The 453,977-nt window shown below is 59.6% G+C and carries 446 protein-coding genes, 10 tRNA genes, 2 other RNA genes, 2 pseudogenes and 3 riboswitches (2 of these 463 cut by a window edge); of the genes and pseudogenes, 199 read left to right on the top strand and 261 right to left on the bottom strand.

Annotation, left to right across the window (positions count from 1 at the left end; translation table 11 throughout):
* The 4 genes from ACR3XE_RS08335 to ACR3XE_RS08320 all read left to right on the top strand — a co-directional run.
* Positions 1-1,752 carry the 3' portion of a valine--tRNA ligase gene (locus ACR3XE_RS08335; protein WP_486185642.1) on the top strand. 1,041 nt of this gene lie to the left of the window's left edge, so only the last 1,752 of its 2,793 coding nucleotides appear in the window; its start codon lies beyond the left edge, outside the window; it ends in the stop codon at positions 1,750-1,752.
* Entirely contained in the window at positions 1,749-3,227 is a 1,479-nt protein-coding gene (locus ACR3XE_RS08330; protein ID WP_473698103.1) for an MATE family efflux transporter, read from the top strand. Before ACR3XE_RS08335 ends, ACR3XE_RS08330 begins: the two co-directional genes overlap by 4 nt.
* A gap of 107 nt (positions 3,228-3,334) precedes the next feature.
* Positions 3,335-4,507, top strand: coding sequence for a sensor histidine kinase (locus tag ACR3XE_RS08325; protein ID WP_473698104.1), 1,173 nt, complete (start codon positions 3,335-3,337; stop codon positions 4,505-4,507).
* Between the two features lie 2 nt (positions 4,508-4,509).
* Entirely contained in the window at positions 4,510-5,244 is a 735-nt protein-coding gene (locus ACR3XE_RS08320) for a LytR/AlgR family response regulator transcription factor (protein WP_473700332.1), read from the top strand.
* Positions 5,245-5,300: 56 nt separating this feature from the next.
* Here ACR3XE_RS08320 and ACR3XE_RS08315 read toward each other — a convergent pair whose 3' ends face one another.
* Complete coding sequence (locus ACR3XE_RS08315) at positions 5,301-5,648, bottom strand: UrcA family protein (RefSeq protein ID WP_473698105.1); 348 nt, start codon at positions 5,646-5,648, stop codon at positions 5,301-5,303.
* Between the two features lie 279 nt (positions 5,649-5,927).
* Here ACR3XE_RS08315 and ACR3XE_RS08310 point away from each other — a divergent pair, with 279 nt between their 5' ends.
* Positions 5,928-6,449 (top strand): hypothetical protein, encoded by a 522-nt coding sequence (locus ACR3XE_RS08310; protein ID WP_473698106.1) that lies wholly within the window; start codon positions 5,928-5,930, stop codon positions 6,447-6,449.
* A gap of 7 nt (positions 6,450-6,456) precedes the next feature.
* Here the strand turns inward: ACR3XE_RS08310 and ACR3XE_RS08305 are convergent, their stop codons facing one another.
* Positions 6,457-6,825 (bottom strand): hypothetical protein, encoded by a 369-nt coding sequence (locus ACR3XE_RS08305; RefSeq protein ID WP_473698107.1) that lies wholly within the window; start codon positions 6,823-6,825, stop codon positions 6,457-6,459.
* 166 nt (positions 6,826-6,991) lie between these two features.
* On the opposite strand from ACR3XE_RS08305, the gene ACR3XE_RS08300 reads away from it, so the two are divergent.
* Positions 6,992-8,509 carry a BCCT family transporter gene (locus ACR3XE_RS08300; RefSeq protein ID WP_473698108.1) on the top strand — a complete coding sequence of 506 codons (1,518 nt, stop codon included), beginning with the start codon at positions 6,992-6,994 and terminating at the stop codon, positions 8,507-8,509.
* 7 nt (positions 8,510-8,516) lie between these two features.
* Here ACR3XE_RS08300 and ACR3XE_RS08295 read toward each other — a convergent pair whose 3' ends face one another.
* Positions 8,517-10,592, bottom strand: a complete 2,076-nt coding sequence (locus tag ACR3XE_RS08295) for a M13 family metallopeptidase (RefSeq protein ID WP_473698109.1) — start codon at positions 10,590-10,592, stop codon at positions 8,517-8,519.
* Positions 10,593-10,860: 268 nt separating this feature from the next.
* Here ACR3XE_RS08295 and uvrA point away from each other — a divergent pair, with 268 nt between their 5' ends.
* From uvrA to ACR3XE_RS08250, 9 genes are all read left to right on the top strand, one after another.
* On the top strand, positions 10,861-13,773 hold the full coding sequence (uvrA, locus tag ACR3XE_RS08290) for an excinuclease ABC subunit UvrA (RefSeq protein WP_473698110.1): 2,913 nt from the start codon (positions 10,861-10,863) through the stop codon (positions 13,771-13,773).
* A gap of 149 nt (positions 13,774-13,922) precedes the next feature.
* Positions 13,923-14,132, top strand: a complete 210-nt coding sequence (locus ACR3XE_RS08285; RefSeq protein WP_473698111.1) for a cold-shock protein — start codon at positions 13,923-13,925, stop codon at positions 14,130-14,132.
* A gap of 261 nt (positions 14,133-14,393) precedes the next feature.
* The gene (locus ACR3XE_RS08280; protein WP_473698112.1) at positions 14,394-15,434 is read left to right on the top strand and encodes a substrate-binding domain-containing protein; all 1,041 of its coding nucleotides are present in this window, start codon (positions 14,394-14,396) and stop codon (positions 15,432-15,434) included.
* A 133-nt stretch (positions 15,435-15,567) separates the two neighbouring features.
* Complete coding sequence (gene pstC, locus ACR3XE_RS08275) at positions 15,568-16,944, top strand: phosphate ABC transporter permease subunit PstC (protein WP_473698113.1); 1,377 nt, start codon at positions 15,568-15,570, stop codon at positions 16,942-16,944.
* On the top strand, positions 16,937-18,193 hold the full coding sequence (gene pstA / locus ACR3XE_RS08270) for a phosphate ABC transporter permease PstA (RefSeq protein WP_473698114.1): 1,257 nt from the start codon (positions 16,937-16,939) through the stop codon (positions 18,191-18,193). Before pstC ends, pstA begins: the two co-directional genes overlap by 8 nt.
* 2 nt (positions 18,194-18,195) lie before the next feature.
* Positions 18,196-18,981 (top strand): phosphate ABC transporter ATP-binding protein PstB, encoded by a 786-nt coding sequence (gene pstB, locus ACR3XE_RS08265; RefSeq protein ID WP_473698115.1) that lies wholly within the window; start codon positions 18,196-18,198, stop codon positions 18,979-18,981.
* Positions 18,982-19,010: 29 nt separating this feature from the next.
* Entirely contained in the window at positions 19,011-19,724 is a 714-nt protein-coding gene (phoU, locus tag ACR3XE_RS08260) for a phosphate signaling complex protein PhoU (RefSeq protein WP_473698116.1), read from the top strand.
* The gene (gene phoB, locus ACR3XE_RS08255; protein ID WP_473698117.1) at positions 19,724-20,422 is read left to right on the top strand and encodes a phosphate regulon transcriptional regulator PhoB; all 699 of its coding nucleotides are present in this window, start codon (positions 19,724-19,726) and stop codon (positions 20,420-20,422) included. The genes phoU and phoB overlap by 1 nt, the downstream gene beginning before the upstream one ends.
* A gap of 106 nt (positions 20,423-20,528) precedes the next feature.
* Positions 20,529-20,786, top strand: a complete 258-nt coding sequence (locus tag ACR3XE_RS08250; protein WP_473700333.1) for a YdeI/OmpD-associated family protein — start codon at positions 20,529-20,531, stop codon at positions 20,784-20,786.
* A gap of 45 nt (positions 20,787-20,831) precedes the next feature.
* Here the strand turns inward: ACR3XE_RS08250 and ACR3XE_RS08245 are convergent, their stop codons facing one another.
* Positions 20,832-22,169 carry an OprO/OprP family phosphate-selective porin gene (locus ACR3XE_RS08245; RefSeq protein WP_486185641.1) on the bottom strand — a complete coding sequence of 446 codons (1,338 nt, stop codon included), beginning with the start codon at positions 22,167-22,169 and terminating at the stop codon, positions 20,832-20,834.
* A 171-nt stretch (positions 22,170-22,340) separates the two neighbouring features.
* Between ACR3XE_RS08245 and ACR3XE_RS08240 the strand changes: the two genes are divergently transcribed.
* Positions 22,341-23,246: an SDR family NAD(P)-dependent oxidoreductase gene (locus ACR3XE_RS08240; protein ID WP_473698120.1), complete on the top strand. Its 906-nt coding sequence runs from the start codon at positions 22,341-22,343 to the stop codon at positions 23,244-23,246.
* A gap of 114 nt (positions 23,247-23,360) precedes the next feature.
* Positions 23,361-24,434, top strand: a complete 1,074-nt coding sequence (locus ACR3XE_RS08235; protein WP_486185640.1) for a hypothetical protein — start codon at positions 23,361-23,363, stop codon at positions 24,432-24,434.
* Here ACR3XE_RS08235 and ACR3XE_RS08230 read toward each other — a convergent pair.
* From ACR3XE_RS08230 to ACR3XE_RS08200, 7 genes are all read right to left on the bottom strand, one after another.
* Positions 24,412-24,759: a DUF2794 domain-containing protein gene (locus ACR3XE_RS08230; protein ID WP_473698121.1), complete on the bottom strand. Its 348-nt coding sequence runs from the start codon at positions 24,757-24,759 to the stop codon at positions 24,412-24,414. The genes ACR3XE_RS08235 and ACR3XE_RS08230 overlap by 23 nt on opposite strands.
* Entirely contained in the window at positions 24,759-25,463 is a 705-nt protein-coding gene (epsC, locus tag ACR3XE_RS08225) for a serine O-acetyltransferase EpsC (RefSeq protein WP_473698122.1), read from the bottom strand. The genes ACR3XE_RS08230 and epsC overlap by 1 nt, the downstream gene beginning before the upstream one ends.
* An 83-nt stretch (positions 25,464-25,546) precedes the next feature.
* On the bottom strand, positions 25,547-26,224 hold the full coding sequence (locus ACR3XE_RS08220; RefSeq protein ID WP_473698123.1) for a hypothetical protein: 678 nt from the start codon (positions 26,222-26,224) through the stop codon (positions 25,547-25,549).
* The gene (locus ACR3XE_RS08215; RefSeq protein ID WP_473698124.1) at positions 26,205-27,605 is read right to left on the bottom strand and encodes a pyruvate dehydrogenase complex E1 component subunit beta; all 1,401 of its coding nucleotides are present in this window, start codon (positions 27,603-27,605) and stop codon (positions 26,205-26,207) included. Before ACR3XE_RS08215 ends, ACR3XE_RS08220 begins: the two co-directional genes overlap by 20 nt.
* The gene (gene pdhA / locus ACR3XE_RS08210; RefSeq protein WP_473698125.1) at positions 27,605-28,675 is read right to left on the bottom strand and encodes a pyruvate dehydrogenase (acetyl-transferring) E1 component subunit alpha; all 1,071 of its coding nucleotides are present in this window, start codon (positions 28,673-28,675) and stop codon (positions 27,605-27,607) included. The genes ACR3XE_RS08215 and pdhA overlap by 1 nt, the downstream gene beginning before the upstream one ends.
* 119 nt (positions 28,676-28,794) lie before the next feature.
* Positions 28,795-29,121 carry an FtsB family cell division protein gene (locus ACR3XE_RS08205; RefSeq protein WP_473698126.1) on the bottom strand — a complete coding sequence of 109 codons (327 nt, stop codon included), beginning with the start codon at positions 29,119-29,121 and terminating at the stop codon, positions 28,795-28,797.
* 408 nt (positions 29,122-29,529) lie between these two features.
* Positions 29,530-31,188, bottom strand: coding sequence for an MFS transporter (locus ACR3XE_RS08200; protein WP_486185639.1), 1,659 nt, complete (start codon positions 31,186-31,188; stop codon positions 29,530-29,532).
* Between the two features lie 120 nt (positions 31,189-31,308).
* Here ACR3XE_RS08200 and ACR3XE_RS08195 point away from each other — a divergent pair, with 120 nt between their 5' ends.
* Positions 31,309-32,007 carry a DUF4197 domain-containing protein gene (locus ACR3XE_RS08195; RefSeq protein ID WP_473698128.1) on the top strand — a complete coding sequence of 233 codons (699 nt, stop codon included), beginning with the start codon at positions 31,309-31,311 and terminating at the stop codon, positions 32,005-32,007.
* A 192-nt stretch (positions 32,008-32,199) separates the two neighbouring features.
* Here ACR3XE_RS08195 and eno read toward each other — a convergent pair whose 3' ends face one another.
* Positions 32,200-33,474 (bottom strand): phosphopyruvate hydratase, encoded by a 1,275-nt coding sequence (gene eno, locus ACR3XE_RS08190; RefSeq protein WP_473698129.1) that lies wholly within the window; start codon positions 33,472-33,474, stop codon positions 32,200-32,202.
* Between the two features lie 223 nt (positions 33,475-33,697).
* Between eno and ACR3XE_RS08185 the strand changes: the two genes are divergently transcribed.
* The 5 genes from ACR3XE_RS08185 to ACR3XE_RS08165 all read left to right on the top strand — a co-directional run bounded on the left by ACR3XE_RS08185 (position 33,698) and on the right by ACR3XE_RS08165 (position 35,703).
* Positions 33,698-34,234 carry a hypothetical protein gene (locus ACR3XE_RS08185; protein ID WP_473698130.1) on the top strand — a complete coding sequence of 179 codons (537 nt, stop codon included), beginning with the start codon at positions 33,698-33,700 and terminating at the stop codon, positions 34,232-34,234.
* 6 nt (positions 34,235-34,240) lie between these two features.
* Entirely contained in the window at positions 34,241-34,702 is a 462-nt protein-coding gene (locus ACR3XE_RS08180) for a phage holin family protein (protein ID WP_473698131.1), read from the top strand.
* Positions 34,699-35,082: a hypothetical protein gene (locus tag ACR3XE_RS08175; protein WP_473698132.1), complete on the top strand. Its 384-nt coding sequence runs from the start codon at positions 34,699-34,701 to the stop codon at positions 35,080-35,082. The genes ACR3XE_RS08180 and ACR3XE_RS08175 overlap by 4 nt, the downstream gene beginning before the upstream one ends.
* A complete protein-coding gene (locus tag ACR3XE_RS08170) occupies positions 35,063-35,401 on the top strand; it encodes a hypothetical protein (protein WP_473698133.1) in 339 nt (112 codons plus the stop codon). Before ACR3XE_RS08175 ends, ACR3XE_RS08170 begins: the two co-directional genes overlap by 20 nt.
* Positions 35,402-35,478: 77 nt before the next feature.
* Entirely contained in the window at positions 35,479-35,703 is a 225-nt protein-coding gene (locus tag ACR3XE_RS08165; RefSeq protein ID WP_473698134.1) for a DUF4170 domain-containing protein, read from the top strand.
* 38 nt (positions 35,704-35,741) lie between these two features.
* Here ACR3XE_RS08165 and ACR3XE_RS08160 read toward each other — a convergent pair whose 3' ends face one another.
* The 3 genes from ACR3XE_RS08160 to ACR3XE_RS08150 all read right to left on the bottom strand — a co-directional run bounded on the left by ACR3XE_RS08160 (position 35,742) and on the right by ACR3XE_RS08150 (position 39,599).
* Positions 35,742-36,020 carry an ETC complex I subunit gene (locus ACR3XE_RS08160; RefSeq protein WP_486185638.1) on the bottom strand — a complete coding sequence of 93 codons (279 nt, stop codon included), beginning with the start codon at positions 36,018-36,020 and terminating at the stop codon, positions 35,742-35,744.
* Between the two features lie 78 nt (positions 36,021-36,098).
* Entirely contained in the window at positions 36,099-38,564 is a 2,466-nt protein-coding gene (gene hrpB / locus ACR3XE_RS08155; protein ID WP_473698135.1) for an ATP-dependent helicase HrpB, read from the bottom strand.
* Between the two features lie 21 nt (positions 38,565-38,585).
* Positions 38,586-39,599, bottom strand: a complete 1,014-nt coding sequence (locus tag ACR3XE_RS08150; protein ID WP_473698136.1) for a polyprenyl synthetase family protein — start codon at positions 39,597-39,599, stop codon at positions 38,586-38,588.
* 107 nt (positions 39,600-39,706) lie between these two features.
* On the opposite strand from ACR3XE_RS08150, the gene ACR3XE_RS08145 reads away from it, so the two are divergent.
* Positions 39,707-39,988, top strand: a complete 282-nt coding sequence (locus ACR3XE_RS08145) for a chorismate mutase (protein WP_486185637.1) — start codon at positions 39,707-39,709, stop codon at positions 39,986-39,988.
* A gap of 32 nt (positions 39,989-40,020) precedes the next feature.
* Here ACR3XE_RS08145 and ACR3XE_RS08140 read toward each other — a convergent pair whose 3' ends face one another.
* The 3 genes from ACR3XE_RS08140 to ACR3XE_RS08130 form a co-directional block, all read right to left on the bottom strand.
* Positions 40,021-41,412 (bottom strand): sensor histidine kinase, encoded by a 1,392-nt coding sequence (locus ACR3XE_RS08140; protein WP_473698137.1) that lies wholly within the window; start codon positions 41,410-41,412, stop codon positions 40,021-40,023.
* Between the two features lie 11 nt (positions 41,413-41,423).
* The gene (locus ACR3XE_RS08135) at positions 41,424-42,089 is read right to left on the bottom strand and encodes a response regulator transcription factor (protein ID WP_473698138.1); all 666 of its coding nucleotides are present in this window, start codon (positions 42,087-42,089) and stop codon (positions 41,424-41,426) included.
* Positions 42,090-42,192: 103 nt separating this feature from the next.
* Positions 42,193-42,510 (bottom strand): PepSY domain-containing protein, encoded by a 318-nt coding sequence (locus ACR3XE_RS08130; protein WP_473698139.1) that lies wholly within the window; start codon positions 42,508-42,510, stop codon positions 42,193-42,195.
* Between the two features lie 150 nt (positions 42,511-42,660).
* Between ACR3XE_RS08130 and ACR3XE_RS08125 the strand changes: the two genes are divergently transcribed.
* Positions 42,661-43,389 carry a prolyl hydroxylase family protein gene (locus tag ACR3XE_RS08125; protein ID WP_473698140.1) on the top strand — a complete coding sequence of 243 codons (729 nt, stop codon included), beginning with the start codon at positions 42,661-42,663 and terminating at the stop codon, positions 43,387-43,389.
* Between the two features lie 75 nt (positions 43,390-43,464).
* On the opposite strand, the gene ACR3XE_RS08120 is transcribed toward ACR3XE_RS08125, so the two are convergent.
* From ACR3XE_RS08120 to ACR3XE_RS08085, 8 genes are all read right to left on the bottom strand, one after another.
* A tRNA-Val gene (locus ACR3XE_RS08120) sits at positions 43,465-43,539 on the bottom strand.
* A gap of 161 nt (positions 43,540-43,700) precedes the next feature.
* Positions 43,701-43,973, bottom strand: a complete 273-nt coding sequence (locus ACR3XE_RS08115) for an HU family DNA-binding protein (RefSeq protein ID WP_473698141.1) — start codon at positions 43,971-43,973, stop codon at positions 43,701-43,703.
* A gap of 158 nt (positions 43,974-44,131) precedes the next feature.
* Positions 44,132-46,528 (bottom strand): endopeptidase La, encoded by a 2,397-nt coding sequence (lon, locus tag ACR3XE_RS08110; protein WP_473698142.1) that lies wholly within the window; start codon positions 46,526-46,528, stop codon positions 44,132-44,134.
* A gap of 124 nt (positions 46,529-46,652) precedes the next feature.
* Positions 46,653-46,988 carry a YbaB/EbfC family nucleoid-associated protein gene (locus tag ACR3XE_RS08105; RefSeq protein ID WP_473698143.1) on the bottom strand — a complete coding sequence of 112 codons (336 nt, stop codon included), beginning with the start codon at positions 46,986-46,988 and terminating at the stop codon, positions 46,653-46,655.
* Positions 46,985-48,697: a DNA polymerase III subunit gamma/tau gene (locus tag ACR3XE_RS08100; RefSeq protein ID WP_473698144.1), complete on the bottom strand. Its 1,713-nt coding sequence runs from the start codon at positions 48,695-48,697 to the stop codon at positions 46,985-46,987. The genes ACR3XE_RS08105 and ACR3XE_RS08100 overlap by 4 nt, the downstream gene beginning before the upstream one ends.
* 44 nt (positions 48,698-48,741) lie before the next feature.
* Positions 48,742-48,839, bottom strand: an RNA gene (gene ffs / locus ACR3XE_RS08095) — signal recognition particle sRNA small type.
* Between the two features lie 39 nt (positions 48,840-48,878).
* On the bottom strand, positions 48,879-49,217 hold the full coding sequence (locus ACR3XE_RS08090) for a 2Fe-2S iron-sulfur cluster-binding protein (protein WP_473698145.1): 339 nt from the start codon (positions 49,215-49,217) through the stop codon (positions 48,879-48,881).
* Positions 49,214-50,305, bottom strand: a complete 1,092-nt coding sequence (locus ACR3XE_RS08085; RefSeq protein ID WP_473698146.1) for a cysteine desulfurase family protein — start codon at positions 50,303-50,305, stop codon at positions 49,214-49,216. The genes ACR3XE_RS08090 and ACR3XE_RS08085 overlap by 4 nt, the downstream gene beginning before the upstream one ends.
* Before the next feature lie 140 nt (positions 50,306-50,445).
* Here ACR3XE_RS08085 and ACR3XE_RS08080 point away from each other — a divergent pair, with 140 nt between their 5' ends.
* Complete coding sequence (locus ACR3XE_RS08080; protein ID WP_486185636.1) at positions 50,446-51,102, top strand: alpha/beta hydrolase; 657 nt, start codon at positions 50,446-50,448, stop codon at positions 51,100-51,102.
* Between the two features lie 131 nt (positions 51,103-51,233).
* On the opposite strand, the gene ACR3XE_RS08075 is transcribed toward ACR3XE_RS08080, so the two are convergent.
* Positions 51,234-51,398: a hypothetical protein gene (locus ACR3XE_RS08075; RefSeq protein WP_473698148.1), complete on the bottom strand. Its 165-nt coding sequence runs from the start codon at positions 51,396-51,398 to the stop codon at positions 51,234-51,236.
* Between the two features lie 112 nt (positions 51,399-51,510).
* On the opposite strand from ACR3XE_RS08075, the gene rpiB reads away from it, so the two are divergent.
* From rpiB to ACR3XE_RS08050, 5 genes are read left to right on the top strand one after another with little or no spacing between them, the layout of a single operon-like run.
* On the top strand, positions 51,511-51,963 hold the full coding sequence (gene rpiB / locus ACR3XE_RS08070) for a ribose 5-phosphate isomerase B (RefSeq protein WP_473698149.1): 453 nt from the start codon (positions 51,511-51,513) through the stop codon (positions 51,961-51,963).
* Positions 51,960-53,273 carry a serine hydroxymethyltransferase gene (gene glyA / locus ACR3XE_RS08065; RefSeq protein WP_473698150.1) on the top strand — a complete coding sequence of 438 codons (1,314 nt, stop codon included), beginning with the start codon at positions 51,960-51,962 and terminating at the stop codon, positions 53,271-53,273. The genes rpiB and glyA overlap by 4 nt, the downstream gene beginning before the upstream one ends.
* A 2-nt stretch (positions 53,274-53,275) precedes the next feature.
* Complete coding sequence (locus ACR3XE_RS08060; protein ID WP_473698151.1) at positions 53,276-53,488, top strand: hypothetical protein; 213 nt, start codon at positions 53,276-53,278, stop codon at positions 53,486-53,488.
* Between the two features lie 3 nt (positions 53,489-53,491).
* Complete coding sequence (gene nrdR / locus ACR3XE_RS08055) at positions 53,492-53,956, top strand: transcriptional regulator NrdR (RefSeq protein ID WP_473698152.1); 465 nt, start codon at positions 53,492-53,494, stop codon at positions 53,954-53,956.
* Positions 53,953-54,681, top strand: a complete 729-nt coding sequence (locus tag ACR3XE_RS08050; protein ID WP_473698153.1) for an RNA methyltransferase — start codon at positions 53,953-53,955, stop codon at positions 54,679-54,681. The genes nrdR and ACR3XE_RS08050 overlap by 4 nt, the downstream gene beginning before the upstream one ends.
* 25 nt (positions 54,682-54,706) lie before the next feature.
* On the opposite strand, the gene ACR3XE_RS08045 is transcribed toward ACR3XE_RS08050, so the two are convergent.
* On the bottom strand, positions 54,707-55,027 hold the full coding sequence (locus ACR3XE_RS08045) for a chorismate mutase (protein ID WP_473698154.1): 321 nt from the start codon (positions 55,025-55,027) through the stop codon (positions 54,707-54,709).
* A gap of 213 nt (positions 55,028-55,240) precedes the next feature.
* Between ACR3XE_RS08045 and rpsD the strand changes: the two genes are divergently transcribed.
* The 5 genes from rpsD to aguB all read left to right on the top strand — a co-directional run bounded on the left by rpsD (position 55,241) and on the right by aguB (position 59,914).
* Positions 55,241-55,855 carry a 30S ribosomal protein S4 gene (gene rpsD, locus ACR3XE_RS08040; RefSeq protein ID WP_473698155.1) on the top strand — a complete coding sequence of 205 codons (615 nt, stop codon included), beginning with the start codon at positions 55,241-55,243 and terminating at the stop codon, positions 55,853-55,855.
* Positions 55,856-56,027: 172 nt separating this feature from the next.
* A complete protein-coding gene (locus ACR3XE_RS08035; RefSeq protein ID WP_473698156.1) occupies positions 56,028-57,701 on the top strand; it encodes a M28 family metallopeptidase in 1,674 nt (557 codons plus the stop codon).
* Positions 57,702-57,724: 23 nt separating this feature from the next.
* Positions 57,725-58,705, top strand: a complete 981-nt coding sequence (locus ACR3XE_RS08030) for an agmatine deiminase family protein (protein WP_486185635.1) — start codon at positions 57,725-57,727, stop codon at positions 58,703-58,705.
* Positions 58,678-59,055: a DUF3147 family protein gene (locus tag ACR3XE_RS08025; protein ID WP_486185634.1), complete on the top strand. Its 378-nt coding sequence runs from the start codon at positions 58,678-58,680 to the stop codon at positions 59,053-59,055. Before ACR3XE_RS08030 ends, ACR3XE_RS08025 begins: the two co-directional genes overlap by 28 nt.
* Positions 59,056-59,062: 7 nt before the next feature.
* A complete protein-coding gene (gene aguB / locus ACR3XE_RS08020) occupies positions 59,063-59,914 on the top strand; it encodes an N-carbamoylputrescine amidase (protein ID WP_473698157.1) in 852 nt (283 codons plus the stop codon).
* Between the two features lie 3 nt (positions 59,915-59,917).
* Here the strand turns inward: aguB and ACR3XE_RS08015 are convergent, their stop codons facing one another.
* The 3 genes from ACR3XE_RS08015 to ACR3XE_RS08005 form a co-directional block, all read right to left on the bottom strand.
* Positions 59,918-60,817, bottom strand: a complete 900-nt coding sequence (locus ACR3XE_RS08015) for an HpcH/HpaI aldolase/citrate lyase family protein (protein ID WP_473698158.1) — start codon at positions 60,815-60,817, stop codon at positions 59,918-59,920.
* Positions 60,814-61,269: a MaoC family dehydratase gene (locus ACR3XE_RS08010; protein ID WP_473698159.1), complete on the bottom strand. Its 456-nt coding sequence runs from the start codon at positions 61,267-61,269 to the stop codon at positions 60,814-60,816. Before ACR3XE_RS08010 ends, ACR3XE_RS08015 begins: the two co-directional genes overlap by 4 nt.
* A 185-nt stretch (positions 61,270-61,454) precedes the next feature.
* On the bottom strand, positions 61,455-61,691 hold the full coding sequence (locus ACR3XE_RS08005; RefSeq protein ID WP_473698160.1) for a response regulator transcription factor: 237 nt from the start codon (positions 61,689-61,691) through the stop codon (positions 61,455-61,457).
* 500 nt (positions 61,692-62,191) lie between these two features.
* Here ACR3XE_RS08005 and ACR3XE_RS08000 point away from each other — a divergent pair, with 500 nt between their 5' ends.
* Both ACR3XE_RS08000 and ACR3XE_RS07995 read left to right on the top strand, forming a co-directional pair.
* The gene (locus tag ACR3XE_RS08000; RefSeq protein WP_473698161.1) at positions 62,192-62,842 is read left to right on the top strand and encodes a helix-turn-helix domain-containing protein; all 651 of its coding nucleotides are present in this window, start codon (positions 62,192-62,194) and stop codon (positions 62,840-62,842) included.
* A gap of 32 nt (positions 62,843-62,874) precedes the next feature.
* Complete coding sequence (locus ACR3XE_RS07995) at positions 62,875-64,344, top strand: transporter (protein ID WP_473698162.1); 1,470 nt, start codon at positions 62,875-62,877, stop codon at positions 64,342-64,344.
* 50 nt (positions 64,345-64,394) lie between these two features.
* On the opposite strand, the gene ACR3XE_RS07990 is transcribed toward ACR3XE_RS07995, so the two are convergent.
* From ACR3XE_RS07990 to ACR3XE_RS07965, 6 genes are all read right to left on the bottom strand, one after another.
* On the bottom strand, positions 64,395-64,982 hold the full coding sequence (locus ACR3XE_RS07990) for a hypothetical protein (RefSeq protein WP_486185633.1): 588 nt from the start codon (positions 64,980-64,982) through the stop codon (positions 64,395-64,397).
* Positions 64,983-64,990: 8 nt separating this feature from the next.
* The gene (locus ACR3XE_RS07985) at positions 64,991-65,773 is read right to left on the bottom strand and encodes a C39 family peptidase (protein ID WP_473698164.1); all 783 of its coding nucleotides are present in this window, start codon (positions 65,771-65,773) and stop codon (positions 64,991-64,993) included.
* A 1-nt stretch (position 65,774) separates the two neighbouring features.
* Entirely contained in the window at positions 65,775-66,182 is a 408-nt protein-coding gene (locus tag ACR3XE_RS07980) for a hypothetical protein (RefSeq protein WP_473698165.1), read from the bottom strand.
* A gap of 68 nt (positions 66,183-66,250) precedes the next feature.
* Positions 66,251-66,766, bottom strand: coding sequence for a hypothetical protein (locus ACR3XE_RS07975; RefSeq protein WP_473698166.1), 516 nt, complete (start codon positions 66,764-66,766; stop codon positions 66,251-66,253).
* Between the two features lie 300 nt (positions 66,767-67,066).
* Positions 67,067-67,151, bottom strand: a tRNA-Leu gene (locus tag ACR3XE_RS07970).
* A gap of 46 nt (positions 67,152-67,197) precedes the next feature.
* A complete protein-coding gene (locus ACR3XE_RS07965; protein ID WP_473698167.1) occupies positions 67,198-68,649 on the bottom strand; it encodes a coniferyl aldehyde dehydrogenase in 1,452 nt (483 codons plus the stop codon).
* Positions 68,650-68,817: 168 nt separating this feature from the next.
* Here ACR3XE_RS07965 and ACR3XE_RS07960 point away from each other — a divergent pair, with 168 nt between their 5' ends.
* The 3 genes from ACR3XE_RS07960 to ACR3XE_RS07950 all read left to right on the top strand — a co-directional run bounded on the left by ACR3XE_RS07960 (position 68,818) and on the right by ACR3XE_RS07950 (position 71,214).
* A complete protein-coding gene (locus ACR3XE_RS07960) occupies positions 68,818-70,005 on the top strand; it encodes an acetyl-CoA C-acyltransferase (protein ID WP_473698168.1) in 1,188 nt (395 codons plus the stop codon).
* Positions 70,006-70,224: 219 nt separating this feature from the next.
* Positions 70,225-70,689 carry an RcnB family protein gene (locus ACR3XE_RS07955; RefSeq protein WP_473698169.1) on the top strand — a complete coding sequence of 155 codons (465 nt, stop codon included), beginning with the start codon at positions 70,225-70,227 and terminating at the stop codon, positions 70,687-70,689.
* Positions 70,690-70,821: 132 nt separating this feature from the next.
* Positions 70,822-71,214 carry a hypothetical protein gene (locus ACR3XE_RS07950; RefSeq protein WP_473698170.1) on the top strand — a complete coding sequence of 131 codons (393 nt, stop codon included), beginning with the start codon at positions 70,822-70,824 and terminating at the stop codon, positions 71,212-71,214.
* 33 nt (positions 71,215-71,247) lie between these two features.
* Here ACR3XE_RS07950 and ACR3XE_RS07945 read toward each other — a convergent pair whose 3' ends face one another.
* Complete coding sequence (locus ACR3XE_RS07945) at positions 71,248-71,703, bottom strand: SH3 domain-containing protein (RefSeq protein WP_473698171.1); 456 nt, start codon at positions 71,701-71,703, stop codon at positions 71,248-71,250.
* 125 nt (positions 71,704-71,828) lie between these two features.
* Here ACR3XE_RS07945 and ACR3XE_RS07940 point away from each other — a divergent pair, with 125 nt between their 5' ends.
* A complete protein-coding gene (locus ACR3XE_RS07940; RefSeq protein WP_473698172.1) occupies positions 71,829-72,827 on the top strand; it encodes a 2-hydroxyacid dehydrogenase in 999 nt (332 codons plus the stop codon).
* 86 nt (positions 72,828-72,913) lie between these two features.
* Here ACR3XE_RS07940 and ACR3XE_RS07935 read toward each other — a convergent pair whose 3' ends face one another.
* From ACR3XE_RS07935 to ACR3XE_RS07925, 3 genes are all read right to left on the bottom strand, one after another.
* Positions 72,914-74,317, bottom strand: coding sequence for an NAD(P)H-dependent flavin oxidoreductase (locus tag ACR3XE_RS07935; protein WP_473698173.1), 1,404 nt, complete (start codon positions 74,315-74,317; stop codon positions 72,914-72,916).
* Between the two features lie 99 nt (positions 74,318-74,416).
* On the bottom strand, positions 74,417-75,562 hold the full coding sequence (locus ACR3XE_RS07930) for a glycosyltransferase family 4 protein (RefSeq protein WP_473698174.1): 1,146 nt from the start codon (positions 75,560-75,562) through the stop codon (positions 74,417-74,419).
* Positions 75,559-76,449 (bottom strand): alpha/beta fold hydrolase, encoded by an 891-nt coding sequence (locus ACR3XE_RS07925; protein WP_473698175.1) that lies wholly within the window; start codon positions 76,447-76,449, stop codon positions 75,559-75,561. Before ACR3XE_RS07925 ends, ACR3XE_RS07930 begins: the two co-directional genes overlap by 4 nt.
* 251 nt (positions 76,450-76,700) lie before the next feature.
* Here ACR3XE_RS07925 and astD point away from each other — a divergent pair, with 251 nt between their 5' ends.
* The 6 genes from astD to ACR3XE_RS07895 all read left to right on the top strand — a co-directional run bounded on the left by astD (position 76,701) and on the right by ACR3XE_RS07895 (position 82,149).
* Positions 76,701-78,128 carry a succinylglutamate-semialdehyde dehydrogenase gene (gene astD / locus ACR3XE_RS07920; RefSeq protein WP_473698176.1) on the top strand — a complete coding sequence of 476 codons (1,428 nt, stop codon included), beginning with the start codon at positions 76,701-76,703 and terminating at the stop codon, positions 78,126-78,128.
* Positions 78,129-78,229: 101 nt separating this feature from the next.
* Positions 78,230-79,036, top strand: coding sequence for a uroporphyrinogen-III C-methyltransferase (cobA, locus tag ACR3XE_RS07915; RefSeq protein WP_473700335.1), 807 nt, complete (start codon positions 78,230-78,232; stop codon positions 79,034-79,036).
* Positions 79,024-79,320, top strand: a complete 297-nt coding sequence (locus ACR3XE_RS07910) for a DUF2849 domain-containing protein (RefSeq protein WP_473698177.1) — start codon at positions 79,024-79,026, stop codon at positions 79,318-79,320. Before cobA ends, ACR3XE_RS07910 begins: the two co-directional genes overlap by 13 nt.
* Before the next feature lies 1 nt (position 79,321).
* Entirely contained in the window at positions 79,322-80,956 is a 1,635-nt protein-coding gene (locus ACR3XE_RS07905; protein ID WP_473698178.1) for a nitrite/sulfite reductase, read from the top strand.
* Positions 80,949-81,371 carry a DUF934 domain-containing protein gene (locus tag ACR3XE_RS07900; RefSeq protein ID WP_473698179.1) on the top strand — a complete coding sequence of 141 codons (423 nt, stop codon included), beginning with the start codon at positions 80,949-80,951 and terminating at the stop codon, positions 81,369-81,371. The genes ACR3XE_RS07905 and ACR3XE_RS07900 overlap by 8 nt, the downstream gene beginning before the upstream one ends.
* Entirely contained in the window at positions 81,364-82,149 is a 786-nt protein-coding gene (locus ACR3XE_RS07895; RefSeq protein ID WP_486185632.1) for a phosphoadenylyl-sulfate reductase, read from the top strand. Before ACR3XE_RS07900 ends, ACR3XE_RS07895 begins: the two co-directional genes overlap by 8 nt.
* Here ACR3XE_RS07895 and ACR3XE_RS07890 read toward each other — a convergent pair.
* Positions 82,146-83,153 (bottom strand): NAD(P)H-dependent flavin oxidoreductase, encoded by a 1,008-nt coding sequence (locus ACR3XE_RS07890; protein WP_473698181.1) that lies wholly within the window; start codon positions 83,151-83,153, stop codon positions 82,146-82,148. The two genes, ACR3XE_RS07895 and ACR3XE_RS07890, sit on opposite strands and share 4 nt — an antisense overlap.
* Positions 83,154-83,162: 9 nt before the next feature.
* Complete coding sequence (locus ACR3XE_RS07885; RefSeq protein WP_473698182.1) at positions 83,163-84,674, bottom strand: replicative DNA helicase; 1,512 nt, start codon at positions 84,672-84,674, stop codon at positions 83,163-83,165.
* Between the two features lie 127 nt (positions 84,675-84,801).
* On the opposite strand from ACR3XE_RS07885, the gene ACR3XE_RS07880 reads away from it, so the two are divergent.
* From ACR3XE_RS07880 to dcd, 4 genes are read left to right on the top strand one after another with little or no spacing between them, the layout of a single operon-like run.
* Positions 84,802-85,299 (top strand): UPF0262 family protein, encoded by a 498-nt coding sequence (locus tag ACR3XE_RS07880; protein ID WP_473698183.1) that lies wholly within the window; start codon positions 84,802-84,804, stop codon positions 85,297-85,299.
* A 5-nt stretch (positions 85,300-85,304) separates the two neighbouring features.
* Entirely contained in the window at positions 85,305-86,063 is a 759-nt protein-coding gene (locus tag ACR3XE_RS07875) for a GH25 family lysozyme (protein WP_486185631.1), read from the top strand.
* Positions 86,060-86,527, top strand: a complete 468-nt coding sequence (locus ACR3XE_RS07870; RefSeq protein WP_473698185.1) for a cytidine deaminase — start codon at positions 86,060-86,062, stop codon at positions 86,525-86,527. The genes ACR3XE_RS07875 and ACR3XE_RS07870 overlap by 4 nt, the downstream gene beginning before the upstream one ends.
* Before the next feature lie 40 nt (positions 86,528-86,567).
* A complete protein-coding gene (dcd, locus tag ACR3XE_RS07865) occupies positions 86,568-87,122 on the top strand; it encodes a dCTP deaminase (protein WP_486185630.1) in 555 nt (184 codons plus the stop codon).
* Between the two features lie 160 nt (positions 87,123-87,282).
* Here dcd and ACR3XE_RS07860 read toward each other — a convergent pair whose 3' ends face one another.
* Entirely contained in the window at positions 87,283-88,554 is a 1,272-nt protein-coding gene (locus ACR3XE_RS07860) for a serine hydrolase domain-containing protein (protein WP_473698187.1), read from the bottom strand.
* An 835-nt stretch (positions 88,555-89,389) separates the two neighbouring features.
* Here ACR3XE_RS07860 and ACR3XE_RS07855 point away from each other — a divergent pair.
* Both ACR3XE_RS07855 and ACR3XE_RS07850 read left to right on the top strand, forming a co-directional pair.
* Positions 89,390-90,562: a saccharopine dehydrogenase family protein gene (locus ACR3XE_RS07855; protein WP_486185629.1), complete on the top strand. Its 1,173-nt coding sequence runs from the start codon at positions 89,390-89,392 to the stop codon at positions 90,560-90,562.
* An 8-nt stretch (positions 90,563-90,570) separates the two neighbouring features.
* The gene (locus ACR3XE_RS07850) at positions 90,571-91,371 is read left to right on the top strand and encodes an acyl-CoA thioesterase (protein ID WP_473698188.1); all 801 of its coding nucleotides are present in this window, start codon (positions 90,571-90,573) and stop codon (positions 91,369-91,371) included.
* On the opposite strand, the gene ACR3XE_RS07845 is transcribed toward ACR3XE_RS07850, so the two are convergent.
* The 4 genes from ACR3XE_RS07845 to ACR3XE_RS07830 form a co-directional block, all read right to left on the bottom strand.
* Positions 91,362-92,729 (bottom strand): sensor histidine kinase, encoded by a 1,368-nt coding sequence (locus ACR3XE_RS07845; protein ID WP_486185628.1) that lies wholly within the window; start codon positions 92,727-92,729, stop codon positions 91,362-91,364. The genes ACR3XE_RS07850 and ACR3XE_RS07845 overlap by 10 nt on opposite strands.
* On the bottom strand, positions 92,726-93,460 hold the full coding sequence (locus ACR3XE_RS07840) for a response regulator (protein WP_473698191.1): 735 nt from the start codon (positions 93,458-93,460) through the stop codon (positions 92,726-92,728). Before ACR3XE_RS07840 ends, ACR3XE_RS07845 begins: the two co-directional genes overlap by 4 nt.
* Before the next feature lie 153 nt (positions 93,461-93,613).
* On the bottom strand, positions 93,614-94,186 hold the full coding sequence (locus ACR3XE_RS07835) for an EF-hand domain-containing protein (protein WP_473698192.1): 573 nt from the start codon (positions 94,184-94,186) through the stop codon (positions 93,614-93,616).
* Positions 94,187-94,415: 229 nt separating this feature from the next.
* Entirely contained in the window at positions 94,416-95,078 is a 663-nt protein-coding gene (locus ACR3XE_RS07830) for an alpha/beta hydrolase (RefSeq protein WP_473698193.1), read from the bottom strand.
* 69 nt (positions 95,079-95,147) lie between these two features.
* Here ACR3XE_RS07830 and ACR3XE_RS07825 point away from each other — a divergent pair, with 69 nt between their 5' ends.
* Entirely contained in the window at positions 95,148-95,573 is a 426-nt protein-coding gene (locus ACR3XE_RS07825) for a hypothetical protein (protein WP_473698194.1), read from the top strand.
* A 396-nt stretch (positions 95,574-95,969) separates the two neighbouring features.
* Here ACR3XE_RS07825 and ACR3XE_RS07820 read toward each other — a convergent pair whose 3' ends face one another.
* Together ACR3XE_RS07820 and manD are read right to left on the bottom strand one after the other, a co-directional pair.
* Positions 95,970-96,845 carry a sugar kinase gene (locus ACR3XE_RS07820; RefSeq protein WP_473698195.1) on the bottom strand — a complete coding sequence of 292 codons (876 nt, stop codon included), beginning with the start codon at positions 96,843-96,845 and terminating at the stop codon, positions 95,970-95,972.
* A gap of 27 nt (positions 96,846-96,872) precedes the next feature.
* Positions 96,873-98,081: a D-mannonate dehydratase ManD gene (manD, locus tag ACR3XE_RS07815; RefSeq protein WP_473698196.1), complete on the bottom strand. Its 1,209-nt coding sequence runs from the start codon at positions 98,079-98,081 to the stop codon at positions 96,873-96,875.
* A gap of 112 nt (positions 98,082-98,193) precedes the next feature.
* On the opposite strand from manD, the gene ACR3XE_RS07810 reads away from it, so the two are divergent.
* The 4 genes from ACR3XE_RS07810 to ACR3XE_RS07795 are packed head-to-tail and all read left to right on the top strand — an operon-like array spanning position 98,194 to position 102,740.
* Entirely contained in the window at positions 98,194-98,991 is a 798-nt protein-coding gene (locus tag ACR3XE_RS07810) for a FadR/GntR family transcriptional regulator (protein WP_473698197.1), read from the top strand.
* Positions 98,992-98,999: 8 nt separating this feature from the next.
* Positions 99,000-99,962: an alpha/beta hydrolase gene (locus ACR3XE_RS07805; protein ID WP_473698198.1), complete on the top strand. Its 963-nt coding sequence runs from the start codon at positions 99,000-99,002 to the stop codon at positions 99,960-99,962.
* A gap of 1 nt (position 99,963) precedes the next feature.
* Positions 99,964-101,364: a glucuronate isomerase gene (gene uxaC / locus ACR3XE_RS07800; protein WP_473698199.1), complete on the top strand. Its 1,401-nt coding sequence runs from the start codon at positions 99,964-99,966 to the stop codon at positions 101,362-101,364.
* The gene (locus ACR3XE_RS07795; protein ID WP_473698200.1) at positions 101,361-102,740 is read left to right on the top strand and encodes a mannitol dehydrogenase family protein; all 1,380 of its coding nucleotides are present in this window, start codon (positions 101,361-101,363) and stop codon (positions 102,738-102,740) included. Before uxaC ends, ACR3XE_RS07795 begins: the two co-directional genes overlap by 4 nt.
* A 3-nt stretch (positions 102,741-102,743) precedes the next feature.
* Here the strand turns inward: ACR3XE_RS07795 and ACR3XE_RS07790 are convergent, their stop codons facing one another.
* Positions 102,744-104,855, bottom strand: coding sequence for a glycoside hydrolase family 31 protein (locus ACR3XE_RS07790; RefSeq protein ID WP_473698201.1), 2,112 nt, complete (start codon positions 104,853-104,855; stop codon positions 102,744-102,746).
* The gene (locus tag ACR3XE_RS07785) at positions 104,852-106,099 is read right to left on the bottom strand and encodes an MFS transporter (protein ID WP_486185627.1); all 1,248 of its coding nucleotides are present in this window, start codon (positions 106,097-106,099) and stop codon (positions 104,852-104,854) included. Before ACR3XE_RS07785 ends, ACR3XE_RS07790 begins: the two co-directional genes overlap by 4 nt.
* Before the next feature lie 522 nt (positions 106,100-106,621).
* Here ACR3XE_RS07785 and ACR3XE_RS07780 point away from each other — a divergent pair.
* Both ACR3XE_RS07780 and ACR3XE_RS07775 read left to right on the top strand, forming a co-directional pair.
* Complete coding sequence (locus ACR3XE_RS07780; protein WP_473698202.1) at positions 106,622-108,151, top strand: glycerol-3-phosphate dehydrogenase; 1,530 nt, start codon at positions 106,622-106,624, stop codon at positions 108,149-108,151.
* A complete protein-coding gene (locus ACR3XE_RS07775) occupies positions 108,148-109,647 on the top strand; it encodes an FGGY family carbohydrate kinase (protein WP_473700336.1) in 1,500 nt (499 codons plus the stop codon). The genes ACR3XE_RS07780 and ACR3XE_RS07775 overlap by 4 nt, the downstream gene beginning before the upstream one ends.
* A gap of 119 nt (positions 109,648-109,766) precedes the next feature.
* On the opposite strand, the gene ACR3XE_RS07770 is transcribed toward ACR3XE_RS07775, so the two are convergent.
* Complete coding sequence (locus ACR3XE_RS07770; protein WP_486185626.1) at positions 109,767-112,076, bottom strand: TonB-dependent receptor; 2,310 nt, start codon at positions 112,074-112,076, stop codon at positions 109,767-109,769.
* Positions 112,077-112,210: 134 nt separating this feature from the next.
* Here ACR3XE_RS07770 and ACR3XE_RS07765 point away from each other — a divergent pair, with 134 nt between their 5' ends.
* Positions 112,211-112,360, top strand: coding sequence for a hypothetical protein (locus ACR3XE_RS07765; protein WP_486185625.1), 150 nt, complete (start codon positions 112,211-112,213; stop codon positions 112,358-112,360).
* 10 nt (positions 112,361-112,370) lie between these two features.
* Here ACR3XE_RS07765 and ACR3XE_RS07760 read toward each other — a convergent pair.
* Positions 112,371-112,444: transfer RNA gene (locus tag ACR3XE_RS07760), tRNA-Gly, on the bottom strand.
* Positions 112,445-112,534: 90 nt separating this feature from the next.
* On the opposite strand from ACR3XE_RS07760, the gene dinB reads away from it, so the two are divergent.
* Entirely contained in the window at positions 112,535-113,665 is a 1,131-nt protein-coding gene (gene dinB / locus ACR3XE_RS07755) for a DNA polymerase IV (RefSeq protein WP_473698206.1), read from the top strand.
* 7 nt (positions 113,666-113,672) lie between these two features.
* Here the strand turns inward: dinB and ACR3XE_RS07750 are convergent, their stop codons facing one another.
* From ACR3XE_RS07750 to ACR3XE_RS07735, 4 genes are all read right to left on the bottom strand, one after another.
* The gene (locus tag ACR3XE_RS07750) at positions 113,673-115,271 is read right to left on the bottom strand and encodes a peptide chain release factor 3 (RefSeq protein ID WP_473698207.1); all 1,599 of its coding nucleotides are present in this window, start codon (positions 115,269-115,271) and stop codon (positions 113,673-113,675) included.
* A gap of 83 nt (positions 115,272-115,354) precedes the next feature.
* Positions 115,355-115,963 carry an HD domain-containing protein gene (locus ACR3XE_RS07745; RefSeq protein ID WP_473698208.1) on the bottom strand — a complete coding sequence of 203 codons (609 nt, stop codon included), beginning with the start codon at positions 115,961-115,963 and terminating at the stop codon, positions 115,355-115,357.
* A gap of 17 nt (positions 115,964-115,980) precedes the next feature.
* Positions 115,981-116,703: a COG3904 family protein gene (locus tag ACR3XE_RS07740; protein ID WP_473698209.1), complete on the bottom strand. Its 723-nt coding sequence runs from the start codon at positions 116,701-116,703 to the stop codon at positions 115,981-115,983.
* Positions 116,687-117,250 carry a hypothetical protein gene (locus ACR3XE_RS07735; RefSeq protein ID WP_473698210.1) on the bottom strand — a complete coding sequence of 188 codons (564 nt, stop codon included), beginning with the start codon at positions 117,248-117,250 and terminating at the stop codon, positions 116,687-116,689. Before ACR3XE_RS07735 ends, ACR3XE_RS07740 begins: the two co-directional genes overlap by 17 nt.
* A gap of 157 nt (positions 117,251-117,407) precedes the next feature.
* Here ACR3XE_RS07735 and ACR3XE_RS07730 point away from each other — a divergent pair, with 157 nt between their 5' ends.
* Positions 117,408-117,842: an RrF2 family transcriptional regulator gene (locus ACR3XE_RS07730; RefSeq protein WP_473698211.1), complete on the top strand. Its 435-nt coding sequence runs from the start codon at positions 117,408-117,410 to the stop codon at positions 117,840-117,842.
* A gap of 48 nt (positions 117,843-117,890) precedes the next feature.
* On the opposite strand, the gene ACR3XE_RS07725 is transcribed toward ACR3XE_RS07730, so the two are convergent.
* Together ACR3XE_RS07725 and ACR3XE_RS07720 are read right to left on the bottom strand one after the other, a co-directional pair.
* Positions 117,891-117,966: transfer RNA gene (locus tag ACR3XE_RS07725), tRNA-Ala, on the bottom strand.
* A 121-nt stretch (positions 117,967-118,087) separates the two neighbouring features.
* Positions 118,088-118,411 carry an FYDLN acid domain-containing protein gene (locus ACR3XE_RS07720; protein ID WP_473698212.1) on the bottom strand — a complete coding sequence of 108 codons (324 nt, stop codon included), beginning with the start codon at positions 118,409-118,411 and terminating at the stop codon, positions 118,088-118,090.
* 124 nt (positions 118,412-118,535) lie between these two features.
* Between ACR3XE_RS07720 and aroA the strand changes: the two genes are divergently transcribed.
* From aroA to ACR3XE_RS07695, 5 genes are all read left to right on the top strand, one after another.
* Positions 118,536-119,873 (top strand): 3-phosphoshikimate 1-carboxyvinyltransferase, encoded by a 1,338-nt coding sequence (gene aroA, locus ACR3XE_RS07715; protein ID WP_473698213.1) that lies wholly within the window; start codon positions 118,536-118,538, stop codon positions 119,871-119,873.
* Positions 119,870-120,124, top strand: coding sequence for a CBU_0592 family membrane protein (locus ACR3XE_RS07710; protein ID WP_473698214.1), 255 nt, complete (start codon positions 119,870-119,872; stop codon positions 120,122-120,124). The genes aroA and ACR3XE_RS07710 overlap by 4 nt, the downstream gene beginning before the upstream one ends.
* Positions 120,121-120,753, top strand: coding sequence for a (d)CMP kinase (locus tag ACR3XE_RS07705; protein ID WP_473698215.1), 633 nt, complete (start codon positions 120,121-120,123; stop codon positions 120,751-120,753). The genes ACR3XE_RS07710 and ACR3XE_RS07705 overlap by 4 nt, the downstream gene beginning before the upstream one ends.
* A 173-nt stretch (positions 120,754-120,926) precedes the next feature.
* Complete coding sequence (rpsA, locus tag ACR3XE_RS07700; protein ID WP_486185624.1) at positions 120,927-122,636, top strand: 30S ribosomal protein S1; 1,710 nt, start codon at positions 120,927-120,929, stop codon at positions 122,634-122,636.
* 198 nt (positions 122,637-122,834) lie between these two features.
* Entirely contained in the window at positions 122,835-123,113 is a 279-nt protein-coding gene (locus tag ACR3XE_RS07695) for an integration host factor subunit beta (RefSeq protein WP_473698216.1), read from the top strand.
* Between the two features lie 79 nt (positions 123,114-123,192).
* On the opposite strand, the gene ACR3XE_RS07690 is transcribed toward ACR3XE_RS07695, so the two are convergent.
* Together ACR3XE_RS07690 and ACR3XE_RS07685 are read right to left on the bottom strand one after the other, a co-directional pair.
* On the bottom strand, positions 123,193-123,963 hold the full coding sequence (locus tag ACR3XE_RS07690; RefSeq protein ID WP_473698217.1) for an ABC transporter permease: 771 nt from the start codon (positions 123,961-123,963) through the stop codon (positions 123,193-123,195).
* The gene (locus tag ACR3XE_RS07685; RefSeq protein WP_486185623.1) at positions 123,960-124,919 is read right to left on the bottom strand and encodes an ABC transporter ATP-binding protein; all 960 of its coding nucleotides are present in this window, start codon (positions 124,917-124,919) and stop codon (positions 123,960-123,962) included. The genes ACR3XE_RS07690 and ACR3XE_RS07685 overlap by 4 nt, the downstream gene beginning before the upstream one ends.
* Positions 124,920-125,009: 90 nt before the next feature.
* Here ACR3XE_RS07685 and ACR3XE_RS07680 point away from each other — a divergent pair.
* The 6 genes from ACR3XE_RS07680 to ACR3XE_RS07655 all read left to right on the top strand — a co-directional run bounded on the left by ACR3XE_RS07680 (position 125,010) and on the right by ACR3XE_RS07655 (position 129,403).
* Positions 125,010-125,096, top strand: a tRNA-Leu gene (locus ACR3XE_RS07680).
* 185 nt (positions 125,097-125,281) lie between these two features.
* Positions 125,282-126,766: an ABC transporter substrate-binding protein gene (locus ACR3XE_RS07675; RefSeq protein WP_473698219.1), complete on the top strand. Its 1,485-nt coding sequence runs from the start codon at positions 125,282-125,284 to the stop codon at positions 126,764-126,766.
* A 43-nt stretch (positions 126,767-126,809) separates the two neighbouring features.
* Positions 126,810-127,232, top strand: coding sequence for a DUF4112 domain-containing protein (locus tag ACR3XE_RS07670; RefSeq protein WP_473700337.1), 423 nt, complete (start codon positions 126,810-126,812; stop codon positions 127,230-127,232).
* Between the two features lie 74 nt (positions 127,233-127,306).
* Positions 127,307-128,092: a molybdate ABC transporter substrate-binding protein gene (gene modA, locus ACR3XE_RS07665; protein ID WP_473698220.1), complete on the top strand. Its 786-nt coding sequence runs from the start codon at positions 127,307-127,309 to the stop codon at positions 128,090-128,092.
* Positions 128,089-128,790, top strand: coding sequence for a molybdate ABC transporter permease subunit (gene modB, locus ACR3XE_RS07660; protein ID WP_473698221.1), 702 nt, complete (start codon positions 128,089-128,091; stop codon positions 128,788-128,790). The genes modA and modB overlap by 4 nt, the downstream gene beginning before the upstream one ends.
* Positions 128,780-129,403 (top strand): ATP-binding cassette domain-containing protein, encoded by a 624-nt coding sequence (locus ACR3XE_RS07655; RefSeq protein ID WP_473698222.1) that lies wholly within the window; start codon positions 128,780-128,782, stop codon positions 129,401-129,403. The genes modB and ACR3XE_RS07655 overlap by 11 nt, the downstream gene beginning before the upstream one ends.
* A gap of 10 nt (positions 129,404-129,413) precedes the next feature.
* Here ACR3XE_RS07655 and ACR3XE_RS07650 read toward each other — a convergent pair whose 3' ends face one another.
* Positions 129,414-130,877 carry a protein adenylyltransferase SelO gene (locus ACR3XE_RS07650; protein ID WP_473698223.1) on the bottom strand — a complete coding sequence of 488 codons (1,464 nt, stop codon included), beginning with the start codon at positions 130,875-130,877 and terminating at the stop codon, positions 129,414-129,416.
* 88 nt (positions 130,878-130,965) lie between these two features.
* Positions 130,966-131,157: riboswitch (cobalamin riboswitch) on the top strand.
* 77 nt (positions 131,158-131,234) lie between these two features.
* Between ACR3XE_RS07650 and ACR3XE_RS07645 the strand changes: the two genes are divergently transcribed.
* From ACR3XE_RS07645 to ACR3XE_RS07625, 5 genes are all read left to right on the top strand, one after another.
* Entirely contained in the window at positions 131,235-133,229 is a 1,995-nt protein-coding gene (locus ACR3XE_RS07645; protein WP_473698224.1) for a TonB-dependent receptor plug domain-containing protein, read from the top strand.
* Positions 133,229-134,062, top strand: coding sequence for an ABC transporter substrate-binding protein (locus ACR3XE_RS07640; protein WP_473698225.1), 834 nt, complete (start codon positions 133,229-133,231; stop codon positions 134,060-134,062). The genes ACR3XE_RS07645 and ACR3XE_RS07640 overlap by 1 nt, the downstream gene beginning before the upstream one ends.
* Positions 134,059-135,048 (top strand): FecCD family ABC transporter permease, encoded by a 990-nt coding sequence (locus ACR3XE_RS07635; RefSeq protein WP_473698226.1) that lies wholly within the window; start codon positions 134,059-134,061, stop codon positions 135,046-135,048. Before ACR3XE_RS07640 ends, ACR3XE_RS07635 begins: the two co-directional genes overlap by 4 nt.
* Positions 135,041-135,802 carry an ABC transporter ATP-binding protein gene (locus ACR3XE_RS07630; RefSeq protein WP_486185622.1) on the top strand — a complete coding sequence of 254 codons (762 nt, stop codon included), beginning with the start codon at positions 135,041-135,043 and terminating at the stop codon, positions 135,800-135,802. Before ACR3XE_RS07635 ends, ACR3XE_RS07630 begins: the two co-directional genes overlap by 8 nt.
* A gap of 461 nt (positions 135,803-136,263) precedes the next feature.
* Positions 136,264-138,120, top strand: a complete 1,857-nt coding sequence (locus tag ACR3XE_RS07625; RefSeq protein ID WP_473698228.1) for a polysaccharide biosynthesis protein — start codon at positions 136,264-136,266, stop codon at positions 138,118-138,120.
* 47 nt (positions 138,121-138,167) lie between these two features.
* On the opposite strand, the gene ACR3XE_RS07620 is transcribed toward ACR3XE_RS07625, so the two are convergent.
* The 18 genes from ACR3XE_RS07620 to ACR3XE_RS07535 form a co-directional block, all read right to left on the bottom strand.
* Positions 138,168-139,379 carry a DegT/DnrJ/EryC1/StrS family aminotransferase gene (locus tag ACR3XE_RS07620; protein ID WP_486185621.1) on the bottom strand — a complete coding sequence of 404 codons (1,212 nt, stop codon included), beginning with the start codon at positions 139,377-139,379 and terminating at the stop codon, positions 138,168-138,170.
* A gap of 1 nt (position 139,380) precedes the next feature.
* Complete coding sequence (locus ACR3XE_RS07615; protein WP_473698230.1) at positions 139,381-140,025, bottom strand: acetyltransferase; 645 nt, start codon at positions 140,023-140,025, stop codon at positions 139,381-139,383.
* A complete protein-coding gene (locus tag ACR3XE_RS07610; RefSeq protein ID WP_473698231.1) occupies positions 140,022-140,615 on the bottom strand; it encodes a sugar transferase in 594 nt (197 codons plus the stop codon). The genes ACR3XE_RS07615 and ACR3XE_RS07610 overlap by 4 nt, the downstream gene beginning before the upstream one ends.
* The gene (locus ACR3XE_RS07605; RefSeq protein ID WP_473698232.1) at positions 140,612-141,781 is read right to left on the bottom strand and encodes a glycosyltransferase family 4 protein; all 1,170 of its coding nucleotides are present in this window, start codon (positions 141,779-141,781) and stop codon (positions 140,612-140,614) included. Before ACR3XE_RS07605 ends, ACR3XE_RS07610 begins: the two co-directional genes overlap by 4 nt.
* Positions 141,781-143,307, bottom strand: a complete 1,527-nt coding sequence (gene murJ, locus ACR3XE_RS07600) for a murein biosynthesis integral membrane protein MurJ (RefSeq protein ID WP_473698233.1) — start codon at positions 143,305-143,307, stop codon at positions 141,781-141,783. Before murJ ends, ACR3XE_RS07605 begins: the two co-directional genes overlap by 1 nt.
* A complete protein-coding gene (locus ACR3XE_RS07595; protein ID WP_486185620.1) occupies positions 143,304-144,677 on the bottom strand; it encodes a hypothetical protein in 1,374 nt (457 codons plus the stop codon). The genes murJ and ACR3XE_RS07595 overlap by 4 nt, the downstream gene beginning before the upstream one ends.
* Positions 144,674-145,216: an acyltransferase gene (locus tag ACR3XE_RS07590; protein ID WP_473698236.1), complete on the bottom strand. Its 543-nt coding sequence runs from the start codon at positions 145,214-145,216 to the stop codon at positions 144,674-144,676. The genes ACR3XE_RS07595 and ACR3XE_RS07590 overlap by 4 nt, the downstream gene beginning before the upstream one ends.
* Complete coding sequence (locus ACR3XE_RS07585; RefSeq protein ID WP_473698237.1) at positions 145,198-146,427, bottom strand: glycosyltransferase; 1,230 nt, start codon at positions 146,425-146,427, stop codon at positions 145,198-145,200. Before ACR3XE_RS07585 ends, ACR3XE_RS07590 begins: the two co-directional genes overlap by 19 nt.
* Before the next feature lie 15 nt (positions 146,428-146,442).
* Complete coding sequence (gene wecB / locus ACR3XE_RS07580; RefSeq protein WP_473698238.1) at positions 146,443-147,573, bottom strand: non-hydrolyzing UDP-N-acetylglucosamine 2-epimerase; 1,131 nt, start codon at positions 147,571-147,573, stop codon at positions 146,443-146,445.
* 1 nt (position 147,574) lies between these two features.
* On the bottom strand, positions 147,575-148,471 hold the full coding sequence (locus ACR3XE_RS07575; protein ID WP_486186018.1) for a dTDP-4-dehydrorhamnose reductase family protein: 897 nt from the start codon (positions 148,469-148,471) through the stop codon (positions 147,575-147,577).
* Positions 148,472-148,503: 32 nt separating this feature from the next.
* On the bottom strand, positions 148,504-149,538 hold the full coding sequence (locus tag ACR3XE_RS07570; RefSeq protein WP_473698240.1) for an SDR family NAD(P)-dependent oxidoreductase: 1,035 nt from the start codon (positions 149,536-149,538) through the stop codon (positions 148,504-148,506).
* Between the two features lie 119 nt (positions 149,539-149,657).
* Positions 149,658-150,956 (bottom strand): Vi polysaccharide biosynthesis UDP-N-acetylglucosamine C-6 dehydrogenase TviB, encoded by a 1,299-nt coding sequence (tviB, locus tag ACR3XE_RS07565; protein ID WP_486185619.1) that lies wholly within the window; start codon positions 150,954-150,956, stop codon positions 149,658-149,660.
* Positions 150,953-151,969 carry an NAD-dependent epimerase/dehydratase family protein gene (locus ACR3XE_RS07560; protein WP_473698242.1) on the bottom strand — a complete coding sequence of 339 codons (1,017 nt, stop codon included), beginning with the start codon at positions 151,967-151,969 and terminating at the stop codon, positions 150,953-150,955. Before ACR3XE_RS07560 ends, tviB begins: the two co-directional genes overlap by 4 nt.
* Positions 151,970-152,020: 51 nt before the next feature.
* Positions 152,021-153,262 carry a hypothetical protein gene (locus ACR3XE_RS07555; protein WP_473698243.1) on the bottom strand — a complete coding sequence of 414 codons (1,242 nt, stop codon included), beginning with the start codon at positions 153,260-153,262 and terminating at the stop codon, positions 152,021-152,023.
* Positions 153,263-153,290: 28 nt separating this feature from the next.
* Positions 153,291-155,474 (bottom strand): GumC family protein, encoded by a 2,184-nt coding sequence (locus ACR3XE_RS07550; protein WP_473698244.1) that lies wholly within the window; start codon positions 155,472-155,474, stop codon positions 153,291-153,293.
* 19 nt (positions 155,475-155,493) lie between these two features.
* Positions 155,494-156,093, bottom strand: coding sequence for a polysaccharide biosynthesis/export family protein (locus ACR3XE_RS07545; RefSeq protein ID WP_486185618.1), 600 nt, complete (start codon positions 156,091-156,093; stop codon positions 155,494-155,496).
* A 187-nt stretch (positions 156,094-156,280) separates the two neighbouring features.
* On the bottom strand, positions 156,281-157,729 hold the full coding sequence (locus ACR3XE_RS07540; RefSeq protein WP_486185617.1) for an O-antigen ligase family protein: 1,449 nt from the start codon (positions 157,727-157,729) through the stop codon (positions 156,281-156,283).
* Between the two features lie 173 nt (positions 157,730-157,902).
* Positions 157,903-158,694 carry a metallophosphoesterase gene (locus tag ACR3XE_RS07535; protein ID WP_473698248.1) on the bottom strand — a complete coding sequence of 264 codons (792 nt, stop codon included), beginning with the start codon at positions 158,692-158,694 and terminating at the stop codon, positions 157,903-157,905.
* Positions 158,695-158,948: 254 nt separating this feature from the next.
* Here ACR3XE_RS07535 and wecB (ACR3XE_RS07530) point away from each other — a divergent pair, with 254 nt between their 5' ends.
* The 3 genes from wecB (ACR3XE_RS07530) (at position 158,949) to pyrC (ending at position 162,600) form a co-directional block, all read left to right on the top strand.
* Positions 158,949-160,064, top strand: a complete 1,116-nt coding sequence (wecB, locus tag ACR3XE_RS07530) for a non-hydrolyzing UDP-N-acetylglucosamine 2-epimerase (protein ID WP_473700338.1) — start codon at positions 158,949-158,951, stop codon at positions 160,062-160,064.
* Positions 160,054-161,349, top strand: a complete 1,296-nt coding sequence (wecC, locus tag ACR3XE_RS07525; protein ID WP_486185616.1) for a UDP-N-acetyl-D-mannosamine dehydrogenase — start codon at positions 160,054-160,056, stop codon at positions 161,347-161,349. The genes wecB (ACR3XE_RS07530) and wecC overlap by 11 nt, the downstream gene beginning before the upstream one ends.
* 228 nt (positions 161,350-161,577) lie before the next feature.
* On the top strand, positions 161,578-162,600 hold the full coding sequence (gene pyrC / locus ACR3XE_RS07520; RefSeq protein ID WP_486185615.1) for a dihydroorotase: 1,023 nt from the start codon (positions 161,578-161,580) through the stop codon (positions 162,598-162,600).
* 1 nt (position 162,601) lies between these two features.
* Here the strand turns inward: pyrC and rarD are convergent, their stop codons facing one another.
* Entirely contained in the window at positions 162,602-163,519 is a 918-nt protein-coding gene (rarD, locus tag ACR3XE_RS07515) for an EamA family transporter RarD (protein ID WP_473698250.1), read from the bottom strand.
* A 223-nt stretch (positions 163,520-163,742) separates the two neighbouring features.
* Between rarD and ACR3XE_RS07510 the strand changes: the two genes are divergently transcribed.
* The 6 genes from ACR3XE_RS07510 (at position 163,743) to ACR3XE_RS07485 (ending at position 168,059) form a co-directional block, all read left to right on the top strand.
* Positions 163,743-164,156: a glycine zipper 2TM domain-containing protein gene (locus ACR3XE_RS07510; RefSeq protein ID WP_473698251.1), complete on the top strand. Its 414-nt coding sequence runs from the start codon at positions 163,743-163,745 to the stop codon at positions 164,154-164,156.
* Between the two features lie 162 nt (positions 164,157-164,318).
* The gene (locus ACR3XE_RS07505; protein ID WP_473698252.1) at positions 164,319-164,864 is read left to right on the top strand and encodes a GNAT family N-acetyltransferase; all 546 of its coding nucleotides are present in this window, start codon (positions 164,319-164,321) and stop codon (positions 164,862-164,864) included.
* Positions 164,865-164,868: 4 nt separating this feature from the next.
* Complete coding sequence (locus tag ACR3XE_RS07500; protein WP_473698253.1) at positions 164,869-165,315, top strand: DUF1330 domain-containing protein; 447 nt, start codon at positions 164,869-164,871, stop codon at positions 165,313-165,315.
* 86 nt (positions 165,316-165,401) lie between these two features.
* On the top strand, positions 165,402-166,151 hold the full coding sequence (locus ACR3XE_RS07495; RefSeq protein ID WP_473698254.1) for a hypothetical protein: 750 nt from the start codon (positions 165,402-165,404) through the stop codon (positions 166,149-166,151).
* 154 nt (positions 166,152-166,305) lie between these two features.
* On the top strand, positions 166,306-167,586 hold the full coding sequence (locus ACR3XE_RS07490) for an SDR family oxidoreductase (protein ID WP_473698255.1): 1,281 nt from the start codon (positions 166,306-166,308) through the stop codon (positions 167,584-167,586).
* A complete protein-coding gene (locus tag ACR3XE_RS07485; RefSeq protein WP_473698256.1) occupies positions 167,586-168,059 on the top strand; it encodes a DUF2269 family protein in 474 nt (157 codons plus the stop codon). The genes ACR3XE_RS07490 and ACR3XE_RS07485 overlap by 1 nt, the downstream gene beginning before the upstream one ends.
* Positions 168,060-168,162: 103 nt before the next feature.
* Here the strand turns inward: ACR3XE_RS07485 and ACR3XE_RS07480 are convergent, their stop codons facing one another.
* Positions 168,163-168,345 (bottom strand): CsbD family protein, encoded by a 183-nt coding sequence (locus tag ACR3XE_RS07480; protein ID WP_473698257.1) that lies wholly within the window; start codon positions 168,343-168,345, stop codon positions 168,163-168,165.
* Between the two features lie 480 nt (positions 168,346-168,825).
* On the opposite strand from ACR3XE_RS07480, the gene ACR3XE_RS07475 reads away from it, so the two are divergent.
* A complete protein-coding gene (locus ACR3XE_RS07475; protein ID WP_473698258.1) occupies positions 168,826-170,355 on the top strand; it encodes a sensor domain-containing diguanylate cyclase in 1,530 nt (509 codons plus the stop codon).
* 34 nt (positions 170,356-170,389) lie between these two features.
* Here ACR3XE_RS07475 and thiS read toward each other — a convergent pair.
* A pseudogene (gene thiS / locus ACR3XE_RS07470) lies at positions 170,390-171,355 on the bottom strand (sulfur carrier protein ThiS).
* A 60-nt stretch (positions 171,356-171,415) separates the two neighbouring features.
* Between thiS and ACR3XE_RS07465 the strand changes: the two are divergent.
* From ACR3XE_RS07465 to ACR3XE_RS07450, 4 genes are all read left to right on the top strand, one after another.
* The gene (locus ACR3XE_RS07465; protein ID WP_473698259.1) at positions 171,416-171,889 is read left to right on the top strand and encodes a type II 3-dehydroquinate dehydratase; all 474 of its coding nucleotides are present in this window, start codon (positions 171,416-171,418) and stop codon (positions 171,887-171,889) included.
* A gap of 69 nt (positions 171,890-171,958) precedes the next feature.
* Positions 171,959-172,432, top strand: coding sequence for an acetyl-CoA carboxylase biotin carboxyl carrier protein (gene accB, locus ACR3XE_RS07460; RefSeq protein ID WP_473698260.1), 474 nt, complete (start codon positions 171,959-171,961; stop codon positions 172,430-172,432).
* Between the two features lie 8 nt (positions 172,433-172,440).
* Positions 172,441-173,802 carry an acetyl-CoA carboxylase biotin carboxylase subunit gene (accC, locus tag ACR3XE_RS07455; protein WP_473698261.1) on the top strand — a complete coding sequence of 454 codons (1,362 nt, stop codon included), beginning with the start codon at positions 172,441-172,443 and terminating at the stop codon, positions 173,800-173,802.
* A 61-nt stretch (positions 173,803-173,863) separates the two neighbouring features.
* On the top strand, positions 173,864-175,243 hold the full coding sequence (locus ACR3XE_RS07450; RefSeq protein ID WP_473698262.1) for a L,D-transpeptidase family protein: 1,380 nt from the start codon (positions 173,864-173,866) through the stop codon (positions 175,241-175,243).
* 122 nt (positions 175,244-175,365) lie between these two features.
* Here the strand turns inward: ACR3XE_RS07450 and ACR3XE_RS07445 are convergent, their stop codons facing one another.
* The 3 genes from ACR3XE_RS07445 to ACR3XE_RS07435 all read right to left on the bottom strand — a co-directional run bounded on the left by ACR3XE_RS07445 (position 175,366) and on the right by ACR3XE_RS07435 (position 179,228).
* A complete protein-coding gene (locus ACR3XE_RS07445; RefSeq protein WP_473698263.1) occupies positions 175,366-176,172 on the bottom strand; it encodes a murein L,D-transpeptidase catalytic domain family protein in 807 nt (268 codons plus the stop codon).
* A 61-nt stretch (positions 176,173-176,233) separates the two neighbouring features.
* Positions 176,234-176,917 carry a Fe2+-dependent dioxygenase gene (locus tag ACR3XE_RS07440; RefSeq protein ID WP_473698264.1) on the bottom strand — a complete coding sequence of 228 codons (684 nt, stop codon included), beginning with the start codon at positions 176,915-176,917 and terminating at the stop codon, positions 176,234-176,236.
* A 46-nt stretch (positions 176,918-176,963) separates the two neighbouring features.
* A complete protein-coding gene (locus tag ACR3XE_RS07435) occupies positions 176,964-179,228 on the bottom strand; it encodes a TonB-dependent receptor (protein ID WP_473698265.1) in 2,265 nt (754 codons plus the stop codon).
* A 196-nt stretch (positions 179,229-179,424) separates the two neighbouring features.
* Here ACR3XE_RS07435 and ACR3XE_RS07430 point away from each other — a divergent pair, with 196 nt between their 5' ends.
* Positions 179,425-179,769 (top strand): arsenate reductase family protein, encoded by a 345-nt coding sequence (locus tag ACR3XE_RS07430; RefSeq protein WP_473698266.1) that lies wholly within the window; start codon positions 179,425-179,427, stop codon positions 179,767-179,769.
* 78 nt (positions 179,770-179,847) lie between these two features.
* Positions 179,848-180,225: a hypothetical protein gene (locus ACR3XE_RS07425; RefSeq protein ID WP_473698267.1), complete on the top strand. Its 378-nt coding sequence runs from the start codon at positions 179,848-179,850 to the stop codon at positions 180,223-180,225.
* Here the strand turns inward: ACR3XE_RS07425 and recF are convergent.
* Entirely contained in the window at positions 180,222-181,337 is a 1,116-nt protein-coding gene (recF, locus tag ACR3XE_RS07420) for a DNA replication/repair protein RecF (RefSeq protein ID WP_473698268.1), read from the bottom strand. The genes ACR3XE_RS07425 and recF overlap by 4 nt on opposite strands.
* Before the next feature lie 242 nt (positions 181,338-181,579).
* On the opposite strand from recF, the gene ACR3XE_RS07415 reads away from it, so the two are divergent.
* Together ACR3XE_RS07415 and ACR3XE_RS07410 are read left to right on the top strand one after the other, a co-directional pair.
* A complete protein-coding gene (locus ACR3XE_RS07415; RefSeq protein WP_473698269.1) occupies positions 181,580-181,708 on the top strand; it encodes a hypothetical protein in 129 nt (42 codons plus the stop codon).
* 69 nt (positions 181,709-181,777) lie between these two features.
* On the top strand, positions 181,778-181,957 hold the full coding sequence (locus tag ACR3XE_RS07410; protein ID WP_473698270.1) for a PspC domain-containing protein: 180 nt from the start codon (positions 181,778-181,780) through the stop codon (positions 181,955-181,957).
* A 119-nt stretch (positions 181,958-182,076) separates the two neighbouring features.
* On the opposite strand, the gene rpoC is transcribed toward ACR3XE_RS07410, so the two are convergent.
* From rpoC to rpoB, 3 genes are read right to left on the bottom strand one after another with little or no spacing between them, the layout of a single operon-like run.
* Positions 182,077-186,363, bottom strand: a complete 4,287-nt coding sequence (rpoC, locus tag ACR3XE_RS07405; protein ID WP_486185614.1) for a DNA-directed RNA polymerase subunit beta' — start codon at positions 186,361-186,363, stop codon at positions 182,077-182,079.
* A 28-nt stretch (positions 186,364-186,391) separates the two neighbouring features.
* On the bottom strand, positions 186,392-186,553 hold the full coding sequence (locus ACR3XE_RS07400; RefSeq protein WP_473698272.1) for a hypothetical protein: 162 nt from the start codon (positions 186,551-186,553) through the stop codon (positions 186,392-186,394).
* A gap of 17 nt (positions 186,554-186,570) precedes the next feature.
* Complete coding sequence (gene rpoB / locus ACR3XE_RS07395; RefSeq protein ID WP_486185613.1) at positions 186,571-190,749, bottom strand: DNA-directed RNA polymerase subunit beta; 4,179 nt, start codon at positions 190,747-190,749, stop codon at positions 186,571-186,573.
* 672 nt (positions 190,750-191,421) lie between these two features.
* Between rpoB and ACR3XE_RS07390 the strand changes: the two genes are divergently transcribed.
* Positions 191,422-192,012, top strand: coding sequence for a hypothetical protein (locus tag ACR3XE_RS07390; RefSeq protein WP_486185612.1), 591 nt, complete (start codon positions 191,422-191,424; stop codon positions 192,010-192,012).
* 40 nt (positions 192,013-192,052) lie between these two features.
* Here ACR3XE_RS07390 and ACR3XE_RS07385 read toward each other — a convergent pair whose 3' ends face one another.
* Entirely contained in the window at positions 192,053-193,837 is a 1,785-nt protein-coding gene (locus ACR3XE_RS07385; RefSeq protein WP_473698275.1) for a sensor domain-containing diguanylate cyclase, read from the bottom strand.
* A 90-nt stretch (positions 193,838-193,927) separates the two neighbouring features.
* Positions 193,928-194,542, bottom strand: coding sequence for a TetR/AcrR family transcriptional regulator (locus tag ACR3XE_RS07380; protein WP_473698276.1), 615 nt, complete (start codon positions 194,540-194,542; stop codon positions 193,928-193,930).
* An 82-nt stretch (positions 194,543-194,624) separates the two neighbouring features.
* Here ACR3XE_RS07380 and ACR3XE_RS07375 point away from each other — a divergent pair, with 82 nt between their 5' ends.
* Positions 194,625-196,067: an 8'-apo-carotenoid 13,14-cleaving dioxygenase gene (locus tag ACR3XE_RS07375; protein WP_473698277.1), complete on the top strand. Its 1,443-nt coding sequence runs from the start codon at positions 194,625-194,627 to the stop codon at positions 196,065-196,067.
* A gap of 91 nt (positions 196,068-196,158) precedes the next feature.
* Here the strand turns inward: ACR3XE_RS07375 and rplL are convergent, their stop codons facing one another.
* From rplL to ACR3XE_RS07355, 4 genes are all read right to left on the bottom strand, one after another.
* Positions 196,159-196,530: a 50S ribosomal protein L7/L12 gene (gene rplL / locus ACR3XE_RS07370; RefSeq protein ID WP_473698278.1), complete on the bottom strand. Its 372-nt coding sequence runs from the start codon at positions 196,528-196,530 to the stop codon at positions 196,159-196,161.
* A gap of 58 nt (positions 196,531-196,588) precedes the next feature.
* A complete protein-coding gene (gene rplJ, locus ACR3XE_RS07365; protein ID WP_473698279.1) occupies positions 196,589-197,104 on the bottom strand; it encodes a 50S ribosomal protein L10 in 516 nt (171 codons plus the stop codon).
* A 755-nt stretch (positions 197,105-197,859) separates the two neighbouring features.
* The gene (locus ACR3XE_RS07360; RefSeq protein ID WP_473698280.1) at positions 197,860-199,305 is read right to left on the bottom strand and encodes a pyridoxal phosphate-dependent decarboxylase family protein; all 1,446 of its coding nucleotides are present in this window, start codon (positions 199,303-199,305) and stop codon (positions 197,860-197,862) included.
* A gap of 70 nt (positions 199,306-199,375) precedes the next feature.
* Positions 199,376-199,669: a 4a-hydroxytetrahydrobiopterin dehydratase gene (locus ACR3XE_RS07355; protein WP_473698281.1), complete on the bottom strand. Its 294-nt coding sequence runs from the start codon at positions 199,667-199,669 to the stop codon at positions 199,376-199,378.
* Positions 199,670-199,728: 59 nt separating this feature from the next.
* On the opposite strand from ACR3XE_RS07355, the gene ACR3XE_RS07350 reads away from it, so the two are divergent.
* From ACR3XE_RS07350 to ACR3XE_RS07340, 3 genes are all read left to right on the top strand, one after another.
* Positions 199,729-200,160, top strand: a complete 432-nt coding sequence (locus tag ACR3XE_RS07350) for a metallopeptidase family protein (RefSeq protein WP_473698282.1) — start codon at positions 199,729-199,731, stop codon at positions 200,158-200,160.
* Entirely contained in the window at positions 200,157-200,741 is a 585-nt protein-coding gene (ccmA, locus tag ACR3XE_RS07345) for a heme ABC exporter ATP-binding protein CcmA (protein WP_473698283.1), read from the top strand. Before ACR3XE_RS07350 ends, ccmA begins: the two co-directional genes overlap by 4 nt.
* A 115-nt stretch (positions 200,742-200,856) precedes the next feature.
* A complete protein-coding gene (locus ACR3XE_RS07340; protein ID WP_473698284.1) occupies positions 200,857-201,504 on the top strand; it encodes a heme exporter protein CcmB in 648 nt (215 codons plus the stop codon).
* A gap of 196 nt (positions 201,505-201,700) precedes the next feature.
* Here the strand turns inward: ACR3XE_RS07340 and rplA are convergent, their stop codons facing one another.
* From rplA to ACR3XE_RS07310, 6 genes are all read right to left on the bottom strand, one after another.
* Positions 201,701-202,396 carry a 50S ribosomal protein L1 gene (rplA, locus tag ACR3XE_RS07335; protein ID WP_473698285.1) on the bottom strand — a complete coding sequence of 232 codons (696 nt, stop codon included), beginning with the start codon at positions 202,394-202,396 and terminating at the stop codon, positions 201,701-201,703.
* Between the two features lie 4 nt (positions 202,397-202,400).
* Entirely contained in the window at positions 202,401-202,832 is a 432-nt protein-coding gene (gene rplK, locus ACR3XE_RS07330) for a 50S ribosomal protein L11 (protein WP_473698286.1), read from the bottom strand.
* A gap of 196 nt (positions 202,833-203,028) precedes the next feature.
* On the bottom strand, positions 203,029-203,565 hold the full coding sequence (gene nusG, locus ACR3XE_RS07325; RefSeq protein WP_473698287.1) for a transcription termination/antitermination protein NusG: 537 nt from the start codon (positions 203,563-203,565) through the stop codon (positions 203,029-203,031).
* A 29-nt stretch (positions 203,566-203,594) separates the two neighbouring features.
* The gene (gene secE, locus ACR3XE_RS07320; RefSeq protein WP_473698288.1) at positions 203,595-203,792 is read right to left on the bottom strand and encodes a preprotein translocase subunit SecE; all 198 of its coding nucleotides are present in this window, start codon (positions 203,790-203,792) and stop codon (positions 203,595-203,597) included.
* Between the two features lie 186 nt (positions 203,793-203,978).
* On the bottom strand, positions 203,979-205,340 hold the full coding sequence (locus tag ACR3XE_RS07315) for an MFS transporter (protein WP_486185611.1): 1,362 nt from the start codon (positions 205,338-205,340) through the stop codon (positions 203,979-203,981).
* A gap of 81 nt (positions 205,341-205,421) precedes the next feature.
* Positions 205,422-205,497: transfer RNA gene (locus ACR3XE_RS07310), tRNA-Trp, on the bottom strand.
* Between the two features lie 178 nt (positions 205,498-205,675).
* Between ACR3XE_RS07310 and ACR3XE_RS07305 the strand changes: the two genes are divergently transcribed.
* The 3 genes from ACR3XE_RS07305 to ACR3XE_RS07295 all read left to right on the top strand — a co-directional run bounded on the left by ACR3XE_RS07305 (position 205,676) and on the right by ACR3XE_RS07295 (position 207,790).
* On the top strand, positions 205,676-206,611 hold the full coding sequence (locus ACR3XE_RS07305) for a DMT family transporter (protein ID WP_473698290.1): 936 nt from the start codon (positions 205,676-205,678) through the stop codon (positions 206,609-206,611).
* Entirely contained in the window at positions 206,608-207,231 is a 624-nt protein-coding gene (locus tag ACR3XE_RS07300) for a glutathione S-transferase family protein (protein WP_473698291.1), read from the top strand. Before ACR3XE_RS07305 ends, ACR3XE_RS07300 begins: the two co-directional genes overlap by 4 nt.
* A 157-nt stretch (positions 207,232-207,388) precedes the next feature.
* Positions 207,389-207,790: a bestrophin family protein gene (locus ACR3XE_RS07295; RefSeq protein WP_473698292.1), complete on the top strand. Its 402-nt coding sequence runs from the start codon at positions 207,389-207,391 to the stop codon at positions 207,788-207,790.
* A gap of 63 nt (positions 207,791-207,853) precedes the next feature.
* Here ACR3XE_RS07295 and ACR3XE_RS07290 read toward each other — a convergent pair whose 3' ends face one another.
* The 30 genes from ACR3XE_RS07290 to ACR3XE_RS07145 all read right to left on the bottom strand — a co-directional run bounded on the left by ACR3XE_RS07290 (position 207,854) and on the right by ACR3XE_RS07145 (position 241,091).
* A complete protein-coding gene (locus tag ACR3XE_RS07290; RefSeq protein ID WP_473700339.1) occupies positions 207,854-209,410 on the bottom strand; it encodes a fatty acid--CoA ligase in 1,557 nt (518 codons plus the stop codon).
* 87 nt (positions 209,411-209,497) lie between these two features.
* Entirely contained in the window at positions 209,498-210,133 is a 636-nt protein-coding gene (locus tag ACR3XE_RS07285) for a DUF938 domain-containing protein (protein WP_473698293.1), read from the bottom strand.
* A complete protein-coding gene (locus ACR3XE_RS07280) occupies positions 210,130-210,582 on the bottom strand; it encodes an ABA4-like family protein (RefSeq protein WP_473698294.1) in 453 nt (150 codons plus the stop codon). Before ACR3XE_RS07280 ends, ACR3XE_RS07285 begins: the two co-directional genes overlap by 4 nt.
* A 1-nt stretch (position 210,583) precedes the next feature.
* Complete coding sequence (gene gcvPB / locus ACR3XE_RS07275; protein WP_473698295.1) at positions 210,584-212,140, bottom strand: aminomethyl-transferring glycine dehydrogenase subunit GcvPB; 1,557 nt, start codon at positions 212,138-212,140, stop codon at positions 210,584-210,586.
* Positions 212,137-213,495 carry an aminomethyl-transferring glycine dehydrogenase subunit GcvPA gene (gene gcvPA / locus ACR3XE_RS07270; RefSeq protein ID WP_473698296.1) on the bottom strand — a complete coding sequence of 453 codons (1,359 nt, stop codon included), beginning with the start codon at positions 213,493-213,495 and terminating at the stop codon, positions 212,137-212,139. The genes gcvPB and gcvPA overlap by 4 nt, the downstream gene beginning before the upstream one ends.
* A 3-nt stretch (positions 213,496-213,498) precedes the next feature.
* A complete protein-coding gene (locus tag ACR3XE_RS07265; RefSeq protein WP_473698297.1) occupies positions 213,499-214,317 on the bottom strand; it encodes a hypothetical protein in 819 nt (272 codons plus the stop codon).
* Positions 214,318-214,384: 67 nt separating this feature from the next.
* Positions 214,385-214,756, bottom strand: coding sequence for a glycine cleavage system protein GcvH (gcvH, locus tag ACR3XE_RS07260; RefSeq protein WP_486185610.1), 372 nt, complete (start codon positions 214,754-214,756; stop codon positions 214,385-214,387).
* A 3-nt stretch (positions 214,757-214,759) separates the two neighbouring features.
* Positions 214,760-215,914 (bottom strand): glycine cleavage system aminomethyltransferase GcvT, encoded by a 1,155-nt coding sequence (gcvT, locus tag ACR3XE_RS07255; RefSeq protein WP_473698298.1) that lies wholly within the window; start codon positions 215,912-215,914, stop codon positions 214,760-214,762.
* A gap of 54 nt (positions 215,915-215,968) precedes the next feature.
* Positions 215,969-216,072, bottom strand: a riboswitch (glycine riboswitch).
* A riboswitch (glycine riboswitch) is annotated at positions 216,073-216,174 on the bottom strand. It lies immediately after the preceding riboswitch.
* A 59-nt stretch (positions 216,175-216,233) separates the two neighbouring features.
* Positions 216,234-216,881, bottom strand: a complete 648-nt coding sequence (locus ACR3XE_RS07250; protein WP_473698299.1) for an NAD(P)H-binding protein — start codon at positions 216,879-216,881, stop codon at positions 216,234-216,236.
* Positions 216,874-218,049 (bottom strand): deoxyguanosinetriphosphate triphosphohydrolase, encoded by a 1,176-nt coding sequence (locus ACR3XE_RS07245; protein ID WP_486185609.1) that lies wholly within the window; start codon positions 218,047-218,049, stop codon positions 216,874-216,876. The genes ACR3XE_RS07250 and ACR3XE_RS07245 overlap by 8 nt, the downstream gene beginning before the upstream one ends.
* Positions 218,046-219,740 (bottom strand): tetratricopeptide repeat protein, encoded by a 1,695-nt coding sequence (locus ACR3XE_RS07240; RefSeq protein ID WP_486185608.1) that lies wholly within the window; start codon positions 219,738-219,740, stop codon positions 218,046-218,048. The genes ACR3XE_RS07245 and ACR3XE_RS07240 overlap by 4 nt, the downstream gene beginning before the upstream one ends.
* A 62-nt stretch (positions 219,741-219,802) precedes the next feature.
* On the bottom strand, positions 219,803-221,296 hold the full coding sequence (ftsZ, locus tag ACR3XE_RS07235) for a cell division protein FtsZ (RefSeq protein WP_473698302.1): 1,494 nt from the start codon (positions 221,294-221,296) through the stop codon (positions 219,803-219,805).
* A 163-nt stretch (positions 221,297-221,459) separates the two neighbouring features.
* Complete coding sequence (gene ftsA, locus ACR3XE_RS07230; RefSeq protein WP_473698303.1) at positions 221,460-222,716, bottom strand: cell division protein FtsA; 1,257 nt, start codon at positions 222,714-222,716, stop codon at positions 221,460-221,462.
* 3 nt (positions 222,717-222,719) lie between these two features.
* On the bottom strand, positions 222,720-223,649 hold the full coding sequence (locus tag ACR3XE_RS07225; protein ID WP_486185607.1) for a cell division protein FtsQ/DivIB: 930 nt from the start codon (positions 223,647-223,649) through the stop codon (positions 222,720-222,722).
* A complete protein-coding gene (locus tag ACR3XE_RS07220) occupies positions 223,646-224,569 on the bottom strand; it encodes a D-alanine--D-alanine ligase (RefSeq protein ID WP_473698306.1) in 924 nt (307 codons plus the stop codon). Before ACR3XE_RS07220 ends, ACR3XE_RS07225 begins: the two co-directional genes overlap by 4 nt.
* Complete coding sequence (gene murB / locus ACR3XE_RS07215) at positions 224,566-225,465, bottom strand: UDP-N-acetylmuramate dehydrogenase (RefSeq protein WP_486185606.1); 900 nt, start codon at positions 225,463-225,465, stop codon at positions 224,566-224,568. Before murB ends, ACR3XE_RS07220 begins: the two co-directional genes overlap by 4 nt.
* Positions 225,462-226,895, bottom strand: a complete 1,434-nt coding sequence (gene murC, locus ACR3XE_RS07210) for a UDP-N-acetylmuramate--L-alanine ligase (RefSeq protein WP_473698307.1) — start codon at positions 226,893-226,895, stop codon at positions 225,462-225,464. The genes murB and murC overlap by 4 nt, the downstream gene beginning before the upstream one ends.
* Positions 226,895-228,079, bottom strand: a complete 1,185-nt coding sequence (gene murG / locus ACR3XE_RS07205) for an undecaprenyldiphospho-muramoylpentapeptide beta-N-acetylglucosaminyltransferase (protein WP_486185605.1) — start codon at positions 228,077-228,079, stop codon at positions 226,895-226,897. The genes murC and murG overlap by 1 nt, the downstream gene beginning before the upstream one ends.
* Positions 228,076-229,320 carry an FtsW/RodA/SpoVE family cell cycle protein gene (locus ACR3XE_RS07200; protein ID WP_473698309.1) on the bottom strand — a complete coding sequence of 415 codons (1,245 nt, stop codon included), beginning with the start codon at positions 229,318-229,320 and terminating at the stop codon, positions 228,076-228,078. Before ACR3XE_RS07200 ends, murG begins: the two co-directional genes overlap by 4 nt.
* Positions 229,317-230,633, bottom strand: coding sequence for a UDP-N-acetylmuramoyl-L-alanine--D-glutamate ligase (gene murD / locus ACR3XE_RS07195; RefSeq protein ID WP_486185604.1), 1,317 nt, complete (start codon positions 230,631-230,633; stop codon positions 229,317-229,319). The genes ACR3XE_RS07200 and murD overlap by 4 nt, the downstream gene beginning before the upstream one ends.
* Positions 230,630-231,700, bottom strand: a complete 1,071-nt coding sequence (mraY, locus tag ACR3XE_RS07190) for a phospho-N-acetylmuramoyl-pentapeptide-transferase (protein WP_486185603.1) — start codon at positions 231,698-231,700, stop codon at positions 230,630-230,632. Before mraY ends, murD begins: the two co-directional genes overlap by 4 nt.
* Positions 231,700-233,076, bottom strand: coding sequence for a UDP-N-acetylmuramoyl-tripeptide--D-alanyl-D-alanine ligase (locus ACR3XE_RS07185; protein ID WP_473698311.1), 1,377 nt, complete (start codon positions 233,074-233,076; stop codon positions 231,700-231,702). The genes mraY and ACR3XE_RS07185 overlap by 1 nt, the downstream gene beginning before the upstream one ends.
* Entirely contained in the window at positions 233,073-234,512 is a 1,440-nt protein-coding gene (locus ACR3XE_RS07180) for a UDP-N-acetylmuramoyl-L-alanyl-D-glutamate--2,6-diaminopimelate ligase (RefSeq protein ID WP_473698312.1), read from the bottom strand. The genes ACR3XE_RS07185 and ACR3XE_RS07180 overlap by 4 nt, the downstream gene beginning before the upstream one ends.
* Entirely contained in the window at positions 234,512-236,206 is a 1,695-nt protein-coding gene (locus tag ACR3XE_RS07175; RefSeq protein ID WP_473698313.1) for a peptidoglycan D,D-transpeptidase FtsI family protein, read from the bottom strand. Before ACR3XE_RS07175 ends, ACR3XE_RS07180 begins: the two co-directional genes overlap by 1 nt.
* Entirely contained in the window at positions 236,206-236,778 is a 573-nt protein-coding gene (locus tag ACR3XE_RS07170; RefSeq protein WP_486185602.1) for a hypothetical protein, read from the bottom strand. Before ACR3XE_RS07170 ends, ACR3XE_RS07175 begins: the two co-directional genes overlap by 1 nt.
* Complete coding sequence (gene rsmH, locus ACR3XE_RS07165; protein WP_486185601.1) at positions 236,772-237,770, bottom strand: 16S rRNA (cytosine(1402)-N(4))-methyltransferase RsmH; 999 nt, start codon at positions 237,768-237,770, stop codon at positions 236,772-236,774. Before rsmH ends, ACR3XE_RS07170 begins: the two co-directional genes overlap by 7 nt.
* Entirely contained in the window at positions 237,767-238,264 is a 498-nt protein-coding gene (locus ACR3XE_RS07160) for a division/cell wall cluster transcriptional repressor MraZ (RefSeq protein WP_473698316.1), read from the bottom strand. The genes rsmH and ACR3XE_RS07160 overlap by 4 nt, the downstream gene beginning before the upstream one ends.
* 285 nt (positions 238,265-238,549) lie before the next feature.
* Positions 238,550-239,755 (bottom strand): Gldg family protein, encoded by a 1,206-nt coding sequence (locus ACR3XE_RS07155; protein ID WP_473698317.1) that lies wholly within the window; start codon positions 239,753-239,755, stop codon positions 238,550-238,552.
* Positions 239,752-240,114, bottom strand: coding sequence for a hypothetical protein (locus tag ACR3XE_RS07150; protein WP_473698318.1), 363 nt, complete (start codon positions 240,112-240,114; stop codon positions 239,752-239,754). The genes ACR3XE_RS07155 and ACR3XE_RS07150 overlap by 4 nt, the downstream gene beginning before the upstream one ends.
* Positions 240,111-241,091, bottom strand: coding sequence for a cysteine synthase A (locus ACR3XE_RS07145; protein WP_473698319.1), 981 nt, complete (start codon positions 241,089-241,091; stop codon positions 240,111-240,113). The genes ACR3XE_RS07150 and ACR3XE_RS07145 overlap by 4 nt, the downstream gene beginning before the upstream one ends.
* 200 nt (positions 241,092-241,291) lie before the next feature.
* Between ACR3XE_RS07145 and ACR3XE_RS07140 the strand changes: the two genes are divergently transcribed.
* Positions 241,292-243,379: a TonB-dependent receptor gene (locus ACR3XE_RS07140; RefSeq protein WP_473698320.1), complete on the top strand. Its 2,088-nt coding sequence runs from the start codon at positions 241,292-241,294 to the stop codon at positions 243,377-243,379.
* Between the two features lie 10 nt (positions 243,380-243,389).
* On the opposite strand, the gene fabG is transcribed toward ACR3XE_RS07140, so the two are convergent.
* Genes fabG through ACR3XE_RS07125 form a run of 3 tightly spaced genes read right to left on the bottom strand, consistent with a single transcriptional unit; the run spans position 243,390 to position 245,961 of the window.
* Positions 243,390-244,130 (bottom strand): 3-oxoacyl-[acyl-carrier-protein] reductase, encoded by a 741-nt coding sequence (gene fabG / locus ACR3XE_RS07135; RefSeq protein ID WP_473698321.1) that lies wholly within the window; start codon positions 244,128-244,130, stop codon positions 243,390-243,392.
* A 22-nt stretch (positions 244,131-244,152) separates the two neighbouring features.
* Positions 244,153-245,091: an ACP S-malonyltransferase gene (gene fabD, locus ACR3XE_RS07130; RefSeq protein ID WP_473698322.1), complete on the bottom strand. Its 939-nt coding sequence runs from the start codon at positions 245,089-245,091 to the stop codon at positions 244,153-244,155.
* A gap of 42 nt (positions 245,092-245,133) precedes the next feature.
* Positions 245,134-245,961, bottom strand: a complete 828-nt coding sequence (locus ACR3XE_RS07125; protein ID WP_473698323.1) for an LD-carboxypeptidase — start codon at positions 245,959-245,961, stop codon at positions 245,134-245,136.
* A 54-nt stretch (positions 245,962-246,015) separates the two neighbouring features.
* Here ACR3XE_RS07125 and ACR3XE_RS07120 point away from each other — a divergent pair, with 54 nt between their 5' ends.
* From ACR3XE_RS07120 to ACR3XE_RS07090, 7 genes are all read left to right on the top strand, one after another.
* Positions 246,016-247,407 carry a Mur ligase family protein gene (locus tag ACR3XE_RS07120; RefSeq protein WP_473698324.1) on the top strand — a complete coding sequence of 464 codons (1,392 nt, stop codon included), beginning with the start codon at positions 246,016-246,018 and terminating at the stop codon, positions 247,405-247,407.
* Positions 247,408-247,561: 154 nt separating this feature from the next.
* The gene (rpsF, locus tag ACR3XE_RS07115; protein ID WP_473698325.1) at positions 247,562-247,927 is read left to right on the top strand and encodes a 30S ribosomal protein S6; all 366 of its coding nucleotides are present in this window, start codon (positions 247,562-247,564) and stop codon (positions 247,925-247,927) included.
* 10 nt (positions 247,928-247,937) lie between these two features.
* Positions 247,938-248,162, top strand: a complete 225-nt coding sequence (gene rpsR, locus ACR3XE_RS07110) for a 30S ribosomal protein S18 (protein WP_473698326.1) — start codon at positions 247,938-247,940, stop codon at positions 248,160-248,162.
* A 14-nt stretch (positions 248,163-248,176) separates the two neighbouring features.
* Positions 248,177-248,860, top strand: a complete 684-nt coding sequence (gene rplI / locus ACR3XE_RS07105; RefSeq protein ID WP_473698327.1) for a 50S ribosomal protein L9 — start codon at positions 248,177-248,179, stop codon at positions 248,858-248,860.
* Positions 248,861-249,010: 150 nt separating this feature from the next.
* Positions 249,011-250,978 carry an alpha/beta hydrolase family protein gene (locus ACR3XE_RS07100; protein ID WP_473698328.1) on the top strand — a complete coding sequence of 656 codons (1,968 nt, stop codon included), beginning with the start codon at positions 249,011-249,013 and terminating at the stop codon, positions 250,976-250,978.
* A gap of 317 nt (positions 250,979-251,295) precedes the next feature.
* Positions 251,296-252,009 carry a hypothetical protein gene (locus ACR3XE_RS07095; protein WP_473698329.1) on the top strand — a complete coding sequence of 238 codons (714 nt, stop codon included), beginning with the start codon at positions 251,296-251,298 and terminating at the stop codon, positions 252,007-252,009.
* 11 nt (positions 252,010-252,020) lie between these two features.
* On the top strand, positions 252,021-252,677 hold the full coding sequence (locus tag ACR3XE_RS07090; RefSeq protein WP_473698330.1) for a Fe2+-dependent dioxygenase: 657 nt from the start codon (positions 252,021-252,023) through the stop codon (positions 252,675-252,677).
* A 17-nt stretch (positions 252,678-252,694) separates the two neighbouring features.
* On the opposite strand, the gene folE is transcribed toward ACR3XE_RS07090, so the two are convergent.
* On the bottom strand, positions 252,695-253,297 hold the full coding sequence (folE, locus tag ACR3XE_RS07085) for a GTP cyclohydrolase I FolE (protein ID WP_473698331.1): 603 nt from the start codon (positions 253,295-253,297) through the stop codon (positions 252,695-252,697).
* A gap of 431 nt (positions 253,298-253,728) precedes the next feature.
* Here folE and ACR3XE_RS07080 point away from each other — a divergent pair, with 431 nt between their 5' ends.
* Positions 253,729-256,713, top strand: a complete 2,985-nt coding sequence (locus ACR3XE_RS07080) for a TonB-dependent receptor (RefSeq protein ID WP_473698332.1) — start codon at positions 253,729-253,731, stop codon at positions 256,711-256,713.
* Between the two features lie 129 nt (positions 256,714-256,842).
* On the opposite strand, the gene ACR3XE_RS07075 is transcribed toward ACR3XE_RS07080, so the two are convergent.
* Both ACR3XE_RS07075 and ACR3XE_RS07070 read right to left on the bottom strand, forming a co-directional pair.
* Positions 256,843-259,380: a TonB-dependent receptor gene (locus ACR3XE_RS07075; protein WP_473698333.1), complete on the bottom strand. Its 2,538-nt coding sequence runs from the start codon at positions 259,378-259,380 to the stop codon at positions 256,843-256,845.
* Positions 259,381-259,815: 435 nt separating this feature from the next.
* Positions 259,816-260,628 carry a flagellin N-terminal helical domain-containing protein gene (locus ACR3XE_RS07070; RefSeq protein ID WP_473698334.1) on the bottom strand — a complete coding sequence of 271 codons (813 nt, stop codon included), beginning with the start codon at positions 260,626-260,628 and terminating at the stop codon, positions 259,816-259,818.
* A gap of 252 nt (positions 260,629-260,880) precedes the next feature.
* Between ACR3XE_RS07070 and fliE the strand changes: the two genes are divergently transcribed.
* The 17 genes from fliE (at position 260,881) to ACR3XE_RS06985 (ending at position 274,863) form a co-directional block, all read left to right on the top strand.
* Positions 260,881-261,228 (top strand): flagellar hook-basal body complex protein FliE, encoded by a 348-nt coding sequence (fliE, locus tag ACR3XE_RS07065; protein ID WP_473698335.1) that lies wholly within the window; start codon positions 260,881-260,883, stop codon positions 261,226-261,228.
* A gap of 3 nt (positions 261,229-261,231) precedes the next feature.
* Complete coding sequence (gene fliF, locus ACR3XE_RS07060) at positions 261,232-262,896, top strand: flagellar basal-body MS-ring/collar protein FliF (RefSeq protein WP_473698336.1); 1,665 nt, start codon at positions 261,232-261,234, stop codon at positions 262,894-262,896.
* Positions 262,886-263,935: a flagellar motor switch protein FliG gene (locus ACR3XE_RS07055; RefSeq protein ID WP_473698337.1), complete on the top strand. Its 1,050-nt coding sequence runs from the start codon at positions 262,886-262,888 to the stop codon at positions 263,933-263,935. Before fliF ends, ACR3XE_RS07055 begins: the two co-directional genes overlap by 11 nt.
* A complete protein-coding gene (locus ACR3XE_RS07050) occupies positions 263,928-264,512 on the top strand; it encodes a FliH/SctL family protein (protein ID WP_473698338.1) in 585 nt (194 codons plus the stop codon). The genes ACR3XE_RS07055 and ACR3XE_RS07050 overlap by 8 nt, the downstream gene beginning before the upstream one ends.
* A 278-nt stretch (positions 264,513-264,790) precedes the next feature.
* Positions 264,791-266,119: a FliI/YscN family ATPase gene (locus tag ACR3XE_RS07045; RefSeq protein WP_486186009.1), complete on the top strand. Its 1,329-nt coding sequence runs from the start codon at positions 264,791-264,793 to the stop codon at positions 266,117-266,119.
* Entirely contained in the window at positions 266,116-266,562 is a 447-nt protein-coding gene (locus ACR3XE_RS07040) for a hypothetical protein (RefSeq protein WP_473698339.1), read from the top strand. Before ACR3XE_RS07045 ends, ACR3XE_RS07040 begins: the two co-directional genes overlap by 4 nt.
* Positions 266,562-267,905: a flagellar hook-length control protein FliK gene (locus ACR3XE_RS07035; RefSeq protein ID WP_473698340.1), complete on the top strand. Its 1,344-nt coding sequence runs from the start codon at positions 266,562-266,564 to the stop codon at positions 267,903-267,905. The genes ACR3XE_RS07040 and ACR3XE_RS07035 overlap by 1 nt, the downstream gene beginning before the upstream one ends.
* A 17-nt stretch (positions 267,906-267,922) precedes the next feature.
* Positions 267,923-268,528, top strand: a complete 606-nt coding sequence (locus ACR3XE_RS07030; protein WP_473698341.1) for a flagellar basal body-associated FliL family protein — start codon at positions 267,923-267,925, stop codon at positions 268,526-268,528.
* A complete protein-coding gene (locus ACR3XE_RS07025; protein ID WP_473698342.1) occupies positions 268,525-269,412 on the top strand; it encodes a FliM/FliN family flagellar motor switch protein in 888 nt (295 codons plus the stop codon). The genes ACR3XE_RS07030 and ACR3XE_RS07025 overlap by 4 nt, the downstream gene beginning before the upstream one ends.
* Positions 269,409-269,750, top strand: a complete 342-nt coding sequence (gene fliN / locus ACR3XE_RS07020) for a flagellar motor switch protein FliN (RefSeq protein ID WP_473698343.1) — start codon at positions 269,409-269,411, stop codon at positions 269,748-269,750. The genes ACR3XE_RS07025 and fliN overlap by 4 nt, the downstream gene beginning before the upstream one ends.
* Positions 269,747-270,022, top strand: coding sequence for a flagellar biosynthetic protein FliO (locus tag ACR3XE_RS07015; RefSeq protein ID WP_473698344.1), 276 nt, complete (start codon positions 269,747-269,749; stop codon positions 270,020-270,022). The genes fliN and ACR3XE_RS07015 overlap by 4 nt, the downstream gene beginning before the upstream one ends.
* The gene (fliP, locus tag ACR3XE_RS07010; RefSeq protein ID WP_473698345.1) at positions 270,012-270,806 is read left to right on the top strand and encodes a flagellar type III secretion system pore protein FliP; all 795 of its coding nucleotides are present in this window, start codon (positions 270,012-270,014) and stop codon (positions 270,804-270,806) included. The genes ACR3XE_RS07015 and fliP overlap by 11 nt, the downstream gene beginning before the upstream one ends.
* A 1-nt stretch (position 270,807) precedes the next feature.
* Positions 270,808-271,077, top strand: coding sequence for a flagellar biosynthetic protein FliQ (locus ACR3XE_RS07005; protein ID WP_473698346.1), 270 nt, complete (start codon positions 270,808-270,810; stop codon positions 271,075-271,077).
* 7 nt (positions 271,078-271,084) lie between these two features.
* On the top strand, positions 271,085-271,861 hold the full coding sequence (gene fliR, locus ACR3XE_RS07000) for a flagellar biosynthetic protein FliR (RefSeq protein WP_473698347.1): 777 nt from the start codon (positions 271,085-271,087) through the stop codon (positions 271,859-271,861).
* 3 nt (positions 271,862-271,864) lie between these two features.
* Positions 271,865-273,007, top strand: a complete 1,143-nt coding sequence (flhB, locus tag ACR3XE_RS06995; protein WP_473698348.1) for a flagellar type III secretion system protein FlhB — start codon at positions 271,865-271,867, stop codon at positions 273,005-273,007.
* A 77-nt stretch (positions 273,008-273,084) separates the two neighbouring features.
* The gene (gene fliD, locus ACR3XE_RS06990; protein ID WP_473698349.1) at positions 273,085-274,458 is read left to right on the top strand and encodes a flagellar filament capping protein FliD; all 1,374 of its coding nucleotides are present in this window, start codon (positions 273,085-273,087) and stop codon (positions 274,456-274,458) included.
* Between the two features lie 18 nt (positions 274,459-274,476).
* Positions 274,477-274,863: a flagellar export chaperone FliS gene (locus tag ACR3XE_RS06985; RefSeq protein WP_473698350.1), complete on the top strand. Its 387-nt coding sequence runs from the start codon at positions 274,477-274,479 to the stop codon at positions 274,861-274,863.
* Between the two features lie 23 nt (positions 274,864-274,886).
* On the opposite strand, the gene ACR3XE_RS06980 is transcribed toward ACR3XE_RS06985, so the two are convergent.
* The 14 genes from ACR3XE_RS06980 to flgB all read right to left on the bottom strand — a co-directional run bounded on the left by ACR3XE_RS06980 (position 274,887) and on the right by flgB (position 285,689).
* On the bottom strand, positions 274,887-275,951 hold the full coding sequence (locus tag ACR3XE_RS06980; protein WP_473698351.1) for a sigma-54 interaction domain-containing protein: 1,065 nt from the start codon (positions 275,949-275,951) through the stop codon (positions 274,887-274,889).
* 189 nt (positions 275,952-276,140) lie between these two features.
* Positions 276,141-276,992, bottom strand: coding sequence for a flagellar motor protein MotB (locus ACR3XE_RS06975; RefSeq protein WP_473698352.1), 852 nt, complete (start codon positions 276,990-276,992; stop codon positions 276,141-276,143).
* On the bottom strand, positions 276,992-277,855 hold the full coding sequence (gene motA / locus ACR3XE_RS06970; protein WP_473698353.1) for a flagellar motor stator protein MotA: 864 nt from the start codon (positions 277,853-277,855) through the stop codon (positions 276,992-276,994). The genes ACR3XE_RS06975 and motA overlap by 1 nt, the downstream gene beginning before the upstream one ends.
* Positions 277,856-277,943: 88 nt before the next feature.
* Positions 277,944-278,723 carry a flagellin N-terminal helical domain-containing protein gene (locus tag ACR3XE_RS06965; RefSeq protein ID WP_486186008.1) on the bottom strand — a complete coding sequence of 260 codons (780 nt, stop codon included), beginning with the start codon at positions 278,721-278,723 and terminating at the stop codon, positions 277,944-277,946.
* Positions 278,724-278,786: 63 nt separating this feature from the next.
* Positions 278,787-280,121: a flagellar hook-associated protein FlgK gene (flgK, locus tag ACR3XE_RS06960; RefSeq protein WP_473698355.1), complete on the bottom strand. Its 1,335-nt coding sequence runs from the start codon at positions 280,119-280,121 to the stop codon at positions 278,787-278,789.
* Complete coding sequence (locus tag ACR3XE_RS06955) at positions 280,118-280,450, bottom strand: rod-binding protein (protein ID WP_473698356.1); 333 nt, start codon at positions 280,448-280,450, stop codon at positions 280,118-280,120. Before ACR3XE_RS06955 ends, flgK begins: the two co-directional genes overlap by 4 nt.
* A complete protein-coding gene (locus ACR3XE_RS06950; protein ID WP_473698357.1) occupies positions 280,447-281,550 on the bottom strand; it encodes a flagellar basal body P-ring protein FlgI in 1,104 nt (367 codons plus the stop codon). Before ACR3XE_RS06950 ends, ACR3XE_RS06955 begins: the two co-directional genes overlap by 4 nt.
* A 14-nt stretch (positions 281,551-281,564) precedes the next feature.
* A complete protein-coding gene (locus ACR3XE_RS06945) occupies positions 281,565-282,212 on the bottom strand; it encodes a flagellar basal body L-ring protein FlgH (protein WP_486186007.1) in 648 nt (215 codons plus the stop codon).
* A 13-nt stretch (positions 282,213-282,225) separates the two neighbouring features.
* The gene (gene flgG, locus ACR3XE_RS06940) at positions 282,226-283,014 is read right to left on the bottom strand and encodes a flagellar basal-body rod protein FlgG (RefSeq protein ID WP_473698359.1); all 789 of its coding nucleotides are present in this window, start codon (positions 283,012-283,014) and stop codon (positions 282,226-282,228) included.
* 10 nt (positions 283,015-283,024) lie between these two features.
* Positions 283,025-283,768 carry a flagellar basal-body rod protein FlgF gene (flgF, locus tag ACR3XE_RS06935; RefSeq protein ID WP_473698360.1) on the bottom strand — a complete coding sequence of 248 codons (744 nt, stop codon included), beginning with the start codon at positions 283,766-283,768 and terminating at the stop codon, positions 283,025-283,027.
* A 28-nt stretch (positions 283,769-283,796) separates the two neighbouring features.
* Positions 283,797-284,624, bottom strand: coding sequence for a flagellar hook-basal body complex protein (locus ACR3XE_RS06930; protein ID WP_473698361.1), 828 nt, complete (start codon positions 284,622-284,624; stop codon positions 283,797-283,799).
* 11 nt (positions 284,625-284,635) lie between these two features.
* Entirely contained in the window at positions 284,636-284,941 is a 306-nt protein-coding gene (locus ACR3XE_RS06925; RefSeq protein WP_473698362.1) for a flagellar hook assembly protein FlgD, read from the bottom strand.
* Between the two features lie 2 nt (positions 284,942-284,943).
* Positions 284,944-285,336 (bottom strand): flagellar basal body rod protein FlgC, encoded by a 393-nt coding sequence (gene flgC, locus ACR3XE_RS06920; protein ID WP_473698363.1) that lies wholly within the window; start codon positions 285,334-285,336, stop codon positions 284,944-284,946.
* Between the two features lie 14 nt (positions 285,337-285,350).
* Positions 285,351-285,689 (bottom strand): flagellar basal body rod protein FlgB, encoded by a 339-nt coding sequence (gene flgB, locus ACR3XE_RS06915; RefSeq protein WP_473698364.1) that lies wholly within the window; start codon positions 285,687-285,689, stop codon positions 285,351-285,353.
* A 268-nt stretch (positions 285,690-285,957) separates the two neighbouring features.
* Between flgB and ACR3XE_RS06910 the strand changes: the two genes are divergently transcribed.
* The 6 genes from ACR3XE_RS06910 to ACR3XE_RS06885 all read left to right on the top strand — a co-directional run bounded on the left by ACR3XE_RS06910 (position 285,958) and on the right by ACR3XE_RS06885 (position 291,070).
* A complete protein-coding gene (locus tag ACR3XE_RS06910; protein WP_473698365.1) occupies positions 285,958-286,458 on the top strand; it encodes a flagella basal body P-ring formation protein FlgA in 501 nt (166 codons plus the stop codon).
* Between the two features lie 240 nt (positions 286,459-286,698).
* Complete coding sequence (gene flgM / locus ACR3XE_RS06905) at positions 286,699-286,989, top strand: flagellar biosynthesis anti-sigma factor FlgM (protein ID WP_473698366.1); 291 nt, start codon at positions 286,699-286,701, stop codon at positions 286,987-286,989.
* Positions 286,986-287,297, top strand: coding sequence for a hypothetical protein (locus tag ACR3XE_RS06900; RefSeq protein WP_473698367.1), 312 nt, complete (start codon positions 286,986-286,988; stop codon positions 287,295-287,297). Before flgM ends, ACR3XE_RS06900 begins: the two co-directional genes overlap by 4 nt.
* An 80-nt stretch (positions 287,298-287,377) precedes the next feature.
* Positions 287,378-288,196, top strand: coding sequence for a transglycosylase SLT domain-containing protein (locus ACR3XE_RS06895; protein WP_473698368.1), 819 nt, complete (start codon positions 287,378-287,380; stop codon positions 288,194-288,196).
* Positions 288,193-290,325 carry a flagellar biosynthesis protein FlhA gene (flhA, locus tag ACR3XE_RS06890; protein ID WP_486186006.1) on the top strand — a complete coding sequence of 711 codons (2,133 nt, stop codon included), beginning with the start codon at positions 288,193-288,195 and terminating at the stop codon, positions 290,323-290,325. The genes ACR3XE_RS06895 and flhA overlap by 4 nt, the downstream gene beginning before the upstream one ends.
* A gap of 1 nt (position 290,326) precedes the next feature.
* Complete coding sequence (locus tag ACR3XE_RS06885; protein ID WP_473698369.1) at positions 290,327-291,070, top strand: sigma-70 family RNA polymerase sigma factor; 744 nt, start codon at positions 290,327-290,329, stop codon at positions 291,068-291,070.
* A 24-nt stretch (positions 291,071-291,094) separates the two neighbouring features.
* Here the strand turns inward: ACR3XE_RS06885 and ACR3XE_RS06880 are convergent, their stop codons facing one another.
* The 15 genes from ACR3XE_RS06880 to ACR3XE_RS06810 all read right to left on the bottom strand — a co-directional run bounded on the left by ACR3XE_RS06880 (position 291,095) and on the right by ACR3XE_RS06810 (position 301,875).
* Positions 291,095-291,592, bottom strand: a complete 498-nt coding sequence (locus ACR3XE_RS06880; protein WP_473698370.1) for a hypothetical protein — start codon at positions 291,590-291,592, stop codon at positions 291,095-291,097.
* A 25-nt stretch (positions 291,593-291,617) separates the two neighbouring features.
* A complete protein-coding gene (locus ACR3XE_RS06875; protein WP_473698371.1) occupies positions 291,618-292,043 on the bottom strand; it encodes a hypothetical protein in 426 nt (141 codons plus the stop codon).
* A gap of 16 nt (positions 292,044-292,059) precedes the next feature.
* On the bottom strand, positions 292,060-292,440 hold the full coding sequence (locus ACR3XE_RS06870; RefSeq protein WP_486186005.1) for a hypothetical protein: 381 nt from the start codon (positions 292,438-292,440) through the stop codon (positions 292,060-292,062).
* A 54-nt stretch (positions 292,441-292,494) separates the two neighbouring features.
* Positions 292,495-292,974, bottom strand: a complete 480-nt coding sequence (locus ACR3XE_RS06865) for a helix-turn-helix transcriptional regulator (RefSeq protein WP_486186004.1) — start codon at positions 292,972-292,974, stop codon at positions 292,495-292,497.
* Between the two features lie 167 nt (positions 292,975-293,141).
* On the bottom strand, positions 293,142-294,179 hold the full coding sequence (locus ACR3XE_RS06860; protein ID WP_473698373.1) for a GGDEF domain-containing protein: 1,038 nt from the start codon (positions 294,177-294,179) through the stop codon (positions 293,142-293,144).
* Positions 294,180-294,509: 330 nt separating this feature from the next.
* A tRNA-Phe gene (locus tag ACR3XE_RS06855) sits at positions 294,510-294,585 on the bottom strand.
* Between the two features lie 109 nt (positions 294,586-294,694).
* Positions 294,695-294,889 carry a DNA gyrase inhibitor YacG gene (locus ACR3XE_RS06850; protein ID WP_473698374.1) on the bottom strand — a complete coding sequence of 65 codons (195 nt, stop codon included), beginning with the start codon at positions 294,887-294,889 and terminating at the stop codon, positions 294,695-294,697.
* Entirely contained in the window at positions 294,879-295,871 is a 993-nt protein-coding gene (locus tag ACR3XE_RS06845) for a ribonuclease (protein ID WP_486186003.1), read from the bottom strand. The genes ACR3XE_RS06850 and ACR3XE_RS06845 overlap by 11 nt, the downstream gene beginning before the upstream one ends.
* Complete coding sequence (locus ACR3XE_RS06840; RefSeq protein WP_473698376.1) at positions 295,864-296,439, bottom strand: Maf family protein; 576 nt, start codon at positions 296,437-296,439, stop codon at positions 295,864-295,866. The genes ACR3XE_RS06845 and ACR3XE_RS06840 overlap by 8 nt, the downstream gene beginning before the upstream one ends.
* A gap of 31 nt (positions 296,440-296,470) precedes the next feature.
* Positions 296,471-296,716, bottom strand: coding sequence for a translation initiation factor IF-1 (gene infA, locus ACR3XE_RS06835; RefSeq protein ID WP_473698377.1), 246 nt, complete (start codon positions 296,714-296,716; stop codon positions 296,471-296,473).
* Positions 296,717-296,810: 94 nt separating this feature from the next.
* Positions 296,811-297,677: a cupin-like domain-containing protein gene (locus tag ACR3XE_RS06830; protein WP_473698378.1), complete on the bottom strand. Its 867-nt coding sequence runs from the start codon at positions 297,675-297,677 to the stop codon at positions 296,811-296,813.
* Entirely contained in the window at positions 297,674-298,873 is a 1,200-nt protein-coding gene (locus tag ACR3XE_RS06825; RefSeq protein ID WP_486186002.1) for a GNAT family N-acetyltransferase, read from the bottom strand. Before ACR3XE_RS06825 ends, ACR3XE_RS06830 begins: the two co-directional genes overlap by 4 nt.
* A 120-nt stretch (positions 298,874-298,993) precedes the next feature.
* A complete protein-coding gene (locus ACR3XE_RS06820) occupies positions 298,994-300,430 on the bottom strand; it encodes an SPOR domain-containing protein (protein ID WP_473698380.1) in 1,437 nt (478 codons plus the stop codon).
* Complete coding sequence (locus tag ACR3XE_RS06815) at positions 300,427-301,137, bottom strand: hypothetical protein (protein WP_473698381.1); 711 nt, start codon at positions 301,135-301,137, stop codon at positions 300,427-300,429. Before ACR3XE_RS06815 ends, ACR3XE_RS06820 begins: the two co-directional genes overlap by 4 nt.
* A 15-nt stretch (positions 301,138-301,152) precedes the next feature.
* Positions 301,153-301,875: an AAA family ATPase gene (locus ACR3XE_RS06810; RefSeq protein WP_473698382.1), complete on the bottom strand. Its 723-nt coding sequence runs from the start codon at positions 301,873-301,875 to the stop codon at positions 301,153-301,155.
* 238 nt (positions 301,876-302,113) lie between these two features.
* Between ACR3XE_RS06810 and ACR3XE_RS06805 the strand changes: the two genes are divergently transcribed.
* The gene (locus ACR3XE_RS06805; RefSeq protein WP_473698383.1) at positions 302,114-303,340 is read left to right on the top strand and encodes an SPOR domain-containing protein; all 1,227 of its coding nucleotides are present in this window, start codon (positions 302,114-302,116) and stop codon (positions 303,338-303,340) included.
* A 48-nt stretch (positions 303,341-303,388) separates the two neighbouring features.
* Here ACR3XE_RS06805 and serB read toward each other — a convergent pair whose 3' ends face one another.
* Entirely contained in the window at positions 303,389-304,270 is an 882-nt protein-coding gene (serB, locus tag ACR3XE_RS06800) for a phosphoserine phosphatase SerB (RefSeq protein WP_473698384.1), read from the bottom strand.
* Between serB and miaA the strand changes: the two genes are divergently transcribed.
* The 9 genes and pseudogenes from miaA (at position 304,269) to leuA (ending at position 314,401) form a co-directional block, all read left to right on the top strand.
* Complete coding sequence (miaA, locus tag ACR3XE_RS06795; protein ID WP_473698385.1) at positions 304,269-305,228, top strand: tRNA (adenosine(37)-N6)-dimethylallyltransferase MiaA; 960 nt, start codon at positions 304,269-304,271, stop codon at positions 305,226-305,228. The two genes, serB and miaA, sit on opposite strands and share 2 nt — an antisense overlap.
* An 83-nt stretch (positions 305,229-305,311) precedes the next feature.
* On the top strand, positions 305,312-307,066 hold the full coding sequence (locus tag ACR3XE_RS06790) for an acetolactate synthase 3 large subunit (protein ID WP_473698386.1): 1,755 nt from the start codon (positions 305,312-305,314) through the stop codon (positions 307,064-307,066).
* Between the two features lie 151 nt (positions 307,067-307,217).
* Entirely contained in the window at positions 307,218-307,733 is a 516-nt protein-coding gene (gene ilvN, locus ACR3XE_RS06785; protein WP_473698387.1) for an acetolactate synthase small subunit, read from the top strand.
* A gap of 54 nt (positions 307,734-307,787) precedes the next feature.
* A complete protein-coding gene (ilvC, locus tag ACR3XE_RS06780; RefSeq protein ID WP_473698388.1) occupies positions 307,788-308,822 on the top strand; it encodes a ketol-acid reductoisomerase in 1,035 nt (344 codons plus the stop codon).
* A gap of 99 nt (positions 308,823-308,921) precedes the next feature.
* Positions 308,922-310,054: pseudogene (locus tag ACR3XE_RS06775) on the top strand (8-amino-7-oxononanoate synthase).
* The gene (gene bioD / locus ACR3XE_RS06770) at positions 310,051-310,662 is read left to right on the top strand and encodes a dethiobiotin synthase (RefSeq protein WP_473698389.1); all 612 of its coding nucleotides are present in this window, start codon (positions 310,051-310,053) and stop codon (positions 310,660-310,662) included. Before ACR3XE_RS06775 ends, bioD begins: the two are co-directional and overlap by 4 nt.
* 117 nt (positions 310,663-310,779) lie before the next feature.
* The gene (locus ACR3XE_RS06765; RefSeq protein WP_473698390.1) at positions 310,780-312,024 is read left to right on the top strand and encodes an adenosylmethionine--8-amino-7-oxononanoate transaminase; all 1,245 of its coding nucleotides are present in this window, start codon (positions 310,780-310,782) and stop codon (positions 312,022-312,024) included.
* Positions 312,025-312,194: 170 nt separating this feature from the next.
* Positions 312,195-312,521, top strand: coding sequence for a hypothetical protein (locus tag ACR3XE_RS06760; RefSeq protein ID WP_486186001.1), 327 nt, complete (start codon positions 312,195-312,197; stop codon positions 312,519-312,521).
* 215 nt (positions 312,522-312,736) lie between these two features.
* A complete protein-coding gene (gene leuA, locus ACR3XE_RS06755) occupies positions 312,737-314,401 on the top strand; it encodes a 2-isopropylmalate synthase (RefSeq protein WP_486186000.1) in 1,665 nt (554 codons plus the stop codon).
* A gap of 63 nt (positions 314,402-314,464) precedes the next feature.
* Here leuA and ACR3XE_RS06750 read toward each other — a convergent pair whose 3' ends face one another.
* Positions 314,465-314,806: a MarR family winged helix-turn-helix transcriptional regulator gene (locus tag ACR3XE_RS06750; RefSeq protein ID WP_473700342.1), complete on the bottom strand. Its 342-nt coding sequence runs from the start codon at positions 314,804-314,806 to the stop codon at positions 314,465-314,467.
* A gap of 145 nt (positions 314,807-314,951) precedes the next feature.
* On the opposite strand from ACR3XE_RS06750, the gene ACR3XE_RS06745 reads away from it, so the two are divergent.
* Together ACR3XE_RS06745 and ACR3XE_RS06740 are read left to right on the top strand one after the other, a co-directional pair.
* On the top strand, positions 314,952-316,697 hold the full coding sequence (locus ACR3XE_RS06745; protein ID WP_486185999.1) for a chloride channel protein: 1,746 nt from the start codon (positions 314,952-314,954) through the stop codon (positions 316,695-316,697).
* A gap of 102 nt (positions 316,698-316,799) precedes the next feature.
* On the top strand, positions 316,800-317,771 hold the full coding sequence (locus tag ACR3XE_RS06740; RefSeq protein ID WP_473698393.1) for an NAD(P)H-dependent flavin oxidoreductase: 972 nt from the start codon (positions 316,800-316,802) through the stop codon (positions 317,769-317,771).
* A 57-nt stretch (positions 317,772-317,828) separates the two neighbouring features.
* On the opposite strand, the gene ACR3XE_RS06735 is transcribed toward ACR3XE_RS06740, so the two are convergent.
* From ACR3XE_RS06735 to ACR3XE_RS06685, 11 genes are all read right to left on the bottom strand, one after another.
* Entirely contained in the window at positions 317,829-319,772 is a 1,944-nt protein-coding gene (locus ACR3XE_RS06735) for a potassium transporter Kup (RefSeq protein ID WP_473698394.1), read from the bottom strand.
* Positions 319,773-319,821: 49 nt separating this feature from the next.
* Complete coding sequence (locus tag ACR3XE_RS06730) at positions 319,822-320,475, bottom strand: tetratricopeptide repeat protein (protein WP_473698395.1); 654 nt, start codon at positions 320,473-320,475, stop codon at positions 319,822-319,824.
* Positions 320,472-320,903: a cytochrome c-type biogenesis protein gene (locus ACR3XE_RS06725; protein WP_486185998.1), complete on the bottom strand. Its 432-nt coding sequence runs from the start codon at positions 320,901-320,903 to the stop codon at positions 320,472-320,474. Before ACR3XE_RS06725 ends, ACR3XE_RS06730 begins: the two co-directional genes overlap by 4 nt.
* 128 nt (positions 320,904-321,031) lie before the next feature.
* Positions 321,032-321,562, bottom strand: coding sequence for a DsbE family thiol:disulfide interchange protein (locus tag ACR3XE_RS06720; RefSeq protein ID WP_473698397.1), 531 nt, complete (start codon positions 321,560-321,562; stop codon positions 321,032-321,034).
* On the bottom strand, positions 321,559-323,526 hold the full coding sequence (locus ACR3XE_RS06715; RefSeq protein ID WP_473698398.1) for a heme lyase CcmF/NrfE family subunit: 1,968 nt from the start codon (positions 323,524-323,526) through the stop codon (positions 321,559-321,561). Before ACR3XE_RS06715 ends, ACR3XE_RS06720 begins: the two co-directional genes overlap by 4 nt.
* Positions 323,523-323,969: a cytochrome c maturation protein CcmE gene (ccmE, locus tag ACR3XE_RS06710; protein WP_473698399.1), complete on the bottom strand. Its 447-nt coding sequence runs from the start codon at positions 323,967-323,969 to the stop codon at positions 323,523-323,525. The genes ACR3XE_RS06715 and ccmE overlap by 4 nt, the downstream gene beginning before the upstream one ends.
* Positions 323,966-324,103, bottom strand: coding sequence for a hypothetical protein (locus tag ACR3XE_RS06705; protein ID WP_473698400.1), 138 nt, complete (start codon positions 324,101-324,103; stop codon positions 323,966-323,968). The genes ccmE and ACR3XE_RS06705 overlap by 4 nt, the downstream gene beginning before the upstream one ends.
* Positions 324,100-324,843 (bottom strand): heme ABC transporter permease CcmC, encoded by a 744-nt coding sequence (ccmC, locus tag ACR3XE_RS06700; protein WP_473698401.1) that lies wholly within the window; start codon positions 324,841-324,843, stop codon positions 324,100-324,102. The genes ACR3XE_RS06705 and ccmC overlap by 4 nt, the downstream gene beginning before the upstream one ends.
* A gap of 66 nt (positions 324,844-324,909) precedes the next feature.
* Positions 324,910-325,263, bottom strand: a complete 354-nt coding sequence (locus ACR3XE_RS06695; RefSeq protein WP_473700343.1) for a YbaN family protein — start codon at positions 325,261-325,263, stop codon at positions 324,910-324,912.
* Between the two features lie 54 nt (positions 325,264-325,317).
* Positions 325,318-326,367, bottom strand: coding sequence for a Glu/Leu/Phe/Val family dehydrogenase (locus tag ACR3XE_RS06690; RefSeq protein ID WP_473698402.1), 1,050 nt, complete (start codon positions 326,365-326,367; stop codon positions 325,318-325,320).
* 111 nt (positions 326,368-326,478) lie between these two features.
* Positions 326,479-326,555, bottom strand: a tRNA-His gene (locus ACR3XE_RS06685).
* Between the two features lie 112 nt (positions 326,556-326,667).
* On the opposite strand from ACR3XE_RS06685, the gene ACR3XE_RS06680 reads away from it, so the two are divergent.
* Complete coding sequence (locus ACR3XE_RS06680; protein ID WP_473698403.1) at positions 326,668-327,348, top strand: prolyl hydroxylase family protein; 681 nt, start codon at positions 326,668-326,670, stop codon at positions 327,346-327,348.
* On the opposite strand, the gene ACR3XE_RS06675 is transcribed toward ACR3XE_RS06680, so the two are convergent.
* The gene (locus ACR3XE_RS06675; RefSeq protein WP_473698404.1) at positions 327,345-328,082 is read right to left on the bottom strand and encodes an SIMPL domain-containing protein; all 738 of its coding nucleotides are present in this window, start codon (positions 328,080-328,082) and stop codon (positions 327,345-327,347) included. The two genes, ACR3XE_RS06680 and ACR3XE_RS06675, sit on opposite strands and share 4 nt — an antisense overlap.
* Before the next feature lie 137 nt (positions 328,083-328,219).
* Between ACR3XE_RS06675 and ACR3XE_RS06670 the strand changes: the two genes are divergently transcribed.
* Positions 328,220-330,001: an ABC-F family ATP-binding cassette domain-containing protein gene (locus ACR3XE_RS06670; protein ID WP_486185997.1), complete on the top strand. Its 1,782-nt coding sequence runs from the start codon at positions 328,220-328,222 to the stop codon at positions 329,999-330,001.
* 223 nt (positions 330,002-330,224) lie between these two features.
* Here the strand turns inward: ACR3XE_RS06670 and ACR3XE_RS06665 are convergent, their stop codons facing one another.
* Both ACR3XE_RS06665 and ACR3XE_RS06660 read right to left on the bottom strand, forming a co-directional pair.
* Positions 330,225-330,761 carry a hypothetical protein gene (locus ACR3XE_RS06665; protein WP_473698406.1) on the bottom strand — a complete coding sequence of 179 codons (537 nt, stop codon included), beginning with the start codon at positions 330,759-330,761 and terminating at the stop codon, positions 330,225-330,227.
* Positions 330,762-331,162: 401 nt separating this feature from the next.
* Positions 331,163-331,648, bottom strand: coding sequence for a DUF6456 domain-containing protein (locus ACR3XE_RS06660; RefSeq protein ID WP_473698407.1), 486 nt, complete (start codon positions 331,646-331,648; stop codon positions 331,163-331,165).
* 102 nt (positions 331,649-331,750) lie between these two features.
* Here ACR3XE_RS06660 and ACR3XE_RS06655 point away from each other — a divergent pair, with 102 nt between their 5' ends.
* Positions 331,751-332,311, top strand: coding sequence for a helix-turn-helix domain-containing protein (locus tag ACR3XE_RS06655; protein WP_473698408.1), 561 nt, complete (start codon positions 331,751-331,753; stop codon positions 332,309-332,311).
* Between the two features lie 158 nt (positions 332,312-332,469).
* On the top strand, positions 332,470-333,648 hold the full coding sequence (locus ACR3XE_RS06650) for a glycosyltransferase (RefSeq protein WP_486185996.1): 1,179 nt from the start codon (positions 332,470-332,472) through the stop codon (positions 333,646-333,648).
* Between the two features lie 2 nt (positions 333,649-333,650).
* Here the strand turns inward: ACR3XE_RS06650 and secF are convergent, their stop codons facing one another.
* The 3 genes from secF to yajC are packed head-to-tail and all read right to left on the bottom strand — an operon-like array spanning position 333,651 to position 336,637.
* A complete protein-coding gene (gene secF, locus ACR3XE_RS06645) occupies positions 333,651-334,628 on the bottom strand; it encodes a protein translocase subunit SecF (protein WP_473698409.1) in 978 nt (325 codons plus the stop codon).
* A 13-nt stretch (positions 334,629-334,641) separates the two neighbouring features.
* On the bottom strand, positions 334,642-336,255 hold the full coding sequence (secD, locus tag ACR3XE_RS06640) for a protein translocase subunit SecD (protein ID WP_473698410.1): 1,614 nt from the start codon (positions 336,253-336,255) through the stop codon (positions 334,642-334,644).
* A 52-nt stretch (positions 336,256-336,307) separates the two neighbouring features.
* Positions 336,308-336,637, bottom strand: a complete 330-nt coding sequence (gene yajC / locus ACR3XE_RS06635; RefSeq protein WP_473698411.1) for a preprotein translocase subunit YajC — start codon at positions 336,635-336,637, stop codon at positions 336,308-336,310.
* Between the two features lie 176 nt (positions 336,638-336,813).
* Here yajC and ACR3XE_RS06630 point away from each other — a divergent pair, with 176 nt between their 5' ends.
* The 5 genes from ACR3XE_RS06630 to ACR3XE_RS06610 all read left to right on the top strand — a co-directional run bounded on the left by ACR3XE_RS06630 (position 336,814) and on the right by ACR3XE_RS06610 (position 340,110).
* A complete protein-coding gene (locus ACR3XE_RS06630) occupies positions 336,814-337,134 on the top strand; it encodes a putative quinol monooxygenase (RefSeq protein WP_473698412.1) in 321 nt (106 codons plus the stop codon).
* 66 nt (positions 337,135-337,200) lie between these two features.
* Positions 337,201-337,277: transfer RNA gene (locus tag ACR3XE_RS06625), tRNA-Pro, on the top strand.
* A 747-nt stretch (positions 337,278-338,024) separates the two neighbouring features.
* Positions 338,025-338,579, top strand: coding sequence for a glycoside hydrolase family 108 protein (locus tag ACR3XE_RS06620; protein ID WP_473698413.1), 555 nt, complete (start codon positions 338,025-338,027; stop codon positions 338,577-338,579).
* Between the two features lie 69 nt (positions 338,580-338,648).
* Positions 338,649-339,062 carry a holin family protein gene (locus ACR3XE_RS06615; RefSeq protein WP_473698414.1) on the top strand — a complete coding sequence of 138 codons (414 nt, stop codon included), beginning with the start codon at positions 338,649-338,651 and terminating at the stop codon, positions 339,060-339,062.
* Between the two features lie 91 nt (positions 339,063-339,153).
* Entirely contained in the window at positions 339,154-340,110 is a 957-nt protein-coding gene (locus ACR3XE_RS06610) for a mechanosensitive ion channel family protein (protein WP_473698415.1), read from the top strand.
* Here ACR3XE_RS06610 and alaS read toward each other — a convergent pair.
* The 11 genes from alaS to dapA form a co-directional block, all read right to left on the bottom strand.
* Positions 340,107-342,755 (bottom strand): alanine--tRNA ligase, encoded by a 2,649-nt coding sequence (alaS, locus tag ACR3XE_RS06605; protein WP_473698416.1) that lies wholly within the window; start codon positions 342,753-342,755, stop codon positions 340,107-340,109. The genes ACR3XE_RS06610 and alaS overlap by 4 nt on opposite strands.
* 72 nt (positions 342,756-342,827) lie before the next feature.
* On the bottom strand, positions 342,828-343,427 hold the full coding sequence (locus ACR3XE_RS06600) for a hypothetical protein (RefSeq protein WP_473698417.1): 600 nt from the start codon (positions 343,425-343,427) through the stop codon (positions 342,828-342,830).
* Positions 343,417-344,043 (bottom strand): glutathione S-transferase family protein, encoded by a 627-nt coding sequence (locus ACR3XE_RS06595; protein ID WP_473698418.1) that lies wholly within the window; start codon positions 344,041-344,043, stop codon positions 343,417-343,419. Before ACR3XE_RS06595 ends, ACR3XE_RS06600 begins: the two co-directional genes overlap by 11 nt.
* Positions 344,044-344,060: 17 nt before the next feature.
* On the bottom strand, positions 344,061-344,870 hold the full coding sequence (gene speB, locus ACR3XE_RS06590) for an agmatinase (protein WP_473698419.1): 810 nt from the start codon (positions 344,868-344,870) through the stop codon (positions 344,061-344,063).
* Positions 344,871-345,088: 218 nt separating this feature from the next.
* A complete protein-coding gene (gene recA / locus ACR3XE_RS06585) occupies positions 345,089-346,174 on the bottom strand; it encodes a recombinase RecA (RefSeq protein WP_473698420.1) in 1,086 nt (361 codons plus the stop codon).
* Positions 346,175-346,305: 131 nt separating this feature from the next.
* The gene (locus ACR3XE_RS06580; protein WP_473698421.1) at positions 346,306-346,665 is read right to left on the bottom strand and encodes a response regulator; all 360 of its coding nucleotides are present in this window, start codon (positions 346,663-346,665) and stop codon (positions 346,306-346,308) included.
* Positions 346,658-349,063 carry a hybrid sensor histidine kinase/response regulator gene (locus tag ACR3XE_RS06575; RefSeq protein ID WP_473700344.1) on the bottom strand — a complete coding sequence of 802 codons (2,406 nt, stop codon included), beginning with the start codon at positions 349,061-349,063 and terminating at the stop codon, positions 346,658-346,660. Before ACR3XE_RS06575 ends, ACR3XE_RS06580 begins: the two co-directional genes overlap by 8 nt.
* Positions 349,064-349,129: 66 nt before the next feature.
* The gene (locus ACR3XE_RS06570) at positions 349,130-351,208 is read right to left on the bottom strand and encodes a M13 family metallopeptidase (protein ID WP_486185995.1); all 2,079 of its coding nucleotides are present in this window, start codon (positions 351,206-351,208) and stop codon (positions 349,130-349,132) included.
* Between the two features lie 90 nt (positions 351,209-351,298).
* Positions 351,299-351,919 carry a DUF2062 domain-containing protein gene (locus tag ACR3XE_RS06565; RefSeq protein WP_473698422.1) on the bottom strand — a complete coding sequence of 207 codons (621 nt, stop codon included), beginning with the start codon at positions 351,917-351,919 and terminating at the stop codon, positions 351,299-351,301.
* Complete coding sequence (gene smpB, locus ACR3XE_RS06560) at positions 351,916-352,401, bottom strand: SsrA-binding protein SmpB (RefSeq protein ID WP_473698423.1); 486 nt, start codon at positions 352,399-352,401, stop codon at positions 351,916-351,918. Before smpB ends, ACR3XE_RS06565 begins: the two co-directional genes overlap by 4 nt.
* Positions 352,402-352,409: 8 nt before the next feature.
* The gene (gene dapA, locus ACR3XE_RS06555; RefSeq protein ID WP_473698424.1) at positions 352,410-353,285 is read right to left on the bottom strand and encodes a 4-hydroxy-tetrahydrodipicolinate synthase; all 876 of its coding nucleotides are present in this window, start codon (positions 353,283-353,285) and stop codon (positions 352,410-352,412) included.
* Between the two features lie 109 nt (positions 353,286-353,394).
* On the opposite strand from dapA, the gene ACR3XE_RS06550 reads away from it, so the two are divergent.
* Together ACR3XE_RS06550 and greB are read left to right on the top strand one after the other, a co-directional pair.
* Positions 353,395-355,416, top strand: a complete 2,022-nt coding sequence (locus ACR3XE_RS06550) for a lytic transglycosylase domain-containing protein (protein WP_473698425.1) — start codon at positions 353,395-353,397, stop codon at positions 355,414-355,416.
* Between the two features lie 5 nt (positions 355,417-355,421).
* A complete protein-coding gene (gene greB, locus ACR3XE_RS06545; RefSeq protein WP_473698426.1) occupies positions 355,422-355,919 on the top strand; it encodes a transcription elongation factor GreB in 498 nt (165 codons plus the stop codon).
* A 70-nt stretch (positions 355,920-355,989) separates the two neighbouring features.
* Here greB and ACR3XE_RS06540 read toward each other — a convergent pair whose 3' ends face one another.
* The 9 genes from ACR3XE_RS06540 to ACR3XE_RS06500 form a co-directional block, all read right to left on the bottom strand.
* Positions 355,990-356,142 (bottom strand): hypothetical protein, encoded by a 153-nt coding sequence (locus ACR3XE_RS06540; RefSeq protein WP_473698427.1) that lies wholly within the window; start codon positions 356,140-356,142, stop codon positions 355,990-355,992.
* Positions 356,143-356,259: 117 nt separating this feature from the next.
* Positions 356,260-356,644: RNase P RNA component class A (rnpB, locus tag ACR3XE_RS06535), an RNA gene on the bottom strand.
* Between the two features lie 77 nt (positions 356,645-356,721).
* Positions 356,722-357,417, bottom strand: coding sequence for an N-acetylmuramoyl-L-alanine amidase (locus tag ACR3XE_RS06530; protein ID WP_473698428.1), 696 nt, complete (start codon positions 357,415-357,417; stop codon positions 356,722-356,724).
* Between the two features lie 91 nt (positions 357,418-357,508).
* The gene (locus ACR3XE_RS06525; RefSeq protein ID WP_473698429.1) at positions 357,509-358,372 is read right to left on the bottom strand and encodes a CheR family methyltransferase; all 864 of its coding nucleotides are present in this window, start codon (positions 358,370-358,372) and stop codon (positions 357,509-357,511) included.
* A complete protein-coding gene (gene cheB, locus ACR3XE_RS06520; protein WP_486185994.1) occupies positions 358,369-359,490 on the bottom strand; it encodes a chemotaxis-specific protein-glutamate methyltransferase CheB in 1,122 nt (373 codons plus the stop codon). The genes ACR3XE_RS06525 and cheB overlap by 4 nt, the downstream gene beginning before the upstream one ends.
* A gap of 8 nt (positions 359,491-359,498) precedes the next feature.
* Positions 359,499-359,873, bottom strand: coding sequence for a response regulator (locus tag ACR3XE_RS06515; protein ID WP_486185993.1), 375 nt, complete (start codon positions 359,871-359,873; stop codon positions 359,499-359,501).
* 78 nt (positions 359,874-359,951) lie between these two features.
* Positions 359,952-360,389, bottom strand: a complete 438-nt coding sequence (locus ACR3XE_RS06510) for a chemotaxis protein CheW (RefSeq protein ID WP_473698431.1) — start codon at positions 360,387-360,389, stop codon at positions 359,952-359,954.
* On the bottom strand, positions 360,386-362,782 hold the full coding sequence (locus ACR3XE_RS06505; RefSeq protein WP_473698432.1) for a chemotaxis protein CheA: 2,397 nt from the start codon (positions 362,780-362,782) through the stop codon (positions 360,386-360,388). Before ACR3XE_RS06505 ends, ACR3XE_RS06510 begins: the two co-directional genes overlap by 4 nt.
* Before the next feature lie 89 nt (positions 362,783-362,871).
* On the bottom strand, positions 362,872-363,510 hold the full coding sequence (locus ACR3XE_RS06500; RefSeq protein WP_473698433.1) for a histidine phosphotransferase family protein: 639 nt from the start codon (positions 363,508-363,510) through the stop codon (positions 362,872-362,874).
* Between the two features lie 140 nt (positions 363,511-363,650).
* Between ACR3XE_RS06500 and ACR3XE_RS06495 the strand changes: the two genes are divergently transcribed.
* The 4 genes from ACR3XE_RS06495 (at position 363,651) to mtgA (ending at position 366,837) form a co-directional block, all read left to right on the top strand.
* Positions 363,651-364,607: an RluA family pseudouridine synthase gene (locus ACR3XE_RS06495; protein ID WP_473698434.1), complete on the top strand. Its 957-nt coding sequence runs from the start codon at positions 363,651-363,653 to the stop codon at positions 364,605-364,607.
* Positions 364,608-364,687: 80 nt separating this feature from the next.
* The gene (rpoH, locus tag ACR3XE_RS06490; RefSeq protein ID WP_473698435.1) at positions 364,688-365,590 is read left to right on the top strand and encodes an RNA polymerase sigma factor RpoH; all 903 of its coding nucleotides are present in this window, start codon (positions 364,688-364,690) and stop codon (positions 365,588-365,590) included.
* A gap of 55 nt (positions 365,591-365,645) precedes the next feature.
* Positions 365,646-366,032, top strand: a complete 387-nt coding sequence (locus ACR3XE_RS06485; RefSeq protein WP_473700345.1) for a cupredoxin domain-containing protein — start codon at positions 365,646-365,648, stop codon at positions 366,030-366,032.
* 64 nt (positions 366,033-366,096) lie between these two features.
* Positions 366,097-366,837: a monofunctional biosynthetic peptidoglycan transglycosylase gene (gene mtgA, locus ACR3XE_RS06480; protein ID WP_473698436.1), complete on the top strand. Its 741-nt coding sequence runs from the start codon at positions 366,097-366,099 to the stop codon at positions 366,835-366,837.
* 3 nt (positions 366,838-366,840) lie between these two features.
* Here the strand turns inward: mtgA and ACR3XE_RS06475 are convergent, their stop codons facing one another.
* The 6 genes from ACR3XE_RS06475 to ACR3XE_RS06450 form a co-directional block, all read right to left on the bottom strand.
* The gene (locus ACR3XE_RS06475) at positions 366,841-367,389 is read right to left on the bottom strand and encodes a J domain-containing protein (protein ID WP_473698437.1); all 549 of its coding nucleotides are present in this window, start codon (positions 367,387-367,389) and stop codon (positions 366,841-366,843) included.
* A gap of 55 nt (positions 367,390-367,444) precedes the next feature.
* Complete coding sequence (locus tag ACR3XE_RS06470) at positions 367,445-368,230, bottom strand: polyphosphate kinase 2 family protein (protein ID WP_473700346.1); 786 nt, start codon at positions 368,228-368,230, stop codon at positions 367,445-367,447.
* A 59-nt stretch (positions 368,231-368,289) separates the two neighbouring features.
* On the bottom strand, positions 368,290-369,180 hold the full coding sequence (locus tag ACR3XE_RS06465) for an alpha/beta fold hydrolase (protein WP_473698438.1): 891 nt from the start codon (positions 369,178-369,180) through the stop codon (positions 368,290-368,292).
* 1 nt (position 369,181) lies between these two features.
* Positions 369,182-370,963 carry an aspartate--tRNA ligase gene (gene aspS, locus ACR3XE_RS06460; protein ID WP_486185992.1) on the bottom strand — a complete coding sequence of 594 codons (1,782 nt, stop codon included), beginning with the start codon at positions 370,961-370,963 and terminating at the stop codon, positions 369,182-369,184.
* A 122-nt stretch (positions 370,964-371,085) separates the two neighbouring features.
* Positions 371,086-372,600, bottom strand: a complete 1,515-nt coding sequence (locus tag ACR3XE_RS06455; RefSeq protein WP_473698439.1) for an FAD-binding protein — start codon at positions 372,598-372,600, stop codon at positions 371,086-371,088.
* The gene (locus ACR3XE_RS06450) at positions 372,600-372,932 is read right to left on the bottom strand and encodes a hypothetical protein (protein WP_473698440.1); all 333 of its coding nucleotides are present in this window, start codon (positions 372,930-372,932) and stop codon (positions 372,600-372,602) included. The genes ACR3XE_RS06455 and ACR3XE_RS06450 overlap by 1 nt, the downstream gene beginning before the upstream one ends.
* Positions 372,933-373,036: 104 nt before the next feature.
* Here ACR3XE_RS06450 and rnd point away from each other — a divergent pair, with 104 nt between their 5' ends.
* Positions 373,037-374,227 (top strand): ribonuclease D, encoded by a 1,191-nt coding sequence (gene rnd / locus ACR3XE_RS06445; RefSeq protein WP_473698441.1) that lies wholly within the window; start codon positions 373,037-373,039, stop codon positions 374,225-374,227.
* Here rnd and ACR3XE_RS06440 read toward each other — a convergent pair.
* The 4 genes from ACR3XE_RS06440 to ACR3XE_RS06425 are packed head-to-tail and all read right to left on the bottom strand — an operon-like array spanning position 374,224 to position 379,790.
* On the bottom strand, positions 374,224-375,729 hold the full coding sequence (locus tag ACR3XE_RS06440; protein WP_486185991.1) for a Ppx/GppA family phosphatase: 1,506 nt from the start codon (positions 375,727-375,729) through the stop codon (positions 374,224-374,226). The two genes, rnd and ACR3XE_RS06440, sit on opposite strands and share 4 nt — an antisense overlap.
* Positions 375,713-377,860, bottom strand: coding sequence for an RNA degradosome polyphosphate kinase (locus tag ACR3XE_RS06435; RefSeq protein WP_473700347.1), 2,148 nt, complete (start codon positions 377,858-377,860; stop codon positions 375,713-375,715). Before ACR3XE_RS06435 ends, ACR3XE_RS06440 begins: the two co-directional genes overlap by 17 nt.
* 17 nt (positions 377,861-377,877) lie before the next feature.
* Positions 377,878-378,537, bottom strand: coding sequence for an HdaA/DnaA family protein (locus tag ACR3XE_RS06430; RefSeq protein WP_473698443.1), 660 nt, complete (start codon positions 378,535-378,537; stop codon positions 377,878-377,880).
* Positions 378,537-379,790, bottom strand: a complete 1,254-nt coding sequence (locus ACR3XE_RS06425; protein ID WP_473698444.1) for a heavy-metal-associated domain-containing protein — start codon at positions 379,788-379,790, stop codon at positions 378,537-378,539. Before ACR3XE_RS06425 ends, ACR3XE_RS06430 begins: the two co-directional genes overlap by 1 nt.
* Positions 379,791-379,871: 81 nt before the next feature.
* Here ACR3XE_RS06425 and purM point away from each other — a divergent pair, with 81 nt between their 5' ends.
* Both purM and purN read left to right on the top strand, forming a co-directional pair.
* A complete protein-coding gene (gene purM / locus ACR3XE_RS06420) occupies positions 379,872-380,978 on the top strand; it encodes a phosphoribosylformylglycinamidine cyclo-ligase (protein ID WP_473700348.1) in 1,107 nt (368 codons plus the stop codon).
* 141 nt (positions 380,979-381,119) lie between these two features.
* Positions 381,120-382,070, top strand: coding sequence for a phosphoribosylglycinamide formyltransferase (gene purN, locus ACR3XE_RS06415; RefSeq protein ID WP_473698445.1), 951 nt, complete (start codon positions 381,120-381,122; stop codon positions 382,068-382,070).
* Positions 382,071-382,130: 60 nt separating this feature from the next.
* On the opposite strand, the gene ndk is transcribed toward purN, so the two are convergent.
* The 4 genes from ndk to ACR3XE_RS06395 all read right to left on the bottom strand — a co-directional run bounded on the left by ndk (position 382,131) and on the right by ACR3XE_RS06395 (position 385,119).
* Positions 382,131-382,553, bottom strand: a complete 423-nt coding sequence (gene ndk / locus ACR3XE_RS06410; protein ID WP_473698446.1) for a nucleoside-diphosphate kinase — start codon at positions 382,551-382,553, stop codon at positions 382,131-382,133.
* Positions 382,554-382,662: 109 nt separating this feature from the next.
* Entirely contained in the window at positions 382,663-383,178 is a 516-nt protein-coding gene (locus ACR3XE_RS06405) for a hypothetical protein (protein WP_473698447.1), read from the bottom strand.
* A gap of 13 nt (positions 383,179-383,191) precedes the next feature.
* Positions 383,192-383,644: a DNA polymerase III subunit chi gene (locus tag ACR3XE_RS06400; RefSeq protein ID WP_473700349.1), complete on the bottom strand. Its 453-nt coding sequence runs from the start codon at positions 383,642-383,644 to the stop codon at positions 383,192-383,194.
* 5 nt (positions 383,645-383,649) lie between these two features.
* Positions 383,650-385,119, bottom strand: coding sequence for a leucyl aminopeptidase (locus ACR3XE_RS06395; RefSeq protein ID WP_473698448.1), 1,470 nt, complete (start codon positions 385,117-385,119; stop codon positions 383,650-383,652).
* 194 nt (positions 385,120-385,313) lie between these two features.
* Here ACR3XE_RS06395 and ACR3XE_RS06390 point away from each other — a divergent pair, with 194 nt between their 5' ends.
* From ACR3XE_RS06390 to rsmA, 4 genes are all read left to right on the top strand, one after another.
* Entirely contained in the window at positions 385,314-387,533 is a 2,220-nt protein-coding gene (locus tag ACR3XE_RS06390) for an LPS-assembly protein LptD (RefSeq protein ID WP_486185990.1), read from the top strand.
* Between the two features lie 136 nt (positions 387,534-387,669).
* Positions 387,670-389,010, top strand: a complete 1,341-nt coding sequence (locus tag ACR3XE_RS06385; protein ID WP_473698449.1) for a peptidylprolyl isomerase — start codon at positions 387,670-387,672, stop codon at positions 389,008-389,010.
* Positions 389,010-390,038, top strand: a complete 1,029-nt coding sequence (gene pdxA, locus ACR3XE_RS06380) for a 4-hydroxythreonine-4-phosphate dehydrogenase PdxA (protein WP_473698450.1) — start codon at positions 389,010-389,012, stop codon at positions 390,036-390,038. Before ACR3XE_RS06385 ends, pdxA begins: the two co-directional genes overlap by 1 nt.
* Positions 390,039-390,044: 6 nt before the next feature.
* Complete coding sequence (rsmA, locus tag ACR3XE_RS06375) at positions 390,045-390,884, top strand: 16S rRNA (adenine(1518)-N(6)/adenine(1519)-N(6))-dimethyltransferase RsmA (protein WP_473698451.1); 840 nt, start codon at positions 390,045-390,047, stop codon at positions 390,882-390,884.
* Between the two features lie 10 nt (positions 390,885-390,894).
* On the opposite strand, the gene ACR3XE_RS06370 is transcribed toward rsmA, so the two are convergent.
* From ACR3XE_RS06370 to guaB, 3 genes are all read right to left on the bottom strand, one after another.
* Positions 390,895-391,422 carry a hypothetical protein gene (locus ACR3XE_RS06370; protein WP_473698452.1) on the bottom strand — a complete coding sequence of 176 codons (528 nt, stop codon included), beginning with the start codon at positions 391,420-391,422 and terminating at the stop codon, positions 390,895-390,897.
* Positions 391,423-391,457: 35 nt separating this feature from the next.
* Positions 391,458-392,645, bottom strand: a complete 1,188-nt coding sequence (locus ACR3XE_RS06365) for an RsmB/NOP family class I SAM-dependent RNA methyltransferase (RefSeq protein ID WP_473698453.1) — start codon at positions 392,643-392,645, stop codon at positions 391,458-391,460.
* Positions 392,646-392,822: 177 nt separating this feature from the next.
* Positions 392,823-394,280 (bottom strand): IMP dehydrogenase, encoded by a 1,458-nt coding sequence (gene guaB, locus ACR3XE_RS06360; RefSeq protein ID WP_473698454.1) that lies wholly within the window; start codon positions 394,278-394,280, stop codon positions 392,823-392,825.
* A gap of 537 nt (positions 394,281-394,817) precedes the next feature.
* Here guaB and ACR3XE_RS06355 point away from each other — a divergent pair.
* Positions 394,818-396,119, top strand: a complete 1,302-nt coding sequence (locus tag ACR3XE_RS06355) for an APC family permease (protein ID WP_473698455.1) — start codon at positions 394,818-394,820, stop codon at positions 396,117-396,119.
* A gap of 79 nt (positions 396,120-396,198) precedes the next feature.
* Here the strand turns inward: ACR3XE_RS06355 and ACR3XE_RS06350 are convergent.
* The 9 genes from ACR3XE_RS06350 to ACR3XE_RS06310 form a co-directional block, all read right to left on the bottom strand.
* Positions 396,199-396,275: transfer RNA gene (locus ACR3XE_RS06350), tRNA-Met, on the bottom strand.
* A gap of 82 nt (positions 396,276-396,357) precedes the next feature.
* Positions 396,358-396,951 carry a 2'-5' RNA ligase family protein gene (locus ACR3XE_RS06345; protein WP_473698456.1) on the bottom strand — a complete coding sequence of 198 codons (594 nt, stop codon included), beginning with the start codon at positions 396,949-396,951 and terminating at the stop codon, positions 396,358-396,360.
* The gene (locus ACR3XE_RS06340; RefSeq protein ID WP_473698457.1) at positions 396,903-397,463 is read right to left on the bottom strand and encodes a peroxiredoxin; all 561 of its coding nucleotides are present in this window, start codon (positions 397,461-397,463) and stop codon (positions 396,903-396,905) included. Before ACR3XE_RS06340 ends, ACR3XE_RS06345 begins: the two co-directional genes overlap by 49 nt.
* A 148-nt stretch (positions 397,464-397,611) precedes the next feature.
* Entirely contained in the window at positions 397,612-398,364 is a 753-nt protein-coding gene (locus ACR3XE_RS06335) for an alpha/beta fold hydrolase (protein WP_473698458.1), read from the bottom strand.
* On the bottom strand, positions 398,361-399,296 hold the full coding sequence (gene mltG / locus ACR3XE_RS06330; protein ID WP_473698459.1) for an endolytic transglycosylase MltG: 936 nt from the start codon (positions 399,294-399,296) through the stop codon (positions 398,361-398,363). Before mltG ends, ACR3XE_RS06335 begins: the two co-directional genes overlap by 4 nt.
* Positions 399,297-399,405: 109 nt before the next feature.
* The gene (fabF, locus tag ACR3XE_RS06325; RefSeq protein WP_473700350.1) at positions 399,406-400,665 is read right to left on the bottom strand and encodes a beta-ketoacyl-ACP synthase II; all 1,260 of its coding nucleotides are present in this window, start codon (positions 400,663-400,665) and stop codon (positions 399,406-399,408) included.
* Between the two features lie 171 nt (positions 400,666-400,836).
* Complete coding sequence (locus tag ACR3XE_RS06320; RefSeq protein WP_473698460.1) at positions 400,837-401,073, bottom strand: acyl carrier protein; 237 nt, start codon at positions 401,071-401,073, stop codon at positions 400,837-400,839.
* Positions 401,074-401,234: 161 nt separating this feature from the next.
* Positions 401,235-402,962: a tetratricopeptide repeat protein gene (locus ACR3XE_RS06315; protein WP_473698461.1), complete on the bottom strand. Its 1,728-nt coding sequence runs from the start codon at positions 402,960-402,962 to the stop codon at positions 401,235-401,237.
* Between the two features lie 521 nt (positions 402,963-403,483).
* Positions 403,484-404,083, bottom strand: coding sequence for a DUF3617 domain-containing protein (locus ACR3XE_RS06310; RefSeq protein WP_473698462.1), 600 nt, complete (start codon positions 404,081-404,083; stop codon positions 403,484-403,486).
* 58 nt (positions 404,084-404,141) lie between these two features.
* On the opposite strand from ACR3XE_RS06310, the gene uvrB reads away from it, so the two are divergent.
* The 5 genes from uvrB (at position 404,142) to ACR3XE_RS06285 (ending at position 408,723) form a co-directional block, all read left to right on the top strand.
* Positions 404,142-406,328, top strand: coding sequence for an excinuclease ABC subunit UvrB (gene uvrB / locus ACR3XE_RS06305; RefSeq protein WP_486185989.1), 2,187 nt, complete (start codon positions 404,142-404,144; stop codon positions 406,326-406,328).
* 109 nt (positions 406,329-406,437) lie between these two features.
* Positions 406,438-406,692, top strand: coding sequence for a type II toxin-antitoxin system HicA family toxin (locus ACR3XE_RS06300; protein ID WP_486185988.1), 255 nt, complete (start codon positions 406,438-406,440; stop codon positions 406,690-406,692).
* A complete protein-coding gene (locus tag ACR3XE_RS06295) occupies positions 406,692-406,913 on the top strand; it encodes a type II toxin-antitoxin system HicB family antitoxin (protein WP_473700351.1) in 222 nt (73 codons plus the stop codon). Before ACR3XE_RS06300 ends, ACR3XE_RS06295 begins: the two co-directional genes overlap by 1 nt.
* Positions 406,835-407,113, top strand: coding sequence for an addiction module antidote protein (locus ACR3XE_RS06290; RefSeq protein ID WP_486185987.1), 279 nt, complete (start codon positions 406,835-406,837; stop codon positions 407,111-407,113). Before ACR3XE_RS06295 ends, ACR3XE_RS06290 begins: the two co-directional genes overlap by 79 nt.
* Positions 407,114-407,214: 101 nt before the next feature.
* Positions 407,215-408,723, top strand: coding sequence for a S10 family peptidase (locus tag ACR3XE_RS06285; protein ID WP_473698465.1), 1,509 nt, complete (start codon positions 407,215-407,217; stop codon positions 408,721-408,723).
* 53 nt (positions 408,724-408,776) lie between these two features.
* Here the strand turns inward: ACR3XE_RS06285 and ACR3XE_RS06280 are convergent, their stop codons facing one another.
* The gene (locus ACR3XE_RS06280; protein ID WP_473698466.1) at positions 408,777-409,214 is read right to left on the bottom strand and encodes a hypothetical protein; all 438 of its coding nucleotides are present in this window, start codon (positions 409,212-409,214) and stop codon (positions 408,777-408,779) included.
* 185 nt (positions 409,215-409,399) lie between these two features.
* Between ACR3XE_RS06280 and ACR3XE_RS06275 the strand changes: the two genes are divergently transcribed.
* The gene (locus tag ACR3XE_RS06275) at positions 409,400-410,101 is read left to right on the top strand and encodes an NRDE family protein (RefSeq protein WP_473698467.1); all 702 of its coding nucleotides are present in this window, start codon (positions 409,400-409,402) and stop codon (positions 410,099-410,101) included.
* A gap of 8 nt (positions 410,102-410,109) precedes the next feature.
* Here the strand turns inward: ACR3XE_RS06275 and infC are convergent, their stop codons facing one another.
* Together infC and ACR3XE_RS06265 are read right to left on the bottom strand one after the other, a co-directional pair.
* Positions 410,110-410,622 (bottom strand): translation initiation factor IF-3, encoded by a 513-nt coding sequence (gene infC, locus ACR3XE_RS06270; protein ID WP_473698468.1) that lies wholly within the window; start codon positions 410,620-410,622, stop codon positions 410,110-410,112.
* 195 nt (positions 410,623-410,817) lie between these two features.
* Positions 410,818-411,957, bottom strand: a complete 1,140-nt coding sequence (locus ACR3XE_RS06265) for a penicillin-binding protein activator (RefSeq protein ID WP_473700352.1) — start codon at positions 411,955-411,957, stop codon at positions 410,818-410,820.
* A gap of 61 nt (positions 411,958-412,018) precedes the next feature.
* On the opposite strand from ACR3XE_RS06265, the gene rsmI reads away from it, so the two are divergent.
* Genes rsmI through gshB form a run of 3 tightly spaced genes read left to right on the top strand, consistent with a single transcriptional unit; the run spans position 412,019 to position 414,200 of the window.
* Positions 412,019-412,879: a 16S rRNA (cytidine(1402)-2'-O)-methyltransferase gene (gene rsmI, locus ACR3XE_RS06260; protein WP_486185986.1), complete on the top strand. Its 861-nt coding sequence runs from the start codon at positions 412,019-412,021 to the stop codon at positions 412,877-412,879.
* Complete coding sequence (locus ACR3XE_RS06255) at positions 412,876-413,226, top strand: YraN family protein (protein WP_473698470.1); 351 nt, start codon at positions 412,876-412,878, stop codon at positions 413,224-413,226. The genes rsmI and ACR3XE_RS06255 overlap by 4 nt, the downstream gene beginning before the upstream one ends.
* Before the next feature lie 23 nt (positions 413,227-413,249).
* Positions 413,250-414,200: a glutathione synthase gene (gene gshB, locus ACR3XE_RS06250; protein WP_473698471.1), complete on the top strand. Its 951-nt coding sequence runs from the start codon at positions 413,250-413,252 to the stop codon at positions 414,198-414,200.
* Positions 414,201-414,268: 68 nt separating this feature from the next.
* Here the strand turns inward: gshB and ACR3XE_RS06245 are convergent, their stop codons facing one another.
* From ACR3XE_RS06245 to rph, 5 genes are all read right to left on the bottom strand, one after another.
* Positions 414,269-414,730 (bottom strand): YybH family protein, encoded by a 462-nt coding sequence (locus ACR3XE_RS06245; protein ID WP_473698472.1) that lies wholly within the window; start codon positions 414,728-414,730, stop codon positions 414,269-414,271.
* 16 nt (positions 414,731-414,746) lie between these two features.
* Entirely contained in the window at positions 414,747-415,640 is an 894-nt protein-coding gene (locus ACR3XE_RS06240) for a tyrosine recombinase XerC (protein WP_473698473.1), read from the bottom strand.
* 36 nt (positions 415,641-415,676) lie between these two features.
* A complete protein-coding gene (gene hemW, locus ACR3XE_RS06235; RefSeq protein ID WP_473698474.1) occupies positions 415,677-416,822 on the bottom strand; it encodes a radical SAM family heme chaperone HemW in 1,146 nt (381 codons plus the stop codon).
* A 120-nt stretch (positions 416,823-416,942) separates the two neighbouring features.
* Positions 416,943-417,566: an RdgB/HAM1 family non-canonical purine NTP pyrophosphatase gene (gene rdgB / locus ACR3XE_RS06230; protein WP_473698475.1), complete on the bottom strand. Its 624-nt coding sequence runs from the start codon at positions 417,564-417,566 to the stop codon at positions 416,943-416,945.
* Between the two features lies 1 nt (position 417,567).
* Positions 417,568-418,284 carry a ribonuclease PH gene (rph, locus tag ACR3XE_RS06225; protein ID WP_473698476.1) on the bottom strand — a complete coding sequence of 239 codons (717 nt, stop codon included), beginning with the start codon at positions 418,282-418,284 and terminating at the stop codon, positions 417,568-417,570.
* Between the two features lie 105 nt (positions 418,285-418,389).
* Here rph and hrcA point away from each other — a divergent pair, with 105 nt between their 5' ends.
* Both hrcA and grpE read left to right on the top strand, forming a co-directional pair.
* The gene (gene hrcA, locus ACR3XE_RS06220; RefSeq protein ID WP_473698477.1) at positions 418,390-419,433 is read left to right on the top strand and encodes a heat-inducible transcriptional repressor HrcA; all 1,044 of its coding nucleotides are present in this window, start codon (positions 418,390-418,392) and stop codon (positions 419,431-419,433) included.
* A gap of 4 nt (positions 419,434-419,437) precedes the next feature.
* On the top strand, positions 419,438-419,995 hold the full coding sequence (grpE, locus tag ACR3XE_RS06215) for a nucleotide exchange factor GrpE (protein ID WP_473698478.1): 558 nt from the start codon (positions 419,438-419,440) through the stop codon (positions 419,993-419,995).
* Positions 419,996-420,130: 135 nt separating this feature from the next.
* On the opposite strand, the gene def is transcribed toward grpE, so the two are convergent.
* Together def and recR are read right to left on the bottom strand one after the other, a co-directional pair.
* Complete coding sequence (gene def / locus ACR3XE_RS06210) at positions 420,131-420,664, bottom strand: peptide deformylase (protein WP_473698479.1); 534 nt, start codon at positions 420,662-420,664, stop codon at positions 420,131-420,133.
* 184 nt (positions 420,665-420,848) lie between these two features.
* Positions 420,849-421,445, bottom strand: coding sequence for a recombination mediator RecR (recR, locus tag ACR3XE_RS06205; RefSeq protein ID WP_473698480.1), 597 nt, complete (start codon positions 421,443-421,445; stop codon positions 420,849-420,851).
* A gap of 35 nt (positions 421,446-421,480) precedes the next feature.
* Here recR and fmt point away from each other — a divergent pair, with 35 nt between their 5' ends.
* Entirely contained in the window at positions 421,481-422,401 is a 921-nt protein-coding gene (fmt, locus tag ACR3XE_RS06200) for a methionyl-tRNA formyltransferase (protein ID WP_473698481.1), read from the top strand.
* Complete coding sequence (gene truA, locus ACR3XE_RS06195) at positions 422,398-423,138, top strand: tRNA pseudouridine(38-40) synthase TruA (RefSeq protein WP_473698482.1); 741 nt, start codon at positions 422,398-422,400, stop codon at positions 423,136-423,138. Before fmt ends, truA begins: the two co-directional genes overlap by 4 nt.
* Before the next feature lie 54 nt (positions 423,139-423,192).
* On the opposite strand, the gene ACR3XE_RS06190 is transcribed toward truA, so the two are convergent.
* Positions 423,193-423,723 carry a CarD family transcriptional regulator gene (locus ACR3XE_RS06190; RefSeq protein ID WP_473698483.1) on the bottom strand — a complete coding sequence of 177 codons (531 nt, stop codon included), beginning with the start codon at positions 423,721-423,723 and terminating at the stop codon, positions 423,193-423,195.
* Between the two features lie 325 nt (positions 423,724-424,048).
* Here ACR3XE_RS06190 and ACR3XE_RS06185 point away from each other — a divergent pair, with 325 nt between their 5' ends.
* Entirely contained in the window at positions 424,049-424,867 is an 819-nt protein-coding gene (locus ACR3XE_RS06185) for an SDR family NAD(P)-dependent oxidoreductase (RefSeq protein ID WP_473698484.1), read from the top strand.
* 71 nt (positions 424,868-424,938) lie between these two features.
* Here ACR3XE_RS06185 and ACR3XE_RS06180 read toward each other — a convergent pair whose 3' ends face one another.
* The 5 genes from ACR3XE_RS06180 to hisG all read right to left on the bottom strand — a co-directional run bounded on the left by ACR3XE_RS06180 (position 424,939) and on the right by hisG (position 430,580).
* Positions 424,939-427,056 (bottom strand): sodium-translocating pyrophosphatase, encoded by a 2,118-nt coding sequence (locus tag ACR3XE_RS06180; protein WP_473698485.1) that lies wholly within the window; start codon positions 427,054-427,056, stop codon positions 424,939-424,941.
* A gap of 166 nt (positions 427,057-427,222) precedes the next feature.
* Positions 427,223-428,164, bottom strand: coding sequence for a thiamine-phosphate kinase (gene thiL, locus ACR3XE_RS06175; RefSeq protein WP_473698486.1), 942 nt, complete (start codon positions 428,162-428,164; stop codon positions 427,223-427,225).
* Positions 428,161-428,613, bottom strand: coding sequence for a transcription antitermination factor NusB (gene nusB, locus ACR3XE_RS06170; protein ID WP_473698487.1), 453 nt, complete (start codon positions 428,611-428,613; stop codon positions 428,161-428,163). The genes thiL and nusB overlap by 4 nt, the downstream gene beginning before the upstream one ends.
* Before the next feature lie 10 nt (positions 428,614-428,623).
* Positions 428,624-429,916, bottom strand: a complete 1,293-nt coding sequence (gene hisD / locus ACR3XE_RS06165) for a histidinol dehydrogenase (protein WP_473698488.1) — start codon at positions 429,914-429,916, stop codon at positions 428,624-428,626.
* Positions 429,903-430,580 (bottom strand): ATP phosphoribosyltransferase, encoded by a 678-nt coding sequence (gene hisG / locus ACR3XE_RS06160; RefSeq protein WP_486185985.1) that lies wholly within the window; start codon positions 430,578-430,580, stop codon positions 429,903-429,905. The genes hisD and hisG overlap by 14 nt, the downstream gene beginning before the upstream one ends.
* Before the next feature lie 41 nt (positions 430,581-430,621).
* Here hisG and ACR3XE_RS06155 point away from each other — a divergent pair, with 41 nt between their 5' ends.
* Entirely contained in the window at positions 430,622-431,704 is a 1,083-nt protein-coding gene (locus ACR3XE_RS06155) for a DUF2332 domain-containing protein (RefSeq protein ID WP_473698490.1), read from the top strand.
* Between the two features lie 12 nt (positions 431,705-431,716).
* Here ACR3XE_RS06155 and ACR3XE_RS06150 read toward each other — a convergent pair whose 3' ends face one another.
* Both ACR3XE_RS06150 and ACR3XE_RS06145 read right to left on the bottom strand, forming a co-directional pair.
* Positions 431,717-432,193, bottom strand: a complete 477-nt coding sequence (locus tag ACR3XE_RS06150; RefSeq protein ID WP_486185984.1) for a DUF1465 family protein — start codon at positions 432,191-432,193, stop codon at positions 431,717-431,719.
* A 94-nt stretch (positions 432,194-432,287) separates the two neighbouring features.
* Complete coding sequence (locus tag ACR3XE_RS06145) at positions 432,288-432,485, bottom strand: YdcH family protein (protein ID WP_473698493.1); 198 nt, start codon at positions 432,483-432,485, stop codon at positions 432,288-432,290.
* A gap of 138 nt (positions 432,486-432,623) precedes the next feature.
* Here ACR3XE_RS06145 and ACR3XE_RS06140 point away from each other — a divergent pair, with 138 nt between their 5' ends.
* The gene (locus ACR3XE_RS06140) at positions 432,624-432,782 is read left to right on the top strand and encodes a DUF465 domain-containing protein (RefSeq protein WP_473698494.1); all 159 of its coding nucleotides are present in this window, start codon (positions 432,624-432,626) and stop codon (positions 432,780-432,782) included.
* Between the two features lie 28 nt (positions 432,783-432,810).
* Here ACR3XE_RS06140 and ACR3XE_RS06135 read toward each other — a convergent pair whose 3' ends face one another.
* The 4 genes from ACR3XE_RS06135 to ACR3XE_RS06120 form a co-directional block, all read right to left on the bottom strand.
* A complete protein-coding gene (locus tag ACR3XE_RS06135; RefSeq protein ID WP_473698495.1) occupies positions 432,811-433,203 on the bottom strand; it encodes a PilZ domain-containing protein in 393 nt (130 codons plus the stop codon).
* Between the two features lie 77 nt (positions 433,204-433,280).
* Entirely contained in the window at positions 433,281-433,742 is a 462-nt protein-coding gene (gene dksA, locus ACR3XE_RS06130) for an RNA polymerase-binding protein DksA (protein WP_473698496.1), read from the bottom strand.
* A gap of 705 nt (positions 433,743-434,447) precedes the next feature.
* Positions 434,448-434,975: a hypothetical protein gene (locus tag ACR3XE_RS06125; RefSeq protein ID WP_473698497.1), complete on the bottom strand. Its 528-nt coding sequence runs from the start codon at positions 434,973-434,975 to the stop codon at positions 434,448-434,450.
* Between the two features lie 201 nt (positions 434,976-435,176).
* The gene (locus tag ACR3XE_RS06120) at positions 435,177-435,815 is read right to left on the bottom strand and encodes a hypothetical protein (RefSeq protein WP_473698498.1); all 639 of its coding nucleotides are present in this window, start codon (positions 435,813-435,815) and stop codon (positions 435,177-435,179) included.
* On the opposite strand from ACR3XE_RS06120, the gene serS reads away from it, so the two are divergent.
* The 4 genes from serS (at position 435,810) to ACR3XE_RS06100 (ending at position 440,130) form a co-directional block, all read left to right on the top strand.
* Positions 435,810-437,090 (top strand): serine--tRNA ligase, encoded by a 1,281-nt coding sequence (gene serS / locus ACR3XE_RS06115; RefSeq protein WP_473698499.1) that lies wholly within the window; start codon positions 435,810-435,812, stop codon positions 437,088-437,090. The two genes, ACR3XE_RS06120 and serS, sit on opposite strands and share 6 nt — an antisense overlap.
* Positions 437,090-437,857: a 5'/3'-nucleotidase SurE gene (gene surE, locus ACR3XE_RS06110; protein ID WP_473698500.1), complete on the top strand. Its 768-nt coding sequence runs from the start codon at positions 437,090-437,092 to the stop codon at positions 437,855-437,857. Before serS ends, surE begins: the two co-directional genes overlap by 1 nt.
* 111 nt (positions 437,858-437,968) lie before the next feature.
* Positions 437,969-439,060, top strand: coding sequence for a peptidoglycan DD-metalloendopeptidase family protein (locus tag ACR3XE_RS06105; RefSeq protein WP_473698501.1), 1,092 nt, complete (start codon positions 437,969-437,971; stop codon positions 439,058-439,060).
* 8 nt (positions 439,061-439,068) lie between these two features.
* Positions 439,069-440,130 carry a potassium channel family protein gene (locus ACR3XE_RS06100; RefSeq protein WP_473698502.1) on the top strand — a complete coding sequence of 354 codons (1,062 nt, stop codon included), beginning with the start codon at positions 439,069-439,071 and terminating at the stop codon, positions 440,128-440,130.
* Here the strand turns inward: ACR3XE_RS06100 and ACR3XE_RS06095 are convergent.
* The gene (locus tag ACR3XE_RS06095) at positions 440,122-440,520 is read right to left on the bottom strand and encodes a DUF1761 domain-containing protein (protein WP_473698503.1); all 399 of its coding nucleotides are present in this window, start codon (positions 440,518-440,520) and stop codon (positions 440,122-440,124) included. The genes ACR3XE_RS06100 and ACR3XE_RS06095 overlap by 9 nt on opposite strands.
* A gap of 80 nt (positions 440,521-440,600) precedes the next feature.
* Between ACR3XE_RS06095 and ACR3XE_RS06090 the strand changes: the two genes are divergently transcribed.
* On the top strand, positions 440,601-441,338 hold the full coding sequence (locus ACR3XE_RS06090) for an esterase/lipase family protein (protein WP_473698504.1): 738 nt from the start codon (positions 440,601-440,603) through the stop codon (positions 441,336-441,338).
* 11 nt (positions 441,339-441,349) lie between these two features.
* On the opposite strand, the gene ACR3XE_RS06085 is transcribed toward ACR3XE_RS06090, so the two are convergent.
* On the bottom strand, positions 441,350-442,252 hold the full coding sequence (locus ACR3XE_RS06085; RefSeq protein ID WP_486186017.1) for a LysR substrate-binding domain-containing protein: 903 nt from the start codon (positions 442,250-442,252) through the stop codon (positions 441,350-441,352).
* Positions 442,253-442,363: 111 nt separating this feature from the next.
* Between ACR3XE_RS06085 and ACR3XE_RS06080 the strand changes: the two genes are divergently transcribed.
* From ACR3XE_RS06080 to ACR3XE_RS06070, 3 genes are all read left to right on the top strand, one after another.
* Entirely contained in the window at positions 442,364-443,455 is a 1,092-nt protein-coding gene (locus ACR3XE_RS06080) for a YeiH family protein (RefSeq protein WP_473698506.1), read from the top strand.
* A 91-nt stretch (positions 443,456-443,546) separates the two neighbouring features.
* A complete protein-coding gene (gene rimO / locus ACR3XE_RS06075) occupies positions 443,547-444,917 on the top strand; it encodes a 30S ribosomal protein S12 methylthiotransferase RimO (RefSeq protein WP_473698507.1) in 1,371 nt (456 codons plus the stop codon).
* Positions 444,918-444,986: 69 nt separating this feature from the next.
* Positions 444,987-446,468, top strand: coding sequence for a DUF4403 family protein (locus ACR3XE_RS06070; RefSeq protein WP_473698508.1), 1,482 nt, complete (start codon positions 444,987-444,989; stop codon positions 446,466-446,468).
* A 21-nt stretch (positions 446,469-446,489) separates the two neighbouring features.
* Here the strand turns inward: ACR3XE_RS06070 and ACR3XE_RS06065 are convergent, their stop codons facing one another.
* From ACR3XE_RS06065 to ACR3XE_RS06050, 4 genes are all read right to left on the bottom strand, one after another.
* Positions 446,490-447,662 carry an FAD-binding domain gene (locus tag ACR3XE_RS06065; RefSeq protein ID WP_473698509.1) on the bottom strand — a complete coding sequence of 391 codons (1,173 nt, stop codon included), beginning with the start codon at positions 447,660-447,662 and terminating at the stop codon, positions 446,490-446,492.
* A gap of 94 nt (positions 447,663-447,756) precedes the next feature.
* A complete protein-coding gene (locus ACR3XE_RS06060; RefSeq protein WP_473698510.1) occupies positions 447,757-448,554 on the bottom strand; it encodes a COG4705 family protein in 798 nt (265 codons plus the stop codon).
* A gap of 82 nt (positions 448,555-448,636) precedes the next feature.
* Entirely contained in the window at positions 448,637-449,650 is a 1,014-nt protein-coding gene (locus ACR3XE_RS06055) for an anion permease (RefSeq protein WP_486185983.1), read from the bottom strand.
* Between the two features lie 14 nt (positions 449,651-449,664).
* Complete coding sequence (locus tag ACR3XE_RS06050) at positions 449,665-450,789, bottom strand: DUF47 family protein (RefSeq protein ID WP_473698511.1); 1,125 nt, start codon at positions 450,787-450,789, stop codon at positions 449,665-449,667.
* 209 nt (positions 450,790-450,998) lie between these two features.
* Here ACR3XE_RS06050 and ACR3XE_RS06045 point away from each other — a divergent pair, with 209 nt between their 5' ends.
* A complete protein-coding gene (locus ACR3XE_RS06045; RefSeq protein ID WP_473698512.1) occupies positions 450,999-452,534 on the top strand; it encodes a flavin-containing monooxygenase in 1,536 nt (511 codons plus the stop codon).
* Between the two features lie 47 nt (positions 452,535-452,581).
* Positions 452,582-453,977, top strand: the 5' portion of a protein-coding gene (locus ACR3XE_RS06040) for a leucyl aminopeptidase family protein (RefSeq protein WP_473698513.1). Its footprint extends 11 nt past the window's final position; the window shows 1,396 of its 1,407 coding nt (coding positions 1-1,396); the start codon lies at positions 452,582-452,584; its stop codon lies off the right edge, out of view.

Here is a 453,977-nt window from a genome sequence, read left to right as displayed (position 1 = left end):
ACAGACGGCAACCTCATCCCGCATGTCGACAAGGAGGGTGTGGAACATGACGCCGAGCCGCGCACGATCCAGACGCCCTATGGCGACCGGTCGAACGTCGTCATCGAACCATGGCTCACCGACCAATGGTATGTCGACGCCGAAACGCTGGCGCAGCCCGCCATTGCGGCGGTCAAAAAGGGCGACATCGATATCGTCCCCAAATCATGGGAAAAAACCTATTTTAACTGGATGGACAATATCCAGCCTTGGTGCGTCTCACGGCAATTATGGTGGGGGCATCGGATTCCGGCTTGGTTTGGACCTGAAATGGAATGCTTTGTCGCAGCGAACGAAGAAGAAGCTCGCCAAAAAGCGACCAAATATTTTGAAGCCCAAGGCCGAAATTTCAGTCAGATCATATTTTTCGATACAGAAACGCTCGGCTCACGGCATTTCGATCACGAATTGCCTCCGATCGATCCTGACGCGATTATGCTTCGCCGCGACCCCGACGTCCTCGACACATGGTTCAGCTCCGCGCTCTGGCCTTTTGCCACGCTCGGCTGGCCCGAAAATAGCGAACTCGTCCAGCGCCATTACCCCAACGACGTGCTCATCTCGGGCTTTGACATCCTCTTCTTCTGGGATGCGCGCATGGCGATGCAAGGGCTTCACTTCATGAAAGAAGCGCCGTGGAAGACCCTGTATCTCCACGGTTTGGTCCGCGCACCCGATGGCCAGAAAATGTCCAAGTCCAAGGGCAATGTGGTCGATCCGCTCGGCCTGATCGACCAATATGGCGCCGACGCGCTGCGCTTTTTCATGGCCGCGATGGAAAGTCAGGGCCGCGACATCAAAATGGATGACGCACGGCTTGCAGGCTATCGCAACTTTGCCACCAAGCTGTGGAATGCCGCACGTTTCTGCGAAGCCAACGGCATTGCCGCCAGCACAACCCTCACCGCGCCGACAGCCACGCTGGCCGTCAACCGGTGGATTATCGGTGAAGTTGCCGACACGGTGGGCAAAATCGACAAAGCCTTCGCCGAATTTCGCTTCGACGAAGCCGCCAACGCCATTTATCACTTCGCATGGGACCGTTTCTGCGACTGGTATCTTGAACTGATCAAAGGCGCGATGGACGATGAGACCAAGGCCGTCGCCGGATGGGTGCTCGACCAGATTCTCGTTTTGCTCCACCCTTTCATGCCTTTCGTCACCGAAGAGCTATGGAGTGCGACAGGCGACCGTGCGAATTATCCACTGATCACCGCCAAATGGCCCGAGCCACAGACAACCCGCGACGCCGCCGCCAGCGCCGATATCGACTGGTTGATCAAACTGGTCGGCGAATTGCGCGGCGCCAAATCCGAACTCGGCTTGCCCCCCGGCGCCCGCTTGCCAGCGCATTTCCCGGCCAGCCTGAAATCGCGCGCCATCACCCTCGCCGCACCGCTAGAGCGTGTCGCCCGCCTATCCCCGATCAGCTTCGAACCCGCCCCATCGGGTGCGTCGGCGCAACTGGTCGTCGAAGGCGAGACGATCACCGTACCGCTCGACGGCGTCATCGACCTGGATGCCGAACGTGATAGGCTGACCAAGGCCCTGACCGCCGCGACAAAGGAACGCGATAGTCTCGCCGGACGCCTGAACAATCCTAGCTTCGTTGAACGTGCCAAGCCCGAGGCGGTCGAAAAGGCACGCGCCGACCACGCCGCCAAGGACGCCGAAGTGGAGCGACTGACCGCCGCCTTGGCGCGCCTGGGATGAGCGGGGATGGCCGCCCCGCCGGTCCGCCTATCGCCAGCGCGGCAGACCCGGCCTCTGGTCCCGTCCCACCGCGTCAGGTTGCGCGCGGCGGACCGGACCTAACCAGCGGCCCGGTCACAAAAACGCTGATCATCTTTGCGCTGCCGACGCTGGCATCGAACATATTGCAAACGCTCAACGGGTCAGTGAACGCCATATGGGTAGGTCGTTTTCTGGGAGAAAGCGCGCTCGCCGCGACCGCCAATGCCAACATCATCATGTTCCTGATGTTCGCGACATTCTTTGGCTTTGGCATGGCAGCAACGGTGCTCATCGGACAGTCGATCGGGCGCGGTGACATTGATGCGGCGCGCCGCGCCAGCGGCGGAGCGATTGGTCTGGCGGCGTTATTCTCGGTGGCCATCTCCATTGTCGGCTGGTTCACCGCCGCGACCATCCTGCGCTGGCTGGCTACGCCACCCGACGCATTTGCCTTGGCGCAATCCTATTTGCGTATCACCTTTCTGGCGATTCCGGCCTCTATGCTCGCCGTCATGTTGATGATGGCGTCGCGCGGCGCGGGCGATGCGGTCACGCCATTGCGATTCATGATGGTTTCGGTCGCCATCGACATTGTCCTCAACCCCGTGCTCATCCTCGGGCTTAGCCCCTTCCCGCGCCTCGGCATAGCGGGCAGCGCGCTGGCGACCGCCATTGCCGGGACGATCAGCCTCATCGGTATGATTTGCTGGTTTTACATCAAAGATCACCCGCTGCGACTGCGCGGGGCCGAATTATCCTATCTCATCCCGCGCTGGGCAGAATTGCGCTTTACCATCTCCAAAGGTGTCCCGATGGGCGCACAGATGCTGGTTATTTCCAGCGCCGGGCTGGTGATGGTCAGCCTCGTCAATCGCGAAGGACTCATGACGACAGCCGCCTATGGCGCGACCCTGCAACTGTGGAGCTATGTCCAGATGCCCGCGCTCGCCATCGGCGCGGCGGTCAGCGCGATGGCGGCGCAGAATATCGGCGCGCGTCAGTGGGACCGGCTCGCCCCGATCACCAACGCCGGTTTGGCGGTGAACACCGTCTTGACGGGCTTGCTGATTGCATTGCTGCTGCTGTTTGATCGCGCTATTCTCGCCCTTTTCCTCGGTGCTGAAAGCCCCGCGATCGATATTGCGCGTCACATCCAATATCTGGCGACCTGGACCTTTCTGCCCTTTGGCGCCACCATCGTTATCATCGGCACCTTGCGCGCCAATGGCTCGGTGATCCCGCCGCTCATCATATTGGCGCTGGCGATGTTCCCGATCCGGCTGGGTATCTATTATCTTGGCTATCCGACGTTGGGCGGCGACGCCATTTGGTGGAGCTTCCCGCTGTCCTCGCTCGCTTCGCTGGCCATGGCCTGGGCGGTCTATAAGCATGGCGGCTGGCGGCGGTCTACCGATGCGCTGCAAGCCGCCGACCGATTGGCAGAGGCGACGTAATAAGCCATCCGCAACGGCAAGGCGATTCGACCAACCCCCGCTGCCGTTCGACTGGCGACCCAACCGATGCTGGCCTTTGTTGACCATTTGGCGGTAAAACTGCGGCAATGACCTTATCACCACGCCAAGCCGCGCTTCGTGACAAGCGCGCCAAAATGCTTGCCGCCGCCCCCGATTGGCGGGCGTCGGATGCGCGCGTCAATCCACGCGTCGCCATTGGCTCGATTCTCGCCATGTGGCTGCTCTATTTCCTCATCACCACCGGACTCGCTATGCTCACCGGTGCGCCCGATCAGTGGGATTATATCGGCCGTCGCGCCACCGTGGTGGTCGCGGGCATACTGTGCACTTTCATCCTCTATCAGCTGTTGCAGCGTGTCCAGCCGCAGGGCTTTGGTGCGCGTCTCGCTGCCGCGCTTGGAACCGCCGTGCCGCTTGTCATTGTGTATGCGACGGTCAATCTTCTCGTTTTCTTTTACTGGTTGCCATCCAGCGACACAGAAAAGATCATTGCCGAAATTCAGCAGAAGTTTCCGATCGCATGGGAAACGGTGTTGATCCTCGACAGCTCGATCCGCTGGTATTTTTTCTTTGCTGTCTGGGCCGCACTTTATGTTGCGCTTGGTTATGCCAATGAAATGCGTGCGGTCGAACGGCGCGCCAACAGCTATCGGCTCGAAGCCAAAAATGCCCAGCTTCGCGCGCTCCACTATCAGGTCAATCCGCACTTTCTGTTCAACACTCTGAATTCGTTGTCGACATTGGTGATGCGTGGGTCGCGTGACGACGCGGAAAAGATGATCATGAACCTGTCGGCCTTCCTCCGTTCCAGCCTCGCGGTCGATCCCGAACAATTGGTCAGCCTCGATGAGGAAATTGCACTTCAGCGACTTTATCTGGATATTGAACAGGCGCGATTCCCCGACCGCTTGCGTGTTGAAATGAATATGCCGGATGAGCTTAAGGACGCCTGTTTGCCGGTACTGATCCTGCAACCGATTATCGAGAATGCGATCAAATATGGTGTTGGCCCCAGCAAGGGAACGATTGCCATTCGCTTGTCCGCAGGCGCGGAATATGGACTGCTGATCCTGCGCGTGGAAAATGACATCGACGAAAACGCGCCGGTTCCACCGGCAGGAACCGGACTTGGCCTCGGCAATGTGCGCGAGCGGCTGCTGACCCGCTATGGCCCAACGGCGGGCTGCGAATGGGGTAAAAGCGACCGTGGCGGCTTTATGGTATCGCTCTGGTTGCCCTTGACGCGAGCGGGGTGCTGATGATGAGCCAGGTGCTTCGTACACTCATCGTTGACGATGAACCTCTGGCCATCGAACGGCTACAAATCATGGCGGGACAACAGGACGGCATCTCGCTGGTCGGAACGGCTGGTGATGGCGCATCTGCGCTGCGGCTGGTCGAGGCGCTGGCGCCCGATTTGTTACTCTGTGATATCGCCATGCCCGATCTCAACGGATTAGAAGTGGCGGCGGCCATCGAACGGCTCGACAATCCACCGGCCGTTGTCTTTGTCACAGCCTTTGATCGCTATGCCGTCGCCGCTTTTGACGTTGCCGCCGTCGACTATCTGCTCAAACCCGTCGCAACCGACCGGTTGGCGCGCGCCATTGCCCGGGTGCGCGAATGGCACGCCAGCGAACGCAATCCTGTTAGCAAAGGACACTGGATCAGTGAGTTTTGGGTGCAGAACCGCGGGGATATGCTGCGTGTCGATGCGAACCATGTCGATTTGATCGAGGCTGAACGCGACTATATGCGCCTGCATCTGGGTCAGCGCAGTTGGCTCATCCATCAAACAATCAAGGAATTGGAAGCGCGAATGGATCCCGCGCGCTTCATGCGTATTCACCGATCAAAAATGGTTCGCCGCGATGGCATTATCGGCCTGAAACATCATGGCGACGGGGCATGGAGCGTCGATTTGGGCGAAGGCGGCGTCCACCGCATTGGCCGCACTTATCTCCACGATGTAAAGGCGATCATGCAAGGGACATGATCGCCTTTAAGGACCGCGAGGCATGAACGTAGTGACTCGCTGCCATTTGTGACGAGTCAACGGGCGGTTTCGAGTCTTACATCCTGGGCTGCAAATTGGCTGCCATGCCTGTCGAATAACCTAGCTAACTGTTCATTCGCATCATGCCTTGCTGCCTCCATACATTTCTGCGTCTTTACCCGCTCGCTTAGCTCTCTTCCTGTCCGGTAAAGACAGACATTACGAATCGCCATTCGTATACGCGACTTTAGCGCCGCTTGCCCTTTCGGGCTGGAAAGATTCAGATCGTCGTGATTGACCACAATCTGATTTCGGCTTTCAATGGGGCTTTCTGCATGAGCAGCCGTTCCAATTCCGGCTAGCGCAATCGGCGCTGCCATCAATAATAGTTTGGAAAGTTTCATCGTCGCATCCTCTCTCGACCAGGGGGGGAGATATGCGGGACATGAAAACTCGGACCGGGGAAGATCGCCTTTTCCATATCCCGCATCTTGGTTATGCGACATCTTGTTACGCAATTCAGTTCAGTTTCGACAGAAAAATATATGCACTCGACTAGCAGACGAAATGTCCTGAGGCGTCGACGAATGGTCAGACACCATTTTTCGGCCATGGGTACTGCGCCTAGGAATTTGCACCATGCTGCGATAAACTATCGATACGATGATCGGAAAGACTTTGCCTTGATGACACCGGACGACTGGGCTCGAAAGACATTGCTCTGGCTGATTTTCCTCGCGATCGGCTCTGTCGTCGGCGTCTGGTTAGGCAATATGATAGTCTCTGACTTCCGACCTCTGACGGGCGCGAACATCACGCCCTATGCCGAATTGTCCGGCAATCCGGATGCCCTGTCCGCCGACAGTCACCCCTTCACCCCCTGCGAGAACTGCGCGGATAGTTATGGCAGCGCCCGCTATGCGAACGAACAGCGCGCCCGTGACTATGATGACGGCTATCGCGCTTTGGGCCGCGTTGCGGTCGATTATCCACAGTCCGAAAACCACGCCGACGATTATCGCTATGGCGGAGGCTTTTCTGAAATGTCGCCCCTCGAAGACGCAGCGCTACTAGCTGACCGTCACACGTCCACCGATACGACAACGCCCAAAAGGGGCGAGACAAAACGGGTGGTCGTGCAGCCGCTGGAAGCGCAGCCAGACGCAGCCCCGCTAGACCGGAACACCACCCCGCTCATCTATTGAACCGTTATCAACGCGGCTTTTGTGGCGATGGTGCGCAACGGCTTGTATCGCCTGCCTTGCATGCTGCCACATCAGCTTCCCAAGCCATGCGTTCGGCGGCAGACATCTCAGAAATCCGCTTCTTTTCGGCTTCATAGGCCGCCGTTTCGTCGGTGAAGAGCTGCTGATCCTGCGCCTCCTCGCGCTCAGCCTGATCGACACTCAAGCGGTAAGCGGCGGTTTCTGCTTCGGCACGCGCGGCCTGTTCGGCGTTCAACTGCGCGGTGTTGGCGCGCTCTTCGGTGGTGGTACCATCGGGCAGCGGTTCAAACGCGGCCGCCTGACCGGCCATCAACAGCGGGGCAAAGGCCGCGGAACACATAGAAAATCTTGTCATCACTAAACTCCATGGCTTCATTCTGTCGCGCTCCATCGTCTGAGCACATAGGGCATAAACGCATCGGGCATAAAGCCGTTCCCGCACGGTCCCGTCGCCTTCATTTGACCTCAAGACCCCCAACCGTCATCTTGGCCGCATCCTTTCCAACAACTGGCGAGCGCCATTGTCTCATAAAATCAATTATCCCGTCTTTCTCATCCCGCTTGTCGTCCTGCTGACCACCGTTGTCCTAAGTTTATGGTTCGGCGCCAGCTTCACGGCAGCCGAGCAACAGGTCAATGACTGGATTCTTGTTCATTTCGGCTGGTTATTCACTGGCGCTGGCATCAGCTTCCTGATCTTGCTTCTGATTGTGGCGCTGTCACCCCTTGGCAAGTCGATCATCGGCGGCGCTGATGCAACGCCCATCCTCGGGCGCTGGCGCTGGTTCGCCGTGACGCTGTGCACCACCATCGCTACCGGCATATTGTTCTGGGGCGTTGCCGAACCGCTCTTTCATTTGAACGAACCGCCCACGATGCTGGGGCTGACACCGGGCAGCAACGCGGCGGCGGCCTTCGCCATGTCGACAATGTTCCTGCATTGGACGCTAACACCCTATGCCATCTACACCGTAGCCGCGCTCGCCTTCGCGCTCGTCTATTACAATCGCCGCGAACCGTTCAGCCTGTCGTCGCTTTTCACACCCTTAATAGGGCGGCGCGCGCATGGCCTGTTCGGGACCGGCGTCGATATTATTTGCCTGTTCGCGCTTGTCGCCGGAATGGCCGCCGCTCTCGGCGCGGGGATCATTGCGTTGGCGGGCGGTATCGAGGGGCTGGGAGGGTTTCAGGGCGGTGCGTCCTTGCACTGGCTGATCGCGACGGCGATTGTCGCGACCTTCATCCTCTCGGCAGCAAGCGGGCTTCAACGTGGCATTGCGCGCTTGTCGGTCATCAACCTGTGGCTGTTCATCGGCCTGATCCTGTTTGTCCTGATCGCTGGACCAACGATTCAGGCACTGGGCCTCGGCGAGCGGAGTCTGTCGAGCTATGCCGCGACTTTTCTGCCGCGTAACCTAGCCATTGGCATTGATGCCGACTGGAGCCGCACCTGGACCATCACCTATTGGTCAAACTGGTTCGCTTGGGCGCCAGTGACCGCCCTGTTCCTCGGTCGGCTCGCCGTTGGGTACAGCGTGCGCGATTTCATTCTTTACAATCTGCTGCTGCCATCGCTGTTCGGAGCCATCTGGATGATCGCCATCGCCGGCACCACCATCATCATCGATCAGAACGGAGGCGGCCTCTATGCGATGTTGGTTCGCGACGGACCCGACCCCTTGCTCTATCAACTCTTCAGCGAATTGCGCGGCGGCCCCATCGCGCTGATCTTTCTGATCGTCGCAATTTTCCTGTCCTATGTCACCGCCGCCGACAGCAATGTTTCGGCCATGAGCGCGCTGTCGACGCATGGCATTTCGCCCGAGGCGCCAGAGGCCCCATTGATGATCAAGATTGTCTGGGGAATAACAGTCGGGCTTGTCGCGACGGTTTTGGTATCGGCATCGGGGCTAGAGGGTATTCGCATGATGTCGGTGCTCGGCGGTTTTCCGGCGCTGTTCGTTATTCTTTGTGCCGCACTGTCGCTGGCCGTGATGATGGTGCGGGGACAGCAAACCGCCGCCCCCGCCACCATCTGACATCACATTACCAAATGCGCGTGCGCTTGTCGGGCGCGACATAATATTTGGAATCCGCGCCGATATTGAACGCCTTGTACCAAGCGTCCAGATTGCGCACTGGCCCGATGACACGCCATTTTGCGGGGCTGTGCGGGTCGCTTGCCATTTGCTGACGGGTGCTATCCTCACGCTGCTTGTCACGCCATGATTGGGCAAAGGAGAGGAAGAAGCGCTGATCGCCCGTCAACCCGTCGATTACCGGCGCATCCTTGCCACCAAGCGCGCGATGATAGGCGTCATAAGCAATCTGTAGCCCAGCGAGATCGGCGATATTCTCACCCATCGTCAGATCGGGATTGATGAACATGCCCGGCACCGCCTCATAGGTCGCATATTGCGCCCCAAAGCCCTTGGCCTCGGCGTCAAACCGCTTGGCATCGGCGGGCGTCCACCAGTCATGCACCGCTCCATCGGCATCAATCTTGCGACCCTGATCGTCGAAACCATGGCTGATTTCATGCCCGATGATCGCACCGATCGACCCATAGTTGACCGCTTCATCCGCGCTTTCGCTGAAATAAGGAGCCTGCAAAATGCCCGCCGGAAACACAATCTTGTTCTCCAGCCCGCCATTATAGGCGTTCACCGTTTGCGGGTTCATCGCCCATTTCTTGCGGTCAACCGGTTTGTTCAAATCGGCCATCGCATAGGCATATTCGAATTTCCCGCTGCGCTGGACATTGCCGTACAGATCAGTCGGGCTGATTGTCAGCGCCGAATAATCGCGCCATTTGTCGGGATAGCCTACCATGACATCCATGCGCGACAATTTGGTCAGCGCCGCTTCTTTGGTCGCGGGTGCCATCCAGTTGTTGCTGCGAATCCGGTCGCCCATGGCCAGTTTCAAATTGGCCACCAACTCTTCCATTTTCGCTTTTGCGCTCGCCGGGAAATAGGTTTTGGCATAAGTCTGCCCAACCAACTCGCCCAGGCTGCCGTCAACGAGCCGCAGGCCGCGCTTCCAGCGCGGACGCAATTCCTTGACCCCGCTCAAAACCTTGGACAGCTCGAACCGGCTGTCGACAAAATCCTTGGACAAATAGGGTGCGGCATTGTCGGCGACATGAAATTCCTGCCACAGTTTCAACGTCGCGATCGGCGTCTTGGCATAAAGCGCCGCAATGTCACGGATCGCCGTATTCTCGTTGACGATAATCCGGTCCTGTGGCCCAATCCCGGCCCCAGCAAACCAGGCTGTCCAGTCGAGGCCGGGCGCATAGGCGCTTAGCTCGGCCGATGACATGGGATTGTTGATCTTGCTGATGTCGCGGCGGTCGGCGATTTTCCAGCTCGCCTTGGCGATATCGGTCTCGAACGCCATGATCGCATCGGCGGCGGCCTCGGGATCTTTGGTGCCGACCGCGGTCAGCGTCCGCACGATATAAGCGCGATAGGCGTCACGCTGGGGCTTGAATTGGTCGTCCAAATAATATTCGCGCTCGGGTAGGCCCAAACCATCCTGGCCCATCCACAGCGAATTCATGGTGGGATCATCGGGGTCAGAATAAGGTCCAGCGCTGACGATAGAAAGGCCAAAACCGCCCTGCGTCGTTCCCATAAACCGCGCCATGTCGCTCTTGGTCTGGATCGCCTCGACCTTGGCAATATCGGCCAGCAGCGGCTTGGCACCCAACGCGTCCACGCGCGCTTCGTCCATAAAGCTTTGATACAGGCCGCCCACTTGACCATCGGCCGGGGCGCCCAGCACCAGCGCGCGCAACTGCCGCTGGGTCAGATTATAGACGTCATAGCCGACCCCTGCGGACCCTTGATCGTCGGGAATTTCGGTGTGGGCGAACCATGCACCATTGGCATAGGCATCAAAATCATCGCCCGGTTTCACGCTGGTATCGCGCGCTGTCAGATCGACGCCCCAGTCGCCAAAGGTCAGCGGGGCGACGGATGTGTCGTCACTTGCCGCTGCGTCACCGTCTGCCATAATCTGCGTCTGCGCGATCATCTGTTGCGCTTGCGGTGTTCCCGTCATCGCGCCCATTGCCAGCGCCAAGGCGGCTGACGACGTAAGCCAATTCATCTGCATAAAAATTCTCCTGGTCCCCGTGGCCACCGTCTCAAACGCGCGACCTCTGCTGAATTGTCTTTCACTCCCGCCGCTTACCGTCAAGCAGACAATGGTCGTTGGTCGATGCGACAGATGCTTTGGTAGAATTTACCCTCGACGATATCCTCACCCGGCTTGGCCGATGCCACCACCGACAACCTTGCATCGCTCCGCCCCCTGCCCCATTTGATGGCGACCCCCGTGCGCCCCTTGCGCGTTAAGAACAAATCTGGAACAAAGCCCTCCCATGAGTCTCACCCACATCTCTGTCCGCGGCGCGCGCGAACATAATCTCAAAGGCGTCGATGTCGACTTGCCGCGCGACAAGTTGATCGTCATCACCGGACTCAGCGGCAGCGGCAAATCCAGCCTCGCCTTTGACACCATTTATGCCGAGGGGCAGCGGCGCTATGTCGAGAGCCTGTCGGCCTATGCCCGCCAGTTCCTCGAAATGATGCAAAAGCCCGATGTCGAGCATATCGACGGCCTGTCTCCGGCGATCAGCATCGAACAGAAAACGACCAGCCGCAACCCGCGCTCGACGGTCGCGACGGTCACCGAAATCTATGACTATATGCGCCTGTTGTGGGCGCGCGTCGGCATCCCCTATTCGCCTGCAACCGGCGAGCCGATTACCGCGCAGACGGTCAGCATGATGGTCGACCGCGTGATGGAATTGCCAGAGGGCACCCGCGCCTATCTGCTCGCCCCCGTCGTGCGCGGGCGCAAGGGCGAGTATCGCAAGGAGCTGGCGCAATGGCAGAAAGAGGGCTTCACCCGCGTCCGCATCGACGGCAAATTTTACGAAATTGGCGAAGCCCCCGCGCTCGATAAAAAATACAAGCATGACATAGAAGTAGTGGTCGACCGCATCGCGGTGCGCGAAGGTCTGGAAACCCGCCTCGCCGACAGTTTGGAAACCGCGTTGAAGCTCGCCGAGGGGCTGGCCTATCTCGACCTTGCCGATGGTGTCGTGCCGAGCCGCGAAGACGAAGAGAGCGGCGGCGCGATGAAGGGCGCGGGGTTGCCCGCCAACCGCATCGTGTTCAGCGAGAAATTCGCCTGCCCCGTGTCGGGCTTCACGATCGCCGAAATCGAACCGCGCCTGTTCAGCTTCAACGCCCCGCAAGGCGCCTGCCCCGCTTGCGACGGCTTGGGCGAGCGGTTGGAGTTCGATCCCGACCTTGTCGTCCCCAACCATGCGCTGACCCTGAAAAAGGGCGCGATTGTGCCGTGGGCCAAATCGAACCCGCCTTCGCCCTATTATATGCAGGTGCTCGACAGCCTCGGCAAAGCCTATGACTTCGACCTGACGACGCCGTGGCAGGATTTGCCCGGCGGGGTGCAGCAGATCATCCTGTTCGGCAGCGGCGGGATGCCCGTCGAGCTGACGTTCAAGGACGGTCGCCGCAGCTATTCGACGCACAAGCCCTTCGACGGCGTCATCGGCAACCTCAACCGCCGCATGTTGCAGACCGAAAGCGCGTGGATGCGCGAGGAGCTGGGCAAGTATCAGACCGCGCAGCCGTGCGAGACGTGCCACGGCGCGCGCCTTCGTCCCGAACCGCTCGCGGTCAAGATCGCGGGCGAGGACATCAGCCTGTCGGCGCAGCGCAGCGTCGCCGACGCGCTCGCCTGGTTCGGCAGCCTCGAAGCCAAGCTGACCGACCAGCAACAGCAGATCGCCCGCGCCATCCTCAAGGAAATCAACGAGCGTCTCGGCTTTCTCAACAATGTCGGGCTCGACTATCTCAACCTCAACCGCACCAGCGGCACGCTCAGCGGCGGCGAGAGCCAGCGCATCCGCCTCGCCTCGCAAATCGGCAGCGGCCTGTCGGGCGTCCTCTATGTCCTCGACGAACCCAGCATCGGGCTGCACCAGCGCGACAATGACCGCCTGCTCGCGACGCTCAAGCGCCTGCGCGACCTTGGCAACACCGTCATCGTCGTCGAGCATGACGAGGATGCGATCCGCCACGCCGACTATCTGGTCGACATGGGGCCGGGCGCGGGGCTGCATGGCGGAGAAATTGTCGCCGAGGGTACGCTGAAACAGGTGCTCAAAAGCAAGACCAGCCTCACCGCCGCCTATCTCAACGGCACGCGCCAGATCGACATTCCCGCGCACCGCCGCGCCGGCAACGGCTTTGATCTGGTGCTAAAAGGCGCGCGCGCCAATAATCTGCAGGATGTCACCGCGACCATCCCGCTCGGCACCTTCACCTGCATCACCGGCCTGTCGGGCAGCGGAAAATCCAGCCTCATCATCGACACGCTATACGCCAGCGCGGCGCGCATCCTCAACGGCGCGCGCATGGTCGCGGGGCCGCACGACAGCCTCAAAGGCCTGGAGCATTGCGACAAGGTCATCGACATCGACCAGTCACCCATCGGCCGCACCCCGCGCAGCAACCCCGCAACCTATACCGGCGCCTTCACCGTCATCCGCGACTGGTTCGCCGGCCTCCCCGAAAGTCAGGCGCGCGGCTATAAACCCGGACGGTTCAGCTTTAACGTCAAGGGCGGGCGCTGCGAAACCTGCACCGGCGACGGGCTGATCAAGATCGAGATGCACTTTCTGCCCGACGTCTATGTCACCTGCGAAACCTGTCACGGCAAACGCTATAACCGCGAGACGCTGGAGGTGAAGTTCAAGGGCCACAGCATCGCCGATGTGCTCGACATGACGGTCGAAAAGGCGGCCGATTTCTTCAAGGCCGTCCCGTCGATCCGCGACAAGATGGCAATGCTGTGCCGTGTCGGCCTTGGCTATATCAAGGTCGGGCAACAGGCGACGACCTTGTCGGGCGGCGAGGCGCAGCGCGTCAAGCTGGCCAAGGAGCTCAGCCGCCGGTCAACGGGGCAGACGCTGTACATCCTCGACGAACCGACCACCGGCCTGCATTTCGAGGATGTGCGCAAATTGCTAGAGGTGCTGCAGGCGCTCGTCGAACAGGGCAACAGCGTCATCGTCATCGAACATAATCTCGATGTCATCAAAACCGCCGACTGGATTATCGATCTGGGGCCAGAGGGCGGGGTCAAGGGCGGCGAAATTGTCGCGGCGGGCACCCCCGAAGCCGTAGCCGCCAACCCGCGCAGCTTTACTGGCCACTATCTCAAACCCATGCTCGCCGCACAAAAATCCGTGGCATCCTGATCGCGGCAGAGGGAAAACCAGTCGATTTTGGAGTAAATCGCACCAAATCCGCACATTTGGCAAAACAATCCTCGCTTTTTTGCGAGAATCTGACATGAGGCTTCGCAGCGCCCCGCATGTTGTGATGGGCGCACACGGAGTTTCACGTTATGCCCACCGGCACTGTTAAATGGTTCAACCCCACCAAGGGCTTCGGCTTTATCGCCCCCGAAACGGGCGGCGCGGACGTTTTCGTCCACATTTCGGCTGTTGAGCGCTCGGGAATGAGCAGCCTCAACGAAGGCCAGAATGTCAGCTATGAGGAAGAACTTGACGAGCGCAAGGGCAAGTCCAGCGCCGTCAACCTCAAGGCACTTTAAGCCAAACCGGACCCGGCCCCGCGCGCAACCGTGCGGGGCCTCTCCCCCCATCCGACACGCCCGCCAGTCCCTCTGATTGCAATTCAGAGCTTGCACATCGGCGTGCTGGCCTTGCGCCAAACCACCCAAATAAGCTATTTACCACATGACACTTCCATGACTCCCCATGTCACAAACCCGTCACACTAATCCCGCAGAGGGCCGGTAACGAGTCGGCGGTCGCTTGCCGTCTCGGTGGTTTCACTTTTGACGGGAAAATTGATGTTCAAGAAAATTGCTCTCCTTGCCGTTTCCACACTGGCGCTGTCGGCGTGTCAGGATCAGGCCGCTTCGGGCGGCGCAGCGCGCGATTATATCAGCGCGGTTGGCTCCTCGACCGTCTATCCCTTCGCGACCGCGGCGGGCGAGAAATTTGCAGAGGCGACGGGCAACAAGACTCCCAAGATTGATTCGACCGGTACCGGCGGCGGCTTTGAACGTTTCTGCGCGGGCGTCGGTGGCGACACCCCCGACATTTCCAACGCATCGCGCCGCATGAAGAAATCCGAATTTGACAAATGCGCGTCCAATGGCGTGACCGACATTGTCGAGATCCAGATCGGCATCGATGGCATCGCCTTTGGTGAATCGCAGCGCGGACCGGGGCTGAAACTGACCGAGGAAGATATTTACAAGGCGCTCGCCGCCAACCCCTATGGCAAACCCAACACCGCCAAAACGTGGAAAGACGTCAATCCGGCGCTGCCCGATGTCGCCATTTCGGTGTTCGGCCCGCCGTCGACCAGCGGCACTTATGATGCGTTCAAGGAACTGATCCTTGGCAAGGGTTGCGACGCCGACCCCGCGATGAAGGCGCTGAAAGCCAGCGATTCCGACAAGCATCAACAGGTTTGCGAAGGGCTGCGCGGATCGCCCTATTACGTCGAGCAGGGAGAGAATGACAATCTGATCATCTCGAAACTCGACAAGAACCCGCAAAGCCTGGGCATTTTCGGTTATTCCTATCTGGAATCGAATCTGGACAAGATCAAAGCGGTGCCGATTCAGGGCGTCTCCCCCACCTATGACGCGATTGCCGACGGCAGCTATCCCGGCTCGCGCCCCTTGTTCATCTATATCAAGAAAGCGCATGTCGGCGTCGTTCCGGGGATCACCGAATATGTCGCCGAATTCCTGAAAGGTGCGGCCAAGGGTGGCTATCTGACCGACAAGGGCCTGATCGTATCGCCCAAGGAAGTCAGCGAGCTTGCCGCAACCAACGCGAATAATATGATGACTCTCGACGGCGCGCAGTTGAAATAAGCGCGGCGGGTGACTCCTACCCCGTTCGTGTTGAGCTTGTCGAAGTGACGTGCTTCTTCTTTTATGAAGGAAGTGCAACCCTTCGACAGGCTCAGGGCGAACGGACTAAAGGGTTTGAATCGGTGAGGACCAAGTGACTTTCAACGCGACCGTCTTGTTATTGTTGATGGCCGGGCTGGCGCTGATCGGTTGGCTCGTCGGGCGGGCGCGCTCGGCGATGCTGGCCAATCGCACGGGCCGCAAACTCCATTCATTGCCCAATTATCACGGCTGGTATGTCGCACTGTGGCTGTTCGCGCCCGCCGCGATATTTCTGGCGGTGTGGACCAGCGTGTCACCTGCGCTCATCACCAATCAGGTGCTGGCCAGCGAGGCGGCGTCGTCGCTTCCCGCCTTCGGTTTTGAACGCGGCGCCATCCTTGCCGATGCGCGCAGTGTCGCGCTGGGCGAGCAACCGGCGGTGAGCAATCCGGTGGCGGCAAAGCTGGTGCCCGCTTATGCCAAGCAAACAAAGCGCTATGCGTGGATCGGCATCGCCGCGATGCTGGCGCTGACGCTGGCGGGCGGGCTTTATGCCTTCACCCGCATCCGTCCCGATTTCCGCGCCCGAACGCAGGTTGAACGCATCGTCATGGCGGTGCTGTTCCTCGCTTCGCTGGTCGCCATTTTGACGACCTTTGGCATTGTGTTGTCGCTGCTCTTTGAATCGATCCAGTTCTTCCGGCTGGTGTCCCCCGTCGAGCTGCTCACCGGCACCTATTGGAACCCGCAAAGCGGCGCGCCGGTGGCGGGGACATTCGGCGGCATCCCGTTGTTCTGGGGCACCGTGTTGATCGGCGCGATTATCGCGATGATCGTCGCCATTCCCATCGGCATGATGAGCGCGGTCTATCTCACCCAATATGCCGCGCCGCGCGTGCGCCGCTGGGTCAAACCGATGCTGGAAATTTTGGCGGGCGTCCCGACCGTGGTGTACGGCTATTTCGCCGCGCTGACCATCGCACCGGCGCTGCGCAATTTCGCGGTGATGCTGGGTATTCCCGGTGCCAGCACCGAAAGCGCGCTGGCGGCGGGCATCGTCATGGGGGTGATGATCATCCCCTTCGTCTCCTCGATGGCAGACGACAGCATCAACGCGGTGCCGCAATCTATGCGCGACGGATCGCTGGCGCTGGGGGCAACACCCAACGAAACCATCCGCCAGGTTCTCATCCCCGCCGCTCTCCCCGGTGTGATGGGCGGCATATTGCTCGCGGTCAGCCGTGCGATCGGGGAAACGATGATCGTGGTGATGGCGGCGGGCCTGTCGGCGAACCTTACCGCCAACCCCTTTGCCAGCGTCACCACCGTGACCGCGCAAATCGTCAAACTGCTCACCGGCGATCAGGAATTTGACAGCGCCAAAACGCTCGCCGCCTTTGCGCTGGGTCTGGTGCTGTTCATCGTCACGCTGCTTTTGAACATCGTCGCGCTGCGCATCGTCAAACGGTATCGCGAAGCTTATGAATAAGGCCACCTCCCCCACCAACTGGACCAGCCCCGCGATGAAGGCGCGCATCGCCGCGCGCTATGGCGCCGAACGCCGGTTCAAGCTGATCGGGCTGCTCGCGGTGCTGGCGTCGGGGGCCTTCCTGGCCTTCCTGTTGGTCGTGATGGTCGGCAACGGACTGCGCGGTTTTACCTATACCAACGTCGAAGTCCCCATCGATTTTGCCGCCAATCCGCTGACCGTCGATGCCTCGCGTCTGGGTGATGCCGACGCCGATCAGGTCATCGCCAACGCCGGTCTGTCCGACATCGTCGCCTTCTCGGCCGACGAGGCTTTGGGCGACGGCGGCGCGGCGCTGATCTCGGAAAACGGCTGGAAAGAGGTCCGCACGCGGATCAAAAATGACCCGGAATTGCTGGGGTCCAAGACCACATATACGGTGCCCGTCGCCAGCAACGTCGATATCATCGCCAAGACCGGCGGAGAGGGGCCATTGGCGAAGCGGGTGGCGGAATTGGAGCGCGCGGGCAAGCTGTCGACCGGCATCCACTGGCCGTTCTTCCGCAACGCCGACGCCACCGATCCGGCGGTTGCGGGCATATGGGGCGCGCTCAAAGGCTCGCTGCTGACAATTTTCATCGCCTTTATCGTGGCGTTTCCGACCGGCGTCCTCGCCGCGCTGTACCTAGAAGAATATGCCCCGCGCAACCGCTGGACCGACATGATAGAGGTCTCGATCAACAACCTCGCCGCGGTACCTTCGATCATATTCGGCCTCCTAGCCCTCGCCGTATTCATCAACTGGTTCGGCCTATGCCAAGCCAGCGCGCTCGTCGGCGGGTTGACGCTCGCGCTAATGACGATGCCGGTAATCGTCATCGCCAGCCGCAACGCCATCAAATCGGTCCCGCCATCGATCCGCGATGCGGCGCTGGGCGTCGGGGCAAGCCCGGTGCAGGTCGTCTTTCATCATGTCCTGCCGCTGGCGCTGCCCGGCATTTTGACCGGCACGATTATCGGCATGGCGCGCGCATTGGGTGAAACCGCGCCACTGCTGCTCATTGGCATGCGCGCCTTTATCGGCGATGTTCCTGGCGGGATTTGCGCGCCGTCGACGGTGCTGCCGATGCAGATATTCCTCTGGTCCGATGAAGTCGACCGCGGCTTTGTCGAAAAAACCTCCGCTGCGATCATCGTCTTGCTGATCGTGCTCCTGTCGATGAATGCCTTTGCCATTTATCTGCGCAACAAATTTGAAAAACGCTGGTGATCATGACCGAACCGTCCGACCTCTTGCCCACCGACCCCAAGATGACCGCGCGCGGCGTCAACGTCTTTTACGGCGACAAACAAGCGATTATCGACGTATCGATTGACGTCGGCGTCGATCTTGTCACCGCCTTTATCGGCCCGTCGGGGTGCGGAAAATCGACCTTCTTGCGCTCGATGAACCGCATGAACGACACCATAGCCGGGGCGCGGGTCGAGGGTAAAATCGAACTCGACGGCGAAGATATCTACAGTCCGTCGATGGACGTGGTCCAACTGCGCGCCCGGGTCGGCATGGTGTTCCAGAAACCGAATCCCTTCCCCAAATCCATCTATGACAATGTTGGTTATGGTGCGCGTATTCACGGACTGGCCACGAGCAAAGCTGACCTTGATGTCATCGTAGAGCGGGCGCTTCATCGCGCGGGTTTGTGGGACGAGGTCAAAGACCGGCTGAACGAAAGCGGCACCGCCTTGTCGGGCGGCCAGCAACAGCGATTGTGTATTGCTCGCGCTATTGCGGTCGATCCCGAAGTCATCTTGATGGACGAACCCTGCTCGGCGCTCGACCCGATAGCGACGGCGAAGATCGAGGAACTCATCCACGAATTGCGCGGCAACTATGCCATCGTCATCGTCACCCATAATATGCAGCAAGCGGCCCGCGTGTCGCAGCGCACGGCTTTTTTCCACCTCGGCAATCTTGTCGAATATGGAAAGACCACAGACATTTTCACCAATCCACGTCAGGAACGGACGAAGGATTATATCACCGGCCGCTACGGCTGACGCCGCCAAGCGCGAAAGGATTTAGGATCATGGCACTCGTCAACGATCATACCGTCAAGGCTTTTGACGAAGACATTAATCGGCTGCGCGGGCTGATCAGCGAAATGGGCGGGCGCGCCGAACAAGCCCTGATCCAGGCGATGAGCGCGCTCAGCAAAGGCGACCTCGACCTCGCCGCCACGGTGGTTCGCGACGACAAGAAAATCGACGCACTGGAAACCGAGGTCGAACAACTGGCGGTCCAGACCATCGCGCTGCGCGCACCGATGGCCGACGATCTGCGCGAGATGATTGCGGCGTTGAAAATCGTCTCGGTCGTCGAACGGATCGGCGACTATGCCAAGAATATCGCCAAGCGCGTGTCGTTGATGGACCAGTCGCGCAAGATCGAGGCCATCCCGTTGCTGATGTCGATGTCGACCATCGTCGCAGAGCTTATTCATGACGCCCTAGACAGCTTTGCGGCGCGCGACGCCGACCTCGCTGTGCGTGTGACCGTTCGCGACAAGTCGGTCGATGATTTCTACAACAGCATCTTCCGCACGCTCGTCACTTTCATGATGGAAAATCCAAAGCATATCACCGAATCGGCGCACCTGCTTTTCGTCGCGAAAAATCTGGAACGCATGGGCGACCATGCGACCAACATTGCAGAGATGGTCTATTATGTCGTGACCGGCGAGCATATGGACGAGCGCGAACGCGGCGGTGCCCCCGAAGATGGTGATGCGGAGCGCAAGTAATGCCCCAGCCCGACCTCTTGCTGATCGAAGATGACGAGGCGATTGCCGAGCTCATCGTCTGGCATTTCGCCCGCGAAGGCTTTTCCGTGCGACAGACCCCCGACGGAGAACAGGCCTTGATCCTCGTCGAGGAACGGATGCCCGACATCGTGTTGCTCGACTGGATGATAGAAAGCCTGCCCGGCATCGAGGTTTGCCGGCGCCTGCGCCGCAATCCCAAATCGGCGAATGTTCCGATCATCATGCTGACCGCCCGCGGCGAAGAGGAAGACCGTATCCGCGGGCTCGAAACCGGCGCCGATGACTATGTCACCAAACCGTTCAGCCCGCGCGAGTTGGTGGCGCGCGCCTCGGCGGTGCTGCGCCGTTTGCGCCCAGCCCTCGCAGGCGAAACCCTGAGCTATGCGGATATCGAACTCGATTCAGTCGCGCACAAAGTGATCCGCAATGGACAGATCATCAGCATGGGGCCGACCGAGTTTCGCCTGCTGCGCCATTTCATGGAGCATCCCGGTCGCGTTTTTTCACGCGGCCAATTGCTCGACAGCGTATGGGGCCAGGATAGCGATATCGAGTTGCGAACGGTCGACGTCCATATTCGCCGGTTGCGTAAGGCTATCAATCTGCCGGGCACCAGTGACATCATTCGCACCGTGCGCTCGGCGGGCTATGCTCTGGATGCCAGCAAAGTCATCTGAGTTTGTTCTGCCTTCATCAGGATTTGCAATGCGGACGCAACATTTATAAAATCCTGTTGTGACCAAAGACTTTTCCCACGGAACCGTTCACGAAGCGCAAGCCGACATGCAGGCGGCCGTGCAGGCAGACCCTGAAATATTGGCGCTTTGGCAAAGCCTGACACCGCTCGGTCGCAACGAATTTATCTGTTGGGTCGATGACGCCAAGCAGTCTAAAACACGGCAGCGTCGCATCGCGCGAACTTGCGAGGAACTGTTGGAAGGAAAAAGACGCCCCTGTTGTTGGCCAGGGTGCATACACCGCACCGACAAAGCGCCAAGCCGGTGGCAACAAGCCGTTCTACTCGACAAGAAAGCCAAATAGGGGGCAAATGAACACCCCCTTTTACACATATCTTTGCCCCGCTCCTTAGAAAGCAATTTGGGCGCGGGCTCCAAGAGAGTTGACGCCATAGTTGCGATCGCCACCTACCGCGATCACCGCGTCATGATAGTCGAGCCGGGCGTAATTGATCATGAAACGGACATAGTCGATCGGGGTCCAGATCAGCGACGCCATATAGCCATTTTGCGTGCCGCCGACGATGCCAGCATCAGTCAGGTCAAGATAATCATAGCGCAAATTCAACTGGATCGCGCCAATCCCACCATCTCCGACCGGCTTTTTGACTTTGACCCCTTTGAAAACCCCGCCCTTATAGCTGCGCGTGTCGTCGGTCAGGAAAATCCCGGCCTCGGCCGCGCCACCAAAAAAGGTCGGGTCGGGCGCGCCGAGGCGGTCCACATTCTGCCAATGGGCCTCGGCCATGCCATGCACGCGCCCGCGAATAATCGCGGCTTCTAGCCCATAGCCCGTTTCCTGCTCTGCCGCGATGTTGGGCGTGGCGATGAACCGCGTGTCGGTGGAATGGACGAGCGGGCGCTGACGATAGCGGACGCTGGTATTGGCATCACCAAAGTCGCGCCAATGCGTTGATGCGCCGAAATGCAGCTGCGTGCGCCCCAGTTTCGGAGCGAAGACTACACGGCCATCGACGCCAACGGCGTTGTTTTCATCATCACTCAAATCGGTGAAGTTGGCGGTGAAAACACCACCCTGAACCAGCACATCGCCTGCCGCATATTCACCCGACACGCCCACGCGCCGTTCAAAGCCGAACGAATCGGTAAAGGCGGCGCGTTCCATGAAACTGCTGTCGTTGCTGCTCGTCAGCTCCTCCAAACTCTGGAAGCTATTATGCTGGCCAACAGTCAGCTTTATCGGGCCATCCTGATAGGTCAAAATTGTGTCGGTCAGTTCGACACCACCGCTGGCGAAATCGCCTTCAAGCTTATAGCCAAATCCGCCTGGAATCGCCCCCGAAACACCCAGCCGAACGCGACGCAATTCGTTCGAAAAACCTAGTCCGGCGTCGTTAATACCGTCCGGAGCGCTGACCCGCGCAGCGTCGATGAGCAACCGTCCGCGCGGCTTAAAGCTCCACCCATCAGAGGATTTAACCTCCGGCGCGCCTTTCCAGCTAATCTCTGTTTTGGACTGTGGAGCAGCGGTTGGCGCGGCAGCCGCTGGCGCGGGTGCAGTCGCGGCATCAAGTCGTGATTCCAGCGTTTCGACCTGCGCCCGCAGCGCGGCGATTTCAGCGCGCATGGCGGCAACGTCGCTGGCGGTCCACTCTTCAGCCGAGGCGACAGTTGGCAGTGTCAGCATCGATGTGGCCAGCAAAGCGATGGAGAATTTATAGCGCATGAGGGGAAGTTCCGGATTCGAGTAGAATGATCTAGCGTCACTCCTATGGCCTTTAAATGACAATCGCGCGACGGTATGATGACATTATTGTTTCACCGTCATCCTTTGTGCGGCCCCTTGCCTCGGCTTCGCCAGCGAGTATGGACGGCACATAGATTTAGGGAGAAAATTATGACCATCAATTTTAACGGACGCGTTGCCATTGTCACCGGTGCCGGTGGCGGGCTCGGTCGCGCCTATGCCCTCGAACTGGCACGGCGCGGCGCGAAAGTGGTGGTCAACGATCTCGGTGGATCACGCGATGGCACGGGCCATTCGGATGCCGCACTGCAAGTCGTCGAAGAAATCAAGGCGGCGGGCGGAACCGCCATGTCGAATGGCGGCAGCGTCACCGAATATGACCATATGGTCGAAATGGTCGCCAAGACCAAAGAGGCTTGGGGCCAGATCGACATATTGATCAACAACGCCGGTATCCTGCGCGACAAAAGCTTTGCCAAGATGGAGCCGAAGGATTTCGACATGGTCGTCGACGTCCACCTGATCGGCAGCGCCAATGTCACCAAGGCTTGCTGGGAAACCATGCGAGAACAGGCCTATGGCCGCATCCTGATGACCGCCTCGTCAACCGGATTGTTCGGCAATTTTGGTCAGACCAACTATGGCGCCGCCAAGCTTGGCCTCGCCGGTTTCACCAAGTCGCTTTATCTGGAAGGCGCAAAATATAATATCCGCGTCAACACGCTGGCCCCTGTCGCCGCAACGCGGATGACCGAGGATATTTTCCCGCCCGAACTCTTCGCCCAGTTCAATCCCGAAAACGTCGTTCCTGCCGCGCTGTTCCTGGTGTCCGAAGATTCCCCGTCCAACGCCATCGTTGGTGCGGGTGCGGGCGTCTATCAGACGAGCTATGTCACACTGACCCCCGGCGTTGCGTTGCCCCCCGAAGACCGCACGGTCGAAGGGGTCGCCGCGGCATGGGAGAAAATCTGCGACCGCACCGGCGAAACCGTCCCGCAATCGGGGTCAGAACAGTCCATGTCTATCCTGAAAGCGTTGCAGGCACAGCTAGGCTGATTGTGCCAACACAGCGGCGGGGGTGGCATCGCTGCCTCGCTGTATTGACACAGTAATACGCGTGTGGCATGGTCGACGCGGGGCAAGGGGATCGAACCATAGAGGACGACCCTAATGTATAGCGATAGCGACCTGCAAACTGCGGTCGATGCGAATATATTGACGCCAGAGGCCGTAACAGCCTTTCGCGCCCATATTGCGTCGGCGCGTTACGCCCCCGGTGCCGACGAAGAGCATTTTCGCCTGATTACCGGCTTCAACGATATATTTGTCAGTATTGCTGCGGTGATATTGCTCGTCGCGGTGGGATGGATCGGCGAATCCATCCATCCGGCCCTCGCTGGTGTCGCGGTTGCAGGTACCGCTTGGGGTTTAGCGGAATATTTCACCCGCCAGCGCCGCATGGCACTCCCCAGTATCGTGCTTGTCCTCGCCTTTGCGGGCGGCGTTATGGGCACGATGGTTGGGTTCCTGGTCAAACATGGCGAAGCCATTTTCGGCCATCATCCAGCCGAATCGACAATGGCCATCCTGGCAAGCGGCATAGCCTTGATAACCGCTGGCGCGACCTGGCTTCACTGGAAACGCTTCATGGTGCCGATAACGGTCGCGGCGGGCAGCGCAGCGCTCGCTGGCACCGCAATTGCCCTCATCCTCGCAATAGTTGGTGGAACCGAGCCGCCGGTCAATCTCATCCTGTCGCTCGTGCTCGTCGCCGGTATTGGCGTCTTCTCGATAGCCATGTGGTGGGACCGCAGCGACAAGGTTCGCCAGACCCGCCGCAGCGACGTGGCTTTCTGGCTCCACCTCTTGGCCGCGCCGATGATGGCGCATCCGATCTTCGCGCTGTTGGGCGTGACAGAGGGTGACAATATCACCGTCATGGCCGCGGCGATGGTCGTCGTCATCTATATCGGCTTTGGCCTGATCGCACTGGCGATCGACCGGCGCGCCTTGCTTGTCTCGGCACTGGCTTATGTGCTCTTTGCCCTGACCCAGCTGTTCCGCGAATTTGGTGCGGTGGAACTCAATGTCGCGCTGACCGCCTTTTTCATCGGATCGTCATTGTTGCTGCTCTCGGCCTTCTGGCAGAACGCGCGCCATGCAGTGGTGGGTTTACTACCGGACAGCCTGGCCGGACAGCTTCCCGCAACGACGGCACTGGTCAGTCCGCAACCAGCTTCATAAGTTTGCGTTCTACGGGGGCGAGTATATTCGTCAGCTCGTCCCCACGCTTCAAAATCGCCCCGCCTTCGGATACCAGCGCCCACATGCCCTGGCGGTTCCGCAAGGCGGGGCGTTTTTCTATGCGATATTCGGGGCGTTCGGCGGCGCGGCGAAAGGCCGAAAAGCTGGCAACCTCGCGCTCAAAATCCATCGCATAGTCGCGCCAGTTACCGGCGGCGACCATTCGGCCATACAGATCCATGATGCGTGTCAGTTCCTGCCGGTCAAAGCCAATTTGCGTGGTCACCGACCGGCTATTGACTGGCCAAGGCGTCACTATTCCCATCAGGCGCGGTTCTGGCTGCCTTTCCGGCTGGATTTACCGTCGTCGTCTTTATCCTCGATCAGCTCGTTAATCTGCTTTTGCAACAATTCGAGTTGGCACTGGAGCAGTTCGACCTTCTGCGTCGCCGGATCAAATGTATCGCAGCACGGCGTGCCATAAGGCACAAATTCCCGCGCATATTCGCTGGCATCAACCAGCGTAGAACGCGCAGGAATGCCGATCATCACAGCGCCTTCGGGGACATCTTTGGTCACCACCGCATTGGCCCCCACGCGGGCGCGCGGACCAACGATCACCGGTCCCAAAATCTGGGCGCCCGACCCGACGATCACATCATCGGACAATGTCGGGTGACGTTTGCCGCCAATGCCATTGGCCGGATCGGTGCCGCCCAGCGTTACGCACTGATAAATAGTCACATTATCACCGATTTCAGCCGTTTCGCCAATCACGGTAAAACCATGATCGATGAACAAATGCCGCCCGATTTGCGCGCCCGGATGAATGTCGATCGCCGTCAGCCAGCGCGACAGATGATTAAAAAATCGAGCGAGGAAATACAGGTCGGCTTCGAACAGCCAATGCGCAATACGGTGCAGACCGACCGCCAGCAAACCTGGATAAAGCAAGATTTCCCAGCGTGAACGCGGCGCAGGGTCACGCGCCTTGATGGAATCGAGATAAGCGACCAGCCCTCGGAACATCGCATTGTCTCCTGCGATCAAAACTAAGGTGAAAGATAGAGTGTGAGGCGCATGATTTCCACCCCCGAACGAAAATCGCCCCGTCAGCGTCCAAAAATGCCAAGCCTCAGCAACAACAGGGCTTCGCGCCGCCAATGGCGCTCCCCACCCTTCAAAGCGATGGCTTGCGCCCAGCGATCCAGCATGAACAGCACCTTTTGATCGTGAAAATCGGCGCGACCTGTCTTTGGCAGGCGCCCCGCGCGAGCCAACAGCGTGTGCGCGGCTTGCGCCTCCGCCTGCACCGACGCGCCCCAGACAAGCCCCCAGCGGGCACCCGCTGCACCGCGCCCTTCAAGGGGGCTGTTGCCGTAACAAAGGGCGAATGTCCGGTCGCCAAAGTCGCTGGCGGCGGCAATGCGCGCCGCGTCATCTTCGGCAAAAATCAGCATTTCGACGGGACCGGTAAGCGAAGCCAGGTCGCTGCCCTGCGGCCAACTGCTCTGCAAATCGGCCAATAATGGCTCACCCTGTGGTAATTTGGTCGGGTCATTCGCCAAATACCCCAGCATGTCGCGCCACCAGACGAGCTTGATTTGTGCCACTAGCGGCTCGCGGGCGTTGACCAAAAGCTGCGCCAGTCGCTCGACCAGCGCCCAGAGTGACGTCATGGCGGCACGCTCTTCGCGCCCGACCATCACCATCACGCGCGGGTCGCGCATGTCGGGATAAGCGCCACCGACAACTGTCGTCGGGGCGGTATCAGCCGCGATTGCAGGCAAATTTTACCGCCGCGATGACACGCGCCGTATCGACCAGCGCTGCCTTTTCCAGATTGGCGGCATAGGGCAGCGGCACATCCTCGTTGCACACGCGCATGACGGGCGCATCCAGATCGTCAAAGCCCTGTTCCATCGCCACCATCGCCAGTTCGCTTGCGATGGAGCAGGTCGGCCAGCCTTCTTCGACAATCACCAGCCGGTTCGTCTTTTTAAGGCTTTCCAGCACAGTTGCCGTGTCGAGCGGACGGATGGTACGCAAATCGATAACTTCGGCCTCAATCCCCTCGCCCGCCAACGTATCGGCCGCCTCCAGCGCCAGTCCGACGCCGATCGAATAGCTGACGACCGTAACGTCTGCACCCTCGCGCATCGTTCGCGCTTTACCAATCGGCAGCACGAAATCCTCGATGTCGGGAATATCAAAGCTTCGACCGTAAAGCAGTTCATTTTCAAGGAAAACAACCGGATCTTCGCTGCGGATCGCTGCCTTCATCAGCCCCTTGGCATCGGCGGCGTCATAGGGACAAATGACGATCAGTCCCGGCACACTGGCATACCAGGGTGCATAATTCTGGCTATGCTGCGCGCCTACGCGAGAGGCCGCACCATTGGGACCGCGAAAGACGATGGGACAGCGCATCTGGCCACCCGACATATAATTGGTTTTCGCCGCACTATTGATAATATGATCAATGGCTTGCATCGCAAAGTTAAACGTCATGAATTCGATGACCGGACGCAGCCCGCCCATCGCCGCCCCGGCACCAAGCCCCGCAAAGCCATATTCGGTAATCGGCGTATCGATGACGCGGCGCTCGCCAAATTCAGCGAGCAAGCCCTGCGTAACCTTATAGGCGCCCTGATATTCGGCGACCTCTTCGCCCATGACAAAGACGCGGTCATCGCGTCGCATTTCCTCGGCCATCGCATCGCGCAGCGCTTCGCGCACGGTCATGCGGGCCATCGCTGTCCCTTCGGGGATCGCCGGATCAGAGGCACGCTCGGTCGGTTCTGGTTTCGCGGCCTTCTCTTCCGTTTGCCCTGAGCTTGTCGAAGGGCCGTCCTTCTTTGTTTCCGAGGACGTGGAGGACGGTGCTTCGACAGGCTCAGCACGAGCGGAACTTGATGAGGCATCCTCGTCCTCGCCAGCGATCAGTGCGATGACGGTGCCGACCTTCACATTGTCGGTGCCCTCGGCAATCAGGATTTTGCCAACGGTCCCTTCGTCGACCGCTTCGAATTCCATCGTCGCCTTGTCGGTTTCAATCTCGGCCAATATGTCGCCCGATTTGACCTCATCGCCTTCTTTGACGAGCCATTTGGCCAATGTCCCCTCTTCCATCGTCGGGGACAGTGCCGGCATTTTCAGTTCGATGGCCATCAATATTGCTCCACCAGCACGTTGGTATAAAGTTCTTCCAGTTCAGGTTCGGGCGCATTTTCGGCAAAGTCCGCGGACTCGTTCACCACTTGGCGAATTTCCTTGTCGATGGCCTTGATGGCATCCTCGGTCATGCCGGCGTCGAGCATCAGCTTTTTCAGCCCCTCAATCGCATCAGACTTGTCGCGCACCGCCTGCACTTCCTCGCGGCTGCGATATTTGGCGGGATCGGACATGCTGTGGCCGCGATAGCGATAGGTTTTGAGTTCCATCAGCACCGGCCCCTTGCCGGCGCGCACCCATTCAATCGCCGCTTCTGCGGCACCGCGCACGGCTAGTACGTCCATACCGTCAACCTGCATCCCCGGGATGCGGAAACTTTCACCGCGCCGATACAGTTGATCTTCGGCTGACGACCGGTTGACAGAAGTGCCCATCGCATATTGGTTATTCTCGATCACAAAGATGATCGGCAGTTTCCACAGCTCGGCCATGTTGAAGCTTTCATAAACCTGCCCTTGGTTCGCCGCTCCGTCGCCGAAATAGGCCATGCAAATGCCGCCATCGTCGCGGTATTTATGGCCAAAGGCGAGCCCGGTGCCCAGCGCGACCTGCGCCCCGACGATGCCGTGGCCGCCGTAAAATTTATGCTCGACGCTGAACATGTGCATCGACCCGCCCTTGCCGCGCGAAATGCCCGCAGCACGGCCGGTGAGTTCCGACATGATCAGTTTGGGGTCGATACCATAAGCCAGCATATGGCCATGATCACGATAGCCGGTGATGACGCTGTCCTTGTCGCCATCAAGCGCGCTCTGCAGCCCGACGGCCACGGCTTCCTGACCGATATACAGGTGGCAAAAACCGCCAATCAGCCCCAGACCGTAAAGCTGCCCCGCCTTTTCTTCAAAGCGCCGGATGAGCAACATTTCGCGATAGAATTTTTCCAGCTCCTCGGGTGTCGCCTTATAGGGCGTCGGGTCACGCGGCTTGGCGCGGTTGCTGGTGGGCGCAGGCGTCGCTGCGGATTTTGAGGGCGCGGCTTTTTTGCGCGCAGGTGCTTTGGCCAAGGCCTTTATCCTTTACGTGTTGCCGTTAGGGCATAGGCTCCTATAGGGCGGCAACGCTCCGCTTGGCAACGGCCCGAGCCACTCAAATTCACCAATTTTACGTATGCGACGGCGATGCGTCAGGGTGCGGGGTCGGGCTTCATCGGGATGATTACATCATCGGGATGCGTGACTCCCAATTCCTTGCGGATCATCTCGTCGGCTAGGTCGGGGTCGACCCGCCGCTGGTCGAGCAGGTTCACGCGGTTCTTAAGCTCGCTCTGCCGCTTGGTTAGCTGCGCCAACACGGCCTGACGCTTTTCCACCGACTGGTTGTAATCGCCCCAAGCATAAAGACCGGTCGGCCCGAAAATAGCATAGCCAATCATCGCCAGCACCGCCAACGCAGCAATGGCCGGACCAATAGCCCGATTAAGTGATTTATGAATTTTGTGGCGCTGCGTCATCAAAGCCCTTGAATCACAGCAAATTCGTGCCGTCAAGCCGGGAAGTGCGCGTTTTCCACTAGGCCCATAGTTTCAACGACCATTGCCATCTCCACCGACACTCCCTGATCAAGCAACCAACGCAGCAAGACCATCAACGTAAAACGGCTCCTCATTAGGTCTTTGGTGACGCAAATCATGGTATGTGCGCCACAATGGAACAGATTCGGGATGCCATCTATTATGAGCAACTGGCTCGGGTCGCGCGGCAAAAGGCCGACGCGAGCGCGGATCCGTTCCTCGCGCGCCGTCTCCGCGAAGCGGCGATCAAGCACGAACGCATGGCAAGAAGTCTGCGCAGAAAAGGTACGGAATCGCCAAAATAATTGACCGTGCGCTCCAATGTCGCCTTGTCTTTGGACAGGAGACTCAATTGGTGCGGGTGGCGTCGGTCAGTGGCTCCAGAAAATCGACATGCGGATCATGGAGCAGCTTGCTTGGCCCGCGCTCCAGAAAGCGCCTAACCTTGGGCGCTATATCGCCGTCGCTCAATGTGCTTAAGAGCTTCGAATTTTCTGCATCCGCCTGAGTTCGCCTTTGATTGTGGCGCACATAATCCAGCCAAGTGGGAACATGATAGCGCTCAACCCATATCTCCGGATCGCCCATATCGCGTTGCAGCGCCCAGCCCTTGGCTCCGTCACGCAACCGGATCCGCCGCCGCTCTGCGATGGCGTGCAGAAACGCATCTTCATTCTCTGCACGGATATGATATTCGATCATGATAACGACCGGGCCGCTTCGTGCTTCCACGGGGAGAGCGGTCTGCGGCTCGCGCCAACGACCCAGCGGGTCAAGATTGGCGCTCTCTAGATTGGGCAGCGGACGGATCAGCCCCGCCATGGCACCGACGATTGTTACCGCCGCCGTCGCCATCAGCGAAGCCTCGATGGCGAAGACTTGAGCTACCCATCCAAACAGCCAACTGCCAATCGCCATGCCTCCGAACGCCATCATCTGATAGATCGCCAAGGCTCGTGCGACGACCCAACGCGGGGTGGCCAGTTGCACGGTGACATTGAATGTCGACAGGGTCACCAACCACCCTGCCCCGGCCACCACCAACGCCAGCCCGCTCAAGATAAGCCAGTTGCTCAGCGCAATCACAATCGCTGCTGCGCCGAGCGCCAAAGCGCCGAAACGAATGAGCAATTCACTACTGAATCTCGCGCGCAGCCGCTGCGATCCCAGCGCACCCATCACCGCCCCAATCCCGAATGCCCCCAACAACACGCCATATCCCAGCGCGCCGCCGCCGACGATGTGGCGGGCAACAAGGGGCATCAGAGCGGGCACACCCGCCGCCCCCATGCCGAACAGCGCCGCCCGGCCCATCACCGTGCGCAACGACGGCGACATGATGACATAACGCACGCCGGCGCGCATCGCGGAGCCAATGGATTCGCGCGGCAAGCTGTTCTCGGGCCGCACCGGCCGCCATTTCAGCAAGACCCCGATCAGCCCCAGATAGGAAAAGGCGTTGACCAGAAACGCCGCCGCCGCGCCCGCAATCGCCACGATAGCACCGCCAATGGCCGGGCCAACGCTGCGCGCCACATTGAACCCCATGCTGTTATAGGCAACCGCCGCAGGCAAGACCGGACGCGGCACCATCTCGCCGACCGAAGCCTGCCATGCTGGTGCGTTGAGCGCGGTTCCGCAGCCGATCGCAAAGGTAAAGACCAAAAGCAGCCAAGGCGTCAGCCAGCCATTCCACGCCACCACCGCCAGCGCCATAGAGATGATCAGCATGAAGCTTTGCGCAAAGATCATCACCAGACGCCGGTCAAGATTATCGGCAATCGCGCCCGACCAGAGCGACAGGAGCATGATCGGCAGCGTCGTTGACGATTGGACAAGCGCTACAAGAACCGGCGACGTGGAAAGCGATGTCATTGTCCATGACGCGCCGACCGACTGGATCAGTCCACCGAAATTCGAAAACAGGCTGGCAATCCAGACCGCGCGGAAAATGGGAATGACCAGCGGCGAAGGAGGATTCGGATCGTGCGACGCATTGGTGGCCATGACCCTGTCTTAACAGGCGATGCGGAACTGAGAAGCCCTGCCTTGCACGGTTTGGCCCCTGCCTTGTGCCCACGGGGCAAACGTGGGATGCTACCCCGGTTGACAGGAAGGAATTGAAAGATGGGCATTTCTGGAGATTTGCAAGGTCGCCGACTGTTCCTTGGCGGAATTATCACAACAGCCCTGTATCTACCTTTCGCAGGCATCGCTCATGCCAAGGGTTTGGGACTGGGCAGCATATTGGGGAAGGCATCCGACAGCGCGCTGGACAAGCTGGCGCAGCCCGGGGCCTTTTACAATGATCCGGACATTCGCATCGATTTGCCCATTGTGGGCGGCGCGAGTCGCAAGCTTGGCGCGCTATCTTCGGTGCTCAACGCTGGCAAGAAGACCGGCCTGCTTGACGGATTGACCCGCAAGATGAACGATGCCGCCGGGGTTGCGGCAGGGGAAGCCAAACCGATTTTTCGATCGGCCATCGATGGCCTGACGATCAAGGACGTTCCCTCCATCGTCTCGAAAAAAGACGGCGCCACCCAATATTTGCGCACGAGTTCGGGCGATGCGTTGCACGGCAAGCTTCGCCCACTGGTCGACAGCGCGCTTGGGGACCATGGCGTCTATGATGAGATGGACAAGCTCAACAGCAAGCAAACTGTCCTTGGCCTTGCCGGCATCAATCGCGACGGTCTTGGCAAATGGGTCACCGACAAGGGGCTGGACGGAATCTTCAAATATATCGGTACCGAAGAAGGCAATTTGCGCGACAATCCGCTCGGCAAAGCGGGCGGTTTGCTCAAGAATGTGCTGGGGAATTAGGAACAAACTAACTTCAGGTTGATGTTCATCGTCATTGCGAGCGAAGCGCGGCAATCCAGAGCAACCTTGAACCGCACTGGATTGCCGCGTCTCTTCGCTCCTCGCAATGACGATAGAAGAACAGGTTTGTAACTCTAAGGGTAGGCCTGAAACAGTCCGTTTTGATTTCGCCCGCAATCGGCTCAATCGGTCTCAGCCGAAAATGGCCATGCCCGGAAAATGCGCCATGTCGCCCAATTCTTCTTCGATGCGGATCAGTTGGTTATATTTGGCCAACCGGTCCGACCGAGCGAGGCTGCCGGTTTTGATCTGACCGCAGTTGGTGGCAACGGCAAGGTCGGCGATGGTCGCATCCTCGGTCTCGCCCGAACGATGCGACATCACCGCCGTATAGCGCGCCCGGCGCGCCATATCGACGGCATCAAGGGTTTCCGACAAGGTGCCGATCTGGTTGACCTTAACCAGCAACGAATTGGCGAGGCCGTCCTTGATCCCCTGTTCCAGCCGCACCGGATTGGTCACGAACAAATCATCACCGACAAGCTGACATTTGTCGCCGATCAGGTCGGTCAGCGCCTTCCAGCCCGCAAAATCATCTTCGCTCATCCCGTCCTCGATCGACAGGATCGGATAGTCGGCGACCAGTTTGGCCAGATAGTCGGCCATTTCGGTGGGGGAAAGCGACAGCTTCTCGCCCGAAATCTCGTATTTGCCGTTCTTGAAAAATTCGGTCGCGGCGCAATCAAGGGCGAGCACGACGTCGCTGCCCAGCTTGAACCCGGCCTGTTCCACCGAGGCGGCAATAAAATCGAGCGCGTCGCGGGTCGAGGCGAGGTTGGGGGCAAAACCGCCCTCATCGCCGACCGCCGTTGCCAGCCCCTTGGCCGCGAGTCCCTTTTTCAACGTATGGAAAATCTCGCTGCCCCAGCGCACAGCCTCTGCAATGCTGCCCGCCCCAACGGGCATGACCATGAATTCCTGAATGTCGATCGGGTTGTCGGCATGTTCGCCGCCATTGATGATGTTCATCATCGGCACGGGCAAGGTGCGCGCCGACACGCCGCCGACATAGCGATAAAGCGGCAGTCCGCGCGCATCGGCGGCGGCTTTGGCGGCGGCAAGGCTCACCCCCAAAATGGCGTTGGCGCCCAACCGCGCTTTGTTCGGTGTGCCGTCCAGATCGATCATCATATGGTCGAGTTCCAGTTGATCCTCGACCTCGATCCCGACCAGTGCATCGGCGAGTTCACCGTTGACCGCCTCGACCGCTTTCAAAACACCCTTGCCAAGATAGCGGCTCTTGTCGCCGTCACGCAGTTCAACCGCTTCATGCGCGCCCGTCGATGCGCCCGAAGGCACAGCGGCGCGGCCCAGACTGCCATCCTCCAGCAACACTTCGACTTCGACCGTCGGGTTGCCCCGGCTGTCCAATATTTCGCGGCCATGAATGTCGATTATCGCGGTCATGTGAAATGTCCTGCTGGTTAGCGTGAAAGACCGGCCTGTCTGCCGGTCCATGGATTAAGCGCCCGCCTCCTATCGGCGCGGCAGGGCCAAGGCAATAATGCATAGGAATTTAGCGCGCCTATGGAACCTTTGCCCCTGCGTTGCTATATTATAGGTAAGGACAAGAATATCGCTGTTGCCAATTCGCGCAACGGTGGTGCCACGGAAAAAAGGACCAAAAAACATGGCCAAGCCTGCGACATCCTCCACGACCAAAACGCCTGCCCGCGCCAAGACCGCTACACCGCGCAAAACCGTCGCCAAACCGGCGGCGAAAAAAGCGGCGGCAAAGTCGGACAAACCGATCCGTGATCAACTGGCCGCAACACGCGACACCATCAAATCAGAGGCCAGCAAAAAGGCCAGCTCGATCCGCAAAGAAGCGTCAACCTTTGCCTCACAGGCATCGACCAAAGCACGCGAAGCCGCCGAAAAGGGCAAGGGTAAAGCCGCTGATTCGGTCAGCAGTCTGGCCAAGATGCTCGAAGACAGCGCCGGAACCGTTGATGATAAATTCGGCAAGCAATATGGCGACTATGCCCGCTCCGCCGCGACCACGGTTGCCGGACTCGCCACCACGCTCGAACAAAAAGATCTTGAAGAGCTGGCCGAATCAACGCGCGATTTTGTGAAGAAAAGCCCCGCCGTCGCGGTTGGCGCAGCGGCCGTGATCGGTTTTGTGCTGGCACGAATGCTGAAAGGCGGCAGCGATAACGGCTGACCTGTCTTGAAGCACACAGATAGCAACGCCCCTGCATCCGATACGGTCGGTCCGCTGGACCGGCTGAGTCATGGCTATGCGCCCAAAACGCCAGCCACACCGCCGCCGCCCGACCCGCTCAACGATGTGGTCGGCGACGTTGTGCAGAATGTCACAGCGGCGGCGCGCGCAGAGCTTCGCCTACTCGAAGCGCGCGCAACGATGGCCGGACATGGCGTTCAACGCGCCGGAATCTGGGGATTCATAGCCGCAAGCGCGCTGCTTGTAGCGCTCCTCGCGCTGGCCTTTGGTGCGATCCTGATTCTGGCGACCTATGTCGGCCCCTTGCTGGCAACCTTGATTGTTTTTGCGGCCTTGTTGCTCCTCGCCACCTTTGCCGGCTTTCGTGCGCGGCAAAGCGCAGCCAATGTGACGGCGGCGTTCCGGTCGGATGCTTTTGCCGATTCCATCGAAGAGGATGGCGAATGAACCCGATGCGTGTCCGGCTCGACAATGCACTGCGCAATGCGATGTTACAGCGCGCGCAACTGCGTGGCAGCGTCAACAAAGCCAAAGGCGAGCTGGCGCCAAAGTCGCTGATTAATCGCGGCAAATATCGTGTGGGTAAAAAGGTCGACGCCGCCGTCGATTCGGCACAAACCGGACTGAAGGAATATCGGGTTCCGATCGCACTCGCCGCAGTGGCCGGATTGGCCTATGCTTTTCGCGATCCCTTGCGGCGCGCGATACCCCATGTGGCAGAAAAATTGGGTGGTCTGGCAGATCAGGCCATCGATATAGCAAAGGCAGCCGTCGGCGCTGAAATTGATCAGGATATTGCGGAGGAAGATGATGAAAACACTGAATGAAGCAACGCGCGAAGCGCAGGCCAAAGCCGAAGAGCTCGCCGAAAGCGCCCGCCAAACCGCCGAAGCAGCACGGGTGCGGATCCAGGGAAGCTATGGTCGCGCGCGCGAAGTCGGCGGCGAACTGGCATCCAAAGGCCGCGAACAGGCCGAAAGCCTCGCACGGGTATCCGCCGATGCGCTGGAAAAAGGCAAAAAGCAGGCCACGCGCGCCAACAGCAAGCTGAAGGAAGCCGCCAAGGAGCAACCGATGGCGCTGGTTGCCGGAGCCGTGGCTCTGGGCGCTTTGCTGGGGTCGCTGCTGCCCAAACGTGGCGATTGAGCCGCTTGCCGTAGCGACATCACCCTGTTAGTGGCGCGGCGCAACAGGCGCATCCCGCCCCCAACAGGATTATAGATATGAGCAAATTGCATCTGGTTTTTGGTGGACGCGTAACCGACCCACAGGGTCTGGATTTTGTCGACCTGGCCAATCTGGATGTTGTCGGCCTGTTCCCAGACTATAAATCAGCCGAAAAGGCGTGGCGCAGCGCGGCACAGCGCACCGTTGACGACGCCGAAATGAAATATGTTGTCGTCCATCTGCACCGGATGCTGCAACCCGAAGGTGGCGACGACGCCTGAACGGCACCCGCATGACGCCGACGCGTCATGCGCCATTTTTAACGAAAATTATCGGCGTAGGCTTGAATCTTGAGTCGACGCTCGGGGGTCGCAATAACCTCTGCTTCAATGCCGTTGCGGGCAGCATAGGCCAGCGCTTCGTCATGGCTGGCAAAGCTCAAACGAATCTGGCGGCGTGTGTCGCCGCTTCCTGCCCAGCCCATCAAGGGATCGGGCTTTTTCGCTTCAATCGGCGCAAATTCCAGCATCCAGCCAGCGGTCCGCGCACGACCCGATTGCATGGCGTTTTTGGGTTGTTGAAAGATACGAGCGGTCATTCAGCTATCCTGTTGCATGGCGTTCTGTCGCCGCCATAGCCCGTCTGCCGATGGCGGGGAAGTAGATTTGCGCCGTCATCATCCTTCTCCCCGTCGCGCCTGCGCCGCCTTGGTCAGCAAGGTGGGGCGGGCTTGTGCGGGGTCATCGGGCCAGCTGTGTTTGGGATAACGCCCCCGCATTTCGCGCGCGACATCGGCCCAGCTTCCAGTCCAAAAGGATTCGATATCACGCGTAGTCTGTAACGGACGATGCGCCGGAGAAGTGAGCGCGAGGACCAACGGCACCGGTGGGTCGCCGACCGTCGGATGTCGTGACAATCCGAACATTTCCTGCACGCGCACGGCAACTTGCGGCCCGCCGTCATGGGCATAATCGATGCGATGCTCGGTCCCTGCTGGCGTAACAAAATGGTCAGGCGCCACGGTGGTCAGGCGCTGGCGGTTGGGCCAATCCAGCTGCCCCAACAAAGCCTCGGCCAATCGCCCGTCGTCAATATCGCGCAGTCCACGGCATTGGTCGAGCAATGGCGCGAGCCAGAGGTCGAGACTTTCCATCAGAGCCGCACCAGTCAACGCATCCATCCCTGAAAAAGACGCGCGCTGGCGCAGCGATTGCGAACGCCCGCCCCACCCGATCAACCCCAGCCCTTTATCGCGCACCGCCGCAATCCGCAGCGCCACATCTTCGGTCGCCGTGTCGCCCTGCCGCGCCATCGTGCCACTCGCCAGCGCGATAGCGCCCAACCGTCGTTCGCGGCGATGGTCGACGCGGTCAGCAATGGCGTCATAGCGGCTCGCGGTTTGGGTGATGATCTGATCGGCGAACAAGGCCTCGACCTCGGTCAAATCAATCGCCGCCGCAGCCAGAATACGGACGCCCGATGCCTGTCCTTGTGCATCGGCAATGGCCAGCCATTCGCTTCCCGCCAGGCTGTCGGTGGGATCAAGCCGATAGGCTCGCCCGCCAGCACCCAGATAGTCACCGCGCTGACCGGCGCGGCGGCGCGCGACCCGGTCGGGCCACGCCGTCGCCACCCAGCCACCGATCGACTGCTCACTAACTCCACCACCTACACGGCCATCAATCTCCGACGCCAATCTGGCCAGCCGCCGCGCCAGTCGCCACGCGCCTTCGGATCGTTCGCCACGGCTGGATTTCCAGCGTTGCAGCCGCTGCTCGATATCGACCACACGCCCGCCAAGCCCCGGTTCGGTCAAAAGCACCGCCAGCTGCGCGGCCTGTTCGCCCTGCCCCGCCCGCGCTGCATGGATCAGCATATGGGCAAGCGGCACAGGCAGCGGCACCGCCACCAACGCACGCCCCTCATCGGTAATGCGGCCATCGTTGGTTAAAGCGCCAATGGCACGCAGGCGCGTCTTCGCCTCGGCAACGGCGGCGGGCGATGGCGGGTCGAGCCAACCGAGCTGGCGCGGATCAACAATGCCCCAGCTGGCACAATCGAGCACCATCGGCATCAGGTCATTCTCGTGAATCTCGGGCGGATCGAACGGCGGCATACCCATCGTCGCAGCCTCTTCCCACAAACGATACACCACCCCTGCCGTCTGCCGCGCCGCCCGTCCCGCGCGCTGCGTCGCCGATGCCTGACTGGCGCGTTCGGTGACAAGCCGCGAGATGCCTGCCGCCTTGTCAAAGCGCGGGCGGCGCGCGAGCCCTGCGTCGATGACGATGCGCACACCGTCGATGGTCAGACTGGTCTCGGCGATGCTGGTCGCCAAAATGACTTTGCGCTGACCATCTGTATCGCGGACCAGCGCCGCCCGCTGAAGGGCCGGATCGATCTGCCCGTGGAGACGGTGAACGACGACCGGCAAGCGGCTTTGCTCCAACAGCGTTGCCGCCCGTTCAATATCACCAGCACCGGGCAGGAATACCAATATGTCACCATCCGCTTCATCGCCGAGAGCCTGTCGCACCGCCGACACGATGGCGTTGGGTAGCGGCTCCTCTGCGCGGCGTCCAAGATATCGGGCGGTTAGCGGAAAAATCTTGCCTTCACTGGCCACCACCGGCGCGTTGCCAAGCAAGGCCCCAAAGCGCGCGCCGTCGAGCGTCGCCGACATGGCCAAGAGCCGAATATCCTCGCGCAACCCTTGCTGGGCATCAATCGCGAGCGCGAGTGCGAAGTCGCTGTCGAGACTGCGCTCATGCACCTCGTCAAACAGCACAGCCGACACGCCGGTGAGTTCAGGGTCGTTCAAAATACGGGTGCGAAACAAGCCCGGCGTCATCACCAGCAGGCGCGTCGCCGCCGACCGCTTGCTGTCGAGGCGGGTCGCATAGCCCACGCGCTCGCCCACTTTTTCATCAAGTTCTGACGCAATTCGCTCCGCCGCTGCGCGCGCCGCCAACCGGCGTGGTGACAACAGCCATATCGCGCCGTCACACCAGGGTTGCTCCAGTAAGGCGGGGGCTACACGCGTCGTTTTGCCTGCCCCCGGCGGCGCGACTACCACCGCATTGGGCTTGATAATCAGCGCCGCCATAATGTCGGGCAAAACCGCATCGATCGGCAAGGCCATCCGGGAGGATGTCATAGGAATTTAATAAGCGCGGGCGACCGCGAAACCCACAGCCTCGGTCAACGCCGAACGCGCCTGACTGGGCGGGAAACCGCCGATGGCATCAACCGCACGCTGGCCATAATGGCGTGCCCGCGCCAGCGTGTCGGTAATCGCATTATGATCGTGAAGCAGCTGCGTTGCATAGGCCAGATCTTCGTCCGAATCGCGGTGTCCCGTCATCGCCAATTTCCAGAACTCGCGCTCCTCGGCGCTACCGCGCGCATAGGCGAGGATGACCGGAAGCGTCAGCTTGCCGTCGCGGAAATCATCACCGACGCCTTTGCCCATCGTCGCTTCATCGGAAACATAGTCAATCGCGTCGTCAACCAGTTGGAATGCGATGCCAAGGTTGCGGCCATAGGCGTCCAACGAGGCTTCAATCGCTTCGTCGCGCTCCGCGACCACGGCGGCAATCTTGCTCGCTGCGGCAAATAATTCGGCGGTCTTGGCACCGATGATTGCCAGATATTGGTCCTCGCTCGTTTCGACGCGGCGCTGCGCCGAAAGCTGGTTGACTTCGCCCTCTGCGATCACCGCCGACGCGCGTGACAATATTTTGAGGACTTTCAAAGATCCGTCTTCGACCATCAATTCAAAGGCGCGGCTGAACAGAAAATCACCGACCAGCACCGACGCGCTGTTACCCCAGATAAGGTTTGCGGTTTTTTTGCCGCGGCGCAGGTCTGACCCGTCGACGACATCGTCGTGCAGCAATGTGGCGGTGTGAATAAACTCGACCGCAGCAGCGAGCTTGCAATGGCGATGCCCCGGATAATCGAGCATCTGCGCGCAAGCGAGCGTCAGCATCGGGCGCAGCCGCTTGCCGCCACCGGCGATCAAATGACCAGCCAGTTCGGGAATAAGCGGGATGTCCGACTGCATCCGGTCGAGAATCACCGCATTGACCTCGTTCATGTCCGAGGCGACCAGCGCCATCATCGGATCGAGCGAAGGCGGCTGGCCAGAGTGGAGGCGATGAATTTCAGCGGTCATAATGGGCGCAGCCATGACGATGCGGGGCGCATTTTGCAACGAATTTCAGCTTGCCAGCGGGGTAGTGGCAATGCCAAGCGAGACCCTATCAAAGAGGATCAACGCCGATGGATGACCAATTAAGCCGCTATCGCCAGAGCATAGACAATATCGATGCAGCCTTGGTGTTCATGCTGGCCGAGCGTTTCAAAGTCACCAAAGCGGTGGGCGAACTCAAGGCGCAGATAGACCTCCCCCCCGCCGACCCCGACCGCGAAGCCCGCCAGATTGAGCGGTTACGCACCCTCGCCGCCGAAGCCGACTTGGATCCGGCTTTCAGCGAGAAATTCCTGCGCTTCATCATCGAAGAGGTGATTCGCCACCACGAACAGGCCAAGCGGGACCAGTGAGCATAGCCCAGCGCTGAGGTTTGAAACCGGATTCAGACCGCAGGCAGGCGAAGGCGAACCAGCAAACCGCCCAAATCTTCGCTTTCTTCCAGCGCAATCCTGCCACCATAAATCTCTGCCACATCGCGCACGATTGCCAGCCCCAACCCCGTCCCCGGCTTGCCGCTATCCAGTCGCACCCCGCGGTCGAAAATTCGTTCGCGGTCAGCAAGAGCAATGCCCGGGCCATCATCTTCGACCAGAATTTCGGCGGTGCCGTCGTCATTCTGGATGGTCACAAAGACGCTGCCGCCGCCATATTTGGCTGCATTTTCCAGCAGATTCCCGACTAGCTCGTCCAGATCCTGTCGCTCGACCTGCGCGATCACCGCATGATCGCCAGCCGCATCGAGGCGCAGGTGGGGATAAAGCCTGCCCACCGCGCGCGATACGCTGGCCACGCTATCCCAGATATTGGCACGCGCCAGCGCCGCGCCGCGACGCCCCACCGCCCGCGCGCGAGCCAGATGATGCTCGATCTGACGTTGCATGGTCGATGCTTCGCGGCGGATCGTATCCGCCAGCTCTGCGTCAGAATTGGTTGCGCTGTTGATCAGCACGGTCAGCGGGGTTTTGAGCGCATGGGCAAGATTGCCCGCATGTAATCGGGCTTCCTCCGCCTGTTTTTCATTATGCGCCAACAGCGCGTTCAACTCATCCACCATCGGACGCACCTCAACCGGCAGCGGCGCATCGACGCGACGTTTTTTACCGCCACGCATCGCAGCGATTGCCTGACGTATGTGGCGCAGTGGCCAAAGCCCGTAAATCGTCTGCAAGGCGGCAAGGATGATAAGACCCAGCCCCAGCAGCGCCAGACTGGGGATTAATGTAGAGCGAACCGCACCGATTTGCTCATCCAGTGCGTCGCGTGATTGGGCAATTTGAAAACGCCAATTGACCTTGCTGCCCGGCAGCACAACATCGCGCTCCAATACGCGCAACTGCTCGTCGGGAAATTGATTGCTGTCATAAGTGTGCAGCGCCGAATCGACATGATCATTCGGTGTCGCCAGGCGGCGTTCCCACAAGGAACGCGATGGATAGGGTTCCTGTTTGCCGCCGCTAATCTGCCAGTACAGGCCGCTATAGGGCTCCAGAAAGCGCTGATCACCTAACGGCTGCAACAGACGCACTTCGCCATCGGGGCCGACTTCCGACGACCGGATCATCGCCAGCAGGACATAGTCGAGCCCGGTATCAAAGTTGCGAGTGATGGCCGTGGTCAGAACCCTATCAAGGGCAAAGCCGCCGCCAATCAGCAGAAGCGAAATCCATAGCGCCGCGATACCGATCATGCGGCGAACGAGAGACCCCGTCGACCGATTGGTCAGCGGCGGCGCTTTCAGACCGTCATCAGATGTCGCGACCGGGTCGTCGATCATCGGCTATCGACTCAGCCCTGCGGATCGTCGAGTTGATAGCCAAGCCCGCGAATGGTGGTGATGATTTCGGCACCCAATTTCTTGCGGATACGCGTAACAAAGACTTCGATCGTGTTGGAATCACGATCAAAATCCTGATCGTAAATATGCTCGATCAACTCGGTGCGCGATACGACCTTGCCTTTATGATGAAGCAGGTAGGACAAGAGCTTATATTCTTGCGCGGTCAGCTTGACCGGCTCACCTGCCAGCGTAACCCGGCCCGAACGCGTATCGAGGCGGACCTGGCCCGCCGTCAATTCGCTCGACGCATTGCCCGATGCACGCCGGATCAGGGCACGCAATCGCGCGATCAGTTCCTCGGTCTGGAACGGTTTGGCCAGATAATCGTCAGCGCCTGCGTCCAATCCCGCAACCTTATCGGACCAGCTATCGCGCGCGGTGAGAACGAGGACCGGAAAATTGCGCTTCTCCTTGCGCCAGCGGTCGAGCACGGTCAGCCCATCGACTTCGGGCAAACCCAGATCGAGGATCGCCGCGTCATAACTTTCGGTAGATCCCAGAAAATGGCCGTCTTCCCCATCGGTGGCAAGATCAACGGCATAGCCCGCCCCTTCCAACGTCGATTTCAACTGCGGACCCAAGGTGGGTTCATCCTCGACAATCAGAATTCGCATAATGCGCCTTTCAACCTCTTGGGCGGACTGGGCCGACCCATGTTAGCAATGACTGTATCAGCCCGAACGAACATCGCAAAGCGTCGTTGCACAGACCGGAATGTTAGGGATTGCGACCGACTATACGACCGGTACGCGCATCGACATAGACAATGACCACTTGATTTCCATCGAGAAATTTAAGGCCATAGCGCATCGTCGATGCGTCGAACTGCGGGCCGCCCAAATAGGTCATGTCCTTATAGGGTGCCTTAGACCGGACATTGGCGATCAACCGCTTGAGCGGGATGACCTGCCCCTCGGCGGCGGCTTGACGCAGATGATCCTGATCCTTGTCTCCGCGCGCGCCAACCGGGGCTTCCAACGCCAGCAGAGGCGCAAGAAGCATCATAATAAAAACCTGTGTCCGAAAACTCTTCATGCCCACCCGTCTATTGTGCTCGCATTGAATAGGCGATGAATGGTCGGGTCAACCACTAATTGGCTTGAACAAGGGGCTGTGGATCGGTGACCGACCTTGATTTGCCATCATGCATCCAATTTTAACGGGGGCTAGGCTATGGGATTATCCATGACCGACGCTATTTCATCTCCGCAGAAGGATGCGTGTTTTGATCGCTACGCCGATCCAAAGAAACTCGCCCATCTGGGATTTATGGTCCGTCAGCATCTGGCCTCAATCCCGCAAGTCGAGCGAGTCGATGTCCCTGATATCGATCTCTATGTGGTGCCCGGGTTTATGACCCGGCGCGATTGCCGCGCCATCATCGACGTCATTAACAGCCGCGCCGTCCCCTCAACGCTTTATCGAGGGGCCGAGCGTGAGGGGTTTCGCACCAGTTTCACGCATCATTTCGACCGCGACGATCCGCTAGTGAGCGATGTCGAACTCTATATTTCGGATCTGCTGGGGATCGACAATGATTATTCCGAGATCATGCAGGGACAGCGTTATCAGGTCGGCCAACAATTCAAACCGCACCATGATTTTTTTCATGTCGGCGAAGGATATTGGCGCCAGGAAGCCGAACGCGGCGGTCAGCGAACTTGGACCGCAATGGTTTCACTCAATGCTCCCAAAGAAGGCGGCGAAACCGAATTCCCGCATCTTGGTATCGCTTTGCGCCAACAGCCGGGCACGCTCATCATCTGGAACAATATGGACGCCAACGGCCGACCGAACATGAAAACCCTCCATGCCGGAACCCCAGTCCGGCGCGGGATCAAACATGTCATCACCAAATGGTATCGTCAGGAACCTTGGCGCATCCTGAATCCGGTTGATCCCATACAGACATAGGCCGTCGGCTGTCTTGTGGGGGTCAGGATAGGGCTATCGTCTGCGATGTATCAAGAATGCCCGTCAGTCGGGCCATGGTGGGCGCGGCAAGGATTGAACTTGCGACCCCACCCGTGTGAAGGGTGTGCTCTACCACTGAGCTACGCGCCCGTTCGGCAGATGCCCAAAGCACCCGAACCGAAAGCCGCCCGTCCATAGCCGCTGCGACAATGAATGCAACGGGCTTTTGTCGGGAATTTAAGAACCGCCAATGAAATCGGGCCGCAACTTTCGTCGCGACCCGATAGAATTTCTAGCGATACCGCAACTGATTAGTTGCAAGCATCTTTCAAAGCCTTGCCAGCCTTGAACTTCGGCTGGTTCGATGCCTTGATCGTCATCGTTTCGCCGGTGCGCGGGTTGCGACCCGTCGATGCCTTGCGCTTGCTGACAGAGAATGTGCCAAAGCCAACGAGGCGGACTTCACCGTTCTTTTTGAGTTCGCCGGTGATCGCGTCAAATACGGCCTCAACAGCCTTGCTCGCGTCGCCTTTGGTCAGGCCGCTGCTGTCAGCGACACTAGCGATCAGGTCTTGTTTGTTCATGCCTAAGGAACCCCTGTCTGTGGTTGATTGAATGATTCATGGTCAAGCCATGTGTCGGCACTAACCCTCTTTCACCCTGTCTTGTCAAAGCAAAATGTGGGTTTTTACTGTCTGCGGTCGCAAAAATACGATGAATTTAGGCAAAAAGACAATCTGGATTAGTGCCGGATAGCCGGATCGGGCTCGATCCCGCCGGCGAGCGGAGGCGAAGCAGCCAGCTCATCGGCCTCGGTCCACTCGATCGGCACGACCGGCGACACCAGCGCGCGTGCAATAACCTCATCGACATGCGCGACCGGGATAATCTCCAAGCCTTCGGTAATATTCGCTGGTATTTCAACCAGATCCTTCTCATTCTCTTCGGGAATCAGAACGGTCTTTATCCCGCCGCGCAGTGCCGCAAGCAGCTTTTCCTTCAATCCACCGATGGCAAGAACGCGACCACGCAGCGTCACTTCGCCCGTCATCGCCACATCGCTGCGAACGGCAATGCCGGTAAGCGTCGATATCATCGCCGTCACCATGCCGACGCCCGCCGATGGCCCGTCCTTGGGCACAGCGCCTTCGGGCAAATGGATATGAATGTCTTTTCGGGCAAAAAGACTCGGGCGAATCCCGTAACTGGGGGCCCGCGCCTTCACAAATGAGAGCGCAGCCTGCACCGATTCGGTCATCACCTCGCCCAATTTGCCGGTGGTGCGAATCTGGCCTTTGCCAGTGGCCGTCACGGCCTCGATGGTCAGCAACTCGCCACCCACTTCGGTCCAGGCAAGACCGGTGACCGCACCAATTTCATCTTCGGCGTCGCCCATGCCGTGACGATATTTACGCACGCCGGAAAATTCGCCCAGATTGTCTGGCGTGATGACAATGGCCTTGTCCTTGCCTTCCAATATCCGGCGCAGCACCTTGCGCGCCAGCCGGGCAATCTCGCGCTCTAGCGTGCGGACGCCGGCTTCGCGGGTGTAATAGCGGATCAGGTCGCGCAGCCCGTCTTCGGTCAGCTCAAACTCGCCGTCCTTCAGCCCATGCGCCTCGACCTGTTTGGCAATGAGATGGCGTTTGGCAATCTCGACCTTCTCATCCTCTGTATAGCCTTCGAGACGGATGATCTCCATCCGGTCGAGCAAGGCTTGCGGCAGGTTGAGCGAGTTGGCGGTGGTGACAAACATTACGTCCGACAGGTCCATGTCGATTTCCAGATAATGGTCCTGGAATTTGCCATTCTGTTCGGGGTCGAGCACTTCGAGCAGCGCCGAAGCCGGATCGCCACGAAAATCCTGGCCCAGCTTGTCGATCTCGTCGAGCAGGAACAACGGGTTCATCGCCCCCGCTTTTTTCAGATTGGTGACGATCTTGCCCGGCAGCGAACCAATATAGGTGCGGCGGTGGCCGCGAATTTCGGCTTCGTCGCGCACCCCGCCCAGTGACTGGCGGACAAATTGGCGGCCGGTGGCGCGCGCAATGCTGCGCCCCAGTGACGTCTTGCCCACGCCCGGCGGTCCGACGAGGCACAAAATCGGCCCCTTCAGCTTGTTGGTGCGTGCCTGCACCGCCAGATGTTCGACGATCCGGTCCTTGACCTTGTCGAGCGCATAATGGTCATCGTCGAGGACCTCCTGCGCCTTGGCGATGTCCTTCTTGAGCTTTGATTTTTTACCCCAGGGCAATCCGATCAGCGTATCGAGATAGTTGCGCACAACCGTCGCCTCGGCCGACATCGGGGCCATAGCGCGCAGTTTTTTCAACTCCGCTTGCCCCTTGGCCTTGGCCTCTTTCGACAGTTTCATCGTGTCGATCTTGGACTGCAGTTCGGTCAGATCATCGCCGCCTTCGCCATGATCGTTCCCCAGTTCGCGCTGAATCGCCTTCAACTGTTCGTTGAGATAATATTCGCGCTGGCTCTTTTCCATTTGGCGCTTCACGCGGCCGCGGATCTTCTTTTCAACCTGCAGGACACCAAGTTCACCCTCCATGAAGGCAAACACCATCTCCAGCCGTTTGGCGGGCTGATCCTCGACCAACAGTGCCTGCTTGTCGGCCACCTTGATGTTGAGATTGCCCGCGACCGAGTCGGCGAGCCGCGAGGCTTCATCGATTTGCGACAATTGCACGGCGGTTTCCGCCGGCATTTTTTTGTTGAGCTTGGCATATTGCTCGAACTGGTCGACGACTGAACGCATCAAGGCCGCGGTGTCGACACTGTCGTCGGCGGTGTCGCCAAGCGACTCCACGGTCGCCATAACCGCGTCGGATTCGGTCTTCAGCGATTTCAATTTCGCCCGTTCCTTGCCCTCGACAAGGACGCGGACCGTCCCGTCAGGCAGCTTCAAAAGCTGGAGCACCGTAGCGATGACGCCAATGTCATACAGGTCATCGCGCGACGGATCATCTTCGCCCGGATCAAGCTGGGCGACGAGGAAAATTTCCTTGTCGGCTTCCATCGCGACTTCGAGCGCGGCAACCGAACGGTCGCGCCCGACGAACAGCGGCACAATCATGTGCGGGAACACAACAATGTCACGCAAAGGCAACAGGGGGAAAGTATCGGTCATTATTGCTCCAGGGTCCGCGTCCGACGAAGGCACGGCATCCACATTATAAGGTCATTATGGCTAATATGGCGTAACCGGCTGCACATTCAACGCCGTCAGGGGCATGGCGGGCGTAAAACATGCCTTAGAATGGCAGTTTGAAGCCGGGCGGGAGCGGCAGACCGCTTGTCATTTTGCCCATTTCATCGTTGCTAACCTGATCGGCCTTAGCTCGCGCATCATTGAACGCAGCAGCGAGCAAATCCTCGAGCATTTGCTTTTCCGGCACCTGCATCAGGCTGTCGTCGATCGAAATCGCCTTGATCCGCCCTTTGGCAGAGGCCTGTATGCGGACCAATCCGCCGCCCGACACACCCTCAACCTCGATCGTGTCGAGCTTGGCCTGCGCCTCCTGCATCTGGGATTGCACCGTAGCGGCCGCTTCCTGCGCCGCCTGCATCATTTCTTCGATAGACTTCATGACGCCGACCTATGCCGTGACTCGTCATTGCCGACAAGCCTTGCGTCGGGAAATGCGGCGAATGCTGCTTTGACGACGGGCAAATCAAGGATCCGGCGTTCCTTGTCGGCTGCGCCCGCAGCACGTTGCTCGCCCATGCTCGGCGTTGCGTCACCCTCACCGGCTTCGACCTGCCAGCGGCTGCCGGTTGCAGCAAAGAGCGCATCGGCAAGTTCGCGGGAAAATCCGCCCGACAGTTCGGGTTTGGCATCGAAAACAATCGCGCCCGGTGTCAGACTGATCGGGCGCAAATGGTCGAACACCATTCCCGCAAGCCGATGATTTCCTTGGCTTTCGAGCAGATGATGCAGTTGAACCAGCGACAGGTCGGTCGGCGCTGACGCCTCGCCGGTCGTCTCTTGCGAATCCTGCGCTGTAGGCGCCGGTCCAGCCGCCGCCGAAGGTGCCGCAGCAGGGGCCGCAACATTGGCGCCGCCCGATTTGAGCAATTTGGCCAGTTCGCCCGGATCGGGCATTGAGGCGGCGTAAATAATCCGCAGCAACAGCATTTCCATATGCTCAAGCGGATTATTGGCGCGCAGCACCTCTTCATGGCCCTTGATCAACAACTGCCACAGCCGATTGAGCGGTGCGAAGCCCATCTTGGTCGCCCAGTCGGCGATTCGTTCGCGGTCTGCCTCCGGCAAAGCGGGGTCATCGTGGCGCGATACTTTGGCAAGCGTCACCGCATGGGTTAGCTCCATCAGCCCGCGCACCAACGCCACCGGCTCGATCCCCAGCGCATATTGCGCGCGCGCCAGATCAATCGCGCCTGCCGAATCGCCTTCCAATATCGTCGCCATCAATTGCGCGATGGTCGAGCGGTCGGACAGGCCCAGCATCGTGCGGACATGGTCGGCGCTAATCTTGCTACCGCCATCAAGATCGGCATGGGCAATCGCCTGATCCAAGATCGATAGTCCGTCGCGCACCGACCCTTCGGCGGCACTCGCGATCAACCAGATCGCCGGAGCCTCGGCCTCGACGCCCTCTTTCTGCAAAATCTGGCTGAAATGGGCGAACAACATGTCGGGCGTAATCCGCCGCAGATCGAAGCGCTGGCACCGTGACAAAACCGTCACCGGAACCTTGTTCACCTCGGTCGTTGCGAACAGAAATTTGACGTGCGGCGGCGGTTCTTCGAGCGTTTTCAACAGCGCATTGAAGGCGTTACGCGACAACATATGCACTTCGTCGATGATATAGATTTTGAAACGCGCCGACACGGCGGCATAACGCACCGCTTCGATAATCTCGCGCACATCGTCGACGCCGGTGTTCGACGCGGCATCCATTTCGATGACGTCGATATGGCGCCCTTCGGTGATCGCGCGGCACGGCTCGCACACGCCGCACGGATCAATCGTCGGTCCGCCCTGCCCGTCCGGCCCGATGCAGTTCATCGCCTTGGCAATCAATCGCGCAGTCGAGGTTTTCCCGACTCCTCGCACACCGGTCATCAGGAACGCATGGGCCAGCCGGTCGCGGGCAATGGCGTTGCCCAGCGTGCGCACCATCGCATCCTGACCGATGAGTTCGGCAAAGGTTTGCGGGCGATATTTGCGCGCCAGCACGCGATATGGCCCGCTGTTCGCGGGCGTCGCAGGAGGCGTGGGCTCATCAAGGCCCAGCGCGTTCATCGGCATATCATCATCGGCGGAATCGCTCATGCGACCGTCTTAGGCAAACGTGCTGTTCTTGTCGAAGGGGGAAATGGGTTGGGAGCCGGAACGACCCGCCGCAAATTCGTTGCGGCTGCTTCCTTCCGGATCTGACCGGGTTGGCGAAGACGGCGTCCGCCCGACTCCCGCGGCGCATATGGCGATGACGCGGACGAAATGCAAGTCGCGCTCAGCGCGGCCCCTGCATGTTGCGGCTTTCACCCGGAATATGCACGGTCAGCCCGTCGAGCGCGTCGGTGAGCAAGATTTGGCACGCCAGTCGACTCGTGCGTCGAACTCCGGCCGCCAGATCGAGCATATCCTCTTCCATCTCACTCGCGACAGGCAGGCGCTCAAAATCAGCCTTCTCGACGATAACATGGCAGGTCGAACAGGCCATCTGGCCCTCGCAGGTTCCTTCGAGCGGCATGTCATGTGCTTGCGCCAGATCGAGCAGGCTGGTGCCAACCTCTCCTTCTGCCATGGTGAGTCCCTCACCGTCGGCATGAATGAAGGTGACGCGCATCAATTCACACCCTGCAACCGCGCCGCGGCCTTGATAGCGTCCAGCCCGTCGCGCAGATCCTGTTCGCTGGTATAGCGCCCCCAGCCAAGCCGGATCGAGGCGCGGGCATCGCCCTCGCTGACCCCCATGGCGCGCAGCACATGGCTGACTTTCCCCGATCCGCTGCCGCACGCACTGCCCAGCGAAAAGGCGACATCGCGCGCATCGGACATCAGCCGGAGCGCATTGACGCCATCGCGCCGGATATTGAGGTTGCCATGGTAACGCTGCGTCAGCGACCCGTTGACGCGCCATTCGGGCAGCGTCTCCATGGCGATCGACCATAAATGTTCGGCATGTGCCGTATCGTCGTCAAAGCATTCGGCCGCAAGCGCCGCTGCTGCACCAAAACCGGCGCACAGCGCGGGCGACACGGTGCCCGCCCGCATCCCCTGTTCCTGCGCGCCTCCAACCATCAGCGACGGCAGATCAATCCCGTCGCGCACCCACAAGGCGCCAATGCCTTTCGGTCCGTGAATTTTGTGCGCGGACAGGGCCACGAGATCAGCCTCCTCCGGAATCGCAACACGCCCATAGCCCTGCACCGCATCGCACAGCAGCAAACTGCCCTTGGCATGGGCCGCCTCGGCAATATCGGCGACCGGCTGAATGGTCCCGACTTCATTGTTGACCAGCATGGCCGCGACCACCCCGTTTTGCGGGATCAGGTCGGGATCAATCGGCAAGGCCACGCCATCGCTATCGACCGGAAGCACCGTCGCGCCAAGCCGTTCGAGGCATTGCAAGGACGCCGCATGTTCCACCGACAAGCCGGCGGCCCCGCCCTGATGCGTCTTTGGCCCGCATAGCAGAGCCCAGTTCAACGCCTCGGTCGCGCCCGATGTAAAATAGAGCCGCCCACCCTTTGGCAACAACGCGGCCACCTGATCGCGCGCCACCTCTACCGCAGCGGCGGCGGCGCGTCCGGCCTTGTGCGTGCTCGACGGGTTGGCAAAGCCGTCCTTCTCATCCGGCCCGCCAAGCCAGCGCAGCATCGCTTCGCGGGCCTCTGGCGCCAGCGGCGTGGTTGCTTGATAATCAAGGTAAATCATTCGAACCCTCGAGCGTTATTGCGAGTGATTCGCAAAAGTTGCATCTTGCATCACTTTTTCTATATAGGCCGCGCCTCGGCTTCGCCACCCCACCTGCACGGTGATTCGGCAAGCAACCCATAACAATAAGAGGTGCTCCCATGCCCGACGTGATTTTTCCCGGCCCCGAAGGTCGTATCGAAGGCCGATTCAGCCCGCCGCCGCGCGCCCGTGCGCCGGTTGCACTGATCCTTCACCCGCATCCACAAGGCGGCGGCACGATGAACGACCGCATCACCCAAGCGATGTACAAAAGTTTTGTCGCCCGCGGCTTTGCGGTGTTGCGCTTTAACTTTCGCGGTGTTGGTCGCAGCCAGGGCACGTTCGACAACGGCATCGGCGAACTCAGCGATGCCGCATCGGCGCTCGATTGGGTCCAGTCGATCCACCCCGAAGCGCAGACCACCTGGATCGCCGGTTTCAGCTTTGGCGCGTGGATCGGTATGCAATTGCTGATGCGCCGGCCCGAAATCCGTGGCTTCCTATCGGTGGCTCCGCCCGCCAACATGTATGATTTCAGCTTTCTGGCTCCCTGCCCCTCGTCGGGCATCCTTGTCGCCGGCGGTCAGGACGAGATTGTCCCTCCGAGCGCCGTCCAGAAACTGGTCGACAAGCTGCGCACGCAAAAGGGCATCACCATCCACCATGATGAAATCCCGCGCGCCAATCACTTCTTCGAACATGAACTCGACCAGTTGATGAAAAGCCTCGACAATTATCTGGATATGCGGCTCGCCCCCGATTTGCCGATACGCTGATATCTATGGCTCTCGTCATTGCATGCGAAGCGAAGCAATCCAGAGCGGCCTTGCACAGCTCTGGATTGCCGCGTCGCCTTCGGCTCCTCGCAATGACGGCTGGCTAGAACATCGACGGCTAGCTAGAACATCTATGTCGTCGGCATCAGCCAAATCACCATATTGGCGAACATCACCAAAGCCGCGACCAGCATCAGCAGCGCGCGGCGGCGATCCCCGTTGCGAAACACAAAGATAGCACCGGCGGTCAACAGGACGCCGGTTAGCATCAGTATGGACAGGATCGTGTCGGTCATGCCGCCCTCCTATCGACCACATTCGCTTTTTGCCACCTCGCTTATGGTCAACGGCGGCAGCTTGGCCTAAAGCGCCCTCATCGATTCCCCGCGACCGACAGGAGCCGCCCCCATGCGTATCGCTATCGCTTCGGACCATGCCGCTTTCGAACTAAAGGCGATGTTGGCCGACTGGCTGCGCGACGCCGGACATGAAGTTCAGGATCTGGGCACCAACAGCGCCGACAGCGTCGATTATCCCGACTATGGCTATCGCCTAGCCGACGCCATCGCCAAGGGCGACGCCGAGCGCGGCGTCGCTTTGTGCGGATCGGGCATCGGCATTTCAATCGCGGTCAACCGCAACCCCGCGTGCCGCTGCGCGCGCGTCGACGAGCCTTTGTCGGCCCAACTGGCGCGCGAACATAATGACGCCAATGTCATCGCCATGGGCGCGCGTCTTGTCGGCATCGATATGGCCAAGGCCTGCCTCACCGCCTTTCTGACCACCGACTTTGCCGGCGACCGCCATGCGCGCCGTGTCGACAAGCTTTCCCACCCGGCGCAATTGGAGACCAGCCGATGACCACAGACACGCTCAACAAGCCCGTTGCCATCCGATCGGCCGGATATTTCACCCATGGAGTCGCCACCTCCGACCCCGCCGTCGCCGCCGCGATGACCCATGAAATGCAGCGCGAGCAATTTCAGATCGAACTGATCGCCAGCGAGAATATCGTCAGCCAAGCGGTGCTGGACGCGCAAGGGTCGGTCTTCACCAACAAATATGCCGAGGGCTATCCGGGCCGCCGTTACTATCAGGGTTGCGCGCCGTCCGACGAGGTCGAAAGCTTGGCCATTGATCGTGCCAAGCAATTGTTTGATTGCGGTTATGTCAATGTACAGCCGCATTCGGGCGCGCAAGCCAATGGCGCCGTCATGCTGGCGCTGACCAAGCCCGGCGCGACGATTTTGGGCATGAGCCTCGACGCCGGCGGTCACCTGACCCACGGCGCGCCGCCCGCCATGTCGGGCAAATGGTTCAACGCCGTGCAATATGGGGTCCGCCCCGACGATCATCTGATTGATTTCGATCAGGTCGAAGCCTTGGCCAAGGAACATCGCCCCTCGCTGATCATCGCGGGCGGCTCCGCCTATCCGCGCACCATCGACTTCGCGCGCTTTCGCGCCATTGCCGACGATGTCGGGGCGCTGCTGATGGTCGATATGGCGCATTTCGCCGGACTGGTTGCGGGCGACGCTCATCCCTCGCCGCTGACCCACGCCCATGTCGTGACCACCACCACGCACAAGACATTGCGCGGCCCACGCGGCGGCATGATCCTCACCAATGACGAGGCCATTGCCAAGCGCATCAATTCGGCAGTGTTCCCGGGGCTTCAGGGTGGCCCGCTAATGCACGTCATCGCCGCCAAGGCCGTGGCATTCGGCGAGGCATTGCGCCCCGAGTTCAAACATTATGCCAAGGCCACCGTCGCCAATGCACAAGCTCTGGCGGCGCGGCTCAAGGCACGCGGCGCCGACATCGTCGCTGGCGGCACCGACACGCATCTCGCTCTGGTTGATCTCCGTCCGCTTGGCGTCACCGGACGCGACGCCGACGAAGCGCTCGAACGGTCAGCAATTACCTGCAACAAAAACGGCATCCCCTTTGATCCGCTGCCCCCCGTCAAGACCAGCGGCATCCGCGTCGGCTCGCCCGCCGGCACCACGCGCGGTTTTGGCGTCGCTGAATTTGAGGAAATTGGTGATATGGTTGCCGACGTCCTCGAAGCGTTGCGCGACAAAGGCGAAGCGGGCGATGCCGCCGTCGAAGCCGATGTCCGCACCCGAGTCCGCACCCTGTGCGAACGCTTCCCCATCTATGGAGGCTGATCATGGCCGAACATGACAACGACAATTTGCTCGAAGCTTCAATCGACGAGATCAAGGAGATGGGCAAGCAAGGGATGAGCCACCCCTCGACCCGGCCTGTCCTGACCGGCGGCGTGATTGGCGCGGCCGCAGGCGCGATACTTCCCGTCATTAGCTGGCCACTCGGCCTTCTCGCCGGAGCGGGCATTGCGCTTTATAGTCGGGTGCGTCGCTGACCGATGCGGTGTCCCTATTGCGGCCATGAAGACAGTCAGGTGAAAGACAGCCGTCCTACCGAAGATGGGGCGGCGATCCGGCGGCGGCGGCAGTGCGAGGATTGCGGTGCGCGTTTCACCACCTTTGAACGCATCCAGTTGCGCGAAGTCGGCGTGTCAAAGGCCGATGGCCGGCGCGAGCCATTCGATCGCGAAAAACTGATGCGCAGCGTCCAGATCGCGTGCCGCAAGCGCCCGATTGACGCAGTGCGGATTGAACGGCTGGTGTCCGGAATCCAGCGTCAGCTGGAAACCTCCGGCGACAATGAGGTCAAGGCGGCACAAATCGGGGCGATGGTGATGGAGGCGCTCAAGGGCTTTGACAGCGTCGCCTATATCCGCTTCGCCAGCGTCTATCGCGAATTCACCGAAGCCAAGGATTTCGAAGATTTCGCCTCAAGCGTCAACGCGGCAGCGCCCAAGATTTGACCGACCCCGCCTCCAAACCCATCATTGTCCTTGTCCGCCCGCAGCTTGGTGAGAATATCGGCAAGACGGCGCGCGCAATGCTCAATTTCGGACTTACCGAATTGCGGCTGGTGGCACCGCGCGATGGCTGGCCCAACCCTGATGCCGGACCAACGGCGTCGGGCGCCGATATTGTCCTGTCCGGCGCCACAGTGTTTGACAGCCTGGCCGACGCGGTTGCTGATTGCGCGCATATCTATGCCACGACCGTCCGCAAACGCGGCGTTACCAAGCCCGTCCTGACACCTGAAATCGCGGCACAAGAGGTGCGCACCCGATCCGGTCGATCCGCTTTCGTTTTTGGTCCCGAACGATCGGGACTCGACAGCGACGATGTTGCCCTGGCGCAGACCATCATCACCGTGCCGATCAATCCGGAATTTGCGTCGCTGAATCTGGCACAGGCGGTCATCCTGCTCGCTTATGAATGGTCGCGCGGGGAAAGCCTCGCCAGTCCGCCGTTGGTTGAACCCGATCCGCCCGCCCCGCATGGCGAGTTGGAAGAGTTTATCGACCATCTGACACGCGATCTCGACGCTTCCGGCTATTTCTTTCCGCCCGACCGCAAAAAAGCGACTTTACGCACGCTGCGGACGGCGCTCACCAAAACAGGGTGGTCGAGTAATGAAGTTCGGATGCTGCATGGTGTAATTTCGGCGCTTGGCCGCAATCAGGCGCGCGACTGACAGGCAGGTCTGTGCCCGCGCGGGCTTACGCTTGGCTTTTGATCCGCTCCGCATCCCACTTGCCAAATTCATGGGCGATCGATTGTTCGACCAGCACATCCCACACGGCGCGCAATCGGTCGGGGTCCAATCCCACCGCAGCGGCCTCACGCGCCACATTATCAAGCACCTGCGCCTTGCGGGGCTCGTCGCGCACACTCGCACGGTCGGGCTTGATCCGTGCGGCTGCGTCCATATAGCCAAAGCGGCGGACGAGCAGGGCGACGAGTTGGCGGTCGGTCTCGTCGACCCCGGCGCGGACATCGCGCATGGTTCCGCAAAGCTCTGGGTCCTTGGTCTTGCTCATGCGGTCAGCCTTTAGCGGCTTTTTATCTTCTGTCGAGGCATCGCTGCAATGCTTGACTTCTGAGCTGCTCCCGCCTAATCGCGCGCCTTCGCAATGGACCCCGCACCCCGGTGAAGCGGCGGTCGCGCATGGCAAAGCCCCACCAGGCCTGCCCATGCGGTGCGACCCGGGAACCGCCGAAATCCTTCGGCACACAGCATATTGGAGACGATTATGTCTAAGCGCCATAGCGCCAAGTACAAACTCGACCGCCGGATGGGCGAGAACATCTGGGGCCGCCCCAAATCCCCGGTCAACCGCCGCGAATATGGCCCCGGTCAGCACGGCCAGCGCCGCAAAAGCAAAGTGTCCGATTTCGGTATCCAGCTGCGCGCAAAGCAAAAGCTGAAGGGCTATTACGGCGACATCACCGAAAAGCAGTTCAAGCGCAATTATTTCGAAGCATCGCGGATGAAGGGCGATACCGGCCAGAATCTGATCGGCCTGCTCGAACAGCGTCTCGACGCCGTCGTCTATCGCGCCAAATTCACCCCGACCATCTTTTCGGCGCGTCAGCTGGTCAGCCACGGCCATGTCTATGTGAACGGTGTGAAGTGCAACATTGCCAGCCGCAAGGTCAATCCGGGTGACGAAGTCACGCTGGGCAAAAAGGCACAGGATATGGCGCTGGTCGCCGAAGCCCAGAGCCTGCCCGAGCGCGACATTCCCGATTATGTCGCAGCCACCGACACCGCAAAGATCACCTTCGTTCGCGTCCCGACGCTCGACGAAGTTCCCTATCCGGTGAAGATGGAACCCAATCTGGTCGTCGAATTTTATTCGCGCTAATCGGCTACTTCACAACAAGTTGCAAAAGGGCGGTCCGCAAACGGGCCGCCCTTTTTCGTGTTCGCGCGAAACTGCCAGCTTAGGTCCAATCGTAAAGCGACATACTTGCGCCGTTCGCGTGGGGATGTCACAACGCCCCCACTGAACTCCCTAAGGAACAAGAGGAAGATAGATGAGGAATAAAATAGCCGTGCCCTTGGCATGTCTGGCGATGCTCGCTGCCGCCGGATGCAAACCCGCCGCTTCGTCGCAGTCTGCGTTGCCCGATGTGCAGATGCCCGATCTGTCGCTCGGCACCTTGCAGGATGTGACCAAGGAATTATCATCCGATTCCTATGAAGGGCGCGCGCCCGGCACGGTTGGGGAGGAAAAGACCCTCGCCTATCTGATCAAGAAATTCACGGACGCCGGGCTCCAGCCGGGCAACAACGGCAAGTGGACACAGGATGTTCCGCTGGTGGAAATCACCGCGACCAACCCGACGCCGCTGACCTTTACCGGCGGCAAGACTCCGGTGACGCTGCAATTTGGTAGCGATTATGTTGCGGGCAGCTATCGCGTCCAGCCCGAAACCCGCGTCAAGGACAGCGACGTTGTCTTTGTCGGCTATGGCATCAACGCCCCCGAAAAGGGCTGGAACGATTATGCCGACGTCGATGTGAAGGGCAAAACCGTCGTCATCTTGGTCAATGACCCCGATTGGGAAACCAAAGATACCAAGGGCGAATTCAACGGTCGCGCAATGACCTATTATGGGCGCTGGACCTATAAATATGAGGAAGCGGCCCGTCAGGGTGCGGCCGCTGCCCTGATCGTCCACGACACCGAGCCGGCAGCTTATGGTTGGAACGTCGTTGAATCTAGCTGGACCGGCACCCAATATCTTGCTGAAAGCGCCGATGGCGGGGCCGACCAGACCGTTGCCAATGGCTGGATTCAATTGCCCAAGGCCAAGGAACTCTTTGCCAGCGCCGGTCAGGATTTCGACGCCCTGCGTGCTGCGGCCAAGAAAAAAGGCTTTAAGCCGGTTGCGCTTACCGGCGTCAAAGCCTCTTTTGGCTTTGACAACCAGATCGCCAAGAAATTGTCGCACAATGTGGTTGGCCTCTTGCCGGGGGCGAAGCGGCCTCACGAATATGTGCTGTACACAGCGCACTGGGACCATCTGGGCCATTGCGCGCCTGTCAACGGCGACGGTATCTGCAACGGAGCCGTCGACAATGCCACCGGCGTTGGCGGTCTGGTCACGCTGGCCGAGGCGCAAGTCAAAGCGGGCGCCCCTGATCGCAGCATGGTCTTCATGGCTGTAACGGCTGAGGAATCGGGCCTGTTGGGGTCAGACTATTATGCCAAAAACCCGATCTTCCCGTTGAAGCAGACGGTTGGCGGCGTAAATATGGACGCGCTCAACAGCATCGGCCCGTCGAAAGATGTTGTGGTCACCGGACGCGGAAAGTCGGAATTGGATGCCTATCTGGACAAGGCGGTTGCCGCCGAAGGCCGCGTAATCGGCGTCGATCCGTCGCCTGAAAAGGGTCATTATTACCGCTCCGATCACTTCAGCTTTGCCAAACAAGGTGTCCCGATGATCGATTTCGGCAGCGGCCAGGATCTGATCGACGGCGGCAAGGAAGCCGGCAAGAAAGCGGCCGATGACTATGTCGAAAACCGTTATCACGCCCCGTCCGATGAATATGATGCGATCAAGAATTGGGACGGCATGATCGCTGACTTGAAACTTTATTATGTCGTTGGCCGGATGCTGGCGATGACCGACGCTTGGCCCAATTGGGTCGAGGGCGACGAGTTCCGCGCCACGCGGGACAAGAGCCTCAAAGCAAACTGATCTAGGGAGTCAGGACTAAACCGATGACACCGCTCATGCCCGCCGAATGGGCGCCGCATGACGCGGTGTGGATCGGATTTCCCCATCTGGCCGACGAATGGGACGGCCAGATTGACGCGGCCCGCCGCGACGTTGCCGCCTTTGCCAATGCCGTCCACGACGGCGGCAAAGGCGAGCAGGTCCGCCTACTGGTCCGCGACGAAACCAATGCCGAACTGGCCGCACAACTTGTCGCGCCCGGTGTCGAGCTGCTGATCCGCCCCTTTGGCGACATCTGGCTGCGCGACACCGGGCCGATTATCGTCGGAACGGGGAACCACCGCGCGGCGCGCAACTTTGCCTTTAATTGGTGGGGCGAGAAATTCGTCATGCCGGGCGATCAGGAAGTGGGCCACCTCTTGGCCAGCGAAACCGGCCTGCCGCTGCAAAACTATGACTGGGTGTTCGAAGGCGGTGCGATCGACGTCGATGGTAACGGACTGGCCGTTACCACAGAGGAATGCCTGCTCAACCCCAACCGCAACCCGTCGCTGACCCGTGCAGACTTGGAAGCGCGCTTGGCCGAGACCCTCGGCATCAACCGATTACTGTGGCTCGGCAAAGGCTTGGTCGGTGACCATACCGATGGCCATGTCGATAATCTGGCCCGCTTTGTCGGCGAAGGACGGCTGGCGCTGCCTGTCGCGGCAAGCGACGATGATCCCAACGCCGCCATTTATGCCGATGCCCGCCAGCTCGCGCAGGCGTTTGGAGTCGAGATTGTTGACCTCCCCTCCCCCGGTCGCGTCGAAATCGGCGGCGACCTCGCTGCGGCGAGCTATATGAACTTTTACATCGGCAACAGCACGGTCGTCGTGCCGCTCTATGGTGCGCCGAACGACCAGCCCGCGTGCGATGCCCTCGCCGCCTGCTTCCCCGACCGTCGCATTGTCGGCGTTCCCGCGCGCGGCATCCTTGCTGGTGGCGGCAGCTTCCATTGCTCCAGCCAGCAATTGCCGTGCTGACCGCCGCCTTTGTTCTCCGCGCGCTCATCAGCGGGGCTTTGGTGGCGATCATTGCCTTTGTGGCACGAAAGAGCCCCGGAATCGGCGGACTGATCGCTTCGGTCCCGCTCGTCTCCACCCTCGCGATGATCTGGCTTTGGAGCGACAGCCGCGACGAGCAACTGGTGGCCGATTATGCGCTGTCTACCTTTGTTTATTTCCTGCCCTCGGTCCCGATGTTCCTCATCATCCCGTTGATGCTGCGCAACGGACAGCCCTTTTGGCTGGCGCTTGGCACAGGCATCGCAACTACAGTGCTGCTCTATCTGCTGACGATACGGATTGCGTCGGCTTGGGGCCTGACCTTATAGGGTGGGGATGACCCGCACCATCACCGTCGCCGCACTTCAGCTTGCCCTGCCCGGCCCCGTCGAACCCAATATCGGGGCTGTGACGACACAGGTCCGGCAGGCCGCAGCACAGGGCGCGCAAATCATCCTGCCGCCCGAATTGTTCGAAAGCCCCTATTTCTGTCAGGTCGAGGATGAGGCGCTGTTCGCCAACGCCCGACCGACCGCCGATCACCCCAGCGTCCTCGCCATGCAGGCGCTGGCGGCAGAGTTGAAGGTCGCCATTCCCACCAGCTTTTTCGAACGCGACGGACAGCATTATTACAACACGCTGGCGATGATCGGTCCTGACGGCGCGATCATGGGCACGTATCGCAAGAGCCACATCCCTGACGGCCCCGGCTATGAGGAAAAATATTATTTCCGCCCCGGCAATACGGGGTTCAAGGTCTGGGACGTCTTTGGCACCCGCATCGGTGTCGGAGTGTGCTGGGATCAATGGTATCCCGAAACGGCGCGCACGATGGCGCTGATGGGGGCAGAGCTGCTCTTCTATCCCACCGCCATCGGGTCAGAGCCCTATGACGCCGACCTCGACACCAGCCGCATGTGGCGCCGCGCCATGCAGGGCCACGCCGTGTCCAACTGTATGCCCGTCATCGCCGCCAATCGCATCGGCACCGAAGGCGACGCAAATTTTTACGGCCACAGCTTTATCACCGACGAATGGGGTGATCTGACGCAGGAATTTGGCGCGGGCGAAAGCGGTGTGCTGATCGAGACCATCGACCTAGACCGCGCCACCAAACATCGCGCCGGCATGGGTTTCTTCCGCGACCGCCGCCCGCAACTTTACAGGCGACTCGTCGAAGATATCTAAAAGTCAGGCCGCGCCAAAGGCCTTGGCCTGCGCCAAAATACGCTCCGCCGCCTTTTGATGCGGAATGTCGATCATCTTGCCGTCCAGTCCAACCGTTCCTGCGCCCGGATTGTCGGCAAAAGCCGCAATGACGCGTTGCGCATGGGCAATATCGTCCGGCGACGGCTGAAAGGATTCGTTGATCCCCGCCACTTGGGCAGGATGGATCGCCAGCCGTCCGGTGAAGCCCTCGGCCCGCGCGGCGCGGCAAGAGGCGCGCAAGCCTTCATTATCGCGGAAATCCACATAGAGCGTGTCGATCGCGGGTACACCGCTCGCGTGCGCCGCAAGCAGGCACAGCGACCGCGCCATTTTATAGGTGAAGGCCCATTCGCCGCTCGCATCAAGGTTGCTGCTCGCCCCCACGGCGGCTGACAAATCTTCCGCCCCCCAGGTCATCCCGGCCAGCCGGTCGAGCCCGGCCGTCGCAAATTCACCCAGATGAAAGGGCGCAACCGCTGTTTCGGTCGCAACGGGAATGATTTTGATCGACCCTGCCTCGACACCTGCGGCGGTTTCGAGCGCATCCAGATAATGCGACAATTGCCAAACATCATCGGGCGTGTCGGTCTTGGGCTGCACAATTCCGTCGGGAGCCGCCGACACGACCGCAGCCAGATCATCGAGCGTCAACCCGCTATCGAGCGGATTGACCCGCACCCACAGCTGCGTCGTCCGCTTGCCGCGCGGTCGGTCCCGAATAAAGCTCGCGACCAAAGCGCGGGCCGCCGCCTTGTTCGCCGGGGCCACCGAATCTTCGAGGTCCAATATCACGGCGTCGGCACCGCAGCCGTCCACCTTGCCGAGTTTCTTTTCACTGTCGCCGGGGATGAACAGCATCGAGCGCAGGGGAAGGATGCTCATGCCGCTGGATTCTTGCGCTGAAGACCCGACCGTTTGCATGAGGCCACCAGATCACCGTGCTGATTATAGGCTTCATGTAAAAAAGTGACGATACCCGTCTCGGGCCGCGATTTGGATTCGCGTAGCGCAATGACTTCCGTGACCACATTCACCGTGTCGCCATGGAACAAGGGCTTGGGGAAACGCACTTCGTCCCAACCCAGGTTGGCGACGGCGGTGCCCAATGTCGTGTCGCCGACCGAAATGCCGACCATCAGACCCAGTGTGAACACCGAATTGACGATCCGCTGACCATATTCGGTGCCCTTCATATACTCTTCGTCGAGGTGAAGCTGCGCCGGATTGTGCGTCATGGCCGTGAACATCACATTGTCGGTTTCGGTAACCGTGCGGCGGATCGCATGGTCAAAGCGCTGCCCGACCGTCAATTCATCAAACCAAAGTCCCGCCATTACCTCACCCTTGTTCGCCCTGATTGAAATTCAGACGCAACATTAGGGCGCTTTGCCAGCGCACGCTACCTGCAAAACGCAAGCCTAGCAGCCAAATATGGCCGCTAGGTCAGAAAGAGCCGGGACGACATGGTGCCCAATCATGCGGGTTGTGCCCTGCCTGCCCTGATGTGGATGATGAAACTCTATTCGCGGACCTGGATTAATCCTTCCATGACCGCACAGGCGACCATATGGGTCCGATTTTTAGCGCGAAGTTTCAAGCGCATATTCTCTATATGCCGTTCGACTGTGCGCGGCGCGATGCCAACGAGCTGCGCCACTTTTTTGCTCGAAAGCCCTTGAGCAACAAGCTCGATGATTTCGAGTTCGCGACCCGTAAGCTCTGGATCGCTGGTAAAATCTCTAGAATGCAGCGTCACTTGGGATCCCTAACATAATCTCGGTCCAGCATGAAGCTGTCCCCCTGTGGCGCCCCCCACTTGTCTCCTTCGTTTAGCAAAGAACCCCCATGCCCTTTGCAACCAGTTCAATTCGCCTTCAAATCCTGTTGGTGTCTTACCGCTTGCCCGTGATCGAATATAGGACGGATGCGACCAAGTCGGTCTTTGACTATAGAATTTGCAAACGTGCGCAACGTCAACAATGCAATATGGTTAAAAACCCCCAGTATTTACCGCCATTAAAAACCCTTGCGACTCTACTTGAGCGAATCACAGGATAGACGTGAAATATTCTAATGATCTATACCATAAACACCACAAAGAGGGCAACTTTTCTGGGGTTGCGTGATTGGCAACATGCCGAAACGCAGTGACACAGGGTCGCGCTGAGGGTCTTTAAGGAGCCAGCGCAAATGCAACAGGTATCAAAATCTCCCGCACCGATTTCGCGGGACACCTCGGGATTAAACACCACATCGGTGAGATTTCGGGCAGGACAAACGATCTTTGACGAAGGCCAAAGGGCGACCCGCTGGTATGAGGTCGTGCGCGGAACCGTGCGCACCTGTCGTTTCAATATCGAGGGCCAGCGGCATCTGACCGGGTTCTTCTTTGGCGGCGATGTTTTCGGGGCCGATTATGGCACCTATGGAGTCGGCGCTGAAGCCGTGACCGACGTTCTGCTCAATAGCTATCGTGTGGGCCAATTTGCCTGCGAACGACAACCGGAACAGCAGATGGACCATGCGGTCGATATTCTGTTTCGCGCCATGACGAGCGCCCAGCAATATCAATCCATCCTCGGCCACCGCGCCGCCAATGAGCGACTGGCGGCCTTCCTGCTCATGATCCAGATGCGTGCTGGCAATCGACGCCGCTTGCAATTGCCCATGTCGCGCGTCGACATCGCCGACTTTCTGGGCCTCACCATCCACACGGTCAGCCGGACCTTTTCCGACCTTATCCGCCGTGGCCTGATCGATGTGGACGGGCGCCACCTTGTCACCATCTGCGACCACGCCGGACTGTGCGAACTAGCCGGTGAGTATCAAGAGATCTCCTTCGATGATCACAACATCGATTTGGCAAGGACAGATGAGCTTTGCCCGGACCGGCCTTCGGCTGTCTGAATTTCAACCGGAGAAACGCGATGGTTATGAACATGAAACAAGCACTGGCCTGCATGACCGCTATGCCGGTTGGCCTGTTATCGGCAGCGCAAGCCGAGGCTGCAGGCGAAGCGTCCGTCACGCGGGACCGCACTGACGCGATGGTCAACAGCAACCCTCTCTGGCCGCAAAAGCAGACACCACCCTATCGACAGATCAGAGTGGCACATCTTACTCCTGAGCAAGCCAGCACGGGCCAACCAGGCAGTGATCAAGCTGCGATCAAGGCACCCGCCCCGGTCATGGCAGCCGACCCGAACGATGTCTTGTCTGCGCTCCAGAATATTCAGTCCGAACTATCGCAGCAAAAGCAGCTGATCGCTGAACAACGCGACCTCATCGAGGCGCAAAATGCGAGAATCCAAGAGCTGGAACAGCGCAACAGCCTGGTCCGCACCACTATCCCGCAAACACAGTCGCCCTTCTCACTCAGTCAGATACGCGGTGCCGGATATAGCGGCCAACCGGCGACCAACGGCGCCAATGTATCGGGTGACCCGGCGCTCCCCGATGGGCCGGTCGGCGAAGCCCCACCCGAGTCACAAAGCCTGACCCGCAAGGTCGAAGCCGTCCCGGAAGGACAGGGCGTCCTGACGCCCAAGGGTCAGTTCGTCCTCGATCCCTCGATCGAATATACGCTATCCAGCACCAACCGTCTGGTGTTTCGCGGCATCGAACTTATTCCCGGGATTCAGATTGGCGCGCTGGAGGCGAGCGACGCCGATCGCGAAACGCTGATCGCAACCTATGCCATGCGCTATGGCTTGACTGACCGGCTCGAGATTGAGGGCCGCATCCCCCTGCTCTATCGCCGCGACAGGATTACCGTCGTTCAGCAGCGCGAGGATCAACTCGTCCGCGAAATCGGCCTCAAGGAAACCGCAATTGGCGATGCGGAATTCTCCCTACGCTATCAACTCAACCGCCCGACCGGACAAAAGCCGATCTGGGTCGCAGGTTTGCGTCTGAAATCGCATACGGGCAAGAGTCCCTATGAGATTCCATTTGATGAATTTGGCGTGGCGACGGGCCTCGCCACCGGTTCAGGATTCTGGGGCGTACAGCCTAGCTTTAGCTTCCTCATGCCGTCCGACCCCGTCGTCATTTACGGCGGTGCCGGCTATTTGTGGAATATCAAACGCAACATCAATCGCGTGGTTGGCGATGTGCTTGTCGGCGAGGTTGATCCGGGCGATGCCGTCAGCGCAAATGTCGGTTTCGGTTTCGCACTCAATCCGCGCTTCTCCTTCTCGCTCGGCTATCGGCACAATTATATTTTCTCGACCAGTACAGAGCTGGGCGGCACCGTGCAGAACAGCAACGACATCCAGGTGGGTTCGCTGAACCTTGGCATGTCCTATCGTGTGAGCGAAAGGCAGTCGGTGAGTTTGGGATTTGTCTTTGGGGTCACAGAGGATGCCCCCGATGTCGGGATGACCCTCAGAATTCCAATTCGGTTCTAGGGCACGGGGAATCGTTCAGCCAACAGGCCGACGCTTCGATCAAGCCGGCATCAATATCCCAGGGAACCGATCGCTGTCTGCGCGGCAACATCACCCAGCGCGCTCGCCAAGCGGTCATGCATCAAATCATTGTTGAAGGCTTCATAACCGCCAAGACCTATCGTCGCATTGACTTCCTGCACGCTGTTGAATCCGTTGGCTGTATTCACCAGCACATTGCGCACTCCATTGTCTGTGTCATGCAAAAGCGCCGTCCGTCCGCCATTGAGCAAATAGACCGGCGACTCCCCGACCTTCATGCGGATAAAGCCATTGGCCAGCACCCCGTTTTCCAGCGATGCAGCATCTGTCGGATTCAATCCGGCCGCTGCCGTGCGTTCGACGATCGCTCCTTGATCGGTCCAGCTTAACACGGTGTGCAGCAACAATTGGCCATCCACATAGGTGAGAATATCGGCCCCAAAATCAATGTCGAGCCCTGCCCAGACAAACCCGCCACGCAACTTGTCCAGATCTTCATCCGGGACAAGTGCGGGCAGGTCGACCGTTGGCCGAACAGGGGGGGGTGTTCGGGCGGTCAGGGGAGACGGCAATGCAAGCATGGCAGCCGCTGTGACAAATAGGAGGATGTTTTTCATCGGTTGGCTCATCTGACTGTTCCCACTCGAACATCGACCAGAAATTCGGGCGTGAGTTGATAAAGGGGAGGCAGATGGGTGGTCAGATCGCCGATATTTGCGTCGGCCAGTTGGTCGGTAGGCGCCGTCGCCCACGGGCTCCAATCACCCCTGACATTGTAAAGCGGGCGTTTGCGGATCGGCCCGTCGACAATTGCTAGCGCGACACCATTCCAGTATTTTGCGAACTCTTCCGTCGGATATTTGGTCAGCCCCAGAATGGAATCACCGACCAGTATCTGGTCCTTCGTCTGACCTTTGACGACCACGAAATGCTTGAAACCTTTAAGGTCGAGCAGGACGATAACCGGACGTTTGACTTGAAAAAGCTGTCCCGGTTCGAGCCTGAATCCTTCGGCCCGGTACCCGATCGACTCTAGATATTTACGCATATCGAGCATCGAGAACCCGACTTTGCGGATGGTTTCCTTCTCGCCAAGATCCCACATGGCCTTAAAGGGCGCGCCTTCTGCAGTCGGACGGTCATAATGATAGGTCAGCAATGTCGCGACCGCAGCCGAGCCGCAGCTAAAATCATAACGCTGACGGACGACCGACCGGAAGGGTATGTCCCACCAGGTCATCACATTGACATGATAGTCGCCGCCTATGGCCTCGCGTCCAAGCCGCACTTCGGCGTTGGCGGCGGACCCCGTCAATACGGACAGTCCGGCAAGCGCCAATATACTGCCCTTCAAAGCCTGACCGAAGGACGGAAAATCGCGCCAAAGGTGAGAGGGCAGCTGCATCATCTTAGTCGCTGACAATGATCGTTACGCTCATGCCCGCCTGAAGCGAGGATTGTGCGCCGGTGTTAAACACAAAATTGCCGAGACCGCTGTAATTTGAAAAGGCATTGTCGGACAGATTGATATCGCCGGCCGTATAATCACCGCCAATGGTGTTGCCGGTATTTTGGGCGTTCAGCGCCTGGCTGTTGATCGCAATCTGGTTGCCGCTGTTCATGTCCTCAAGGTCGGTGAGCGGCAGAATCGGCAAGGCGGGCACCGCTTGAGGCAACGCCAGTTGGTCATTATCCTGCGGTTCAGCCTCGACCACCAAGGTCAGATGCGGAGAGGTGGGTGCCACTTCGGCGGTCTGCGCGCTGGCATTTGCGGCGACCAGAGCCAGTGGAGCCAGAAAGATTATCGTTGTTTTCATTGTCCCTACTCCGGAAAAAAGGATCGAGGGTCGGCTTTCCCTTGAAAGCCGACCCATCCTGCCAGTGGTCAGTCGCCACCACCGCCGCCGCCGTCACCAGCTGCTGCGCCGCCGCCGTCACCAAAGTTGATGGTGCCTTGTGCTGCAATATTGGTTGCAGCCTGGGCGTTGGAGTTAATCCCCGTGTTCCATGCTTGGTTCAAGATACCGGCATAGGCAGCAAAGGCGCTTCCACGCACTTCGTTGTTGCCGCTATTATAGCCAACCGGAGCAGGCGTTCCGTCTTCACCGTCAAGGTCAACCAACTCATCCATATTCTGGTTGGTGTTGACTGCGTTCAGGATTTGAAACGCCGTGATGGTGTTGTTTTTGCTGTTAACATCACCGACGGTCAGCGTGTCATTGTCCTGCGAGTTATTCTGTGCCTGAAGATAGACATCCAGCAAGTCATTGACCACGATCGTGTCGCTGTTGTTACCAGCGGCACCGGTGGTGGTGTTGTCATTGTCTTGTGCTTGCTGAGCCATGGCCGGAGCGCCAAGAGCCAGACCACAAAGAGCGGCTGATGCCGCCAATAGTTTCATGCTTCTCATCGTCATTCTCCTTAGGGTCGAAGGCGTCTTAGGATTCCCAGGCCCAAAGTGTGAAAAGGGGGGTAAGATGCCCTGTACTTCACCGCCAGAAGCGGCCCGACTGTGGTAGGACAGGTCGCACTACGAGGTATTGCGATATGACAAGCCGCTATAGATTCTTTGTATTTTTATGATTCCCACGGCGAAAATATTGATCGCCAAGAATAAAATCGCGCGCGAAGCGGGCGACCGCAGGGAATTTCCCTGGCCCTATCAGAGGCTATAATTTGCAGGAATACCGATGAACGGTGGTGGTGCCCCTGGCCGGACTCGAACCAGCACATCTTTCGATACCGCATTTTGAGTGCGGCGCGTCTACCAATTTCACCACAGGGGCCCATGGACGGAGGCTCCCCTAATGCGGGACCCCCGTCTTTGCCAAGCTATTTCTTGAGTTCGCGGGCCAGAGTTTTTGCGGTCGACTTGCCATAGGGCGGTTTGAACCCCGCCATCCCTGCGACATCCAGCTTGGGTTGGCGATAGACGGCGCGCGCGTGGCTGAAGGTTCGAAACCCGTCGACGCCATGATAATTGCCCATGCCCGACGGCCCGACCCCGCCAAAGGGCAAGTCCTCCATCGCATTATGGAACAAGACGTCATTGACGGTCACACCGCCCGAAACGGTGCGCGACAGCACGCGATCCTCTTCGCTTTTGTCCTGCCCGAAATAATAAAGGCCGAGCGGACGGTCATGGTCGTTCACATAGTCGATGGCTTCGTCGATCGTGCGATAGGTTTTGACCGGCAGGATGGGTCCAAAGATTTCTTCCTGCATGACCTTCATATCATCGGTCGGATTGCGCACGATGTGGAGCGGCATCTTGTGCCCGTTCGAGCTGGCGAAATCCTCTTGCCCCGGATTGACCTCGATCACCTCGGCGCCCTTTTCGCGCGCGTCGGTCAGATAGGATTGCAGCCGGTCATAATTGCGCGTGTTGACCACCGATGTGTAATCATCATTGCCCAAGAGCGTCGGGTAGAGCGACGCCGCGCTTTTCGACACGCTGTCGATGACATTTTGTTCCTGATCGTCGGCAACCAAAAGATAATCGGGGGCCAGACAGATTTGCCCCGCATTCATCATCTTGCCCAGCGCAATGCGTTGACCGGCGCGGGTTGTGTCGGCTGAGCGGCCAATGAAGGTCGGCGACTTGCCGCCCAGTTCCAGCGTTACCGGAACCAGATTGTCGGCGGCGGCGCGCATGATGTGGCGCCCGACGCTCGTCGCGCCGGTAAAGATCATATGGTCAAAGGCGAGCTTGGAAAAGGCGATCCCGACATCGGCGTCGCCGGTGAACACCGCCATTTCATTCTCGTCAAAATATTCGGGAACCAGACGCGCGAGCAGGGCCGACACATTTTCGGTAAACTCGCTCGGTTTTATCATCGCACGATTGCCCGCCGCGAGCACGCCCGCCATCGGCACCATCACCATCCCGACCGGGAAATTCCATGGTGCGACAATGCCGACGACACCCTTGGGCTGAAATTGCACTTCGGCCTTGGCCCCCAGCAATCCCAGCGGAAAGGTCGGTTTGCGCTTTTCCCCCTTGGCCCAACTCGCCATATGTTTTTTGGCATGTTTCAGCGCACTCACCGACGGCATAATGTCGGTCATCAGCGTCTGTTCGCGGCTCCGATGACCGAAATCCTCGCTCACGGCCTTGGCAAAATCCTCGGCATGATCGACCAGCATCGCGATCGCACGGTCGATCCGGTCGGTGCGGACCGACAGACTTTCGGGTTGGGCCACCGTGAAGGCGGCACGCTGGTTGCGCAATATACGCTCCATACGGTCGGTTTCGCTTGCGATATCCTGTGCCGCGGTGGCCATATTCATCTCTCCATTGTGCTTTTGACCATCTCACCATGACAAAGGTCGCGTTGCAAGATGAAACGCGCCTCTCCGCCGCACGGCTGCATAGCTAGTTCCTCTTTCGCAGGTGCAGCATTTTGGGTAGAAGCAGATCAGTCCATTCCATTTTGATCGGAGTCTCCCACCATGTCCGCCAGCGATCCCGTCGTATTTCTTTCCTATGCCCGCACCCCGATGGGCAGCATGCAGGGCGCCCTTTCCGGCGCCAGCGCCACCGACTTGGGTGCCACCGCCGTCAAGGCCGCCGTCGAGCGTGCTGGCGTTGCGGGCGATGATGTCGAGCGCATCTATATGGGCTGTGTCCTTCCCGCCGGTCTGGGCCAGGCTCCGGCGCGTCAGGCGGCAATCAAGGCGGGTCTGCCCAAATCGGTGCAAGCCACCACGGTGAACAAGGTTTGCGGTTCGGGGATGCAGACCGTCATCATGGGCGCCGAAGCTCTGACGGCTGGCAGCATCGACATGGTCGTTGCCGGCGGCATGGAATCGATGACCAACGCGCCTTATCTGCTGAAAAAGCATCGCGGCGGCGCGCGCATCGGCCATGACACCGCCTATGACCATATGTTCCTCGACGGACTGGAAGACGCCTATGATGCCGGTCGCGCAATGGGCACCTTTGCCCAGGACACCGCCGACAGCTATCAACTGAGCCGCCAGTCGATGGACGATTATGCGATTGAATCGCTAAGCCGCGCCAAGGCGGCGATTACAGATGGTGCCTTTGCCGCTGAAATCGCACCCGTGACCATCGCCGGACGCAAGGGCGACACTGTCGTCGACACCGACGAAGCCCCCGGCAAAGGGATGCCCGACAAGATCCCGACCCTTCGCGCCGCCTTTGCCAAGGACGGCACGATCACCGCCGCCACCAGTTCGTCGATCAGCGACGGCGCGGCAGCAGTTGTGCTGACCCGCCAGTCGGTCGCCGACGCCAAGGGTGTGAAGGCTATTGCACGGCTGGTGGCCCACGCCGCTCATGCCCAAGAGCCCAAGGATTTCACCATCGCCCCCGTCGGCGCGATCAACAAATGCCTCGCCAAGGCCGGCTGGACCATCGGCGATGTCGAGCTGTTCGAAGTCAATGAAGCCTTTGCCTGCGTCGCCATGTTTGCGATGCACGATCTGGGCATCCCCCATGACAAGATCAACGTCCACGGCGGCGCAACCGCTCTCGGTCATCCGATCGGCGCCAGCGGCACACGCATCGTCACGACCCTGATCGCGGCGCTGCAACGCCATGGCAAAAAGCGCGGTATCGCCAGCCTGTGCATCGGCGGCGGCGAAGCCACGGCGGTGGCGGTAGAGCTTATCTAACCCACCCACGTTCCCCTGCGCAGGCAGGGGAACAGCTAAATCATATCATTTTCTGTCGCCGAAATTTGATCCGTTCGCCCTGCCGCCGCCCTGCGACAATCTGCGACACTCCTGTCTCGAAAATAAACGCGGCATTTTGCCACCGTTCAAATCGACTCGCCTAATCCTTCTCTTGTCATCGGGTTCCTCTCCCCCTGACGGATTGAAAGGATATGAAAGATGAAAAGCAAATTTCTCTCTGTCGGCCTGATCGCCGCCCTGATGGTCCCGTCCATGGCGTCGGCGCGAACCTCTCAGGCTGAGCTGCGCAGCGACCGCCACGACATCCGGCATGAACAGCGCGATGTGCGTCAGGCACAGCGTTATGGCACGGCCCGCGATGTGCACCGCGAAAAGCGCGACGTGCGTCAAGCGAAGCGTGAGTATCGTTCCGACCGCCGCGACTATCGCGCCGACCGGCACTATGCCGCACCGCGAGCCACGTTCCGCTATCATCGGTTCAATGCGGGCACGCGGTTGAACTCAACCTATTATGCCCCGCGCTATCGCGTCGCCTATAACAGCCACTGGGGTGTTCCCCGCGCCGGACGCAACCTCACCTATGTCCGCCACTATAATGACCTGTTGCTGGTCAACGTGCGTAGTGGCGTGGTGGTGCGGGCCTACCGGAACTTCTATTGGTAAGCTTTGACCTTCAACGCATCGGGCTGGGCGGGAAACCGCCCGGCCCTTTGCCATTGCCCCAGCCCAGAATATGATTGCCGAAACGCCAGCATCGGCTTAGCCTCCCATATCTCAACACAGGGGAGAAACATCATGAAGAAGCTTATTCTGCTGGCTACGGTCGCGGCGCTTTCGGCCTGCACACAAAAAGCCGACGACGCGAACGATGCCACCGCCGCTCCGGTCGAAGAGACTATGGCCGCACCCGCCAACGCGACATCCGCGCCCGGAACCTATGATGTCAAACTGCCCGACGGCACGATGGGCAAGACCCTCATCAACGCCGACGGCACCTATGTCGATACCGACGCCAATGGCAAGGAAATCAAGGGCACGTTCGTGAACAAGGACGGCAAGGACTGCTTCGATCCAGAAGGCGATGAGCCCGAGATGTGCTGGGCAACGAGCGCCCCGGGCGCCGACGGCAGCTTTACCGCAACATCACCAGACGGCACTGTGGTTACGGTAACGCCAAGCAAGGGCTGAACCTGATTGGGCGACGGGGGCCGCAGCGCGGTCTCAGTCGCCCCAGATATGATCGACCTGCACCCATCCGTGCCGTCCCTGCACGTCGAACTGGCACCAACCATTGGCGCAATCTGTGATGCGGCCGACAACACCCGGCTCTGCACGATATAAAATAGCGGCCGACAGGTTGGGCGATTCGCGCAGGGGGCGCAACTCTCCTGTGATGATCGCAGTGCGCGTCCGGCTGAGCAGACGGGCCGCCATCCAGCCTTGCGTCCCGTCGGGATCCTCTATCTTGCGCCAATTTTCAAAGCGTTTGATCACCTTCACCGGCAGGTCGCGGCGTCGATATTCCCACATGACGGGCACGTCCATCGACGGCCCCTTGCGCATCCGCGCCTCGTCGACGCTGATCGACGCCCAATAAGGCACCTCCACCGATTGCGCGACCGTCGGGCCGCTCGACGCCAGAAGGGCCGAAAATACTAGGAAATGCCGAATTTTCATGGGCCAGTCCTGCCAAAATTCGTCGCGACATTCAACCGGTTGCTCCATGCTATCGGACGTTTGTCCCCAAGATTATCGGCACGGCGCCCCTTGACCCCTTCCCGCTCCCGCGCTCTATCAGCGCCATGCCCGAATCTTCCCGTCCCAAACGCCCGCGCGTCATCGTCACCCGCCAGCTTCGACCCGCTGTCGAAGCGCGCATGGCCGAATTGTTCGACGTCGCGTTGTCGGCGCATGACCATGCGTTCAGCATGGCTGAGCTCAAGGCCGCTGTGGCCGATTGCGATGTGTTGGTGCCGACCGTCACCGATGAAATCACCGCCGATATATTGGATGCGAGCGAGGGCCGGTTGAAACTCATCGCCAATTTTGGCGCCGGCATCGACCATATCGATCTGGCCGCCGCGCGCGCCAAGGGCATCATGGTGGCGAACACGCCGGGCGTGTTTACCGAGGACACCGCCGACATGACGATGGCCCTGATCCTCAGCGTCCCGCGCCGGTTGGCAGAGGGCGAAAAACTGATGCGGTCGGGCAATTGGCAAGGCTGGGCGCCCAGCACGATGCTGGGCCACCGCGTCGGCGGCAAGCTACTCGGTATCATCGGCATGGGTCGCATCGGCCTCGCCGTGGCGCGGCGCGCCCGCGCCTTTGGCCTGTCGATCCACTATCACAACCGCAAACGCCTGCCCGAAGCGATCGAGGAAGAGTTGGGCGCGAGTTATCATGCGAGTGTCGATACATTGCTGCGGATCAGCGACATTGTCACAATCCATTGCCCGCACACCAGCGAGACGCACGAGTTGGTCAGCGCCGCACGCATCGCCAAGATGAAACCGACCGCCTATCTCATCAACACGGCGCGCGGCGACATTGTCGATGAAAAGGCGCTGATCGCTGCGCTCAAGACGGGTCATATCGCGGGCGCGGGGCTCGACGTTTACACGCACGAACCGGCGGTCGATCCGGCGCTGCTGGCGCTCGACAATGTCGTGCTGCTTCCGCACCTTGGCTCGGCCACCATCGAGGGTCGCGAAGCCTCTGGCGAAAAAGTCATCGCCAACATCCGGGCCTGGAGTGACGGGCACCGCCCGCCCGATCAGGTGCTGGAGGGATGGGTTTAAGTCGATAAAGGCCATGCGGTCTGACGTCAGTTCAAGGCCACTCTGGATTGCTTCGTCGCTGCGCTCCTCGCAATGACGAAGCGCCCTCAATCCCCCGTCAAAATCCGGTCGACAAGCTGCTTCACCGTCGGGGTGAAATTGTTCGAATAAAAGGGATCGGTCTTGAAGTTGAAGGCGGCATGGCCAGCAAACATCAGATTTTGTTCGACATCTCCGCCATGCGCAATGTCCTGCAGCGTTTTCTGGATACAGAAACTGCGCGGATCGGCGAGGTAGCCGGTGGTGTAATCATCATGGTCTTTCCACGACGAAAAACCGCAATGCGACAGGCATCCCATGCAATCGGTCTGATCCTTGCGGATCATCGCCTTGTCGGCTTCGGTGACGAAAACAACCGTATTATCGGGAGTTTTCAGCGCTTCGCTATAGCCTTCGGTCGCCCAATCACGGGCGCGGGCGCGGTCGTGCGGGGTGACCCAGAAATTCTTGCCCTTCACCCCGACATCCAGTTGGACGATATGGTCGCCGGCCTCTTGCTTGGAATAAGGGATTTGGCGTTCGGACCGCGATTCCAGATCGCGCAGGAACGGCGTGCGAACCGCGCTCGAATAAAACCCCGTCGGTGAAAAGCGGTGCAGCAGCACGTCGCCATCGTCGAGCGTGCGCAGCCGGTCTTTCCACCCTTGAGGGATAGGGCTTTCCTCGGTCAACAGCGGGCGTGTGCCATATTGAAAGACGATTTGGCCCAGTTCGGGGTTGTCGATCCAATCCTCCCAATCGCGCAGGAACCAGACGCCGCCCGCCATCACGATGGGCAGGCTGTCCGCAATCCCTTCGGCGCGCATCACATCGCGCAACGCCTTGACGCGCGGATAGGGATCTTGCGGAACCAGCGGGTCTTCGGCGTTGGACAGGCCGTTATGCCCGCCCGCCAGCCACGGATCTTCATAAACGACCGCGCCCAACAGGTCGGGAACCTTGTGATAGGCGCGTTTCCACAGGGCGCGAAACGCTCGGGCAGACGAGATGATCGGCAGATAATGGACATTGTGCTTCGCGGCGATTTCGCTGAGCTTATAGGGCATCCCGGCGCCGCAGGTGACGCCGGTGATCATCCCCTTGGTCTTTTCGAGCACGCCCTCCAGAATGCGCTGCGCGCCGCCCATTTCCCACAAGACGTTGATGTTGATTGCGCCCTTGCCGCCCGAAATATCATGGGCGCGACGCACCTGATCGACCGCGCCGGCGATGCCAAAATCAATCAGCTCTTCGTGCCGTTCGCGCCGCGTCAGGGCTTTATACACTTGCGGGATAATCTTGCCCTCGGGGTCATAGCTGTCGGCGTTGACCGCCGACACAGTCCCGATTCCGCCCGCCGCTGCCCAGGCACCGCTCGATGCATGGTTGGTCGCCGAAACGCCTTTGCCGCCTTCGACCAGTGGCCATACTTCGCGACCGCCATAGACGATGGACTTCAATCCTTTGAACACGTGATACCTCTTCTCTGTCAGTCCTGTCGTTTCCCACGGGGACCGACGCTAGGCCTTTTCCGTAAACGGAAGGGCATGGTGAAAGTCAATGGCTGAGCCCTAATTACCGGCAAAGAGCCGACGCCCGCCCAAGGCCGCAGCATATAATTTTCCATAAGCCGCGACCATCTTTGTCTCGTCATATTTTGCCACGGCGACGGCCAAGTTTGCGCGCCCTATGGCCTTTCGCAAGGGCGCATCTCCGGTCAAAATCCCCAGTGCGGATCGAAAATCCGCGTCATCCTTGGCAATATAGCGCCGATTGTCGTCTGATACCATGGCTGCGACATCACCGACCTGCGGGCTGACAACGGGCAATCCCGCCGCCATGGCTTCAATCACGGCGATGGGCGCCTGTTCGCTTTGCGATGACAGCGCCAGCAGGTCGAAATGGCCGATCCAACGCGCCGGGTCGGCCATAAATCCCGGCATCACGAGCCTATCGGTCATGCCGCAATCCGCAGCTTCCGACCGGATCGCCTCAGCCTCTGGCCCTGCCCCGACGATGACCAGCCGCACATGCGGCGGCAGTGGTGCGACGGCACGCACCAACCGCGGCAAATCCTTGACCTTACGCAGCCCGGCGACTGTGCCGATAATCACCTCACCGTCCCGTCGCTCCAGCCCTGCAATCGGTACGCTGGTGCCGTCTCCATAGCGCGTGACGTCAATGCCATTCGCAATCAACCGGATTTGCGCGCCCGCCTTCCACTCGCGCGCCGCAATTCCGGCGAGCAATTTGGACGGCACGACCAGCGCCTCGGCGGTCGGCAATGCAAGACGGCGAAAGCCGTTGCGTTTCCAGTTGCGCCGTGCCGTTTCATCCTCGTTAAACCCGTCTTCGTGATGAATCAGCGGCGGCAAGTCTTTGAAAGGTGCAAAGACACGGTGCGCCATCACCCCGTCCATCGCGCCCCAATTATAGCTTAAGACAAGGTCGAATTGCTGCATATAACGCGCCAGATCGCGATAGCGGCGAAGCCCCGGTTTGCCATGGAGCGGCGGCGCATCGGTCGGAAAATCCACGGCTATTGAAGAATCTATGGCATCGCGTGCGCCCAGTGCATCGGGAACAGCCGACAAAATGACATGCTGCGCCCGCGCGCCCATCAGGTTCATCAGCCGCGTCGCCCGCGCCTCTTTGCCGCCCAGCGAAAAGCTGGAATGAAGGTGCAGCAAGCGGACAGGCGCAGCCTCCGCGCTCACGAAGTCGGCAGTTCCGCCATCCAGCCGTCAATCGCGGCCAGCGCCTCGGGTTCGTCCATCGTTGGCGCATGGCCAACGCGCGGCACTTCGACCAAGCGCGCTTTGGGCATCATGTCCGCCATTTTTTGCGCGGCATCGGCGGCCAATATGTCCGATAACGCGCCGCGCAGGATCAACAGCGGAATATCGCCAAGCGCGCGATAGGCGGGCCACATATCGACCGCCTCATCGCTCCCCGGAATTTTCAGTGGCGCGGCGATCTGTTTGTCATAATCGGCAACGATCCGTCCCTCTGGAGTCAATCGGTGGGTCCGCCGCACCAAACGCAGCCAGTCGTGGATCTTGTAATCGGGATAGATGGCCGCATTCAATTCGCCAAAGGATCGCGCGGCGTGCATCCATGTCGGCTGGCTCCCGCCGCCGCCAAAATTGTCACGAATCCGGTCGAGACCTGCCGCTTGCAGCTCTGGTCCCACATCATTGAGCACAGCGCCGACCAAACGGTCGGGCAGGCTCGCCGCCATCAGCATCGACACCAGACCGCCCAGCGAAGTGCCGACCGTCGCGAAACGTCCGATCTTTTGCTCGTCGAGCAAAGCCACCACATCCTGAACATAAGTCAGCGGGGCATAGGTCATCGGGTCACGGGCAAAGGCGCTTTCGCCGCGTCCGCGAAACTCCAGAACATAAACGCGGCGCTGCTCCGCCAGATGCGGGGCCAGCAATTCAAAATCCCGGGCGTTCCGGGTCAATCCCGGCAGGCATAATATAGGCGGCTGGTCTGCCGCGTCATCGGGACCGGGATAAAGCCGCGCGTGCAGGCGCACTTCGTCGCTCGACCACCAGATATGGTCTTGCCATTCTTGCCGAGCTTGAACCTGTCCCACGTCGTTTTCAGCCTCCCCGTGCCAGACCCCATGTCTGGCGCAGTCCAACCTATCGCGAACCAAGGCGAATTGTGCAAGCGAACCAACCAGTTTGAGGTGGGTCAAGCCGGTTGCGGCCTCGAAACTTCACAGGTAGAGCCGGAAATCATGGCTTGGCCTTTCAACTTGTTAGTTCTTGGCCGTTAAAATGAGCACGCAAGGCCGCCAAATAGGTGGCGGGGGGACCATGTGGGGAATCGGGCCATCGTGAAATGACCGCTGAAATCATCTCCTTTGAGCCAGCAACCGGCGAGGAATTGTGGCGCCGCGAAGCGAGCAATGTCGACCAGGAAGTCGAATTGGCCCGCCGCGCCTGGCCCGATTGGGCGGCAAAACCCGTTACATTCCGTACAGAAACGCTCCGGCGCTTTGTCGACAAGGTCAAGGCCGAGAGTGACAAGCTGGCCGATATGATTGCGCGCGAAACAGGCAAGCCATTGTGGGAAGCGCGGACCGAGGTGGAATCGGTCGCCGCCAAGGTCAATATTTCGGTTCAGGCCTATGCCGAACGCGCCTCACATCGCCGGATCGAAGGGGCAATGGGACAGCGCAACGCGGTTCGGCACAAGCCGCACGGCCTGCTGGCGGTGCTTGGCCCCTATAATTTCCCGGCCCATTTGCCCAACGGACACATCGTTCCTGCCCTGATCGCCGGCAATGCCGTCGTGTTCAAACCATCCGAAAAAACGCCTGCTACCGGCGCCATGCTGGTCGATTTGTTTCACAGCGCAGGCATCCCCGAACAGGTGCTGCGTCTGGTCATCGGCGGTCCCGACACCGGTAAAGCTCTCGCGGGTCATCCCGGCATTGATGGTTTGCTGTTTACCGGATCATCTCGCACCGGTCTGGCGCTCCACCGACAGTTCGCCAACCGTCCCGACAAATTATTGGCGCTGGAAATGGGCGGCAATAATCCGATCGTGGTTTGGGACACGCCCGACATCCACAGCGCGGCCATATTGGTGGTTCAATCGGCCTTTATGAGTGCGGGCCAACGCTGCACGGCGGCCCGCCGGTTGATCGTCCGCGACACGCTCGCCGACCGCCTGATGACCGAGGTGCGTACACTTGCGAACCGGCTAATCGTTGATGCGCCCCATGCCACGCCGACCCCCTATATGGGGCCGGTTATCGACAATGAAGCTGCCGATGGCCTGACCGATTCATTCCTGATTCTGATGTCCCATGGCGGCAAAGTCATCCGGCATATGACGCGCCCCGTCCGCGATCGCCCGTTTCTGACGCCCGGCATCATCGACGTTACCGATATGAAAGAACGGCCCGATATCGAACTATTCGGCCCGCTGCTGCAGGTTATCCGTGTCGACAGCTTCGAAGCCGCGATTGCCGAAGCCAACAACACGAATTTTGGACTGTCGGCATCACTGGTTGGCGGATCGCCCCAGCTTTACGACCAGTTCTGGGCCAATGTTCGCGCCGGAGTCATCAATTGGAACCGGCCGACCAACGGTGCCTCGTCGGCGGCCCCTTTCGGCGGCGTCGGCCTGTCGGGCAATCACCGGCCAAGCGCCTTTTATGCCGCCGATTATTGCGCCTATCCGGTCGCCTCTTCGGAAAGTGAATCGATGCGCGTCTCTATCGGCGTTGGTCTGCGCGACGCCGAAAAAGACAGCGACTAGGCGACCCATTCGCCCGCACCGATATAGGGTGCAAGTTTGCCTTGCACCGCCTCAACAAAGCCTGCTTTGCCATTTTGCACCGGTTTCACCATCTTCGCCGGATGGAAAAAAGACTCTCCCCCTGCCTGACCACGGGCAAGCTATGGCTCGTAGGCGCCGGCCCCGGTGATCCCGACCTTCTGACGTTGCGCGCCGCACGTTTGATCGAAAACGCCGATCTGGTCGTCCACGACGGCCTGGTTGGCAAAGGCGTGCTGGCGCTCATCCCGTCGGGCGTCGAACGGATTTCGGTCGCCAAGCAACGCAGCCGCCACACCTTGCCGCAGGACGAGATTAACGCGCTGCTGGTCCGCGAAACCCTCGCCGGCAAGCAAGTGGTGCGGCTGAAAGGCGGCGATCCGTTTATTTTCGGACGCGGCGGCGAAGAGCTGGATGCGGCACGCAAGGCAGGCCTCGCCGTTGAAGTCGTTCCCGGCATTACCGCAGCCGCCGGTTGCGCGGCGCAGGCGGGCCTTCCCCTCACCCATCGCGAAGACGCCAGCGCGGTCAGCTTTGTTGCGGGCCAGTGCAAGGATCTGACCGATCAGGACTGGTCGGGCCTCGCTGGTCATGGCCGCACCCTCGTCATCTATATGGGCGTCGCAACTGCCGCCGCGATTGCCGACAAGCTGATCGCCGACGGCGTATCACCCGGAATTCCGGTCGCGGTCATCGAACGCGGCACCAGCGCCGATGCGCGCGTGCTGCGCAGCCTGCTGGCCGACCTTGGCGATCTGGTGGCGCGCGAAGCGGTGAAAAGCCCCGCCCTGATTATCGTCGGCAAAGTCGCGGCGCGCGCCGATGCCACTGACTGTCTGAACGCGCCCGCCGTGGTGGCCGCCGCAAAGGAATATATATGCGAATTCTGACCGGAAATGACCTCAAGACTGGGGCTGTCATCTGGTGGACCGGCCATGACTGGTCGATCCATGTCGAGGACGCCGCCGATGTCGGCGACCATGGCGAAGCGATCCTGTCCGAAGAGGAAGGCGCGCGCCGCGTCAACTCGCCCTATCTGATCGAGGGTGAGGACACCCCCGAAGGACCGCGCCCCGCGCATATCAAGGACCGGGTGCGCGCACTCGGCCCCACCGTTCGTCCCGACCTGACATTGAAACCGGCCGATCCCGCTGCCGGCGACTGGGTAATCTGACATGTATCAATATGACAAATATGACCAGGAAATGGTCGACACGCGCGTCGAAGAATTCGCCGATCAGGTGAAACGCCGCATCGCTGGCGAGATGACCGAGGATCAGTTCAAGCCGCTGCGGCTCAAGAACGGCCTCTACCTGCAACTCCACGCCTATATGCTGCGCGTCGCCATCCCCTATGGCACTCTGAGCAGCAAACAGGTGCGGATGCTGGCGCAGATCGCGCGCGAATATGATCGCGGCTATGGTCATTTCACGACGCGCCAGAATATCCAGTATCACTGGATCAAGCTCGAACAGGCTCCCGAAATCCTCGCCAAGCTGGCGACGGTCGAAATGCACTGCATCCAGACCAGCGGTGAAAGCATCCGTAACATCTCTGCCGATCAGTTTGCCGGAGCCGCCGCCGACGAAATCTGCGACCCGCGCCCTTGGGCCGAACTGTTGCGTCAGGTGACAACTTTCCATCCTGAATTCAGCTATTTGCCGCGCAAGTTTAAATTCGCACTGACCGCATCCGACAATGACCGTGCCGCGATCCGCCTGCACGACATCGGATTGAAGCTGGTCAAGAATGACGCCGGCGAGCTGGGGTTCGAGGTGTATATCGGCGGCGGCATGGGCCGCACGCCCTTCGTCGCCCCGCTCATCCGCCCCTTCCTCCCCGCCAAGCATCTGTTCAGCTATTGCGAGGCGGCATTGCGCGTGTGGAACCGTTGGGGCCGCCGCGACAATATCCACAAGCAGCGCATCAAGATCCTCGTCCACGATCTGGGCCATGAGGAATTCACGCGGCAGGTCGAGGAAGAATGGCAAGAAATCCTGCCCAATGCCTCGGACGTGCCGATGGCCGAGTTCGACCGTATCGCCGCCTATTTCACGCCGCCGCCGTTTGAAACCGGGCTTTCGGATGACCTTGACCTCAGCGACCCCGGCTTTGCGATCTGGGTCAATCAGCAGGTCGATGCCCACAAAGCCCCCGGTTACGCCATTGCAACGGTCAGCCTCAGCCCGATCGGCGGGATTCCCGGCGATGTGACCGACGAACAGATGGACCTGCTCGCCGACCTGGCAGAGCAATATAGCTTTGACGAATTGCGCGTCACACATGGCCAGAATGTCGTGTTGCCGCATGTGAGGAAATCGGATCTTTATGAAATCTGGCAAAAGCTGGAAGCGGCAGGCTTGGCCGAAACCAATCTTGATCTGATCAGCGACATTATCGCCTGCCCCGGCCTCGATTATTGCAGCCTCGCCAATGCCCGCTCGATCCCTGTCGCCCAGAAAATCGCGACCCGTTTTGCCGATCAGGGTCGGCAAGAGGAGCTGGGCGAACTGAAACTCAAAATTTCGGGCTGCATCAACGCGTGCGGGCACCATCATGCCGGACATATCGGCATCTTGGGCGTCGACCGCAAAGGCACCGAAAATTACCAGCTGTTGCTGGGTGGATCGGGTGCCGAAGACGCAACGCTCGCCAAGATTACCGGCCCCGGCTTTGACGAAGACGGCATCGTCGATGCGGTCGAAAAGGTCACCGACCTTTACCTCAAGACCCGCGAAGACGGCGAACGCTTTATCGACACCTATCGCCGGATCGGCATGGATGCCTTCAAGGAGACGCTATATGGTTGAACTGCGCTTTCGCGACGATGACGCCCATGAACAACCGGCAGTCACCCTCGATGCTTTCCTTGATCAGACCAACGCCACCGCAGTGCGGCTGGAAGGCGGCGATGACGCGCGCGTCCTCATTCCCTTTCTCGACCGGCTCCAGCTGATCGAAGTCGCTTTTCCGCGCTTTCGCGACGGGCGCGGCTATTCGGCGGGGCGCATCCTGCGTGAAGCGGGATATAAGGGCGAATTGCGCGCGCAGGGCGATGTGCTGGTCGACCAACTGTCGCTGATGCGCCGCTGCGGCTTCGACAGTTTTGCGCCCGAAAAATCACTCGACCCGGTGGCCGCCGAGGCGGCGCTGACCCGCTGGAACCATGCCTATCAGGGCGCCGCCGACGATTATGTGCCGATCTGGAAATTGCGGCATGGCTGAAGCAATGACACAGGAGCGCGCCCGAGACCGGATTGATGTAACCCCACGGTTCACGCAGACCGATGTCATCCGGCTCAACAATCTGTTTCGCGGGCAGGATGCCGCCGAGGTGGTGGCCAGCGTCATCGGCGCCGGCCTGCTCGGCGAAACCGCCATCGTCTCCAGCTTCGGGGCCGAGAGCGCGGTGTTGTTGCACCTGATGTCACAGGCCGCGCCCGATATGCCGGTGCTGTTCCTCGAAACCGGCAAGCATTTTCCGGAAACGCTCGCCTATCGCGATGCTCTCACGGAAAAGCTGGGGCTCAACCTCGTCAATCTGACCCCCGACCCCACAGAATTGGCCGCGAAAGATGCGACCGAATTGCGCTGGTCCTATGATCCCGATGGCTGCTGCGAGATTCGCAAGGTCAAACCGCTGGAAAAGGCGATGGTGAATTTCGACAGCTCGGTCACGGGTCGCAAAGGCTTTCAATCCGCGACGCGCCAAGGTCTGCCGCGTTTTGAACTCGACGGCGATACAGGGCGGTTGAAATTCAACCCCCTCGCCAACTGGACGCGCGAACAGCTTGACGCCTACTTCGCCGAACATGACCTGCCCCGCCACCCGTTGGAGGCCGAAGGCTATCCGTCGATCGGCTGCGCGCCCTGCACCTCGAAAGTCCAGCCCGGCGAAGACCCGCGATCGGGCCGCTGGCGCGGTTGGGACAAAACCGAATGCGGCATCCACGAAGAGGTGACGCCCATCGACGACGATCCGGCCAACTATCCAGCCTTCTAGGTCGGCGCAAAGCGGCTGGCGCTAGCCGCCAGTTCGGCCTTCAATCGCTCGACAATGTCAGGTGCCGACGGGACATCGCGGATCAGCCCGACCGCCTCACCCACGGTGATATGGGCGCGCGTGAAATCCTGTGCCGCAACACCGGCCTCATAATCGGCAATGGCGGGGGCCGGGTCACTCATCAGACCCGCAATATCGTCGTCCCACTGACGCGACAGCCGGTTGCGTAGCGCCCGAAAATCATAGTCTGACGGCCAATTCTTGCGCCGCAAAATATCAAAGACCGCATTGCGGGCCGTACTGTCCCCATCGCTTTGCGCTGCAATCTGCTTGGCTGTTCCAGCGGCAAGGCTTTCCGCGCTCGCCCAGAACCGCGATCCCATGACCACGCCATCCGCGCCAAGCGCCAACGCCGCCGCAATGCCGCGACCATCGGCAATCCCGCCCGCCGCCAAGAGCAACACATCGGGCGAGTGCTGCGCCAGCCAGTCGGCCGCCTCCGGCACCAGCGCCATGGTGCCGCGCGCACGCGACACTTTGCGGCCATGACCGCCCGCTTCGCCGCCTTGCACGACGATGACATCAGGCTCGGCTTCGATGGCCTCGGCCAGATCGGCTATCTCTTGCAACTGCAGGATCAACCGCGCCCCGCCCGCCTTGATCTTGCGGGCATGGGGCCGTGCATCGCCAAAGGATAAAAAGATGGTCGCGGGCGCATATTGATCCAGCAACGCATCCAGCGCCCGACTATCCTTGTCGAGACACCAGGTGATGAAACCACAGCCCAGTCTGGCCCGCGCCGCATCATCAGCACATTGGTCCTGGGCTATTTGATATTGCGCCAGCACCCAGTCCGGATTGCCATAGCCGCCGCCGACAAGCCCGCCGATTCCGGCAGAGGCGCAGGCCGCTGCCAGAGCGCCGCCACCGGCAATCGCCATGGGGGCAAGCAGGACCGGCAGGGTCAGGCCGTATTGGCGGCTCAGTCGGGTCGGCTGCACCATCAGTGCGCCCTATTCATAATCCGCATAGGCCTGACTCTCGTCGGCCAGATCGGTGAATTTCGTCGTCTTGGCCTCGAAATGCAGACGCACCTTGCCGGTCGAACCATGGCGCTGTTTGGCGACAATCAGTTCGGCGAGACCATAGACCCTCTCCATTTCCTGCGCCCATTCCTCATGCGCGGCGTGGATTTTGACATCGTCGCCTTCGATCGGCCTTTTGGGCTCGCGCGACCCGACATAATAATCCTCACGGAACACGAACAGCACCATATCGGCGTCCTGCTCGATCGATCCCGATTCGCGCAGGTCAGACAGCATCGGGCGCTTGTCCTCGCGCTGTTCGACCGCACGGCTAAGCTGCGACAGCGCCATCACGGGAACATTCAGCTCCTTCGCCAGTGTCTTAAGTCCGCGCGATATCTCACTGATTTCCTGCACGCGATTGTCGCTCGACCTGCCACTGCCTTGCAGCAATTGCAGATAGTCGACGATCACCATCCCGATGCCGTGCCGCCGTTGCAAGCGCCGCGCGCGGGTACGCAAGCCTGCAATGGTCAGGCCCGGCGTATCGTCGATGAACAACGGCAGCGACTGCAAGGCCTGTGCGGCGCGCGACAGCGCCTGAAAATCATCCTTGCTGATCTTGCCCATGCGCAGGGCTTCGCCCGAAATCCCCGATTGTTCGGCCAGCACGCGCGTCGCGAGCTGATCGGCGGACATTTCCAGGCTGAAGAAAACGGTTTTGGCTCCCATATTCTTCTCGGGCGGAATGCCGTCTTCTTCATCGCGGCGATAGCGTTCGGCGGCGTTGAAGGCGATATTGGTGGCGAGCGAGGTCTTGCCCATGCCGGGACGACCCGCAAGGATCAGCAAATCCGAATTGTGCAGTCCGCCCAGCTTGGCGTTGACGCTGGCAAGGCCGGTGGTGATCCCCGACAAATGGCCGCCCGAATTGAGTGCGCGTTCGGCGACATCGATGGCGGCCTTGGTCGCGGTGCCAAAGCTTTTGACCGACCCCAGTTCGGCCTCGCCCCCCGCGACGCGATAGAGCGATGTTTCGGCTTCCTCGATCTGCGCCTGCGGGTCGACGCTTTCGCTGGTGTCGAGCGCGCTTTCGACCAAAGTGCGCCCGACGCCCACCAGTTCGCGGAGGAGCGCGAGGTCGAAAATCTGCCGCGCAAAATCGCGCGCACCGATCAACCCCGCGCCGCTGCCGGTCAGTTGCGCCAGATAGCCCGGTCCGCCGACCGCCTTCATCGCCTCGTCATTCTCGAAATAGGGCTTCAGCGTCACCGGCGTCGCGATGCTGTTGCGCTCGATCAGCGCCATCGCCTGCTGATAGATGCGGCCATGCAGCGGCTCGTGGAAATGCTCGGGATTCAGGTGGACCGGCAAATCCTCAACGACTCGATTGTCGATCAGGATTGCGCCCAAAAAGGCGGCTTCGGCCTCGATATTACGTGGCAATTGGCGTTCATCGCCAGACGGGTTGGGGGCGGCAAGGCGGACAGGTTCAGGCATGGCGGCACCATGCGTCGGGCGGCGGGGCCGCGCAACAGATGATGCGGCGGCGCGCAACTTTGCTGTGGGCTGCCTGTGTATAAGTCGCGCTTGCCCTTCGCGCGCGGACCGGTAGAAGCGCAACAGCATGGCGGACGCAGACCCCTCGACACAACGCATCATCTCGGTTGACCTCGACGAAAGCTCGATCGTCTGGCGCAACGCCGATGTCGAGCAGGAACGGCGCGTCGCCATTTTCGACCTGATCGAAGACAATAAATTCGTGCCACAGCGCGGCCATGATGATGGCTATGCGGGGCCGTACCGGCTGAAATTGCGGGTCGAGGAAGGGCGGTTGATTTTCGAAATCGCGCGCGAGGATCATTCGCCGCTCGAAGCCATCATCCTCGGGCTGGGGCGTTTCCGTCGCCCGATCCGCGATTATTTTGCGATCTGCGACAGTTATTATCAGGCCATCCGCAGCTCGACCGCGCAACAGATTGAAACCGTCGATATGGCGCGGCGCGGGCTACATAATGAAGCCGCCGAAATGTTGATGGACCGGCTCGACGGCAAGATTGCGGTCGATTTTGACACAGCGCGCCGCCTGTTCACCCTGATCTGCGTCCTCCACATCAAGGGATGAAAAGGGTGGCCGCAGCCAAATCCAAAAAAGGCGCCCCGCGCCCCGCCCCCAGCCGCGATTGGCGTGCGCTCGGCCGCAAATGGGTCCGTCGCGCTGGCGCCTTTGCCGTCCTGTTTCTGCTCGTGGCGGGGCTGGCGATGTGGTGGGCCGCGCGCTGGACACCCCCGCGTGACCAATATCCCCTGCAAGGCGTGACGATCAACGCCGCCAACGGCAAAGTGCATTGGGGCTCGGTGAAGGCGGCGGGGGCCGATTTCGCCTATCTCATGGCGACCAACGGCGACAAGCGCTCCGACCCGATGTTCGCGCGTAACGAGGATGCGGCGCGCGCCATGGGCATCCGCACCGGCGCCATCCACCGCTATAACCTGTGCCAGTTTGCATCGGATCAGGCCGCCAACTTCATCCGCCACGTCCCGCGTCGCAAGGATGCCCTGCCCCCCGCGGTATGGCTCGATCTGGATGATAGCTGCTCCGAACGCCCGACGCGCGCGCTTGTCCTGTCAGAACTTGCAACCTTTCTGGCGCAGATAGAGGCGCATCTGGGCAAATCCAGCATCATCGCGCCCAGCGCCGCCTTTGAAAGCCGCTATCATGTCGCCAGCGGCATCGCGCGCACCACCTGGCTGCGCCGCGACTTTTTTGCCCCCAGCTATGGCGAACATCCCTGGGCAATGTGGCAAGCCAATGATTATATCCGGCTGAGCGGTGTCGACGGCACCGTCGGCTGGAATGTCGTCCAGTCGGAGGGAGAGGTGCCATGAGCGAAGAGATGAGCAAGCTGGACCGTGAAAAGCTGCTCGGCGCCGCCCGCACAGCCGCCGCCAACGCCTATGCCCCCTATTCGGGCTATCATGTCGGCGCGGCCCTGCTGCTCAGCGATGGCGCGGTCGTAACCGGCGCCAATGTCGAGAACGCCAGCTATGGCCTGACGCTGTGCGCCGAAACCGTCGCGGTCGCCATACTCGCCAATGAGGGGCGGCTGGGCGATCTGGTCGCGGTGATGATCGTCGGCGGGCGGCCCGAAGGCGATACGCTGGTGGGGACGGAGCCGGTCCACCCCTGCGGACGATGCCGTCAGATATTGAACGAGGCCGCCGAACGGTCAAAACGCGACATTCAGGTCCATTGCGCCTCGGGCGACGGCGGACACATCATCAGCTATCGTCTCAGCGCGCTGTTGCCGCACAGCTTTGGTCCCAAGGATCTGGGACTGATCGGCGACTGACGGGCTTGCACATTTATCCGCAGCCTTTCAAACACGCCCCATGTCTATTTTATCCGATCGCTGGATTCGCGAAGCCGCCCAAACACAGGGCATGATTGAACCTTTTGTCGAGGCGCAGCGCCGCGACGGCTGTATCAGCTATGGCCTGTCATCCTATGGCTATGACGCGCGCGTCGCCGACGAGTTCAAGATTTTCACCAATGTCGATTCGTCCATCGTCGATCCCAAGGATTTCGACCCCAAGAATTTCGTCGACCGCAAAACCGATTGCTGCATCATCCCGCCCAACAGCTTTGCCTTGGCGCGCACCGTCGAATATTTCCGCGTGCCACGCGACGTGCTGGTCATCTGTCTTGGCAAATCCACCTATGCCCGCTGCGGCATCATCGTCAACGTCACCCCGCTGGAGCCGGGCTGGGAAGGCCATGTGACGCTGGAATTTTCCAACACCACCCCCCTGCCCGCCAAAATTTACGCCAATGAAGGCGCGTGCCAGTTCCTGTTCCTGAAAGGGAATGAGCCGTGCGAGACCAGCTACGCCGACCGCGCGGGCAAATATATGGGCCAGCGCGGAGTCACCCTGCCGAAGCTTTAGAGTCTGTCTGACTTAGGTCGAATCACGCCCTCCCCTTCAGGGGAGGGCAGCGAAACTTGCCAGCTTGCTGGCTAGTTGCAGCGGGTGGGGCCATCGGCCCTGCGCGAGGTCGATGACGTGATAGCCGCTTTGGGTGGGAAGCGGACGTTGGGATAACCCTCTATTTCGGCTCTGCTAGTGACGCAGGCAGTACAGTCATCTGGAAGGCATTACCGGCTTTCCAGAATTCACCCGCAGGATCCCAGCCCAAGAGCACAACAACGACATCATGTTCCGGGAACACCATGATCCGCTGTCCCCCAAGACCATATCCTCCAAAACCGAGTGAGTGCCCGCTTCCGTCCTCTGGTACCCACCATTGATAGCCGTAACCATAAGGGGAAGAGTTGTCTCCGGTTGCGCTGGACGGAACAATAGAGGCCACGGAACGGCGGACCCAATTTTTTGAAATGACGCGCTTGCCGTCCCATAGCCCGTCCCGCAGGAACAGATACCCGATCCGCGCCATATCATGGGCTGAAAGGTAAAGCCCGCCTTCCGTATCCGCTTCGCCATCGGGCGAGATTTTCCAGTAAATCTCATCGATACCGATGGGGCTAAACAGTTTTTCTCGCGCCCACTCATCGACGCGCTTGCCGGTCGCCTCGTGCAGAATTTTACCGAGGAGTACACTCGCGCCGTCATTATATTTGAAGACTGTGCCAGGCTCCGCATACATCGGCTGGTCAAGAATGTACTGAATCCATGTATCGGAGTTTTCAAGTGCGTAAGTACTGTCGGTTTCAGACCCGAAACCACCCTCATCATCCCACGCGATGCCGGTCCGCATGGTCAGGAGATCGCTGATCGTTATTCGCCCCTTGCGCGGGTCCGATTTATCGACTTCATATGCGTCAAAGAAGGGCAGTATCGGCGCGTCGGTTCCTTCGATATGTCCCTCGTCAATCGCGATACCCAAGGCAGCGGAATTGATGCTTTTCGTGACGGACTGCACCGTATGCAAATCCGTTCCCCGATAATAAGGATGCAAATCGGCATCGTCATAATTATACATGGGATTGCTGAAGTTCGGCGTTAACCGGTCATCCTTGGCAAGGTTCGCGGCCAGCGCTGCATAGTCCCGCTCGATGTGTTTTTCGGCGACAATGCGACCGTGCCGAATGAGCAGAAAATGGTCAACGCGGCCGTATTTTTCAGCGACCAGATCCTCGATGAACCGATTGACGGGCTCGGGATCAAAACCTTCCGCCTCGAGCGTCGAATAGTCCCATTCTTCTTGCGGCCACGATATATCAGGCGCGGGTTCGATTGAGCTGACAGAATTGGTGCTGTCACTTAGGGGATTGCTGCACCCCACTGTCAAAGCCGCCAAGGCACCGACAGTCAACAAACGTAAGATGGGGGATGGGTTTCTTGAAAGGTGTGTCGTCATTGTAATCCCCTATTTCCGCACCAAAGAATGTAGCCAGTGGCCGCACATTCATAGCTTATGTTTCGTTCATGATATCGTCCGATTTCGCGCCCATACACTTACGTTAAATACGACCAACGCAAATGTCTGCAACCGGGTCGTTTCCGGTCACTGCATCCAGATCGGCAGCGAATGTCCGCAATGGGGTGGAAAACTATCGCGTCATCCCCCCCCCACTTTTCGTCATGCTGAACTTGTTTCAGCATCCATGGTCTGACGATGATGCCTTGGGCCATGGACCCTGAAACAAGTTCAGGGTGACGGGCAAGAGGAGTGGGGGCATGTCCGTAAATGGATCGCTAGCAGTCATCATTCTATATCCGTTCGTGTCGAGCGAAGTCGAGACACCCAACGACCTTGCACCCCGCCGAAGGGCATCTCGACTTCGCTCGATGCGAACGGGATAGGAAGGGCGCAACTGGTTCGTGTCCCGCTACTGCTCCCCCCTCGAACTTGCTCCACCGCAACGGAAAGACAAATCAACACGCCAAAATATTTGCTGTCCTACATTATCCCGTCGTGACAGCCTCTGCCCCATGTCGATTATACAAACATCATCCGCTGTCCGAAGCCGCCCCGCATGGGCGCTGTGGTGGCCGCGCGGAGGAAGGCAACTAAGGGGGGACGTAGTGTGACCTTTGTGACCTTTCGAACAAAATGTCGCGCATCATCGCGCTTTGACGCGCCCAAACCGGCGTCGAATCAACTCATCCCTTCCCCGCTTCCCATCGCCCCTATGAATCACCCCCCATCTGCGCTAGCTTCCACTTGACGTTTACGGAAAGGGAAAGACATCATGCCCACCAATCGCGAATTTGACATCATTGTTTACGGCGCCACCGGTTTCACCGGTCGGCTCGTCGCCGAATATCTTGTCCAGCAATATGGGGCCAAAAAGGGCGCACCCAAATGGGCGATGGCGGGGCGCAGTGCCGACAAGCTGGCCGAAGTCCGCGACCTGATTGGCGCACCAAAGGATACGCCGCTGGTCGTCGCCGATGCCAGCAATCCCGCCAGTCTCGACGCCATGGCAGAGCGGGCGCAGGTGATCCTGACCACCGTCGGTCCCTATCAGCTTTATGGCAGCGATCTGGTTGCCGCCTGTGTCAAGGCGGGCACCGCCTATGCCGATTTGTGCGGCGAACCCGGCTGGATGCGCGAAATGATCGACACGCATCAAGCCGCGGCAGAGGCGTCGGGCGCGCGCATCACCTTTAGCTGCGGTTTTGATTCGATCCCGTTCGATCTGGGTGTGTTGTTCCTGCAGGATGCCGCCAAAATGGCCAAAGGCGTCCCCGCTCCGCGCGTCAAAGGCCGCGTCCGCAAAATGCAGGGCGGCGCGTCAGGCGGCACCATTGCCAGCCTGACCGAAACCATGAAAGCCATCGCCAAAAAGCCGTCGCTGGCGCTTTTGCTCCGCAGCAGCTTTGCCCTGACCCCCGGTTTCGACGGGCCGTCACAGCCGACCGGACTGGTCCCCGAATATGATAAAGCGACCGGCACCTGGACCGCGCCCTTTGTCATGGCACCGATCAACACCAAAAATGTCCACCGCACCAACTTTCTGCTCGGTCATCAATGGGGCGAAAATCTGGTCTATGACGAAATGATGATGACGACGATCGGCGACGCCGGAAAGGCGATGGCCGAGGCGATTGCCAAAGCCAATCCGTTCGGCGAAGCCAATCTGAAACCCGGCGAAGGGCCGAGTGCGGACGAGCGCAAGAACGGCTTTTATGACATTCTCTTCATTGGTGAATATCCCGACGGCACATCGATCCGCGCGTCGGTTCAGGGCGACCGCGACCCCGGCTATGGCTCAACGTCAAAGATGCTCGCCGAAACCGGAATCGCGCTGCTGGAAAACAAGGGCAAGGGCGGGATATGGACCCCCGGCGCGTTGCTCGGCAACGCACTCGTCAAGCGTCTGACCGACAATGCCGGCCTGACCTTCCAGATCGAGGAATAGCTCCGCATATGACCGACCAACCCAGCGCCCTCGACGCGCTGCTCTCTACCCTGCGTACCGAAGACGGTGTGGCGAAAGCCCATATCGACAGCGGTTGGATGCAGGGCCGCACCGCCTATGGCGGGGTCAGTTCGGCCATCGCCTTGGCCGGAACCCTGGCCCTGCACCCGACCGAAACGCCTTTGCGCTACGCGCAGATCAGTTTCGTCGGGCCGGTCGGCGGCGACTGCACCGTCGACACGCGCGTCCTGCGCCAATCGAAATCGAGCCTGTTTGTCGAGGCGGGCGTGTCGAGCGACATGGGCTTTGGCACCGCCGCAACCTTTGCCTTTTCGGGCGACCGGACCAGCCATGTCGACCACAACCGGCTGCAAATGCCCGACGCCCCCGCTCCCGAAAGCCTGAGCCCCGTTCCCGAACATAAGGCGCGCCCGCCCTTTACCCATCATTTCGATATGCGCCCGACCAACGGGCCACGCTTCGGCTGGAAAAGCGATGTCGGCGAATATCTGACCTGGGTGCGCTTCGTCGAGGAACCTGCGTGCCATCCCGCCATCGCGCTCCTCGCCATGGGCGATGCCCTGCCCCCTGCGGCCATGGCGCTGTTCAGCGAATTCGGGCCGATCAGCTCGATGAACTGGACCGTCAATATGCTCACCGGCCAGCCGCAGACCGACGACGGCTGGTGGCTGTTGTCGGCCAAAACCGGCTATGCGCGTGGCGGATTTTCGGTGCAGGACATGATGATCTGGAACCGTGCCGGAGACCCGGTGCTCAGCGGCAGTCAGGGTATCGCAATCTACTGCTGAGCAGTGGTGGGAAGCGTAAGGACTGCTTCGAGTCCGGTCGCATCGGCGCGATTGGACAGGGTCAGTCGTCCGCCCTCCCCTTCGGCCAGGTCGCGCGCAATCGCCAGCCCCAGTCCGGCACCGCCGGTTGCCCGGTTGCGCGACGATTTACCGCGCGCAAAGGGCTCGATCAGGTCGGCAAGGCGGGCCGGATCGACCCCCGGCCCATCATCGCGGACGATCAGCCGCACGCCATCATCGCCCTTCTCGACCGACAAGATCGCATTGCCGCCATAGGCCAGCGCATTATCGATCAGGTTACGCAGCGCGCGGCGCACCAGCACCGGACGTCCGCTCAGCATCGGCATCACGCTCAGATCGTCCGGCCCGCGCACCAGCTTGCCCATCGCCCGATAATCCTCGCCCACCGCAAACAGCAATTGCCCCGGATTATAGGCTTGGGCGGCCTCGGTTCCGGCCCCCGACCGCGCCAGCGCCAATATGTCGGTCAGCATCGCGGTCATTTCCTCGATCGACCCGATCATCTTTTCGCGCAGCGCATCATCGTCGACTTGCTCAACCCGCACGCGCAGACTGGCCAAGGGAGTCCGCAGGTCGTGGCCGACCGCCCCCAACATCCGGTCCTTGTCCGACAACATGGTCATGATCCGCGAACGATAGGTGTTAAATGCAGCGATGAGTTCGCGCACATCCGACGGCCCACGCTCGGCAACCGGTTCCGCATAACGATCGGTCGGATCAGCCCGCGCCGCTCTGGTCAGCGCCCGCAAAGGCCGCGACGCCCGCCAGGCAATCATCAACAGCGGCACCAGCAACAGCACATAGAGGAACAAGGTCTGCCAGATCAGAAAGCCATGAAACCGGCTATTCGCACCCGGCGTGCGCCCGCGCACAGCATAATAGCGCCCGTCGATCTTCGCCTGAACGACGACCGTCTGCCAATTATTTTGCTTGCCCGCTCGGCTTCGCCGCTCTCGTGCAGGCAAGATCACCGCCTTGATCTCGGTCGCCTGAACATCCGCCTCAATCAGCAAAGTCGCAACATAATCGGCAAGATCGGGGGCGGACCTTGCCGAAGGCGGAAATGTCATCGGTTGCGTGGACATGGTGACCCGCGCCCTGCGGCTGTGTCGCTCGCCCCGAGGCTTAAAAGTCGATGCGACGGGCAGCCCGCGCCCTTGCCGCTCGATAGCATCGATGATGCGGGCGGCCGCCATGCCGCCGCCATGGGCGAGCTGTTGCTGCTGCTGTCCCCGCGCCAACAGGCCCAGGTTGATGGCTTGGGCAATAAATAATGTCACTGCAACGGCCAGCACCAATTGACCGATCAGGCTGCGCGGACACAAGCGGACGGTCATGCCGACGCCCCCAGCCGCTTGACCTCACACGCCAGCGTATAGCCCCCGCCCCAGACGGTCTTGACCAGTTGCGGGTGCGCGGGGTCTTCTTCGATCTTCTTGCGCAACCGGCTGATCAAATTGTCGATCGCGCGGTCAAAAATATCGGCCTCGCGCCCTCGCACCATATCGAGCAACCGGTCGCGGCTCATAATCTGGCGCGGGTGGCGGACCAGCGCGTGAAGCAGATGATATTCACCCGACGACAGCGCCACTTCCTGCCCGTCGCCATCGACCAAAACCCGCTCCACTTCGCGCAGCAACCATGGCCCAAAGGCAAAACTCGCCCCGCCCGCATCAACAGTCCGGCCATTATGCTGCGTCCGGCGCAGGACCGTGCGGATGCGCGCGACCAGTTCGCGGGGGTTAAAGGGTTTGACGACATAATCATCGGCACCGATTTCCAGTCCGATAATCCGCTCGGTATCCTCGACCCGCGCGGTCAACAGGATCACCGGCGTCTCGCTCGTCGCGCGGATATGGCGGGTAAAGGACAGGCCATCCTCACCGGGCATCATGATGTCGCTGACCACCAGATCGATCGATTGGGCAAGCAGAATCGAGCGCGCTTCGGCCGCGGTAGCAGCCTCGGAGACGGCAAAGCCTTGCGCGGTCAGATATTCGCCCAGCGGCTCGCGGATCGATGGTTCGTCATCGACCAGCAAGATGCGGGGGGCGTCACTGTCACTCATCGTCAATCGCCTGAAAGAGGAAAAGTCGAGCGCCCCGACAATCCGTCTGGATCATCGGGGCGCGTCCTTGCTGGCAGCGACAGACGGCAAAGGCAATGCCAAGGGAGGGGGAGAAGACTTGCCCTTGTTTCACCCGTCACCATGCCAGCTGGATTATTGGCCTGCCGGAGCGTGCCGTGCGCCGCGTTTGGCGCGCATCGCTTCATGGGCGGCCTTGCGTTCTTCGGCGGTCACCTGACCATCCTTGTTGGCATCGGCGGCATCAAAGCGCGTCAGGGCAGCAGCCTGAAATTCGGCCTGGCTGATCGCTTTGTCACCATTGGTGTCGGCCTTTTTCATCATGCCCATCATCCCGTGATGGCCACGATGGCCGCGCATGGCATGTCCGCCGCGCTTGCCGGCTCGTTCACCGCGCCTTGCATCGCGTTGGGCACTATGTGCGTCCCACTCGGCGCGGCTGATGGCACCATTGCTGTCGGCATCCATCGCCGCAAAGCGTTTACCCTGACGTTCGGCCTTGCGCTCGGCGCGGTCGGTGGCATTAATCTTGCCATCCTTGTTCACATCCATCTTGGTGAACATCTGCGTGGCGGCGGTCTGCGCCTCGCTGCGCGTGATCACGCCATCGCCATTGGCATCGCCCATCTTGCCGCCGCCTGGGGCCGCAAGGACAGGTACCGTCAAAATAGCTGCGGCCAGTGCGAAAAGTGAAATCTGCTTCTTCATCCCAAAAACTCCTTGGTCGTGGGACCGGCCAACTGCCAATCCCGATGACAAAGGAATAGGCGCCACTTGTCCGCTGCCTGTACCAATCCAACGAAAAATTGTCGCAATTTGTCGCAAAAGCGGCGTCGCATTCATAAGCCCGCAAGCATGGGGTGGCGCCACGACCAGCCAACACAGAAAATAGTGTCAAAACTATCGTTCCGTTGCGTGTCGTCGCCGACATCTCTCTTTAAAGTCTGAATGCTCCCGCCACAAAATCGCGGCCCAGCCTCATGCCGACGGGGTCGATGCTGTGAGCCACTCCATAAGATATGTGCGTCGTGGCATCGACGCCGATACGCTTGAGCTCGCTCTCCGTCATATGGAGCGCCGCGATGGGAACCACTGGATCGGCTGTTCCGTGTACCAACAGCACCGGTGGTTTGGGAAAGTCATGGCGCGCCAGTTCGGCTGTGCCCGTCAGCATCCCGGAGTAGCCGACCACAGCGGCCACAGCTCGCGGTCGGCGCAATCCGATATGAAGCGCCATCATCGTTCCTTGGCTAAAGCCGACCAGCGCCAGGTCCGCCTCGGTCAAGCCATATTGTGTCAATTTGCGGTCGATGAACGCGTCGAGGGCTGGTGCTGCCGAGGCTGCGCCCGCAGCCAGCGCTGATGGCGCAAATCCCGACAATCCCCACCACTGATACCCCGCCCCCATTATCCCGCAGCGCTGCGGCGCGTGCGGAGCGAGGAATAGCGCATCGGGCAGTGCTTCCTGCCAATGGGGTGCCAAAGCGATCATGTCGGTGCCGCTCGAGCCGAAACCGTGAAGTAACATCACAATATTCTTGGGCGGCGATCCGGAGCGAGGCTTCAGGCTGGTACCATTGACGATTTTGGACAACGGCATCTCCCTCTCTCATCTGTTACAGGTCACTTGCCCGTGGCGGCCATCCGTTCCTGCCGCTATGCTACACAGATGTCATTCACAAAGATCGATCATTGGATAGGTACGACGCTCTTCGTCCCACCGATCATCAAATTTTGTCAGCTTACGCGTCAAAGCCAGTTCGCCGTCTCGCGTCTGTTTTGGTTCATCGCGGCTATGGACGGCTTTTACCGCGCTGAATCTCTGTTCGGCTCGCTCCTATGGGGCGGCCTCAGCATTGTTATGATGGTGTCAGCCGTTCAGTGGGCTGATAGCCCTACAGCCAGCTTCATGGTCTTCCGGCTTTTGGCAATAGTCCTACTCATCCTGGATGTGGTGAAAAGCTTTGTTACCAGCGAGTGGGCGGGGATCGAGTTTTGGATTTTGGTGCTGTTGGCCGAATATGCGGCGATTATTCGCACGATTCCTCCTACTGAGAGCCGCAAGTCAACCGTAAGGATGACTAAGGCAGATTAAATTCCCGTCCACATGTGGCCCGTCAACCGCCGGCTAATCCCTTATTGTCCTCTCGCAGCATAATTTAATCAACACGTGCCGGTCGAGCATTGTTTGAGTAACCTTGGGCGCGACGCACCAATTTAGCCAAACACGGCCAAGTGCCAGATCGCCTTAATCGTCTCGGCGTGATCCCTGAAAGCAGCTCCTGCAGTCACGTGACTTTCTCTAGCCGTACGATGGGCGTAATGGATATTAGTGGCAGGATCTCAGCTATTATGCGCATTCGGATTATTTCCAGACGTCAAACTCCGACCTCGTCTGTGAACGATTCAAAGAGCAACAAGGCCGCTGGCGTATATCTAGATCGCACGCATATGGAAGCAGCTAAAAATCTAGAATAACAGGAAATTTTGTTCAATCTCGGTATGGAGCATTCGCATCGCGCGGCGGTATTGCGCCGGAGCGCATGATCACCCAGCCCGCAAGTTGCTGCCCCCTGTCCACAGCCTCAGTTATCGACTCTCCGCGTAAACGTGCGTCGAGATAGCCTGCGTTAAACGCATCGCCTGCTCCGCTCGTATCCACCGGGCTCAGCAGGACCGGCGGAGCGACAATAGCGCCATCAGGCAAGCGACACCCCGCGTCACCCAGCTTTACGATAGTTTCCGCAACGCCCGATCCGGACCAATGGGTGGCGATGGAATCGGAATTGGCGAATCTCGAAAGCGCGACCTCGTCTTCGCAAGTGGGAAAGCCAATGTCTGCACAACCGAGAGCGCGGTCGCGCCATGCGGCGGCGCTTTGTGGGTTACGCCAAAGTCTCGGCCGATAGTTGCCATCAAAAGCAACTCGGCCACCATGTGCACGGACGCTCTGGCAAAGATTCAGCAACCGGTCTCGCCCCACGTCGGGCAGGATGGCCATAGAAATCAGAGAATGACAGACAAGATCTGCTTTGCAGACATCCTCAAGAATTTGGTCCGTACAGGGCAAATCGAACAAGGTCCGCGCCGCGCTCTGGTGGCGCCAATAATGGAAACTACGTTCACCCGTCTCATCGGTCCGGATGGCGTAAAGTCCCGGCAAAAATTCCGGATGCGACTGGATCAGGCTGGTATCGATCCCTTCGTCCGACCAGAATGCGCGCAAGTCTGCGCTATAGGGATCAGTGCCCAACGCAGTTAGATAGGCAACATCATGGCCGCAGCGCGCAAGGTGGATCGCTGTGTTAAGTGTATCGCCGCCATATCCCAGTTGCGTCTGCCCGCAAGGGCCAGCCAGTTCCAGCATGCCCTCCCCTATAAGAACAATCCGCATTCACCAGTTCCACATCGTTCCATCTTCAAGCCGCGCGACCGGCAGACAGGCAGGTTTATAAGGATATTTAGCTGCCTCCGTCTCGTCTATATCGACACCATGGCCAACCGTTTCGCCGACCAGCAAGCAACCCTTGTCGAATGAATAATCATGAGGGAATACGGCGTCTGTTTCTGGCGTGTGTCGCATATATTCCTGGATACCAAAATTGGGCACCCATGTGTCAAAATGTAGTGCCGCGCCCATAGAAACCGGCGACAAATCTGTCGCACCATGACTGCCGGTACGAATTTGATAGAGCGATGCCAGATCGGCAATTCGGCGCAAATGCGTGATTCCCCCGGCGCGAACCACCGTTGTACGGATATAGTCGATCAACTGGCTCTGAATCAGATCCTTGCAGTCCCAGATTGTGTTGAAGATTTCACCAACGGCCAACGGGGTTGTCGTATGCTGGCGTATGAGTTTGAACGCCTCCTGATTTTCCGCGGCGGTCGCATCCTCAAGCCAGAATAGGCGGTAAGGCTCAAGGGCTTTGCCGAAACCGGCCGCCTCCATTGGAGTCAGACGATGATGGGCATCATGCAACAGATGCGGACCAAACCCATAAGTCTCACGCAGTTTTTCAAACAGCTTCGGAACATAATTCAGATATTTCTGGGTGTCCCAGACGGTCGCGCTGGGCAAAACCGCATCGGCAGGCTCATAGAATAATTTACCTCGGCCGACGCCATAAGCGTCTTTGATTCCGGGGACACCAGTTTGCGCCCGAATAGCCTTATAGCCCATATCGATATATCGGCCGACTTCGTCCACCGTTTCAGCAATATCAGTGCCATTGGCATGACCATAAACGGTTACAGCATCGCGACTTTTTCCTCCCAGCAATTCATATAATGGCATATTCGCCATTTTGGCCTTGATGTCCCATAGCGCGGTATCGACCGCAGAGATTGCTGTCATGGTGATCGGCCCACGCCGCCAATAGGCACCGCGATAAAGATATTGCCAGATATCCTCTATCCGGCGGGGGTCCATACCGATCAGGCATGGAATCACATGGTCCTCCAGATAGGATACAACGGCAAGCTCACGCCCGTTTAGCGTTGCGTCACCAATACCATAGACGCCCTGATCCGTATGGATTTTGAGCGTAACAAAATTGCGCCCGGGGCTGGTTATGATAAGTTTAGCGGATTCAATCTTCATAAGGGGTAATTCCAGTTTTTCAGCGCGTCTGCTATCTCACTTCCTTGACCAAAGTGATTTGGCCTGTCAAGTTGGACGATATTGGTAAGACCATTTTTAGGGATCATTTGTTATGACTTCAACCGGCGGCAATGCGCATGGCAATTTGCACGGAGCACCCGATCATAAAGGTCAGGACAGACTCTACCAAGAACTGGCGCGCAAGCTTATCGAAGAGCTGGCGAGCGGCAAATATGGGCTAGGCGACCGATTGCCCGCAGAACGCGAGTTGGCGATTGAATTTAGCGTCAGTCGCCCAACCGTGCGCGAAGCGATCATTGCACTGGAAGTCCAGGGACTGCTCGAGGTTCGGGTTGGATCGGGCGCTTATGTGAGGCGCTTGCCCGGCAAGGATGATATTCCCGGATTCAATGTTACCGCCTTTGAACTGACCGAGGCACGCTTGTTGTTCGAAGGCGAAGCTGCGGCACTGGCGGCAACGCAGATTAGCGATGAAGAAATTCTGGCGCTTGAGGCGATTGTTGGCGAAATTGTCGACGAAAATCACAAAGACAGCGGCACCGAACAAGCCGATCGCGCTTTTCATCTTTTCATTGCAAAGGTCACGCGCAACACCGCGATATCCAATGTCATTGAAAATCTATGGCAATTACGCGCCACTTCCCCCGAAAGCGCACTCCTCCATGAAAAAGCTCGCACCGCGAATATCAAACCGGTCGTGGACGAACATTCCGCCATTCTGGACGCCTTGCGCGCACGCGATCCGAATGCAGCTCGCGCGGCCATGCGCTTGCATTTGAGTGCAGTTCTGGAAAGCCTGCTATTTGCGACCGAAGAAAAGGCTATCGCGATTGCCCGCGAGGCCGCTCAAACCAAACGAACCCGCTATACGCAAGCGACTGGCTTGTGAGCGCGACCATGATGGATCGCCGCTCTCTTCTTTTGACAGCAGGGTTGGCCGCCAGCCTTCCCCAGTCGGTGCTTGCCCAGGCAACCAGTGTCAGCGATCCGCAGCATATTGCGCTTTGGCCCGATGGCGCGCCGGAACAGTCCCTTGCGCCAATCAAGGCACAAATCCTCGAACGTTCAAAAAACCTGGACGTTCGTGACAGATCCCGCAGGGGTATCGCACACCCCGACATGGCTGTGTTTCGTCCCGACAATCCCAATGGTGCCTCCATGCTGATCATGCCGGGCGGCGGCTATCGCTACATTGTGATGGATAAAGAAGGCTATGAGCTTGGCCAATGGTTGGCAGAACGGGGCGTAACGGCGTTCGTCCTCTTCTATCGTCTGCCACCAGAGGGTTGGCCATCAGGACTGGACGCGCCGCTGGCAGATGCCCAACGCGCCATGCGGATAATCCGTTCGCGAGCCCATGAATTCAGCATTGATCCTAATCGCGTCGCTGCGCTCGGATATTCGGCGGGAGGGCATTTGTGCGCTGATCTGGCAGCCCAATATGCGCGCAAAACTTATACCCCGGTCGATTCTGCCGATACACTGTCAGCCAAGCCTTTTATCGCCGCGCCCATCTATCCGCTGATCCTGATCGACAAGCTGGCAGAGGCGAGCGGGGACATAGAGCATGCCTTTGGCAAGGGCGTGACGTTGGAACAAACACGAATTCACGCGCCCTACCGACATGTAACAGCAGATTCGCCGCCGCATTTTATGGCATTGGCTGAGGATGACCCAGCCGTTGCGCCGGCCAATGCGCTCGCTCTCCGCGCGGCGTTAAAAGAGAATGGAATCCCCGTTGAAACACATTTGTTTGAAAAGGGAGGCCATGGCTTCGGCCTGCGTCTGACCAAGGGCCTTCCGGTTTCCGTATGGCCGGATCTTCTGGTTGGCTTCGGCCACAATCACGGCTGGATGTAGCATGCCGCGCCCCTTGCTGCTTCACCCCGACCGTTTGTTCCCGGTCGATCCCGACACACGCCGGCTCGCGCGGCAATTATATGCCAACGTCGCCGAATTGCCGATCATCAGTCCACATGGCCACACAGACCCAAAATGGTTTGCGACCAACGCCCATTTTACCAATGCCAGCGAAATGCTACTGACGCCGGACCATTATGTGTTCCGGATGCTGTATAGTCAGGGCATTGCGCTCGAGAATTTGGGAATCGGCGGATCGGGGGCGGACCCGAGAAGGGCCTGGGCCTTGTTCACCGATAATTATCATCTATTCCGCGGGACGCCCTCGCGCATCTGGCTCGACTGGGTATTCGCCGAAGTCTTTGGTATCGACGTACAGCTGGAATCCGCCACCGCAGACCTTTATTTTGACCGGATTACCGAGGCGCTAGCAACCGATGCATTTCGTCCGCGGGCGCTGTTCGACCGTTTTAACATCGAAGTTCTGGCGACGACCGAATCCCCGCTCGATTCGCTGCGGCATCACCAGTCCATTCGTGACAGCGGCTGGCAGGGGCGCATCATAACTGCCTATCGGCCCGACCCGGTCATCGACCCCGAGTATGAAGGGTTTAGCGATAATCTTCGCGCCCTTTCGGATCTGACAGGCGAAGATGCGTTTTCCTATAGCGGCTATCTTTCAGCACACAGAAACCGCCGCGCCTTTTTTGCAAAAATGGGTGCTACATCGACCGATCATGGCCATCCGACAGCCAATACCGCCGATCTGACCTATGCAGAGGCCGAGCAATTGTTCGGGCGGGTAACAGGCGGCAAGGCACAGGCAGCCGACGCTGAAATGTTCCGCGCTCATATGCTGACCGAAATGGCTGCGATGAGCATTGATGACGGTCTGGTGATGCAGATTCATCCGGGCTCTTACCGCAATCACAACCCCTCCCTCTTTGCCAAGTTCGGGCGCGACAAGGGTGCAGATATTCCCATGCGTACCGAATATGTCCAAGCACTGCGGCCATTGCTTGCGCGTTACGGCAATCATCCCGGCCTCAGCATCATCATCTTCACGCTCGACGAGACCGCATATTCTCGCGAACTCGCACCGCTTGCCGGCCATTATCCAGCACTCAGGCTCGGGCCTGCGTGGTGGTTCCATGACAGTCCGGAAGGTATGCGCAGATTTCGGTCACAAACCGTAGAAACCGCCGGATTCTATAACAGCGTGGGCTTTAACGATGACACCCGCGCCTTTCTGTCAATTCCCGCCCGCCATGACCTGGCCCGACGGATCGATTGCGGATTTCTGGCCGCGCTGGTGACCGAACATCGAATGGAAGACTGGGAAGCCGCAGAAGTCGCGGTTGATCTGGCATATGCATTGGCGAAGCAAGCTTATAAATTATGAGACTATCGTCAGCCTCAATCCTCACTCTGCCCGATACAGTCATGCGCCCGCACTATGACCGCAGCGTCCAAGCATGCGGCATTTTGCACATCGGGATCGGCGCTTTTCATCGCGCGCATCAGGCATATTATACCGACAGCGCAATGAACGGCGGCGATCGCGACTGGGGTATCACCGGCGTATCGATGCGTTCGGCCGGGGTCGCGCACCAGATGAACCCGCAGGACGGCTTCTATACGATCACCGAACGATCACGTTCAGGAAACACCACTCGCCTAATCGGTGCTGTGCAGAAGATATTGGTAGCGCGCGAATCCGCCGCAAAAATCATTGACGCTATTGCGCTTCCAACAACGCATATCATCAGTTTTACCATCACGGAAAAAGGATATTGCCGCGCCGCAGATGGCAGCCTTGACGTTGACGCGGCCGATGAAAATTCTGTCTATCCTCTGCTCATCGCCGGGTTGGTCCAACGCCAAAGGGCTGGACATTCTGGTGTTACTTTGATCAGTTGCGACAACCTAGCAGGCAATGGCGAACAGCTTGCCTTCTTGCTCGGTCAATATATCGACCGCCATGCACCGACATTGGCAAGCTGGTTCGTCGCCGAGTGCAGATGCCCATCGACAATGGTCGACCGCATCGTTCCTGCAACCACCAACAAGGAACGCGACCAGATTGCGGCGTCCATTGACGTGTGCGATAAAGCGGCTGTCGTGACCGAGCCCTTTTCCCAGTGGGTTATCCAGGATCAATTTGCAGGGCCCCGTCCGCGCTGGGAAATGGCGGGCGCGCAATTCACCGCCAATGTCCATGCCTATGAAACGGCCAAGTTACGCTTGTTGAATGGTGCACATTCCGCGCTTGCCTATCTAGGCCTCGAACGCGGACACAGCTATGTCCATCAGGCTATCGCCGACCCAACGCTATCGCCGATTATCGACAGGTTGCTGCGGGTCGAGGCCGCCGCCAGCTTTGAACCCGCATCGGGTCAGAATCTGGCGGATTATGCCACCGCGCTAGTCGAGCGCTTCCACAATCCCGCGCTGGAACATAGCTTGGCCCAGATCGCGATGGATGGCAGTCAAAAGATTCCCCAACGCTGGCTTGAAACGCTGGCCTGGCATCAGAAACATGACCAGAAATGCCCTGCCATCACCACGGCTTTGGCAGCATGGATTCGCTATATCCGCGGTGATCAATTCACGGTCGACGACCCGATGGCCGATTCGTTGCGCGCAACATGGTCGACGGCAGGATCCGCTGGAATAGCGTCCGCACTCTTTGGCACGAATGGGCTTTTTGAGCGCGCGTGGACGGCCACACCAGCCAATCTGACGCTCTTGAACAGGGCCGTCGCGGCGGGCCCCTAGTCCTCACCAATTAGCAAGCGCTTCTTGCAGGCCAGAAAGTGCAGGTGACATAACCAAGCCATCGGTGCGCACAAGAATGGCCGGAGGAGCATCGAGGGCCGCTGGAACAGTTACCACGGTTCCGCTGACATTATCCCCCGACCGCAAATCCATCCACTGCCCCGCAGGCGGCAGCGAGACGGTAGCACAAGTGACTCCTGCTGCAGTGACAGGTGCCACCAATATATGATCACCAAGCAAGAAAGCGTCGCTATCTGACCAAAGATCTGGCGCATCGGGATACTGATACCAAATAGGACGCAGAACAGGAGCATAGTTCTCCCTGTAATCGTCTAGCAATTCGGCGAGCACCGGCACTATGGCCTCACGCAATTGCATCAGCTTTCGGACCGTCGGCAATATCTCGGGATACATCCAAGGCTCGTTGACTGTGCCGTCGTCATTCCAGCTGTGAATACTAAAGCGGGGCAAGGTAACGCCCGCCTGTATCCATCGGAGAAAAAGCTCAGGATCGGGAGCCGGACCGGCAAAGCCGCCAACATCATGGCCGATATTGGACACGCCCGACAAGGCAAGGCCAAGCGCGGTCTGAATATTCCATTTCAGGCTGGCCCAATTGGTTCGGTTGTCGCCTGTCCATGTCTGGGCATAACGGTGCAACCCCGCCCCGCCAGACCGGGTAACGACATAGGGCGTCTCGTCAGGTTTATGTGCGATCTGCGCATGGCGCGACGCGCGCGCCATCAAGAGCGGTTGTAATGGCCTAGACGCAATCGCTGTACCGCCTTGGCCAAAGCCGTATATTGTGGCCTTACTATCCCATATCTCATATTCATTATTGTCATTCCATGTCGCAGTAATCCCGACATCAAGAAGCTGCGTGATGACTTGGTCGTGCCACCAATCAGCGGTCGCCGGATTGGTGAAGTCCAAATATGAGCCCAGATCATCCCAAAACTGGCATAACAAGGGTCCGCCATCGGCGTTACGGATGAACAGATTGGACGCGGCGGCCTCTGCGAACAGCGGGTGACTAACCAGCAAGGCAGGCTTGATATTGGCAATCAGCCGGACTCCATGGTCGGCATATCGCGCGGCAAACTCGGCTGGATCGGGAAATTTTTCCCGGTTCCAGTGAAAGACGTACCGCTTGTCGCCGATCGACGTGTATCCCGACGACAGATGAAAAGATTTACACGGAATGTGGTGCTCCGCAATTGCCTCTAGAAACCGGTCCATCTGAACCTGCGCCTGCGGATGGTCAGTATAATGCATGGTGGAACCGGAGTAGGACAATGCCCATTCCGGCGTGCTGGCCGGCTTGCCGGTCAACCAAGTGAAACGCTGGGTAACGGCAGCCGGCGATGGTCCAGAGATCATCCACAGATCAATGTCCCCGGCCTCTGCGGCAAAATGCCGATAGGGTCCGTGATAATTATCGAGCTCTTCACCAAGGTCAAAGCTGGCTTCGGCGACGCTATCGTAAAAACTGCCATGACACGTGCCGTCTGACTGCGCCGTCAGCAGATAGTTGATCGATTTATATAAAGGATCGGTCCGCTCTGCGTCATAGCCCATCGGATCGAGCGCCAGCATCCGAAAGCGGCGTCCGGCCCGATTCAAAGAGCCGGTCTTCTCACCCAACCCGTAAAACCTCTCTCCAGATTGCCGGGCAACATAGTGATGCGCGCGGGCATCCCACCAACCGAAATTCCAGCTTTGGGTCGGGCGGTCCTGCTGCATCGTGCGCCATTCTTGATCCACACGCTGCTCCCAGTGGCAAAACAAGCCATGCAACCGGATCGACACGCGCATTTGCGTTGTGGCGATCAGCAATACTCCGTCAAGTAGTGTTGAAGTGAAGGACGGGCAGGAAAAGCCTTCGAGCGATAAGCGGTCACGGCCGGGTTCGTCAATATCTTCGGCCCCCGGTGCGATGGCCCAGCTTGGCGGGCTGGTCACGCATCCATCGGCGAGCAAGAGCAGCCGCATGATATCATTTTCGGCTACCACTAGGTGCGCAACAGCACCTGTGTCGGATTCAAGGACGATATGGCCTCGCCGCTCGTCAGCGACGCGAAAAAGCGGCGGATTATCGAGAGTCGCTGTCCTCATGACGTACGCACCAGATAACGAAGGTTCAGCATCAAAATCACACCTGCAACAATATCGAACACACCCAGCGCAGCGAACAGAGGCGCATAACCTATACCATCTGCAAGTTGCCCCACCGCGAGCGAGAAGATCAGACCGCCGGTCCATCCGGCCATGCCCACCAGCCCGTTTGCGGTTCCGACCTCTCCGCTGCTGAATACATCCGCCGTCAGCGTATTCACCAGCACGCTAAGAATCTGATGCGCAAAGCCGCCAACGCAGAACAGCGCAATCGCCATAAACGGGCTAGCGGCCAAGCCGATACATGCCGGTGCAATCATCAGCAGCGACGCGAGCGCGAACCCCTGAATACGGGACGCCACGACGCTGGAGTTGAAATGCTTCATGAAAAAGGGAGAGATATAGCCTCCGACGATGCCACCAAGATCCGCTGCAAGAAACGGAAGCCATGCAAACATCGCAATGGTCTTCAGGTCCATCCCGCGCTCAGTAGCCAGATAAAGAGGTATCCAGAAACTAAAGGTCTGCCACGCCGGTTCGATCAGGAAACGTGGGCCGGCAAGCACCCAGAAACGGCGCGTGCGGACAAGTGCCGACATGCTGGCCGACGCTGCAGGCTGCGCATTCACATCGGCGGCGATCATGCTCCGTTCTTCTAGAGTAATCGCGGGATGTTCATTGGGATGGCGGTAAAATGCATACCAAAGACCGGCCCATGCAACACCGATCATTCCCGTCGCGGCAAAGGCAATGCGCCAGTTGAATGCAAGACTTAATCCGATAACAATCGGCGGAGCCAGCAACGCGCCAAGGGACGTGCCGACATTGAAATACCCAACGGCAACAGAACGTTCACGAGCCGGGAACCATTCTGAAATCGCCTTGATCCCCGCCGGAATAGCCGCAGCCTCGCTCAGCCCAAGCAGTCCTCTAAAAAATGCCAGCGATGGCCAGCCAGCGGCAAATGCATGCAGCATATTGGCGACGGACCAAGCTATGGCGAACAAGGCAAAACCGACTCGCAGCCCGATATGATCGATAATCCAGCCACAGACGGGCTGCATCACCGTATAGGTGAGCTGAAAAGCGCCAACCACATAGCTATATTGCTCGGTAGTGAAGCCAAGTTCGGCTTTCAACTCAGGGGCAAGAACAGCCAGCGAGTTGCGGGCAAGATAGTTCATGATCGTGCCGAGACAAATGAGGCCGACGATATACCAGCGCAGATTGCGAATTTTTGTCATGACGCGCACTTTATTTGGCGCGCGGCTTGCAGATGAAGCGACTTGGCAGCCCGGAAGAGACTCGCGCTTTTCGTGGCTTCCCTCTCGGGACGCGCTCGGCTATTCACCGGCAGCCTTAGCGCGATTCCCATATTCATTCTCCTGCACTCGTGGCACTTAAGTGAATGACTGGTATGACCAGTTCATAGTGTGTACACAAGAGATAATTGAATTTCCAGCGCAAGACGGTAGCGAACTACATCTAATTTTAGCGAAATTTAACGATCCACCATCAGCCTCCTCAAAATCGCCATCGCGTCAGGCTATGTTTGATCATATATTTTGGCCTGTCCAATTATTGACATATGGCTTGGCCAATATAATGTGACCTTTCACAGGTGGTGCATGGCGAGCACCGGTTCCCAATCCAACGAACGGCACACCTAAAAGGATCGCATATGACGATGACCAGAACCTGTGGAGTAGAAAGAGACACGCGGCATCCCGTGCTTCAAGCTCCTTGTCGAACGGGGCCAGCCAAACATGGTTGATCATGAGAAAATGATGTTCGACGTCGCGGTCATTGGCGGTGGCGTAAACGGGTGCGGAATCGCGCGCGATCTTGCTGGTCGCGGCGTTAATACAGTCTTGCTGGAGCGCGACGATCTGGCGAGTGGAACATCCTCCGCCTCAACCAAACTCATCCATGGCGGGCTGCGTTATCTAGAGCATTATGAGTTTTCACTGGTACGTGAGGCACTTAGCGAGCGCGAGAGATTATGGGCTATTGCACCGCATATCATCCGCCCGCTTCGTTTTGTCCTCCCCCACCGCAAAGGGTTGCGCCCGCGCTGGCTGCTTCGTCTCGGCCTGTTCTTATATGATCATATCGGCGGGAGAAAGGCGCTCCCCTCGACAACGGCAATCGATTTAACGACCGATCCGGTCGGCACCCCGCTGCATGACCAGTTCAAGCATGGCTATGCTTATTCCGACGCATGGGTCGACGATGCGCGGCTGGTTGTTCTCAATGCCCGCGACGCGGCAAATTGCGGTGCCACCATCATGACACGCACCGAAGTGACACAACTCGATCGAACTGGAGACCATTGGACGATTGCCACCAACAGCGGACGTCATGGAAAGCATATGTTTCAGGCGCGCGCGGTGGTCAATGCCGCCGGGCCGGCCGTTTTGGATGTTCTGGGTCGAGCCCAACAGCATTCGTCACACAAGATGCGTTTGGTCCGCGGGTCGCATATCGTGGTCAAAAGTCTTTTTGACACAGCGAGCGCCTATTTTTTTCAGCTACCTGACGGGCGCATTTTCTTTGCAATACCCTATGAACGCGATTTCACGCTAATCGGCACCACCGATAGCGATCAAACCGATCCACAGCTTAAGGCGCAAGCAAGCGCAGAGGAAATTGCCTATTTATGCGATGGAGCAAACCAATATTTCAAACGGCAAATAACACCCGACGATGTGCACTGGTCCTATTCGGGGATTCGCCCTCTGATCGACGACGGATCTGGAAGACCCGAAGCCGCGACGCGCGGTTATGGTTTTGAAATCGATGGTGAAGTTGGCCATCCCGTCCTTCTGTCTGTGTTCGGCGGAAAAATAACAACGTACCGACATTTGGCGAAAGAAGCCGTTGCCAAATTGCGCCCATGGCTGCCCGCAGTACGCAGCGATGATTGGACGGCGACCACACCCTTACCCGGAGGAGATTTCCCCAAGGATTGCGCATCGGTGCTGATGCAGTCCTATTCACAAACCTATCCGTTCCTGTTGCCGGAATGGGTTGACCGGCTGGTCAAGGCTTATGGAACTCTCGCTAGGAACTGGCTTGGCAACGCTGCGACACTCGAGGATCTAGGACTGCACTTCGGCCATGGCTTGACCCAGACCGAAGTCGATTACTTAGTCACGCGCGAATGGGCCGTGACAGTGGAAGACATTGTGTGGAGACGGTCCAAGCTTGGCCTCAGAATGACGTCAGACCAGTTGGAGGCGCTAGGCCACTACTTGAAGGACAGCGAGCAGGCACAGAAAGGAGCCGGCAAATGAGCGGGGAACATCTGCTGGTTCTGGACGAAGGAACCACCTGTACCCGCGCCATGCTCTATGATCGCTCCGGTCTTTGCCTCGACACGGCACGTGCCGATCTTGAACAACACTTTCCCCGACCCGGGTGGGTCGAACATGATGCCGACGAGATATGGCGCGCCTCGCTTGCCTGTGCCCGGCAAATTATCGACCGGTCGAGTGGATGCGACGCGATCGCAGCGATCGGAATCACCAATCAGCGCGAAACCATCGTCGCATGGGACAAGCGTAGCGGCATGCCCATCTGTCCCGCAATCGTTTGGCAGGACAGACGCACAGCCGACTATTGCATCGAGTTACGTGAGGCAGGGATGGAGGAGCATCTACAAGAGCGAACTGGGCTTTTGATTGATCCCTATTTTTCCGCGACAAAGATGCGCTGGATCCTCAACAATGTCCCACGGGCCAAGGAAATCGGAGATGCCCTGGCCTTTGGCACCATTGAAAGCTGGCTGGTTTGGAAGCTGACCGGTGGCCGACACATAACCGATGCGAGCAACGCCAGCCGGACGCAATTAATGAATCTGGAAACCGGTCAATGGGATTCCGGCTTGTGCAGTCTGATGGGAATAACGGAAAGAAGCCTGCCTCAGATCGTCGATTGTGCAGGCGCATTTGGCGAAACAATACCCGAGCTCTTTGGCCAACCCATATCGATTTGCGGCCTTGTCGGGGACCAACAAGCTGCCTTGATCGGACAGGGATGCACAGCGCCTGGCGATACCAAGGCCACTTTCGGCACTGGCGCTTTCATTCTGAGCTGTGCCGGCACGACGCGCCCGCTGTCCACCCACAGGCTGATCGCGACTATCGCCTGCCAACTGGACGGCCAGCGCTATTACGCCCTTGAAGGTTCGATATTCGCCGCCGGCAGTCTGGTGAAATGGTTGAGGGACGGACTTGGCATCATTGACAATGCCGCAGATACCGACACGATTGCTGGCACGGTCAAAGATAATGGTGGGGTGCATATCCTTCCAGCTTTGGTGGGGCTGGGCGCGCCTTATTGGCGACCACAGGCGACCGCAAAAATTGCCGGCTTGACCTTCAACTCCAATCACACCCATGTTGTGCGTGCTGCGCTGGAATCGCTCTCCCATCAATGTTTTGATTTGATGCAGGCTTTTGCTGCGGACCGCGCGCCATGGCGAAAGCTCAGAGTCGACGGCGGCATGAGCGCGAACAATTGGCTGTCGCAGGATCTCGCCAATATCCTGCACATTCCCGTTGAACGGCCCTCCGATGTTGAAACCACCGCAAGAGGCGCCGCGATGTTAGCGGCCATCGGCGCGGGCCTACTCACCAATCTGGACGAAGCCTCGGTCATGCTGCCGCACTATGAACGCATGCAACCTATAATGGCAGAGGGCGAGCGGTCTGACCGTCTCGGCGGTTGGGCGCAACTGTTACAGCAGGAGGGCATCGACCTCCACACGGGAACGGGCTCGCCTCACTGACCGGAAGAGGTTAGCCGAGCCGCGCAATAACCGCCGCAACTTGTTTAACTGACAAAAGAATGGCCAGATACTCCGTTGAGCGTCTGGCCATTCTTGGTGAAGGAACTCAATCTGCTCGATTAATATTCAAAACGTGCCTTGATCCCGAAGTAGCGTTCGGAATTCCGGCTCAGCACTTGGCGCAAGGCATGGCCATTCGAGAAACTGTCGCCGATGCTCGATGCATAATGTTTGTCGAACAGATTGTTGACAAACAGCGTGAACTGAGCGCGCGGCCCTTCCCCCGCAGTTGTCAGCCGGACCGAAGCATTCATAATGCCATAGGCGGGCTGAACCGTCAGCGGGTTGCGATAAAGGTCAAAGTTCACTTTGCTTTGATGCTGGTAATTCAGGTTGAACCCGCCTGTCATATCGCCGATCGGAAAATCAGCGGATGCACCCAGCGTATATTTGAACTTCGGCGAATTCGACAATTGTTCCCCGGCAAGGTCGCGAACCTTTGTGGTCGTGGGGACACCATCGACGACCAAAAACTGGCAACCCAACATGCCGACTTGAAGCCCAGCATAGCAATTCCCCAGCGGGAAGGATCTGATTTCAGCGTCGGTATAGGCGGCCGAAGCATCGAAACGCAGCCAGCTCAACGGCTTGACCGAGAGCTCACCCTCGAAACCACGAGTCCGCAATTTACCTACATTATTCAGCTGGTTGCGTAACGATGGCGGGTTTGTCGTGCTGTCGATAATCGTCGATTGCGCCTGGAAATTATCATAGTCGGTCCAGAAAGCCGTCGCGTTCAACTGCACATGATTATCAAGAAAGCGACTCTTGATCCCCAATTCATAGGCCCATGAATGTTCCGGCTTAACTGGGTTGGCGGCCAGACGCGGTGAAAAGCCGGTTACAATGTCATAGGCCTGCCCCTTATATCCGGTTGCAACGGTCGCAAAAACCATCACCTGCCTGGACAGATCTTGTTGCAAGGCGGCTTTCCACGTCACGACAGTGTCACGGGCGCTTTGATTGCACAGCGCATCATTGGGTGCGCAAACCGTGGCACCGGGCAGAAGATTGTCGTAGTTGACGTCAATCCGTTCATTGTTGAGGCGTACGCCACCACTTATCCGGGTGCTGTCGGTCAAACTATAATCAACCTGTGCGAAGGCGGCCAGACTGCGCGTACCCGTGTCGGACAGCCAATTCGAAAGCAGGCTAGGCGCCGGATGACGGTCAAAGGCGCGCGTTGTGCTCGAATCCGAATAATAGGCTCCAACAACATATTTCAACGGCCCCGGTCCTGACACGAGCCGCAGCTCCTGCGTGAACTGTTTGGAGTGATAAGGCCCGCCCTGGACAATACCGCCATGCAATGTGTTGCCAGTCAATGGCGCAAGGATATCGTTATCGGTGTTGTCGAAGTCATTAAGGAAGTCGTAGCGCCAGTCCTGATAGCTTGTGATCGAGATTAAGCTACCCAGGCTAAGGTCCAGCACAGCACGGGCGCTAAAGCTGAATTGTTCGCTGCTCGTCGGCGCATCTTCGCTAAGTTGGGCTTGATAATTTCCCGGCCCCGGCTTGATGCCTTTCAGGGTCGATGCGATCGTCGGCATGCTGGCAATCCCGAACACCTTCACACCCGGATCCAATGACAACAGGGTGCTGCCGGTACCCTTTTGGTCGCGCACAGAATAATCGCCGGTCAGCGTAAGGCTAAACCTGCTTGTCGGCTCGAAACGGACCTTGCCGCGAATGCCATAGCTTTTCTCGCCATTCAGCAACGTTCCCGTTGTCAGGTTGCGGACATTGCCTTCCCGATTGACATAATAGCCGTTCAACCGAAATCCGAGGCTGTCGCTCACCGGTCCGGAGATGGCGGCGTCTACACGCATTTCACCATCGGTCGTGCCTGTAACTTCACCCGATGCGGTAAAGTTCGCCGACGGCGCCTGGGTTACGATATTGACAACACCGGCAGAAGCATTTTTGCCAAATAACGTCCCCTGTGGCCCACGCAACACTTCGATACGTTGGACATCGCTCAGATTGTTGAAGGCTTGTGCCTGCTGCACAACCGCCACATCGTCTACGATGACCGCGACGCTCGGCTCCACACCAACTGAAAAGGCAAAGGTTCCGATGCCGCGCAAAACAATGGCGCTGGCTGGTGCTGTTGTGCTTTCGGACAATGTCAGCGACGGCGCCACACGCGTCAAATCTGTAAAATCAACAATGCGTTGATTCTTGACCTCTTCGGCCGATACAGCTGTCACCGATACCGGAACAGACTGCAAATTCTCTTCGCGCTTCTGGGCTGTAACGATAATTTCTTCTAGGCCGCCCTTATCGCCAGCCTTTGCCTCTTGCCCCAAAGCAGGCGTGGTTACCATTCCGATGCCAACCGAGGCCAGTAGTGCGAACTTATATTTCATAACACTCCCCTAAACGTCGCCTTTTCAGCGATTTATTGAGATTCAACATTTTGGTCAGGCCAATATGTGGCAATTTGGACTTATATGTCAACCAGTATTGGTAAGTTATCTTCGCGCTCAAAGGGAAGAAGGCCATGGACAAGCCGGAAACAATCAGCCTCAACCCGTTTTTCAATCGCTTCCTAGGTGCCGATGCGCCCCCGAAACGGGGCAAAACCCACGAATCGATGAATGGCAGAATACCGCCATTTTTTCAGATTATTAAATGTTCTGGGACGGCCTGAAACAGGCCCTTGGAGCGGGTAGCGGGAATCGAACCCGCCTAGCTAGCTTGGAAGGCTAGAGCATTACCACTATGCTATACCCGCATGTCCAAGGTTGGCGGCGATTGCCTGTTTTTCGGCGGCGCGTCAAGCAGGTGGATTGAGAACATGTTGGCAACATGCTAGACAATCGTGGTGAAAGAGGCCGAAGACAGCGACGCAGCAGCGAGGGAACCCGCTGGCCGCAAAATCATCCATGTCGATATGGACGCTTTTTTCGCGTCGGTTGAGCAGCGCGACAATCCGGAACTCCGCGACAAACCCGTGGCGGTGGGCGGATCATCACGGCGCGGTGTGGTCGCAGCGGCCAGCTATGAGGCGCGCAAATTCGGGGTGCGATCTGCGATGCCCAGCGTCACCGCCAAGCGCCAATGCCCCTCGCTGATCTTTGTTCCACCGCGTTTTGACGCCTATCGCGAGGTGTCGCAGCAAATCCGTGCCATATTTCGCGACTATGCCGACGAGGTCGAGCCATTGTCGCTCGACGAAGCCTATCTGGATGTCAGCGCTGACAAAGCGGGACTGGGCAGCGCCACAGCCACCGCGCGGCTGATCCGCCAGCGCATATTCGACGAAACCCGCCTCACCGCCTCCGCCGGCGTCTCCTATAACAAGTTCATCGCCAAGCTGGCGTCGGACCAGAACAAGCCCGATGGCATGACCGTCATCCCGCCCGGCAAAGGCGTGGCCTTTGTAGCCACACTGTCGATCCGTCGCTTTCACGGCATCGGACCGGTGACGGCAGCCAAGATGGAGGGGTTGGGGATTTACTCAGGCGCCGATCTGGCCGCGCAGAAGCGCGGCTGGCTGGTCGAGCATTTCGGCAACAGCGCCGACTGGCTGTATAATCTGGCGCGCGGCATCGACCATCGCCGCGTCAAATCGAACCGCCCCCTCAAATCGCTGGGCGGCGAGCGGACCTTTTTCAACGACCTGATGACTGATAGCGAAATCCGTGAAGCGCTCGCGCATGTCTGCACCGTGGTGTGGGACCGGGCGGTTAGGAAAGGCGCGCGAGGCCGGACGGTGACGCTCAAACTGCGCTATGCCGATTTCAAGACGATCACGCGGGCTAAATCGCTGCCTTTACCCGTATCCGACGGAGCGTCCTTGCTGGCGGCAGGCGAAGCCATACTGGCACCGCTCTTGCCGACCGAGCTGGGAATCAGGTTGCTGGGTGTGACGCTAAGCAAGTTTGAGGGCGAAGAGTATCAGGCCAACGCAGCTGAAACCGAGGTCCCGCAAGACCTGCTGAGTCTCCTCTAACGCAAATTCATTCCGCCAACGCGCTTAACCGCCGCTCCTTGGTCGCAGTAAAGCGAATGTCGGCATTGCGCTGGGTCACATAACCCAGTTCCCACGCGTCTTTCGCCATGAACACCGGCGCTCCATCGCGGTCTGTTGCACTGGCGCCGCGATGCTCTGACTGAAAGGCTTTGAGCTTCGCCGCATCGTCGCAAGCAATCCAGCGCGCGGTATCCCATGGTGAGACTTCCAGCTTGGCCTCGACCTTATATTCGGCCTCCAGCCGGCTGATCAGCACGTCGAGTTGCAGCTGCCCGACAACGCCGACAATCATGTTTGACCCGATTTCGGGATAGAAGACCTGGATGATCCCTTCCTCGGCCATATCGTCGAGCGCTTTACGCAGCTTTTTAGTTTGCGTCGGGTCGACCAGGGCGACGCGGCGCAGCACTTCGGGTGCGAAATTGGGCAAGCCGGTGATCGTCACATCGCTGCGTTCGGACAAAGTATCGCCGACGCGCAGCGTGCCATGGTTGGGAATGCCGATAATGTCGCCGGGAAAGGCTTCCTCGGCCATTTCCCGGTCCTGCGCGAGGAACAGCATCGGGCGGCTGATGGCGATGGCTTTGCCGGTTCCGCCCTGCATCAAGCGCATCCCGCGTGTAAATTTTCCCGAGCACAGCCGCATGAACGCGATACGGTCGCGGTGCGCGGGGTTCATATTCGCCTGCACTTTGAAAACAAAGCCGGTGACGGCTTCATCATCGGGCTGAACCGGCGCGGGTTCGGCGGGTTGAGGCTGTGGACCGGGCGCATGCGCACCCAGCGCCGCCAGTAGATCGGTCACGCCAAATTCCTTGAGCGCCGAGCCGAAATAGACCGGCGTCAAATCGCCGTGGCGATAGGCCGCCGCATCGAAATCGGCATAGCAGGCCGACGCCAGCTCGGTCTCTTCCTTCAGGCGCGCAAGTCCGTCGGCGCTCAGCACCTCCGCCAGCTTGGGATCGTCGAGTCCAGCCACAGCGGTCCGGTTGCCTTCATACATCCGCGACGCATCGCCGCCCGGCCGCATGATGGCGGGGTCGACCAGGTCGTAAATCCCTTCAAACTGCCCGCCCATGCCCGCAGGCCAGTTCATCGGACACACATCGAGCGCCAGCCGGTCGGCAACCTCGTCGAGCAATTCAAACGGTGGCAGGCCTTCGCGGTCGACCTTGTTGATGAAGGTGATGATCGGCACCGAGCGCAAGCGGCAGACTTCGAACAATTTCAGCGTCTGCGGCTCGATACCCTTGGCGGCATCGATCACCATCACCGCGCTGTCGACAGCGGTCAGGGTGCGATAGGTATCTTCGGAAAAATCTTCGTGTCCCGGAGTGTCGAGCAGGTTGAAGATCAACCCGTCATGTTCGAACGTCATCACCGACGATGTGACCGAAATTCCGCGCTGTTGCTCGATCTTCATCCAGTCTGATCGCGCGCGTCGCGCCTGCCCGCGTGCCTTGACTGCGCCCGCGATATGGATCGCACCGCCCGCAACGAGCAGCTTTTCGGTCAGCGTCGTCTTACCCGCATCGGGGTGCGAAATAATGGCAAAGGTGCGGCGGTCGGGTTGGGATGCAGACATGGCGGCGGCGCCTAGCAGGTGCGCGCTTATGTGGGAAGAGGCCAAGCCGAGCCCCTCCCTTCAGGGAGGGGCTGGCGTGTCGCTTACTCGCCGTCGGCGAGCGCAGGCTCCAAGGCTTTTTTGTAAATGCTCTGCTTGGGCTTTGAACATAGCCGCATCACCATCGGCTCGAAAAACTCCAGCGGCTCGCTGTCATAATCGGCATCAAAGGCAGGACCGTCATATTTTTCACAGAATTCGGCGCAGGCGTTGAAATGGGGGTGATCGCGAAACTGGTCGCGCATGTTGCGATCCAGCCCGAGGTGGTGGAAAAAATAATAGCCTTGAAAAATGCCATGATGCTGGACGATCCACAGATTCTCTTCTGACAAAAAGGGCTTGAGGATCGCCGCGGCAACATCGGGGTGATTGAACGCACCCAGCGTATCGCCAATGTCATGGAGCAGCGCCATCACGATATATTCCTCGTCACGCCCATCGCGGTGGGCGCGTGTCGCGGTTTGCAGGCAATGCTCCAGCCGGTCGACCGGAAAGCCGCCATAATCGCCACTCAAAAGTTTCAGATGTTCCAGAATGCGCGCGCCATTTTGCGGGGCAAATTGCTGTTGCTCCTTGGCGATGATCGCCCAGTCTTCCTGTGTACTTTCATCCATGCTGCGGAATGTCGCATGCGCGTGGGTCATCTCGTTCATCGCTCTCTCCTGACCGGTCACTCGTCAATATTGGCGACATTGTATTTGTGGACCTCGGCCTGCGTCAAGCAACGCCGCGTCGATCGGTCGTCCCCCTGCCCCGCCACGGCCTTTTGCTGATACATAACCTCGGTCAGCAATTTGCGCGATACGCCCATGCGGATCAAAAAATCATTGTCCTCGCTGGCCAGCAGCGCGCTATCCTGTTCGATGTCACCAATCAGTTCAGTGGTTGCTTCTGTACCTAGGGCGACGCTCATGTCGATGGTACTGCGGTCACCAGTGCGGGTGAACATATGCACCATGAACACGCCGCCGGGTTCAACCGCGCGCAACTGGCCGCCCATGAAAACAAAATTGCAGGCGCTAAAGCACACCCATCCTTTCGGAACGCGGGTAACCAGTCCGGGGTGCGACCGAATGATGCGCCCGGTGGCGTTTCCCGCCCGCGCGAGGCCCCCAGGTGAGGACAACCATATCTCCCCTATATCGGGGTTGTTGGCGAGCATCTTTCCCATGCGATCCGGCAAACCGGCATCGATTTTTCCTTCGGCCAACAAGACAAGACGATTGCCGATTTTCTTGGGCGTCAGAACCATGGTACTATTTGTCGACCAGCCCGGATTGATCGGGCAAGTCGGATTTGCAGGATCAGGTTTCGTCGCACCTGCCAGCACCAACCCCATGGTCAGCACCGCTATGCCATTGCGCCATGGCCGAAGATCAGGCCGCCAGAACATAACGCGATTCACCTGGACCTTTGCACATGCGCTTGGACACTGTCGTCTCTTCACCGCCAACGATAATAACGTCGTTGACGTTCATACAGCGTCGCCCTCCGCCTTCGTCGTTGCGCGCGATTACGGTCGAAGTTCCGCTGACTCCCTCGCGGGTTTCGCTCGTCCAATTGGCCGTCGATCCAACCTCTTCGCCGCGCGTCGCCGCTTCGGTGGCATTGGCGGCTTGCAATTGTTCGGCAGGGTCGAGCCGACATGCGATGGCGTCGGTCAGCGTTCCGGCAACATCGGCAGTAGGGATATAACTGCCAAAACCGGTCTTGCCCGCAACATCGCCCAGCACATTGCCCAATACGCCGCCTAAAATATTGCGACCGGCGCGGCTGCCTTTTTTGCCTTTGGGACAGCCACCCGCGTCATCGCTGCTTTGCTTGCTGGTCGATGGCGGCTTCAGCTTACCCAGCAGCCCACCAAACTGGGCCTGCGCCGGCGTAACCGCCATCAAGCTTAGCGCCAGCCATGCCGGCCCCCACAATAATCCTCGCATCATTTGCTCCAAATCCCATCCGCGGAAGCCGTCTCTGCGGCCATTATCCGAGCTTGTTATAGCGTAAAAATCGCGCTTGCATGTGATTTCAATCAACCCGGGGCAACATTGTCATCCTGACCGGTTGAATTATATTATTTTCTCGCGCAAACGGCCTTCCATGCTGTCGCAAAAGACTCGCTATACCATTCGTGCGCTTCAGCACCTTGCCGATCATTTCGGTGGGCGAGCCGTGCAGTTGGCCGAAATAGCGGCGGCGCAGCGGATTCCACCCAAGTTCCTCACCGTTATTTTGTCGGAAATGGGCCGCGAAGGGCTGGTTTTGTCACAGCGCGGGCGCGACGGCGGCTATCGACTCGCTTTGCCCCCCGTCGATATCAGCTATGGCGATCTGGTGCGGCTGACCCGCGGGTCGCTGGCGCTTGTACCCTGCGCCAGCCGCAACGCACATGAGCATTGCAAGAATTGCGTGCCCGAAACCGAATGCCGGATGCGTAGTCTGATGCTGAAAGTCCGCGACGATACCGCGGCCATTCTCGACCAGATCAGCTTGGCCGATCAGGCCGCCCCGTCGATACTGATGGACGCGGCCTGAACACCGCACCGGTCAAATTTTCGGATAAAATTGTCGGATGTGAAGAAGTGGTGGAGCCTAGCGGGATCGAACCGCTGACCTCCTGCATGCCATGCAGGCGCTCTCCCAGCTGAGCTAAGGCCCCACATCTTCGTGCCGATCGGACAAGGGTGCCGCGATCGGGTGCCCGCCTTTATTCAGCGCGGCAGAGAGATGCAAGGGGCCAATTGCATCGCTTGATGCCTTTTGGCCCCTTGCCGATTCAATTAATTGTCGTCGTCATCGTCTTTCGACTTGGTAACGCCCAGATCGTCATCGCCGCCCAGGTCGACATCATTGTCGGGCGAATCGCTGTCTTCATCGACATCAACATCCAGATCCAGATCGTCGTCGGACGATTCTTCCTTCTCCGGCTTGGCTGGCTTTTCAGCCGCTTCAAACGGCATCGGCTGCTTCGATTTCAACACCGATTCCGGCAACCAAGCATAGCCGCAACTGATGCAGGTTATCGGGTCTTCTTTCGTCAAATCATAGAATCGCGTGGCGCATTTCGGACAACTCCGTTTGACGCCCCATTCAGCCTTTACCATAAATGCCTCTTAATCCATTGAAAATAGGAATATAATTTCGGGAAGGGACGGAAGCAACTGGGCTATCCATCAAATCGGCGTGCGCCTTGCCAGATTGTAAGGGCGCTGTCAAAAGCCGCTCGCCATGACGCAAAAATCTCCCTTCTCGCAAAGCTTCGCTTTGGCTGGTCCTCTGACTGGCACAATTGCCATTCCCGGCGACAAAAGCATCTCGCATCGCGCGCTGATTTTATCGGCGCTCGCCGTCGGTGAAAGTCGCGTCACCGGGCTGCTCGAAGGCCATGATGTGATTGCCACTGCCGCCGCCATGCGCGCCATGGGAGCCCATATTGAACGATGCGGGTCGGGCGAATGGCGTATCCATGGCGTGGGGGTTGGCGGACTGCTTCAGCCCGACACCGCGCTCGACATGGGAAACAGCGGCACATCGACGCGATTGTTGATGGGGCTGGTCGCCAGTCATGCCATCACCGCCACCTTTGTCGGTGATGCCAGCCTGTCGGCCCGCCCGATGGCCCGCGTGATTGATCCGCTGAGTCAGATGGGTGCCGATATCAGCGCCTCCCCCGGCGGTCGCCTGCCGCTGATGCTGCGCGGGCTGTGCCCCGCCGTCGCGTTATCCTATCGCTTGCCGGTCGCATCGGCACAGGTGAAAAGCGCCATATTGCTCGCCGGTCTTAACACCCCCGGCATCAGCGAAGTCATCGAACCGGTGCCGACGCGTGACCATAGCGAACGGATGCTGCGCGGCTTTGGTGCCGACCTTAGCATCGATACCGACACGGACGGCACGCGCCACATCCGTATTCGCGGCGAAGTCGACCTCAGACCGCAGACCATCACTGTCCCTGGCGACCCGTCTTCGGCGGCTTTCTTTATCGTTGCCGCACTGCTCGTCCCTGGTTCCGACGTCACCATTACCAATGTCGGGCTCAATCCCACCCGCGCCGGACTGATCGGTGTGCTCCGCGAAATGGGCGGACAGATTGATGCACTCAACCACCGCGACGTTGGCGGCGAGCCCGTCGCCGATCTGCGCGTGCGCCACAGTCCGCTGACCGGTATCGCCATCGACCCTGCCATCGCACCAAGCATGATCGACGAGTTTCCGATATTGTTCGTCACCGCCGCTCTGGCCAAAGGGTGCACAACAACAACCGGCCTCGACGAATTGCGAGTCAAGGAAAGCGATCGCCTCGCGGTCATGGCAACCGGTCTCACGGCGATAGGCGCGCGCGTCGAGGAACAGGCCGACGGCCTCATCATCGAGGGCAGCGGCGGCGACCCGTTGAGCGGAGGCGCAACCATCGCCGGGCATCTCGACCACCGCATCTGTATGAGCTTTGCCATCGCCGGCCTTGTCAGCAAGGCACCGGTCACCATCGACGACATCGCACCGATAGCCACCAGCTTTCCGGGATTTGAACAACTACTGATCAATGCGCAGGATAACCAACCATGAATAATATCGCCGACGTAACTGGATCGCTGGGTTCGATTTTGATCCTCGCGGGCTTTGCCTATGTCAATATTCTGAAGCGGGCGCCCGACCTGATTTTTAACGGCATCAATTTTCTCGGAGCCGCGCTGCTGTCGGTTTCGCTCTATATCAATTATAATCTGCCGGTGCTGATGCTGGAATTGTCATGGATGGCCATTGCCACCTTTGGAATTATTTCGGTGCTGGCACAGCGACGCAAAAGCGCGCCATGATTATCGCCGTCGACGGCCCCACCGCATCGGGAAAAGGCACAATTGCCAAGGCCCTCGCCGCGCACTTCAACCTGCCGGTTCTCGATACAGGGTTACTATATCGCGCGGTCGGGTATCAGGTCGCGCAAAATGGCGGTGATGCCGACAATCCGGAGGACGCGATGGCGGCTTGCACCTTTCCCGATGCGCTGCTCGCTGATCCGGCGCTGCGGTTGGAGGCAACCGGCGGGCTGGCCAGCCGCGTGTCGATCCACTCACAGGTTCGCGCGGCGCTTCTGTCGCGGCAAGTCGATTTCGCCAACCAGCCGGGCGGCGCGGTGCTCGACGGGCGTGACATCGGTACGGTCATTGCGCCCGATGCCGACGCCAAACTGTTCGTCACCGCCAGCGCCGAGGAGCGCGCGCGCCGCCGCTTTTCGGAAATGCAGGCGCGCGACAGCGATGCCGACTATGCCGCCATCTTGACCGATATTCATGCCCGCGACGCACGCGATAGCGGCCGAACCGATGCACCCTTGCGGCAGGCAGCAGATGCTGACTTGCTCGATACGAGCGATTTGGGTATAGACCAAGCCGTCCAACGGGCGATTGCGCTGGTTGAGGCTCGGTTGAACCGCCGCTCTGATTGAGCGTCGGGCGTGATGGGGTGACCCTTCACGCCTTTTTTGCTTTGCCCGAACCTTGGCCATCCACTTGTCCAGCGGATGCTGTGCTTTGCATTCGGCAGGTATGGCAGATCGGCCACAAGACCAGCGGAACCAACCGCTCGGCCGGAAATAATACGACGAAGGAAACTTAATTTATGGCCACAACGGCTTTTCCGACACGCGACGATTTCGCCGCGATGCTCGATGAATCGCTTGGTGGTGCTGACGGCGGCTTTGAAGGCCGCGTCGTCAAGGGCACCGTCACTGCGATCGAAAACGACCTGGCAGTTATCGATATTGGTTTGAAGAGCGAAGGCCGCGTGCCGCTTCGCGAATTCGCTATGCCGGGCCAGAAGGCCGACCTCAGCGTCGGTGACGAAGTCGAAGTTTACGTCGACCGCGTCGAAAACGCCAATGGCGAAACCATGCTGTCCCGCGATCGCGCCCGCCGCGAAGCCGCTTGGGACCGTCTGGAAGAAGAATTCAACAAGGAAGAGCGCGTCGAAGGCGTTATCTTTGGTCGCGTCAAGGGTGGCTTCACCGTCGACCTCGGCGGTGCCGTGGCCTTCCTGCCCGGCAGCCAGGTCGATATCCGCCCCGTGCGCGATGTTGGCCCGTTGATGGACCTGCCCCAGCCTTTTCAGATACTGAAAATGGACCGTCGCCGCGGCAATATCGTCGTCTCGCGTCGGGCCATCTTGGAAGAAACGCGCGCCGAACAGCGCAGCGGCCTGATCCAGAACCTCGAAGAGGGCCAGGTTATCGAGGGCGCGGTGAAGAACATCACCGATTACGGCGCATTCGTCGATCTCGGCGGCATCGACGGCCTGCTGCATGTCACCGACATGAGCTACAAGCGCGTCAACCACCCCAGCGAAGTCATCAACATTGGTGACACGGTCAAGGTTCAGATCGTTCGCATCAACCGCGAGACCCAGCGCATCAGCCTGGGCATGAAGCAGTTGGAAAGCGATCCGTGGGAAGGCGTCGTCGCCAAATATCCTGTCGGCGCGAAATTGGCTGGCGTTGTCACCAACATCACCGATTACGGCGCATTCGTCGAACTGGAAGCGGGCATCGAAGGTCTAGTCCATGTCAGCGAAATGAGCTGGGTGAAAAAGAATGTACATCCGGGCAAGATCGTCGCCACCAGCCAGGAAGTCGAAGTTCTGGTTCTGGAAGTCGACAGCGAAAAGCGTCGCATCAGCCTGGGCCTCAAACAGGCTCAGTCGAACCCGTGGGGTGCCTTTGCAGACACCCATCCGGTCGGCAGCGTCGTCGAAGGCGAAGTCAAGAACGCAACCGAATTCGGTCTGTTCGTTGGCCTTCCCGGCGACGTCGACGGCATGGTTCACATGTCGGATATCGCTTGGGGCATCTCTGGCGAAGACGCACTGCATCTGCATCGCAAAGGTGAGGCGGTTCAGGTCGTCGTGCTCGACGTCGATGTCGAAAAGGAACGCATCAGCCTGGGCATCAAGCAGCTTGAAAAGGGCGCGCCCGCCGTTGGCGCAACCGCCGTTGCGGGTGCGATGAAGAAGAATGACGTCGTTACCGTCACCGTTCTTGAAGTCCGTGACAATGGGCTGGAAGTTCAGGCTGGCGAAGATGGCGCCACCGGCTTCATCAAGCGCGCCGACCTTGGTCGCGACCGCGACGAACAGCGCCCCGACCGCTATCAGGTCGGTCAGAAGTTCGATGCCATGGTCGTCGGTTTCGACCGCTCGAAAAAGCCCAACTTCTCGATCAAGGCAATGCAGATTGCCGACGAGAAGCAGGCGGTTGCCCAATATGGTTCGTCCGATTCGGGCGCATCGCTTGGCGACATCCTCGGCGAAGCGCTGAAAGCCGGCAAGAAGGACTAATCCTTCCCTGCCGCACGGCATCTTGAAAAACCCCGTCGGGCCAGCGCCCGGCGGGGTTTTCATTTGTCTCGATATGTTTGACGGAAAAGTGATTCATGTTACTCTATGTTATGCGCTGGGAGGGGTCTCACGCAGACATCCGGCGACGACCGGACGCTTCGCATCATTTCGGTGCGCGTGATATAAAAGGGAAAGCAGATGATCCGGTCTGAACTGGTCCAAATGATCGCTAGTGAAAACAGCGACTTGCGCCTCGAAGAGGTAGAAAAGATCGTGGATACATTCTTTGATTCAATCGTCGATCAACTCGCCAGTGGCGGGCGTGTGGAGTTGCGCGGGTTTGGCGCATTTTCCACCCGTAGCCGCGACTCGCGGACGGGGCGCAATCCGCGCACTGGTGAAGCGGTTGCCGTAGAGGCCAAAAATGTGCCCTATTTCAAACCCGGCAAGGAAATGCGCGAGCGTTTGAACGACTAGGGTCGCCCCTGAGATACGATATTGTTGGATTGATGAATTAGCTACAGCCCTCTCGATGCATATCGGGAGTTGTCTGCGTTTAGCTTTTCAACCGGTACCCTGTCCGGAACACCCAATATATGACGCCTAGGCACAGGGCAAAGAACAGCGCGACAGCAGCCATACTGACCTCGATGCCTACATCGCCATGGCCAAAGAATGTCCAGCGAAACCCGCTGATCAGATAGACGACTGGATTGAACAGCGTCACCGTCTGCCACGCTGGCGGCAACATGGTGATCGAATAAAAGGCGCCGCCCAGAAATGTCAGCGGATAAACGACCAGCAGCGGGATAATCTGCAGCTGTTCAAAACTCTGCGCCCAGATGCCAATGATGAATCCGAACAAACAGAATGTCACCGCCATCAGCACCATGAAGGCGGCCATCAGCCACGGGTGCGCGACCTGAACATCGACGAAAAAATGCGCGGTGCCGAATATTATGGCACCGATCACCACTGATTTCGTCGTCGCTGCACCTACATAGGCAATCACCAGTTCAAACGGCGACATGGGTGCCGACAACATCTCGTAAATGGTTCCAGTCCATTTGGGCATATAAATGCCGAAAGAGGCGTTGCTGATGCTTTCGGTGAACATCGTCAGCATCATCAACCCCGGCACGATGAACGCGCCATAGGGGACATCGCTGACCTCGCTCATCCGGCTGCCGATCGCCGAACCGAACACCACAAAATACAGCGTGGTAGTCACGACCGGCATCAACAGACTGGTCCAAAAGGTGCGGGCAAAGCGCGCCATTTCAAACATGTAAACGGCGCGAATACCGCGCAGATTGGCGATCATCATGCGGCTCCCCCCTCGGCAGCGGCTTTCGGCTTGTCTTGATGCACCAGTCCGACGAAGATATCCTCGAGCGAGCTTTGCTTTGTGTTGAGATCCTTGAACGCGATCCCGATGTCGCTCATTCGCCGCAGCAGGGATGGTACGCCAGTCGCCTCGGCATGGGTGTCGAATTCATAGACTAGTTCATGCCCGTCGGCGGCGATGGCCAAGTCCCAATCGGACAATTCGGCGGGCAGCCCGTCCAAGGGTTCAGCAAGGTTAAGGGTCAGCGTCTTGCGGCCCAGCTTTTTCATCAACGCCTGCTTCTCTTCGACCAAAATCAGTTGGCCTTTGCTAATCACCCCGACGCGGTCGGCCATTTCTTCGGCTTCCTCGATATAATGGGTGGTGAGGATGATCGTGACCCCGCGTTCGCGCAAACCGCGCACCATATTCCACATGTCGCGGCGTAGCTCGACATCGACCCCGGCGGTCGGTTCATCGAGGAACAAAATTTCGGGCTCATGGCTGAGCGCTTTGGCAATCATCACGCGCCGCTTCATCCCGCCCGACAGTTCCAGAATTTTGGCGTTGCGTTTGTCCCACAGCGACAAATCTCTCAGCAACTGCTCAATATAGGCTGGGTCGGGTTTCTTGCCGAACAGCCCGCGCGAGAATTTGACCGTCGTGATGACCTTTTCAAAAGCGTCGGTGTGGAGTTCCTGCGGTACCAGCCCGATCATCGCGCGAACAGTGCGGAAATCCCGTTGATGGTCATGCCCGTCGACGGTCACCGTTCCATGGCTCGCCGTCACGATGCCGCAGATGATACTGATTAGCGTCGTCTTGCCCGCCCCATTTGGCCCAAGCAGCGCAAAAATCTCACCCTTCGCGATACCCAGATCGACATTGGTCAGTGCTTGCTCGCCGCTCGCATAGGTCTTGCCGAGACCGGATATCATAAGGATGGATTCCGTCATGTGTGCCATGTAAGCGCTTGGAGGCATGAGGTGAAGCGGCAAACAGCGCTTGACCTCTCCACAGGCTTGCGCTTTGCGCATCCGTGGTGCGCGGACGTGGCGGAACCGGTAGACGCAGCAGACTTAAAATCTGCTATCCGAATGGGTGTGCGGGTTCGAGTCCCGCCGTCCGCACCACTAAAAGGCAACACAGCAGCGTTGACGCGGGCCATCGCCTATTCCGGTTTTGCCGGGCGGCGCTATGATGCGTTGCTGACTAGCGCCACAGCTGAGCAACAAAACCGGGAGGGGCAGGACAAAATGGCAGCGGCCAATCGTCACTTGATACCACTAACACGGGCCGGACCCGTTGGCGGTGACGCATGAGAGCTAGGCTACGTGTCTTGCAGGCCACCGCCTGTGCGCTGTCGCTGTCGAGTTGCGGCCTGTTTGGTGAAAGCGGCGCGATACGCATCGCGGGCATCGGGCCGCTCAACACCCGCGCCAATCCGATCAACGGCGAATTGTCCGCACCCAATGGAGCGATGCTCAATGCCATCGCGCAGGGACTGGTCAGCTATGATGGCGACGGACAGATTGATGTCGGGCTGGCCGACCGCTGGACGGTGACCGCCGACGCACGCAGCTATATTTTTCGAATCCGCGAGGCCAAGTGGAGCAACGGCAAAAAGGTAACAGCGCAGGAGGTGGCGGGCATCCTTCGCGCCTATTTGGGTCCAAAGAGCAAGCATCTGCTACGCAACGACTTTCCCGAAGTCGAGACCATCCGTGCGATGACAGACTATGTCATCGAGGTGCGGCTAAAGACACCACAGGCTGATCTGCTCGAGCTTTTGGCGCAACCATCCATGGCGGTGATCAAGAATCAAATGGGTTGGGGGCCGATGCGCGCTAAGCGGATAAAGCGCACAATCCGGTTGTCGCCTGTGCCTGATCCGCTGGCAGAGGACCCCGAAGAGGCCGCTGCCACCGCAGCCGCCCCCTCGGCGGCCATCGATCTGGTCGGCACCAGCGCGGCGGGTGCCATTGCGCGCTTTCAGAATGGATATGCAGACGGCATCATCGGCGGTCGCTTTTCTACCCTGCCCTATTTTGTTGCATCGGACATCGGGCGCTCGCGCCTGATTGTCGACCCGGTTCCGGGGTTGTTCGGCTTAGCCTTTGTCCGCGCCGAGGGATTTTTGGCCACCGACGTCAATCGCGATGCACTATCGCGTGTTATCCGCCGCCAGCGCGTTGTCGATGCCTTTGGTTTGACCGAATGGATGGTGCAGGACACGCTGCGCCCAACGCTCTATATTGCCAACCAGGCACCGTCCGTACTGCTCCCCGGTTGGAGCAATTATGATGATGCGTCGCGGCTGGCACAGGCCAAACGCGCCGTCGACCAATATCGCAGCGGTGGCCGGACCATCGCCCCCATCCGCATCGCCGTTCCCGATTCACCCGGCGGACGCATCTTGTTCGCCTATGTCGCCGCCGATTTCAGCCGCGTTGGCGTACCGAGCCAGCGGGTCGGGATGAACGTCAGCGCCGACCTGCGGCTGATTGACCAGAAAATTCCCAATGACGATCCGCTGTGGGCGCTGCGGCGGCTGTCGTGTCAAAGCGACACGATCTGCAACCGCGATGCCCAGTTGCTGATAGAGCAGGCTCAGCTGACCGAAGACCCTATAGAACGCGCCAAGCTGATCAGCGATGCCGAGACGATTTTGGTGCGCTACACGCCCTTTATCCCGATCGCGACCCCGCTGCGCTGGTCGGTCGCCTCGCCTCGCCTGACGGGCCTTCGCGCCAACACCCGCGCGCAGCACCCATTGACTCGCCTGATCGCCAATCCCACCTAACTGGGGAAGCATGACGGGACATATGGCTCCCGGAAAGGACGATATGGCTCTGCCCCCTCCCCCGCCCGACGCAATGTTTGAGGCGTTAATTGCCAACCGCAACGACCCTGAAGCCTTGCGCCAGCGGGTCGAGATGCTCGAAATCCTGCTTGAACGCAGCTTTGTCATTCCCGGCATCAATCGCCATGTTGGCCTTGACGCCATCGTCGGACTGGTTCCGGTGGTCGGCGATATTGTCACAGGTATTATGGGCGCCTATCTGATCTGGGAGGCGCGCAACCTGGGTATGCCCAAGTGGAAAATCTGGCGGATGATGGGTAATTTGGGCGTTGATACGGCGCTTGGCGCGATTCCTCTGGTTGGCGACGCTTTCGACCTGTTTTTCCGTTCTAACAGCCGGAACCTCAAAATCATCAAGAGCCACCTCGACAAGCACCATCCCGGATCGATAATCATCGACCAATAGAGCCGCGAGCGGCACCGTCATTCAAACACGCCAGCCAGATTGCAGTCACAAATCACTGCCCCTATAGCCCGGACATGGTTCCAAACCGGCTCGCTATAGCCCTTGCCCCTTTTGTCTTGTTGCTTGCTGCCCTGCTGATCGGCTGCGGGACGCCCGACGCGAAAGGCGCACCGGTGGTGCTTGCGGCGTCGAGCTTGCAAGAGGCGCTGTCCGCCGTTGCCGATGATTGGGCCGCCGCCGGTCATGATCGCCCTGTTATTGCCTTTGCCGCCTCATCGGCGCTTGCGCGTCAGATCGAAAGTGGCGCGCCAGCCGATATTTTCCTCTCGGCAGATCCGGCATGGATGGATGCAATCGAGGCCAAGGGATTGTTGCGCGATGGAACGCGCGCGAACCTGCTCGCCAACAGGCTGGTGTTGATCACCCCCAACACCAGCACTGCTCAGATCCATCTGAGCAATCCCACTTCAGTTTCTGCGGCGCTTGGCAATGGCCGTCTCGCCATGGCCGATCCCGATGCTGTGCCCGCCGGTAAATATGGCAAATCGGCGCTGCAAAAGCTCATGCTCTGGCCGTTGCTCCGCTCGCATATCGCGCCAGCAGAAAATGTCCGCGCGGCTCTGGCGCTCGTCGAGCGAGGGGAGGCGCCGCTGGGGATCGTGTACGCCACCGACGCCAAAGCGTCGCAGCGCGTCCGAATTGTTGCCATTTTTCCGGCCGACAGCCACGCGCCCATTCGCTATCCTGTCGCAGCGTTGCGCGCTTCGAGGCACCCCGATGCCATGGCCTTTCGCGCTTTTCTGACCTCGGCAACGGCGCGGCGCAGTTTCACCCGCTACGGGTTCGAGCCGCTACCATGATCGGTCCGTTATCTTCGGTCGAGTGGGCCATCATCGGCTTATCGCTCAAGGTCAGCCTCGTCGCGATCCTGTTCACACTTCCTATCGCCTATGGGCTGGCGCTGCTCCTCGCACGGCCACAGTTTCGCGGCAAACTGCTCCTCGACGCGCTTGTCCATTTGCCACTGGTCGTCCCGCCCGTCGTCACCGGCTGGCTCTTGCTCATCCTGTTAGGACAGCAGGGTTTCGTGGGGCAATGGCTGTATGAAAGCTTTGGCGTTGTGCTGGTTTTTCGCTGGACAGGCGCCGCGGTCGCCGCCGCCATCATGGCGCTGCCGCTGATGGTCCGTGCCATGCGCCTGTCGATAGAGGCGGTCGATCAAAAGCTTGTCGGCGCAGCGCGCACGTTGGGTGCCAGTCGCTGGCACGCCTTTTGGCGCATCACCCTTCCGCTCAGTCTGCCGGGCATATTGGCCGGAGCCGTCCTCGGCTTTGCCCGGTCCATCGGTGAGTTTGGCGCGACGATTACCTTTGTATCGAACATTCCGGGCGAGACGCAAACGCTGCCGCTCGCCATCTATGCCAAGTTACAAATCCCGGGGGCGGAGGGCGATGTGACCCGACTCGCCATCTTGTCGGTCATCCTGTCGATCGGGGCTTTGCTGCTGTCCGAATGGCTTGTTCGCCGGTCTGGCGAAAGGCAGCAGCATGTCCTTTGACATCGACATCCAGCTTAGCATCGGAACGCATGACGTTGCCCTGAAAGCAAAATCCACCGCGCGACTGACCGCGCTCAGCGGTCCATCGGGCGTTGGCAAGACCACCATCCTCAACATGATCGCCGGCCTGTTACAGCCCGACCGGGGGCATATCCGCGTCGCCGACACTCTGTTGTTCGACGCCGCAACAGGGATCAACTTGCCCCTCGAAAAGCGGCGTGCCGGTTATGTGTTTCAAGACGACCGACTGTTTCCCCATTTGCGCGTTGCGGCCAATCTGGCATTCGGTGAGCGTCTGTCCCCACCGCAAGACCGCTGGATATCAAAATCCGAAGTGATCGACCTGCTCGGCATCGGCCATTTGCTTGAACGCTGGCCGGTTGCGCTGTCGGGCGGCGAAGCCCGCCGCGTTGCCATCGGACGCGCGCTGTTGGCGGCACCGCGCTTTCTGTTGCTCGACGAGCCTTTAACCTCGCTCGACGCGGCACGCGGTGAAGAGATATTGCAGGTTATCGAACGCATCCGCGACGAACTGGCCATCCCGATCCTCTATGTCAGCCACCAGCGCCGCGAAGTCGCGCGCCTGACGGATCAGGTGCTGACTTTACCCTGACGAAGACCCGTCAGGTCCCGCAAAAAGTAGTGTAAGGTCCAAAATCCACAGGCGGAGGCGCGGCAAAATCCGCCCATTCGCTGCGCGCCACATAGGGGTTCTGCACAACGTCCAACAACGCATGGGACGGCGCCATATCGCCGGCCTCTGCCGCGGTGAGCACCTGCTCGACACGATGATTGCGGGGAATATAAAGCGGGTTAATCCGATCCATTGCATCGGCGCGGTCAAGCGGACTGATCGCTTCGCGCTCCAGCTGCTCCCACCATTTCGCGACCCATGTCGCCATCGCGTCTGCTTCGGGCAGCAAGGCCTCTAGCGACGAGGAATCACCGCGCAGCAGGTCGGCAAGCGCACGAAAGAACAGAGTATAATCAAGCCCCAACGCTTCGAGCCGGTCAATCAGCGTGTCGATCAAATCAGCATCGGCCGCATCATCCTTTACTAGGCCCAATTTGGCGCGCATCCGGGCGAACCAGTGGGTCCGAAAGCGGTCAGTGACGTCTCCGACCATCGTCTTGGCCGCCTCTACATCATCCGGGTTCACCGCATGGATGATAGGCAGCAACGCCTCAGCAAAGCGCGCCATATTCCACTGCATGATTTCGGGTTGCCGACCAAAGGCATAGCGTCCGGTCGCATCAATCGAACTGAACACCGTCTCGACCGCGAAACCATCCATGAAGGCACAGGGGCCATAGTCAATCGTCTCCCCGCTGATGGCGACATTGTCGGTGTTCATCACACCATGGACAAAGCCGACCGATAGCCACGCCGCCACCAGCGCGCACTGACGCTCGATGACCTGATCGAGCAAAGCCAGATAAGGGTTGGGCGCGTCCGCAATGTCCGGAAAATGGCGGGCGATGCTGTAATCGGCCAATTGGGTCAGATGGCCAGCACCGAAATGCGCCGCAAAGAACTGAAAAGTGCCGACGCGGATGTGGCTCTTTGCGATACGCGTCAGAACCGCGCCGGGATGCCCCTGTTCGCGCTGCACACGCTCCCCCGTCGCCACCGCCGCTAGCGACCTTGTGGTTGCTATGTTCAACGCCGCCATCGCTTCGGACACAAGATATTCGCGCAAAACCGGCCCAATCGCTGCCTTGCCATCGCCATTACGCGAAAAGGGCGTCGGCCCTGATCCTTTGAGCTGGATGTCATAGCGTTCGCCATCGGGCGCGACTATTTCGCCCAGCAACAACGCCCGACCATCGCCCAGTTGCGACGAGAAATGGCCGAACTGGTGTCCGGCATAGGCCTGTGCCAACGGGTTGGCCCCTGCGGGCGTCTCGGCACCCGAAAAGAGCCGCGCCAATTGCTCACCCGACGTCTCGGACATCTCCATGCCCAGCGTCGCGGCGAGCGCATGGTTGAAGATCAGTAATGACGGCTGCGGTGGAGAGCTGGCCACTACGGGGGCGTAAAATCCCTCCATGTCGCGGAAGAAACTATTGTCGAACGTCATCTGCATGAAGCGGCTCCTTGGGTGCCACACTTCGGGGGTAGGTGGGCAGATTGCAAGCTTTGGCGATTGCGAAACGGCCAAACTCTTGCTAGCGGCGCACTTGTGACCTCAGGTTCCCCGGTAACGGGGATGAAAAGGGAAGTCCGGAATCAAAGACCGGCGCTGCCCCCGCAACTGTAATCGGTGAGGTGGATGCAAAGATACCACTGGAGCACCTTGCTCTGGGAAGGTTGCATCCTCCGCTGACCCGATGAGCCAGGAGACCTGCCCGGGCGTCGCCGTTATCTGCGCGCGGGCGGGGTGTACCGAGAGCAGGCGAGGAACCTCGCGTGACGGCAATGCCGTTACGAATGAGGAATCACAATGAACACCTGTCTTTTGAAAACCAGCCTGTCGCTGTTGGCGCTCGCGTCCGCAAACCCGCTTTGGGCGCAAGATCAGTCGGCGACCGCCAATGACGATTATTCGATCACCGTCATTGGCGACCATCTCGATGCGTCGCAAACCAACGCCTCCTGGTCGCTGATCGACAAAGCTGACATCAAGCGCGCGCAAAATGGGGCCGCATCCAACCTTCTCGAGCGCCTTCCCGGCATCAGCACGACGCGCAACGGCGGACTGGGCAGCTTTACCGGTGTGCGTATTCGCGGCGCCGAAGCCGAACAAACGCTCGTTGTGATCGATGGCGTGCGCGTGGGCGACCCATCATCTCCGGGCGGCGGCTTTGACTTTGGATCGCTGATGCTCGGCGCGATAGATCGCATCGAAGTGCTACGAGGGGCGAACAGCCTGCCATGGGGCAGTCAGGCGATTGGCGGCGTCGTGGCGATCAGCACGACCGGCACACAGGACGGCGTGTCCAATGTCACCAGCGGACAGGTTCAGGGCGAATATGGCGCACGCGATACGGTGCGGTTCAACAGCCAGTTGCATCACCTCAAACTCGGCCCCACCAGCTTTGGATTTGGCGGCGGCTATGTGCGGACCGACGGGATCAGCACTGCCGCGATCGGAACCGAACGCGATGGCTATCGGCAATATAGCCTCAACCTGACCAACCAGACCCGGATCAGCAACAGCTTGGCGCTTAGCGCCTTTGGCCTTTATTCCAACAGCCGGGTCGACCTCGACGGTTTTGGTCCGCCAACTTTCACTTTTGGCGACACGGCGGAATTTCAGCGCACCCGCGAACATTATGCCGGGGTGACACTCAAACATCAGCCCGGAGGCGAACATGGATCGTCAGGCATTTCGCAGCAGCTCGGCTTCGGCTTTTCCGATATTAACCGTGACAATTATGATCCCGCACAGGGCACTGCCCCCAGCTTCGGCGCGCGCGGTCGCAACGAACGGCTGAGCTATAGCGTCGACTGGCTACCCTTTGGAGGCGGCAGCGATCAGGCGGGAGAAAATGTGCTGCGCCTGCGCGCGGGCGCGGACCGCGAATGGACGCGGTCGCTGACCAGCGATGCCTTTTCAAGCGATAGCGGCCGCACAGCAACCTCTTCGCTTTGGGGCATGATCGTCGGCAAGCCGACCAACACACTCTCGCTGACCGCGGGTGTACGCTATGATCATCACCGCCAGTTCGGCGGCGCCACGACCTTTGCGCTGGACGCGGGACAGGAAATCACTCCGAACTGGTCGCTGCGTGCCAGCTATCGCGAAGGGTATAAGGCGCCAACCCTGTTCCAGCTGTCCGCGACCGCATCGGCCTTTGGTAATCCCGCGCTCGCCCCCGAGCGTGCCCGCTCGTTCGAGATCGGCACCCGCTTCCACGGCAATAATCTCTGGTTTATCGATATTGCCCTGTTCCGCCGCGATAGCCGCAACCTGATCGATTTTGTCAGCTGCCTGGCAGGCCCCAATCCCCTGCCCGCCATCTGCGCGACCGGTAATCGCCCCTTTGGCACCTATGACAATATCAACCGCGCCCGCGCCGAGGGTGGTGAAATAGAAGGCAGCTTTCGCTTTTCCGATGCTTTGCGCCTTGGCGCCAATTACAGCCTGTTGTCGGTCAAGGACAGGACCTTCGGATCGGCGCTACAAGGTAATCGCCTCGCCCGCCGCCCGCGCCACAACGCCAATGTCGACCTGACCTGGTCGCCGGGCGGCAAAATGCAGGGGGCAGACCTGTCGCTGGCGGCGCGCTATGCCGGAGCGAGCTATGATGATCGCTCCAATCTGGTGCGGTTGGACAGCTATTGGCTGTTCGACATCCGCGCTCGCTATCCGGTGACGGCATCGGTTGACCTGTTCGGAAGGATCGAAAATCTGTTCGACGAGAAATATCAGACCGTCGCCACATATGGCACGCCGGGCCGCTCGGCTTTTGTCGGCCTGCGCTGGTCCTATTGATGCGCGGCGCGGCTGCCCTTGCCCTCCTACCCCTGATCGCAGGGTGCCAGCCGCGCTCCGCCTCCCCGCCCCTCGACGGGATCGTCAGCATCGATTTTTGCGCCGACCAAATGGTGCTGGGCCTGTTGCCCAAGGATCAAATCAAAGCCGTGTCGTTCGAGGCAGACAGCGATGCCAGCTTTTCCGCGCCACATGCCGTTGGCGTGGTCCGCGTGCGCCCGCAACTCGAAGATATTGTCCGCCTGCACCCCGCCGTGGTGGTCCGCAGCTATGGCGGCGGTGCAAGGCTCGACCGGCAATTACAAGCTATCGGCATAAGGGTCGTCCAGCTGGGCTTTCCGAACACGCTGGCGGAGGTTCGCGCCGATATGCTGCGTGTCGGCGGCGAATTGGCTGCAACCGAAACAGCGCAGCAACGGATCGCAACCTTTGACACCCAAATTGCAAATGCCCATGCTGCCAGCACCAATGCCGCCGCGCCAACCACATTGTACGTTACCCCCGGGGATGTCACGACCGGTCCCGGATCGCTGGTCGCCGAGGTGATGCAGGCCGCTGGCAGGCAGCCCTATCGCCGCAAGCCCGGCTGGGGCAGTCTGCCGCTTGAGGAGATGGTGCGCCGTCCGCCCGACATGGTGTTCCGCGCCTTTTTTGACAGCACCCGCTATCGTCAGGACCATTGGGCCGCATCGCGCCATCCGGTCACTTTGATGGCGACGCGAAAGGCCAGGCAGGTCGAGGTGCCCGGAAGCTGGCTGGCTTGCGGCAACTGGCTGACCGGCAAGGCCGTCGACGCGATTGCCGCAACGCGAAAAGGCGCGCCGTCATCATGAGCCAATATCGCGTCCATTTCGCGCTCCTTGCTCTTCTCCTCATCATGGCCACCGCCGCGCTGGTCATTGGCCCCGATGGCGTGTCACCAGCGGTGGTGATGGCATGGCTGCGCGGGCAAGACCCGCTCGCGACCATCATCCTTCAGGATATTCGTCTGCCGCGCATGCTCAGTGCCGGGTTCGTCGGCGCCGCTCTGGGGATGTGCGGTGCGGCCTTGCAGGCGCTGACGCGCAATCCGCTCGCCGAACCGGGAATATTGGGGGTCTCCGCCGGGGCGACTTTGGGCGCAACCTTGACGCTCTATTTTGGTTTTGCGGCGATTTCGCCATGGATATTGCCCGCAGGCGCCATCGGCGCATCGGCGCTGGTCACCACGCTGCTCGCATCAGCGGCTGTGCGAATGCGCGGCATGGCGAGCCTGATCCTGATCGGCGTCGGGATTTCGAGCCTCGCAGGCGCGCTGATGGCGCTCATCCTCAACTTTGCGCCCAATCCCTTTTCGCTGTCGGACCTTATCAACTGGACCTTGGGGTCGGTCGCCAATCGCTCGCTCGGCGACCTCGCCTTCACCCTCCCCTTCATGCTCGTCGGCATGGCCATGCTGCTAACCCAGCGCCGCAATCTTTCGCTGCTGGCGATCGGCGAAGAAGCCGCCTTCGCCCACGGCCTCGACTTTCGCCGCACTCGTCTGGTTGTTGTCATCGCAACGGGGTTGGCAACAGGAGCCTCTGTGGCCTTGGCCGGAGCGGTGGGCTTTGTCGGCATCGTCGCCCCGCATGTCGTGCGTCCGTGGGTCGGACATGACCCCGGCCGCACCCTCCTGCCTTCCGCCTTTGCCGGCGCAATCATGCTGATCGCCGCCGATATGCTGGTGCGTCTGTTGCCGACTGATACCGAGCTCAGATTGGGGGTCGTTGCAGCGCTCGCCGGAGCTCCGGTGTTCCTGTGGATCGCCATGCGCCGGGGGAATGTCCGCCATGACTGACCTCGTTGCAAAAGACCTGACCCTCGATAATCGAGTTGAAGCGGTGGATTTCACCTTAAAGCCCGGTGAGCTTGTTGCTATCGTGGGACCCAACGGATCAGGAAAGACCAGCCTGCTGCGCCTGCTCTCAGGCATACAAAAAACTGACCATGGCACGATCCATCACGGCAATCGCCCGATCGACACATTGACGCCCCGCCAACGCGCCCGCGCGCTCGCCTATCTCCCGCAACGCACCGAGGTCGCATGGCCTATCCGCGTGGCCGAGATGGTGGCCCTCGGTCGCTTTGCCTATGGTCCCGCGCTGACCTCTGAACGCGATTTTGCGGGACCGGTCTCTGCAGCTTTGGCTGATGTTGGTGCAAGCCATCTGGCCCATCGTTCGACCGCAGAGCTTTCAGGCGGCGAACTGGCCCTATGCGCTCTGGGGCGCATATTTGCAGCGGACGCCCCTCTCTTGTTGCTAGATGAGCCCGTCGCGGCACTCGATCCCGCCCGTCAGCTATCAACGATGGCGTCGCTTCGCACCAAGGTAGATGGAGGTGCCGGTGTCGCTCTGGTCGCCCACGATATCAATCTGGCCGTAAAGTTTGCCGACCGCATCGTCTGGATGGCGGACGGAGTCATTGTCGCGGAAAGCGACGCAAATCCCCAGTCCGTTGTGGCGCTGGTCGACAGGGTCTTTGGTGTGACAGCAACCCCCCTTTATGACAGTGACGGAACGATGCTCGGTCTGGCGATAACCGAGCGCTGAATAGAGTCTCATGCGATAGGCTGGCGCACTTCGATCACACCCGCTTGACCACAAACATACTTGACGCCCTTCTCTTCACCTGAAGATTGGCGCATCCCGCCGCTCGCGTCACTATATGTCTGAACATCGCGGGAACGATTGAAGCTCTGGTGCATTAGGGAACGATTGGGGATTTTTACACAGGACCGGGGGGCCACTTCATCTGATGGTTATTGAACTGTTTTTGACAATAATGTACCGGACTTTACGGACCTGCCGTGGATGATCGTCGGTTACATATGAGACGAGCCGGTGAGTTGCCCCTACAGAATCGATTAAACCCAACTCTGTCCTTCCGGTCGCGGCCCCATTAGAAAGCGAATGGCCATAAAATGTTGCTTGAAGACTATGATCGTTGGCGCAGTTTACGCGCAACTGTTCTGGCATTTATTGTCAATCTTTCTCGAGTTCAACGACAGATAATGGCTGCAGTGATTGACGGGATCCTGTGCGTCATGGCCGTATGGATCGCCTTTTCGCTGCGGCTAGGCGTCTGGGATTTTTTCTCACCGCCTGTCCTGAAGTTTGCGGCGATTACTTTGCTGTTTTGGTTTGCAATCGCATTATGGACCGGCGTTTATCGATCACTGATCCGGTTTTCCGGAGCGCGATCAATCGCCGGATTGGCGTTCGCCTGCGCTGCCATGACGCTCCCCCTGTTCATTGTCTGCGTGATTTTCCGGCTACCCGGCGTTCCAAGAACGCTGTGCATCCTGCATCCGATTCTGTTTCTGCTGATGCTGAGCTCCAGCCGCATCGCCATTCGCTTCGTTCTGCTCGATTTGTTGAAAGTGGTGTCCGTGAATGCGCGGCGCGTCCTGATCTATGGCGCAGGGCGCGCTGGCCAGCAATTGGCACTGTCGCTACGCCACGAATCGCAGGTTCATCTGGTTGGGTTCGTTGATGATGATAGGCGGCTTAACGGCCAGCGGCTCGATGGCACTCCCGTCTTTTTCTCGGATCGTCTGCACCAGTTACTAAAAGAGACCAAAGTCGACGAAATATTGTTAGCAATTCCAAGCGCGTCGCGAACCCGCCGCCGTGAAATTATCGAGACGCTGCAGGACGAGGAAGTCTACGTTCGATCCCTGCCCAGCCTGACGAACGTCATCGACGGCAGTGTGACTGTCAACGATCTACGCGAAATCCAGATCGAAGAATTGCTCGGCCGTGAATCGGTTGTCCCCAATCAACTGTTGATGGGCAAGACCATCGCCGGCAAGACCGTTCTGGTATCGGGTGCTGGCGGATCAATCGGTAGCGAGCTTTGCCGCCAGATTTTGCGCTGTCACCCGGCCCGCCTGATCCTGCTGGAACAGTCGGAATTTGCGCTCTATGCGATTGAGCAGGAACTATCCGCAATGATGAGCGAGCTTGGCATTTCGGTACCGATTGCACCAGAGCTTGCCAACGCTTCGGAGCGGTCGTCGATGCGCCGGGTTTATTCGCACTATCGTCCCGAAACCGTGTTCCATGCCGCGGCCTATAAGCATGTGCCGTTGGTTGAGGCCAACCCGATCTCTGGCCTGCGTAATAATATCATGGGTACACTCCACAGTGTCGCAGCCGCCGAGGAGTTAGGCGTCGCCAATTTCATCCTTGTCAGTACTGACAAGGCTGTTCGCCCGACCAACATCATGGGGGCGTCAAAGCGCGTCTGCGAACTCATATTGCAGGCTCGCGCCGCGCAACCCGATGCGCGCACTGTATTCAGCATGGTCCGTTTCGGCAATGTGCTGGGGTCTAGCGGGTCGGTCGTGCCACGGTTCAAGGCACAGATTGCTGCGGGCGGCCCCGTGACACTGACTCACCGCGAGATTACCCGCTATTTCATGACGATTCCCGAGGCTGCACAGCTTGTAATTCAGGCAAGTGCCATGGCCAGACATGGCGAAGTCTTTGTCCTCGATATGGGTCAGCCGGTACGAATTGCCGACCTTGCGCGATCCATGGTTCATTTAACAGGGCTTAGCGTTCGCGATGAGGAAAACCCCGACGGCGATATCGAAATTGTCGAAACCGGATTGCGGCCAGGGGAGAAGCTTTATGAAGAACTGCTCATCGGCAACAACCCGGAACCGACGAACCATCCACGTATCATGCGCGCGCGCGAAAATCTTTGGCCGTGGAGCGATCTCGAACGCGAATTGACGGCTTTGGAAGCAACGATCCGGGCGAGCGGCGACAAGGATACCGCAATGGAGATTATCAGCCGACTTGTGCCTGAATATACGCCGGATATTTCCGGCCAGGAAGGGGCGGAAAGCAGAGCCGTCTGAGCTTTCTATCTATACGCAACGCGTCAAAAGAACGAACATATAGCCGCTTAACTGGATGCTACTGTGATGACCTCTCGGCTCACTGCGGCGGCTTGCTCCATCTGATCCGATGTCAAAGTCGGGTGAACCAGCCACATCAGGCTGGTTTCCCCCATTGCGCGCGCAGCAGGCAAGCGCTGCGTAGGTCGTGTGCCCGTCCCGTCGAACGCTTTCTCCAGATAAACCTCTGAACAGCTCCCCTGAAAACAGGGAACACCGCGCGCCGTAATTTCGCTAACAATGCGATCACGATCCCAGCCTTCGGCTAGTTTTTCGTCATTCACATAAGCGTAAAATTTATACTCGGCATGCACGCTTCCCTCATCCGTCAACCGCGGCAGGCGAATGACAGCGTCGGAACCGTCAGCAAAACCGCGCAGAGCGTCCCGCAACATGGCCGCGTTGCGCGTTCGAGCTGCTGTCCAATCCGCCATGCGCCGAAGCTGTATCCGACCGATGGCAGCCTGTATTTCCAGCATCCGCCAGTTCGTACCGATACTTTCATGCAACCAGCGAAAACCAGGCGCATGTTCGCGTTTGTAAACCGCTTCCCAGCTTTTCCCATGATCCTTGAACGACCACATGCGCGACCATAAATCACGGTCGTTACAGGTGATCATTCCGCCCTCCCCGCCTGTGGTCATGATTTTGTCCTGACAAAAGGACCATGCCCCGATATCGCCAATCGAACCGACGCTGCGCCCCTTGTAACGGGCCCCATGGGCTTGGGCGCAATCCTCGATCACTCGAATTTCCTGTTTCGCCGCAAGTTGCATGATCGGGTCCATGTCCGCAGGCCAGCCGGCAAGGTGGACGACCAGAATCGCGCGGGTCTTCTCGGTCAGTCTTGGGGCGATTGTAGCGGCAGAGATATTCCCGCTGTCCCGTTCAACATCGGCAAAAACCGGCACCGCTCCCGCGTTAAAAACGCAGCTTACCGAAGCAAGGAATGTCCGCGGCGTGACAACGACCTCGTCATCGCTGCGCCCGCCATTCACACTGCCGATACCAAGGCCGTGCAACGCAAGGTCGAGTGCGACGGTGCCATTTGCCACAGCGATGGCATGCCGGGTGCCGACCCAGTCAGCGAACTCACGCTCAAAATTGCGGCACTCTTCACCTGTCCAATAATTGACCTTGTTCGACCGCAGCACAGCCGCCACCGCCTCGACCTCTTCGTCGCTAAAGCTGGGCCAAGGGGCAAAGTTGGTATTTAGCATGTCACTTTATTTCGATTGGTCGGGCGGGGTTGCCGACGACGGCAACTCCGGGAGGAAAGTCTTTTGTCACCACTGCGCCCATGTCGATAACGGCTCGAACGCCTATAACGAGCGGTTTGTCTGGCGTCCCCTGACGAAGGATTGCACCAGTGCCAACATAAGCGTGATCTTGAATGTGCACATTGCTATTGCACCTCACCCTCGGCGCGAATGTTACGAAATCGCCTATCACCCAGTCATGCGCGACATAGCTATAAATATTCGCATGAAAGCAGCGCCCGATTGAGATGTCAGCAGTGAGCGCAACGAATGTCTGCAATATTGCGCCTTCAGCTATGTAGACATTATCACCGATCACGACATTGCTAGCGGCAACATCATACATGGGTATCCCCTCGGCCAGACAGCGTTCATAGAGCATCTCTCGCACGCGAGAATCGGCGATTGCAATGGCAACTGCCTTCGATTCAGCTGAATGCGCCAGAAATGCTTCCCATGAGAACTGCTCAGCCTGTCGAGATTCGTCAGGAACGCCATCATCTATGAAAACGATCTTTGCCTTTTTAAGTTCAAGGTCATTACGGACAATTGGCATCACTTCACGACCGAAACCGCTCGCTCCGTATATTCCGATCAAATTCGTCATAATTCCCTACCTTTGAACGCTGGCATCGTTGCTTCACCTTCCGCGCTAATCCCATCCCGGACGAGAACTTTGCGCACGGTCAAAAACAGGATTTTACAATCAAGCCAAAGCGACTGGTGGTCTACATACCAGACATCTAGGGCGAACTTCTCCTCCCAGGACAGGGCATTGCGTCCGTTCACCTGCGCCCACCCCGTGATGCCCGGTCGCACTTCGTGACGACGCGCCTGTTCAGGACTGTAAAGGGGTAAATAACTCATCAACAGCGGGCGTGGCCCGACCATGCTCATGTCGCCCTTCAAAACATTCCACAGCCCCGGCAGTTCATCAATGCTGGTCGAGCGCAGAATGCGGCCCAAATATGTAAGCCGCTCGCTGTCGGGCAGCGGGCGCCCTTCGCTATCCAGAGCGTTCAACATTGTCCTAAATTTATACATCAAAAATGCTCTCTCACCCCGCCCCGGGCGGTGCTGGGCAAATAATATCGGCGCGCCCATGCGCAGACGAATGACGATAGCGGTGGCGAGTATGACCGGTGACAAAAGCGTCAGAACGAGAGCCGAGACAATGATGTCGAGCAGCCTTTTCACCTTTGGTCACCGTTCGCTATACCCATCGCCTCCATCATCGAAGCCGTTACCTTTTCGGCGCTATATTTTTCCCGGACAATGGCGAGTGAGCGCGTCGCCATAGGAGCGATTATGGCGGGTGCCTCAACAAACCGCAGCATGGAATGCGCCAGAGCGTCGATTGAACGCGGCGGAACGAGAAAACCATTATCGCCGTCCGTAACCGTTTCCCTGCAACCGGGCGCATCGGTCGTAATGATCGGTCGGCCCGTTGCCATCGCTTCGAGAACGGCTCGCGGCGTTCCCTCGCGATAGCTGGGAAGCACAAAAACATGGGCATCGACCAGAAACGGTCGTACGTCGGCTTGCGGCCCGTGCCAGACGAGATCACCTTCGTTGACCCATTGCGCCACCTCTGCCTCGTCAACCGCATCGGGATTGGGATCGAGCCCGCCGACCAGATGAAAGCTGGCCTCAGGATGCTGCACCCTCACCTTCGTTGCGGCGGCGGCATATTCGCGCACGCCCTTGTCACCCAGCAACCGCGCGATCATCAAAAAGCGCAGCGGCCCCTTGGGCAGCGGTTGCGGCGGATAGTGCAACAGGTCGACGCCCGACCCGTTGACGATCGTCACCGGCTTGTCCACCCCGATCAGGTCGAGCGCGTGGAACAGCGCCAGATCGTCGGGGTTCTGAAAAAAGACGCGAGTGGTGCGCGACAGGGCGACACGATAAAGCATCCGCGCAATACGCTGGACATGGCCGCGCATACCCTTGGCATCGCCTGTGAAGGCATAACCCAGCCCGGTGATCATCGCATAGCGCTGCGGCACCCCTGCAATCCACGCGGCCAGCGTGCCCCAGACGACGGGCTTGATGGTATAACCCAGAACTATCGTCGGTTTTATCTGTCGCATCAACCGGACCAGCGCGACAAAGGCTTTCAGGTCGGCAATGGGGTTCAGTCCCGCGCGGGCAATCGGCACCGAATGGGCCTTTACCCCCATATCGCATAACGCACGCGATATCGCCGGATCCTCTTCGAGGGCAGCGGCTGCGACGTGAACATCGCCCCCGGCATCGCGCAGCGCGCTCAGCAAGGGTCCGCGAAAATTAACGAGTGACTGCGGGAGCGCGCCAATCAACAGAAAGCACACCGGATGCCGCGAGTTCGACGGAGGCGCCATTACAGAACCACCTGTGGGTCGCCTTGCGGCAGCCCCCGCAATTGCGCGTGTACCATCGACGGCTTGATGCCGAATGCTGACAGCAGGGCGAACAAGAGCGGGACATAAACACCAACGACGATCAGGCCAGCCAAGGCAAAGCGCGCCAGCAACGGCCAGCCGGCAAAGGCGTCATAAGCCATCAAAACGGAAAAATAGGCGGTTGCCCCCGCGGTAACGGCAGAGACAAAATAGGCCGCAAGACGCCCGGTGAGCAAGGCGGGTTTCCACAGCGCCAAAATACCAAACTGACCGATGCAAAAGACCAGTGCCGAAATCGATGCCCCAGCGGCAATCCCCCAAATGCCATAAGCCCGCGACAAGGCAAGGCTGCTCGCAAGATTTGCTGCCGCCGCGACGATGCCGATCAGCAGCGGTGCCATCGTCTTTTGATAAGAAAAATACACACGGTTGAGCAGTTCGCGCATCGCAACAAACATAATCCCTACGCCCAAAATGCCGAACAGGGTCGCCGTCGTCTGCACATCCTCTGGCCGGAAGGCACCGCGCTGGTAAATCAAGGCGACGACATCGGTACGCAGCGCCAAAGCGCCCGCCGCCGCTGGTGCGGTCGACACCAGGATCAGCCCCAGAGCGCGGGTCAGAACATCGGCGTTCGCCATGTCGTCATCGCGGGCGGCATTGGTCGCCAGCGACGGAAAGAAAAGATAGGATACAAGCCACGAAAACACGCCGGATATGAATAGCGTCAGGCGACTGGCATAGTTCAGATGCGATATCGCACCGGGGCCGAAATCAGACGCGATCGCAGTCCCGATAAAGATGTTGAGTTGATCGAGGATCACCGCAAAGATCATCGGAGCGGACAACAGCGAAAGCCGCCGCAATGTCTCCGGCTGAATCTTCCACCCCCATTGGGTGTCATAAAGGCGACGCGTCTGGCGGCGCTGGATAACGCCTTGCACCGCATAGGCACCAACGGCGCCGATCACCGCGATTGTCACATCTTGCATCAGATAAGCAACATAGATTGCCACAATGGCGATCAGATTGTTGATCACCGGAACAGCGAGCGGAGGAAGGAAGTGCCGGTTGGCTTGCTGAATTGAACTTTGGACACCGACATACCCGGTCAAAACAAAGCCGAGAAGCATGATCCGCGTAAGTTTGACCGCAAGATTATGTGTGTAATCGTTGATTGACGGTGCAACGACAGAGACCAGAACACCAGCAAGGACCCAACAAATGCCCGACATGATGATGGCAACATAGGCGTAGTAGCGAATCGATTCATTGGCGAATTTCTGTGCAGCAGACTGGTCCGCCATCTGTCGCACATACATGGGTGCAAATACCGCCCCGATAGTCGCATAAATCGCGAGCCAGAGCACGCCAGGGAGTTGGTTTGAAATAAAATATGCATCAGTTACCGGGCTGGCACCGAACAAAGACGCGAATACAATATCCTTTGCCAGTGCCGCAATCTTGCCAGCGATGGTCAGCAGGATGAGTGCTGCTACGATCATAGTTTAGACGGCGTGCGCGGTCGCCGCCTGTTTTCGATCGTCCACGGCGTCGAAACGCGATTAAAACGCCGCCCAAACCACAGATACAAGCCTGTCACGACGATCGTCGTAAACAAGGCCCCCGGGGAATGAAGTAGTTGATTGTTGGCTGGCATAAAAAATGCACCCATGGTGAGCAGTGCAAAAGTCAAAATGGCAAACGGATTTTCGTACCTGACGGCGGACGTCCAAGCGCGGGAATAGACGTAAGCAAAATAGCCGAAGATCAGAACCGTTCCGGGAAAGGTAAAGTCGGTCGCGAAATGCGTAAAGACCGTATGCCATTTGGATTCGTCCCAACCGGTCGTAGCGGCGACTTGGCTGACCAATGCGTTCGGCCACTCCCAATCCAATCCGAACAAGCGGTTCGCCAAGACCGAGACAGAATAAGAGAAGCCCAGAAAATGAGTCCAATGCCAAGGTGTTTCGAGCGCGAGTCCGAGGCCATAATAGCCCTGCGACAGATAACTCAAAAACATGGACAATGTCAGACCATAGTCGAGCCCGAAGAGTTTGAAAATCGGGTGGCTAGTGTCAAAAAAAACTCGATCGTTGATGCGCTGATTCACATTTCCAACGTCAACACCTATCACCGAATAGCGTTGACCTAGCACAGCAACGAACAGCATAATGGCCATTATGGCCGAAGCCGCGCTAACTAAGACCCATTTGATCTTTATGGGGCGCCGCCAGACGCCATATTTCAAGGCAGCAACGGCGATCAAGTAAACCAATACGTCACCGATCTGCTTTTGCTTGCCCGAACCAACAACGTAAAAAAGTAAACTCGCTATGATGAAGGCGGTCAGAAGCGTTCTGCGCGTTCGGTTCATAGAAAAGAAATAATATAATCCCAACACCATAGCGATAAAGTTGAAAGGCAATGAAAAAGAATATAGTATGAAAATAAGAGAATAACTTCCTGAGTTCCGCTCATAACCTTCATAGCCGGTCATATAGGCATCGCCGATGCCCGACAGGTCGGTATTCAGCTGTCCTGAAGTCAGGGCAGACCCAATCGATACGGCCAAGGCGATCAGTGAGATAATCAGCGAAATATCGAATAATATCCGGACAAACGCATCGTTACCCAACCGATGTCGTTGTGCAGGGCGCACACCAATCTGGTTGCCGTAAATATAGCCGAAGGTGATTGCTATCATCACCGCACCCATAAAGAACAGCGTCTTGCCGATTGGAAACGCATAATAATCAATTGGCCCCCAGACTGCTATTGATAGCGTCACGGCCAGATAGGCAATAAAAAATTTGAGCGGGGCAAAGGCAGCAAATTGCGGCGCCGGCCGAAGCTTGGTTCGGGGAAATTTCACTTCAATGCCTCGCTGAATATGCGCCGATAAGCAGCAAGTTTATCATCCCCTTCAAGGTGGCCGATCCCAAGAGAAGTCTTATGGGCTTTGTGCAAATATTCCTCGGTCGATTTAATCACACGAGCAGGATTGCCTCCGACGATAGAGCCAGCTGGCACATCCTTCGCAACCACGGCATTGGCTGCAACAATGCAGTTTTCGCCGATGGTCACACCACGCATCACCAAAGCACCGGCGCCAATGAAGCAGTTGGCTTTAACGACGATAGGCGCTGCGAGATCAAGAGTGGGAAATTTCTGCCGAAACGGAAGGACACCGCCATCATGGCATATGAATTTTGCCCCGACGCTAATGAATACATTGTCGTGCAACGTGACAAGAAAAGGTTCGGAGCTAAACATATCATAGCTGCTGCCATAAATTCTAACTTGCCCCTTCAGGTTGACGCCGATCATCTTCGCATAACCGACAGGCCTCAGGCGCGCATATAGATAGTTAAATGGCCAGGATAAGGCTCTCTTCAGCCGATAGAAGGACATCGATTTTCCCTTCCCAAAACTTCCGATAGGAATGCGGTCACCGGCGCTTCAAAGGCCTGAACGGTAAAGGCTCCATAGTTGCTGCAAAATTGCTTCATCGCCATGATCGCTTCCTTATCTATCGTAAGGATATCGCATAGGCGCTTCGCCGCGTCATCCCGGTCGTCGGGATTGATGGAGAATCCGGTTTGCCCCTCGACATGGTAGGCGCGCACGCTGGGCAACGCATTGATGATACAGGGGGTGCCATAGGTCACCGCTTCGGAATATTTGGTCGGAAAACCCGCTAGCGTCACCCTGGATTCATGTCGCAGGACGAAAGCAAAGGCCGAGGCCTGAAGCAGGTGCAGTACTTCGTTTCTGGGCCGGCGCCCCAGGAATACGACACTATTCCCCAGACGCTCAAGCAGGACGCGATGACGCGGAAACAGTGCCAGAAAGCGCTCACGCTCGACCCCCACGACGCGCAGCACAAAATGTTTTCCGCGCTGGGCGACGGTATCGAGTAACTCGATGATCCAGTCGATCCGGTCGTGGATTGCCTCCGCCCTCGCGCCGTCAGCAAAGCCCGATGCGATTGCAAACAACGGCATCGGCGACCGAAGCGCCTCATCATGCGGCCCTGCTTCCGCAGGGCTGTCCATCAGCGTCGGAATCTCGACGATCGGCAAGCCCGTCGACCGGTAAAAGTCGGTCATAAAGGGCGAGGTTGTGATGATGCCGTCCATTCGCCGGTTAACCCAGCGCATCCGCAACGGAACGTCGAAATTCTTCACGATATTGGCGGGGCTGCTCCATGGTCGTGCAGCATACCATTCGGTGCAGTCGGCCAACGCCGCAGCACCCCACTGACGCGCCAGCGCGGCAATTTTGCGCTGTGCCAGCGCAGGGTGGTTATAACAGATGACCGCCGCGACCTCTTCGGTATGCACCACACCGCGTTCCAACAGTTGGCGAAGTGGCCAATCGGAGCGGATCATGTCGAACCACTGCCCACGGCTTTGCGGATAACCGACCTCCCACGCCTCGACATCCGCGCCCCCGGTATCCGCGGCATGGATCGTCCGGTCATAAACTCTCGCGTGGCTGATTCCGATCAGCACGACACGATAACCAAGCGCGCGCAGCACCCGCGCGTTATTCAGCACCCGCTGCGCGGCGGCATTCTTGTCAGGCAGTTCGAACCCGCCGATATAGACAATGGTTTGCACCGGATGCTTTCCAATTCAGCCCTGTTTTTTCCAGACGGTGCGATTCACATAACCGGTGTAGCTCATCACCACGCGCAATATCTTTCGCGACACATTGGGCACATCATAATCGCCGACGATTTCAAACTGCCGCTCTTTGGCATCATGCTGCGAAGTGACGACGCGGATCGCATCCAATATGTCATCACGGCGCAGGCCAGTCATGATCAGCGTGCCGACGTCCATGCCCTCGGGCCGTTCGTGCGCGTTGCGCAACGTAATCGCCGGCAGGTTGAGCAAACTGCCCTCCTCGGAAATCGTGCCGCTGTCCGACAAGACGCAAAAGGCCGATTTCTGGAGCTTTACATAATCGAAAAAGCCCATCGGCGCCTGATAGCGTACCCGCTCGTCCATTGGCGCGTCCGGCAGTTCCGCGATACGCTTTTGTGTGCGCGGATGGGTCGACACAATCACCGGCATGTCAAATTCTTGCGCCGCTGCGGAAAGCCCCTGCATCAGTTGTTCCAGATTGCGCGGATCATCGACATTTTCCTCGCGATGGACGCTGGCGATGAAAAATTTTCCAGCTTCCAGCCCTTCGCGTTCCAAAATGTCCGACGCATCGATGTCCTTGGCATAATAATCGAGCACTTCGCGCATATGACTACCCGACTTGATGATCGTTTCAGGCCGGATGCCTTCGGCCATCAGATAGCGGCGTGCATGTTCGGTCAGTACAAAGTTGATGTCGCTGAGGTGATCAAGCACCTTGCGGTTCAGCTCTTCGGGTACGCGCTGGTCAAAACAGCGGTTGCCCGCTTCCATGTGAAAAACAGGAATCTGGCGGCGCTTGGCAGGAATGACCGCAAGGCAGCTGTTGGTATCGCCATAGAGCATAACCGCGTCCGGCTTTTCGAGGTCGAGCACATCGTCGACTTTCGAAATAACCTCGGCAATCGTCTTCGCAGCATTGGCTCCGGCTGCATTAAGGAAATGATCGGGTTTGCGAACACCCAGATTCTCGAAGAACACCTCATTCAGTTCATAATCATAATTCTGGCCGGTGTGGACAAGAACATGGTCCACATGCTGTTCAAATTCAGCAATAACGCGGCACATTTTTATGATTTCAGGACGGGTTCCGACAATCGTCATGACCTTGATCATATTATCGTCTTTCCATCTTGCTGCGCTTCATGACCTCGACAAGTTCGGGCCATGACGGCGGCATATAGCCGGTTGCGTTGCGAAAGCGTTCAGAATTCAGGGACCGGTCGATGATCAGCGACGCATCAGGCTCAATCGGGATGTCGTGGCCATAGGCGGCACCAACGAGGCGCAGCAAGTCATATTTGGCGATCGGTTCGGCCGCGACATGATAGAGTCCCATGAGCGTTGGGTCGGGTAGCACATGATCGCGAACGACACGTGCCAGCTCGACAGTCGGCAGGCCCGAAAAGATCGCCTTGGTAAAGCCGCGAATGCCATCTTTCTTGGAAAGAAACCACTCTACAAGCCCATTTGACGACGCTAGTTCATGGCCGATAATCGACGTGCGCAGTGTGATCGCATGAGCTCCCCCGACCTCGCCCAGATATTTACTGAGACCATAGATATCTGTCGCGTCGGGTTGATCCGATTCCAGATAATCGCCCTTCTCTCCAGAAAAAACACAATCGGTACTAATATGCACCAGCCGCGCGCCAGCGATCTCGGCGAGCTGAAGCAGACGGTGCGGCAGTAAACTGTTGATGGGAATCGCCGTGGGAACGGCATTGCCGCCCGACAGCTGCTTGATTAGCCCGACACAATTGATCACGACTTCAGGGTGCATAGCGGCAAAAATCGCCGCGAGGCTGTCGGCGCTTTCAGCATCCAGTCCGGCAATGATTTCCGCGCCGGGAACCATAGCAGCCAACTGCGGATTCACGGCTCGCACCGCACCGAGCGCTACATAGTCTGGTGAGTCCGCAAAAGCGCGCAGCATTGCCATACCAAGCATTCCATTTGCGCCCAACACCAAAATCCGAACGGGGTTAACCAAAAAACTGCCTCCTTCGACCATGCCCGATTCAGGAATGAAATGGGCCAAATCTCTCAACGCTTCGCCAAGTTTTCAAGCTCTGCCCGAACCTCGGGAAGACTCACCAACAGCGACTTGACACCTGCGACATCAAGCCGCTGGGTATTGTGCGAATGGTAGTCGTCCTTCATCACAGTGGTCGTTTCACCTTCGCTGAAATAGGCCGCATAGTTGAGGTCGCGACTATCGAGCCTAAGCCGCCAATAATCGCCCATGTCTTCGGCGGTTCCCAATTCCTGGGCACTCGCCAGCGTTTCGTATAGTTTTTCCGCGTGACGCCAACCGATTGCCTTCACCGGATGGTCGGGCGCACCGAAAAGTTCGACAAGTGCCGCCGCAAGGTCAGCGATTGTCGAAGCGGCGGCCTTTTTGATGAACAGATCGCCTTGACGAGCGTGATCAAAGGCGAAACGCACCAACGCAACACTGTCGCGAAGTGGCATCAGAAAGCGTGTCATGTTCGGTTCTGTCACCGTGATCGGCTGGTCATTCTTGATTTGCCGGATGAACAACGGGATCACCGAACCGCGCGAACACATGACATTGCCATAACGGACGCAGCTGATAACCGTCTTGGCATCGGCGCCAATCTCGCGTGATGCCGCTTGCGCCATCTTCTCCATCATGGCCTTACTCATGCCCATCGCGTTGATCGGCTGAACCGCCTTGTCTGTCGACAGGCATACGAGACTGCCGACACCATGCTCGATCGAAGCGCGAATGACGTTTTCGGACCCGACGATGTTCGTTCGCACCGCTTCCATCGGGAAGAATTCGCAACTCGGCACCTGTTTTAATGCGGCGGCATGGAAAACGGCATCCACACCCTTGACCGCGCGTTCTACACTTTCCCGATCGCGAACATCTCCGACGAAAAAGCGTGCGCGAACATCGCCCAACAGGTTTCGCAGCATGTCCTGCTTTTCTTCGTCGCGGCTGAGAATACGGACTTCCTCAATGCCACCGGCAAGCAGTTCGTTGACCATCGTTTTCCCAAAGGAGCCCGTGCCCCCGGTGATCAATACGCGCTTGATTTCTTTTGCGCTCATCGTCCAAAACCTTCCAGCTGAAATCCAGAGAAACTGCGCTGCGAAAAAATCGCTTGTCGCTTTTTCTCAGTTCGGGGCAGCGCGGGCCAGAATATAAATCTCACAAATCATTCTTCCGGTTACAAACGCAACGCACCCGTTTCGCGCGGCAATATATTCTTCAGATCATAAACAACATGATCGGGCTTCACACATCCCGCAATCAGCGCGCGACCATCCTTCCGAAATTCATCATGCGCCACCGCAACCATCACTCCGTCATAGGCGGCTGGCGGCAGAGTTTTGACAAGTACCAGTCCATATTCCTGCTTGGCTTCGGCTGCATCAGCCCAAGGGTCATAGACATCGACATCGACCCCATATGTTTCCAGCTCGGAAATGACATCGACCACCCGCGTATTGCGCAAGTCCGGGCAGTTTTCCTTGAACGTCAAACCCATCATCAGAACGCGCGCACCGTTGACCTGAATGCGACGCTTCAGCATGGCCTTCACCAACCGTTCGGCAACATAGGCTCCCATCCCATCGTTCAGGCGACGTCCTGCGAGGATAATCTCTGGCCGATAGCCAATCGCTTCTGCCTTGTGCGTCAGATAATAGGGGTCGACGCCGATGCAGTGCCCCCCCACCAGGCCGGGACGGAAGGGCAGGAAATTCCACTTGGTCCCAGCCGCTTTCAACACCGCCTCTGTATCGATCTCCATGCGATTGAAGATGATCGCCAGTTCATTAATCAAGGCGATGTTGAGATCGCGCTGCGTATTCTCGATGACTTTGGCGGCTTCGGCGACGCGGATGGATTCCGCCTTATAGGTGCCCGCCGTGATGATTGACGCATACAGCCCATCAATCAGACTGGCCACCTCCGGCGTCGATCCCGATGTCACTTTGCGAATGGAGGGCAGACGGTGCTCCTTGTCGCCAGGATTGATCCGTTCGGGACTGTAGCCACAAAAGAAATCACGATTATAGGTCAGCCCCGACATGTATTCGAGAACGGGAACACAATCTTCCTCGGTCGCGCCGGGATAGACGGTTGATTCATAGACAATGATGTCGCCGGATTTCAAAAGCTTGCCAACCGTCTCTGACGCTTTGATTAGCGGCGTGAGGTCCGGTCGCCGATGGGCATCAATGGGCGTCGGCACTGTGACGATATAAAGATTACAATCGGCAAGGTCGGCGGGATCGGATGTGAAGTTGAGATTTGTCGCAGCCGCTAATTCTTCTGCGTCGGTTTCCCGCGTCCTGTCTTCGCCCCGTCGCAACGCTTCGATACGCTCGTGATTGATGTCAAAGCCGACGACTGAGCGAATATAACCAAATTCAACCGCGAGAGGCAGACCAACATAGCCAAGCCCGATAATGCCGATCTTGAGATCATCCAGCAACATAGGGTGGATCCGACTCTGGCTCATTTCCCAGCATACTCCCGGAACCACCGAACAAAAGTGGCGATCCCATCGCGGAAATCTGTTGCCGGCCGGTATCCCGTCAGTCGCTCGAGCAGCGAGGCGTCGGCCCATGTCGCGGGAACATCGCCCAACTGCATGGGCATATAGTTGCGGATCGCCTTTATACCCAGACTCTCCTCAATCGCGTCGATGAAATCGAGCAGACGAACTTTGTCATTATTGCCGATGTTGACGATCCGGAACGGCGCGACGGGGCTAAGTGAGTCCCCGTCGATAATTTCATCCTTCGATGCAGGGCGTACCGGCACGGCATCAATCAACAGGCGGATGGCACGCACAAGATCATCGACATAGGTAAAGTCGCGATACATGTCACCGTGGTTGTATATGTCGATTGGTTGTCCCTCGAGCATGGCATCGACGAATTTATACAGCGCAAGATCCGGTCGCCCCCAAGGTCCATAAACGGTGAAAAATCGAAACATCGTGGTCGGAAGATTCCACAAATGCGCATAAGCGTGCGCCATCGATTCATTAGTCTTTTTTGTCGCGGCATAGATGGTGAGCTGCGTGTCGGCCTTTTCGGTTTCAATGAAGGGCATATCTTCATTCGCGCCATAAACAGAGGAGGTTGATGCCATCAGCAGATGCTGCACGGCAAGACGCCGCGCCGCCTCCATGACATTGAAGGTGCCGATGACATTGCTGTCGAGATAGGCCCGTGGATTTTCGAGACTATAGCGCACACCGGCCTGCGCAGCGAGATGAACGATGATGTCAGGGGCGAACGCATCGATTGTCTTGTCGAGCAGTGCCTGATCTTCCAACATACCCTCGACCGCAGAAAAGGCCGCGTTCTTGAGCAATTCTTGATGACGCCGCTGCTTTAACTGCACGTCATAATAATCGGTCATTCCATCATAACCCATCACCGTAAAGCCTTCGGCCAACAGCAATTTCGCAAGATGAAAGCCGATAAAGCCGGCGGTCCCTGTTACAAAAATTTTTCGTTGCAAAGCTACATCCTCAGTTCGTGTCGTCGCGCAATCACTCAAAAAATGCACAAATTATAACGAGGGATTAGTCCCGTTACGAGCCGCAGGAGTCAGCGAAACGTCGCGCAAAGTGGCATCAATTCCAGGATCATTGTCGGCAAGGGCTACATATATATTAACCCAATACCAACGACATGCACTGTCATCGATAGTCACAACTGCTTTTTTCTTTCCCGCGACAAGCGGCACAGGAAACGGTCGCTGTGATTTCACCCCCGCTTCGGCACAATAAATCTTTGCTGTCAGCGCAGATGGGTCGATTGGAGCATTGGCAGCAAGGGTCCAGCCAAAATCATAGCGGCCGGGCGAAAGCTGTACGATCTGGCTCGCGGCGATCCCCCTAGCGCCGTCTATGGCCGACACAAGGAGACTTTTGTCTTTCTCGTCAATCGAAGCACCCAATGTTCCTGAAGCAGACAAACGCCAATCAAACGGTGGCAATAGCGGTTGCCGAGAGAATTGGCCGTTGGCCAAAAGATTTGATCGTTGATCCTGCGATATCGCTGGTTTAGCAAGCACCCTGACAAGTTGGTATGCGGCAGAAAATTGCCCCGAATTCGACAAGGCCAGCACGAGGCTCTTGTCATTCTTTGTGATTTCTGTTTGCCGCCAGGGCGCGCGGAAAATCGCCACGCGCAGTTTTGCCGCATTCACCAGACTTGGCGCACTCTGCGCCACTTGTTGCCAATAATAGTCAGCCCATTTGGGCGATCGTCCGACTACAGGTGCTAGCGCCTCCACCGCTCCGTCGCGTGCCGTGACTGTAGCCATTGCGCCAACATAGGTGTTGCGCAAATCATAGTTCGTCAGAACGGATCGTGACATCCACAGAAAAAACGTCGCTTGGTCGTCTCTCGCGCCAGCCGACCGAATATGCTCTGAACTGAGGAATGAATTACGACGTGTGAGTTTTCCGGCGAGATCGAGCAACACTTGCCGTTTTGGACGATCAGCACGACCGGTCATTGCTTTGACCAGAAGGGCGAGCGCATTCGACGAAAGCGGCTCTGCTCTATATGCCAACCGTGCCAGTTCGCGTTCGACAGTCGTAACATCCGCATCGGGATCTTTTAACGATTGCGACTTGAAGAACCCAATAGCGACATTGCCCCGAGTGGTGCCAAATGGAAAAAAGCCGGTGGCGTAAGCTCGGGCGGGCGCCTTCACCTGATTGGCAATATTGAAGCTGGCCAAACCAACGCATAACGCTAGCGCGACTGCCGCCAACCATCCCGCCGTGCGAACGATGCTCACTTTCGATTCCTACTCTTAAAATCGACGATTAACCGTCAATCTTTTTCTGTTTGGCCCCATATTCATAACCATAGCCATAGCCATAGCCATAGCCATATACTTGGTTCTTCGCCCCAACCTTCGTTACCAGTGCACCGAATAATTTGGCGCCCGACATGCGAAGTCGGCCTAGGGCAGTAGCAATAACACGGTTTTTCGTGGCATTGGCCTCAATGGTAAACAGGACGCCCTCTACGCGCCGCGCAATCAGTGGTGCGTCGGCAAGACCCAGTAGAGGTGGCGAATCGATCAGGACATGATCATAGCGTGCGAGCAGCATCTCGATCAGCGTGGCAAGCCGGTCACTACCCAAAAGCTCCGCCGCGTTCGGGGGCATCTGTCCTGCCGTAACAATCGAGAATCCAAATTTTGACAGGGGGTGGATCATAGCCTCGATGTCGTCGTCACCAGACAGGAAGTGACTAAGACCAATGCTATTTTCAATGTCGAGATAGCGGTTCAACGAAGGATTGCGGACATCGGCATCAACCAGAATGACTGACTTACCCGTCGCGGCCAACACGGTGGCAAGGCTCAACGAAGAATTGCTCTTCCCTTCCTGCGGTCGTGACGACGTCAGCATGATGGATCGCGGTGCGCCATGTTCCGTCAAAAAGGCCAGATTGGTCATCAGTGACAGATAGGCTTCATAGATCGCCGATTTTTTATCGAGTATCGCGTCAGCCACTTCCTGACCCACCAACTCTGGAATCGCGCCGAGGAGCGGGAGCCCGAAGCGAGAAGCAACATCCTGGGGATCGCGAACCGAACTGTCCAGCTTTTCAATCAGAAAGACTATGCCGCCCGAAAACAGGACACCTGCAAGAAGCGATAGAACCAGATTAGTAATAAGTACCGGGCTGGATGGCTTCTCTGTCGGCTTGGCGCGATCGACAACGGAGATGTTGTTCGTGCCGACACCCGCGACGCCGATCTCTTTATAGCGTTGCAAAAGACCATCATAAAGTTGGCGGTTGGAATCCACCTCGCGCTGGAGGATCGCCATCTGGACGGAATCACGCTGTTGCTTACTATACTTACGAGTCAACTGATCGAGCTCAGTTCGCAAATCACGCTCGAGCTTGACCGAGGCGTTATAGGCCTCGCGATTGCTTTGTGATGATCGGGCCTTTTCCACCGCTATGCTGCGGTCGAAGTTCTCAACCTGGGCGCGTAACGATATGACAGCCGGATAATCTTCCTCGAACAAGGATCGCAGACGCGCCAACTCGGCTGCGGCCTCTGCCCGTTTCTGCCGCAGGTTTCCAGTTGCAATCGCATTATTCTGAGCACTGCCAGTCTGCGTGTTGGCAAGTTCGGCTTCCGCGGCGATGCGCGCCTGCCTCGCGTCCGCGAGAGCTTTGCTGACCTCGGCAATATCGGAGCCAACAAGGGTCTGGGTCCTGGTCTTGCCATTTACATCGGTTTCCGATGAGACGGTGACAATGCCTTTATTCATAGCATAGTTGATCAGGGCTCGTTCAGATACTTCCAGATTTTGCCGCAGATTCTCGAGGCGGGTTTCCAGATATTTTCGAGCGTCAGATGTCGCGGCAAAACGACGATCAATCGTGGCCCGAACAAATTGTGTAACCCATAGGTCAGCCAGTTTTGCCGACAAATAAGGCGACGGTGTCGAGAAGTTAATATCGACAAGGCTGGATGTGCGCACGGGAGAGACAGCCAGTTTCTCCAGCAAAATATCCGAGGCCTTATTCGCAAGATTCCGGCGTTCACCACTTGTCATGCCTGATTCGGGATTGTCCAGCTTGAACGCCGCAGTGAAGCTTTTGTCTGCGGTCAGATTACCAGCACGCACCACACGTTCGGCAAGCGACCGTGACTGGAGCAACGAATATTGTGTGTTGTAAAAGGATATCTCATTGATCTGGGCGTTATCCCGTGACCCTTCAACCGAAGTAGCCACTGGGGAATCAGGCAAAATCTCGATCCGCGCACTCGACGTATATTGCGGTGTGGCCAACAAAGTTGCGAGCAATCCCAGCGTGAGGAACGCTAGGATTATGCCAATCACCAAATTGCGGTGATTCACAACCGCCATCATCAAATGTTCGATCACGGGCAGGCCGGATCTCTCTTCCCAGTCCTCATATCGCGGATCGAGGGAGTCGCCTGGCGACATGGAGCCGCGGCTATTCACCAAATCATTCATTATGCGAGCCGTCCTCGGTCTATATTCTTGTGGCTAAAAGGACCAGCGGAGACAGAAATGCTGGGAAGGCCTTTAGCATATTTTGGAACTGCCTACGCTGTGGTAAATCACCAACAATTACAACGTCATTCGGAAAAACCTCAGGGTCGGCATAATTGCCCCGACGGATAGCCTCCAAATTATAGATGCCGACATACCGCTTGTCCCCAACGTCGCGAAACACCACAACATCTTCCAGTTTGGCAAATTCGGAAAGTCCGCCAGCAAGTGCCACCGCGCGCATCAGGGTCATGCGGCCCGCAGCCGGATATGCCCCCGCTTTGTTGACTTGGCCATCAACCGTAATCGACATGGATTGCATAGCAAGCTCGCTGGTTGGCGACTTGAAATTAACGGTTACCCTTGGGTCGCGAACATAGCGGCCCATCAGTTTGGATCGAATTTCACTGGCTATCATACCGGGCGTCTTACCGGCAGCGGCGATAGTCCCGATCAACGGAAAGGCAAAATTACCCTCTCCGTCTGTCATGATGTCACGCTGCATTTCATCGACGTCGAATACCTCAACGCGCAACTCGGTGAAGGGGCCAATGAAAGATGTCCGTGCCGAACGCGCCACGTCGCTTCCCTCTGGTCGAGGCAACTCAGTGAGTGCCGTAATCGGGCTGTTAGGGGCGCTCGCTACCGGCGGTGCATCCTTGGCACATCCGGCCAAGAGAACAACGCAAAGGGCGGTCAAAAAATGAAGTTTAATCATAGAATAAATGTGGGATCCAAAAGCTCCGACGATAGGGAGTCTATAGAGGTTAGGAATGCACCCGCAAGGTTAAATCCCGGAGAGCACGCATGGGTTTTGGACAGCAAAGCAAAGTCAATAGCAGGATGGCTAGGACCTGCAATGACGGAACACGGAGGGGATAATCAACCAAGCTAGCAGCAGAAAGCACCGCAATCACTGCGATTACCGGCAGGCGGTAATCGCCCCTATGTCCTTTGATCAGGTTGCGCACGCCCTGCAAGGCGAGATTGCGGCCAAGCCATAGTAAAGCTACCAGCAGAATGACTGCAAAAGGTAGTCCGCCTGTAATCACAATTTCTGCCCAATCATTGTGGGCATGATTAAAATAGGCTGGCTGTAGCAGCGCATCCAGTTCAAACATCTTGTAGACATTGGGGAAGGATCCAAAGCCGCTGCCCACCCCCCAATAATTCTCTATCATCGCTTGTACAGTGGGCCAGGCCTGTACTCTCAGGTCGTCGGCGACAGTCTGCCCCGCCAGTCGACTCAACCCGGTTACCCGGTTCGACAACCAAAGCGCTGTACCCAAAAAAAGCACAAGCAAAACAGGGGGAGAGTAGAGGAAAATTTTGCTGATGCGTGAATTCAACGCGACTGGCGTTCGGCTATTACGCTTGCCCCTTTTGTCGCTCCATGTCGCAATGACCATGACATATCCAAGCCCAAACACTGCCACCCCCGCCGCAAATCCGGCTCGCGACCCAATCAGCGTCGTTGTGGTGGTCAGCAGAAGGGCCGCAAAAATCAGGGCACTCTGGACCAGCCTATTCTGTCGTTTGAGCATAAGTTCGTCGCGTAATAGCATCGCCGCAACCATCGTAGTGCAAGCAAGAAATATGGCATGATGATTGCGATTGGCAAAAAGACCGACAATCGAATCTGGATTCGTGATGCGATATAGATAGGCCGCATTTCCACTTCCGGACAAAATTTGCACGAAGCCCAGAAAGGCGCTGAAGCAAGCGATAGCTACAATGGTAAACATCATCCGCCGATAATCATCAGCCATCAGCCGTGCTCCCATCAACACGGCGGCGATGGGTACCGTCATAGCCAACAAGCTATTCCAAGTTTCCGATGGCGTCAGAGAGATGGGACGCCAGAGATCGGCTTGACCGAGCACACGGTCAATAGCGACGACTATCTCGCGACCAGGCAAATCATGCCAAATCGATGGTGGCAATGGTACCAATTGCGCACCAATCCACAGCGTCAGAGCCATCAGCAGTGCGAAGGGCACACGAATGCGGCGCCAATCCTCCCGACTCATTCCGCTGATTGCCCAACAGGCGAACAGAACCGAAGCGCCGCGCAACAAAGGCAGCGAATTGATGTCACTCCTCGATCCGCCACCGACAAGAAAGACAAATACCAAGAACAGCACTGGAATCCAGCCAGCTACTTCAACATTAATTCTATGCTTTTTAAGCTTGGTATATTTCAACTCTTTTTGCATTCAATTCTTACCATGAATCGTAACTATAAAGAGCCGGAAGGCTCCATTTGGGTGGGCGCTTAGACGGTCAACACGGGCGAGGCAAGGAATGAAATGACGAGTCGCACCAGTTGGAAGGCAGGCAGCAGCCATGCCCCCGCAGGATAATTTCAATACAAGCCTCTGGCCGATTTTCAAGCCGTGGCGTCGCGCGCATAAATATAGCGGCGCTGATCGCCTTCAAGGGCAATAGCGGCAAGCGCACCGCTGCGGAACGCGCCAATATCTATGCCGATCCGGTTTGACTGCTCATCGGGTGTGCCAGTAATGCTGTGGCCGTGAACGATCATTTTGCCGTGATCGCTCATATCATCAAGAAAATCATCCCGGATCCAGCGCAAATCATTCAACGACTGCTTCTCAAGGGGCACGCCCGGTCTGACACCGGCATGGACGAAAGCATAGTCGCCAATTTCAATGAGATCGTCGCCCGACCCCAGAAACTCGACATGTTCGGAGGGGACCATTAGTGGCAGCTTTTGCGCAACATCTTCAAAGCTTGCGTCGGATAGTGGGCTAGCGTCCGTCCAATAACTTCGAATTGTGGCTTCACCACCAATTCGGATGAAATATTTCAAACGCCCGATATCACCGGTCAGCGCTGCCAAAAAACATTCTTCGTGATTGCCGATCAGTAGCCTTGTATCGGGAAAGAATTTCTGCAGGCCAATAGCTCGCTCGACCACCTCCGAAGATTGCGGACCGCGATCAACAAGGTCGCCCAACAAGATCAATGTCGTATTGGCGACCGGATGCGACAGATCGTCCGCATGGAGCAGATCGATCATTTTCGAGAACAGGTCGTCGCGGCCATGGATGTCGCCAATGGCGTATACGCGCTGGCCCTCTGGTATAGAATATCCACGCCGTGCAGTCGGTCGTGATCGCTCCTTACGCTTCCAGAACATACCCAATGCATCACTCAATCTTACGGCCATCTGGCGCATTGCTGTCGCTAGGCCTGGGCGGTTATCAGGCCAACGCTCTAGGCCCAGATACAATTGCTGACAACCTTATCAAATCGTCATTCCAGAATGCCCAACACGCAGGCCAAGGTAAAGTTTCAACGATTCAGAATTTAGGCCAATTTAATGCCGTCGCAAGGATTTCAGGGCATAGACATGCCACTTGGCTGACCAGCCAAGCCAGATATTGATCAAATGACCCGGGAGTCATGTCGATGAAGGTGATGACGGTCTTTGGCACGCGGCCAGAGGCGATCAAGATGTTTCCGGTGGTGCACGCCTTACAGCGCCAACCCGGACTAGACGTTCGTGTGTGCGTCACCGCGCAGCATCGCGAGATGCTCGATCAGGTGCTCGCCATCGCCCGTATCACGCCCGACATTGATCTTGACGTCATGCAGGCGAACCAGAGCCTCGACGCCTTGCTCGCGCGACTGGTGACGGGACTGGGCGAAAGTTTCGACGCCGAAAAGCCCGATCGCATCCTCGTTCATGGTGATACGCTAACGACAATGGCTGCGACGCTTGCCGCCTATTTCCGCAAGATCCCTGTCGGTCATGTCGAAGCAGGCCTTCGAAGCGGCGATATTTATCACCCTTGGCCCGAAGAGGTGAACCGCAAGGTGACGGGCGCAGTCGCAGACATGCACTTTGCCCCAACCGAAACCGCAGCCGCCGCTTTGCGCGCCGAAAATGTGCCTGCAGAACGTATACATATTACCGGCAACACGGTCATTGATGCACTGCTGGCGACCAAAGCGCGTATCGAAGAGGAACCCGCGCTCGCGGCCGGACTCGACCCGCTCGTCGCGCGTTTTCAAGGAAAAAGGCTGATCGCCGTCACCTCGCACCGGCGCGAGAATTTCGGCGACGGGATGGATGCGATCGCCAACGCCATCGCCGCTATCGCCGCCCGTCCCGACGTCGCGGTGGTCTTTCCCGTTCATCCCAATCCGCATGTCCGCAGCGCGATGGAGCCAATTCTTGGCGCGCTTCACAATGTCGCTCTGATCGATCCGCTCGATTATCCGCATTTTGTCAGGCTGCTGGCCATCTCCGACCTCGTCCTCACCGACAGCGGCGGGGTGCAGGAAGAAGCGCCCAGCTTTGGCAAGCCGGTGCTGGTGATGCGCGAAACAACCGAGCGCCCCGAAGGAATAGAGGCGGGCACAGCACGCCTCGTCGGCACCGATAAAAACCACATTGTTTCCGAAATATACACCCTTTTGGACGATGAAGAGGCTTACGCCAGCATGGCGCGCGCCCATAATCCTTTTGGCGACGGCACAGCAGGCACCCAGATAGCGGAGATTGTGGCGCGTGCCGGTTGATATCGAACAGAAAGTTACCGTCGTCGGGCTGGGCTATATAGGCCTGCCAACCGCCGCGCTGATCGCGCGTTCGGGCTGTAAAGTCACCGGCATCGACGTCAGTGAAGCCGTTGTCGAAACGGTCAACAGCGGCAAAGTTCATATCGAGGAAGTGGATCTCGACGGTCTGGTTCAAGGCGTCGTTTCCCGCGGCGCGCTACGCGCATCCACCGAAATGTCCGTCGCCGACACCTTTGTCATCGCCGTTCCCACGCCGCATGACGCGGAGCATCGCCCCGATATCGGCCATGTGTTGAGCGCCGCCAAAGCCATCGCCAAGATGCTGGAGCCGGGCAATCTGGTCATTCTTGAATTGACCTCGCCGGTCGGCACGACTGAAAAGGTCGCCGCCCTGCTCGCCGAAGAGCGTCCCGATCTTAAAGTTCCGGGGCGTTGCACCGGCACTCCCGACATTTTCGTCGCTTATTGCCCCGAACGGGTGCTGCCCGGTCGCATTCTTGTCGAGCTCGTCGATAATGACCGCTGCATCGGCGGGATTACGCCGCGCTGCGCGCGCCGCGCGATGACTTTCTATCGTCAGTTTGTTCGCGGGGCCTGTGTCACCACGACCGCGCGCGCCGCCGAAATGGTAAAGCTGGTCGAAAACAGCTATCGCGACGTCAACATCGCCTTTGCCAATGAATTATCGATGATGGCCGACAATATGGGGGTCGATGTATGGGACGTCATCCGCCTCGCCAATCGCCACCCGCGCGTCAATATCTTGCAGCCAGGACCGGGCGTCGGCGGCCATTGCATTGCGGTTGACCCCTGGTTCCTCGTCCATGGTGACCCCAAGAACAGCCGCCTGATCCGCACCGCGCGCGAGGTCAATCTGGCCAAGACCCAGCATGTCATCGCTGCCACTGCGGCGCTTGTCGCAACGCACCCCGATGCCAAGATCGGCTGTCTCGGCCTAGCCTTCAAACCCAATATCGACGATTTTCGCGAAAGCCCGGCGGTCGAAGTCGCCGCCGCACTGGCACGTCAATTCGGCAAACGCATCCAGATTGTCGAACCCTATGCGCGCGGCCTGACGATGGATTTTGCAGGCAGCGGCGCCGAACTGGTCGAACTCGATGACGCCCTTGCCGATTGCGACGTACTGATCGTCCTTGTCGATCATGATGTGTTCAAATCGGTGCCGTTGGAAGAACGCAGTGGCAAGATTGTCTATGACACGCGCGGCCTGTGGCCTGACCAGCAATGGTCCCATGCGGCGGTCGGACAGCGCAACGTCGCCTGACTAGGGCCAGCGCCCAGTCCATCCGCCGTCGAGGTGTCAAAATTGCGCCCGTAAATCTGGCCGATCCTGTCCTTGCCGCGCTGGCAAAATTTGACCTGTCGCTATGCTCCTGCACCTTGTCGGCTTGCACCGAACAAAATTGCCTCAAACCTCGAAGCTGGATTATGGGGGCACTGACCCTTAGGACGGTCGCGCATATCCCAGCACCCATTTGTTCGAAGGCCCCTGATGACCGACCGCCTGACCATCCGCCGCCCTGACGACTGGCACGTCCATTTGCGCGACGGAGCGATGATGGAGGCCGTGGCGCAGTTTACGGCGCGACAATTTGCCCGTGCGATCATCATGCCCAACTTGACGCCGCCGGTCGCCACTGTGACCGAAGGCATCGCCTATCGCGACCGGATTACCGCCGCCGTCCCGACCGATCTGGACTTTACCCCGCTGATCGTTGCCTATCTCACCGATCACAGCGATCCGCTCGAAATCGCGCGCGGCCATGCCGAAGGCGTGTTCACCGCCTGCAAACTCTATCCCGCCAACGCAACCACCGGCAGCGCGCAGGGCGTCACAGACATCGCAAAAATCAGGCCCGTGCTCGAAAAGATGCAGGAAATCGGGATGCCGCTGCTCATCCACGGCGAAGTCACCGACGCCGATGTCGACATTTTCGACCGCGAGGCGGTGTTTATCGACCGCATCCTCGCGCCGCTGGTGCATCAAATGCCCAACCTCAAGATCGTCTTTGAACATATCACCACAAAGCAGGCTGTCGATTTTGTGCACGGCGCACCCAATACGGTCGCCGCAACGATCACGCCGCAGCATCTCCACATCAACCGTAACGCGATGCTCGTCGGCGGCATCCGCCCGCACGCCTATTGCCTGCCCGTCGCCAAGCGCGAGGCGCATCGAATCGCGGTTCGCAAAGCGGCTACATCGGGTTCGCCCAAATTTTTCCTCGGCACCGACAGCGCCCCCCACACTGCCCAAGCCAAGGAAAATGCGTGCGGCTGCGCAGGCATTTTCAATGCGCCTTTTGCTCTCGAAAGCTATGTCACCGCCTTTGATCAGGACGGCGCGCTCGACCGTTTCGAAGGCTTTGCTAGCGAGCATGGCCCGCGCTTCTATGGCCTGCCGCTCAACGAAAGCCGCGTCACATTGGAACGTAGCGCGACACTGGTGCCCGACAAGATCGGCGATGTCGTCCCTTTTCACGCCGGCGAAACGCTCGGCTGGAAACTGATTTGAGTTAAGCCACTGCCACCATTCGGTCGGCGCGCATCTTGCGCCACATATCAAAGCTGAACAGGGCTATGCTGGTCCAGATGAGCAGGAAGCAGGCAAGCTGCGCGGGCATCAACGGCTCCTTGAAAGCGAACAGACTCAGCAAAAAGACGATGCTCGGCGCCAGATATTGGACAAAGCCCAGCGCCGCATAGCTCATCCGCCGCGCCGCTGTGGCAAAGAGCAGCAAGGGAACGGCGGTGACGACACCTCCGCACATCAGCAACAGGCTGATCCTGGTATCGGCGCCAAAGCCCAGCCCGTCACCCAGCCACAAATAATATCCCGCCGCGACCACCGAAAGCGGCATAAGCAGTGTCGTCTCGATCGCCAGCCCCGGCAGCGAACCCACCGGCGCGATCTTGCGAAGCAGCCCATAGGTGCCAAAACTTACCGCCAGGGTCAGGCTGATCCACAATGTATCAAGCGCCCCTGCGAGCAGAATTGCGACACCGACTGCCGCGATAGCCACCGCCACAGCCTGAAGACGACTTAATCTCTCACCCAGAAAAACCATCCCTAACAATACGTTGAATAACGGATTGAGGTAATAGCCGAGGCTGGCCGCCAGCACATGATCGCTAAAGACGGCGAAGATATAGACGAGCCAGTTGATCGCGATGAGCGTTCCGCTCGCCAGCAAGACGCGCAGCGACCGCCAATCGCGCAACGCGGCACGATAATCGCCCATCTGACGGCGGAAATAGAGGATGATGAAGCAAAGCGGCAGCGACCATATGATGCGTTGCGCCAACACTTCCAGCGGCGGCAGGCTACTCAAAAGTTTAAAGAATAAAGGGACAAAGCCCCAGATCATATAGGCACCCAACGCATAGGGCAGGCCGCTTCCCTCACCCGTGGGCGATACGGTTTTATGGGTCATAGGTGCGTCATCGGGCTGACGGCCAAAGAGACTGGCTGAGGCATAACCGGCCTCTCGCACGCGTTAGAGGGTGGAACAAGAGGCTTTCGCTTCATCGACATTTCAGCGCGCTTCATCCTGTTGTGACAGGTTCATGCAACGCCCGGACAGCCGAACCGTTTTTCCCATGAAGCGCACCGTGCTCCGGGATAATTCGCGTTTCCGTAACCAGGAAGGAATGACCATGACCTATTTGACCAAAAAAATGATGGGCGTGATCGCTGCAACGGGCGTCATGATGACCGCCCCCGTCTTTGCCGCGCCGCCCAGCTGGGCGCCCACCCACAGCTATCACCAGCTCGCCGCCTCGAGCGATTATCACAAGCGCAAGAAGCACCATAAGCATGACCGCAACTATTATGCCCGTCACGACCAACGCATCCACAGCAACACCCGCGTCTGGCGCGGCAAGGACGGTCGCTATCGTTGCAAACGCGACAATGGCACAACCGGCCTGCTCATTGGCGGAGCCGTCGGTGGCCTAGCCGGTAACGAGATTGCCGGTCGCGACGACAAGCTGCTTGGTACCCTATTGGGTGCTGCCGGTGGTGCCCTGTTGGGCCGCGCAATCGATCGCGACAAATATCGCTGTCGCTAAACAGCTACCGTTGCTGATGCGGGAGCGAGACCCCTCCGACCACATCAGCTAATGGAGAGGGCGTCGACCGAAAGGTTGGCGCCCTCGCTTTTGGGGGCTTGCCCCCCTTCCCTCAAACGCCCTAGAGCTAAGATATAACGCCGACATCAGGGAATTATCGCAATGCTCAACGGACCTTTGCTCGTTACCGAACGGCTTATCCTGCGCCCCCCTGCGGCCGAGGATTTTGAAGCTTTCGCCATCATGTGTGCAGAGGCCGACACGATGGAGTATCTTGGCGGTGCACAGCCACGCGCGCAGGCGTGGAGACTCTGGTGTACGCTCGCCGGTGCATGGCATATCCGGGGTTTTTCCATGTTCTCTGTGATCGAACGCGACAGTGGAAAATGGGTCGGGCGTCTCGGTCCATGGGAACCGGCCGACTGGCCCGCCCCCGAAATCGGCTATGGCGTGCTCCGTGAATATGCGGGCAAGGGCTATGCCTATGAAGGCAGCGTCGCGGCCTGCGACTTTGCGGTCGAATTTCTGAAATGGGATCAGTTGATGCACTGTATCGATCCCGCCAATATCCGGTCGCAGGCGCTCGCAAAGCGACTGGGAGCTACGAATAGCGGCCCGACACGCTTGCCCGAGCCCTTTCACAACACCCCCATTGATGCCTGGACCCAAAGCGCCGATCAGTGGCGTGCCAGCCGAAAGAAAGGATGACGTCATGACGGACAAATATATCGATCCCGACCGCGAGCAGTTCGACGCCTTCAAGGCGCTGCCGCGCGACAAGCCGATCCATATGTTCAACCTTGTGCGCTTTCTCGACAAGGCGGCCTATCCCGCTGACCATGATCTAGCGGCAAAAGGGCTGACCGGTGCCGATGCCTATGCCAATTATGGCCGTGCAAGCGGACCGATTTTTCAACGCGTTGGAGGAACTATTGTCTGGCGCGGGCGAATGGAGGCGATGGTCATCGGTCCCGATGACAAACAATGGGACGCGCTGTTTATCGCCGCCTATCCCGACAGCGGCGCCTTTATGGAAATGGTCACCGATCCCGTATATCGTCAGGCGGTAGTCCATCGGCAGGCCGCCGTGGCCACCTCGCGGCTCATCCGCTGCGATCCCGGCAGCGTCGATTCCCACAGCGGCACAGTTTTTGGCTAACAAAGCCTTACCCGTTAACGCTTTTTCCTTACGTCTTGTTAACCTTTGGAGGTCATTCCCAGGGATAGATTAAGGGAGTGTTAGCGATGAATTTTGGCGGGAAATACCTCGTAACCGGATTGGTGCTGGCAACGCTGCCGCTCGCCGCGTGCCGTAAGGAGCCCGATGCCAAGTCCGAACTTTCACCGCTTGATGATGGCCTGACCAATGCCGACCCGACGGTAAAGGGCGCGCTTGAAGACAAGATCATGGTCGATCCCAATCTGACCGGTCAGGCCAACCGCAACAGCGCCACTCCCGGCAATCGCCCCGTCGATGGCGGCGTACCCAGTGTCGCCGCAGGCAAAGCCGCAGCAGCGGCCGAATATGCGGCGCTGCGCTCGGCCGGAAAAATTCTCAAGGCCCCGGCGGCCAAACCGTTTGAGGCCAATTGTGATGGCTGCAAAGCCGTCAAAGAGCCGGTCACCATCGGCGCGCTTGCCCGCGACCAACAAAAGGGCAAATGCGACGCCAAGCTTACATATGGCAATGACTGGGCACGACGCCTGCCCGCCGCCTTCCCCGTCTTTCCAAAGGCTCTGTTAAAAGAAGCCGCCGGCGTTGCGGGCGGCAAATGCAATATCCGCGTCGTCAATTTCCAGACCGCTGCGTCGATGCAGACGGTGCTCAACTATTATCACACCATGGCCCGCCGCGCCGGATACACCAGCGACCACCGCCTGCGTGGCAATGAACATCTGCTCGGCGGAACCAAGGGTAACCTGGCCTTTGTCGTGATGCTGCGCGCCGACGGCGGGATGACCGACGTCGACCTGGTTGCGTCGGGGGGACGCTAATCAGTCACGGCCGCGCAAAGCACACGGTAAAGGGAAAGGCCCGCGGATCGCTCCGGGGGCCTTTCTTTTGCTTCTGCCATGCCTGCTGGTCATTGGACATTCCTGCTGACGTTTCGGCGCGCAGCCGCTAACGACTTTGCAAAGGGGGCGATGAATGCAGGTTATGGTGCTGGGAGCCGGCGGATTTATCGGTCGTCATATCATGGCCGAATTATTGGCGGCGGGCCATGATTTGATAGCTGTGGTGCGCGAGATTGCCGATCTTGATTCCACATTTCCGACCGCCAAATTTCTTCAGATAAACCTGGCCGACGCTACCGATGACATCAACTGGCAACAGCATCTCCAAGGCGTCGATTGCATCGTCAATGCGGCCGGTATCCTGCGCGGTTCCACCATGGACGCCGTTCATGTCAAAATGCCACAGGCCTTGTACCGCGCGGCAAAGAGAAACGGCGTGAGGCATGTTCTGCTTATCTCCGCAATCAGCGCACGCGAGGATGTGGCCACCGACTATTCACAGTCCAAGCTCGCCGGAGAAGAGGTCCTGCGCAAGTCGGGTTTGAATGGAACCATCCTGCGCCCTTCGCTGGTCTATGGCGATGGCAGCTATGGCGGCACCTCGCTGATGCGCGCTATGGCCGGACTGCCGTTTCTGACTCTGCTTCCCGGTGACGGCGCTCCGCTCTTCACTCCAATTCATGCCCGCGATCTGGCGCGCAGCGTGACGCGGATTTGTGGCGACCCCACATTTTATGGCCAGCAGCTCGAACCCGTAGGTCCCGACACGCTCAGCCTAAAGGCCTTGCTTGGTCGTTATCGCGCTTGGCTGGGCTTCGGGCGCGCGTCTTTTCTGTCCATACCCATGCCGCTGATGCGCCTGATGGCACGTGTGGGTGACAAATTCGGCAACGGACCGATCGCCAGCAACAGTCTGGCACAGTTCGTCGTCGGCAACCAAGGCGACAGCGCCGCCTTTGCCAAGGCTATCGGGTTTTCACCGCGTCGGCTCGACGCGGCCCTGCTCGCGCGACCGGCGCAGGTGCAAGACCGCTGGCACGCGCGCCTCTATTTCCTCGCACCGGCCATGAAGGCCGTCCTGATCCTCCTGTGGCTCGCCTCGGCCTATCTTGGCCTCGCCCATGGCGATGAAACAACGCAAAAGCTCGTGGCGAGCCTCGGGCTTCCGCAGGGCATGGCAGACCCGCTCCGCATCGGCGGCAGTCTCTTGGACATGGCCATCGCCGCGCTTGTGCTGCTCGATCGGCGTGCCCACTGGAGCAGTTGCGTTCAATTGGCTGTCGTGGCCGGATATACGCTCGTCATTGGCTTTGCCCTTCCGCACCTTTGGTTCGATCCGCTTGGCCCGTTGCTCAAAAATTTGCCCATCCTGCTGCTGATTGCGGTTCATGGCGCAATTGCGGACCAGCGCTGATGGAACCCTATTTTCTTGTCAAAGCCCTCCACATCATCAGCAGCACCATATTGTTCGGATTTGGGATGGGGACGGCTTGGTATTTTTGGAACGCGCATCGCACGCGCAATCCCGCCACCATTGCTACCGTGGGACAGATGGTCGTGCGCGCGGACTGGATATTCACCGGCACCAGCGGCATCGTCCAACCATTAAGCGGGCTGTGGCTCATTCATTCCACCGGCTATTCACTAACCGAACCCTGGCTCGTCCTGACCTATTGGCTATATGGGCTCGCCTTTGCCTGTTGGGTGCCAGTCGTTGGCTTGCAAATCCGCGCACAGAAACTCGCCGCCACGGCTGAGCGCAAAAACACCGAACTCGGGGCGGATTATCACCGCATCATGCACATATGGTTTGCCTTGGGCTGGCCCGCATTTTTCAGTCTCGTTGGCATCTTCTGGCTGATGGCTGCCAAACCGGCGCTGTGGTGATCGCGTCTGCCCGTCATCCTATCCGCTCAGCTTAGGCCCAGACCAAAAAAGGCCCGCGGATCGCTCCGGGGGCCTTTCTTTTTTCATATGATGGCGTGTTGCGTCAGATCTTGTCGCCCAACGCGCCTTCGACCTCGCCCTTGACCTTCTGGGCTTCGCCCTTCTTTTCCTGAAGGATGCCTTCGCCGGTCAATTTGTCATTGTCGGTGGCTTTGCCGATTGCCTGTTTGGTGTTGCCAATCGCTTCATTCGCAGCGCCTTTGGCTTTGTCCTTGAATTCGCCCATGGGGAGTCTCCTTGTCTAGCCGAGGCAGCATAGCCTCATATAGAACCAATGCGTGGAACCCCATGACGTTCCGACAAACGGGACCAACCGTTTGTCGCAGACCATTTTCTCCACATACCCGTATGGCGGCGAAAGGTGGCGGATGCGATTGACAGCAAAACCGCTCTGACGTGCCAACAAAATCAGACGTTTACACTCCATCAACCATGACACGCTAATATTCGGCAGTGGAAAAATGGAAGTGGTTGGATGTCGGGTGCGCCAAGGATGAAATTGCGATTTCTATTGTGCCTGCTTCTAATCGGAGTTCTTCCGTACCTTGCATCCACGTCACCCGCATTGGCGGATACGGGGACGATAACCAATTTCAGCCACCGGATTTGCAGCCTGACGGGTCATGCCAAGGCTAGCCCGGAAGAGATTTTAAAGCTCCGCCCCACCTTTGATTGCAGTCCTGACAAGCTGACCAAAAAAACTGATATGCTGTGGATGGTCGCCAATATTGGCGATTTGCAAAAGGGCATGGCCGAACCTGTCCTGCGCTTTCGTGCGGCGCGACAGGGTGCGGTCACGCTGCACAGCATCTATCCCGATGGAAGCACACAGACGCAGCGTTATGATCAAGCCGATATGACGGCACGTTGGCGCTCGCCTTATGCGATCGCCCTGCCTTTGGTCAGCCGCAACGGCCAATTTCCCGAAACTGTGCTGATCGGTGCGGCCAATCCATGGGATCCGTCGAACTGGAATGATAGCGAATTGGTCGATGCCAAGGATGATCTGGCGCTGCATGAACGCGGCGAGTTGGTCAGCGCTTTGGTCGCCGGATTGCTATTCGCGCCCTTGCTACTGGATCTCGTATTTTTCATCGTGATGCGTCAGCGATTCATTTTCTATCACAGCCTGATGGTGGTGGCCATTTTGGTCAATCATATCTGTTGGTCGGGTCAGATATTCGACCTCTATCCATCAGCGACATTGGTGGATCGGTCGTGGATTGCCTTTATCGCCTTGGCGGTTTTGGCCTTTGGCGGGTGTATGCTGATACGGTCATTATGCGACTCAGATAAGCTGGGAAAATGGGGTGCTTTATCCCTAAAATTCATGGCTTGGACGACGCTGATCACGACAAGCATCATCATGATTTTTGCCGAATCCCTGTCACTTACCGGCTCTCTGATCTTTCATGCCGTGTATGGAACAATGGCCTTGATAGCGCTCGGCAATCTGTTGCGCTGCGCAGTCAAGGGCGACAAAATGGCTATGTTGCAATTGCTGGGCCTGTCGGGCGCGGGCTTTATAGCATTATGCCGGATTGTCCGTGCTCTGGGCTGGATTGACGATCTGCCGATTTTTGATTTCGGATTCTATATTGCCATTTTGGCCGAGGCCTTGGCGACCAGCATTGTCGTGGGATACCGCGCCATACAGATGCGGCGCGAACGCGATGATGCGCTGCAGGTCAAGCGAGGGCTGGAGGATATCGCCTATACCGACGAGCTTACCGGTCTGCCAAACCGCCGTGCTTTTGTAAGGACATTCTCCGCATTCTCCGCGCGCAGTGAAAAGCGCGATCAGATATGGGCACTCGCCATTGTCGATATTGATCATTTCAAAAATGTGAATGACCTGCACGGTCATGACGTGGGCGACAAAATATTAAAACAAGTGGCAGGAATTATGGACAGTCGCTGCCGTCCTGGCGATTATCTCGCCCGTTTTGGGGGAGAGGAATTTGCCCTGCTGATGTCCGCCCGAACCACAGATGATCTAGCAAGGTTCGCACAAAAACTGGTCGAAAGCTGTGCCGCATATGATTTCAACGATGGCGAGTATGATGTAGGTCAGGTGACGATAAGCATGGGCCTGCACGTCCTAGAAAAGGACCGTGGGGCCAATCTGGAAGCAAGCTTTCGCATAGCCGACAAGGCACTTTACAAAGCAAAGAAATCGGGCAGAAATCAGATAAGCTTGGTTTTGCAAAACAAACCAGAGCGGATTGCAGCCTGAACAATGGTTCCGACAAGACCGTTATCGGGAAAGACTAAATCAACCCCGCCAACGGGCTCGACGGGTCGGCATAGCGCCGAAGTCCCATGCGCCCTGCCAGATAGGCATCGCGTCCGGCCTCGACCGCTGCTTTCATCGCCCGCGCCATCCGGATCGGGTCTTTGGCCTCGGCAATGGCGGTGTTCATCAACACCCCGTCGCAGCCTAGCTCCATCGCCACGGCAGCATCACTGGCGGTTCCAACTCCGGCATCGACCAGCACGGGGACCGATGCGCCCTCGACGATCAGGCGGATGGTCACGCGGTTCTGGATACCCAGCCCCGACCCGATGGGTGCGCCCAGCGGCATGATTGCCACCGCGCCCGCTTCTTCAAGCTGCTTGGCGCCGATGGGGTCATCGACGCAATAGACCATGGGCAAAAAGCCTTCCTTGGCCAAAACCTCGGTGGCTTTCAGTGTTTCGCGCATGTCGGGATAGAGCGTCTTGGCCTCACCCAGCACCTCCAGCTTGACGAGATCCCAGCCCCCTGCTTCGCGCGCCAGCCGCAGCGTGCGGATGGCATCATCGGCGGTGAAGCAACCGGCGGTGTTGGGCAGATAGGTCACTTTCTTGGGGTCGATAAAGTCGGTCAGCATCGGGGCCGACGGATCGGACACATTGACGCGGCGCACCGCGACGGTGACGATTTCTGCCCCCGACGCCGCCAATGCGGCGGCATTTTCGGCAAAATCCTTATATTTTCCGGTTCCGACAATCAGGCGCGACGTAAATGTCCGCCCGGCAACACTCCAACTATCTGCTGACAAGACTCACCCGCCCCCTACAAAATGAACAATTTCCAGCGTGTCGCCTTCGGCCAGCGCCACATCGGCCAGCGTCGAACGCGGTACAATCTCTCGGTTCCGCTCGACCGCGACCTTTTTGGGGTCGAGACCGATCGAGGCGACCAGCGCGGCAATGCTGCCCGACCGTACCTGTCGCTGCTCGCCATTGAGCATGATCGAAATCACTAGCTGCCTCGCCTCACATTGCCTTTTCACATGCAGCCCATATAGGAGGTGCGAGCAACGTCGCAACCGAAAGCCTGTGCCCTGTCCGACCTTCCGCTCATCTATGTCCTCAACGGCCCTAATCTGAACTTGCTGGGAACGCGTGAACCCGAAATCTATGGGTCCGGCACGCTCGACGACATCAACGCGCGGCTATCATATCAGGCGGGCAGCCTTGGCGTGCGGCTGATCTGTCATCAGTCGAATCATGAAGGGCAGTTGATCGACTGGCTGCATGAGGCGCATTTTGCAGGGGCAAAGGCGGTCTTGCTGAATGCCGGCGGATATACGCACACATCCATTGCGCTGCATGATGCCATCAAATCCATCGCAGTTCCGGTGATCGAGGTGCATTTGTCCGACCCGCAAACCCGCGAGAAATTCCGGCATATCAGCTATATAGAGCTGGCTGCACACAGCAGTTTTGCCGGGCATGGTGCAAACAGCTATACGCTGGCGCTAGACGCCGCCGCGCGACTCTGACAAAGATGCCGTCAAATAATTGGGTCCAGCCGCCAAGGGGATTGGCGGCACAACATCGGGAATATCAAAATGGGTGATCAAAAGGATCGTGGTATCAATATCGATCCGGCCTATGTTCAGGCCTTGGCTGAAATGCTCGACAAAACGGGCTTATCGGAAATCGAAGTCGAAGATGGGGAGCGTAAAGTGCGCGTTGCGCGCGCGATTCAGGCGGCGGCCCCGGTGGCAGTGGCCGCCGCACCTGCCGCTCCCGTTCATACGCCTGCAGCAGCAGCGGCACCCGCAGCTGCCCCCGCCGCAGACGCCCATGCCGACGCGGTGAAATCGCCGATGGTGGGCACCGTCTATCTCGCCGCCGAACCCGGCGCGCCCGAATTTGCCTCCGCTGGCTCGACCGTCAAGGAAGGCGACACGGTCCTGATTATCGAGGCGATGAAGGTGATGAACCCGATCCTCGCCCCGCGCGGCGGCACGATCAAGGCCATCCATGTTGAAAACAGCCAGCCGGTCGAATTTGACCAGCCGCTGTTCACCATCGGCTGAGCGCCCCTATGTCGATTGAAAAGCTGCTGATTGCCAATCGCGGGGAAATCGCCCTGCGTATCCACCGTGCCGCGCACGAAATGGGGATCAAGACGGTCGCGGTCCACTCGACCGCCGATGCCGAAGCGATGCATGTGCGCCTCGCCGATGAAGCGGTGTGCATCGGCCCGCCTGCGGCCAAAGACAGCTATCTCAACATTCCCGCGATCATTTCGGCGGCCGAGGTCACCAACGCCAACGCCATCCACCCCGGCTATGGCTTTTTATCCGAGAACGCCCGTTTCGCCGAAATCATCGAAGCGCATGACATGATCTTTGTCGGGCCGAAGCCCGAACATATCCGCACCATGGGCGACAAGGTCGAAGCAAAGCGCACCGCCGTTGAACTGGGGATGCCGGTTGTGCCGGGCTCACCCGGTGCTGTCACCTATGGCGCTGAATGTCGCAAAATGGCCGAAGAAGCTGGTTATCCGGTCCTCATCAAAGCTGCATCGGGCGGCGGTGGTCGCGGTATGAAGGTCGTGCCCGGCGCCGACAGCCTTGAAACGCTGATCAGTCAGGCGAGTTCGGAGGCCGATGCCGCCTTTGGCGACCCCACCGTCTATATGGAAAAATATCTTGGCAACCCGCGCCACATCGAATTTCAGATATTCGGTGACGGCAAAGGCAACGCCATCCATCTGGGCGAACGCGACTGCTCGCTGCAACGTCGCCACCAGAAAGTGCTCGAAGAAGCGCCGTCACCGGTCATTTCCGCTGAAGAGCGGGCTCGGATGGGCGGGATCGTTGCCGATGCGATGGCCAAGATGCAGTATCGCGGGGCCGGAACCATTGAATTTCTGTGGGAAAACGGCGAGTTTTTCTTCATCGAGATGAACACCCGCATCCAGGTCGAGCATCCGGTAACAGAGATGATTACCGGTTTTGACCTTGTCCGCGAACAAATCCGCATCGCCGACGGGCGCGGTCTGTCGGTGAAGCAAGAGGATCTGGAGTTTCGAGGCCATTCGATGGAATGCCGCATCAACGCCGAAGATCCCCGCACCTTCATGCCCTCGCCGGGCAAGATCGCCCAATATCATGCGGCGGGCGGAATGCACGTCCGCGTCGATAGCGGGCTTTACGCCGGTTATTCGGTGCCGCCTTATTATGACAGCATGATTGGCAAGCTGATCGTCTATGGCCGCACCCGCGAAAGCTGTATGATGCGGATGCGCCGCGCGCTCGACGAAATGGTCATTGGCGGGATCAAGACCAATATCCCGCTGCATCAGGCCCTGCTCGCCGATCCCGACGTCATTCACGGCGATTATACGATCAAATGGCTCGAAGAATGGCTGAATCGCGAAGACGCAGAGGGTAGCGCCTGAGCGCGACCACGCGTCGCCGCGCCGTCTTTTAAACCGCCCGAATAGCGGCTATGATTGGACCATGGCCCCCATCTCCCCCCTGTCGGCGCGCACCCTTGCGACGCTGATCGTTCCGCTGACGCTTGTCGCGTCCCCTGCGCTTGCGCAAAATCAAAAGGTTGCCGAGGATTCGGTCGTCGTCATGCCCGACAAGGTCGATGATGCCGCTCCGATCATCGAAGACATCGCCCCAGCGGATTTACCGAGCTGGTCGCTGGTCAACGCCTCGTCGCTGCTCACCCTCATCCACAATATCGGCAGCGAAGGCCTGTTCCCGCAGGACTATGCCCCCGATGATCTGCAAGCCGCGATCGATAGCGGCATACAACCGCTGATCGACAAGGTCGCAACCGACAGCTTTTTGCTGCTCGCCACCCATTTGCGCGATGGCCGCACCCCCAATGCCGCGCGCAAACAATGGTTTATGACCGACAACGATGCCGATGGCTCACCGCTCATTCCGCTCCTCACGTCGGCGCTGGGTCAGAATGATGTGATCGGGATGTTGCTCAATCTCGACCCCGACAATCCCGATTTTGCCGCGCTCAAAGCCGCGCTCCCCAATGCCGCCACGCCCGAAGAGGCCGATGAGATTCGCGTCAATATGGAACGCTGGCGCTGGATGCCGCGCGATCTGGGCGAACGCTATATCGTGTCGAACGTGCCCGAATATCTGACGCGCGTCGTCTATAGCGGCCGCATTATCGCTGAACATAAGGCGGTTGTTGGCAAAAAGAGCACCGCCACGCCCCAGCTTAACCCCATGGCGACCGGCATCATCCTCAACCCGACATGGACGCTGCCGCGCAGCATCATTGCCGAAGGGATTGGCTCCACCATCGCGAACAACCCCGCCCGCGCCCGCGCGCAGGGCTATACCTGGACCGGCAGCGGCAAGACCTTGTCGGTAGTGCAACAACCCGGATCGAACAATGCGCTGGGCGTGATGAAGCTCGAAATGCTCAACCCGCACGCCATTTACCTGCACGACACACCGTCAAAGAACGCCTTCAACGCCGCCGCGCGCGCCTTCAGCCACGGGTGCATCCGGACCGAGCACGCCTTGCACTTTTCCGGCCTGATGGCGGTGATGTTCGCCGGTCATACGCCCGAGGAGTTTGGTGAAGCCATCGCCAGCGGCAAGACCACCCGCTATGGCTTTGACGACCCCTTCCCCGTGTATATCGCCTATTGGACGCGAGTCCCCGGCAAAGACGGCAAGGTCAAGAAATTCGCCGATATATATGATCGCGACGCACCGGTGATTGCCAGCTTCGCCAAACCAGGCCGTGCCGCCGCCGAAATCATCGCGCCTGTCGTCACGCCGCCAAAGGTCGTCCCCGCGACGCCCATGTCCAACGAGCCCACAGTGACCACGGCGGCAACGTCGGGGGTATATTGAGCGGCGAAGAGGGGATCGCTGCCACTCGTGCGGAAGATCATGCGCCTCTTAATGGTCACCCTGAACTTGTTTCAGCGTGACGGATTGAGAGTTGCCAGCTTGCGGCCCCAAAACAGACGCCCTCAGTCCGCCGTTCCCGGCATCGCGCCCGTCTGAGATGACGTGCGGATGATATTTTCGGTGCCGTATAGCGGCGGCAGTGCGGGCGGCCGGGTGCTTAACCTGTCGGCGAACAGCATGCGGCCCGGACCCAGCTTGTACAGGATTTCCGGCAGCAATTCCTCGCCGAACACGAAACATCCTTCGCTGCGGCCCAGCTTGCCCTGTGTCGCAATCAGCGACGGTTCGGCGTACCAGGCGCCATGCACGACGATGGCGCGCATATCGGCGTTGCTGTTGTCCGCCTCCAACCCGTCGAGCCGCATCGAGGAGCCGTTCTGACCCCAATAATAATCGCTGGTGCGGTATGCCCCGCGCGATGTCGCCAGCGACCCCGGTGTATTGGAAAAGCTTTTGAGCCAGCCGTCATGCTGAGGGTCCGACCCGCGGCCATGGGTGACGGGAAAGCGCTCGATTTTGCCCGCAACCATATCGATCAACATGAAGCGCGGCTGCGATGACGGCAGGCCGAAATCGACAATGCCGACACGGTCGGTCTGGACGATGGCGTGGTTTTGTTGCGCGAGTTGCTGGCGCGCGACCGCCAGATAATCGACCGGCGGTGATCGCGGGGCGAAAATGGCGCCGAAATCCTGCGCCCGCACCGGCAGTGCGGCCAGCGCGCTACCCAGTCCGATGGCACCCAAAATTGATCGCCGATGTAGTGGCGTCGTTCCCCGCATTGCAAACCCTCGCGCCGCCGTTGCGGCTGTCTGGTCAGCATAAGCCGTCAGATGCGGCGAAAAGGCAACATCGGATGAATCCTTCATGCGGGGGAGTGTGGCAGATTCGCTATGAACAGCGGGTTAGCGCCGTTTAAAAATGAAAAATTCAGCCGCGAGAGAAACGGCGGACCAGATTATGATAGACGCCGGTCAGTTGCAGAACGGTCGGATCTTCCAGCCCCTGCGCCGCCACGAGCCGCTGGATCGACTGGTCCAGATCGAACAACATCGACCGTTCGGCCGCATCGGCAATCAGCGATTCCACCCAGAAAAACGCCGAAATCCGTTCGCCCCGCGTCACCGGCTCGACACGGTGCAGGCTGGTCGAGGGATAGAGGAGCAGCGAACCGGCGGACAACTTGTGCCTTGTCGTGCCAAAACTGCCCTCCATCACCAGCTCGCCACCGTCATAATCGGCGGGATCGGTCAGGAACAGGGTCGCCGACACATCGGTCCGCATCTGCGCGCCGGTGGCGGGGTGGACGCGAATGGCATTGTCGACATGCGCGCCAAACGACTCGCCCGCGCCATAGCGGTTGAACAGCGGCGGATAGATGCGGCGCGGCAGGGCGGCCCCCAGGAACAGCGCGCTGCCCGCCAGTGCCTGTTCAACCACGGTGCGCGCGCGGGTTGCAACCGCGCCATCTTCGGGCAATTGGCGGTTGCGCTTGGTCAGCGCCGCGCCCGCGCCGCTCGTCGCATTGCCGTCGACCCAGTCTGCCGCGGCAATCTCGTCGCGCAGCGCGCGGCACGTGGCGGGGCTCAGCACATCGGCTATTTCCAGCAACATCGCCTGTCCCCTATCCTCTCGCCCCCGCCACTGCGCAGGGTGCCAATCATAACGACGCCGAAAAGGTCAGCATCGCCGACCGGCCCGGCGCAATATAGGCAAAGGGCGCGCCCGAGCGATAGATGGCATCATAATAACGCTTGTCGGTCAGGTTGAGCACGTTCAGCCGCACCTGATAGCGTTTGGCAATCACAACCCGCGCCACCGCATCAAAGCGCCAGTATCCGGGCACGGTAGCGGGGGTCGAAGCAAAGGTGCCGCCATGCAGGTTGCTCTGATAATAGGCCTGCCCGCCCAGCGTCAGCCAGTCTGTCATCTGATAGGTCGACAACAGCGAGGCATTATATTTCGGCACATTGGGAAAACGCGATCCTTCGTTGGCCGGATCGACCGAATCGGTGATCGTCGCATCAAGATAGGTGAAGCCGCCAAACACCGACCATCGCGGCGTGATATTGCCGTTCGCACCAATTTCGGCACCGCGTGAGCGCAGCTTTCCGGCGAGCTGGAAGATACCGGGCGACACTTGTTCGCGGGCATTGTCCTTGTCGATCTGGAACACTGCGGCGGTGATCAGGAAATCGGGGTTCAGTTCGACCTTTGCCCCGATTTCATACGCCTTGTTGCGTTCGGGCTCCAGTGTCTCAAGACCGGCGGCAAGCCCGCCATAATCGGCGCCGATGCTGTCGACCTGTTCGCCCGACGGGTTCGACGATGTGCTGTAGGATGCGTAGAGGCTGACCGCTTCGACGGGCTTGTACAGCAGGCTCGCCTGCCCGTTCAGGAAATCGATCGACTGGCGACGTGCAAAGGCCACACCGCGGCTCACTCCCACCGCACCGATATCAAATGTGTCATAGCGCAAACCAAAAGTCGCCTGCCACTGCGGCGAAAATTTCACCGTATCGATCACGTAAGCCGACATCGTCTCGACCTTTACCGTCGTTGCCGGCACCGTGGGATCAAGCGCCAGCGGAATATCGAAACCCAGCACCGGATCGGGGTTGAACAGATCGCGGGTAAAGCCCGATCCCGACACGATATTGCCATTTCCATCCTCGACTGTCGCGGGGATGGCATAGCGGCGGGTGACGATCTTTTCGTTCGACATCTCGACCCCGGCGACCAGCGTGTGCCCGATCCCGCCCGTATCAAAACGCATCGTCGCATCGGTCAGCATCGCATAGCTGCGGTTGTCGCCGTGGCGTTGCGGCGTGCCGGTGTCGACGACGATCTGACCGTCGGTAAATCCGTTCGCAATATCGCCCGCATATTGCGACGCACCCGGCGTCACTGTGCGCGGTGCACGCGGGACGCTGACGACATAATAGTTCCAGGTTTTGCCATAACGCGCGGTCGACCGCAGCGAGATATGCTCATTGGGCTCATAGCGCACGGTCAGCGTGCCGATATCCGAGCCATTGTCGAGAAAATCGCGCCCCACCGCGCCATAGAAATTGTCGCCATTGACCTTGTACGGCTGCTGCGTCGTAACATCGAAGGGGTGGCCATAATCGGACATGCCGTCGAGCCGGTAGCCATAATAATCGGCCATGATCGACAGATTATCGGTCGCCTGCCACAGCCCCGACGCGGCGACGCCCCAACGTTCGGCCCCGACATAGTCGCGCCCCGGCGTATCGGCATTATGATAAAGGCCGTTGATCCGCATCGCGAGCTTGTCGCCCAGCGCATAGTTGGCGTCGAGGGTACCGCGATAATAATTCTCGGTCCCGATACCGCCCTCGGCGACCAGAAAATCATTGCCAAATTGCGGCCGCTTGGATTGCAGGCTGACCAGCCCGCCGGTCGTGCCGCGTCCGCCAAAGCTGCCCGACGGCCCCTTGATGACTTCGATCTGCTCGACCGCAAAAATCTCGCGGCTGGTCACACCGGGATCGCGCAGGCCGTCGATATAGACATCGTTGCGCGCTTCAAAACCGCGGATGAAAATGCGGTCGCCAAAGGCATTGCCACCCTCACCTGTGCCCAGCGTCACGCCAGGGGTCGACCGCACGACTTCGCGAAAGCTGTTCGCGCCGATGTCGTCGATCACTTCCTTGGGGATGATGGTGACACTCTTGGGCGTGTCGCGCACCGGCTCGGTGAATTTGCCATCGGCGCTGCGTTCGACCTTATAGGGAGCGTCGGCATTGGCGTTGGGGTTGGCATCGACCAAACGCTGGCCGTTGACGATGATCGTCTGGTCCGCAGCGGCTTCGGCAGCATGCGCCCCTGGTGCGATGGCGGAGGCAAAGACGGCTCCGAGCAGCGAGGCGGTAACGGGGACGGGACGAAGGCTTTTGGACATGACGGCTCCTGTTGATCAAAGAAATGAGGAGCCGGTCATCCGAAAACTTGCCGCCCCTTGCTGCAGAAGCCTTTAATGCGAGTCATTCTCATTTGTAAACCTGCAAATACCTCGCAACAGCAAAAAAAGGGGGAAATGGTCACAAGATGTCACCCGACATCTTGCCCAATCCACCATCCCACAGTAAGCATCCGCCATGAAAGCAACAATCTGGCATAACCCCGCGTGCGGCACATCACGCAAAACCCTCGCCATTCTGGAAGAGACGCCCGGCGTCGATCTGTCCGTCATCGAATATCTCAAATCGCCCTACACTGCCGACAAATTGCGCCAGTTGTTCACGGACGCCGGCGTGACCGCCAAAGAGGCGCTCCGCTTACGCGGCACCGATGCCGAGGAACAGGGCCTGTCTGACGCCAGCGAAGACGCCATCATAGCCGCGATGGTCACCAACCCCGCCTATGTGAACCGCCCTTTCGTCGAAACCGACAAAGGCGTCCGCTTCTGCCGCCCGCAGGACGTAGTGCGCGAGATTATCTGAGCGGCAGTTTTTGGGTGCGGAGCGGCTATTCACATTTTAAAGCTGGCACCGCATTAGACGCATGGTATTAGATGGCACATGTCTATCATAGGCACAGTGCTCGCATTAGCGTTGGCATTCCAAGTAGCTGAATCCCCAAACGCGCCCTCACCAGAGGATGAACAAACGCTGGCGCATTTCCTATGGTATGAGCATCCGATCAACAAGGGACGGATGGCCTGTGACAAATCGATCCGAAAGCAGCAGGAATCACTTTTTAACCGACGCTTCGAAAGAAGGATCAAGCGGCTAAAGAAGGCTTACGACGCTGTACACGGAACGGACCCCGGCATGGATGTCATTCCTTCCCTGACCTGCGTAAGGGACAACCACCTCATCAAACCGATATTTGCGCGCGGAATGGCGGAATATGAAATCGCACTGAAGAATATGGAGCGCAGATTCGGGCTTCGTTAGGAAACGCCCGCCTCAATCCGTCCGCTCGCAATCCGAAACCGCGTCACCGGTCCCGGCATGTCGTCGAACAGCGCCGCCTCGGTGCCGGTCAGCCACGCCTGTCCACCCTGCCCCGCCAGCCGCTCATAGAGCGCGCCGCGCCGCAGAGGGTCGAGGTGGGCGGCGACTTCGTCTAGTAACAGGATTGGGCGGTCGCCGCGCAATCGCGCAACGCAATCGCCATGCGCGAGGATCAACGACAGCAGCATCGCTTTTTGCTCGCCGGTCGAACAGCGCGCCGCCGCGCGGCCCGATGCCCCATGCACCGCCTGTAAATCGTCGCGGTGCGGGCCAAAGGTCGCACGCCCCGCCGCCGCATCGACCCGACGCCGCTGCTTAAGCCCGCTCTGGAGCGCCTCTGGCGTCATCTGCGCATCGCGTGCGTCACCCTGCATATCCACAAGAGTGAGATGAGGCTTGGCAAAGGGCGCGTCGGGCAAGGCCGCCAGCTCCTGTCCCAGCGCCGCCACCGTCCGCAACCGCGCGCCATCAACCGCCGCGCCATGCTCGCCAATCTGGCTTTCCAAACTGTCGAGCCATGTGTCGTCGGCGCTTCCCGGTTCGGCGAGCAGCTTGCCGCGCGCGCGCAGGGCGGCCTCCAGCCGGCTGCTATGTCGCGCATGACCCGGTTCCAGCGCGAGCACCAGCCGGTCGAGAAAGCGCCGCCGGTTGCCCGCCGCCTCGACGAACAGGCGATCCATCGCCGGGGTCAGCCATAGTATAGAGAGCCAGTCCCCCAGCGCCGCCGCTGCCGCCGCACTGCCATTGACGCGCACCAGCCGCCGCCCCGGCTGACTGGCCTCGGTTCCGGTGCCGATGGCAACGGGAGGCAGGTCCGCGCCCGCCTGCACCTCGGCAAAGATGGTAAAGCCGCCAGCCGCCGTGTCGCGGGCCATATCGGCGAGCGGCGCGCGGCGCAGACCGCGTCCGGGCGCGAGCAGCGATACCGCCTCCAGGATGTTGGTCTTGCCCGCGCCATTGTCGCCGAACAACGCGACCAGCCCCGGCGCAACGGCCAGCTCGGCACCGGCATGGTTGCGAAAATCGGTCAGCGAGAGGCGAAGCAAGGACATAGGTCTTGTCGCCTAGCCGAGCCCCACCGGCTTCACCAGACCCTGCGCGCGACAGACGTGTGAACATAAATTCCAATCAATGGCATTTTTTTCACTTTGATGGTATTTTTTCCATCGAGCATATGTGCGGAAAATCAAAAAACCGCGGTTAACCGCCAATGAATGAAATTGGCACGGTCCCTGCATAGTATTGGGCATCGGACGGATAGCCCGCTCCGAACCAACTGAAAGGACTTAATATCATGGCACATTTCAACATCGACGCATTCCGCAGCTATGCAATCGCAGCCGTCGCTTCGCTCTATTGCTCGGTTATGCTTCTCGCCGCTACCGGCGTTAACAGTGCGGAACTCGGTCGGCTGGTCATCTGACCAGCCGCCCACACTTCCCCGGAATTTCCGACGTAACCTGTGACAGGGCGTCGGCCAGAAAGGACTATAATGAAACAGGGTTTTCGTAAAAATCGGCAGAATGGCGTGATATTTGGCGTATGCGCCGGCATGTCGGACCAGTTCGGTTTTGACCTGCTCTGGACGCGCGTCGCCTTTGTCGGCTTGACGCTGCTCGGATTTGGCCTGCCGCTGCTGCTCTATTTGATCGTAGCCATCCTCGCCAAATAGCCTGAGCCGGGCCGGACGCCAAACAGCCTCCCCGCCCGCTCCCACATTTCCCAACAAAAAGGCCCGCCGGTTTGTCCGACGGGCCTTTTATCTAGCCAAGTGACAAGCGCGCTTGCCGCTTAGGCTTCACTATCACCTTCGGGGCGATCCTCGACCGCGACTTCGTCACTGCCCGATGCGCTACCCTGAACGGCGCCCAGCGGATCGTCGCCCATGGCGGCTTCGGGGCCTTGAGCCAATTCGGCCTTATGCTCTTCTTCGGCTGTGGCCGGAGCAATCAGATGTTCCTGATTGGCCGCCCGCATCGCCGCCCGCAGTGCCGCATCCTTGCTGGAAGCGGTGACGCGCGCCCGGTTCATCGCCGCGCCGGTACCGGCGGGGATGAGACGGCCCACGATGACATTTTCCTTGAGCCCGACAAGCGAGTCGATCTTGCCCTGCACCGACGCTTCGGTGAGCACGCGGGTCGTTTCCTGGAACGATGCCGCCGAGACAAAGCTGCGCGTTTGCAGGCTCGCCTTTGTGATGCCCAGCAAGACAGGGCGCCCTTCGGCACGCTTGCCATTTTTGGGCAGCTTGGCGTTATATTCCATCATTTCCAGATAATCGAGCTGCTCGCCCGGCAGCAGCGTGGTGTCGCCGCCTGCTGTGATTTCGACCTTCTGCAGCATCTGACGCACGATCACTTCGATATGCTTATCGTTGATCTTCACGCCCTGCAGACGATAGACTTCCTGGATTTCCGCGACCAGATATTCGGCCAAAGCCTCGACACCCATGACGTCCAAAATGTCATGCGGATTCGGCGAGCCGCTGATCAGCGCATCGCCGCGCTTGACCTGATCGCCCTCCTGCACTTCCAAAACCTTGGACTTGGGAATCAGATATTCGATCGTGTCGCCTTCTTCAGGGACAATCGCAATCTTGCGCTTCGCTTTGTAATCCTTGACGAATTCAATGCGACCGCTGATCTTTGCGATCACGCTATTGTCCTTGGGGATGCGGGCTTCGAACAGCTCGGCCACCCGCGGCAGACCGCCGGTGATGTCGCGCGTTTTCGATGCTTCGCGGCTGACACGGGCCAGAACGTCACCCGCCTGAACCGTCTGGCCATCCTCGACCGACAACATCGTACCAACGGCCAGCAGATAGCGTGCAGCCTCTCCCGACTCATCGTCGAGCAAGGTCAGACGCGGTTGCAGATCTTCTTTCTTGCTGCGACCGGCGGCGCGATATTCGATCACGACGCGCTGGGCGATACCCGTCGCTTCGTCGACCTGTTCGATCAGCGTCTTGGTGTCTTCAAGATCCTGATATTTCACCACACCCTGCTTTTCGGTGATGAGCGGCATGGTGAACGGATCCCATTCGGCAATCCGGTCGCCCTTCTTCACCTTGGCGCCGTCCTTGTGCATGATCTGCGCACCATAGGGCAGCTTGTGCGACGCGCGTTCGCGGCCTTCGCTGTCGATGATGGCGATTTCACCAGACCGCGCGAGCGCCAGACGACGACCACGCTGATCGACGATCGTGTGCATGTCGCGATATTCGATCGTGCCGTCCGAAATCGCTTCGGCGTTCGACTGCTCGTTGACCTGCGCTGCGCCGCCTATGTGGAAGGTCCGCATCGTCAGCTGGGTACCAGGCTCACCGATCGACTGGGCGGCGATAACGCCAACCGCTTCACCGATGTTCACCGGGGTACCGCGGGCAAGGTCACGACCATAGCATTTGCCGCAAACGCCCAACACCAATTCGCAAACCAGCGGCGAGCGGATCTTGACCGCCTGCACTTCGGCTTCCTCGATCAGCGCGGTCGTCGGCTCGTCGAGCAAGGTCCCGACGGGTGCGAGCACCTTGCCGTCCTTGTCGACGACATCTTCCAAGGTCGTGCGACCAAGGATGCGCTCACCAAGCGAGGCAATGGTCGAACCGCCCTGGATGATCGCGCGCATTTCCATACCGCGGTCGGTGCCGCAATCTTCCTCGATAACAACGCAATCCTGCGACACGTCGACCAGACGGCGGGTCAAATAACCCGAGTTTGCCGTCTTGAGCGCCGTATCGGCGAGCCCCTTGCGGGCGCCGTGGGTCGAGTTGAAATATTCAAGAACGGTCAGACCTTCCTTGAAGTTCGAGATGATCGGCGTTTCGATGATCTCGCCCGACGGCTTGGCCATCAGGCCGCGCATACCAGCAAGCTGCTTCATCTGGGCCTGCGAACCACGCGCGCCAGAGTGGGCCATCATATAGATGGAGTTGATCGGTGCCAGACGACCCGTTTTGGGGTCCTTCGGCTCGGCACGAATCTCGTCCATCATTGCGTTGGCAACCTTGTCGCCGCACTGTGACCAGGCGTCGATCGCTTTGTTATATTTTTCCTGCTGCGTGATCAGGCCGTCCTGATATTGCTGCTCGAAATCCTTCACCAAAGCGCGGGTGTCGTCGACGGTCTTTTCCTTCGACGCCGGGATGATCATGTCATCCTTGCCAAAGCTGATGCCAGCCTTGAACGCGTGGCGGAAGCCCAGCGCCATGATGGCGTCGGCAAACAACACGGTCTCTTTCTGGCCGGTGTGACGATAGACCTGATCGATCACATCGCCGATTTCCTTTTTCGTAAGCAAACGATTGACGACGTCAAAGGGAACGGTGTGCGATTTGGGCAGACATTCGGCGATCAACATGCGACCCGGTGTCGTTTCAAAGCGCTGGAAATATTCCTTACCCTTTTCATCGGTTTGCGGGATGCGGCTGGTCACCTTTGTGTGCAGCGTGACCGCGCCAATGAACAGCGCCTGATGCACTTCGGCCATATCGGCCAGCAACATGCCCTCGCCGGGTTCGCCTTCGCGCTCCATCGACAGATAATAAAGACCTAGCACCATATCCTGCGACGGAACGATGATCGGCTTGCCATTCGCAGGCGAGAGGATGTTGTTGGTCGACATCATCAACACGCGACATTCGAGCTGCGCCTCAAGGCTCAGCGGAACGTGAACGGCCATTTGGTCGCCGTCAAAGTCGGCGTTAAAGGCCGAGCAGACCAGCGGGTGAAGCTGGATCGCCTTGCCTTCGATCAGGACCGGCTCGAACGCTTGGATACCCAGACGGTGAAGCGTCGGGGCGCGGTTCAGCATCACCGGATGTTCGCGGATCACCTCGTCGAGGATGTCCCAGACTTCCTTGCGCTCTTTCTCGACCCACTTCTTGGCCTGCTTCAGGGTCATCGACAGACCCTTGGCATCAAGGCGGGCATAGATGAACGGCTTGAACAGCTCGAGCGCCATCTTCTTGGGTAGGCCGCACTGATGCAGCTTGAGTTCGGGGCCGGTCACGATGACCGAACGGCCCGAATAATCGACGCGCTTGCCGAGCAGGTTCTGACGGAAGCGACCCTGTTTGCCCTTCAGCATGTCGGACAGCGATTTCAGCGGACGTTTGTTGGCACCCGTAATCGTGCGGCCACGGCGGCCGTTATCGAACAGGGCGTCGACCGATTCCTGCAACATGCGCTTTTCGTTACGGACGATGATGTCCGGCGCGCGCAATTCCATCAGGCGCTTCAAACGATTGTTGCGGTTGATGACGCGGCGATACAGATCGTTGAGATCGGAGGTCGCAAAGCGGCCACCGTCGAGCGGCACCAGCGGGCGCAGTTCGGGCGGAATAACCGGAACGACTTCGAGGATCATCCATTCGGGGCGGTTGCCCGAATCGATAAAGCTTTCGACGACTTTCAGGCGCTTGATGATCTTCTTGGGCTTCAGTTCCGACTTGGTCGTCGCCAGATCTTCCATCAGGTCGGCGCGCTCTGTTTCCAGGTCGAGCTGTTCCAGCAGAACCCGGATCGCCTCGGCACCGATGCCGGCACTGAAGGCGTCTTCGCCATATTCATCCTGCGCGTCGAGCAGTTCATCTTCGGTGAGCAACTGCATCTTCTCAAGCGGCGTCAGGCCGGGCTCAAGAACGATATAGGCTTCGAAATACAGCACGCGTTCGAGCTGCTTCAACTGCATGTCGAGCAACAGGCCGATGCGCGACGGCAGCGACTTCAGGAACCAGATATGCGCGACCGGCGCGGCGAGCTCGATATGGCCCATGCGTTCGCGGCGGACCTTGGTCACCGTAACTTCGACACCGCATTTTTCGCAGACGATGCCCTTGTATTTCATGCGCTTATATTTGCCGCACAGGCATTCATAATCCTTGATCGGACCGAAGATGCGCGCGCAGAACAGGCCGTCGCGTTCGGGCTTGAACGTGCGGTAGTTGATCGTTTCGGGCTTCTTGATCTCGCCGAACGACCACGAGCGAATACGCTCCGGGCTCGCGATGCCGATCTTGATCATGTCGAAGGTTTCGGGCTTCGCGACCGGGTTCATGAAGTTGGTAAGCTGGTTCATCTCTATTTCCCTCGTTTAGGGCGAAAATTCAAACGTCTTGGTGGCGGCGCATCACGAGGCCGGTGCCGATCAGGATCACGGCTGCCACGACCTGCGCCACGACCGCGAACATTCGGAGGGTGGTTTCGGGACCGTCGATCAGCACATAGGCGCCCTGCAACAACAGGATCATGCCCACAAAGATCGGCATCCGACCACCCCGCCGAATCATTCGGCAGCCTTAGGCAACGCGTCCGGACCCTGATCGTCGTCATCGTCCGAATAGGACGACAATTCGACGTTGAGGCCCAGCGAGCGCATTTCCTTGACGAGCACGTTGAAGCTTTCGGGAATGCCGGCCTCGAAGGTGTCGTCGCCCTTGACGATCGCTTCGTAAACCTTGGTGCGGCCGATCACGTCGTCCGACTTCACCGTCAGCATTTCCTGCAGCGTGTAGGCGGCGCCATAGGCTTGGAGCGCCCACACTTCCATTTCACCGAAGCGCTGGCCGCCGAACTGCGCCTTACCGCCCAGCGGTTGCTGGGTGACGAGGCTGTAGGGGCCGATCGAACGGGCGTGGATCTTGTCGTCTACCAAGTGATGCAGTTTCAGCATATAGATATAACCGACAGTCACCTTGCGGTCGAAGCGATCACCAGTGCGGCCGTCGTACAGGTCCGACTGACCCAATTCATCCAGCCCAGCGAGCGACAGCATTGCCGAAACATCGGCTTCCTTGGCACCGTCGAACACCGGCGTCGCGAACGGCACACCGACGCGCAGATTGCCCGCCAGTTCGCAGATGCTCTCGGCACTGCGACCTTTGATGTCGTCGGCATATTTGTCGCCATAGACATGGACCAGCGCATCGCGCACTGGCGTCGGCATGTCGCCGCCTTCGGCATCGGGATTGGCGTTGCGCCAGTCATCCAGCGCCTCGGTCACCCGCTTGCCGAGCCCGCGAGAGGCCCAGCCAAGGTGGGTTTCCAGAATCTGCCCGACGTTCATACGGCTCGGCACACCCAGAGGGTTGAGCACGATGTCGACCGGCGTTCCGTCGTCGAGGAACGGCATGTCCTCCTGCGGCAACATGCGGCTGATAACACCCTTGTTGCCGTGGCGGCCTGCCATCTTATCACCCGGTTGCAGCTTGCGCTTCACCGCGACGAACACCTTGACCATCTTGAGAACACCCGGCGCAAGCTCGTCACCGCGTTGCAGCTTTTCGACGCGATCTTCATATTTTGCGGTGATCAGCTTTACGGCATCGTCATATTGCGCCTTCACGGCTTCCAGCGCGGCCTGGACATTGTCCTCGACCACCGCCAGTTTCCACCAGTCGACGCGGTCCATTTCGGCCAGCGTCTCTTCGGTGATGGCATCGCCCTTCTTCATCCCCTTGGGAACGGCGCTGGTGGTCTGACCGACCAGCAATTCCTTGAGGCTAGAGAAAGTCGCACGGTTCAAAATGGCGCGCTCGTCATCGGCGTCCTGCTTCAAACGCTCGATTTCTTCGCGTTCGATCGCAATCGCGCGCTCGTCCTTGTCGATACCATGACGGTTAAAGACGCGGACTTCGACGACCGTTCCCGACACACCCGGCGGCAGGCGCAGCGACGTGTCTCGCACATCGCTAGCCTTTTCACCAAAGATGGCGCGCAGCAATTTCTCTTCCGGCGTCATCGGGCTTTCGCCCTTGGGCGTGATCTTACCGGCGAGAATGTCGCCGGGGCCAACTTCGGCACCGATATAGACAATGCCCGCTTCGTCGAGGTTGCGCAGCGCTTCCTCGCCGACATTCGGAATGTCGCGGGTGATGTCTTCGGGGCCAAGCCGCGTGTCGCGGGCGGTGACTTCAAATTCCTCGATGTGGATCGAGGTGAAGACGTCGTCCTTCACGATGCGTTCGGAAATGAGGATACTATCCTCATAGTTATAGCCGTTCCAGGGCATGAAGGCGACGAGCACATTTTTGCCCAGCGCCAATTCGCCCAGTTCGGTCGAGGGGCCGTCGGCAATGATGTCGCCGGTGTTGACCACATCGCCCACCTTCACCAGCGGACGCTGGTTGATGCAGGTGTTCTGGTTCGACCGCTGGAATTTTTGCAGGCGATAAATGTCGACGCCCGACTTGCCGGGTTCGACCAGATCGGTTGCACGGATCACGATACGGGTCGCATCGACCTGATCGATGATGCCGCCGCGACGAGCGCCGATTGCGGCCCCCGAATCGCGGGCTACCGTCTCTTCCATGCCGGTACCGACTACAGGCGCTTCGGCGCGCAGCAAAGGCACAGCCTGACGCTGCATGTTCGATCCCATCAAGGCGCGGTTGGCGTCATCATTTTCCAGGAAGGGGATGAGCGACGCCGCAACCGAAACCAGCTGTTTCGGCGACACGTCCATCAGGGTAATCTGCCCCTTTGGTGCCATCAGGAATTCGCCGGCTTCGCGTGCCGAGATCAACTCTTCGACAAAGCTGCCGTCCTTGTTCAGGTCGGCGTTGGCCTGTGCCACCGTATGCTTCTGCTCTTCCATCGCCGACAGATAGACGACGTCGGTCGTTACCTTGCCGTCGACAATTTTGCGGTACGGGGTTTCGATAAAGCCATATTTATTCACCCGCGCAAAGGTTGCGAGGCTGTTGATCAGACCGATGTTCGGGCCTTCGGGCGTTTCAATCGGGCAGATACGACCATAGTGGGTCGGGTGAACGTCGCGGACCTCAAAGCCTGCCCGCTCACGCGTCAAGCCGCCCGGGCCAAGCGCAGAGACGCGGCGCTTGTGGGTGACTTCCGACAAGGGATTGGTCTGATCCATAAACTGCGACAGCTGTGACGAACCGAAAAATTCGCGCACCGCGGCAACCGCAGGTTTGGCGTTGATCAGGTCGTTCGGCATCACCGTCGACACATCGACCGAGCTCATCCGTTCCTTGACCGCACGTTCCATGCGCAGCAGGCCGACGCGATACTGATTTTCCAGCAGTTCACCCACCGAGCGGACACGACGGTTACCAAGGTTATCGATATCGTCGATTTCGCCCTTGCCGTCCTTCAGGTTCACCAGTTCCTTGACGACCGCCAGAATATCCTCTGACCGCAGCGTCGTTACCGTGTCATCGACATCCATGCCCAGTCGCATGTTCAGCTTGACGCGGCCAACCGCCGACAGATCATAACGCTCGCTGTCAAAGAACAGGCCTTCGAACAAAGCTTCGGCGGTTTCGCGCGTCGGCGGCTCGCCGGGGCGCATGACGCGATAGATATCGGAAAGGGCTTGATCGCGATCTTCGGCCTTGTCGGCTTTCAACGTGTTGCGGATCCACGGACCGGTATTGTTATGGTCGATGTCGAGCAGCACCAGCTTGTCGATGCCGGCCCCGTCGATCAATTCCAGATTTTCGGCGGTCACTTCATCACCGGCTTCGATATAAATCTCGCCGGTCTTGTCGTTGACCAGATCATAGGCCGAATAGCGGCCAAAGATTTCCTCGGTCGGGATAAGCAGCGTGTCGAGACCGTCCTTGGCCGCCTTGTTGGCAAGCCGCGGGCTGATCTTATGACCGGCGGCGAACACGACTTCGCCGGTTTTGGCATCGACAACGTCAAACGCTGGCTTCGCGCCGCGCCAATTCTCGATCATGAACGGGATTTTCCAGCCGTTGTCGGCGCGTTCAAAAACCAGACGATCATAAAAGAAGTTGAGGATTTCTTCGCCCGACATGCCCAGCGCATAGAGCAGACTGGTCACAGGCAGCTTGCGCTTACGGTCGATACGGACGTTGACGATGTCTTTGGCGTCAAACTCGAAATCGAGCCACGAACCGCGATACGGGATGACGCGCGCAGCGAACAGAAACTTGCCCGACGAGTGGGTCTTGCCGCGATCATGGTCGAACAGCACACCCGGCGAACGGTGCATTTGCGACACGATAACGCGCTCGGTCCCGTTGACAAAGAAGGTGCCATTGCCGGTCATGAGCGGCATGTCGCCCATGTAAACGTCCTGCTCCTTGATATCGAGCACAGACCGCGTGTCGGTTTCGCTGTCGACCTCAAAAACGATCAGACGCAGCGTGACCTTCATCGGCGCGGCATAGGTGATCCCGCGCTGACGGCATTCATCGACGTCATATTTGGGCGGTTCCAACTCATAATGAACAAAGTCGAGCTCGGCCGTGCCAGCAAAGTCGCGGATCGGGAACACGCTGCGCAGCGTCTTTTCCAGGCCGGATACATATCCGATGCTGGGGTCCGACCGCAGAAACTGTTCATATGATTCGCGCTGCACCTCAATCAGGTTAGGCATTTCCACGGCTTCGTGGATGTTACCGAACAGCTTGCGGATACGCTTGGTCGCGGTTGCTTCGAGGGCTTTGCCCACCGACTTCGCCTTGGTTGCCATGAGTGTTTTTCTCGCTGTGTAAAAACGTCAGAAATTCTTTTCTCGGGCGCTTCGACGCGAAAAAAGCCGCAGGCAACCGTTGCCGGTTTACCGCAGCTTCCTAACGCCTGTCGAATTCCCTGCCGCCCTATCCGTACAGCCCGCTGCGCAACGGCAGACTCTATCTCGGACGGTTGGGGTGTGAGGAGGCATATAGGTGCACCGCCCCTGCTGGTCAAGCCGGACCAAGCTATGCAGGTCATCCTCGCCAACTTGTCGATCCTCAATACCGCAGCAAGGCGCAGGCCATCCACTTTTCAACCCTCAGCGCCTTGCGCAACGCGCTTGTCTGCCAAATCGGCGACCAGATCGTCTTTGCACATGAGGATGAGATCTGACGGCACCGACTTTGTTACAACAGCTTCACGCAAAAAAATGCCGTGAACGACCTCAGTCAGACTGCGACTTTCTGTCCGAATCCCGTCCAATCCATTCATTGTTCGTGCATCATGGATATGATAATTTCGTCTCCACGCCTCGGTTCGTCGCACGTGAGCAACGGTTCGGCACTATTCCATTAGCCATCTAGGCTCTTGGCGGGTTCAGGGCGTGTCCATTCCATTCCGCAATTCATTTTGGAGACAAATACAGATGCGACATTTCGCGAGTTTTTTGACATCAATTTCCCTCGGCATGGCTGTTGCCATCGCCGCCCCTGCGATGGCCCAGCAAGCCGCATCGGCCGAAACGACCGTCAACCTTGCCCCGGGAACGGTGGTTTATGATTCTGAAGGCGCCGAAATCGGCAAGATCTCGTCCGCCTCCGGTGACAATGTCGCCGTAGCCATGGCAGGTAACCGGTCGGTCACACTGCCCGGAAACGCTTTTGCCGCCACCGACAAAGGCCCCGCCATTACGATCACACTGGCCCAATTGACGGCAGCGGTCGATAAAATGGCAGCCGACCAGAAAGCCGCTGTTGTGGCCGCCCTGCAACCAGGTGCCGATGTGCTCAGTGCCGGCGGCACCGCAATCGTTGGCAAAATCAAACTTGCCGACGCTGATGGCGCCGTTGTGACGACGCCCGCCGGTGATGTGCGCCTGCCGCACGCGGCCTTCTTTATGTCGCAGGCGGGTCTGGCGACCAGCTTTACGGCAGAGCAGTTCACGTCCGCCGTGGCCGAGGCCAAAGCAGCGGCTGTTGCACAGGCCGACGCAGCCAATGCGGCGGCTGTCGCCGAGCCGGCGACTGAGGCCGAAGCCGAAGCAGATGCGACCAACTAATCAGGGACAGGCGTGGGGGCATAATGGCCCTCACGCCGCCTTATGCTGCCTGACGCAGCCGGTTTCTGCCTTCATGCTTGGCGAGATATAGCGCCTTGTCGGCGCGGTGGAGCAACTCCTCTATCGCCGTTTCACCAGCGTATAGGGCCAACCCCACACTCACGGTCACTCTTGGCGACCCGTCTTCGCCTTCATGCTGAGTCTCGATGGCCTTGCGCACGCGTTCGGCAGCCGCTGTTGCCGCTTTGGCGCTCTCGCCTTGCAAGACACAGACAAATTCCTCACCCCCGAAACGGCCAACCATATCCTCGTCACGCAACGCGTCCTTGGCACGCGCGGCGACGCGACGAATGACAGCATCGCCAACAGCATGGCCATAGCTGTCGTTGACCAGCTTGAAATGATCGATATCAAAAACGGCAACCGCCAGCGAGGCCGATGACGATCGCGCCCGCTCTATCGCCTCGGCCAGAACGCTCAGCGTATGTCGACGATTGGGCAGCCCGGTCAACATATCGGTGTTCGCCGCCTCTTCGGCCGTAATCCGCGCCGCGTGAAGATTCTGAGCATCTTCTACGGTTTGGGTCACATCTTGAATGCTACCAAAAATTCCAACGCTCTTGCCTCTGCGGTTCTTTTCGATGGACCCGGATGATTTGACATGCCGCACCTGCCCGTCAGCCCGAACAATCTGACCGACAAATTCGAACGCTTCTCCGGTTCGATGCGCTACTCTTAGCGTCGCGCTAATCCTGTCGCGATCTTCGGGCACATAATAATCCAGACTTTGTTTCACACTCACTGCATCACCGGGAGTCAGACCGTGGATGCGATAGCTTTGGTCCGACCAGTAAATTTCCCACCGGTTCAAATCGACCCGCCAATGCCCCACCAGCGCTGCGGCCTCAGCCTGCAGCAGCCAGCGGTTGCTCTGCTCCAGCCGCTTTGTCAGCCTCTGTTGCACCACCAGCATGGCCGCTAGTGGCAAAGCGGAAAAGAGCATCGTCACCAGATAGAATTGCAGGAAAAGGATGACGGTCCTTTGGCCGCCAGCAATCATGACCGACAGGCCAAACGCATGGCCGGTCAGCAGCGATCCGATGATCGCGACAATCAGGATGCTGGTGGCCGCGCCAAAGGGACCAAGGCGATAGGTGGCTCCAACCACGGCGACAAAGGGCAGAAAAAGGAGCGGAAATTGTGATTGGCTAAATGCGGCAGCAGAGATTGTTGCGACGGCCGTCAGGATAGCGACCGATTCAAATTTCATCGCCGACGACAGATTGGCAAGCACACCCGACTTAAACAGTCGAGCCAGCATGAGGATCGGCGGCGTCACGATAAATATGCCCAGCCCTACGGTTGTGAACCAGGACAAAAAGAAATTGGCGTCTTCGTTCACCAACAACGTCACCAGCCCAGCAGCCACCAACGTGGCTGTCAGCGCCGCAATGCAGAAATTGCCGACCGACTGCGGAACCATGAAGGACAGTTGTCCGGGCTCGTGCCGTCGGATTATGGCAAGGGCGATGGCGGCTTCGGTCAGGTTGGCCACTGTGAAAGCCAGAGCTTCGACGATGGCCGCACCGCCCAGCCAGTTGGCCATCGTGCTGGCCAACGCCATCAAGGCAAACGCCGCCGGCCGCGCCCGGCCCGGCATCAACAACACCATGCCCAGAAAATAGCCGCTTGGCGGCCAAATGGCCGCGATGCTGTTCTCGCCTTTGGTGGCATAGAGCGACACGATGGCGAGCAAGAAATAGCCCAGAGCTGTCGCAAGCACCCAAAGGGGCGCTTCGAACCGGTTAATCCACGCGCGTGTCATGGCGCGCACGCTGACAGAAACTTCCCAATAAATTGCTAATGTTGCGCGGCTAAAACCGGCCCGTCACAGGATTATCTTTACGCTGGACGCTCAGCCGTGCGTGTCAAAGGACAGGCCGACAACATCGGCAACTTTTTTCTCGTCCCAGTCGATCCTGCCATCAAGCACCAACATGGCCAATCCATGCACCAGTGACCAGGCGTGAAGCGCCGCAACTTCCTGATTCGGGCTGGCGGCGGGCAGCACGGCCTCGACACCGCGTCGAAGCAGGCGATAGGCCATATCCTGCTGGTCACAATCATCGGACGGGGTCCGGTCGGGAATCCGACGGGTAAAGGTCAAACGAAACAACGCCGGATGGTCGTGGGCAAAGCGGACATAGGCAATGCCCGTCGCTTCAAAACCTTCGCGGCCACCACCGCTCGCCTCCCATGCCCTGGCCTGCCGCGCCCCAAGCTGTTTCAACCCCTCGCCTGCCAGCGCGTCGAGCAGCGCCTCTTTGTCGGGGAAATGCCGATACAGCGCCGTCGCGCTGACCCCGACATCGCGCGCCAGACTACGCAGCCCCAGGTCGGTCTGTGCATCGGAATCAAGCCGCGCCAGCCCCGCCTCCAGCACGCTCGCGCGCAAATCGCCATGATGATAGGCGCGCCGATCGGGCGCTTCCGTCTCTTTTATGTTGACACTGTTATCATCGTTCGCCATGTTGACACCATAAACATGAAACCTCGCGTCAATCAACTAGGTTGCGCGGCGCCTTTGCCAATTTCCAATCAGGAGCCTCACCATGGCCAGTGCAGTCGAAACACTCATCCGCGGTGCCGTGACCAAGGGCATCACCAAAGTCGCCGACTTCAACCGCAAACGCCTCCCGCGTCCGAGCGACGCGCATCCCTATCTAAACGGCATCCACACCCCGATGACCGAAGAGTTCACGCTCGAATCGCTCCGTGTCGAGGGCAGCATCCCCACCGCGCTCAACGGACGCTATCTGCGCAACGGCCCGAACCCCGCCAAGGCGCCCGACCCCGCCAGCTATCATTGGTTCACCGGTGCCGGCATGGTGCATGGCATCCGCATCGAAAATGGCGAAGCGCAATGGTATCGCAACCGCTGGGTTCGCGGCGCAGAGGCGTGCGAATATCTCAACGAACAGGTCCCGCCCGGCCCGCGCGTCGAACGCTCCGATGCTCCCAACACCAATGTCGTCGGCCTTGCTGGACGCACCTTCGCCATCGTCGAGGCTGGAGGAAAACCCGTCGAACTGGACGATATGCTCGACACCATCGCCCACAATCCCTTCGATGGCACGCTTGCAGGCCCCTACACTGCCCACCCGCATTACGACCCCACGACCGGAGAAACGCACGCCATCACCTATGACGCGACCAAACCCGACCGCGTTTATCATGTCGTGCTCGACTCTGACGGGCATGTGATCCGCGAGCTCGCCGTTCCGGTCAGCGATGGCCCGTCGGTGCATGACTGCGCCCTCACTGAAAATTATGTGCTTGTCCTGGACTTGCCAGTTACCTTCTCAATGAAGATGCTGATTTCAGGCTTTTCTTTCCCCTATCACTGGAACGAAAATCATGCCGCACGGGTCGGCCTGTTGCCGCGTAATGGCAGCGCTGGCGACATCATCTGGGTTCCGATCGAACCTTGCTATGTCTTCCACCCCGCCAATGCCTTTGAAGCAGAGGACGGCAAAGTCATCGTCGACGTCGTTGCGCATGATACGATGTTCGACCGCTCAACACGCGGCCCCGACAGCGAAAAGTCCCGGATGGAGCGCTGGACACTCGATCCGGTGGCGCGCACCTCGGTGCGGTCGGTGATCCACGACCAGCCGCAGGAATTTCCTCGCTATGACGAGCGGCTGACCACCCGCCCCTATCGCTATATCTACAGCGTCGCGGTGCCCGATGATGATTGTGTGGAAATGGGAGCCGACGGCACGACAATATACCGGCACGATCTGACGACAGGCGAAACCCTCGTCCGCGATTTCGGCCCCGGCCACCACCCCGGAGAATTTGTCTTTGTTCCCCGCACCGATACAGGCGCGGAAGATGATGGCTGGCTGATCGGGCTGGTCGTCGACATGACTCAGGACACGACCGAGCTCATGATCCTGAACGCCGATGATTTTCAAGGTCCCGCCCAAGCCTCCATCCACCTACCGCACCGCATTCCGCCCGGCTTTCATGGTAATTGGGTTGCGGCCTGAATTACAGCAGCCACAGAAAAAGGGCGACACCGCGAGGTGCCGCCCTTTTTTAGCATGACAAGGCCGGATTGCCCGACCCAGCCAAACCGAATTACTTCAGTTCGACAGTCGCGCCAACGCCTTCGAGACGCTTCTTGAGCTCTTCGGCTTCGGCTTTGCTGACGCCTTCCTTGACGGCCTTCGGCGCGCCTTCGACGAGTGCCTTGGCTTCGCCCAGACCCAAACCGGTGATCGCGCGAACTTCCTTAATCGCGTTGATCTTGTTGCCGCCGTCACCCGTCAGGATAACGTCGAATTCGGTCTGCTCATCAGCAGCCGGACCAGCAGCGGCAGCAGCCGGTGCAGCAGCAACAGCAGCGGCAGCCGAAACGCCCCATTTTTCTTCAAGCATCTTCGAAAGGTCTGCCGCTTCAAGGACAGTCAGTTCCGACAATTGATCAACGATCTTTGCAAGATCAGCCATGTTCATTCTCCATCAAAACCGGGCTTGGCCCGGCGTATAAGTTTAACTCAGTTCGAAATTACGCTGCTTCTTTGGCGGCATATGCGCCAAAAACCCGCGCCAACTGACCCGCCGGGGCTGCGGCGATTTGCGCAACCTTGGTGGCCGGAGCCTGTACCAGACCGATGATCTTGGCACGCAGCTCGTCAAGCGAGGGCAGCGAAGCAAGCGCCTTAACGCCATCAACGTCGAGGACCACATCCCCCATGCCGCCGCCAACAATTTCAAGTTTGTTGTTGGTCTTGGCAAATTCCACAGCAATTTTCGCAGCAGCCACCGGATCGGTGGAGGTTGCAAGCGCCGTGGGTCCGGTCAGCAGGTCGCTGATCGCGGTGTAGGACGTGCCATCGAGCGCGATTTTGGCAAGACGGTTCTTCGTGACTCGAAAGTCGGCTCCTGCATCGCGCATTTGCTGGCGCAGCACCGTCGATTGCGCGACGGTTAGACCCAGGTTGCGGACGACCACAACCGAGGCAGCTGATGCCAGCGTAGCGTTCAGCGAGGATACGGCTTCGGCCTTTTCCGTACGATCCATGCCTATACTCCACTCTGTGCCCGAAAATGCGCGCGAATGCGCACCGCCGGGCGGCTAACACACGTGAATGCCGACACGAGCCAAGGCTCGCCTGCCATTCACGCAACGATGTCCGAAGGGGTCGGTCAAGCCGCAACGCCAGATATACAGGCGGGCGACCGAAAAAGACTGTTCCCCGTCTCGGCTGGAAATTAAGAAGGGCATAGTCCCTTCACCAACTGTCTCGGACGGAATTGCCTGTGCCGAGGCACAAACAATGCGCGACGGCCAATAGCGGGTGGGGTGGTGAAGTCAAGCCGCGGCGCAAGCCGAGCGGATAAAAGGCCCGTTCCGAAAGAACAGGGGGGGCGCAGAACCAGCCAACGGCGGTGATGGGCACGCCTTGCCCAGCGACCATAGCCGCGCAACAATATTCCAAAGGTCACAAAGGTCACACTAGGTCCCCCCTGTGTTTGCTCCCCGACGGCGAAGCGGCCAAGGCAAACGGGCTGATGGTGAGCAAGAGGGACGGTGCGCGTCATCCACCAGCTTGGAGCATGGCGCGATAATATAGGAAAGCGGTTTTTCGATCACTGCGATGAGGAGCGTTTTAATACATTCGCACCGTCATTCCGCGCGCCGGTCAAGCGTAGGTATTTAGTATTGTGTCCCCGGAATTGTGCAGGAATTGTCGTGTCCCCGGAATTGTCCAGAATTGCGGAATTGTGCGGAATTGCCAATGGCGGTTAGGGCGGTGAAGTCAAGCGGTGCGGCTTTCAATCCGCCGGCACATCCCGGTTTTCGCTGAGCGATTGGCCCATCGCAGCCATACGGCGGATGGATTCGCGAATTTCATCATCGCTCGTCCGCGGATTAATCGTGCAAAAGCGCAAGGCAGGCCGTCCCTTGAGCACCGTGGACGTTGCCAAGGCATAGCCGTCGGCCATCATCGCTTCGACAATCTGACCCTGCAACCTGTCCACAACGGCCTCGGCCAATCCCGCCGGTCGATAGCGAAAGCAAACCACACCCAACCGTGCGGGTGTGATAACTTCCCATTCGGTCGCCCCGCCGATCAAAGCGGCTTCGGTCGTTTCAGCCAGTGTAATGCCGCGCGCAATGGCTGCGCGAAACTTATCCAGCCCAAAGACCTGAAGCGACAACCAGAGCTTCAGCGACCGAAAAGATCGCGTTAGTTGAACGCCATAGTTGCCGAAGTTCACTTCCTCCGACACACCTTCGGTGTCGCGCAAATATTCGGGCATGACCTGAAACGTATCGCGCAACAGCGTCTGGTCGCGGACCAACACACAGCCGGTTTCAAACGACTGGAACAACCACTTATGGGGATCGAGCGACAACGAGTCGGCAAGACCCAGTCCTTCGAGCAACGGCTTGCCTTGCTCGGTGAGCACCGCAGGCGCGCCATAGGCACCGTCGACATGCAACCACATGGCCTCGCGCCCGCACAGCGCTGACAGTTGTTGTAGCGGATCGACCGCCCCGGTGTTGGTGGTGCCGGCATTCGCGATAACGCAAAAAGGACGGCGACCGGCGGCGCGATCTTCCGCCATCGCCGCTTCCAAATTTTCGACATCCAGCCGAAAATCGGTGTCGCTGGGCAACACCCGAATCTGGTCAGCAGCAAACCCCAGAACGCGCAACGCGCGCGCCACCGACGAATGGGTCTGATCGCTGGTATAGGCGACCGACCCTGTAATCTTGTCGTCCAGGATCACTTTGCGCGCGACCGCAAGCGCCGTCAGATTGGCCATAGACCCACCGCTGACAAACAAGCCGCCAGCCGCATCGGGCATCCCGCAGATCTGGCGCAGCCAGTCCACCACAACCAACTCTATCTGGGCTGGCCCTGATCCCGCGAACCAGGTGCCGGCAAAACTGTTGAACCCGGTGGCGAGCGTGTCCGCCATCACGCTGACGAAATTGCTGGGTCCGGGCACAAAAGAGAAAAAGCGCGGATGATCGACATGCAGCATATTGGCGAACACGTCACGCTGGAGCCGCTCGAGCAGTGCCATCGGATCACCCGGGCCGTTGGGCACGGGTTCGCGCAACAGGGCCTCTAGCTCGCCTCGCCCGGCCTTGCGCCCGACGGGGCCGTCATGCTGTTCTTCGACATGGCCAACCAACAGGTCGATCACCCGATAGCCAAAAGCTCGCATTTCCTCGCTGGTCAGTTGCAGCGCGTCGCGCTCGCTCATCGCTCATCCCTTACCAATATCAATCAATGGCGTTGCAGAACGCCCTGTCCGCGAAGCTCCTTTGCATGATTTACTTCGCCCAATACCCCTCAATCGCCTCCGCCAGCTTTGCATCGCGTTCCGACAACCCGTCGCAATCATGCGTTGTGAGCAAGATGTCGACGCGATTGTAAACGTTCGACCATTCGGGGTGGTGGTCCATTTTTTCGGCAACAATCGCGACGCTGGTCATAAAACCAAAGGCCGCCGCAAAGTCGGGGAATTTGAACTGGCGAGAGATCGCGTCACGCGCGCTATCGTGCGTCCAGTCGGGGAATCGCGCCAAAAGGGCGGCGCGCTCATTCTCGTCGAGTTTCTTTACCATCGCGCGATCTTCCTTTCGGTGCTGGTTTTCACGGCTTGTCCGCCATAAGGGTGGACGCGATGAGCGACAAGTCTGCCATAATTTCAGAGGCGGCCCGACTATGGGCCGGAACCGCGCCGGACAGCAACACGCTGTTTGCAATGGCCGAGACGGCCCTGACCACCCTGCCCTCGGTTTTCACGCCGCATGTCGCCGACGTCGTCCTTTCGATCGAGGAGTTTGCGTCTGAGGAAATACTGCGCTCGCTCGACATCGACCATCCCTATCAACTGAGCGGCCTGTATGAAGGCCGTCCGCTGACCGAGCGGAGCATCGATGCGAGCGGCGGGATGCCCGACCGCGTGACGCTGTATCGCATCCCCTTGTTGCTGGAGTGGATCGAAGGCGGAGAGCGGCTCGAAACGCTGGTCCGCCATGTCTTGATTCACGAGATTGGCCATCATTTCGGATTTTCGGACGATGACATGCACCGGCTGGAGGATATGAATTGAGCGCCCTGTTGCGGCTCAATGACGTCACCTGCATTCGCGGCGAGCGTCTGTTGTTCGAGGGACTGTCGCTGGAGATTGCTCCCGGCGCGGCGCTGTGGCTGCGTGGGCCAAATGGAGTCGGAAAGTCGAGCCTGATCCGGCTGGCGGCGGGGCTGCTTCGGCCAGCGACGGGCAATGTGACGCGTGGCGGCCCCTGTGCGCTGATCGACGAAGCATCGGCACTAGACCCCGAATTGCCGCTCGCGCGGGCGCTGGGCTTTTGGGCGGCGGTCGATGGCGTTGTTAGCGACGCGGTAACGTCCGCAATGGCAGCGATGGCCCTGACGCCGCTTTCTGAAGTGCCGGTGGCGATGCTGTCGACCGGACAGCGCAAACGTGCCGGCGTCGCTCGGGTGATCGCAAGCGCCGCACCGCTGTGGCTGCTTGACGAGCCCGCCAACGGGCTGGACGATGCAGCACGGGCACGGTTGGTGGCAGCCATTGCGGCGCATCGCGCAGGCGGCGGCGCAGTACTGCTCGCGTCGCACCAATCGCTTGGCCTCGACAATTTGGACGAACTCGACATGGGAGCGATGGCGTGATGCGTTGCTATCTTCGTCATTGCGAGAAGCCAAAGGCGACGCGGCAATCCAGTGCAATGCAAGGCCGCTCTGGATTGCTTCGCTACGCTCGCAATGACGGCATGGAGGTGCTGGCGTGAGCGCGCTGTCGGCCCTGTTCTGGCGCGATTTGCGGCGCGCATGGGGCAGCGGCGCGCTGTGGTTGCCGGTGCTGTTCTTCCTGCTCGTCGCCACCGCCTTTCCATTCGCGGTTGGCCCCGATGCGCCGTTGCTGGCGCGCACCGGCGGCGGCATGGTGTGGGTGGCGGCGCTCCTCGCCGCGCTGTTGCCTATCGACCGGCTGGTGCGGCCAGACAAGGATGCGGGCGTGCTCGACCAACTGGCGGTGCGGGGCATCGCCGATGAGGCGATTGCTGCGGTCAAGATTGCGGCCCATGCCTTGGCCTTTGGATTGCCGTTGTTGCTTGCACTATTGCCCGCAGCAGCATTGCTCGCACAGGATGGCACGCGCGTGGCCGTGCTGGCACTGGGGCTTGCCATAGCGATTCCGGCGCTGGCGTCGCTCGCGTTGCTCAGCGCGGCGCTGACCGCGGGACTGCGTGGCGGCAATGCGATTGGCGGACTGCTGGTGCTGCCGCTGGCGGTGCCTCTCTTGATTTTCGGGGCCGGGATGCTTGATCCGGCGGGACGCGGGGCGATGCAGTTTCTGGGGGCAACAAGTTTGTTGCTGACCGCGATCGGGCCGTTCGCGGCTGGCGGCGCAATGCGGGCGCTGCGGGAATAAGCCTATCTACGCCTCTCCTTCAGGGGAGGGCAGCGAGACTTAGCAGCTTGCTGCCTAGTCGCAGCGGGTGGGGGCCATCGGTCTTGCGCAAACCCGAAAACCCCCACCCCAACCCCTCCCCTGAAGGGGAGGGGCTTGAGATAGAAAAAGGGCCGAGGTTTCCCCCGGCCCTTTCGCTTATAGAATTGGTTTCAGGTTACGCGCCGAGTTCGGCGGTATCAACCTTTACGCCCGGGCCCATCGACGACGACAGGGCAACCTTCTTGACATATTTGCCCTTGGCGCCTGCCGGCTTTGCCTTGACGATCGCATCAACAAAAGCGTCGAAGTTCTGGCGGAGCTTTTCCTCGCCAAACGACAGCTTGCCGATGCCGGCATGGATGATCCCGGCCTTTTCGACGCGGAATTCGATCTGGCCGCCCTTGGCTGCTTTCACGGCTTCGGCGACGTTGGGGGTGACGGTGCCCAGTTTCGGGTTCGGCATCAGGCCCTTGGGACCCAACACCTTGCCAAGGCGGCCAACGATACCCATCATGTCGGGGGTAGCGATGACGCGGCCATAGTCGAGGTTACCGGCCTGCATTTCTTCCATCAGGTCTTCGGCACCGACCTTGTCGGCGCCAGCTTTCTCGGCTTCTTCGGCCTTGTCACCGCGAGCGAACACGGCGACCTTGACGTCTTTGCCGGTGCCGGCGGGCAGCGTCACAACGCCGCGGACCATCTGGTCGGCGTGGCGCGGGTCGACACCCAGGTTCATCGCGACTTCCAGAGTCTCGTCAAACTTGGTCGACGACAGGTCACGAATGGTCTTGATCGCTTCGTCCACAGCGTGGAGCTTCAGCGCGTCAACCTTGCCCTCAAGGGCTTTCTGCTTTTTGGTCAGCTTTGCCATCGGTTCAGCCCTCCGTCACTTCAAGACCCATCGAACGGGCACTGCCCTCGATGATCTTGGTTGCTTGGTCGAGGTCATTGGCGTTGAGATCTTTCATCTTGATCTCTGCAATGGCGGTGAGTTTCGAACGGGCAATCTTGCCGCCGCTGATCTTGCCAGGCTCTTTCGAACCCGATTTCAGATTGGCAGCTTTCTTGATCAGGTAGGACGCAGGCGGCGTCTTGGTGATGAACGAAAAGCTCTTGTCGGCGAAGACGGTGATGATCGTCGGCGTCGGTGTGCCTTTGTCGATCCCGTCGGTCGCGGCGTTGAACGCCTTACAAAATTCCATGATGTTGACGCCACGCTGGCCGAGTGCCGGCCCGAGCGGCGGCGAGGGGTTTGCGGTCCCTGCCGGTACTTGCAGCTTGATATAGCCGCTGATCTTCTTGGCCATGGTGGCCTCCTGTTCTTTCTGTTGAACCCCCGAAAACAAGGGTCCTCAAAATAAGCGGTCAAACAGAAGGCAGAAAGCCTTCCTCCCGCGCGGAATCACGCCCGTATCTGACGCGAAGGCGCGCCTTTAACGAGAATGACCTTGTGTCGCAAGGCTTTTGGAGCCTTGCAAACAATGGAAACGACCCGTCGGGCCGTCACTTCATCCGTTCGACCTGTTCAAAATCCAGCTCGACCGGGGTGGCGCGACCAAAGATCGACACCGACACTTTGACGCGCGCCTTTTCGAAATCCAGTTCCTCGACCAGCCCGTTGAAGCTGGCGAAGGGGCCGTCGAGAACCTTGACCTGATCGCCGATTTCATAATCGACGCGGATTTCCTGCTTCGGACGGGCCGCAGCCTCTTCCTTACTGTTCAGGATGCGCGCGGCTTCCGCCTCGCTGATTGCTTGGGGCTTGCCCATCGATCCGAGGAAGCCGGTCACTTTCGGCGTATTTTTGACCAAGTGATAAACATCGTCGGTCATCGTCAGCTTGGCGAGGACATAGCCGGGGAAGAATTTGCGTTCGGCCTGAACCTTCTTGCCGCGTTTAACCTCGGTCACGGTTTCGGTGGGAACCTCGACCGATTCAACGAGCGGGGTCAGCCCCATACGCTCTGCCTCTGCGACGACCGAATCGCGCACCTTGTTCTCGAAGCCCGAATAGGCGTGTATGATGTACCAGCGCGCCATAATCTCTATCTATCCCGTCCCTGAAATTTCTAGCCGGCGAGTGACGTCAGCCAGCGCACGATGGCACTGAATACCGTATCAATTCCGACGAAGAACATCGCCAAAATCACCGTCATGATCAACACCATGATCGTCGTTTGCATCGTTTCGCGACCCGTCGGCCACACAATCTTCCTGGCTTCGTCCTTCACCTGATTGATGAATTGCCCGGGGCTGGTCTTGGCCATGATGATCGTCCAATCCTGTTTGCGTAGGTTACGCTGTCCAAATGGGTCGCCGCCTGCGCCGCGTCAAGCGGCCTTTCAGGCAATAATCCGCCCACCCCTCCCGAAGCAATTCGGCGAAAGGCGGAGAATAGCGGCACATCTGTCCGAATGAAGCGGCCTTTAGCCATGTGCCAAGGGCATTGCAAGTCATAGAGGCGCGGCAGGGCGCGGAACGGGGCGGACAATGGCAAAGGCCGGTTCACGCACAATTTGCAGCAACAAGACGACCATAAGCCCCCATGCGAGCGCGGGCATGATCGCAAAAATCAGATGAACCGGCCCCGCCGATTGCCGAGCGTTGGCGGGGTCAAAGCCCATCCAGTCCAGCAAGACATAGCTGATGGCAATCGCCATCGCGACGCCGAATTTCTGCATCAGATTGACGATCGCGAACAAAAAGGCCGAGCGGTCGCGATGACAGCGCATACGGTCTTGGGGGATGAGGTCGGACAGCATCGCATAGGCGAAAAGCGCACCGACAAAGCCGCTCCCCAGCACCATTGAAAAGATCATCGCCTGAACCAGACCGACCGGCGGAATCACCAGCGACGCCAGCAAAACGGTCGAAACAAAACTGCCCATCGCAATGAGCATCAACGGTTTGCCATACCGGCGCGCGAGCTGGGTCCAAATCGGCACCGCAATCGCCCCGCCAACAAAGCTGCTGAACAGGATGAGCGCGCTTTGCCCATCCAGCCCCAGCACCGCATCGGCAAAATAGACAAATAGCGCGGTCAGAGATCCAAAGGCAAAACTGTTGCAAAAATGGATTCCGAACAAGAGCATGAGCGGCTTGAAGGTCAGCGATGCCCGAATTTCCGCGCGCCAGCCGATACCCGGCGCCGCCCCCACCGGCCGCGACGGCAGCCGTCGCAATGCCAGTAGCGCAAGCGGAACCGTCACCAGCACAAGGCTGGAATAGGCCAATATCCGGCCCTGCAAATCGAGCCCCGGAATCAACTGCTGCGCCACTGCGGGCGCCGCAAAAGCCGCCAGGAAAACGCCCTTTGAATACCAGTCGCGCGCGCCAAACAGCCGCGCGCTTTCATCGGGATTGCCGACGAGCGCCGCCCCCCATGACAGCTGCGCCACATCATATAGGCTGTAGCTGGAATAAAAGAGCAGCAGCACCGGCAGCAGCGCCAGAAAAGGCAATCGATCGCCCACCATAAGGATGACCAGCAACAGCATCAGCAAGGGAATGATGCCGCGCATCATCCACCGCCGATGCGCGCCGGTACGGGTGTCGACGCGGTCGATCATCGATCCGATCAGCGGGTCAATGATGCCGTCCCAAATCGTCGTCAGCGAAAACAGCACGCCCACCAACGCCACCGGAATCGCCCCGCCCGCCGCGATATAGGGCGGCAGATAAACGCTGAACGGCAGGCTGAACATCACGCTGGGACCAGCGGTCACGGCAAAAGCGGCGACGGTTTTCTTGCCAAGCGCCACAGGCGAAACCGTGTCGCCATGGGGCCGCGATGCCCTGTCCTGATTCGTCGCCATCGCGCGCTCCCGTCACTAAAACGGGAGCATCCAGTTATTTACATTGATGTCAACGACAACCGGTTGCGCGATGCGCGGACCTGGCAGGGGCAGTAGGACTCGAACCTACGGCCCTCGGTTTTGGAGACCGATGCTCTACCAACTGAGCTATACCCCTAGGCCGGTCGCGCCTTTAGCCCCAGTGAAGGGGATGACGCAAGAGGAATGGCATCACTTTACGCCGATGTGGTCCGTTTCGCTACTCCCTCCGTCGCATTTCATCCAAAGCGGAGGATTGGCGAATAGATCAGACGATGGGTTGCACCCCGCAACCGGCCTGTTATGCGCTAGGCCACATGACGCCCCCAGCATCCTCTGGCGCATCGCCGCCGCATTATCTGGGCGGTATCCTGCTGCGCTTGCTGGCGATGTTCGCACTCGCGGTGCTGTTCGTGATGGTCAAACTGCTGGCCGCATCGGGCCTTCATATTGTCGAGAGCATGTTCTGGCGACAGGCCTTTGCCCTCCCCTTTGTTTTTGGCTGGGCGATGACGCACGGCGGCCTGTCCAGCGTCGCCACCAAAAGAATCGGGGCGCACAGCCGCCGCATGATTTTGGGCTTGGCCGGCATGGCGTGCAATTTCGGTGCGATGATCTATCTCCCCATGGCGGAGGCGACGACCATTGCGCTGTCGGTGCCGATTTTTGCGGTGGTTTTTGCGGCATTGATGCTGCGCGAACCCACCGGTCCGGCGCGGTGGAGCGCGGCGGTGATCGGCTTTGTCGGGGTGCTGATCGTGCTCAACCCCGCCGCCTCGCTCAACGGTCATCTGGGCAGCGTGCATCTGACCGGAACACTCATTGCCATCACCGGCGCGGTGCTGACCGCGCTCGTCACCATCGCGCTGCGCGATCTGGGCCGCACCGAAAATGCGGCGACGACCGTGTTCTGGTTCAGCCTCCTCTCGCTCATTCCGCTGAGCATCGCCCTGCCCTTTTTCATTCAAGCGCACAGCGCGTACCAATGGGGCCTGCTGGTCGGGCTAGGCCTGTCGGGAGCAATCGGGCAGGTGGCGCTGACGGCGGCGCTGCGTCTCGCCCCCGTCGCGGTGGTGATGCCGATGGATTATTCCAGCCTGCTCTGGTCAATAGTCTTTGGCTGGTGGATATTCGCCACCATCCCCGCCGCGACCACCTGGATTGGCGCGCCGATCATTGTCGCCAGCGGACTGTTCATTGCGTGGCGTGAGCATCGCCGCCACATCATTCGTGTCAGAGAGATTGCCGTATGACGCTGCCCATCCTCTATCATTGCGCCGATGCGCGCTCGCTGCGCTGTTTATGGGCGGCCGAGGAAGCAGGGATGGAGGTCGACCTGCGCGTCCTGCCCTTTCCCCCGCGCGCCTTTGCCCCCGAATATCGCGCCGTGAACCCGTTGATGACCGTGCCCGGTTGGTTTGAGGATGGACGCTTGATGACCGAATCGAGTGCGATTTGCGAGCGCATTGCCGAAGGAACGCCGCTGGAGGTGCGCCGCGACGAAGCCGATTTTTGGGAGTGGCGCAACTGGCTCCACCGCAGCGACGCGACGCTGACCTTCCCGCTCGCGATCATGATCCGCTACACCCGCGTCGAACCAGAGGAACGACGGCTGAGCCAAGCGGTCGAGGACTACAAAGCCTTCTTCGGCGGACGGGCAAAAAGCATCGAGAAGGCGCTGGCCGATGGCCGCGAATGGCTGGTCGCAGGGCGCTTCACGATAGCCGATATTGTCATCGGCTATGCGGCATTTCTGGCGACGACGCTAGGTGCAGACGATGTGTTGGGCGAGCAGACCCAAGCGTGGCTGGCGCGGTGCATGGTGAGGGATGGCTTTGTGCGGGCGAGGAAGCGGCAAAAGATCGATGCCTGAAAAACACGATAATGCGGAAGATTATGGTGACACATGCAACGACTTCAAAACTATAAGAGATTCATTGCAACTGTCACAATATTCTAAATATCTTGGCAAACAATTGATTGGACCACTCGCTATCTTGTGATAGCGAGTATCGTTTAGGGGACATACAATGCACACGCAGGGAGCGACGGGTAAAGGATTGCTAAAAACCGTTGCAGCGTGTGTGTTAGCTCCCATCGTCACTGTTGTGCTGGCAGGATTGGTCGGCGGTATCTTCGGGATATTCTACAGCCTAATGACAGTTATCCGACCAGGAATTATTGGCTTCCTGGCAGCAGTCATAGGAGGAATCGCGGGAATGTATGCGGCTCGCGCCTTTTGCGACAAATATTTAACGGGATATGTCCCGCAGTCGGTTTTTTTCGTTTATTCGATTGTTGTCGCCTTGTTAGCCTACATGTATCTTGTCATTCTCCCTTTCGAATGGGAGAAACTTGCTTCTTACGCACAAATTGCTGTTATCGCGTTTCTCTCTTATTCGCTGTTTTGGAAAGTAGAGCCGATAGACTGACCAGAACGCATTATTGCAGTTACAATCTGTTCTTGCCCAGAGTACCGAATCTCCACTACCCCCTCAATTCACCATCCGCTCGCGCCCTTCCCAATAGGGCGCGCGTAAATCCTTGCGCAATATCTTGCCGCTGGCGTTTCTTGGCAGGGCCGCAATCACATCAACTGTCTTGGGCACTTTGAACGGGGCGATGCGGTCGCGGGTCCAGGCGATGATGCTGGCGGGATCGACTTCTGCGCCCGGTTTGGCGACGCAGATGGCTTTGACCGCCTCGCCCCAGCGCTCGTCGGGAATGCCGATCACGGCGACTTCCAGCACTTGCGGGTGGCCATAGATCGCGCTTTCGACCTCGGCGGGATAGACATTTTCGCCGCCGGTTATGATCATGTCCTTCATCCGGTCGTGGATGAAGATATAGCCGTCTTCGTCCATATATCCCGCGTCGCCGGTATGGACCCAGCCGTCCTTGTCCAGCGTCGATGCGGTGGCGTCGGGCAGGTTCCAATATTCGATCATATTGTTCGATGACCGGGTGATAATCTCCCCCACCGCGCCGGTCGCGACGTCGTTGCCGTCAGGATCAATCACGCGCACTTCGACCCCCGCCATCGGGCGACCTGCCGAGCGCATCCGCGGATTGCCGTTGGGATCATGATCCTCTGGCGGCAACAGGATGACGGTGCCGGTGGTTTCGGTCATGCCATAGGCCTGAATGAAGTCGGCCCCGAAAACCTTGATACATTCGCGCAGCAATTCGAGCGGGATCGGCGCGGCGCCATAGAGGATATATTTCAGCCGCGAAAAATCCATCGTCGCACAGCGCGGGTTCTGTAGTATCATCTGCAATGCGGCGGGGACCATGAAAAAGCGGGTAATCCGTCCCTTCTGCACCAGATCGAGCACGCGGTCGGTGTCAAATTCGGCGAGCACATGGCTGGCCACGCCCGCCGCCAGCGCCATCACGTTCAGCCCGGTGCCACCGATATGAGCGCAAGGCATCGCGACCAGCACGCCCTCATCCTCGTCCCATTGTGTCCATGGCTCATTGGTCCGCATATTGGGCAAACGCAGACCGAACAGGTTGCGGTTCGACAGCACCGCGCCCTTGGGCTTGCCGGTCGTGCCGCTGGTATAAAGCTGCAGCACCGCGTCATGCTCGCCCGAGGGGGCAAAATCGCGGCGGGCGGCGGCGGCGATGCGTTGCCGCGCGTCGTCGGCACCGATCACATGCTCGACATGGGTCAGTTTGTCGCGGATCGCCGCAACCGGCGCGTCGAAACCGGGGCCGGTAAACAGCGCTTTGGCGCGGGTATCATTGACGATATAGGCCCATTCCTCGCCCGCCAGCCGCCACCCGATCGGCACCATGACGATGCCCACGCGCGCCGCGCCGAAAAAGAGCAGCGCATAGACATCGCTATTCTTGCCGATCCACGCGATGCGGTCGCCCTTGGCCAACCCGAGATCGAGCAGCATTGCCGCGACCTTGGCGGTTAGTTCCTCCATTGCAGCAAAATCGACCTCGCGGTCTTCCTCGGTCAGCGCGGTGCGCGAAGGCGCGGTTTGCGCCCAGTGGCGCAGAAACTGATCAAAGGTAATATGCTCCGCCATGTCCGTCATCACGCTCTCTCCGCTGGTCGCCTGTCTCGGCGTTGGGGCAACGGTATCAGGACGGATCGGCATTTGCCAAGCGCCATCGCAGGACGATCAATCGCGGCGGAACAGCAGCATCAGATTATTCGCTGGCATGGCGCGGCGTTCGGTGAAGGTCAGGCCCGCATCCGCCGCTGCGGCCTTGATCGTCGCGATGTCGCGCAGACCCCATGCCGGATTGCGGGCGCGGAGCGACTCGTCAAAGGCGCGATTGCTGGCGGCTGTGTCGACATCGGCTTCGCGATACGGGCCATAGAGGATCAGCGGCGCGGCGGAAGGCAACAGGCGCGCGGCGCCTGCAAGCAGCCCCAGAGTCGCGTCCCACGGGCTTATATGGACCATGTTGATACACAGGATTGCGGCGGCTTGGGCGACGGGCCAATCGGGCGCGGATGCATCCAGTTCAAGCGGGGCAGCGATGTTGGCAAGGTTGCTTTCGCTGCTCCACGCCGCAATTGACGCCAGAGCCGCCGGATCGGGGTCGCTCGGTTGCCAGTTCAGCGCCGGAAAGCGCGCCGCGAATTGGACGATATGCTCGCCCGATCCGCTGGCAACTTCCAGCACGGTTCCGGTTTCGGGTAACCAGTCGGCGAGGACATCAACAATCGCATCGCGGTTGCGCAGCGTTGCGGGGGCGTGGCGCTTGGCCCCCTCGCCCGCTTCGGCGGCCAGCCACGGCTTTGACGTCATGCCGCCTTCGCCATCGCCCGCGCGCGCCGTTCGCGCACGATCAACCAGCAGAGCAGACCGACCGGACCGAACATCAGGGTCAGGAACAGGAACGGGATCTGGACGATGCGGTTGAACCCCTTGTTATCGGCATCGCGCGCGATCCACAGGCCGGTGAACAGATCAAACGCCAGATAATGGGTCCAGCCAATGACCGCGCCGCCCTTTGTCGCGAACAGCGCCATCACGCCCGCCAAGGTCGTGAAATCCATCGCCGCCTTCGGCCCTTCGGCATCCCAGCCGCCGAACATCAGACCGCCCAGCATGATGGCATAGGCGAGGCACAAGAGCAGCACGCCAGCATAAAGGATGAGCGCCAATATTCTGGGATGACGCGGTAATAAAGCCAGCGCCACCCAAGCGATTATGGCCCAACCGTTGGTGAGCGAAAACAGCGCCTCCCAGCTCATATCAACCCTCCCCCTCGCTCCACGCCAGTACAGGTTTGCGTGCCGCACCGGTTTCGTCGAGACGGGCGCGGGGGGCGAAGTGCGGTGCGGATTTGAGCGACGGCTCGCCCTGCTTGGCGCGCATCGCGACGCTGCGTAACGCCCCGATGAACTGGTCGAGCGCGGCCTTGCTCTCGGTCTCGGTCGGCTCGATCAGCATCGCACCATGGACGACAAGCGGGAAATAGACGGTCATCGGATGATAGCCCTCGTCGATCAGCCCCTTGGCAACGTCAAGTGTCGTAAAACCCTCGGCCAGTCCGGCATCGCTGAACAGCGCTTCGTGCATACAGTGGCCGGAGGCGGCAAAGGGCGCGTCCAATACGTCGGACAGGCTGCGCAGGATATAATTGGCGTTGAGCACGGCGTCTTCCGCCACCTGAGCCAGCCCGTCGGCGCCGTGGCTGAGCATATAGGTCAGCGCGCGCGTGAACATGCCCATCTGGCCATGAAAGGCAGTCATGCGGCCGAAACTGTCGGGGTGATTATCACCCGCCGTTTCTTCCTCGACCAGATGAAAACGACCATCGGCCTGACGCGCCACAAAAGGCAGCGGCGCAAAGGGGGCGAGCGCCGCCGACAGCACCACCGGTCCCGACCCCGGACCGCCGCCGCCATGCGGAGTTGAGAAGGTTTTGTGCAAATTGATGTGCATCGCATCGACGCCCAGGTCGCCGGGGCGGACTTTACCAACGATCGCGTTGAAATTGGCCCCGTCGCAATAGACATAGCCGCCGACCGCATGAACCGCATCGCTGATCGCTTTCATGTCGCGCTCAAACAGGCCGCAGGTGTTGGGGTTGGTAATCATCACCCCGGCAATGTCAGGGCCAAGCCGCGCCTTGAGCGCTGCCAGATCAACGCGGCCTGCGGGCGTTGCTGGAATATCCTCGACCGCATAGCCGGCATAGGCCGCCGTCGCCGGATTGGTGCCATGCGCGCTTTCAGGTACCAGAATGACGCGGCGATCCTCGCCGCGCGCCTCAAGCGCCGCCTTGATGCACAATATGCCGCACAGCTCGCCATGCGCGCCCGCCTTGGGCGACATGGCGACGCTGCTCATGCCCGTCAGCAGCAGCAGCCATTCGGCCAGCTGGTCGATAACCGCCAGCGCGCCCTGCACCGTTTCCTGCGGTTGGAGCGGATGGACGTCGGCAAAACCCGGCATCCGCGCGACCTTTTCATTCAGGCGCGGATTGTGCTTCATGGTGCATGACCCCAGCGGGAACAGGCCCAGGTCGATGGCGTAATTCTGACGCGACAGGCGCGTATAATGACGCACAGCCTCTGCTTCGCTCAGCCCCGGCAGGCCGATCGGCGCGGTGCGCGTCAAGGCACCAAAATCGGCGGCGGGGGTGGCGTCGTCAAAATCGACCCCGGTGGTTTCGGTCGAACCAATCTCAAAGATCAGCGCTTCCTCCAGCATCAGCGCACGGTTGCCGGTGAAGGTGGTCTTGTCGTCCGCACCTCCCGCTACATTCATTTCGGGGCGCCAGCCGCTCTGGTTGATAACCGTCATGCCAGACACTCCTTCAACGTCGCCGCAAAGGCCGCAATATCCGCCTCGCTGACAGTCTCGGTCACGGCAACAACCAGTCCGTTGGCCAGCGCCTCATTGTCCGGATAAAGCCGCCCCAGTGACACGCCGCCCAATATATCCTTTTGGGCCAGTTTATGAATCAGCGCGCGCGCATCGGTCGGCAGTTTCAATGTAAATTCGTTGAAATAGCCCTGATTAAGCAGCGACACGCCGGGAATCGCCATAAGCTGTTCGGCAGCGGAGTTCGCCCGTTCATGGTTGATGGCGGCCAACTGTCGCAACCCAGCCTCACCCAACAAGGTCATATGAATACTAAAAGCCAGCGCACAAAGCCCTGAATTGGTGCAGATATTTGATGTCGCCTTTTCGCGACGGATATGCTGCTCGCGGGTCGATAACGTCAGCACAAAGCCGCGCTTGCCATTGGCATCGACCGTTTCACCGCACAGTCGTCCCGGCATTTGCCGAACATATTTGGACTTGCAGGCGAACAGACCGACATAGGGTCCGCCGAACTGCAACCCGACCCCGATAGCCTGCCCCTCGCCAACGACAATGTCGGCGCCCATCTCTCCCGGCGATTTGATCAGGCCGAGGGCGACCGGTTCGGTCACAACTGCAATCAGCAACGCGCCCGCTTCCTGACACGCCGTTGCCAGCGCGGTCATATCGCTTATCCGGCCCAATATGTCGGGATATTGAACGACGACACAGCTCGTTTCCTCATCGACCGCCGCCGCCAGTTCGGCCCAATCGGTCCCGGACTGCAGAACAGGATCGCCGTCGACCAGTGTGTCACGCGTATATTTCGCCATCGTCCGCGCGACGCTGCGATAATGGGGATGCAGTCCGGTCGACAGCAGCGCCTTGCTGCGCTTGGTGATGCGTCGCGCCATCACAATCGCTTCCCAGCATGCCGTCGAGCCGTCGTACATCGATGCATTGGCGACATCGCAACCGAACAGCCGCGCGACCTGCGACTGGAATTCGAACAGCATCTGCAACGTGCCTTGGGCAATTTCGGGCTGATAGGGGGTGTAGGCGGTCAAAAACTCGCCGCGTTGGATCAGATGATCGACGCTCGCCGGAACATGGTGGCGATAGGCCCCCGCCCCAAGAAAGAAGGGACCATCACCCGCCGCGCGGTTGGCGCGTGCGAGCGCGCCCATATGGCGCTCGACCGCCATTTCGCTGGCGTGAAGCGGCAGGCCATGGATCGGCCCGTCGAGCCGCGCCTCGGCGGGCACATCGGCGAACAGATCGTCAATATTCGCCGCGCCAATGGTCGCGAGCATCGCGGTGCGATCATCGGGCGTGAGAGGCAGGTAGCGCATATATTACTCCGGTGTCGGGGCAGGTTGAGCGTTAAAAAGCGGTGCGAGATCGGCCAGCGAACCGCCAAAAGTGGCGGGGCCGCTCTGGGCAGTTCGCACCCAGGGGGCAAGCCAGATGCGAAAGCCGGCATCGCGCACGCGTCGGCAAAAGGCGAAATCCTCTGACAACAGATGGCGCGTGTCGGGATCAATCATGGGCAGGAAAAAGGCGCGCGCGGTTTCGGCAATGCGATAACCCTGTTGCTCGGACGGGTCGGTTCGATAAGCAAGGTCGGGATGCGCGTCGCGCAAAACCGTGAGGACATCGCGACGGATCAACAGCAACCCTGTGCCAATACGCGCCAGCTCCACCAGATCGGTGAGCGCAAAATTCTGGTCCGGTCGTAGAAAGGAAAAGGCAAATTCGCCCGAATAACGGGCAAGGTCTGCCGCCCTGTCCTTTCCCAGTCCCTGATCCGCAGCGCGGGCCACATTGGTCCAGTTGACGACGCGGCGCGGCACCGGCGCGCCCAGCATGGCGCAATCGGGATTGCCGTCCATCGCCCGCACCAGCGAGAATATATCCTCAGCATTAAAATCCACATCGGAATCGATGAACAACAGATGCGTATAATCGCCCTGCAGAAACAGGTTTGCCAAGACATTGCGCGTCCGATCAATCGACGGCTGATTGAGGACGAATTCGAAACGAACGGAAATCCCCTGCGATTCAGCCGCAAGCGCAAGCGCCAGCGCGGCTCGCACATAACCGCCCTGCGCGCCTTCATAAATCGGCGTCGCAACCATCAGGCGGCATCGGGACAAGGCGGCGTCGATCGTCACTCTGCGACCAGCCGAGGGCCGATCACAGCGCACCTTTCGTCGTGCCAGCCGCTGGGCAGCGCACCCGTCATTGGTCGTCGCAAAAGGCCTTATAGGCTTTGGCGTTCATCAGACCTTCGAGCTGGCTCGCGTCGGACAGCGCCATGCGAAAGAACCAGCCTTCGCCTTCGGGGTCCGAGTTGACGAGCGCGGGCTCATCCTCGAGCGCGCTATTGCCATCGGTGACAGTGCCATCGACGGGCGCATAAACATCCGACGCAGCCTTGACCGATTCGACAACCGCCGCATCACCGCCCTTGCTCAGCTCGGTTCCCGTATCGGGAACTTCGACGAAAACAATATCGCCAAGTTGCTCTTGCGCGAAATCGGTGATGCCGACCGTCGCGATCTCGCCGTCGACGTCGACCCATTCATGTTCTTCTGTGTAGTAACGCGGCATGGCTCAACCTCCCCTTCGGACGTAATTGTGCGGAACAAATGGCATGGCAGTAACGGTGACGGCAACGCGCTTCCCGCGCACCTCCGCGGCGAGCGGCGTCCCCGGTTCGGACAGCCCGCGCGGGACATAGCCCATCGCGATCGGCATGCCGACGCTGGGGGCAAAGCCGCCCGATGTGACAATCCCGACTTCGGTGTTGCCGTCAAAAATCTTTGCGCCTTCGCGGACGGGCATTTTGCCGTCAATGGTCAGCCCGACGCGCTTGCGCGGGCTGCCGGCCGCCAAATGACCAAGAATGCGCGCCGAACCGGGAAACCCGCCCTCTTCGCGACGTCTTTTGGAAATGGCAAAGGACAGGTCAGCCTCGATCGGATCGGTTTCGGGCGAAAGATCATGCCCGTATAGCGGCAGCCCCGCCTCCAACCGCAGCGAATCGCGCGCGCCAAGCCCGATGGGTTTAACCTCCGGCTGCGCGCACAGCGCATCGGCAAAGGCTGTGACCTGATCGGCGGGAAGCGAAATTTCAAAGCCATCCTCGCCGGTATAGCCTGATCGGCTGACCCCAACCGGCACACCATTCCAGTCATAGGGGCTGGCTTGCATGAAAACGAGCTGACTGACCGTTGGCCAATCAGGCTGCAATGGCGCAAGCCCAATCCGTGCCAGCGCATCAACCGCTTTCGGCCCCTGCAAGGCGAGCAAGGCGTGATCATCCATATGGTTGAGGGTGATTTTGTCGGGCAGATGATCGCGCAAATGGGCGATGTCATCCCATTTCACCGCGCCATTGACGACCAGATAGAGGCCGTGCCCGTTATTGGTAATCATCAGATCATCAAGGATGCCGCCATCCTCGGCAAGCAGCAGCGAATAGCGCATACGCCCCGGCTTGAGCACTGAAATATCGCCGGGGACCAGCGCCTCCAGCGCCTCCGCAACGCCATCGCCGGTCAGGACAAGCTGGCCCATATGGCTGACGTCGAACAGTCCGGCACTTTCGCGGGTCCATTGATGCTCGGCCATAATGCCGTCATAGTGAATCGGCATCCAATAGCCCGCGAATTCGACCATTCGCGCGCCCTGCTCGCGATGCCATGCGTCAAGGGGCAGCAATTCGGTCGCTACCGCAATCTCTTCGTCACTGTCTGTTTCGCTCATGTCCGTCTCCCGTCGATGACATGGCGCTTCGCGGCCACATGCCGGTCCTTTCGCCATGCCCCCTCTGTCACGGGAACCTGAGAGTTTTCCTCCGCAACTGCGAAGTTACCCCTTCGGTGGATCCGGCGGATGCCGAAACGCTTTCCAGAGTGTCCAGTCCAATCCGCGCGGTCCTGCTGACCTGAGAGTTTCCGGGGCGGTTGCTCCTTCGGTGGTGAGACGCCGGTTTCCCGACTCTCACGCTCTCCCGCGCGGCTGGCCGAATCCCGGTGAGGAGACGCGGCAGACGATCAAGCCTTGGCGATGGCCTTGCGGGGAGTCAATCGGCGAGGCGGTGCATGGCATCATTTTCATGCACATGAGTCCCTGCCCCGCCTTGCTTGACGAGCGCGACAATCGCTGCGGCAACCGTTTCCGCCGCAATCGAGCGATAGCGACGCAGCCCGCCGTGCAACAATGCATTGGTGAGCGGTGCGGCCAGCATCGCCATGCTTTCGCCCAGACGCGGCGGGCCTTGGCGATCCCCCGTCAGCAAGCCGGGACGCATGATGTCGAGCCGGTCGTAACCGAGAGCGGACAGTGCCTCTTCGGCTTCGCCTTTGGTCTTTAAGTAAAAGTTGCTGCTGCGCGCCGATGCACCAACCGAGCTGATGCTGATCATATGCCGCGCACGTGCCGCCTTGGCCGCGGTGGCGATCGCCAGCACAAGGTCATGGTCGACGGCATGAAAGGCGGCCTGCGATCCCGCTTGTTTTATCGTCGTGCCGAGGCAGTTGATGACGATAGCGGGTGCTTCGGCGGCAATGGCGCTCGGCCAACCCTCTGTCGGTTCGACGATTTCGCGCGCGCCGGTCGGCAATTCTTTAGAGGCGCGGCGGGACAGCAGAACCAGATCGTCGCCCGCAAGCTGCTCGACCACGGCCTTTCCGACCAGCCCCGTAGCCCCGACGATCAGCGTTTTAGACATGGGCCAGCGCCTCCGGAACCGCGCCGCGCCCGAAAATCCCTGCAAAACGGTCAATGGCGAATTTGTCGGTCATACCGGCAATATAATCGCCGATGTGGCGGATGGTTGCGGTTTCGTCGGTGGGCAGCCGCGCCGCCCAATCCTCACCCATCAGCGCAGGGTCAGCGGCATAGGCGGCAAACAGCTGACCGAGTATGTGGTTCGCGGCCTCGGCAGCGGCGACCTGTTCGGGGTGATGATAGAGATTGTCGTACATGAAACGCTTCAGCGCGCGTTCCTGTTCGGCAAGCCCAGGCGTAAAACCACCAAGCGTGCGACCGACAGCACGGACATCGGCGACGCTGTTGACGCCCGAATCGGCGACATTCGCGGTGGTCGCGGCGATCACATCATTGACCATCACCCCGATCTGGTCGCGCACCAGCTCGCGCAGCAAACGGTCGCGCGGTGCGCCGGGAAAGCGGCCCTCGACGGCACGATAATTGGCAGCAACGAATGGCTGTTCCATCAACTGGTCAAGGCTGAGCAAACCGGCGCGCAGTCCATCGTCAATGTCATGATTATCATAAGCGATGTCATCGGCGACGGCGGCAACCTGCGCCTCGAGCGACGCATGGCTGGCAAGGTCGAGCGCAACGCTGTCGTCGATATCCTGAAGCGCCCAGCCGGGATGGGTGACCGGACCATTATGCTTGGCCAAGCCCTCGAGCGTCTCCCACGTCAGATTAAGCCCGTCGTGGCGCGGATAGGCGCATTCAAGCCGCATCAAGCTACGCAGCGTGTGACCATTGTGGTCAAATCCGCCATGGTCCGCCATCGCAACCTTCAACGCATCCTCACCGGCATGGCCAAAGGGCGGGTGCCCGATGTCATGCGCGAGGCATAGCGCCTCGGTCAGATCCTCGTTAAGCCCCAACGCACGCGCAATGCCTCGCCCGATCTGCGCAACTTCGATGCTGTGGGTCAGCCGGACGCGATAATGGTCACCGTCGGGGGCGACGAACACCTGCGTTTTGTGGCGCAATCGGCGAAACGCAATCGAGTGGATGATGCGGTCGCGGTCGCGCTGAAACGCATCGCGCGGCCCGCGCACCACCCGCGCGCCCTCATCATGCAATCGCCCACGACTTTGCGCCGGATCACTGGCGCAATCGCGCGGGCTGCTCACTTGATCGGATCGACGGTCTGACCCGCGTCGCTGCTGAACAAAAAGGCGTCGCCGCCCGCTTTCTTATAGTCGGAAAGCCATGCCTGCGCTGTCTTGCGATCCTTGAACGGTCCAACGAGCAGGCGGCGAGTCTGACCCCATTCGGTCGTCGCGCCGTCCTGCCCCTTGAAGGCCTCGGGGTGTTTTTTGGTAAAGCGACGGAAATCAAAGGCCAGAGCCTTGGCATTGGCGCCGGTCGCAATCTGAACCCAGTCGCGCGCCGGATTGGCCTTCTTTTGCTCGGCTTCTGCCTTGGCCTTGGCATCGGCATCTGCCTTGGCTTTGGCGACGGCGGCTTCTTTCGCGCGCTTCGCCTCTTCGGCGGCTTCTGCCCGACGTTTGTCTTCCTGCATCTTTGCCAGCGTTGCCGCATCGACCGCGCCCTTGGTCCGCTCCAATTCCTCGGGCGGAATTTCAATCGAGCCGACAATATCGGCCAGCGAGGCAAGCGGTGCCGACGCACTGGACGGCGGAGCAGCAGATGATGACGAAGCGATGTTAGAGATGGAAAAGCCGGGCACGACGGGCGTGTCGGGCGGTCCCTGAATAGCCGACGCGGTTGAGGTCTCTGGCTCGGGCTCGGGCTCGGGCGTGGGCTGTGCTTTCCCTGCGGGCGGTGGTGCCGGTTCGGCCCGCCGCACGGGAAGCGCCGCGACACGGGTCGGCACGGGCGTTGGTTTGGCGGGTCTAGCTGCGGCGGGCGGCGGAGTTGGCTTGGCCACCGGCATTGCTGCGGGTGGCTGCTTGTCTCGACCGGGTCGCGTTCTGGCCTTGGGCGTCGACGCAGCGGGCGGCGTCGTTGCTGCAGAGGCAATCTGTGTACGCGGCGGACGCGGCGGCAAAGGCCCCGATGGAAACCGCCCGAAATGGGCAGCGGCGGCCTGCTGCGGCGCGGTCAGCCGGTCCATTTGGGTCAGATAGGGCAGAATATTTGTTGCAAGCTCGGGCGGCATCGTCGCTTTGACGATTTGCGTCGCTTCGCTATCACGACCGTTGATCGCAAGAATCATTGCACGCGTGCGCCAGGCCGCCCGGCTTTGCCTGCGCAATTGCGGGACGAGCAGATTAACACCCTGATCGGCCTGACCGCTGATCCCCAGCGAAAGCGCATAACGGCGGGTGGTTTCGTCATTGGGCGCGACCGAAAGAGCAAGTTGATAATCGCGTTGCGCGGCGTCCTGCTGACCCAGCAAATCGCGTGCAAGGCCACGGTCGGACAAAAAGAGCCGTTCGGGCGCGCCGTTCAACTGCGCCTCACCAAAATAATCGAGCGCACGGCTGGGGTTTTCCATCCGCACCAGCGCGGACCCCATCGCCGCCTTGATCGCGCCATCGCGCGGAGCCAGCTTCTCTGCACGCGCCAGGAAGCCGAGCGCAGCGCGATAATCCTCTAGGTCAAGCGAGGCACGCCCTGCCGCTAGCAAGGCATTGGAATCCGTCGATTTGACCGCAATCCGGGCGAGTGCAGAGGTCAGCTCGGTCTTTGCCGCCGTGCGCCGGTCCAGTGCGGCCTGCGTTGCAGGGTCCGGCTGTTGCGCCTGCCACGCATGGACAGGAACACCCGACGCCATGAGCGCCAAACCACCCACAGCCGTCAGCCACCCGAAGCGCTTCACCGGTTTCTCAATATGGTCAGTGCGGGCGTACCGCATGGACAATTCATCCCGTTCCCGGCCATCGCTTAACCCATCGCAATGGCCGTTTTCTGGCCCTGTTACTGATTATTCTGGCGGTTGAGGAAGCGTGGAATATCCACGCCATCATCCTTGTCACCGGCCTCTTCATCGGTCGAGCCCGACCCACGCGAGAGGCGCGACATCCGCTCAAACAACGTCCCACCACTCGCCGGCTTTTCGGCCGGTACAGCAGCCGAACCCGCGTGTGCCTGTTCGTACAGCGATGATTGCGCCGCCGGAGCCGGTTCGGGCTCCGCCGTCGCATCCACCGGCGTGTCGGGCGCGCCGAGGACCAGCTCATCGCTTTCCTCTTCGTCGATGCTCGCAACGTCGGTCAATTCGATGGGTTCTTCGTCTGCCTGCGACCCATCCGCTGCGACTTCGGCTTCTTCAGCAATGGAAAATCCTGGTTTGGGATCGTCCTCAACTGCCCTTGCGGCTTCCGCTTCGGCGTCGGCTTCTGCGGCCACCGCATCGTCAACAAAGGGTGCCGGGGCCGCCGCCGGAGACTTGGCCGACGTGAAAGAAAATCCTCGGTTTGCGGCGGGTGCGCTCCGCGTTTCGCCATTGGCTTCGATGCCCGTGGCGACGACCGACACGCGGATCTTGCCTTCAAGCGATTCGTTGAAAGCGGACCCCCAAATGATGTTGGCGTCAGGATCAACCAGTTCGCGGATATGATTCGCGGCTTCGTCGACCTCCATCAGGCGCATATCTTCGCCGCCGGTGATCGAGATGATAACCCCCTTGGCACCTGCCATGGAGACACCGTCGAGCAGCGGGTTCGCAATCGCCTTTTGCGCCGCCTCGAGCGCGCGACCATCGCCATCGGCCTCGCCCGTCCCCATCATCGCCTTGCCCATTTCGCGCATCACGCTGCGAACGTCAGCAAAGTCGAGGTTGATGAGCCCCGGCATGACCATCAGGTCGGTAATCCCGCGCACGCCCTGTTGCAGCACTTCATCCGCCATGGTGAAGGCTTCTTTGAAGGTTGTGTTCGGGTTGGCGACCAGGAATAGATTCTGGTTCGGAATGACGATCAAAGTATCGACATGCTCTTGCAGCTCGGTGATCCCGGCTTCGGCAGAGCGCATCCGGCGCTGCCCTTCAAAGGTGAAAGGTTTGGTCACAACGCCGACAGTCAGGATGCCGCGATCACGCGCCGCCTTGGCAATAACGGGAGCAGCGCCGGTTCCGGTGCCGCCGCCCATGCCGGCCGCGATGAAGCACATATGCGCGCCATCCAGCGCCTCTTCGACCTGAGCGATGGTTTCCTCAGCCGCTGCGCGCCCGACCTCTGGCCGCGACCCCGCGCCCAGACCTTGAGTGATCTGTGCCCCCAGCTGAATCCGCCGCTCTGCTGCCGACGCGTTCAGCGCCTGCGCGTCCGTATTGGCGACGATGAAGTCGACCCCTGCGACGCTGGCCGCGATCATGTTGGCGATGGCATTGCCACCAGCACCGCCAACGCCGACGACGGCGATGCGCGGTTTTAATTCATCGACCTGCGGCGGGCCAATATTGATGCTCATCAAATAATCTCCCTGCAGCTGTACATTTGCACAGCTTCCCTCACCTTGCGACCCCTCTGCGGCGGACGGTTCAACAGACCGGTCCTGCTCAGCTTTGTCCCGCATTGCACTATTGTGTCAGCAATATCACCCAAAAAATTAACCCTTTTCTTGGTCTGACAGGTCAAAAACTATTTTTCAATGCCGCCATCAGCCGATTGACGATGGAAACATTGCGCGGTCGGTAAATATCCTGCGCCATCATAGGTAAATTTCGCAGATCCACCGGGTCTGATGCGGCATATTGCACAAGCCCGGCCAGCGTTGCAAAAGCTGGCCCCGAATGGGCATCGGGCAGCCCGAGCAAACCCTTTGGCCTGCCGACCCGCGCCGCACGGCCCAGCGCGCTTTGCGTATATTCGGCAATGCCCTTTAAATCCGCACCGCCCCCAACAAGCACAACCTGCCGCCCGATCGGGCCAACAAAATGAAGGTCTTTCAGAGTTTTGCCCACCTCTCCGATCATTGCGTCGAGGCGTTGGCGAATAACGGTGACCAATTGCGCGCGCGTGATGCGCGGATTATCGCTGCCCGAAGGCGCGCCGGGTTCCAGATCGATAACTTCAACATTGTCGCGCGGACTGGCCGCCGCCGATCCGTAAAAGCTTTGCAAACGCTGCGCCTGACTGCGCCGGATGCCAAAGGCTGAGGCGATGTCGTCGGTAATATCGCTGGCACCAAAGGGCAGCGATGCCATTTCAACGAGCATACCGCCAGCAAACAGCGAAACAGTCGTCACCGCAGCGCCCAGTTCGACAAGCGCAACGCCCAGATCCCGCTCTTCCTCCGACAGGCACGACAAGCCCGCCGCGACAGGAGAGGCCACCACCGCCTGTACATCAAGATGCGCCTGACGCACCGCGCGTTCCAGATTGCGAACCGGCCCCGCATCGGCAAGTATGATGTGAATATCGACCCCCAGCCGGTCGGCGTGAAGGCCGATAGGGTTTTTGACTCCGGTCAGCCCGTCGAGCGTATAGAGCGCGGGTTGCGCGTGGAGAATGATCCGCCCTTCGGGGTCGATGCCCGCCCGTCCGGCGGCAAGCAGATCGTCAATATCATCCTGTTCTATCCTGTGACCACCAAGCTCGCTTTCGATTGGCGCCACATCGCTGACCATCCCACCCGCCGAAAAGGCAACCCAGACATCGTCAATGTTTAAACCAGCGATACGCTCGGCCTGCTCGATCGCTTCGCGCACCACATGCTCGGTCTGTTCCATATCGGCGACATAGCCGCGTTGGATACCGCGGCTTTCGCGCTGGCCGGTTCCCAGCACATGCAATGCGCCATCGGCGCTTTGTCCGGCGATCAGCGCACAGACTTTCCACGACCCGACGTCCAGCGCGGTGATGATTTTTTCAATCCGCGGCGGTGCCATGCGTTACCCCTCCTCGGAAGCAGCAGATATTGCGTCTTGAGCCGATGCCTTGGCATTGGTCGGAACCACCTGCCCTTCGTGCGGAAGCCTTAGCACAAAACGGCTGGGGTCGCGCATATCAAAGCGTAAAATCCCGCGCCCCAATAAGCGATTTGCTCCGTCGAGATGGGCAAATTTGGCGAGCGCCGCTTTGGCCGCCTCTTCGCCTTCGGGCAATGACAAGGTCTCGCCGCTCCGAAAGCGCAAATCCCAACGCCGGTTGCCCACCCAAGTTGCACCGGCCAGCAACTGCTTGAGCGAGCTGGCAGCGCCAAGCACCTCGTCCAGCTCTTGCGAACGCTGGTTGGCGTTGGGACCGATGACCAGCGGAAGGTCAGGCATGGTGGCAACGGTGACAGGCTCTAGGACGACTCCCTTTTTGTCGATCAGCGACAATTTCTCATTATGCTGCCAGATTGCGGCGGGGGAGCGTTCGACAATGTCGATGACCAGTGTTTCGGGCAGGCGGCGCGACACGCGCGCGTCCTTAATCCACCCATATTTCATCAGGTCGCGGCGCACGCCATCCAGATCCACCGCTGCCATCGAGCGATTCTGTTGCGCCAGCGCAATGTCGTACACTTTCATGCGATCGATGCGTTCGGCCCCGACAACCTCGACCTTGCGGACCTGGAATCCGGCCCGACCGACGGCCTGCGCCCATTCCTCATTAATCTTGGCCGTCACGCCCGTCGCATGGGCCGCAATGCCGACCGCCACGACAAGGCTGGTCGTGATCGTCCAATTGGCGACTTTCTGTAGCCGTTCGGGGCTGATCGGCAGGGCGTTGATGATCCGGTTGACCCGCGATGTCTTGATCGTCTTGCGCTTTTTGGGTCGCCGGGCCGGGCGGCGCGGCGGCGATTTTGCTCGCTTGATCCGGGTGCTGCTCATAGCGCTTCCTCCACGATAATTTCGACCAGCTCGGCATAGTCGATGCCGCACGCCTTGGCTTGTTCTGGCACAAGACTGAGCGGGGTCATGCCTGGCTGGGTATTGACCTCAAGCAAGAAAATCCCGTCGGCACCCAGTTCGTCATCCCAGCGAAAATCAGACCGCGAGGTGCCGCTGCACCCAAGCAATTCATGCGCCTCAACCGCAATCGCCTTCATGCGCTCGGCGATAGCTGCAGGGACATCGGCGGGGCAGACATGTACGGTCAGCCCGTCGGTGTATTTGGCGTCATAATCATAAAAGCCCGACTTTACGCGCAATTCGGTGACGGCCAGCGCCTTTCCGCCCAGAACAGCGACGGTCAACTCGCGGCCCTTGATAAAGGGCTCGGCCAGAAGCTGCGAAAATTCCTGCCACGGCCCCACTGCGTCGCGCGCGATGGGGTTGCCATAATTGCTGTCGTCGCGGACGATGGCGACCCCGACCGAAGAGCCCTCGTTGACCGGTTTCAACACATAAGGACGCGGCAACGGGTCGGCGGTGTACAGGCTTTCGCTGGCGACCATCGTGCCTTTGGGCATAGGAATGCCATGCGGAACAAGGCGTTGCTTGGTCAGTTCCTTGTCGATGGCAATGACCGAAGTGACGAGGCCGCTGTGCGTATATTTCAACCCCATCAGGTCGAGCATCCCTTGCACAGTGCCATCCTCACCCGGGACACCATGAAGCGCATTGAATACGACATCGGGCTTTGCCTCGGCCAGTCGCGCAGCGACATTGCGGTCCATGTCGATCCGCGTGACGCAATGGCCCCGCGATTCGAGCGCATCGGCAATTCCCGCGCCGCTCGACAGCGACACATCGCGCTCGGCGGACCAGCCACCCATCAGGACGGCAACATGCCATGGACCACGGGTCACTTCGCCTCTCCCACGCGTTGAATTTCCCACTGCAAATCAATCCCGCTCTTATCCTTGACCCGCCGACGGACCTCGTCACCCAGCGCCTCGATATCGGCGCTGGTCGCGGTGCCGGTATTAATCAGAAAGTTGGTGTGCTTTTCGCTGACCTGCGCGCCGCCGACCGTCAGACCGCGACAACCGGCTTCATCGACCAACTGCCAGGCTTTATGCCCGTCGGGGTTTTTGAAGGTCGATCCGCCGGTTTTCGAACGTAACGGCTGAGAGGCTTCGCGTGAGGCGCTGATGCGATCCATCTCGGCCTGAATGGCGGCGGATTCGCCCGTCTCACCGCGAAAGACGGCAGCGACAACGATGGCCTGTTCGGGCAGATCGCTATGGCGATAGCGATAGGCGAGATCAGCGAGCGACAGCGTCTGGCGCTGACCGTTTCGCAACACCACATCACATTCGACAAGGATATCCTTGACCTCGCGGCCATAGGCACCGCCGTTCATGCGGACAAAGCCGCCGACGGTGCCTGGGATAGAGCGCAGAAACTCCAGACCCGTAATGCCCGCATCGCGCGCGGTCGAGGACACAAGGATGCCCGAAGCCCCGCCGCCGCAGCGCAGCGTGGTGGCATCCAGCCGCTCGACGCTGGCAAAGGCTTTGCCGAGCCGAACGACGACGCCCGGCCAGCCGCCATCGCGGATAATCAGGTTGGACCCAAGGCCCAACGCCATCACCTGTGTTTTGGGGTCAAGATCGGCGAGGAAGTCGGCAAGATCGTCGGCATCCTTCGGCTCGAGCAACCAGTCGGCAGGACCGCCCGATTTGAACCAGACGAGCGGAGCCAGCGGTGCGTGCGGCGTCAGCTTCCCGCGCACTTGGGGCATAGTGTCGGCGGCGGTCATCCACGTGCCTCCGTCACAGCCTGCGCCAACCCCGCCGCAATCTTGGTAATATCCCCAGCTCCCAGGCAAACAATCAGGTCGCCCGCCTGCACCGTTGCACCAAGCTGATCGGCGAGCGCGGCGGCATCGGCGATGGCAATTGCCTCGCGGTGGCCCCGTTCGCGCAGCTTTGCCGCGAGCGCGTCAGACGAGACGCCTTCGACCGGCTCTTCGCCCGCGGCAAAAACGGGCAGTGCCAACACGGCGTCGGCATCGTTAAATGCAGCGGCAAAATCTTCCATCAACCCGCCAAGGCGCGAGTAACGGTGCGGTTGCACCACCGCGATGACGCGCCCTGCCGGAGAACCAGCCGCCGCCGTCTCGCGCGCGGCAGACAGTACGGCGCGAATTTCAACCGGGTGATGCGCATAGTCGTCGATGACCGTCGCTTTGCCACCGTCACAGGCGATCTCGCCGACCTGCGTAAAGCGGCGTTTGACCCCGGTGAAGCGTTCAAAGCCCGTCTGGATCGCCGTATCGCTGACGCGCAGCTGTAGCGCGACTGCAATCGCCGCGAGCGCGTTTTGGACATTGTGGCGTCCCGGCATCGGCAGTTCGATCCCGCTGATTTCGCGGGTTTCTCCGTCGCGATCACGCACCACCACGTCAAAGCGCGTGCCGCCGACAACCGGCACCAGATTCTGGCCGCGCACATCGGCCTGCGCCGAAAAGCCATAGGTCAGGATTTGCCGGTCGCGGATACGCGGAATGATCGCCTGCACTTCGGGATGATCGATGCACAGGATCGCCGCGCCATAAAAGGGGACATTCTCGATAAATTCGACAAAGCCGTTCTTGACCGCGTCAAAACTGCCCCAATGGTCGAGATGTTCGGGGTCAATATTGGTGACAACTGCGATGGTGCCGTCAAGACGCAGAAAACTGCCATCGCTCTCGTCCGCCTCGACCACCATCCACTCGCTCGCACCAAGCCGCGCGTTGCTGCCATAGCTGTTGATGATGCCGCCGTTGATGACGGTCGGGTCAATCCCGCCTGCATCGAGCAGCGCCGCGACCATGCTGGTCGTCGTCGTCTTGCCATGTGTTCCGGCGACCGCGACGGTCGATTTCAGCCGCATCAGTTCGGCGAGCATTTCGGCGCGCCGGACAACGGGAATACGATGAGCCAGCGCGGCCTCAACCTCTGGATTTCCGCGATGAACCGCGGTCGAGGTGACGACAACGGCAACGCCTTCGACATTGTCGGGCGAATGGCCGATCGCGACCTTGATTCCGCGCTTGCGTAAACCCTCGATCACATAGCCGTCGGCGATGTCGCTGCCCTGCACCTGATAGCCCAGATTGTGCATGACCTCGGCAATGCCCGACATGCCGATGCCGCCAATGCCGATGAAGTGGATGGTGCCGATATCGGTCGCAACGCCGCGCATCAGTCGGCTCCCTTGCGCGCCGGAGCGATGCCCGAAGCGGGCGCCCGCTGAGCAGACTTAGCGCCAACACGAATGACATCCATCATCGGCGGCGCGGCAAAGGATTCGACCAGATCGGCAAGATCGCGGGTCGCGTCGGGTAAGCCGCAGCTCGCCGCGCGGGTCGCCGCATTTTCGAGCGCGCCGGGTTCCAGCGCCATGCGTTGAATCTGCTTGGCCAGCTCTGACGGGATAAATTGCGGCTGCGGTATCGAACGGGCACCGCCCGCCTCGACCATGTCGCGGACATTATGCATCTGGTGATTGTCCATCGCCGAGGGATAGGGAACGAAAATGGCAGGACGACCGGCGCAGCTTAGTTCGGCGACCGTAGAAGCCCCTGCCCGCGCGATGACCAGATGTGCCCAGCGCAGCCGCTGCGGAATATCCTGAATATAATCGGCACATTCGGCGGCGACGCCCAAGGCGGCATATTTGGCGCGCACGTCTTCCAAGTCATCAGCGCGGCATTGCTGCACGACCTGAAGCCGGCTGAGAAGCGCCTGCGGCAGCATGGCGACGGCGGCTGGCACAACCTCGCTGAGCACTGTGGCGCCCAAACTGCCACCGACGATCAATAAGCGAAAAATCCCCTCCTCGGTCAAGGGCGGAAAACCCTCATCGCGAATGGCAATAACCTCTTCGCGCACCGGATTGCCCGTCAGATGCCGCTTCAATTCGCATTTGGCGGGGAAGCGGTGGATGTTGCGATAGGCAACGGCGATGGCATCGACACGAGAGGCCATCAGCCGGTTGACGCGGCCAAGCACAGCATTTTGTTCGTGGATGACCGTGGGCAGTTTGGCCGAACGCGCCGCAAGCAGGCTGGGGAGCGAGGGATAGCCGCCAAAACCAACCACAACGGCAGGCTCAAAGTCGCGAATAAGGTCGAGCGCCCGCGCACGGCCACGCCGGATTGCCAGCACACCCTTGACCCAGCCAACCGGACCACCGGCCATGCGACCGGCGGGCAAGCTGTGAATTTCCAGATCATGCGGCGCACCCGGAATCTTCAGCCCGCGGTCATCGCTGACCAGAGCCACACGATGCCCGCGCGTCAAAAGCTCACCCGCCAGCGCATAAGCGGGAAGCATATGCCCGCCGGTACCGCCTGCGGCGAGAAGGAAGTGGCGTGTTGCGGTCATTTCTTATTCCAATTGCCGGTCATGGACACCCGCGCCGCATAGGGGTTCCGACGGGTCAGCGACAAGAGCAAACCCATGCCGATCGACAGCGCGATCATCGACGATCCGCCATAGCTGATAAAGGGCAAGGTCATGCCCTTCGACGGAAAAAGCTGGGTGTTCACCGCCATATTGATAATCGCCTGGCCACCAAATTGCGCGATAAGGCCCGTGACCGCAAGGATCAGAAAGCTGTCTTCTTCATCGAGCAAGCGCACCAGCACGCGAACAATGATCGCCAGATAGAGAATGGCGATGGCGATACAGGCGATCAGGCCAAATTCTTCACCTATGACCGAAAATATATAGTCGGTATGCGCCTCTGGCAGTTGGAATTTGGCGAGGCCCGCGCCGGGGCCAGTGCCGATCAGACCACCGGCAGTAAGCGTCGCATGAGCCTTGTCGACCTGAAAGCTGTCACCGTCGGCGAACAGCCAGATGTTGATCCGCTGGTTCGCGACCGGATAGAAGAAATAGGCAAGGACGATACCAGCGAACCCGCCGACTCCAAGACCGGCCATAATCCGCATGGACAGCCCCGCAACCATCACCAATACCAGCCAGGTGCCGCCAAAAATGATCGTCTGACCAAGGTCAGGCTGCCCCATCAGCAACAGCGCAATAACGCCGGTAAGGACAAAGGACAAAGGCACGACCGGCAGACTTTGGTCCTGAAGCCGCAGCGACAATATCCACGCCAGCGCCACCGCAAAAACCGGCTTGAGGAATTCGGAGGGTTGCAGGCGGAAAATGCCGGTGCCGATCCAGCGTTGCGCGCCGTTCACCGACGTTCCGATGATTGGAACGAGGAACAGCAGCACGAGGAAGAACAATGCGCCATAAATGGCTAGCCGCCGCGCCTGCGCCTTGGGCAGCATCGAAACCGCCAGCATCGCGGGAACCGCCAGCATCACCCACATCATCTGGCGATAGAAATAATAAAGCGGGTCGAGCGCGGCGGTCGTGGTCGACAATTTCTGGGCCGCAACTGGTGATGCCGCAGCCACCGCGACAAGACCGATCGCGATCAGGATCGACACGAGCAACAACAGCACCCGGTCGATTTCCCAGAACCATAGCCCCAGTGGCGTGCGGTCGGCACGGCTGAGGCGCGGACCGCGGCGTTTGACCGAGCGCGGCTTGACTAGCGTCGGGTTGATCGAATGGGTTGTGGCATCGATATTGTCGGGATCGCCGCTCATCGTGCCAAAGCCTTTACCAGATCGCGAAACATATCGCCGCGCGCTTCATAGTCGCTGAATTGATCGAACGACGCGCAGGCCGGCGACAAAAGGACGATGTCGCCCGCAACAGCCGCAGCAGCGGCATGGGCAACGGCGGTTGCAAGGTCGCCTGCTTGGTCGACGGGTAAGGCGTCACCTATCTCGGTCGCAAAAGGCTCCATCGCCTCGCCAATCAGATAGGCAGCTTTGATATGCGGGAACCAAGGGCGACAAGCGGTCAGCCCGTCGCCCTTGGCTTGCCCCCCGGCAAGCCAGTGCAGTCGCTTGTCCGGCGCCGGCGGAAAAGCCGCCAGCGCCGGTGAAGCAGAGGCGGCATTTGTCGCCTTGCTGTCGTTGAAATAGCGAACGCCGGCATGTTCGCCGACAAATTCCATACGGTGTGGCAGGCTGGTAAAGCTCGCCAGTCCGCGCTCGATAGCAGCATCGTCCAGCCCCAACGCGCGGGCAACGGCAATCGCACAGGCAGCGTTCTGGGCGTTATGCGGTCCCTGCAATGCGGGCCAGCCTTGCTGGTCGTCGAGCGCAATATCCTGGGCCGACACGCGGAACAGTCGATGGTTGATGCGCGACGCGATCATCCGCGAAGGATCATCATCGGTCGCCACGATGCTGACCTGATCGGCATGTTGGAGGCCAAAAAGCCGCTCCTTTGATGCGGCATAACCGGCAAAACCATCATAGCGGTCCAGATGATCGGGAGTAAGATTTGTCAGCACCGCGACATCGCAGGCCAAGCTATGTGACAGATCGATCTGATAACTCGACAGCTCGAGAACATAGACGCCGGTGCCCTTGTCATTCGGGCTCAGCGGATCACGCGACAATATGGGCAGGCCGATATTGCCGCCCATCAAAGATGGCACCCCTGCACTTTCCAACAGGTGATGGATCAGTGCTGTGACTGTCGATTTGCCGTTGGTGCCGGTAATCCCGACAACGCGATGCGGCGGCAGTTCCGCGCGGGCCTCGGCGAATAATTCAATGTCGCCGATCAACGAGACATGCGCTTGACGGGCGTGGTCGGCGATGGGGTGACGGTTGATCGGCACCCCAGGCGACACCACGACACCAGCGAAACCGATGAGGTCAATGTCCATCGGATCACCAATATCAGCGCCCAGCGCCATCGCATCGTCGCGCGCCGATTCACGGTCATCCCACGCTGTGACCCCGGCTCCGCTGGCGACCAGCGCCTCAACACTCGCCAATCCCGAGCGCGCCAGTCCCAGCACCGCATAGCGGCGTCCAGCAAAGGCGCGGCTGGTAATCATCGCAATTTCAACGTCGAAAGACCGGCGAGCGCCAAGACGATCGAGATGATCCAGAAACGGATGACAACCGTCGATTCGGGCCAGCCAAGCTGTTCGAAATGATGGTGGATCGGCGCCATTTTAAACACACGCTTACCGGTGCGTTTATACCAGAACACCTGAATGATGACCGACAAGGCTTCGACCACGAACAACCCGCCGATGATAACCAGCACCAGTTCATGCTGCGCCGTCACCGCGATAGTTGCCAGCGCGCCGCCAAGCGCAAGGCTGCCGGTATCACCCATGAACACCGACGCAGGGGGCGCGTTAAACCACAGGAAGGCAAGGCAAGACCCGATGATGGCGGCGGCATAAATCGCTAGCTCACCTGCACCCGGCACATGCGGAATGCCCAGATAGGCGGCAAACTTTACGTTGCCTGACAGATACACGATGACGAGGAAAGCCAAGCTGGCGATGATAACCGGAAAAGTCGCAAGCCCGTCGAGCCCGTCGGTCAAATTCACCGCATTGCCAAAGCCGACAATCAAGGTCATCGCAAAGACATAATAGAGCGGGCCAAGCTTGAGATAAACGCCGCTGAAAAAGGGCAGATACAGGTCGGTCCCGGTGCGCGACACGATCAACAATACCGCGATTCCGGCGATGATAAATTCGATCAAAAGCCGCGTCCGTGCCGAAATGCCGCGATGGCTGCCCTTCGTAACCTTGTCCAGATCGTCCAGAAAACCGACCGCGGCAAAGCCGCCGGTCACGAACAGGCAGGCCCAGACAAAGCGGTTGGACAAATCCATCCACAACAGCGCCGAAATCATCAGCGAAATCAGGATCATCAGCCCGCCCATCGTTGGCGTGCCACGCTTGGCAAAATGACTTTGCGGGCCGTCTTCGCGGATCGGCTGCCCTTTGCCCTGTTTGGTGCGGAGCATCAGGATGAAGCGCGGCCCGATCCACAAGCCGATGATCATCGCGGTCGCAACCGCCGCGCCCGACCGAAAGCTCAAATAGCGGATGAGGTTGAGTGCCCCCGGAAAACCCAGCCACTCGGCCAGCCAATATAGCATCAAAAATCCCCGTTGGTCAGCGCCGTCACCAGATGCGACAGGCCGACGCTGTTCGATCCCTTGACCAGAATGACATCGCCCGCGCGGATCACCTCACCCAGTCGCTGCGCCGCCGCCTGATGGTCAGCGACATGCGCGAATTCTATCCGGCCCTCAAGCGCTTTGGCGAGGGGCTCCATTTCTTCTCCGACGAGCAGAGCAAAATCCACGCCCGCTGTGACCAGCGGATCCGACAGATCGGCATGATAAGCGTCGCTTCCCGGCCCCAGTTCACGCATCGAACCCAAAATGGCGACACGGCGATCGGCGCTTTCGGCGGGCAATTGTTCAATCGTCGCCACCATCGAGGCGGGATTGGCATTGTAGCTTTCGTCGATCACCAGCGCGTGAGCATTCCCGACCCCGATACGATGGCGCGCGCCGCGTCCGGCAAGTCCTGTCATTTCCGCAAAGGCAAGGCCCGCCGCTGGCAGGTCGCCACCTACAGACTTGACCGCCGCGAGCACCGCCAGCGCGTTGGACACCCAATGCGCCCCCGCCTGTGCGATGGTGCAACACAAAGTCGCGTCGAGCACCTGCGCGGTCAGTAACGATCCGCCATGCCCGTTGGGCAACCAGTCGAGCGCGCGCACATCGGCCTCGGCACCCAGACCAAAGCTGACGATATGGGCTGCATGTTTTTCGGCCTTGGCGCGCAACCGGTCATAATGCGGGCTGTCAAAGGGGATGATCGCGGTACCGCCCGGCTCAAGCCCCTCGAAAATTTCTCCCTTGGCGTCGGCAATCGCGGCTTCGCTGCCGAAAAACTCCATATGTGCAGGGGCAATGGTGGTGACGATGGCGACGTGCGGGCGGACCATCCGGGTCAGGTTGGACAGCTCGCCCGCATGGTTCATGCCCATCTCGAACACGCCAAAATCAGCGGTCGACCGCATCCGCGCCAAGCTGAGGGGTACGCCTGTGTGATTGTTATAGCTTTTAACCGAGCGGTGTGCACGACCAGGGCGGTATCGATCGAGCGCGGAGAACAATGCTTCCTTGGTCCCCGTCTTGCCCGCCGATCCGGTGACGCCGATGATGCGGCCATGACAGCGCGCGCGGGCCGCCACTCCCAACGCGTTGAGCGCCGCGACACTGTCGGTAACACGAACATGCGGATGGTCTATTTCAGTTTCGCAGACAATAGCGGCGGCCCCTGCCGCAACAGCCTTGTCGATATACAAATGCCCGTCGGTCGCCTCTCCGCGCATCGCAACGAACAAGTCACCCGCCTGCACTTCGCGCGAATCAAAGGCGACGCCCTGCACCGAAAATTCAGCACTGGCAGTGCCGTCTGTGGCGGCAGCGATGGCGCGGGATGTCCAGAGCGCGGTCATATCGCACACTCGCGCGCAACGCCGACATCGTCAAAGGGAATGATGCGAATATCGGGCGCTCGACCGATAATCTGTCCCTGTTCATGGCCTTTTCCGGCAATGCAGACGATATCGCCGGCATCCGCCTCGGCCATGGCAGCGGTGATGGCGTCGCGGCGATCGCCAATGTCGCGCGCGTCCGGCGCCCCTTTGGCTATGGCCGCACGGATGGCGGCGGGATCTTCGCCGCGCGGATTATCGTCGGTGATAATGGCAAGATCGGCCTTTGCCGCGGCGACTTCGCCCATCGCGGCGCGCTTGCCCTGATCGCGGTCGCCGCCTGCACCGAACACCAATATCAGCCGGCCCTGTGTATGCGGGCGCAAGGCATCGAGCGCTGCTTCGAGCGCGGCAGGTGTGTGGGCATAATCAATATAGACCGGCGCCCCGACGCGGGTAATCGCTGCCCGCTCCAACCGCCCCCGAACCGGCTGAAGTCGCCCCAGATTGGCCAGCGTTGTTGTGACATCGCCGCCGGTGGCAATCACCAGCCCCGCGGAAACCAGTGCATTGGCGACCTGATAGGCACCGATCAACGGAAGCTCGACGGTCTGGACAACATCACCAACGGCAATGACCAATGTTTGCCCAAGCTGGGTGGGCGTATGCGAAACCAGTCGCAGCGCCTCCCCTTTCGAGCCGACCGTCAGCAAACGGACGCCGCGCTTCAACGCCGTGTCTTCGACCTTGGACGCCACCGGATCATCAGCCCAGACCACAACAGAGCCATCGGCATCGACGACTTCGGAAAACAGGCGCATCTTGGCGGCAAGATACGCCTCCATCGTGCCATGATAATCGAGATGGTCCTGACTGAAATTGGTAAAGGCGGCGGCCTTCACCGGCAGACCCTCGGTGCGATATTGGTCGAGGCCGTGGCTCGACGCTTCAAAGGCGGCGTGAGTCACGCCTTCGGCGGCAAGCCCCGCCATATTGCCCAAAAAGGTCACAATGTCGGGCGTCGTCAGGCCGGTCGAGGCGCTTTCGTTCGATGTAGTGACCCCCAAGGTTCCGATGGACGCGGCATGAAAACCCGCCATGCGCCACAACTGGCGCGTCATTTCAACCGTCGAGGTCTTGCCATTGGTTCCCGTCACCGCAACGCAGGTCGCGGGAAAGCGGTTGTAATAGCGGGCGGCAAGGTGGGCAAAAGCGCGACGGGGATTGGTGTCGGCAATATGCACCGCCCCGTCGACCTTGGCCTCAGGACGAGCGACCACCGCAATGGCACCAGCCTCTATCGCTGCCGAGATGAAATCCTCGCCGTTGAACCGCTCACCGACAAAGGCACCAAAAATCGTACCGGGCGCAACTTTGCGGTGGTCAATGGCCAGGCCCGTGACCGTCTGTTCAGCAAATTCCTTGGATACGCTGTCGATCAGCGTAGCGAGGCGCATTATTCCTTATCCCCACCTTTCCACACCAATGGCGTCAGTTCAGACACGTCAACATCGCGCGTTTCGTCTGGGTAGACGCCCAGCATCGGTGCGGCGCGCATTATGACTTTTTTCACAACCGGCGCAGCGGTGTAGGCGGCGGTGCGCTGACCCGAGCTATAGGCGTTGCCCTTGGGCTGATCGACCATCACCAATATGACATAGCGCGGATTATCCATAGGAAAGGCGGCCGCAAAGGTCGCGACGACCGAGGTATGGACATAGCCGCCGATGCCAGGTTTTTCGGCAGACCCCGTCTTGCCACCAACGCGATAGCCCGGCGCATCGGCCGAGCGTCCCGTTCCGTCCGAAACGATCAAGCGGAGCAGCTGGCGCATACGAGCGCTGGTCGATGCTTTGAAAACGCGGCGTCCCTGCGGCGGCGCCTTGTCTCCCAGCTTGAGCAAAGTTGCTGGGCGCCAGATGCCGCCATTAACCAGCGCGGCGTAAGCGCTGGCAAGGTGAAGCGGTGTCACGGCGATGCCATGGCCATAGCCTGCCGTCATCGTTGTAACGCGACCCCAGCGCTTGGGCCAGATCGGCGCGGCTCGTTCGTGCAATTCAATGTGCGGTTTCTTGTCAAATTCAAGGCTGCGGAACATCGCCTCCATCTTTTCGCGACCCAGATTATCGGCGATTTGCGCGGTGACGATGTTCGAGCTGTGGATCAGCGTTTCGGGGACGTTCAACCAGCGGCCCAGATTGTGCGAATCGCGGATCAGGAATCCGGCAATCGCCAAAGGTTTGGTCGCATCATAGCGGCGCGACATGCTGGTAACCGTTCCCGCATCAATGGCGGCGGCGACCGTTAGCGGCTTGAAGGTCGAACCAAGTTCATAGTCATTATAGGTCACGGCATTGCGCCGAGCCTCTGAATTTTCGGGCAGCAGCTTGTTCGGATTAAAGGTCGGGAGCGACGTCATCGCTTCAATTTCGCCCGTATGAACGTCGAGTATGATACCGGCACCGCCAATCGCCTCCAATTTGGTAACCGCAGAGCTGAGTTCAGTCTCCAAAATGCCCTGCACGCGCGAATCGATCGATAGTGACAGCGGTTCGGCGCGCAAGGCCGGGTTGGTCAAACGGTCGTTCATGGCCCCTTCAATGCCCGTCACGCCTTGTCCCTCGGCATTGGTAAAGCCCAGAATATGAGCCGCTAGCGAAAGCTGCGGATAAAGCCGCTCTTTTTCACGCGGATATTCAAATCCCACTTCACCAATCGCGTTCACGGCGGCCACTTCTTCGGGCAGGGCGCGGCGGCGAATATAGGTCGGGCGCGGACCGCTGAGCTTCGCCAGCAATTCGTCGCGTGTCATGTCGGGAAAAATCTTGACCAGCTCATCGGCCAGATAGGCGCGATTGTTAATCAAGCGCGACGGAACGACGCGGATGGAATAGCCATCAATCGTGCGGGCCAGCGGCACATTGTTGCGATCGACTATATCGGCGCGCACTGGCACAAAGGCCGCCGCACCACGATGCCCGGCGCTGCCGGTGTCAAAAGCCGCGAAATAGACGAGCCGCAGCGCGACCATTGTAAAGGCCGCCATAAACAGCAGCATCAGGATCATGAGGCGTTGTTGCGCGGTCAGCAGCATTTTCTGCCGCACACCGGCGGTGCGCACGCGGGCAGGCCTGACAACCAGCGTGTTCATTAGTTGACCGTCCCCTTTGCCTCGACGGCGGCCTGACGCTTCAGGTCGGCAAGCGTCAATTCAGCGAGCAACTGACCATCAAGCATACTCAGTTGTTGACGGCGACGCGAAGGAACTACGGCTATCGCCGGGGTGTCAGTGCGGACAATATCGGCCTTGGCTTTAACAGCCGCCATCGCGGGAGCATCGGCGGATCCGGTGCTCGCCGGTATGGCGACGGGTGAAACCATAGCCATCAGAACCGGTGCAACATCATTGGCACCACGGGCACGCGGAACACGACCAAGCGAAGCCAGTTGGCGCTCGTTAGACAGGAATTGCGATGCATCGGGCGCCGAATAGCCAAAGGATTCGCTGTTCCACCGCTCCAACTGGCGCATTGATCCGCGCACGGCGAGTTCGGATTCGAGATAACGGATATTGTCGCGTGTGCGACTGATCTGATGGTTGACCTGCGAAAGCTCGCTGCGGGTCGCGGCGACTTTTAGCGACACCGGATAAAGCAGCATAGCAAAAACCAAAACCAGCAAGACAAGGCCAATGCCCTGTAATTTGCGCGCTGCCATCAGCATGAGAGCACCTCTTTGTTGCTATTGCGAGTCGGCCAGGCCGGGGCGGTTGTGCGCACGGCACTACGCAGCGTCGCCGAACGGGCGCGCGGGTTGCGCGCTTCTTCGGCCTTGCCCGGCCGCACCCGGCGTGCCGGGGGATGAAAGCTTGGCGCGGGCACCAAACTAGTCGCAGCGGGGCGATGGCGCGACCCACCCGCCATGCCGCCGCTGCGTTCGCGAAAGAAGTTTTTGACAATACGATCTTCGAGGCTGTGAAAGCTGACCACGACCAGACGACCGCCAGGACGGAGCAACCGTTCTGCGGCATCAAGGCCTGCAATCAGTTCATCAAGCTCACCATTGATGAAGATCCGAATGGCCTGAAAGCTGCGCGTCGCGGGGTCTTTGGGCGCACCCGGCGGGTGGCGCAGCGCCTTACGCACCAAAACCGCCAGTTCGCTGGTCCGGGTCAGGGGGCGCGCCGCGACAATGGCGCGGGCGATGCGCCGCGACTGGCGCTCTTCACCATAGACATAAAGCACATCGGCAATGTCGGCCTCGTCAGCGCGGTTGAGCCAGTCGCCCGCACTCTCGCCATCCTGCGCCATTCGCATGTCGAGGGGGCCGTCGGACTGAAAGGAAAAGCCACGTTCGGCGCGGTCGATCTGCATCGACGACACGCCGATATCAAAGACAATACCATCAACGGAATCGATGCCGCTCTCGGCCAGCAAGCGGTCGATTTCTCCGAAGCGGCCATGGACGAGCGTCAGCTTGCCGTCGTTTGCAGCAACCAGCGCCTGCCCCTCGGCAATCGCATCGGGGTCGCGGTCACAGGCGATGACCTCTGCACCAGCGGCGAGCATGGCGCGGGTGTAGCCGCCGGCACCAAAGGTCGCATCAACATGTCGCTCACCGGGGGCAATAGCGAGCGCAGCGACGATTTCGTCGCACAGAACAGGCGCGTGACGCGGGTCGTGCTGAGTTGGTGAGGAGGGGTCAGTGGCGGTCATTTGCGCCCCTTCCCTTTTTCCGAGAAGGCCTGCGCCAAACGGCGCAGCACTGGGTCTGCGACCGTGCTGTCGATCAGCGTCGGCAACCACCAGATTTCAAAGCGGCGACCCGACCCGACAAAAGCGGTCGCGCCGCTGTCGCCGACAAGCTCGCGCGCGGTGAAGTTGGGCAAAAATCGGCCACTGCCGTCAAGGACATATGGATCGGTGAATTTGAAGCGCTGCTTGAAAGCCTCGTCCTCGTCGAAATCCTGATTGCGGGCGAGCGCGGTTTGGCGGTCGCGCTCAATCTCTCCGTTCAACCGGTCGAACTGGTCATTCCCATAGGCGACGAGGCAAGGCAGATGTTCGTGATGGCCGACCCACAGGACGCGCTCGCCATCTTCGGTCAGGGGCACATTGTTACGTAGAGAAGCAGGAACCGCGACCCGGCCCTTCCCATCGACAGCGGCGAAGCTGGTTCCCGAATATCGGCCGGGCGTTACAATCGCCATCGCTCTGCCCCCTGTCACCAACCTTCGGGCATCAGTTCCCCGGCTTCGGAATCCAAAGATTTCGAACCAAATATTGTGGGTGGAGAATTGCCCCTCTCCATCACCTGCCTACCAACTATTAATTGGGGTGAAAAGGGGAAAATTAGGGCTAAACGGGGATTACACCCCAAAAAAGCGGCAAATGGGCGGGTATGGAACCCCTTTCAGGCCGAAATCACCTCCGGTCGCTGCCGGATTGTCGTATCTGGATCAAGCCATGATGGTGGGCGCTTGGGTTACGCAGCCCTAATTTGCCGCGATTTTTCCTGAGTCGGCGGACGACTCGATCCAAACCGGACGCAACCAGGCACGTCCTTTTGCGGTGCTTCCGCCCAGCCGGTAGGTCAGCCATTGCAAATTGTCGGCGCGATTCAAATGCGCCGCGCCGCCGACCAGCGGTTGCCAGAGCGGCGCAAACAAAAGATCTGCATCCCCCACCAGCCAGACATTGCCACGCCCGATAGGACATTGGGCTATCTGGCGTTCGGCATAGGCGCGACACTCGTCTGGCAAGCGACTGAAGCGACCAGCGCTGAACAAGGATAAGCGGTATCCAGCCTGCCATACCGTCCTTGCTTTTGACTCACCGGGCGTGGCGGCATCGAGGGTAATGCCCCAATGGTCGAGCAGCGGCGTCAGTAAGCTCGTCACCGGCGGGTTGCGCGGATCGCCAAGCGGATGATCGATGGGCCAGCCTGACAGAGCATCGGCAAGGATAACCGCATGACCCCCCGTCCGAACATAAGCATCGATAGCCACCAACTCCTCGGGCGCCAGCGCGCGCGGATGGGCAAGCAACAGCACCGCATCGGGTGCGACCGGAGGATTGACCAGACTATCGACCAAATCGACCCGAAAGCTGTCCTCTAACGCAATCAGAGCAGGTGCCGACCCTGTGCCCTTGGACAATATCGTCGACGGTTCCCCTCCCCCGCCCCATCGCAGAGGCAGGCTGGTCATCATCGTGACCAGCGGCCGCGCCGATGACGGCGTGCCGACCGAATAGAGAGCCGCGAGCAGCATATGCCCCCCTATGAACCAGCCGATCGCGACACATAGCGCGGTTGCCGCTTTGACCCATCGGGGCACAGACCTTCGCCAGTGCCATAGCTGGTCCGCGAGGACCAACGCTGCTGCGGAGCTCGCCATAGAGAGCAGCAATTGCAGAATAGCAAAGCCTTGGCCGAACAACGCCACCAGCGCACTCTGCCCCAAAAACAGTGCAGCAATCGCCAAGACCATCGTTGTGATGCGCGCACGCGTGTCGCGGCGGCGCTGCCAGAGCGCGAGCAGCCATGCCGGAACAAACACAATGGGTAGAGCCAGCGCAGGATCGATGCGGCCGAGCAGAGCCTGACCGCCAATAGTCCAGCCGAGCAGGAGAGTTGAAGTCGCAAAGGCAAACACCGGACCGGCCAACTGACTGTTACGCAGCATCACCGTCGTGCTCACTGATCCGTCTTGCGCGCGCGCTCCAACTCGGGGTCGGGCTCAAGGTCGGGCACGGCCACTCGCGGCGGCATGACCGTTTCCTGTGCGGTCTTGGCCGCCGGGTCAGACGATGCCGAAGGCTGGATACCCAGTTCTGCGAGCGGCTCACCGCCTGTGGTTTTCTCATCCTCTCCGGGCATATTGACAGTGTTGGACGCCTTGGCAGTCGCTCCGGCCTCTTCGCGGGCGCGGTCACCGATCAGTCCGGCGAGGCCAACAAGCAAAAGCACTGCCAGCACACCCGAAACGCCGATCTGCAGCCGCCGCATCGTGTCATTATGACGGGGCTTTGGTTCCTTGATGGGCGGGATCGTGGTCATGTGGCCTCCGCCGCCAGTCCCTTGCTGGCGCACCATTCGGGGTTGAAGAGGGTCGACAAATAGCGAAAGCCGCTGTCGCATAATATCGTCGCAATGCGTTTGCCTGGCCCCAGTTCGCGCGCCAGTTCGATGGCTCCGGCAACATTGATTCCCGACGACAGGCCAAGACACAGCCCCTCTTCGTTGAGCAGGCGATGCACAACCGCCAGCCCTTCGGCGTCAGAAATGCGAAACTGGGTGTCGATGGGTGCGCCTTCCAGATTGGCGGTAATCCTGTTCTGGCCGATGCCCTCGGCGACGCTCGATCCTTCGGGCTTTAGTTCGCCGCATTTGTAATAATTATACAGCCCCGCGCCATGTGGGTCGGTCAGCGCGACAATGACATCGGCGCTCTTGGCTTTCAGTCCCATGCCGGTGCCCGCGATGGTGCCCCCCGTGCCGGCCGCGCAGGTAAAGCCGTCGATGCGACCATCCATCTGCGTCCAAATCTCTTCGGCCGTACCATGAATATGCGCTTTGCGGTTGGCGATATTGTCAAACTGATTGGCCCAGATGGCATTGTCGGTGTCTTCGGCGATGCGACGGGATGTATGCACAAAATGGCCCGGATTGGCGAAAGGCGCAGGCGGCACCAGCACCAGTTCGGCACCCAGTGCGCGGATCGTCGCCATTTTCTCTTCGCTTTGATTGTCAGGCATGACGATAATCGTCTTATACCCCAGCGCATTGCCGACGAGCGCCAGTCCGATGCCGGTGTTACCCGCCGTCCCTTCGACAATGGTGCCGCCGGGGCGCAAGCTGCCATTGGCTTCGGCCTCACGGACAATATAAAGGGCAGCACGGTCCTTCACAGACCCGCCGGGGTTGGCAAATTCGCACTTGCCCCAAATTTCGCAGCCAGTCTCTTCACTCGGGCCGTGGAGCAGGACCAGCGGCGTATTGCCAATCAGGTCCAGACTATTCTTAGCAATCATCATGGGTCCTGATTTAGAACTCGGATCGCTGCGCCGCAAGACAGCATCGCTTGGACGCACCATGGCCCGACTTTCTCGACCAACGGATGGCCGTGCACGACCAATGACATGTTGCATCAACCTATGCTCTTGCTTCGGTGATATTATATCATTACAGAGCACCGCAACACGGGCCTCTCTCCATCCAAAGGACATAACTTACCATGTGCAAACTCGCTTCCGCTTGTCTTACGCTCACGCTGTTGCTCGCATCACCTGCTTTTGCCCAGCAAGCCGGAACGCCCCCTACGCCGCCGACCGGCGACGATGATTATCACACGGATCAGGCAATCATCGTGACGGCTCCTTATGTCCGTAGCCTCGATATTCTGGGCAATGTGACGGTGATGGAGGGTGAAAAACTGGCGCAGGACATTCGCGGCCAGATCGGCGACACCCTGACGCATCAGGCCGGTGTATCGGCGACCAGCTTTGCCCCCGGCGCATCGCGACCTGTCTTGCGCGGATTTTCGGGTGAGCGCGTGAGCGTATTGGTTGATGGTCTGGGGTCGATCGATGCTTCGTCCACTTCTGCCGACCATGGCGTGACCATCGACCCACTGACGGCCGAGCGGATAGAAGTGCTGCGCGGCCCGTCGGTGCTGTTGTTCAGCAGTCAGGCGATAGGCGGCGCGGTCAATGTCTTTGATCGCCGCATTCCGCGCGGCATCCCCGAATCCCCGTTCCATGTCGACGCACTTGCCAGTTATGGAAGCGCCGCCGATGACAAGAGCGTCGGCGCCTCGGTCGACGTTCCGGTCGGCACGCAATTCGTGGTGCATGTCGATGGCAATTACAGCAAGTCTAATGATGTCCGCGTCGGCGGACTGATCTATGCGGAGCCGCTGCGCCAGTCGCTGCTGATGCTGGCATCCGATGCAACCAACAATGGTGATGCTGCCGAGGCAGAGCGGCTGACCTCCGCCGCCAACAGTCGCGGTCGCATCCCCAATACCGCCAGCACCAGCACCAGCGTCGGGATTGGCGGAGCCTTCGTCAATGATGGCGGGTCACTCGGATTGTCGTTCGGCTATCTCGATAGTCAATATGGCACCCCGCCGCGCGCCGATATAGGCGAGGAGCCCACCATCAAACTGCGCCAATACCGCCTCGACCTGCGCGGCGAAGTCAGTCTGGGTGACGGTTTGTTCGACAAGCTGCGTATCCGCGGTGCCTATGGCGATTATGCACACACCGAATTTGACGATGGCGTGCCGGGAACCACCTTCCTCAACAAAGGCATCGAGTTCCGTACCGAACTGGCGCAAAATGACCGTGGTGGCTGGCGCGGTGCCAGCGGGTTGCAATATAGTTTCCGTGATTTCGCCGCGATTGGCGACGAAGCATTCCTGCCGCCCAATGAAACCACCCGTAAAGCACTGTTCACGCTACAGGAATATGAATTTGGTGCGGTTACCGCCGAAGGCGCGCTGCGCTATGAAAATTCAGGCATCAAGGCCTCGACCATCGGTTACAACCGCAGCTTTGACGCTCTGTCGGGCGCGGGTGGCCTGAGCTGGAAGGTTGCCGATGGGGTCAAGCTGAGTGTGTCGGGATCGCATAGCGAGCGCGCACCCGCCGCCGAAGAGCTGTTGGCCGACGGGCCCCATGCCGCAACCTTAACCTATGAACGCGGCAACCCGAATTTCGGCAAGGAAACCAGTTGGGGCGGCGAATCCTCGATCAAGATCAACCGCGACGGCTTTGCACTGGCGCTGACCGGCTACGCAAGCTGGTTCGACGGTTTCATCTATGAACAGGACACCGGCCTGACGCTTGACGACCTGCCCGTTTTCCAATTTTATCAGGACAAGGCCCGAACATGGGGTTTCGAATTTGAAGGCAAGGCCCCGATTGCCCAGATTGGCGGGTTCGACGTATCCGGCGATGTCACGGCGGACATGACCCGCGCCAAAATCACTGGCGGCACCAAGGGCAATGTCCCCCGTATCCCCGCGCTTCGCGTGCTAAGCGGGATCGAGGCCAACAGCGACCATATAGACGCGCGCGCCGAGGTCGAATGGACCGACCATCAGGACCGGATCGCGGCCTTCGAGACTCCGACCAAGGGCTTCACCCTCGTCAACCTGTCGCTGACATGGCGCCCCTTGCCCGAGACCAAGCATCTGTCGTTGACGCTGGCTGCGAACAATCTGCTCGATGTCGACGCCCGCCGCCACGCCAGCTTTACCAAGGATTATGCGCCGCTGCCCGGTCGCGACATTCGCTTGACCGCGCGGGCAAGCTTCTAACGCCCGCGCGTCAGGACAGCATCGCCATCCCGCCGTTCACATGGACGGTCTGGCCGGTGACATAGCCGGCCTCACGCGATGCCAGATAGACGACCGCCGCGCCAATGTCGCTACCCTCACCCATACGCCCGATCGGGATGCGGGCGTTGAGCGCGTCCTTTTGCGCGTCGGGCAATCCGTCGGTCATCGCCGACACGATAAAGCCCGGTGCGACGCAGTTCACTGTGATGCCGCGGCTCGCCAATTCCTGTGCCAGCGCCTTGGACATGCCAACGACCCCCGCCTTGGACGCGGCATAGTTGGCCTGTCCTGGGTTGCCGGTCGCCCCGACGACGCTCGTCACCGAAATGATGCGGCCAAAGCGCGCCTTCATCATCGGTTTGGCGGCGGCACGCGCGAGGCGGAAATTGGCCTCCAAATTGATGCGGATGACATCGGTCCACTCGTCATCCTTCATCCGCAGGATCAGATTGTCGCGCGTCACCCCGGCATTGTTGACGAGAATATCAAGCTGTCCCAGTGCCTCGATTGCCGAGGGCACTAACGCATCAACCGCCGCAGCATCGCCAAGGTCACAGGGCAAAGCCACATGATCGCCACCAAGCGTGTCGCGAAAAGCATCAAGCTTGCCCGCATTGGACCCCGAAACCGCAATCCTTGCGCCCTGCCCCGCCAAGGCCTGCGCAATAGCCGAGCCAATACCGCCCGATGCGCCGGTAACAAGCGCGGTCATTCCTGTGAGATCGAACATATGTTTCTCCTGAATTCCTGTCTTAGAGCGCTTTCAGCAGCGCCTCTATGTCGTCCATACTCATCACGCTTGCGACATCGACGTCGCCCGATGCGCTGCGTTTGACCATGGGGCCGAGCACCTTGCCGCCGAATTCGGCAAAATGGCTCACGCCGGCGCCTTCCATTGTGGCGACGCTTTCGCGCCAGCGGACACGACCGGTGACTTGTTCGACCAACAGTTCGCGAACCTCATCGGGCTCGCTGACCGGCGAGGCGGTGACGTTGGCGACCACAGGCACCGTCGGCGACCCCGGCGGATTGGCCGCCAGCGCTTCGGCCATCGCGTCGGCGGCAGGCTGCATCAGCGGGCAGTGAAAGGGGGCTGACACGGGCAGCAAGATACCGCGCTTGATGCCATGGTCTTTCACCAGCGCGATTGCCCGTTCAATCGCGCCTTTATGTCCCGAAATCACGACCTGCGACGGGTCATTGTCATTGGCGACGGTGCAGGTTTCGCCTTCAGCGGCGGCATCGGCCAGCGCCTGTGCCTGATCGACATTGGCCCCCAGCAGCGCCGCCATGGCGCCGATGCCAACCGGCACCGCCGCCTGCATCGCCTGTCCGCGCAGTTTGAGCAGCCGCGCCGTCGTCCCCAGATCAAAGGCCCCCGCCGCACAGAGCGCGCTATATTCACCAAGGCTGTGGCCAGCGACATAATCGGCCTTGGCCGACAGCGTCACGCCGCCTTCCTTTTCCAGCACCCGCAGCGTCGCGATGGCGTTGGCCATGATCGCGGGCTGGGCATTTTCGGTGAGGGTCAATTGATCCTCCGGCCCCTCGGTCATCAGCTTGAACAGATGCTGGCCGAGCGCCTCGTCCACTTCCTGAAAAACCTCGCGGGCCACCGGCGACGCAGCGGCGAGCACGCTGCCCATGCCGACCGATTGGCTGCCCTGCCCCGGAAAAAGAAATGCGCGCATTTTGCGTCCCCTGTTAAAATTGCGTGCGCCGCGCCTATTGCCTCATCCGGCGCGATGCAAGCCGAAGGGGACGACCTTATTATCGGCATCATGGCCGATATCGGCGCGGCCCAGATAGTTTATACCGCAGCGATCACACCAGAAACGCGCAATGTCTTCGGCTTCAATGCCAAAGGGCCGGTCATTCTCTGGTATATCGCTCACCCGCCCCAGACGCAGTCCGGCGAGCCCCCGCTGGGCCAAATTGGTCGCCACATGAAAAAAGGCGCGGTCAAAAGCATAAAGATGCTCGCTGACCTCTTCAACGATCAATATATGGCCCGCCAGATCGGGCTCCAGCGGCGTACCGAGCAGCATCGACAAGGTCATCAGATTGAACGCTGCATGGCGCGCGCCATGTTGCAAACCGCCCTCACACGCTCTGGGATCGCGCGCGACCAGCCAGTCGAGCGCGCGCAACACCGCTGCCTCGCCGCCTTCACGGCGAAGATCAGCTACCATCGGTCCGTGTGCGACATGGTCAAAACCTTCGCGATACAAACAGCCGAGCAGGTTGCCCTGATCCGAATAGCCAAGAAACGCCTTGTCCCGTGCAGCCGGTCCCATCGCCGCCACCGCCGCCTCGGCAATCCGCGCCGCGCCATATCCCCCGCGCGCGAACCAGATCGCATCAATGTCGGGGCGGTTGGCCATATCGACCAAGGCGGACAACCGCAGCGCATCATCGCCGGCGAAATGACCGGCGCTGGCAAAGCATTGCGGATCAAAGACCAGTTCGGCGTCGGCATAGCCCAGACTGGCCAACGCCCGCACGCCCTCTGCATCTTCGGGAAGGATCGGGGTGCTGGGGGCAACTATTCCGATACGCATGTTGCAACCAACCCCTGTCTTGCCAATTCATGGCACAAGCCATAACGCGCCGCGATGGACGAAAACAAATCCTATTTCTTTTGCGGCATCGGCGGATCGGGCATGTTGCCGCTCGCCATGATCGTCGCGGCCCGCGGCGCACAGGTCGCAGGCTCCGACCGTAGCCATGACCAAGGCCGCACGCCCGACAAATTTGCATGGCTAGAAAAGCAGAGCGTTCGGCTGTTTGAACAAGATGGCAGCGGGCTTACCAAGGGCCAAACGCTTGTTGCTTCAGCAGCGGTAGAAGACAGCGTGCCCGATGTAGCGGCGGCAAAGGCTCTCGGCTGCCCACGCCTGACCCGCGCCGAGCTCAACGCCGCGCTGTTCAATGCCGCCGACCGCGCGATCGGGGTCGCTGGCACCAGCGGCAAATCCACCGTGACCGCCATGGTCGCATGGATATTGCACCAGACTGGCCGCAATCCGACGGTGATGAACGGCGCCGTGATGCGCAATTTTTCGGGTCCGGATCAGCCCTATGCCAGCGCCCTTGCCGGTGGAACCGAAACCTATGTCAGCGAGGTGGACGAAAGCGATGGCTCAATTGCGCTTTATACGCCCGACGTCGCAGTCGTCACCAACATCAGCCTCGATCACAAAAGCCTGGACGAGTTGCACCAACTATTTGGAGATTTTTCGTCCAAAGCACGAATTGCCGTCATCAATGCCGACGATTCCGAATCTGCGCCGCTGCTAAAAGGCGCCAATCTGATCACCTTTGGCTTTGGCGACGGGGCCGCCATGCGTGGCGGCGATTTTGAAGCGCTGCCCGATGGCAGCCGCTTTACCGTCAGCTTTGCCAGCGACCGGCACGATGTGAAGCTGGCAATGCCCGGCCGCCACAATGCCGCCAACGCGCTCGCCGCTATGGCCGCCGCCCGCGCCGTCAATATATCTGTCGCCGACTCTGTCCGAGCGCTCGCGACATTCGCAGGTCTTGCCCGCCGCTATGAAGTGCTGGGTCAATCCAACGGCGTCACTATGATCGACGATTTCGCGCATAATCCGGATAAAGTCGCCGCGACCCTAGCCGCCGTCGCCGAACTCCCCGGCCGCGCACTGCTGTTTTTTCAACCACATGGCTATGGCCCGCTGCGCCAGATGGGCAAGCTACTCGCGGCCAGCTTTGCCACCGCAATGCGCGATGGTGACAAGCTTTTCGTCTGCGATCCCGTCTATTTCGGCGGCACCGTCGACCGCAGCATCGGCAGCGAGGCGCTGGTCGCCGATATTGTTGCGGGCGGCGGCGATGCCGTCCATCTAACCACACGCGCCAATTGCGGCGCCGCCATGCTGGACGAAGCTAAGCCCGGCGACCGCATTCTCATCCTCGGCGCGCGCGACGACACGCTGACCGAGTTCGGGCGCGAATTGCTGGGCAAGCTGGGCGACATCCCCGCTTGATTCCCCCGCGCACTGCTGTATAGGCGCAGCCATCGGGGCGAGGCTCAATGCCGTCGCCCCGTTTGCTTTGCACAGATTCGCAACGCAACGACGACAGCCGGAGGGGTCTGCGATTGGCGCAGATCAACGATCGGCCAAAGTAAGGAAGCGCACCATGCCGTTTTACGAGCATGTTTTTATCGCGCGTCAGGACCTGAGCCAAGCTCAGGTCGACGCGCTGGCGGAAACCGTCACCAACGTCATCACCGAATTTAAAGGCAAGGTCGAAAAGACCGAAACCTGGGGCCTTAAGCAGCTCGCCTACAAAATCCAGAAGAACCGCAAGGGTCATTATGTGATGTTGTCGGCCGATGTTTCGGGCGAAGCGGTAGCCGAAATCGAACGGCAGGCCGCAATCAACGAAGATATCATCCGCTGGCTCACCATCCGCGTCGACGAACATGAAAAAGGTCCGTCGGTCATGATGCGCAAGCAGGAACGTCGTGGCGGCCGCGGTCGTGACCGCGACGGCGACGAATAGGAGAACCGATATGGCACGCCCCTTTTTCCGCCGCCGCAAGACCTGCCCCTTCACGGCGAAGGACGCACCGGTCATCGACTATAAAGACGTTCGTCTGCTCCAGGGCTATTTGTCCGAGCGCGGCAAGATCGTCCCGTCGCGGATTACCGCCGTCTCCACCAAGAAGCAGCGTGAGCTGGCCCGTGCGATCAAGCGCGCCCGCCACATCGGCCTGCTGCCTTACATTGTGAAATAAGGAGGGCTAGTCCGATGGAAATCATCCTGCTCGAACGTATCGAGAAGCTGGGCGGTATTGGCGATATCGTCACCGTCAAGAACGGCTTTGCCCGCAACTTTTTGCTCCCGAACAACAAGGCGCTCCGTGCGAACGAAGCCAACCGCAAATTGTTCGAAGCCAATCGTGCCAAGATCGAAGCCGACAATGCCGAGCGCCGCACCGCCGCCGAAGGCCATGCCAAGAATGTCGATGACAAGCAGATCGTCCTGATCCGCCAGGCATCGAACACCGGCCAGCTTTACGGGTCGGTCTCGGTTCGTGACATTGCCGAAGCGCTGACCGAAACCGGCGTCGAAGGCGTGACCAAAGCGATGGTCGAGCTCGAACGCCCGATCAAGGCGCTGGGCCTCGTCGACGTCAAGGTGCGCTTGCACCCTGAAGTTGTCGTGACCGTTGGCGTCAACGTTGCGCGCTCGCCCGACGAGGCCGAGCTGCAAAAGCAAGGTATCGACGTTATCGCTGCCATGTTCGAAGAAGAACAGGCAGAAATCGCCGCAACGGCCCTTGAGCCCGACAGCGAAGACGAATTTGACGACGCAACGCCGCCTTCAGAAACGGCTGACTCGGACGATGGCGAAGCAACGACAGAGACAGAAGCTGAGGCTGATGCCACAGTTGCTGACGAGACGTCGGAAGAAGAGACCAACGAAAAATAATCGTTTCCACTCAGTCTGCCAAGAATCAGGGCTCCCGATCTTCGGATTCGGAGCCCTTTTTCATGACCATATCCCGCGCATCATGCCCGATGCTTGACGTCTATTCTGCAAGGCTTAGTAGAGACGTGATACATAGGGGGCGAGTAGAAAATGCTGGGTTGGATAAAATGGACTGCCATATTATTTGCTGCAAGCGTGCTGACGTCCACGCTTTTCCTGACAACGGCCGCCAACGCGGCACCGAAGATCGAGGATTTTGGTGCCCTTCCGGCGTTCGAAAATGCGGCGATTTCTCCCGACGGCAAATCAATTGCCCTCTTGGTTACACTTGACGACAAGTTGGTTTTACTGGTCACGCAAGCCGGCAAGGTCGTGAAAAAATTTGTCCTTGCTGACCAAAAGGTCCGCGCCATGGATTGGGCCGACAATGATCAGGTCATGCTGCTTATTTCGCAAACCGAAAATCTGGGCCAGAATTTCACTGCCGACCAATATGAAATTTCGCGAACCGTCTTTGTGCCGCTTAATGGAGACGATCCTAATTGGTTGTTTGCCAACAAGCGCGACATCGCCACCGGAACCTTCGGGCAATTCGGAACCCGATTGGTTGATGGCGAACAAGTCGGATATTTCGGTGGGATCGAACTGGCCGCTGGCGATCACGCTGCGGCCGGCGGTATCTTTCAGGGCGGTAGCAGGTCCCTATTCCGCGTCGGCCTAGCCGACAAAAAAGTCACCCGAATCTATGGCCCGGCACGCCAAGGTGAGTGGCGCGATTGGCAGATCGATGCCAACGGGAATATTGCCGCGATTTTGAATGTCGTAGTAAAGACCGGCGATTGGACGATCCGAAATGTCGATGGCGAAACCTTGGCCAGCGGGACAAGCCCCCAAGGCGGCGTTTCATTGGCTGGCATGAGCGCCGATGGGAAGGGAATCATATATTTTCTGGAGGACGAAGATACCAGCATCTCTCGTGCTTTCGAAGCGCCACTTGATATGCAGTCGCTGCCAAAAGAGATGTTTGCAGACATAAATTTGGAAGAACTGATCTTCCATCCGCGCACGGGATTGCTGATCGGCTATCGCAGCCAGGACCCTGCAGTCGGTATTCAGTTTTTCGACCCGAAACTCAATGCTTGGGTCGGCAAGATCAAGCACGCGTTTCGCAAAGTTCATTTCCGGCTGGTCAGCTGGGATGACCAAATGAATAATTTCATCGCACGTAGCAGCGGCAATCAGGATTCAGGCACTTGGTGGCAGCTCGATCGCGCTGCCCTATCGGCCAATGCCATTGGCTATGAGCGACCCAAAATTCCCGCCGCAAGTGTCGGCGCGATCTCAACGGTGGACTATCAGGCGGCAGACGGTTTGGCACTCAGCGGAATCCTGACCCTGCCGCCCGCTATAGAGGCCAAGAATCTGCCGGTCATCCTCTTGCCTCATGGCGGCCCAACAGCGCAGGATGATGCGACATTCGACTGGTGGGCGCAGGCAATGGCGGCGCAAGGCTATGCCGTATTTCAGCCCAATTTCCGTGGCTCGACCAATCAGGATGCCGCCTTCATGCGCGCAGGACGCGGCGAATGGGGCCGTAAGATGCAATCAGATATTTCCGATGGCCTTGCCTATCTGGCCAAACAAGGAATTGTCGATCCAAAGCGTGCCTGTATAGTCGGGGCTAGCTATGGCGGTTATGCCGCGCTTGCAGGCGTTACGTTGCAGCAGGGCCTGTATCGTTGCGCGGTATCGGTTGCGGGAGTAAGCGATTTGAAGCTTATGACTTCCACCGATTTACGCGAAAGTGGCAATAATCCGATGCTAAAACGCGGCCTCGCGATAGAAATCGGAAAGGGCCGTGAATTGTCTGAAGTGTCGCCTCGCAACTTTGCCGCGCGCGCTGACGCACCTATTTTGTTGATCCACGGTGAAGATGATACGGTGGTGCCCTATAAGCAAAGCAAGGTTATGGAGGACGCTCTGGAAGACAGCGGCAAGTCTGTTGAATTGATCAAGCTGCCCGATGAAGATCATTGGTTGTCGCGATCACCAACACGCATCGCAATGCTGAAATCGCTGATTGCCTTTGTGAAGCGTTACAATCCGCCTGACCCATGACAAAAAAAGAGCATAGAGCAGGGACAACCGCTGGCACGAGGCGGTTTCCGATGATGGCCGATGTCGTTAATGACCGCATCCTGCTGTGTGACGTAACCGACGCAGACATTCGCAATGCCAGTTTTCTTGACCAGCGACTATTCCATGACGCGATGCCGCGACAATGGGCGGCTTGGCCTGACACGTCACCTCCCGAAAGCGTCGGCGACGGACAGTTTATCTTTCATATCGGCCATGTCGGCTCAACTTTATTGTCGCGTCTCGTGTCGCAGAGTGAGAAAATTCTGCCCCTGCGCGAGCCGCTGTTGCTCCGAACATTGGCCGAAGTTCATGGCCAACTGAGCACCGCTGGCGCCTGTTGGAATACGCAAGACTATTCCAATCGTCGACAGCAGATTCTGGGATGGCTAAACAGTTTCTGTGCGCCCCACCAGCAGGCACAGATCAAGACAACCAGTTTCGTGACGAGCATTGCCGACCAGCTGATCGGATCGAGCGCACGCGCGCTGTTTCTTTTTACGCCGCTTGATCGTTATCTTGAAACAATGCTTGCTGGACCGGCCTCGACGCAGGAGGCGTTGACCATGGCCTCGGCAAGAATCACCCGGCTGGATCAGATGCTGCCAGATTTCCCTTTTCAGCTGTGGGAATTGCCTCCCGTCACGCGCATCGCGATGGGCTGGCTTTGTGAAATGGCGACGGCATTGCGAACGCTTTCCGCCGACAACGGCCAGACGCGATGGCAAGACTTCGAGGATTTTTTACGCCGCCCCGAAGAACAGTTAGGCGCCATAATGCGACATTTGAACCTGCCCATAGAACCGGCAGAGATCGAGGCATTGTTGGCTGGCCCTGTCATGCACCAATATTCCAAAGCCCCGGAGCATCGCTATAGCCCCGCCCTTCGCCGCGAGCTGCAACACGATGCGGCTTCACGGCATCGTGATGCCATTGACGCCGGCATGAAATGGGTGGAATCGATTATGGCGCGCTACGAAAATCTCGGCGATCTGCCAATCAGCAAGACTTAGGGACGTACTAAATGTTCAAGCAAATCGACCTACTCGACGAAGCGAGCCTTGACGAACTACGTGCCATTGCCGCGAACGCCGCTTTTGTCGATGGCAAGATCAGCAACCCGCATTCACAGATCAAAAATAACCTGCAGCTGCACGACGCCGCCGCCTATGACAAATCATCCCAAATGATTCTCGACGCAATGCTCGCAAATCCAGAATTTATGGAATTCGCTCTGCCGGCCCGCATCGCGCCGCCAATGATGACGCGCTATACGCCCGGTATGCACTATGGTCTGCACCCTGACGCTGCCTATATCTCTTTGCCTAATGGCCCCATCCGCACCGATGTTAGTGCAACAATTTTCCTGAACGATCCGGACAGCTATGAAGGCGGCGCGCTGCATGTTCAGCTTGGCGATGCCGATTTGCGATTCAAAGGGGCTGCGGGCACGGCAATCATTTACCCCTCGCATACACTGCATGAGGTCGAACCCATATTGAAAGGCGAACGACTGGTCGCGATCACCTTCATCCAGAGTGTGATCCCCAACGTGGCGCATCGCGGAATAATTTATGAGCTCAATGAAGTGGCGGCACTTGAGGGATTAAAGATGGAGCCCGACAACTATACGCGGCTGCAAGCCGTCCAGCACCATCTGACGCGGATGTGGCGGCGCTAGACTCTCCGAGAACAGGGTCAATATCCCATCAGGCTCAGCACTTCCTTGCGGCTGCGTTGATCATCTAGGAAACAGCCAAGCAAGCGGCTTGTCACCATGCCGACACCCGGCGTGCGGACGCCGCGACCGGTCATGCAGCCATGCTGTGCATCAATCACCACGGCGACGCCGGACGGCTGGAGATTATCCCAGATACATTGCGCGACCTGAGCAGTCAGCCGTTCCTGCACCTGCAATCGCCGCGCATAGCCGTGCAGCACGCGTGCCAGTTTGGAAATGCCGACGACCCGATCCTTGGGCATATAGGCGATCGACGCCTTGCCGGTGATCGGCGCCATATGATGTTCGCAGTGCGACTGAAACGGAATGTCGCGGAGCAACACCAACTCGTCATAGCCGCCAACTTCCTGAAAAGTGCGGCTCAGATGATCCGCCGGATCCTCTTGATAGCCTTGGCAATATTCGAGCCATGCCCGCGCAACGCGGTGCGGGGTGTCGCGCAATCCTTCACGCGCCGGATCCTCTCCCGCCCATTCGATCAGCGTGCGCACGGCATCCGCGACAGAGTCGGGAACAACGGGCTTGCCATCGGCGCCAATCTCTATGCTGCTTTTCGTCATTTGCTCGCTTTCACTGTTGCTAACATGTCGCACATTTCGGGGGGAATAGCGTCCGGGGCAAGAGCTAACGCCCAATTTATTTCGTCCTGAATCAAGGGTGACGTTGCGGAAACGGGCATTTTTCAACTTTGTTGTAAGATAATTTCATTTCGCAACATCATCGCAAACAAGTGACTTGACGCTTTGGTCAACTAGGCGCAGCTTTATGTGGATACAGAACCCGTTCAAGCGGGTCGGAATCGGAGAGGTCGGGGCTTCCCCAGCACCGACGGGAGAGGATGATGACCAGCACAGCTGGCAGCGTGTACATGGCCCAGCGCCAGTCCATCAGGATTTGGCGTCAGGATGATTGCGCGCAAAATTCCCCTCCCAAAATGGTTGATTATCATCAGCAGCCCGCAACAATCGGTCTGTAAGAGGGAGGAAAGAATATGAAGTGCAAGGCATTGATCGGAACCTCGGTCCTGGCGATGACGCTGGCGAGTCCGGCACTCGCTCAGGATGCGCCTGCAGCACCCGAGCGTGACGCGTTTGGGGGCGAAATCGTCGTTACCGCCCAACGCCAGTCGGAACGACTGCAGGATGTGCCGATCGCGGTCAGCGCCTTTTCTGCCGAAGCACTCGAAGCGCAGCAGATCAAGACGCCTTCTGACCTTCAACTGACCCTGCCGAACGTCACCTTTACCAAGACCAACTTCACCGGCGCGAGCTTTACCATTCGCGGCATCGGCGATCTGTGCGTCGGAACGACTTGCGACAGCGCCACCGCAATTCACTTGAACGGCGACCCGCTGTTCTCAACCCGCCTGTTCGAAACCGAATTTTTTGATCTGGAACGCGTCGAAGTTCTTCGTGGTCCACAGGGCACCCTGTTCGGACGTAACGCGACGTCGGGCGTGGTCAACGTCATTACTGCCAAACCCAAAATGGGCGTCTTTCAGGCTTCGGCCGAGGGCGAATATGGCAATTATGATTCGATGAAGGTCAAAGGGATGGTCAACATCCCGATTGGCGACACATTGGCCCTGCGCGTCGCAGGCATTTATCTGAACCGCGACGGCTATACCAAGAACACATTCCTCAACACCCGCATCGACGACCGCGATCTATATTCGATCCGCGGTTCGCTGCGTTGGGAACCCAGCCCCGACACCTCGGTTGATTTCCTGGCATCCTATTTCCACGAACGCGACAATCGCACACGCATTCAGAAACAACAATGCCAGCGCGATCCAACCGGCATTCTTGGGTGTTTGAACACCCGCCTGGACAATTCCCCATTTAACGGCAATGCCACGTTCACGGCAGCGCTGACCTCCCAGGAATTCCTCGCAACACAGGGAATCCCTACCGCATTCGCGCTCGGCAGCCTCTATGGCCCAGACATCTATGCCAACACGACAGTCCCCAGTGATCCGCGTGTCGTTAACACCGCCTTCACACCTCAATATTTCACCAGCGAACTAACGCTGCAGGGCAGGATCGAGCATAATTTCGGGCCGATCAAGGCACAGCTTTCTGGCCAGTATCAAAAGGTCAAGCTCGACGCGATGCAGGATTACAACAGCAATGTCGGGGACCGCTCGCTTTATGCAGGTGGTCTTGCAACATTGCAGGCAGCAGCAGGCGGCGCGTTTGGTCCGGGGTTCACACCATATTTCGCTCCCATCGCCGCTGCGCTGATTCCGGACGGCCCCACCGGGCAACTCTGCGCATCGCAGGCCGATGATACAGGCTTTGGTGCCTTCGGTGGCAATAGTTTTTGTGCCGCGACACCCCTGCAATTCGACCGGTCAAACCAATATAACAGCAGTTGGTCGGCAGAAGGCATTGTAAGCAGCGATTTCGACGGGCCGTTCAACTTCCTGCTCGGTGGCATTTATGCCGATTATCATCTGACCGAGAACAGCTATTATGTGAACGCCTTCCCAATCGATTATCTGTCGGGCGTTTTGGGGGCCTTTACCGCAGCGACGAATGGTCCTCCGGCTGGCCCGCTTCCGCCGTCCTATCTCGGTACTCCATTCTTCCGCAACAACACGGATGATCTGAAAATCAAATCTTACGGGATTTTCGGCGAAACCTATTTTGAGTTCAATGATCGGGTGAAGCTGACCCTTGGTTTGCGCTACAATAACGACAAGAAAACAGTTATCGCGCGGTCAACCCTTGCCAGCTTCCTCGTCCCCTTCGGGCAAACCGGAACGGCATTTGACTCGCCATTTGTCGGCTCTTTTGATGCCGACCCGGGCACGCCTGGCAATCAATTGTTCCAAACGCGCAGCGTTTCGTTCAACAAATTGACGGGCCGGGCCGTCCTCGACTTCAAAATTTCGCCGGACAATCTGATTTATGCCTCATACTCGCGCGGCTATAAATCGGGCGGTATCAACCCACCATTGCAACCGATCTTTGCCGTTCCTGAATCATTCAAACCCGAGCAGGTCGATGCGTTTGAAATCGGGTCAAAGAACACTTTTGGCAATGGTGCACTCCAGCTGAACCTGACCGGCTTTTACTATAAATATAAGGACCTTCAGTTGAGTAAGATCGTCGCCCGTACGGCGGTCAACGACAATGTCGGTGCTGACATTTACGGGTTTGAAGCTGAAGGCATTGTTCGCCCCGATCCCGATTGGGTTATCAATTTGGGTTTCAGCTATCTGCATACCAAAGTATCTGAAGACAAATTCACCAGCAACCCGCGCGACTTTGGCGGTGGCCGTGCTGACTCGGTGATTATCAAGGACATCACCAATGCGGCGAACTGCGCTGTTGCACCGGGAACCGCTGGAAATGCAGCAGGTGCCAACGCCTTCGTCAACGCCGTCAACGGCGCGATCAACGCTGGCGCAGTGCCAGGACTGGCGGCAGGTGCCGGATTGCAGCCCACAACACCCTTCCCGGCCGACGGCGGGATCGCCTCTACGGGTGCCTTCAGCGTCTGCGGTGCGTTGCAAGCCTTTGCAGCCGGTATCCCCGGTGTGTTCGACCCGACCGTCTTTGATACAGCCGGAATACAGGTCTTCTCCGCCGGTATCCCCGTCAACATCAAGGGCAACAAGTTGCCGCAGGCACCGAACTATAAGTTCAGCGCTGGCATCCAATATACGGCGCACCTGGGCGACAGCGACATGACGCTCGTTCCGCGCTTTGACCTTGCCTATACCGGCGACAGCTATGGCAGCATCTTCAACGGCAACGTCAACAAGATCAAAGGCTATGCCCAGGTCAATGCCCAGCTGCAGTTGAACAGTGCCGATGACAAATGGTTCGTCAAAGGGTTCATCCAGAATGTCTTTGATGCCAACAGCGTCACCGGCCTGTACATCACCGACCAGTCGTCGGGGAACTACACCAACATCTTTACGCTGGAACCGCGCCGTTACGGCATCGCAGCCGGGGTCAAATTCTAACCCTCGACTGACCAGTGAAACAAAAAAGGCCCGGCCATTCCATCGAATGGCCGGGTCGTTTTTTGTCCGCTAAACAATAGGCGAACCAAGACAGAGGGCGCGCGCGCCGCCCCTGCCCCGATTACCCGTTTAGAATTTGAACCGACCGGTCACACCATAGGTGCGCGGCTGGCTGGGATAGCCCGACACGCTGCCTGCTTGCGCCACAGCCGGGAATATCGTGGTCAGATATTGCGCGTTGGTGAGGTTGCGACCCCAGACGCCCACGTCCAGCCCGTTGACCAGCTTGATGGTGAAGGAGGCGTTGAGTTGGTTCACTTCACGCTGCAATCCGCCGACAAAACCAGCCGAGAAACCGGCCAGCCCGTCGACGACATCGACCGGGCTCTCATACAGATAATCCGCGTGCAACACGGCCTTGGTGCCGCCAGCAAACTCATGCGTATAGGTTCCGCCGGCTGACATGGACAGCGCGGGGATACCCGCCGGGGTGGCGCCCGAAATGTCGCCGAACGACGAATTGGTAAAGCGGTCATATTTGGGGTCGAGATAAGTGACCGCCAGATTCAGGTTCAACCCTTCGACCGGCCGCACCGACCCGTCAAATTCGACACCAAAGGTCGACTGCTTTTCGGCGTTGACCAGTTCAAAGCCCGTGCCGTTAAAGACGTTCGACTGGAACCCCTTGATCGACTGTTTGAACACCGCCAGATTGAGCGCCACCAGCGACCATTGGCCTTTGAGCCCGAATTCATAGACTTCTGCATCTTCCGGTCCGGCAAAGCGTGAACCGCTGCGCAGGTTCGGGGTCGCCAGACCAGCGCCGTTGATGGCGGCAATATTCGACGCCAGCGGACGGCTGTCACGCGACAAGTTGACCGAGCTAGCCTTAAACCCGGTTGCATAGGTCGCATAGACATTGACCGTGTCGGTCAGCTCATAAGAAGCGCGCAGGCTGTAAGCCAGATCGCCGTCGCTCGTTTTGCCGGGTTCAACGCTGTTCGGCACGTTGACGAAAGGCGGCAGAAACTGGAACGCCTTGAGCGGAGCCAGCGGGTTGGCGCTGCTGCCGTCGGGCAGAACAATGGTCGGGTTCGCCGCCAAAAAGGCTGCGGTAGCCGCATCAGCCCCGCCACCGATCAGCAGAGCCTGACGGAACGGCGTATATTGCGGTGCGTCGAGATCAATGCCCGAAAAAACGTCATTGCTGATGACGTTGGTCGAAAAATGTTTGCGGTCCTTGGTATAGTTGAACCCGCCGGTCAGGGTCAGTCGATCGGTAACGTCGAAATCAACCGTACCGAAGATCGAATAAGCTTCGTCCTTCAATTTATAGGCTTCATCAAGACCGTCACCGGTACGGAAAAAGGCGCCAACATATTGGGTAGGATCGCCATCAAGCGCGCCCAAAGTTCCTTCCAGTGCGGGCACGCTTAGCGCCCCACCGGTGGCGGCCTGAATCAACGCATTGCCATAGTTACGGAAATCCGCGCCGAACTGAATGTCGTTTTGCTGGTCAATTTTTTCGTGGAAATAATAGCCGCCCAACAGGAAATTGACCGGGCCGTCAAAATCGGACGTCAACCGCACTTCCTGAGTGAAGGTGTCGATACCTAGATTCTGGCTGTTGCGGCCCAGCAGGTCGGCACTGGTGAAATCCGAATCCTGATTGGTGTCAGCGCGAACTTCGCGATAGGCCGTGATCGACGTCAGCGCGAGCGCGCCCATGTCATAGTCAATCTGCGCCGAACCGCCGTAATTTTCGATCCGGTTCGTCGACAGGAAATTATTGTAAACATCAAAGGAAAACGGATTATTCGCATCGACGCTGGGGCCGCCAACCAGGGCGTTGGTGATTCCAATCGTCGGACCGGCAACAACATTGCCGGCGATGCAGCAATTCTCATCAACCTTGTCATAATCGCCGATCAAACGGATGCTGAGCGCATCGGTCGGTTCAAACAACAACTGGCCACGTACACCCCAACGGTTGCGGTCATTGACGTCAGTGCCCAGGTTCAAATCCTGTGCATAGCCATCGCGGCGGTTGTAATTTCCGCCGAGCGAGAAAGCCAGCGTATCGCTGATTGGGCCGGTTACATCGCCTTTGACGGTCACGGCGTCAAAATTTCCATAAGTCGCTTCGACCGAGCCGCCGAAGGTAAACTGCGGCTTTTGCGTGACGATGCTGATGACGCCGGCCGAGGCGTTCTTGCCAAACAGCGTCGATTGCGGACCACGCAGAACTTCGACGCGCTCCAGATTGGGCAGATCACCGATCTGAGCCGCTGAGCGCGACCGATAAACGCCGTCGATAAAAACCCCGACCGAGGGCTCGATGCCGGCATTATTGGCGCCATTGCCGAAACCACGAATGATGAAGTTGGTGTTGGCGCTCGATTGCAGCTGCAACACGCGCAAGCTGGGAACCGCCGATTGCAGGTCGATGAGGTCGCGGATCTGCGATTCTTCGATCTGCTGTGCTGATGTTACCGAAACGGCGACCGGCGTATCCTGCAATGTCTGTGACCGTTTGCTCGCGGTAACGATGATGGCATTGCCATAATCCGTATCGTCAGTCGGGGCGGTGTCCTGGGCAAAGGCCAGAACAGGGGTGGTTGCGGCGCACAACATGGTGGCACCCAGCATCATTGATCGCAATGTCATATTCACTCTCCAGATTGCCGGGCGGGGACGCGACCGTCCCTCATAGGGGAGACACCGGCAAGAGCGGTCCTCCTGTATTATCGAGACACCACGCGTCAACAGATCAGAGTGCAAGGTTTGATTTTTACCCGCCATTTGTGACCTATCTGCAACAGGTTGAGGCCGCCTCCGTCCGGGAACCGGAAAGGTTACGGACAAAATTCTCATCATATATGGAGGGAGGAATCAGGCTGTATGATGCCCCTTGGATATGCGGGCGGGCAATCGTCGCCGTTACGGCATCATGGGTGTGTGCTGATGTGGGCAGGCTAGGTCGAGCGCGCTAGTTCAAGGCGCCAGAACGACTTGATGCCCCGGCGTCGAAACGTCGGGGCATCGCGTCCAGTGCCAACTGGAGGGACCAGCCTCAATTGGCACATGGGGTGGGGCTCGGTCTTAGCGGAGCAGGTTCATAACACCCTGCTGGCTCTGATTTGCCTGGGCGAGCATGGCGGTCGATGCCTGCGAGAGGATCTGCGCTGCTGCCAATTTCGTCGATTCTGCGCTGAAGTCGGCATCTTCGATGCGCGATTTTGCAGCCAACAGGTTGGTCGAGGTCGACGTCAGATTGTTGACGGTGGCCTCGAGGCGGTTCTGAGCGGCACCCAGATTGGCCCGCTGCGTCGCAACCGTATCGATGGCGGTGCTGATCAGGCCCATAGCGGTCGATGCACCGGCGGCGGTCGACATATCAACCGTGTTCACGGCCAGACCGGTCGAGTTCATGGAAGCAAGCGTGATGTCGACGGTTTGACCCGAATCAACACCCGTCTGGATCTTGAACGTACCAGCAGCGTTGAACAGGTTGACGCCGTTAAAGTCCGTGCGGCCTGCGATGTCATCGATCTGGCCCAACAAGGCCGTCACTTCGGTCTGGACTGCGGCGCGGTCAGACGTACCGGCGGTGCCGTTGGCGGCTTGAACCGACAGTTCGCGCATACGAACCAGGATGTTGGAAACTTCGCCCATCGCGCCTTCAGCGGTCTGCGACAGCGAGATACCGTCATTGGCGTTACGAACAGCCTGATTAAAGCCGCGAACCTTGGCATCCATACGGGTTGCAATGGCGAGGCCAGCAGCGTCATCCTTGGCGCTGTTGATACGCTTGCCGCTCGACAGGCGTTCCATGGCCGAACTCAGCATGTTGTTGGCGATCCGCGAGCTGTTCTGCGAACGAAGGGCGCTCACATTGGTGTTGATAACTGTCATCGATCTTCCTTTCCGGCGCATGGCCCTGAAATAAAATGGTGCTCGGTGAGCAGCCACGAATTAGGTAACGACGGCACGCGGACAGCGTTAAGCATCCGCCGTCAGAAAAATGTCGAATTTCAGATTTACCAACTATGCAACCATATCAACATGCTGAAATATATATGCAAAAATATTTTGGCACGATGATTGCTTTTACAATTACACAGGCATGGTGCCTCGTAAGTAAGACGCAACCAAAGGCATAAACTGATGTCGACGATTGACCAAAGCAGGCTGCTGCAAATGCGCTCGTCCATTCTGAATCAGAACACGGCGTTGCAAAAGGCCGCGGGACGAAACCAGGTCGGTGGACCAGGCGCAGACGCTGGCGCAGGTGCCACGGATTTCAGCCAGACCATTTCGGCGGCGCTGGAAAAGGTCAACGCACAACAGGTCAAGGCCGGCGACGTAACCGATGCCTATCAGCGTGGCGACACCCACGACATCGTCAATGTGATGATCGAACGCCAAAAGGCCTCGCTCGGTTTCGAAGCGACGCTTCAGGTACGTAACAAATTATTGTCCGCCTATCGCGACATTATGAACATGCCGGTATAATCGATGACAGACCTTCCCGTCCCCGTTTCACAAACCTTGTCCGGCACCGAGCTTGCACGACCGGGTTCTATACCCCCCATCTTTGCGCCTGTTACGCAGTTCCTGCGCCAGCCGATGATCCAGCGCGCGCTCCCGGCAATTTCGATTTCCACTGCGCTGGGCATCGCCGCTATGGCCTATTTCGCAATGCAATCAGCGCCGCAAGTTCCCGTATTCACCGGCCTCGCCGATGCCGACAAGGCCGCCATATCCGAAGCCTTGCAAACATCGGGGCTGAATCACAGCATCGATAGCGGCACTGGCGCAGTCCTGGTCGACGCCGATCAGCTGCAACAGGCCCGCATATTGCTCGCCGGTCAGGGCCTGCCCAAGGCAAAGCCCAGCGCGGACTCGTTGATCGCCTCGTTGCCGATGGGGTCCAGCCGTGCGATCGAAGATCAAGCGCTGCAAGCCGCCCGCGAGGCTGACTTGGCCCGCACCATCGAAGGAATCGACGCCGTATCGTCGGCGCGCGTCCATCTGGCCATTTCCGAACCCAGCGTCTTTGTACGCGACAGCCGCCCGACGGCGGCCTCGGTCATGCTTACCTTATTGCCCGGTCGCTCGCTCGCTGCGGCGCAAGTACGCGCGATGCGCTATCTGGTCGCATCGTCGGTGCCCGGCCTCGATGCCGAACAGGTTTCGATCATCGATCAGTCGGGCGCGCTCTTGTCCGCCGATGCCGACAATGGCGACATGGCGGCATTCCAGTTACAAACCCGGATCGAAGATCGTCTGCGTCAATCGGTCGTATCGCTTTTGGCCCCGATGCTGGGCATGGGGAATTTCAGCGTCGAAGTTCACGCCGATGTCGATATGTCGGAAAGTCAGGCAACCCGCGAAACCTATCCCAAGGATGACCGCGCGTTGCGCAGCGAAGAAGGCAATCGCACCGAAGTCGCCTCGGCTGGCAAGCCTGCAATGGGCATTCCCGGCGCGCTCAGCAATCAACCGCCGCCCGACCCCACACTCGCTAACCGCCCGAGCACCGGCACCAACGCCGCATCTCCGGCCGACCCGCCGGCCAGCAACGAAACATTCTCGCGCAGTTTTGATGTCGGTCGTGAGATTTCGGTGACCCATCAGCCGCAGGGGCGCCTGAACCGCGTCTCGGTCGCTGTCGCGCTCAGCCAGGTCAAAGGCAAAAAAGCAATTTCATCTGCTGAGATGAGCAAAATCGAAGCGCTGGTTAAGGGCGCCGTCGGTTATGATGAACAGCGCGGCGACACCGTTGCCATTGGTCAACGCGCCTTTGTGCAGGCCGAGAAAGTCGATCTGCCGATGTGGAACCAGACATGGTTCCTGCCGCTTGCGCGTCAAATCGGTGCCGTGATGGTCGCTTTGCTTGCTTTCTTCTTCTTTGGCCGCCCGCTCATTCGCGCCGTCAAGCGCAAGACCCAGCAGCGCGAGCTGACCGAAGCCGCCATCGAGGAAACGCTGTTGACCTCGACCGACCTGAAAGCGGTGAGTCAAAAAACCAACGGGCGTGAAATCACGCTGGAAATGATCGAAGCCGCGCCCAGTTATGAGGCCCGCGCCAACCTTGTTCGTGCCTTTGTCCAACAGGATGCGGCGCGCGCGGCGCAGGTCGTCCGCCATCTGATGCTCGAGAGCAGCCATGCAGCCTGATCTGATCGAAGTCGAAAACGGCAGCGGCGAAGAGGCCGAAGGTCTGGCCGGTATCCAGGGGTCTGCCGCGGCGGCCATCCTGTTGATGCTGTTGGAGGAAGGTGATGCCGCCTCGATCCTCAAGCATTTCGAAGCCGATGAGGTCAAACAGCTCGCCAAGGCGATGTATGACTCCGCGCAAGCATCGGAAGTTGAGATTGAAGAAGCACTAGAACGCTTCGTCATCGGCAGCCGATCGGTCACGACGTTGGGCGTCGGTGCCAATCAACGCATCCGCACCGTCATCAACGAAGCGGTCGGCAATATCCGCGCCGATAATATATTGGCCGCCGTCGCACCGCAGTCGAGCGCCGCATCGCTTGAAATGCTGCGATGGATGGAAGTGCCCGCACTGAGCCGCTTACTCGCCAATGAACATGCGCAGGTGGGCGCTATTATCCTGTCGGTCCTACTTCCCGATATTGCCGCACAAGCGCTGGAAACCGTCGATGACACGCTGCAAATGGATTTGATCTATCGCGCCGCGCGCCTGTCTTCGGTATCGGCGGCGGCGATTGAGGATCTGGAATATATCCTGTCCCGCGCCAATGGGGCCGAACAGCACCGCGTCCAGCATAAGGTCGGCGGACCCACCGATGTCGCCAAGATTATGAAAGAAATGCCGCGCACGCTCAGCGAAAAACTCATCAAGAATATGAAACGCCGCGACCGCGCGATGGCTGATACGATCGAGGATGAGATGTTCATCTTTGAAAATCTGCGCGAGCTGGATTTCAAGAGCCTTGGGGCAGTGCTTCGGTCGGCGGACGCTGCGGTGCTCAGCATCGCGCTCAAGGGCACGGACAAGAGCATGGCCGAACGCTGCCTTGCGACCATGTCGGCGCGCGCCGCCGATACCATCCGCGACGAGATTGCCGAAATGGGCATGGTCAAAAGGGCCGATGTCGAAGATGCGCAACGCACGATCATGCTGATTGCGCGCCAGATGGCCGCCAGCGGCGAAATCATGCTCGCCAGCAAGGGCGAAGATTATGTCTAATGCGGGGTTCCAGCCATCCTTTATGGCGTCGGCCAACGCAGGGGCGGCCAGCTTTCGCCCGCTCTTTTCGCAGGATCAGCCCGCACCGGATGCCGAAGCCATGGCCCCGGACGAGCCCGACGATCCCTTCGCGCGCGGTGTCGAAGAAGGCCAAGCGCTCGCCGCTGCGGCGTTCGACGTCGAACGCCAACAAATGCAGGCACTGCTGGCCAATGCCGAGGCGCTGCAAGATGAACCCAGCGAAGAGCTGGCGCGGCTGATTGCCGAAACCGTCGCTTCCCTGGTGACGCAGATTGTCGAAACTGCGCCCATAGACGCCGAATGGCTGTCGGGTCAGGCGCACAAGGCCGCGCGACTTATTGGCGATTGCGACGCGGTGCGCACCATGTGCCTCCATCCCGAAGATATGGCGCTGCTCGACGGGCAGGCCATGCCGCTGGAAATGCGCGCAGACCCCGACTTACCGCGCGGGTCGATCCGCATCGATTCTTCCGCGGGCTGGATTGAACATGGGCGCGCGCAATTTCTGGTGGAGCTACGCACCGCACTGGGCGTCGCCGAGGCCGACGAGGGCTAAGTAACGACCGGACGACCATAAAGTTAAGCGCATAGCGTCAGAAAAATGTCGGCGGCACGAAAATTGACTGTCGCCTGCCCCACACAACCCTGAAATTACGCCATAAAGACAAAATGGCACGATGATTGCTTTTGGTTAATCGCAGGCATGATGCCCTGCGATGTTTAAAACCAAAGGCACGCAATCATGTTGATGACGACCCAAAGCCAGGAGCTGCCAACCCGCCGCCCGACTTTGCGCGCCGTCCGCACGGCCCAGAGCGTCGCGGGTGTCGGTCAATGACCCAGCGTATGGCCCTCAGCGCCCAGCAATTGCTCGAAGGTCTGGATTGCACCAATGCCGTGCCGCGTCATGTCGGCAAGTTGGTCGCGCACGAAGGCTTGATGCTCGAAGTCACCGGCTTTCCGCTTCCCATCGGCAGCAACGTCCGTATCCGCACAGCCAAGAACCAGCATACAGCAGGAGAAGTCGTCGGCTTTCGCGGTCATCGCAGCATTGTCCTGCCTTTTGACACCAATGTTCCCTTCGTCGCCGGTGCACGAGTCGAGCCTTATGGCGCCGGCGCGATGGTCGCCTGCGGCAAAGCTTTGCTCGGCCGCGTTATCGGCGCGCTTGGCGAACCGCTGGACGGGCGTGAGCCGGTCCGGTCGCGTTTCCAATGGCCGCTCGCGGGCCGCAAAGTCAATCCGCTGGTCCGCAGCCGCGTCACAAAGCCGATGGATGTCGGCGTGCGCGCCATCAACGGCTTGCTCACCATCGGCGAAGGCCAGCGCGTCGCCATCATCGCCGGGTCAGGCGTCGGCAAATCGGTCCTGATGGGTCAGATGCTGGCCGGTTCCGACTGCGATGTTATCGTTGTCGGGCTGGTTGGCGAACGCAGCCGCGAAGTCACCGATTTCGTCGAAACCAAATTGCCCCCCGCCGTTCGCAAAAAAGCGGTTGTGGTTGCTGTTCCCGCCGATCAGGCCCCGCTGCTCCGTCTGCGTGCCGCGATGCGCGCTACCGCCATCGCCGAATCTTTCCGCGCCGAGGGCAAGCGCGTCCTGTTGCTGATCGACAGCCTGACCCGCGTCGCCCACGCCCAGCGCGAAATCGGCCTGTCATTGGGCGAGCCGCCGACGATGAAGGGCTATCCCCCCTCGGCGCTCGGCCTCATCCCTTCGCTGATCGAACGCGCCGGCAATGACAGCCAGTCGGGCGGATCGATTACAGCCCTTTACACCGTGCTCGCCGATGGCGGCGATATTGACGATCCGATCGTCGATAGCGCCCGCGCGATTGCCGACGGCCATATCATCCTGTCGCGCACCCTCGCCGAACAGGGCGTCTATCCCGCCATCGATATCGGCAAATCATTGTCGCGCACGATGGTCGATTCGGTCAGCCCCGACCATCAGCGCGCCGCCGCCAAATTCCGCCAGCTCTGGTCTGTGTTCGAAGACAACCGCGACCTGATGATGATGGGGGCTTATGCGCCCGGCAATGATGTTGTGCTCGACGAAGCCATCGTCCGCCACCCCGACCTTTTGGCCTTTGTCGCCCAATCCATTGGCGACCTTGTCCCCTTTGCCACCGCCAGTCAAAAATTGATGGAGAATTTTGCATGAATGATGAGCAGCTTGCCCGACGCAAACGGATGATCCGTATCCGTGCCGTCGAACATCGCGCCGCGCAAGCGCGCCTGGCCAAGGCTCAGGGCGACCTCAGCGACCTGGCCCGGCTGGCGTCGCGGCTCGAATCGCTGCGCTCTGACCTCAATGTCGGAACCGGCGAAGTGCAAGGCATGGCGCTCAATTCGCTCGGTGAAATGGCCATGCGTTTGGAAGCCGCGCGCGAGCAACTGAAAAACCCGATCAACGACGCGATCGAACATCGCGATGATATGACCGCAATCCAGCGCAGCGCCCATGCCCGCGAAGAGAGCGCCAGCCGTCTTTATGACCGCAGCCGCGCCGCCGCCGAACTCGCCCGCGAACGCGCCGCCGACGCCAACGCACCGCGCCTCCGCCGGATGCAAGCCTGTTACCACAATGAAATGGAGCAAAACTGATGCTTCCGATGTCGCTTCAGACCGCTAACCCGACGACCACAGCAGGCCGCACTGCCGCCCTGACGTCCGCCGCCGCAACCACTGATTTTGCCTCGCTGTTGCCGACGGTGGCAGCAGTCGCTGATGATATGGCCGCGACTGCGACGGAACCCGACGCCCTGCCCGTTCGCGCCAATATCATCGACATTGCCGGTATCGCAGCATCCGCAACCCGCGCCGCCGGTCAGACGGAGGCTTCGGATATGGTCGCTCAGGACGTGGCAACCACCGCCCCGCAGCCTGCTGTTGTAACCGCCGAACAATTGGTTGCAGCCACGGCAACCGCCAAGCCCGCGCCCAGCGCGGCAGCGATCGAGACCGACGATGCGAGCGACGACGCCGACGCAACCGACGCAACGGATACGCCCGACGCCACTGTCAAAACCGATGGTAAAGCCGATGGTAAAGCCCCGGTAACGGTCGCCGCAGCAACGGACGCCGCCCCTGCCACGCCGACAGCAGCAATTGCTCCGGTCATTGTCGCCGCAACGCAAGTGGCCGGCACGACCCAAGCGCCCGCAACAGACCCCGCCGCTACACCGGCCCCTGTTGCAGCAAATGTTGCCGCCATGATGGCAAAGCCGGACGGAGGCAAACAGGCTGACGGGAAAGCTCCCGTCAGTGCAGAGCTGTCCAAAGGCGATGCTGGCACGGCCGCCAAAACCAGCGAATTCACCAGCATTGCCGGATCGAAAACCGCCGCCGTTACGCGCGATGCCGCCAATCAACAGCAGATCCTCACTTTCGCGGACTTGCGCGACAAGCTGCGGATTGGCCAGCCGGACGCCAGCCCGTCGTTGCTCGCAACGCAATCCAATCCGCTTCAGGCCACAACCACCCTGCCCCTGTCCGCCGCCGCCGCGATGGCACAGCCGAAATTCGACGGCACGCTGGATATGTCGCAGTCGTCACTCTGGCTCGATCAGCTGTCCAAAGATATTGCATCCACGGTCGATAAAAAGGGCGATCTGCGCTTTCGCCTGATGCCAGCCCAGCTTGGCGAAATGACCGTCCAGATGCGGATTGGCGACAATGGCATGGCGCTCAGGATGGAAACCCGCAACGAGGATGCCTCGCGCATCATGGCCCAGCATCAGTCGCACCTCAGCGATGAATTGCGCCGTCAGGGCATCCACGTCGCCAGCACCGACATCAGCTACACCGGAAATTCATCTGGTCAGCGCGGTCACGAACAACGCACGCGCAACCCTGACTATCCCTTTTGGACCGTCGAAACCGGCGTCGCCAACGATGACCAGGACACCGCAACCCCCACCCCGGCCCGCCGCGGCCGCTTCGCCTAATCAGAGAGAGACGAACCATGACCAAAGCAAAAGACACCGAACCAAAAAGCGGCGGCAAGCTCAAAAAGATGCTGATGCTGGGTACCGGCGCCATCGCACTGGCTGGCGCAGGCACCGGTGCAGGCCTCTATTTCTCGGGCGGAATGTCCGCCAGCGCCAAGACCGAGGTCAACAACCTGCCCAAGCTGGTCCTGCGCAGCGAAGAGCCGGTTGATACCGAAGCAGTCCTTGATGCGAAGGACGTTCCGTTGAAAGTCGGAACGGTTGCGGTTGCGGACGACCGCGTCAAAGTCGATCCGCGCAAATATGAGATCACCTATTTCCCGATTGAGCAGAATTTCACGGCCAATCTGGAGGATGGGTCGGGCTTCATCCAGATCGGGATCAGCCTGTCGACCTATTATGACGGTCAGGTCATCAGCAATATCCGCCGCCAGTCGGTCCCCATCCGCTCGGCCATTTTGATGGTTCTTGCCGAACAGAATCCGATGGTCCTGTCATCCAAACCCGGCAAGGAACAGCTGCAAAAGCAGCTAACCAAAGCGATCAACCAAGTCTTGCGCAACAAAGAAGGCTTTGGCGGCATCGACAATGTCTACTTCACCAATCTGGTGATCCAATGACCCAAACCGCCGCCCCGTCAGAGCCTGTCAGCCTGTTTCGTTCGGCAACCGCCGGCCAGCCGATCACCGGTCTGGACCGCATCGGCGACCGATTGAAAAAGCAATGGCGCGACATGCTGCATTTGCTGGGATCGCCCGACGCATCGGTCGATAGCAACCCGGCGCAGCAAATGACCTATGATGCTTTTTGCAAACTTCAGGAATCCAGCCTTTGCTGGCAGTTTCGCGCCCTCCCTCTCAAGGGGCCGGTGCTGGTTGTCTGGCCGCGCAAAGTCCTGCCAGTCCTTGTCGATATTTTTTACGGCGGGACCGGAAAAGACACTGTGGTGCGCGAAGAATGGACCTCGGCCGAAGAACGTTTCGCCGACCGGATTGGCCGCGACATGGCCGGTCAACTCGCTGCGTCATGGGCCGACTGTATGCCGATCCACCCGCATTATGCCGGAGCAGGCGTCGAACTGGTTGTCCCCGGCGTTCCCAAGCCGAGCGATACCGTCGTCGTTCAGACCTTCTCGCTCGCCGACGAAGCCTTGGGTGAGCATGAGTTGCACTGCATCTATCTGGCGACCGCGCTGCGCGACGCGCCGGGTCTGGGTGTTGAGGGCAGCGCAACCAACAAAGTGCCAGCCGATCCCGAATGGGTGCGTCAGCTGAGCAACAGCGCGCGCGACATCCATTTCCCCGCCCGTTCGGTGCTGGCTCGTCCCGACCTTCCCTTTTCGCGGCTGCTCGACCTGAAAGCGGGCGACGTCATTCCGCTTTTGATCCCGAAACTGGTTCCGCTGACCGTCGCAGGCCGCGTCTTTGCCTATGGCCGCGTCGGGGAATCAAACGGCCGCGCCGCCATCATGATTGACCATATCAACAAAGGACCGACCCAATGAGTGACATGTCTGAAGCCCCTGTTTCGACCGCTGAACGCAGCAGTCGCCCGACCAGCTCGCTTGCCAGCGGTGCCAACTTCGACCTGCTGTCCGGCGTGTCTGTACGCCTGTCAGTAGAGGTCGGTTCGGCCTCGTTGACGCTGGCGGACTTGCTTGACCTGAACGAAGGAAGCGTTGTCGAACTCGACCGCCAAGCCAATGATCTGTTGGAAGTTTTTGCCAATGGCACGTTGGTTGCCCGCGGCGAAATCGTCAATGTTGATGGCCGCTATGGCATCCAGATCGTCCATGTTGCCGAAGCCGGTCAGCGGCTGGGGTCGATGGAACGCCGGTCATGATCGTCGACTATTTCCTGCGCTTGTTCGTCTTGCTGCCGGTTGTTGCCGGTCTGGCCTGGGGCAGCCTGTGGCTGTGGCGCCGCGTTCAGTTGGGCCTGCCCATAAAGGCCGCCGCGCGCCGCGCCGCCCATGTCGTCGATGTCCTGCCGATGGGGCCCGGTACCAAATTGGCGGTCGTCGATTTTGGGGGCAAGCAATTGCTGGTCGCGGTGGCGCGCAGCGGTGTTTCGCTGTTGGCCGAAGATAATCGTGGTGATTTCCATGCAGACTGATGTTGCCGGAGCGCGCCGCCAATTGCCGCGCCTGCTCCTGATCTTTGTTGCGGCGATTTGTGCCGTCGCCATTTCCGGCACCGCGCTGGCCCAAACCGGGTCGAGCGGCGGTCTGGACCGCGCGATGGGTGAATTGGCTGGCGATGGTCGCCCCTTGACCCTGTCGCTGCAAATCCTCCTCCTGATGAGCCTGCTGACGATTTTGCCGTCGCTGTTGCTCATGATGACCAGCTTCACGCGCATCATCATTGTGTTGTCAATTTTACGTCACGCACTGGGTTTACAACAAACGCCTCCAAACCAGGTGCTCGTCGGGCTCAGCCTGTTCCTCTCTCTGCTGGTGATGCAGCCCGTGATTACAGAGATTAATCATACCGCCATCGAACCCTATGGCGCGCAGCAAATTGATATTCAGGAAGCGATTGGCCGCTCGGGCACCGCCCTGCACAAATTCATGGTCACCCAGACGCGCAAGTCCGACCTGCGACTGTTCACCGAATTGTCGAAAACCCCGCGTGTCGCCAAAGCGGCTGACATTCCCTTCTCTGTGCTGCTGCCGGCCTTTGTCACCAGCGAACTCAAGACCGCATTCCAGATCGGCTTTCTGATCTTCCTGCCTTTTCTCATCATCGATCTGATCGTCGCTTCGGCTTTGATGTCGCTCGGGATGATGATGCTGTCGCCTGTCATTATATCCATGCCGTTCAAACTGTTGCTGTTCGTTCTTGTCGATGGATGGGCCTTGACGGTGGGATCACTCGCCGCCTCCTATGGGGGTGGGTGAGATGGAGAGTGATTTCTTCGTCGGCGTCGCACAACAGGCCCTGTGGGTGCTGGCGCTCGCCGCCGCCCCCATCCTGCTCCCCGCGCTTATCGTCGGTGTGTTGCTGGGCATGGTGCAGGCCGCAACTTCGGTCAACGAAGCCACGCTCAGTTTTGTCCCGAAGTTGATTATTGTCGCTGTTTGTCTCGCCATTTTCGGGAGCAGCATATTGGTGTTGCTGACCGATTTCACGCGCGAGCTGTTCGGCCTCATTCCCACCCTGACCCGATAAGGCCGTCATGCCGCCAGGATTTGAACATATCGAAGCGACGCTGCAGCTGTGGCTGATCGCGATGATCCGGCCGGGTGCCGCGCTGTTCGCCGCACCGATGTTCGGGGCACGAAATGTTCCCATACAGCTGCGCCTTGTGCTGGCGCTTGCGGTTGGCATCTCGGGCGTTTCGGCTTCGGCGATGGCCTTTCCGACGGAATCGCTGGTGTCCTGGTTCGGCTTTCTGCTGGTAGTCAGCGAAATATTGGTCGGGCTCGCCATCGGTTTCGTGCTTCAGATCGGCTTCGCCTCGGCGCTGCTCGCCGGAGAGGCGATCAGCAATGTTTCCGGCCTCAGCTTTGCCGCCATGTCGGACCCTTCGACAGGGGTTATGAGCACGACGATAAGCCAATATCTGTCGATGCTGACGCTGGTCCTGTTTCTATCCATGAACGGCCATCTGGCGTTGATGCAGATCATCGCCGACAGCTATCGCGCGCTGCCGCCGGGTCAGGCGTGGCTGTCCTTTTCGGCCATCGGCGGCATCGTCCAGTTTGGCGGATTGATGTTCTCGGCGGGTCTGATTATCGCCCTGCCCGTCGGCTTTGTCCTGTTGCTGGTTCAGATCATCATGGGACTGGTCGCCCGTTCGGCACCGGCACTCAACCTGTTTGCCGTCGGCCTGCCGGCCACCATCCTCGCCGCCGTTGTGTTGCTGGCGATGGCCACCCCGGCCATGGCGGATGCGATCAATCAGGTTATCAATCAGTCGCTCGACCAAGCGCGCTTGATCGCGGGCGGTTGATCCATGTCTGAAGCCCCCGAAAAAGACCAGAAAACCGAAGCGCCAACCGCAAAGAGGCGCGCCGATGCCTCGCGTGATGGCGATGTGTTGATGTCGCGCGAACTCGCCACCGCCATCATGATGCTGGCCGGTTCGGCATGGATGCTGCTCGCCGGAAAATGGGTCGTCACCAACATCGGCATGATGGTGTCGTCCGGATTGACGCTAGGAGCCGGCGACCTCGATCATTTTGCGCCGGGTGAAAAGGCCGTCGCTATTGGTCAGAACATCTTGTGGCCGATGGCCAGTCTTTTTGCACTGACGACAATCGCCGCGCTGGCCGTGCCGATGGCGCTGGGATCGCTCGGCTGGCGTTCCAAAGCCATGAAGTTCAAAGGCAGCCGGATCAATCCCGGTGCAGGCATCAAACGCATGTTCGGCGCCCATGGTGCGATTGAACTGGGCAAGGCGCTGGCCAAGGTCGCAGTGCTGTCGCTGGTCGGCTATCATGTCGTCACCCGCGCCCTGCCCACCACCATGGGACTGGCGGCGACCGACCCCCAAGAGGCGATCCTCTATGTCGGGTCGACGGTCGGCTATTCGGTCTTGTGGTTGTCGGTTGGTCTGCTCGCGATCGCATTGGTCGATGTCCCAGCCCAAATTCTTCAGCGTAACAACCGGCTGAAAATGTCGCGCAAGGAAGTGCGCGACGAAATGCGCGAGGCCGAAGGCACGCCCGAAATCAAACAGGCGCAGCGCGCGCGTCAGATGGAATTTCTGTCCAATTCTGCGCGTAAAGCTGTCGCAGAGGCGACCGTCATCCTGACCAACCCGTCGCATTTCGCGGTGGCACTGCGCTATCGCCCGGGCATCGACGAAGCCCCGATGGTGACCGCGCGTGGCCGCGACGACATTGCCTTGGCCATCAAGGCGCTGGGCCGCGACAATAATATTCCGTGCCTCGAATATCCGCCACTGACCCGTGCCATTTACTTCACCTCACGCGCGGGCCGGACGGTGTCGGAGGATCTGTACCTTGCCGTCGCAACCGTACTTGCCTTCGTCTTCCGCCTCGACACCGCCATCGCCGAAGGGCTGGCTCAGCCCGTCGTCGACATTCCGGCCGACAAGCGTTTCGACGCCAATGGCGAGCGCGAGGGCGGCTGACACTTGTCACTTTTCGAACAATGCAGCCCTTAATCAAGGGCCATCAGCGCCGTAACTAGAGCGAAGGAATTGATTTCATGCTCACCTCTATTGCCAACAGCCTCGGCGCCGGTTCCGGGATCAATGTCAGCCAGTTGGTTGAGGATTTGGCCTCTGCCTCACGCGACCCAAAGATCAAGCGGCTCGACGAGCTGGTTCAACAAAATCAGGCGCGGATCAGCGCCGTTGGTAAAGCGCGGTCGGATCTCGACAGCTTTGCCACGACGCTGGAAAATCTGGTAACAGAGGGAAGTTTGCGCAGCCAGCCGACGATTTCCAACGATACGGTGATGAGCGCCGAGGCCAAATCGGGCGTGAAGCTGGGCGATTATAGCGGCGAATTTGAAGTACTACAGCTGGCCCACTCACAGTCGGTTTATTCGGCACTGGTGGCTGGCGCGGATACGGCGGTCGGCGAAGGCGCCATGACGCTGTCGGTTGGCGGCACTGATTTCAACATCACGATCGATTCCACCAACAACAGCGTGAGCGGTCTGGCCGATGCGATCAACGCAGCAGGCAGCGGCGTCAAAGCCTCGGTCATCAATGATGCGGGCAGTGTCCGCTTGGTGCTGAAAGGCGCGACAGGCGCGGCTAATGCCTTCACCCTGTCCGCTGATGCAGGCGGCGATCCTGGCCTGCAACAATTTGCCTATGGCGGCAGCGGCGCGATGACGCTGGCGCAAAGTGCCAATGATGCGCAAGTGCGCGTCGACGGCATATTATTCTCCCGCGACAGCAACAGCGTCGACGATATTGTCCCCGGCATGACCCTGCAGCTCAAAAAAGCGGCTCCGGGTGAAATCGTTTCGGTTGGCGCGACCCGCCCGACCGATGCCCTGCGTCAAACCATCTCTGACTTTGTTTCTGTTTTCAATGATATGAAGAAAAGTCTTAAGTCAGCGCGTGACCTGTCCAATGGCGCATCGGGGCTGCGCACACTCGAACGCGAATTGACCGCGATGACCGGCAATGCGCTGACCAGCGACCCCAATATCAGCCGGTTGTCCGACATCGGCATCAGCACGGGTCGCGACGGCTCTCTGACCATCGACGAAGCCAAATTATCGGCCGTGCTCGCCTCCAATCCCGATGCGGTCGAAGCCATGTTCAATCCCTTGCGAGACGCCAATCATACGGCGGAAAGCGATCCCGGGATTGCCGGGGCACTCGACGCCATTCGTGACAAGGCCATCGCAGCTGGCGGCTCGATCGACGGACTAACCAAACAATTGCAGAATGAAGCCGATTCGATCAGCAAGAATCGCGAACGGGTCGAAACGACCGAAAGCAATTATCGCGCCCGACTGGAAAAACAATTCGGCTCGCTCGATGCGCGCATAGCCTCGCTGCACGCGACCCAATCCTATCTGGAACAACAGATTAAGCTCTGGAACTCGAGCAATAATTAAAACAGCACGAGGTTCATTTTGCTTCAGCGATCCCCCTCTTACGGCCATGACCAATATCGCCGCCTGCATCTGGAAACGCGCCTCGCTGGCGCCGACCGGATGGCACTCGTCAGCATCCTGTATGACGAGCTGCTGATTTCGGTGGGCGTACTGCAAGTGCTGGCCGAACGCGGCGAACCCGTGCTCAATAGCCATCAGGCGCAGCGCGCGCACAGCATATTGACCTCGCTCGAGGTCAGCCTCGACATGGATTCAGCCGGCGACCTCGCCGCCTCGCTTGCCAGCCTTTATCGCAGCATGAGAAAACAGCTGAACGCCGCGCTGATTGCCGGTGATCAGAATCTGTTGAAAACGCTGCACAGCGGTATCCAGACCGTCGCAGAGGCCTGGCAGCAAATTAAATAGACGGTGGAACCGACGCGCGCCGGTCAGGCGGCGACCGAGACGCCATATTTGCGCATTTTTTCGATCAGCGTCGTGCGCTTCAGCGACAACAGGCGCGCCGCTTCGGCGATGATGCCATCGGCCAGATCCAGCGCGGCGTGAATACGATCAAGCTCGATCGATTCCACTTCGCGCTTCAGGTCGATGGGACAATCGCGGCGAAGGGGCACAACCGTTCCCGATGTGGTGGGGACAACATCGGGAACGGCCGTGGCTTGCGGCGCTTTCAACCGCGTCAGCATTCCAAAGCTGAGCGGGGCTGTTGGCCGCAAAAGAAATTCGATATTCGCAGCACTCAGCTGCTCGCCGCCGAACAGCACAGCTGCACGATCGACAAAGTTGCGCAACTCGCGAACATTGCCGGGCCATTCATGGTCCATCAGCACGTCGAGGGCGCTTTCGTCATAGGTGCAACGCTGCGCCGCCGGATGACGCTTTTGGAACATGGTGATCAGCTCCGCGATATCTTCGACGCGGCTGGCCAGATCGGGCACATGAATGACGACAACACCCAGGCGAAAGAACAGGTCTTCGCGAAAACGGCCTTGTGCAATGGCCTCCTCCAGATTTTGGTGGGTCGCCGAAATGACGCGAACATCGACCGGCTTGACGTCACTGCTACCGATCCGGCTCACCGTATGTTCTTCGAGCACGCGGAGCAGTTTAACCTGCATGTCGAAACGCATGTCGCCGATTTCGTCGAGGAACAAGGTGCTGTTATGGGCCGCCTCGAAATGACCGATCCGCCGCGCATGGGCGCCGGTGAACGACCCTTTTTCATGGCCGAACAGTTCGGATTCAATCAACTCGTTGGGAATGGCGCCGCAGTTCAGCGCAACAAAGGGTTTATCTCCGCGCTGACTGGCCTGGTGGATCGCCTTGGCGACCAATTCTTTACCCGAACCCGACGGACCCGATAGCAGCACAGAGATGTTGGAGCGGGCGACGAGTTCAATCATCTGACGCAGCGCGACCATCGCCTCGCTCTTGCCAATGATCAGCTCTTCCAAAGTCATCTCGGTCGAGCCAGTTGTCGCATTCGCCACCATTTTCATTCTCCAGCCGCAGCGTTGTTAGGTCCTCGCTTTGGTGAAGAGACATTTGATGAAATTGGTAAACAGAAGCTTACTGACCCCCGGCTAAGATATTGATAAATAACTAATATATCCGATTTGGTTGTATTGGCCACGCTTTTGCGTAGGCCGCCCTCCGCAATGGCACCAATGTGGTTTTAATTGTTAGTGGCGACTATTACCAAGGGTGATCGAGATACGGCGATTGCGCGCGTCATTCGGATCGGCCGGGATATAGGGTTCGCGATCCGACACACCTTCGATGCGGACAAAGCGCCGCGTCGGAATGCCCTTGAAGTTGAGGTAGGCGCGCGTCGCCTCTGCCCGCAAGGTCGACAGTTGCCAATTGTTCAGGCTCTTGCTCCGGGCAAACCGGCTCGCGTCGGTATGGCCACGAATGATGATGCTGTTCGGCAAATCGCGAACCATCGGACCAATCTGATCGAGCAACCGGATCGCGTCGGGTGACAGGACATCGCTGCCCAGCGCAAACATCGAAAAATCGGATTCATCGATCAGGTCGATACGCAATCCTTCGCGCGTATCGGTGAACCGGATATTCTTGGCAAAGCGGCGCAACTGACGGTCGGACATCACCTTCTTGGCAATCGCGCGTTTCAGCTGGGTAAATCTTTCCTTATCGCGCCCGATGGCCGACCCTTCCTTGGGGCCACCGGTGGCATCGCGCGGAATGGTCATGGTGCGCGTGCCCGTCTGACCGGCGCGGTGCGGGTAATTATCAACCGATACGATGGAATCTCCACCAAAGAATCCGTTGGAACCCGCGCTCTCTTGTTTTGTCTGTACCAGCGTCGGGGAGAAATAGTCGGCCAGCGCCTTGCGCTGCTTCTCTGTCGTCGCACCCAGCAGCCACATCAAAAGAAAGAAGGCCATCATCGCCGTCACAAAGTCGGCATAGGCCACCTTCCAGGCGCCGCCATGATGCCCGGCATGGGCTTGCTGGATGATCTTCTTGACGATGATCGGTCGGACAGGCTCATTTTTTCGCGACGCCATCAGCGGCCCCGCATTCCGTCAAACACCTCGGCAAAGCTCGGCTGGTTTGAATGTTCAATCCCCGTCCGCGCGGCCTCGATAACCAGCGGTTGCGGGTGCCCATGCAGCGACGCGATGATCAGCTGTTTCACGGTCTGATAGATGGCGCTGTCATTTTCGACGATATGCTTGGCGCGATTGGCGAACGGGCCGACAAAGCCATAGGCGAGCAGCACGCCAAGAAAGGTCCCGACAAGGGCTGAGCCGATCATGGCCCCCAGAACGGCAGGCGGCTGATCGATCGCACCCATGGTTTTAACCACGCCCAGCACCGCCGCCACAATGCCCAGCGCAGGCAGCGCGTCGGCAAGCCCCTGCAAGCCTTCGGCAGGCTTTAGCGCATGATGATGGTGGTTCTTGATGCCATTATCCATAACCTCTTCGACCGCATGAGGGTCGAGCGTTCCCGACGACACCACAACCAGCCGCAGCGAGTCACAGATCAGGTGGATGAGCGTCTGATCTTTAAGCAGCTTGGGGGCTTCGGCAAAAATGGCTGACTCAGCCGGGTTTTCGATATGGGGTTCGAGCGCGACCGGTCCTTCGGTCCGCAGCATCTTCATCAGTTTCGCAACCAGAAAAATGCAGTCGAGAAAATCCTGCTTGGTATATTTCGGCCCTTTGAAGACCGATCCCATGCCAGCGCCCAGCGATTTCAAATCCTTGCCCGAATTGCCGATAATCAGCGAACCAATGCCGGCACCGCCGATGATCAGCATTTCATGCGGCAAGGCATGGAGCACAGGCTCCAGATTGCCGCCAGTAAACGCGAACCCGCCAAACACTAGCACGATTAAAACTATGATGCCGATGGCGGGGAACATGCGTGGAAAACTCCTTGCCCAGAGCAGGCGAATAAATGCGGGTCACCCCACACTGGTTAACGGCGGCACAACCAGAAAATTGAGGCCGTTAGCTCAAAATATCGAATAAGGTCCGCCGGTTGATCCGCGCAAAGGCCGCTTGGGCAGCATCCAGCGTGATCGTTTGGGCGTTCAGATTGGCGATGGCGGTCGTGAGATCGGTATCTTCCAGCGAAGATCGCTCGGCAGTCCGGTCGATGTTCTGCGATTGCAGATGGTCGGATAACCGGTCGAGCCGCTGCGCCTGAATACCAACCGCCGCATGTCTGTCGGAAATATGGTTTATGGATTGGTTCAGGCTGTCGAGAGCCGTGTCGATTGATGACTGGTTGCCGCTTTGTACACCCGTGGCTGCGTCGCGCACGCGTTGGGCAATATCGACACCGCCAACAGAAAAGGCATCGGCGCGCGATGGCACAGGCGCAAAGGCGGTCCCGGAATCAAATCGCATGACCAGCGGGTTGCCGTTCGAGAAGAGCGCATTGCCGTTGGAATCTGTGCTGTTCGCTATGCTGTCGATTTCATCAGCGATCGCCGTCAGTTCGGCCACCAAACTAGAGCGGTCGCTGGGCGACAATGTTGCGTTAGCCCCTGCAAGAGCCAATTCGCGACTGCGTGCCAACAAATCGGATGTCGACCCCATGGCCGTATCGGCAGCAGAGACGAGCGATTTGGCGGCAGTGATATTGTCCGACCAGGCCGCAGACGAACTGTCTGCTCGGCGCAGCGCAGCAAGGCGCGGCGCGACTGCGGCATCGTCAGATGCACGCTGCAGCCTTTTGCCGGTCGAAATCTGGCTTTGCGTATGGGCGATATCATTGGCCAGCACCGACTGGCGTTAAATCTCTCGCGTCATGCGATTTCCGGTTGCGTTGATCATCGGTCAGCCGCCCTATCTGATGTTCAATATGGATTGGATGGTTTCGCGCGCCACCTGAATCACACGCGCCGCCGCTTCATAGGATTGCTGGAAGCGCAACAAATCCGCCGCTTCGTGATCCAGATCAACTTCGCTGACGGAATCGCGCGCTGCTTGCGCACCGCTAGCCCGCGTCGAGGCCGCAGAGTCTTGCGCCCGCGCCGAAGAGGTCGAGAGCGCCTGCCCTGCGACATATTTCGACCATAGCGCCTCGGGGCCACTGTCGGTGCGCAGCGATGCCAGCGACAGGATGTTCTGGTTGGAGCCGCCGGGACCGGCCGCCGCCACATCATCGGCGGTCAGCGCCGTGGCGCTTAGGGTCGCCGCGCTAGCAGTACCCGTAAACAAAGCCTGACCGGGATTGCCATTGGCATCGATACCCGCTTGATGTGCTGCATTTAGATCGCCTGCGACCTGCCCTGCCAGCGTATCAAGATTGGCACGCAAATCGGCAACATGATCAGCCGCATCGGACAAACCAGCGAAGGTTCCTGTCATCGGCGAAAAAGGACCGCCGCCGGTCGATAGGGAAAAGCTCAGGCGTCCATCGGGTGCCATCGTCTTTGACATGGTGGCCACAGCGCCATTTTCGACCAGCGATTCTCCGCTGCCCGCAGCGCGCAACGTCACCACGCCGCGATCACCAAAGCTGGCCGACACACCAATCTGTTCGCCGATCCGGTCGACCAGCCGGTCGCGCTCGTCAAGCAAGGTGGCTTCGTTCGAAGATCCTGCGCGCGCACGGCGGAGTCCGCCATTGACGCGCTCCAGCGCCGCCATGTCGGTGTTCAGCTGATCCACCGAGACATCGGCGTTCTTGTCGATGCCATCGGACATCGACGACAGCCGTGTCGCTGTCGTGCGAAATCCGGCGGCGACTTCATCGACCGATTGGAGAAACTGGCCGCGCATTGTCGCATCACCGGGATTGCTACTCAGCCGGTCCGCCGTCGTGAACACCGACGTCAACGCAGCCTCGATCCCGTTGCTATTGCTGTCGAGCGTGCTTTCAGCGGCGGTCATCCATTGCAGCCGGGTCGCGGCTCGACCGGCGTCCCCGGCCGAGATGCGCGCATCGTCAACCAGCCACTGGTCCACCGACCGTGTGACGCCTTGCACTGCGACGCCACCAGGATTGATACTGTTGCGCGACAAAATGACATCGCCCGCGGGCAAGGCTTCGCGCAGTTGGATAGAGCGTTTGGCATAACCAGGGGTTTGCGCGTTGGCGATATTGTCGCCCACGGTGGACAACGCGCGCGAATAGGCGCGCAATCCGGTTGTCCCCAGACTCAGAAGATCGGTCATTTTCCTGCCCCCGTCTTGCTCTGCAGTTGTTTTTCAACCATGTCGGCGATGCCGAACTGACCCAGCGACGCCATCGAATCCGCAACCTTGGCATCCGCCATTTCACGGAAGCTGTCGGTCGCACTGGACCCGAGGAAGTCATCGGCCAGCTTGGCCTTACGCATGGTGCCGATCAGCTGGCGTAGCATCACCGCTTCAAAATTCTCTGCTGCCTTGCGAAGCGCGGGGTCGCGCGTCTGTGTGGACGACGCACCCGGCGTTGCGACCGGTTTCGTGACGGGCATAGCGTTGTTAAGCGAGACGCTGGCGGGGATGGTCGGGCGGATCATATGATCACCAATTCGGCGTTCAGAGCGCCAGCCTGACTGAGCGCTTCCAAAATAGCGACCAGATCACCTGGCGACACGCCGATCCTGTTGATGCTGTTGACGATGTCGGCCAGCGACGCCGCACGCGGAAGCAGAAAGGCGGGGTTGCGCTCTTCTGACACGGCGATGTCGCTCGACGGTTCGATGGCGGTCTGGCCCTTGCTGAAAGGGGCCGGCTGGATCACACGCGGCGATTCCTTGACGCGCACGGTCAATTTGCCGTGGCTGACCGCTGCGGGCTCGACCGTCACCGCGCCGTTGATGACGACGGTGCCGGTGCGCGCGTTGATGACGACACGCGCCGGTGCCTGCGCCCGTTGAATGGGCAGATTCTGGATCGTGCCGATCAGGCGCGTGCGCATATTGGCGTCGCCATCGGCACGAATGCTGATGCTCGCGCCGTCAATAACTGTGGCCATGCCGGGTTGAATCGCAGCGTTAATGGCATCGGCCACGCGGCCGGCATTGGTCGCATCAAACTGGTGCAGGTTGAATATCAGGCGGTTGCTGGTGGCAAAGCCGGTGTCGACCGACCGTTCAACCGTCGCGCCATTGGCGATCCGCCCGGTCGACGGAATATTGACCGAGAGATGCGATCCGTCCGCCGCGTCAACGCCCAGTCCACCCACCACCAGATTGCCCTGAGCCATCGCATAAATTTGCCCGTCAGCTCCATATAGCGGCGCGAGCACGAGCGTGCCGCCGCGTAAGGATTTGGATTTACCGATCGCCGACACGGTGATGTCGAGACGCTGTCCCGGCTTGGCAAAGGCTGGCAAGTCAGCGGTCACCATCACGGCGGCGGCATTTTTCAAAGACGGGTTCACGCCCGGCGGCAATTGCAGGCCAAAGCGCGAGATCGCGCCCTTCACGCCCAGCGTCGAATAATCGAGGCTGTCGTCTCCGGTCCCCGCAAGGCCCACGACAACGCCATAGCCTGTCAGCTGGTTGTCACGCAGTCCCTGGAACTGCCCGATGTCCTTGATCCGTTCCGCCGACGCCATTTGGGGCAGTCCGCAGAGCGCGAGAAACAAGAGCGAGAGTGAAAGGCGAATGCGCATGATTTGGTCCCTGATCAGAATGGGCTGATGGCGGAAAAGAAACGTTGCAACCAACCCTGGCGGCTGGCGCGGGCGATCTCGCCCTTGCCCACGTAACGAATTTTCGCATCGGCCACGCGCGACGAGATGACGCGGTTGTCGGTGCTGATATCGGCAAGGCGAACGATGCCCGAAAACTGGATCCGGTCGTCGCCGCGATTGAGTGTCAGCAGCTTTTCGCCCTTCACCAGCATGGTGCCGTTGGGATAAACTGCTGCGATCGTCACGCTCAACTCTCCCGACAACTGGCTCGACTGGGCCGCTTCGCCTTTCCCTTTGAACGACTGATCGCCGCCCATATTAATGTCGCTGGGGACGAACAGACTGAGGAGGCCGGTCGACGGCGGGGTCAAACCGACCTTGCCGCCACGCTGGGTTCCGGCGCTATTCTGCTTTTGCGCCTGCAGACGCTCGACCAGCAAAATGGTCAGCACATCGCCGACATGCGAAGCCCGATTGCCCGACGTCAGCGGCGCATAGACGCCGGCCTGAAAGATGGAGCCATTGGCCACAACCGCCGGTGCCGCTGGCACGGGGGTCGCAACAAAGGCATCATCTTCCTTCTTTTTGCGGGCCTCGGCAGCGCCCGGCACCACCAAAGCGGCGCAGGCCAATGCTGCCATCAGGCGCGAGGATTTAGAGCGCTTGTGTAGCATTGCGCATCATTTCATCGGACGCCTGGATCATCTTGCTGTTCACTTCATAGGCGCGTTGGGTTTCAATCATGTCGACCAGTTCTTCGACGACATTGACGTTCGACCCTTCAAGCGATCCGCTGCGTATTGTTCCGCGCCCTTCTTCACCGGCGGCACCGACTTGCGGCGCACCCGAAGCGGCAGTTTCGAGGAGCAGGTTGCCGCTCGTCGCTTGCAAACCCGACGGGCTGGTAAAGCGGGCGGTTTCGATGCGGCCGATTTCAACCGATTCAGACTGACCAGCCTGCGTCGCCGAAACCGTGCCATCGGCACCAACGGTGATAGAGGTAGCCCCGTCGGGGACCTGAATTTGCGGCTTGACCGGCATCCCGCTCGGCGTCACGATATTGCCTTCGGCCGACAGGGTAAAACTGCCGTCGCGGGTATAGGCGGTGCGCCCGTCGGGCATCTGGACCTGAAAATAGCCCGCGCCTTCGATGGCCATATCGAGCGCATTGCCCGTAGCCGCCATGGTGCCCTGCGTTTCGATCCGCATCGTGCCGGTCAACTGCGCGCCGGTGCCGAGGTTCAGCCCCACCGCATAGCGATTTTCCGCCGACGAATTGGCGCCGGGGGCGGTCACCAATTGATAGGCCAATGTTTCAAAATTGGCACGGTCGCGCTTGAATCCGGTGGTGTTGACGTTCGCCAGGTTATTGGCGATCACCTGCATCCGATAATTCTGGGCGTCGAGCCCTGTGCGCGCGACGTGCAATGCTCCCATGGTCATGACTATTCTCCTATTGCGGCAAGCGCATCAGATCGGCCGTCGACATATCGAGGTCGCGGACGCTGCTGATGAGTTTAAGTTGTGAATCCCAGCTACGGCTGGCGTCGATCATGTCGACCAGCGCGGTGGTTGCGGCGACGTTCGATCCTTCGAGCGATCCCGATGTCACGCGGGCGTCAGGATCATCTGGCAACGCCCCGCCACCGCGAACGCGGAACAGCCCGTCGAGCCCTTTGACGACGTCTGACCCGGCCGGAGTGGCCAATCGCAGACGATCAACCTCCTGCGGCTGGTCGGCAGGGCCGCCCTGCGGGACGATCCAGACCCGACCTTGTTCGTCGATAGAAATCTTGTCCGCTGGCGGCAGGGTGATCGGACCGCCGGCACCTTGCACCGGATGCCCGTCCCCTGTCGTCAACAGTCCACTCGACGCGACTTTCAAGTCGCCACGCCGTGTATAGCCTTCTTCCCCGTCGGGCGTCTGAACCACCAGCATCGAATCACCGTCAATGGCAACATCGAGGTCGCGGCCTGTGGTTGTCACGGTTCCCGACCGCATATCGGCGCCCAGCACTTGTTCCGAAGAAAAAGCGCGCGCATCGAGGCCGTTGCCGTTTAACCACAGCGACTGGGCGTCGGCCATGTCGGCACGAAAGCCCGGCGTCTGTGCGTTGGCCAGATTATTGGCCACTGCGGTCTGCCGTGCCATGCTGCCGCGCATGGCGCTCAGGCTCGTATAGATCAGACGATCCATGGGTTAAGTCCTTGCTAAATCAGGCTCATCAACGAATGTTCATGACCGCTTGCGTCATATTGGACGCCGTCTCGATGGCCTTGGCATTCGCTTGAAAGTTGCGCTGGGCCGCGATCAGCAGCACCAGCTCTTCGGTCACATCGACGTTCGCCCGTTCGAGCGCGCCCGACCGGACGGTGCCCAGCGGGCCGTTGGTTGCGGCGTTGATGGCGGGCGGGCCGCTCTCTCCGGTTGACTGCCAATGGGCATCGCCCACGGGGCGCAATCCGTCCTGCGCGGTAAAGCTGGCCATCGCCACCTTACCCAGCTTCTCGTCGGTGCCGTCGGCATAGGTTGCCGTCACCAACCCGTCGATACCGATCGAGACATTGACCAGTGCGACATTCGGATTGCCGGGAGCATTGGCGGGCAGGATAAAGTCATTGATGTCGCCCAGCGTATTGCCGGTCACATCGCCATTGGCATCAATGGGAAGCAGCTGGAGGACCGAGCCGGTGGTGTCGACCACCTTGCGGTCGGCGTTGACCTGGAACGCGCCGTTGCGGGTATAGGTAACAGCCGAGCGCGGGGGCTCGCTGCGTGCCATGAAAAACCCTTCGCCGGCAATCGCCAGATCGAGCGTTTTATCGCTGGCCTCTAGCGTGCCCTGCGTGAATTGCTGGACGACACTGTTGAGGCGGGTTCCCTGACCGGCAATCATCTTGGTCGTCTGGGTCGGAGCGCTGGCGAACAGGTCGCCAAATTGCGCGCGGCTGCGCTTAAACCCGGTCGAGCCGACGTTGGCGAGGTTGTTCGAGACGACCGACAGGTCGGTCTGGGCGCCTTTAAGGCCCGATAGCGAGGTGTAAAAAGACATGGATATTCTCCTTATTCAGCAGGTTGTGCGGGAGCAGCAGAAGCGGTTTTAATGTCTTGCAACAGCGCGGTTTGCGCCGCGATCTGATCGCCGATACCTTTCAGCGAAACATTCATTTCGGAAATCCCGGAGACGCTGGAAAACTGCGCCATCTGGGCCACCATCGCCTGGTTATCGACCGGTTTGAAGGGATCCTGTTGCTGCAACTGCGTTGTCATCAGACGCAGGAAATCGGTCTGACCCAATTGTTTGTCGGCCTGACCTTTTGGCACAACCGGCAGGTTATAACTGTTCACGGGGTTGATAGAGGTTGCCATGATTATTGTCCTAACCGCAGGGTTTCGTTGATCAGGCCCTTTGCGGTTTGCAGGACCTGGACGTTGTTTTGATATTGGCGGGCGGTCTCGACCATCTCGACCAGTTCGGCGGCGCTATCGACCGCCGCTTCCCAAACATTGCCATCGGCATCGGCCACCGGATTGGAGGGGTCGTGCCGCATGACGGGACTGGCGTCGGACTGGGCAATCCTGTCGATCGCAACCGTTGCCTTGCCCTGTTCGCCCATGACGGTGCGGAACACCGGCTTCATGGAGCGATAGGCCTCTTCCTTGCTGCCCGCGACGCTGCCGGCATTGGCAAGGTTGGACGCGGTTGTGTTCAACCGGACGAGCTGCGCCGACATGGCGCGGCCGCTGATATCAAAAATCGACATTTGCGAAGTCATTGTCATTCTCCTGCAATGGCGCGCTTGAGCGTGCTGATGCGGCCCTGGAGAAAGGACAGCGTGGACCGATAGGCCAAGGCGTTCTCGGCAAAGGCGGTCTGTTCGGTCGACATCTCCACGGTATTACCGTCGAGCGACGGCTGGACCGGGACGCGATACTCAATCGCGGCTTCGGGCGACTGCCCCTGCTCGGCGAGCTTCATGGCCTGCCCAAAATCAATGTCGCGCGCTTTGTAATGCGGGGTCGCGGCATTCGCGATATTGGATGCCAGCATGTTCATGCGTTCACTGCGAAGTCGCAGTGCCGTCGCGCTGGAGCCGAGGAGAGATTCCGTCTGCATCGTCCAATTCCTTTCGTCGCAGCAGGGGTCGTGGTGGGGACACCTGCGTATCTGATAAGGATATAAGCAAACTGCGTGCCAAACTGATTTAATGGCGTTAATTCAATATCCTGACATCATATCTTTATCGCGCCTCATCGGAGACATGGCAGCCCGGTCAAATTTTTGACCTGCCCTTATCCACCCGGCGCAAAGCCGCGAAAAACGGTGACTGGCACAGTTCCTGCTTAGAAGATGGCAACCGCTTTCCATGGCGCAGGAGACTGATATGACGCTTTCCAAACTCCCGGTCCTTTTGGCCGGAACAGCCGCAGCCTTGTTGCTCGCAACGCCTGGAGTGGCGCAGACGGCCAATGAGGACTTGCAGGCCCTTGATGCCCGCGTCGCCGCTTTTGCAGCTGGCATGGGGACGACCGCCGTCCCGATCGACCGGCGGATCCGGTTGATGAAATGTCCACAGCCCGCCACGATAGAGCCCGACACTCCCGGCTCGCTCGCGGTGCGGTGCCCTGATCTGGGGTGGAGAATGCGCGTATCGCTCAACCGACCCGCCAGCGCCCGTGTAAGCCAGGCCAATGCTCCGATCCTCGTCAAACGCGGCGACAATGTTCGCGTAACAATCAGCTCGGCCACCTTCGCCATCGATTATACGGCCACTGCGATGGAGAACGGTCGCGAGGGCGAATTGATCGGGCTACGTTTTGGTGACAAAAACACCGTCATCGAAGGAGAGGTATCCGGTCCCGGTCAGGCGGTCGTCGCGGAATGATCGCCCCATCGAATCCGTGAAGCCTTTGCGGACAGCCAAAGCAGCGCCTCCACGCCAGGCGGAGGATTTGGTGCCAATGTTTTGACGGCCAAAGCTGTCTATAATGCTTTGAAAAACCGTCATTTCCAAAAAAAGAACAAAAAATTAACGCCCCATGGCTTAAATTTCGGTCCCTTCGGTCGTCATTCATCACAGAGGAAGCTTGTCGCTATTTCGACGCCTTCTGCGAGGAGATGTACGATGACCCCATTGAACAAAGTCGGCCGCGTAGTCGCTTCGCAAACCTATGACAAACTGACTCCGGCTGCGGCCAAGACAGAGGCGGCCCCAGTGCCGCCAGTCAAAGCCACGTCGAGCGTTGCGGTTACGGTCCTTACCGATCTGGCGCGACAACTATCGCGGCAGGAACCGCCGATCGATCACGCCAAGATCGCCCAGATCCGCACCGCCATCGCGCAGGGCCATAATAATGTCGACGCAGAGCAGGTCGCTTCGGCGCTTGCACGCCACTATGGCATCATGGGCGGATGATGGACGCTCTCGTCTCTGAGGTTGAAGCCAGCCAGCAGGCGCTACAGGATGCGCTGACGACGCTGGATGCCACGGCGATTACGGCTGCGACCGAGGCCTTGGCTGCGGCCGTTGCGCGATTGCGGAACCATGACGCGAACGACATTGCGAACGACAAGGCTGTGGTCGGTCGCCTCGAAACGCTCCAGCAGGGGCTGACCGAGACAGCGATCAGCACCAACATCCTGAAAGACTGGACGCGTCAAAGGATTGACCGGACCAATCGCCTGCGCGGAATCAACACCAGCGCCAAGATATTAAGCTATTGATATACACCTGTTAAATCAGGTTTAATGCCAATTGGCATGGCTTTTGCTTTTCTTCTGTCGATGACACGGAAAAGCAAATCATGACCCTAACGCCCGGCCCTTTGGCCTCTTATGGCGCTGCGTCCAACGTTCCGCAGTCGATTCAGTCGGCGGCGGCCAGAACGGGCGTCGATTTCGACTATTTGCTCGACGTTGCCCGCGTGGAAAGCGATCTCCGCCCCGAAGCAAAAGCGCGGACGTCGTCGGCCACCGGCCTGTTTCAATTCACACGCGAAACCTGGCTCTCGACCCTTCAACGCCACGGCGCCCAGCATGGCCTGGGTTGGGCCGCCGACGCCATTCAGCGCGATGCGCGCGGCACCCATCGCGTGGCCGACCCGGCCTTGCGTCAGCAAATATTGGAACTGCGCAAAAATCCTGACGTCGCCTCGCTGATGGCCGCCGAACTGACCTCCGACAATCACAAGGCACTGTCGCAGGGCACGTCGGGCACAATTGAATCGGTCGACCTGTATCTGGCTCATTTTCTGGGCAGTTCGGGCGCGACACGCTTTCTGCAGGCATGGCAGGCGAACCCCGATCAGCCGGCCGCCGCGCTCTTCCCCGCCGCTGCCGGATCGAACCGCCCTGTTTTCTATGCCTCTGACGGATCGATGCGCAGCCTCGACGAGGTGCGCAACCGTTTCAGCGCTAAGCTCGATGCGTCCAACCCGACGGTTCAGTTCGCCAAGGCCCCGCCAACCGCGATGAGTACCACCCAATGGCTTGAGCATCGCTCGCCATCCGCCACGCGTCCGCTGGAATTGCGCTCGATCGAAGCGATGCCAACCGGACTATCAATGGAATTTGCCGCCGCGGCCTATCGGCGCCTCTCTGAGATGGGAGGGCGTCAGTCATGACCGGCTCCGTCACCAATATGGGCAAGTCCCTCGCCTTTTCGGCGATGCTTCCTTTCGGCATTTTGGCCCTTGTCGGGCTGATGGTCGTACCGGTTTCGCCAACCATTTTGGACATGGGCTTCATGACCAATGTCATGATCAGCCTCGCGGTCCTGATGATCGCGCTGTCGGTTTCACGCCCGCTCGAATTTTCCTCCTTCCCGACCGTGCTCTTGCTGGCAACCCTGTTCCGCCTCGCGCTCAACGTCGCCTCGACGCGCGTTGTGTTGATGGAGGGTCATCAGGGTCCGGCGGCGGCGGGTCATGTGATCGAAGCCTTTGGCGCCTTCCTGATCGGCGGCGATTATCTGGTCGGCATCTTGGTCTTCATGGTCCTGCTGATTATCAACCTGGTCGTGATTACCAAGGGTGCGGGCCGCGTTTCCGAAGTTTCGGCGCGCTTCACCCTCGACGCCATGCCCGGCAAGCAAATGGCGATCGACGCCGATTTGAACGCTGGCCTGCTCACCCCCGAAGAGGCCAAGCAACGGCGTCAGGAAGTCGCCACCGAAGCCGATTTTTACGGTTCGATGGACGGTGCCTCCAAATTTGTGAAAGGCGATGCCATCGCCGGCCTGCTGATCCTGTTCGTCAATATCATTGGCGGTCTGATCATCGGCATGAGCAAGCATGGCCTCTCGGCCGGAGAAGCCGCCAGCACCTATCTGACCCTCGCCATTGGTGATGCGCTGGTCGCGCAGATTCCGGCCCTGTTGCTGTCGATTGCAGCGGCGGCGGTTGTGACCCGCGTTGCCTCGCCGCTCGATCTGACCGGTCAGATCGGCAGCCAGTTCAGCTCCTCGCGAGCCTGGGGCGGTGTTTCGGCGATTTTGGGCGCACTCGGCCTCATCCCTGCCATGCCGCAATTGATTGTCCTCCCCGCTGCTGCGATTGCTGGGACCATCGCTTGGAAAATCCGTCAGTCACAGGCCGCCGCCGCTGCAGCGCCGCAACTGATCGAAAGCGATATTGCGGATCCTGCCACTATCAGCTGGGCCGATGTCAGCGATTCCGCTCCGATCCGCCTCGAGATTGGTTATGGTCTCATCGACTTGGTCGACGAGGGCAAGGGCGCGCCGCTGATGGGCCGCATCACCGGCATCCGACGTCAGCTGTCCAACGAACTCGGCTTTGTCATCCCCGCGGTCAAAGTCAGCGACGATCTGTCGCTGCCCGCCAACAGCTATCGCATCGTTGTCGATGGCGTTGCCGTGGCCGAAGATCAGGTCTTTCCCCACCAGTTGCTCGCGCTCGATTCGGGTGGACTTGTCCAAACACTGGACGGAACCCCCTGCAAAGATCCCAGCTTTGGTCTCGACGCCATCTGGATCGCGCAATCAGCACAGAATGACGCCATCGCGATGGGCTATACCGTGGTCGATCCGGCCACCGTCATGGCGACCCATTTGAACAACAGCATCGTCGGGGCGGGTGCCGACCTCTTTGGTCTGGATGACGCGCAGGCGATCATCGACAACCTCAAAATTCATTATCCGAACCTGGTTCAGGCGCTGGTGCCGCAAGCAGTCAGCTTGCCGCGCGTGGCATCGGTTTGCCGGGCGCTACTCGCCGAACAAGTGCCGTTGCGCGATTTCCGCAAGATTGCCGAGGCGATGGTGCAAGAGGCTGGCCGATGCGCCACCGATGGCGAGTTGGTCGAGGCGGTACGGCAACGCAATGGCGCGATGATCGTGCAGACCATCGCTCCGTCAAAAATGCCGCTGCCGGTTCTGACCCTCGCGCCCGAGCTTGAAACGCTCATCAACCAGTCCGTGCGCGCCAATCCCGACAGCGAATGGCCGATTGAATCGGGCCTGTCGATGACGTTGATCCAGCAGTTAAAGCAAAATGTTGAGCCGCTGCTGCTCGGCACGCGCGGCGTTGCGCTTGTCACCTCTCCCATCTGTCGGCCGTCGCTGTCGCGGCTTGTCCGCGCCAGCTTTGCCGACCTCGCGGTCATTTCATTCCTTGAGATACCGGCGACAAAATCGACCGAGATCATCGGTTCGATCGGTGCGCCAGCCGCGACCACGCCGCTGTTACAAAATCCAATGCAAAACCAGATGCAAGACCAAGGCCAGGAGACATAATATGCGTCCTGAATCGCAGATCCAGTTCGAAAAACCCGCCCATGGACGCGAACCGGCGGCTCCCTATGCGATGTCCAAAGAGGAAATCGTGCGCGATAATCTGGGCCTTGTGCGCAAAATCGCATGGCAGGTTTGCACCAGCCCGTCGCGCGCCGTCGATCTGGAGGATTTGATTCAGATCGGGCTCATCGCGCTGATCGAAGCTGCGGCCACCTATAAGGAACAGGGCTTTGCCTTTGCCACCTATGCCGGTGTCCGCATCCGCGGCGCGATGATCGACCAGCTGCGTAAGGAAGCGGGAACAACGCGATCGGCACTGGTCGCCCGCAAACGCATTGCCGCAGCACGCGAAAGCGCCTCGCAGAAATATATGCGTCAGCCGACGGTCGACGAGCTTGCAGAGGAATTGAACATCAGCACCGCCGAATTTCATGATCTCGACTATGCCGCTTCACGCAATCAGCGAGCGAGTCTCGACGACGTCTATAATGACGAAAGCGCCATGTTTGCTGACGAGGCGGAATCGGTCGAAGAGCTGTTTGCCAATGCCCAGACAATGGCGCGCGTCGCCGACGCGATCAAAACGCTGCCTGATCGCCAGGCTATGGTGCTCAAGCTAATCTTTGTGGACGAACTCAATCTCCACGAGGTCGGGCTGGTATTGGACGTCAGCGCCGCGCGCGTCTGTCAGATCAAACGCGACGCTCTATTGGCCCTACGCGCGCTGGTCAGCGTGGAGGAATGACCCCCTCGCCGACGACCGGATCACTCACGCAACTTCTTTGACGTTTTGCACCATAGTCAGCTCCGAAAAACTGGGCGCGATGGACTGGAAATAGGATTCAATCGTTGACCGGCCTTGTGGGGTCAATCTGATCAACGAACGGCGCCGGTCTCTGCTGTCGCTTTCGCGCGACGCCATTCCGGTGCGGACCAGATTATCAACAACCCGCAATCCTGACGTCAAAGCGACATTCGCACCATTGGCCAGATCGCTCGCGCACAAACTGCGCTGGTTCTTTTCGGCCAGTGTCAGATCCAAAAGCATGTCCCAGGCCGGCCAGTCGAACAAACCCTTGGCCAAATGCGCCTGACGCGCCCTGCGGATCTTCACTGTCCAGTTGACAATATCACCCAGCTCATAACCCGGTGATGAGGATTGCCGTGTAACCGAAGAATTCAACTCCGAATGGTCATTAATGATCAGCTTGTGAATTTCGTCAATACGGGATTTCAGATAAACGACGTCATCAACTTTTATATCCACTGGATATCACTTTCCGACAAACAGATCATTTTTTGCGAACCCGGATCTTGTCTGTTCTTTTGAAATTTGAAAACGAGATGATTGTTATCAACGCCAGTGTCGGATATGCGATATTCATGGTCAGAAACGCATAGGACACGGGTTGTATTTCATCGAAAATTAGCCGCTGCACATGCGACATCATTGCAATCAGCTGCCACGCCGTAATCCAATAGGGCCAGAAACGATTTGATCGGATCGCGATGGACCAGAATGCCACAAGGACGACTAGGTCGATCAATGCAATCGAAGCGTCAATTCCGTTCCATATCGGAAAAGGCGATGCCAAGGACGTTGCGAGCGAAGCGCCCAATGCAACATAGGCCGCCTCCTTTGCCCATTGCTCTCCGCGAAACGTCGCGGAGAGCACGGCAATGACCAGCATTGCGTAATATATATAAACATGAGCCACGGCTGTTTGGCTAAGCCTAGCCGTTGACGGTCTGAAGTGCCGAAACGTCTTCGGACTCTTCGCCGACATCATTGCTTTGATCGAGCTGCGCAAAACTAGGTTTGGCAACACCCGCACCAAACATGCGTGTGCCAAGGCCGACCTGCTTTTGGGTTACCTGCAGGGCATGATGGGCATCGGTCAGCATTTGGCGGACTTCGCCTGCTGCAGAAATAGCCTTTGTAATATTGGCAAAAGCGTCCTGTCCGACAATTGCCGACATTCGGGTCATGCGTCGCGCGGCTGGCAAGGACGCCACAAGACTGGCAAGCTTGACAATAGCTTCGTCAACCGCGTCTTCTGCAGCGTGTAATTCTTTTGTGATTTGACGGGCTGCAGCAATACGATCATTCAACATTTTGTTCTCCAAACATTGGCCCGGAGCATTCGGAAAAAACCGAACGTCCGATTGCTATCGGGACAAGATGCGTCCCAGACCGACCATGACGGAGTAAAGTGCAGCGAAGCCTAAGATCGTGGCAATGGCTAACAAGATGGGCCAGACTAGGCGTTCCTTCAATCCGTGCAAGTTCGTAGGTTGAGCTGCGGTCGGGAAAGGCCATCCAATCGAGAATTGGGTAGAACTAACTTTTCTGCTTGGCTCAACGCTGTCGTCTGGCGAAACAGCGTTACCTACAAGGTGCGGGGCTTGATATATCAAGGGTTGATAATCGGCAAAGCTCCCCAATGCCGCCAACTTTCGGGCGGCTGCAGTCCTGGAATCAACGCCCAATATCTTCATGGATTGCCGAATGCGCTGGTCCACAGTATGCGGCGAGACATTCAATTCACGCGCAATCTGTTTCGAATTCATGTGATTGTAAACGAGCCATAAAGTCTCTACTTGATGGCTCGCCAGCCTCGCATCCAAGAACAAGTCATCATTTTGCACGGCTGAGAAACTACCACATTGGACCTATCTTTCAAAGGATTCTGGGTAGCAAGGTGGTAACAATGTCAATCCCACCTGAATTTTCAAGGCGTAGAAGCTGCTATCTGCAACGGTAACATGGCATAATGTTACCGTGACAAGACGTGTTTCGGGTCCCGAATGCCCGACTAATGCGCCGTCATGCTGTTGGGATAGATGCAATCGCGGCCAGCGGCCTTGGCTTCATAAAGTGCCAGGTCGGCAAACTTCAAAAGCTTGCTGGCTTCTAGCGTCTGCGAACTGCACGCCAGACCAGCGGAGAAAGACAAGCGCCCCAGCGCCTCATGCGTCTCTCGTTTAACAACGTTGCGGCTGGTTAGGTCAGCGCGCGCTGAATCGATGAGATCATAGGCTTCATCGGAGTCCATCCCTTCAAACAGGACGACAAACTCCTCGCCGCCAAAACGAAAGGCTTCGCCGTAGGCGCCACAATGATCGCGCAGGATCGAACTGACCAATTTGATAACGCGATCACCCGTGTCATGGCCGAAGCGATCATTGACCGACTTGAACAGATCAATGTCGCAAATGGCGACACAGAATTTGCTGTTGATCAGGCTCGCCCGCTCACAAAGCCCGCCCAATTTCCGCTCAAAGCTACGGCGGTTGGCAAGCCCGGTCAAAAAGTCGGTTTCCGAATCGTGGATGGCCGCCTTCATCTTGTTACTCATCGATTGGATTTTTTTGTTCTTCTCTTCCAATCCATCCTGAAACTCGGCGCTGATTTCAATGAGCTTTTTCGTATTCTTGCGAATTTCAAAAATGACACGATCCAGACTGACGCCCTCTGTGCTTAGCGATTCCACCTCGGAATCGATAGTTTTGGTATCATCCTGATATTGCTGTACAAAGGCCTGTGTGCTGCCGACCTGAACGCGCAGCTGATCGGCAATCTCGCATAATTCGTTGAGATCGGAGTTCGACAAATCCGTCGGCTGCCAGGCAATCGTATCCCGTTCCGCGATCAGCTTGGCAATTTTCTCTTCAAGGCCTGCCTCTTTGGTGACTTTGAAACGATAGGCCAGTTCATAGGCCGTCGGGACTGGCGCAATTCTATTCCCGATCAAAAAACCAAGTGTCTTTCCACCGTCCTGCAGATGAGTCCGGTTAGGCAAAGCGAGCCCGCCAATTCGGTTGGTCAGGCGGCTAAAGAAGTTATTGTTCATTGTCGTGCTCTGGTCTCTTGGCTGGTACAAGGTCTCTGCTTCTTAACGACCGATTTGAAAGATGGTTAAGAAAATATTTGGTGCACGGGCCATGATGATCGGCCTTTCTACCCAAACAGGTCCGAGTCTGCGCTAGCTTCTGTGTCATATTCAATCGTTACGCATGAAAAAACATCGACAGATCAAATGATGGTCAAGAAACCAGAAGCATTGTTTAGACAGTTTTGAGTGACAGGCAATGTCGCCATAGTCCGAGCCACGCCATTCGGCGATCCGACATCCCACTGGCTAAAGTGGCAAGCGTTTCGATTGCTTGGCTGTTCAGGGAAATGGTGCCCGGGGACGGGGTCGAACCGCCGACACTGCGATTTTCAGTCGCATGCTCTACCAACTGAGCTACCCGGGCATTTTGCTGCATCAGCCGGTCGGCTGTGCGGGCGAGCGGCGGCTATAAGCAGGGCATCGCCCTGTGTCCAGCACCTTTGTCGCGCAGCGTTTCTGTTGTAATCGCGACCTTATTCATCCGTAAAATTATCTTCGTCCAATGTGCCGTCGGGTGGCTGTGCCACAGGCACACGATAGCCTTCGCCAAACCAGTTGAGCAGATCGCGGTCACGGCATCCCTGACTGCAGAAAGGCTTATACTCCGCCTGCCGTGGCTGGCCGCACAGCGGGCATTTTCGCGGTTTTGATATGCCTTCACTGGGCATGGCCCGCTCCTTTCAAACTATCATCGCTACAAAGACGGACGCGCCGCCCGGTTCGCGCCTGTAGCATGTCGGTCCATTCGCTGCTCCGGCCAATATAGTCGATCACCGCCGCCCGCGCCGTCAGCACAAGCTCGTCCGTCCCTTGCGCACGCTCCGCCTGACGCAGCAGCGCGGCGGCGTCGGTTGCCACCGGATCAAATTGCACCTGCTCGATCAGCGAGGGGCGGTCGCGGCGGCGAATAATCTGCATCAGGCCAAAGCCGTTGACCGCTGTCCGCTCAAAAGGCTGTGGCAAGGCCGCATCAATAACCGCATCAATGCCCAGCCGCTCGGCCCGCGAGCCCAGCGAAGGAAAGTCGATGCCGATCGACCCGCCGATATCAAAGCATCGGATGGCCTCGACCGCCGCCTTTGCACCAGCGGTTGCCAGCGCCAGCCCGCCGCCATCGCCATCTATGTCGATCATGGTCATCGCCGGGGTCAGATCAATCCACAGCTCGCCGTCCGCAAAAGGCCAGCGTCCGGTGCGCGCTGCGTCGATCCGTTCCGACCAACCCGCCGCTTCCAGCAGATCGGGTCCGGTCGGCCCCGGCTTTTGAACCGGCAGCCCCGTTGCGGTGATACGCGCAAGCAGATCAGGCCCATCGTGCGGCGCGCTGTCGGGTTCCGCCAAGCGTGCTTTGGCCAGTTTGACACGTCCACGCTCGCGCAAACCCATGCGCGTGATGTTGACCAGCAGCTTCGCGCCAATTGCCGTGGACGGTGGCACATCACTCAACACCGCCTGCGGCTCGTCCGGCAGCGCCAGCACGACCAGCGCCCCCCTGCCCCCGCGCCGCGCCTCGACCAACCGCGCAGATAAGATGGCCCCGACGCGCGGCCCTTCGCCATCGCGTTCTATCCGCGCCTCAATGATCCGGTCACCGTCAACGAGCGCCGCGCGGCGCTCACCTATACCGTCTTCATACAGCCATTCAGCCATCGGACGCCCGCCAACCCGCAGCGGTCAGCAAGGCGGCGGTTTCATAGAGCGGCAGGCCGACGACCCCCGAATAGCTGCCGGCCAGATTGCGTACAAAGGCAGCGGCCAATCCTTGAATGGCATAGCCTCCGGCCTTGCCCTCGCCCTCTTTGCTGGCGGCATAGGCGTCTATTTCCTGAGGGTGCAGGCGTTTGAAGGTCAAAATCGTTTCGGACAGCTTCACCCGCACCGCCCCATCGCCTGCGCGCACGGCGACAGCACTGAACACGCGGTGGCGGCGCCCCGACAGCAAGGCGAGGCAGCGGCGCACTTCGGCAGCATCGGCGGCTTGCGGCAAGATACGCCGACCGACGGCAACGACCGTATCACCCGCCAGCAACACGGTCCCCGGTTCGGGCGCGATGGCCAGCGCCTTCTGGTGCGCCATACGCAGGGCATAGGCGCGCGGCAGTTCGTCTTTCAGCGGTGTTTCATCAATGTCGGGGGCAGCAATACGCTGGGGCTCTATACCCAGTTGCGCCAGCAGTTCACGGCGTCGCGGTGACGTGGAAGCCAGAACAAGCTTCACGAGGCTTCACCGTTGCTGACATTCATCCCGATTATTGGGGGCCAGGGCCGCCGCGACCCGGCATGAAGCGATAGGTGATCCGGCCCTTGCTCAGATCATAAGGGGTCAGTTCGACGAGAACTTCATCGCCCACCAACACGCGGATGCGGTTCTTGCGCATCTTGCCCGCCGTATGGCCCAAAATTTCGTGATCATTTTCCAGTTTGACGCGAAACATCGCGTTGGGGAGCAGTTCGACCACCTGGCCGCGCATTTCCAGTAATTCTTCTTTCGCCATCAGTCCTCAAGGGGCTCGAATTTCAATAATGCGCGCCCATAGCCCTAAAATAGTGAAAAGGAAAGTGGTTGACCGTCACCGGTCGCGCGGCGGATTACTGCACGAGGCGCAAGCGCCTCAGGATACGCCACGCCACCGTCTTGGCGCGCGCATGACGCGGCCAGCGCGGCGGCATGGAGGGGTCAAAGCCGATGCGCCGTAACGCCGCATTGGCCGCATGGGCTTCGGACTCGCGATAACTCCATGTGGACCGCCAGGTAATCGACAAGGATACCGACGGCGCATCGCCATTAGCAACATAATGCGGCGCCATCACCGGCACGAAAACCGCATCGCCGGGGGTCAGCGGCACAACCTCGGCGGCGTCACGGAATCTGTTCTGCCACGGCAAATTGCGGTGACCGCCGGTATGATAGCGTTCATGTTCGACACGACCGGCAAAACGCTCGTCGCCCGACGGCCACACAGACATCTCTTTCTGCCCGCGCAGTTGCAGCAGGATGTTATGTTCGGGGTCAAAATGAAAGGGCGTGATCGATCCCGGTGACGAGACAAAAATATAGCCCTGCGGCGTCAACATTTCGCCTGTGGTCGGCTCGACGATGGGGCGGATCTCTTCCAACAAGCAGAGCAACAGGTTGCGATAAGCGTCGACGCTCTCGATATTCTTGAGCACCGCCCAACTTTTGCTGCTGTCGATGGATCGGATCGTTTCGCCGATCGACAGGCCGTTGGCGGGGATTTCTTCGGGCCGGATACCGACCGGAAGATCGCCGGGATTAAACTCCACCTGCGCTGCGGGCAAAGTCTCGCCAAGCTGGGCCAGTGCCTCAAGCGACAGCAAGGGATGATCGGGCAGATGATGATAAAATCGACCGGCCGTGTCGGGATAAAGCTCCGACAGACGTGTCAGCGATTCGGGCGGAAAGGTCGGGCGGGAAATGGGTTGATGGGCCGTCATTGGTCGTTCTCGATTGCTTCACTGGGGTCGGATTTTGCCGCCGCATCCTTCCAGCGCCGCCACAGCCGCTCGATGCGGGTGAGCGCGGCAAAGCGGAAGCGGTTGGCCGCACCCGACAGGGCTATATTGACCCAAACCAGCGCCCGCCGCTCGCGCCAGATGCTGTCGATCATCGGATGATCGGGTGCCGCACAGCTATCGCACCAGGCGATTCCCTCGCGGTCAAGCAGATCAAGATTGGCCTGCTGCAACATCACACCGGGCGAAAAGCGGGCAAATTCTTCGTCATAGGCGGTTTTGAAGCCGAAACTGCCCGGCGGGCACATAAAGCTGATGAGCATCCCCAAGGGCCGGTCGTCGAGATACATGCCGCGCATATCAAGCCGTTCCGCGTCGGCGGCCCCCGCCATGATGGCACGGAACCAGGCTTCGGTATCACCATGACTGGCAAGCGCAGACTCCGCCCGGCCTTTCCAGCCCTGCGACTCCAGCGTCAGAAACGTCGCGATCCACGGGGCAATATCTTCGCCCGGCTGCCAGCTTCGAAAGCTGACGTCGCCCATTTCGGCAAGCCGCTTGGCGCGGCGGCGCAATTCCTTGCGCTTCTTGGCCCGAACGGCGGCGTCCCAATATTCGGTGGGCGACAGGTCGCTTTCCAGCAGCGCGCGTTCCTCACGGTGGACGGTCAGCGCCTCGCCACCACGAACCCGCGCGACATCAATCAGCGCGCGGTGCAAGGGGCCATCCTCGGTCAGGCGCGGCAAGTGGGCCAGCGTCCCTGTCCAGGCCTGAGCGTCGCACCATTGCAGCAACGCCGACCAGAATAGAGTCTCCGTTCCGGCGCGAACCAGCGGTGCGCCGTGGAAATGGTTGGGATGCGCCCATCCGGTCACATGGCTCAGCGGCAAGCGACCATAGCGCGTCGCCGACGCCAACGGCATGACGCCGATAATCGGTCCGTCCATACCGTCACGCACCATCAACAGGCGCGCCTGACGTTCGGGATCAAGCAGATGCAGCGCCGATTGCAGGCACCAGCGTTCGACAAAGGGATTGGGCTCGCTGGCGTCCTCGGCCAGCCTGTCCCATGCAGCGGCGAGCTCGGGCGTCAGGGCAAGCGGATCGACGACATGCAGGGTCGGCGTGGCGTTCGCGTCAACAGGCTGAGCGCCCGCGACATCCCCGCTAATAGCCATATGGACCGTCACAATATCTCGCCTTGCCGATGATTCACGAACGCAGAATAAGCGTAAGGAGTTAAGATCGGGTGGCCGGCACGATACGAGCCGCCCAGGCCAGTGGCCCCAAGTCTGAATTTACCGCGAAGCGACCCGAACGGTGGAACGAGAGGCCCATTGGACCATCTCATTGCCTTCCATATGGCGCACAAAGCAGCGCTGACCATTGGCTTTAAGATCGCGACACAGATTGACCGCATCGTTGCGGCTCGTCAGGCCGTTGACGGTCAGGCGGTAATACTCGCGCCCCTTCACTGTCGCGGCGTGGCTCGATGCCGGGAAATTGGCCAAAATGGCGTTCTTCCGGCTTAGCGTGCCCCATTTTTCCTTGGCGACAGCAAGATTGTCATAGGCGCCCAACTGGACGGCCCAGCCCGATGGCTTTTTGGCGTCAAAGCTGGCAATTTGCGGCAGCAGCAACTTGGCAACGATGGCCCGCGCCTCTTTCTGCAACGGGCGCTGCTCCAGGCTATATTCGCCCGACACGCGCGGCGCTGCGCGATAAGGGGCAGCTTTGGCCAGGATGATCTGACCGGCACCGGGTTTGGCATCGGTATCGGCGGCGGCGGGACTCGGCAATTCGGTGACGGGCACCACGCCATTGGCGTTGCGCTCCGGCATCGGCAATTCCACAGACCGGATGGCAGAGCTGGCGTCGGCGACCTGAGTGGCGGCGGGCGGCGGCGCAAAGTCGGCGACCGGCGCCGGATCGGCACTAGCCACCACGACAGAATCGTTGGCCACGGCGGCTACCGCTGTTGGTTCGGCAAAATTGCTGAGCGCCAGGCGAACCGGCATACCATCATCGCTACGCGCTTTGGTGCCGATCAGGCTGGCAACGCGCAGCTGCGGGTTCGCCTGCTGTGCCATCGCCGACCATTCGGTCATGCGCGATTCGATCTTGGCAGGCGACAAATCCTGTCCCGCAATCAAACGAGCCTGGACCCATTTGCCGGAAAGCGCGAGCGCGAGCGCGAGATTCTGGCGCGTGCGGGCCGTGGCGTCGGGTTGGCGCGCAGCGGTGGTCAGCACATAAATGGCAGGGTTCAAGTCGCCAGCCAAGGCCAGCGCCAGACCGGCATCCGAAGCCGGAACCACATCGCTATGGCCTTTGATTAATGCAATCGCTTCGTCATTCTTTCCCTGAGCGACCTGCGCCAGTGCCAAGGCGATGACAGTATGCGAATCGACAACGCCAAGGTCCATCGCCTCGGTCAACGCCGTATCTGCGGACTGGAACCGGCCATCGTTCAGATAGGCCTGACCCAAAAGCGCGCGATAAGCGCCATCGCGCGGCGACGCCGAAACGGTGGCCTCGGCCAGTGCGACGGCCTTTGTAATCTTTCCGGCTTCGAGGGCTTTGCGCGCCTTGTCGGCGGTCTTTGCCGCGACTTCAGGCCGTCCCGCGAAGTTTGCGGGCACAGCGCTCATTTTTCCCATGCCGCTGCAACCCGATGTGGTTGCCCCGAGAACCAGGCTGGACACGGCCAGCTTGAATAACAGATCGCGCTTCATGACAATTCCTCGTTCTGGATGACATTCTTGGACTTCTTGGCCGCTGGCAGGCGACTCGCCATTGCTTCGATTTCAGGTAGCGTTGACAAATAATTGTCGAGCAGGTCGGTCAGGATCGTCTGGGCCGAGCGGTTGTTGACCGCACTGGCAAGACGCAGGCGCAAATGCCGTTCGGCATCGAGCCGCAGCGTAAAGGCTGCCTTTTCGCGTGCCCGAACCCGGCGCGGCTTGCGCTGGACCGGTTCATCGGCAGATTCGACCTTGCGAGCAACCGCAGCGACCCGGTCCTCCAGCGATTCCTGTTGTTGCACAACCGGCGGCTTGACGCTTTCCACGCCATTGGCCAGCGGCGCCAGATCATCGACGGCATCGGACGATTGCCACAGCCTATCAGCCGCAGTTTCATCACTCGCATTCGATGATTTTTCGCCATGCATCGATTCTTCGACGGCATTTTCGGCCTCGACATTATGCGCCGGTCGCGATCCATTGAGCAAAGGTTTCAAGTCGACAATACGCGTCGGTTCGCTCGACTGTTCAGGATCGACATCATAACCCATGTCGTTCCAGCCCAGATCGTCATAGCTGTTACCGGTAATATTGGCCGGGCCACTGCCCAGCGGTGCGCGCCGCATCGCGGGACGCGCCGCACCCTTGCGGGCGAGCAGTCCGGCGCTCAGTGATGCGAGAGGTTTGGCTTCACCCATGTCCGCCCCCCGCTCTTACTGGCCAGCCACGCGGCGGCCGAAGCCCCCGGCGGCAGGTCGGGCAGTTCCATAGCCCGCCTGGGTTGGCAGCGGTGCGCTGAAAATGGTGCGGCGGAAATTCTTTTCCAGCCGGTCGCTGATATAGCTCCACAAGGTGCGAATCTCGTCGGCCGAACGACCGTTCGGATCGACTTCCATCACCGTGCGGCCGTCGATCATTGATGCGGCATAATCGGTGCGATGGTGCAAGGTGACCGGTGCAACCGTACCATGCTGCGACAAGGCAACAGCAGCTTCGGATGTAATCTTGGCTTTCGGTGTCGCCCCGTTGACGACAAAGATCAGCGGCTTGCCCGCGCGTTCACAAAGGTCGACCGTCGCTCCCACGGCGCGCAAGTCATGCGGGCTGGGTCGCGTCGGCACAACGATCAGTTCGGCGACCGAAATGACGCTTTGAATTGCCATGGTAATCGCTGGCGGCGTATCGACGACCGCGAGCTTGAACCCCTGCTGGCGCAAAATTTCCAGGTCAGACGCCAGTCGCGCAACCGTGGTCTGGGCAAAAGCCGGCAGATCGGTTTCGCGCTCGTTCCACCAATCGGCGAGCGAACCCTGGGGGTCAATATCGATCAAAACGACGGGGCCAGCCCCGGCGAGTTGTGCTTGAACAGCGAGGTGTCCCGACAAAGTCGTCTTCCCCGAACCGCCCTTTTGTGAAGCCAATGCTAAAACGCGCACAGGTGTCCCCCTGAAAAAAAATGGCCACGAATTGACTGCAAAGTGACACGCAGGGAGCTAAGATTAGGTTAACATCAAAGAAAGAAGATGAACGGGCATTTCCGCAACAAGGTAAATGCGGGCTTAACTCTTTCGGCGTAGCTGTGGGTCTGTCGATAACGCGCTGTTAGCCAAATTGCGTTAGCGACATTGGCAATATGTTATGATGGCACCAAAGCCGGTGCCTATGGAGACTCTTATGCGTCCTCTTTCCTATCCGCTAAGACTGGCCGCTTCGGCGCTCACCGCCCTGATGCTGACGGCACCGGCCTATGCCGCCGCCAAGGACAGCCCCGTGCAGGCCAATGTCAAAGATGGCGTCGATGCTTGGGAAAAAGGTGACAATCAACAGGCGGTCGCGATCTGGCGTCCGCTTGCTCTCGCGGGCAATCCCGATGCCCAGTTCAATCTGGGTCAGGCCTATAAATTGGGCCGCGGTGTTCCTGCCGATCTGGGACAAGCAGAGGCTTGGTATCGCCGCGCCGCCGATCAGGGCCATTTGCAGGCCGAAGATAATCTCGGGCTTGTCCTGTTCACCGCCAATCGCCGCGAAGAGGCGATGCCGATGATTACACGGTCCGCCCAGCGCGGAGAGCCGCGCGCGCAATATGTTCTGGGAACAGCTCATTTCAACGGCGACCTTGCCACGCAAAATTGGCCACTCGCCTATGCGCTCACCAAGCGCGCCAGCGATGCCGGTCTGTCAATCGCGTCGGCCCGACTGGCCCAGCTTGACCAGCTCATCCCGCTCGAACAGCGACAAGCAGGACTGGCAATGCTGCCCGAAATGGAACGCAACGAACAACGAGCACGCCTTGCAGCGGTGAACGCCGCCGCCCCGCCGCCGCCCAAGCCCGCCAAGTCAAACGTCCGCACCGCCAGTCTGCCTCAGTCGCTTCCCGGCACCAGCTATGTTCCGCCGCCGGTCATAAAGCCCGGCAGCAAGGTTCCGGTGCCTGCACCCGCGCCTTCGGTGGCTCAAAAGGTGCCGCAGCCGATCCCCAGCGCCGCCCTGCCCGCCTCATCGGCCGGCACCGACTATGTCGCGCCAGAAGGACTCGAAGAACTGCCGCCGACCGCTGACATTCCGGTGTCGCCGCCCGCGCAGGTTGTCGTCCACAGTGCGCCCCCGCCACCCAAAGCGGCACCCGCGCCTGCGCCTGCAAAACCGGCCCCCGTCAGCACCGCCGGCGCCTCAAAATGGCGCGCCCAGCTCGGCGCTTTCTCGGTCGAAACCAATGCCCGCAATCTCTGGTCGTCGCTCGAAAAACAATATCCGGCTTTCGCAAACCGCCAGCCCTATCTGGTCAAAAGCGGCAAGCTCACCCGCCTGCAAGCGGGAGGCTTCGCCAACAAAGGCGCCGCCGACAGTTTCTGCGCCACCGTCCGCAAGGGCGGTCAGGCCTGTATGGTCATCGACAAATAGCCACAGCTATACGGGGCGGCACGATGCTCTAGCGTTGTGCCGCCTCCTTTACCCCACCACCCATTCGGCGCGCGGATAGCCCTGCGCCCATAACAAGGCGGTCAGGTTATTATGCTTGATCGACGCAGCGGCGGCAGCGGCTGCTGTCGGGTGCGCATGATAGGCGACGCCCAGACCCGCCGCCGTCAGCATCGGGATGTCATTCGCGCCATCGCCCACCGCCAGAACGTCGGCGGGTGAAATGTCAAATGCTTTACATTCTGCTTCAAGCGCCGCCAATTTGGCATCGCGATCGATAATCGGGTCGATGGTCTTGCCGGTCAACTTGCCATCGACAATTTCCAATGTGTTGGCCAGCGCATGGTCAAAACCGATCAGATTGGCAATCGGCTGTGCAAAGGCATAAAAGCCGCCCGTCACCAATAAGGCCCGCGCGTCATGCGCCTTCATCGTCTGGATCAGAGTGCGCGCGCCGGGGGTCAACCGCACCCGTTCTGCCAGACAATCGGCGAGCATCGTCGCCTCCAGTCCCGCGAGCAGGCCCACCCGTTCGGCCAGTGCGGTGCGGAAATCAATCTCGCCGCGCATGGCCCGCGCGGTTATCGCTGCAATCTGCGGTTTGAGGTCGGCATAGTCGGCCAGTTCGTCGATACATTCGACCGCGATCATCGTTGAATCCATATCGGCGACGATCAGCCGTTTGCGTCGGTGGCCGGCGGGCTGGACGACAATATCGACGTCATGGCCAATCGCCGCCAGTTCCTTGCGCGCGCTGATCAGGCTCCCGGTAAAGACAATGTCCGCCGCATCGCCTTCATCAATCCAGTGCGGGGCATCGACGCTATGCTCGGTCACATAAAGTCGGTCGATGGCTTCGCGTACCACCTCGCTCGTCAGCCTTCCGGCTGCTATCAGCGTTGCAACGAACATGGCATCTCCTCCATCCTTCCGGCCCCAGCGGCCTCCTCTGGCACTTATCGCCGGACCAACCGCCAGCGGCAAGAGCGGATTAGCGGTCGCGCTCGCAAAGCAGCTGGGCAAGGCCAGCATCATCAATGCCGATGCCAGCCAAGTTTACCGCGACCTCGCCATCCTGTCAGCCCGCCCCAATGACGACGAGATGGACGGGGTGCCGCACCATCTGTTCGGCCATGTCGATGGCGCCGAAAATTACAATGTCGCGCGCTGGGCCACCGATGCGAAAGCCGTCATCACTGCGGTACAGGCAGAGGGCCGCATCCCCATAATGGTGGGCGGCACCGGCCTCTATTTACGCACTTTGCTGTTCGGGATTGCCCCCGTGCCACCCATCGACGCCGATGTTCGCGCCGCCGTCCGCGCGATGCCCAGTGCCGAAGCCCATGCCGCGCTTGCGGAGACCGACCCGGCGGCGGCAGAGCGTCTTCATCCGGCCGACAGCACCCGCGTCGCCCGCGCACTTGAGGTCTTTCAATCGACCGGACGCCCGCTCGCCGACTGGCAGGCCGAACGGGTTGGCGGGATTGCCGACGACATTGTTCTGGCGCCTGCGCTCCTCCTTCCGCCGCGCGACTGGCTGCGCGATCGCTGCGACAGGCGGCTCGTCCAGATGTTCAACGGGGGTGCGATTGCCGAGGTCGAGGCGCTGTCTGCGCGCAATCTGTCGCCGGACCTTCCGGTCATGCGCGCCATAGGGGTGCCGCAAATTGCACGCTTCCTGACCGGTGAAATCGACCGCGATGCGGCTCTGGAACTGGCTCAGGCCGCCACGCGCCAATATGCCAAACGTCAATATACTTGGTTCCGACGCCAGCCGCCCGCCGAGTGGTTGCGATGGGATGAGTCATTATCAGTTGATAATACCAACAAATTCGCAACTAAATTACGTGATATGGTATTGACAAGATAGATTCATGTTCTTATTGCGCCCGTTCCTGTTGCAATGCACAACGCGCGGCGCAAAGGTAATATTCGCAGGAAAGGAATTATGTCGTGACGGAAATGAGTGGTGCCAGCATGGTGGTGCAAGCGCTGGTCGACCTTGGGGTCGATACAGTGTTCGGCTATCCCGGCGGCGCCGTGCTTCCGATTTACGACGCGCTGTATAAACACCCCAGTATCCAGCACATTCTGGTCCGTCACGAACAGGCCGCGACCCATGCTGCCGAGGGCTATGCCCGGTCCAGCGGCAAGCCCGGCGTCGTGTTGGTTACATCGGGACCGGGCGCGACCAATGCGGTCACCGGCATCACCGACGCGCTGATGGATTCGATCCCGATGATCGTCCTCACCGGACAGGTGCCGACCAATCTGATCGGCACCGATGCCTTTCAGGAATGTGACACTGTCGGCATCACGCGCCACTGCACCAAGCATAATTATCTGGTGATGGACACCGAACGGCTCGCTCCCATCCTGCACGAGGCTTTTTACATCGCCACCAATGGCCGCCCCGGCCCGGTGGTTATCGACATCCCCAAAAATGTTCAGGTCGCAACCGGCACCTATACGGTTCCGAAAAAGATCGCGCACAAAAGCTATCGCCCGCAAATCGAACCCGATACCGACGCGATTGCCCAAACTGTGGCGCTGATCGCGGCGGCAGAGCGCCCGGTTTTTTACACCGGCGGCGGCGTCATCAATGCCGGACCCGACGCCAGTGCGGCGCTGCGTCAGCTTGTCGCGCTCACCGGCGCGCCGATCACCTCGACCCTGATGGGGCTGGGCGCCTTTCCCGCCGATGACGACAAATGGCTCGGCATGTTGGGGATGCACGGGACGTTCGAGGCCAATATGGCGATGAACCGTTCCGACCTCATCATTGCGGTCGGCGCGCGCTTTGACGACCGCGTTACCGGCCGCCTCGACGCCTTTGCCCCCGAAGCGAAGAAAATCCACATCGATATCGACCGCAGCTCGATCAACAAAATCGTCCCGATCGACGTCGCCATTGTCGGCGATGCGGGCCGCGCGCTCGACGCGATCATCGCGGGATGGGAAGCCGCCAAGCACAAAGCCCGCGATCTGGGCGAATGGTGGCGGCGCATCGACGGCTGGCGCGCAACCCGCTGCCTCGATTTTCCAGAGGTCAAGGACGCCAAGGCCGAAATCATGCCGCAGCGCGCCGTGAAAGCTTTGTTCGACGCGACGCGCGGGATGGACCCGATCATCACCACCGAAGTCGGCCAACACCAGATGTGGGCGGCGCAGCATTTCCATTTCGACGCCCCCAACCGCTGGCTCACGAGCGGCGGTCTGGGGACGATGGGCTATGGTTTTCCGTCAGCCGTCGGCGCCCAGATTGCGCATCCCGATCGTCTGGTCATCTGCATCGCGGGCGAGGCGAGCCTGCAAATGAATATTCAGGAAATGGGGACGGTCAGCCAATATCAGCTGCCGGTCAAAATCTTCATCCTCAACAATGAATATATGGGCATGGTCCGCCAGTGGCAGGAACTCACCTATGAAGGCCGCTATTCGAACAGCTATTCGGACAGCCTGCCCGACTTTGTGAAACTGGCCGATGCCTATGGCTGGACCGGCCTTCGCATCGACACGCTCGGAGAGCTGGAGGATGGTATCGCGACGATGATCGAAACCCCCGGCCCGGTCATCGTCGACTGCCGCGTCGCCAAACTTGCCAACTGTTTCCCGATGATTCCGTCGGGCGCAGCGCATACCGACATGATCCTTCAACCGAGCGACGTCATCGGCACGATGGATGACGAAGCCAAGGCGCTGGTGTGATGGAGAAGCGCAAATCTTTTAATCCCCACCCGCAAGCGGGAGGGGCAGCGAGCCTTAACAGCTTGCTGTTTTGTCGCAGCGGGGTGGGCCTCGCTACGTCGCATGTTCGCTTCGCTCACCCCGCCCGCCTGCGGGAGGGGAAGGAATACCTATGAAAATCACCACCGAAATCGGCGAACGCCACGTTCTCGCCGTCACTGTCGACAATGAATCGGGCATATTGGCCAAGATTACCGGCATGTTCTCGGCGCGCGGCTATAATATCGAGAGCCTGACCGTCGCTGACATCAGCATCGACCATGCGGTGTCGCGCATCACCATCGTCACCAACGGTCCGCCGCCGGTGATCGACCAGATTATCGCCCAGCTCGACCGGCTGGTTCCCGTCCACCGCGTTACCGACCTCACCGAAATCGGCGCGCATGTCGAACGCGAACTGGCGCTGGTCAAGGTCGCAGGCGGCGGCGACAAGCGTATCGAGGCGCTGCGCATGGCCGATGTTTTTCGCGCCAAGGTGGTCGACACGACCATCGAAAGCTTCATCTTCGAACTCACCGGCACGACCGAGAAGATCGACAGCTTTGTGGCGCTGATGCGCGAATGCGGTCTGGTCGAGGTCGGTCGCACCGGCATTGTCGCCATCGCGCGCGGTGCAGAGGCTGTCTAGCCCCTCACCATTCCCCCTTCATCCCATTGACCGCCTCAAACAGGAAAGAATATCATGCAAGTTTACTACGACCGCGACGCCGACCAGGACCTGATCAAGAATAAAAAGGTCGCCGTCGTCGGCTATGGCAGCCAGGGCCACGCCCATGCGCAGAATCTGCGCGACAGTGGCGTCAAAGAGGTCGCGATTGCGCTGCGTAGCGGCTCCGCCACGGCCAAAAAGGCCGAAGCTGCAGGCTTCAAGGTGCTGTCGAACAAGGAAGCCGCAGAATGGGCCGACGTCATCATGGTCGCCGCCCCCGACGAGCATCAGGCGCAGATTTATGCCGATGATCTTGGCAAAAACATGAAGTCCGGCGCCGCGCTCGCCTTTGCCCACGGCCTCAACATCCATTTCGGCCTGATCGAGGCCCGCCCCGACATCGACGTGTTCATGGTCGCCCCCAAAGGCCCCGGACACACAGTGCGCAGTGAATATCAGCGCGGCGGCGGCGTCCCCTGCCTGATCGCGGTGGCGCAGGAAGCCAGCGGCAACAGCGGCAACGGCTATGCCAAAGCGCTCGCCCTCTCCTATGCCAGCGCCGTCGGCGGCGGACGCAGCGGCGTGATCGAAACCACCTTCAGGGAAGAATGCGAAACCGATCTGTTTGGCGAACAGGCCGTGCTGTGCGGCGGCATCACCCACCTGATCCAGGCCGGGTTCGAAACGCTGGTCGAGGCGGGCTACGCCCCCGAAATGGCCTATTTCGAATGTCTGCACGAAACCAAGTTGATCGTCGATCTGCTCTATGAAGGCGGCATCGCCAACATGCGCTATTCGATTTCGAACACCGCCGAATATGGCGACATCAAAACCGGCCCGCGCATCATCACCGACGAAACCAAGGCCGAGATGAAGCGCGTTCTTCAGGACATCCAGTCGGGCCGCTTCGTCAAGGATTTCGTCCTCGACAATCAGGCGGGGCAACCCGAGCTGAAGGCGAGCCGCAAAGCCGCCGCTGCGCACCCAATCGAAAAGGTCGGCGGCGAACTGCGGGCCATGATGCCGTGGATCGCCAAGAACCAGCTGGTCGACAAGACGAAGAATTAAGCCTCGTCATTGCGAGGAGCGTAGCGACGAAGCAATCCAGGGCGCGACAAACCGCTCTGGATTGCTTCGCTTCGCTCGCAATGACGAACGGAGAAAGTGATGGGTCACCCCTTCGCGGCGCACCGCGCCGACCTCGATGCACTGGCCACCGAAAGCCGCCGCCGCGTCCTCAGTCGGCGCGCCGGTATCGACTTTGCCTCCAACGACTATCTTGGTCTGGCCGCATCGGACGAACTTCGCGCCGCACTTGCTGACGGCATCGCGCGCGGCTTGCCCGTCGGATCGGGCGGCTCACGCCTGCTGCGCGGTAATCACGCCGAGCATGAAGCGCTCGAAGCGCACGCCGCGCGTCATTTTGGCAGCGAAGCGGCGCTTTTCTTCCCGACCGGCTTTGCCGCCAACGCCGCGATCTTCGCAACGCTGCCGCAACGTGGTGACCTTGTCGTCCATGATGCGCTCATCCACGCCAGCGCCCATGACGGGATGAAGCTAGGCCGCGCGACGCGCACCAGCGCAGCCCACAACGACCCGCAAGCCTTTGACGATACGATAAACCAGTGGCGCGCCAAGGGCGGCACCGGCACGCCGTGGATCGCGGTCGAAAGCCTGTACAGCATGGACGGCGATTTTGCCCCGCTTGCCGATCTCGCCGTGGTTGCCGGTCGCCACGACGCAATCCTTATCGTCGATGAGGCCCATGCCACGGGTGTTTATGGCCCTGCCGGTGCTGGCCTCGCCCACGACCTTGCTGGCCACCCGAACCTCATCACGCTGCACACCTGCGGCAAAGCACTCGGTTGCGAAGGCGCGCTGCTTTGCGCGCCTGCCGTTGTCAGCGATTTCATCGTCAATCGCGGCCGTCCCTTCATCTTTTCGACGCCCCCTCACCCTTGATCGCGTGGCTCGTGCATCAGGCGCTCGAACTTGTTGCGACCGAGCCCGAGCGGGCTGCCCGTCTGCAAAGCCTGATCCGCCATGCCGAAATGCGGTTTCAGGCGCTTGGCCTGCCGCCCAGCGGGTCGCAGATCCTGCCGGTCATGATTGGCGACAATGGCCGGACTCTGCGCATCGCAAATATGCTGCAAGAGGCTGGCCTGGACATTCGTGCCATCCGACCACCGACTGTGCCGCAAGGGACGGCGCGGCTTCGCATTGCGATGACGCTCCACGTTGATGAGGCCGATATTGATGCGATGGCCGATGTCATGGCGCAAGCGATGGCGCTGTCATGACCAAGCGCTTCGTCGTCACCGGCACCGATACCGGAATTGGCAAGACGGTGTTTTCGGCAGCGCTCGCAGGCGCGCTGGGCGTTCGCTATTGGAAACCGGTGCAAGCGGGACTGGAGGATGAAACCGATAGCGAAGCCGTCGTCCGCCTCGCGCGCGTTCCCATCCTTGCCGAAACCTATCGTCTGAACACGCCCGCCTCGCCGCATCTCTCCGCCGAGCTGGACTCGGTTTCCATCGACCTGAACAATCTTGCACCACCCACAGGCGATCTCGTCATCGAAGGCGCGGGAGGGGCGCTCGTGCCGCTGACCCGCGACACAGTTTACGCTGACCTTTTCGCGCGCTGGCAAATCCCGACAATCCTCTGCGCGCGCACGTCGCTTGGCACCATCAACCACAGCCTGCTCACCATCGAGGCCTTGCGCGCACGCGGCGTGCCCATTCACGGTATTGCCTTCATCGGCGACCCGATGCGCGACAGCGAAACGACCATCGCGGCGATGGCGGGAATCTGCCGCCTCGGTCGCCTCCCACAGCTTAATCCGCTCACCCCAGAAACGCTGGCGGCGGCTTTCGCCGCGAATTTCGATCTCGCAAATTTCGCTTAAAACCAAAAATCCGTTCGCTCTGAGCTTGTCGAAGGGTCGCCCTTTTCTCTATCCGACGCCCGAAGAAAAAACGCTGCTTCGACAAGCTCAGCACGAACGATAGGTAGGAAAGTCGTCATGTCCCCCATCTGGCACCCTTTCACCCAGCATGGCCTCGGCGAACCCATTCCGCTGATTGATCGCGGCGAGGGCGCGCGCCTTTATGACGCCGATGGCAACAGCTGGATCGACGCCATTTCCTCTTGGTGGGTGACGACGCACGGCCATGCCCACCCGAAAATTATGGCGGCGATCCGCGCCCAGACCGAAAAGCTGGATCAGTTGATCTTCGCAGGCTGGACCCACGAACCAGCCGAAACGCTGGCTGCCGAGCTGGTTCGCATCACGCCCGATCCGCTCACCCGCGTCTTTTTCTCGGACTCTGGATCAACCAGCGTCGAGGTCGCGCTCAAAATGGCGCTCGGTTATTGGGCCAATATCGGCGAGGATCGCCACCGCATCCTGGTTATGGAGCATAGTTATCACGGCGATACGATCGGTGCGATGTCTGTCGGCGCGCGCGGGGTATTCAATCAACCCTATGCGCCCTTGCTGTTCGACGTCGATACCATCCCTTTTCCCGTCGAGGGTCGCGAGCAAGATACGCTCGACGCACTAGAGGCCGCGTGTCGCGCGCGTCCGGCCGCCTTCATCGTCGAACCGCTGATCCTCGGGGCGGGCGGGATGCTCATCTATCCGGCGTGGATACTTGCCGAAATGCGCGCCATTTGCGCGCGCCACGATGTGATCTTCATTGCCGACGAGGTTATGACCGGCTGGGGTCGCACCGGCACCCGCTTTGCCTGCGATCAGGCGGGTATCATTCCCGAGATCATCTGCCTGTCCAAGGGGCTGACCGGCGGCGCGATGCCACTGGCGGTGACGCTGTGCATCGAACCCATTTTCGCGGCCCATTGGTCGACCGACCGCGCCCGCATCTTTTATCATTCGAGCAGCTATACCGCGAACCCGATCGCCTGTGCCGCCGCCAACGCCAACCTTGCCATCTGGCGCGACGAGCCGGTGCAGGACCGCATCGACACGTTATCAACGGCGCAAGCGAGCCATCTCGCCATCCTGACGGCCGATAGCCGTATCGAAAATCCGCGCCAGCTTGGCACCATTGCCGCGCTCGATATCCGCGTAACAGACAGCGGCTATCTTTCGAATCTCGCGCCGCGCCTGATCGCCTTTTTCCGCAGTCAGGGCGTGCTCCTCCGACCACTCGGCAACAGCCTTTATGTGATGCCGCCCTATTGCATCACCGATGAGGAGCTGACACAGGTATGGAAGGCTATCGCGGCGGCGCTAGACCACGCCTAGTGCCGGTCAGCGAGGCACCTTTTCCGCGCCAGGTTCGGACTAGGTTCATCCAATAGGGCTAAACCGGTCGCATCAGGGGCAGAGACGGAGTAAAGATTCTGCGGACATCACCGCTGCCCCTCATTCTTTCCGCATTGGCGCTTGCCGCAACAGTTTTGGCCGTCCCTGCCATGGCCGATGACCCGCCCCAGAAATTCTCGATTCTCGTGACCTATGGCGATGAGCCCTGCCCCGAGGCGCAGGGTGACGAGATCGTCGTCTGCGCGAATGAACCTGAATCCGAACGCTATCGTGTCCCAAAAAAACTGCGCGAAGCAGAAAGAGACGCCGCGATTGGCGGACGATCTTGGGCGACGGCGGTCGAAGATTATGACAATGGCCCGGGGCGCGTGACGCGGCCCAACAGCTGTTCACCAGTCGGGTCCAACGGATTTACGGGTTGCACCGCGTTGATGCTGCGCGAATGGTTCGCAGGGCAACGCAGCAAGGCGCAATAGTCTGACGGTTTGCGACCCTTAGGGCGGTTATTTTCGTCCGCCCCTCTTGCAACAGACGACATTTTCGACCACTAGCTTGGTCATGCGCGGCAACGGCCTCCTACTTCTGCGACTTACACGCCCTTGGGCGTGACGATACCGCTGCGCCCAATGTGGCGCGCGACCGCCCAAGGGTAATCCGACCAAACACATCCCTTCGCAGAAGACCCGATATCATGACTATGCTCCGCGACCCTTCAGCCAAATACCGACCTTTTCCGCAAGTTCCGCTGACCGACAGGCAGTGGCCCGCCCGCACCATCACCGTCGCACCGCGCTGGCTGTCGACCGACATGCGCGACGGCAATCAGGCGCTCATCGACCCGATGGATGCCGAAAAAAAGGCCCGCTTTTTTGACTTGCTGTGCCGGGTCGGTCTCAAGGAAATCGAGGTCGGTTTCCCCAGCGCCGGCGCAACCGAGTTTGATTTTATCTCTGGCCTCGTCCGCTCGGATCGCATCCCCGACGATGTGATGGTGCAAGTGCTCACCCAAAGCCGCCAAGACCTCATCCACACCAGCTTCGAAGCCCTCGACGGCGCACGCGCCGCGATCGTCCACCTCTATAATGCGGTCAGCCCTGCGTGGCGCCGCATCGTGTTCGGCATGGAGCCAGCCGAGGTCAAGGCCATCGCCGTCGCCGGAGCCAAAATCCTGCGCGACGAAGCGGCGGCACGTCCCGCGACCGACTGGCATTTCGAATATAGTCCCGAAACCTTCTCCACCGCAGAGATTGATTTCAGCATCGAAGTTTGCGCGGCGGTGATGGAGATTTTGCAGCCGACCGCCGACAAACCCATCATCCTCAACCTGCCCGCGACGGTCGAGGCGGCGACGCCCAATATCTATGCCGACCAGATCGAATATTTTTGCAAACATCTGCCAGACCGCGACCATGCGGTCATCAGCCTGCACACCCATAATGATCGCGGTACCGGCGTCGCGGCGGCCGAACTCGGCCTGCTCGCGGGCGCGGATCGCGTCGAGGGCTGCCTGTTCGGCAATGGCGAACGCACCGGCAATACATGTCTCGTCACCATCGCACTCAATATGTACACGCAGGGGCTCGATCCCCAGCTCGACTTTTCGGACATTGATGAGGTCATCAAGACGGTCGAATATTGCAACCAGCTCCCCGTCCACCCGCGCCACCCCTATGGCGGCGAACTCGTGTACACCGCCTTTTCGGGCAGTCATCAGGACGCGATCAAAAAGGGTTTCGCCGCGCGCGAGCGTCAGAATGATGAAAAATGGGAAGTCCCTTACCTCCCCATCGATCCCGCCGATCTGGGGCGCAGCTATGAAGCGGTGATCCGCGTCAACAGCCAGTCGGGCAAGGGCGGCGTCGCCTGGGTGCTCGAACAGGACAAGGGGCTGAAACTGCCCAAACGGATGCAGGCATCGTTCAGCCACACCGTGCAAGCGCTCGCCGACAGCGCCAGCCGCGAACTCGCCGCCGACGATATCTGGCAAGCGTTCGAGGCCACCTATCTGGGCGAAAGTGACAAGCGCTTCACGCTCGTCGAATGGACCGAAAGCCATAGCGGGACTGATCGCATTTTTGCCGGAAAGCTCCGCATCGACGGTGAAATCCGCAGCGTGTCGGGCCGCGGTAACGGTCTGATGAGCAGTGTCGTCGCCGCCCTCGCCGAAAATGGCGGCCCGGTCATGGACATCGCCGACTATAGCGAACATGCGATCGGCCATGGCAGCGACGTGCAAGCCGCCGCCTATGTCGAATGTAAAACAGCAGATGGCAAAAGCCTGTTCGGCTGCGGCCTCGACACCGACGTCGCGACAGCGAGCGTGCGCGCGATATTGTCGGCGGCAAATGGGGCGTGAACAGCTGAGCGGCTCATCATAGGCACGTCTTCAGCGCAGTGCGAAGCGCCCCGCGCGGGCAGCTTACACGTCGTCAATCCGACCCAGCAACTCCACCAGCATCGGGCGCAATCGCCGGATTTCTTCAAAATGCGTGCTGCTCAACGCAGCAAGCAGAGACAGCGCCTTGGCCGTCAGTTTCAAAAGTGACTGACGGCGGTCGAGCGGCGAAGGGTGTCGTTCGACAAGACCGAAATTCTCCAGCCGGTCGATGAGCCCGCTGGCGCTATGCGGTTTGAGCAACAGCCGTGCGGCCACATAGCCGATCGAGGCAGTCTCGCCATTGGCCGCGCGAATGATGAGCAGTGCCTGATGCTGCTGTGGACTCAGCCCGAATTCGGCGGCCCGCCCCTCACTGAACGCCATAAATTCGCGCAACGTAAAGCGAAATTCGGCCAGCGCCTCATAGTCTGCGTCACACAGCACTGTCTTCACCACTCTCAATGCCTCCCGCGTTGATAAATGTCGCTATACGATATAATGGGCCGCACAAACAACAGGACATCATGTAATGGCTTCGGCTAAGATTACCAAATCCCCGCGTCTCGGCGACCATAGTGCCGACCGCCGCATGGTCATGCTCGCACTCGCGGCGGTCCTTGTCGGCAGCGGCGGTGCCTTTGGCGCATGGCTATTGCTCAGGCTCATTGCCATCGCCACCAACCTCTTTTGGTTCGGACGATTGTCGGCAACCCCTTCGCTCATCACCGACAATAGCGTGGGCCTGGCGATCATCCTCATCCCCGTCATCGGCAGCGTGATGATCGGACTCATGGCCTATTTCGGGTCGGACAAGATCCGCGGCCATGGCATCCCCGAAGCGATAGAGGCGATACTCTATGGCGAAAGCCGACTGACACTAAAGGTCGCGGTGCTCAAACCGATCTCCTCGGCCATTTCGATTGGCAGCGGCGGTCCTTTCGGCGCCGAAGGGCCGATCATCATGACCGGCGGCGCCATCGGTTCGCTGTTTGCCCAGCGTTTCAAGCTCAGCGCCGCCGAGCGCAAGACATTGCTGGTGACCGGCGCCGCCGCTGGCATGACCGCCATTTTCGGTACCCCCATCGCTGCCATCCTGCTCGCAATAGAGGTGCTGCTGTTCGAATGGAAACCGCGCAGTTTTGTACCGGTCGTGGTCGGCGCTGTGGTTGCTATGGTCTGGCGTCCAACGCTGATTGGCGTGGGGCCGATGTTTCCCTTTTCTGCCCCCGCGATGGCAGGCTGGCAACCCACGCTGACCGCCGTCGGTGTCGGCCTGCTCGTCGGACTAGAAGCCACTTTTCTGTCCGCTCTCCTCTATAGGATCGAAGATCTTTTCCACCGCCTTCCGCTGCATTGGATGTGGTGGCCGGCCGTCGGCGGCGTCTTTGTCGGACTCGGCGGCCTGATCGACGCGCATGTGCTGGGCGCAGGCTATCAAAGCATCCAGGCGCTACTCGATCATTCGCTCGCAACCCGCGCCGTGCTGGCGCTGCTGGTCGTCAAAGCCTTTGTCTGGCTGATTGCGCTCGGGTCGGGAACGTCGGGTGGTGTGCTGGCCCCCCTGCTCATCCTTGGCGGCGCACTCGGCGCGCTGATCGGCCAATATCTGCCCGGCGGGTCGGGATTCTGGGCGATGATCGGCATGGCAGCTATCATGAGCGGGGCGATGCGCGCGCCTTTGACCGGGGCGCTGTTCGCGGTCGAGCTCACCGGACATTTTGCCGCCCTTCCGCTGACCATCGCTGCATCGGCGAGCGCCTATGCGGTCAGCGTGCTGATCATGCGCCGGTCCATCCTGACCGAGAAAATCGCCCGTCGCGGACGCCATGTGTTGCAGGAATATACTGTCGACGCACTGGAATTTCTGCAGGCAGGCGACGTGATGACGCCCGATCCGGCGACGCTGTCGGGAGCGATGGTGGTCGGCGATGCCATCGCCTTTTTCGCCGAGCAGGCCGAACATCGCAGCTATCCGGTCATCGACGAAGCGGGACGGCTGCTGGCGCTGATTTCGCGGTCGGACGTGCTGCGCTGGCAAGTCGATAAGGCGCGCGCCGATGCGACCATCGCAGAGATACTTTCTGATGCGTCGCAGCCCTTTGCCAGAACCGATTCGCCCATCGGCGAAGTTGCCGATCTCATGGTCGAAACCGGCATCGGACGCATTCCGATCATCGATCCCGCCACAGGGCGGGTCGTCGGCATATTGACCCGGCAGGATCTGCTCAAGGCGCGCCACAGCAGCACCCGATCCGAAAGCCACCGCAGCCGTTAGGGAGAAATGGTGCGTGCGCCGCGCGCTCATCCACACGCTCCCTCTTGCCACCCTTTCCGTTTACGTTAAGGTCAGTTGCAACACGCAACTGGAGAATCACGCATGTCCCTACCCCCGATCTTTGACCGTCTGCGCCTTCCTGTCATCGGTTCCCCCCTCTTTCTGGTGTCGGGTCCCGAACTGGTCATCGCGCAGTGCAAAGCCGGGATTGTCGGCGCTTTTCCGGCGCTGAACGCGCGCCCTCAAAATATTCTCGACGAATGGCTCCACCGGATCACCGAAGAGCTCGCCGCCTGGGACCGTGACAATCCCGACCGGCTTTCGGCGCCCTATGCGGTCAACCAGATCGTCCACCGCTCGAACGACCGGCTAGAGGCCGACATTGCGACTTGCGCCAAATGGAAGGTGCCGATCACCATCACCTCGCTTGGTGCGCGCGAGGAATTGAATCAGGCGGTGCATAGCTGGGGCGGGATCACGCTGCACGACATCATCAACGACCGCTTTGCCCGCAAGGCGGTTGAAAAAGGTGCCGACGGCCTGATTCCCGTCGCGTCGGGCGCAGGCGGTCATGCTGGCGTGCAATCGCCCTTTGCGCTGGTGCAGGAAATTCGCGATTGGTTCGACGGCCCCATCGCCCTGTCGGGGGCCATCGCCCACGGTCGTTCGGTGCTGGCGGCGCAGGCGTGCGGTGCCGATCTCGGCTATATCGGTTCAGCCTTTATCGCGACGAAAGAGGCCAATGCGATGGAAGGCTATAAGTCGGGCATCGTAGAGGGTCGCGCGGCCGACATCGTCTATTCGGACCTGTTTACCGGCGTCCATGGCAATTATCTGCGCGGCTCGATTTCGGCGGCGGGGCTCGACCCCGACAATCTGCCTGCGGGCGACCTCAAAACAATGAACTTTGGCTCGGGCGGCAACACCGATGCCAAGGCGTGGAAGGATATCTGGGGTTCCGGCCAGGGCATTGGTGCGGTCAAGGACGTGCTCAGCGTCGCCGATTTCGTCGCCCAGCTCGAAACCCAATATATCGCCGCGCGCCGCGAACTCGAAGCAAAGGTCAGGCTTTAGGGTCAGAACCTAACCTCTGAAAATAACCGGTCGATGGCACTGTCGAGATATGATCGATCAGATCGCGACCTGACTGCCCAGCTCGACCACACGGTTCGTTGGCAAACGGAAATATTCCATCGCGCTTTCCGAATTACGCAGCATCCACGCGAACAGCTTTTCGCGCCAGATCGGCATGGCGGGCTTTTTGGCGGCAATCAGCGTCTGGCGCGACAGGAAGAAACTGGTTTCCAGCATTTTGAACGCCGCGCCACAGCCCTGCGCGCGATTAAGGCCCTCGGGCACATCAACGGGCTGCATAAAGCCATAATGCAGGACCATGCGGTGGAATCCCTGACCCAGATCGTCGATCGAACAGAAACGATCAGGGTCGACATAGGGCACATCCGCAACCTTGATGGTCAACAATATGATCCGTTCGTGCAGCACCTTGTTATGCTTCAGATTGTGGAGCAGCGCATGGGGAACGCCGTCCGAACTGGAGGTCATAAAGACGGCAGTGCCGGGAACGCGCGTCGCGCTGTTCGCTGCCGAACTCACAAAGATCGGGATCGGCATCGCGCCTTCGGCCATTTCGCGCTGCATCAGCGAGCGTCCGCGTGACCAGGTGGTCAGCATCGTAAAGATGATCAACCCGATCGCCAGCGGCACCCAGCCACCATCGGGAACCTTGATCAAATTCGCACTGAAATAGGCGATGTCGACGACAAAGAAGGCGGCCAATATCGGCAGGGCTTTCCACCACGGCCAGCGCCACAGGCTGAACAGGACGACCGACATCAAACAGGTGTCGATGAACATCGCCCCCGTCACCGCAATCCCATAGGCCGAGGCCAGATTGCTCGACGACCCAAAGAACAGCACAAGGATGATGACCATCGTCATCAGGAACCAGTTGACCACCGGAATATAAATCTGCCCCGCCGCCGACGCGCTGGTATGTTCCACCCGCAGGCGCGGCATAAAGCCCAGCTGGATCGCCTGCTGGGTGAGCGAAAATGCACCGGATATCACCGCCTGACTCGCGATGATGGTCGCCAGCAATGCGAGCAGCACCACGGGAATTTGCCACGCATCGGGCATCATCAAAAAGAAGGGGTCTTTGATCAATTGCGCCGTCGCGCCCATATCGTCGGACAACACCATCGCGCCCTGCCCCATATAGTTGAGCATCAGCGCGGGCAGAACAAAGCATAGCCAGCTGATCCCGATGGGCGCGCGGCCAAAATGGCCCATATCGGCATAAAGCGCCTCGGCCCCCGTCACCGCCAGCACCACCGACCCGAGCGAGATGAACGCCCGATAGGGGTCGGACTCGAAAAAATATAGCGCATTCAATGGATTGATAGTCTGATACATGATCGATGGATGATCGACGATGTGCATGATGCCCAGAACCGACAGCATCAAGAAATAGGCAAGCATGATCGGGCCGAACAGCGCCCCCACCTTGGCGGTCCCGCGCGACTGAATGGCGAACAATCCGATCAGGATCGTCAGCGCAATCGGCACGATATAGCCGCGGAACCCTTCATGGACATAGCTCAGCCCCTCGGTCGCCGAGAGCACCGACATCGCCGGCGTAATCATCGAATCGCCATAGAAAAGTGCGGTGGCGAACACGCCGAGCAGCACGATCGGCCACGTCCAGCGCGCCCCGCCCTTCTGCCGGCTGATGAGCGCCAATAGCGCCAGACTGCCGCCCTCGCCCTTATTGTCGGCGCGCATGATGGTCAGCACATATTTGAACGTGACGACCATCATCATCGACCAAAAGACGAGGCTCAGCACACCATAGATATGCAGCTGGTCGGCATCGATCGAATGATGCCCCGAAAATGTCTCGCGAAAAGCGTATAGGGGGCTGGTGCCGATGTCGCCAAAAACGACACCGACTGCGCCCACGGCCAGCTTCATCTTGCCATCGCGATGATGCGACGACGAAGCTGACCCCTGCTCAGCGTGTTGGCTTATATGAGCCGGAGGCGACTCAGAGGTCATCGGCGCCCCTTAGCCCAGCAACGGAAAGAACAACAGAAAAGTTCACCGGTCACGGTTTCGCGACATCGCCATCATTGGTCAGGCCGGGACCCATCGCCTGACGCAATTGCTCCAGCCGCAATTCCAGATCAGGCCGCCAGGGCGCATCGGCGGGGCTGCGCTCCAAAAGCTGGTTCCACACCCCCTCGGCTCCCTGCAAATCGCCGCTCTGCGCCAGCGCGAGACCGGCAAAGAAAGGCGGTGCAGGATGGCTGGGGTCGCGCCTTGCCGCCTCGTCAAAGGCAAGCGCGGCAGCGGGCGACATGACGCCGCCGCCATGCGCAACCAGCGCATTGCCAAGGCCCACCCACAGGTCGACATTGTCAGGATATTTCGCCAGCCCCTTTTCCAGCGTCTGTGCGGCAAGTTCGGTTTTGCCGATGCGCGCAAAGCCATCGGACATGCCCAGCCACTGCGCCGCAGGACCAAAGCGGTCGGCCATACCCTTGCGCTCGTCCTTCAAGACATCGCCAAAGCCTTCGGGCTCGGACGCAACCTGCACCGGCTTGCCCGCCAGCGACGGGCTGCCCTGCAACGCATAGCCGGTAAGCCCGAGCATGATCGCCGCTCCGGCTAGCGGGCGCGCGCCCTTGGGCAGGTGGCCGCCCCAGATCAGGGCGCCCCATGTCACCAATGCCGCCAGTGCCAGCCAGAACCAGATCATGCGTCATCCTCCGTGTCGGAATTGCCGCGCCTGAACCGGCCAAAAGCCATCCAGCCGCCAATCAACAGGAACAGCAAGGGGCCAAGCCAGAGCAGCGCCGTCTCTGCATCAAAGGGCGGGTCATAGCTTACCCAATTGCCGTAACGCGCCACCAACCACGCGCGGATCGCCTCCGGGTCCTCGCCCGCCGCAATTTTGGAGCGAACTTCGTGGCGCATATCGCCCGCCAGCGGCGCATCGCTGTCGGCAATCGACTGCCCCTGACAGACGAGACAGCGCAAGGTTTCCATCAAGTCCCGCGCCTTTTCCTCCTGCGCCGGATCGGCCAATTGCTGATAGGCATAGGGCGACGGCGGCAATCGGTCCTGCGCGACCACCGGCGAAGAAAGGCCAAGGCCCAATAAGACAACAGCAAAGAAAAAAACCATCGTGCCCCTGCGCAGGCAGGGGCCTATCACCAAAGATAGCGTCGACAAACCACGGGTGCTTTGATGATCTGACGGCAGATGATGGCCCCCTGCCTGCGCAGGGGCACGGGCGATTTGATGGGTAAAGCTCATTGCATTGCCTTCAGCTTGGCGACAATTTCCGGAACCTGATCGGGCATGATAACACCCTGAATCTGCTCGCGAATAATGCCCTTGCTGTCGATCAAAAATGTCTCTGGCACGCCCGACGAACCCAGGGCGATTTGCACGCTGCTTTGCTGGTCCGATCCGATGCGCTCAAACGGATTGCCATTTTCACGCAAAAAGGTCGCGACATCTTCGGGCCGGTCACGGATCGCGATGCCGTCAATCGGGACTCCCGCTGCCTTCAACGCTTCCAGCTGCGGCGCTTCGGCGCGGCACGGGATGCACCAGCTGGCAAAAACATTGACCAGCCGCGGACGACCATCGGCCAGATCACTGCTCTTGAACCCCAGCACCCCCTCGGTCGCGGGCGGCAGATCGAACAGCGGCATCGGCTTGTTGATCCATTGCGACTGGATCAACGTCTCGGACGGAATGACCAGCCGATAGACAAAGGCGCCGAACAACAGACACATCAGCGCCAGCGGTGCGAAAAGGATCCAGGGCCGTTTCATGCGAAAGGCTCCTGCGACTTGCGATGGCGATAGCGCCGCCACATGGTCAGCAACTGGGCGCGACCCAGCAGCGACAGCGACGCGCCCAGCGCGATCATCGCGCCGCCAAGCCAGATCCACCACACCAACGGTTTCCACCACAGCCGCAACTGATAGCGCCCGACGACCGCATCTTCACCCGGCACCGGCTGGCCCAGCACGGCATAAAGCTGCCCGCCCGGGCGCGTCAGCAGCGCCGATTCATTGGTTTCGGTTGGCGCGGTGCCCATCAGGCCCGGAAACATGCGCGCCTGTGGATGGAGGACAAAGGTGGAGCCGCCCGGCGCGGTGACGCGCATATCGGCCTCGATCGCGGTCCAATTGGGTCCGGCAATCGGCTTCACGCCGACAAAGCGCACTGCATAATCGCCGACTTTTATCACATCACCGGGTGCCGCTGCGACCAGACGTTCCTTGATGAAGGCGCTTTCAGCCGCCATGCCGGCCAGCGCCACCGCGACCCCCAGATGGGCGATCACCATGCCATAGACCGGCAACGGCGTGCGGCGCAGGTTGCGACGCCAGAGCGGCGCAAGGCTGGCCACCCCGACAATCGCCGCAACCGCCATTCCGGCAAAGGGAAGTATGCCAATTTTGCCGCCAAACAACACCAGTCCGACCACCACAATCGCGCCTACCAGCAACGGTATCGGCAGGCGCGACCACAGCTTGCTGCCGTCATCCTTGCGCCACTTTAACAGCGGTCCGGCAACCATGACCAGACACAGCGCCAGCGCTATCGGCCCCGCGACACGGTTGAAATAGGGCGGCCCGACCGAAATCTTCTCCCCCACCGCTTCGGCGAAAATGGGATAGAGCGTGCCGAGCAGCACCAGCGCCAATATCGTCGTCAGCAACAGATTGTTGATGACCAACGCGCCCTCACGGCTCAGCAACGCAAATTTCTTGCCCTCGGCGACCGTTCCGGCGCGCAGCGCGAACAGGGTCAGCGCGCCGCCAATATATATCGCCATCAACACCAGCAAAAAGGTGCCGCGCTCGGGATCGACCGCAAAGCTGTGGACGCTTGTCAACAAGCCCGACCGCACGATGAAGGTGCCGACGATCGACATCGAAAAAGCGATCACTGCGAGCATCACCGTCCAGGCGCGCAGCGCGTTGCGGGTCGCGGTGACGCTGACCGAATGGAGCAGCGCCGCCCCCGCAAGCCATGGCATCAGTGAAACATTCTCGACCGGATCCCAGAACCACCAGCCGCCCCAGCCCAGTTCATAATAGGCCCAGTAACTGCCTGCCGTGATTCCCAATGTCAGGAAAATCCAGCTCCCGAGCACCCATGGCCGCATCGCGCGGGCAAAGGCCGAACCGACATCGCGGGTAATCAGCGCACCCACGGCAAAGCTGAACGCGATCGATATCCCGACATAGCCGATGTATAGTGTCGGCGGGTGAAAGGCGAGACCGGGGTCCTGCAACAGAGGGTTGAGTCCCTGCCCGTCGGGCGGTGCCACCGCCAGCCGCGCAAACGGGTTGGACGAGAATAGCAAAAAGGCAAAAAATCCAAGCCCGAGAGCCGCTTGCGCCGCCAGCGTCGCGATCAGCGTATCTTCGTTCAGCCGCTTTTCAAACAGCGCCACCGCGCCGCCTGCCAGGCCCAAAATGGTCAACCACAACAGCATCGAGCCTTCATGATTGCCCCAGGTTCCGGCGATCTTGAACAGCATCGGTTTCAAACTATGGCTGTTGCGAACAACCAGTTCGACCGACATGTCCGACCGGACGAACACCGCGATCAACATGGCAAAGGCCGCCGCGGTCAGAACGCCTTGTGCCACGCTCGCCGGACGCACCAGCGCCGCCAGATCGCGCTGTCCGGTGCGCAGGAAAACGGCCCCTGCAACCAGTTGCAGGCACGCCAGCCCTGCCGCCATCCACAAGAGGGCAAGCCCCAATTCAGCAATCATTTAACAGCCACCCTGGATTTCTTTCCGGCGCCCTCGGGCATGTCGCCCATTTGCGGCGGCATATAACGCTCGTCATGTTTGGCGAGGATGCGGTCGGCAACAAAGGTGCCATCGGCGCGCATACGGCCGTCGGCGACCATTCCCGACCCCTCTTTGAACAGGTCGGGGACAATGCCGGTAAACTGGACCGGCACCGACGCCTTGCCGTCGGTAGCGACAAAATGGATCGTCACGCCATCGCGCTGGCGCACAATGCTGCCCGCCTCGACCATGCCGCCCAGCCGCATGGCGTCGCCCGCATCGACCTTGCCGCTTTGAATTTCAGTCGGAGTACGGAAATAGGCTGCCTCGTCGCGTAAGGCGCTGGCCGCCAGCAAACCGGCACCACCCACCGCGAACAGCGCCACAACGGCAAGGATCAGGCGTTGATGCTTGGCTTTCATGACCGGTCTTTACGCAGCGCGTCGCTTCGCCGTTCGGCTTTGCGCATCACCTGCCAGCTATGCGCCAGCACAAAGCCCGTCAGCACGATGGTCAACGCGTAAGCCGCCGCGACATAAGCCCATTGCCCGCTCATTCCACGTCCCCCTCTTCATCGGCCAATCGGCGCAAGCGCGCCGCGACACGATTGTCGGCGATGATCCGCCGCATCCGCATCAAGACTATAGCGGCAAACAGCAAGGAGAATCCCAAAACTGTCAGTCCCAATGGCCATAACAGGCTATTGTCGATGGTCGAACCACTTAGCGTAATACTAGGGCCTTGATGCAGGCTGTTCCACCATACCACGCTGCGGTTGATGATCGGAATATTGATCGCGCCAACCAGCGCATAAATCGCTGCCCCGCGCGACAGCGACCCACTTGTCTGGCGATCACTTCCATCGCCATTGGTCAGCGCGATGAATCCGGCATAGAGGAACAACAGCACCAGCATCGACGTCATGCGGCCATCCCATTCCCACCAGGTTCCCCAGGTCGGCTTGCCCCAGATGGAGCCGGTGGCAAGGCACAGCGCGGTAAACAACATCCCCGGCACCGCAATCGCACGCGCCGCAATGCCCGACAAAGGGTGGCGCCAGACCAGCTGGATCAATCCCGTCACCGCCAGTGCCGACCAGCCCGCCATGCCCAGCCAGGCCGACGGAACATGGACATAAAGGATGCGGACCGTCTCGCCCTGCAGATAATCCGGAGGAGTCAGCACAAGCCCGGCCCAGCCGCCGACCAAGGTCAGCACCAGTCCCAACCCCAACAGCCAAGGTGTCAATGGGCGGGCCAGTCCCAGAAAACGGGTTGGATTCGCATAGGCGTGCATGGCGCGCGCAGCCTTAAGCGAGCATGTCGCGCGGGTCCAGCCTTATGCTGACCGCAAGCGCTTCATTCAGGCTTCGGGGCGAGTCCACAGCCAGCTTCCTGTAACGACCGCCGCGACAATCGGCGCGAGCATCCACGGCCAGGGCGCGAACAGCAACGCCACGATGATGCTGAAGGCAAAGGCGATCATCGCCGCAATTTTCCCTTTGCGGCTGATCGCGCCCTTGTCGCGCCACGCGACAATATGCTGGCCGAACACCGGATGGGTGAGCAACCACGCCTCCAGCCGCGGCGACGAGCGCGCAAAGCAAAAAGCCGCCAGAATCACAAAGGGAACAGTGGGCAGCAGCGGCAAAAAGGCCCCGATGCCGCCCAGCCCAAGAGACAGCCAGCCGCTCGCAAGAAAGAAATGGCGCTTCATCACGCCGGACCTAGACGCGGGCATGGACCGCGCCAAGTCTTTCCGTTCGCGCGCCTATCCGCGCCCGATCAGTTTCTGCGCCATGCGGTCGGCGACGTCCGATGCCGGAGTCGCACTCGCCTTGCTCTCGGCCCAAATGTCGGCAAGCCGTTCAGGGATCAGGTGGATGCGGCTTTCGACTTCCTCGCGGCTGCCCTGCCCCAGATATTCCAACGCAACATTGATGATGCCGCCGGCATTGATGACATAGTCGGGGGCATAGGTAATGCCGCGGTCATGGATGCGCTGTCCGTCGCTGACCGTGGCGAGCTGGTTGTTCGCCCCGCCCGCGACAATCGGAACCCGCAGCTTGGCAATGCTGTCCTCGGTCAAAATGGCGCCCAACGCATTGGGGCTCAGCACATCGGCCTCGATTTCCATGATCGCACCCGAATCGGCCAGATCAGCGCCCAGCTCATCGGCGAGCGCCTTGGCGCGGGTCAGATTCACATCGGCCAGCGTCAGACGCGCGCCCTCTGCTGCCAGACGCCGTGCGACGCCGCCGCCGACACTGCCGACGCCCTGAATGGCGACATGTACGCCCTTGGCGCTGTCGGTCCCCAGTCCGTTCTTTATCGCGGCTTTAACGCCCAGATAGACACCCAGCGCTGTCAACGGGCCGGGATCACCGCCCGCTTCGCCGCTCGCCACCGGCAGGCCGCTCACATATTTGGTTTCTTTGGCGATCGCGACCATGTCCGTGTCATTGATTCCAACATCTTCGGCGGTGATATAAGCGCCGCCGAGTGAATTGACCGCGCGGCCAAAGGCTGCCAGCTGCGCCGGAGTCTTCGCGGCACCATCATCAGCCAGAATAACGCCTTTACCGCCGCCCATCGGCAGTCCGGCCATCGCATTTTTATAGCTCATGCCGCGCGACAGGCGCAGCGCGTCGATGATCGCATCTGTGCGCAACGGATAGTGCCAGTAACGAACGCCGCCCGCGCCGGGGCCGAGGTGGGTCGAATGAACCGCAATAACAGCGGTCAGCCCGCTCTCACGATCGCGGAACATGTGGACATGTTCATGATCGTCAAAATCGGCGAAATCCCAGACGGCGGTCATAGACTCTATCCTCACGATAATAAATTACGCAAAGGAGTAATAATCAAATAGCGACATGGAGTCACGTTCAATTCGAACCAGGCCCGAATATCCGCAATAAAAGGGGGGAAATGGGGCGACCGATGGGGCTTGAACCCACGACCCCCGGTACCACAAACCGGTGCTCTAACCAACTGAGCTACGATCGCCACATTGTGCTGGCGTGGGCAAAATCCCAGCGCGCAGCGGCGCGGCGATAGTCGCGACGGGGCGGACTCGTCAAGCATTGTTCGCAACGCACAGCCTGCTTATGAAGGGCGCATGGCGGAACCCTATATCGTGGACATGGCAAGTTCAGGCGCAGATGCGGCGTCCGCGCGGCTGGCGACTGTACCCAAAATACGCCGCGCACCGACGCCAAAGCTCGAACAATATATCCTCCCCGCCTTCCTCGATGCCGCCACCTGCGCGGAACTGATCGATCGCATCGATGCCGGGATACGTCCTTCGACGCTTGCCGATGACAATGGCGATGCGGGTTTTCGCACCAGCAGCACCTGCGACCTCGACCATAATGATCCCTTCGTCCGTGCGCTCAATGCGCGGCTGCACACCCTCACCGGCATCCCCCAGCGATTCGGCGAACCGCTGCAAGGGCAACGCTATGACGTGGGTCAGGAATTTAAGGCGCACACCGATTTCTTCACGCCCGACGGCCCCGACTGGGAGCAATATTGCGCCGTGCCGGGCCAGCGCACCTGGACCCTGATGGTCTATCTCAATCAACCCGACGCCGGCGGCGCCACCCGCTTTCTTGCGACCGGAAAGCTGCACAAGCCAGAAACGGGCAAATTACTGGCGTGGAATAATGTCGGAGCCGATGGTCAATCGAACGAGGCGACGCTCCACCACGGGATGAAAGTGCGCAAGGGGCGCAAATATATCATCACCAAATGGCTTCGCGAACGCCCCTGGCCATGGAATCCCGGCGACGTCGACTAACGCACCAATCGATATTGGAAACTCAGCGTCAGCGTGTTGCCCACCTGTCCGGGCTCGATCACCGCTTTGGGCGCGCTCGCCACCCGCGCTTCGGCGGCAAAGGCCATCGGGCGCGGCCCCTGCATCCCGCCGCCTTCGCTCACCGACAGCAATTCGGCGCTGCTATAGCCTGCCAGCTGCGCATAATCGGCGGCCTTGGCATTGGCTTCGGCGAACGCCGCCTTGCGCGCCGGAACCAGCATCGCGTCGGCATCTTTCATGCTGAAATTGGGGCCGTCGACATTGGTCCCGCCCGCCGCGATCAGCGCGTCGAGCAATTCACCCAGCTGATCAATCTTGTCGGTGGTTACGCGCACCATATTGCTGACCTGATACCCCAAAAAGCGCGGCGGCTGGCTGTCAACACGGTTGTTGTAATCATATTGCGGCGACAGGTTGATGCCGCTCGTCTGAATATCCTCGGCCTTGATTCCGCGCTTCTTTGCGGCGGCCACCAGCTTTTCCATCGCGGCGCTGTTCGCACGCAAGGCCTCAACGGCAGTCGCGCCCTTGCTCGTGACACCGGCCCCGATGCTGGCGCGGTCGGGGCGCGAGCGCACCTCTTGATCGACGCTAAAACTCAGCACCGGCCCCTGCGCTGTCGCCGTGGTGGTGGTTTGCGCCTGTGCCGCAACGGGCATCACAGCCATGATGGCGAGACCGCTCATCCATCCCATAATGTGCTGCTTTGTCATAATAATCTCCTGTTCGGCGGCACGCCGCCCTTTGCATGTTCCTGTGTCCCTAACGCAAAAGCGCCAAGGCCGTTCCGCCGCCTTTGCCCCCGCTGCGCTTGCGCCACGCTGAACGAGCCGCTAGCGCGCCGTTCATCATGGCCGCTCCGATTTTATCTTATGAAGGCCTTGGCCTTATCCAGGGCAGCGGCTGGCTGTTCCAGGATATCGACATCTATATTGGCGAGCGTGACCGGTTGGCGCTGATCGGGCGCAACGGCGCGGGCAAGACGACCTTGCTCAAATTGCTCGCGAATCAGATCGATTCCGACAAGGGCAAGCGCGTTATCGTTCCGGGCACGCATGTCGTGATCCTTGAACAGGAACCCGATTTCGCGCCCTTTGCCCGCCTGATGGATTTCGCCATCTCGGGCGACGACGCCCCGCCCGAATATGAAGTCGCGGCCATCGCCGATCAGTTGGGCATCGACATGGACCGCCCTGCCGTCAGCGCCTCGGGCGGAGAGCGCCGTCGCGCCGCGCTGGCCCGTGCGCTGGCGCAAAAACCCGATGTGCTGTTGCTTGATGAACCCACCAACCACCTCGATCTCGCGGCGATCGACTGGCTCGAATCCTGGCTCGCCCGCTACAATGGCGCTTTTGTCGCAATCAGCCATGACCGGACCTTTCTGACCCGCCTCACGCGCCAGACACTGTGGCTCGACCGGGGCAGCATCCGCCGCAAGGAAATCGGCTTTGGCGGCTTCGAGGAATGGACCGAGGCGGTGTTCGCCGAAGAAGCCCGCGCCGCCCAAAAGCTCGATTCGAAACTGCGGCTAGAGGCGCATTGGCTGGAACGCGGCGTCACCGCGCGGCGCAAGCGCAATCAGGGACGGCTCGAAAAACTCAAAGACATGCGCGCCACCCGCGCCGCGATGATCGGCGGCCCCGGCGTCGCCAAACTCGGCCTTGCCAATGACGATGTGCGGTCCAAATCGGTGATTGTCGCCGAACAGGTTTCGGTCAGCTTTGACGGTCGCCCCATCATCAAGGACTTCAATTTCCGTGTCCAGCGCGGCGACCGCATCGGCATCGTCGGCGCCAATGGCGCGGGCAAGACGACCTTGCTCAAACTGCTCACCGACGACCTGAAACCCGACAGCGGCACCATCACCCTCGCCCCCACCCTCGACGGCATCATCATCGACCAGCAACGCAGCCTGCTCAGCGGCGACAAGCGCATCCGCGACGTGCTCGCCGATGGCGGCGACTGGATCGAAGTGCGCGGGGTCAAAAAGCATATTCAGGGCTATCTGAAAGAGTTTCTCTTTGATCCCGGCGTCATCGAGGCGCAGGTCAGCACCCTGTCGGGCGGCGAGCGCTCGCGCCTGCTCCTCGCCCGCGAATTTGCCCGCGAATCGAACCTGCTGGTGCTCGACGAGCCGACCAACGACCTTGATCTGGAAACGCTCGACCTGTTGCAGGAAGTGATTGCCGATTATGCCGGTACCGTGCTGCTAGTCAGCCACGACCGCGATTTCCTCGACCGCACCGTCACCGTCACGCTCGGTCTCGACGGGTCGGGAAAGGTCGACATCGTCGCGGGCGGCTATGCCGATTGGGAAGCCAAACGCAGCGTTAAAACCGCGACCAAAGGCAAGTCCGGCAACGGCGCAAAATCCGCCCCAACCAAGCCCGCGCCGCGCAAAAAACTCACCTATAAAGATCAACGCGATTACGACCTGCTGCCCAAGCGGATTGAAGCGATCGAGGCCGAAATGGCGACGGCCGAAACCGAACTGTCGGACGGCACCCTCTTCACCCGCGACCATGCCCGCTTCACGTCACTGACCGAGCAACTGGACAAATTGCGTAGCGAAAAGGCAGCAGCAGAAGATCGCTGGCTGGAACTGGCCGAAGCGGTCGAGGCGCTGGGCTAACCCGCGCCGCACGCCGGACTTATGTTGGCTGCAATTGAGCGGCTTTCGGCCAGGCAGCTGGTTGAGTAAGATATCTTCCACATCGTTCACCATTGAGGGATAGCACGCTTGATCGGACGCCATCCGCAACACCAAGAGGTCCGACCAAGACCCGGCCCTGCGCGGGGCTGTTGACCAATGCTGGTCCAATGGGAGCCAGATGCAAACGTTTACGACTGGATCTCTAGACGGCCTCCAATGCGGCCCGGATAGTAGTGAGGGGGCAGAGCATTTTTATACGCCCATCAGGTTCGATATCGAACCTAGTGAAACCGATGTTCTCGTACCAGGTGGCGCGCTGCTCGTCGATCGCGTCAAGAGCAAGCCCGAACGTTCCCGCTATTTCCGCAATCTGTAGAGTGCGCTCGAATGCATGAAGCATAAGCGCCGGCCCAACTCCCTTTCCTTTCTGGAAAGCCTCGTGCACGCCGATTTGACCGAGATAGACTAGCGGAACAACCCAAGCCCCGAATTTCTCGTGAGCCTCATCGGGCGACGTCTCCTGTGGTTTTATCGCGGTAAGGGAAAGGGTGTAAAACCCAATTACACTCTTCGCGCCCACTTCGGTGGCGACATAGACGCGTGCCTTATAGCGATCGTGCGTGTCGAGGCACTTCTTCGCGATGAAGTGATCAATGAATTTGACACCACAATAGAAAACCCCTCGATCATGATCCTGATCGAGGGGCTCAATGTTTATTGTGATTGCTGTATCGGACACTCAGCCTTTTTGCAGAGACTTTTTCCCGTTTGCAATGAGCTTCAACATGCCCGCTGTGGGGGCCTTGGAACTATTGCATTCCGCCAACAACTTTGCGAAGCTATCGGCAGAAACGGTCTGCAAGGGCGGGTGCCCCTTGTCAGCTAACTGCGCTGCCATATGAGCCTCCTAATCTGGGAGCTGGCGGGTTGCCAGCTCGGTTGACAATGAATGTCACCACAGGGGTGAATATATAGTGAATTGACAGCTGCGTTCAAATCAATTACGCATCTCCCGTGTCGATGCGTAATTGATCAAAATCCAGCGCCTCGCCGAATCATTTCCGTAAATCCACTGAAAATGAACTCGCGGCACGGCGCTGAGGTTGGATGACGTCCACAACTGATCGCCTCTAGCCCTACTCACCCCACCCCATAAAACCGCGCCAGCCGGTCGAGCGCCAACCCCAGCACCAGCTTCCCCGATCGCGTCGGCCAGCCCAGCGCCTTCTCAGCTCCGCCGATCGCGTCCCCGCCGCAAATCACCCGCCAGCAAATATCGGCCAGCCCCGGCCCTGCGGTATCGAGCGCGGCGTGAAAGCGGCGTTGCGCATCGATCCGCGCCAGCGACACATCACTGGCCCGCGCACCGCCGCGGGTTTTGCCCGACGCGGCGGCATCCCAGCGCATCGTCACCCGCGCGCTCAACCCCGCGCGCTCATAATCGACACGCAGCCGCTCGCCCGCGCGCAACTGCGCCGCGCTCAAATGTCCGCGCGCGGCGAGCCAAGCCAGCGGGCTTTCGGCGATATTGACCGTCACATGGCGCATGACCTGAGGCCCGGCCTTGTCGGGATCAAGACGATCATCAGGATGGATTTGCGTTTCGAGTCGGCGCGGCGCGGTCATAGGCTTCTCCTTTGGAACAAGCTCGACTCTTGACACCGGAACATTTTGTAGGAAATAAGAAACCTATTCGGTTAATCGTCGTCCGATTTTGAAGGATAGGCCATGATCAACAATATCCGTACCGTCCGCCGCGCCAAGGGGCTGACGCTTGATGAGGTGGCAAAGCGCTGCGATCCCGCGACGACCGCGCAAACCATTGGCCGACTGGAAACGGGCACGCGCACCCTGTCGCTCGACTGGATGAACCGCATCGCCGCCGCGCTGGGGGTCGACGCCGCCGAGCTGGTTCACTTGCCACAGGACACCCAACTCACGATCACCGCCATGCTGGGTGCCGATGGCGCACACGCCCCGACCCGCGTCGAACAGGCGATCACCGCGCGCCCAACCGAGGATATGCTCGCGGTCCGCGTCACATCGTCCATCGGTGATTATCGCGCCGGTGACGAGATATGGTGCCGCCGCATCAGCTCCGACTGGGCGAGCGCGCTCAACCGCGACATATTGGTGCCGCGCCCCGCCGGTCGCTTCATCTTTGCCCGCCTGCTCAATGTCGATGGCGAGAAACTCCACCTGCTGCCATTGGGTGCGGGCCAGCGCCAGCAAGTCGTCGCCAACCCGCCCTGGGCGGCGGTGGCGGTGCGCCTGATCCGAAGCCTTTAGACCATGGCCCATGTCAACGGACCCGTCATTGCGAGGAGCCGCAGGCGACGCGGCAATCCAGAGCTGTGCAAGGCCGCCCCTGGATTGCTTCGCTTCGCTCGCAATGACGATGAGTTTCAGTTTACCAAATGCGCGCCCAAACCGGAGGAAACAGGGCTATGAAGCTCCTGCACGTCCTCTCCATCGCCACGCTTTTCCCCGACACCGCCCGCCCCACTTTCGGGCTGTTTGTCGAAAAAAGCCTCGCCGCACTCGCCGACGAACCCGACGTCGATCTGACCATCATTGCCCCGGTTGGCCTGCCCCCTTGGCCGCTGTCACTCCACCCGCGTTACCGCGCGCTAGCTGCCTTGCCCAAGCAGGAACAATGGAACGGCCTCACCGTCCACCGCCCCCGTTTCCACCTGATCCCGCGCTTTGGTGCGCGCTTCAATCCGGCACAAATTGCCCGCGCTGCCCTGCCCATCGCGCAAGAGATTCAGCGTTCCGGCGGCCTCGACGTCATCGACGCGCAATTCTTCTATCCCGACGGCCCCGCCGCCATGCGGATAGCCGCTACGCTCGCTCTGCCCTTTTCGGTCAAGGCGCGAGGGGCGGACATCAGCCATTTCGGCCATGATCCCGCCACGCGCGGCCCGTTGCTCGCTGCCGCCGACGCAGCCGCCGGCTTGCTTGCCGTCTCCGACGCAATGCGCCGCGATATGGCCGCCATCGGCGTGGATGCGGCCAAGGTCGCGGTGCATTACACCGGCATAGACAGCACGCGCTTTTCGCCCGGCGACCGCGCCGCCGCGCGCGCTGGGCTTGGCCTCGGCGACGGGCCGGTCATCCTCACCGTTGGCGCGCTCATTCCGCGCAAAGGACAGGCGCTGGTGATCGACGCCCTGCCTGCGCTGTCCGACACCATCTATCTGCTCGCAGGGTCGGGCGAAGAGGAACGAAACTATCGCGCCCGCGCCGAAGCGCTGGGGGTTAGCGATCGCGTCCGCTTCCTCGGCCCGGTCGCCCATGCCGATCTGCCCGATCTTTATCGCGCTGCCGATGTCGTCGTGATGCCCTCGGTCAGCGAGGGATTGGCCAATGCGTGGGTCGAGGCGCTGGCGTGCGGCACCCCGATTGTCATCAGCAATGCGGGCGGAGCCGCCGAGCTCGTGACCAGCGATGTTGCGGGCCGGATCGTCGAGCGCACGCCCGCCGCCATCGCGACTGCGGTCCAAACGATCCTCGCCAACCCACCCGCACCGTCTGCGGTCGCGGCCAGCCTGTCAGGGCGTTTTGACTGGACGCGCAACGGCCGCGAACTCGCCGCCCACCTGCGCCGCTGCGCTAAATCCTAGGCTCAGACCACCGCACCATCGTCGTTGCGCTCGGTCCGCTCGGCCCCGCCATGTCCCACGGTCGTGCGCGGAACAAAGCTGTCGGGACCGACCTTCAACCACACGAGGATCGGCGCGGCCATATAGACCGACGAATAGGTACCGATGAAAATGCCGAGCAGCATCGCCGCAACAAAGCCAAAGATGACGTCGGGGCCGATCCACAGCAACACGCCCAGCGCAATCAGCATCGTCAAACTGGTCATCACCGTCCGCGCCAAAGTTTCGTTGATGCTGAGGTCGAGCAGCGGCAGGATTTCCATCTTGCGGTATTTCTTCAAATTCTCGCGAATACGGTCAAAAATCACAATCGTATCGTTGAGCGAATAGCCGATGATGGTCAGCAGCGCGGCGACGATGTTGAGGTCGAACTGCAACTGGGTCAACGCAAAGAAACCGAATGTCAGCGAAACGTCGTGGAACAGCGCGAACAAGGCGCCGACCCCGAATTGCCATTCAAACCGGATCCAGATGTAGAGCGCAATCGCCACCATCGCGAGCGCCAGCGACAGGGCGCCGGTTTGCAGCAATTCGGCCGAAACCTTGCCCGAAACCGTCTCGACCGATCCGGTCTTGGCCAGCGGGAAAGCGGCCTTGATGCCTTCGACCAATCGGTCGCCGGCGCGGTCGGCAGCCGCCTTGTCACCTTTCGGGAGAGCGGTGCGGATGGCCACAGCCTTGCTCGATCCAAATTGCTGGATCGTCGCCTCGCCCAGCCCGATGGCGGCCACTTTCTCGCGGATTTCGTCGATCTGCGGCGCTTTGGAAAATTCGACGCGAACCGACTGGCCGCCGACGAAATCGACGCCAAGGTTCAGGCCGCGCACCGCGACCAGCACGATCGACGCAATGATCATCGCGATGCTGATCGCCATCGCGACGTTCCGCCACTTGATGAACTGGATATTGGTGTCGTCGGGGACGAGTTTCAGCAGGCGCATCTCTTGTCCTCCCTTACAGATTGATCGTCGTGGGGCGCTTGCTGCGCAGCCAATAGGCGGCGAACATGCGCGTCACGGTGACGGCGGTGAAAACGCTGGTGATGATGCCGATGGTCAACACCACGGCAAAGCCCTTGATCGGGCCGGACCCGAACCAGAACATCAGCGCGGCGGCGATGACGTTGGTGATATTGGCGTCGAAAATCGCGCGGCTGGCCTCTTTATAGCCGATGTCGATCGCCTGCATCACCTTGCGCCCGCGTTTCAATTCCTCGCGTATTCGCTCGTTGATCAGCACGTTGGCGTCGACCGCCGCGCCGATGGTCAGCACGAAACCGGCGATACCCGGCAGGGTCAATGTCGCGTTGAATGCCGCCATGATGGCGATAATCATACCGATGTTAAAGATTAGGGCGATATTGGCATAGATGCCGAAACGGCCATAAACGATGATCATGAAGGTCAGCACCGCGACGGTCGCGATGATGCCGGCAATCGCGCCCTTGCGGATCGAATCGGCGCCCAGTTCGGGCGATACGGTGCGTTCTTCGACCACCGCCATCTTGACCGGAAGCGCGCCGGACCGCAGCGAGATCGACAGCGCGTTGGCGCTCGCCACCGTGAAGTTACCCGAAATCTGTGCTTGTCCGCCCAGAATCGGTTCGTTGATCGAAGGGGCCGACAGCACCTGACCGTCAAGCACCATGGCAAAACGCTTGCCGACGCTTTGCGATGTCACGCGGGCAAAGGTGTTGGACCCGCCCGAATCAAAGCGGATGTTGACCACGGGCAGCCCGCCCTGCTGGTCATAGCCTTGCTGGGCGTTGATCAACTGTTCGCCGCTGATCATCACCTGACGGCGCAGCACTTCATAGGGGACGCCGTTACCCGCACCTTCGGCATAGGGAACGATTTCGCTGCCCACCGGCACTCGCCCGGCCGCCACTTCGGCAGGGTCGGCATTTTCATCGACCATGCGGAATTCCAGCCGCGCGGTCTTGCCGATCAGTTCCTTGAGCGCTTTGGGGTCCTGAAGCCCCGGCACCTGCACGACGATCCGGTCATTGCCCTCACGGATGATCGTCGGCTCACGCGTGCCCAGCGCGTTGACGCGCTTGTCGATAATCTCGCGCGCGGTATCCATCGCGCGGTCGATCGCCTGCGCCTGCCCCGCCGCCGTCGGCGTCATCACGATGCGCGTCGTGTCGACAATATCGATGTTCCAGTCGCGCTGACCGGTCAGCGCCGCGCCCTGCGTTTCACGGAACAGCCGGTCGCGCGCGTCGTCCAACTGCTTTTGGTCGCGCACCAGAAAACTGATCTTGCCGCCTGCGGTGCTCAGATCGCCAATCGCAATATCGTCATCAGGCCCGCGCTCGCCCTTCATCGCCGTCCGCACGGTCTTTTCCATCGTCGACAACTGGGTCTTGGTCAGGTCATTGATGTCGGCTTCGAGCAGCAAATGGCTACCGCCCGCCAGATCGAGCCCCAGATTGACCCGCGCCTGAAGAAAAGACGGCAGGTTCGCCGTTACCTTTTCCGGCAACAGGCTGGGGGCCGCAAAGATAAGGCCCAGCACCATGAGGATGCTGACGCTGATAGTTTTCCAACGCGGGAAATCGAGCATAGTTTTGGTCCGATAGCAAAGCGCGGTGGGCGGCGCGCGGCCACCCGCCAGGTCAATCGTTTGCGGGCTTGCCGCCGGGTTGCAACACGTCGGACAAGGTGGACTTCACCACCTTGATCTTGACGCCCTGGGCGATTTCAACATCGGCGAAATCATCGTCAACGCGGGTGACTTTGCCGACGATACCGCCGCCGGTCACCACCTGGTCGCGCGGCTTGACCGCCGCAACCTTGGCGCGATGCTGCTTCATCCGCACCTGTTGCGGGCGGATGAGGAAGAACCAGAACACAACAAAAATCAGCAGATAGGGCACCAGCATAAGGAAACCGGCGGCTCCGCCCCCGGAACCGGCCGCCTGGGCAAGGAGTAATTGGGTCGACATGAATTGAGCAACTTTCCAATGAACAGCGGCGCCATTCCGATGGAACAGCGCGCGTCTTGATGGCGCGGCGCCTATCACGCGGGGCGCGGCGGTGCAACTGGTCGCTGCGGCCAATCCCCCCTTGGCAGGCTCCCGAAAAATAGCGACAAGGACGCCATGTTCAAGTGAGAAGCACAATGATTATCGTTCAGGGCTGGGCACGACTGCCCGACGCCGCCGCCATCACCGCCTTGGAATCGGCGGTTCAGACGATGGTCAACGCCACCCGCAAAGAGGATGGCTGCATCGATTACGCCATGGCCCGCGACATCAACGACCCGCGCCTCGTGCGGATCAGCGAAGTGTGGGACAGCGAAGCGGCGCTGACGGCGCATTTCGCCACGCCGCACATGGCCGCCTTCAACGCCGCAATGGGCGCCGCCGCGCCCGAGGCCCTGTCCATCCATCGCTACGACGTTGCCGGCGAAGCCCGGCCGCTGGTCGTGCGCGGCGAATAGCCACAGCATCTGCTTGCATCGCCGCGCCACCCGCGCTAGGGGCCTCGCCTGCCCCACGGGGCCGGTCGGGACGTAGCGCAGCCTGGTAGCGCATCACACTGGGGGTGTGGGGGTCGGAGGTTCGAATCCTCTCGTCCCGACCAATTATTTCAGGCAGATTTGACGGGTAGTACGGGCGGCGAAAGCTGCCCGTTTTCGTGAACATTTGCATTAGCCTGTTGTAAGCTTCGCCACGGAATCTCTGTAGCTACCCCTAGCAATGTCGGCGTCACTGCTGTTTACAAACATAGGTGTCCAATATGGGGTGGTTTTGTGACGGTCTGCTTTCAGGGATAAAAGGGGGAAGCGGATTCCACCTGCCGTTCCGGCCTATGACCGTGATGCGCCGGTTCAATCCTAGAAATAGCTAGCCCCAGTTATGAAGGCAAATAACAGGAAAGTTCCCAATCCAGTCATCATCAGTGCAGCTATCCCGAACATGATGGTATTTGACCAGTAGTGAAAAGGCTCGACTTTCCGTTCGAATATCCAGCCCTTGATACGAGCTTGGCCGATCTTAGCGACCGCGTGAATTGCCACCAAGCGAGTGCGGCGACTAGCAGACACAACAATTCGAACAAAACATTGCTAATCACCATAAGGTCCTCGGAAGCCGGTGTCGGCGATGCGGCTGCTTCTAGGCATGGGCGATCATCCTTGGAATGGCAACTTATGGGTCGTTAGCGGTCATTACAATATTCTCACCTAACCCGCTTATCGGCTCACTAGGATGCCGGGACCCAGCTCCATCCCTGAATCTATCCATGGCCGAACCCCACACAAAAATATCGCTGTCCTACATTATCCCTATATGGTTCGTTTATCTCCTTTGTTGAACCAAGGAGAATATCATGCCGAACCTTATATCCATCGACAGTCTGATCGCAGACGTCATCGACCGCGAGGGGTATTATAGCAACCATCCCGCTGATCGCGGCGGGCCGACGCGGTGGGGGATCAGCGAGGCCGTGGCGCGGGCGCAGGGCTATGACGGGGCGATGCGTCAGCTTCCGCGCAGCGAGGCCGAAGCCATTTATCGCCGCATCTATTGGCTGCGTCCGCGCTTTGATGAAGTGGCGCGGCGCGCGCCCGCCATTGCCGCCGAACTCTTTGATACCGGGGTCAATATGGGAACCGGCGTCGCCATCGGCTTTCTTCAGCGCGCGCTCAATGCCCTCAACCGTTCGGCGCGCGACTATCCCGACATCAGTGTCGATCGCGTCATCGGCCCGCGCACCATCTCGGCGCTCGACGGCTTTTTGAAGGCGCGCGGGAGCGGCGGCGAGACGGTGCTGCTGCGCGCAATCGAGGCCTTGCAGGGCGAGCGTTATATCCACCTTGCCGAACGCCGACCGAGCCAAGAGGCCTTTCTTTATGGCTGGCTCGCGAACCGGATTGGTTCCTGAGCAAGGAGCGCAACACAGGGGGTGCCTAGTGTGACCTTTGTGACCTTTCGCCCAAAATAGGAGAATAAAATGAGCATTATCGACGGCCTGATCAGCCCCATTGCCAAACTGATCGACAAAATCATTCCCGACCCCGAAGCGCGTGACCGCGCCAAGCTGGAACTGCTCAAACTGCAGGGCAGTCAAGAGATGGAGACGATCCGCACGCAAATGTCGGCGATTGTCGCCGAGGCCAACAGCGCCGACCCCTGGACCAGCCGCGCCCGCCCCAGCTTTCTCTATGTCATGTATGCGCTGTTGCTCTGGGCCATCCCGATGGGCCTGATCGCCGCCGTCCGCCCCGACATGGCGCAGGGCATTGCGGCGGGCATGAACGCCTATCTCGCCGGCATCCCCGAACCGCTCTACGCGCTCTTTGGCACCGGCTATCTCGGCTACACCGCCGCGCGCAGTTGGGGAAAGGCCAAGGGGGTGGAGATATAGAATGGCCATATCTGGCGGAAATGCGCGGGAAAGGAACCTTCACGGCTGGGTTTCGTAGATAGGGCATCCACCGAAAACTCTGGGAGCCACCATGCAAGCGCCGTTAGACCTGATCACGTCCAAACTGAACGGCTTTGCCAACGGCTTCTTTCTTCAACTTCCCAACATCGCCGCCGCGATCGGTTTTCTTGTTCTGGCATGGCTCGCCGCGCGCCTCCTCGCCGTTGGCATAGCGCGCTTGGCGGCGCGGCGCGGGCGACGCGATCTGGGGCAATTGCTCGGGTCGCTGGCCAAGGGCGCGCTATTGATAGCGGCGGGCCTGTTCGCGGCGGCGATTGTCTTTCCCAGCGTCAATCCGGGCGATATCGTCGCGACGCTGGGCATCGGATCGGTCGCTATCGGCTTTGCATTCAAGGATATTTTGCAGAATCTGCTCGCCGGACTGCTGCTGTTGATCCGCCGCCCCTATCAGCGCGGCGACCAGATAGTCGTCAAGGGTTTTGAAGGCACCGTCGAATCGGTCGAAAGCCGCGCGACGCTGATCAAAACCTATGACGGGCGCCATGTCATCATCCCCAATGGCGATGTCTATACGTCGCCGGTGGTGGTCAACACCGCCTATGACAAGCGCCGCGACGATTTCATCATCGGCATCGGCTATGGCGACAAGCCATCGGCCGCCGCTGAAATTTTCCGCGAGGCCATCGGCAAAGTTGAGGGCGTGCTCGCCGATCCGGCGCCCGAGGTTCTGCCCTGGGCGCTCAATGACAGCACCGTCGACCTCAAGGCCCGTTGGTGGGCGGGGTCAAAGCAGACCGACCAGACCCATGTCCGCGCGCGTGTCGTGCTGGCTATATACGAAGCCGCCGCCGAACAGGGCATCGACCTGCCCTTCCCGACCCAGATCATGCTGTTCCACGACCAGACCGAAGAAGGCGACGGCGACCGCACCCAACAGCGCGAAGGCTGGCCCGCAGGCGACAAGCCGCCCAAGGCCCGCCGTCTCGAAGCGGTGCGCGAGGCCGCGCCTGCCGACGCCAAGGGCTAACCGGCGAGCGCGGTCTTGACTGCCGCCACGGCAGCTTCCGCCGCGCCGCCATCGGGACCGCCACCTTGCGCCATGTCGGGACGGCCTCCGCCGCCCTGTCCACCCAGCGCCGCCACCGCCAGCTTCACCAGCTCGACGGCGCTGTGCGTAGCGGTCACATCGCCGGACACCCCGACCGCAACCGACGCGCGGCCATCATTCACCGCGACCAGCATCGCGACGCCCGACCCGATCTGCTTCTTCATCTCATCCACCGCGCCGCGCAATCCCTTGGGGTCGAGCCCCTCAACGACCTGCGCCAGAAACGCCGTGCCGCCAATCTCCTCAACCGCAGGCCCGCTCGCCGCGCCAGCCCCGCCGCCCATCGCCAGCGCCTTCTTCGCCTCGGCCAGTTCGCGCTCGGCCTTCTTCAACGCATCGCTCAACGCCGCCACGCGGGCGGGCACATCGTCAGGCGCGGTTTTGAGCGTCGCCGCCGCCGCTTTCAACGCCTCTTCGCGCGCCGTCAGCCATTGCCGTGCGGCCTCACCCGTCAGCGCCTCGATCCGCCGCACGCCCGACGACACGGCGCTCTCGCCAACAATCTTGAACAGCGCAATATCGCCCAGCGCCCGCACATGCGTACCACCGCACAGCTCGACCGAATAACTATGCTCGCTCCCCTGTCCCATGCTCAGCACGCGCACTTCGTCCCCATATTTCTCCCCGAACAGCGCCATCGCACCCGCTTCGATCGCATCATCGGGGGTCATCAACCGCGTCGTCACCGCGTCATTGCCGCGGATCTGCGCGTTCACATCGACCTCGACCGTCGCAATCTCGTCCGGCGTCAACGCTTTGGGATGCGAATAGTCAAAGCGGAACCGGTCAGCGGCAACCAAGCTGCCCTTTTGCGTAACATGCCCGCCCAGCCGCTCACGCAGCGCGGCGTGCAGCAAATGGGTGGCGCTATGATTGGCGCGAATGCGATTCCGCCGCCCCTCATCGACCGTCATATGCACTGCATCACCGACCTTGATGCTGCCCGCCGTCAGCTTCGCCTGATGCGCATGGAGCCGCCCCAATGGCTTGGCGGTTTCCGCAACCTCGGCCTGCAATCCTGCGGGGGTCCAGATTCGGCCGCTGTCACCCATCTGCCCGCCGCTCTCCCCATAAAAGGGGGTCTGGTTGGTCAGCACAACCACCTCGTCCCCCTTGGCGGCCTCTTCGACCGGCGCGCCATCCTTGATCAACGCGAGGACCGTGCCTTCGCCTTCGCTAGCCTCATAGCCGATGAATTCGGTGCTGCCATGCGTCTCGGCAAGGTCGAACCAGATTTCGTCAGACGCCTTTTCTCCGCTTCCCTTCCACGCCGCGCGCGCTGCCGCTTTTTGCTGCGCCATCGCGCTGTCAAATCCGGCGCGGTCGACCGAAATGCCCTGCAAACGCAGCGCATCCTCGGTCAGATCATAGGGGAAACCAAAAGTGTCATAGAGTTTAAAGGCAACATCACCCGCCAGCGTCGCGCCTTCGCTCATGCCCGTCGTTGCATCCTCCAACAGCCGCAACCCCTTGTCGAGCGTCTGGCGGAATTTCACTTCCTCGCGCTCCATCGTCTCGCCGATCAGCGGCTGGGCGCGGATCAGTTCGGGATAGGCCGCGCCCATTTCGGTGGTCAGCGACGGCAACAGGCGATGCATCAACGGATCCTTCGCGCCCAGCAGATGGGCATGACGCATCGCACGGCGCATGATCCGCCGCAGCACATAACCGCGCCCTTCGTTCGAGGGCAGCACGCCATCGGCAATCAGGAAACTCGACGCGCGCAGATGGTCGACAATGACGCGATGGCTCGACCGGTTCGCGCCCTCGGCTGGAACGCCGGTCTGGTCGACCGACGCCGCGATCAGCGCCTTGAACGTGTCGGTATCATAATTGTCATGAACGCCCTGCAAAACTGCGGCAATCCGCTCCAGTCCCATGCCGGTGTCGATGCTCGGACGCGGCAAATCAACGCGGTCGCCTTCGCCGCGCTGGTCATATTGCATGAACACCAGATTCCAGATTTCGACGAAGCGGTCGCCATCCTCATCGGGCGATCCGGGCGGGCCACCGGGGATATGATCGCCATGGTCATAGAAGATTTCGCTGCACGGCCCGCACGGCCCGGTGTCGCCCATCGACCAGAAATTATCATTGGTCGCGATACGGATGATGCGCTCGTCGGGCAGACCAGCGATCTTTTTCCACAGCGCAAATGCCTCGTCATCGGTGTGAAAAACGGTGACGGTCAGCTTGTCGGCGGGGATGCCCCAAACCTTGTGCACCAACGTCCAGGCATGAAGAATCGCCTGTTCCTTGAAATAATCGCCAAACGAGAAATTCCCCAGCATTTCAAAGAATGTATGGTGCCGCGCGGTGAAGCCGACATTGTCGAGGTCATTATGCTTGCCGCCCGCGCGAACGCATTTCTGCGACGAGGTGGCGGTCGTGTACGGGCGCTTTTCCAGACCGGTAAAGACATTCTTGAACGGCACCATGCCCGCGTTGATGAACATCAGCGTCGGGTCATTATGCGGCACCAGCGGCGACGATGGTACGATATGGTGGCCCGCCCCGGCGAAATAGTCGAGGAATGCGCGGCGAATGTCATTGGTCGAGGTCATGGCCGCGAATTAGGGGCTTTGACGCGATGCGACAAGTCGCGAAGTGTCGTTGCGCGCAATTGCCTGACCAATTCAGAAGTCAGTGGCGATGCCTTTGCCCAGATAACAGGGCAATTTGTGCAACACATCGGCCTTGGGCACCCCCTCTTCCATCATCGACGCGGGCACTTCGGACGTGTCGGTGCGGACGATGCTGAACGCCGATCCCGGTGTCGCGCGATGCACCACCAGATAGCCACAATCCATCGCGCCATCGGGCCGGTCGCCGCGAAAATCAAAGGCGGCATACAGTCCGGGGGGCTGACCTGCCGGGTTGGGGTACCAGGTCAGGCGCAGGATGCGGATCGTCCCGTCGGCCCACAGGCCGTCGCGTTTGCGCAGGTTCATTTCCCATTCGAGCCGCGGCGTATTGGCCTGCATCGACAGTCGCAGCATCGCATAGGCCGCCGCATAGTCACGGCGAGCCAAGGCTTTGGTAAAATCGACGATGCGCGCCATCGCTTGCGCTTCATCGGACTCACTGGCGTGAAAATCGCTGGTGTCAGGCGAGACATGCCGCTCAACCTCTGGCCCAAGTGCCGGATGCCCTTGAGCCATCGCAGGCGAGGCGCCGGTCATCGAGAGGATGACCGCACCCACCAAAATCGTCAGCCGCTGCCACTCAATAGGCATAATAGGCGCCGCCCTTTTCACGCGCGCGCTTCCACGCCGGGCGCGCGTGGGCTGCGGCGACAAAAGCAGCGAGTTTGGGATAGCGATCGCCCATGCCCTGCATCACTGCAATCTCGGCGGGAAAGCTTAGCATGATGTCGGCGGCGGAAAGATGATCGCCAATAAAGCAGCCATTGTCGCCAATCCGCTGCTCCATATAGGAAAAATGAGAATTCAACTGCTCATCAATACGCGGATTCAAGGGCGCGGCGGCATCGCCCAGACGACTGGTATAAAGCCGCAACAGAACCGGCGTCATCGCCGACCCTTCGGCAAAGTGCAGCCATTCGAGGTGGCTGATATGATCGTCCGTCCCGCGCGCCGGAACCAGATCAGAGCCGCCCAGTTGCTCGCACACATATTCGGTGATCGCGCCCGATTCGATAATCACGCGCCCATCATGCTCCAGCATCGGCGACTTGCCGAGCGGATGCACCGCGATCAGTTCGGGCGGAGCGAGGTTGGTCTCCGCATCACGCTGATAATATTTAATCTCATAAGACGCGCCAATTTCCTCCAGCAGCCAGAGGATACGCTGCGAACGGCTGTTGTTCAGATGGTGGACGATGAGGGACATGATTTTCTCCTTGGGGTTTAGCGGATTGCGTTGCGATGAATGAGCGCGGCAAGCTCGCGGACCAATTTGGCGCCAACAATCGCGGTGACACCGCCGATGTCGCGGCCCGGATGATGTTCGACAATGTCCGCGCCAACTATGGGGGCTCGCTGCCGGTCGAGCACGGCCAGCAATTCGCGCACAGTCAAACCGCCGGGTTCGGGATGGGCGACACCCGGCGCCGCTGCCGGATCGAGACCATCAAGATCGATCGATATATAAAGCGGACCATCGAGCACTGGTACCAATGTCGCGGCAAATGAGGTCATAGGAATGACTTCGACTCCAAAGCGCTTCGCCTGTTCGTCACAATGGCGATTCATCGTGCGGATGCCGACCTGAACCAGACGCGAGGCGAACCCGCGCTCACAAATGCGGGCAAAGGGCGAAGCATGGCTGCGCGGATTGCCTTCAAAATCATCATAGAGATCGGGGTGTGCATCGAAATGTAGGATGTTAAGCGCGCCGAAACGGTTCGCGACGGCCTCGACAAGCGGGAGGCTCACGGCATGGTCGCCGCCCAGCGCAAGCGGCACTTCGCCGCTTTCAAGCAGCATAGCGACATGGCGGCCAATTGCGGCGTCGTCCGACGCCACATCTTCGGTGAGTGGCAGATCGCCATCATCGACAAAGGCAATGTCGCGTCCGATTTCGAGCCCGCTTTCGCTCGCCAAATTACCGCGATCACTCCACAGCGCGGCGCGAATGGCGGCGGGGCCACCCGCAGCGCCGCGTTCAAAAGAGCTATTCACATCGGTGGGTAAGCCAAACAGGCGGATCGAAGACATAGGGCGTTGTATGCGGCCTGGTTACGCGCAACAAGGGGCACCAGCATCTAAGCCAATCCCTCGTAAAAACGCCTATCTACTATACCGACTAGGCGATGGCTGACACCGGGACCATAGCCAGAGGCCATGGTGAGAGGGGCAGATGCCAGCCATCGTTCAGGACGCAAGGTGTCCCGATATCGTTCCGCGCCACCAACAAGGAGGACGCGTCGAGGCAATTATTTATCGTCGTCGTTATCGCTGCTATCGTCCGGCCCGGTCATCATCTCCTCGGCCACTTCATCGGTACGGCCGCGGATCGCCTGTTCCAGCCGCTCCATCAGTTCGGGATTTTCCTTGAGGAAATTCTTGGAATTTTCGCGGCCCTGACCGATGCGGATCGAGTCATAGCTGAACCAGGCACCCGATTTCTCGACAAGCCCCGCCTTGACACCAAGGTCCAAAATCTCGCCAATTTTCGAGATACCCTGCCCGTACATGATGTCGAATTCGACCTGCTTGAACGGTGGCGCGACCTTATTCTTGACCACTTTGACACGCGTCGAGTTGCCGACAATATCATCGCCATTCTTGATCTGGCCGGTACGACGAATATCGAGCCGGACGCTGGCATAGAATTTCAGTGCGTTGCCCCCGGTCGTGGTTTCGGGGTTGCCGTACATCACGCCAATTTTCATCCGCAGCTGGTTGATGAAAATGACCATGCAGCGCGAACGGCTTATCGAACCGGTCAGCTTGCGCAGCGATTGCGACATCAACCGCGCCTGCAGGCCGACATGGCTGTCGCCCATTTCGCCTTCGATTTCGGCGCGCGGCACCAGCGCGGCGACCGAATCGATCACCAATATGTCAATCGCGTTTGATCGCACCAGCGTATCGACAATCTCCAGCGCCTGTTCGCCAGTATCGGGCTGTGACACGATAAGCTCGTCAATATTGACTCCGAGCTTGCGGGCATAGACCGGGTCGAGTGCATGTTCGGCATCGACAAAGGCCGCGGTTCCGCCGGTTTTTTGCGCTTCGGCAATGGCGTGCAAGGCCAGCGTCGTTTTACCCGAGCTTTCAGGCCCGTAAATTTCGATCACGCGGCCACGCGGTAATCCGCCAACGCCCAGCGCAATATCGAGCCCCAGCGATCCGGTCGAAATCGATTCGACCTGCATCGCTTCCTTCGACCCCAATTTCATCACCGAGCCTTTACCAAAGGCGCGATCTATCTGCGCGAGCGCGGCGTCGAGCGCCTTTTGTCTGTCCATGCTATTCACTGATTTCCCCGTTTCGACGAGTGACAATTGACCGGCCATAACCGTACCCCTCCTGCTCTAAAGCGAAGCCCGAAGCATCGCAACGCCAGACCGGTGTACAGCATTTGTTCTCTGCGAACAAGAGGGGAACATTATTGGATTTACGCCATTAATCATTCGCGCCCTTGGTTTTATTCGGTCCGGGCCAGCAGATCCTTCAGCACCGAATCGATCTCGACCAGCCGGAACGGCTTGGACACCAGCCCCCGCTGTTGATGCGCCGCCGGAATAACATCGCCGCCACCGGTCGTGAACGCAAAGGGAATATGCCTTTCGGCCAAGACATCGGCGAGCGGCCAGACCTTTTGTTCGCCCAGATTGATGTCGATCAGCGCCGCCGAAATATGGCCGAGGGCAATCGCGACCTCGGCATCTTCGACCGTCGTCGCCTGCACCGACTCTGGAAACCCCAACGCCTCGAGCATATCGGCCAGCATCATGCCAATAAGCACATCATCCTCGACGATCAGAATTTTCCCGACCTCAGCCATTATCACCGATCCGACGCGCCACACGATTTAGAGTGTCGAGCGTCGCCTCGGTCAATTGCACCACAGAGAAAGGTTTGGGCAAAAAGGCCACATCGTCAATGTTGATCGATTGGCGTAACTGTTCCTCGGCATAGCCCGACATAAACAATACCGGCAGGTCGGGCCGCTCGCTGCGAATTTTCCGCACCATCGCCGGACCATCCATCGTTGGCATCACGACGTCGCTGATAATCAGGTCAATCTTGTCATTGTCGGCAAAGCGCTCAAGCCCCTCTTCGCCTTGAGAGGCCGTGATGACAGTATAGCCCGCGCGAACGAGGGCGCGCTCGGCCACGGCACGGACAATATCTTCATCCTCAACCAGCAAGATCGTCCCGCTGCCCCATTCCTTGCGCTTTTCGGGCGGCGGCAGGGTCGTCGGCTTGGCGGGGGCCGTTTCGGAGCGATGGACGGGCAGATAGATAGTGAAAAACGACCCCTCCCCCGGCTTGGTATCGGCGAAAATATAACCCGCTGATTGTTTGATGATTCCATAGACTGTGGACAGGCCAAGGCCCGTGCCCTTGCCCACATCCTTGGTGGTAAAAAAGGGTTCAAACACCTTGGGCAGCACATCGGCAGGAATGCCCGTCCCCGTGTCGCTGATCTTGAGCGCGCAATAATCGGCGGGCGGCATGATTTCATTGCTCATACGGCGAACTTCGGCAGCCGACACCATATAGGTTTCGATGGTCAGCGTGCCACCGCCCGGCATCGCATCGCGCGCGTTTACGGCCAGATTGACAATCACCTGCTCCAGTTGCCCCGGATCGGCGCGCACCGCGCCCAGGTCACGCCCGTGCCGCACCGACAATTCGATCCGTTCACCGAGCAACCGCTTGAGCAAATGTGAGACCTCTGAAACCACATCGGGCAATTGCAGGATTTGCGGTCGCAACGTCTGTTGACGCGAAAAGGCCAGCAACTGCCGGGTCAGGCTGGCAGCACGATTGGCGTTACTGCGAATTTGCTGAATATCGTCATAATCGCCATCGCCCGGCGTATGACGCATCAGCATCAGGTCGCAACTGCCCAGAACGGCCGTCAAAATATTGTTGAAGTCGTGCGCCACGCCGCCCGCGAGCTGACCCACCGCCTGCATTTTTGACGCTTGCGCCACTTGTCGCTTCAACCGCGATTCCTCGCTGCTGTCCTTCAAACTCAGCAACACCGTCGCTTCGCCCAGCCCGCGCACACCAACGATCCGCATCGGCACCGGATCATCGGGCTGAACGGTCAGCCGGATCGATAGGTCGCCGCCCGCTTGCTGCCCCCCGCTGTGGCGGCGAATCATGTCAGAGAGCGGCCCCTTGTCCTCAGCGACGACAAGGTCGCCGGGATAGCGGGGACGCTTGTCATCGGACTGGCCGGCGGCGCGCGCGAACGCCTTGTTCATATAAATGAACCGACCATCACGATCGACCATCGCCAGCCCAAAGGGCAGCATGGACACCAGTGTCTCGACGTAGTTTTGGGCCGCTCCGCGTTCCACGGCGCCGGTCGCTTCATCGATCAGGACAATCAGCACCGGCGCATTGGCATCGGCGGGGGCCAATGGGATCTGGAGCAAGCGGACAGGCGGAGCTTTCTCGCCCTCGCGATCAAAAAACAAGGCCCCATTGTCGTCAAGGCGCAGCATGGCGCCAATGTCACGTCCGGCATAGGGACCGGCAGCATCCCCCAAAGCACGCAGCAGAAAGGCGCTGTTGGCAACCCGCAACCGCCCTTCGGTATTGACCAATGCGGCCATAATCCCCGCTTGCCCCAGCGTCAGCCCGGCCGGCCCGTCCAGATGGCGGATAATCTCCGTGGCAAGGTCCAACCGTTCCTCAGAGGCAAAGCGCCACACCAGATAATCTTCGGCCTGCCCCGCGCGGACGACCTGTGCCCGCAAACGCAATGTTCCCATCACCAGATCGTCGACGCTACCTTCGCCGTCACGCCAAGCCGCACGACCGGCATTTTTCAAAAGCTCGGCCCCGCGTCCCTGCAATGGCAATCCGGGTGGTGTTGCAAAACCGTTGAACCAGCTTGCAAACAGATCATTCGCACACACCAACCGTCCGGCCCGGTCGGTGACGGCAATTGCAATGTCGTCATGGTCCAGCGCCTGACGCAACATGGTCCAGTCGGGAACATTTGCCTCGACTCCGGCTTCCACCGGAAAAAATCGACGAAACAGGATCAATCCCGCCGCTGCAACAGCGACGCCAGCCGTAAATCCGGCAGCGATCACCCAATCGCGCGTTGCCCAGAACAGCAAACCGACCGACGTCAATATCAGGACGCCGATCATCGCCACATCAAGCCGCGACAAGGCAGGCACAGCAAGCAGGTCGCCGACCGGGCCAGTCGCCATTCTTCGGTTAGCAGAAGAGGATGACAGACTGTCCGCGGTCAACGAAATTCCCTTATATGTTTGGCGCTACCAGATGCGGACGCGATCCGTCGGTGCCAGATAGAGTTTCTGGTCTGCTGACACTTGGAACGCTTCATACCACGGGTCAAGATTGCGAACGACCCAAGCGCGCTGGATCGACGGGCTGTGCGGGTCGGTCAGAAGGCGCTGCATCAGATTGGCCTCGCGATAATTACGCCGCCATATCTGAGCCCAGCCAAGATAGAATCGCTGATCGGCAGTCATCCCGTCGACCACCGGGGGGGTCTTGCCGTCGAGGCTGCGGATATAGGCATCGTGCGCGACCGTCAGACCGGCAAGGTCGGCGGTATTCTCACCCAGTGTCAAATGGCCGTTGACGTGCTTGCCGGGCAGCGGCTCATAGGCGTCATATTCCTTTGCCAACGCCTCAGTCCGGGCGTTGAACGCAGTGACGTCGGCGGGGGTCCACCAATCGCTGAGCTCGCCCTTTTCATTATATTTGGCGCCTTGATCGTCGAAGTGATGCGACAATTCATGTCCAATCACAGCGCCGATGCCACCATAATTGACCGCATCGTCGGCATTGGGATCAAAGAAGGGCGGCTGCAGGATCGCGGCGGGGAAGACGATCTCTACCATCGGGGGATTGGCATAGGCGTTCACTGTCATCGGCGTCATGCCCCACTCCCAGCGCTGGAGCGGCTTGCCAAGATGGCCGACATTATAGTCATTGGCCCAGATATTGGCACGCCAATTATTGCCAAAGGCGTCGCCCTGATCGATCTCTAGCCCCGAATAATCCTTCCACTGATCGGGATAACCGATCTTCGGTTTAAAGGCCGCCAGCTTGGCGTGCGCCCGCACCTTGGTTTCGGGGGTCATCCAGTCCAGCTTGTCGAGCCGCGCATCCATCGCCGCGATGATATTTTTGACCAAAGTGTCCGCCGCCGCCTTGGTCGCGGGCGGGAAATATTTGGACACATAGATTTTGCTCACTTCGTCGTCGAGCGCCGCCGAGGTAAACTGCACCGCGCGCTTCCAGCGTGCCTCCTGTTCGGGCGTGCCAGATAAAGTAGTGCCGTAAAACGCAAAATGCTCATCATCGAAGGCCTTGGGCAGCACATCGGAGAAATTGTCGAGACTGCGGATCATCAGCTGGTCGCGCAGCACAGCGACCGGCGTCTTGCCGACCAGCGCCGCGATGCCTTTCACGGCTGATGGCTGGGCAACGATCAGACTGTCGACGTCCATCCCTTGGCCCTTGAGCCAAGTCGCGAAGTCGAATCCGGGGGCCATTTGCGCCAATTCGGCCAGCGTCATCTTGTTATAGGTTTTGGTCGCGTCGCGGCTTTCGGTACGTGTCCAGCTGGCATTGGCGACCCCGGTTTCGAAATCGAGCACCGCCTTGGCGCGCGCTGCCGCATTGGGTTCGCCCGCCAATGTCATCACTCTGGTCAGATGCGCCAGATAGGCCGCTCTGGTTTTGACGAGTTTTGCATCGTCGCTGAGATAATAGTCGCGGTCGGGCATCCCAAGGCCCGACTGGAACATGGTGACCGCATAGATTTGGGGATGCTTGTCATCCTGTCCGACATAGCCGCCAAACGGAGCCTTGATCCCGGCACGGCTGCCTTCGCCAACCACCGCTGCATAAGTATCGCGGGTGATGCCTTTCACCTTGGTCAGCCAGCCTGCGATCGGGGTCAGGCCCTTGGCGTCGATCGCGTCACGATCAAGATAGGTCGCATAGGCACGACCGATATTCGAGTTGGGGTCCTTGGCCGCCGCTTCCAAAATGTCCTTGGTCCGCGATTCGGAAAGGTCGGCGAGGACACTGAAAGAGCCATAGTTCGACTTGTCGGATGGAATCGCAGTATTCTTGGCCCAGGTGCCATTGGCATAGGCATAAAAATCATTGCCTGGTGTCACACTGGTATCCATCCCGGCGGTGTCGAAACCATAGTCACCAAACTCCGGCTTGCCCTTTTGCGATGCGGCCGCGTCAGTGGAGGCGGCGCTGTCGCCTGTGTCCGCTGCTATGCTGCCAGCACTCGGAAGGGCGGTCAGCGCAAGCGCCAGTGCGCTCGTCACCAACAGGCGCGAAGATTTTACCAATTTTGTCATGAACTGCTCCCAATAAGTCTTCATCCGTCACGGCCTGCCAAAGTCAGACCGTCGGAACATGGCCTTGCTATAGTCTGCTCGCCAATCGGTTCAACCGTGAGGCAGGTCGCTCGTCGATGAATCAAGTCGTTTGTCGGCGCGCATCCGTGCCATCTTGCGACGCCAGCGCAGGCGAATCCAATTGTCCCAGATCACCGATGCAAGAATATAGCCAACAATCGACGCAATGACCGAGATGATAAACAATCCGGCCACCATCGCCGGTGCCGCGTCTGATACGAACCAGCGCGTCCACTCCCCAATGCTTGCCCCATTGTCGGCCAGCACTGTAAATGTCTGAATATCGGCATGCAAACCGGTGGCGCGATTGCCCAGCCAGACAGATCCGGCCAGAATGAACGGCGTGGTCGCCGGGTTCGACAGGAACGTCATCGCCGCGCCGATCGGAATATTGGCGCGAAACGGCAGCGCCAACAAAGCCACACCAAGAATTTGAACACCCGGGATCAGAAAGAAGATGCCGATAAACAGCCCCAAAGCGACTCCGCGCGGCACCGACGTGCGGGTGAACCGCCACAAATGACTATGCGCAACACGATGCGCGAACGGCCGGACAAAGCGGCTGGCGAGCAGCTCGTCACGCGTCGGCGAGTTGCGGCGGACCCAGTTCATGAATCCGGCCTTCTTGGGGGCTTCGGGTGTTTCGGTCATCCGCGCTCTTTCATCAGGCGTTGCTTGTCGCGCTTCCAGTCACGCTCTTTGATCGATTCGCGCTTGTCATGCGCCTTCTTGCCCTTGGCAATCGCCAGTTCAACCTTTGCCCGGCCACGGCTGTTGAAGTAGACCGACAGCGGCACCAGTGTCATGCCCTGCCGCGCCACGGCGGCGTGCATCTTGTTAATCTCTCGCCCATTGAGCAACAGCTTGCGCGGGCGTTTCGGTTCATGGTTGAACCGGTTGCCATGGCTGAATTCGGGGATATTGGCGTTGATCAGCCAGACCTCATTACCCTTCACCTCGGCATAGCTTTCGGCAATTGTCCCTTCGCCAAAGCGCAGCGATTTAACCTCTGTCCCGTGCAGCGCGATTCCGGCCTCGAACACCTGATCGATGGCAAAATCAAAGCGCGCGCGCCGGTTTTCGGCGACGACCTTTTTCTTGTCGAATTCAGCGGCTGACTGCGGGCGTGCCATGACCGGTCCTACACCAGCCCTGCATGGATAAGCGCCGCATCAACCGCCGCTCGCGACGCCGGCGAAGCGGCCATAATCGGCAAACGCACTTCAGGGTCGAAACCATCCAGCACCCGCGACAAGGCATATTTCACCGGACCGGGCGACGCATCGGTGAACATCGCTTGATGCAGCGGGAACAAGCGGTCGTGCAATTGCAACGCGGCGGCCCAGTCACCCGTCTGGCAGGCGGAGGCAAATTTTGCGCAAAGGCCGGGCGCGACATTGGCCGTCACCGAAATGCAGCCCGCGCCGCCCATCACAGCATGAGCCAGCCACAAATCATCATTGCCGCTCAACTGGCAAAAACCAGCACCAGCACCGGCCCGCTGTAACGACACGCGCGCCAAATCGCCGCTCGCATCTTTGATGGCGACGACCGACGGGATCTCCGCCAGTTTGCACATCGTATCGGCATGGATATCAGTAACGGTACGCCCGGGAACATTGTAAACGACAATCGGAATGTCACAGGCGGCAGCCAGCGCCGCATAATGGGCGATCAGGCCATCCTGAGTCGGGCGATTATAATAAGGGGCAACGACCAGCGCCGCAGCGGCACCGGAGGATTGGGCGTGGCGCATGTGGCGAATGGCCGTGGCCGTGTCGTTTGATCCGCACCCTGCAATAACCGGTACCCGACCATCAGCCGCGGCAATACAGGCGTCAATCACCTGATAATGCTCGTCAAAGCTCAAGGTCGGGCTCTCACCCGTCGTACCGCACGGAACAAGCGCGCTCGTCCCCTCGGCAATCTGCCAATCAACCAACCGCGCAAAAGCGGCGTCGTCGAACGCCCCATCGCGAAATGGTGTCACCAAGGCCGGAATTGACCCTGAAAACATCCCAGACTCCTTTACAATTCCACGAATTAGCCGATAGAATTGGCCATCGCGCACGCCCATGGACGCCTATTCAGCGTCCCGCAAGGAGTTTGCCACTAGCATGGCTCACATGAAATCTCTTCCCAATATTTCCCGCCTTGCCCTCGCTGCGGCGTTGTTGTTGCCCGCTGTTGCTCATGCGAGCGAGCTGACACCCGATCAAATGGCCTGGTACCGCGCCCAAATGGGGCTCGCTGCTACAGCCGCTCCGCCGAGCTCGCCCAACTCGGTCGGCGATGCCGTTATGGAATGGCGACGCCTGACACAAGATAGCGGCGCATCATTCGACACATTGTCGCGCTTCCTGCTTGCCAATCGCGACTGGCCCGACGCCGCCAAAATGCGCGTGCGGGCTGAAAAGGCAATCGCTGTCGACAGCTTCGACCCGGCGCGAACACTCGCCTTTTTCAATAGCTATCCGCCGCGCACCGCCAGCGGCGAACTCCGCCTTGCGCTGGCTCTCAATGCCACCGGTCGCCGCGACGAAGCCAATGCCGCTGTCCGCAAGGCGTGGACCAGCGGCACGCTTGACGAGTCCGAAGAAAGCCGCGTCTTGTCGCTCTTCCCCGGCGCGCTCAGCCTCGCCGACCATGACGCGCGCATGGACAAATTATTGTGGTTGAACGCCACCTCAGCCGCCGGTCGTCAGCTTGGCTTCACCTCGGCGTCGAAGCGCGCTGTTTTCGCGGCACGGCTGGCGATGCGGACCAACGCCGTCGACGCGGCCCTGCAAGCCGCCTCGGTGGAAAGCGCAGACCCCAGCCTGACCCGCACCGATCCCGGCTATATTACCGCCAAGGCAACATGGCTGCGCAAAGCGGGCCGCACGCGCGATGCTCAAGCATTACTGGCGGCCCCGCGCGCGCTCAAATCGGCGCCAACCGATGCCGAGGAATGGCTCGAAACCCTGCTGACCAATGCGCGACTGGCTGATTCCGGCGGCGACAAATTCACCGCCTATAATATCGCCCGTCAGCTTGATGACGCACTGCCCGCTGGCACCGTAGTGCGTGAAACGCCGCTAGGTGTGCGCGATGATTATACCTCGCTGGCTTGGCTGGCCGGCACGTTGGCGCTCAACGACTTGCGCCGTCCGGCGGAGGCCGTTGCTTTGTTCCGCGCCTATGGAGACGCTGCCCGTTCCGCGCAGACGCGCACCAAAGGCTATTATTGGGCCGGTCGAGCCGCATTGGCGGCGGGCGACAATGCCACCGCCAAGGCCGATTTTTCCAATGCCGCCCAATATTATGATCAATTTTATGGCCAGTTATCGCTCGAACGACTGAACAAACCTCAACCGCGTCCCGTGAACGAGCCATCGACCCAGATTAGCGCCGCCGACAAGACGGCCTTTGACGATGACCGATTGGTGCGGGCGACGCGCGCGCTGGGTGAAATTGGGGCATGGCGTGAACAATCCTTGTTTCTGCGCGCGCTCGCCAACCGCGCATCATCGCCGACCGAGCATGTGCTGGCGGGACAGCTGTCAGCCGCCATCGGGCGGCCTGACCTTGGCGTGATGATTGGCCGCAGTGCGCAGGCCAACAGCATGGATGCGGTGGAGATGATGGGCTTTCCCACCGTCCGCATTCCGGCGGGGCAAGAGAGTAACTGGACCTTCATCCACGCCATTTCGCGTCAGGAAAGCCAGTTTGACAAGGCGATTGTCAGCCACGCCGGTGCGCGCGGATTGATGCAGTTGATGCCCGGAACGGCGCGCGAAGTTGCTGGCAAGCTGGGCCTCTCATACAACGGCGGCGCTCTGACCACCGACACCAATTACAACATCACGCTGGGTTCGACCTATTTCCAACAGATGCTGCGTTATTTTGATGGCAGCTATCCGCTGGCGGTAGCCGCCTATAATGCGGGGCCGGGCAATGTGAACAAATGGCTGCGCGCCAACGGCGATCCGCGTAACAGCGGCGTCGATATAATCGACTGGATAGAGGCTATCCCGATTTACGAGACACGCAACTATGTTCAGCGGGTGCTGGAAAATGCAGTGGTTTACGACACGTTGCGCGAGAAAGACCACCCATTGCCGAACAATCCGCTCAGCTTTTATCTCGGCAAAACCACACCCGGCTGACCTTTGTGGCGGGCGAACGCAGCAACATCATCAGCCCAACAGGATTCGCCGCACTGCGCGCCGAATATGACGCGCTGTTCGGCGACGAACGCCCCAAGCTGGTCGAGGTCATCAGTTGGGCCGCGGGCAATGGCGACCGCAGCGAAAATGGCGACTATATCTATGGCCGCAAACGGCTGCGCGAGATCGACCGGCGCCTATCCTTCCTTTCCCGCCGGATGAAGGCGGCACGCGTCATCGACCCGGCCGAACAGCCCGACAAGAGTCGCATCTGGTTCGGCGCAACGGCCGAACTCGCCGATGAAGAGGATGAGCGGCGCATTGTCAGTCTGGTCGGCGATGACGAGGCCGACGCAGGCACCGGCCATATCGGCTGGAACAGCCCCCTCGCCCGCGCCCTACGCGGCGCGGCTGTGGGTGATTTGCGAACGGTACAACTTCCAGCCGGAGCCAAGGAGTGGGAGGTCGTTACGATCACCTATCCCGCAAAGGTCAAGGAATAGCGGACCGTCACGGCCGGTGGCCGTATTTGGTGTCAAAGCTCGATAAATGCCGCCGCGATTGCGCCGTTGCTTATTTCAACAAGACCGGAACAATCCACACAGCGGACAAGATGATGATGGCAAACAACAGCGATCCGCCCAGCACATAGCGCACATTATGGCCGGTCACGCCGCCACTGGCTTCCTCTGTATCTACCTCAACATGGTCGTCGACAATTTTCATGGAAATGCTCCCTAATTTGCCGCCCCTGCTGTGCCTGCATATCATGCACGGCGTCTTTCCGCACGGCAAAACCGGAAAGAACCTTCTGACCGGGGCAACCGCTTCATATTTGTATAAGATGCCAGAGGGTCGGTAAGCCGGGTTCTGTCCCTCCCCTTGCGGGGAATGGGCGATCATTCCTCTAGGCCGGCGGTTACCCGACGGCTCCAGCAGTCAACCCGGATGACGGGCCGGAACCAGCCTTGGGGTTGCCCCCATGTCATCCCTATTCGACCTTGCTCCCGGTGGGGTTTACCATGCCGCGCCTGTTACCAGCCGCGCGGTGCGCTCTTACCGCACCCTTTCACTTTTCGCCGGGCCAAAGCCTTGGCGATCTACTCTCTGTGGCACTTTCCCTAAGGTCACCCTCGCCGGACGTTATCCGGCACCGTGGTCTCCGTGGAGCCCGGACTTTCCTCCCCCGGCGGGATACCCCACCGGCGGCGATCGCCTGACCCTCTGGCAAGGCGCGCTATAACGGCAGTTCTTCTGTTTGGCGAGTGGCTCCGCGCATGTCTCTCGCGGCCAGCGAAGACTTGTCTAAGCCCCGTCGCCTTCGGGCTGTGGCAGCAACAACGCCAGCAATATTGCGCGGCTCTCGCCATCGATGGTCCCGTCGATCAGTTCGGGGCGAAAGCGCCTTTGAAAGGCAACGGTAGCGGCAAAGCCATCGGTCACATCATAACCGAACCGCTCGAGCGCCAACAGGAAACCGGCATCGGTCCACAAAGGATCGGTGAGCCTCTTGGTCGGACGCGGCAGCGCGAGGCGGCGGCGCGCCAGTTCGTCCCACGGGAAAAGCTCGCCGGGGTCCTGTTTGCGCGTCGGGGCGATGTCCGAATGGCCGATGACATTGCCGCGCGTGATTTCGTACCGGTCCTTGATCTGGTGGACGAGCCGGACGACCGATGCGACTTGCGGGTCAGGAAAGGGCACATAGCCCCATTCATGCCCGGGATTGACGATTTCAATGCCAACGCTGGCCGAATTGATGTCGCTTTGTCCGCGCCAGTGCGATTTTCCGGCGTGCCAGGCACGTTTGTCTTCGGGCACCATGACAGTAATCTGGCCGTCCTCGCTCACGACATAATGCGCCGATACTTTGGCGTCAGGATCAGCAAGGCGATCGATCGCTTCGGCACCGGATTTCATTCCCGTATAGTGAAGCACAATCAGGGAAATCGGCAACGCGCGCTCGTCGAAATTGGGCGACCAACGCTCAATAAAATCGCTCATGCTTTCACTCGCCCATCAACGCCCGATCCGGCCTCTACCGCCGCATCTGCCCTGCGCCTCTGCCGTCAGAAATGCAAGCCAAGCGGGGACTTCAGGCCGCGTTGCGGTCGAACGCGGCGCGCCGCATTTGCTGGTTGGCAGGCTCATAAAGTCCGCGCAAACGGGGGCTCGCGACAAATTGGTCGGTCTGACCCAAAACCGTTTCACCCGCACCAAGAACCAGAAAGCTCTGCGCGGCACCAGCGGCGCGCAATCGCGCAAAGGCCTTTCGCCGCATGTCAGGCGAGAAATAGAGTAATAGATTGCGGCAAAAAATCAGATCAGCCGGATCAGACAGCGGCGGCCGGTCGGTCAACATATTCTGCACCGAAAATTCGACCCGACGGCGCAAGTCAGCTTTGGCCAGCCAGCCCGCGTCGGTCTGGTCAAACCAGCGCACCATGCGGTGGACCGGCAGACCGCGCTGAATCTCGAACTGGCTGAACAGGCCAACGCGGGCGCGCGATATGGCATGATAGCTGACATCGGTGCCGACAATTTCGATCGTCCAGCCGCGCCATTTATCGGGCCGTTCGGCAAATTCCATCGCCAGCGAATAGGCTTCCTGCCCAGTAGAAACCCCGCAATGCCAGATTGTAATCCGGCGCTCCTGCGCCTTGATTACGCGCAGCCGGTCGAGCGCGGATTGCGCGGTATCGTCAAACAGGCTGTGTTCGCGATAGAAAAAGGTCTCATTGTTGAGCATTGCATCGACCGTGTCGTCGAGCAAATGGCGGCTTGTCGATGTCACAAGCGCCGCAACCAGCGCGTCAAGATCGGCAATGCCATGCCGTGTCATTACCGGTTTCAGCGACATTTCGATGCGCCAGATACGGTTCGGCGACAATGTCTGTCCGGTGCGTGATTCGAGCACGCCCATCAGGACACGATAGGCCGAGTCATTCGATCCGCTCATGATCTGCGCTCTGCTTTGTTGGCGATAATGCCCAGCATCACCGCGATAGCATCGGGGTTAAGCGTCGCGGCGGCAATACCCGACTTGCTGACCGCACCGGGCATACCCCAGACGACGCAGCTTTCGGGCGCCTGCGCAAAAATCGTACCGCCAGCCCTCTTTAACCGGGCCGCGCCATCGGCCCCGTCGCGCCCCATCCCGCTCAGGATCACGGCGACACTATGCGCGCCATAGCTGTCGGCCATTGAAGCCAGCATCGGGTCTGCCGACGGGCAGCATCCGCTGGCCATCGGCTGCGTGTCTAGTGCAATTTCCACATGCCGTCCGCTGCGAACCGTCCGCATATGACTGCCGCCCGGTGCCAGATAAATATGGTGCGGCTCGACCCGCATTCCAGCCTCGGCAACCTTGACATGACGCTGTGTCAGCGTGGCGATTTGGCGGGCATAATAACCGATAAAAGCATCCGGCAAATGCTGGGTTAGTAGGATCGGAGCGCCTATGCGCGGATCCAGATGGGTCAGAAAGCTGGTGAAAGCAGGAATGCCGCCCGTCGATGCCGCCACTGCAATACATTCCAGCGGCCCATCAAGGTCGAACGGCGGTTGTGCGGCCGTCGCAGCAGGAGCACGAACAGCGGCGGAAGACCCCGACGTCATACGCGACCGGTGGCCCAATGCCAGAATCCGCTCGATCAGTTTTTCAGCGAAGCCGCCCGAGAAACTACCGCGCCCCGGTTTGGCCAGCGTGTCGCTGGCGCCAAGCGACAGCGCCTCGATTGCCGCTGGTCCGCCTTCCTCGCAATTGGACGACAATATCAGCACGCGCGAATTTTCGGCAAGCTCGAGGATGTGGGGCAGCGCAGTGATCCCGTTCATGCCCGGCATTTCGATATCGAGCAGGACAACATCCACGGGTTCGCATGACAAAAAGGTCAGCGCGTCCTGCGCCGATGCAACCGAGGCAACAACTTTCAGCCCCTCACGCGAATCGATGATGCGTTCAAGAATGCTGCGAACGACAAGGCTGTCATCGACAAGCATGACCCTGACCGTGCGAAGATCGGGCGTCATCTCCCGACCGGCAGCCGATTGATTGATGGATTGGTGTCGGCTCATCGGGCCGCTCAGGCCACGCCGACCAGTTGCAGCTTTCCTTCCAATGTTTCGCGGTCAAAGGGCTTCATGACATATTCGTCGGCCCCTGCCTCGATAGCCGCCCGGATATGATCGATGCTGTTTTCGGTGGTGCAAAAAACCACGCGCGGCCGTTCTTCATGGCCATAGTCCAGATCATTGAACAGGGTCAGAAACTCCATCCCGCTCATCACCGGCATGTTCCAGTCGAGCAAGATCACGTCGGGACGGTTGTTGCGGCAATAGGCCAGCGCTTCCTGCCCATCGGCGGCTTCGACGACCGTAAAGGCCATCCCTTCCAAGATGTGGCGCGCGACCTTGCGAATCACTTTGCTGTCATCAACGACCAGGCAATATTTTGTCATTCTAGAACTCCCGGGGACCCTCATCGTCGCTTGTAAACCGCAAACCGTATTCACCGCGTTAATGCCCTGCGCTTGGCTTTACGCTGCTTTTGCGATCGGCATGGTGATGAAATGCGATGGATCGACCACCAGCAATGACGCCCCATCATGTTCGATTACGGCATCGGCAACCCGCGCCCAGCCGAGCGAAAGCCGCGCCTTGATCGGGCTTTCGGCGGCCTCGATAAAGCAAACATCCTCTATCTCGTCGGCAAGCAAGGCATAACCATGGTCGGCGACATCGACGACGATCACGCGCTGGCCAGCAGACACTTCAATCGCAGGCAGCCCGACGACGACATGCGGATCGATCAGTGTAAAAACACGGCTTCGCAAGGCGAACAGACCGGCGACATGCGGCGGTGCGCCTGGCACGGATTCGGGGTCAGCCAGAGTCACCACCGAATTGATTGCCCGCGAGCGTAGCGCAACACGGGTGTCGGCGATGCGCGCAACGAGATAGAGTTTTTCCATCATTTCTTGGCTCCTGCCGTATGACGACAGAGCGCGTTCAGCACGGCATCCCTGTCATAGCGATAAATGCTGTCATCATCTGGCCCGGTCGAAGTCGGCGACATGCGTAAACGCACGACGGGCATGTCGGATACGGTCAAAGCTTCCTCTGCGCTGTCGTCCATGCACAGGAAAACATCCGCGACCTCGGTCGTTGTGGCGGTTGCCTTCGAGTCGGTGATCACGCGATAGCCAGAGGCGCGCAATATGGGCGCGAGGAAGTTTGCCGCCCAACCGTCCCGATCCGCCGCAAGGCGGCAAAGCGGCTGGCGCTCTGTGGCACCCTTGCCATCTCTGCTGGCATAGTCCTGCATCAGCCAAAAAGGATCAAGCAGGTCGACCGGCTCGCCGCCGACCAGCATCACTCCGGCAACCAACCCCGGCACATTGCTGTGCTGTAACGTGTCCGGCATACGGACAATGTCGATGACCGCTTCGATCGGATAACATAGCATGGTCGCGCCGTCATTCATCCGGATCAGCTTCACCGTTCGGGCAGCTCTGTCCGGCAATCCGTTCATATGGACTGGGAAAATATCGTCACCGATTGTGACATGGACCGCGCCAGCACTTTCAAACAATAGCGTTGCCGGCACGTCTTCGACGCGTTCCACCACCGACAGGCGCACCGCGCGCACGCGCGCATCGCAGTCACGAAAGAGCAGAATCTGCGTCGCATCACGGTCGTTGACGGCCTCGCGGCGTTCTTCTGTTTCGCGGTCGTTCCCCGTTACACCGATGTCGATGGCGGCAACGTCCACCAGCCCTTTGACGTCGAGCAACAAAACGGGCTTGCCGTTGTCGGTGAGGGTCGTGCCCGCATAAAGATTGGTCGCCATGATCATGGGTGCCGCCGGTTTGATCACCAACTCTTCATGATCGTGAATGGCTGCTACGCTCAGCGCATAGGCTTGGCCCTGTCCGGGTTGGATAATCATCAAGGCGCGATCTTCGGGATCGTCATCGGGCTGCGGCACGCCGCCGAGTATCGTTTCCAGACGCACAAGCGCCAGCCGCTCACCGCGAACCGTCGCCACTTCGCCCCCGCCCAGCTTTTCAATGCGCACCATGTCGTTGGTCTCGAGCAAAATTTCCCGCACGGCGCCGCGCGGGACGGCGAAGAATTGACCGGCTGCGGAGACAAGGAGGCCCGAGATAATCGTCAACGTCATGGGCACGCGCAAAATGACAGTCAGCCCGCGCCCTTCCTCATTTTTGAGCTCGACGACCCCGCCGATTTTGCCAAGATTGGATTTGACGATATCCATGCCGACACCGCGCCCCGAAATGGACGTGATTTTGGCCGCCGTCGACAAACCGGCGGCAAAGACAAGATCAAGCTTCTCTTTCGGAGACATGGCGCTGACGTCTTTGCTTTTGATGATTTTCGCCGCCAGCGCTTTGGCGACCAGCGCGTCGGGCGACAGACCCTGACCGTCGTCGCTAATCTCTATCTCGATCTGGTTGCCCGATTGGCGAGCCGACACCGACAGGCTGGCGGTGATATCCTTGCCCTCTGCAACCCGATCTTCGAGCGTTTCAATTCCATGGTCGATGGCGTTGCGAATGATGTGGATCAGGGGATCGCGAATATTTTCCATCATCTCGCGGTCCAGCTCCACCTCGCCGCCATGCGTGATGAATTTGACCTTTTTGCCTAACCCCTGCGCCAGATCGCGGACAATGCGCGGCAGGGGTGCAAATAATTTGTCGATCCGCTGCATCCGCATCTGGCTGACCGAATGACGCATTCCGGCGATGGAATCAGAAAGACGGTCAAAAGAGGCGATGACCGCGGGGCTACAGCCCGATTCGCGCAGTTGCTGCGCGAATTCGTTGCGCGCGAGCACAATATCGGTGACGCCGGTCATCACGCTGTCGAGCAGCGGGAGCGGCACGCGGATCGAGTGCCAGCTCTGGTTGTCAGTCCCCGAATCCATATCGTCGGCCAAGGCAATGCCCGTGGCGACAGGGGCTGTTTCTTCACCCTCTCCTGCATAAAGGGCTCCGATGACATCCTGATCATCGCCCTCTGGTTCGACGCCGCTGCTGCCGAGGTTGGCGCATAATTTGGACAGGCGATCAACAATCGCAAGCACCGCAGTAATCAAAGCCGCGTCGGGTATGCGGTTGCCGCGCCGCACCTGATCAAGTGCGTCCTCGGCCGCATGGGCCAGCGCCGTGACGCGCGGTAAATCCAGAAAGCCAGAGCTGCCCTTGATCGTGTGGACAAGGCGGAAAATCGTATCGAGCCGCTCGCGGTCGGCGGGGGCGGCTTCCCAGGCAACGATGACACTGCCGGCCTCGGCCAGAATTTCCGCCGTTTCGGCCAGAAAGTCAGTTAGCAGTTCGTCCATTGCACCATTCCGGTTGGCTTGCAGTCAAGCCGCATCCATGGCGCACAATGGTTAAGGCCGCGTTTACCCCGGGCCAACGGGCTGAATAATCAACCGCGCAGAACAGCACCGACGAGCAAGGACGTCGGAGTCTCACGCGCCAGCATGACCGTTCCGTCATTCTGTGCCGCCACGGCCTGTACCAGCACCGCCGGGGCCGTGCGCGACGTCATCTCGGTCGCACTCTCGCCCTCGGCAAGGATACGTTCGACATCCTTGTCGACCAAAATACGTTCGGCCTCGGCATGAAGGGCGATTTCGATATTGTCGCCCTGCTTTTCACAACCAATATCCAGCCGCCCGCCACGCACCAGCGCATCAATCAGTATAAGCGACAGGTTGAGGATGATCTTGACCGCCGGTTTGGGCATCGGATCGTCGCTGATCATCCAGTTCAATTCGATGGGCCGGTCTGTCATCAGGCCCTGAATCGCCGACTTGGCCTCATCGGGCGGCACCATCTCGCCAAATCCGCCCGCCGACCCAAAGGCGAGGCGAAAGAATTTCAGCTTGGCCGCCGATGCTCGCGCGCTTTGTTCGAGCAATTCAAAGCAGCGGTCGCGCATCGCGGGGTCTTGTTCGTCACTCAGCAACTCCAGCCCGTTGGCAAAGGCACCAACCGGACTCAGCAAGTCATGGCACAGGCGCGAGGCAATCAGGCTGGCGAAATCGACGCGGTCAGCGGTCATGGATGGTGGTGCTCCCCAAGGGTTCAGCGGTTTCGAATTGGCGCTGTACCTAGGCCACGGCGTGCCGGTAGGGCAAGGGGGCAGCCGATACAGCGGATCACCCCCTTGAACTTTGCCCGCGCCGGACCACATTTCCAGTCATGGTGTTGGGGGACGATCATTTGAAAATTGAACTGCCGGCAACGGCTGTCGGCGCGCGGCTTGACCGGGCGCTGACCGACGCCCTCCCCCAATTTTCGCGGGAGAGGGTGAAGGCGCTGATCAAGGGCGGCCATGTCGCCTCGGCCAGCGGCGCGCTGTTCCGCGACGCGTCTGCCAAGGTCGCCATCGCCGAAACACTGGCCATCAACGTCCCCGAAGCCGCTCCGTCCGAAGCGGTCGCCCAGGATCTGGCGCTCGTCATCGCCTATGAAGACGCCGATGTTATCGTCATCGACAAGCCCGCCGGAATGGTCGTCCATCCCGCTGCGGGCAACGCCGACGGGACGCTGGTCAACGCGCTGCTCCACCATTGCAAAGGCCAGCTTTCGGGCATCGGCGGTGTGGCACGCCCGGGCATTGTTCATCGCATCGACAAGGATACCAGCGGGCTGATTATCGCCGCCAAGCATGATCGTGCCCACGAAGGGCTGGCCAAGCAATTTGCCGCACACAGCATCGACCGCCGCTATCTGGCGCTCGCCACCGGCCGGCCGATGCCGGTGAGCGGCACCATTGATGCGCCGCTCGGCCGGTCGAACACCAACCGCAAAAAAATGGCGGTTGTCACCGAAGGACGCGGAAAACGCGCTGTGACCCACTACCGGACCATTGAGCCTTTGCAGCACGCCAGCCTGATCGAATGTCGACTCGAAACGGGTCGCACGCATCAGGTCCGCGTCCATATGGCGCATATCGGTCACCCGCTCGTCGGTGATCCGGTGTATAGTCGGGCGCGAAAACCTCTGTCAGACGTGCTAAAAGCGCGGGAATTCGTCCGCCAAGCCTTGCACGCCGCCCATTTGGGTTTTATTCATCCTGTGTCCGGTAACAAGATCGCGCTCGACAGCGAACTCCCCACAGACATGCGGGAACTTTTGGACAAATTACGCGTTTAAGTTGCGAATGAAAATCTATCTCGACCGCGGGACAATACGGCGGCATAATCACTACAGAATTTAGGAAAGACACTCTTCCAATGGCAAATAAAAGCAATGTTCCGGCCGTGGTGCCTGCGCTGGGTAGCGAAGCCAGCTTGAACCGCTATTTGTCGGAAATTCGCAAATTTCCGCTTCTGAAGCCCGAGCAGGAATATATGCTCGCCAAGCGTTTTCAGGAACATGGCGACAGCGAAGCCGCGGCGCAGCTGGTGACGTCTCACCTGCGGCTCGTGGCCAAAATCGCTATGGGCTATCGCGGCTATGGCCTGCCGGTCAGCGAACTGATCAGCGAAGGCAATATCGGGCTGATGCAGGGCGTAAAGAAATTCGACCCCGAGCGCGGTTTCCGCCTCGCCACCTATGCGATGTGGTGGATCCGCGCCTCGATTCAGGAATTCATCCTGCGTTCGTGGAGCCTTGTCAAAATGGGCACCACCGCCGCGCAGAAAAAGCTGTTCTTCAACCTCCGCCGGATGAAGAACAACCTCGAAGCTTTCGAGGATGGCGATCTATCACCCGAAAACGTCAAAAAAATCGCGACAGATTTAGGCGTCACAGAGGCCGAAGTGGTCAGCATGAACCGCCGTATGGCGATGGGCGGCGACACCTCGCTGAACGTCCCGATGGGCGAAGATGGCGACAGCCAGTGGCAGGATCTGCTCGGCGATGAAGGCCCGTTGCAGGACGAACGTGTTGCCGAAGCCGAAGAGCGTGACACACGCCATGCGCTGCTCGGTGAAGCGCTGGAAACGCTCAACGAGCGCGAACGCCATATCCTGACCGAACGACGCCTGACCGACGACCCCAAGACGCTCGAGGACTTGAGCCAAGTCTATAATGTCAGCCGCGAACGGGTTCGCCAGATCGAAGTGCGCGCCTTTGAAAAGCTGCAAAAGGCGATGCTCAACCTTGCGGGTGACCGGCAACTGCTAGCGACGTAAACCGCGCGCAACAGCGCCCGCCTGCGCCCGTTCGAACGAGAGGAGAACGATCGTGATGCGTATGTTTTTGCTTGGTGCAGCGACCCTGACCATGGCTATGCAGCCGGTTCACGCTGCCGATCCGCAGGGGCACGCAACGGTCGTCCTCTCCAATTTCAGCTTTACCCCCGAAAATTTGCACCTCCACGCCGGCCAGAAAGTGACGATTCATTTTACGAATGAAGGCTCGGGCGGGCATGATTTTACGGCCCCGGAATTTTTTGCGCAGGCCAATATGGACGCCGCGACCCGTAAAATGGTCGGAAAGAAAGGGCGTGTTTCGCTGGAACGCGACGGAAGCGTCGACATTGTGCTGACCCCCGCCGCCGGAAAATATGACGTGCATTGCTCGCACTTCCTGCACAGCAGCTTTGGCATGACCGGAACCATCACCGTCGATTGAACACGACACCGGTCACCCAACGCCATGTCGTGACAGAGACGGAACGTCCCGCTAATCACGCATCATGACTCATGCAGATAGTCGCCGCAAAAAGCGGTCATTTTCCCGTCGGCGATCAACGCGCCGCAAATTGCCCTGGTATCTGCGGCCGTTCAAATGGCTGTTGTGGTTCATGGCGATTTCTGCGGCTTGGGTGCTGATCTATGCCGTGATTCCGCCGCCCGTCACCTTCACCATGCTGGCCGACAGCAACGGCATCACAAAGGACTGGACGCGGCTATCCTCTATCGACCGCAATATGGTGCGCGCTGTGATCGCCGCCGAGGATGGCAAATTTTGCAGCCATGACGGCTTTGACCGTGAGGCGATTGAAAAAGCGATCGCGCGCAATGCCAAAGGCAAAAAATTGCGCGGCGGATCGACGATCAGTCAACAAACCGCCAAAAACGTCTTTCTGTGGCAGGGCAGCGGCTGGACGCGCTATGTCCGCAAAGTGCCAGAGGTGTGGTTCACCTTCCTGATCGAAAAAATCTGGGGCAAGCGGCGGATTATGGAAATGTACCTCAACGTCGCCGAAACCGGCATTGGCACCTATGGCGTCGAAGAGGGGGCGCGGCGCTATTTCAAACATGGTGCAGCGAAATTGTCGCCGACCGAGGCGGCAAAACTCGCCGCGATCCTGCCGCTCCCCAAAAAGCGCGCCGCCATCAGCCCCAGCGGCTTCACCCGCCGTTACGGCAACACCATCCGCGCCCGCATCGGCGCGGTGCGGCGCGATGGGCTGGACGCCTGCATCTATAACTGACCGCTATGTTCGGGCGTTTTTGGGAACCCAGTTGCGCAAATCTTCGGCTTGTTTGAGCACGTCAAACGCCGCCTGCCCCGCCTGAAAGCGTTTGGCGGCTTCGGCATCGCCTGGCTTCACGTCGGGATGCGTTTCTTTGGCAAGCGCGCGCCACGCCTTTTTAATCGTCTCAAAATCAGCATCGACTTCACAATCGAGGATGTCGAGCGCGCGCATCTCGTCACCGCTCCGCGTCCCGTCACCGGGACCGCTCCATTCATAATGCTGTGCCTTGGCATAGCTCCGCGCACCGCGCGTTTCCTCGGCGGCGCGGGCGGCGGCTTCTTCGGCGCTCAAGCCTTCGAAATAGTCCCAGCCGCGATTATATTCGGCGGCATGGGTTTCACAAAAGAGCCAGCGGTCTGGGCTGTTGGGCGATTTGGGCGCGGGGCAGCGCCCCGGATTGGTGCAGCCATGGCGATCACACAGCTTGACCGTTTGGGCTTCGCGGCTCGATTCATAGCTGCGCCAGCGGGGAAATCCCCAGTCATCGGATCTTTTGGCACGTTTCATCCCGGTGCATGTAGCGACGCGAGCCGCTGATTACCAGCCGCACACCGGGCCAGAGCTAATCTTTCGACCTATATCCAAAAGCCTTGGTCGCGAGTTTTGCCACTGCCGGATCAAGTTCGGGCGGAATCATCGATACCGCGGCCTCCAACGTGTCGGCAATATGAGTTAGCGCGGCGATCCGTGCCGCTTTTTTGTTGTTGCCGTCGATGACCTTCCACGGCGCCCAGCGCGTGTCGGTATGCTCGAACATCTCGGTCATGGCGGTCAGATAGTCGGCTCGTTTTGCCCGATTGCGATAATCTTCTGTGCCGGTTTTCCACCGCTTCCAAGGGCTATTGAGGCGATCGGCAAAGCGCTTGTCCTGTTCTTCCTGCGTGATGTGCAGAAAGATTTTGACCAAATTGGTATTGCTGCCGGTCAGCTGCGCCTCGAACTCGTTGATCTCGTCATAGCCTTTGCGCCATTCGGTTTCGGTCGCGAAACCCTCGACCCGTTCGACCAGCACCCGCCCGTACCAGCTGCGGTCAAAGACCGCGATCTCGCGCTTGCCGGGAAGCCGCGTCCAGAAACGCCACAGGAAATGCCGCGCTTTCGCCTCGTCGGTCGGTGCGCCAATCGGCCAAACCTCGAAATAGCGCGGGTCGAGCCGCGCGGTCAGTCGCTTGATGGTGCCGCCCTTGCCGCCTGCATCCCAACCTTCGAACATGATGACGCTGCGCTGACCGTGAGTGATATGCGCGGCCTGAATACGCTCCAGCCGTTTTTGCAACGCGACCAGATCGTCGGCATAATGGCCGTCATATTTGTCACCCGATTCAAAGTCGGAAAGCTCAATCGCCATCATAGCACCCCATTTTCTGGCGTTTGCGCTAACACAGCAGAGCAGCCAAATCGACGCGATTAACCCTGATTTACCGTCCCAAGCTGCAACGCCAACAGGTCTGCCACGCGCTGCGGTGCTTCCATCGGAATAAAGTGGCTATGCTCGGCCCATTGCTCGTTACGCACCGCGCCGATGGATGCGCCTAGATCGGGCCATGTCGGGCTTTGCGAAAAGTCGAGCATACCATCGCGGTCGCCGGATTTGGCACGAATGACGGTCGCAGGAGCCGTCATGTTGGTCAGCCAGCCATGCGGGCTGTTCCGCAGCGCCCCCTGATAGACCGATGCCTCAAGCGCAGGCGGACAGGCAAGCTCCCATCCCGCCCCTTCGGTTGAAGGGAGCAAGCCATAACTGGCATAGTCGGCCAACACGTCTGGCTGCCATGCTGAATAGGGCAGCCTATCCGCAAAACGAGCGACCATCTGAGCCGGTCCCTCCCAGTCATTGCGCCGCCGCGCAATCGGATGGTCGGCGGGATCGGGAAACATTATGTCCGTCGAACTGGCATAAGCTGCGGGGTCAAATATCGTCGGATCGATCAGCACAAGATGGCAAAACGCCGCGGGACGTTCGGCGGCGAGGCGCGACAGCACATAACCGCCCATACTATGCCCGCAACCGACGAGCGGCGTGTCGGCCAACAGATCAACGAGCGGCAACAGCGCGTCGGCGGTTACGCGCCAGTCGCCGAGCGTCGCTGGCCGGAAACTGCGCCCATGTCCCGGAAGATCGGGCGCAATGACATGTGTTTCTGGCGGCAGATACGCGACAACCTGATCCCAAAGCCGCGCATGAAATCCGGTCGCATGGAGCAAAAGCAACGTCGGCGCATCGCTCCGTTGGCCCCATTCGAACCAGCAAATGTCCCCGCCATCACTGGCTGTATAATGCTCGCGCGGGCTGTTCACTCTAGCTTTTTGGGCCGTCGATAATGCGGATGCCCAATTCCTTCAGCTGTTTGTCGCCGACCGGAGCCGGTGCGCCCATCATCAGATCTTCGGCCTTTTGGTTCATCGGGAAGATCACGACTTCGCGGATATTGGGTTCATCGGCGAGCAGCATGACGATCCGGTCCACACCCGGTGCCGAGCCACCATGCGGCGGAGCGCCATATTTGAACGCATTGATCATGCCGCTGAAATTCGCATCGACCTCGGCCTGGCTATAACCGGCAATTCCGAACGCCTTGTACATGATGTCGGGGCGATGGTTCCGGATCGCGCCCGACGACAGCTCGACGCCGTTGCAGACAATGTCATATTGCCACGCCAATATGTCGAGCGGGTCCTTGGTTTCCAGCGCCTCCAACTCCCCCTGCGGCATCGAAAACGGGTTGTGCGAAAAGTCGATCTTGCCGGTGTCTTCGTCGGCCTCGAACATCGGGAAATCGACGATCCAGCACAATTTGAACGCATTGGGGTCGATGAGGTCAAGCTGTTCGGCAGCGCGGGTGCGCGCCAGACCGGCCAGCTTGGCGGCTTGCGCTTCCTTGCCAGCGGCAAAGAACAGGCCATCATCGGGACCAAGCCCCAGCGCGTCCGCCATCACGTCCATCTTGTCGGGGCCATGGTTTTTGGCGATCGGGCCACCCCATTCGCCGCCCTTGCGCGTCGCATAACCCAGCCCGGCAAAGCCTTCGCCCTGTGCCCAGCTGTTCATCTCGTCAAAGAATTTGCGGCTTTTTTCGGCGGTGCCGGGGGCCGGAATAGCGCGCACCACGTCGCCAGCGGCCACAATATCGGCAAAGCGGCCAAATCCCGAACCGGTGAAATGCTCCGACACATCGCTGATCAAAATCGGGTTGCGAAGGTCGGGCTTGTCGCTGCCATATTTCAGCATCGATTCCTTATAGGGAATGCGCGGGAACTGGCCCGAAGGCGTCACCGACTTGCCGTTGGCAAATTCCTCGAACACACCCGCCAGCACGGGTTCGATGGCATTAAAAACATCGTCCTGCGTGACAAAGCTCATTTCGAAATCGAGCTGGTAAAATTCGCCCGGACTGCGATCAGCGCGGGCGTCTTCATCGCGAAAGCAGGGTGCAATCTGGAAATAACGGTCAAAGCCCGCGACCATCAGCAATTGTTTGAACATCTGCGGTGCCTGCGGCAGCGCATAGAATTTGCCGGGATGGACGCGGCTCGGCACCAGATAATCACGCGCGCCTTCGGGCGACGACGCGGTCAGAATGGGGGTCTGATATTCGGTAAAGCCCTGATCGGTCATCCGGCGGCGCAGGCTGGCAATGACGTTCGACCGCAGCATGATATTGGCGTGGAGCCGTTCGCGGCGCAAATCGAGGAAGCGATATTTCAGGCGGATGTCCTCGGGATATTCCTGCTCCCCCGCCACCGGCATCGGCAGTTCGGCGGCGGCCGATTGCACGACCACTTCGCGCGCGCGCACTTCGATAGCACCCGTTGGCAAACCGCTGTTCACCGTCTCGGGCGACCGCGCCACGACATCACCCGTCACCGTCACCACGCTTTCGCTACGCAGCGCATCGAGGGTGGCGAACACGGCATCGCTCGAATCGGCGACAATCTGGGTCAGCCCATGATGATCGCGCAGATCGACGAACAACAGCCCGCCATGATCGCGCTTGCGATGCACCCAGCCGGAAATACGAACCGACTGACCGACGGCCTCGGCGCGAAGCTGGCCGCAATGATGAGTGCGATAGGCGTGCATGTTTTTGGTCTTTCAATCTATCGAAGGAGGCACGGCCAAAGGCCGGACATATGGCCGCGCCTAAGGCAGGGCGCAGCGCCTTTTGTCAAGGGTTGACGCGAATTTCGGGGCCATTCGACGACCTATCCTGTCAGCCCCAGATGGTTGAGAACGGGGCTGCAAAACAAGTGTCGATCCGCCGTTTTGGGGATCAGCCGATCGCGGGCGGCCTTCCATATCGCCAGATCGGCGCCATAGTCGATGCCGATGCGCGCGGCGTCAAGCTGACAGCTTTTTGCCCAGTGACGCGTAAAATCGATGCCATCGGCGTCGAGAGCCTCGGTCACATAGCCATAGGCCTGCGCGGTTCGTTCGCTTCGTGGTCCATCAAAATCGATCACGGCATTATGGGCAAATTTCGCCTGCGCCAACAGCCCCTGCGCGCGTTCCATGAAACGCAGCGTGATAACCGTCGAGCCACCGTGCCGTGCATAGATGCGGCAGATATGTTCAAACACACGTGCCAAATCGGCGCGATCAATGGTGACAGAGGCGTTGAACAAATCGGCAAGGGGCCGATGCGTATCCAGCCCCTCGCCCCATGTGCCATAAACTGGCGGATCGTCGACATCAGGCCCGCTCGCATAGCCCTGCTTCATCGCAAATTGCAGCAACGCGCCGCGCGCCCATGGAAAATCGTTGAGCAGCTTTCCCAACATACTCAGCGCATCATAGCCCGCCCCAAGGGCTCCCGGCGTCGCGTGCGGATAATCGGGTCGCCACGGCTCGGCATAGAGAAAACGAAGCATCGCCGGGCGCTTGAACGGATGATAGGGATTGACGATCATCTGAACGAAATCAGGCTCTTGGTCGAGTGCATAGGCCCCAGAAAAGCGGCGAAAATCTCCATCCGCCAACCAGTTGAGAGCATCTGCATCGACGCGGCGCAAATTCTGGATAGGCCGGACAAGGAATTTCGGAACGCTGTCGACCACAAACGCCGTGACAATCCCCAAAGCCCCGACCGGCAGGCAGGCCGCTGAAAAAACTTCCGAGTTGCGCAGTCCTTTCGAACCCGTGGCGGCAATAAAATCGTCGCTCATCAACCCGGCGGTCGGTTCGATCCAGTGGATGCCCGAAGGCGTGACCAGCTGAACGGCGCGAATATGGTCCTGAATGGCACCCCGCGCGACCATGGAGCCGTGGGTGCCCGACGCACAGGCACCGGCAAAGGTCTGGCCATTGCCCGCGCCGCTTGTCCATAAAGACCGGCCTTGCGATTCCAGCTTGTCGGACACCTCGTCGACCAGCGCCCCGGCCTCGATCAGCATCAACGCAGAAGCGTCAATGCCGGGACGGACGTCGGCGTCCGACAGGCGGAAACAGCGGTTGAACCGGCGCGTGTGCAACAGCCAGCTATCATCGCAGATATTGATGTTCGATGGCGACCAGCCAGAGCCGACGGGGCGCACAAATTTGCCCGCCGCCTTCGCCTGACCCAGCCAGTCCTTCACCAATCTGGCTGCAATCGCCAACTCGTCGCGACCGCTTATGGCATCGCCGCTACGCAGGCCAAAGCGCGACACATTATGCGCACAGCCGGTGCCATGATAATTTGTCCAATCGACACCCGGCTTATCCAGCTGGATAATCGGCATCACGCCTCTCCCAAAGGCAGCACACCGGCGTGCGCCCGCCACGCGACTGTGACGGGCCGAAGAAAGCCAAAGCTGGCAATCGCGATCAGCATCTGTCGGCGCGTTGCAAAGATTCGCACATCGCAGAATCCCCAGTCGCTCGCCGATGCGATGAAAGGCTGCGCCGCATGGGTCGCAAAACCCCAGCCCTTCAGCGTGATGACCATTTTTACTTCATCCAGCGGACGTGGATTGGCGATCGAAAGAAAAATATCCGCCTGCCCGGCCGCATACTGGCCGATCAGCAACGCCAGCCCCAGTAACGCCAAGGCCCAACCCAACCAGATCATCATTTTGTCCCCTCGATATTGCTCGGCCGGTGTTCCGGCTCACGACCCCGAAGAGAATGAGCAATTTTTCCCTGCCCATCGCGTAAACCTAGATGTATAGGCGCAACATGCAAGTCCATCCGCTTATCGAAACCAACGCTGCTCTCCGCGAATTTTGCGACCTCATCAAAGACAGCGACTTCATCGCCGTCGATACAGAGTTCATGCGCGAAAATACGTTTTGGCCAGAGCTGTGCCTGATTCAGGTCGCCGACCGCAACCATGCGGCGGGCATCGATCCGCTGGCTCCCGACATGGACCTGAAGCCGTTGCTCGACCTGATCGTCGAGAATGAGGATATGCTGAAGGTGTTCCACGCCGGCGGGCAGGATGTCGAAATCATCTTCAACCTGACTGGTAAGACGCCGCACCCTATTTTCGACACCCAGATCGGCCAGATGGCCATGGGACAGGCCGAACAGGTCGGATATGCCAATCTGGTGGAAAGCTGGCTCGGCTTTGTCCTCGACAAGGGCGCACGCTTTACCGACTGGAGCCGCCGCCCGCTCGACAAGCGCCAGATCGACTATGCCATCGGCGATGTGACGCATCTGGCCAAGATATTCCCGATGATGCTCGACAAGCTTGTTTCTACCGACCGTGGCCATTGGCTCGACGAGGAAATGGAAAAGCTCGCCGACCCCAGCAACTATAGCGTCGATCCCGAAAATGCATGGCAGCGGGTCAAAATCCCGTCACGCAAACCGGAAGTCTTGGGCCGGTTGCAAGCTCTGGCGGCGTGGCGCGAACGCGAAGCGCGCGGCAAGAATTTACCGCGCGGGCGCATCGTCAAGGATGAGACGCTGGCCGATCTGGCGGCGCATCCGCCCAAGGATCAGGACGGGCTGGGCCGCGTGCGCGGGCTTTCGGCGACGTGGAAATCCAACGATATTGGCGGCCGGTTGATGGATGCGATCAGCAAAGCCCAGCCGATGGCGCGCGACGCGATTCCGGACCGCAGCGCCCGTGGGCCGGGACTGGGCAAGGAAGGCGCACTGGTCGCCGACCTCCTCAAACTCCTGCTCAAAATTCGCGCCCGAGAGCTTAATGTCGCGTCGCGTTTGATCGCACGCAGCGATGATCTGGAGGCTCTGGCCGCCGGTCGCCGCCGCGACGACATTCCGATGATGCAGGGCTGGCGCTATGATATTTTTGGCCGCGAGGCACAGGATCTGGTTGACGGGCGTATGGGCTTTGCCGTCAAAGGCGGCAAGCTGGTGATGAGCTATATCGATACGGCAGAACCCGTCGCGGATTAAAGCAGCACCAGTTCCGGTTTCGCATCCAATGCTTGCGCCAGCGCGCGCAATCGCCGCTCGACACCCTCACCGGCCAGCGCATGCCAATCGGGCTTAAGGCCAAGCGTCAACTGACCGTCCGAAAGTCCAATCACGGCCCCTTCCAGCGGAGCCTCTATGCCGCCGGTGAGCCGCTGCGCGAGCCGGATTGCCAATCCCCATTGCCGCGCCCGCGCCAGCCGCTCATCATCGATCAGGGTCGGCATCGACGGAAAATCATTGTCGGAGCCACCAAAGCCCGCATGAAGCGCGCGAGCGAGCAGGACTCGACCCGGAATGTCGATCCCGCGCCAATTGCCATGCAGTCCGATTTCGGTGCCGCGCTCGGCACGAAAATCGGGATTGGCCGACCACGCCACATCGCTGAGCAGACAGGCCGCAAGACGGATACGGTTTTCGACCATATCCCGGTCATCGAACAACGGCGCTATCCAGTCGGCGATGGCGCGGCCATGCGGCGCGAAGCGCGCGAGTTTGCGTCCTTCAAATTCCGCCGCTACGATGAGCGGGTCCTGCTGCCGCGTCGGATTGTCGAGCGCCTGAAACAACAGCCCTTCGCGCAGCCCCGATGACGAGACCGTCATTTCGGGCACGTCGATAATATTGACCAGCGCGGCAAGCAACGCCGCCGCATCGGGCAACGTCGCGGCCCGGTTTGATGCCATGCCGGAAATCGCCTTCAACTGCTCAAAGCTCAGCCTATTGGTCGCACGCACAAGACGGCGGATCGCGCTGCGCGACATTTCATGCTGGTCAAGCACGGCGAGCGGATCTCCGGTCAGTTCTAAGTCCAACCGCGCAAGCGCGCGCCACGATCCGCCGACAAGGTAAAGCGGCTGGCCCTTGAGCGTACCCGGCCAGCCCTCTGCCTTGAGCATTTTGAGGATATGATGCTCAAATTTCTGCTGCCCATTCACACGGAGCGCGGGCAGTCGCAGCACGCCCAGCGGAAAGGAGACGGTGGTGCCGACCTTTCCCCCCGACACCTCGGCAAGCTCTAGGCTCCCGCCTCCCAGATCGACCGCAATTCCGTGTGCATCGGGGATCGCCGCCAACACACCATGACCCGATGCACGCGCTTCCGCCATGCCGGACAGCAAGGATATTTCGAGCCCGGCCTTCGCTGCTCCCGCCACGAAATCGGGACCGTTTTCGGCATCGCGCACCGCCGCGGTGGCAACGCAATGAAGTTCATCGACCTCCATATGGCGGGCGAGGAGCGCATAGCGCTGGAGGGCGCGCAGTCCGCGTCCGGCGTCTTCATCCGCAATCCGGCCATCAATCGGCAGACCACGCCCAAGGCCCGCCGCCACTTTCTCGTTGAAGATGACAGCAGGCGCGCGGCGCGGACCTTCGTACACGACGAGGCGAACCGAGTTCGACCCGATATCAATAACCGCAGAGCGATGAACCGAAGACTTGCCGGAGCGGTGCTTGGCCAACTTGTCAGCCCTCGCGGACATGAAAGTCGAGGGTCGGGACATCATGACGTTGATGGAGCGCGGTTCCGCGACCGGATAGTGACGGGTTCGTCATGAAATAATGGTGCAAATTAAATGGCTTATCACCCTTTTCAACCCGTATGTATGTACCATCGGATTCCAATATCCAGCTTTGTTCATTGTCGATGAGATTGGCGACGAGGACTTGGTCCAGGATCTGGTCATGGACGGTCGGGTTTTCGATCGGAATCATATATTCGACGCGGCGGTCAAAATTGCGCGGCATCCAGTCGGCGCTACTGATGAACAGCTTGGCCTTACCATGGGGCAGCGCTGCGCCGTTGGCGAACGCCCAGATGCGGCTGTGTTCCAGAAAACGGCCCACCACCGATTTGACACGGATGGTTTCAGAGAGGCCGGAAACACCGGGACGCAGGCAACAGATTCCGCGCACGATCAATTCGACCGGAACCCCTGCAGCGCTGGCCTCATATAGTTTGTCGATGATTTCCGGGTCGACCAGACTGTTCATCTTGGCCCAAATGCCTGACGGAAGCCCTTTGTTCGCGGTGGCAATTTCGGCGTCGATCAGGCGGCACAAATGCCCGCGCATATCAAGCGGCGACATGGTAATCATGTCGAGCCGTTCGGGTTCGACATAGCCGGTGATATAATTGAACAATTGCGCCGCATCGCGTCCCGCGCGCGGGTCGGCGGTGAAAAAGCTGAGGTCGGTGTAAATGCGCGCCGTCACCGGATGATAATTGCCGGTTCCGAAGTGGCAATAGGTGCGATACCCCTGCCCTTCACGGCGCACGACCATCGATATTTTGGCGTGGGTCTTCCACTCGATAAAGCCGTAAACAACCTGAACGCCCGCGCGTTCCAGCTGGTTCGCCCACAGCAGATTCTGTTCCTCGTCAAAACGCGCCTTCAGCTCGACGACAGCGGTCACCGATTTCCCCGCCTCCGCCGCCTCGATCAGTGCGCGAATAACCGGCGACTGGTGGCCAGCGCGATAGAGCGTCTGCTTGATCGCAACGACATCGGGGTCGGCGGCGGCCTGTCGCAGAAAGGACAGGACGACGTCAAAGCTTTCATAGGGATGATGAACCAATATATCCTTGCTGCGAATAGCGGCAAAACAATCGCCGCCATGTTCGCGGATACGCTCGGGAAAACGCGCCGAAAAGGCAGGGAACTTCAGATCGGGCCGATCGACGTCAACAAGCACCGACAAAGCGGCCAGTCCGACAAAACCGTCAATCTTCGCAACAATCGCCTCATGCCCCTGAATATCGGCATTAAGCACCGCCGCCAGCTCCGCCGGCATATCGGCACCCAGCTCAAGCAAGATAACACGGCCACGCCGACGGCGACGAATAGCCGTACGAAACAACCGAACCAGATCTTCGGCCTCTTCTTCTATTTCAATGTCGCTGTCGCGAATGATGCGAAAGACGCCGCGCGCGCGGATGCGATAGCCAGGAAAAAGCAGATCCCCGAATAATTCTATAAGAAATTCGATCGGAACAAATCCCGCCGCCCCACCCTCAACCGGCACAAAGCGCGGCAGCGATGAGGGAATAAGAACCAGTTCGCGGATATTTTCGCCCGTCGCGGTGCGTTCAAGGTCGAATATCAGACCCAATCCACGATTGGGTACGAACGGAAAGGGATGGGCCGGATCAAGCACTTGCGGCGTGAGGATCGGGAAAATTTGATCGATAAAATATTGTCGCAACGCCTCACGAATAGGGGCCGCCTCGGACTTCGGGCCGTGGACAATCAGCCCCTTTTGACCGAGCAAGTCGCGCAGGTCCTTCCACTCGCTTTGCTGTTCATCGACAAGGCGGTTCACCTCCGCCTCAATTTCCGCGAGTTGCTGGCCGGGTGTGCGGCCATCGGCAGAGGGCGTACCAATACCCTGAAGCTGTTGCCCCTTCAGTCCGGCGACTCGTACCATGAAAAATTCGTCGAGATTGCTGCCCGAAATCGACAGGAAGCGCAGGCGTTCGAGCAGCGGGTGGGCGCGGTTATGCGCTTCTTCCATCACGCGGCGGTTGAACGCCAGCCAGCTGATTTCGCGGTTGAAAAATCGATGCCGCGCATCCTTACCGGCAACCGTCCCGGCCCGATCTTCGCCCGCCAGATTGCGGCCCGGCACCGTCACTCCCATTCCCCCTGCCGTTCCACCAGATCGGGATCGATAAGCCCCTTACCGATCAGCAGGTCACGCGCCAGCCTGATGCCGATGCGCCGCCCCTGATCGAGTGATGCTTCGTCGAGAGCTGTGACAATTTTGTGAATCATCGCGTAGCTGCGTTCCATGCGCGGCACGACATAGCCTGCAAGATCGGGCGCGATGATGATGCCGCGTTGGGCAAACAGGGTTTCAATCAGATCGCGAGCCAGACAATCATCGGGCTCGCCAATGCGCAGCACCGGTACCGCACGCAGCCGTGACTGCAAATCGGGGAGCTGTACGTGCCACTCCGCGGGTGGCGTATCGGCAATGATCAGTAGCGGCTTGCCGCTGGCCTGCGCCTCGTTCCAGGCGTGGAACATCGCCTCTTCATCAACGCTGGTCGCACCATCAATGACACGCCCGCCGGTGCTGCGGGCAAAGAGCCGTCCCATCAGGCTGCGTCCTGATCGCGCCGGTCCGGTCAGAACGGCAGTGCGGACGGGCCATGTTGATACGTGCTGAAGATAGCGAACAGCGTCTCCATTGCTGGGACCGACAATCAAGGGAACCGCATTGGCTCCGCCTGCGCTCCAGTCCAGTGGCAGGGCGATCTGGCCTGAGGCGCGCTTGGCAGCGGACATCAGCGCGAAATGCGCAGCGTCCCGCCGCCCTCTTGCACCGTATAGCCGCGCGCGACGAGTGCGGCCTTTAGTCCGGCAAGATCACCGCGGAAGGTGACACGCATGACCGATGTGCCACCCAGCGCAAGACTGGTAGTAGAGGCCGACTGGACACCGGCAACGCCGCCAATCGCGCGCTCGGTCGCCGAGACCGACGCGACATCGGGCGAGCTATATTGGACGCTATAGCTCGCCGTGCCGGTGGGTGCCGCATGGGCAACGCTGCTATCGATTTCGGGAAACAGGCCGCTCGCATCGACAGCGTCGGCTTCGTCGGGCAACTCCTCTTTTTGCACCGGCTTTTCAAGGATGAGCGACGTATCCGCCTTAAGGATGCCGGCCGAAAGCGCGTTGGTGTAAATCGCATCCATACGCGCGACCGCCTTGTTCATCATATCGGGCAATGCAGCATTGCCGGGCGCGGTCATCGTAAAGCTGTCGATCAATTTATTGTCGGGGCCAAAGCGCGCGGTAAAGCGCCCGGTTACGGGGCCACCCGGATAGCTATATTCCAGCCGGGCCATCGGCACGATGACATCGGCGGCACCATATTGATCGAGGATGGCGCGCCACCAGATACGACCGCGCCGGTTAATCTGACCCGAATTAAGCAGCAACGTGTCCGCGCCCGTGCCCGCCGTGCGGACATAGTCGATTGCGCTGTCGCCGGTATGATATTCGGCCCAAGCCTGTTGCCACGCATTGCGCTGTTCAAACACCTGCTGCATCCCGTCGATCGAATAAACGGGAATGACGAGCAGCGGCGGCGAGCGCAGCACGCGACCGCTGACCCCCAAAATCTGACCCGCACGCACACGATCAAACAAAATGCCCAGTGTCGCGATATAACGGCGCGGGCCGATTTGTTCATGATCGACCACCACCGCCGTCACAATTCCGTCGAGCGCCGAATCGGACAGCGTCGGCCCGTTGGACCCGCGCACTTTTTTGTTCAGTTGAATCCAACCCAGCCGCTGCGCCTCGCGCCAGCCTTCGTGGCGCGCGTCTTCGGCATTGTCCGCCGTTACATCGACATGAATGTCTGTGGCGACAAGATCGCTGCTGCTATTGATCGGCTGAATGCCGCGGTTACCGGCGCCAACCTGCCCGAAAACAACGGTGGCGGCAGCAATTGCCAGCCCTAGTCCGAGCAAGACGAACAGTCGTCCATGGCGGCGAAAAGCGATCGAAGAATTGGTAGCGAGACGCATCATGACCCTATGCTAGGCGAAGCCACGAAAGACACACAAGGAAATCGTGGCAATTATCGGCTGAAACCGTTAGTCGCGCTGGCCATGGATGCCAAGCACAACCAACCGGGTGGATACACTTATGCGCAGGCCGGCGTGTCGATTGACGCCGGAAATGCGTTGGTCCGCGCTATCGCCCCGCTCGCCCGCGCCACCCGCCGCCCCGGTGCAAACGCCGATCTGGGGGGATTCGGCGGATTTTTCGATTTAAAGGCGGCCGGGTTTTCTGATCCGTTGCTGGTCGCGGCGAATGACGGCGTCGGGACCAAACTGAAACTGGCCATCGAATCGGGTCAGCATGACGGCGTGGGAATCGATCTGGTCGCGATGTGCGTCAACGATCTGATCGTGCAGGGTGCCGAGCCGCTCTTCTTCCTCGACTATTATGCCACGGCCAAGCTGGATCAGGACGTCGCCACCGCCGTTGTCGCCAGCATCGCCGAGGGGTGCAAACAAGCGGGCTGCGCGCTGATCGGCGGCGAAACCGCCGAAATGCCGGGCATGTATAGCGACGGTGATTATGATCTCGCCGGATTCTGTGTTGGTGCTGTCGAGCGCGATGCCGTGCTGACCGCCGACAAGGTCGCCGCTGGCGATGTCATTTTGGGCCTCGCCTCGTCGGGCGTTCATTCCAACGGATTTTCACTGGTCCGCCGACTCGCCACAGACAAGGGTTGGAAACTCGACCGGCCAGCCCTGTTCGACCAGAACATCCGGCTAATCGACGCGCTGATGGCGCCGACCCGCATCTATGTGAAAAGCCTGTTGCCGCTGGTGAAAAGTGGCAAAATTCACGCGCTCGCCCATATTACCGGTGGCGGATTGCTGGAAAATATCCCGCGTATATTGCCCGCCGAGCTTCACGCGCATGTCGATGCCGACGCATGGAGCCAGCCACGCCTGATGGCGTTCCTGCAGGCACAAGGCCAGATCGAGCCGGAAGAAATGGCGCGCACCTTTAACTGCGGCATCGGCATGGCGGTGGTTGTCGCCGAAAGTGATGTTGCCGATGTAACGACGGCGCTGGAGGCCGCTGGCGAGACCGTCCATCGGATCGGCCATATCACGGACGGTGCGAAAGGCTGTACCGTGACGGGAAGCGCCGAGACATGGAGCGCGATGGGTGACTGGCAAGCGACACATAATGGGTAAAATCCTCCCCGGTCCGGGGAGGTGGCAGGCCGCAGGCCTGACGGAGGGGGTTGGCGTCCTTGGGCGATGCAGCTTTATGGCGCAGCCCCCCTCCACCACCGCTTCGCGGCGGTCCCCCTCCCCGCAAGCGGAGAGGATTTGATGACCAAGGCCAAAGTCGCCATCCTGATATCGGGTCAGGGCACCAATATGGCGGCGCTCATCTATGCGGCCAAAGACCCCGATTGCCCGTTCCAGATTGTTCTGGTCGCCAGCAATAACCCTGACGCGCCGGGACTGACATTAGCCAAGGCCGAGGGCGTGGCGACATGGGGCCTGTCGCACAAGGGGCTGAACCGCGATGCGTTTGACGCGCTGGTCGAAACCCAATTGCGCAAAGCGGGTGCCGATTATGTCGCGCTGGCGGGCTATATGCGCATTTTGAGCGATGATTTTGTGACCCGCTGGACCGGCCGCATGGTCAATATCCATCCCAGCCTGCTGCCGCTGTACAAAGGTCTCGACACGCATCAGCGCGCCATCGACGCGGGCGACGCTTTTGGCGGGTGCAGCGTCCATGTTGTGACCCCGACCCTCGACGATGGGCCTGTGCTGGCGCAAACGCCCGTCGCGATCCTGACGGGCGACAGCGTCGAAACACTGGCCGCGCGAGTGAAAATTGCCGAGCATCAACTTTATGCGCGGGTGTTGGGCGAATTCGTGGGCCGCGAATCGTCACCTGATTATTTGCTTGGTCGGGTGCGCGAGCTGGCAATGGCGCTTCCTGAGGCCGATGAAGTGACCTCGCATGGTATGCCCTGTTTCGGCATCATCAAGGGCAAGAAATTCGCCTATTTCACCGACGATCATCATGGCGACGGCCGCACCGCCCTGCTCGTCAAAATCAGTGGGATCGAGGAACAGGCGATGTTGATCGAGCTCGACGCAGACCGCTATTTCCGTCCCGCCTATTTCGGCGATAGCTGGATCAGCATCCGGCTCGATTTGGGCGACAATGACTGGGACGGCATCGCCGACTGGCTTCGCAAAAGCTGGCTCGCGGTCGCACCCAAAAAACTGGCGGGCATGATCGGCGCAGCGGAAGAATTCTAGGAAAAAAGGCCGCCGGATTGCTCCGACGGCCTTTTTGTTTGTACCGAATTTGGATGGCGATCAGCCAACGATTTCTTCGGGCTTAAAGAAATAGGCGATCTCAATCGCGGCATTTTCATCGCTGTCCGACCCATGCACCGTGTTCGCTTCGATGCTTTCGGCGAGTTCTTTGCGGATCGTGCCGGGAGCCGCGTCCTTGGGGTTGGTGGCGCCCATGATGTCGCGGTTACGCTGCATGGCGTTTTCGCCTTCGAGCACCTGAACGACGACGGGGCCGCTGGTCATGAATTCGACCAGTTCACCGAAGAAGGGGCGTTCCTTGTGGACCGCATAAAAGCCTTCGGCCTGTTCGCGGCTCATGTGAATGCGCTTTGATGCGACGACACGCAGGCCGGCATCTTCCAGCATCTTGGTGACCGCGCCGGTCAGGTTGCGGCGCGTCGCGTCGGGTTTGATGATCGAAAAAGTGCGGGTTCCCGCCATGAAAATTGCTCCTGATATTGTTTGTTTGTGATGCGCGCGCCTCTAGCGGCGCTTTTGCTGCACTGCAAGAAAAGAGCGTCAGGGCCGGATGTTTGTCGATTGGGGCCAGTCAGCCGCCGATGCCATAGGTCACGCTGCCGCGCACCAAATCCCCGGCCTGGGTTGCCGTGACCTGCATCCCCGTCTTCTTGTCGCCGACCTTTTCCGCGCCGATCATCATCATGTCACCCGATGTCAGTTCGGTATTGATCTTCATCCCTGCGGATTCGGCTTGTTTGCGAAAATGGGCAATGACGTCGGCGGCTTTGGCCCTGACCTCAAAACTCGCCATGCCGCCGGAGCCATCTTTGCCTTTGGCCGCAAAGCCGCCGGTCATTTTCGATCCGGGATAGGGTGTAAAGCCGTCAGGAAGCTTGCTGTTGTTTGCTCCGGCGCCAATCTTCATTTCACCATCGTCGGTCTTGATCGAGATGTTGCCGGTTCCGGCATGGTCGGTGGCGACGGAATATTGCGCAGTTTCACCCGTTTCGGGGTCGGTAAAGGTGCCGCTGGCCACTTCCTTTTCCGTCTTGGAACCACAGGCTGCTAATAATAATGTAGCCATAATCAAAATATTACGCATCATCGCTTCATCTCAATCAAGGGCCTTCCGACCAGCGACCATGATCATCCTGCTTCCAGAAATGAATCTCGACATCGTCCGTCGCACCCAATTTGCGCCAGGTCGCGCGGGCGTCGTCGATGCGGCTATTATCAAAGAAGAGGAAGGCGCGGTCAAATGCCAGCGCACCGTCGTTCCATTCGCCATCGGCGAGCGCGACATGAGTCGCCCCATTGGCGGGCGGTGTATCGAGCGACGCCGTGATCACAATCGGATCGCCCGCCGCATCGGGGACGTCGGCATGGCCGTGGGGCAGGAAGCTCGTCGGCTGTACCGTCCAGAGCGCCTCGTCGATTGCGCGGCGCTGGGCTTCGGAGGCCGCCACCACCAGCAATTGGGCGTCACCGTCCAATATCTTGCCGGCGATGGCGGGGATTACCCGTTCAACGGGGTCGCGGGTCAGACGATAGAAATCGACGCGCGACACCATCAAGCTCAGTGTTCGAAATTATCGGCGATGAAGCTGTCGAGCAAGCGCACACCATATCCGGTCGCGCCCTTCGCCCAAACCGGACCATCCTTGTCAGCCCACGCCATGCCCGCAATGTCGAGATGCGCCCATTTGACGCCATCTTCGATATAGCGTTTCAGGAATTGCGCCGCCGTAATCGACCCCGCTTCACGCGGGCCGATGTTCTTCATATCGGCTATCGGGCTGTCGAGCAGCTTGTCATAAGCGGGCGACAGCGGAAAGCGCCACAGCGGATTACCGCTGGCCTTGCCCGCCGCGAGGAGCCCGTCGGCCAGCGCGTCGTCATTGCTGAACATGCCGCCATGTTCATGCCCCAGCGCAATCACCATCGCACCCGTCAGAGTCGCCAGATCGATAATGACCTCGGGCTCATAGGTTTGCTGCGCCCAGCACAGCGCATCACAGAGCACCAGCCGTCCCTCGGCGTCGGTGTTGAGCACCTCGACCGTCTGACCCGACATGGTGGTGACGATGTCGCCCGGCCGCTGGGCGTTGCCATCGGGCATATTTTCGACAAGGCCGCAAATACCGACGACATTGGCCTTGGCCTTGCGTCCGGCAATCGCCTTCATCGCACCGGCAACCGCGCCTGCGCCGCCCATGTCCCATTTCATCATTTCCATGCCCGGTCCGGGCTTGAGGCTGATGCCGCCGGTGTCAAAGGTGACGCCCTTACCGACAAAAACGACCGGTTTTGCGTCAGCCGCGCCGCCGTTCCAGCGCATCGACAACAGCCGCGGCGGGCGAACCGACCCCTGCGCCACGCCAAGCAGCGCGCCCATACCAAGCGCCTTCATCTGCCGTTCGTCGAGCACTTCGATTTCGACGCCGAGGTCGGCCAGATGCTGGCATCGTTCGACGAAGCTTTCAGGATAAAGAATATTGGCCGGCTCTGCGACCAGTTCCTGCGTCAGCGCAACGCCATCAGCAACCGCCGCCAGCGCCGGCCAGCGCGTCGCCAGATTGGCATGGCCCGAGGCAATCGTCAGGCTGGTGAGGCTGGGTTTGCTGTTATCGGCCAGCCGCGTGCGATAGCGGTCCAGCCGCCAGTTGCGTAGCCGTGCGCCCATCGCAAAAGCCAGCACATCATCCTCTGAACAATCCGATGCGCCTGCAAAGTCGACATGAACCGCGGTGACGCCGCTGGTTTGCAGGCGCGCCGTGAGCGCCGCTCCTGCCTTTTCCAGATCGCGGGTCGTCCCCTCACCGATGCCGACGAGTACCAATCGCAAGACTCGACCGCCATCGACCGCCGCCGTTTCTGCAATCGTCCCCGCTGCACCCTCAAAGCGCGCCTGCGCAGCGACCCCAGCGAGCAATGTGCCATGCGGCGTGCCAAGCGCCTTGGTCAGGCCGGCCAGGTCGCCCTTGCGGACGGGGAAGGCGACAACATCGGCAGAATCGTCGATTTGCGCGACAAAATGAATTTCCATCTTGTGTCTTTCATAAGCGGTGATTGATTGGAACGTGCGGGACCGATAGGGGTTTCGCACGCGAGTTGCAAAACAAAGCAGCAAACAAGCCATTGCGACGCATTTTTGGTGACGGCTGACAGAATATAGGAAATACGGATCGGATGACTTGGGCTTTGCTTCCCCTACCGGCTTTGCCCCGCAGGCTGTGGCTGATGTCCGCCAGTGCGGTTGCTGTCCTGATTGCGAGCCCCGCCGTCGCACAGGACGCACCAGACCTGCAAGTGCCCGACGTTGAAACCAGCCCCGCCGACGCCCCTGCACCCCAGACCGAGGACCAGATCGGTTTTGCCGCCGATGATGTCCATTATGATAATGATGCCGACATCGTCACGGCGTCAGGGAATGTCGTCCTGAATCGCGAGGCTATTGCCTTGCGCGCCGACGAGGTTGTTTGGAATCGCAAGACCGGCGAAGTGACCGCAGAGGGCAATGTCGCGATCACCAATCCCGAAGGCGATACTGCCTATGGTGACCGCATCGTGCTGACCGACACATTGCGCGACGGACTGGTCGAAAACATGCTCGTCGTGATGGAAAATGGGGCGCGGCTGGCGGCGAATCGCGGGACGCGGTTCGACAATGGCAATATCGAGCTGGAAAATGCCGCCTACACGCCTTGTCCGGTCGAGGATAATGCCGGTTGCCCCAAGAACCCGAGCTGGCAGATCCGTGCTGTCCGTGTGCTCTATGACCGCGCCAAGAACAAAGTCCGATACAAAGGCGCGCGCATCGAGATGTTCGGCCTGCCGTTAATACCGCTGCCGGGGCTGAGCCATCCTGCGAATAGTGAGGCGGGGAGCGGTTTGCTGGTTCCCGAAGCCCGCATCGACCGCGTCAACGGCTTTGAAATCGCGATACCCTATTATCTACGATTGTCGTCCGATCGTGACATCACAATCACCCCGCACCTTTTTACGAGCGCAGCGCCGATGATTCAGGGCGAGTTTCGCGCTTTGACCGATCTGGGTGCTTTTCGCATCAACGGGTACACCACCTATAGTTCGGTTGTTCCTGTGTCGGGGCCATCGACCAGCCAGCGCGACGATTTTCGCGGATATTTGGAAGCGGCGGGCAAGTTTCAATTTGATCCAAAATGGAGCCTGAGCTTTTCGGGTCGAATTGCGACCGACCGGACGTTTATGCGGCGTTATGATATTAGTCGCGATGACAGGCTACGTTCGACGTTCGAGCTCGAACGGATCGGCGGTTCGAGTTATTTGTCGATTGCCGGCTGGGCAACGCAAACGCTGCGCGTCAATGATTCGCAAGGTCAACAGCCGATCGCGTTGCCCATCATCGACTATCGCCAGCGGCTGGCAGATCCCTGGCTGGGCGGACAGTTCGAGATACAGCTCAACAGCCTGGCGATTGGCCGGACGTCGGGACAGGACACGCAGCGCGCATTTGCCAGTGCAAAATGGGACCTGCGGCGGCTGACCCCGTTGGGACAGGAAATCACCCTGTCGGCGCAGATGCGCGGCGATGTTTATCATAGCGACGAGAATCTGCTGACCGCAATTCCAGGTTATCGCGGCGAATCGGGTTGGCAAGTGCGCGGCATTGCGGCGGTTGCCGCCGACATGCGCTGGCCTTTCGTCGGACAGTTTATGGGCGGAACGCAGACGTTGACCCCGCGCGTGCAAATTGTCGCCACCCCGCCGATCAAAAACCTGTCGATCCCCAACGAAGATTCGCGCGCATTTGACCTAGAGGACAGTAATTTATTCTCGATCAATCGCTTTGCAGGCCATGACCGGTTCGAGGATGGCGCACGCATCACTTATGGTTTCGAATGGAATTTCAGCAAGCCGGGTTTCAACATCAACACAATCATCGGGCAAAGCTATCGCTTGTCGAACAAACCGACATTGTTCCTAGATGGCACCGGACTGACCGACCGGACGTCGGATGTCGTTGGCCGCACCACCGTCGCCTTTAAGGATTTTTTGCGGCTGACCCACCGGTTCCGGCTCGACAAGGATAATCTGGCCATCCGTCGCAACGAATTGGATGCGACCATCGGTAGCCGGTCGACCTATGCTGTTGTCGGCTATTCGCGGCTCAATCGTGACATTGTCAGCGTTGCCGAAGATTTGCAGGACCGCGAGGAGGGCCGCATCGGCGGGCGCCTGGCGGTGGCAAAAAACTGGTCGATCTTTGGGTCGGCCATCGTGGATTTGACCAGCAAGGGCGAGGATCCGCTGTCTGTTTCCGACGGTTTTGAACCGATCCGGCATAGACTGGGAGTGGCCTATGACGATGATTGCCTGTCGATCGCGCTGACTTGGAAGCGCGACTATATCGATACCGGCGATGCGCGGCGCGGGAACAGCTTCTTGTTCCGCATTGCATTCCGCAATTTGGGGTTTTGAGGCAAATCCGCTCAGCTAGCGTTCAGCGTTTGTCCGTTACTGCAACTGTTGATAAAGGCACCATAGGCCGATTGCGCTGGACCATAAGGCGTTTGCGCTGATACGGAGCGGACCTTAATTTCACACAAGGGTGACAATGACCAATTTTTCGAAAATTATCGGCCTGTTTGCCTTGGCCAGCTTAGCCGCAGCGCCCGTAATAGCGCAGACTGTCAGCGATACGGACGTTCCGACCACCAGTCTGAACATTCCCGGCAATGTGCAATTGTTCGGGGACGGCAAAGCCAATGTTTATCGCCCATCGGCAAAAGTAAATGGCGAAATCATCACCGCAACCGATATTGAACAACGGCTGGCGCTGATCCGTGTCGCCAACAACAATGCCATCCTGCCCCCCGACGAGGAACAGCGGCTGCGTCAACAGGTGTTCAGCAACCTGATCGATGAAAAATTGCAGATTCAGGAGGCGAAAGCCGCCGATATCAAAATTGACGAGAATCTGATCAATCAGCAATTCGCGCGGTTGGCGGTGCAATATAAGCAGACGCCCGAGGAATTCGCCAAATATCTGGCGTCCAAGGGATCGTCGGCAGCGGCCGTAAAGCAACAGATTCGGGGAGAATATGCCTGGGATCGCTTGCTCTCGCGCAATGTCCAATCGACGACCAATGTCTCGACCGACGAAGTCGAAGCGGTGGTCAAGCGTATGGAAGAGGCCAAGGGCACCGACGAATATCATCTTGGCGAAATTTATATGTCGTCAACGACCGAGACGCAGCAGGCGATTGCCGAAAACGCGAACAAAATAATCGAAGCGTTGCAACGCGGCGGGTCCTTTGCCGCCTATGCCCGCCAATTCTCCGAAGCTTCCACCGCGGTGGTTGGCGGGGATCTAGGCTGGGTGCGTGCGGCGCAACTGCCGCCATCAATGGCGCAAGCCGCAACACAGATGCAGCCTGGCCAACTGGTAGGTCCGATTCAGGTTCCGGGCGGCTATTCCATCCTGTTGATGGTCGACCGTCGTAAGGTGCTGACCGCCGATCCCCGCGATGCCGTATTGAGTCTGAAGCAATTGAGCCTTGAGTTTGCGAAGGGAACATCATCGGCCCAAGCCGCCGATCTGGCCGGTAAGTTTGCTGAAGCAACGAAAAATATCGCTGGCTGCGGCATGGCCGACTCAGTGGCCAAAAACCTGGGTGCGAGCGTCGTTTCGCGTGACAATATCGCCATGCGGTCCTTACCCGCACCGCTGCAATCCACACTCAGCACCCTGCAAGTTGGCCAGACGACACAACCCTTTGGGTCGGCGGAAGAGGGTATTAGCGTTCTGGTGCTGTGCGGTCGCGACATGCCCAGCACAGCGACCGCACCCGACCTGCAGCAGATTGAGAACCGCCTGCTCGAAGAAAAGGTCAACAAGCGCGCCCAGCGCTATCTGCGCGATTTGCGACGGGACGCCGTGATCGAATATAGCTGATGCCCCACGATCCGATGCGGCCCCCGATTGCGGTTACCTTGGGTGACCCCGCCGGAATCGGCCCCGAAGTCACCGCCAAGGCCTGGACGGCGCGCGAACAATATGACCTGCCGCCCTTTGTGGTCATCGGCGACGATGCGACCATCGCGAAAGTATGGGACGGCCCGATTGAGCGGGTCGCCGATGTGGCCGCCGCAGCGCGGGTGTTCAACCATGCCCTGCCGGTCTGGTTTCTGGAAGCTAGCGGTCCGGTGACCCCAGGCACGCCGACAGAGCAAGGCGCGCTTTGTGCGTTACATACGTTGGAAGCCGGGATCGGCCTGACGCGCAGTCAAGCAACATCCGCGCTCGTCACCGGACCAGTGTCCAAGCATGAACTGCACAAGGTCGGCTACACCCACCCCGGCCAAACCGAATTCATCGCCGAGCGGTGCGGCGTTACGTCCACCAATGCGGTGATGATGCTGGCGGCGGGATCGCTGCGTGTCGTACCTCTGACCGTCCATATTGCGATATCCGAGGTGCCCGCCGCGCTGACCCATGATGTGATCGTCGGCAAGGCGCGAGTGGTCGCACGCGGGCTCCAGCGCGACTTCGGCATTGAATCGCCCTTGCTGGGCATCGCAGGGCTCAACCCCCATGCGGGCGAAAGCGGCGAAATGGGCGATGAAGAGGCGCGAATATTCGCCCCCGCCATCGCGCAATTGCTAAGCGAGGGCATCGCCATCGAAGGCCCGCTGGCCGCCGACAGCCTGTTCGCGCCGCATGTCCGCAGCCGCTATGACGCCCTGCTGTGCGCCTATCACGATCAGGCGCTGGCGCCGTTCAAGGCGCTGCATTTCAACGACGGGGTCAATATGACGCTCGGCCTCCCCATCATTCGCACCTCACCCGATCATGGCACAGCCTTTCCCATCGCCGGGACGAATGTGGCCGATCCCGGCCCGACCATCGCCGCCATCGCGCTCGCCGCTCAATTGGCTGACCGTCCCGATCGCGTGTCCCGCCGAGCCGGTGATGGCAAGTGAACGCCAATGGCAAGTGACAAGGCTCCTGCGCTGCCGCCCTTGCGAGAGGTTATCCGCGCTCATGGGCTGACCGCCAGCAAGGCGCTGGGCCAGAATTTCCTGTTTGACGAGCAATTGCTGGCCCGGATTGCGGCGCTGCCCGGCGATCTGGATGGACAAACCATATTTGAAGTCGGGCCAGGACCGGGCGGCCTCACTCGCGCGCTGCTCCGCGCTGGGGCAAATGTCATCGCGGTCGAGCGCGACGACCGCTGCCTACCTGTGCTGGCTGAACTGGAAACGGCCTTTCCCGGCCAACTGACAGTGGTCGCGGACGATGCGATGGCGGTCGATGTTGCTGCGCTGACCGGCGGTGCGCCGTTCCATATCGTCGCCAACCTGCCCTATAATGTCGGCACTGCGCTGTTTACCCGCTGGCTGGAACCACCGGCATGGCCCCCGCAATGGCAGTCGCTGACACTGATGTTTCAGGCTGAAGTGGCCGAGCGGATCGTCGCCAAGCCCGACACGTCGGCCTATGGCCGGCTGAGCGTGCTCGCCCAGTGGCGATCCTCGCCAAAAATCGCGATGCGCGTCCATCGCTCCGCCTTTACCCCGCCGCCCAAAGTCATGTCGGCGATTGTCCATGTGGAGCCAAAGGAGGCACCCGACGGGGTCCGGCCCGCCTTATTGTCGCAATTGACGGCGCAAGGATTCGGACAGCGCCGCAAAATGCTGCGCCAGAGCCTGAAGTCGGTGGCAGGAGCCATCGATGCACTGGAATCATTGGGAATAGAGGCAACCCGCCGCGCCGAAACGGTGACGGTGGATGAATGGGTCGCGCTGGCCCGCACGCTCAGTCAATAGGGCGCGCCGATCAATTTTGCGCGCTGTCGTCTGCTTCGCTGACCACCGCCTTGGGCTTAATCGCTTCGGCGGCAACCATATGCTGCTCGTCCTTGGACTTGATCGCACGCTCCAGCGCCGCAATCTGCGGGCATTTGGTCGCGCACACCCGCTGAGCAGCCGCCAGCTTTTGGCGCGCCAATTCGATCGCGCCCTTATCGACCATCGCCTCTCCCTGTCCGGTCAGGGCGACAATATCATTGGGTTCAAGCAGCAAAGCCTCACGATACAGGGCGATGGATTTTCCCGGTAGCGCCTGGGCGCGTGCCACCTGAGCCAGCGCGATAATCGCGGAGCGATTGCGGGGATCGGCGGCCAGTGCCGACTCGAAAAAGTCGACCGCTGCGTTCAGGTCGCCTGTTTTTTGCGCCGCCGAGCCTTCGTCGAGCAAAGCAACCGAGCGCGGCAATATGTCATTGTCGGCGCGTTGCGCATCGGATGCCACCGGCAAGCTGGCTAAAATCAGTCCGGCACCCAAAGCGAAGAAACTGACGCGCATCGCATTCTCCCATCGATTCATTTTAAGAGACGCTATCATGGCGCGCGCAATCGGGCGAGGAAAAATCCGTCGCAGCCATCATGGCCGGGTGTCAGCAAATATCCGGCCCCGGCGGCGCGTCCCACACCCTCGGGCACGATGTCCTGTTCGGCTGTCCAGCCCGGATGGGCCGCCAAAAAACGATCCACTTGCTCTCGCCCCTCGCCTGCGATGACCGAGCAGACAGCATAGAGGAGTTTGCCGCCGGGGGCCACCAATTCGGCGCCCAAGTCCATCAACATGGCCTGATCGGCGACATGACGGTCGAGCCGCGAGGGGGTGAGCCGCCAGCGCAGTTCGGGGCTGCGCCGCCAGGTGCCCGACCCCGAGCAGGGCGCATCGACGATCACCCGATCGGCCTGTCCCACCCATATGTCGAGCATGGCGCGTTCCTGCCCCGGATTGAGCAACAGCGTCGTGATCGAGGACAAGCCGGCACGCTCGGCGCGCGGCGGCAATTGCTGTAGCCGCGCGCGATTGGTGTCGCAGGCCAATATCTCGGCCTGATCGCCGGTCGCCGCGGCAATGGCGAGCGTCTTGCCCCCTGCCCCGGCGCACAGATCGACAATGCGTTGCCCGGCGGCGGCTTGCAGCGCCATCGCGGCATGTTGGCTCGCCGCGTCCTGAATTTCATATTGGCCCGCCGTATAGGCGGGCTGTTGCGCCGCGGCGGTTTCGGCAGGAAGGCGCAGGCCGTTCGCCAGATGCGCGATGGGTTCAGCGCTGTCAAAAAGCGCCGCCACTTCGTCGCGGGCGGCCTTATGCGGATTGACCCGCAAATCGAGCGCCGCGCGCTCGATCATGGCCCCGCGCTCGTCCTCTCCCACCAGCGGATCAAACAAGTCGACCAATGCCGGAGCAGCCAGTCCGGTTTCCGCACGCGCTTCGTCAGGCGCGATGGCGGCGGGGCCATAGCCTGTTCCGTCGAACAGGTCCGCCAGTTCGGGCCGTTCGTCAACGAGCGTGAGCATCGCGGCGCGGCCCGTATCGGGCACCGAGCGGATGATGCGGATGGCATCATAGACCAGCGCCCGAATGGCGCGGCGGTCCTTTGATCCGGCATAGCGGCGCTGGCGCATGGCTTCGGCGACAATGGCATCGGCAGGTGGCCCGCCATCGCGCGCGGCGACGCTGATCGCATCGAGGATTTCAATTGCGGTCTGGACGCGGGCGGCGGGGGTCATGCTAAATAGCCCCTCTTCTTTAGGGGAGGGGTTGCGAGACTTGGCTCGGCCCAGCCGAGTTTAGTCGCAGCGGGGTGGGGGCTGTCGGCACGGCGCTGTGCCGACAGCCCCCACCCCAACCCCTCCCCTAAAGAGGAGGGGCTTATGATGGCCGCAAATCGCTGCATCTTTTCGATATCAGCGTGTCGGGTAATTGGGGGCCTCGCGGGTGATGGCAACGTCATGGACATGGCTTTCGCTAAGGCCCGCATTGGTGATCCGCACAAATGTGGCGCGTTCGCGAAAATCGGCAAGAGTGCGCGAACCTGTGTAGCCCATCGCCGCTTTTACGCCGCCGACAAGCTGATGAATGACGTCCTTGGCGGCACCTTTGAACGGCACCTGCCCCTCAATCCCTTCGGGGACGAGTTTCATATGGTCTTTGATGTCCTGCTGAAAATAGCGGTCGGCCGAGCCGCGCGCCATCGCGCCGACACTGCCCATACCGCGATAGCTTTTATAGGTGCGGCCCTGATAGAGGAAGGTTTCCCCCGGGGCTTCGGCGGTTCCGGCCAGCAAGGATCCGACCATGACGCTGCTGGCGCCTGCGGCCAGTGCCTTGGCAATATCGCCCGAGGTGCGGAGGCCGCCGTCGGCGATGACCGGCACATTTTGCTTTTCGGCGACCGCGACGCTGTCCATGATCGCGGTAAGTTGCGGCACGCCAACACCGGCGACAACGCGCGTTGTGCAGATGGACCCCGGTCCGATACCGACTTTGATGCCATCGGCTCCCGCATCGATCAGCGCGCGGGTGGCGTCGCCGGTGGCGACATTGCCGGCCAGCACCTGAACCCGGTTCGACATCGCCTTGATCCGCTCGACCGTCGCGCCGACCATCTTGCTGTGGCCATGCGCGGTATCGACGACGATCAGGTCACATTCGGCCTCTAACAAAGCCTCGGTGCGGGCGATGCCCGATTCGCCCGACGTGGTGGCCGCCGCAACGCGCAGCCGCCCAGTGTCGTCTTTGGTCGCATCGGGGAAATTGACCGCTTTTTCCATGTCTTTGACGGTAATCAGGCCAACGCATTGATAGGCGTCGTCAACGACCAGCAATTTTTCGATGCGGCGCTGGTGGAGCAATTTGCGCGCTTCTTCCTGCCCGACGCCGGGACGAACCGTCGCCAGATTGTCCGCGGTCATCAACTCGCGCACGGGTTGTTGCGGATTGGCGGCAAAGCGCACATCACGATGGGTCAATATGCCGACAAGTTTGCCGCCATTTTCGACCACCGGAATGCCCGAAATCTTGTGCTGCGCCATCAAAGCGGTGGCCTCGGCTAGCGAGGCATCGGGACCGATGGTAATCGGATTGACGATCATCCCGCTTTCAAAGCGTTTGACCTGCCGCACCGCCGCCGCCTGTTCGTCGATGGTCAGATTGCGATGAAGGACGCCGATGCCGCCGATCTGCGCCATCAAAATCGCCATATCACCCTCTGTCACCGTATCCATGGCCGAAGACAGGATGGGGATATTAAGGTTGATTTCGCTGGTCAGCCGCGTCGACAGATTGGCTTCGCTGGGCAGCATATCCGACGGCCCCGGAACCAGCAAAACATCGTCAAAGGTCAAACCGGTTTTTATTTCCATCTGGGCCACTTTCTGGTGCGGACAGCCGTGCCTTCGACAGGCGAAGGGTCAGCGGACATCGATTCGTTGGTGGCGGCCCATGTAACCAGTCGGCGCCGCGTGCGCCAGTGGGAGGGCAAGGAAAGTTTGCACGTCATATCCAGATAGCAGCAATTAGGCGGCGGAAAGCGGACTATCTATCTGTAATAAATGCAATCCGACCAAAGAGTTTCACCAGACCCATCACGGCCACCATGGAAGCATGAGAACATGGTTTGCGATCAACGGCAAGCGAGGGGCGACCACCAGATTGCGGACTTCCTCAGGTCAGCCACAATAAGGCCACCAGCCTCTGCGCGAGAAGGTTGGATGAAGGCGTATAACCACTCCATTGCGTGAGAAATCACCTCAATAATGCAGCTAAGTCATTGGTTTCTGGTAGCGGAGGAGGGACTTGAACCCCCGACACCCGGATTATGATTCCAACGGCTGCGCCAGCAAAAAACTTTTGACAGAAAACCAGCAAAGGTGTCCACTTTTCCCTGGGGGGGACAGTAGATGCAGGAAGCAAAGCGGCCACCGCGCGTCGTCGGCAAATATGGTGCGGCATTGATGAGCATCAACGGCATGATCGGAGCAGGGATTTTTGCCCTCCCCGCTCTGCTCCATGCCGAAGTCGGGACATTCGCCCCGTGGCTATTTCTGGTGTTCGGTCTGCTGTTCGCTTGCGGCATTCTGATCTCCGCTCGGTTATCCGGTATGTTCCGCTCGTCAGGTGGGCCTCAGTTGTGGATCCAAGTCGCATTCGGACCTTTCGCCGGTTTTCAGGCCGGATGGATCCTGGTGCTGGCTATGGCAGCAGGGCGTGCCGCGACACTCTATGTCCTCGTGTCCTATCTAGCCGTTATTTTCCCGATCTTCGCTGATCCGGTCATGAAGGGAATCGCGCTTGCCTTTCTCGTTCTGGTTCTCACTTGGATCACCATTTCGGGCATGAAGAACAGTATCGGCGGCCTTGTAGTGGGCACCGTTCTCAAGCTCTCGCCGATCGTCCTACTGTGCATATTGGCCTATGCTTCGGGCGGGATCGCCACATCATTCACGCTGCCGGATTTCGGTTCTGTCGAGAGCGTCGCACTGCTTGTGTTCTTTGCCTATTCCGGCGCCAACAGTTCGAGTTTCTCAGCAGGAGAGCTCAAGAATCCACGCCGCGATCTGCCAATAACGATGATTGGCTCATTGGCTCTGATCATCGCATTCTATATGGCCGTGCAATGGGCGTTCATCGCAGCGGGCGCTCCGCAAAGTGAAGGCGACGCCACGCCGCTTGCTGCAGCAGCGAAAACCGTAATGGGCGATCATGGAGCACTTATTCTCAGTCTGGCGGCGATTTTTTCCGTCGCGACCAACTCCCTGAACTTCTACATTGCAGGCGCCCGCGTCACTTATGGAATGGCGGACAGGGGCCTCCTGCCTGAAACATTTGCTCATATTTCGCCGCGCTTCCAGACGCCCGACCGTTCGATTCTTTTGTTCTCGACCATCGTGTGTATCATGCTCGCGAGCGGCGCATTTGCATTCCTTGCGTCAGTCACCTCGCTGGGAGCGCAAGGCGTTACGTTGGTGATGATCGCGGCATTCGTGGTTTTGATGCGTCGGTCCGATAACGGTCACGACGGACGGCTGTCGCTATACTGGTGGCCCGTCATCGCGGTGGGAGCGCTGTTTGCAATATTCACAATCGTCCAGGCACCAGCGACCGCCTTTGCACTTTTGACCGGCCTGATTGCACTGGGGTTCGCACTCTACTTCGTGGCACGGCGCGAAACGATCCGCACGCCCGAACCGGAGCTCGACTGATCCGGCTTTACGTGAGAATCTGCGATGCTCAGAAAGCACGGCTCGCGTCGTTTGCAACGACATAGGATTATAGGGAAATTGGTAGCGGAGGAGGGACTTGAACCCCCGACACCCGGATTATGATTCCGGTGCTCTAACCAGCTGAGCTACTCCGCCCCGAAAGGCCGCCGCGTGGGGCGAGCAGCGCCTATAGATAGGCGGCGCGGTGCGGTCAATAACCCCCGGCCATATCTTGGCCTCAGCCGCGAAACTTGCGTTCGAAGGCGGGTTCCCATGGGCCGCCGCGATAATGATGCGCCGCGAGGCCAGTGATGGCGAGGGCGCGCGGCTGGAAATCGGCCGCCAGGTCCGCAAGCAGCGCCTTGGCCGTGGCGGAGGTAACTTTGTTCTGGATGGTGATGTGGAGGCGCGGGGTGCCCTGATCCTGCGCCGACAGCGAACCGGCAAACCAGTCGGCTATACGCGCCCGAATATCAAGCAGATCGGGGCTGTGGATGCGAAAGGCGGTGCCACCGCCAAGCGAGATGAGGTCGACGAGCATCGCTGCGGGCGGGGCATCGACGACGATCGCTTTGATCAGTCGATCGAGTTCGGCAAGACAGGAAGGCGGCAGTTGATGGAACAGGCTGATATGCGCCGCCACCTGATTGCGGGCGGGCGGATAGTGGGCGGTTCGCAGAGCGTTGAAGTGGCGCTGATCAGCCGCACCCATCATCGCCGCTACGATGATGGGTGCGGCACCAGCGGGCCGGAACGGAGGGGACAAATCCGGCCCGGAGATCGTCAGGCCGCCTTGGCCAGAACGCCCGTGTACGGGTTGGCCTTCACCCATTCGAGCGCCTTTTCGGGGGTCGATTCGCCATAGGGATCGCTGTCGCTGCCCTCATCATTGATGCCGGGTTCGACGAACATCTGGACGATGACACCGTCGTCAACAATCGCGGTGTAGCGCCAGCTGCGCATCCCGAAGCCGAGGTGATCCTTGTTGATGAGCATCCCCATACGACGGGTGAAAGCACCCGACCCATCGGGAAGCATCTTGACCTTGTCGACGCCCAGATGCTTGGCCCAGTTGAACATCACAAAGGCGTCATTGACGCTGATGCAGTGAATGTCGGTCACATCCTCGGCGGCGAAATCTTCATAAAGGCGTTCAAAACCGGGGCACTGTTCATTCGAGCAGGTCGGGGTATAGGCGCCGGGCAGACCGAACAGGACATGGCGGCCCTTGGCGAAATGCGCGCCGGTGTCGATATCCTGCCAGCGAAACGGGTTCGGACCTTCGACATTTTCGTCGCGAACGCGGGTGTGAAGGGTGACGGCGGGAACGGGTTGGTTGATCATTGGGAGATTATCCTTTTTTGCTTTGGTTGCGTTACATGTCTTCTACGCGCGAAAGGCTTAATCGCTCCAACGGAGTGTATCGCTAAGTTTAATCGATTTTTTCAATAAGACGTTGCCGGGCTTCCTCATGGGATCCTTGCGGTCAACTTTACAGGCTGACCCAAAAGCTTTGCAGCGCCGCCGCGACCGCATGGGGACGCTGGGCAATCGCCCAATGGCCCGCTTCCTCGATGATGTGCAGCGGCGTGCCATGATTGTTGGAAAAACGCTGCGCAACCGACAGGTCAACATAGGGGTCGCCCGCTCCCCAGATGAGCAGGCCATTTGACGGCAGCCTGCTGACATCCCTTGCCCAGTCGTGGCTGAAATTCAGCCCATTGGCCGAGCGATAAAGACGCAGGATGGCGCGGCGTTTATCCTTGTTGATCCACTGGCTCGCCTCTTCGGCGGCAATGTCGGCGGGCATGCCCTGCTCGACGAGTCCTTTGGCCAGCGCCGCAGGCTTGCTCAACGCCATGAAAATCTCGCCCAGCACCGGCGTGTTCCAGATGCGCGCGATGCGATGACCGCGATAATCGGGGTCGATGACGGCGTTCGATACGCACCAGCTGCGGATCAGGTCGGGGCGCAGCATTGCCACGCGCTGGGCAATCAGCGCGCCCCAATCATGACCGATAATGTCGATCGGGCCATGCGCTGCAAACAGCGCCTGTACTTCGCCAACTGCCCAGTCGGCATAAGCCTCTTTGGTTGCGGCAAATCCAGCGGGAAGCGAACCGGTGAAGCCGGGAAGCGCGGGCACTGCGACTGGCGTATCGCCGAGCGCGAGTGCCGCGATGGGCGGCCCCCAGATGGCAGGGCTGTCGGGCACGCCGTGCAGGAAGAGTTTGGCGGTGGTCACATTTCCCCTCGCTCGCGCCTCAATGCATACCATTTCTGCACATTGGCATCATGCTCGGCAAGGCTGCGCGAAAAGATGTGGCCGCCATCACCCTTTGCCACGAAATAGAGATAGTCATTGGCTTCGGGGTTGAGGACGGCGGCGATCGACGCGCGGCCGGGGTTGGCGATGGGGCCTTTGGGCAGACCAATCATGCTGTAGGTATTATAGTCGTTGACCGCCTGAATTTCGGAGCGTTTGATGCGGCGACCGAGCGGTTTTCCCTTGGTGATCGGATAAATGATCGTCGGGTCGGCCTGCAATTTCATGCCAAGCGCGAGACGGTTGGTATAGACCCCCGCAACACGTTTCCGCTCAGACGGTAGCGCAGTTTCCTTCTCGACAATCGAAGCCAGCGCCAGCGTCTCATTGCGGTCTTTAACGCCGGTGCGCGGGTTGCGTTTTTTCCATTGTGCGTCGAAATATTTGTCCATCGCCGCCTGCATCCGCGCGATCATCTTGGCGCGGCTGTCGCCAGTGGTGAAGGCATAGGTATCGGGCAAAATACTGCCTTCGGCGGGAACGGTGATTTTACCGGTCAGCCGTTTTTCGGCCATCAGCCGGTCCCAGACCATGATCGACGGCATACCTTCGGGGATGGTGACAAAGCGCTGGATCGTCTTGCCCGATTGCAACAGTTTGAGCACGTCGCCGGTGTCCATGCCGGCGGTTATCTTATACTCGCCGGGCTTGATCGGTGCATCGGAGCCAAAAAAACGCGCCTGATTCACAAAGGCTGACGCAGACGAAACGGCATCCGCCTCTGCCAAAATTTCGCCCGCCTTGGCGATGCTGGACCCCGACGGGATGACGACGACCGTATCGCGCGGCGCACCGCCCGAGCAGGCCGCGAGGAGAAGGGCGAGGAAGGCGGTTAAAAAGATGCGAGCCAAAATTATAACCTCACTTCATTTGTCATGCCGAACTTGTTTCAGCATCCATGGCCTGATGTCGCTCGCTGTGGCCGTGGACCCCGAAACAAGTTCAGGGTGACGAAGATGGTCAATCCACCGCCTTCACAATCAAACTTGCGTTGGTGCCGCCAAAGCCGAAGCTGTTGTTCAGCGCCGCACGCACCTGCCGCTTGCGGGCGGTGTGCGGGACGAGGTCGACGCCTTCGGTCCCTTCGTCCGGATTGTCGAGGTTGAGCGTCGGCGGCACAACCTGGTCGCGGATGGAAAGGATGCAGAAAATCGTCTCGACCGCTCCCGCTCCGCCTAGCAAATGGCCGATGGCCGATTTGGTCGAGCTCATCGACATGCCGCCAATGGCATCGCCGAACAGCCGCTTCACTGCGCCCAGTTCGATGGTGTCGGCCATGGTCGAGGTGCCGTGGGCGTTGACATAATCGATGTCGGAGACGGTCATGCCCGCTTTTTTGAGCGCCATTTCCATCGACCGAAACGCGCCAGACCCGTCTGGATGCGGCGCGGTGACGTGATGGGCATCACCCGACAGGCCATAGCCGACGACTTCGGCATAAATTTTGGCACCGCGCGCCTTGGCATGTTCATATTCTTCGAGCACGACGACGCCTGCGCCCTCACCCATCACAAAACCGTCGCGATCCTTGTCATAAGGACGGCTGGCCTTTTCGGGGGCGTCGTTGCTGCTCATGTTGAGGGCGCGCGCTTGGGCAAAACCGGCAATGCCGATGGGGCAGATGGTGGCCTCTGCCCCGCCCGCCAGCATGATATCGGCATCATCGTCGCGGATCATCCGCGCCGCATCGCCAATCGAATGGGCACCGGTCGAGCAAGCCGTAACGACGGCATGGTTGGGGCCTTGCAAGCCATATTTAATGCTGACCTGACCCGAGATCAGATTGATCAGGCGGCCATGGACGAAATGCGGGCTAACGCGGCCCGGCCCCTTTTCGGCGAGCAACAGACTTTCGCTTTCGATGCCTGGCAGGCCGCCTATGCCCGATCCGATCGAGCAACCAGCGCGCAATTTCATCGCGTCGGACATATCCTCTAGTCCAGCGTCCTCGATCGCCTGCCCCGCCGCATCAATGCCAAAGATGATGAAAGGATCGACCTGGCGTTGCACCTTATGATCGACGCGTTTGGCGGGGTCGAAACCATATTCATGGTCCGGGCCTTTGACCTCACAGGCGATCGTGCATTTCTGGTCCGACGCATCGAAATGGGTAATCTGGCCAGCGCCCGATTTTCCGGCGAGGATGTTGGTCCAACAGGTTTCCACATCGGCGCCCAGCGGCGTCACCAAACCCAAACCTGTCACCACAACGCGGCGCATATACATTCCTCTCGTCCATCACCCGACTGTCGGGTTCTGCCATATAGGCTCGCAACAACCCAAGAAAAAGGCTTCCCGGTCACAGCGCGCAAGCGGGCTGGACCGGGAAGCCGGAAAAGCTAGGGGCAGCGCAATAAACTGCCCCGTCCGGCGGTGCCGGACCGAACGGCCTTAGCCCTTGTTCGCTTCGATATAGTCGATCGCATCCTTGACGGTGCCGATCTTTTCGGCCGCGTCATCAGGAATTTCGACGCCAAATTCTTCTTCGAACGCCATCACCAGTTCGACAATGTCCAGGCTGTCTGCGCCCAGGTCATCGATGAAGCTCGCTTCTTCGGTGACCTTGTCGGCTTCGACGCCCAGATGTTCGACGACAATCTTTTTTACCTTTTCGGCCGAATCGCTCATGCGCAGTTCCTTTTCTGACTAAGCCTTAATGTTGGTGTTGCCCTAGTGTGCGGCGACGAAACTGACAAGGGGGCGTTCGCGGGTATGCGAAAGCCACATGTTGTTTTGTTTCGGTGCCCCAGGTCCGACTGAGCCGACCCTGTTTGCAGGCAACCGCGATGTCAAGATGGCGGCCGTGTTGTTGACAGGCCCGTTTCACGCACCGCCTCTGCTGCGCGTTTGATCACCTTGGGTGTAATTATGAATTTCTGCAGCACGGTTTCGGGCGCAGCGTCGGACGGTTGTTTTGTATAAAGAAGCAGTTTCTTCCAAAGCTGACGCGCCTCCACCATTTTGCCGTTGCGTGCATAAATAATGGCCCGTACCATCAGATATTGAGGCTCCATATTACTCGGCGACGGCATACGGTTGAGCACGGCAAGACCTTCGTCATTCTCACCTCGTTGGGACAGGATGAAGGCCAAAGTCACTGCTGGCACGCCGGCATGGGAATCATCCAGCCAAAGCGACCTACGCAGCAGTTTCTCGCCATTCACCATATCGCCGCACGCCATATCAAATAAGCCAAAATATCCGATCATATCGGCATCAAACGGGTTGCGCTCAATCGCCGCTTCGCCAATCGAAATTCCTCGCTCGCAATTGCCTTTGTAAAAATTCGCCCGTGCCAGAGAGAACAGTCCGGCCGACGTATTAGGCCCTGCATCACTGGCGCGTTTCGCCAAATCCTCCGCCTCGAGAAAGGCTGTCTTGCCAGCGAGATCATCCCGAAGCGGCTGCCACTCACTAAAGCGAAGCAGGGACAGTGCGCTGAGCAATTGCGGGTTGGTCGGATCCCGTTTCAACGAAGCGCGCAGGCATTTGGCGACCGGCTTGCTGTTCGTTGCCGTGCGCATTTGCCGAACCCGATTATATTGCGCGAAACAGGGGTATCCCACGGAATAATTCTGTGGTTCCCGTTCCAATTGGTCCTGAACAATGACCCCATAGTCTCCCGCGATTTTTGATATGGCGGGCTCAAATGCGATAAATTCGGGCACTTCTGGTTCCGTGACCCGAATCTGTTGCGACCAGATTGTCCGCTCATCATCCGTCCGGTTGAGAACCAGCGTTACATCAATCGGCCCGTCAATCGTCCGCACGATAGTGGAATCGAGTCGATAATCGGGTTGGCGCTTAGTCGCCTTCGCATTGGCTCCGCGCGCACTGTGTAACTGGATCGCCTCGAAGCGGCGCAAACCATCGCGCAGTTTTGCCTCAAGTCCGCGTGACAAAGCCTGACTTATGTCCGAATCGCCAGCGACGGGCGGTGCAATTTCGACCAAAGGCGCGGGCACCAACGCCCTGCCTATCGGTGATTCGGGCGATTGATTGAGCCACCATCCTACGCTTCCTGCCAAAGCGAAAACGAGCAAGGTGATGAGCAACGCCTTGCCCCCCGCCAGACGATTTCGCCCAAATAGCTTGGCGTCATGATGGTCAGTACTGGCGTCGCTGTCCTGACCGGGTGCGGCCTGCTGTTCAGCGACCACGGCGACCGGCTGCTCGTCGCGGCGCTGAATGAGAATTTCATAGCTGCCATGTGGAATGCGCAAGCGATGCAGACCATCGGTTTCGGCATAATATCGGTCGAGCAAATTGCGCAGGCGGCCCACCATAACGCGTGGGTAGCTGTCCACGGCGGGATCGAAATCGGCGTCGCGCCCCAGGGCTTCGGTCGCGACCGCATAGGCTTTCGGTGAGGCCCTTCCACCCCGAAGCCGATGGTCGATGAGGAATTTCAGCAAACGAGACAATACCGGCGAACGTTGGAATTGAGGCGACGCGAGGAGGCGATCTCGCTCCTCGGCGACAATCCGGTCGCTGTTGTTGATTTCCTGCTCAGCCATTTAACTTGGGCAATCCATTCCTATGACATACGGCTGACACGCGGCAAGGTGGATTTGTCAGGTCGAACGCGAGACAAAACATGCTACTCGATTGTCGCGGCAACATCACCATCCAAACAGGGTTTCAACGAGATTCTTCACCCAAACCATTATCAAAATGGATAGGAAACGAAGTTAATTTTGCGTTATCAGAACGCTACAACCCGTGACGTGACCTGATGTAACTCATACTGACGGACATTCTGTGCCACATATTGGTCACCGAGACGCATCATGACATCTTATGGAGTGGATCGGAGTGGATTGGGCCTTGTGCTCAAGCCGGAATACAGGCCGATGATTCGACGGGGCAAAGCTGGTCCCTAGCCCGACTGATGCACGTATCGGCCTTAAGATTTGCGACTTTGCCAGACGGGGGAATACCCCCACCATTACCCCGTCTGGCAAGTCCATCCCCCCAGCACACCCAAACACGCCATGGCTCGGCAAAAACCATGGCGCGCACGATAAACGCTAGTCCATCAGGATTTAGCGGGAGCTCCGGCGTCCGATGGCGGCGTGATGTCCTTGGGTCCGCATTCGCCCTTGCGCTCGCTCTGGATACGCATGACCATTTCGCCTTCGGGGCTGCCATCGGTCTTTTTCGCCGCAATCGACATGGTGATATCCTGTGATGTGGCTCCGCTGGTCCCGGTTGCGGTCATGTTCATCACCTTGCCGTCCTTGCCCTTGCAGGTCGCTGCAAAGTCGATCTTGTTGCCATTGACCGCCTGTTTATCAAAGGTGCAGTTCTCGCCGCGCGTACCCATATCGGACAGCTTCTTTTCCATATCTTCCTTCGCCGCCGCTTCGGGGGTCAGGCACACGGTCATGCCGCTGAGCATAGAGAACATCTGTTGCATCTGTTCCTTGTCGCCGGGTTTGACGTCGCTGCCCTCCAATTTGACGATATCGATTTTCTGCGACCAACTGCCCGGCTGGCGTTTTTCCGGCGGGCCGTTAGCAGCGGCCGTTGCGCCCGCGAGTGCACTTGCCTCTTTGCCAGCCGCATCCTTGGTCTTGTCGCCGCAACCAGCGAGCATCAGGCTGCTGGCCGCTGCGAGCAAAAGCATCTTTTTCATGTCTATCCCCTGTGGGTTGTGATTGTGAACCGGCCCCATCCTGCCCATATTGCCTCTGATGGCAATTCAGATTCGCACTTCGCTCGACGAAATCGACACCAGCGGCGAATATATCCCGCACCGTCCCGACCGACCAGATAAGGTTGAGGGCGGGAAAAGGTTCGAGTTGGTGAGCGAGTATGAACCCGCTGGCGACCAGCCGACCGCAATTCGCGAACTGGTCGATTCCGCGCTGGCAGGGGAACGCGATCAGGTGCTGCTGGGCGTCACCGGATCGGGCAAGACTTTCACCATGGCCAAGATGATCGACGCGCTGCAACGCCCCGCCCTCATCCTCGCCCCCAACAAGATTCTCGCCGCCCAATTATATGGCGAGTTCAAAAGTTTTTTTCCGAACAATGCGGTCGAATATTTCGTCAGCTATTATGATTATTACCAGCCCGAAGCCTATGTTCCGCGCAGCGACACCTATATCGAGAAAGAGTCGAGCGTAAACGAAGCGATCGACCGGATGCGCCATTCGGCGACCCGCGCCCTGCTCGAACGTGACGATGTGATTATCGTCGCATCGGTTTCCTGTCTTTATGGCATCGGGTCGGTCGAAACCTATTCGGCGATGATTTTCGACCTCAAAAAAGGACAGGTCGCCGACAATCGTGAGATTATCCGCAAGCTTGTTGCGCTCCAATATAAGCGCAATGATCAAGCGTTCGCGCGCGGCAATTTTCGCGTGCGCGGGGACAGTCTGGAAATCTTCCCCTCTCACTATGAAGATATGGCGTGGCGCGTCAGTTTCTTTGGCGACGAGATAGAGGAAATCACCGAATTTGATCCGCTGACCGGCAAGAAAATTGCCAACCTCAACAGCATCCGTATTTACGCCAATTCGCACTATGTGACGCCGGGGCCAACGCTGAAGCAAGCGACCGAAGCGATCAAACATGAGCTGGGCGAGCGGCTGAAAGAGCTGGAGGCCGAGGGTAAGCTGCTCGAACATCAGCGGCTCGAGCAACGCACCCATTTCGACCTTGAGATGATCGCCGCCACCGGAAGCTGCGCGGGAATCGAAAATTACAGCCGATTCCTCACCGGCCGCCTGCCCGGCGAACCGCCGCCGACCCTGTTCGAATATCTGCCCGACAATGCCCTGTTGTTCGTCGACGAAAGCCATCAGACGGTGCCGCAGATCGGCGCGATGTCAAAAGGCGATTTGCGACGCAAGATTACCCTCGCCGAATATGGATTTCGCCTGCCGTCGTGCATCGACAACCGCCCGCTGCGCTTTGCCGAATGGGACGTCATGCGACCACAAACGGTCAGCGTGTCGGCGACCCCGGGAACATGGGAGATGGAACGGACGCAGGGCGTGTTCGCCGAACAGATCATCCGTCCCACCGGCCTCATTGATCCGCCGGTCGAAATCAAACCGGTCGAAGAACAGGTCAACGACCTGATCAACGAAGCCAAAATCACCGCCGCCGCGGGCTATCGCACCCTTGTCACCACGCTGACCAAGCGCATGGCCGAGGATCTGACCGAATTCCTCCACGAGGCGGGGTTGAAAGTCCGCTATATGCACAGCGATGTCGAGACACTGGAGCGGATCGAGATCATCCGCGACCTGCGGCTGGGCGTGTTCGACGTGCTGGTCGGCATCAACCTGCTGCGCGAAGGGCTCGACATTCCCGAATGCGGGCTGGTTGCGATCCTCGATGCCGACAAGGAAGGATTTTTGCGCAGCGAAACCAGCCTCGTCCAGACCATCGGTCGCGCCGCGCGCAACGTCGATGGCCGCGTCATCCTCTATGCCGACCGCATCACCGGCAGCATGGAGCGCGCACTGCGAGAAACCGACCGCCGCCGCGAAAAGCAGGAAGCCTATAACGTCGAACATGGCATCACGCCGACGACAATCAAACGCAACATCGGCGACATCATCGCGCATGTCGCGTCCAAAGACAGCGTCACGGTCGACCTGGGCGACGACAAACCCAAACATATGGTCGGCCACAATCTGCGCGCTTACATTCAGGACCTGGAAAAAAAGATGCGCGACGCCGCCGCCGACCTGGAGTTCGAAGAAGCCGGTCGCCTGCGCGACGAAATCCGCAAGCTGGAGGCCGACGAACTGGGATTGCCCGCCGACCAACAGGTCGCGCCCAGAGTCGGGCGCTCTAACGAGGGGAAGCCGGGGACACGCAAAGGGCGGTTCGGCAAGCAGAGCAAGACCAAGTGGGGGCGGTGATGTTCAACAAAGCAAGTCACGTAATCTGTTGAATGGAAAGTCGATCCTGACGGCGGTAACAACCCTCTTGTGGTGGCGATAACACGTCACCAGCAAAAGGAAGCGGAACATGGTCAAACCCTCAAAGTTATTTGCTCTGTTGCTGGAAAATTCGAATCGCGATGTGGCGTTTCGCGATTTTCTGGCTTTGATCGCAGCCATTGGCTTTGTTCATTCCCGAACCAAGGGCAGCCACCAAAGTTTCGTTCACGCGAAATGCCCGAAACTGCTGGTCGTGCAGCCGAAGGGCAAGGACGCAAAGCGCTACCAAGTTCGCGAATTTCTTGATATGGTCGAGGAGTATGGTTTAACTTTGGATCAATGATGCAACACCGCTATCACATCAATGTTTTCTGGTATCCTGACGATGGTTGCTGGATTGCCGACGTGCCCGATCTAAAGCCTTGTTCCGCGCATGGAGACACACCGTCAGAAGCGATTGCCGAAGCTGAAATTGCTATCGAACTTTGGCTGGAGACGGCGGCAGAAAATGGCCTGCCTATACCACCTCCACGCTATCGTCCGGCGATTTACGCAGCGGCCTGAACCAAGCGCAAGAAAGTGCGCGGACGATTAGTGACATTGCGCGTTCCAAGGGCATGAGCGACATCGCGCGGACGGCTGGATTGGGACGACAGGCGCTCTATGCCGCCCTGTCTGAGAATGGCAATCCGACCCTCGAAACGTTGACTGCCGTGCTTGATGCACTCGGATTACGATTGACGGTGCAACCCAAAGCCGCCTGACGCGGCGCGCTTCGACAAATGGTCTGATCCTGGCGACGGACGCCCTTGCCCCCTCGTGCCTCCCTGCTTAGGGTCCGCGCCAAATCGGGGAGACAAATTCAATGAAAAAACTGGCCATTGCCGCGCTGGCGCTTGCGTCCGCCATGCCCATAACGCTGTATGCGAAAGAGGCACCGACCACCGAAGCCACGGCATCGGATGAAAAGGCCGCCGATTATCAACCGCAAGTCCATACGACGAAAATGTCCGGCACATTCGGCGGCCAGCGTATCGACTATTCGGCGACAATTGGCGAAACCATCCTCAAGAATAAAGAGGATGTGCCCGAAGCCGCCATCGTCACCACCGCCTATATCAAAGAACCGCGCGACAAGAATCGCCCCGTCACCTTTTTGTTCAACGGCGGCCCCGGGTCTGGCACCGTCTGGTTGATGATGGGGGCGTTCGGGCCAAAGCGCGTCGCCATTCCGGGTAACGGCACCGACGATGGTGCGCCGCCCTATCCATTGGTCGACAATCCCGATGCGCTGCTTGATGCCACCGACATCGTTTTTATCGACCCGCCGGGCACCGGATTTTCACACCTGATCGGCAAGGCCGATCCCAAGGATTATTATGGTGTTACGCAGGACGCCAAAGCCGTGGCGACGGTGATCCGACGCTGGCTCAACGATAATGGTCGCTGGAACAGCCCCAAATTTCTGGGTGGTGAAAGCTATGGCACCACGCGGTCGGCCGCGGTTGCCAACCAGTTGATGAATGTGACCTATAATGATGTCGGACTAAACGGCATCATATTGGTGTCGACGGTGCTTGATTTTGCCGCCGGGTCGGACACGCCGGGCAATGAACTGTCCTATATCACCAACCTGCCATCGATGGCCACGACCGCCTATTACCATCACAAGGCCACCGCGTCGTCAGCCGAAGAAATTGCCGAAGAGGCGCGCAAGTGGGCGATTGGCCCCTATGCGTCGGCGCTGCTGAAAGGGCAAAAGCTGCAAGGCGAGGAGCGCGCCAATATCCGGCGCGAACTGGCGCGCTTTACCGGGCTGAGCGAAGACTATCTGGAAAGCGCCGATCTGCGTGTGTCGCCCGACCGTTTTTACAAGCAATTGTTGCGCGATCAGGGGCTGACGATCGGACGGCTCGATTCACGCTATACGGGCAAAGATTATGACAATGCGGGCGAAAGCCCCGACAATGATCCCAGTTTCTATGGCATCGACGCCGCCTATACCGCCGCCGTCAACAGCTGGGAACGCGATACATTGGGGTTCAAAACCGACCGCGAATATCAATCGATCAGCAACATTGGCAGCCAATGGGACTGGCGCATCGGCGGACGCGATACCAACGCCTATTTGAACGTCGCCCCCTATATTGGGCAGGCTTTGCGCGAAAATTCGGGTCTGCGCGTGATGGTTGCACAGGGATATTATGACTTTGCGACGCCCTTTTTCGCCGCAGAATATTCGCTGTCACGCACCGGCATCCCGCAGGACCGCATCCAATATCATTATTATCAGGCGGGCCACATGATGTATATTCACGACGAAGATCGTCACAAATTGTCGCAGGATATCCGCGCATTTATTCGCGCTCGATAAGGTCGGAACGAAGCAGCCGGGGACGGGCTTAGCTTCCCCAGCTCACTAGGGCGTTAGCGCAACACGCCCGCCGCCACTTGCCGTCGTGCATAGAATAGCAGCGCGACGGCAATGACCGCGATGATCAGCGTGAAATATATCGAGAAAGCCCCGAACAAATCTGTCGCCTTCACCGGCGCAACGCCGAATTGAAAGATCGAGCTGACTGCCAACCCGGCCAGCGACAGAATGAAGGCTGTCACCGCATGGCGGCTGCGCATCAGCAACAGAATCGAACCGGCAAACGCACCCCAAACACCAAAGGCCCAACCGGCATTGGCCCATAGCGGAAAGCTGTCGAAATAAGCGAGTTGTTCAGGCGATAAACCCGCCAAATAACTTGCGTTATGCAGCTTTGTCATAGTGTAATCAACGACACCAAAGCTATTCCACAGCAGCGACAAAACCCCTACCATCCACAGATGTACGGGCGTTTTATTGGTAGTTGCCATATTGTTTCACTCCCCCAAATGATGATGTCAGACTATCATGCTTTACCGTTACGGCAAGCACGCCTTTCCTGATCGACCCAGCCCGTTTCGACCACAGTCGGCATCGCTTCGACCAGCGTCGTCTGCACGCAACAAATCTCGCCCAACCTCTTGGCAAAGCGTGGGCCAGCCGCGATAGGCGGGGCATGTGTGTTGTTGCGCTCGCCTGGAAGGCCCATCCCGAATGGCCGCTGATCCTGATTGGCAACCGGGATGAATTTCACGAGCGGCCAAGTGCGTCACTGGCAGCATGGGACGATGATAGCGGCATCCTTGCCGGACGCGACCTGAAAGCGGGCGGGACATGGCTGGGAGTTCAGCCAGCACAGCGGCGGATCGTCGTTGTCACTAATGTACGCGGCAGCCTGCCCGATCCCGCCAAACAATCGCGCGGCCAGTTGGTACTCGACCTGCTGCGCGGCGATGGACGCTTTGCCGATCCGGTGGCGAGCGACCTCGACCGGTTCAATGCCTTCAACCTGATCAGCATCGCCGGTGATGCGGCGGTGCTGATGACCAATCGTCCGGCACCTAATATCTCCGCGATAGAGCCCGGCCTCCATGCGTTGGCGAACGAAGCTACCGACGCGTCCTGCTCGCGCGCCGAACGGCTGAAATCCGCGTTGCGCGCAGCAATGGACCAGCCGGACTTTGCACCGGACAAAGCTATGTCACTTCTGGCAGCCGATGATGATCCCGCACTATTTCTGAACGGCGACGCCTATGGCACGCGGGCATCGACGCTGGTGGCGGTCGACAACAAAGGGCGCGGGCTGATTGTCGAGCGACGATATAAAAAAGGCGGCTGCCCCGATGGAACAACCGCCCTTCCCTTTTCCTCCGCCTGATATCGCGTCTATTTGGGCGCGAGAACCATCAGCATTTGCCGGCCTTCGGTGCGCGGGTGCGCTTCGACCTTGGCAACCTCAGATGTCAGTTCGGCGACGCGTTGCAGGACGTTGAGACCAAGCTGGGTGTGGCTCATTTCACGACCGCGAAAGCGCATGGTCATTTTGACCTTGTCGCCGACTTCCAGAAAATCGAAAACCTTGCGCATTTTCACATCGAAATCATGGTCGTCGATGTTCGGACGCATCTTGATTTCTTTGATTTCCTGGGTCTTTTGGCTCTTGCGCGCGGCGTTAGCCTTTTTCTGCGCTTCATATTTGAATTTGCCAACGTCGAGGAACTTGCACACCGGCGGGTCGGCGTTCGGAGACACTTCGACCAAATCCAACCCCACGCCTGCCGCTTGTTCTATCGCTTCGGCTGTCAGCATTACGCCCAGATTTTCGCCTTCCTCGTCGATGACTCGAACTTTGGGTGAGGCGATAAATTCATTGTAACGGGGGCCGTTCTTGGGCGGCATAGGCGCTAGCGAACGGCGAGTTGAGGGCGGGGGTATAGCGGATTCTCCTGAAATTAAGGACACATGGCGACAGGCGCCCAGAGGACGCCCTTAGAAAACCCATATAGTGACGCAAAGCTGCACGTAAAGGCCAGCCGTCGCATCATGATGTCAGTTTTCGTCGGACTGTGGTTACAATGCCACGCTTTGCGCCGGTCACCATTTGGTCGGAGCGGCATCAACGACGCGGAAACCGCCTGCCCCCACTTCGCTGACCTCTAGCGCGCGCTGGGCAATTCCGCGATTGCTGAACCGGAAAATGCCGTCAATGCCGCCAAAACCGTCCTTGGTCATCAATTGGCTCACCGGGAAATTGGTTCCCGGTTTCCAGTCGCGCGCAATTCGCACAGTCAACAGCACCGAGTCATAGCCAAGGCTCGACAATCGATAGGGCGCCTTGCCATAGCGCGAGCGATATTTGCCCGCGAGTTGTCCATAAAGCCCGTCCGACACGCTCGCGAACCACGCGCCGCGCATGACAGGGTTGCTGCCCAAGGCCGCGTCGGTGTTCCACAGTTCGGTTCCCAAAATCTGCGGTGATCCGGCACCCTTTATCACCGGAACCGCGCGAACCGCCGTGCCGCCGACATCGGCGATCAGCACCGCATCGACGCCGGGTGTATTGGCAATCCGTCGTGCCGCGCCGCTCAGCGCTGCCGCCGTGCGATCATAGCTTTCCACCGCCGCAATCGTTCCACCGGCACTGGCCACAGCCGCGCGGAACGCCGCCAGCGACCGTTCGCCATAGACATTTTTGGGGACCAGAGCGCCAAAGCTCTTATGCCCCTTGGCGCGTGCAAAGCTCACCACGCGCTCGACCGACTGGCCGGGAACAAAGCCCATGATGAAGACGCCGTTGCCCGCGACACTGCTGTCGTTCGAGAAGCTGAGCACCGGAACCTTGGCGGCGCGCGCAATCGGGGCGACCGCCGTGACATTTTCGCTCAGCAGCGGGCCGAGGATCAGCTTGTTGCCGTCGGCCACCGCCTGCCGTGCTGCGGCGGCTGCGCCAAGCGTGGTGTCATAAGTGGTGATGCGTACCCGCTCGGTCCGCGAATCGAGCAAAGCGAGCGTCACCGCATTGGCGATCGAGGTGCCGACATCGGCATTGGTGCCGGTTTGCGGAACCAGCAAGGCAACACGATGGCGATCGGTATCGGTCGGCAATCCGGGTTGAACCGTGGTTGCGGCGGGATTGTCAGGCGGCGCTTGTGTGCCCGGACCGGCGGATTTTGGCACAATCTGGCACGCCGCGAGCAGTCCGGCGAAGGTCAATGTTCCCAGCACGCGCATCATTTGTCGCCAACCCTGCGCATTGTTTTGGCGCTTGGCGGCAGTTTCTGCCATTTTCAACGCCATGCCAAATTCGCCCATCACAGATTCTCCCTTGCCCGGTCTCTATATCGTCGCCACGCCCATCGGCAACCTTGGAGACATCACCCAACGCGCCATAGCGGTGCTGGCGCGCGCCGATGTGATTGCGGCCGAGGATACTCGCGTCACCGCAAAGCTGCTTAAACATCTGGGATTGCGTGTTCCGCTGGTCCCCTATCATGACCATAGCGATGCGCGAGTTCGCGAGGGCCTGATCGACCGGATGGAGCGTGAGGTTGTCGCTTTGGTGTCGGATGCGGGAACGCCGCTGATATCCGATCCGGGGTACAAATTGGTGCGCGATGCCCGCGCGGCGGCGCGCGCCGTCACCACCCTGCCCGGCCCTTGCGCCGCGATTGCCGCGATGACGCTGGCCGGATTGCCCACCGACCGTTTTCTGTTTGCCGGCTTCCTGCCTGCCAAGGCCAAGGCGCGCGTCGATACCATCGCCGAACTGGGCGCGGTCAGAGCGACGCTGGTTTTCTATGAAAGCGGGCCGCGGTTGGGCGCGACCCTGACCGCTTTGGCTGACGGACTGGGCGAACGCGAAGCGGCGGTAGCGCGCGAGATCAGCAAGATTTACGAAGAGTGCGTCACCGGAACGCTGACCACCCTTGCCACGCGCTATGCCGATGCCCCGCCAAAGGGCGAGATCGTCATCATCATCGCCCCGCCCGGTGAGAAAACCCCCGAAGTGGCCGATGATGCCACCATCGATGCCGCGCTGACCACGGCCATGGTCGACCGTCCCGTCGCGCAGGCGGCCAAGGCTGTCGCCAAGCAATATGGTCTCGACCGCCACACCATTTACGCCCGCGCCCTCGCCCTCAAAGAGCGCCGATGACACGCGCGCGAGCCGAGGCAAGAGGACGCCGTGCCGAGCGATGGGCGGCATGGTGGCTGCGTCTGCACGGCTGGCGCATATTGGGCGAGCGGTTGCGCGTGCCGGTGGGTGAGGTTGACCTGATCGCGCGGCGCGGACGCACTTTGGCCTTTGTCGAAGTCAAATGGCGCGAGCAAGCCGCTGATCTGGACAATGCCATCGACCAATTTCGCCTGCGCCGGGTCGCGGCGGCCGCCGAAATGCTGGCCCCGCGCTATGCCAAGCCCGACGATGACTGGCGAATTGACGTGATGCTCCTTGCGCCGCGCCGCCTGCCACGCCATCTGGTCCATGTCTGGCAGCCGTGACGGCGCATGAGGAGAAGAAGACGATGACCCTGCGCGTTGCGGTACAAATGGACCCGATGGACGGTATCAATATCGCCGGAGACAGTAGTTTTGCACTGATGCTGGGCGCACAGGCGCGCGGCTATTCGATTTTCCATTATGATGTCCGCGACCTGACGTGGGAGACTGGCAAGCTGACCACGCCCGCGCATCCGGTGCATGACCTGAAACGCGAAGCGGGCGCATATTATCGTTTTGGCGAGCGCGTCACCCTCGACCTCGCAACCGATGTTGATGTCGTGATGATGCGGCAGGACCCACCCTTTGATCTGGGTTATCTGACGGGCACCTGGTTGCTCGAGCGGCTGAAGGGACAGACGCTGGTGGTCAACGACCCCGCATCGGTGCGTGACGCGCCCGAAAAGGTGTTCGTGCTCGACTTCCCGCAATATATGCCGCCAACGATGGTCACGCGCAGTCTGGATGCGGTGAAGGATTTTCAGGCGCGCCACGGTGCGGTGGTCATCAAGCCGTTGCACGGCAATGGCGGCAAGGCGGTGTTCAAGATCGACGCCGACGGCAGTAATCTGGGCGCGCTGGTCGAGCTATTCGGCCAAGTTTGGCCCGAACCCTTCATGGTCCAGCAGTTCCTGCCGAGCGTCAGTGCAGGCGACAAGCGTATCGTGCTGATCGACGGCGAAGTCGCTGGCGCGATCAACCGCAAACCCGGCGAAGGCGAATTCCGCTCTAACCTCGCCGTCGGTGGCTATGCCGAGGCAACCGAACTGACACCGCGCGAGAGCGAAATCTGCGCCGCGCTGGGGCCGGCACTCAAAGAACGCGGACTGATCTTTGTCGGCATCGACGTCATCGGCGGCGAATGGCTGACCGAAATCAACGTCACCTCGCCGACCGGCATCGTCGCCATCGATAAATTCAACGGCACCGATACGGTCGGGATGATCTGGGACGCCATCGAACGGCGGATGAGATAACTTAGCCCCTCCCTTCAGGAGTGGGGTTTTGTATCGCGCCCTCGCACAAGGCCCAACGCGCAATCGCTTTACGGCGCAGCCTTGCCGGGACCGGTTTGCCCGCCAGCTATTTTCCAGCCGCCATTGTGTTCGACCATCCCGACCGTCATCCAGCCATCAAACCCAAATTCCTTGCTGCCGCTGGCGTCAAGCATAGCAAAATCGAAATGGGCCGAAACTAGAGCGGCGGTTGCCGACATAGGTGCGACCTGTACGTGATCGATGGTCATGGACGATTTGCCACCACCAGCCGCCAATTGCTTTAGCGATGCCGCAGCCTCTGCACCTTTGGTATATTGGACGGCACCGCGTTCGATCCAATGAAATCCCGGTCCATCGTCATAAAAGGACGCTGCCTTGGCAATGTCACCGTCATTGATGGCCGCGACATAGGACTCAAAGGCGGATTTTGCAGCAGCGGCACTATCGACCTTTGGCGTGCTACAAGCGGCCAATCCAAAACAGACCATGCTCAACAAGATAATTCGCATATTTCTTCCCCTCACCTCACTCCGCCCGCGGATGCGCGGTGCGGTAAATGTCGAGTAGATGGGCGGCATCGACTGCCGTATAGACTTGCGTCGAGGCGAGGCTCGCATGACCGAGCAATTCCTGCAAACTGCGCAAATCGGCGCCGCCCGCCAGCAAATGGGTCGCGAAACTGTGGCGCAGTGCGTGCGGGGTCGTGCGCTCTGGCAGCCCGAGTGCGCGGCGGGCAGAACGAACGCTGGCTCGCACCACGCCGGGGGCCAGCGGGCCGCCGCGCGCGCCGCGAAACAGCGGCTCGGCATCGGCCAACGGATAGGGGCAGGCTTCGACATAGCGCGCCACCGCTTTGGCGACGGCGGGCAGGATGGGAACGATGCGCGTCTTGCCGCGCTTGCCGGTGACACGTAGCGTCTCCCCTAGTGGTGACACTTCGCCCGTCAGCCCCAGCGCCTCACCAATGCGCAATCCTGCGCCATAGAGCAGCAACAGCAGCGCAAAATCGCGTGCACCGACCCAAGATTGCCGCGCCTGATCCTCGACATCCTGCGCCAGTGCCAGTGCCTCTTGCGGCGCGATAGGTCGCGGCAGACCTTTTTTGACCCGCGGCCCGCGCAATTGCGGCAGCGTCGCATCGGGGCCACCCACAAAGCGCAGAAAACCGCGCAGCGCCGATAATTCGCGCGCCGCCGAAGCATTGCCCAACCCCTCGCTGCGGCGCGTGGCGAGGAAGGCGCGTAGATCATTGGCGCTCAACCCCGCCAACATCGCCGCATCAACCGCGCCGCCATGGTGGTGCGACAGGAAATCGCAAAACCGCTCGGCGGTCGCCAGATAGGCGCGGCGCGTATGCTCTGACCGGCGCTTTTCATGCGTCAGTTGGGCATCCCAGTCGCGGATTAGATCTTGCGGCAAATCCACTCCTCAAAAGCGTTCGTGGCAAGAAGCAGGTTAGTGCGTTTTGACTACATCGGAAAGGATGGAGTCGAGCAGCAGGATGCCGGTATCGGTAACGCACAACCGGTCGCCCGCCTGCGCCATCAGCCCCTGCCCCGCCAGCCGCGCCACCGCCGCAGCATCCAGAAACGCCGCGCGTGACAGCCCGCTACGCGCTTCGACCCGCGTCAGGTCAATGCCCTCGGCGAGCCGTAGGCCCATCAACATTGCCTCTGTAGCGCGTTCGTGCGCGGGCAGGTCAGCCTCGACCTTCAGGCCATGGCCGTTGCGCTCGACCGCATTCATCCAATTCTCGGGCTTTTTGTGGCGCTCGGTTGCCTGGGCCAAGCGTCGCCCATGCGCGCCCGGGCCTATCCCCGCATAATCACCATAGCGCCAATAGGTCAGATTATGCCGGCTTTCCTGCCCTGTCGCGGCATGGTTCGACACCTCATAGGCGGGAAGTCCGGCGGCGGAGGCCTGCGCCCGCGTCGCCTCGAAAAGATCGGCGGCGGCATCGCCATCGGGGATGACCAGATCGCCCCGCGCCGCGAGCGTCGCGAAACGGGTGCCTGGTTCGATGGTGAGTTGATAGAGCGAAAGATGGTCGGTGCCGAAGGTCAGCGCCTGCGCTAGCTCCGCCTCCCAAGCGGCCAGCGTCTGACCGGGGCGCGCATAAATAAGGTCGAAACTGACGCGCGCAAAATGCGATTGCGCGGTCGTAATCGCCCGCCGCGCCTCGTCGCCGCTATGCGCGCGGCCAAGAAATTCAAGCGCTTGGGGGTCAAGGCTTTGAACCCCTATCGAAACACGATTGACGCCAGCACTTGCGAGCGCGGCGAAATTGGCGACCTCGACCGAATTGGGGTTGGCCTCCAGCGTAATCTCGCAATCGCTGGTCAGTCCCCATAAATGGTCGGCCTCTGCAATCAGCGCCGCGACGGTCGCGGGTAGCATCAGGCTGGGCGTGCCACCCCCAAAGAAGATCGAGCCGACGCGCCGGTCGGTCAGCAAAGCCGCCTCATGCGCCATATCAGTCAGCAAGGCCTCGCGCCACGCCGCCTGATCGACTCTTTCGCGGACATGGCTGTTGAAATCGCAATAGGGGCATTTCGACACGCAAAACGGCCAATGGATATATAGGGCGAGAGGTTCAGCCATGTGCCATCCAACTATCTGTCATGCTGAACTTGTTTCAGCATCCATGGCCCGACGCCGATTCCTCAGGCCATGGACCCTGAAACAAGTTCAGGGTGACGTGAAAATTGAGTTCAGATTTCGTCAAAACACGCCCGCCACCAGTTTGGCAAACGCATCGGCGCGATGGCTGATCGCATGTTTATCTTCTGGATCAATTTCCGCAAAAGTCAGCGACTTGCCCGCCGGAACGAATACCGGATCATAACCGAAACCCCAGGCCCCGCGCGGTGGCCAGGTCAAGCTGCCTTGCACTCGACCTTCAAAAACTTCGGCATGGCCATCGGGCCATGCGAGCGCGAGGGTGCAGACGAAATGGGCGCTGCGGTCGACGTTTGGCCCTTGTTCGGCGAGTAATCCCTCGACCTTGCCCATCGCCAAATACCAGTCGCGGCCAGGCTCGCCCTCGAACGTCTGACGTTCGGCCCAATCGGCGGTATAGACGCCGGGACGACCATTCAGCGCGTCAACGCAAAGCCCGCTATCGTCGGCGAGCGCGGGAAGGCCCGAGGCCGAAGCGCTCGCATGTGCTTTGAGCAGTGCGTTTTCGACAAAGGTTGTGCCCGTCTCTTCCGGTTCGGCCAGTCCCAGATCGCCCGCCGATACCGGATCGATACCGAACGGTTCGAGCAGCGCCCGAATCTCGCGCACCTTGCCCGCATTATGGCTGGCGATCACCAACTTGCCGGGGGCGAGTTTGCGGGTCACCTTACCGCCCCACAGCCTTATCCTGCGCCGCGAAAATCTCTCCGCAGCCGATACGGGCGAGACGTAGCAGGCGGAGAAGGCCTTCTTCGTCATAGGTCGCGCCTTCGGCGCTCGCCTGTACTTCGACCATGCGGCCCGCGCCGGTCAGGACGAAATTGGCGTCGGCCTCGGCGTTTGAATCCTCGTCATAATCGAGATCGAGCACCGGATTGCCCATGAAAATGCCACACGAAATCGCGCCAACCTTGTCCTCGATCGGATCTTCGGTAATCAGCTTGTCGGCCAGCAATTTATCGACCGCGAGGCGCAATGCGACCCATGCGCCCGAAATGGAGGCGGTGCGCGTGCCGCCATCGGCCTGAATCACGTCGCAATCGAGCACGATCTGGCGCTCGCCGAGTTTTTTCATGTCGACCACGGCGCGCAAGCTGCGCCCGATAAGCCGCTGAATTTCCTGCGTCCGTCCCGATTGCTTGCCGCGCGCCGCCTCGCGGTTGCCGCGCGTATGGGTGGCGCGGGGCAGCATCCCATATTCGGCCGTCACCCAGCCCGCGCCCTTGCCGCGCATCCAGCCGGGGACTTTTTCATCGACGCTGGCGGTGACCAGCACCTTGGTATTGCCAAAGCTGACCAGCACCGATCCCTCGGCGTGGATAGTAAAGCCGGTTTCGATGGTGATGGAACGCATTTGGTCGGGCGCGCGGCCGGATGGGCGCATAGGGGACTCTCCTTGAAAATGATGGTGCGCGCTTAGCGGGCGGGCGCACAATAGGCCACCCCTTCCGCGCTTGCCCAGCGTCGTGCGAGCCCCTACCTTCATGCCATGACGAGCGCCCCCATCAGCGAAATGACGACGCGCGCGCGCGATGTGTTCCGGCTCGTCGTCGATGCCTATCTCGACACCGGACAGCCGGTGGGATCGCGCACCCTGTCGAAATTTTCGCCGCTCAACCTGTCGCCCGCCTCGATCCGCAATGTGATGCAGGACCTGGAAGAGATGGGCCTGCTCGCCAGTCCGCACACCAGTGCCGGACGCCTGCCCACCGAACAAGGGCTGCGGCTGTTTGTCGACGGGATGATGCAGGTCGCGGAACCATCGGCAGATGACCGCGCCCAGATCGAGGCGAGTCTCCACGAGGCCGGACCGATTGAAACGGCGCTGTCACAGGCAACGGCGGCTTTGTCGGGCCTGTCGGCCTGCGCCGGGCTGGTGCTGGTGCCCAAGTATGAGCGCGTGCTCAAACAACTCGCCTTTGTGCCGCTGTCGCCCGAACAGGCGTTGGTCGTGCTGGTCGCCAGCGACGGCGCGGTCGAAAATCGCGTTATCGCTATTCCGGCTGGGCTCAACCCGTCAGCGCTGATCGAAGCGGGCAATTATATTAGCGCCACATTGTCGGGGCTGACGCTGGGTGAAGCGATGGCACGGGTCCGCCACGAAATAGAGGCCGAACGCATCGCCATCGACCGTGCGGCACAGGATCTGGTCAGCCGTGGACTAGCCATCTGGTCATCCGATGGTTCCGACCGTCCCGTCCTCATCGTGCGCGGGCAAGCGAATTTGCTGGACGATAGCGCGGTTGGCGACCTCGACCGGGTACGTCAGTTGCTCGACGAACTCGAATCCAAACAGGATATCGCCGGGCTGCTCGACAGCGCGCGTGAGGGCAGCGCGACACGCATTTTTATCGGGTCAGAGAATAAACTCTTTTCGCTTTCGGGCTCGTCCGTGATAGCGGCGCCCTATCACGGCAGCGACGGGCGGATGGTCGGCGTGGTGGGCGTAATTGGTCCGACACGCTTGAACTATGCCCGCATCGTTCCCATGGTTGATTTCACCGCACAATCGCTCTCCAAACTGATACGATAGGCATATGACAAACATTCCAGACAATGACACGCCGGATCAGGACGAACTGGCCCCCGAAACCCAGGCAGCCGAAGGCGCAGACGCCCCCACGGTGGACAATGAGGTCGCAAAGCTGAACGAACAGCTGGCCACAGTGCAGCAGGACCTGCTCTATGCGCGCGCCGACACGCAAAACGTCCGTCGCCGCGCCGAGAAAGAGGTCGCCGACGCCCACGCCTATGCCGCGACCAAATTTGCCCGCGATATTTTGTCGGTCGCCGACAATCTGGGCCGCGCGCTGGCCGCGCTGTCCGATGAACAACGCGCCGATGATCTCATCAAACCGCTGATTACCGGGCTGGAAGCCACCGAACGCGAACTGCTGAGCATTTTCGAACGCCACGGGATCACCCGCATCGCCGCCATCGGCCTGCCGCTCGACCCCAACCAGCATCAGGCGATGGTCGAAATCCCCAGCGACAAGGAAGCCGGCACAATCGTGCAGGAAATGCAGGCCGGTTATATGATGAAAGATCGCCTGCTGCGTCCCGCGATGGTGGGCGTAGCGAAGGCGGCAGGGTAGGTCATCAACCATAAAAATTTGCATGTGTCCCCGCGAAGGCGGGGACTCATCTTCTGATGGCTGAATTTCGAAACAGCAGATGATGGACTCCCGCCTTCGCGGGAGCACCCTAGATAGATTGGCTTCGGAAAGGCGTCACGCCGCCTTGCGGATTTTCGCCAGCTTCTTCAGCACCATATCGCGCTTCAACCGCGACAGATGGTCGATGAAGAGAATGCCTTCCAGATGGTCATGTTCGTGCTGGATGCACGTCGCCATCATGCCGGTCATGCGTTCCTGATGCGGGGTGCCCTCGGCGTCCTGCCAGTCGACGGTAACTTCGGCGGGACGGGTGACTTCGGCATATTGTTCGGGGACCGACAGGCAGCCTTCGGAATAGACGCTATGCTCTTCGCTCTCGTCCGAAAAGATCGGGTTGATGAACACGCGGGGTTCGCGGATCACCTTTTCGCCCGTTTCATCGTCGGGATCGGGTTCCTGCAGGTCGATGACCAGCAAGCGCAGCGGCTGCCCCACCTGAATCGCCGCCAGCCCGATGCCGGGGGCTTCGTACATCGTCTCGAACATATCGGCGATCAGCTGTTTCAGCGTGTCGTCGAACGTCTCAACCGGCTTCGAAATCACGCGCAACCGCGGGTCGGGGGTCTCTATGATGGGTAACAGGGCCATGAGGCTCAGGTATGGATGGAGCGGCGTTGGGTCAAGGGGGCGAAAAAGAGTGGCGCCATAGAAATCGTCATTGCGAGGAGCGAAGCGACGCGGCAATCTCTAGCTAGCGGAATTGATGGACGATGGCTGGAGATTGCTTCGCTTCGTTCGCAATGACGGATTCGGGATTTGCCATCTCAGACTCCTACCCCACCGGCCTCCGCGCCCTGAGCGCCTGCGCCAGCGTCCCCTCATCCAGATAGTCCAGTTCGCCCCCCACCGGCAGGCCATGCGCCAACTGGGTCAGCCGCACTGGCAAGTCCTCCAGCCGTTCCGCCAGATAATGCGCGGTTGTTTGCCCTTCCAGCGTGGCATTCATCGCCAGCACGACCTCGTCGATGCCGCCCGCCGTGACGCGCGCGACGAGGGCGTCGATGCTGAGGTCTTGGGGGCGGATGCCTTCCAGCGCCGACAATCGGCCGCCAAGCACATGATATTTGCCGGGGAACAGCCGCGACCGGTCGAGCGCCCAGAGGTCGGACACATCCTCGACCACACACAGACTGCGCTGATCGCGGCGCGGGTCGGAACAGATGCCGCAGGGATCGACGGTGTCGACGTTGCCGCACAATCCGCACGTCACCAGCCGCTCCGCCACCGCCCCCATCGCGGCGAGCAACGGGGTAAAGGCCGTTTCGCGCTTTTTGATGAGATGCAGCACCGCGCGCCGCGCCGATCGCGGACCAAGGCCGGGGAGCCGCGCCAGTTGCTGCACCAATGCTTCGATGTCTTGCGATGCCATGGCTTATGGTCTTAAGCGGCGCGAAGGAAATGACAATGCGCATCATCTTTATGGGAACGCCGCCCTTTGCTGTGCCGACGCTCGCCGCGCTGGCGGCGGCGGGGCATGATGTGTGTGCGGTGTACACCCAACCGCCCCGCCCCGCGCATCGGGGCAAGAAGATGCAGCAGAGCGCGGTGCATGACTGGGCTGAGTCGCACGGGCTGATTGTCCGCACCCCCAAAAGCCTCAAAAACCCTGAAGCGCAGGCGGACTTTGCCGCACTGAACGCCGATGTGGCGGTGGTCGCCGCTTATGGGCTGATCCTGCCTCAGGCGGTGCTTGAAGCGCCGGCACAAGGTTGCCTCAACGTCCATGGTTCGATTCTGCCGCGCTGGCGCGGGGCGGCTCCGGTGCAGCGCGCGATTTTGGCAGGCGATGCCGAAACCGGTGTCACGATCATGCAGATGGATGCCGGACTCGACACCGGCGACATGCGGCTGATCGGCCGGACACCGATAGCGGGGAAAACAGCGGGCGATCTGACCGACGAACTGGCAACGCTGGGCGCAGGGTTGATGGTCGAGGCGCTGGGCGACCTCAACGCCTATCCGCGTCAGACGCAGGATGATAACGGCGCGATCTATGCGCCCAAAATCGACAAGAGCGAGGCGCGAATCGATTTCCTGCTGAGCGCGGTGCAGGTCGAACGGCAGGTGCGTGCCTTTAACCCGATACCGGGAGCCTTTTTCGAGCTAGACGGCGAGCGGTATAAGGTGCTGGCGTGCGATGTCGCCCATCCCGCCGATACGGTCGCGGGGGCGGCCCCGGGCGTCACGCTGGACGATGCCCTCACCATCGCCTGCAACCCCGGCGCGGTGCGCGTGACCCGCATCCAGCGCGCCGGAAAGCCCGCGATGGACGCTGCCGACCTGCTGCGCGGACACGCCATCGCAAAGGGAACGCGGCTGGCATGACGCGTTTTGCCCTCACCATCGAATTTGACGGTCGCCCCTATATGGGCTGGCAACGCCAGCCACATGGGCCAAGCGTGCAACAGACCATTGAGGAAGCCATCAATCGCTTTACCGGCGAAGATGTCACGGTGCTCAGCGCCGGACGCACCGATGCCGGCGTCCACGCCATCGCGATGCGCGCGCATGTCGACATTGCGAAACCGATGACGCCGTTCAAACTGACCGAGGCGCTTAACGCGCGGCTGCGCCCTGCCCCGATTTCGGTGTTGGCGGCAGAGGTTGTCCCCGATGACTGGCACGCGCGCTTCACCTGCATCGGGCGGGCGTATGAATATCGCATCGTCAACCGCCGCGCGCCGCTCACCTGGGACAAGGGACTGTCGTGGCAGATCTCCAAATCGCTCGACGCCGATGCGATGCATGATGCCGCCCAAATTCTGGTCGGTCAGCATGACTTCAACACCTTTCGTTCGGCGCATTGCCAATCGAAAAGCCCGGTCAAAACGCTCGACAAGCTATCTGTCAGCCGTCACGGCGATGAGCTGATTATCGAGGCCGCAGCGCGCAGTTTCCTGCATCATCAGGTGCGGTCGATGGTCGGCTGTTTGTCCTATGTCGGGCGCGGCAAATGGACCGCGGCGGATTTGCGCGCCGCGCTGAAAGCCGCCGACCGCAACGCACTCGGTCTTAACGCCCCGCCCGACGGGCTTTATTTCGTTGGGGCAACCTATCCCTGAATCAAAAAGGGCGGCCCTTTTGGAACCGCCCTCTTTTGCATATCGTTGGTGAACTTAGGTCACTTTTTCCACATAATAGAGCGGCGCATGTTCGTTGAGGATTTCTAGAATCTTGGCCTGCGCCGTTTTCTCGTCACTTTCTTCCATCGCGCCCAGTTCGCGGGCAAGGCGGCTGGAGGCGGCTTCAAAGATCTGGCGTTCCGAATAGCTCTGCTCGGGCTGATCATCGGCGCGGAACAGGTCGCGGGTCACTTCAGCAATCGAGACCAGGTCGCCCGAATTGATCTTGGCTTCATATTCCTGTGCACGGCGCGACCACATGGTGCGCTTGACCTTCGGCTTGGTGGTCAGGACCTGCAGCGCTTCTTTCAGCGTCTTGTCCGACGACAGCTTGCGCATCCCGACGCCTTCGGCCTTGTTGGTCGGCACACGAAGGGTCATTTTTTCTTTTTCAAAACGCAGCACATAAAGTTCCAGCTGCATCCCTGCGATTTCGGACTTTTGCAGCTCAATTACACGGCCAACGCCATGCTTGGGATAGACAACATAATCACCGACTTCGAACAAAAGCGTATTCGCAGACATGCAAAATCCTTTCTGATCACTTGCCATCGGGCGGATAAGCGCAACAACTCAATGACTGCCGACCCGATGGGCCGGATCACATCAGCATTGGTCGGCACATGCCTGTCACAGTGGCAAGGAATTGGGCTCCATTGGAACGCGGGCAGCAGGTCTTTGCCGGATGGCCAAAGGTAACAAACTGTCTGCGCGTTGATAAGATTATAACAGAGTCGCAACAAAAATGCCACCCCGCACGCAAACGCGTGGGTTGGCCGGTTGACGGACACGTCAAGTCCCTCCACGCTGACGCAATAATCCAGATGTGGGCCAGATGAAAGGGCGTGTGATGCAAGATCAATGTTGGTGGATTACAGGCGCGTCATCGGGAATTGGCGCCGCTCTGGCGCGCGCGCTTTCCGCTCGCGGTGCCAAACTGATTCTATCGGGGCGCAATGTTGCGGCGCTGGAGGCCGTAGCCGCCGATTGCGCGACCGACACGCTGATCCTGCCATTTGAAGCCACCGACTATGCCGCCATCCCTACGCTGGTCGAAAAAGCCTGGGGCTGGCAGGGACGCATCGACGGGCTGGTCAACAATGCCGGTATCTCGCAGCGCAGCCTCGCGGTCGACACCGACTTTGCCGTCTATCAGCAAATTATCGCGGTCGACCTGCTCGCGCCCATCGCGCTCACCCAAGCGCTGTTGCCCAAGATGATCGAAGCGGGCGGGGGGCAGATTATCGCGATTTCCAGCGTCGCGGGTATTGCCGGAATACCGCTGCGCAGCGCCTATTGCGCCGCCAAACATGGCATCATCGGTTATCATGACAGCGTGCGCGCCGAAAATGAGCATTTGGGGCTGAAAGTCCTGGTCGTCGAGCCGGGTTCCATCAAAACCAACGTCAGCCGCAATGCGCTCAATGCCGATGGCAGCGTGCGCGGGACAAGCGACGCCGCAATCGACAATGGCCTGTCACCCGACTTCGCCGCCGCCGAAATGCTGGCAGCGGTGGACGCCGGTACGCGCGAACTGGTTATCGCCGCAGATATGGAAGCGGGCATCGCATCGCTGCGCCGCAGCGACCCCGATGCGCTGTTCGACCGGATGAGCGCGATGGTTCAAGCGGGCTATGCCGCGCAGATGAAGGCGGGTCGCGACGGCTGAATTGACAGGAACGCAGCAAAAAGCCCCGCCGGATCGCTCCGACGGGGCTTTTTTTGGTTTGTACGGAGTGCCTAGACGGCGCCGTGGGCCAGAGCTGCGAGGAGCAAGAGCGCCACGATATTGGTGATCTTGATCATCGGGTTTACCGCCGGGCCAGCGGTATCCTTGTACGGATCGCCCACTGTGTCGCCGGTCACCGCGGCTTTATGGGCTTCGCTGCCCTTGCCGCCATGGTTGCCGTCTTCGATATATTTCTTGGCATTGTCCCATGCGCCGCCGCCCGATGTCATCGAGATGGCAACGAACAGGCCGCCAACGATCACACCCAAGAGCAAAGCGCCCAGTGCGGCAAAAGCCGACGCCTGATCGGCCACCCAATAGATGACGTAATAGACCGCAATCGGCGTCAGTACCGGTAGCAGCGACGGAATGATCATTTCCTTGATTGCCGCCTTGGTAACGAGGTCGACGGTGCGCGCATAGTTTGGCTTGCTCTTATAGGTCATGATTCCCGGATCATTGGCGAACTGGTCGCGAACATCCTTGACCACTTCGCCCGCCGCACGGCCCACAGCGGTCATGCCCATCGCACCAAAGAGATACGGGAGCAGCGCGCCAAGCAACAGCCCGACAATCACATACGGATTTTCGAGGCTGAAGTTGACCGTCAGGTCGGGGAAGAATTCCCGTAGATCGCTGGTATAAGCTGCGAACAGCACCAGCGCCGCCAGACCTGCCGAACCAATGGCATAGCCCTTGGTGACAGCCTTGGTCGTGTTGCCCACCGCGTCGAGCGCGTCGGTCTTTTCCCGAACGCTATCGTCGAGGCCCGCCATTTCGGCGATACCACCGGCATTGTCGGTGACGGGGCCATAGGCATCAAGCGCAACGACCATCCCGGCGAGTGCCAGCATCGCGGTCGCCGCAAAAGCAATCCCGATCAGGCCCGCCAGCTGATAGGCGATGATGATACCGGCGCAGATTACCAGCGTCGGCAGGGCCGTCGATTCAAGGCTGATCGCCAGACCCTGAATGACGTTGGTGCCGTGGCCCGTTTCCGAAGCCTTGGCGATGCTACGCACCGGACGATAGTTGGTGCCGGTGTAATATTCGGTGATCCAGATGATCAAGCCGGTGATGGCCAGACCCAGGAACGAGCAATAGAAAAGCGTCATTCCAGAGAAAGCTTTCTCGGTGCCAAGCACCGTATAGCTCATCATCGTTCCCATATCACCGATGGTATATTGGATTGCGAAGTAGATGGCGAAAACCGAGCTGATCGCGGTGACAAGAAAGCCCTTGTACATCGCGCCCATGATGTTGGTGCCACCGCCCAAACGAACGAAATAGGTCCCCAAGATAGAGGTGAGCACACAGACGCCGCCAATCATCAGCGGCAGGCTCATCATCGGGACCAGATTAACGGCACCCTTCATCAACAAGGCGATCAACACCATCGTCGCACCAACGGTGACGACATAGGTTTCGAACAAGTCGGCGGCCATACCGGCGCAATCGCCGACATTGTCGCCGACATTATCGGCAATCACGGCGGGGTTGCGTGGGTCATCCTCTGGGATGCCCGCTTCGACCTTGCCGACCAGATCGGCGCCGACGTCAGCAGCTTTGGTAAAGATACCGCCGCCCAGACGCGCAAAGATCGAGATGAGCGAGGCGCCAAAGGCCAGCGCGACGAGCGCATCAACCACGGTGCGGTCGTCGCCGCCAACCGTGTAGCCGCCGGGGCCGGTAAGATACCAAAAGAAGCCAGAGATCGCGAGCAGGGCCAGACCAGCGACCAGCATACCGGTGATCGCACCGGCGCGGAACGCCATGGTCAGTCCGGCCTGCAGCCCGGTCTGCGCCGCCGCCGCGGTGCGGACGTTCGCCTTGACCGAAATGTTCATGCCGACAAAGCCTGCGACGCCCGACAGGACGGCACCGAGCACAAAGCCGGTGGCCGAAATCGTGCCTAGAAACAGCGCCACAAGAATGGCGACGACGACGCCGACGATCGCAATGGTGCGATATTGGCGGCCGAGATAGGCCTTGGCGCCTTCTTGAATAGCTGCTGCAATTTCCTGCATTTTGTCGTTACCAGCCGAGGCGCTGAGCACCTGACGTGAGGTAACGAAACCGTAGAGCACGGCAATTAGGCCGCACGCTATCGCGATCATAACCGGATTCATGTATGGATTCCTTCCCCTTGGACGGGGCGGATTCAGGCCCGAAATTTTGCGCGTCCGACTTGCTGCCGGATCGCCGTCTCCCTGACGCGACCGCCCCAAAATGTGCCGCGCTTATGGAAAGAAAGAAGACGAAGGGCAAGACCGGTTTTTCGAAGCGTGATGAACGCTAGTGCGTAAAGCCCAGCCAATCGGGCATCGCGACCGCATTGCCGCAATGGGTTAGCGCCAGTCCTGCCCCCTCACCGACCGACCCGATCAAGCTCACCGCCACACCCAGCCGTTCTCCGATTTCGCGGATATCGGCTTCCGCACTCGCGGCAGCGGCAAAAAATAATTGATAGTCGTCGCCCGCTGTTGCGGCGGCCATGCGGGTTGCCAGTTCGTCGCGCTGCACGGTCAACGTCGCTTGCGACAGCGGAATAGCCTCCATCGCCATATCGAACTGGCATCGGCTGGCGACCGCCATACGCTCCGCATCGATCAGCAAGCCGTCGGACACATCCATCATCGCATGGACATGGCCCGCCACGGCCTGACCAAAGGCCAGCTGTGGTTGCGGTCTAGCATAGGCGGCGCAATGCGATTCCAACCCGTTGGCCCCGTCGCGCCGTGTCGCCAGCCCGATTCCGGCATCGCCGATGCTGCCGGTGACCCATAGCTGATCGCCCGGCTTTGCTCCGTCACGGCTGGGTGCGCCATCAATGGGCGCGCGGCCAATGGCAGTCAGGCCAAAGCATCGCGGCGCATTGGTGGGCAGTCGCACCGTATCACCACCGAGTAGCGCGACATCGAAATGACGCAGCGCCGCGCCCAGCCCCTCGACGAAGCCCGCATCCCATTCCGGTTCACCCGACAGGCCATATCCCATGAGCACACCCAGCGGCACAGCGCCCTTTGCGGCCAAGTCGGACAGGTTCACCGCCACCAGCTTCCACGCGACATCAGCGGGGGTGTCGTCGGCAAGATAGTGGACGCCCTCAACGATCATGTCATGCGTCAGCACCAGATCGTCCAGAACCGCGGTGTCATCCAAAAGGCCGCGCGCGGCAGGATGGGTGGCAAGAGCGCGAAGGCGAGCGATAAAGTCAGCTTCGCCCGCGCCCGTCATTTGTCGCTCCGCGCATCCTTGCCAATGGCGTCGAGCAATCCGTTGGTAAAACCGGCTTCGCGTGCGTCGAAAAAGGCTTTGGCGACATCGACATATTCGCTGACCACCGCGCCGACCGGCACATCGTGGCGCGCGATCAGTTCATAGCATCCGGCGCGCAAAATCGCCTTCATCGTCCGGTCGAGCCGCTCCATCGTCCAGCCGCTTGCCAGCCGCGCGATGATGGCAGCGTCAATTTCGGCGGCGCGCGCCGTGACGCCTTCGACAATATCGTCGAAAAAGGCGATGTCGGCGTCGGCATATTCGGCGTCTTCGATGATCGCGCCGATGCGATGCTGATGAAATTCGTGCAGCAGCTTGGCGAGCGCGGTGCCCTCCATCTCTTGCTGATAAAGCGCCTGCACGGCGGCGAGCCGGGCGGCGGAGCGGGATTGGGCGCGTTTGTTCATATCTTTGTTTTCACTTTAACCGCTGACTGACCGAAAGCGCGTGCGCGGGCAAGCCCTCTACGCCCGCCAGCGCAACGGCGGCGGGTCCGATGGCCCCTAGCGCGGCTTGGTCGAGCGCAAGGAAGCTGGTGCGTTTCATAAAGTCGGTCACCGACAATCCGCTCGAAAAACGGGCGCGGCGACCGGTCGGTAAGACGTGGTTCGGACCGGCAACATAATCGCCAATCGCTTCGGGGGTGTGGCGACCGAGGAAGACCGAGCCCGCATGGCGCACCTTCGCGAACAGCGCATCGGCCTTGGCGGCGTCGACCGCCAGTTCCAGATGCTCGGGCGCCAGCCGGTCACATAGCGGGATGGCGTCAGCCAATGTCTCGACAAGGATGATCGCACCATTGGCGGACCAACTTGCCGCCATGGTGTCGGCGGTGGAAAGCGTCGGGATGATCGCATCTACCGCAGCCGCGACCGCGTCGGCGAAATCCAGATCGTCACTGAACAGGATCGACTGACTGGTCGGGTCATGCTCGGCCTGACTGAGCAGGTCGGCGGCGATGATGCGCGGGTCGTTGGCACTATCCGCGACGACGACAATCTCGCTCGGTCCAGCCACCATGTCGATACCGACGACGCCATAAAGCTGGCGTTTGGCCTCTGCGACCCAAGCATTGCCGGGGCCTGTGATGACATCGACGGGCGAAATGCGGTCGGTGCCATAGGCGAGCGCGGCAATGGCCTGCGCCCCGCCAATGCGCCAAATCTCATCAATCCCGACCAGCGCCGCAGCGGCCAGCACCAGCGGATTGATTGCACCTTTGGGCGTCGGCGTCACCATGACGAGGCGTTCAACGCCCGCCACCTGCGCCGGAATAGCGTTCATCAGCAGCGATGAGGGATAGGCGGCGCGGCCACCAGGGACATAGAGACCGGCGGCATCGACCGCATTCCAGCGGCTCCCTAGCCGTGCACCGCTGGAGTCGATGCTTTCGCTATCCTGCGGACGCTGACGCTCGTGGAAGGTGCGAATGCGGGTTGCCGCCAGCTCCAGCGCGGCGCGCACATCGGGGTCGAGGGCCTCCAAAGCGGCAGTGCAATCGGCGGGATCGATCCGCCAGCCCTCTGCATCAAGGTCAAATCCGTCAAAACGCTGGGTTAGTTCGGCAACCGCCACGTCGCCACGCGCCCGCACATCGGCCAGCATCGCCGCGACATCGCGCGACACATCGCCATCGCTTTCACGCCTTGCCCCGACAAGTGCGTCAAAGGCTGGCCCGAAATCGGGCGCGCGGGAATCAAGCCGCAGCATGACCCGTGCCATTCGGATTCTGACCCACCGCCAGACGGAACTGCTCGACCAGTGCGGGCACCTCGGCCGAACGCAATTTGAACGCCGCGCGGTTGACGATCAGCCGCGCCGAAACCTGACTCAGCACCATCTGCTCTTCCAACGCATTTTCGACCAGCGTCCGCCCAGATGACACCAAATCTACGATATGCGAGGCAAGCCCCAGCTTTGGCGCTATTTCCATCGCGCCATTCAGCTTGATGCACTCGGCCTGAATTCCCTGCCCCTCAAACCAACGGCGGGTGGTGCCGGGATATTTGGTTGCGACGCGAATATGGCTGTCGCGCACGCCCGGTAAAGTGCTGCCTGCTGGCCCAGCCAGCGACAGACGACATGCGCCAATGCCAAGGTCCACCGGCGCATAAAGCTCGCTATAGGCGAATTCGTCGATGACGTCAGACCCGACAATCCCCAATTGTGCCGCGCCATGCGCCACAAAAGTCGCGACATCGAATGCGCGGACACGGATCAGCGAGATATGTGGGTGGTTGGTCCCGAAAATCAGCGCCCGACTGGACGAATCGAAAAAATCGGCGGCAGGCTCGATGCCGACTTTCGCCAGCAGCGGCAGCGCCTCGTCGAGGATCCGTCCCTTGGGGATGGCAAAGATGATGGGTTCAGGCATAAACGAGGCGGCACATAGGGTCGGACGAGGAAAAGGGCAACATGAGCAAGCGCTATGACTTTATTGATATGAACGCGACCGGAGCAGACTCCATCCGCACCGCCTTTGCCAATCAAGTCCTGTATTGCCAGCATAGCGGCGCGCCGATTACCGCGCGCATTGTTGCTGCAGTCGCGAAGCAACTCGACAAGCCGGCCACAGCTTTCATGCAAAAAATCGCTGATTGGCAAGGCGCGCCGCTGGCCGACGCCCTGCCCCTGCGCGCGGCTGGCGGGCTGCACGCCCTGCATCTGGCGGGAGCCGCGCCAAACCTTGCGCTCATTTATGCGGATGCACAGGGCGTCGATGATGCCGCCATCGTCGCCGCCATCATCGCAGAGCATGAATCGGCGCTGCTCCCGTGGCTCGATGGACCGCCACAAACCAATGAAGCAGGACGCTCGGCCAATTTCATCGCCGCGATGCTGTGGCTTGCCGAACAAGGCCTGCATGCGCGATTCGACTGTCTGGAAATCGGGTCCAGCGCCGGGATCAACCTGATGTTGGACCGTTATCATTATGATCTGGGCGGAGTCGCTGTCGGCCCCGATCCCGGCGCAATGGCTTTCAAGCCAGAATGGGAGGGCGCGCCGCCGCCACATCATGAAATAGATATTGCCAGCCTGAAGGGTTGCGATGTTGCACCGGTCGATCTCACCGACCCGGAGCAAGCCTTGCGTCTGAAAGCCTATATCTGGCCCGAGCATGCCGTTCGCTTTGAACGTATGGAGGCCGCCATAGCCGCGGCAAAGCAGCAGTGTCCCGATCTGGTCCACAGCAATGCCGCCGATTTTGTCGAGGCCGAACTGGCGCGACCGCAGGATGCGGGTACGACGCGCGTCCTGATGCACTCAATCGTCTGGCAATATGTCCCCGCCGATCAGCAAGCGCGGGTGACAGAGGCGATGGAAGCGGCAGGCGCGCGCGCCACGGACGACCGGCCGCTGGCGTGGATCGCGCTAGAGGCGAACCGGACTGCCCATCATCATGAACTGGTGGTGCGGCACTGGCCGGGTGACAGCGCGCCCGTCAAACTCGCTCAGGCGCATCCGCATGGCGCGTGGGTAAAATGGGGTGAAGTCTAGGGACAGACAGCCCTAAAGCTGCGCTTCCAATCGTGCTAGCAACTGCTGAACCGGTGCTAAGGTCGGTCCGGCTTCTTCATCCCAACCCGCTTCGATCGCGGCGATCCGGTCAAACAGCCGCTCGCTGCTCGCGACGATATGCCGACAATGCGAATCAAAATTGATACAGATTTTCCAGTCGGCCGGAATGGCGTCACCGATATGCGCGGCGCTGTCCTGCGCCTGTGCGCCGGGCTCACCGGCCATTATCGCGCGGCGGTGGAGCAGCCAGGCGATGATGTGCATCAGCCTTGTCGTGGTCTTCAACGATTCGCAGGCAAGTCCGACTTGCGTCAGCCCGTCCGTGCCGCCACGCCAGCGGTCGCGCAGTCCGGCAAAAGCAGTGTGCGCCTCATCGGCGAGCAGCATCGCCTCGACATATAGATTCTCGACCAGCGCCTTTTGCACTGGCGCGGAAATTGGCGGATCGGTGATAAGCCCTTGTCCCATGCCGATGCGATGCCATGCCGCAGGCGGGGAGTGCAACGGCGGTAACCATTTTTGTTGCCGCGCAGCTGTCCCGAACCGGGGCCAGCGCCCACAATCAGGCGATTATATCGGGCACCAACTGATCCTCGCACCAGCTGATTTCATCGCGCAGGCGCAGTTTGCGTTTCTTGAGCCGCGCCAACGCCAGCTGATCGGGAACCGCCTGATCGCTCAGCGCGAGAACGGCCTGATCGAGGTCGCGATGCTCCATCCGCAGATGTTCCAGACGCTGGGTGATTTCTTCCTGGCTCACGCTCGATCCTCTGCCACGCTCACAGCCTGTCCGCAACCATGCCCATCTGACCGAATTGGTTCGGTATCCACGCGACAATTGTCGCAATCCGTGGTTTAATCCCCATGCTACCCTGAGTCGCAAAAAGGAGAATGGCCCATGAACATGTCGCACCTATCCGCTTTGAAGTCCCGCCACGCGGATCTTGATGTGAAAATTGCGAATGAAGAACGGCGACCTGCCCCCAACACGACTCTGTTGGCGGAGCTCAAAAAGCTGAAATTAAAGGTCAAGGAAACGATGGAAAGCGCACACTGATGCGCCGCCGCCGTGGCGTCGCTGCACCCTAGCGGCGACGAAACGGCGCTTGATCGAGGCCCGATCCCAAACTGGTCAGAACGGACGGCTTGTTGGCGTCCTTGCCAACCCTGCGGCGAACCGCCTGGGGGTCGACAGCCAGATCAAAGGCAATTCCGAATTTTCCGCTTTCGGCCCACACGATGCGGCCGGGCACCGGTCCTACATTGGGCAGGTCGACTATGACCTTTGTTCCTTTATCGGCGACGACCTTCGTTTCGGCGAGCATTCCGCCGGGTGACAGGTTGCGCACCCGCACTGTGACCGGGTCTGAAAAGCCCCCGATTGCAATATGTGCCTGCATGAACAGGCTGTCGCGTTCCTTTTCGCGGCTCGCCATGCCGGGTTCGTCATCAAAAGGCCGCGTGCCATAAGGATTCATCTGCGCCCAGTTCCCTGTTATTCGTTGTTGAACAGGGCTTATCTGAAAGCTGTTTCGGAACGGTAAATGGGCTGTTGTTAATCCTCGCGTGAGATGCGCTCGTTGCGCTCGTGCCGCTCTTGCGCTTCCAGCGTCATTGTCGCGATCGGACGCGCCTGCAAGCGAGCCAGCGAGATCGGCTCGCCGGTGACCATGCAAAAGCCATATTCGCCATCTTCAATCCGGCGAATGGCCGAATCAATTTTGGAAATCAGCTTGCGCTGGCGATCGCGGGTGCGAAGTTCGATGGCCCAGTCGGTCTCGCTCGATGCCCGATCGGCCAGATCGGGTTCACGCATCGGACCATCCTGCAAATGCGCCAAGGTCGATTCGGATTCTGAAAGAATCGTCCTTTTCCAGGCCTGCAACAATCCGCGAAAATAATCCTGCTGCCGTTCGTTCATGAACGGCTCGTCGTCACGGGGCACATAGTCCGTATCAAGAGACGTCTTTGCTTCGCGCAGGGCATCCGCGCCTACGTCGGCAATATTGGTCGGCATGGTTCTCCCCACGTCCTTTCCTGCTCCCTTGCTCTTTCGGTCATCGGACCGTCCAAGGATGGGCCGCGCCTATAACCAGCCGTCCGTCGCGACACAAGCATAGAGCGTCCCCATAACGATGAACGGTGAAGCGCGGCTGAACCAAAGCGCCCTCTGTTGCACGGACAGAGCCTGCCGGATTCGCAGGCCAGACCCTCCGCGAAAGGCGGCACGATTAACCAATCGCTCAATCTTTCCGCAATTTCCGTATGATTTTGGGACAGGCACAGTCAGCAATCCTGATTTCACCACTATATTTTCAGGCTAGGACAGCGAAACGCGGTTAATGCAATTGCTCTGTTCACAAAACATTGGCCAATTGCAGATAGCGGAGGTTGGAATCAGGTGCCCCACCGGGAGCCGTTTTAACCAGCAACAGGAAAAGAGAGAAAAGCCTATGTCTGTCCGAATGGCCCTCGCAAAGCTTTGCGCTTGCACCTGTGGCGGCGCGCTGATCGGCAGCGGCGCAATGCAAATTGCCGACGTTCCGGCCGTGGCCCATGTGCAAAAGGCCAAATCATGCTGCAAAAAAGTGGTGCGCAAGCGTCATGCAAAGCGCCGGGCGGTCAAACGTATTCGTCGCGTCGTGACCACCAAGCGCATCATTCGAAAGTCCACTCCGACGCAGACCGTGGTCACCCAGACCATCCCTCTGCCCCCGATTCCCTACGCCCCCTTCCCGCAACGTCGCGGTTTTGAAGGCGGCAGCAGCGGCGGCGGCGTTACAGTCATCGGCGGCGGACTCGGCGGCGGCTTTGGTGGCGGCGGCTTTTTCGGCGGCTTCTTTGGCGGCAGCAGCGGCGGTGGCGGCGGCAGCGTTGTTATCTCCTCGACGACATCGACCAGCGGCGGGACTACACCGCCGCCCAGCAGCAGCGGCAATCCCACACCGCCCAGCAGCAGCGGCAATCCCACACCGCCCAGCAGCAGCGGCAATCCCACACCACCCAGCAGCAGCGGCACGACGCCGCCGCCCAGCAGCAGCGGCACGACCAGCTCTGGAGGTATCAATATCGATATCAACATCGGTTCAACCGGCGGCGTGAGCACATCAACCGGTGGCGTGAACATCTCGTCATCGACGGGCGGCGTGTCGAGTTCATCTGGCAATGTCAGTTCATCGACCGGTGGCGTCTCCAGCTCGTCGGGTAACGTCAGCTCGTCGACCGGCGGCGTTTCCAGTTCGTCGGGCAATGTCAGCTCCACCTCTTCGTCGAGCAGCAGTTCCTCGTCGAGTTCCTCTTCATCCTCGTCGTCCAGTTCTTCCTCTTCGGGGGGATCATCGTCCTTCGGCGGTGGATCTTCGCACGGCGGCAGCTCGTCGCATGGTGGCGGGTCTTCGCACGGTGGTGGGTCTTCGCACGGTGGTGGATCATCGCACGGTGGAAGCTCCTCCTATGGCGGATCGTCGGGAGGTTCAGGCGGGTCGTCTTCGGGCGGCTCGGGAAGCTCGGGCAGTTCCAGCGGCGGCTCTTCGAGCAGCAGCAGTTCCTCCTCGTCGTCGTCCAGCTCCTCTTCGGGCGGAAGCAACGGCGGCAGCTCGTTCGGCGGTTCGACCGGCAGCACCGGATCCTCGTCGAGCAGCAGCTCTTCGTCATCCTCTTCGTCCAGCTCGTCATCGGGCGGCGCAACCTCTTCGGGCGCCACCGGCGGCAGCAGCTCGTTCGGCGGCTCAACCGGCAGCACCGGATCCTCGTCGAGCAGCAGTTCTTCGTCGTCATCTTCGTCTTCGTCGAGCTCCGGCGGCAGCACGAGCGGCGGGTCGTCGGGCACACCGACACCGGTTCCGGCTCCGCCGATGATGTTGCTGTTCGGTGCCGCAGCGGCCGCGCTGGTTGCGCGTCGTCGTGCCGCCAACAAAAATGGCGAACAACGCGAAGCCGCATAGAATATCCGCTGGAGGTTCGGAATTCGACCCCCGAACCCCAAACCTGAAAGGCCGCCCCACTTGGGCGGCCTTTTTTCTTGAGCGTCATCACCGCACGACAGGCTTGCACGCGCGCGGCTCGCTCGCCATAGCGCATTGCCATGCATGATATCCGCCTGATCCGGGACAATCCCGCCCAATTCGACGCCGGCCTCGCACGCCGTGGCGTCGCCCCCATTGCTGACAAGATAGTGGCCGCCGACAGCGAGCTTCGCGCATTGCAAACCGCGATGCAGACGAATCAGGCGCGGCGTAACGAAGCGTCAAAGGCGATCGGTCAGGCCATGGGCAGCGGCGACAAGGACGCCGCCGAAGCCCTGAAAGCCGAAGTCGCCGCACTAAAGGGCGTGATGGCGGGGCAGGAAGATCAGGAACGCGAAGCGCGCGAAATCCTCACCGCGATGATCGCTGCGCTCCCCAATCTGCCCGCTGACGATGTGCCAGATGGCGATGACGAAGATGCCAATGTCGAGATCGCGCGCTGGGGAACCCCGCGCGAATTTGATTTTCCGCCGCAGGAACATGCCGATATCGGCCCCGCGCTGGGCATGGATTTTGCAACTGCCGCCAAAATGTCGGGTGCGCGCTTTACCTTTTTGCGGGGGTCCATCGCACGGCTCGCCCGCGCGCTCGGCCAATTCATGCTCGATGTGCAGACCGGCGATCATGGCTTTACCGAATGCGCGCCGCCGCTCTTGGTGCGCGACGAGGCCGTTTATGGCACCGGACAGCTGCCCAAATTCTCCGAAGATTTGTTCCAGACCACCGATGGTCGATGGCTGATCCCGACGTCGGAAGTGTCACTGACCAATAGCGTGCGAGAGAGCATCCTTGCCGCTGCCGACCTGCCGCAACGGCTGACTGCGTTGACTCCCTGCTTCCGGTCCGAAGCCGGTGCAGCGGGGCGCGACACGCGCGGCTATATCCGCCAGCATCAATTCGACAAGGTCGAACTGGTGACGATTGCTCGCCCCGAGGATAGCGATGCCGAGCATCTGCATATCGTTCAAGCCGCCGAGAGCATATTGCGGCTGTTGAACCTGCCTTACCGCAAGATGCTGCTGTGCACCGGCGATATGGGAGCCACGGCGATGAAAACCTTTGACCTCGAAGTCTGGCTTCCCGGCCAGTCCGCTTATCGCGAAATTTCAAGCTGCTCAAATTTTGGCGAATATCAAGCGCGGCGGATGAACGCGCGCTATCGCCCCGACGGCGAAAAAGGCACGCAGTTCGTCCACACCCTCAACGGGTCAGGCCTCGCGGTGGGGCGCACACTGGTTGCGGTGATGGAAAATTATCAGCAAGCCGACGGCAGCATCGACATTCCAGAGGCGCTGCGCCCCTATATGGGCACCATCGAACGGATCGAGCCTAGCAACTGATGCGCATTCTTCTGACCAACGACGACGGCTATCACGCCCCCGGCTTTGCCGTGTTGGAAGCGATTGCGCGGCAGATTAGCGACGATATCTGGGTCTGCGCGCCAGCCGAGGAACAGTCCGGCGCTGGCCATTCGCTCACCCTGTCGCGCCCGGTGCGGGTACGCGAACATGCGCCGCAACGCTGGTCGGTGTCCGGCACTCCCACCGACGCGGTGATGATGGCGATTGGCAAGCTGATGCCCGAAAGGCCCGATGTCATCCTGTCGGGGGTCAATCGCGGCGCCAATCTGGGCGATGACATCACCTATTCGGGCACAGTGTCGGCGGCGATGGAGGGTGCGCTCGCCGGAATCAAATCGATCGCGCTCAGCCAGATATACGCCCGCGAGGGCATGGGCGACCGCGTTCCCTTTGGGGCTGCCGAGGCATGGGGCGCGCGTGTCCTCCGCCCGCTGCTGACGATGGACATGCCGCCGCGCACTTTGATCAATGTCAATTTTCCTGCGTTGCCCGTCGATGAGATTCGCGGTGTGCGCGTCGTCCGGCAGGGCTTTCACGATTATAGCCGCGGTTCGATTGTCGAAGGCACCGACCCGCGCGGTTATCGCTATTATTGGTTCGGGCTGCACGGCATCGAACAGTCGCCGGGCAATGACAGCGACCTCGAAGCCATCGATGATGGTTATGTCTCCGTCACCCCGCTGCAACTGGACCTGACCCACGATGCCTCGCTTGACGCGCTGCGCTCACTCTATAACCCGGCATAGCCCGCACCCCGCTCACTCAGAGCTTGTTGAAGGGCGGTTATTTCACAATATGCTACACCCAATCCCCGACGGCACTGGCATTTGCACGCGCGCTTTGGCATGACGGCGGCAATGTCGCGTCGGGGGTCTCATGCAATTCTGCTGATAGCAGCACTCGCGCTCGCGGGTTGCATCCCCACGCCTGCGCCCCGCGTCGGTGACGCACCTTATCCTCAAACCAGCCAGACGGCATCGGCGGACCTTCCCCACGAAAGTCGTGTTACCGGCGGGGACGCTCACCCAACATGGACCCTGCAACCGGTCACCACCAACGCCCGGACTGTGGAATCCAGCCTCTATACGGTGCGCCGTGGTGATACATTGAGCGCGATTGGCGTGATGACCGGCGCAGGAACCGATGCCATTGCGATAGAGAATGACCTTGCCCCGCCCTATACGCTGGTGCCGGGGCAACAGTTACGCATACCCGCCGGACTGTTTCATACGGTCGCAGCGGGCGAAACGGGAATCGCGATTGCTGCCGCTTATGGCACCGACTGGTCAGAAATTGCGACGATCAACGCGCTGACCGAACCCTATATCTTGCGCATCGGCCAACGGTTGAAGCTGCCTAGGGACGCGCACCCCGTCGCCGAGACCCATGCCGCCGCCACGGCCGATACCGACGTCGATGTCGCGGCGCGCGCGGCCAAATTCTCGCTCGATATTGACGATATCATCACCGGCAGCCAGCCCGCTCTGGCCCAGCGCAGCCTGCCCACCGCTGCATCCGCCGCCCCCAGACGCCCCGTCACCACCGCCATCGCGCCGCCTGCCAGCTTTAACGGACGCTTCCAATGGCCGCTGTCGGGGCCGATTATCGCCCGCTTCGGTCGCCTTGCGCCGGGCAAGGTCAACGACGGCATCAATATCGCGGCGGCGACCGGCACGCCGATCCACGCCGCCGCCGACGGCGTTGTCGCCTATGCGGGGGATCAGATCGGCGTCTATGGCGGCCTAATCCTCATCAATCATGGCGGCGGCTGGATCAGCGCCTATGGCCATGCCGGTAAATTAAGCGTCCAGCGCGGTCAGGCGGTCAAGGCGGGCGACGTGATCGGGCTTGCCGGGGCGACCGGACAAGTCCAAACTCCGCAATTGAACTTTCAGCTTCGCAAGGACCGCGTCCCTGTCGATCCGCTGAGCAAATTGCCACCGCGCTAAGGAGGAATATGGCTAAACGCCCAGCCAAATCCCAGTTACGGACCTTTCACCCGCTGCGCCGCGCCAGCAAGGTGCCGGTCTGGGCCGATATTTCCGGGCGGATTGCTCTGGCCATTCTGCTGATTTTCTTTGTCATCATGGTGCATTGGTTCGACCGCGACGGACTGGTCGACCATCATGACGGCAATGTCAGCTTTCTGGACGTCATCTATTTCACGATGATTTCGGTGACGACGACGGGGTTTGGCGACATTGCGCCGGTCAGCGATCAAGCGCGCTTGATCGAATCGGTCATCGTCACCCCGATCCGCATCGCCGTGCTCTTCATTTTTGTCGGCACAGCCTATAGATTCGTTTTCAAACGCAGTTGGGAAAAATGGCGCATGGCCCGTATCCAATCAGCACTCAGCAACCATATCGTCGTCCTGGGGTTCGGGATCAGCGGGTCAGAGGCGGTCAAGGAATTGATCGCACGCGGCACCGACCCCAGTTGTATCGTCGTCATCGACGGCTCCGAAGCGCGCATCAACGCTGCTGAGGAACTGGGCTGCAATGTCATGCTCGGCGATGCCACGCGCGACAATATTCTGCTCGACATCCGGATCAAGGAGGCGAGCACGATCTTGGTGTCGGCAGGGCGCGACGACAGTTCGATCCTCATCGTTCTCACTGTCCGCCATCTGGCGCCGCACGTCCCGATCAGCGTCGTCATCCGCGCGCAGGACAATGAACTGCTGGCGCGTCAGGCGGGGGCAAATAATGTCATCAACCCGGTCAGCTTTACCGGCCTGCTGCTCGCCGGTTCGGCGCAGGGCGCGCATATCGCCGACTATCTCGCCGACCTCGCCTCGGTCTCGGGTCGGGTCCAGCTTAACGAACGCCCGGTCATGCCTGAAGAAATTGGCAAAGCGCTTGGTGAGATCAGCAGCGGCGGCAAGGGGCTGCGCGTCTATCGCGGCGGCATCGCCTATGGCTTTTGGGAAGCCGAGGCGCAGCAGCTAAAGACCGGAGATATCGTCGTCGAGGTCATCCGTTGCCGCAATGGCGACGATGACAGCACATCATCCTAGCGCGACGAACACCCCGCCCATCGCGGCATAGAACACCAACCAATAACCGGCATCGATCAGGAACAGCTTCATACTCGCGCGGCTGAACAGATAATTGATGCCGATGGCGGGAATGATAAAGCCCAGCGCAATGCCGGTCGCCAACATCATCGTGCGGTGCGCATCGGGGGCGAAATGAGCCAGTAAATGGCCCAAAAACAGTGCCGAAACGACGCTCAGCACGAATGTGGTGCCATAAATCAGCGCCATATTACCCTGCGTCAGATCGGCCTCGGTCAGCTTGCGCTCTTTCATCCACGCCTTGCCGAATATCGGCCCGTACCACAGCCCGCCAACCACAAAGCCCGCGAGCGCCGCAATCGGGATTGCGATCCAATTCATTTGTTCCATTTGTCATCCCTCCGATGCCGGACTTGCCAAAGCCGGTCAGCGGGCCGACCTTAACCCCAACCACACAGGAAGGCGACTCCATGCCCCGCAGCACCAAAAGCACGGCCAAAAGCCCGATCGACATGCCGACCAATCTGCGCGCACCCAGCAGCTTTGCACAATTGGCGGAGCTTGCCCTGCCCTTGGACATGATGCGCTTTGGTCTGCGCGGCTTTGAGCTGTTGGGAGCGCCGCGCGGCGATGGGCGACCGGTCATCGTCATGCCCGGCTATCGCGCCAGCGAACTGTCGATGCGCCCGTTGGAGGCATGGCTGCGCCATCTCGGCTATCAAGTCAGCGACTGGGGACTGGGGCGCAACGAAGGTCAGGTGGCGAAGGATGTCGAGCGTTTTGCCGTCCATGCCCGCCGCATATCGGAAGGGAGCGACGGCGACCCCGTCACCCTCATCGGCTGGAGCCTCGGCGGCATCATCGCCCGCGAAACCGCGCGGCTGCACCCCGAATTGGTGCGCGAAGTCATCACCATGGGCACGCCGCTGATCGGCGGCCCCAAATACACCTCGATCGGCGCGCGTGTCAGCGACCGGCGCAACCTCGACCTCGACCGCTATGAAAAGGCGATCCACGCCCGCAACAGCGAAGGGCTGACCCAGCCGCTGACGGTTATCTATACCGACCGCGACGGCGTCGTCGGCCCCGACATCGCCATCGACATCTACAACCCCCAGGCGCGCAACATCAAAGTCGACGGCGGCCACCTCAGCCTCGGCATCAACCCGAGGGTATGGCGCATCATCGCCGATACACTGGGGGGCTAGGCGATTCTGTTTCAAACAGCGGGTCGCGCTCCGGCGCTTCTCGGTAATTCTGCAATGATGTCCAGCAAGGCATCGGCAGCTTTGGAACGATAGCGTTCCTTGTGTCGCACGGCGTAAAATGAGCGATGGCCCAGATCAATGGGTAGCGGATAGAGCCTATTCGTAGCGATCAGCGGGGCAACCACCAGCGACGATAACGCGGCGATGCCCGCCCCTGCCTCGACAGCTGTGCGGACGCTTTCGTTAGACGGCAATACAAGCGCAACGTCCAGAGCGTCCGGATCAACCTTCAGTGCGCGAAGGGCGTCGTTAAAGCTCGACCTTGTACCCGACCCTGATTCCCGAATGACCCATCGCGCGCGGCGCAACCAATCGGCATCAATCGTCTGTTGTTTGGTCTTATCGGATGTAACAAGTATGAGTCGATCTTCGCCCAGCGCCCAGTGGGCCAGCGCCGGATCATCAACCTTTCCTTCAACGATGCCCAGATCCGCGTCGCTCTCCCGCACCTTTAACGCCGCTTGCTCTGTGTTGCCAATCGCCAGATCAGTGGCGACTTGCGGATATTTCTGATGGAAAGCGGCAAGAATCGGGGGCAGCCAATAAGCGGCGATCGTCTGGCTTGCTACGATACGTAACGCACCGCGACGCAAGCCCCCAAATTCGTCAAGTAACAGCTCTGCTGCGGCGACTCTTGCTAGCACTGCCCGCGCCTCGTCCAGAAAGGCGTGGCCGACCTCGGTCAGACGAATCCCGCGCCCGACACGATCAAATAATTTGATCGCATGACGTTCTTCCAATGCGGCGATGGCGGCAGAAGCGGCAGACTGGGTGATATTTAGTGCGCGCGCTGCGTCGGTCACATGCTGGCGCTCGGCCACCCCAACAAAGATTCGAAGCTGCTCCAATTTCATGGCAGGGGAAGTGCCATAACTCATCACTTTTATCAATGGAAATGACAATAACAATGCGTTGGATAGATTGAATGCATAGGCCGAATGAAGCGGACGAAAGGATTGTCATACATGACTCTCACCGCTTCCTTCCCCCGCACCGAACGGCATGGCGCACCGACCGTTGGCTCGATCATTCCCGGCGTTGCGTTATGCCTGCTCGTTACCGCAGCCGCCTATCTATGCGAGTCGGCGGAGCGCGCTATCTTTGGCAAAGCATGGCTCGAAGCATTAGTACTAGCCATAGTCGGCGGCACACTTCTGCGTAGTTTGTGGACGCCCGGCGAACGCTGGCATTCAGGTATCGCGTTCAGTGCGAAATATCTGCTCGAGATTGCTGTCGTGCTGCTCGGCGCTTCGGTGAGCGCGGCGACAATTCTAGCTGCTGGCCCTGCCCTGCTCGCGGGTATCGCCGTCATCGTCGCCACGGCCATTCTGTTCGGCTTTGGCGTCGGGAAAATGCTGCAATTACCGACACGAATGGCGCTGCTGGTTGCCTGTGGCAATGCCATTTGCGGCAATTCGGCCATCGCGGCCATCGCCCCCGTAATCAGCGCCGATGGCGATGATGTTGCCGCCGCCATCGCCTTTACCGCCGTACTTGGCGTCGCCGTTGTTATTGGCTTGCCACTAGTCGGGGGCATCACTGGGATGAGCGACATTGCTTATGGAACATTTGCCGGCCTGACCGTCTATGCCGTGCCACAAGTGATCGCGGCAACCGCGCCAACCAGCGCCGTCGCGGCGCAAATCGGGACTCTTGTCAAACTAGTCCGGGTCTTGATGCTCGGTCCGGTTTGCCTCTTGTTGTCGTTGGTTGCACCTCGTCTCGATCCTCAACCGGAACCTGCCGACGCCGTCGTGGCCGGTTCAGGGCCAAAGCGAAAAACCCCGCCTTTCGCACATCTCGTTCCTTGGTTTATCGTCGGCTTTCTGGTCTTTGTTGCATTACGCTCACTTGATTTAGTGCCGCAGACTGCCCTTAAGCCCTTCAATATTATTGCAACCTTTTTGACGGTGGTCTCTATGGCCGCACTAGGCCTTGGCGTAAATGTGCGCAGCATTGCCTCGGCGGGTGCACGGGTAACGACGACCGTCATTGTGTCCCTCATCGGCTTGGGTACTATCAGCTTTGCACTACTCGCAATCCTTCATCTCCTTTGAACGCGAATCCGCTTTTTCATCGCATCGATCAACTCCTGCCGCCACCAGCAGGTGACAAGCACCTAAAAATCGCTTATGCGCGCGCCCAATCATGGCAACAAAATCCCTCCCCTCCCAGCCGAAGGTCGGCATGGTGTCGCTCGGCTGTCCGAAAGCGCTGGTTGATAGCGAGCGCATTTTGACCAAGCTGCGCGCCGATGGGTACGGCCTGTCCGCCGATTATGCGGGCGCCGATGTGGTGCTGGTCAACACTTGCGGCTTCCTCGATTCGGCCAAAGAAGAAAGCCTCGACGCGATTGGCGAGGCGATGGCCGAAAATGGCCGCGTCATCGTCACCGGCTGTATGGGCAATGAAGCGGACACGATCCGCGCGCGCTTTCCGGGCATCCTTGCGGTCACCGGCGCGCATCAATATGAACAAGTCGTCGACGCCGTCCATGACGCCGCGCCGGCAACGCAAGGCCCCTTCGTCGACTTGGTGCCCGAAGGCGGGCTGAAGCTCACCCCGCGCCATTACGGCTATTTGAAGATCAGCGAAGGCTGCAACCACAGCTGCTCCTTTTGCATCATCCCCGATTTGCGCGGAAAACTGGTCAGCCGCCGCATCGACGCGGTGCTGCGCGAGGCCGAGAAGCTCGTCGCGGCAGGGACCAAGGAATTGCTGGTCATCAGCCAGGACACATCGGCCTATGGCGTCGATACGCGCCATGATGCGCGCGATTGGAAGGGCCGCACCGTCCGCGCCCATATGACCGACCTTGCGCGCGAATTGGGCCAGCTCAAGACCAGCGAAGGCCGCGCCCCGTGGGTCCGCCTCCATTATGTCTATCCCTATCCGCATGTCGACGCGATCATCCCGCTGATGGCCGAGGGGCTGCTCACCCCCTATCTCGATATCCCGTTCCAACATGCCAGCCCCAGCGTCCTCAAACGCATGAAGCGCCCCGCCAATGAGGCAAAGGTGCTCGAACGGTTGAAAGCATGGCGCGACATCGCCCCCGACATTGCCGTCCGGTCGAGCTTTGTCGTCGGCTTCCCCGGCGAGACCGAGTCCGATTTCCAATATCTCCTCGACTGGCTCGACGAAGCGCAGCTCGACCGCGTTGGTGCCTTTCGCTTTGAGCCCGTCGCAGGCGCACAGGCCAACGCCCTGCCCGACCCCGTGCCCGAGGAGGTCAAGGAAGAGCGGTTTCAGCGCATCATGGAAAAAACCGCCGCTATCAGCGCCGCCAAACTGGCCGCCAAAGTGGGTCGCACTTTGCCCGTCATCATCGATGAGGTGGGCGAGGCTGACGAAGACGGCAGCATCGGCGCTACCGGCCGCTCACAAGCTGACGCGCCCGAAATCGACGGCCATGTCTATCTGCGGGACGTTGCGGCTACGCTGCGCGCGGGCGATATAGTCGATGTGACGGTCGAAGACGCCGACGAGCATGATCTGTTCGGAGCGGTCGCCTCCTAAACCAATATTTGCATGTAGCGGCCTTACCTGATTGAATTGGTCGCGGGCGCATTGGTCAGGGGCCGAATCATGCACGCAATCAAGCGAATTGGCGCGGCCCTGTTGCTGACAGGGGCGCTCGCCGGCTGCACGCAAAGCAAAAAGGCCGACATCGCACCGCCGCGCGCGACCGACAGCGCGCCGACCCCGTCGCAACAATCGCTGATTGCCGTCCCGATTGAAACCAGCACCGCCTTGCTGCGTCAGGAGCTTGAGCGCGCGGTGCCGCGTGTGTTGTGGACGATCAACAAGCGCGACACTCAATGCGTGCCGCCACAGCGGGTCAAGGTTTTCGGGCGCAAGATTAAAGTCACGCCTTCCATCAAATGCACCATCACGGGTCAGGTCACACGCGGCGCGCTGCGCCTGCGCGGCGAAAGGGACGAACTTGTCGTTGAGATGCCCATCACGGCGCGGATCACCGGCAGCGATGTGGGGGGCGTGTTGAAAAGCGAAACCGCCACCGGGGCGGCCATGGCCTCTGCCCGTGTCCGCGTGGAGTTGCGACCGGACTGGAGCGTGCGGGGGAAAGCCCGGATACATTATGGCTGGACCAAGCCGCCGGGCGTCGATTTTCTGGGCCAGCGCATTCACTTTACCGAGCAGGCGGACAAAAAACTGGCCCCCGTTGTGAGCAATGTCGAACGCGTCGTGAACCGCGAGATCGGGCGCATCAATATCAAGCAACAGGCCGCCGATATCTGGCGCAAGAGCTTTACGACGCTCAGCCTGAACCGCGAAAATCCGCCGGTCTGGATGCGGGTGACGCCGCAGCGCATCCTTTATGGTGGTTATCGGGTCGATGGCCAGCGGCTGCGGCTCGACCTGGGGCTGGAGGCGCTCACCGAGACTTTTGTCGCCAACCGACCGGACAATCCGGCCCCGACCCCGCTTCCGCCGCTCGTGTTGGATGCGCCGCGCCCACACCTCGCCCTATTCGTGCCCGTCATCGCCGACTATGCCGAGCTAGAGCCGGTCATCCTGAACGCCGTCACGCGCCGCGCCGAGAGGCCCTTCGATATTCCGCACATCGGCGCGGTGAAGGCCGTGTTCAAGAAAGTCACCGCCTATGGCGCACCCCAAGGCAAGATTGCGGTTGGAATTGATCTGGAAGTCCAGCCGCCGCTGTTTCGCAAAAAGCCGATCAGCGGGCGCATCTGGATGACCGCCGTTCCGGTGAATGATCCGGGGTCCGCCACCGTGCGCTTTACCGACCTCAGCATCAGTGGCGACACCAACCGCGTAGATGGCGATCTGTTGCTGGCCTTTGGCAAAAGCCCCGCCTATTCGGCCATGATCGCCGACGCCCTGACACAAAATTTTGCTGGCGAAGTAGGAAAACTGGAAGGCAAGATCCGGCTGGCGCTCGAACAACGGCGCGAAGGCGACTTCAACATCCATACAAGCGTCGACGATTTTGAAACCGGCCAGATTCACGCCTATGGCAACGGCCTATATCTGCCCGTCCGGATGAAGGGCGCAGCCCGAGTGGACTATCGTCCCTCGCCCTGACGCGCGTTGCGCGTACAAGGCTCAATAATCGGGCAAGGCGAAATTGTTGGAGAAGCCCGGCCCGATCAGCCGCTTGGCCATGCCCGGAATCCGCATCAAATGAATCGCCGCCTCGCGCATGAAAAGGCCAAACCCGCTGCGTGGCGCAAAGAAGCCCTTGAAACCGACAGCCGCCTCTTGTTTGGCGCGCGCATAATCCTGCAATTGGGCGGCGTAAGCAGCAAAGGCCGCCGCGAAATCGCCGCCGCACCGATGCAGTTCGCCCGCCAGCACATAGGCCTCTGTCATCCCCATCCCGCTGCCTTCACCGGCGAGCAGCGACGGGCACGCAACGGCATCGCCCACCAGCGACACACGGCCTTTGCTCCATTGTGGCATGTGGATCTGGCTCACCCGATCGAAATACAGATCATCGGCGACATCCAGATGCGACAGGATGGCATCGGCCTCCCATCCCATATCGCCAAATATCGCGCGCAACGCCGCCCTTTGTTCGTCCGGAGTCTGCGGCTTTCGGGTCACAAAGCGGTCATGAAAAACAAACAACACCAATGTCTGGTCATCGCGCAGCGCGACGCGATTAATCTGGCGGTCGGGGCGCGTGAACTGGACATAGGCCAGTTCCTCACGCGGACGATAACCGGTGATGACAAAGGCGGCGACATGCAGGTCTAGCGGCACTTCAAACTGGCTCTGCGCTCCAAAGGCCAAGGCACGCACCTGCGAATGCAGGCCGTCCGCGCCGATCAACAAATCACAGGCTTCGGTCGTGCCATCCGACAAGGTCACCACCACCCCATCGGGCCGTTCGTCATAGCTATCCACCGAGACACCAAACCGGCACTCGATGCCGTCGCAAGCCTGCAATATGCGGTTGGCAAGGTCGCTGCGTGCGAGACTAAAATAGCGGCCATCGGTAAAGTCGTCGAACACACGGGCATCGAGCGCGGACCGGGTGCGACCGCTGGCCGATACCGATCGCAAAGTCTGAATTAAATAGCTGTTCTGGGTGAGTGCAGGCAGCAATCCCATTTTTTCGGCCACGTCATAGCCTGATCCCCAGAAGTCGATGATATAGCCGCCTGTGCGCGGTGTTACGGCTTTTTCAAACAGAATGGGATCGTGCCCATAATGCCGCAACCACCAGGCCAGCGTCGGCCCCGCAATCCCCGCGCCATTTATCGCAACCCGCATATTCACCGCCTCCATCATGCTCAGTCAGGCAGCCGCGCTGACACCTGACGGGACGATGCCTAACATAAGGCTGTCCAGGGCAAGCTGGCAGTATCTATGTCGCGCGGTGGTGACCGGAACGCTGCGGAAAAACCAACAATGCCAAGATCATCGCTCCCGTCAAAGTCATTACGATCAGCGGACGGCTCATGGCAAGCCCCCCATGATCGAGCGGTTTGTCAAAGACGTTGCCGACCACGGCACCCAAGGGGCGCGACAGGATGAAGGCGGCCCAGAACAGGATAACGCCATTGACCGCCCGCGCATAATGGAGGCCGAGGATGAACAGCATCACGGCACCGAACACCAACGCTGACCCACTATATCCAAAACCTGCGGTATCGGCGAACCAGTCACCGAGCGCCGTGCCCAGCGTCTGAGAAAAGGTGATGGTCAGCCAATAGAAAACCTCTGTTTTGCGGTCGGCGATATCGTCGGCGGACACGCGGCCAATCGCCATTTTCCAAGCCAAGAGGGATGCGAGCACCAAGGCGAACAGCAAAAGCGAACCGCCAGTATAGCCCAGCCCAATCGAGCGTGTCGCATAGTCGGCAAGCGTCGTTCCTGCGGTGGTGGAGGCCACAATCGTTGCCCAATACAGACTGGGGTGAAACTGGCGGGCGCGGATCTGGAGCCACGCGAGCGCAACGAAAATTCCCGCAAGCAAGACCGTTGCCTCCAAATAACCGAGGTTCCAATCCATGCTGAGCAAATTTCCGCCCACTTCACCCACTGTCGTCGCGAGAATCTTAACCAGCCAGAACGCGGCGGTCGCGGCTGGAACCTTGCAGAGCAAGTCCGTCGTGGATGAATCCGATGCCAATGTGCCCCCCATTCGTGTTGATGGAGCCATTTCGGCTCCCTTGGGCTAGACGCTCAGCATCATCGAAATCCGCACCTTGCGTTTGCCTTACGCAATATCCGATTCTCGCGGATCAGAACAACCGCGTCAGCATATAAAAGGCCGCCGCCACCGCCGCGCTGGCCGGGATCGTGATGAACCAAGCGACGACGACATTGCTGGCGACGCCCCAGCGCACGGCCGAGGCACGACGCGCCACACCGGCACCAATGATACTGCCGGTGATGGTATGCGTCGTCGATACCGGGATGCCGAGCAGCGAGGCAGTGAAGACCATGACCGAACCGCCCAGCGAGGCGCTGAACCCCTGATGGTGAGACAATTTGGTGATGCGCCCGCCCATTGTCTCGATGATCCGCCAGCCCCCCGACAAAGTGCCAAGGGCTATCGCGAGATAACAGCTGATCGCGACCCAATGGGGAATGTGGAACTCGCCGCCCAGATAACCGGTCGAATAAAGCAGAACGGTGATGATCCCCATCGTCTTTTGCGCGTCATTGAGTCCGTGGCTGATCGAATAGGCCGCCGATGATAAAAGGTGGAGGAAGCGAAAACTTTTTTCTGCGCTCTTGGCCGTCGCGCGCCGTAGCGCCCAACTGCTCGCCAGCATAATCAGCAACGCGAGCAACATGCCGAGCATCGGAGACAGAAAGATAGCGATGACGGTCTTGTTCAGTCCGTTCCACTGAATGCCCTCGATACCTGCATGGGCTACACCAGCCCCCACAATGCCGCCAACCAAGGCATGACTGGACGAGCTGGGAATGCCCTTTAGCCAAGTGACAATATTCCAGAACATCGCCCCAACCAGCGCGCCAAACACCACGGCTGGAGTCACCAGATCCTTATCGATCAGGCCCTTTCCGATCGTTTCGGCAACCTTGTGCAGTTGCGGAAAGCCGATCGTCAGGAAATAAGCGGCAAAGTTGAAGAAGGCTGCAAAAGCGACGGCCTGCATCGGCCGCAAAAGCCGCGTCGCCACAACCGTCGCAATGCTGTTTGCGGCATCATGCATACCGTTGAGAAAATCAAAGGCCAGCGCCAGTCCGATAAGCCCGACGAGGAGGGGAAAAGCCAGTTCATGCATGGGTCAGCGCGCAATCACGCGTGATCGATCACGAGACCGTCAATCTCGTTCGCGACATCCTCGAACCGATCGACGACACGTTCAAGATGGCTGTAAAGTTCGCGGTAAATCAGGAATTTGGTCGTATCCTTATGCCCATATTCCTTGAACAGTTTTTTCAATCCGGCGGCGTGGATTTCATCTGCATGGCCCTCCATCCGCACCAACCGCTCGGTCAACTCGTGCAAACGCCCGCCGTTGGTCCCGATTTTGCGGAGCAGCGGCAGTGCCTCTGCGGTCAGTCGTGCGGCATCGACAATGATGCCGGCCATGTCGCGCATTTCGGGCTCGAACTCGCGCACATCATATAGGTCGATCGCGCCGACGGTTTTTTGCATTTCGTCGAGCGCATCATCCATCGAGGCGATCAGGTCGGTAATCGCGCTGCGGTCGAACGGCGTCAAAAAGGTACGGCGGACTGTCTGCAACACTTCGCGGGTGATCGCGTCGGCGTCATGTTCGCGCTCGATCACTTCCTGGATATGGTCGGCCCATCCGTCGCCGCCCTGCAACAAGCGCGACAAAGCACCGGCACCCGCGACCAGCGTTGCGGCATGGCTTTCGAACAGTTCAAAGAAATTGCCCTGTTGCGGCAACAGGCGCTGAAACCAACCGAACATCCAACTCACCCCTGCTTTATCTGCAACATTTTCGACAAGACCGCGCGGCTTGGCGGCAGCCCGAAATCCCGTGTCACCAAAGGATCGAATCAGCGCCTGTAAATCGGGCTCGTCGACCGCCGATGCCGCTTCGTCAAAGGGGAACCAGCGCCGCTCGCGCTCGTCCATTTCCTTCCACGCGGACAGTTCATCGGTGACCGCAAGCGGAAACACCTCGACATCCAGCATGACCGACGCGCCGTTGGCGCGACGTTTGCGATAGTGATAGCTACCAACCGGGGTCGGGCAGACCGCGCCGATGACACCGGCCTCTTCTTCCGCCTCGACCGCAGCCGCCGCATGGCGCGAATGGCCCGACAGCGGGTTGCCCTTGGGAATGACCCAACGCTTTGATTCGCGCGAGGTAATCAGCAATATTTCGGTTTGTCCGTCCTGTTCGCGTCCGGCAAATCGATAGGGAAGAACAGCGATTTGTCGCAAGAATTGCCCCCCCATTTATTCCGTATCGGCGCCTTGGCCGAATATTTCAAACGCATGGCGTCCTTATGACGCTTTTTTGGCAGCGGCAATGGCAGCCTGCCCAAATGCCCACCTTCCGTAAACGTCAATTCGATTGCAAAATGAAACGTGGTGCGTAAGCTGTGTCAAAACAGGTGATGGGAGACGGTAAGATGGCAAGCACGGCAACCATGAAACGGTCCGCGACCGAGGGCGCAGCCCCCGTCGATCAGGATGTGTTGATCGTCGGCGCGGGCATTTCGGGCATCGGCATGGCCGTGCATTTACAAAAACATTGTCCGGGCAAGAGTTTTACGTTGGTCGAAAGACGCGCCAATCTGGGCGGAACTTGGGACCTGTTCCGCTATCCTGGCATCCGATCGGACAGCGATATGCACACGCTGGGCTTTATTTTCGAACCGTGGCGCGAGCAAAAAGCCATCGCCGACGGGCCATCGATCCTGAATTACCTGAACAAGATTACCGATGATCGCGGTTTGCGCCCGCATATGAAATTCAACCGCAAGGTCATCTCGGCTGATTGGGATACGCCCACCGCGCGCTGGACAGTGACGCTGGAGGATGAAGCGGGACAGCGGACGACAACGACAGCTCGATTCCTGTACATGGGGTCGGGCTATTATGACTATGATCAGGGCTATAATCCCGATTTCACCGGCCGCGATGATTTTGCCGGACAGATTGTTCACCCGCAATTCTGGCCCAAGGATCTCGACGTCAGCGGCAAACGCGTCGTTGTGATCGGATCGGGCGCCACCGCGGTGACGCTGGTCCCCTCACTGACCGAAAAGGGCGACGGCAAAGGCGCCGCCCATGTCACGATGCTGCAACGCACCCCAACCTATTATTTCATACGCCCTGCAGAGGACAGGCTCGCCAATTTTCTGCGCAAGATTCTGCCTGACAGCCTCGCCTATCGTTTCACGCGCTTCAAAAATGTCCGCTTGCAAAATTACGCCTTCAAAAAGGCACGGGCAGAGCCGGAAAAAATGAAGGAAATGCTGACCAATAAGATCAAGGAAGATCTGGGCGACAAATATGATGAAAAGGCCTTTTCTCCGCCTTATAATCCGTGGGAGCAACGGCTGTGCCTTGTGCCCGACAGCGATTTCTTCATGGCCATCCGCGACGGTCAGGCGGATGTTGTTACCGACCATATCGATAAATTCGATGCGACCGGCATCAAACTGAAATCGGGCCAACATCTCGACGCGGACATCATCGTGACCGCAACCGGACTAAAGCTCGCGGTGGCCGGAAAGGTGGCGTTCAAGGTCGATGGCAAGGCCGTCACATGGAACGACCATTTCTATTATAAAGGCTGCATGTTCTCTGACATTCCCAATATGGCCGTGGTGTTCGGATATCTGAACGCCAGTTGGACGCTCAAAGCCGATGTCGTATCGGGCTATGCCTGTCGTTTGCTCAATGAAATGGACCGCAAGGGGGCCGACTATGTCGTTGCTTCGCCTGATGGCCCGCTGGAGCAGGAAGAATTGTTCGATTTCTCGTCGGGTTATATCCAGCGTTCGATCAACAGCTTGCCGCGCAACAGCGTGACCGCGCCTTGGCGGCTGAATCAGGATTATCTGAAGGATCGGATCATCATGCTTCAACATCCGGTTGATGACGGGGTGATCGCGTTCAAGCACGCCACCGGCGCGGCGAGCAAGAGCGCGGAGCCAGAGCTGGAAGCCGCCGAATAGAAGGCCCAGAATCGACAATGTTTCCGTCTGCGACTAGCAACCGGCGCATGACCGATTATTCCACATTGATCCAGCCGGACAAAGGGCAGGACGCCCGCGCCATCCACCTCGTCGACAAAGACAGCTATGAGGACTGGCTGAAGGGCCGCAGCACACGCGAGCGTGCTGCCCTCTCTGCCGCCGATTTCAAACCCAAACCCTATGCCCACGCCATTTTGCCAGGCGACGACCCCGATGACTGGTCTGTCGTAACCTGCGTCGCCAATGTCGACAGTCTGTCGAGTTGGTGCCTTGCCAAACTGGGCGCCATGCTTCCCGAAGGTCGCTATCGGCTCGCCGACGACCGTCAGCCAGGAAAAGCGCTGTTCGGCTGGATGAGCGGACAATATCGCTTTGATCGCTATCGTCCCAAGACCGATCCACAAGCCCCGCGTGTTCTCTTGACCAGCGATGTCGGCGCGATTGCCGCGGTGATTGCCGAAATGCGCGGCGTCGCGCTGGTTCGCGACCTCGTCAACACGCCTGCCGCCGATATGGGGCCAGCCGCGCTTGAACGACAAGCAGCCGATTTGGCCAAGGCGCATGGCGGCAAGCTGACCGTCACCAAGGGCGACGAGTTAGAGCAAGGCTATCCGATGATTCACGCGGTTGGACGCGCAGCGGCCAAACATCACGCGCCGCGACTCATCGAAATCAACTGGGGGAAAGACACACACCCAAGACTGGCGATCGTCGGCAAGGGCATCAGTTTTGACAGCGGCGGTCTCGACATCAAATCTGCCGCCGGAATGCGGTTGATGAAGAAGGATATGGGCGGCAGCGCTCATGCGCTGGCGCTGGCCGAACTGGTGATGGCGGCGGGGCTGCCGGTGCGGCTGCATTGCCTTGTCGCGGCGGCCGAAAATGCGATCTCAGGCGATTCATTCCGACCCGGCGACGTCTTGACCAGTCGGCTCGGCCTGACGGTCGAGATCGGCAACACCGATGCCGAGGGTCGGCTGGTACTCGGCGATGCACTTGCCAGGGCTTGCGAGGAAAAGCCCGTCCTGATCCTTGATTTTGCTACACTAACCGGCGCGGCACGTGTCGCGCTTGGCCCTGACCTCCCCGCCTTGTTTGCCACAGATGATGATTTGGCATCGGATATGCTGGCAGGCGGCACCGACCGCGACGACCCGTTATGGCGTATGCCGCTATGGGATGGCTATGCGGATCTGCTCGAAACAGACATTGCCGACCTTGGTAATGCTGGATCGAGCCCGTTTGCCGGATCGATTACGGCTGCCCTTTTCCTCAAACGCTTTGTGGCTACGGGCACGCCTTGGGCGCATCTCGACACCTTTGCCTGGCGACCAACCGCCAAGCCCGGACGTCCCAAGGGCGGCGAGGCGCTGGGTCTGCGCGCGGCCTGGGCCATGTTGCAGGCGCGATATGGCCGTGGCA

The sequence above is a fragment of the Sphingopyxis sp. 10G20-10 genome (assembly GCF_057365075.1).
This window is presented reverse-complemented; position numbering and strand designations above follow the sequence as displayed.

Coding starts and splice junctions, on each gene's coding strand:
- ACR3XE_RS08330 (WP_473698103.1), top strand. CDS start 1,749: ATGAGCGGGGATGGCCGCCCCGCCGGTCCGCCTATCGCCAGCGCGGCA.
- ACR3XE_RS08325 (WP_473698104.1), top strand. CDS start 3,335: ATGACCTTATCACCACGCCAAGCCGCGCTTCGTGACAAGCGCGCCAAA.
- ACR3XE_RS08320 (WP_473700332.1), top strand. CDS start 4,510: ATGAGCCAGGTGCTTCGTACACTCATCGTTGACGATGAACCTCTGGCC.
- ACR3XE_RS08315 (WP_473698105.1), bottom strand. CDS start 5,648: ATGAAACTTTCCAAACTATTATTGATGGCAGCGCCGATTGCGCTAGCC.
- ACR3XE_RS08305 (WP_473698107.1), bottom strand. CDS start 6,825: ATGACAAGATTTTCTATGTGTTCCGCGGCCTTTGCCCCGCTGTTGATG.
- ACR3XE_RS08295 (WP_473698109.1), bottom strand. CDS start 10,592: ATGCAGATGAATTGGCTTACGTCGTCAGCCGCCTTGGCGCTGGCAATG.
- uvrA (WP_473698110.1), top strand. CDS start 10,861: ATGAGTCTCACCCACATCTCTGTCCGCGGCGCGCGCGAACATAATCTC.
- ACR3XE_RS08285 (WP_473698111.1), top strand. CDS start 13,923: ATGCCCACCGGCACTGTTAAATGGTTCAACCCCACCAAGGGCTTCGGC.
- ACR3XE_RS08280 (WP_473698112.1), top strand. CDS start 14,394: ATGTTCAAGAAAATTGCTCTCCTTGCCGTTTCCACACTGGCGCTGTCG.
- pstA (WP_473698114.1), top strand. CDS start 16,937: ATGAATAAGGCCACCTCCCCCACCAACTGGACCAGCCCCGCGATGAAG.
- pstB (WP_473698115.1), top strand. CDS start 18,196: ATGACCGAACCGTCCGACCTCTTGCCCACCGACCCCAAGATGACCGCG.
- phoU (WP_473698116.1), top strand. CDS start 19,011: ATGGCACTCGTCAACGATCATACCGTCAAGGCTTTTGACGAAGACATT.
- phoB (WP_473698117.1), top strand. CDS start 19,724: ATGCCCCAGCCCGACCTCTTGCTGATCGAAGATGACGAGGCGATTGCC.
- ACR3XE_RS08250 (WP_473700333.1), top strand. CDS start 20,529: ATGCAGGCGGCCGTGCAGGCAGACCCTGAAATATTGGCGCTTTGGCAA.
- ACR3XE_RS08245 (WP_486185641.1), bottom strand. CDS start 22,169: ATGCGCTATAAATTCTCCATCGCTTTGCTGGCCACATCGATGCTGACA.
- ACR3XE_RS08240 (WP_473698120.1), top strand. CDS start 22,341: ATGACCATCAATTTTAACGGACGCGTTGCCATTGTCACCGGTGCCGGT.
- ACR3XE_RS08235 (WP_486185640.1), top strand. CDS start 23,361: ATGTATAGCGATAGCGACCTGCAAACTGCGGTCGATGCGAATATATTG.
- ACR3XE_RS08230 (WP_473698121.1), bottom strand. CDS start 24,759: ATGGGAATAGTGACGCCTTGGCCAGTCAATAGCCGGTCGGTGACCACG.
- epsC (WP_473698122.1), bottom strand. CDS start 25,463: ATGTTCCGAGGGCTGGTCGCTTATCTCGATTCCATCAAGGCGCGTGAC.
- ACR3XE_RS08215 (WP_473698124.1), bottom strand. CDS start 27,605: ATGGCCATCGAACTGAAAATGCCGGCACTGTCCCCGACGATGGAAGAG.
- ACR3XE_RS08205 (WP_473698126.1), bottom strand. CDS start 29,121: ATGACGCAGCGCCACAAAATTCATAAATCACTTAATCGGGCTATTGGT.
- ACR3XE_RS08200 (WP_486185639.1), bottom strand. CDS start 31,188: ATGGCCACCAATGCGTCGCACGATCCGAATCCTCCTTCGCCGCTGGTC.
- ACR3XE_RS08195 (WP_473698128.1), top strand. CDS start 31,309: ATGGGCATTTCTGGAGATTTGCAAGGTCGCCGACTGTTCCTTGGCGGA.
- eno (WP_473698129.1), bottom strand. CDS start 33,474: ATGACCGCGATAATCGACATTCATGGCCGCGAAATATTGGACAGCCGG.
- ACR3XE_RS08185 (WP_473698130.1), top strand. CDS start 33,698: ATGGCCAAGCCTGCGACATCCTCCACGACCAAAACGCCTGCCCGCGCC.
- ACR3XE_RS08175 (WP_473698132.1), top strand. CDS start 34,699: ATGAACCCGATGCGTGTCCGGCTCGACAATGCACTGCGCAATGCGATG.
- ACR3XE_RS08170 (WP_473698133.1), top strand. CDS start 35,063: ATGATGAAAACACTGAATGAAGCAACGCGCGAAGCGCAGGCCAAAGCC.
- ACR3XE_RS08165 (WP_473698134.1), top strand. CDS start 35,479: ATGAGCAAATTGCATCTGGTTTTTGGTGGACGCGTAACCGACCCACAG.
- ACR3XE_RS08160 (WP_486185638.1), bottom strand. CDS start 36,020: ATGACCGCTCGTATCTTTCAACAACCCAAAAACGCCATGCAATCGGGT.
- hrpB (WP_473698135.1), bottom strand. CDS start 38,564: ATGGCCTTGCCGATCGATGCGGTTTTGCCCGACATTATGGCGGCGCTG.
- ACR3XE_RS08150 (WP_473698136.1), bottom strand. CDS start 39,599: ATGACCGCTGAAATTCATCGCCTCCACTCTGGCCAGCCGCCTTCGCTC.
- ACR3XE_RS08145 (WP_486185637.1), top strand. CDS start 39,707: ATGGATGACCAATTAAGCCGCTATCGCCAGAGCATAGACAATATCGAT.
- ACR3XE_RS08140 (WP_473698137.1), bottom strand. CDS start 41,412: ATGATCGACGACCCGGTCGCGACATCTGATGACGGTCTGAAAGCGCCG.
- ACR3XE_RS08135 (WP_473698138.1), bottom strand. CDS start 42,089: ATGCGAATTCTGATTGTCGAGGATGAACCCACCTTGGGTCCGCAGTTG.
- ACR3XE_RS08130 (WP_473698139.1), bottom strand. CDS start 42,510: ATGAAGAGTTTTCGGACACAGGTTTTTATTATGATGCTTCTTGCGCCT.
- ACR3XE_RS08125 (WP_473698140.1), top strand. CDS start 42,661: ATGACCGACGCTATTTCATCTCCGCAGAAGGATGCGTGTTTTGATCGC.
- ACR3XE_RS08115 (WP_473698141.1), bottom strand. CDS start 43,973: ATGAACAAACAAGACCTGATCGCTAGTGTCGCTGACAGCAGCGGCCTG.
- lon (WP_473698142.1), bottom strand. CDS start 46,528: ATGACCGATACTTTCCCCCTGTTGCCTTTGCGTGACATTGTTGTGTTC.
- ACR3XE_RS08105 (WP_473698143.1), bottom strand. CDS start 46,988: ATGAAGTCTATCGAAGAAATGATGCAGGCGGCGCAGGAAGCGGCCGCT.
- ACR3XE_RS08100 (WP_473698144.1), bottom strand. CDS start 48,697: ATGAGCGATTCCGCCGATGATGATATGCCGATGAACGCGCTGGGCCTT.
- ACR3XE_RS08085 (WP_473698146.1), bottom strand. CDS start 50,305: ATGATTTACCTTGATTATCAAGCAACCACGCCGCTGGCGCCAGAGGCC.
- ACR3XE_RS08080 (WP_486185636.1), top strand. CDS start 50,446: ATGCCCGACGTGATTTTTCCCGGCCCCGAAGGTCGTATCGAAGGCCGA.
- ACR3XE_RS08075 (WP_473698148.1), bottom strand. CDS start 51,398: ATGACCGACACGATCCTGTCCATACTGATGCTAACCGGCGTCCTGTTG.
- rpiB (WP_473698149.1), top strand. CDS start 51,511: ATGCGTATCGCTATCGCTTCGGACCATGCCGCTTTCGAACTAAAGGCG.
- glyA (WP_473698150.1), top strand. CDS start 51,960: ATGACCACAGACACGCTCAACAAGCCCGTTGCCATCCGATCGGCCGGA.
- ACR3XE_RS08060 (WP_473698151.1), top strand. CDS start 53,276: ATGGCCGAACATGACAACGACAATTTGCTCGAAGCTTCAATCGACGAG.
- nrdR (WP_473698152.1), top strand. CDS start 53,492: ATGCGGTGTCCCTATTGCGGCCATGAAGACAGTCAGGTGAAAGACAGC.
- ACR3XE_RS08045 (WP_473698154.1), bottom strand. CDS start 55,027: ATGAGCAAGACCAAGGACCCAGAGCTTTGCGGAACCATGCGCGATGTC.
- rpsD (WP_473698155.1), top strand. CDS start 55,241: ATGTCTAAGCGCCATAGCGCCAAGTACAAACTCGACCGCCGGATGGGC.
- ACR3XE_RS08035 (WP_473698156.1), top strand. CDS start 56,028: ATGAGGAATAAAATAGCCGTGCCCTTGGCATGTCTGGCGATGCTCGCT.
- ACR3XE_RS08030 (WP_486185635.1), top strand. CDS start 57,725: ATGACACCGCTCATGCCCGCCGAATGGGCGCCGCATGACGCGGTGTGG.
- aguB (WP_473698157.1), top strand. CDS start 59,063: ATGACCCGCACCATCACCGTCGCCGCACTTCAGCTTGCCCTGCCCGGC.
- ACR3XE_RS08015 (WP_473698158.1), bottom strand. CDS start 60,817: ATGAGCATCCTTCCCCTGCGCTCGATGCTGTTCATCCCCGGCGACAGT.
- ACR3XE_RS08010 (WP_473698159.1), bottom strand. CDS start 61,269: ATGGCGGGACTTTGGTTTGATGAATTGACGGTCGGGCAGCGCTTTGAC.
- ACR3XE_RS07995 (WP_473698162.1), top strand. CDS start 62,875: ATGAAACAAGCACTGGCCTGCATGACCGCTATGCCGGTTGGCCTGTTA.
- ACR3XE_RS07990 (WP_486185633.1), bottom strand. CDS start 64,982: ATGAAAAACATCCTCCTATTTGTCACAGCGGCTGCCATGCTTGCATTG.
- ACR3XE_RS07985 (WP_473698164.1), bottom strand. CDS start 65,773: ATGATGCAGCTGCCCTCTCACCTTTGGCGCGATTTTCCGTCCTTCGGT.
- ACR3XE_RS07980 (WP_473698165.1), bottom strand. CDS start 66,182: ATGAAAACAACGATAATCTTTCTGGCTCCACTGGCTCTGGTCGCCGCA.
- ACR3XE_RS07975 (WP_473698166.1), bottom strand. CDS start 66,766: ATGAAACTATTGGCGGCATCAGCCGCTCTTTGTGGTCTGGCTCTTGGC.
- ACR3XE_RS07965 (WP_473698167.1), bottom strand. CDS start 68,649: ATGGCCACCGCGGCACAGGATATCGCAAGCGAAACCGACCGTATGGAG.
- ACR3XE_RS07960 (WP_473698168.1), top strand. CDS start 68,818: ATGTCCGCCAGCGATCCCGTCGTATTTCTTTCCTATGCCCGCACCCCG.
- ACR3XE_RS07955 (WP_473698169.1), top strand. CDS start 70,225: ATGAAAAGCAAATTTCTCTCTGTCGGCCTGATCGCCGCCCTGATGGTC.
- ACR3XE_RS07950 (WP_473698170.1), top strand. CDS start 70,822: ATGAAGAAGCTTATTCTGCTGGCTACGGTCGCGGCGCTTTCGGCCTGC.
- ACR3XE_RS07945 (WP_473698171.1), bottom strand. CDS start 71,703: ATGAAAATTCGGCATTTCCTAGTATTTTCGGCCCTTCTGGCGTCGAGC.
- ACR3XE_RS07940 (WP_473698172.1), top strand. CDS start 71,829: ATGCCCGAATCTTCCCGTCCCAAACGCCCGCGCGTCATCGTCACCCGC.
- astD (WP_473698176.1), top strand. CDS start 76,701: ATGACCGCTGAAATCATCTCCTTTGAGCCAGCAACCGGCGAGGAATTG.
- cobA (WP_473700335.1), top strand. CDS start 78,230: ATGGAAAAAAGACTCTCCCCCTGCCTGACCACGGGCAAGCTATGGCTC.
- ACR3XE_RS07910 (WP_473698177.1), top strand. CDS start 79,024: ATGCGAATTCTGACCGGAAATGACCTCAAGACTGGGGCTGTCATCTGG.
- ACR3XE_RS07905 (WP_473698178.1), top strand. CDS start 79,322: ATGTATCAATATGACAAATATGACCAGGAAATGGTCGACACGCGCGTC.
- ACR3XE_RS07900 (WP_473698179.1), top strand. CDS start 80,949: ATGGTTGAACTGCGCTTTCGCGACGATGACGCCCATGAACAACCGGCA.
- ACR3XE_RS07895 (WP_486185632.1), top strand. CDS start 81,364: ATGGCTGAAGCAATGACACAGGAGCGCGCCCGAGACCGGATTGATGTA.
- ACR3XE_RS07890 (WP_473698181.1), bottom strand. CDS start 83,153: ATGGTGCAGCCGACCCGACTGAGCCGCCAATACGGCCTGACCCTGCCG.
- ACR3XE_RS07885 (WP_473698182.1), bottom strand. CDS start 84,674: ATGCCTGAACCTGTCCGCCTTGCCGCCCCCAACCCGTCTGGCGATGAA.
- ACR3XE_RS07880 (WP_473698183.1), top strand. CDS start 84,802: ATGGCGGACGCAGACCCCTCGACACAACGCATCATCTCGGTTGACCTC.
- ACR3XE_RS07870 (WP_473698185.1), top strand. CDS start 86,060: ATGAGCGAAGAGATGAGCAAGCTGGACCGTGAAAAGCTGCTCGGCGCC.
- dcd (WP_486185630.1), top strand. CDS start 86,568: ATGTCTATTTTATCCGATCGCTGGATTCGCGAAGCCGCCCAAACACAG.
- ACR3XE_RS07860 (WP_473698187.1), bottom strand. CDS start 88,554: ATGACGACACACCTTTCAAGAAACCCATCCCCCATCTTACGTTTGTTG.
- ACR3XE_RS07855 (WP_486185629.1), top strand. CDS start 89,390: ATGCCCACCAATCGCGAATTTGACATCATTGTTTACGGCGCCACCGGT.
- ACR3XE_RS07850 (WP_473698188.1), top strand. CDS start 90,571: ATGACCGACCAACCCAGCGCCCTCGACGCGCTGCTCTCTACCCTGCGT.
- ACR3XE_RS07845 (WP_486185628.1), bottom strand. CDS start 92,729: ATGACCGTCCGCTTGTGTCCGCGCAGCCTGATCGGTCAATTGGTGCTG.
- ACR3XE_RS07840 (WP_473698191.1), bottom strand. CDS start 93,460: ATGAGTGACAGTGACGCCCCCCGCATCTTGCTGGTCGATGACGAACCA.
- ACR3XE_RS07835 (WP_473698192.1), bottom strand. CDS start 94,186: ATGAAGAAGCAGATTTCACTTTTCGCACTGGCCGCAGCTATTTTGACG.
- ACR3XE_RS07830 (WP_473698193.1), bottom strand. CDS start 95,078: ATGCCGTTGTCCAAAATCGTCAATGGTACCAGCCTGAAGCCTCGCTCC.
- ACR3XE_RS07825 (WP_473698194.1), top strand. CDS start 95,148: ATGTCATTCACAAAGATCGATCATTGGATAGGTACGACGCTCTTCGTC.
- ACR3XE_RS07820 (WP_473698195.1), bottom strand. CDS start 96,845: ATGCTGGAACTGGCTGGCCCTTGCGGGCAGACGCAACTGGGATATGGC.
- manD (WP_473698196.1), bottom strand. CDS start 98,081: ATGAAGATTGAATCCGCTAAACTTATCATAACCAGCCCCGGGCGCAAT.
- ACR3XE_RS07810 (WP_473698197.1), top strand. CDS start 98,194: ATGACTTCAACCGGCGGCAATGCGCATGGCAATTTGCACGGAGCACCC.
- ACR3XE_RS07805 (WP_473698198.1), top strand. CDS start 99,000: ATGATGGATCGCCGCTCTCTTCTTTTGACAGCAGGGTTGGCCGCCAGC.
- uxaC (WP_473698199.1), top strand. CDS start 99,964: ATGCCGCGCCCCTTGCTGCTTCACCCCGACCGTTTGTTCCCGGTCGAT.
- ACR3XE_RS07795 (WP_473698200.1), top strand. CDS start 101,361: ATGAGACTATCGTCAGCCTCAATCCTCACTCTGCCCGATACAGTCATG.
- ACR3XE_RS07790 (WP_473698201.1), bottom strand. CDS start 104,855: ATGAGGACAGCGACTCTCGATAATCCGCCGCTTTTTCGCGTCGCTGAC.
- ACR3XE_RS07785 (WP_486185627.1), bottom strand. CDS start 106,099: ATGACAAAAATTCGCAATCTGCGCTGGTATATCGTCGGCCTCATTTGT.
- ACR3XE_RS07780 (WP_473698202.1), top strand. CDS start 106,622: ATGGTTGATCATGAGAAAATGATGTTCGACGTCGCGGTCATTGGCGGT.
- ACR3XE_RS07775 (WP_473700336.1), top strand. CDS start 108,148: ATGAGCGGGGAACATCTGCTGGTTCTGGACGAAGGAACCACCTGTACC.
- ACR3XE_RS07770 (WP_486185626.1), bottom strand. CDS start 112,076: ATGAAATATAAGTTCGCACTACTGGCCTCGGTTGGCATCGGAATGGTA.
- ACR3XE_RS07765 (WP_486185625.1), top strand. CDS start 112,211: ATGGACAAGCCGGAAACAATCAGCCTCAACCCGTTTTTCAATCGCTTC.
- ACR3XE_RS07750 (WP_473698207.1), bottom strand. CDS start 115,271: ATGTCTGCATCCCAACCCGACCGCCGCACCTTTGCCATTATTTCGCAC.
- ACR3XE_RS07745 (WP_473698208.1), bottom strand. CDS start 115,963: ATGAACGAGATGACCCACGCGCATGCGACATTCCGCAGCATGGATGAA.
- ACR3XE_RS07740 (WP_473698209.1), bottom strand. CDS start 116,703: ATGTTCTGGCGGCCTGATCTTCGGCCATGGCGCAATGGCATAGCGGTG.
- ACR3XE_RS07735 (WP_473698210.1), bottom strand. CDS start 117,250: ATGATGCGAGGATTATTGTGGGGGCCGGCATGGCTGGCGCTAAGCTTG.
- ACR3XE_RS07730 (WP_473698211.1), top strand. CDS start 117,408: ATGCTGTCGCAAAAGACTCGCTATACCATTCGTGCGCTTCAGCACCTT.
- ACR3XE_RS07720 (WP_473698212.1), bottom strand. CDS start 118,411: ATGGTAAAGGCTGAATGGGGCGTCAAACGGAGTTGTCCGAAATGCGCC.
- aroA (WP_473698213.1), top strand. CDS start 118,536: ATGACGCAAAAATCTCCCTTCTCGCAAAGCTTCGCTTTGGCTGGTCCT.
- ACR3XE_RS07710 (WP_473698214.1), top strand. CDS start 119,870: ATGAATAATATCGCCGACGTAACTGGATCGCTGGGTTCGATTTTGATC.
- ACR3XE_RS07705 (WP_473698215.1), top strand. CDS start 120,121: ATGATTATCGCCGTCGACGGCCCCACCGCATCGGGAAAAGGCACAATT.
- rpsA (WP_486185624.1), top strand. CDS start 120,927: ATGGCCACAACGGCTTTTCCGACACGCGACGATTTCGCCGCGATGCTC.
- ACR3XE_RS07695 (WP_473698216.1), top strand. CDS start 122,835: ATGATCCGGTCTGAACTGGTCCAAATGATCGCTAGTGAAAACAGCGAC.
- ACR3XE_RS07690 (WP_473698217.1), bottom strand. CDS start 123,963: ATGATGATCGCCAATCTGCGCGGTATTCGCGCCGTTTACATGTTTGAA.
- ACR3XE_RS07685 (WP_486185623.1), bottom strand. CDS start 124,919: ATGACGGAATCCATCCTTATGATATCCGGTCTCGGCAAGACCTATGCG.
- ACR3XE_RS07675 (WP_473698219.1), top strand. CDS start 125,282: ATGAGAGCTAGGCTACGTGTCTTGCAGGCCACCGCCTGTGCGCTGTCG.
- ACR3XE_RS07670 (WP_473700337.1), top strand. CDS start 126,810: ATGGCTCTGCCCCCTCCCCCGCCCGACGCAATGTTTGAGGCGTTAATT.
- modA (WP_473698220.1), top strand. CDS start 127,307: ATGGTTCCAAACCGGCTCGCTATAGCCCTTGCCCCTTTTGTCTTGTTG.
- modB (WP_473698221.1), top strand. CDS start 128,089: ATGATCGGTCCGTTATCTTCGGTCGAGTGGGCCATCATCGGCTTATCG.
- ACR3XE_RS07655 (WP_473698222.1), top strand. CDS start 128,780: ATGTCCTTTGACATCGACATCCAGCTTAGCATCGGAACGCATGACGTT.
- ACR3XE_RS07650 (WP_473698223.1), bottom strand. CDS start 130,877: ATGCAGATGACGTTCGACAATAGTTTCTTCCGCGACATGGAGGGATTT.
- ACR3XE_RS07645 (WP_473698224.1), top strand. CDS start 131,235: ATGAACACCTGTCTTTTGAAAACCAGCCTGTCGCTGTTGGCGCTCGCG.
- ACR3XE_RS07640 (WP_473698225.1), top strand. CDS start 133,229: ATGCGCGGCGCGGCTGCCCTTGCCCTCCTACCCCTGATCGCAGGGTGC.
- ACR3XE_RS07635 (WP_473698226.1), top strand. CDS start 134,059: ATGAGCCAATATCGCGTCCATTTCGCGCTCCTTGCTCTTCTCCTCATC.
- ACR3XE_RS07630 (WP_486185622.1), top strand. CDS start 135,041: ATGACTGACCTCGTTGCAAAAGACCTGACCCTCGATAATCGAGTTGAA.
- ACR3XE_RS07625 (WP_473698228.1), top strand. CDS start 136,264: ATGGCTGCAGTGATTGACGGGATCCTGTGCGTCATGGCCGTATGGATC.
- ACR3XE_RS07620 (WP_486185621.1), bottom strand. CDS start 139,379: ATGCTAAATACCAACTTTGCCCCTTGGCCCAGCTTTAGCGACGAAGAG.
- ACR3XE_RS07615 (WP_473698230.1), bottom strand. CDS start 140,025: ATGACGAATTTGATCGGAATATACGGAGCGAGCGGTTTCGGTCGTGAA.
- ACR3XE_RS07605 (WP_473698232.1), bottom strand. CDS start 141,781: ATGGCGCCTCCGTCGAACTCGCGGCATCCGGTGTGCTTTCTGTTGATT.
- murJ (WP_473698233.1), bottom strand. CDS start 143,307: ATGATCGTAGCAGCACTCATCCTGCTGACCATCGCTGGCAAGATTGCG.
- ACR3XE_RS07590 (WP_473698236.1), bottom strand. CDS start 145,216: ATGTCCTTCTATCGGCTGAAGAGAGCCTTATCCTGGCCATTTAACTAT.
- wecB (WP_473698238.1), bottom strand. CDS start 147,573: ATGATCAAGGTCATGACGATTGTCGGAACCCGTCCTGAAATCATAAAA.
- ACR3XE_RS07575 (WP_486186018.1), bottom strand. CDS start 148,471: ATGGTCGAAGGAGGCAGTTTTTTGGTTAACCCCGTTCGGATTTTGGTG.
- ACR3XE_RS07570 (WP_473698240.1), bottom strand. CDS start 149,538: ATGAGCGCAAAAGAAATCAAGCGCGTATTGATCACCGGGGGCACGGGC.
- tviB (WP_486185619.1), bottom strand. CDS start 150,956: ATGAGCCAGAGTCGGATCCACCCTATGTTGCTGGATGATCTCAAGATC.
- ACR3XE_RS07550 (WP_473698244.1), bottom strand. CDS start 155,474: ATGAATGATTTGGTGAATAGCCGCGGCTCCATGTCGCCAGGCGACTCC.
- ACR3XE_RS07540 (WP_486185617.1), bottom strand. CDS start 157,729: ATGCAAAAAGAGTTGAAATATACCAAGCTTAAAAAGCATAGAATTAAT.
- wecB (WP_473700338.1), top strand. CDS start 158,949: ATGAAGGTGATGACGGTCTTTGGCACGCGGCCAGAGGCGATCAAGATG.
- pyrC (WP_486185615.1), top strand. CDS start 161,578: ATGACCGACCGCCTGACCATCCGCCGCCCTGACGACTGGCACGTCCAT.
- rarD (WP_473698250.1), bottom strand. CDS start 163,519: ATGACCCATAAAACCGTATCGCCCACGGGTGAGGGAAGCGGCCTGCCC.
- ACR3XE_RS07510 (WP_473698251.1), top strand. CDS start 163,743: ATGACCTATTTGACCAAAAAAATGATGGGCGTGATCGCTGCAACGGGC.
- ACR3XE_RS07505 (WP_473698252.1), top strand. CDS start 164,319: ATGCTCAACGGACCTTTGCTCGTTACCGAACGGCTTATCCTGCGCCCC.
- ACR3XE_RS07500 (WP_473698253.1), top strand. CDS start 164,869: ATGACGGACAAATATATCGATCCCGACCGCGAGCAGTTCGACGCCTTC.
- ACR3XE_RS07495 (WP_473698254.1), top strand. CDS start 165,402: ATGAATTTTGGCGGGAAATACCTCGTAACCGGATTGGTGCTGGCAACG.
- ACR3XE_RS07490 (WP_473698255.1), top strand. CDS start 166,306: ATGCAGGTTATGGTGCTGGGAGCCGGCGGATTTATCGGTCGTCATATC.
- ACR3XE_RS07485 (WP_473698256.1), top strand. CDS start 167,586: ATGGAACCCTATTTTCTTGTCAAAGCCCTCCACATCATCAGCAGCACC.
- ACR3XE_RS07480 (WP_473698257.1), bottom strand. CDS start 168,345: ATGGGCGAATTCAAGGACAAAGCCAAAGGCGCTGCGAATGAAGCGATT.
- ACR3XE_RS07475 (WP_473698258.1), top strand. CDS start 168,826: ATGCTGTGGATGGTCGCCAATATTGGCGATTTGCAAAAGGGCATGGCC.
- accB (WP_473698260.1), top strand. CDS start 171,959: ATGGGTGATCAAAAGGATCGTGGTATCAATATCGATCCGGCCTATGTT.
- accC (WP_473698261.1), top strand. CDS start 172,441: ATGTCGATTGAAAAGCTGCTGATTGCCAATCGCGGGGAAATCGCCCTG.
- ACR3XE_RS07450 (WP_473698262.1), top strand. CDS start 173,864: ATGGCCCCCATCTCCCCCCTGTCGGCGCGCACCCTTGCGACGCTGATC.
- ACR3XE_RS07445 (WP_473698263.1), bottom strand. CDS start 176,172: ATGAAGGATTCATCCGATGTTGCCTTTTCGCCGCATCTGACGGCTTAT.
- ACR3XE_RS07440 (WP_473698264.1), bottom strand. CDS start 176,917: ATGTTGCTGGAAATAGCCGATGTGCTGAGCCCCGCCACGTGCCGCGCG.
- ACR3XE_RS07435 (WP_473698265.1), bottom strand. CDS start 179,228: ATGTCCAAAAGCCTTCGTCCCGTCCCCGTTACCGCCTCGCTGCTCGGA.
- ACR3XE_RS07430 (WP_473698266.1), top strand. CDS start 179,425: ATGAAAGCAACAATCTGGCATAACCCCGCGTGCGGCACATCACGCAAA.
- ACR3XE_RS07425 (WP_473698267.1), top strand. CDS start 179,848: ATGTCTATCATAGGCACAGTGCTCGCATTAGCGTTGGCATTCCAAGTA.
- recF (WP_473698268.1), bottom strand. CDS start 181,337: ATGTCCTTGCTTCGCCTCTCGCTGACCGATTTTCGCAACCATGCCGGT.
- ACR3XE_RS07415 (WP_473698269.1), top strand. CDS start 181,580: ATGGCACATTTCAACATCGACGCATTCCGCAGCTATGCAATCGCAGCC.
- ACR3XE_RS07410 (WP_473698270.1), top strand. CDS start 181,778: ATGAAACAGGGTTTTCGTAAAAATCGGCAGAATGGCGTGATATTTGGC.
- rpoC (WP_486185614.1), bottom strand. CDS start 186,363: ATGAACCAGCTTACCAACTTCATGAACCCGGTCGCGAAGCCCGAAACC.
- ACR3XE_RS07400 (WP_473698272.1), bottom strand. CDS start 186,553: ATGCCGATCTTTGTGGGCATGATCCTGTTGTTGCAGGGCGCCTATGTG.
- rpoB (WP_486185613.1), bottom strand. CDS start 190,749: ATGGCAACCAAGGCGAAGTCGGTGGGCAAAGCCCTCGAAGCAACCGCG.
- ACR3XE_RS07390 (WP_486185612.1), top strand. CDS start 191,422: ATGGCTGTTGCCATCGCCGCCCCTGCGATGGCCCAGCAAGCCGCATCG.
- ACR3XE_RS07385 (WP_473698275.1), bottom strand. CDS start 193,837: ATGACACGCGCGTGGATTAACCGGTTCGAAGCGCCCCTTTGGGTGCTT.
- ACR3XE_RS07380 (WP_473698276.1), bottom strand. CDS start 194,542: ATGGCGAACGATGATAACAGTGTCAACATAAAAGAGACGGAAGCGCCC.
- ACR3XE_RS07375 (WP_473698277.1), top strand. CDS start 194,625: ATGGCCAGTGCAGTCGAAACACTCATCCGCGGTGCCGTGACCAAGGGC.
- rplL (WP_473698278.1), bottom strand. CDS start 196,530: ATGGCTGATCTTGCAAAGATCGTTGATCAATTGTCGGAACTGACTGTC.
- rplJ (WP_473698279.1), bottom strand. CDS start 197,104: ATGGATCGTACGGAAAAGGCCGAAGCCGTATCCTCGCTGAACGCTACG.
- ACR3XE_RS07360 (WP_473698280.1), bottom strand. CDS start 199,305: ATGAGCGAGCGCGACGCGCTGCAACTGACCAGCGAGGAAATGCGAGCT.
- ACR3XE_RS07355 (WP_473698281.1), bottom strand. CDS start 199,669: ATGGTAAAGAAACTCGACGAGAATGAGCGCGCCGCCCTTTTGGCGCGA.
- ACR3XE_RS07350 (WP_473698282.1), top strand. CDS start 199,729: ATGAGCGACAAGTCTGCCATAATTTCAGAGGCGGCCCGACTATGGGCC.
- rplA (WP_473698285.1), bottom strand. CDS start 202,396: ATGGCAAAGCTGACCAAAAAGCAGAAAGCCCTTGAGGGCAAGGTTGAC.
- rplK (WP_473698286.1), bottom strand. CDS start 202,832: ATGGCCAAGAAGATCAGCGGCTATATCAAGCTGCAAGTACCGGCAGGG.
- nusG (WP_473698287.1), bottom strand. CDS start 203,565: ATGGCGCGCTGGTACATCATACACGCCTATTCGGGCTTCGAGAACAAG.
- secE (WP_473698288.1), bottom strand. CDS start 203,792: ATGGCCAAGACCAGCCCCGGGCAATTCATCAATCAGGTGAAGGACGAA.
- ACR3XE_RS07315 (WP_486185611.1), bottom strand. CDS start 205,340: ATGGCGACGAATCAGGACAGGGCATCGCGGCCCCATGGCGACACGGTT.
- ACR3XE_RS07305 (WP_473698290.1), top strand. CDS start 205,676: ATGACGCCCCCAGCATCCTCTGGCGCATCGCCGCCGCATTATCTGGGC.
- ACR3XE_RS07300 (WP_473698291.1), top strand. CDS start 206,608: ATGACGCTGCCCATCCTCTATCATTGCGCCGATGCGCGCTCGCTGCGC.
- ACR3XE_RS07295 (WP_473698292.1), top strand. CDS start 207,389: ATGCACACGCAGGGAGCGACGGGTAAAGGATTGCTAAAAACCGTTGCA.
- ACR3XE_RS07290 (WP_473700339.1), bottom strand. CDS start 209,410: ATGACGGACATGGCGGAGCATATTACCTTTGATCAGTTTCTGCGCCAC.
- ACR3XE_RS07285 (WP_473698293.1), bottom strand. CDS start 210,133: ATGACGTCAAAGCCGTGGCTGGCCGCCGAAGCGGGCGAGGGGGCCAAG.
- ACR3XE_RS07280 (WP_473698294.1), bottom strand. CDS start 210,582: ATGAGCTGGGAGGCGCTGTTTTCGCTCACCAACGGTTGGGCCATAATC.
- gcvPB (WP_473698295.1), bottom strand. CDS start 212,140: ATGACGGTTATCAACCAGAGCGGCTGGCGCCCCGAAATGAATGTAGCG.
- gcvPA (WP_473698296.1), bottom strand. CDS start 213,495: ATGCGCTACCTGCCTCTCACGCCCGATGATCGCACCGCGATGCTCGCG.
- gcvH (WP_486185610.1), bottom strand. CDS start 214,756: ATGCCGCGTTACTACACAGAAGAACATGAATGGGTCGACGTCGACGGC.
- gcvT (WP_473698298.1), bottom strand. CDS start 215,914: ATGAGCGAAACAGACAGTGACGAAGAGATTGCGGTAGCGACCGAATTG.
- ACR3XE_RS07250 (WP_473698299.1), bottom strand. CDS start 216,881: ATGTCTAAAACGCTGATCGTCGGGGCTACGGGGCTGGTCGGAAAGGCC.
- ACR3XE_RS07240 (WP_486185608.1), bottom strand. CDS start 219,740: ATGCGGTACGCCCGCACTGACCATATTGAGAAACCGGTGAAGCGCTTC.
- ftsZ (WP_473698302.1), bottom strand. CDS start 221,296: ATGAGCATCAATATTGGCCCGCCGCAGGTCGATGAATTAAAACCGCGC.
- ftsA (WP_473698303.1), bottom strand. CDS start 222,716: ATGGCACCGCCGCGGATTGAAAAAATCATCACCGCGCTGGACGTCGGG.
- ACR3XE_RS07225 (WP_486185607.1), bottom strand. CDS start 223,649: ATGAGCAGCACCCGGATCAAGCGAGCAAAATCGCCGCCGCGCCGCCCG.
- murB (WP_486185606.1), bottom strand. CDS start 225,465: ATGACCGCCGCCGACACTATGCCCCAAGTGCGCGGGAAGCTGACGCCG.
- murC (WP_473698307.1), bottom strand. CDS start 226,895: ATGCGCGGCGTTGCGACCGATATCGGCACCATCCACTTCATCGGCATT.
- murG (WP_486185605.1), bottom strand. CDS start 228,079: ATGACCGCAACACGCCACTTCCTTCTCGCCGCAGGCGGTACCGGCGGG.
- ACR3XE_RS07200 (WP_473698309.1), bottom strand. CDS start 229,320: ATGAGCGGCGATCCCGACAATATCGATGCCACAACCCATTCGATCAAC.
- murD (WP_486185604.1), bottom strand. CDS start 230,633: ATGATTACCAGCCGCGCCTTTGCTGGACGCCGCTATGCGGTGCTGGGA.
- mraY (WP_486185603.1), bottom strand. CDS start 231,700: ATGCTATATTGGCTGGCCGAGTGGCTGGGTTTTCCGGGGGCACTCAAC.
- ACR3XE_RS07185 (WP_473698311.1), bottom strand. CDS start 233,076: ATGACCGCGCTCTGGACATCCCGCGCCATCGCTGCCGCCACAGACGGC.
- ACR3XE_RS07180 (WP_473698312.1), bottom strand. CDS start 234,512: ATGCGCCTCGCTACGCTGATCGACAGCGTATCCAAGGAATTTGCTGAA.
- ACR3XE_RS07175 (WP_473698313.1), bottom strand. CDS start 236,206: ATGAACACGCTGGTTGTCAGGCCTGCCCGCGTGCGCACCGCCGGTGTG.
- ACR3XE_RS07170 (WP_486185602.1), bottom strand. CDS start 236,778: ATGCTGATGGCAGCGCGCAAATTACAGGGCATTGGCCTTGTCTTGCTG.
- rsmH (WP_486185601.1), bottom strand. CDS start 237,770: ATGACCGCCACTGACCCCTCCTCACCAACTCAGCACGACCCGCGTCAC.
- ACR3XE_RS07160 (WP_473698316.1), bottom strand. CDS start 238,264: ATGGCGATTGTAACGCCCGGCCGATATTCGGGAACCAGCTTCGCCGCT.
- ACR3XE_RS07150 (WP_473698318.1), bottom strand. CDS start 240,114: ATGACCACGATCCCGCCCATCAAGGAACCAAAGCCCCGTCATAATGAC.
- ACR3XE_RS07145 (WP_473698319.1), bottom strand. CDS start 241,091: ATGATGATTGCTAAGAATAGTCTGGACCTGATTGGCAATACGCCGCTG.
- ACR3XE_RS07140 (WP_473698320.1), top strand. CDS start 241,292: ATGTGCAAACTCGCTTCCGCTTGTCTTACGCTCACGCTGTTGCTCGCA.
- fabG (WP_473698321.1), bottom strand. CDS start 244,130: ATGTTCGATCTCACAGGAATGACCGCGCTTGTTACCGGCGCATCGGGC.
- fabD (WP_473698322.1), bottom strand. CDS start 245,091: ATGCGCGCATTTCTTTTTCCGGGGCAGGGCAGCCAATCGGTCGGCATG.
- ACR3XE_RS07125 (WP_473698323.1), bottom strand. CDS start 245,961: ATGCGTATCGGAATAGTTGCCCCCAGCACCCCGATCCTTCCCGAAGAT.
- ACR3XE_RS07120 (WP_473698324.1), top strand. CDS start 246,016: ATGGACGAAAACAAATCCTATTTCTTTTGCGGCATCGGCGGATCGGGC.
- rpsF (WP_473698325.1), top strand. CDS start 247,562: ATGCCGTTTTACGAGCATGTTTTTATCGCGCGTCAGGACCTGAGCCAA.
- rpsR (WP_473698326.1), top strand. CDS start 247,938: ATGGCACGCCCCTTTTTCCGCCGCCGCAAGACCTGCCCCTTCACGGCG.
- rplI (WP_473698327.1), top strand. CDS start 248,177: ATGGAAATCATCCTGCTCGAACGTATCGAGAAGCTGGGCGGTATTGGC.
- ACR3XE_RS07100 (WP_473698328.1), top strand. CDS start 249,011: ATGCTGGGTTGGATAAAATGGACTGCCATATTATTTGCTGCAAGCGTG.
- ACR3XE_RS07090 (WP_473698330.1), top strand. CDS start 252,021: ATGTTCAAGCAAATCGACCTACTCGACGAAGCGAGCCTTGACGAACTA.
- folE (WP_473698331.1), bottom strand. CDS start 253,297: ATGACGAAAAGCAGCATAGAGATTGGCGCCGATGGCAAGCCCGTTGTT.
- ACR3XE_RS07080 (WP_473698332.1), top strand. CDS start 253,729: ATGAAGTGCAAGGCATTGATCGGAACCTCGGTCCTGGCGATGACGCTG.
- ACR3XE_RS07075 (WP_473698333.1), bottom strand. CDS start 259,380: ATGACATTGCGATCAATGATGCTGGGTGCCACCATGTTGTGCGCCGCA.
- ACR3XE_RS07070 (WP_473698334.1), bottom strand. CDS start 260,628: ATGACAGTTATCAACACCAATGTGAGCGCCCTTCGTTCGCAGAACAGC.
- fliE (WP_473698335.1), top strand. CDS start 260,881: ATGTCGACGATTGACCAAAGCAGGCTGCTGCAAATGCGCTCGTCCATT.
- fliF (WP_473698336.1), top strand. CDS start 261,232: ATGACAGACCTTCCCGTCCCCGTTTCACAAACCTTGTCCGGCACCGAG.
- ACR3XE_RS07055 (WP_473698337.1), top strand. CDS start 262,886: ATGCAGCCTGATCTGATCGAAGTCGAAAACGGCAGCGGCGAAGAGGCC.
- ACR3XE_RS07050 (WP_473698338.1), top strand. CDS start 263,928: ATGTCTAATGCGGGGTTCCAGCCATCCTTTATGGCGTCGGCCAACGCA.
- ACR3XE_RS07045 (WP_486186009.1), top strand. CDS start 264,791: ATGACCCAGCGTATGGCCCTCAGCGCCCAGCAATTGCTCGAAGGTCTG.
- ACR3XE_RS07040 (WP_473698339.1), top strand. CDS start 266,116: ATGAATGATGAGCAGCTTGCCCGACGCAAACGGATGATCCGTATCCGT.
- ACR3XE_RS07035 (WP_473698340.1), top strand. CDS start 266,562: ATGCTTCCGATGTCGCTTCAGACCGCTAACCCGACGACCACAGCAGGC.
- ACR3XE_RS07030 (WP_473698341.1), top strand. CDS start 267,923: ATGACCAAAGCAAAAGACACCGAACCAAAAAGCGGCGGCAAGCTCAAA.
- ACR3XE_RS07025 (WP_473698342.1), top strand. CDS start 268,525: ATGACCCAAACCGCCGCCCCGTCAGAGCCTGTCAGCCTGTTTCGTTCG.
- fliN (WP_473698343.1), top strand. CDS start 269,409: ATGAGTGACATGTCTGAAGCCCCTGTTTCGACCGCTGAACGCAGCAGT.
- ACR3XE_RS07015 (WP_473698344.1), top strand. CDS start 269,747: ATGATCGTCGACTATTTCCTGCGCTTGTTCGTCTTGCTGCCGGTTGTT.
- fliP (WP_473698345.1), top strand. CDS start 270,012: ATGCAGACTGATGTTGCCGGAGCGCGCCGCCAATTGCCGCGCCTGCTC.
- ACR3XE_RS07005 (WP_473698346.1), top strand. CDS start 270,808: ATGGAGAGTGATTTCTTCGTCGGCGTCGCACAACAGGCCCTGTGGGTG.
- fliR (WP_473698347.1), top strand. CDS start 271,085: ATGCCGCCAGGATTTGAACATATCGAAGCGACGCTGCAGCTGTGGCTG.
- flhB (WP_473698348.1), top strand. CDS start 271,865: ATGTCTGAAGCCCCCGAAAAAGACCAGAAAACCGAAGCGCCAACCGCA.
- fliD (WP_473698349.1), top strand. CDS start 273,085: ATGCTCACCTCTATTGCCAACAGCCTCGGCGCCGGTTCCGGGATCAAT.
- ACR3XE_RS06980 (WP_473698351.1), bottom strand. CDS start 275,951: ATGGTGGCGAATGCGACAACTGGCTCGACCGAGATGACTTTGGAAGAG.
- ACR3XE_RS06975 (WP_473698352.1), bottom strand. CDS start 276,992: ATGGCGTCGCGAAAAAATGAGCCTGTCCGACCGATCATCGTCAAGAAG.
- motA (WP_473698353.1), bottom strand. CDS start 277,855: ATGTTCCCCGCCATCGGCATCATAGTTTTAATCGTGCTAGTGTTTGGC.
- flgK (WP_473698355.1), bottom strand. CDS start 280,121: ATGACCGATCTTCTGAGTCTGGGGACAACCGGATTGCGCGCCTATTCG.
- ACR3XE_RS06955 (WP_473698356.1), bottom strand. CDS start 280,450: ATGATCCGCCCGACCATCCCCGCCAGCGTCTCGCTTAACAACGCTATG.
- ACR3XE_RS06950 (WP_473698357.1), bottom strand. CDS start 281,550: ATGCGCATTCGCCTTTCACTCTCGCTCTTGTTTCTCGCGCTCTGCGGA.
- ACR3XE_RS06945 (WP_486186007.1), bottom strand. CDS start 282,212: ATGGCAGCATTGGCCTGCGCCGCTTTGGTGGTGCCGGGCGCTGCCGAG.
- flgG (WP_473698359.1), bottom strand. CDS start 283,014: ATGACCATGGGAGCATTGCACGTCGCGCGCACAGGGCTCGACGCCCAG.
- flgF (WP_473698360.1), bottom strand. CDS start 283,768: ATGGATCGTCTGATCTATACGAGCCTGAGCGCCATGCGCGGCAGCATG.
- ACR3XE_RS06930 (WP_473698361.1), bottom strand. CDS start 284,624: ATGTCTTTTTACACCTCGCTATCGGGCCTTAAAGGCGCCCAGACCGAC.
- ACR3XE_RS06925 (WP_473698362.1), bottom strand. CDS start 284,941: ATGGCAACCTCTATCAACCCCGTGAACAGTTATAACCTGCCGGTTGTG.
- flgC (WP_473698363.1), bottom strand. CDS start 285,336: ATGTCGATTTTTGATATCAGCGGCCGCGCCATGTCGGCGCAGCTCGTC.
- flgB (WP_473698364.1), bottom strand. CDS start 285,689: ATGCAGACGGAATCTCTCCTCGGCTCCAGCGCGACGGCACTGCGACTT.
- ACR3XE_RS06910 (WP_473698365.1), top strand. CDS start 285,958: ATGACGCTTTCCAAACTCCCGGTCCTTTTGGCCGGAACAGCCGCAGCC.
- flgM (WP_473698366.1), top strand. CDS start 286,699: ATGACCCCATTGAACAAAGTCGGCCGCGTAGTCGCTTCGCAAACCTAT.
- ACR3XE_RS06900 (WP_473698367.1), top strand. CDS start 286,986: ATGATGGACGCTCTCGTCTCTGAGGTTGAAGCCAGCCAGCAGGCGCTA.
- ACR3XE_RS06895 (WP_473698368.1), top strand. CDS start 287,378: ATGACCCTAACGCCCGGCCCTTTGGCCTCTTATGGCGCTGCGTCCAAC.
- flhA (WP_486186006.1), top strand. CDS start 288,193: ATGACCGGCTCCGTCACCAATATGGGCAAGTCCCTCGCCTTTTCGGCG.
- ACR3XE_RS06885 (WP_473698369.1), top strand. CDS start 290,327: ATGCGTCCTGAATCGCAGATCCAGTTCGAAAAACCCGCCCATGGACGC.
- ACR3XE_RS06870 (WP_486186005.1), bottom strand. CDS start 292,440: ATGTTGAATGATCGTATTGCTGCAGCCCGTCAAATCACAAAAGAATTA.
- ACR3XE_RS06860 (WP_473698373.1), bottom strand. CDS start 294,179: ATGAACAATAACTTCTTTAGCCGCCTGACCAACCGAATTGGCGGGCTC.
- ACR3XE_RS06850 (WP_473698374.1), bottom strand. CDS start 294,889: ATGCCCAGTGAAGGCATATCAAAACCGCGAAAATGCCCGCTGTGCGGC.
- ACR3XE_RS06845 (WP_486186003.1), bottom strand. CDS start 295,871: ATGGCTGAATGGCTGTATGAAGACGGTATAGGTGAGCGCCGCGCGGCG.
- infA (WP_473698377.1), bottom strand. CDS start 296,716: ATGGCGAAAGAAGAATTACTGGAAATGCGCGGCCAGGTGGTCGAACTG.
- ACR3XE_RS06830 (WP_473698378.1), bottom strand. CDS start 297,677: ATGACGGCCCATCAACCCATTTCCCGCCCGACCTTTCCGCCCGAATCG.
- ACR3XE_RS06825 (WP_486186002.1), bottom strand. CDS start 298,873: ATGGCTATTAGCGGGGATGTCGCGGGCGCTCAGCCTGTTGACGCGAAC.
- ACR3XE_RS06820 (WP_473698380.1), bottom strand. CDS start 300,430: ATGAAGCGCGATCTGTTATTCAAGCTGGCCGTGTCCAGCCTGGTTCTC.
- ACR3XE_RS06815 (WP_473698381.1), bottom strand. CDS start 301,137: ATGGGTGAAGCCAAACCTCTCGCATCACTGAGCGCCGGACTGCTCGCC.
- ACR3XE_RS06805 (WP_473698383.1), top strand. CDS start 302,114: ATGCGTCCTCTTTCCTATCCGCTAAGACTGGCCGCTTCGGCGCTCACC.
- miaA (WP_473698385.1), top strand. CDS start 304,269: ATGGCATCTCCTCCATCCTTCCGGCCCCAGCGGCCTCCTCTGGCACTT.
- serB (WP_473698384.1), bottom strand. CDS start 304,270: ATGTTCGTTGCAACGCTGATAGCAGCCGGAAGGCTGACGAGCGAGGTG.
- ilvN (WP_473698387.1), top strand. CDS start 307,218: ATGAAAATCACCACCGAAATCGGCGAACGCCACGTTCTCGCCGTCACT.
- ilvC (WP_473698388.1), top strand. CDS start 307,788: ATGCAAGTTTACTACGACCGCGACGCCGACCAGGACCTGATCAAGAAT.
- bioD (WP_473698389.1), top strand. CDS start 310,051: ATGACCAAGCGCTTCGTCGTCACCGGCACCGATACCGGAATTGGCAAG.
- ACR3XE_RS06765 (WP_473698390.1), top strand. CDS start 310,780: ATGTCCCCCATCTGGCACCCTTTCACCCAGCATGGCCTCGGCGAACCC.
- ACR3XE_RS06760 (WP_486186001.1), top strand. CDS start 312,195: ATGGCCGATGACCCGCCCCAGAAATTCTCGATTCTCGTGACCTATGGC.
- leuA (WP_486186000.1), top strand. CDS start 312,737: ATGACTATGCTCCGCGACCCTTCAGCCAAATACCGACCTTTTCCGCAA.
- ACR3XE_RS06750 (WP_473700342.1), bottom strand. CDS start 314,806: ATGGCGTTCAGTGAGGGGCGGGCCGCCGAATTCGGGCTGAGTCCACAG.
- ACR3XE_RS06745 (WP_486185999.1), top strand. CDS start 314,952: ATGGCTTCGGCTAAGATTACCAAATCCCCGCGTCTCGGCGACCATAGT.
- ACR3XE_RS06740 (WP_473698393.1), top strand. CDS start 316,800: ATGTCCCTACCCCCGATCTTTGACCGTCTGCGCCTTCCTGTCATCGGT.
- ACR3XE_RS06735 (WP_473698394.1), bottom strand. CDS start 319,772: ATGACCTCTGAGTCGCCTCCGGCTCATATAAGCCAACACGCTGAGCAG.
- ACR3XE_RS06730 (WP_473698395.1), bottom strand. CDS start 320,475: ATGATCTGGTTCTGGCTGGCACTGGCGGCATTGGTGACATGGGGCGCC.
- ACR3XE_RS06725 (WP_486185998.1), bottom strand. CDS start 320,903: ATGGTTTTTTTCTTTGCTGTTGTCTTATTGGGCCTTGGCCTTTCTTCG.
- ACR3XE_RS06720 (WP_473698397.1), bottom strand. CDS start 321,562: ATGAAACGGCCCTGGATCCTTTTCGCACCGCTGGCGCTGATGTGTCTG.
- ACR3XE_RS06715 (WP_473698398.1), bottom strand. CDS start 323,526: ATGATTGCTGAATTGGGGCTTGCCCTCTTGTGGATGGCGGCAGGGCTG.
- ccmE (WP_473698399.1), bottom strand. CDS start 323,969: ATGAAAGCCAAGCATCAACGCCTGATCCTTGCCGTTGTGGCGCTGTTC.
- ACR3XE_RS06705 (WP_473698400.1), bottom strand. CDS start 324,103: ATGAGCGGGCAATGGGCTTATGTCGCGGCGGCTTACGCGTTGACCATC.
- ccmC (WP_473698401.1), bottom strand. CDS start 324,843: ATGCACGCCTATGCGAATCCAACCCGTTTTCTGGGACTGGCCCGCCCA.
- ACR3XE_RS06695 (WP_473700343.1), bottom strand. CDS start 325,263: ATGAAGCGCCATTTCTTTCTTGCGAGCGGCTGGCTGTCTCTTGGGCTG.
- ACR3XE_RS06690 (WP_473698402.1), bottom strand. CDS start 326,367: ATGACCGCCGTCTGGGATTTCGCCGATTTTGACGATCATGAACATGTC.
- ACR3XE_RS06680 (WP_473698403.1), top strand. CDS start 326,668: ATGGCGGAACCCTATATCGTGGACATGGCAAGTTCAGGCGCAGATGCG.
- ACR3XE_RS06675 (WP_473698404.1), bottom strand. CDS start 328,082: ATGACAAAGCAGCACATTATGGGATGGATGAGCGGTCTCGCCATCATG.
- ACR3XE_RS06670 (WP_486185997.1), top strand. CDS start 328,220: ATGGCCGCTCCGATTTTATCTTATGAAGGCCTTGGCCTTATCCAGGGC.
- ACR3XE_RS06660 (WP_473698407.1), bottom strand. CDS start 331,648: ATGACCGCGCCGCGCCGACTCGAAACGCAAATCCATCCTGATGATCGT.
- ACR3XE_RS06655 (WP_473698408.1), top strand. CDS start 331,751: ATGATCAACAATATCCGTACCGTCCGCCGCGCCAAGGGGCTGACGCTT.
- ACR3XE_RS06650 (WP_486185996.1), top strand. CDS start 332,470: ATGAAGCTCCTGCACGTCCTCTCCATCGCCACGCTTTTCCCCGACACC.
- secF (WP_473698409.1), bottom strand. CDS start 334,628: ATGCGCCTGCTGAAACTCGTCCCCGACGACACCAATATCCAGTTCATC.
- secD (WP_473698410.1), bottom strand. CDS start 336,255: ATGCTCGATTTCCCGCGTTGGAAAACTATCAGCGTCAGCATCCTCATG.
- yajC (WP_473698411.1), bottom strand. CDS start 336,637: ATGTCGACCCAATTACTCCTTGCCCAGGCGGCCGGTTCCGGGGGCGGA.
- ACR3XE_RS06630 (WP_473698412.1), top strand. CDS start 336,814: ATGATTATCGTTCAGGGCTGGGCACGACTGCCCGACGCCGCCGCCATC.
- ACR3XE_RS06620 (WP_473698413.1), top strand. CDS start 338,025: ATGCCGAACCTTATATCCATCGACAGTCTGATCGCAGACGTCATCGAC.
- ACR3XE_RS06615 (WP_473698414.1), top strand. CDS start 338,649: ATGAGCATTATCGACGGCCTGATCAGCCCCATTGCCAAACTGATCGAC.
- ACR3XE_RS06610 (WP_473698415.1), top strand. CDS start 339,154: ATGCAAGCGCCGTTAGACCTGATCACGTCCAAACTGAACGGCTTTGCC.
- alaS (WP_473698416.1), bottom strand. CDS start 342,755: ATGACCTCGACCAATGACATTCGCCGCGCATTCCTCGACTATTTCGCC.
- ACR3XE_RS06600 (WP_473698417.1), bottom strand. CDS start 343,427: ATGCCTATTGAGTGGCAGCGGCTGACGATTTTGGTGGGTGCGGTCATC.
- ACR3XE_RS06595 (WP_473698418.1), bottom strand. CDS start 344,043: ATGTCCCTCATCGTCCACCATCTGAACAACAGCCGTTCGCAGCGTATC.
- speB (WP_473698419.1), bottom strand. CDS start 344,870: ATGTCTTCGATCCGCCTGTTTGGCTTACCCACCGATGTGAATAGCTCT.
- recA (WP_473698420.1), bottom strand. CDS start 346,174: ATGGCCGGTCAATTGTCACTCGTCGAAACGGGGAAATCAGTGAATAGC.
- ACR3XE_RS06580 (WP_473698421.1), bottom strand. CDS start 346,665: ATGGCTGAGGTCGGGAAAATTCTGATCGTCGAGGATGATGTGCTTATT.
- ACR3XE_RS06575 (WP_473700344.1), bottom strand. CDS start 349,063: ATGGCGACTGGCCCGGTCGGCGACCTGCTTGCTGTGCCTGCCTTGTCG.
- ACR3XE_RS06570 (WP_486185995.1), bottom strand. CDS start 351,208: ATGACAAAATTGGTAAAATCTTCGCGCCTGTTGGTGACGAGCGCACTG.
- ACR3XE_RS06565 (WP_473698422.1), bottom strand. CDS start 351,919: ATGACCGAAACACCCGAAGCCCCCAAGAAGGCCGGATTCATGAACTGG.
- smpB (WP_473698423.1), bottom strand. CDS start 352,401: ATGGCACGCCCGCAGTCAGCCGCTGAATTCGACAAGAAAAAGGTCGTC.
- dapA (WP_473698424.1), bottom strand. CDS start 353,285: ATGTTTTCAGGGTCAATTCCGGCCTTGGTGACACCATTTCGCGATGGG.
- ACR3XE_RS06550 (WP_473698425.1), top strand. CDS start 353,395: ATGAAATCTCTTCCCAATATTTCCCGCCTTGCCCTCGCTGCGGCGTTG.
- ACR3XE_RS06540 (WP_473698427.1), bottom strand. CDS start 356,142: ATGAAAATTGTCGACGACCATGTTGAGGTAGATACAGAGGAAGCCAGT.
- ACR3XE_RS06530 (WP_473698428.1), bottom strand. CDS start 357,417: ATGAGCGATTTTATTGAGCGTTGGTCGCCCAATTTCGACGAGCGCGCG.
- ACR3XE_RS06525 (WP_473698429.1), bottom strand. CDS start 358,372: ATGAGCGGATCGAATGACTCGGCCTATCGTGTCCTGATGGGCGTGCTC.
- cheB (WP_486185994.1), bottom strand. CDS start 359,490: ATGAGCCGACACCAATCCATCAATCAATCGGCTGCCGGTCGGGAGATG.
- ACR3XE_RS06515 (WP_486185993.1), bottom strand. CDS start 359,873: ATGACAAAATATTGCCTGGTCGTTGATGACAGCAAAGTGATTCGCAAG.
- ACR3XE_RS06510 (WP_473698431.1), bottom strand. CDS start 360,389: ATGATGGAAAAACTCTATCTCGTTGCGCGCATCGCCGACACCCGTGTT.
- ACR3XE_RS06505 (WP_473698432.1), bottom strand. CDS start 362,782: ATGGACGAACTGCTAACTGACTTTCTGGCCGAAACGGCGGAAATTCTG.
- ACR3XE_RS06500 (WP_473698433.1), bottom strand. CDS start 363,510: ATGACCGCTGACCGCGTCGATTTCGCCAGCCTGATTGCCTCGCGCCTG.
- ACR3XE_RS06495 (WP_473698434.1), top strand. CDS start 363,651: ATGGTGTTGGGGGACGATCATTTGAAAATTGAACTGCCGGCAACGGCT.
- rpoH (WP_473698435.1), top strand. CDS start 364,688: ATGGCAAATAAAAGCAATGTTCCGGCCGTGGTGCCTGCGCTGGGTAGC.
- ACR3XE_RS06485 (WP_473700345.1), top strand. CDS start 365,646: ATGCGTATGTTTTTGCTTGGTGCAGCGACCCTGACCATGGCTATGCAG.
- mtgA (WP_473698436.1), top strand. CDS start 366,097: ATGACTCATGCAGATAGTCGCCGCAAAAAGCGGTCATTTTCCCGTCGG.
- ACR3XE_RS06475 (WP_473698437.1), bottom strand. CDS start 367,389: ATGAAACGTGCCAAAAGATCCGATGACTGGGGATTTCCCCGCTGGCGC.
- ACR3XE_RS06470 (WP_473700346.1), bottom strand. CDS start 368,230: ATGGCGATTGAGCTTTCCGACTTTGAATCGGGTGACAAATATGACGGC.
- aspS (WP_486185992.1), bottom strand. CDS start 370,963: ATGCACGCCTATCGCACTCATCATTGCGGCCAGCTTCGCGCCGAGGCC.
- ACR3XE_RS06455 (WP_473698439.1), bottom strand. CDS start 372,600: ATGCCGATTATCCAGCTGGATAAGCCGGGTGTCGATTGGACAAATTAT.
- ACR3XE_RS06450 (WP_473698440.1), bottom strand. CDS start 372,932: ATGATGATCTGGTTGGGTTGGGCCTTGGCGTTACTGGGGCTGGCGTTG.
- rnd (WP_473698441.1), top strand. CDS start 373,037: ATGCAAGTCCATCCGCTTATCGAAACCAACGCTGCTCTCCGCGAATTT.
- ACR3XE_RS06440 (WP_486185991.1), bottom strand. CDS start 375,729: ATGTCCGCGAGGGCTGACAAGTTGGCCAAGCACCGCTCCGGCAAGTCT.
- ACR3XE_RS06430 (WP_473698443.1), bottom strand. CDS start 378,537: ATGTCCGCTGCCAAGCGCGCCTCAGGCCAGATCGCCCTGCCACTGGAC.
- ACR3XE_RS06425 (WP_473698444.1), bottom strand. CDS start 379,790: ATGATGCGTCTCGCTACCAATTCTTCGATCGCTTTTCGCCGCCATGGA.
- purM (WP_473700348.1), top strand. CDS start 379,872: ATGGATGCCAAGCACAACCAACCGGGTGGATACACTTATGCGCAGGCC.
- purN (WP_473698445.1), top strand. CDS start 381,120: ATGACCAAGGCCAAAGTCGCCATCCTGATATCGGGTCAGGGCACCAAT.
- ndk (WP_473698446.1), bottom strand. CDS start 382,553: ATGGCGGGAACCCGCACTTTTTCGATCATCAAACCCGACGCGACGCGC.
- ACR3XE_RS06405 (WP_473698447.1), bottom strand. CDS start 383,178: ATGATGCGTAATATTTTGATTATGGCTACATTATTATTAGCAGCCTGT.
- ACR3XE_RS06400 (WP_473700349.1), bottom strand. CDS start 383,644: ATGGTGTCGCGCGTCGATTTCTATCGTCTGACCCGCGACCCCGTTGAA.
- ACR3XE_RS06395 (WP_473698448.1), bottom strand. CDS start 385,119: ATGGAAATTCATTTTGTCGCGCAAATCGACGATTCTGCCGATGTTGTC.
- ACR3XE_RS06390 (WP_486185990.1), top strand. CDS start 385,314: ATGTCCGCCAGTGCGGTTGCTGTCCTGATTGCGAGCCCCGCCGTCGCA.
- ACR3XE_RS06385 (WP_473698449.1), top strand. CDS start 387,670: ATGACCAATTTTTCGAAAATTATCGGCCTGTTTGCCTTGGCCAGCTTA.
- pdxA (WP_473698450.1), top strand. CDS start 389,010: ATGCCCCACGATCCGATGCGGCCCCCGATTGCGGTTACCTTGGGTGAC.
- rsmA (WP_473698451.1), top strand. CDS start 390,045: ATGGCAAGTGACAAGGCTCCTGCGCTGCCGCCCTTGCGAGAGGTTATC.
- ACR3XE_RS06370 (WP_473698452.1), bottom strand. CDS start 391,422: ATGCGCGTCAGTTTCTTCGCTTTGGGTGCCGGACTGATTTTAGCCAGC.
- ACR3XE_RS06365 (WP_473698453.1), bottom strand. CDS start 392,645: ATGACCCCCGCCGCCCGCGTCCAGACCGCAATTGAAATCCTCGATGCG.
- guaB (WP_473698454.1), bottom strand. CDS start 394,280: ATGGAAATAAAAACCGGTTTGACCTTTGACGATGTTTTGCTGGTTCCG.
- ACR3XE_RS06355 (WP_473698455.1), top strand. CDS start 394,818: ATGCAGGAAGCAAAGCGGCCACCGCGCGTCGTCGGCAAATATGGTGCG.
- ACR3XE_RS06345 (WP_473698456.1), bottom strand. CDS start 396,951: ATGGGTGAAGGCCAACCCGTACACGGGCGTTCTGGCCAAGGCGGCCTG.
- ACR3XE_RS06340 (WP_473698457.1), bottom strand. CDS start 397,463: ATGATCAACCAACCCGTTCCCGCCGTCACCCTTCACACCCGCGTTCGC.
- fabF (WP_473700350.1), bottom strand. CDS start 400,665: ATGCGCCGCGTTGTGGTGACAGGTTTGGGTTTGGTGACGCCGCTGGGC.
- ACR3XE_RS06320 (WP_473698460.1), bottom strand. CDS start 401,073: ATGAGCGATTCGGCCGAAAAGGTAAAAAAGATTGTCGTCGAACATCTG.
- ACR3XE_RS06315 (WP_473698461.1), bottom strand. CDS start 402,962: ATGGCTGAGCAGGAAATCAACAACAGCGACCGGATTGTCGCCGAGGAG.
- ACR3XE_RS06310 (WP_473698462.1), bottom strand. CDS start 404,083: ATGAAAAAGATGCTTTTGCTCGCAGCGGCCAGCAGCCTGATGCTCGCT.
- uvrB (WP_486185989.1), top strand. CDS start 404,142: ATGGCAATTCAGATTCGCACTTCGCTCGACGAAATCGACACCAGCGGC.
- ACR3XE_RS06300 (WP_486185988.1), top strand. CDS start 406,438: ATGGTCAAACCCTCAAAGTTATTTGCTCTGTTGCTGGAAAATTCGAAT.
- ACR3XE_RS06295 (WP_473700351.1), top strand. CDS start 406,692: ATGCAACACCGCTATCACATCAATGTTTTCTGGTATCCTGACGATGGT.
- ACR3XE_RS06285 (WP_473698465.1), top strand. CDS start 407,215: ATGAAAAAACTGGCCATTGCCGCGCTGGCGCTTGCGTCCGCCATGCCC.
- ACR3XE_RS06280 (WP_473698466.1), bottom strand. CDS start 409,214: ATGGCAACTACCAATAAAACGCCCGTACATCTGTGGATGGTAGGGGTT.
- ACR3XE_RS06275 (WP_473698467.1), top strand. CDS start 409,400: ATGTGTGTTGTTGCGCTCGCCTGGAAGGCCCATCCCGAATGGCCGCTG.
- infC (WP_473698468.1), bottom strand. CDS start 410,622: ATGCCGCCCAAGAACGGCCCCCGTTACAATGAATTTATCGCCTCACCC.
- ACR3XE_RS06265 (WP_473700352.1), bottom strand. CDS start 411,957: ATGATGCGCGTGCTGGGAACATTGACCTTCGCCGGACTGCTCGCGGCG.
- rsmI (WP_486185986.1), top strand. CDS start 412,019: ATGCCAAATTCGCCCATCACAGATTCTCCCTTGCCCGGTCTCTATATC.
- ACR3XE_RS06255 (WP_473698470.1), top strand. CDS start 412,876: ATGACACGCGCGCGAGCCGAGGCAAGAGGACGCCGTGCCGAGCGATGG.
- gshB (WP_473698471.1), top strand. CDS start 413,250: ATGACCCTGCGCGTTGCGGTACAAATGGACCCGATGGACGGTATCAAT.
- ACR3XE_RS06245 (WP_473698472.1), bottom strand. CDS start 414,730: ATGCGAATTATCTTGTTGAGCATGGTCTGTTTTGGATTGGCCGCTTGT.
- hemW (WP_473698474.1), bottom strand. CDS start 416,822: ATGGCTGAACCTCTCGCCCTATATATCCATTGGCCGTTTTGCGTGTCG.
- rph (WP_473698476.1), bottom strand. CDS start 418,284: ATGCGCCCATCCGGCCGCGCGCCCGACCAAATGCGTTCCATCACCATC.
- hrcA (WP_473698477.1), top strand. CDS start 418,390: ATGACGAGCGCCCCCATCAGCGAAATGACGACGCGCGCGCGCGATGTG.
- grpE (WP_473698478.1), top strand. CDS start 419,438: ATGACAAACATTCCAGACAATGACACGCCGGATCAGGACGAACTGGCC.
- def (WP_473698479.1), bottom strand. CDS start 420,664: ATGGCCCTGTTACCCATCATAGAGACCCCCGACCCGCGGTTGCGCGTG.
- recR (WP_473698480.1), bottom strand. CDS start 421,445: ATGGCATCGCAAGACATCGAAGCATTGGTGCAGCAACTGGCGCGGCTC.
- fmt (WP_473698481.1), top strand. CDS start 421,481: ATGCGCATCATCTTTATGGGAACGCCGCCCTTTGCTGTGCCGACGCTC.
- truA (WP_473698482.1), top strand. CDS start 422,398: ATGACGCGTTTTGCCCTCACCATCGAATTTGACGGTCGCCCCTATATG.
- ACR3XE_RS06190 (WP_473698483.1), bottom strand. CDS start 423,723: ATGTCTGCGAATACGCTTTTGTTCGAAGTCGGTGATTATGTTGTCTAT.
- ACR3XE_RS06185 (WP_473698484.1), top strand. CDS start 424,049: ATGCAAGATCAATGTTGGTGGATTACAGGCGCGTCATCGGGAATTGGC.
- ACR3XE_RS06180 (WP_473698485.1), bottom strand. CDS start 427,056: ATGAATCCGGTTATGATCGCGATAGCGTGCGGCCTAATTGCCGTGCTC.
- thiL (WP_473698486.1), bottom strand. CDS start 428,164: ATGACGGGCGCGGGCGAAGCTGACTTTATCGCTCGCCTTCGCGCTCTT.
- nusB (WP_473698487.1), bottom strand. CDS start 428,613: ATGAACAAACGCGCCCAATCCCGCTCCGCCGCCCGGCTCGCCGCCGTG.
- hisD (WP_473698488.1), bottom strand. CDS start 429,916: ATGCTGCGGCTTGATTCCCGCGCGCCCGATTTCGGGCCAGCCTTTGAC.
- hisG (WP_486185985.1), bottom strand. CDS start 430,580: ATGCCTGAACCCATCATCTTTGCCATCCCCAAGGGACGGATCCTCGAC.
- ACR3XE_RS06155 (WP_473698490.1), top strand. CDS start 430,622: ATGAGCAAGCGCTATGACTTTATTGATATGAACGCGACCGGAGCAGAC.
- ACR3XE_RS06150 (WP_486185984.1), bottom strand. CDS start 432,193: ATGGGACAAGGGCTTATCACCGATCCGCCAATTTCCGCGCCAGTGCAA.
- ACR3XE_RS06140 (WP_473698494.1), top strand. CDS start 432,624: ATGAACATGTCGCACCTATCCGCTTTGAAGTCCCGCCACGCGGATCTT.
- ACR3XE_RS06135 (WP_473698495.1), bottom strand. CDS start 433,203: ATGAATCCTTATGGCACGCGGCCTTTTGATGACGAACCCGGCATGGCG.
- dksA (WP_473698496.1), bottom strand. CDS start 433,742: ATGCCGACCAATATTGCCGACGTAGGCGCGGATGCCCTGCGCGAAGCA.
- serS (WP_473698499.1), top strand. CDS start 435,810: ATGCATGATATCCGCCTGATCCGGGACAATCCCGCCCAATTCGACGCC.
- ACR3XE_RS06120 (WP_473698498.1), bottom strand. CDS start 435,815: ATGCATGGCAATGCGCTATGGCGAGCGAGCCGCGCGCGTGCAAGCCTG.
- surE (WP_473698500.1), top strand. CDS start 437,090: ATGCGCATTCTTCTGACCAACGACGACGGCTATCACGCCCCCGGCTTT.
- ACR3XE_RS06105 (WP_473698501.1), top strand. CDS start 437,969: ATGTCGCGTCGGGGGTCTCATGCAATTCTGCTGATAGCAGCACTCGCG.
- ACR3XE_RS06100 (WP_473698502.1), top strand. CDS start 439,069: ATGGCTAAACGCCCAGCCAAATCCCAGTTACGGACCTTTCACCCGCTG.
- ACR3XE_RS06095 (WP_473698503.1), bottom strand. CDS start 440,520: ATGGAACAAATGAATTGGATCGCAATCCCGATTGCGGCGCTCGCGGGC.
- ACR3XE_RS06090 (WP_473698504.1), top strand. CDS start 440,601: ATGCCCCGCAGCACCAAAAGCACGGCCAAAAGCCCGATCGACATGCCG.
- ACR3XE_RS06085 (WP_486186017.1), bottom strand. CDS start 442,252: ATGAAATTGGAGCAGCTTCGAATCTTTGTTGGGGTGGCCGAGCGCCAG.
- ACR3XE_RS06080 (WP_473698506.1), top strand. CDS start 442,364: ATGACTCTCACCGCTTCCTTCCCCCGCACCGAACGGCATGGCGCACCG.
- rimO (WP_473698507.1), top strand. CDS start 443,547: ATGGCAACAAAATCCCTCCCCTCCCAGCCGAAGGTCGGCATGGTGTCG.
- ACR3XE_RS06070 (WP_473698508.1), top strand. CDS start 444,987: ATGCACGCAATCAAGCGAATTGGCGCGGCCCTGTTGCTGACAGGGGCG.
- ACR3XE_RS06065 (WP_473698509.1), bottom strand. CDS start 447,662: ATGCGGGTTGCGATAAATGGCGCGGGGATTGCGGGGCCGACGCTGGCC.
- ACR3XE_RS06060 (WP_473698510.1), bottom strand. CDS start 448,554: ATGGCTCCATCAACACGAATGGGGGGCACATTGGCATCGGATTCATCC.
- ACR3XE_RS06055 (WP_486185983.1), bottom strand. CDS start 449,650: ATGCATGAACTGGCTTTTCCCCTCCTCGTCGGGCTTATCGGACTGGCG.
- ACR3XE_RS06045 (WP_473698512.1), top strand. CDS start 450,999: ATGAAACGGTCCGCGACCGAGGGCGCAGCCCCCGTCGATCAGGATGTG.